This window comes from Knoellia subterranea KCTC 19937, from assembly GCF_000768685.1.
Classification (GTDB): domain Bacteria; phylum Actinomycetota; class Actinomycetes; order Actinomycetales; family Dermatophilaceae; genus Knoellia; species Knoellia subterranea.
Genome location: NZ_AVPK01000001.1, coordinates 230218 through 691590 on the forward strand (window position 1 = coordinate 230218; position 461373 = coordinate 691590).

Sequence of the window (461373 nt, forward strand, 5' to 3'; positions counted from 1 at the left end):
CGAGCACCGTGGAACCCGGCGGCAGAAGGTCGAGGACCCAGCCGCCGACCAGACCCGTCACGAGCCCGGCTTGCCACCCCGAGCGCAGGCCAGCGGAAGCCACGACCACGAGGACCAGGTCGGGCAGCGGCGCCAGGTGCCTCGCACCGAGCGTCACCGCGAGGACGGCACCGACGAGCAGCAGCAGACCGCGGACGAGGATGCCGGTCGGGGTCACGATCCGCTGCCCGTCGCAGAGGGGCGCGGAGTCGACCGGGGTTCGGTGAGGAGCACGCCTACGACCGTGAGGGTTCCGACGTCGACTGCCGGGCGAACCGAACCCGACGGGGCGAGCCGACCCCGCTGCGGCTCAACGGAACTCACCGTTCCGACGAGCACGCCGGGGACGAACGGGCGACCATCGACGCTCCCGAGCGTGCGCACTTCGTCGCCGACGGCGAGCGCGCCGGTCTGGGCGAGGGTCAGCCCGAGTTCACCCTCGTCGCGTTCGGTCGACGGCGCCGCGGCACCACCGACGGTCGCGAGCGCACCTGCGTCCCCGACGCGCGCGCCGACAGTGACGTCCGGGCCGCCGAGGACGAGGACATCGCTGGTCCACGGGGCAACCGAGACGACTCGGCCGACGAGCCCACCGGCCGCGACGACCGTGCGATCAGCGCTCACTCCGTCGCGTCCACCGACGTCGATCGTGAGCCGGACGATCCCCTGCGGACCGGGCGCTCCGACTCCGACGACGCGAGCCGGCACCACGCGGGCCCCAGCGGTGGCCGGTGACGCCAGCAGTTCGGCGAGCGCCGCTGCATCCGACGAACCCTGCCGAGCCTCGCGCAGCTCACTCGCAAGTCGCTCGTTCTCGCGTTGGAGGTCCTCCACCGAGGCACGACCACCGGGAGCGAGCAGGCGCTCCAACGGCCCCAGGACGGTTGCGGCACCGCTGCGCAGGACACCCGGACCGGGGCCACCGACGAGGTCCACGAGGGCCACCACGACGGTCAGGGCCACCGCAGCGAACACCAGACGACGACGCCGCACGACTCACAACCGGCGATTGTCGACGAGCACGCGGTGCAGGGTGTCGAACTCCTCGACGCACCGACCCGCGCCGCGCGCCACCGCTCGCAAGGGATCGTCGGCCACGGTGACGGGAACGCCCAACTCGTGATGCATCCGCTCCGCGAGACCGCGCAGCAGCGCGCCACCGCCGGTGAGGGTGATGCCTCGATCCAGGATGTCGCCGGCAAGTTCCGGCGGGCAGACGTCGAGCACCGCGCGGGCGAGCTCGACCATCTGCAGGACCGGCGCCTCGATCGCCCGACGCACCTCGGCGGACGAGATCGAGACCGTCTTGGGCAGTCCGGTGACGAGGTCTCGGCCGCGCACCCGGGCGCTGAGTTCCTGACGCAGCGGGAAGGCCGAACCGACGTCGACCTTGATCTGTTCGGCGCTGCGTTCGCCCAGGAGCAGGGAGTACTCGGACTTCACGTGGGCGATGATCGCCTCGTCGATCTCGTCGCCACCGGTCCGGATCGAGCGAGAGGTGACGATGCCGCCGAGGCTGACGACGGCCACGTTCGTCGTGCCGCCCCCGAGGTCGACGACCATCGACGCCATCGTCTCCTCGATGGGCAGACCGGCACCGATCGCGGCCGCCATCGGCTCCTCGATGACGTGCACCCGGCGGGCACCGGCACGCAGCGTCGAGTCCTCGAGGGCGCGCCGCTCGACACTCGTGATGTCGCTCGGAACGCAGACGACCATGCGCGGACGGAAGAGCCGGGATGGCGCCACCTGGTCGACGAACCAGCGCAGCATCCGTTCGGTGACATCGGCGTCGGAGATGACCCCGTCACGCAGGGGCCGGACGGCCGTCACCGAGTCCGGGGTGCGGCCGAGCATCTCCTTGGCGCGGGTGCCGGCGGCCAGCAACTCCGACGTCCCGGCGCGCACCGCGACCACCGAGGGCTCGTCGAGGACGACACCTCTCCCCCGCTCGTAGATCACCGTGTTGGCCGTCCCGAGGTCGATCGCGAGGTCTCTCGCGCGCACCCATCGGTCCAGTCCAGCCACGCTTCGATGCTACGTGCGCAGCGCGCGCAGACCCGGCCCCAACACGCAGGGGCATGCCGGCCGCTCCGGGTCCCACGCTCTGCGTGGGCGTCGAGCGGCCGGCATACCGGCTGTGTCATCTCACCTGTGGCGAGAGGTCACTTCTTGCGGTTGCACGGGTTGCCGACGTCGATGGACTGGCCACGGTCGACGACGATGCTGCGGGAGCCGATGACCTTGCCCTGCTTGTTGGTGCAGGTGAGGTTCCACGACTCCTTGATGCCGGACTCATAGGCCGGGACCGGAGCCTCGAAGGACATCGTGCCCGTCCAGTCCGCCGACGTGCCGTTGTCGTAGTTGATCGCCTCGACCGTGTAGGTCCCGGGCACGGGGTCGAGCGCTGCCGCGATCTCCGGGTTGGCCAGCGTCGCCGCCGACGCGACCTGGTTGCCGTCAGCGTCGTAGACATAGAAGTCCCAGTCCGTGTTGGGGTCCGGGTTCGGGCCATCCCAGCCGAAGGTGAAGATCACCTTGCCGTTGTCGTAGGTCGGCATCCCCTCGATCGTCACCTCGGAGAACTCCGACGTGCCGACGGCAGGCACACCCGCCGGGTTGGCGATCGACGAACTCGGCTGCGTCGGGCCCTGCGGGTCACGCCCGTAGCGACCGACCACGAACGGACGCGTCGACGGGTTGACCGCCCACGAGAACGCCCCGCCGTTGCCTGCGAGCGACGATGCGAGGTTGTCGATGTAGGTGATGGCCGGGCTCGTCGTGCCACCCGGCTGGAGCACCTCGGACGTTGCTGCGGTGAACGACTTGCTGACCGTGAGCGTTGTGTTGGCTGGGGCCTTGCCCGTGATCGTCGAGTGCATCGTCGGGTCCATCGTGGCCGCGGCGGCTCGGTAGTAGGCCTCCCGGTTGCCGCCCTTGCCAGCACCAGCAGCAGGTGCGAGGCCGGCATACTCCGCGACGACTCCGGTCTCGAACGGCGGGTGGAAGCCCTCGGTGCCGATCTCGAAGGTGAAGCCGTAGCCACCGGTGTTCCAGTAGCTCCAGTCCTCGGTCGAGCCGGACGTGTCGTAGAGGCCGAACGACGGGATGTTGGCGTAGTCGTTGTGGGCCGCGAAGTCCGCACCGAGGGCGCGGTACTGCACCTCGTCGGGGCTGAAGCCGGTGGAGGCCAGCGACGGCGGACGCAGCACGAGGTTGCTGTAGGTGTGGTTCGAGATGAGGGCCGTCACCTGGCGGCTCGACACGAGCTTGCGGATGTTGTCGACCTCGGGCTCACCCCCGGGCTCGTCACCGCGGTAGGTGTCACTGCTCCACGTGAACGAGGCGCCGGGACCGCCCCAGAAGCCCGGGTAGTTGCGATTGGGGTCGGTGCCGCGCAGGCGGCCGGCGAGGTTGTCGTCGCACGGACCGGTCGTGTACTGCGCCGGCGCCTTCGTGCTGATCGAGCAGTTCTTGCGCTTCATCTCGTAGTCGAAGGTGCTGAAGTCGCCGTTCGGGGCGGCCTCTCGCGAGATGTCGAAACCGTCGACGTTGACGACCGGGACGACGATCGTGCGCATGCCCTTGAGCAGGCCGGCGTTGCGCGCGTCGCCACTCTCGAGGAGGTCGTAGGCGAACTCCATCGCGTGCTCCGCCGACGGCCATTCGCGCGCGTGGTGGGCACCCATGATGAGGAAGACCGGTTTGCCGTCGTTGATGTTCGCAGCGCCATCGGTGATCTCGATGCCGTTGACCGGCTTGCCGAGAACGGTCGTGTTCTCGAGGGTGAGCGGCTTGACCTTCGTCGGATACTTCGCCGCGAGATCGGCCATCTCCGAGGTGTAGTCGGCAAGGTGTCGGTAGGACGTGCGACCGCTTGGCAGCGCGGACTCCGCGGTGCTCGCCGCGTAGGCCTTGTCCTTCGCGGCGTTGGCGCGTTCCTCGGCGGCGAGATCGGCGATCTTGACCGTCCACGTGTGGCCGGCGGCGCGCAGCTTCTGCACATCGGCGCGGCCGTGCAGGACGACGTCGACGCCGGTCGCGTCGGCGTGCTCGGTCGTGTCGAGCCCAAGGGCATCGACAGCCGAACGCTCGGCCTGCGTCTTCGCGTGGACATGGACGACCTGGGTCCGGTCGTCCGTTGAATCCGGCTGCGGGGCCGCGGTCGCGACGCCACTTCCTGCCAGGCCAGCGAGGGCGAGCGCAGACGCCGCCACCACCCCCGGCCCGAATCGAGTGATCCTCATGCCTGCTCCTTGGGTCATGCGGCGGGCGGCCTGATGGGCCGTGCCCGTCAACCTAGGGAGTTACTCACCGGTCCGCTCGGCAACCGTTTTCGCATCCCGTGCCGTACCGGTGCCGTGAAGGAGGAACGGACACAGGTATGCCGGCCGCTCCGGGTCCCACGCTCTGCGTGGGCGTCGAGCGGCCGGCATACCGGATGTGTGTGGTCGGTTCAGAGGTTGGGGAACCAGATCGCGATCTCGCGAGCCGCGGACTCCGGGGAATCGGAACCGTGGACGATGTTCTTCTGGACCTTCTCGCCCCAGTCGCGGCCGAGGTCACCGCGGATGCTGCCGGGGGCCGCCTCCGTCGGGTTGGTGGCGCCGGCGAGCGAACGGAAACCGGGGATGCACCCCTGGCCCTCGATCACGGCAGCCGTCACGGGACCGGACGACATGAACTCGAGCAGCGGCTCGTAGAAGGGCTTGCCCTCGTGCTCGGCGTAGTGGGCAGCGAGCTGCTCCCGGGTCGGCGACGTCACGGCGAGCGCGACCAGGGTGTAGCCCTTGGCCTCGATGCGGCGCAGCACCTCCCCCGAGAGACCGCGGGCGTAGCCGTCAGGCTTGACGAGGACGAGCGAGCGTTCGATGGTCACGGGGGCAGCCTATCGAGCGGACTCGGCGTCGCGTTCGCGGGCCGCCACGAGCGCGTCGGTCTCCTGCCCCTTGACGAGCATGTAGACCCAGAGGCCAGTGAAGACGAGCCCGACGCCGATCATCGCCGGGACGACGACCGCGCTGGCCCACGTGAGCAGTTGGACGAGCCAGCCGAGGGGGAGGCCGAGGGGTCCGCGCATGAGACCCGCAGCGATGAGGGCGAGGACGGCCAGTGCGACGCCGCCCCAGAGGAGGGTTTCGGCGTTGTCGTCGCCGCTCGCGATCGCCGTGCCACGCGCGACGAGAGCACCCAGGCCGATGACGATGGCCTGTCCGCCGAGGACCATGGCGAGCATCCGCCAGGTGAACTTGCCGAGGGTTCCGGTGACCGGGATGCGGCTCATCCGCGCTTCCATTCACGCACGTCGATCGCGGCCTTGGCGGCGTCGAGCGGCGCCTTCGTCGCCTGCCGGTAGAGCTTGATGGCAGTGACCTTCTTGTCGTGGGCCAGGGCGTGATCGATCGACTGCTGCACGTCGAGCGGCAGATCCTCGACCGGGCGGAAGCTCACGCGGTCGCCGCGGGTGCTCTCGCGCACCTTGGTCAGGAGCCAGAACACCAACGCCGCGATGGCGATGATGACGAGCAGCTTGGTGAGCGGGTGCATGCCCAGAAGCGTATGCCGCGTGGCCCGGAACCGAGGGATCCGGCCCGCTGAGGGACCTTGGGGCCGCACTGCCCAGCGCCTCGATCCCCAGGCGCCGCACAACGTGTGCGCCGGTCGCGCGACCGGCGCAGATATTGGTGACCGGCGCAGCCATGGCAGCGCCGGTCAGCACGGTGAGCGCCGGTCGCGCGACCGGCGCAGATCGTGAGATGCCCTCGGGGTCGGGGGCTGTGGAAAACGCGACGGCGAGGTCGGCGAAAACTGCCACGATCGCGCCATGAGTACGCCGCGACGCAACCCACTGAACCCGGCTGTCCTTCGCCTGGCGGCCGACGTCCGGCGCCTCGGCGAGAGCCCGAAGGACAAGGACGAAGCCGGGTCTCCGCTGTGGCAACCCGTGCGGCACGGAGTGATCGTCCCGACCTCCACCTGGCACCGCCTCTCGGCCGACCAGAAGCACGAGGCGCTCGTCCATGCGACAGCTCTCCGGATGGACGACGACTCGACGGCAGTCTTCTCACGCACCTCGGCAACAGGACTGTGGCGGCTACCGCGGATCTCGCCGTGGCCGGCATACGCGGAAGTGACGACACCGAACAAACGCACGCGATCCTCGGGGCTCATCCGACGACACCACTTCGTGCAGGACACGGTGGTCGAAATTGCCGGGGTCCGAGTCACCCCGCTGCTCCGAACATTGCTCGACACCGCACGGTTCGAGGATCTGTTGGACGCCGTGGCCGCGCTGGACCATGCGCTGCACCACGGCATGTGCGACGTTGCAGCTTTGGAGGAGGAGTACGACGCGCTGGAGTCGGGGGTCAAGGGTCGGGCGCGCGCACGACTCGCCCTCGACCTCGCCGATGGGCGCTCGGAGTCACCCGGGGAGTCGTTGTCGCGGGTGCAGATGTTCCGCCTCAACCTGCCTCGTCCGGAGCTGCAGGTGGAGGTGTGCGACGCGAACGGCTCGATCGGGTTCTGCGACTTCGGCTGGGGTCGGACGATGGGCGAGTTCGACGGTCGGCAGAAGTACGGCACCCGCAAGGGCATGGACCAGAAGGAGCTCGAAACCGTGCTCTGGCACGAGAAGCGACGGGAGGACCGGATCCGCGCCACCGACCGCAAGATGGGGCGATGGGTCTGGTCAGACGCCATCAACCCGAAGCGGATGGAGAGGATTCTGGCGGTGCAGGGAGTCAAGGCCCAGGCGAAGAACACGTGGTTCACCGCGCGTCAGGCGGCCCTTCACCCCCGGAACGTCGACGCAGCCTGACCCCCGTTCGCCCGCGAGGTGTGGAGCTGAGGCCCAGCCCGGCGCCTCGCACTTCTGCGCCGGTGGCGCGACCGGCGCAGAAGTTGGTGACCGGCGCAGGTATGGCAGCGCCGGTCACCACGATCTGCGCCGGTCGCGCGACCGGCGCAGATCGTGAGCAGCGCAAACCAGCCGCCCGTGTTGGACGTCGCAGCCGGCGCAGATCGTGAGCGGCGCTGGGGCGGTCAGTCGTCGGTGACGCCGAGGAGCATCCGCACCTCGGCGGCGGTGATGACCGAACCTGTTGCGAGCACTCCCCCACCAACGCCGCCCTCGTCGGCGATGCCAGCCGCCCGGTCCAGCGCGTCGGGCAGGTCATCGACCACCGTGACCCGGTGCTCGCCGAACACGCCCTTGGCGATCTCGCCGAGGTCGTTCGGGCGCATGGCTCGGGGCGAGGTCGTTCGCGACACCACGACCTCGTCGAGCACCGGCTCGAGGATCTCGAGCATCTCGGTCGCGTCCTTGTCCTTGAGGATCGCGATCACGCCGACGAGCTTGGTGAACGTGAACGCCTGGTTGAGCCCGTCGCGCAGGGCCACCGCACCCGCCGGGTTGTGGGCCGCGTCGACGAGCACCGTCGGGCTGCGACGGACCACCTCGAGCCGACCCGGTGAGGTCGCAGCAGCCAACCCGGCCTTGAGCACCTCGAGGTCGAGTGGCTGCTCGCCTCCGCCGAGGAACGCCTCGACCGCAGCAATGGCCAGGGTCGCGTTCTGTGCCATGTGCGCACCGTGGAACGGCAGGAACAGGTCCTCATAGGTCGCAGACAAACCACGCACGCTCAGCGCCTGCCCGCCCACAGCGACGTCACCACCCTCGAGTCCGAACTGAACCCCTTCGACGGCCAGCTGCGCGCCGACCTCCGCAGCCCGATCGCTGAGGATGGCGGAGACCGCCGGGTCGGCCTGCTCCGCGGAGATCGCGATGCCGTCGGCCTTGATGATGCCGGACTTCTCCAGCGCGATGTCCGTGACGGCGCTGCCGAGGAAGTGCTGGTGATCGAGGGCGATCGGGGTGATGACCGAGACGACGCCGTCGGCGACATTGGTCGCGTCCCAGCTGCCGCCCATGCCCACCTCGATGATCGCGACATCGACGGGAGCGTCGGCAAAGGCGACATAGGCCACCGCGACGAGAACCTCGAAGTAGGTCATCCGCGGTCCGCCATCCTCTGCGGACTTCGCATCGACGATCTCGATCAGGGGTGCGACCTCGTCATAGGCGCGCAGGAACTTCTCGGCCTCGATGTTGCGACCGCCGATGGCGATCCGTTCGAGCATCGTGTGCAGGTGCGGGGACGTGAATCGCCCTGTCTTGAGCCCCATTTCGCGCAGAATCGACTCGATCACCCGAGCCGTCGTCGTCTTGCCGTTGGTGCCCGTCAGGTGGATGACGGGATAGGTCCGCTGGGGGTCGCCCGCGAGCTCCATGACGGCCTGGATGCGGTCGAGCGACGGCTCGAGATCGTGCTCGGGAGCACGGGAGAGGATCGACTCCTCCACCTCACGCAGTCGCTGCATGATCTCGAGGTTGCGTGCTGCTTCGCGCTGCGCGGAGTCGGGAGCCGGTGCCATGCGCCCATTGTCTCAGGGGCCACGGGGTGGAGACACCGTGCCGCGTGGAGTCTGCCGTCATGCGTGCGTTCGCGACGAAGGAGCGACTGAGCGCGCATGGCGGCATACCCCGCGCGAGGGGTCAGTCGAACGAGACGCCCTCGAAGTCCTCCGGCGTGTACTCGCGCGGCTCGACCAGCACCATCCAGTTGCCCGAGTTGTCGCGCATGAGCGCCTCGACGCCGTAGGGCCGGTCCTCCGGCTCCTGGAGAAACTCGACGCCCTTGGCGCTGAGGTCCTCGAACGTCTTGCGGCAGTCGTCGACGTTGAGGCCCACACCCGGCAGTCCGCCCTCGAGCTGGGCCCGCTGCATCGCCGCGATGAGATCGTCGGAGAGTGGCTTGCTCGGCGTGGTGAGGTGCAGGTGCAGCTCGGGCTGGCTCGGGTGGGTCACCGTGACCCAGCGGAAGTCCTCCCCCAGCATGATGTCGTCGCCGGCGCTGAAGCCGAGGACGTCGGTGTAGAAGGCGAGGGACTCATCGAGATCCTTCACCCAGACGGACACGAGGCTGACGTTGGTGATCATGATTCGACCGTAGGTGTCACCTTGCGCTCGACGCTTCTCCCGAATTGCGGCGTATGCCGTCCGCACCCCTTGCACTTCTTGCCCCGTTGGGACACGTGGCGGCGGCCTACGGCCGACGAAACGTGTCCCAACGGGGCAAGAAGTAGTCAGGTCGAGTCGTGGCGTCGCTCGACCAGGCCCGACATGAAGACCCAGCAGCCGGGGATCCGGGGAGCCCCGCGGACGGCATACCGGGCCTGAAAGGCGCTGGGAGTCTCGCCGACGATCTCGCTGAACCGGCTGCTGAACGACCCGAGACTCGAGTAGCCCACCGCGTGGCAGACCTCCGTCACCGTGAGGTTCGTCGTGCGAAGGAGGTCCTGGGCGCGCTCGACCCGACGTTCGCCGAGGTAGGCCAGTGGCGTCAGGCCGTAGACCTTGGCGAAGGAGCGCAGGAAGTGGAACTTCGACAGCATCGCGATCGCCGCGAGTTCGTCGAGATCCAGATCCTCGGCGAAGTGACGGTCGATGTGGTCGCGGGCCCGACGCAGGTGGATGAGGACGTCACCGGGGACGCGACGCACGGGCTCGGGCACGCACTCACCCTAGGACCGTCCGCGGCATCGACGGGGCGACGCCGCGGACGGACGGGCATGGATCAGCCGAGCTTGCTCACGAGGATGCGGACCTGCTCGCCGTCACCGACGGTGGCCTCGGAGGCACCGTTGCCCGCGGGGATCGCGTCGAGCTGGGGAGCCGAACCGAACTGGGTCGCCAACGTCTCTTCGACGATGAGCGCCTGGTGGGCGACGGTCGCCTCCCACACGGCCTGCGACCCGGTGACGGTGAGGGAGATGCGGTCGCTCACGTCGAGGCCGGCGTCGCGACGAGCCTGCTGCACGGCGCGGATGACGTCGCGGGCCAGGCCCTCGGCCGCGAGCTCCGGCGTGACCTCGGTGTCGAGCACGACGAACCCACCACCGGGCAGGACCGCAGTGGCGCGCGAACCCTCGCCGCCGCCCTCGACAACGGTCTCGAGGACGTACTCACCCTCGACGAGCTCAAGCCCACCGGAGGTGACGGTGCCGTCCTCGGCCACCGACCAGTCGCCGGACTTCGAACCCTTGATGGCGGTCTGGACGTCACGGCCGAGGCGCGGACCGGCTGCACGAGCGTTGACGGTGAGGCGCTGGGTGACGCCGAAATCGCTGTCCCCCACCGCATCCAGGTCGAGGAGCGAGACCTGACGGACGTTGACCTCGTCGGCGATGATCCCGGCGAAGTCCTTGAGGGACGCAGCGTCCGGCACGACGACCGTGAGATCGCGCAGGGGCAGACGCACGCGCAGCTTCTCGGACTTGCGCAGCGACGAAGCCACCGAGCAGATCGTCCTGGCCTGGTCCATCCGGGCGACGAGCTCGTCGTCCGCCGGGAGCTCGTCGACCGTCGGCCAGTCGGCGAGGTGCACCGAGCGCTCCCCCGTCAGTCCGCGCCAGATCTCCTCGGAGACGAGCGGGAGCAACGGAGCCGTGACGCGGGTGAGGACCTCGAGGGTCGTGTAGAGGGTGTCGAACGCCGCCTTCGTGTCTGCCGCACCCTCCTCGGAACCGGTGTCCCAGAAGCGTTCCCGCGACCGACGGATGTACCAGTTCGTCAGCACGTCGACGAACCCGCGCACCGAGTCGCACGCACCGGCGACGTCGAGCCCGTCGAGCTGGGCCGTCGTCGTCTCGACGAGCTGGCGCAGCTTCGCCAACAGGTAGCGATCGAGAGGTGCGGTGGACGCCGTCGACGAGCGGGCGGCATACCCGGCTTCTCCGTCACCGCCACCACCGAAGGCGTTGGCGTAGAGCGAGAAGAAGTACCAGGAGTTCCAGAGCGGGATGAGCACCTGGCGGACGCCCTCGCGGATGCCCTCCTCGGTGACGATGAGGTTGCCACCGCGCAGGATCGGCGAGGACATGAGGAACCAGCGCATCGCGTCGGCTCCGTCGCGGTTGAACACCTCGGAGACGTCCGGGTAGTTGCGCAGCGACTTGCTCATCTTCTGGCCGTCGTTGCCCAGGACGATGCCGTGGCAGATGACCGACGTGAACGCCGGACGGTCGAAGAGCGCCGTCGCGAGGACGTGCATCGTGTAGAACCAGCCGCGCGTCTGGCCGATGTATTCGACGATGAAGTCGCCCGGGAAGTGGTGCTCGAACCAGTCGGCGTTCTCGAACGGGTAGTGGACCTGCGCGTAGGACATCGAGCCGGAGTCGAACCAGACGTCCATGACGTCCTCGACGCGGCGCATCGTCGACTGGCCGGTCGGGTCGTCCGGGTTGGGTCGGGTGAGCTCGTCGATGAACGGACGGTGCAGGTCGGGCTCGCCGTCAGCGTTGAGCGGCAGGCGCCCGAAGTCGCGCTCGAGTTCCTCGAAGGAGCCGTAGACGTCGATGCGTGGGTACTCGGGGTTGTCCGAGCGCCAGACGGGAACAGGGCTGCCCCAGAACCGATTTCGCGTGATCGACCAGTCGCGGGCGTTCTCGAGCCAGCGACCGAACTGCCCGTCCTTGACGTGCTCGGGCATCCACTCGATCTGCTGGTTGAGCTCGACCATGCGGTCCTTGAACTTCGTCACCTCGACGAACCACGACGAGACACCCTTGTAGATGAGGGGCTCGCGGCAGCGCCAGCAGTGCGGGTAGGAGTGGTCGTAGGTCTCGCGGCGCAGCAGGATCGTCCCCGGCGTCACCGAGCCGAGCTCTCCCGTCCCGCGCGTCGCCGCCTTGAGGTGGTCGATGATCGGCGCGTTGGCGTCGAAGACGAGCATGCCTTCGTACTCCGCGACGGGGAACGTGAAGGCGCCGTCGGACCCGACCGGCATGACCGGCTCGATGCCCTCGCGGTCGGTGACCTCCTTGTCGACCTCACCGAACGCACCGGCGGTGTGGACGACACCGGTTCCGTCGGTCGTCGTCACGGCGTCGTCCGCGGCAACGATGCGGAAGGCGTTCTCGTGACCGGCGTAGTAGGAGAACGGCGGCGTGTAGGTACGCCCCACGAGGTCGGCGCCCTTGTAGCGACCGAGCACGTTGGGCGTCTCGCCGAGCTCGCGGGCGTAGTGACCCAGGCGCGCCTCGGCCAGGACGTAACGAGCAGTGACACCCGACTCCTCGCTCCCCGGCACCGGCGCCTCGACGACGACGTAGTCGATCTCGGAGCCGACCATCGCCGCGAGGTTGCTCGGCAGCGTCCACGGCGTCGTCGTCCACACGAGGAGGTGGGCGCCGTCGAGCACCGGGTCCGCACCCGTCGAGTCGAGCAGGTAGCCCACCGTCACCGCCGGGTCCTGCCGCATCTTGTAGACGTCGTCGTCCATGCGCAGCTCGTGGTTGGACAGCGGCGTCTGGTCGTTCCAGCAGTAGGGCAGCACGCGAAAGCCCTCATAGACGAGGCCCTTGTCGTGGAGCCCCTTGAACGCCCAGATGACCGACTCCATGAAGGTCGGGTTGAGCGTCTTGTAGTCGTTGTCGAAGTCGACCCAGCGCGCCTGGCGGGTGACGTAGTCGCGCCACTCGTCGGTGTACTTGAGCACCGACGCGCGGCAGGCGGCGTTGAACTTCTCGATGCCGAGCTCGACGATCTCGTCCTTGGTCTTGATGCCGAGCTGGCTCATCGCCTCGAGCTCGGCGGGCAGGCCGTGGGTGTCCCAGCCGAAGCGGCGCTCGACCCGGCGGCCACGCATCGTCTGGTAGCGCGGCACGAGGTCCTTGACGTAGCCGGTGAGCAGGTGCCCGTAGTGCGGCAGCCCGTTGGCGAACGGCGGACCGTCGTAGAAGACGAACTCGTTCTCGCCGTTCTCGCCCGCGTCACGCTGCTCGACGGACGCTCGGAACGTGTCGTCCTCCGCCCAGAACGACAGGATGCGCTCCTCGATCTCCGAGAAGCGCGGGCTCGGCGAGACGCCGAAGGCTGCGCCGGGCTGGCTGGTGGAGGAAGTGGAGGAGGAGACCTTGGGATAGGTCATGTCGGGTGGCTCCTGCGGTCGTCGCGTCGTCGGGACGAGGACGAAAGGCCAACCGGTGTATGCCGGCCGCGCACCTCCGCGGTACCACCTCGCTTGCCGCACACGACCCCCGCCTCGGGCACCGAGGTGGGCGGACGGCATACGACCGCTCTTGCCAAAGATCGTGACGTGACCCGGACGTTCGGTTCTAGTGAGCGGGCGGACCCGCCGTTCTTCCGAAGGCTCGCCGCTGATGACGGCTCAGACGCCTGTGAGCCCAGTCTAACGGCAGTTGGGTGGCGCCTTCGAGCGCGTTAGACTCGCCCCGTCGCCGACCCCTCGGTGACACCAACCGCGTCCGCGGGGGAAAGCCGGTCCAAGTCCGGCGCTGACCCGCAACCGTAGGCCTCCCGTGAGGGCGGCGAGCCGGACCACCACGCAGGCGCGAGCGGCTCCACACACACCCGTCGAGGTCACGGGACGGAGCCCGGACAGCCTCCACGGCCGGGTTCGGGCGATCGTCACGAACCGCTGAGGAAGGCTTCACCCACATGTTCCGCTCCGCACTTCGCGTGCGCGTCGCCGCGCCGTTGGCGCTGGCTGCCCTCGCCCTGGGTATGCCGTCCGCCGCCCTCGCCGAGACCACGCCGGCTCCCAGCCCGACCACCTCCGCGAGCACCACCCCGAGCGCCACCGCGACTCCCGGCGCGACCACGAGCGCCCCCGCCGCCTCGACCAGCCCCGGTGCGACCGAGACCCCGACCAAGACCCCGAACGAGGCGCCGTCCAGCAGCGCCGAGACGTCGCCCAGCACCTCCCCGTCGGTGGTCGGCGAGACCTCGCCCTTCGGCCGCAGCGGGAAGCGCGCCGGTCGGATCGCGGGCAGCCCCACGCAGCAGGCGGCCCACGCCGGAGCCTTCATGGTGCGCACTCTCGCGGCCAACGGTGACCACTACAACTACCCGGCCTCAACGTACTTCGACGGCGGCAACACCATCGACGCGATCCTCGGCCTCGACGGTGCGAAGGTCGGCCTCGACGGTGCCGACAACGCCATGGACTACCTCGCCGACAACGTCGGTGGCTACATCGGGACGGACTTCGGTTCGCTCTACGCCGGGCCGGCCGGCAAGGCGCTCCTTGCCGCCGTGGCCCACGGCGCCGACGTCACGGACTTCGGCGGTGTCGACCTCGTCGACGTGCTGCTCAACGACTCGCTGGGTGCCGCCGAGCCGGGCCGTTTCTCCGACCTCCCGGCGACGGGCTGCGGGTTCGACGTGTGCGACTACTCCAACACGATCGGTCAGTCCCTCGCCCTGATCGGTGTCGGTCGGGCCACGGGTGAGGTCCCGGACGTCGCGATGGACTTCCTCCTCGACCAGCAGTGCGCCGACGGTGGTTTCCGCGGCGACGTCGACGCGAGCACCTGCGTGAGCGACCTCGACGCCACGGCGTTCGCCGCTCAGGCCCTCGTCGGCCGCTACGGCCCGGACGACGCCCGCACGGTCAAGGCCCTCGACTTCCTCGTCGGCAAGCAGGCCGCGGACGGCAGCCTCCTCAACCAGGACGGCCAGGCCAACACGAACACCGTGGGTGTGGCAGCCCAGGCCTTCGCGGCCGGTGGTCGCACCACCGCGCTGGCCAAGGCGCAGGCGTTCCTCGCGGACTTCCAGTTCGACTGCTCGGCCCCGGCGGCCCTGCGCGGCGGCATCGCCTTCACCGCCGCCGACCGCGCCACACTCCTCGCGAACCCGAGCGACAAGGACGCCTTCGACAAGCTGCTCCGCGCCACGCCGCAGGCGACTCTGGGCCTCGCGGCCGGATCCCTGCTCGACGTCACGTCCGAGGGGTCCGTGGCCACGGCGCCCGCGCTCACGTGCACCACGACGCCGACCCCGACCGGCTCCGCCTCCCCGTCGGCCACGCCGACCGCCACCTCTTCGGTGACGCCCACGCAGACCCCGAGCACGACTGGGTCCGCCACCCCGACGGCGACGCAGTCCCCCACGGCCGGTGGCCCCGGCCTGGCCTACACCGGCGCGTCCGTGGTCTGGCCGTTGACCGTCGGCGCCGCGCTGCTCCTTGCAGGTGCCGCAACCCTTCTCGTGGCCCGACGGAGGGGCGCCCACCAGTGACGGTGGTACGTCGCGTCCTCGGGTCGCTCATCGCGGCGACCCTGCTGACCGCCGGCCTGGTCGGGGCGAGTGCCCCGGCCAGTGCCGCGGTCTGTTCGACCACCTCGGGCGTCTCGGTCGTCATCCAGTCGGCCGAGGGAACCTCGACGCACTGCGTCTCGGGTGACCCGAGCAGCGCCCTGAGTGCCCTTCGCGCCGTCGCGTCGGTCACCGAGGTCGCGACCCAACCGGGGTTCGTGTGCCAGATCAACGGCTACCCGAACACCAACTGCACGCGCACGCCTCCCGGGAGCGCCTACTGGGCGTTCTTCCACGGTCCGGCGGGCGGATCGTGGACCTACAGCCAGAGCGGCGCGGGGAGCTACAACCCGGCGCCCGGTTCCTCGATCGGTTTCCGCTTCGGATCGGGATCGGCACCCTCCGTGGGCCCTGCGTCCCCGTCCACCCCGAAGCCCACGGCGACGCCCCAGCCCACGACCGCGACGCCCCGACCGACCACGACGGCACCGCGACAGACGACGGTGACCCCGCGTGCCCCCTCCCGGGCTCCGACGAGCGCGACCACTCCGGGAACCTCCGCGACGACGCCCCCTGGCTCCGCCGCGACGAGCACGCCCGGCGGCAGTGCTGCGGCGCCCAGCGGCACGGCCACGGCCGCAGCCCCTCCCGGGACCTCGGCATCGGCGTCCAGCCCCAACCCGACGGACACGGGCACCGTCGCGGCCCAGAAGCCGCTGACCACCGGCTCGGGAAGTTCGGGCCGGCTCGTCGGTGGCGGCGTGCTGCTACTCGCCCTCGCCGCCGCGGTCGCTGCGGTGGCCCTTCGCCGACGCGCCACGTCCCGCCCTCAGCCGTGACCGGCGGGACACTCGTCTCGTGACCAGCCCATGACTGCCCTCCTCCCCCGCGCCGTGCACCCCGCAGCGTGGTGGGGGTGGGCCATCGGCCTGGCCGTCGCCGTCAGTGGCGTGACCAACCCCGTGCTGCTCCTCACGGCACTCGGCGTGGCTGCGCTGGTCGTCACGTCCCGCCGTGGCAGTTCACCGTGGGCGAAGTCGTTCCGCCTCTATCTCTGGCTCGGTCTCTTCATCGTCGTCGTGCGCGCCCTCCTGCACGTCCTCGTGGGCCTGAAGTCGGGCGACACGGTCCTCCTGCCGCTCCCCGAGGTGACGCTCCCGTCATGGGCCGCAGGCATCAACCTGCTCGGCGACGTCCGACTCGAGGGCCTGCTCGGCGCCATCGTCGACGGGCTCCGCCTCGCCGTCATGATCGCCTGCGTCGGTGCCGCCAACGCCCTCGCGAACCCGAAGCGCCTGCTGCGCAGCCTTCCCGGTGCGCTGAGCGAGGTGGGTTCGGCCGTCGTCGTCACGATCACGGTGGCGCCCCAGCTCGCCGAGAGCGTGCAGCGAGTCATGCGGGCGCGGGCCCTGCGTGGCGACACCTCGCGCGGAATCAGGGCTCTGCCCCGCATCGCCCTGCCCGTCCTCGAGGACACCCTCGACCGCTCCCTGCTCCTGGCTGCAGCGATGGACTCGCGGGGCTACGGTCGACGCCGCGTCGTGTCCCCGACCCAGCGACTCCTCACCGGGGCGTGCACGTTGGGCGGCCTCGTCGCGAGTGCCGTCGGCATCTACGGGGTCCTCGACGACACGACGCCGGCGTGGATGGGCGTGCCGGCCCTCGCCGTGGGAATTGCCCTGTCCCTCACCGGAATCTGGCTCGGCGGCCACGCCAACGCCCGTTCCACCCACCGTCCCGACCCGTGGCTCTGGCCGGAGTGGCTCACGGTCGCCTCCGGGGTGCTCGCTGCGGTTGCGGTGCACTTCGTCGCGCGCGGCGATGCCGCGTCATTGGGTATGCCGTTGTCTCCCCTCGCCGCGCCCGCGCTTCCCCTTCTCGCTGTGGCGGGCTTCCTCGTGGCCGCCCTGCCGGCGTTCCTCACCCCGACCCCGCCGGCCGCCCCCACCCGCGGCCAGGGGCGACTTCTTGCCCCGGTGGGACACGTCGATCGGGCCGAAGGCCCTCTCACCGTGTCCCACCGGGGCAAGAAGTCGGAGAGGGTGCAGTCATGATCGAGTTCGACCACGTGTCCGTGACCTTCGACGGGGCCGACCAACCGGCACTGCGTGACGTGACCCTCGAGATCGACGAGGGCGAGCTGGCGCTGGTCATCGGACGCACCGGATCCGGGAAGTCGACCCTCCTCGGAGCCCTGACGGGCCGGGTCCCCCACTTCACCGGCGGCACCCTCGCCGGTCATGTCCGCATCAACGGCCGCGACACCCGGGAGCACCGACCGCGCGATCTGGCCGACCTCATCGGCGTCGTCGGACAGGACCCACTCGCCGGGTTCGTCACCGACACCGTCGAGGAGGAACTCGCCTACGGCATGGAGCAGCTCGGGCTCTCCAGCGCGACGATGCGCAAGCGCGTCGAGGAGACGCTCGACGTCCTCGGCATCGCCGATCTCCGGAGCGCCGCCCTCACCGAACTCTCGGGCGGCGAGCAGCAGCGCGTGGCGATCGGTGCAGTCCTGACGACGCACCCCAAGGTCATCGTTCTCGACGAACCCACGTCGGCACTCGACCCGACCGGTGCGGAGGACGTGCTCGCGACGATCACCCGACTGGCCCACGACCTGGCCGTGACGGTCGTCGTCGCCGAGCACCGCATCGAGCGCGTCCTCCAGTACGCCGACACCGTCGTCCATATCGGCACGAATGGCGTTGTGACACAGGGCGATCCGGCGGAGGTCATGCTCACCGCGGAGGTCGCTCCACCCGTGATCGAACTCGGGCGATGGGCGGGCTGGTCGCCACTCCCCCTCTCCGTTCGGGACGCCCGCCGTCGGGCCAGGTCGTGGCGCCAGCTCCCGCCCGGGCAACCCGCCACCGGTCAACACTCCGCCGGTGAAGCGGCTGCCCCTGCTGGGCACCCGCACGAGGGCGAAGCACTCCTCGAGGCCAGGGGCATCGTCGTCCGGCACGACGGCGTCGTCGCCGTGGCTGACGTCGACCTCACCCTCCGCTCTGGCGAGGTCACCGCCCTGATGGGCCGCAACGGCGCCGGCAAGTCCTCGCTGCTCTGGGCCATCCAGGGCACGGGCGCCCTGACCAAGGGCACGGTCCGCATGACGAATTCCATTGCGGGACAGGCGATCGACGTCCGCTCCCTCGACGCCGCCCAGCGTCGTCGACACGTCGGACTCGTACCCCAGTCGGCCGCGGACCTCCTCTATCTCGACACGGTCGGCGCCGAGTGCGACCAAGCGGACCGCGAGAGCGGTCGCGACCCCGGGACCTGCCGCAGCCTTCTCGACGACCTGGCACCCGGCATACCCGATGATCGTCACCCACGTGACCTCTCCGAAGGGCAACGACTGGCACTCGTCCTGGCCGTCCAACTCACGGCCGACCCGCCCGTGCTGCTGCTCGACGAACCGACCCGAGGCCTCGACTACTCCGGCAAGGCCGCCCTCCGGCGGGCCCTGCACGGCCTCACCGCGCGCGGCCGCAGCGTCGTCGTGTCCACGCACGACGTCGAATTCGTCGCCGAGACCGCAGACCGGGTCGTGGTCATGGCCTCCGGAGAGGTCGTCGCCGACGGCCCGACGCGCGACGTCGTCGTCTCCAGTCCTGCCTTCGCCCCGCAGGTCTCGAAGATCACCGCGCCTCAGCCGTGGCTCACCGTCGACGACGTCCGGTATGCCGTCCCGGAGCCATCGTGACCGCGTTCGCCAACCCTCCCCGTTCCGCTGACCTGCCCAGAGGCGCGCGGGCGATCCGGCTGCGCCCACGGTCCATCGCGGCCATCGTCGCGGTGAGCCTTGCCGGTGTGGTCGCGTTCGGGTGGCCCCTCATCGTCGACCCCGGGTCCTCCCTCGGGCACTCGACCGACGCTCCGCTCGTCTTCTCCCTGCTCATGCCGCTGCTCCTGGCGGTGGTGCTCGCGGAGATCTCCGAAGGCGGCCTCGACGTCAAGGCCATCGCGATGCTCGGCGTCCTCTCGGCCGTCGGTGCCGCGCTGCGACCCATTGGTGCGGGGACGGCCGGGCTCGAGACCGTGTTCTTCCTCCTCATCCTCGGCGGGCGCGTGTTCGGCGCGGGCTTCGGCTTCGTGCTGGGCTCGACGACACTCTTCGCCTCGGCCCTGATCACGGGTGGTGTCGGTCCATGGCTGCCCTTCCAGATGCTCGGCGCCGCGTGGGTCGGGCTGGGCGCGGGGCTGCTCCCGCCGCTGCGGGGACGCGCCGAAATCGCGATGCTCGCGGCCTGGGGGGCGGTGTCCGCGCTGCTCTATGGCGTCGCGCTCAACCTCATGTTCTGGCCGTTCACCACCGGTCTCGACGGCGAGTTGTCGTTCGTGGCCGGCGCGCCCGTTGTCGAGAACCTGCACCGCTTCCTCGTCTATTCGCTGGCCACCTCACTCGGGTGGGACATCGGTCGGGCCCTCACCAACATCGTCCTCATCGCACTCACCGGTCGGGTCGTGCTCCGCACCCTGCGCCGGGCCGCACGCAAGGCGGCGTTCGAGGCGCCGGTCGAGTTCACCGAGTCCACACCTGTCGCAGGCTGAGGGCGAGCGTGCCGGACCTGCGGAGACGCGAGGTCGGCGCTTTGGCACAATCGCGAGCATGGCCCCTCTCGAGACCGACAACACCCCTGCCTGGTTGAGCCGCGAGGAACTCGACAGTGCGCGGGAGCGGCTGCCCATCCTCTACGTCGACGCCGTGCCGGTCCGGGTCGACGAGCGTGGCGCCGTCGCCGCCGTGGGACTCCTGCTCCGGGCCAACACCGAGGGTGAGATCCAGCGCGAGCTCGTGTCCGGGCGCGTGATGTACCACGAGCGCGTCCGGGACGCCCTGCTCCGTCACCTCGAGAAGGACCTCGGGCCCATGGCGCTGCCGGCGGTGCCGACGTCGCCCGTGCCGTTCACCGTGGCCGAGTACTTCCCCACGCCGGGCGTCACGCCCTTCCATGACCCGCGCCAGCACGCCGTGTCCCTGGCCTTCGTCGTCCCGGTGACCGGCGACTGTGCGCCGCAGCAGGATGCGCTGGACCTCGCCTGGCTCACGCCGGACGAGGCGCTGGCCCCCGGTGTCCTCGCCGAGATGGACCGCGGCCACGGTGTCCTGCTGCGGCAGGCGCTGGCGCACCTCGGTCACCCGGTCTGAGACCCTGCTTGCCCCGACCCGCAGGGGTCAGGCCTTGCGCCCCTTGTTGAACTTGTCGACGGTCCGGTTCATGTCGTGGTGGTCCTGGGCCTTCGCCTCGTCGGGCGTTGGCGCCTGCCCACCCAGCCGAGCCGGCTGGTAGATGAGGTCATCGCCCGTGAGCTCGGGGTAGGCCGCCTGCTGCGCGTGCAGCTGGGCCGTCATGACCTCCTGGAGGTGCGCCGTCGCCTCGGCACGGTTGGCGTCCGGCGCGACGTGGATCGGGGCTCCCACCGTGATGAAGATGGGGATCCCGCTGCGCCCCATGTGCTTGGGGACGTTCTTGCTCCACACCCGCTGTGAACCCCACAGCGTCGTCGGCAGGATCGGCACACCGGCCTCCTGCGCCATCCGCACCGCGCCCGGCTTGAACTCCTTGAGCTCGAAGGACCGCGACATCGTCGCCTCCGGGAAGACGCCGACGATCTCACCATCCTTGAGCGCCTGGACAGCGCGATAGAACGAGGCCCGACCGTCCTTGCGGTCCACCGGGATGTGCTTCATGCCGCGCATGAGCGGGCCCGCGACGCGGTGGGAGAAGATCGACTGCTTGGCCATGAAGCGCACGAGGCGCTTGCTCTTGCGGGCGGCGAGGCCGGCATACGTGAAGTCGAAATATCCGGTGTGGTTGATCGCCATGACCGCCCCTCCGGTGCGGGGCACGTTGTCCTCACCCTCCATGCGGAACTTCAGGCCCTGCGCGGCGAAGACGCCACGGGCTGTGGTGATGACCGAGGAGTACACGGGTTCCATGGACCCCAGCCTACGGTGCCGTAGGTTCGGCCGACAGGCAGCGGCCCATGTGGTTCGCTACTGTCGGAACGGTGACCTCACCGGAGCCCGCGAACGGACGGACAACCCCCGCGCGGTAGGCCTCCAGGAGGGCATCGACGAGTTGCTCGGTATAGCTCATCGACAGGCTGACGCTGATGACCTTGGCGCCGTCCTTGATCGCCTGCCGCATCGCCCGGGCAGTCGCCTGGGACAGGTTGTCGATGGACGGGTCGCTGAGCCCGCAGCCGAGCGGGTCAGAGCTGTTCACCAACGGAAACATGACGGCGTAATGCCGCAGCGTCGCCTCGGGAGCGATGCCGGCGACCCCCTGCCGCCGGCCGCCGCCCTTGCCAGAGCCAACGATGAGTGACGCCATGCTCGTGGCGTGATCCGCGGATTTGTCCCGCGCCGTCGACTTCTGGCGACCACCGCCGGGGGCGAGACACTCCGTCGTCGTCGAGGCCACACGCCCCTTCAGTTTGGGCACGCTCGAGTCGAGGGGGCTGTCAATGAGCGCGATCGTGATGCCCTTGCCGGTCCCCACCCGGTTCAGCTCGTCGACACCCATCGCCGACCGCCCCCACTGGCCGTCGTCCAGTTGGTCCGCCGACGCGGCCGGTGGCGCGACGAGGGCAGCCCCGAGCACGGCGGTCATGGCCACCCCAGCCAGAGCTGAACGCACCCCCTGATCACGGTGTCGGACCTTTGCGTTGCCAGCCATGGCACCCTCCCCAGATATCCCGTTCGGGCCGCGCGTAGCCGCCCGTGTCCCGCCTGTGCCGTCTCACAGGGGAAGGCCATACGGGGGTCAGGCGCGGTCGTGGGCGGACGGCATACCCGACCTCCGGAACCCGGTTGGGAGCACGGGTGACGTTCTGGGAGAATCGCGCCCATGTCTGCTGACCTCACGCCATCTCGCGCTGCCACGATCCCGGAGCGTCCCTCGCTGGACGGACTCGAGGACAAGTGGGGGCAGGTATGGGCGCAGGAGCAGACCTACCGCTTCGACCGGGAGGCCGCCCTCGCGGGCGAGCGCCAGCAGGTCTTCTCGATCGACACTCCCCCGCCGACCGCGTCGGGCAGCCTGCACATGGGTCACGTGTTCTCCTACACGCACACCGACTGCATGGCGCGCTACAAGCGCATGGCCGGGTTCAACGTCTTCTACCCGATCGGCTGGGACGACAACGGTCTGCCGACCGAGAAGCGCGTCCAGAACTACTACGGCGTGCGCGGCGACGCCTCGCTCCCCCACGACCCCGGCTTCGAGCCGCCGCATCGCGGTGACGCGAAGAGCCTGCGTGCCGGTGACGCGCTGCCGATCTCGCGACAGAACTTCATCGAGCTCTGCGACGAGCTGACCGTCGAGGACGAGAAGGCGTTCGAGTCGCTCTTCCGTCGCCTCGGTCAGTCCTTCGACTGGGACATCTCCTACCGCACGATCGACGACCACTCGCGCGCCACGGCGCAGCAGGCGTTCCTGCGCAACCTGTCCCGCGGTGAGGCCTACCAGGCGGAGGCGCCGGGTCTGTGGGACGTGACGTTCCAGACGGCCGTCGCCCAGGCCGAGCTCGAGGCGCGCGACTACCCGGGTGCGTACCACCGGGTCGCGTTCCACTCTTCGAATGGACCCATTCATATCGAGACGACGCGGCCGGAGCTCATCCCGTCGGTCGTCGCGCTCATCGCCCACCCGGACGACGAGAGGTATGCCGACCTGTTCGGTTCCACGGTCCGCTCGCCACTGTTCGGGGTCGAGGTCCCGGTGCTCGCGCACCCGGCCGCCGAGATGGACAAGGGCGCCGGCATCGCGATGTGCTGCACCTTCGGTGACCTCACCGACGTCATGTGGTGGCGCGAGCTGCAGCTGCCGACGCGTTCGGTCATCACCCGTCAGGGCCGCATCCAGGCCGAGACGCCGGAGTGGATCGCCGGCCGTCCGGGCGAGGCGCTCTTCGGTGAGCTCGTGGGCAAGACCGTCCACTCGGCGCGTGAGACGGTCGTCGACGCCCTGCGCGAGTCGGGCGACCTCGACGGTGAGCCGAAGGCGACCCAGCGCAAGGCGAACTTCTACGAGCGTGGCGAGAAGCCCCTCGAGATCGTCACGTCGCGCCAGTGGTACATCCGCAACGGTGGGCGGGACTTCGAAAGGAACGGCACAGACCTCAACGAGGCCTTGATTGCTCAGGGTCAGGCGATCGACTTCCACCCGTCGTTCATGCAGGCGCGCTACGCCAACTGGGTCGCCGGCCTCAACGGTGACTGGCTCATCTCGCGCCAGCGATTCTTCGGCGTCCCGATCCCCGTCTGGTACCCGCTCGACGCCGACGGCGAACCGGTGTGGGACAAGGTGATCGTGCCGTCCGAGGCCTCCCTGCCCGTCGACCCGGCGGCTCAGGCGCCGGAGGGATACGACGAGTCGCAGCGCGGTCAGGCCGGCGGGTTCATCGGCGACCCCGACGTGCTCGACACCTGGGCGACCTCGTCGCTCTCCCCGCAAATCGCCGCTGGATGGCGTCAGGTCGACGAGAACGGTTCTGTCACAACGGATCCGATCTTCGACAAGGTCTTCCCGATGGACGTGCGACCGCAGGGTCACGACATCATCCGCACCTGGCTCTTCTCGACCGTCGTGCGTTCGTTCTTCGAGCACGGCACCGTTCCCTGGACCAACGCGGCCATCAGTGGCTGGATCCTCGACCCGGACCGCAAGAAGATGAGCAAGTCCAAGGGCAACGTCGTCACGCCCGAGGACGTCCTCAAGGAGCACTCGGCCGACGCCGTGCGCTACTGGGCGGCCTCGGGTCGTCTCGGCACCGACGCGGCCTACGACGTGGGTCAGATGAAGGTCGGCCGCCGCCTCGCGATCAAGGTCCTCAACGCGTCGAAGTTCGCGCTCTCGTTCGGAGAGGTGGACGGCGACCTCGGTGCGCTCGTCACCAACTCGCTCGACCGGGCGCTGCTCGCCGGGCTGCGCGACGTGGTCGAGAAGGCCACGTCCGGCTTCGAGTCGTGGGACTACACCCGCTCGCTCGAGGTGACCGAGACCTTCTTCTGGACGTTCTGCGACGACTACCTCGAGCTCGTCAAGGACCGCGCCTACGGCGCCCAGGGCGACGACGAGGCGGCCTCCGCGCGCGCCACGCTCCGCATCGCGCTCGACGTGCTCCTGCGCCTCCTCGGCCCCTTCCTCCCCTACGTCACCGAAGAGGTGTGGTCGTGGTGGCACGAGGGCTCGGTCCACGTGACCGCGTGGCCGACGGCCGACGAGATCGGCTGGAGCGGCGACGCCGTCGACCCGACCATGCTCGGTGCCGTCGGCGCGGCCCTCGCGACCGTCCGCAAGAGCAAGTCCGAGGCCAAGTTGTCGATGCGCGCAGAGGTCGCCCGCATCACGCTCGGCGGCCCCGAGGCGTTGCTCGACCACGTGCGGGCCGGTGAGCAGGACCTGCGCGCCGCCGGCAAGATCACCGGGTCTCTCGACCTCGTCGCCGCCGACGCCTGGGGCGCGAGCGACGTCGAGCTCATCCCCGTGGAGAAGCCGAAGCCCCAGCAGTGACCTCGACGGCGCCCTCCCCGCGGCCGGCCACGGATCCCTCGCTCCCGGCCGCGCTGGGAGGGGCGCCGATCGCGGTGGGCGCGCTCACGGCATACACGGTCGTCTGTCTCGTTCACCTCGGCGCGCAACTGCGCGGTGCCGACGGGACGGCCAACCTCACCCAGTGGCTGGCCGTGCCCTGCCTCCTGGTCGCACTCCTCGGGCTGACCCGGCTGCGGTCGCGCCTCACCCGCTACGCCGCCGCCGGGCTCGTCTGGTCGTGGCTCGGTGACTCGCTCCCCGACTTCGTCCCCGAGTCGGTCACCTTCATCGTGCTCATGCTCGCGTTCCTCGTCGCGCACATGTTCTTCATCGTCGGCTTCTGGCCATGGCGACGAGAATCGTTGCTGCACAGTCGAATTGCGTGGCTCTACGTCGCGATCGCGGTCGTCATGGTGGTCGCCTGCGCGGCCGAGGCGGGACCGCTCACGATCGGCATTGCCGTGTATGCCGGTGCGCTGGCTCTGATGGCGCTGCTCGCCCGGGGCGTCGACATGCTGGCGGGGCTGGGAGGCATCGCGTTCCTCATCTCCGACGGTCTGCTCGCCGTGGGTGAGTTCGTGCCGCGCATCGAAGTCCCGCAGAGCGGGTTCTGGGTCATGCTGACGTATCTCGGGGCCCTGGCCCTGATGACGCTGGGTGTGGCGCAGCGCGAAGCGCGGGGGTCAGGCGCTCGAGGTCGCCCGAACCCCGCCCAGTGAACGCTTGGCGGCGAAGGCGCGGATGCGTCCGTGGCCCGTGGGCTGGACGACGAACCAGGGCACGTTCCAGCCACTGAGGCCCAGTCGGTGGGTCACCACGGCGTCACGTCGAAGGTGGTCGACGCGACCCGTGCCCGGGTCGTAGACATCGAGCACCCGGTCACCGTCACCGGGCAGAACGAGGACGACGTGGCGCGGCAACTGCGCATTGCCGACATAGAGCAGCCCGGGCTCCCCTTCCGCGACGACGTCGATGAGATGGTCGAACGCGTTCGCGAGGCTCTCCCCGGACAGGTGCCGGATCGTCGCGACGTCGTAGAGGGTGCCGCGCGTGGAGGCACCGAACTCGAGCTCGCGCTTGGCTCCCCACGGCGGCGTGCCCAGCGCCCGCGGCCAGGGAGTGTTGAGCCGCCGGTGCCCGGCGAAGAGCCCGTTCGTGCGGGACATGACGACGCGCTCGTAGCCGGCGAATCGTTCCTTCTCGGTGGCGCCACTCGGCGACCCCGGCAGGTGCGGAGCCCCCGTGCGGACCCAACTCGCGAAGAGCGGATCGACGAGCATCCGGGCCACGGTGAGGCACGCCGACCCACACGTCACCGGTGACTGCTGCACCGGGCCGGTGTCACCGGCGCGGAGTCGGTATGCGGTCGCCACCCCGTCATCTTGGCCGGTCGTCGGTGCCTCGCGCCAGCACCCGACTGCCGGTCAGGCGGGCGAGCCGCCGTTCTGCTCCGCCCAGGTCGACAGGGAGCGCGCGTAGTCGACGTTCTGCCGGACGTGGGCGAGGGTGGTCTGAGTGGCCGGAATCTGCGTGACGTACCGGCGGGGACCGTTCGTGACCTCGACCTCGTAGTACCCCACGATCCGGGTCTCCTTCACCGCGAGGAACAGGAGTCCGAGGAAGCAGGCGAGGAAGAAGACGATCGCGCACACGATCGCCCAGGTCGGCAGGAAGCGCTCGGTTCGCGTCTGGTCCCGCACGATCCACGTCGAGCCGGCCATCGGGATCGTCTGTCCGGGGACGTGGATCGCGGTCGGCGTGAAGCTGATCTCGCCGACGCTGCCAACGATGTCTCCCGGACCCGGGTTTCCCGCGCGCTGCAGCTCCGTCATGCCTTCTCTCCCCTGCGTCTCCACCCCACCCTCCGAGGTGCCCGGGTCAACCTAACAGCCCGGACAAGATGCCGCCGATGCCGCTCCAGCGGGTACGTGGCGTCGTAGGCTCCCCCACCATGGGGCGACGGGAATGGGCCTGGGGCGTGGGAACCGCCTGCGCGCTCCTGCTCAGCGCCTGGGTGTCCGGCGCCGGGAGCATCTCGGCGTTCACGCGTCCCACGATGGGGCCGCCGGCCACCGAGGAGCACGGCGAAGTGTTCGACCAGGGTCAGACCGACAACGGCAGCCAGGCCGGCCCGCGGCAGGACGGCGCCGAGAGCAGCCACATCGTGACCGAGGTCGTCGTGTGGACGCTGCGCCTCCTGCTCGTGCTGCTCGTCGCCACCATCGCCTACCTCCTCGTCCGCGCCTTCCTGCGACGGCTGCGCCGGGACGTCGTGCAGCCCAAGGAGGAGGTCCGCGCCGGCGTTCTCCCCGACGTCCTCGTCGACGGACTGCGCTCCAGCGAGGCCGAACTCGATCGAGGGACGTCCAGCGAGGCCGTCATCAACGCCTGGTTGGCCCTCGAGCGCACCGCGGTTGCCGTCGGCGTCGATGACGACCGATCGCGCACCCCCGCCGAGCTCGTGGGAGCTGTCCTCGCCGACTACGACGTCGACCGCAATACGATCGAGTCCTTGGCCGCGCTCTATCGCGAAGCCCGGTTCTCGGTGCATCCCATCGGCGAACACCACCGGGCAGCGGCTCGCGCGGCGCTCCAACGCATCCGGGAAGACCTGGCCGTCCCACTCCAGTTCGCGGCCGCCGGTGCCGACGTCGGTGCCGGTGCCGGCGTCGGTGTCGCCGACACTCCAGAGCCCTCGACGGGGCAGGACCGATGAGCGCCCGTCTCCTGCAGGTGCTGCGCGGTCACGAGATCCTCGCCGCCGTCGGAGTCGCTGCAGCGCTCGGGCTGATCCTCATGGCCTTCCCCGTCGCCGACCGCGCGATGCTCCTCGTGGGGGCCGCCTCGCTCCTGTTCGCGGTGCTCGTCCTCCTCACCTGGTTGGTGCGTGATCACCGAGCCATCGAGTGGACGACCAGTTCCGGCGCTGCGCCCCGGCCCCGGGGCCAGGACCGCCGCATCACCGCACTCGCTCGCACCATCGACACCGCCCTGACCGGCGACGGGCAGGCACGCGCGTCGGTGCGCGCCACCCTGCGCTCGTTGGCCGAGGCCAGCCTCGCAACCCGAGGCCTCGCCGTGGACCCGGCCGACCCGGACGTGACGCGCGTCCTCGGAACGGAACTCACGGCATACCTGACAGCGGCGCAGCCGCACAACCCCACCGCCGACGAACTCACCTCGTTCGTCACCACCCTCGAGGAGATCTGAGTGAGCGAGACACCACCACTGCACGAGGTCACGGACCGGGCGGCTCGCATCCTCGCCGCCGTCGAGCGTGCGGTCGTCGGCAAACGTGCGAGCCTCGAACTCGTCCTCGCCGGGGTCCTCGCGGGCGGGCACGTCCTCATGGAGGACTTCCCCGGACTGGGCAAGACCCTCGCCGCCCGGTCGTTCGCTCAGGCCCTCGGCCTCGATTTCGCGCGCGCCCAGTTCACCCCTGACCTGCTTCCGAGCGACCTGACCGGAGCCTTCATCTATGACCAGCGCACGCACGAGTTCGTGTTCCGGCGGGGCCCGCTCTTCACGCAACTCCTCCTCGCCGACGAGATCAACCGCACCCCGCCCAAGACGCAGGCGGCGCTGCTCGAGGCCATGCAGGAGGGTCAGATCACCGTCGAGGGAGAGACGTTCGCGCTCAAGCGGCCCTTCCACGTCCTCGCAACGGCGAACCCGGTCGAGTACGAAGGCACCTATCCCCTGCCCGAGGCGCAGCTCGACCGGTTCCTGCTGCGGGTCTCGTTCGGCTATCCCGAGGCGGGTCAGGAATGGGAGGTGCTGCGTCGCCGCATCGAGCGCCAGCAGGAGGCCCAGACGATCCCTGCCGTGAGCGACGCGGCCGGACTCATCGACCTCCAGCGCGCCGTCGAGACGGTGACGGTCAACGAGGGCGTCGGACGGTATTGCGTGCGCCTCGCCGCGGCCACGCGCACGCACGCGAGTCTCGTCCTCGGCGCTTCCCCTCGCGGCTCCCTTGCGCTCATGCTGACAAGCCGGGCGTATGCCGTGATCCGCGGCCGTGACTACGTCACCCCCGAGGATGTCAAGGCCGTGGCTCACGCGTGCCTCGACCACCGCGTCACGGTGCGGCCGGAACTGTGGATCAACGACGTGACCGCCGAGAGCGTCATCTCCTCGATCCTGTCGAGCGTGCCGACCCCGTCACCGACGAGCGGCCGGGACGCTGGTGCGTCAGGGCGTCCGGAGACGCCGGCGGAGACACAGGCGCAGTCCGGGTTCGAGCGACCGTCCCCGGCCGGCGGCTCCTCCGCGTTCGAGCGACCGCCGGGTCACCAGGGCCCATGAGCGACGACGTCTCGACCGAGGCGCTGCCCGGGAGTCGGCTGTCGGCACGATGGCAGGTGACGCCTGCCCTGGCCCGGGTGAGTGTGCTCGGAGTGCTGTTGGTCTCGCTCGGGGTGATGTTGCGGCGACCCGACGCGGTGGCTCTGGGCACTCCTCTCGTGATCGTCGCAGTGTGGTCCCTCCTCCGCCGACCGTCGACCGAACCGGTCGTCCACACGTGGCTGCGGCACTCCGTGCTGCGCGAGGGGCAGACGACCGCCTGGACCGCCACGATCGAGCCCGGGGACGGCGTCGAAGAGGTCGGCCTCGCCGTCACCGAGACCGCCTTCACCCGCTACACGCCCACGAGCCAGTCGGTGGCGCTGGGGTCCGTGCCGGGTCCGCCCCAGCAGCTCGATGTGCTCTGCCAGAGCACGCGGTGGGGCCTGCGCCGACTCGGGCCGGCGACCTGCGCCGTGAGCAGCGCCTTCGGCTCCTTCCGGTGGGCGCCGCCTCCGGTCGAGGGCACGCTCGTCCCCACCGTTCCCCTGCCCGAGGCCTTCGCGGCCCGGGCCCCCGTCCCTGACCCGGACGGTCTCGTCGGCCGCAGTCGCTCCCGGCGACGCGGCGACGGCACCGAGATCGCCGACGTCCGGGCCTTCCGGTTCGGCGACCGATTGCGCCGAATCCACTGGCCGGTGTCGGTGCGCACCGGAGAACTCCACGTCGCCACGACGTTCGCGGACGAGGACAGCGAGATCCTGCTGCTCGTCGACGCGATGCAGGACCTGGGCCGCAGCACCGGTCTCGACGGCGACGACAGCAGTCTCGACAACGCCGTTCGTGCCGCCGCCGCGGTCGCCGAGCACTATCTGCGGGTCGGCGACCGCGTGGGACTTCAGGTTCTCGGCGCTCACCACAGCCCGCCCATCTCCCCCGGCTTGGGCAGCAACCAGTTGCGGCGCCTCCTCGACGTCCTCGCGAGGGTGCGCGTCGCCGACGGTGGCGTCGTCGACGAGAAGCGGCTTCAGGGTCAATTGCGCCATCCCGTCTCGGCCGGAACACTCGTCGTCGTCTTCACACCCGCAATCTCCGTCGGCGTCCTTGCCCACGCCGCGGCCCTGGCCCGGCGGGGCACACCCACCGTCGTCGTCGACACCCTGCCCCGGTCGATGATCGCCCCGGACCTCGGCGACGACGAACTGTCCGGCCTCGTGCCCGAACACGACGTGTCCGTCGGTGCCCGGCTCGCCTGGCGCCTGCGGCTCCTGGAACGCACCCGCGAGATGCAGCGCGCCCAACTCAGTGGCGTACCCATCGTCACGTGGGTCGGACCGGGAACCCTCGACCTCGTCCTGCGCGACATCGGTCGCCAGCACCGTTCACCACGACTGGTCTCGCGATGACCTCGCCCTCCTCGTCCACCTCGCGTTCGCAGCGCGGGCTGCGTGCCGCCATGGTCGTGGCCTCGATCGGTCTCACCGTGCTGGCCGCCGTGGCGTCGTCCGAGGGTGTCTTCTCCCAGGGCACCGTGGTCGGGACGCTCGTCGTGCTCGCGGCGACGCCGTGGGCCGTCGTCGCGCCTGCCTCACGCCTCCCCGCAGTGCTCATGGGGCTGCACTGCCTCAATTGGCTCGCGAACGTCGCCGTCCCGACGGGCGCTGGCGAGTGGGGGCTCATCGTCGTGGCGGCGATCGCGCTGCTCACGATCCATCTCGCGGCGGCCCTGTCCAGTGCGCTGCCGCCCGCGGCACACCTGCCGTCGGCAACTCTGCGGCGCTGGCTGCGCCGCAGCCTCACCGTCGTCGGCCTGTCGATCCCCGTGTGGGCCGTGCTCGCGGCCGAGTCGGCCCGTCCGCCGGCCGGCGTTCCCCTGATCACGTATGCCGCGGTGGCCGCTCTCGCGATCCTCTCGCTGGCCGTGTGGTTGGGGCAGCAGCCGAACCGGAGTCAGCCGGCGATGGCACCGAACGCGTCGGCGGGTGTGAGTTCGAGCGGAATCTCGTCGAGGACGGACAGGAGCGACCGCTCCTCATAGCCGAAGTGGCTCTCCATGATCGCGCCCAGACCCTCGAGATGACCGAGGACCGTGTCGCTGTCGGCTCCCGAGGTGAGCGAGTGCTCGAGCCCACGGATGAGGTGGTCCATCATGCTGTGGTCCTGGCTGAGTTTGGCCAGGACGGGCGCCAGGTCAGGGCGGGCGGCTGCGATTTGCGGGAACAGGGCGGCGTCCTCACTGCGGTGGTGCCCGTCGAGGGCGGCGCAGAAGCCGTGGCAGTAGAGCAGCAGGTCCGCGGCGAGGGTGTCTCGGTCCGCGCCCTCGTCGAGGCCGGCCCGGACGAGTTCCAAGGCATTCCGCAGACGTGTGTGAACCGCCCGGAGTTCGATCGACCAGGCGCGTGCCCGGTCGATCTCGGCCCGCTCCTCGTGGTTCAGGCCGTGCGCTTCCGACGCTTGGGCCCGGCGTCGCGACGGACGATTGTCGGCAGCACGTTCTTGCGGACGACCTCGTCGGTGACGACGACCTTGGTGATCTCGTCGTCGCTGGGCACGTCGAACATGACCGGGAGGAGGACTTCCTCCATGATCGCGCGCAGTCCACGAGCTCCGGTGCCGCGTGACTGCGCCTGCTCCGCCACGGCCTCGATGGCCTCGTCGGTGAACTCGAGCTCGACCCCGTCGATGCGGAACATCTTCTGGTACTGCTTCACGAGCGCGTTGCGCGGCTGCGTGAGGATCTCGGTCAGGGCGCTGATGTCGAGCGGCGCGACCGTCGTGATGACGGGGAGGCGGCCGATGAACTCGGGGATCAGGCCGAACTTCATCAGGTCCTCGGGCATGACCTCGTGGATCGACTCGGCGAGGTCCTTGGGGGTGTGCAGCTCGGAGCCGAACCCCAGGCCCTTCTTGCCGTTGCGCGACTCGATGAGCTTCTCGAGGCCGGCGAAGGCGCCACCCACGATGAAGAGCACATTGGTCGTGTCGATCTGGATGAACTCCTGGTGCGGGTGCTTGCGCCCACCCTGGGGCGGGACGCTCGCGGTCGTGCCCTCGAGGATCTTGAGCAGCGCCTGCTGCACGCCCTCGCCGGAGACGTCGCGGGTGATCGACGGGTTCTCGCTCTTGCGCGCGATCTTGTCGACCTCGTCGATGTAGATGATGCCCGTCTCGGCCTTCTTGACGTCGTAGTCCGCGGCCTGGATGAGCTTGAGGAGGATGTTCTCGACGTCCTCGCCGACGTAGCCGGCCTCCGTCAGGGCCGTGGCATCGGCGATGGCGAAGGGGACGTTGAGCATCTTGGCCAGCGTCTGCGCGAGATAGGTCTTGCCGCAGCCGGTCGGGCCGATGAGGAGGATGTTGGACTTCGCGATGTCGACGTGGTCGGCGTCCTTCTTGCCGGCGCCCTCACCCGCCTGAATGCGCTTGTAGTGGTTGTAGACCGCGACGGCCAGCGCACGCTTCGCGACGTCCTGACCGATGATGTATTGCTGCAGGAAGTCGAAGATCTCGCGCGGCTTGGGGAGCTCGTCCAGACCGCCGAGGTCGGAGGACTCGGCGAGCTCCTCCTCGATGATCTCGTTGCACAGCTCGATGCACTCGTCGCAGATGTAGACCGCGGGTCCCGCGATGAGCTTCTTGACCTGCTTCTGGGACTTGCCACAGAACGAGCACTTCAGCAGATCGCTGGTCTCTCCCACTCGTGCCACGTGTTCAGGTCCCTTCGTGCAGACGGCTGGTGCGTCGCCCCTCGGTCCCGATGCCCGGGCCGGATGCAACACGTCCGACGCTACCTGCCAGCACCGTCGACGCAACCCATTGAACGCCCTCGACACCGGGCGAGTTGCCTTTGTCCGCTGAGGGCAGAACGCGCCGGGCGACCCTCCTTCCGAGCACGGACCGAGGACCGGCTCATCACAATTTCGCGCATCCCTTCCCGGTGTCGGCGTTCTGCTCTACAGTCCGATCGCCGGCATTGGAGCCGGCACCATCCGAGGGGAGATCCACCCATGTCCACCAGGACTCGCTTTGTCGCGGCCACCGCCGCGGCCACCATGATCAGCGCCGCACTCGCCACCACCGGTGCGAGCGCTGCCACCACCGGCACTGCCGCATCGGCCCCCACGGCCACCGCCGGCGCGACCGCCTTCGAGGGCGAACAGGGCACCTACCAGTCGGTGAACCCGAACCGCATCCTCGACACCCGCACCGGCAACGGCGCACCCAAGGCCCTCGTGGGCGCCGGCAGGGAGATCTCCCTGCTCGTCGCCGGCCGCGGTGGCGTGCCCGGCGGCGTGTCCGCCGTCGTGCTCAACCTGACAGCCGTCGGCCCGAGCACCAACACGTTCCTCACGGCCTACCCGTCGGGGACCACTCGCCCGTCCACCTCGAGCCTCAACGTGCGGGCCTACACGAACCGAGCGAACCTCGTGACCGTCCCTGTCGGCACGGACGGTCGGGTCCGCATCTACAACAGCACCGGCACGACGAACGTGCTCGCTGACGTCTTGGGCTTCTACAACGCCAACACGACGTCCAACACGGGTCAGGCCGGCAGCCAGTACTACACGGTCACACCGGAGCGGTGGTATGACTCACGCGCCGACGCGGGCGCCATCCCCTCCGGCGACGGAGTGCGACTGTGGGGTGACTACGCCGAGTTCAACTCGATGATCACGGCCTTCGCGGCCAACATCACCGTGCTCCAGGGCAGCATCTCCGGCTATGTCGCTGCAGGCCCCACCGACGCACCCGGCGCTTCTACCGTGAACTACAGCCGCGGCCAGGTCGTCGCGAACATGAGCGTCGTCCCGGTGACCCTCGAAGACGGGTTGCCGACGTTCTACGTGATGAACAAGGGGCCGGGTTCGGTCCAGATCATCGTCGACGTCGTGGGCGTCTACACCGTCGGAGAGGAAGAGGGACTGCGCTTCCGCCCCCTCGCACCGACCCGAATCATGGACACCCGCAGCGGTGTCGGTGGCCCGGTCAAGCCCCTCGGAGCCGGTGAGGCCCGCCAGCAGCTCGCTCCGGCCAGCGTCGCGGGCGACCTCACCTACGCGCTCGTGGCGAATGCAACGGCTGCCGGACCGACGTCGGCGACCTACGTCACCGCCTACAGCAACGACATCGTCAAGCCGGCGGTCAGCAACCTCAACGCCGCCAAGGGTGAGACCGCGGCCAACGCCGCCTTCATCGAGGTCGGCATGGGCAACCTCTTCCGGGTCCACAACGCGGCCGGGAGCACGCCCATGATCATGGACGTGACCGGCACGTTCGAGTACCACACGACGGCTCCGGCCGGCGTGTCCGCCACGGAGCGCGGGGCGCGGGAGCGCGGCACCCAGCGGAGCGCTCCCGACCACGGTGCGGCGCGCCTCTGACGCGAAGGTCCGAACAGATACAGGTATGCCGTCCGCTCGGTGAGCGGACGGCATACCTGTATCTGTCGGCCGAAGCCCGGAGGTCAGCTCTCGAGAGCCGCCTTGCGGGAACCGAGGACCTCGTCGATCAGGCCGTACTCCTTGGCGTCGGCCGCCGAGAGGATCTTGTCGCGCTCGATGTCCTTGCGGACGAGCTCGACGTCGCGGCCGGAGTGCTGAGCGATCGTCTCCTCGAGCCACTCGCGCATGCGCAGCACTTCGTTGGCGTGGATCTCGAGGTCCGAGGCCATGCCGCCCGTGCCCTCGATCGCCGGCTGGTGGATGAGCACTCGCGAGTTCGGCAGGGCATAGCGCTTGCCCGGGGCACCGGCGCCGAGGAGCACCGCTGCGGCCGAGGCAGCCTGACCGATGACGAACGTCTGCACGTCGGGGCGGATGTACTGCATCGTGTCGTAGATCGCGGTCATCGCCGTGAACGAGCCACCGGGGCTGTTGATGTACATGAGGATGTCGCGGTCCGGGTCCTGCGACTCGAGCACGATGAGCTGGGCGATGACGTCGTCGGCGGACGCGTCGTCGACCTGCACGCCGAGGAAGATGATGCGGTCCTCGAAGAGCTTCGTGTAGGGGTCGGTCCGCTTCATGCCGTAGGAGGTGCGCTCCTCGAACTGCGGAAGGATGTAGCGGCTCGTGGGGGTGGTCATGGTCGCGGGCACGTGCAGGCCGCGCTGGGGGTAGTTCGCGTTCATGTCTCTCGTTCTCCTGGTCGCCGGGTCAGTCGGTGACCGGGTTGTCGGACGTCTTGCCGGCCTGGTCCGCACGCGAGAAGACGTGGTCGACGAAGCCGTACTCCTTCGCCTCCGCCGCCGTGAACCAGCGGTCGCGGTCGGAGTCGGCCTCGATCTGCTCCGGCGTCTGCCCCGTGTGCTGGGCGATGAGCTCGGCCATCTGCTTCTTGATGTGGAGGAGCTGCTCGGCCTGGATCTTGATGTCGGAGGCCGTGCCACCGATGCCCCCGGACGGCTGGTGCATCATGACTCGCGCGTGCGGGGTGGCGTAGCGCTTGCCCGGCGTGCCGGCCGACAGCAGGAACTGCCCCATCGAGGCGGCCATGCCCATCGCCACGGTGGCGACGTCGTTGGGGACCCACTGCATCGTGTCGAAGATCGCCATGCCGGCGGTGACCGAACCACCCGGGCTGTTGATGTAGAGCCAGATGTCCTTCTCGGAGTCCTCGGCCGCCAGGAGGAGCATCTGCGCGCAGATCGCGTTGGCGTTGTCGTCGCGGACCTCGGAGCCGAGGAAGATGATCCGCTCCTTGAGGAGTCGGTTGTAGATGCTGTCGTCGAGGCCGAGCTTGTCGCCCGGACCGGCTGCGACGATCTCGTTGCTGCTCACGTTGGTGCTCCTGCCGTCATGGGTTCTGACCTTTCGCTGACCCTAACGCGCAGGTGTGCCGCCGCACTCCCGACCCCGGCCCATGTTCGCCGTGAGCACAAAAGCGCGCGGGTATGCCGGTCAGCTCGCCGGGCGTGCCGGCTCGGCTTCTGCCGTGGTCGCCACGCGAGCGGGCTCGCGCACGGACTCGAGGATGAGCTGGACGAGCAGCGCCATGGTGCCGACGGCGAGGAGGCTGCGGAGCACTCCGACGTGGTCGCCGAGGAAGCCCAGCGCGGGCGGTCCGGCAATGAAGGCGAGGTAGCCGATCGTCGCGACGACGGACATGCGGGCGGGGGCACGCTGCTCGTCGTCGGCACTCGCGCTCATGCCGACGGGGAAGCCGAGGGAGACACCGACGCCCCACACGGCCGCGCCGACGAAGGCCATCCACGAGGCGCCGAAGATGACGAGGAGTGAGCCGATGACGGCGACGACCAAGGTGACTCGAAGCACTGGGACGCGTCCGTAGGTGTCGAGCCAGCGGGTGCCGAGGAGGCGCCCGATCGTCATGAAGGTGAGGAAGGTGGCGAAGGCCAGCACGCCCGCCCAGGCCGGCAGCTCGTGGCCCTCGACGAAGGCGACGGCGAGCCAGTCATTCGCCGTGCCCTCGGTGAAGGCGGCCACGAGGACGACGAGGCCGATGAGGAGGGTGCGCGGCTCGAGCCAGGCGGAGCGCTGCTTCGCGGTGCCGGGCAGAGCGGTCTCGGCATCCCCGGGTACTCGACCCGAGTTCGGGCCGCTCGACCCCGGCTGCGAAATCGGGTCGAGCGCCCCATTGTCGGGTGACCCGATAATGGGGCGGTCAACGGCGGCGTCGGCGGCCTCGATGGACCGCGGCAGGAACTGGCGCATGGCCCAGAAACCCGCTCCGGTGACGAGCAGAGCCGCGCCGACGAGGTGCGGCAGGAGCGGCACCTCGGCCCACGACATCCCCGAGCCGATGAGGGCGGACACGACGGTTCCGCCGCTGAAGGCTGCGTGGAAGTGCGGCATGACCGTCTGGCCCAGGAGCCGCTCGACGGAGGCGCCCTCGAGGTTCATCGCGACGTCCCAGACCCCGATGCCCGAGCCGATGAGGAAGAGGCCGATGCCGACGACGAGTCGGGACTCGGCGACGTCGACCCCGTAGCCGACGACGGTGAAGCCGAGGATCCCGGCGACCATGCCGACGCGGATGGCGTTGACGACGCCGACGCGCTCGGCGATGCGCCCCGTCGAGGGCATGGCGAGCATCGAGCCGGCGGACATCGCGAAGAGCGTCGCACCGAGCTGACCTGCCGTGAGGTCGAGCGTCGTCTTCGCGTCGGCGATGCGCGAGGCCCAGCTCGCGAAGGCCACGCCGGCGAGGGCGAAGACGACGAAGACTGCGGTGCGCGCGGCGACGACGCGCTCGCGGGGCAGTGCGGGGGTGCTCATGTGCGGGATCTCCTGGGGCTCCCCCGTCTCTAGTGCACCGACAGTGCTGCGATTACGACTCTGACGGTGCGGTAGCGGCGGGTGGGAGGTACGAATCGAATCGATTCGATAGTCTGGTCCTCATGACCCCTTCCCGTCAAACGTCGAAGGTCACGCTCAAGGACGTGGCCGCGCGCGCGGGCGTCTCGATCAGCACGGCGTCACTCGTCTTCAGCGGCCGTGGCCCCGTCGCCGACGCGACCGCCGAGCGGGTGCGGCAGGCGGCGACGGACCTGGACTACGCCGGCCCCGACCCCACCGCGAGCGCGCTGCGTCAGGGCCGGTCGGGAGCCGTGGCCGTGGTCGTCGAGGAGCGCCTGCTCCACGCCTTCCGCGACCCCTTCGCCCTCGCCGTCCTCGACGGACTCGCCCAGGAGCTGGACGCCCTGGGGTTGAGCATGCTGCTCGTCGCCGACCACGGCGACGGCGAGAGCAACCCGCTCGCCGCCCACGCCGTCGACGCCGCCGTCTTCCCACTCTGCGGACGTGCCGACAGCAGCCTCGTCGATCACCTCGTCGCCCGCACCATCCCCATCGTCGGGGCCGGGGCGCCGGCGCACGGGTCCGTCGTGCACGTCATGGTCGAGGAGCGGGCGGCCCAGGCTGACGCGGCTCAGCACCTCGTCGACCTCGGGCACGAGCGACTCGCGCACGTCACGATGCCGCTGGCTCCGACCCCTCCCCCAGGTCCGCCGCGCACAGTGAGTCGCGGCGAGATCGCCGATGCGGCCTACGCCGACGCCCGTGAGCGCGCCCTCGGGTTCCTCGACGTCGCCCCCACGGGCACGATCGTGGAGGCCAGCCGGGCCGACGTCGCCGAGGGTGAGGCCGCCGGCCGGCTCCTGCTCGACGTCCCCGCAGCCGAGCGCCCGACCGGCATCGTCGCGCAGTCCGACCTGCTCGCGGCCGGAGTCATCCGGGCCGCAGAGTCCCTGGGACTGCGCGTCCCCGACGACATCTCGGTGACCGGGTTCGACGCGGTCGACCTGCCGTGGCTCGACCACACGCTGACCACGATCGAGCAACCCGGCGAGGCCAAGGGCCGACTCCTCGGCAATCTCACCCGACGCCTCCTGGCCGGCGAGAACCCCTCTGACACACCGTTCCCCGTCACGCTGCGACTCGGCGACACCACAGCACCAGCCCCCCACTGACCGCCGACGACCAAGCCGAGAAACACGTATGCCGTGTGCTCACGCTGAGGTGAGCACACGGCATACGACGTGGTTCTTGAGGCGTCAGGCCTTCGTGGGCTCCTCGGCCGCGTCAGCAGCCTCGTCAGCAGCCTCGGCGTCGGTCTCGACCTCGTCGGCCAGGGCCTCGAGGTCGGCCTCGTCCTCGAGCTCCGGGTCGACGACGTCGGCCTGGGGCACGAGTTCGTTGAGGTCGATCGTGGTTCCGGCGGTGTCGGTGACGACAGCCTTCTCGAGGACGGCCGCGAGCGCCTTGCGACGAGCAACCTCCTGGACCATCGAGGGCACCTGACCCTGCTGGTCGATGGCCTGCGCGAACTGGTTCGGGTCCATGCCGTACTGCTGGGCGCTCATGATGAGGTACTCGATGAGCTCGGGCTGCTCGACCTCGATCTCGAGCTTCTCGGCGAGGGCGTCGAGGAGGAACTGACCCTTGAGCGCCTTGCGTGTGCTCTCACCGACCTCGGCGCGGTGCTCGTCGTCCTCGAGACGACCCTCTCCCTCGAGGTGGCTGTGGACCTCGGCCTCGACGATGCCGTCGGGGACGGCGACCTCGGTCACCTCGAGGAGGTGCTCGAGCACCTTGTCGCGGGCCTGGACGCCCTGCTCGAACTTCTTGGCCTGCTCGGCCTGCTTCGCGACGTCCTCGCGGAGCTCGTCCAGCGTGTCGAACTGCGAGGCGAGCTGGGCGAAGTCGTCGTCGAGCTCGGGGAGCTCGCGGACCTTGACCGACTGGACGGTGACGGTGCACTCGGCAACCTCACCCTCACGGTCGCCACCGGCCAGCGGGGAGGAGAAGCTGCGGCTGTCGCCGGCGGTCGCGCCGAGCACGGCCTCGTCGAGCCCGTCGAGCATGTTGCCCGAGCCGACCTCGTAGGTGACGCCCTCGACGCTGTCGATCTCGTCGCCGTCGATCTCGGCCTTGAGGTCGATGGACAGCACGTCGCCGTCCTCGACCGCACGCTCGACAGCGGTCAGGGTGCCGAAGCGCTGGCGGAGCGACGTGAGGCGCTCCTCGATGTCCTCGTCGGAGGCCTTGACCTCGTCGACCTCAACGGCGATGCCGTCGAGCTCGGGCAGCTCGATCTCGGGACGCACGTCGGTCTCGACGGTGAACTCGAAGTCCTGGCCGTCCTCGAGCGGCACGGCTGTCACGTCGACCTCCGGCTGGCCGATCGCCTTGATGCCCTCGGCGTCGACGGCCTGCGAGAAGAAGCGCGGGAGGGCCTCGTTGACGGCCTCCTGCACGACGGCACCACGGCCGACGCGCTGGTCGATGATGCGAGCGGGAACCTTGCCCTTGCGGAAACCGGGGATCTGGATCTGGGATCCGATCGTCTGGTACGCCGCGTCGAGGTCGGGCTTCAGCTCGTCGAACGGGACCTCGACGATGAGCTTCACCCGGGTCGGGCTGAGGGTCTCGACGGCACTCTTCACTTCAGGCACTCCACACGTGTTGGGATCACTGGATGTTTGCGAGGGGTCTCGCGGATGAGATCAGGATCGGTTGCCGGTCGCCGGCGGAAGGCCAGCGAACAGCGGCGCGTGAGCACACGGCATACCGAAAGAAATCACACTCGCGCCCATGCTAACGGCACCGGGCACGTCCGCCGAATCGCCGCTGTGGGCACCGGCCACCGATCCCCTTCACGATTCGCCACACAACGGCCCACGGCGGGAGTAGCGTCCCGGCAGCGGTCCGAGCGGGCCGCTTCCCCTTAGGAGTCCGCACACATGTCACGACGTCTCATCCGTCCCGCGCTCGGCGTCATCGCGCTCGCAGCGTCCAGTTTCGCAGCGTCCGCTCCCGCCACCGTGGGCGCGTCCGCCGCTCCCTCCCCCGCCGTCGCCGAGTGCGACCCGACGACCGGCGCCACGTCGGCCGCCCGCATCCGCGACGACCACAAACACACCTCCAAGGAGCCCGCGCTCTACAACAAGAGCGAGGCCAACGCCTACGGCGTCCTGCCCAACCGCCCGTTGATGGCCGCGGGTTCGGTGACGATCCCGACCATCTTCCACGTCCTCTCCAAGGAGCCGCTCGACGCGGCCGCCACGACGCGGATGAACACGATGATCGCCGACCAGGTCGACGTCCTCAACGACTCGTTCTCCGGCATCACGGCGCCCGACGCCGCGGACACCCCGTTCCGCTTCGACCTGACGAAGACGACGTGGAATGTCAATCCCGTCTGGAACACGGTCACCCCGGGCAAGGCCGAGCGCGACATGAAGAAGGCGCTCCACGAGGGCGACTCGCGCACGCTCAACGTCTATGTCGCGGACATCGGCGGCGGGCTCCTCGGCTGGGCCTACTTCCCCAAGGGCGTCGACAACAACGGTCGCAACTACATCGACGGCGTCGTCATGCTCGACGAGTCGATGCCGGGCGGCACCGCCGGCAAGTACTCCCTCGGTGACACCCTGACCCACGAGGTCGGCCACTGGCTCATGCTCGACCACACCTTCAACAAGGGCTGCTCGGCGGCCGGTGACTACGTCGCCGACACCCCGCGCGAGGCCCAGCCGCAGTTCGACTGCCCCGAGGGTGCGGACACCTGCACGGCTCCGGGTCTGGACCCGATCCACAACTTCATGGACTACACGCAGGACTCGTGCATGAACATGTTCACGCCGGGTCAGGCCAAGCGCATGAGTGACGCCTGGCAGGAGTTCCGCGACTGACGCGGTTCCCACCAGGAGGGAAAGCAAAAGGTATGCCGCCCGCGCGCGTTGCGTGGGCGGCATACCTTGCGTTCGGAGCGGGTGACGAGAATCGAACTCGCGTAATCAGTTTGGAAGACTGAGGCTCTACCATTGAGCTACACCCGCACGCTCGTCGTGGATGGCGTGGACCGTCCGGCTCGGAGCAGGGGTTAGCCTAGTGGCCGCCTCCGCGGGATCCGAAATCGGGCCTGTCACACGACGTGTCGAGCCCGATCCTCGCGCGGGGACAACCGGGGTATGGCGCAGCTTGGTAGCGCGTCCGCTTTGGGAGCGGAAGGTCGCCAGTTCGAATCTGGCTACCCCGACACAACGCATGGGCCCTGGCGTCGCGCGAAGCGCTTCGCCAGGGCCCATGCGTGAGCGGGGAAGCCTGATGACGGGAGTCGGGCGGCGGGGGTGAGGAACGAACCCGCGCCGCCCGCGGCTCTGGCTACCCCAGCCGGATGACGGGAGTCGGGCGGCGAGGCTGATGAACGAACGCGCTGGTTCCGCGGCTCTGGCTACCCCGAACGGGTCAGCGCGAACTCGGCGATGGTGCGGCCGGCAGCGAGCCCCTTGGCCTCGAAGCCGTCCCGCGGCCGCCACTCGGGCCGCTCCCCCTCGACGACGGTCCAGCCACTGTGGTGGGCGACCTGCTCACGGACGTGATCGGCATACACGGCGTGGTCGGTGGCGAAGCGGAGGACACCGTCCGGCGCGAGTCGATCGGCGAGCAGGGACAGGGTGTGCTGCTGGACGAAGCGGCGCTTGGCGTGCTTGGCCTTCGGCCACGGGTCGGGGAAGAACAGGTGAACTGCCGCCAGGGTGCCCGACGGAACCCGATCGGCGAGAAGGGGAAGCGCGTCGCCGCGCTCGACCCACAGGTTCGTGAGCTCGAGCGGCTCGGCGGCGGCGAGCATCCTGGCGACGCCGGGGACGTGGACCTCGACCGCGATGAGGTCGTGCTCCGGGTGCGCCGCTGCAAAGGCAACGGCTGCCGCACCGTGGCCGGAGCCGATCTCGAGCACCACCGCGGCGGTTCGCCCGAACCACTTCTTGGCGTCGAGCGGCCCCTCCGACGGGATCGCGTGCTTCGGCAGCAGTCGCTCCATGCGTTCGGCGGTCAGTGGGGACGTGCGCCAGCGCGGAGTGAAGGTGCGGACACCCTGCCGCGGGGTGTGGTCGAGGGCCGAACGAGACGAGGACACTGCTCGAGGTTATCCGCACGGACGTTGCGGCGATCACACCACCAACGTCACCCAGATCTCTCATTTGGTCTTGAGGGGGTGCGTGTTGCTGCTAACGTCCCCGGATGGGTGTGGTATCCACCAGATTCGCCATGCCCTTGCGAGCTCGCACCCCACGAAGTGTCGAGACCGTGTCGTAGTGGCCGTCCGCACCGGGACGCGGGGCCCGTCATCCTCAGGAGGGGAACCCCGTGACCGAGCCGGAGACGACTCAGGAGACTCGGCCCCACGACATCCCGTGGTACGCCATCGAGGAGTGGTCTCTCCGCCGCAAGCTCGCGCTCACGCTCGCGATCCCGATGCTCCTGGCGACCGTGCTCGGTGGGCTTCGCGTCACCAACGCCGCCGAGAACGCCTCCACCTACGGCCGTTACGAATCGCGCGCGACCGTCATTCAGCCCGGCGTCCGCATGATCGACGCCGCGTCGGTCGCGGCGGTGGCCAGTCGCCAGAACGACGCCGACGCGCTGGGGACCGCGCGCAGTGGTCTGTCCGACTCGATCACCGCCCTCCAGGCCGCCATGAAGGATGCCGACCTCACGGGCGACGAGCGTCGACTCCTCGGCGAGGCCATCACCGCCGCCGAGGGAATCAGCACGGCGGACGCCGGTGGCGCGAGCGACGCCGCACAGGTCCTGGACCCGCTCCGCACGATCTCGGGGCGTCTGACCACGGTTCTGACCGGTCTGGCCAGTGACGCGTCGGACACCCGCCTGGCAGCCATCAGCGACCTCATCGGTGGCCAGGTCGCCGTGACCGCCCAGCGCGTGCTCACGACGAACGCCGGTGCAAACGTCGACGCCTACGCCGTCGTCCAGGCGATCGGTGAGGAGCGCCGGGCGATCGAGGGCCTGCGAGCCACTCTCGGGCAGGACAACTCGTACGTCGCGGCGCTCGACCAGTCCAACGAGCTGCGCATGCAGAGCTCAACGGGAATCACCGAGGGTCAGGAGCTCCTGGCCATCCGCGACGCGACCAGCACCTATACCAACCTGTCCCGCACCGTGACCAACGACGCCGTCCAGTCCTTGGGTGAGCAGGCCTCTGACGCCAGGGGGTCCGCGATCCGCGACGCGATCGTCATGCTCCTGCTCCTCGCAGCGGCCGTCGCGCTCGGTCTGGCTGTGGCCCGCCTCCTCCTCGAGCCGATCAAGGCCGTGCGTCTCGGTGCGCTCGAGGTCGCCAACGAGCACCTTCCGACCGCGCTGCGCAAGATCCGGGCCGGCGAGGAGCCCGACCCCGTCGAACCACTCCCCGTGCACACCGGCGAAGAGGTCGGCCAGCTCGCTCGGGCCGTCGACGTCCTGCACGGCGAAGCCATCCACCTCGCGACCCAGCAGGCCCGCCTGCGCGAGCAGGTCAGCGCCATGTTCGAGACCCTGTCCCGACGCAGCACGTCCCTCATCAACCAGCAGCTCGGCCTCATCGAGAACCTCGAGCGCGACGAGGACGACCCACGGCGCCTCGAGAGCCTCTTCCGGCTCGACCACCTGGCCGCACGAATCCGACGCAACGGCGAGAGCCTCCTCGTCCTGTCGGGATCCGCACCCCGCGGCGGTGCGGGTCAGGACCTCCCCCTCGCTGATGTCCTGCGGGCCTCGATCTCGGAGGTTCAGGACTACCAGCGAGTGCGGCTCTCCGTCACAGACCTCGTCGTCCGAGCCGGGGCAGCGCCCAACCTCATCCACCTCTTCGCCGAGCTCATCGACAACGCGTTGTCCTACTCCCCGCCGGACAGCCTCGTCACCGTGGCCAGCGTCCGGGGCGTCGACGGGGGCACCCTCGTCGAGGTCATCGACGACGGCCTCGGCATGACGCCGAAGGCGATCGAGGAGGCCAACAAGGCGCTGATCACTGGTGGCGAGGTCACGACCGAGACGGCCCGCCGAATGGGCCTCTACGTCGTCGGTCAGCTGGCCATCCGTCACGACGTCACGGTGCGCATCCGGTCGAACCCCGACAGCGCCGGCACGATCGTCGCCGTCTCCCTGCCCGCCGCCATCCTGGCCGCGGGTCGAGACACCGAACTCAAAACGGACCCGGCCGCACCCGTCGCCGACGAGCCGGCTGACGAGGCGACCTACGCGCCGGTCGCCTCCTTCGAAGAGGCGCAGCGCCAGCGCAACCTCTCGGCCGTGCCGAGTCCGGCTCCCGCGGAACCCGGTGGCCTGACCGGCGTGGCGTCCAGTGCGACGCCCACGACGCTGCCACACGTCCCGGTTGCTCCCCCGGAGGCTCCCGCCGTGACTCCCCCTGCGGCCCAGGCCGGTTCCGGCCTTCCCCGCCGCCAGCCGGGAGCCTCGAACCAACCCGCCAGTGCTGCGGCACCGACCACGCCCGTGGCTCCCCCGCCGGCTGCGGCCACTCCTCCGCGCCCGGCCTGGGCCACGTCTCGACCGACCGAGCCGGTCGCCGAGCCATTCGTCGAGTCGTCCCCCGCGTCGACCGCCGCATCGGTGGAGGCACCCGCCCCCGTCGAGGAGGCACGCCCGTCGTTCGACATCGCCGACCTCGAGCCGGCACCGGTCGAGGAGACGCCGATCTTCGGTCAGATGCAGACGAGCTGGCTGAGCGAGAACGACAACAACACGGACCTGCCGTGGGCCACGCGCGAGATCGACGAGGGCTGGAAGGCCGCCGAGCGCGCCGAAGCAGCCGAGCCGGCCGGCCGGTCCAGCTCGGGCCTGCCCATGCGACGCCCCGGTTCGACACTCGTCCCCGGCCAGGCCGGCACCTCCGGCGGCGCCGCTGCCCGACGCGACCCCGAAGCAATCCGCGCCCACCTCAACCGTCACCTCGCCGGCGTCCGGCGTGGGCGAATGGGCACTGCCGACACCACTGAAGCCAGGACGCCGGTCCATGGCTCGACCCTGCTCGACGAGGAGATGGACCGATCATGAGTGACACCACGCCCGGGGCGGCACGACGCAACCTCGACTGGGTCGTGTCGAAGTTCGTCGACGATGTCGTCGGCGCGACCCACGCGATCCTCGTGTCGGCCGACGGGCTCCTCGTCGCCGGCAGCGCCCGCCTTCCGGGCGACCGCGCCGAGCAGATGGCCGCGGTCTCGTCGGGCCTGGCGAGCCTCGCGACCGGCGCCGCCCAGCTCTTCGACGGCGGGGCGGTGCTCCAGACCGTCATCGAGATGGAGCAGGGCTACCTGCTCCTCATGAGCGTCGGCGACGGCTCGAACCTCGCCGTTCTCACCTCCGGCACCGCGGACATCGGGCAGATCGGCTACGAGATGGCCCTGCTCGTCCAGCGGGTCGGCCCGATGATCCAGGCCGAGGCCCGGGGCACCCGGACCTACTGACGACAAGGGATCCCTGATGGCTCCGCAGCATCGCGACGACGAGGACCATGTGCCCACCGCGGGCATCGTGCGTCCCTATGCCCTGACGTTGGGCCGCACCCGCTCCTCGGTCAACCTCCCCGTTGAGGTGATGATCCAGCAGCTCCCCCTGGCTCGTCGGGCACAGTGGGCCGGACACGACCAGAACGCCCGCATCATCGAGGCCTGCGAGGAACGCACCTCGGTGGCCGAGATCGCCGCGGCGGTCGGGTTGCCCCTCGGTGTCGTCCGGGTCCTCCTCGGTGACCTCATCGAGCAGGGCTACCTCGAGGTGGCCGCCGTGGTCCTCTCCGACTCCTCGACCCTGACCGAACGCAAGGACCTCATCGAAAGGACCCTCCGTGGACTTCGGGCAATCTAGCCAGCCCGCAGGCGCCGCGTCGACCAAGATCGTCGTCGCCGGTGGCTTCGGCGTCGGCAAGACGACACTCGTCGGTGCCGTGTCCGAGATCGTCCCGCTGCGCACGGAGGCGCTCGTGACGAACGAGTCGACCGGTGTCGACGACCTCGCGGCGACGCCGATGAAGTCGACGACGACGGTGGCCATGGACTTCGGCCGTATCACGCTCGGCGAGGACCTCGTGCTCTACCTGTTCGGCACCCCGGGCCAGCGTCGCTTCTGGTTCATGTGGGACGACCTGGTGCGCGGGGCCATCGGTGCCGTGGTGCTCGTCGACACGCAGCGCCTCGACGAGGCCTTCGCTGCGGTCGACTACTTCGAGGCCAAGCAACTGCCGTTCATCGTGGCGATCAACGAGTTCGACGGTGCCCAGAGGTTCCCGGTGGACGAGGTGCGCGAAGCCCTGGCCCTGCCGATTCACACCCCCGTCATGGCCATCGACGCCCGCAACCGCGAGTCCGCCAAGGCCGCGCTGGTGCGGGTCACCGAGTACGCCCTGGACCAGATCATCTCCGGCATCGGCGGTCCGCAGACGTCGGTCGCGCACTACTGACCCAGCGATCCGTCCCGGGCGCCGATCGAGGTGGCCCGGGACCGCACCCGCGTCACGCGGGTGCGCGGGTGCGCGGGTGCGTGAGTGAGGTGTGGGTCAGCCGCGCACGATGACGAAGACGGCGCGGTCGTCTGCCTCGCCCGAACGGGCCTGTGAGACAACGGCATCCGCAACCGAGTCGCCTCGGCGGATCATGGCCTCGGACGCCGCACCGAGCATGCGGTCGGTGCCCTCGGTGAGGTCGTGTCCGCGCGACTCGATGATCCCGTCCGAATAGATCATGAGCGCGTCACCCATGCCGAGGGTGCCCTCGGTGCGGGCAAAACTCACGCCCTGCATGATGCCGAGCACGGGTCCACGGCCGCCCTCGAGGATCTCCCACGTTCCGGTGCCGTAGGAGAAGCGGACCGGTGCGGGGTGGCCGGCGTTGCCGACGGTGAAGTCGCCGGTGTCCAGGTTGATGTCGACGTGGACCGCCGTGGCGAAGCCCTCTTCCCAGCCCTGTCGCACGAGGTAACGGTTGGCCTCACAGAGGAAGGCACCGGGGGTCAGGGAGCCGAGGAGGGCACCGAGCGCGCCCGACAACAAGAGGGACCGCGTGCCGGCCTCCTTGCCCTTGCCACTCACGTCCACGAGGGCCACCTCGAGGTGGCGTCCGTTGTGGGTCAGTTCGGCCACCATGAAGTCGCCGGAGAAGCCCTCGCCGTTGGCCGACCGGACGGCGGACTCTGCGGTCCAGCCGTCGGGGAGCCCGGGGAGTCTGGCGGAACGGGCGATCCGGTCGCGCAGCTCGACGAAGAGGTTCTCCCCGTGGAATCCGGTCGACCCGACGCGCACGCGCGAAGAGGCGACGATGACCATCATGGCCATGAGCGCGAACATCGCCGAGACCATGAGGGTCTCGGCCATCGCCGTGCCCGACAGCCTCGGGATCGTGGCTGCGACCCCGATGCCGATGAGGATGTAGAGCCCCACGAGGTGTCGGTGCGGGAGATAGAGCCCGCTCAACAGGACCAGCGGCGCCAGGGTCACGACCGGGACGCGCGTCGGCCAGCCCATGATCAGCAGGACGAACGCGAGGGCGATGAGCGCAAGGACGACGAAGACGACCCGGTCGCGCCGCGGACCGGCCGCAGGCACGGTTCCCCCCAGCCGTCGCGTGAGGGAGGCGGGGGCCTTCCGCGCGAGGACGCTGACGTCCGTAGCCACCAGCACATCTCCTGTCGTGGGCTGCGCGGTCACACTAACCCACGGGTAGCCACCGGGGGAAGGCCCAGATGGGCCCTCCGTCAGGGCAGGTCAGGCAGTGTTTTGTCCGCCTCGTAGGCGCTCACCATGTCGATCCGGCGCTGGTGGCGCTCCTCCCCCGAGAAGGGGGTGCCGAGGAAGGTCCGCACCATGGCGCGGGCTTCCTCGACCGTGTTCATGCGCCCGCCGATGGAGAGGACCCGGGCGTCGTTGTGCTCGCGGGCGAGCTGGGCGAGCTCCTCGTTGTAGCAGAGCGCGGCGCGCACGCCGGCGACCTTGTTGGCGGCCATCTGCTCACCGTTGCCCGAGCCCCCGAGCACGACGCCGAGCGACTCGGGGTCGGCCGCCACGGCCTCGGCCGCACGCAGGACGAAGACCGGGTAGTCGTCGAGCGGGTCGAGGTCGAACGGCCCGTGGTTGGTCACCTCGTGCCCCTCGGCCTCGAGGAAGGAGATGAGATCGAGCTGGAGGTCGTATGCCGCGTGGTCGCCGCCGATGTGGACGCGCATGTCTCGTCGTGCTCCTGGTGTCGAACGTCAGTGGTGGGTTGAGTTGGCGGGGTCGTTGCCTGTGGTCAGTCGAACTGCGGACCAGCCGTGCGGGTGCGCTTGATCTCGTAGAAGCCGGGCACACCCGCGACGAGACGGCTGCCGTCCCAGAGGTCGAGGGCGGCCTGACCCTTGGGGGCCGGCGTGACGACGGGGCCGAAGAACGCCGCCCCGTCGATGTCGATGGTGGGCGTGCCGACGTCCTCTCCGACCTTGTCGATGACGGCCCGGGTCAGGGCACGCAACTCGTCCTGGACGGCGTCGGACCGGATCTCCTCGACGGTCACGGGTGCAACACCCGCCTCCTCGAATGCCTCCGTGATGATCTGCTCGACGTCCTGCCGACCGCCCGGGTGCAGCCGGTTGCCGATGGCGTCGTAGAGCGGCTTGACGACGGCGTCGCCGTCACGCAGCCGGGCTGCGACGACGGCGCCGCTGAGGTCCTGCTTCGCCGTGAGCATGTCGCGGTACTCGTCCGGGATGTCGCGCGACTCGTTGAGGTAGAAGAGGCTCATCGGCTCCCAGGTGATGTCGAGCTCGCGGTGCGGGGCGACCTCGTCACCGAGCCAACGAGAGGTCATCCAGGCCCAGGGGCACGTGGGGTCGAAGTGGAACGTCACCGGGGTTGCGCTCGTCATGAGCGACATCCTGCCACCCGGGCGCTGACCTGCCCCCGGGGCGTCCTTCCGGGCCCGGGACGCGTGCGAGGATGGCAGGAACTGCGCCGAACACCGGCGCGCCCACCCACCCGAGCTGACCCTGCCACCGAGGAGACCCCTGTGCCCGGCAAGAACCTCACCCGCGTCGAGGCCGAGGAGCGCGCATCGCTCGTCCAGGTCGAGGCGTACTCCGTCGAACTCGACCTCACCACGTCCGAGAAGACGTTCGCAACGACGAGCACCATCACCTTCACCGCCACCGAGGGCGCGTCGACCTTCGTCGACTTCATCGGTGAGTCCGTCGAGAAGGTGACGCTCAACGGCGAGACGCTCGAGACGGCATACGCAGACTCTCGCATTGCGATCAGCGGCCTGGCCGCGCGCAACGAACTGCGCATCGAGGCGACCGGCACCTACATGAACACCGGTGAGGGCCTGCACCGCTTCGTCGACCCCGTCGACAACGAGGTCTACCTCTACAGCCAGTTCGAGGTGCCGGACAGCCGTCGCATGTACCCGGTGTTCGAGCAGCCCGACCTCAAGGCGCGCTTCACGTTCACGGTCACCGCGCCGAGCCACTGGCAGGTGCTCAGCAACTCCCCCACACCGGAGCCGAAGCCGACCGAGCGCGACGGCGTCTCGACCTGGAGCTTCTCCCCGACCGAGCCGATCTCGAGCTACATCACGGCCCTCGTCGCGGGTCCCTACGACGTCGTGCGCGACAGCCTCACGAGCCGTCGTGGTGAGGTGCCGCTCGGCATCTTCTGCCGCAAGTCGCTCACCCAGTTCCTCGACGCGGACAACCTCTTCGACCTCACGAAGAAGGGCTTCGAGTTCTTCGAGGAGGAGTTCGACGAGGAGTACCCCTTCGAGAAGTACGACCAGATCTTCACGCCCGAATACAACATGGGTGCGATGGAGAACGCCGGCTGCGTGACGTTCAACGAGATGTACGTCTTCCGGTCCAAGGTCACCGACGCGATCGTCGAGCGCCGCGCCCTCACCGTCCTGCACGAGCTCGCCCACATGTGGTTCGGCAACCTCGTGACGATGAAGTGGTGGAACGACCTCTGGCTCAACGAGTCGTTCGCCGAATGGGCGTCGACGACCGCGCAGGCCGAGGCCACCGAGTGGACCGAGGCGTGGACGACGTTCGGCACCCACGAGAAGGACTGGGCCTACCGCCAGGACCAGCTGTCCTCCACGCACCCGATCGTCGCGCCGATCCGCGACCTCGAGGACGTCGAGGTCAACTTCGACGGCATCACCTACGCCAAGGGTGCGTCGGTGCTCAAGCAGCTCGTCGCCTACGTCGGACGCGACGCCTTCCGTGACGGACTGCGTGCCTACTTCGCCAAGCACAAGTGGACCAACACGACGCTCTCCGACCTCCTCACCGAGCTCGAGGCCACGTCGGGTCGCGACCTGCACACGTGGAGCAAGGCGTGGCTCGAGACGGCCGGCGTCAACACGCTCCGCCCCGTCGTCGAGGTCGACGACCGCGGCCTGATCTCGAGCGCCGTCATCGAGCAGTCCTACGCCGAGGGCTTCGAGACGATCCGTCCGCACCGCTTGGCGATCGGCCTGTATGCCGTCCGCTCCGGTTCCGAGGGCACGTCCCTCGTCCGCACGGACCGCCTCGAGATCGACCTCACCGGTGAGCGCACCGAGGTGGCCGAGCTCATTGGTCGCGAGCAGCCGGACCTGCTGCTCGTCAACGACGACGACCTCACCTACGCGAAGCTCCGCCTCGACGAGCGCTCGCTCGCCACGGCCCTCGAGCACATCCGCGGCTTCGAGAGCTCGCTGCCGAAGTCGCTCGTCCTCGCCTCGGCATGGGACATGACCCGTGACGCCGAGATGAGTGCGCGCACGTTCACCGACCTCGTCCTCGAGGTGCTGCCGGGCGAGTCGGACTCGACCCTCATCCGCACCCTCCTCGCCCAGCTGTCGACGGCCGTCCACCTCTACACCGCGCCGGAGAACCGCGACGCCACCCGCCGCTCCACCCTCGAGCGTCTGTGGGATGCCGCCAGGGCAGCTGCCCCCGGCAGCGACGCCCAGCTCCAGCTCGTCACCGCGGCAGCCGGCTTCACCACGACCGGTGACGACACGGCATACCTGCGCGGTCTGCTCTCGGGCACCGAGAGCCTCGAGGGTCTCGCGCTCGACACCGACATGCGCTGGACGCTCCTCACCGGTCTCGCCGGCGCCAACGCGCTCGAGGACGGCGAGATCGAGGCCGAGCTGCAGCGTGACGCCACGGCCACCGGCCAGGAGCGCGCAGCCCGGGCCCGCGCGTCGGTGCCGACGGCGGAGGCCAAGGAGGCAGCGTGGAAGGCCGCGGTCACCGACAAGGGCCTGTCGAACTCGATGGTCGACGCCTACGGGCTCGGCTTCGGCCGACTCGGCGACGTCTCGGCACTCGACGGGTTCGTCGGGCGCTACCACGAGGTCCTCGACACGGTGGAGGACAAGGGCTCCATGGCCCTCGTCGAGGCCATCGTCCTCGGCTTCTACCCGCGCGGGCTCGCGTCGTTCGAGCTGCGCGACGCGACCCAGTCGTGGCTCGACACCCACACCGACGCCCACGACGCCCTGCGTCGTCTCGTCTCCGAGAACCGCGACCCGATCACCCGGGCCCTCGCGGCCCAGGAGCGTGACGCCCAGACATGACACCGGCGGACCTCAAGGCATCCCTGCTCACGGCGGAGCGAGTCCAGGACTGGCTGCTCACCGATGGGCTGCGCATCCTCCTCACGATCGCCCTCGCGGTGGTCGTGAGGTGGATGCTGCACCGGCTCATCAAGCGGGTCGTGCGGACCATGGCGGCAAAGTCCGAGACGCGTGAGGCCGAGCAGCTTCGGGACCGCTCGCGGGCCGGTCGCATCCTCGCCGACGCGACGGCCGCCACCCGCGCCCGGCACCAGCAGCGCACGGCCACCCTCGGGTCGCTCCTGCGCAGCATCGTCACGGTCGTCGTCGGACTCATCGCCGTGCTCACCGTGATGTCGACCGTCGGCATCGACCTCGCGCCGATCCTCGCGACGGCGGGTGTCGGTGGTGTGGCACTGGGCTTCGGTGCGCAGAGCGTCGTCAAGGACTTCCTCAGCGGCGTCTTCATGATCCTCGAGGACCAGTACGGCGTCGGTGACGTCATCGACACCGGCGAGGCCATCGGCACCGTGGAGGAAGTGACGCTGCGGGTGACGCGACTGCGCGACGCCAACGGGGTCACGTGGTACATCCGCAACGGCGAGGTCATCCGCATCGGCAACCTGTCGCAGCACCACGCGACGGCGGTCGTCGACGTCCCGGTCTCCTACGACGAGGACGTCGCCCGGGTGACGTCGGTCATCCACGGTGCGGCTGCGGCGATGGCCGAGGACGAGGCGTGGCAGGGACGGCTCCTCGGCACCCCGACCGTCGCCGGCGTCGAGTCGATCACCGGCCAGACGATGACGATCCGCGTCGTCATCGAGTCCTCGCCGAGCGACAAGGTCGACGTGCAGCGCGAGCTGCGACAGCGCATCAAGACCGCCTTCGATGCGGCCGGTGTCAAGGCGCCGCAGGTGGGCCCGTTCGGCTTCGGTGGATTCGGTGGCACGGGACAGGGCGGAGGCAAGGCATGAGTTTCTACGACGAGGTCGGTGGGGCCGAGACGTTCCAGCGGCTCGTCCACGAGTTCTACGTCGGCGTGAAGGCCGATCCGGAGCTGCGGGCGCTCTATCCCGAGGAGGACCTCGGTCCGGCCGAGCGTCGGCTGCGGATGTTCCTCGAGCAGTACTTCGGCGGGCCCAACACCTACAGCCAGGAGCGCGGCCACCCGCGTCTGCGGATGCGGCACGCTCCGTTCCCCGTGACGCTCGACATGCGTGACCGGTGGATGCGGCACATGCTCGCGGCGATGGACACGCTGGAGCTCGACGAGGCCCACGCCGAGGCGATGCGCGACTACTTCATGCGGGCCGCACACATGCTCGTCAACACCGACGACACCCCACACGCGTCCCTCTGATCGACTGCTGCCGGTCGCGCGGGCGAGCGCGAGGCGGTAGGACTGACGGATGACCACTGACCAGGGACTCGTCGACCACGCCCACGAACTCCTGGCCGGCAACGCCTATGTGACGATCGGGAGCATCGACGACGACGGCCGGCCATGGACGTCGCCGGTCTACTTCGCCGCAGACGGTCTCACGGACTTCTATTGGGTCTCCAACGTCGGCTCACGGCACTCGGTCAACGTCGACGCCCGCCCGGACGTGAGCCTCGTCGTCTTCGACTCGACCGTCCCGGCGTACCACGGACGAGCGCTGTATGCCGTCGGCTCGGCTTCCTGGGTCGACGACGCCGAGGTGCCCCACGGGCTGACGGTGTACCCCGGGCCGGAGTCACGAGGCGGCAGCGGTCTCACCGTCGAGGACGTCACGGGCGAGTCGCCCTACCGGCTGTATCGCGCCCGGGCCACCCATGTGTGGGTGCTCTGCCCGCGCGAGCCCCGGCAACCGTGCCCGCGCCATGGCCGCAACGAGGACCACCGCGAGCTCGTCCACGCCTGAACGGACCTACCCCGACTGATGGCGAGTTGGCCGCGAGGGGAGTGCAGCCACGGCGACGAACTCGGGAACTCACAAACAGAACGGACACCGCGGGACACGGGCGGACGGCATACGGAACGATGGGGAGGGTGACCCAGAGCACCACTGACACCTCCGCCCAGAACGTCCCCGACGAGACCGCGGGTCTCCTGCACCCGGCCGACCCCAGCGACGCGCCGTGGTGGCACGACGCCGTGATCTACCAGATCTATCCGCGGTCGTGGGCCGACGGTGACGGCGACGGCGTTGGTGACCTGCCGGGCATCACGTCACGGCTCCCCTACCTGCGCGACCTGGGTGTCGACGCGATCTGGCTGTCCCCGTTCTACGTCTCGCCGATGCACGACGCGGGGTACGACGTCGCGAACTACCGCGACATCGACCCGGTATTCGGCTCGCTCACGGACGCCGACGCCCTCATCGACACCGCCCACGACCTCGGGCTCAAGGTCATCGTCGACCTCGTGCCCAACCACTCGTCGAGCGAGCACGAGTGGTTCCGGGCGGCGCTGGCCGCGGGGCCGGGAAGCCCGGAGCGAGCACGCTATGTCTTCCGCGAGGGCAGGGGCGAGAACGGCGAGGAACCGCCGAACAACTGGCCGTCGGTCTTCGGCGGCGAGGGCTGGACCCGGGTGACCGAGGCCGATGGGTCGCCCGGACAGTGGTACCTGCACATCTTCGACACGACCCAGCCCGACTACGACTGGACGAACCCCGAGGTGGGCGACGAGTTCGCCTCGATCCTCCAGTTCTGGTGCGACCGGGGTGTCGACGGCTTCCGCGTCGACGTCGCGCACGGCCTCGTCAAGGAGGAGGGCCTCCCCGACTGGGACGGTCCGATGCAGATGCTCGACGCGACCGACACGAGCGCCGAGGCCGCCCTGCCGCCCGGTGACGAGGAGTCGGCGCGGATCCACGAGACCGGCGACGGCCCGCGTCCGCCGATGTGGGACCAGGAGGGCGTGCACGACATCTATCGGCGCTGGCGCTCCCTCCTCGACGAACAGCCTTCTCCCGAGCGGATTCTGTGCGCCGAGGCATGGGTCAAGCCGGAGAGTCGGCTGGCTCGCTACGTCCGCAGCGACGAGATGCACCAGGCCTTCAACTTCGACTTCCTCGACACCCACTGGAATGCCGAGAAGTTGCGCGCCGTCATCACGACGTCGTTCCGCGAGAACGACGCCGTGGGTGCGCCGACGACCTGGGTCCTCTCGAACCACGACGTGGTCCGACACGCGTCCCGGCTCGGGCTCGACCAGTCCCTCCCCCGTCCCAACGGGATCGCCGCCGACCAGGCGCAGCCCGACGCCGCCCTCGGCCTGCGGCGGGCACGCGCCGCAACGATGCTCATGCTCGGGCTCCCGGGGAGCAGCTACGTCTATCAGGGCGAGGAGCTGGGGCTGCCCGAGTCGACCGACATGCCGCACGAGTTCCGGCAGGATCCGACCTTCCACCGCACCGAGGGCAAGGAGATCGGACGCGACGGGTGCCGTGTGCCGATGCCGTGGGTGAAGGACGCACCGAGCCTGGGGTTCGGGCCGTCCGACCGCACGTGGCTGCCGCAGCCCGCTTCCTATGGTCCGCTTGCCGTCGATCAGCAGGACGGCGTCGAGGGTTCGACGCTGGAGCTCTATCGCTCCCTGCTGTCGGCGCGGCGGACCGACCGGCTGGGGCTGGGTTCGGCGCAATGGCACAAGCTGTCGGGCGGAGACGTCATCGCCTTCGTCAACGCCTCGGCCGATGGGTCACGCCGCACGCTGGTCGTCGTCAACCTCGGTGCGGATCCGGTGGAGCTGCCCGAGGGAGCGATGGTGACCCACGCGTCGGGCGACCGCGTCGACGACGGACGCGTTCCCACGGATGTCGCCGTCTGGGCGCGGATCTGACCCATGGCGCGCGCAGCCGACTTCGCCTACTTCGACCACGTCGGGCCCATCGCGATGGCCCACCGTGGCGGGGCGGCGTACGGCCCCAACGTCGGTCTCGAGAACACGATGGGCGCCTTCCGCCGCGCCGTCGAACTCGGCTACCGCTACCTCGAGACCGACGTGCACGCGACCGCCGACGGTGAGCTCGTCGCCTTCCACGACACCCGCCTCGACCGGGTCACCGACGTCGAGGGCGCGATCGTCGACCTCCCCTATGCCGCGGTGCGTGAGGCCCGCATCAACGGCACCGATCCCGTCCCGCTCCTCACCGAACTCCTCGAGGAGTTCCCAACGACGAGGCTCAACATCGACATCAAGGCGGATTCCGCGCTCGAACCCACCGTCGAGACCATCCGCCGGCACCACGCCATCGACCGCGTCTGCATCGGCTCGTTCAGCGAGCGTCGGGTGCGCGCCGCCCGGAAGGCGCTCGGGCCCAGGCTCGCCACGGCAGCGGGTCAGGTGGGAACCGGAGCACTGCGTTTCGCCCCGGGGCCGCTCTCCCGGGCGCTCCACACCCCCGCGCCGGTGCTGCAGATCCCCGCCGTGCATCGTCTGCGTGGACGCGAAATCACGCTTGTGACACCGCAATTGGTATCCGTGGCTCACCGTCTGGGCAAGCAGGTGCACGTGTGGTTCCACGAATGGAGCGACGAGTCCGCGCGCGAGATGCACCGCCTCCTCGACCTCGGTGTCGACGGGATCGTCACCGACCACATCGCCACGCTGCGTGAGGTGCTGGCCGAGCGGGGCCATCCGCTGCGTCCCCCGACCTGAGCAGGCCCAGACGCACGCGTCGAACAGGTGCGCCGGTCGCGCGACCGGCGCAGTGATTCGTGACCGGCGTCCGCATGCGAGCGCCGGTCACCATCCTGAGCGCCGGTCGCGCGACCGGCGCAGAAGATGATCTGGCGCCAGCGAGCCGCCGAGGTCAGGTGCGGGTGAGGGCGTGACCGGCCGCCGTGGTGAGCCGCGTCCATCGTCCGCTGCGTGCCAGCGTCGCTTGCGTGCCCGGGGTCAGGAAACCCAGCGCGTATGCCGCGAAGGCCAGGGCCGCAGGCAGCTCCGGTTCTCCGTCGGTCGCCTCCAGGACCCGACCCCACACCTGCGTGCGCAGGGCGGCCACAGCGTGGGCACCGGCACCGTCGGGCGTTCCCGACGCGACCTCGGCGATCCCGTCGGATGCGGTGCGCTGCAACGCTTCTGACGTCACGACCCCCACGGGCTCCCACCCCGAGCGTGGCGGTGACACGGCGGCCCAGGGGACTGTCACGTTCATGGGCGGCACGGGCAACGACGCGCGCTCCCCCGGTCGCGCGACGCGGTCGGACACTGCGGCGAGCGGCACGACGACATCCAGCTCGGCCGGCTCGGCAAGCGCCGAGGTCCGCAGACCGAGGGTCGTCCCCGTCCCCATGAGCCCCGCGCCCGGCAGAACGCAGACCCACGACGCGAGCACCGGCCCGACGGCCTGGAGCCGCACGGCACCGTCGGCATCGAGGGCTCGGGCGCGGGCTGCATACCGGCCAAGATCCTGGAGTGACTCAGAATCGGCGAGAACGAGCTCGGTGACCACAGCGCTCACCGGCGCGACCACCGGAAGGAGACGGGCTCACCGACGTGGACGGCCAGCGCGGCACGGTCCTCGTCGGTCAGCCGCCGAGGTCGGGCGGACGCGAAATCGTAGAGGACGAGGCCCGTCTCGGCGAGGGCATAGACACGTTCGCCGAGAGACTCGGGATCGCGGACGGCATACCCGAGATTGAATCCGGCGCCGTGAACTCCGGTGACCCACATGTCGACCTCGATCGGCTCGGGTCGGTAGGTGAGCGGCGCGACGTACTCGATCTCGTGACGCGACACGATGACGCCGGTGTCGAGCAGTGAACGCTCCTCCCCGAACCACTCGCGGAAGCCGATGACGCGGGCGTCCTCGAGGAGGCGGAGGTACTGCACGTTGTTGACGTGGCCGTAGGCGTCCATGTCCGACCAGCGCAGCGGCACCTGGGTGCGATAGGGCCGTTCGGACGGGGCGGCGGCGGGTGTGTCCTGCGACATGCGCCCAGTGTCTCAGCCCCCGACCGAGTCGCCGAGTGCGCGGTCCCTAGGCTGGTCGGATGTCGCTCTCGTCCTCGACCTTGGCCCGCCTCGACCACATCCTCGCCAGCGGGCAACGGGAGCACCGGCTGCCCTCTGTCGCAGCGGGACTCGTGCGCGGCGGCGAGCTCGTGTGGTCGGGCGCGGTCGGCACCGTCGATGGCCGTGAGGGTGGCCGGCAGGCCGATGCGGACACGCAGTACCGGATGGGGTCGATCACCAAGACGTTCGTCGCGGTGGCCGTGATGCGCCTGCGCGACGAGGGACTGCTGGAGGTGACCGACCGCTTCGGCACACACGTCCCCGGCGGCACCCTGGACGACGTGACGATCGAGCAGCTGCTCTCCCACGCCGGCGGCGTGCAGGCCGAGACGAACAGCGACTGGTGGGAGCGGACGCCGGGCGGTGACTGGGACGCCCTCGTCGCGTCCGGGGTGGGGACGCGCTTCCGCTCCGGCCGCCGCTTCCACTACTCCAACACCGGGTATGCCGCCCTCGGTCGCCTTCTCGAGGTGGTGCGTGATCGGCCCTGGTTCGAGGTGGTGCGCGACGAGCTGCTCGAGCCCCTCGGCATGACGCGAACGACGTTGCGGCCCAACGGTTCTGCTGCCCAAGGACTCGCGGTTCACCCCTTCGCGGACGTGCTGTTGCCCGAGCCCGAGCACGATGCGGGAGCGATGGCTCCGGCCGGGCAGCTGTGGACGACGGTCGACGACCTGGCCCGGTGGGCGGCGTTCCTCGGCGGCCGGGTCGAAGGGCTGTTGTCGGCCGAGACTCTGGCCGAGATGGTCGAGCCGCACCACGTCGTCGACGAGCCGGGGCAGGCCTGGACCGGGGCACACGGACTGGGCTGGCAGGTGTGGAACGTCGCTGGGGCACGTCTCGCCGGGCACGGCGGGTCGATGCCGGGCTTCCTCGCGATGCAGCGCGTCCACCTCGACGCGTCCGGTGGGGACGGCCCGGCGGGTGCGGCCGGAGACGGCGTCGTCCTCTTCACGAACACCACGGCCAGCCCTGCCCTCAAGCATCTGCCGGGCACCCTGCTGCGGACCCTGCGCGAGCTGGAGCCGGCTCCGGTGCAGCCGTGGGTGGCTGCGGGGTCGAGCGACGTGCTCGAGCTCGCCGGCACCTGGCACTGGGGCGCGGCGACCGAGACCGTGCGGTTCGTCGGCGAGCACCTCGTGCTCGGGACGCCGGGGACGGGTCGGGGTTCGCGCTTCGCACGCGTCGGTGACGGATTGGACGAGTGGGTCGGGCTCGACGGCTACTACACGGGCGAGCCGCTGCGGGTGCTGCGGCGCGCTGACGGTTCGGTGTCGTACCTCGACCTCGCGACGTTCCGGTTCACCCGGACGCCCTATGACTCCGACGCCGACGTGCCCGGTGGCGTCGACGAGCACGGCTGGGTTTGAGCGTCATCCACAGGGTGGCGATCCTGCGCTCCCCGTCCACAGGGGCGGCGTCGTTGTCGGGACGCGGGCCTACGGTGGGGACACCATGACGAACGAGATGTATGCCGCCAGCGCGCCGGCCGATGCCGGCGCACCGTCCGATGTGGCCGAGTTCGGCGGAGAGGCGCGGTCGGCCCTCCAGCGCCTCGTCGGGCGGGAGGACGTCGACTTCCGCGACGGGCAACTGGACGCGATCACCGCGTTGGTTCGCGACCGGTCGCGGGTCCTCGTCGTGCAGCGCACCGGGTGGGGCAAGTCGGCGGTCTATTTCGTCGCGACGGCGCTGCGCCGCGCCCAGGGCGCCGGGCCGACGGTGATCATTTCACCGCTCCTTGCCCTCATGCGCGACCAGATCGCGGCGGCGGAGCGCGCCGGCATCCACGCGGTGACGATGAACTCGGCCAACGCGCAGGACTGGGACGACGTGCGTGCGGCGCTGGCCGCCGACTCGGTCGACGTCCTGCTCGTGAGCCCTGAGCGCCTCAACAACCCCCGCTTCCGCGACGAGCAGCTGCCCGACCTGGCCCGTCGGTGTGGCTTGCTCGTCGTCGATGAAGCCCACTGTGTCTCGGACTGGGGTCACGACTTCCGCCCGGACTACCGCCGCATCCGCGACCTGCTCGAGGACCTGCCCGCCGACATCCCCGTGCTCGCGACGACGGCCACGGCCAACCAGCGCGTCGTCACGGACGTCGTGGAGCAGTTGGGTGTCGGTGGGCGTGAAGTGCTCACGGTGCGTGGTGGGCTGGCCCGCGACTCGCTGCGCCTCGGGGTGCTCTCGTCGATGTCGCCGGAGCAGCGGCTCGGTTGGCTGCTGGCCCACCTCGACGAGCTGCCGGGATCCGGCATCGTCTATGCCCTGACCGTGTCTGCTGCCGAGGAGGTCGCGGCGGCTCTCGCCGAGGCAGGTCACCGGGTCGCGTCCTACACAGGACGCACCGACCCCGCGGACCGCGAGCGCCTCGAGGCCCAGCTCCGTGACAACGAGGTCAAGGCCCTCGTCGCGACGTCCGCGCTCGGCATGGGCTTCGACAAGCCCGACCTCGGCTTCGTCGTGCACCTCGGAGCACCCTCGTCACCGGTGGCCTACTACCAGCAGGTCGGTCGTGCCGGTCGTGCGACCGAACGCGCGGACGTCCTGCTCCTCCCCGGCCCGGAGGACAAGGACATCTGGCTCTACTTCGCCTCTGTGTCGATGCCGCGCCAGGAGCAGGCCGACGCGGTCCTCACCGCACTGGCCGAGGCCGGTCGTCCGCTCTCGACTGCCGCCATCGAGACCATCGTCGACGTGCGCCGCACCCGGCTCGAGCTGCTCCTCAAGGTGCTCGACGTCGACGGCGCCGTGACCCGCGTCCAGGGCGGTTGGGCCTCGACCGGCCAGCCGTGGACCTACGACGCCGAGCGCTACGGCCGAGTGGCCCAGTCCCGCAAGGACGAGCAACAGTTGATGATCGACTACGAGCGCACGAGCGAGTGCCGGATGGCCTTCCTCCAGCGCACCCTCGACGACGACACCGCGGTGCCGTGTGGACGATGCGACTCGTGTGCCGGCCCGTGGTACGCGACGGACGTCCCCGACACCGTCGTGGGTGCCGCCCGCCAACGGCTCGCACGCGTGGGTGTGGACCTCGACCCACGCGCGCAGTGGCCCACCGGCATGGACCGGCTCGGCGTTCCCGTCAAGGGCAAGATCTCGCCCGACGAGGCACTCTCCTCCGGCCGCGCCCTGGCGCGGCTCAGCGACCTCGGGTGGGGGCAGCGGCTACGTGAGGTGCTGCGTGAGGATGCGCCCGCGTCCCCCGAGCTCCTCCGCGCCTGTGTCGGAGTGCTGGCCGAATGGGGCTGGTCGCAGCGGCCCGTCGGCATCGTCGCGGCGCCGTCCCGCCGCCACCCGCAGTTGGTCCAGTCGCTCGCGCAGGGCCTGTCCGAGATCGGGCGCCTGCCGTTCCTCGGCACGCTCGACCTGGTCCACGGGGGCCCGACGGGCGAGCCGGGCGGCAACAGCGCGTTCCGGCTCGCCGGGGTCTGGGAGCGGCTCGGCGTCGGCCCGGATCTGGCGTCAGCCCTCGCGCAGTCGCGCGGCCCGGTCCTGCTCGTCGACGACCTTGTCAGCTCACGCTGGACGCTCACCGTCGCAGGTCGCGAACTCCGCCGGGCGGGGGTCGACGAGGTGCTCCCCTTCGCCCTCGCCGTCGACGGCTGAACCGACGGATCCGGCTCCCGAGCCGTTCTGCCCCTCCCGAGGCTCATCGATGAGGCTCCCGATCACGGACCCGGCTCCCGAGCCGACTCTTGCACCGATGGGGGCCGCCTCCGGCGGGGTGAGCCGGACCGTGACGAGCGGCAGGAACGCCTGGACGGACGGACCGATGAGCAGCGCATAGAGCACCGTCCCCACGCCGACGACGCCACCGAGCAGCCAGCCGACGACGAGCACCGACACCTCGAGTGCGGTGCGCACCAACCGGATCGACAGTCCTGTCCTCCGGGCCAGACCGGTCATGAGGCCATCGCGCGGGCCCGGGCCGTACTGGCTGCCGATGTAGAGCGCGCCACCGAGTCCGTTGATGACGATGCCGCCGAGGAGGAAGGTCCAGCGCACCCACATCGCCTCGGGCGCATCGAGCAGCGCGAGCATCACATCGGTGGCGATGCCGATGACGAAGACGTTGGCGACAGTGCCGAGCCCGGGCCACTGGCGCATCGGGATCCACAGGAGCAGCACGAACCCGCCGACGATGATGACGATCGTCCCGAAGCTGAGGTCGACGTGCTGTTGGACGCCGTAGTGGAAGACGTCCCACGGATCGAGCCCGAGCCCGGCGCGGATGAACATCGCCATGGCCGTGCCATAGAGCCACAATCCGATGACGAGCTGCACGAGACGTCGGGCCGTGTGCCCCGCGCGGAGCTGTTGCATGGGGGTCATCGGGAGGAGTTCCACGCGGCGCGAGGCGCCGGTGCGGAGGGCGGCGATCGGACTCATGACTCCAGAGTGCCGCCCAAGTGGCCTCTACATCCATGGCCACTTGTGGGACAGTGGCCCCATGGCCGCACCCTCGCTCACCGCCCGTCGCGCCGCGGAACTCATCGGGACACCGGATCGCGACCGTCCGGCATACCGGTTCGTCGCCGACACGCTTCGGCTCCTCATCGCCGACGGGCGGATCGCCGTCGGGACCCGACTTCCGAGTGAGCGCGACCTCACGGGCGCGCTCGGCCTGAGCCGCACGACGGTGAGCAGCGCGTATGCCGTGCTGCGCGAGAGCGGGTACGTCGCCTCGCGTCGTGGTTCGGGCAGTGTGGCAGCCCTCCCGTCCGGAGTCGTGCGCCGCGACACCGGGCTGCACCTGTCGGCGAACGTGCCCGAGGGGACAATCGACCTCACCTGTGCGGCGCTGCGTGCCCCGGCAGGCATGACCCAGGCCGCCGAGGCCGCGATCGCGGCGGCTCCCGACTACCTGTGCGGGAGCGGGTACGTCCTCCACGGCATCCCCGAGCTTCGCGAGGTCATCGCGGCCCGCTACACGGAGCGGGGGCTGCCGACCAGCGCCGACGAGGTGCTCGTCACGACAGGTGCCGTCGTCGGAACGGCGATCGCCGCGCGTGCCCTGCTCTCCCCCGGCGACCCGGTCGTCATGGAGACGCCGACCTACCCCAACATCTTCCCGACGCTGCGCGAGCTGCGCTCCCGGATCTCGGCCTTCCCCGTCGAGCCGACCGGATGGGACATCGACACCGCGGTCTCGACGGTGCGCGCCTCGGGTGCGCGGGCGGCATACCTGCTCCCTGACTTCCACAACCCGACCGGCAACCTCATGCCCGACGAGCAGCGGGCCACGCTCGCGCGCGCTCTCGGACGGGCGAAGGTGACGGCCATCGTCGACGAGACCGTGGCCGAGCTCGGACTCGACCACGAGGGACCGATGCCCCTGCCGTTCGGTGCGCACCACGCCGACACGGTGTCCGTCGGGAGCGCCTCGAAGTCGCACTGGGGCGGGCTGCGGATCGGCTGGGTGCGAGCATCCGGACCGACGCTGGAACGTCTCGCGGCCGCACGGGTGCCGCTCGACATCGGGGCGCCGGTGATCGACCAGCTCGTGCTTCTGGAGCTGATGAAGCGATCGCCCGGGATCACCGCCGAGCGACGGGCGGGCCTCGTCTCCGCCCGCGACACGCTCACCGGTGCCCTCGAGGTCGAGCTCCCGGAGTTCCGGTTCGTCGTGCCGCGTGGCGGGCTGTGCGTGTGGATCGAGCTGCCCGCGCCGGTCGCGAGCGAGGTGACTCTCGCCGCCGAGGACGCCGGGCTGCTCGTCGCCAGCGGTCCGCGGTTCGCGGCCGCCGGTGGGCTCGACCGGTGGATCCGCATGCCGTACGTGCTTCCGCCTGCGGACCTCGTTGAGGCGGTGTCCCGGCTGGCCGTGGCCTGGCGTGCGGTGAGAGCTGGCGCCACTCCTGCGCGACGGCGGGGTGGGTCGCGACAGGGTCCCCTCGTCGCCTGAGCACCCCGGTTAGGGTGACGCCTGTGAGTGAGCCCCTGGAGCCCCAGACCCGACCGGCATTGTCCGGCCTGCTCGACATCCTCGACCTCGAGGAAGTCGGCCGGGCCGACGTCGAAGTGAGGCCCTCGACCGACTCGGCCGGCGCGGACCCGATGCGGTTCGCGGAGGAGATGACCCTCTTCGTCGGGCAGAGCCAGAAGATGCCGCACGGGCGGGTGTTCGGCGGCCAGGTCCTGGCCCAGGGTGTCATGGCGTGCGGTCGCACCGTCACGAGCGACGACAGCGGAGCACCCCGCCCCATTCACTCTCTGCACGCGTACTTCATGCGCCCGGGAGACGACACCCAGCCCATCACGTTCGCCGTGGAGCGGATGCGCGACGGCCGGTCCTTCTCGACGCGTCGGGCCCACGCCATCCAGAACGGCAAGCCCATCCTGTCGATGAGCTGCTCGTTCCAGGAGCCCGCGGACGGCCTCGACCACCAGGACGAGATGCCTGACGTTCCGGGGCCGGACGGGCTCCAGTCCCTCGCCGACGTCTTCGGCGGGATCGACCACCCGGGGGCGCAACACCTCGCCGAGCGACCGATCGAGCAGCGGCACGTCGAGGGGCAGCTCTTCCTCGCTCCCGGCGACGAGCAGGTCGCCCAGCAGAGTGTGTGGACGCGAGCGGTCGGCACGTTGCCCGAGGACCCGCTCATCCACGCGGCAGTGCTCGCCTACGCCTCCGACTACGCCCTGCTCGAGCCGGTTCTTCGCCGTCACGGACGCCAGTGGATCGGTGGGGGGCTCAACGTGGCGAGCCTCGACCACGCCATGTGGTTCCACCGCCCGGCCCGCGCCGACGACTGGTGGCTCTATGCGCAGCAGTCGCCGTCGGCCCAGGGAGGGCGTGGGCTCGGCATTGGTCGGATGTTCACCCAGGACGGCACCCTTGTCGCGACGGTCGCCCAGGAGGGCATGCTCCGCGTCCGCGACTAGTGGGCACCGCCCGCCGTCGCGGATTCCGCCGGCTCTCCGATCGCGCCGTCGGCGATCTCGAGGACGCGGTCGGCGAGCGAGAGCAGCACCGGGTCGTGTGTTGTGACCACCGTCGTCATCTGCCCCTCCTTGGCGAGGCGCACGATGAGCTCCATGATCTCGCGACCCGTCTCCGAGTCGAGTTGCCCGGTCGGCTCATCGGCGAGCAGGAGCCCGGGCCGCGCCGCGAGCGCTCGGGCAAGGGCCACGCGCTGCTGCTGACCTCCCGAGAGCTGGCCGGGGCGCTGCTTGGCGTGCTTGGCGAGCCCGACGTGGTCGAGCGCCTCGGTGACGCGCGCCTCTCGTTCGGCGGGGTCAACTCCCCTGAGCCGCAACGGAATCTCGACATTCTCGTGCGCATTGAGGATGGGCACCAGGCCGAAGGACTGAAACACATAGGCGACCGTTGTGCGGCGCAGCGCAAGTACGTCGTCGTCGGAGAGAGCCGTGACCTCGACCCCGTCGACGCGGACCGTGCCGGCGTCGGGGCGGTCGAGCCCACCGATGATGTTGAGCAGACTCGTCTTGCCCGACCCCGAACGGCCGCGCACGGCGACGACCTCACCCGTCCCCGCCGTCAGTGAGACCCCACGCAGTGCGTGGACTGCTGTGGGTCCCGACCCGAAGGTCCGCTCCACTCGTGAAACCTCGAGGTATGCCGGCGTGCTCACTGGGCGTCGCCCCTCTCGTTCGCGTCGGGTCGAGGCGCCTCCGGCCAGACGGTGATGTGGTCGCCCTCGAGTTCGATGCGGACCCGGTCGCGCAGCCCGAGTGAGGCCACGAACGCCTTGGGTAGCTGCAGGCGTCCGGCGCGGTCGAGCACTGCGTACTCCTGACTGATGACGAGCTCGCCGCCGTCAGTGTCGCGGGTGACGTGGCGACGCACCTCGGATGCGGTCCGGCCGTCGCGGATGGCGACGGTTCGCGTGACCTGCTCGCTGACGTGCGGGTCGTGGGTGACGACGATGACGGTGGTGCCGAGCTCCTCGTTGGCCCGGCGGATCGCCGAGAACACCTCGTCGCTGCTACGGGAGTCGAGCTCACCCGTGGGTTCGTCGGCGAGGAGGACGACAGGGTTGTTCGCGAGGGCGACACCCAGCGCAACCCGCTGCTGCTGACCGCCCGAGAGCCCGTCGAGCCGACGGTCGGCGCAGTCGGCGACGCCAAGCACCTCGAGGAGTTCGCGGGCACGTGCCTCCCGGTGCCCGCGTGAGGCGAACACCATCGGCAGCTGGATGTTCTCGATGGCGGAGAGATACGGCAGGAGGTTCGCGGTGGCCTGCTGGTAGAGAAAGCCGACCGTTGACCGCCGGTAGCGCAAGCGCTCGGCCCGGCCCATCGTCAGGAGGTCATGCCCCGCCACCCGGGCCGACCCAGCACTCGGCAGGTCGAGACCGCTGAGGATGTTGAGAAGCGTGGACTTGCCCGAGCCGGACGCACCGACGATGGCGACGAGCTCGCCGCGGGCGACCTCGAGGTCGAGCCCCTGCAGGGCCACGACCTCCACTCCTTCGGACGTGAAGATGCGGACGAGTCCGTCGCAGACCACGGCCTGCTCGACGCTCCCCTCGGCATCGACGGCGGCCGCCTGTTGGATCAGGGTCATGCGGACTCTCCTCCACGTAGGTGCTCGCCGAGCGAGGCACGTCGGGTACGAAGGTGCTCGACGACGAGTGCGAGCACGGCCAGAAGGAACGCCGCGCCCGCGGCAGCGGCTCCCACGGACCATCGGGGTGTGAGGGTCGGGCGCGGACCGGTCGTGTAGGCACCGAGGTCGAGCGCGCTCGAGACGAGGACCGGTGCGGCCACGCCGACCGCGGCCCCGACGAGGACGGCCGTGGCGAGGAGCGGCAGCACCTCGACGCCGAGGAGTCGCGCTTCGGCCGCTCGGGGCACGCCCATGGTCCGCAGGCGCAGCAGCAGTTGACGCCGTTCGGGTCGGCTCGCGATGAGCAGGAGCACGACCGCGAGGAAGGCGAGGATGCTCGCGAGCGCGGCGGCGACGGCATACAGGCGGGTCACGAAGGAAGGCAGCGCGCGCGCCGCGCTCTCGTCCACGATCTCTCGCGCCGAGGCGGCACCCGTCTCGAGCTCTCCGAGGGCGGCACGATCGGTGCGGCTCGCTGTCATGAGGTCCGTGCTCGCCTCCGGCGAGGCCCGGACATAGACACTCGTCGGCTGGATGGCCACGCGGTCGGCCAGCTGGTCGAACGGGACGAATCCGGTCGTCACGGTGCGTCCGCCCGTGACCCGGGCGAATCGAGGGTCGACCATGGTCACCGTCGCGGGGACGTGCGTTCCGCCGAGCTCGAGCTCGATCTCGTCACCGACGGAGGCTCCGTCGCTGAGCCACACCGGGATGCGATCGGGCCCGGCGTCGAGCGGGGCCTGGCCCGTGTCGAGCGGCGTCCCGGCGATGACGGACGAGTACTTCGCCGGGTCGAGCGCGATGACCGTCAGCGAGCGGGCTCGCTGCCCCGTCGACACCACGGCGCCGGCAATCTGCGCGTTCGAGTCGATGTGGGCCGGTGCAACTGCCTGCACACCGGGTCGTGACGAGAGCGCGGCGACGTCCTGCGGATCGATCCGCACCGCATCGACGCGCACGTCGGCCCCGACCATGAGGTAGGCGGATTCGGTGCGCTGCTGTCCGATCGTCACGAAGATCGAGGCGAGGACGGTGAGCACGCTCGCGCCGACGACGAGGGCGAGCAGGGGTAGCCCCGAGGTCGTGCTTGACCGTGAGGTCCGAGCCAGCCCGAGGAAGGGCACATAACCCTTGCCCCGCCCGGCCCAGCGCGACAGCGCCCGCAGCGGTGCCGGGAGGAGGCGGAAGACGACCACCGCGGCAGCCGCGGCGACGAGCACGGGTGCGAGAGCGGCATACCAGTCGGTCTGTCCCCCACTGATGACCTCACCGCGCGAGCGGACGGTCACGACCGCGAGGACCGCCAGGGTGATGAGGGCGACCTCCGCGACCACCCGGCGCGCAGCTCGCACGAGATGCGAGGTGCCGACGCGACCGGTCGTGGCGTCCCGGACGTGTCCGAGGGCGAGCACGGCGATGGCGATGGCGGGTGCCGCGACGACGAGACCCACCTGCAGCCACGACGACCACGGGGTGGTCCCGTCGAGGAGCAGGACGGCAAGTCCCGATGCCACAGCGACGCCCGCGACTCCCCACGTCAGTGGGCCGACGAGAGCCACCGTGAGCACATTGCGGGTCGACGCCCCGCGGGCCGTCATCAGCGTGAGCTCGCGCAACTTCCCGGCCGTCGCCACGAGGGCAGTCAGCATGAGGACGATGATCGCCAGGGCGGTGATGCCGGCCGACGCGAACGACGTGACGACGCTCGTGCTCGTGAGGGAGCGCAGGTACCGCTGGACCAGGCCTGGGACGTCGGTGATGAGGGTCGGGCGCTCGGGAAGTCGGGTCAGTTCGACGGACGAGGCCAGTCGACCGGTCGCCTTCTCGAGGCGCGTCGCGTCGGCTCGGGTGAGGTCCTCGCGGACGGTGTATCGCCACGTGTGGGTCAGCGCGGACGAGCCCATGGGCGAGAACTCCTGGAGCTGGAAGCCCTGGAGGGTGTCGGTCAGCGCTGGATAGCTCTCGAGCGGAAGGACGAGCGCGCCGCGCCGCACCGAGCCACCCTGCGGCGACGGGATGGCAGCGACGTCGAGCAGCTGCGGCTCGGGTTGCCAGAAGGCGTCCCCGGGATCGCGTGGCCTGAAGGTTCCCGAGACGATGACATGGACGGTGTCGCGCACCCCGCCGGGCAGGGAGTTCACCGCCCCGAGGACGAGAACCTGTCCGACCTTGATGCCGAGGGCACTCGCCACGGCTTCGGACACGCCCACCGGCATGACCCGCGCGCGGCGTCGGACGTTGTCGTCGATGAGCCGGGTGTCGGTCGCCTCCCCCGGGCTCGTCCCCGATGTCCACGTGACGTGCGTGTCCAGTTGGTCCTGGACACGCAGGACGACCTGTTGCGGTTCGGCTGCTGTCCTGACGCCCTCCGGGGCGGCACTGAACGGTTGGCTCTGGGCCGCGAAGGTCGGGGTCCCGACGAGGTCCCGATCGCTGCCCAGGGCCCGACGGACCGCATCGTCGACCATCGTGAAGGGGGCGCCCACGCCACCCCCGGGCCCCTCGCCCCCATCCACGCCCTCGACGAATCCAGCACTCTGCGGCGTGAGCGCGAACGTCAGGTCGCGCTGGCTCTGGGTTGCCGAGCGGAGCTCGTCCCCCAGAGCGCGGTCGTATGCCGTCGACTGCAGTCTCGGTGCCCCCACCAAGTAGACGGCCGCCGTGGCCGCGATGAGGGCGAAGAGGATCGAGGCGAGCCGTTGTCGTCCGGCGCTGCGGCGCAGCACGGTGCCGACGTCCAGGTCGCTTCCTGCGGATGGCGCCTCGCGCCTGCCTCTGCCCTTCCCCGGGTGCAGAATCGCCCCGAACTTCGGGAGGCGGTGCGGTCCCTCGTGACGCCCGGTCATCGGGACTCCCCCATCCTCAACTCGGAGGCGATGTCGCCACCGGTGCGCCGCAGGACGAGCACCCCGAGGAGGCCGAGCACGGCGATGACGACGGCGGCCAGGCCCGCGAGGGCACCCCACGGGATGACGACGAGCACGGACGGAACCTGCGCGTGGCCATCGCCGCCGACGAGGAAGGGCACGACGACCCAGGCCGCGGCCGCGCCCATCGCCACGCCGACGAGCACGGTGAGTCCGACGATGCACACGCGCTCGAGGGTGAGGATGCGTCGGATCCGACCAGGCGGCATACCCAGGGCCAAGAGGATCGCGTTGTCGTGGTGGCGGGCGCGCGCGAGCGACGCGGTCGTGGCGGCGAATCCGACCGCCGCGAGGACGAGTGCGGCCCCCGTGACCAGGAGCATGGCCGCTTGCATGCCAGCGTTGACGGGATTGCTCCGGCGTCCGGCCTCAACATCGTCACGCACGACGAGTGCGGCCGCCAGCACGCCGGCCTCGCGGAGGGCAGTGGCAGCCCGGGGCCCGTCCGTGGGTGCGAGCCACCACTCGCGTGGCACCGGGGCGACGGATGGCCAGGCCAGTTCGGTGCCGGCGTAGCCAGTGGTGGCATAGAACGTCGGCAGGTCGAGCAGGATCGCCCGGGTCGGGTCGGTCGCCGTGGGGATCACGTCGACGAGGGCGTCGACCTTTGCCGGGATGTTGCGCCCGGCGACGGGCAGTCCCAGGGTGCCCCCGACGTCGAGGTCGAGGGCGGACGCGAGGTCACGGGTCATCACGACGGGGACGCTCCTCACGGCGGGCGCCGCGACGCCGTACCTCAGGTCCACGCCCTGCGACCGGTCCGTGAGGAGATCCGTCCCGGGCACCGGCGTCCCGTCCGCACGGACATCCGTGGCCTCCATGCCGAGGACGAGGCCGGGGACGGTGTCGCGCAGGAAATCCGGCAGGGTCATGGTGAAACCAAGGAGGGACACCGGCTCGGCCAGAGCGAGGTCCCCCTGCGGCATCTCGAGCGCAACGGCCCTCGACGTCGACGTGACGGTACCCAGAGGCAGGGACGTGACGTAGCCCCGGGCGTCGCGGACGAGCACCTGCCCGGTGAGCCCGAAGTTGTCGATGCTGAAGCCCTCGAGCGAACCGGCGGTGGCGAGGAACCTCGTGCGGAACGTGAGTTCCTTCGTGCCGGTCGGCAGGGTCACGGCCGTGACGTCAGGGCGCTGGCGGGCCAGCGAGTCGGTGATGGAACTCCACGCCCGGCCGCCCAGCGCGTCCGGACGCAGGCTCATGACTCGACCCGCGGTCGTGGCGTCGACCCCGAGCACCGTGACGTCCGCAACGCTCCGCATCTCCGACGTCTCACGCAGCACGGGCATCGCGCGGTCCGACCCACCGGCGACGCGTTCGGCGAGCGGCCGCCCGAGCGTGCCGTCGACCCGCACCGAAGCGCCAGCCTCGAACGCCGACTGGTCCGCGAGCGCGCGCCCGGCCGTCGCCGAGTGAGCCAGCGCGAGGGCACCCATGGAGACGCAGAGCAGGATGAGCAGGATCGTGCCACCCTGGGCTGCGAGCCGGCGAGAGAGCTGCCACGCGCCCCAGGCGCGGTCGAGCCCGACGTGTCCCACGGACACGCGCTCCACCTGACGGGTCGCGCCGGGCAGGAGCCGCAGGCACAACACGGCCAGCCCCGCGACGACGCACGCCGGCGCCGCGATGGTGAGGGGGTCGACCGTGGTGGACCCGACGACGTCATAGCGACGCAACTGCAGTACGGCGAGCACCCCGATGCCCACGAGGGCAAGGTCGAGACCGCCGCCGGACACCACCTGAAGGACTGCCGGCAGTCGCGAGCCGACACCACCCGCCCCGGCGCTGCCGCCTGCCGAAGCCGCCCGTCCCAATCCGGTGCTCCCCGCGCCCGAGCGCAGGGCGGTGAGAACGATGACGAGCGTCGCGAGCAGGGCCATGGTGGCGAGGGCGATCCACAACCCCGGCTCCCGGACAGCCTCCCCGACCGAGTCACCGGCGAGTGAGACGTCTGCGGCGCGGGCGATGACACGAGTGAGGAAGGGCGCAACGACGACAGCACCGACGGCGCCCAGTCCGACGACGAAGCCCGCGTCGGCCAGGGCCATCGTCACGAGCTGGCCCGTGGACAGTCCGCGGGTGCGCATGAGCCTCGTCTCGTCGGCTCGCAGGCCGACGAGGAGCCGCGCGGCCATGACGAGGGATGAGGCACCGAGGAGGATGAGGAGCACGGTCGGCGTGAGCAGCGAGGCCCGGATGCGCTGGGCCACGACGGTCGCGTCGTCGAGCTGACCGGGCAGGGTCGTCTCGACGCGCGCATTGCTGAAGATCGGCGACGGCGTGGCGGTGGCGCCGGGCTGCGCGTCCCGGTCGTCCCCCACGACCTCCCGCAGGGCGGCCAGCCCTGTCGTCAGCCGGTCGCGGATGTCGCTGATGGAAGTGACCGTCGCGTCGTCGAAACGTGCGCCCGCCCGCCACGTGATCGGACTCGGACCGACGGCTCCGCTCTCGAAGACTCCGTCGGCGAGCACGAACGGTCCGAAGGTCGTGTATTCCGAACGCTGCACGCCCGAGAGACTGAGCGGGTCGTCGATCCAGACGGCGGCGGTCGGGTCGCGAGGGCGATAGGTGCCGACGAGACGGACGACGAGGTCCTTCTCGGACTCGTTGACGAGGCTCGGCAGGGCCAACTCCTCGCCGAGGGTCAGGTCCAGCGCTGCGGCTGCTTCCACGGGCAGGACCACTTCCTGGGCGGATCCCGAGCCAGCGCCCGCCGTGGGCCATGCCCCGGACACGAGGTCCGCGCGGTCGCGCAGTCCGGTCACGTCGGCGACCTGCGCACGTGCCGTCGCATCCGCACCGGTGATGCCGCGGGCCGTCAGGTAGGCGACCCGGCTGATCTCGAGCTCGCCACCGATGGCCTCCATGCGCTGACGCACCGTCCGGTCGGCCTCGGCCAGGGTCCCGGGCCTCACCGACGCCACGACCGTGATGGTGCGGTCGGCCCGATTGCCGCTGGCGAGACTGGTGCGCACGCCCGCGTCCGAGATCGCACCGGAGAGCAGTTGGAGGGTTGCGACCACGATCATCGACATCAACGTGGCGATGACGACGGCGACGACGGCGAGGACGTGGGTGCCCATCCGCCGCCGCAGCAGGGTCAGCAAACCCATCCCCCAACCTCCTCGTCGGTCGCGTGGCAGCCGCCCTGCCGGCCGCCACCCTCGTCAACCTAACGAGGCAGCCCGGCCAGAGGTTGTCTCGCCGACGAAAGAATCCGCTTCGTGACTTTTGCAACCTGTGTGCGCGCCGCGATTCCGCGGATCAGGGAAAGACGAGATCCGGTATGCCGGGTGCGGACACTGTGACCGCGTCCCGACCGAGATCGGCCGAGACCGTCATCCCGCGGTGCGACATGACGAAGGTCTTGCCGTCGTCCTCGACGTGGCAGGTGACGTCGGCGAATCGCGTGGTATCCGTGCCGATCACGGAGCGGCGCAGGGCAATCAGGTCGGTGTACCACCGCAGGAGTGAAGCGTGCGGCTCCGACGAGAGTTCGTCCCACCGCAGCACGCTCGCGTCACGCGTGGCGCGTGACTGCGGGTCCGGGATCTCGTCGGCCGTCCACCCGTGCGCTCCGAACTCGGCGCGACGGCCAGCCCGCACGGCCTCGGCCATGGCCTCGTCGGTGAAGTCGGTGAAGAACTGCCACGGGGCCGACGTCGCGAACTCCTCCCCCATGAACACCATCGGTGTCCCCGGGCCGAGGAGGTAGAGCGCCGCACCGATCGCCTGCCGACCCGGGCTGAGCGTCGCTGAGATCCGGTCGCCGGTGGCCCGGTTGCCCACCTGGTCGTGGGTCTGGAGGTAGGTGACGAGTCGGCGGCCGTCGAGGCTGTCGACGTCGATGGGCTTGCCCCACGCACGACCGCGGAACGTGGACCACCGGCCGTCATGGAGGAATCCCCGGGTGAGGACGTGGGCGAGGACGTCGAGCGGACCACCATCGGGAAGGCTGCGCGTGCCGCCCCCGAAGTCCTCGTAGTAGCCCTGCGTCTCCCCCGTCAGCGCGACGTGCAGCCCGTGGTGCACGTCGTCGGCCCACTGGGCCGTCATGCCGAGCCCACCCTCGGCGGTGGTCGTGACCATTGCGGTGTCGTTGAGGTCGCTCTCCGCGATGAGGTCAAGTGGGCGGCCCAGCGAATCCGCCAGTGCCGCAACGGAATCCGATAGTTCTGCGAGGAGGTGCCGCTCCCCTTCATCGACAAGGGCATGGACGGCGTCGAGGCGCAGGGCGTCGACGTGGAAGTCGCGGAACCAGCGCAGCGCGTTGTCGATGATGAACGCCCGCACCTCGTCCGAACCCGGAGCGTCGAGGTTCACGGCTGGCCCCCACGGGGTCGTGTGAGTCTGCGTGAAGTAGGGCCCGAACCGGCCGAGGTAGTTGCCGCTCGGACCGAGGTGGTTGTAGACGACGTCGAGGCACACCCCGAGCCCGCGTGCGTGGCACGCGTCGACGAATCGCTGGAAGGCGAGCGGACCACCCAGGGCGTCGTGGACGGCATACAGGTCCACACCGTCGTAGCCCCAGCCCCAGCGGCCGGGGATCGCGGCGACGGGCAGGATCTCGACGACGTCGACGCCGAGGTCGACGAGGTAGTCCAGGCGCGCGATCGCGGCATCGAACGTGCCTTCGTCGGTGAAGGTCCCGATGTGGCATTCGTAGACGACACCGCCCAGCGTGCCGGCCCCGTCGCGAGGGCCCCGCCACGTCGCATCGGCCCACTGGTGCGCCGCGACGTCGAACCATCGGCTGGGTCCGTCCACTCCGTGCGGTTGCCACGCACTGCGGGGGTCCGGAAGAGCGGGCGACTCGCCATCGAGGACAAAGGCGTAGTCGAGAACGGGGTATGCCGTCGGGTCCCCTTCCCAGCGCCACCACCCTCGGTCATCGCGCGCCATGGGCTCACGGGCCGGGCTCTCGCCGGGCGCACCGAACTCGATCTCGACCCTGGCGACGTCGGGGGCCCAGACCTCGATCATGACGTCCTCACCAAGAGCGCGACAGGAAGGTCCGAGAGCAGGTCAGCCAACACCGCGTTACCAGAGAAAGTGCGAGTTTGACTGTCCGACAGCACATTTCGCCATTGGCCATGTGGGAGACGGACCGATGCCTGACCGAAACCACCGGCAGCGGCAAGTCGATCGGCCTCGAGCGTCACGAGAGCCAGAACGTCGTCGCCGGCCTGACCACGACTGAAGGCGATGGCGTGCGGCGTGTCGCAGTCGAGGCCCGCGTACGACGTGGTGTCACCGACAAACCACTCGGGGTGCTCGCGACGTAGGCGCAGCGCGGTGGCGGTCACGAGCAACTTCTCGTCGTCGAGGTCGCGTGGAGTCCCGTCGGCATCGAGGCGAGCGAGCCGCTCCGTGCGATCGGCCCAGTCGACCGCGCCACGGTTGTCGGGGTCGACGAGGGTGAGGGCCTGCAGTTCCGCACCCTGATACACGTCGGGCACACCGACAGCGACGAGCTGGAGCAGCTTCTGCCCGAGCACGTTGGCCCGGATCGATTCGGAGTGGTGCGACAGCCAGGTGCCGACGAGCGTCGCAATGGCCCTGTCGGCCACGACGCTTCGAGCGAAGTCCACGACGGCCCCTTCGTACTCGGCGTCGCCATCGATCCAGGCAGTGTGGTCCTTCGCCTCGCGGATCGCCTTGAGGACATAACCCTCGATCCGGTCCGGCGACATGGGCCACGTGCCGATCACGGTCTGCCACACGAGGTACTCAGTCGCCGGGTCCACGCGCGAGGAGCGCTGTGCCGCAACGAGATCCGACGCCTCCCGCACCCACGCAGCCCAGCCGTCGGCATCCTCGGCGAGCGTCATGAGTCTGGCCCTGACGTCCTCGGACCTCTTTGTGTCGTGCGTCGTGAGGGTCGACATCGTCGTGGCCCAGGTCGCCACTTGCCGCGCCTGGAACGCGTGGAACTCGGCCGGGTCGATGGACAGGTGCGCAGGATGCCCACCCACCTCATTGGCGCCGACCATGCGAGCCCAGCGATAGAACGCGGTGTCCTCGATGCCCTTGGCCATGACGGGTCCGCACGTCTGCTGGAACCGCACGACGAAGTCGTCCACCAGGGCGCGATCCGCTCCTTCGGGGACGACACCCTGCGCCAGGGACAGGAGCCGGTCGAGATCGGCATGGGCCGCAGGGCGGAGCTGCGCCCGGGCGCGGTCACCAGCAGCTGTCAGCACCTCGACCTGCTCCGATGGCGCGGGTTCGCCGGGGACGACATAGGCGCGATAGCGGTCCATCGCCACGAGGAGAGCCCTCAGGGCCTCGAGCACGAGGTCGGGGTTCAGCCCGTCATGGATGCGGTGGACGACCAGGCGGAGACGGGTGACCTCGGCGACGAGGACGTCATCGACGACGAGTTCCTTCGATGCGGCAACCACGTCGTCGAGCTCCGCGCGCTCCGCCCGGGCATGCTCCGCCCACAGCTCGTCGAGGACGGCATCCCCACGTGACGAGGTCAGCACCTGTTGCACCCGCAGCAAGGTGTCATATCCGGTGGTCCCGGCACACGGCCACGAGGGAGGCAACTGCTCGTCACCCTCCAGGATCTTCTCCGCGACGACCCACGCCCCGCCGGTCGCTTCGGCCAACCGGGCGAGGTAGCCCTCGGGATCGGCGAGCCCGTCCGGGTGATCGATGCGGAACCCATCGATCGCCCCCTCGCGCCAGAGGTCGAGCAGGAGAGCGTGGGTCGCATCGAAGACATCGTTCTCCTCGACCCGCACGGCGATGAGCGACGTGACGTCGAAGAAGCGGCGGTAGTTCAGGTCCGTGCTCCCGGCCCGCCAGTGCGTGAGCAGGTAGGGCTGCGCCTCGACCAGTTCCGCGATCGGCAGGGTCTCCGTCCCGGGCGCAACGGGGTACTCGTGCCCGTAGTAGCGGAGCACCGTCTCGTCCCCACCTGCGCCACCGTCGCCCGCCATGGTGAGTTCACCCGCGCGCAGCACCTCGTCCAACGACGCACCCAGGACCGGCATGAGCACGCGCCCCCGGCGCCCGTCGGCGAACCACCTGCCCACCGACTCCCACTCGATGTCGAACCAGTGCGCGTGCGGCGATGCCTCACCGTCGCGGAGCAGGGACCACAAGGGGGCGTTGCGCCACGTCTGTTCCGGCACGGTCATGTGGTTGGGGACGACGTCGACGATGATCCCGAGCCCGACGGCATGTGCGGCCGCGACAAGCCGGTCGAACGCCTCCCGACCACCCGCCGCCTCACTCAGCACCGTGTGGTCAACGACGTCGTAGCCGTGCGTCGACCCCGGTGCGGCTTGGAGGATCGGTGACAGATACAGGTGTGAGACACCGAGATTCGCGATGTATGCCGTGCGCTCAGCTGCCGCGTCGAAGCCGAACCCACCGTGGATCTGGAGGCGGTAGGTGGAGGTGGGCACGGCGCGACGCGAGGTGCTCACGAAGACGGGGGCGGACGGCATACGCAATCAGACCTGACGTTCCGAGGTCGCGGCTCCCGTCGGCACGGGCGCGGTCTCGCGCGGAGTCCGCAGGACGACGACCGAGTGGGGGCCGACGGTGATGCCAGATCCGGCTTCGTGCCAGCCGGGGTCGACAACGTCAGCACAGGTGTCGATCTCGATGAGCCACCGCTCGCCCCACTCGGTGGAGGGGATGGTGAAGGCGGCCTCTTCGTCGTCGGCGTTGAAGAAGACGAGGAAGTCGTCGTCGGTGATCATCTGTCCGCGGTTGTCGGGTTCGTGGATGGCACCACCGTTGAGCCACACCATGATTCGCAACGCGTCGCCGGACCAGTCTTCCTCCGCCATGGGTTCGCCGGAGGGCCGGAGCCAATAGATGTCGCCCATCGTCGACTGTCCGCCGTGGTCGGCCGAGCCGGCGAAGAATCGACGCCGCCGGAAGACCGGGTGGTTGCGCCGCAACCGAACGACGGCCTTGGTGAACTCGAGCAGCTCGAGTTGGTCCTCGTCGAGCTGCCAGTCGACCCACGCGGTCTCGTTGTCCTGGCAATAGACGTTGTTGTTGCCGCCCTGGGTGCGCCCGATCTCGTCGCCGTGGCTGATCATGGGAACTCCCTGGGACAGCAGCAGCGTCGTGAGGAAGTTGCGCAGCTGGCGCAGGCGCACCGACCGGATCTCGGGATCATCGGTGGGGCCCTCGACGCCGTGGTTCCACGAGCGGTTGTGACTCTCGCCGTCGAGGCCGTTCTCGCCGTTGGCGGCGTTGTGCTTCTCGTTGTAGGACACGAGGTCGCGCAGGGTGAAGCCGTCGTGCGCCGTGATGAAGTTGATCGACGCGATGGGCTTGCGGCCGCTGTGCTCATAGAGGTCGCTCGACCCGGTGATGCGAGAAGCGAACTCTCCCAACGTTGCCGGCACACCCCGCCAGAAGTCACGGACGGTGTCGCGGTACTGCCCGTTCCACTCGGTCCACATGGGTGGGAAGTTGCCGACCTGGTAGCCGCCATCACCGACGTCCCAGGGCTCGGCGATGAGCTTGACCTGAGAGATGACCGGGTCCTGCTGGATGATGTCGAAGAACGCGGAGAGCTTGTCGACCTCGTGGAACTGACGCGCGAGCGTGGCGGCAAGGTCGAAGCGGAAGCCGTCGACGTGCATCTCGGTGACCCAATAGCGCAGCGAGTCCATGATGAGCTGGAGGACGTGCGGGTTGCGCATGAGCAGGCTGTTGCCCGTGCCGGTGGTGTCGTAATAGTGCTGCTTGGCGGTGTCGACGAGTCGGTAGTAGCTCGCGTTGTCGAGGCCCCGGAAGCAGATCGTCGGACCGAATTCGTTGCCCTCGGCCGTGTGGTTGTAGACGACGTCGAGGATGACCTCGATGTCGGCCTCGTGGAGGGCCTTGACCATCGCCTTGAATTCGGTCACCTGCTGGCCTCGCTCGCCCTGTGCATAGGCGTTGTGCGGAGCGAGGAAGCCGATGGTGTTGTAGCCCCAGTAGTTCGTGAGCCCCTTGGCCTGGAGCGAGGTGTCCTGGACGAACTGGTGCACGGGCATGAGCTCGATGGCGTTGACGCCGAGGCCCTTGAGGTGGTCGATGATCACCGGGTGCCCGATCGCGGCATAGGTCCCGCGGATCTCCTCGGGCAGGTCGGGGTGGGTCATCGTCAGGCCCTTGACGTGCGCCTCGTAGATCACCGTCTCGTGGTAGTCGTGACGCGGCGGCCGGTCGTGGGACCAGTCGAAGTAGGGGTTGATCACGACGCTCAGCATCGTCTTGCCGAGGGAGTCCTCGGTGTTGCGCTGCGTGGGGTCGAGGAAGTCGTAGGCGAAGAGTGCCTGGTCGTTGGTGACCTGCCCCTCGATCGCCTTGGCATAGGGATCGAGCAGGAGCTTGCTCGGGTCGCAGCGGTGCCCGGCCTCCGGGTCGTAGGGGCCGTGGACGCGGTAGCCGTAGCGCTGGCCCGGTTGGAGCCCAGGGATATAGCAGTGCCAGACGAAGTGGTCGATCTCCGGCACCGAGATCCGCGTCTCGACGAGTTCACCGTCCGGCCCGTCGTCGATGAGGCACAGCTCGACGAACTCCGCGACCTCGCTGAAGAGGGCAAAGTTGACGCCACTGCCGTCGTAGGTGGCACCCAGGGGGTATGCCGTTCCGGGCCAGATCTCCATGGCCGCCTTCCAGTTCACGTCGTGGGTCATGACTCCTCACACGGGACGACGGCGGCCCACGTGACGCGAGCGACAGTCATCCGTTGATGCTGCTGGGTAGGGTTCGCGCAGAGATCCAACCTACCGAACCAGACCCCCTCCGGAGGAACCCCCCCCGTGACCGCTCCCCGCACCGCCGTCATCACCGGAGCCGCCCGCGGTATCGGCGCCGCAACCGCCCGTCGGCTTGCCAAGGACGGGTATGCCGTGGCTGTCGTCGACCTCGACGAGTCCGCTTCCGAGGTGGTTGCGTCCTCGATCCGTGAGGCCGGCGGTTCGGCGCTCGGCGTGGGCATCGACGTGTCCGATGCAGAGCAGGTCGAGGCCGGTGTGGCGCGCATCGCCGACGAGCTGGGGGCGCCGGTCGTCCTGGTCAACAACGCCGGAATCATCCGAGACAACCTCATCTTCAGGATGTCCGAGGCCGACTGGGACTCGGTCATGAACGTGCACCTGCGCGGCGCCTTCCTCATGACGAAGGCCTGCCAGGCCCACATGACGGCGGAAAAGTTCGGACGCATCGTCAACCTCTCGTCCTCCTCGGCACAGGGCAACCGCGGGCAGGCGAACTACTCGGCGGCCAAGGCCGGACTCCAGGGCTTCACCAAGACGCTCGCGATCGAGCTCGGCAAGTTCGGCGTGACGGCCAATGCCGTGGCCCCGGGCTTCATCCAGACCGACATGACGGCTGCGACGGCCGAGCGCGTGGGCGTGTCCTTCGAGGACTTCCTGGCGCATGCCGCCTCGCAGACGCCGGTGGGTCGCGTGGGTCAGCCCGACGACATCGCGGCGACGATCTCCTTCCTCTGTTCCGAGGAGGCCGGGTTCGTCTCGGGCCAGGTCATCTACGTGGCGGGCGGTCCGCTCGACTGACCAGCCTGGCTGGGCTGACTCCACCGCCAGCAAACTCTTGACTGATTGGTTAATTAACTACTACGTTAATCACATGCCCGATCAGCTCAGCACCACGTTCGCCGCCCTGGCCGACCCCACGAGGCGCGCCATTCTGGCCCGCCTGTCCACCGGGGACGCCACGGTCGGCGAACTTGCCGAGCCGTTCGACATGTCGCTGCCGGCGATCTCGAAGCACCTCACGGTCCTCGAGAAGGCCGGCCTCGTCACCAAGAGCCGGGATGGGCAGCGGCGCCACTGCCGCATCTCGGTCGCACCCCTCAAGGACGCGACGTCGTGGCTCGAGCTCTACCGCCAGCACTGGGAGCAGCAGTTCGACAACCTCGGCGACTACCTCGCGACCATCCACGAGCCCCCGGCCGACAACGGCACGGGAGCCCACACCCCCCAGGAGTCATCATGACCAGCAGCACCGCCGCCACGGGCGCCCACGAGCGCGCCACCATCACCACCTCCGGCTCGGAGATGGTCATCACCCGCACCTTCCCCGGCACCGCCGACCTCGTCTTCGAGGCCATGACCAACCCCGAGCACATCCGCAAGTGGTGGGGCGCCGGGCACGGCGAGATGACCGTGTGCGACGTCGACCTCCGCGAGGGCGGCGCCTGGCACTTCGCCCAGGTCGCCGGGTCCACGGGCGAGGAGGTCTCGTTCTCCGGTCACTACAAGACGATCGAGCGCCCGGGACGCCTCGTCCACACCGAGAAGTTCGACAACATCGACAGCCCCTATTCCGTCATCGACACGACCTATGTCGAGGAGGACGGCCGCACGACGCTCACCGCGACGATCACGTACGACTCCCCCGAGACCGTCCAGGCCGTCATCGACTCGGGCATGGAGCACGGACTGCAGAGCAGCTACGACGCCATCGACGACGTCCTCGCGGAGCTCGCCGCCTGATCCAGCAGTCGAGAGGAGAGAACACGCCGCCAGCCCACCGGCATACGCGGCGTGTTCTCTCCTCTCGACCGGGCCTGTGGATGACGCCGCGGCGAGATCGCGGAAATTCGGCATGCTCACGGGGTGCACCGAGCCCTCTGCCCGAGTCGCTCGCTGCCGGACCGTTCAGCACGGACCAGGCCCGCGAGCAGGGTCTGCCTGTCTCCCGACTGCGACGTGGGGACCTGACCCATCCCACTCGCGGCGCCCACGTTCTCGAGGTGCCGACGACGCTCGCCTCGCGCGCTCTCGCCTTCGGCGTCGGTATGCCGTCCGCGCGCGCATACTCGCATCTCACCTCCGCGAGGTTGCAGCGTTTCCCCCTCCCCTCCGCCCTCGAGGAGGAGGCCGACTCAGGCCCGCTGCACGTGATGGCTGAGACTTCCGATGGTCGGGTGATGCGAGCGGGGTGCGTGGGGCACCGCGGACTCGAGATTCGTGAGGTGGTCGATGTCGACGGGCTGCGACTGGTGGGCCCGGCCGATACCTGGGTGGACCTCGGCGAACTGCGCCGCGGCCGCCTCACCGTGGACGATCTCGTGGTCGTCGCCGACGCGATCACTGCTGAGCTGGATGCCTCCGCGTCAGCCGCCGTCACGAGTGGCGCACGAACTTCTCCCGGCGTGAGGGCCCTGCACAAAGCTCTTCATCAACGGATTCGTCCCCGCGGCAAGGTGGCGCTTGCGCGGGCCCTCGATCTCACCCGCCCCGGGTCGGGTCACCCATGGAGACACGGGCCCGGCTCATGTTCGTCCGAGCCGGCTTCCCCGAACCGGAAGTGTGCGGCGTCATCACCGACGAGGCAGGCGAATTCCTGGCGCAGGGCGACCTCGTGTGGCGGCGCGAGAGGGTTGTCGCGGAGTACCAAGGAGCGCCCCACGCCGACATCGGCCGCCGGAGCGCCGACACCCAACGCCGCCACCTTCTCGAAGGGCACGGATGGCAGGTGCGCGAGGTCTTCGCCCAGGACGTCTACGTGCGACCACGCCGCATGGCCACAGTCGAGGCCGTCGCACGGATGCTCGACCTCGATCCGGCCACGCTCAGGATCACGTGAGCCCACCCCCTCCGGCGACCCACAGCAGTCGAGAGGAGAGAACACGCCGTCTGCCCCCGGCATACGCGGCGAGTTCTCTCCTCTCGACTAGTTCTGCGCTTCGCTCAGAGGCCCACCTTCTGGGGCCCCCTCGTCACCTCCGCTACGGCCGAGGGCTCCTTCGTCGCCCTCAACCTCCGCTGCGCTTTCCTCAGAGGCCCACCTTCTGGGGCCCCCTCGTCACCTCCGCTACTGCCGAGGGCTCCTTCGTCGCCCTCAACCTCCGCTGCGCTTTCCTCAGAGGCCCAGGTCCCGGCCGATGAGTTCCTTCATGATCTCGTTCGTGCCGGCCCAGATCTTGTTGATGCGGGCGTCACGCCAGGCGCGGGCGACGCGGTACTCGTTCATGTAGCCATAACCACCGTGCAGCTGGACGCACTCGTCGAGGACCTTGCTCTGGATCTCGGCGGCCCACCACTTCGCCTTGGCGGCGTCGACGGCGGTGAGCTTGCCCTCGGCGTGCGCCGCAACGCAGTCGTCGACATAGGCGTGGGTGACCTCGACCATCGTGACGAGCTCGGCGATCTTGAACTTGTTGTGCTGGAACGAACCGATCGGCTGACCGAAGGCCTTGCGCTCCTTGGTGTACTCGATCGTCTCCTCGAGGATCTGACCCGCGTGCGCGACACAGCCGACGGCGTTGCCGAGGCGCTCCTGCGGGAGCTTCTGCATCATCGTGATGAAGCCCATCCCCTCAGGGCCGAGGAGACGGTCTGCGGGGAGGCGGACGTTGTCGAAGAACAGCTCGGACGTGTCGGACTCGGGCTGGCCGACCTTGTCGAGCGGCTGGCCCTTGGTGAAGCCCTCGTCGCCGGCCTCGAGCACGAAGAGCGAGATGCCCTTGGCGCCCTTGGTCGGGTCGGTGCGGGCCGCGACGACGGCGAGGTCGCACTGGTGGCCGTTGGTGATGAACGTCTTGGAGCCGTTGAGGATCCAATCGCCGCTGCCGTCGTCGGCCTTGACCGCCGTCGACTTGAGCGATGCGAGGTCGGAGCCACCGGACGGCTCGGTCATGCCGATCGACATGATCGTCTCGCCCGTGGCAACGCGCGGGAGCCAGCGCGCCTTCTGCTCCTCGGTGCCCATGGCGACCAGGTAGGGGGCCGTGATGTCGGCGTGGATGCCGAAGCACGAGGAGACGGCAACGTTGAACTTCGCGAGCTCCTCGGCGAGGACCGCGTTGAAGCGGTAGTCGTCGATACCGGCGCCGCCGAACTCCTCGGGGATGGTCAGGCCGAAGAAGCCCTGCTTGCCGGCCTCGATCCAGATGTCGCGCGGGATCGTGTGCTCACGGATCATCTCCTCGGCGCGCGGCTTGAGGTGGCGCTCGACGAACTCGCGCACGGAGCTGCGGAAGGCCTCGTGGTCGGCGTCGTAGATGTTGCGGGGCATGGGTTCTCCTCGGCAGAACAGGTCAGAAACACATTCGACTAAGCGCTTGCTTAGTCTCACGGGCCTCAGGCATGCTGTCAACATGTCGGCCACCACAGGGACACCGCTGTCCGAGCAGAGCATCCTCGCGACGCTCGAGGACTCCGGGGACACCGCGGGAGCCACCGCCGTCCGGCTCATGATCGCCGCCGCCGACGCGTTCTCCCAGAAGGGCTTCCACGCCACGACGACGCGCGACATCGCGTCGCGCGCCGGCCTCTCCCCCGCCGGCGTCTACGTCCACTTCTCCTCCAAGGAGGACCTGCTCTTCCAACTGAGCCGTCGCGGACACCAGACCGCGCGCGACCAGCTCGTCGCCGCCGCCGCCCGCGCCGACTCCCCCACGGAGGCCCTCCGCCGGATCATCAGCGGCTTCTCCACCTGGCATGCCGAGCACCACCAGCTGGGCCGGATCGTCCAGTACGAATTCCGCCACCTCACGCCCGAGCACCGCGACACCGTCCTCGCCCTCCGACGTGAGATCGACAAGGTGGTCCGCGACGTCCTCGCCGATGGCGTCGAGTCCGGCGAGTTCGACGTCGAGGACATCTCGGCCACGGCGCTCGCCCTTCTGTCCATGGCGGTCGACGTCGCCCGGTGGTACTCCCCCCAAATCCGGCGCACGCCCGAGGAAATCGGCGAAACCAACGGAGACCTCGCCGTCCGGCTCGTGACCCGAGGCTAGGCTCGGGCACCATGACCGACGCCGAAGGCCATGGTGGCTCGCCCTCGATCGAGCAGCCCGACTACTGGTGGTACCTCGCGCGCACCGACCTGCTCCACGCCGCGCTGAGTGAGTACGCCCAGGGCCGCACGACCGTCCTCGACATCGGCTCGGCGGACGGCCCGAGCGCCGGCTGGCTCCACGACGGCACGCGGCACCTGGCCTCGCTCGACATCGACCCTCGAGGTCTGGGCGCAAACGGTGTCTGCGGTTCGGCCCTGTCGCTCCCCTTCGCGGACGCGAGTTTCGACATGGTGTCCGCCTTCGACGTCATCGAGCACTGCGACCCGGAGGCCGACGCGCTCGACGAGGTGGCCCGCGTCCTCCAGCCAGGCGGAGCGTTCCTCATGGCGGTGCCGGCCTACCAGTGGGCATGGACCGACTTCGACGTCGCCAACGGCCATTTCCGCCGCTACACCAAGCGTCGGGCCGTCGCTGCGGTCGAGCGCGCGGGGTTCCGGGTCGACCGAGCGACCTACGCGTTCACGTCGGTCTTCCCCGGTTTCGTCGTCGAGCGCGCAGCGCGGCGGCTCAAGGAGCGCAAGCACACGACCGCCGTCGACGTCGTCGAGGTCCCCCAGGTCTCGGCCCCCCTCCACCACGCACTGCTCGGCGCCACGAAGGTCGACGAGGCCGTGCTGCGTCGAGGGCTCAACCTGCCCTTCGGGAGCTCGGTCTTCCTCGCCGCGACGAAGCGCAGCTGAACGACGGGTCGCCGGTCACCACTCGCCTGCCGCCACCGGCTCCAGCTGGCGGACGATGTCGGCCACGACCTCGTATGCCGTGTGGTCCGAGACGTCGGGGAGCGTCCAGATGACGTGGTCGAGACCGACTTCCGCGAGCCGCCCGTAATGGTCTATGGCTTCGTCGACCGTCCAGATCCGGTTGCCCCGCGGTGACGTGCCGCCCGTGCGCGACACGAGGAGCCGGGACAGGGCGGTCACCTCGATGTCGCGGGGGTCGCGGCCGAGGTCATCGCAGTGGCCACGCAGGATCGCCAACCGAGCCGCCATGGCGTCAGGGCCAGCATCGAAGAGGCTGCACGCATCCGCGTACTTCGCGAAAAGTCGAAGGGTTTTCTTCGGCCCACTCCCCCCGATGAGGATCGGTGTGCGCCGCAAAGGTGCGGGCACGTTGAGGGGACGCTCAAGCGTGAAATGCGTTCCGGCATAACGGGATTCGTCACCATCGAACATCTGGCGACAGATGTGCAACGACTCCTCGAGCCGCTCGAAACGCTCCTTGAGCGGCGGGAAGGGGACGCCCAGGCCGAGGTGCTCCTCCTCGTTCCAGGCGGCGCCGATGCCGAGCCAGGCGCGGCCGCCCGACAGGACATCGAGGGTCGTGACCGTCTTGGCGAGCAGGCCGGGGTGCCGATAGGTCACGCCGGTGGCGAGGGTCCCGAGTTCGATGCGCTCGGTGGCCGCGGCGGCGAAGGCCAGCGCGGTGTAGCCCTCGAGCATGTCCATCTCGGGTGGCCCGTGTTGGTGGATCTGGAAGAAGTGATCCATGACCCAGAGCGAGGACAGACCTGCCGCCTCTGCATCCTGTGCCGCTCTCTTGAAGGTGGGGCCGATCGCGGACGCGCCGCCCGGCCAGGTGAACTTGGATATCTGGAGTCCGCATCGCACGTGGTGATCCTGCGCAGGTTTCGCATCGGGGAGCAAGCACAATTGCCGGGTGCGAGTCTTTGCTGCGATCGTCCCGCCCGACGTTCCCCATGAGCATCTGTCCGACTTCATCGAACCGCGTCTCGAGGTCGAGTCGAGTCTGCGGTGGACGCCCGCTCACCTGTGGCACATCACGCTCGCGTTCATGGCCGACGTCGCAGAGCACGGCGTCGACGACGTCATCGATGCCGTCGCGGGCGTGGCGAACGATCAGGCACCCGTCCCGTTGCGGCTCAGCGGCGCTGGCGTGTTCCCCAACCCGGCGGAAGCGCGGGTCGTGTGGATGGACGTGCAGTCGGACGCGCCCGATGGGTTGGAACGGTTGACGGGCCTCGCCCTGCACACACGCACCGCAGTGGGGCGGGTCGGCGCCTCACCGGCGGGCGGCGAGTACCGCCCGCACCTGACGTTGGCACGGGCGCGGCGCCCCTTCGAGGCGACCGCGTGGCTGCGCGTCATGGACACGTATGCCGGCCCGTCCTGGCTCGCGGACGAGGTCACCGTCTTCGTCTCGCACCGGGGAGAAGGAAGGGGCAGACCGCACTACGAAGCCGTGGCGGTCTGCCCCTTGGGACCCTCGTTCGAGGACGTCAGTCTCGGGTGAGCTTGCGGTAGGTGACGCGGTGCGGGCGCGCCGCCTCCTCGCCGAGACGCTCGATCTTGTTGGCCTCGTAGGCCTCGAAGTTGCCCTCGAACCAGTACCAGGCGGCCGGGTTCTCCTCGGTGCCCTCGTAGGCGAGGATGTGGGTCGCGACCCGGTCGAGGAACCACCGGTCGTGGCTGATGACCACGGCGCAGCCCGGGAACTCGAGCAGGGCGTTCTCGAGGGAACCGAGGGTCTCGACGTCGAGGTCGTTGGTCGGCTCGTCGAGGAGGAGCAGGTTGCCGCCCTCCTTGAGGGTCAGGGCAAGGTTGAGGCGGTTGCGCTCTCCACCGGAGAGGACGCCCGCCTTCTTCTGCTGGTCCGGGCCCTTGAAGCCGAACTGCGACACGTAGGCGCGGGACGGGATCTCGACCTGACCGACCTGGATGAAGTCGTGGCCGCCGGAGACGGTCTCCCAGAGGTTCTTGTTGGGGTCGAGGCCACCACGGCTCTGGTCGACGTAGGAGATCTTGACGGTCTCACCGATGTCGACGGTGCCGCCATCGGCCGGCTCGAGCCCGACGATGGTCTTGAACAGCGTCGTCTTGCCGACACCGTTCGGGCCGATGACACCGACGATGCCGTTGCGCGGCAACGAGAACGACAGGTTGTCGATGAGGACGCGGTCGCCGAAGCCCTTCTTGAGGTTCGTGACCTCGATGACCTTGCTGCCCAGGCGCGGGCCGGGCGGGATCTGGATCTCCTCGAAGTCGAGCTTGCGCGTGCGGTCCGCCTCGGCGGCCATCTCCTCATAGCGGGCGAGGCGAGCCTTGCTCTTCGTCTGGCGGGCCTTGGCGTTGGAGCGCACCCACTCGAGCTCCTCCTTGAGGCGCTTGGCGAGCTTGGCGTCCTTCTTGCCCTGGACCTCGAGTCGGGCCTGCTTCTTCTCGAGGTAGGTCGAATAGTTGCCCTCGTAGGGGTAGGCGCGACCGCGGTCGAGCTCGAGGATCCAGCCGGCGACGTTGTCCATGAAGTAGCGGTCGTGCGTCACGGCGACGACAGCGCCGGGGTAGCTCGCGAGGTGCTGCTCGAGCCAGAGGACCGACTCGGCGTCGAGGTGGTTCGTCGGCTCGTCAAGGAGCAGGAGGTCCGGCTTCTGGAGAAGGAGCTTGCAGAGGGCGACACGACGGCGCTCACCACCGGAGAGGACGGTGACGTCGGCGTCCGGCGGAGGGCAGCGCAGGGCGTCCATCGCCTGCTCGAGCTGGGAGTCGAGGTCCCAGGCGTCGGCAGCATCGATGTCTTCCTGGAGCTTGCCCATCTCGGCCATGAGCGCGTCGAAGTCGGCGTCGGGCTCACCCATCTCCTCGGAGATGGCGTTGTAGCGGTCGAGCTTGGCCTTGATCTCACCCGCGCCCTCCTCGACGTTGCCGAGGACCGTCTTCTCCTCGTTGAGCTCCGGCTCCTGCATGAGGATGCCGACGCTGTAGCCCGGGGTCAGCCGCGCCTCACCGTTCGACGGCTGGTCGAGACCGGCCATGATCTTGAGGACGGACGACTTGCCAGCACCGTTGGGTCCCACGACGCCGATCTTGGCGCCGGGCAGGAACGAGAGCGTGACGTCATCGAGGATGACCTTGTCGCCATGCGCCTTGCGGGCGCGCGACATGACATAGATGAACTCGGGCATGGGGCAAAGGCTATCGACTGCCCGCCCCATCCCCGAATCCACCACGGTCAGGCCGCCGACTCCTCCGCCAGCGGGCCGGTGCTCGACAGGATCTCGCCCGTCTCGGGATCGACGGTCTCGTAGTCGACGCGCTCCGGGTCCGCGAACGCCTCCGCCTCTGCCTGCATCGTGTCGATGGCGTCATCGACACGATCGCCGTCGCCCCACGAGGGGCGTGAGACCTTCTCGAAGGCGGCCTGCCCCCAGGATAGGTCGTGGCCCACACCGTTGGCGCTGATGCTGACCGAGTAGCGGTAGGTGCCGTCCTCCTGCTTGTTCTCCCGGGAGGAGAGCCGGCCGGTCACGACGACGGGCTGCCCCTTTTCGATGGACTTCAGCACGTTGGCCCCGAGGCGGCCCCAGGCATAGACGCTGAACCACGACGTTTCGCCGTCCTCATAGGTCCCCGGCGCGCCCTGAACCTGGCGACGGGGTGTCGACGCCACTCGGAACGTCGCGAACGGCGTGCCGGCACGATTCGACACCTTCATCTCCGGGTCGCTCGCGACCCGGCCCTGCACCGTGATGATGCTTTCCTGCATGACTGGTCCTTCACTGGTCGGGCTCCGCGAGTGCGGTGCGTTGCGACCAGCGTCGACAAGCCGCCGACCTGCGACAACGGGTGCGGGCCAATCTGTGGACAAACCCGACCGTCAGCGCGGACTGTGGACGGCCAGCCGTGCTCACGAGCCGCCCAACCGTCACGCACGGTGCGGGAACGCGTCAGACCGTCGCAGCCGATTCGAGGTGTTGGCGCGTCTGGCGGTGCCGGTCGAGGATGCCGGAGACCGGAGCGAGGATGCGCTCATCGGCCACGGTCGCGATGGACTCACGGAGCCGACGGTCGACCACCGCACCCCGGCGACGCGCACCGATGCCTGCCAGATACCGCGAGACCAGCGCGAGCAACAGGCCCGCCAGGACGCCGCCGACCAGCAGGACGAAGGGCCAAGGCAGCGGCCCCCACATCGGCGTCTCGATGCTCGGGAACTGCAGCCATCCCAGGACCCACAGCAGGACGAACCACAGCGCCCCGGAGAGCACCGCGAGTCCGAGCAGGATCTGGATGATGCCGACGACGCGCCACCACACGGGCGTTCGCGACCGCAAGGACGTGCCGATGACGGCCTGGTCGAGCGCGTCGGTCAGCTCGTGACTGGAGGGCGCGGCCGCCTCGTCGATGGCGTCGCCCCACGGGGTCGGCAACGAGGCTCCGGCCCGGTCGGCCAGTTGCCGGGTCGCCAGATCGACCGCCGCCCGGGCAGCCGGTGTGGCCGGAGGCAGGGAGGAACGACCGAGGACGGACCGCACGTCCGCCTGGGTCACGGATGCCGTCACGCCTCCGCCGTCGAGGCGCAGTCGGCGCAACGGCTTGGGCTTGAATCGCTGCACCCAGCGGGTCAGGGGCCAGCCGGTGTGGGTGACCGCCTGCATGACGTAGTCGCGTTCCACCGCGCGCACCACCGTCGGGACACCCGCTGCGCGTGCCAGGGCGTCGACGAGGTCGCCCTCGCCCGAGGCCTTGATGGTGGGTTCGGTGTCGGCGACTGCCGGTCGCAGAGCGGCGGCCGACTGCCGCACGTCGGCGGCCAGTCGCGTCCGTGCGGCGTTGGCCCCCGCCACGGCGTTGCTGAGCCGCTGACCCAACACGTCCAGTCCGCGACCCGTCCGCACCGATGTCGGGATGACGGTCGCCTTCCGGAGGCCATCGCGCGCCATGAGTCGTTGGAGGTCCTCGACGCAGCGCTGCACGTCGTCCTCGGGGAGGCGGTCGACCTGGTTGAGGACGACCAGGGTCACGGCGTCGTGCGTCGCGAGCGCCGCGACGTAGTCGTCGTGGAGCCGCGCGTCGGCATACTTCTGCGGGTCCGTGACCCACACGAACACGTCGACGAGTTCGAGAACCCGCTCCGCCTCCGCGCGGTTCGAGGACTCCCGCGAGTCGAAGTCCGGCAGGTCGAGCAGCACGAGCCCGTCGAGGGACCCGACGGTCCCCTCGCGAGCCGAGCCGCCTTCTTGTGTCACGTGGTGGCGCGCCGTGACGCCGAGCCAGTCGAGCAGCGGGCCGGCTTCCTCGTCTCCCCACACACCGGCCGTGGGTGTCGACGTCGTCGGTCGACGCGCCCCCACCGTTGCCACGTCGGCACCGACGAGGGTGTTGAAGAGAGAGGACTTGCCACTCCCGGTCGCACCGGCGAGGGCGACGACCGTGTGCCCACCGACGAGGGCGGTGCGCTCGGCGACCTTGGTCACGAGAGTGCGGGCACGGGCAACAGGTGCCTCGGGCAGCTCCGAGCCGCCGGATTCCAGGGCGGACTCGAGCGCTCCCGACGCAGCCGTCAGCGCTTCGGCGGACACGGCCTTGACCTTGGCCGAGCCCATCTTGAGTGGACTCATGCGGACACCTCACGCACACGCGCCGCAGCCGCATGCAAGGCGGCCGACTGCTCGGCGGTGTCGCCCACGGAGGCGACCGCTGCGGCATACCTCTGCTCTTCGGTTCCGTAGAGCTCGGTGACGCGGGAGAGCAGGCCCTGACGCGCCTTCGCGGCCATCTCCCGGACGGCCTGGTCTCCGAAGATGGCCTCGAGGACTCGCTGAGCGAGGACCGAAGTACCGCCGGCGATGCCGACCTCGGCGCCCGTGAGTCCGCCGGTTGCGGCGAACGAGACGAGCATGAGGAAGAGACCGATGGCATTGACTCCGTATGCCGCGATGCGGGCGTTCGTGCGCCGGTTGCCGCCCTCGCTGCGGACGATGTCGAACACCTCCCCCTGCCACTGGCGGACCAGTGCTTCGACGCGCGGGTTGAAGTCCGAGGACGGCTTGCTCAACTCCGGGTGGGCAGCGAGCAGGGCTTCACCGCCCGGGAGCCGGCGCCACTCGCGGGCCGTGTCGGCGGACGCGGCCGTGGCATGCGAGACGAGGAGGTTGGCCACGCCCGACTGGAGAGCCTCCCCCAGGTCCTCGGCGGGCACCGCCTGACCCTTGATGGCGGCAGTGATGCGGTCGCGCCACTTGGAGAGGGTGGACTCGACCTGCCGGAAGAACTCGCCCGTGCCGACGAACTCCTGCCACCGGGCCAGCACCTCTCCGCGCAGGAGGGTTCCGTCGGTCATGCCGTCCTTGACGCCCTGAGTCGCACGTCCGTAGTTGCCGTCGGCGGCTGCGGTGAGCGCCTCGGCCGCCGACGCCTGCTCGTCGGACGCCTCGGCCAGGCTTGCGGTGCGCCCGGAGAGCGAACCCATGGCTCCCTTGAGGGTCTGACTGACGACCACGGAGCGCGCCCGCGCGTCGCCTGCGAGAGCGTCGAGCCAGGCCTTGAGTCGACCCATCGCCTCTGCCGGGAGGAACCCCTCGGGCGTCAGTGTGGTCTCGGGGACGGTGAAGATCGGGGCCGTCGGCAAACCCTGCTCGCGCAACATGCCGGCCAGGTGCGGCCGGATCTCGTCGATGGCCTCGGGCGCAATGCGGTCCAGGACGATGGCAACGGCGGTGCCGCGATCGGCCGCGGTGCGCAGGAGATCCCACGGCACGGCGTCGGCATAGCGGGCGGCTGTCGTGACGAAGAGCCAGAGGTCAGCAGCGGAGAGCAGCTGCCCGGCGAGTTCACGGTTGGCCTGGACCACCGAGTCGATGTCGGGGGCATCGAGCAGAGCCATCCCCGAGGGAAGGGATGTCGAGTCGACGAGTCGCACGGTCCCCGGCTGCGACTCCTCCCCCGGTCCCCCGGTCACCCGCGCGAGGCTCGGCAGGATGCGCTGGTCCGCGAACCACTTGCGATCCTCGGGGTGGTGCACGAGCACGGGGCTCGTCGTCGTGGGGCGAAGCACTCCGGAGCGGCTGACCTGAGCACCGACGATGGAATTGACCAGCGTCGACTTGCCTGCGCCCGTCGAGCCGCCCACTACCGCGAGCAATGGCGCGTCGATCGATCGCAGTCGCGGAAGGACGTAGTCGTCCAGCTGCTGGAGGAGTTCTCGGCGTTGCGCCAGCCCGTCGGCCTGTCCCGGGGTGGTCAACGGGAGGACCGAGGCCTCGACCGCGTCACGAAGTCCGGTCACGGCCTCGACAAGCACGCTCGTCTCGGTCGCCTCGGAGGTTTTCACTCGCTCAGCCTAACGAAATGGCGCCCGCTCGCTCGCCGACGTGCCGAGCGGCCGCGGCACGATTCGCCACATGAGACGCCCTCGGTCGGACACTCACTAGACTCCCTTGTCGACCAGCCCCCGTAGCTCAGCCGGATAGAGCAAGTCACTTCTAATGTCTAGGTCGCAGGTTCGAGTCCTGCCGGGGGCGCAAATGCTGCCGAGCGTGCGAGGCAGCATTGCGACCCCGGCAGAAGTAACAGGCGCTTCGAACGAAGTGAGAGCGCCGGCGGGGGCGCGCGCGAACGCGCGACGCGAAGCGAGCGCGTTGCGAGCCGGTATGCCGTCCGCCCGCCTTCGCGGAGGTCCTCACCGTCCCGACGTGGTCGCGTTCCGACGGCAGAAGTCACGGATCGCAGCGTTGACCAACTCGGGTTGTTCGAGAGGACTCATGTGCCCGGCACCGGGGATCACGACGAGCTCGGAGTCCTCGATGCCGTCGGCGAACTGGTCGGCGACCCACAGTGGCGACCGGGCGTCCAGCTCACCCCAGATGAGCAGGGTCGGCACGGTGATGTGCGGAAGCAGCCCGCTGAGGTCCGTCCCGGCCATGATGCCGAGTTCGAGAGCCAGAGTCTCGGGCCGCACGTCCCTCGCCATCGCCTCCATGAGAGCCACCACCTCGGCCGTCGGTTCCGACCCGAACAGCCCCGGCAGCGTGGGATCGAACTCCTCGGCCGGCGCCGCCAACTGGGCCTGAACCCCCTCGACGCGGGCACGGACCTCGGCGGCGGGCAGGGAACCGGACCACCCGGCATACGAATCAATGAGCACGAGGGTGGCGACCACGTCGGGGTGACGTCGATAGGTCTCGAGGATGACGGTGCCGCCCCAGGAGAGGCCGGCAAGGTGTGCCGGACCAAGGCCCACAGCGCGCACCACGTCGGCGAGCGCGTCCGCGAAGTCGGCCAGCGCGAACCCCGCTGGCACCGGCGCCGAGGCGCGGACTCCGGGTTCGTCCCATGCGACGACGGTGAAGTCGTCACGCAGGCCGGCGAATTGCGGTCCCCAGCTGCGGGAGTCGAGGGCGGCGCCGTGCGCGAAGACGATCGGCGCTCCGGTGCCTTCGCGCTCGAAGGCGACCTCCAGATCCGAGCCTTCGACCGTCCGGTCCACGACGATGCGCTCCATGCTGGCGAACCTACTCGCCAACCGGTGCCGGTCCCCGCTGCGGAAGTGGGATGACATGATCGGGACATGTCCGTCGTGATCCGCACCACACAGGTGATCGACGATCCCCGATTCCTCGACCTGCTCGATGCGGGCGAGCGCGAGCGTGCCGAACGGCGCTCCGACCCACACCCCTTCATCACCGCGCACGCCCTGCTGCGGCGGCTCGTGGCGGACGAGACCGGCGTCGATCCCCGCAGCCTCGACTTCGAGAAGCGCTGCGCGACCTGTGGCACGGACCGACACGGCAAGCCGCACGTGGTGGGCATGCGCGATATCCACGTGTCCGTGTCCTACGGGGAGCGGATGGCGGTCGCTGCCGTGACCACCCTCGGTGAGGTCGGTGTCGACATCGAGGATCTGGAGTCGGCTGACTTCGACGGCTTCGGCTCCGTCACCCTCGACGCATCCGAGATGCCGCACCTGGCCGACCTCGACGGCGACGCCCTCCTCGCCGCTCGCGCGCAGATCTGGGCCCGCAAGGAGGCGATCCTCAAGGCCACCGGCCACGGCCTCGTCGTGGACCCGAGCGAGGTCGTCGTCTCTGCTCACGACGGCCCGGCCGCGCTCCTCGAGTGGAAGGCCGCGCAGCACCTGCCCGGCCCGATGCAGGTCAGCGACCTCGACGTCGGACACACGGACCACCGCGCCGCGGTCGCAGTGCTGACGACCCAGCCGCTGGGCGTCCGCATCCAGCACGGCTGACCGGCGCCGCTCTCGACCCTGGCCACAGCCAGTCGAGAGGAGAGAACGTGCCGCGAGGGCGCCGGCATACGCGGCGTGTCCTCTCCCTTCGACCACGCGGCCCGAGGTGCGGCGGCGCCTCAGACCCCGGGGGCACCCACAGCGGTCCGGCGGAGCGCGAGCTCCGCCAGCAACGCCGCCATGTCCGGGATGACCGAATCGTCATAGAGCGCCCGCGGCGAATGGTTGTCCTCGGCCGTCGTGTGATCGTCGCTGACGCAGGCGCCGATGTTGAGATAGGCGCCGGGCACTTCCTCGAGGACGAACGACATGTCCTCGGCTCCCGCCTCGGGGGTCACCATGTCGGCCCACCGCTCCTCGCCGAACAGGTCGACGACGGTGGCCTGCGCGAACGCGAACTCGTCCGCGTCGTTCACGGTCACGGGATAGCCGTCGCCGATGTCGACCCTGGCGGTCAGACCATGGGCGGCGGCAACGTGCTCGGCCACCCGACGGATCTCGGTGTGCGCCTTCTCGCGGTGCTCCGGCGAGAACGTGCGTAGCGTCGCGTCGATCTCGGCCGCGTCCGGGATGACGTTGTTGACCGTCCCGGAGTTGATCCGGCCGACCGTCACGACCACGGGGTCGAAGGCGTCGAACCGGCGCGTCACCATCGTCTGCAGGGCGAGCACGACCTCGCAGGCGACGGGGACGGGGTCGAGGGCCTGATAGGGCTGCGAGCCGTGACCACCCCTGCCCTGCACCGTGATTCGCACTTCGTCGGCCGCGGCCATCTGCGGTCCGGGGCGACCGAACCAGACGCCCCTCGGGTGCTCGGCGGCATAGACATGGATCGCGTATGCCGCGTCGACCCGTCGGCCTGCCGCCTCCAGGAGTCCCTCGCGCAGCATCGGTTCGGCCCCTCCGGGGCCTTCCTCCCCCGGCTGGAACATGAAGACGACATCGCCGGCGAGGTCGTCACGCAGTTCGTGGAGGATGCGCGCGGCGCCGACGAGTCCGGCAACGTGGAGGTCGTGCCCGCAGGCATGCATGAGCCCGTCGACCTCGGAGGCGAAGTCGAGATCGGTCGCCTCCGTGACGGGGAGCCCGTCCATGTCTCCGCGCAGCAGCACGACGGGCCGAGCAGCGTCCTGCGCGCCGCCGCCCGTCTGCCCGGCGCCACGCCCGCGCAGCACCGCGACCACGCTCGTCAGGCTCTGACCAAGGGCGATCTCGAGGTCGAGCCCCTCGAGGGCGTCGAGGACGGCGCGCTGGGTCCGTGGAACGTCATTGCCCAACTCGGGGTGACGGTGCAGGTCGTGCCGCAGCGCGACGAGATCCGGCGCGATGGACGCGGCGAGGTCCAGGACCGACGCGCGCGCCGCCATCAGACGACCTGGCCGGAGAAGTCGTGCCGTCGCGCGACGAGGGCCGCCAGCAAGTCACGTTCGTCGCTGAGGGCACGGGCGTCAGCAGCCGAGTGGTGCATCCGTCGGCGCAGGAGCGCCAACTCACTTGCCGTGTCCTGGAAGTCCTCCATCGAGCGCAGGGCTTCGCGTCCGCCGTTCATGCGCGCCCACTGACGCGCCTCCCTGCGACGGGGCATCGAGGCCAACATCTCCACCTCGGCCGGGGAGAGCCAACCCGCATCGGCATAGGGATAGAGGAACTGGCCGATGAGTTGCCCCTCGCGACGACGAACCCAGACCGCGAACCCGACGAAGCTGAGGAACAGCGGGACCTCGATGAGCAGGTAGACCGCGATGAGCCCCTCGCCGCCACTCACCGCCGCGACGTTCCAGATGGCGTGGGCGACCACGGCGATGATGAGCCCGGCGAGCGGCGCCAGCCAGCGCTTCCAGCCCATCCGGGACGTCGCGGCGATGCCGATGCCAATACCGGTGCAGATGGTGAACATGGGGTGCGCGAACGGCGACAGCAGGCAGCGACCGACGAACGTTGCGGTGAGGCCATCCCGACCGTGCTCGGCCCACGCGAGCGCGAGGTACTGGATGTTCTCGGTGAACGCGAAACCGGCAGCCGTGACACCGGCATACACCATCCCGTCGGTCACACCATCGAACTCGCGCTTCGCGAAGAGCCACACCAGAACGATGAAGGCGCCCTTCGCGATCTCCTCGACGACGGGCGCGACGAACACGGCGGTGAGCTGGAGCGAGTCCTGGTCCGGGATGGATCCGCGCAGGACGAGCTGGCCCGCCGTGTTGAGGGTCATCGCGATGAGGACGGCGATGAGCGCACCCCAGAGGAACGCCATGACGAGATAGCGCGTCGGCTCGGCCTCGAACCGGTCGAGCCACATGAACGTCGGCACGACGATGCCCAGCGGGATGATCGCGGCGACCAGTCCGAGGAGTGTCGCACTCACGCCGGCGGCTGCTCCGATGGCCACGGCGACGACGAGCGCGGCGAGTCCGAAACCGACGGTGGCGATGCCGAGGAGGACCCATCGGCGGATCAGTGAGCGTCCCCGATGTGCCCCGGAGCGCACCCGAGGCACGTCCGGCGGCGGCGGTGATTCGACGACGACTGCTGGATCCCCACTCATGACCGCGACGATAGTGCAGCGCCATACAGTGGGGGCCATGTCCGCAACGCCCGACCGAGCCCTGACTGACCGCATCGTCTGGATCGACTGCGAGATGACCGGGCTCTCCCTGGAGAGCGACGCCCTCATCGAGGTCGCCGCGCTCGTCACCGACTTCGAGCTCAACGTCCTCGGCGACGGCGTCGACGTCGTCATCAAGCCGACCGATGCCGCGCTGGCCCAGATGGGCGACTTCGTCCGCGAGATGCACACGTCGTCCGGCCTCATCGATGAGCTCGCCGACGGGGTGACGATGGAGGAGGCGGAGAAGCTCGTCCTCGACTACGTGCGCGAATGGGTGCCGGAGCCGCGCAAGGCACCGCTGGGCGGCAACACCGTCGCGACCGACCGCGGCTTCCTGGCGCGCGACATGGCCGAGCTCGAGCAGCACCTGCACTACCGGATCATCGACGTCTCCTCGATCAAGGAGTTGTCGCGCCGCTGGTTCCCGCGGGCGTACTTCGCGGCGCCCGAGAAGTCCGGCGGCCACCGCGCGCTCGCCGACATCCGGGAGTCGATCGCGGAGCTGCGCTACTACCGGTCCGCCGTCTTCGTCGACCCGCCCGGGCGCTCCAGCGACGAGCTGCGGGCCATCGCGGCCCAGCACGTCGTCGACCACTCGGCGCCAGTCTCCGGTGCCACTGCGGACATGGTCAAGAGCACCCCCGAGGAGCAGGTACGATAGTCCGCGCTGCCTCGGCCGCCGGATCTTCCGGTATGCCGGGTGGTCGCCTTGGTGGGCGTAGCTCAGCTGGTAGAGCACCGCGTTGTGGTCGCGGGGGTCGCGGGTTCAAGCCCCGTCGCTCACCCCAAGTCCGAAAGCCCCTGCACTGCAGGGGCTTTCGTCATTTCTGCGAGGCCGTTCACCTCGCACCCAGAATGGGTGTGCAGTATGGATGGCATGCGCAAGACGACCCGTGGACTGATCGTGCTCCTCCTCACCGCCTTCGTGGCGATGGTGGGTGGGGTGGTGCCGGCGAGCGCCCACTCCCGGCTGATCTCGATCAGCCCGAAGGATGGAGCCGCGCTCCCGTCCTCCCCCACCGAGGTCGTCCTGACCTTCAACGAGACGGTGAAGCCGCAGTTCGTCACGGTGCGTGTCACGGACAGCGAGGGCGGCGAGGTCGTCGACGGGGAGGCCACGGCGGAGGGCGCCACCGTGACGCTTCCGGTGGCGCAGCCGATCGCAGCGGGGACTTACAACATCGTCTACCGCGTCGTCAGCGCCGACTCGCACCCGATCTCCGGAAAGACGACCTTCACGGTCGAGGGCAACCCTCAGGCGCCAGCCACCTCGACGTCGCCGTCGGCCTCGGGCTCAGTGGCTCCGACCCCGTCCGCGACGGCGGGCGATGCGACGCCGTCGGCCGACTCCTCCCCCACGACGGCCACCACCGCGGCCGGAGAGGGGACGGACACCGGCGGCGAGTCCACCCCGACGTGGGTGTGGTTCATCGTCTTCGCGGCCGTCGTGGGTGCGATCGCAGCCACGTTCTACGCCGTCCGCCGGGACAACGGCGAGGGCTGACCGGGCGGGAGAACAGGGCGGTGAACACCCGTGCGAACACGGCCGATTGGCCCGATTTCGCAAGTCGGCCCCACCGCTGCTAATGTCTCTCCTCGCGCGCCATTAGCTCAATTGGCAGAGCAGCTGACTCTTAATCAGCGGGTTCGGGGTTCGAGTCCCTGATGGCGCACCACCAGAAGCCCCGCGCGGATCACCGTGCGGGGCTTCAGCCGTCCTGGGCAAAGTCGTCACGCCATGCCGCGGTGTGTGCGCCGGCCGCGCGACCGGCGCAGACCGTGGTGACCGGTGCAGCCATGCGAGCGCCGGTCGTCAACCTGAGCGCCGGTCGCGCGACCGGCGCAGAAGCTTTGACGCCTGCGCGCAGATTGAGTCGAGATCCTCAGCGGGGACTGACGGGCATCGTCATGGCCAGGAGGCGCTCGACGATCTCGAAGCCGAGCCGGTCGTTGATGGCGACCATGTGGGCGTTCGTGTCCGCATTGGTCGTGCGCACCACCGTCCGGTGGGTGACGTCGCGCTGCAGCCGCTCGAGGTTCGCCACCTTGACCGCCGTCCCGAGGTTGTGACCTCGGTGCTCGCGGTGGACGAACGTGCCCCACTGCCACACCTGACGCGACGGGGCCGCCGGGACGATGAGGTCCGAGTGTGCCGCGACCGTGCCGCTGTCGCGATGGATCGCCAGGGCCGTCAGCCGGGTGCGTCCGACCGACTCCTCGAGATCGAACCACTTCGCCATCCGCTCGGGCGTCACCGACTCCTCCTCGAAGGCGACGTCACCGGTGGGGGCGTCCACGGCCAGCTGGCCGTAGAGGACGCACAGACCCGGCAGGTGCTGCTCGGGTGGGCGGCCGGCATACACCTCGACGTCGTAGTCCCGGGACGCGGAGGCTGCCGAGGCACCCAACTCGGCGAGGAGATCGGACTCGACGGGAAGCGCGAGGTGACGCGCGAACTCGACCCAGCCCGGCTCGAAACCCTGGGCCAGGGCGAAGGCTCGATACGGGTGCGACTCCACGTCGTCGCCGGGGACGAAGAACTCGGCGAGCAGCGTCGTCCGCCCCAGTTCACGCGCCCGCTCGGCGTCGGCCTTCACCAGTTCTGCGCCGAAGCCGCGGCGTCGGTGATCCGGGTCGACGTGGACCGTGCCCCAGAACATGTGGGTGTTGTCCTCCATCGGGACCCACCGCTCGGACGCCGCCACGACCCGCCCGTCCTCGAAGAGCGCTGCGAACTCGGTGCGTTCGGCCGGGTCGTCGTGGCGTGCCTGCTTCGCGAACTCGTCGTAGGGCACGGCCTCGTGCCACGGACGGTCGAGCGCCTTGGCTCGCTCCATGACGTCGTGCACCTGTTGCAGGACCGCGTCGTCCTGCAGGTCAACCATGTGGATCACACATCGACGGTAGGGCTGCGATGTGCCCTGCCGCCACGGATTTTCGCCTACGAGCCGACGCCATCGTGGGCGCGTTGGAGGGCGGCGACGTCGATCTTGCCCATCCCCAGCATCGCCTGTGCCACACGGTGGTTGGCCTCGGTGCTGTAGTCCCCGGACAGGTCCTCGAGCTCTCGCGGGATGACCTGCCACGAGACACCGAACTTGTCCTTGCACCACCCGCAGGCGCCCGGCTCTCCCCCGTCGGCCGTGAGCAGGTCCCAGTAGTGGTCGACCTCTTCCTGCCCGTCCACGCGCAGGTAGAAGGAGAACGACTCGTTGAGGTTGATCTGGGGCCCGGCGTTGAGGCCGATGACCTCGAGGCCGCCCACGGTGAACTCGACGACGTCGGCGACGCGGCTGTCCGGTGCCGTCCGCGCCGTGATGACCCTCCCGACCCTGGAGTCCGGGATGTGCTCCGCATAGAACTCCGCAGCCTCGTGGGCCCTGTCGTTCCCGAACCAGAGATGCGTCCGCACCGATGTCATGGCCGTTCCCTCCCAGTGGTGAGTTCGTCAAGAGTGAGCCACCCCGCCGAACGGGGCGCCCCTCCCATCGTGGCCCACCACGGACGGTGAGGGAACAGCGAGACGCCGCACCCGGCATACCGGATGCGGCGTCTCGAAAGGACCCTGAAAGGTCAGCGACGGCGGCCGCGAAGCACCTTGAACGCGACGATGACGGCGACGACAGCGACGGCCGCGGCCACGCGCTCGACGCGCAGGTCGCCCTGAGGCGTCGTCGTGGCGTCGGCGAACCGCTGCTTGGCCTTGTCGACCTCACGCTTGGCGATGGCCGACGGCGTGGCCTTGGCGGTGAGCTCGTTGAGGGTATTCGCGAGACGCGTACGGCGCTGCGCGATGTCGGCCTCGAGGGCAGTAATGTGGCTCATGGTTCAGTCCTCACTCAGTCCGAGGTCGCGGCGCAACTTCGCGACGTGACCCGTGGCCTTGACGTTGTACCAAGCGTGCTCGACCTTGCCGTCCTCGTCGATGACGACGGTCGAGCGGATCACTCCCTGGACAACCTTGCCGTAGAGCTTCTTCTCGCCGAAGGCACCCCACTGCGTCATGACGGCCTTGTCGGGGTCGGACAGCAGCGTGAGGGTCAGGTGCTCCTTGTCGCGGAACTTCCCCAGCTTCTCCGGCTTGTCCGGCGAGATGCCGAGCACCGTGTAGCCGTCGGTCTTGAGGGACTCGAGCGACTCGCTGAAGTCGCAGGCCTGCTTCGTGCACCCGGGCGTCATCGCCGCCGGGTAGAAGTAGACGATGACCTTGCCGCCACGCAGGTCCGAGAGCGTCACGCTCTCGCCGGTGTCGGTGGTCAGGGTGAAGTCCGGGGCGACATCGCCCGGAGAGAGTCGTTCGGTCACGCTGGCTCCTCGGTGGTCGGCTCTCGCCAAACTATCAGCGAGGCCTCCACGGTCCGTGCGCGAGGCGGGAGTCGAACCCGCACACCCGAGGGCACTGAGACCTAAACCCAGCGTGTCTGCCTGTTCCACCACTCGCGCTTGCGACAGACAGGGTATGCCGTCCGCCCACCTACCGCTGCTGCCCCTCCTCCCGAACGGATCAGGTCAGGGCTGAGTGGTGAGGCGTTCGCGGAGGATCGGGATCATCGCGCGGAAGGCACGGCCGCGGTGCGAGATCGCGTTCTTCTCGACGTCGGTGTACTCGGCCAGCGAGCGGGTGTCATCGTCCGGCGTGAAGATCGGGTCGTATCCAAAACCGTTCTCCCCCAACGGTTCCCGGCGGATGGTGCCCGTGACGCGACCCTCGACCGCCTCGATGGATCCGTCCGGCATGGCGAGCACGGCGGCGCAGACGAAGGCGCCGGTGCGGTGCTCGTCACCGACGTCGCCGATCTGCTCGAGGAGCAGCGAGAGGTTGGCGCGGTCGCGCTCCGCACGGCCTGCACCCTCGCCGGCGTGGGAGCCGGACCAGCGCGCGGAGAAGATGCCGGGCGCACCGCCGAGAACGTCGACCGCAAGGCCGGAGTCGTCGGCGACGCTCGGCAGTCCTGTGGCCTTGGCGACGGCGACGGCCTTGAGGCGGGCGTTGCCCTCGAACGTCACCTCGTTCTCGACGACGTCTGGAGCGTTCGGGAAGTCCGAGGCGCCGACAACCTCGAGACCGATCTCGTCTACGAGCTCGGCGAGGATCTGGCGCAGTTCGTGGACCTTGTGCTCGTTCTGGGTCGCGAGGACGAGCTTCATCGCGTGCGCTCCCGAGCGGGGGCGGCGAGCGCCTCCTGCTGCTTCTCGGTGAGGGTCGCGCAGCCCGAGGCGGCGAGGTCGAGCAGGGCGTTGAGGCGGTCGCGGTCGAAGGCGGCGTCCGCACCCTCGGCCGTGCCCTGGACCTCGACGTACTTGCCCGAGCCGGTCATGACGACGTTCATGTCGGTGTCGGCCGTCGAGTCCTCGGGGTAGTCGAGGTCGCACACGGGCTGTCCACCGACGACGCCGACACTGACCGCCGCGATCGAGTCGACGAGCGGTGACGCGTTCCTGGCGATGAGGCCCTTGGCGCGGGCATCCTCGATGGCGTCGACGAGGGCCACGTAGGCACCGGTGATCGACGCGGTCCGGGTGCCGCCATCGGCCTGGAGGACGTCACAGTCGACGACGATCGTGTTCTCCCCCAACGCCTTCGTGTCGATGACCGCGCGCAGGGCACGACCGATGAGCCGCGAGATCTCGTGGGTGCGGCCACCAACCTTGCCCTTGCGGGACTCGCGGTCGGAGCGGGTGTTCGTGGAGCGCGGGAGCATTTCGTACTCGGCCGTGACCCAACCCGTCCCCTGTCCCTTGAGCCAGCGCGGCACACCCTCGGTGAATGAGGCAGCACAGAGCACGCGGGTGCGGCCGAACTCGACGAGGACGCTGCCCTCGGCGTGGTCGAGCCAATTGCGGGTGATGCGGACCTCGCGGAGGTCCTCGGGGGCGCGGCCGTCGTGGCGGGCAGTCGAAGAAGTCACCCGAGCAGGCTAGACCGCTCCGGACTCCCCCACAGAGTCGAGGTCGCCCGACCCCACTTCGTACGTCGCCCCGAACTCGACCATCTCGACATCGGGCCAGAGCGCGGCAGCCTGCTCACGGCATACGGCAGGGTCGTTCCAGGCGGGCATGTGGGTGAGCATCAACCGCTTCACCCCACCGGCGTCGAGGGCGGCCTGAGCCGCACGGGACGGTGTCAGGTGGACGCCGCGGAACTCGTCGTCACGACCGTCCATGAACGCCGAGTCACTGAGGACAAGATCCGCGTCGCGCAGGAGCGGCGTGAGGTTGTCGCACGTGTCGGTGTCGCCGGTGTAGGCGAGCACCTGCCCCTGGGCCTCGATGCGGAACCCGAACGCCTCGACGGGGTGGTTCACGGCGTACGGAACGACCCGGACCGGACCGACCTCGATGGCGACCTGGTCCTCGAGGAGGCGGAAGTCGAAGACCTGCTGCAGAGCGTGGTGCTCGAGCCCGTGGTACATCAGCGCGAGGCGCTTGGCCGTTCCGGTGGGACCCCACACAGGCACGCGCTCGGTCGGGGCACCGCCCGGGTTGTAGTGGCGCGCGACGTAGAGGCCACACAGGTCGGCGCAGTGGTCCGGGTGGAGATGGGTGACAAAGACCGCGTCGACGTCCCGCGGCGCGATGTGGCGCTGCATTGGGCCCAGCGCCCCCGACCCGAGGTCGAAGAGGAGGTTCCAGGTGCGCCCACCGTCGTCGACCCGGACGAGATAGCTCGACGCGGGCGAGTCCGGGCCGGCGAAGGAGCCGCTGCACCCGAGGATCGTGACCTTCATGCGGTCGCCTCCTTGACGCCAATGCGGGAGGTGAAGATGTGGCCGAAGTTCGGGCCGAGACCGAGGAAGCGCAACGCCAGACGCCGGAACTCCTCCGGGTCGCCCGTCGTCGTGAACCCGTGCTGCGGCGGCGGCAGGTCATCGGGACGCAGCAGGGTGGCGTCGGCGAGGACGCGGTAGAGCTCCTTGGCAGTCTCCTCCGCCGACGACACGAGCGTGACGTCCGGACCCATGACGTAGGAGATGACTCCCGCGAGCAGCGGGTAGTGCGTACACCCGAGGATCAGGGTGTCGATGTCCTTGGCCTGGAGGGGCGCGAGGTATTCGCGGGCCGCGGAGACCAGCTCGTCCCCACCGGTGATGCCCGACTCGACGAACTCGACGAACCGCGGGGCTGCGGCGCTCGTCACGTGCAGGTGCGGTGCGGCAGCGAACGCGTCGAGGTAGGCGCGCGACTGGTGGGTACCGACCGTCGAGATGACGCCGATCCGGCCCGTGCGCGTCGCACCGGCGGCGCGGCGCACGGCCGGGCGGATGACCTCGACGACGGGGACGTCGTAGCGCTCCCTCGCGTCGTGGAGGACGGCCGCGCTCGCCGTGTTGCAGGCGATGACGAGCGCCTTGACTCCGTGCGACACGAGCCGATCCAGACACTCGAGCGCGAAGGCCCGCGTCTCCGCGATGGGGCGGGGTCCGTAGGGCGCGCGTGCGGTGTCTCCCAGGTAGGCCACGGACTCGTGCGGCAACTGGTCGAGGACGGCCCGCGCCACGGTGAGGCCGCCATAGCCGGAATCGAAGATTCCGATGGGAGAGTCAGGCACCGCCCAAGGTTAAGCGCTGGGGTGGTCGCCCGGGAGCATCGCCGTGGCGAGCGTCTCCTGCAGCCACGTCAGGAAGTCGTAGACCGACATCGCGTGCAAACGCGGGTCGTCGTCGTCCATCTCATCCAGCTCCGCCTCGAGCCGGTCGACATCAGCATCCTCGCGCAGGCCGAGCCGCTCCCCGAGGACGAGACGCACGTCGGTCAGGGCAACGACCATGTCGATGGCCGTGCGCTCGTCGAGCTCGACGCCGGAGCCGGGTGCGCGCAGTGCGGCCATGGCCGACTCGAGGTGGCGCGCCTTGCGCTGCCGCAGCCCGTGCTCGGTGAGTCGACGGAACTCCGCGGACAGCTGGTCGTCGACCCGGTTGCCCGCCGGGAGGAGTCGCTCCAGGGCCGGGTCACGGTCACCGAAACTGCGAGCGTCCGCTGGCACGGGACGGTCGTCGGGGAGCTGGTCCTCGGCAGAGAGGGAGACGCCCATGCCGAGACCGCCGAGTCCGGACACGATCGCCGCGAAGTCGTCGTCACCGTGGACGTCACTCGCATGAGCCGGCTCGGGCTCGGGTTCAGGGGCAACGAGGTCGTGGACCTGCTCCATCAGCCCGGCGACCACGGCCCGCTCGACGGCGTCGAGCTTCGCGGCATACCGGACGTCCTTGCCCTTGCCCTTGCGGGCGAACGCACGCGCCATCAATCATCCTTTTGGAAAGTCGCCCACAGCCCATAACCCTGCAGCGCCTCGGTGTCGATCTCCATCTTCTCGCGGGGTCCGTGAGAGACGACGGCGCGACCCTTGGTGTGCACGTCCATCATCAGCTTCTCCGCCTTGGCCCGGTCGTAGCCGAAGTAGCTCTGGAAGACGTATGTCACGTAGGACATGAGGTTCACCGGGTCGTTCCACACCAACGTGATCCACGGGACGTCGGGTTCGACGACGGAATCCGAGGAGACGACCTCCTCCTCCACGGGCGCGATGGACACGGCTCCCACAATAAGGTGCCGAACGTGAGCGACTCGACGGCACTGCTGACCGATCACTACGAGCTGACGATGGTGCAAGCGGCCCTGCGATCGGGAGCGGCGTCGCGGCGCTGCGTCTTCGAGACGTTCGCGCGCCGCCTTCCCGACGGGAGGCGCTACGGCATCGTTGCCGGGACAGGTCGCCTCCTCGACGCGATCGAACGGTTCCGGTTCGGTGACGAGGAGATCGCGGCGCTGCGCGCCAGCCGCGTCGTCGACGACGCGACCCTGGCCTTCCTCGCGGACTACCGCTTCGAGGGCGACATCTGGGGGTATGCCGAGGGGGACGCCTACTTCCCCGGCTCACCCGTGCTCGTCGTCGAGTCCGACTTCGCTCACGGCGTCGTCCTCGAGACCCTCGTGCTCTCGATCCTCAACCACGACAGCGCCATTGCGAGTGCTGCATCGCGCATGACCGGCGCGGCAGGCACCCGGCCATGCATCGAAATGGGGTCTCGACGCACCCACGAGGAAGCCGCAGTGGGAGCCGCGCGGGCGGCATACATCGCGGGGTTTGCGACGACCTCGAATCTCGAGGCGGGCCGCCGCTGGGGGGTGCCCACAGCGGGGACGGCCGCGCACGCGTTCACGCTGCTGCACGACGACGAGCGTGAGGCGTTCGCCGCGCAGGTCGAGGCCCTGGGCGTGGGGACGACGCTGCTCGTCGACACCTATGACGTCGAGAAGGCCGTGGAGATCGCCATCGAGGTTGCCGGTCCCGAGCTGGGTGCGGTGCGGCTCGACAGCGGCGACCTGCTCGTCCAGGCGCGTGAGGTGCGCGAGCAGCTCGACTCGCTCGGCGCGACGAAGACCCGCATCGTCGTGACGTCCGACCTCGACGAATTCGCCATCGCGGGGCTGGCAGCCGGGCCGGTCGATGCCTACGGCGTCGGGACGCAGCTCGTCACAGGGTCGGGCGCGCCGACTGCCGGCATGGTCTACAAGCTCGTGGCGCGCGCCGACGACTCCGGGGAGATGGTCGGCGTCGCCAAGGCGAGCAAGGACAAGACGTCCGTCGGCGGGCGCAAGTTCGCGTTGCGCCGCCGCAATGAGCGCGGGACGGCCGAGGCCGAGATCATCGGAATCGGTGAGCCACCGGTCGATGACGGGGACGACCGCGCCCTACTCGTCGAGTACGTACGCGGTGGCAAGATCGTCGGCGCCGAGCACGCCTCCCTCGACGCGGCGCGCGAGCGGCACGAGGCGTCCGTCGCCGAACTGCCGCGATCGGCGCACCAGCTGAGCCGCGGAGAGCCGGCCATCCCAACGACCTACCTCTGAGGGGTTCTCACAGCGGGCTGCTCGCCGTTGTGCGGTGAGTGTTACGGACGATTTACGTGGGCCGCCGGGAGGTGAAACACCGAATCGGCAGGGTCTGCCGACATGGAGACCACCCTCGCTGCGGCCCCCACGGCCCCTGCAGACACCACCACTGAGACCCGTCCCGGTCGCTGGATCGAGCACTGGGATCCCGAGGACGCCGGCTTCTGGCAGTCCACCGGTCGCGCCATCGCCCGTCGCAACCTGACCTTCTCGATCTTCGCCGAGTTTCTCGGATTCTGTGTCTGGGCGCTGTGGTCGGTCGTCGTGCCGCTCCTGCCGTCTGCCGGGTTCAGCCTCACCCTCAACCAGCAGTTCTGGCTCATCGCCGTGCCGAGTCTCGTCGGCGCGACGATCCGCATCCCTTACACCTTCGCGGTGCCGATGTTCGGCGGACGCAACTGGACGGTCATCTCGTCGCTGCTCCTGCTCCTTCCCGCCTCAGCCCTGGCGGTCGTCATGACGCGACCCGAGACGTCCTTCACCGTCCTGCTGCTGTGCGCGGCGCTCGCCGGCTTCGGTGGCGGCAACTTCGCGTCGTCGATGACGAACATCTCGTTCTTCTTCCCGGAAGCCGAGAAGGGAAAAGCGTTGGGACTCAACGCTGCTGGCGGCAACCTCGGCACCGGCATCGTCCAGATGGTCGTCCCCGCGGTGATCGCGATCGGCGCCGGTGTGCACCTCGAGCGGGCCGGCCTCATCTTCATCCCGCTCGCCCTGCTGTCGGCTGTTGCGGCCTGGCGCTTCATGGACAACCTCTCCGGGATCAAGGCCGACTACCGGTCGTTCGCCCTGGCGACGAGGAACCCGCACACGTGGATCATCTCGTTCCTCTACATCGGAACCTTCGGTTCCTTCATCGGGTATGCCGGAGCGTTCCCGACGCTTCTGAAGACCCAGTTCCCGTCCGCTCCCCTCGGCCTCGCCTTCCTCGGTGCGCTCATCGGCGCCCTCACCCGGCCGCTGGGCGGGATCATCGCCGACCGCCTGGGAGGTGCGCGGGTGACGATCGCGTCCTTCGCGATCCTCACGGTTGGGGCACTCGCCGCAGTGCAGGGCCTACAGGCGAAGAGCTTCCCGTTGTTCTTCGTCGCGTTCCTCGTGCTCTTCACGGGAGCGGGCATCGGGAACGGCGCGACCTACAGGATGATCCCTGCTGTATTCCGCGCAGGCATCTCGCCGTCCGAGCTGCCGCTGGCTCGCAAGGCCGCCGCGGGCTGCATCGGGATCGCCGGTGCCGTGGGTGCCTACGGCGGCTTCTTCATCCCGCGCGGTTTCGCCATGGCCAAGGACTCCTACGGCTCGCTCGTCCCAGCGTTGTACGTCTTCGTCGCGGCCTACGTCCTCATGGCTGTCACGACGTATGCCGTGTACCAGCGCCGCGGTGCCGCGCTCGCCTCGGAGACGATCTGAGTTCTCGATGACAGCCACGCACTGCCCCTATTGCGCTCTCCAGTGCGCCCAGACGCTCACGCCGGATCCTGCCGCCGGCGTGAACGTCGCCGGGCGTGACTTCCCGACGAACCGTGGAGGTCTGTGCCAGAAAGGGTGGACGAGTGCGTCGGTCCTGCGGGCACCCGACCGCCTCACGACCCCTCTCGTGCGAGGCGTCGATGGCGAGCTCGTCCCGACGTCCTGGGACGTGGCCCTCGACCTCGTTGCACTGCGGCTCAGGGAGATTCGCTCGGACCACGGGGCCGACGCGGTGGCGGTCTTCGGCGGTGGCGGCTTGACGAACGAGAAGGCGTACCAACTCGGCAAGTTCGCGCGCATCGCCCTCGGGACGGCGAACATCGACTACAACGGGCGCTTCTGCATGAGCAGTGCTGCGGCGGCGGCCAACCGGTCCCTCGGCGTCGACCGGGGGCTGCCGTTCCCTCTCACGGATCTCGGTGGCGCGCAGGCCGTCCTGCTTCTCGGCAGCAACCTCGCCGAGACGATGCCGCCCTCCGTCGCGCACCTCTCGGGTGCTCGTGCGGCCGGCGGCCTCATCGTCGTCGACCCGCGCATCAGCGCCACGGCACGACTCACGGAGAACGGTGGAGGCATCCACCTGCAACCGGTCCCCGGCACCGATCTCGTCGTTCTCCTCGGCCTTCTCCACGTCGTCTTCTCCGAGGGACTGGACGACCCGGCATACATCGCGGAGCGCACCACCGGCGTGGACGAGGCGCAACGCCTCGCCGCGACCTGGTGGCCGGCCCGGGTCGAGCAGGTGACGGGCATCCCCGAGACCCAACTGCGTTCTGCCGCAATGCTGCTCGCATCGGCCAGCCCCATGCGTGGCGGCTCCGGCGCCTACGTCCTCACTGGCCGCGGGGTGGAGCAGTCGTCGCAGGGCACGGCGACCGTCAATGCCGCCATCAACCTCTCCCTCGCGCTCGGCCTCGTCGGTCGGGTCGGGTCGGGCTACGGCGCCGTCACCGGTCAGGGCAACGGGCAGGGCGGGCGCGAGCACGGTCAGAAGTCGGACCAGCTTCCCGGCTACCGCATGATCGACGACCCTTCCGCCCGAGAGCACGTCGCGGCCGTGTGGGGCGTCGACCCGGCCGTCATCCCCGGCAAGGGCAAGCCGGCGGTCGAACTGCTCGACTCCCTCGGTCGCGAGGGTGGCCCGCGCGCACTCCTCGTGCACGGAGCCAACGTGCGCGTGTCCGCCCCCAACGCCACCCACGTCGGCGACCGGCTGGACGCCCTCGACCTCCTCGTCGTCTGCGACATCGTGCCTTCGGAGACCGCCCGTAGCGCCGACGTCGTCCTCCCGGTTCTCCAGTGGGCCGAGGAGGAGGGCACGATGACGTCTCTCGAGGGTCGGATCCTCCGTCGGCGCAAGGCGATCGACCCTCCGGAGGGTGCGCGTTCGGAACTCTGGGTATGGCGTGAGCTCGCCGCACGTCTCGACGCGCCCGGCACGTGGGACATCGATGCGGCGCGCGTCTTCGACGAGTTGGCGCGTGCCAGCGAGGGCGGACGCGCCGACTACAGCGGGCTCAGCCACGCACGGCTCGACGCCGAACCGGACCTCTTCTGGCCCTGCCCCGCTGTCAAGGACGGGTCGGCACACCCCGGGACACCCAGACTCTTCCTCGATGGCTTCCCCACCCCGGACGGACGGGCGCGGTTCGTCGCCGTCGACGACCGCGGGCCGGCCGACGACGTGCGCGGTGAAGCGCCCAGTCACCTCGTCACCGGTCGCGTCCTCCAGCACTACCAGTCGGGGGCCCAGACCCGTCGAGTGGAGGAACTCGTCGCTGCGTCGCCGGGGGCCTTCGTCGAGATCCACCCTCGGCTGGCCGACCGGCACGGCATCGCACCCGGCGACCGCGTGCAGCTGACCAGCACCAGGGGCGTCGTGACGGCCACGGCCCGCGTCACCGATGCGGTCCGCCCGGACACCGTCTTCATGCCGTTCCACTGGGCCGACGAGGCGAACGTCAACCGCGTCACCAACGACGCGACCGATCCCGTCTCGGGGATGCCCGAGTTCAAGGTCTGCGCGGTCACCGTGGCCCGTGTCGGCTCCCCTGTCCCACAGGCGAACTCACCTTTCGCCAGCACCACGGAGGTTCCCGCATGAGGCTCATCGTCATCGGCAACGGCATGGTCGGCGCGCGGTTCGTCGAGGACCTCCTCGCACGCGACACCGCCGGCAAGTACGAGGTGACCGTCATCGGCGAGGAGGCGTGCGAGCCCTACAACCGCGTGCTCCTGAGTGAGGTGGTGGCGGGACGCTACGAGCTCAGCTCTCTGACGCTCCCGTCACCGGACCACCCCCGCCTGACGGTGCTGCGCGGCACCTCGGCGAGCTCGATCGACCGGGAGGACCGTGTGGTCGTGACGATCGACGGCAGCCGGCACCGCTACGACCAGCTCGTCATCGCCACGGGTGCGGCGGCGCGCATCCCGCCCCTGGACGGACTCGACCCCACCCCGGGTCGTCTACCCCGGGGTGTCCACGCCCTGCGCAGCATCGACGACGCCCGAGAGATCGTGGCCGCGACCCTCAACTCCCGTCGTGCCGTCGTCCTCGGTGCCGGGGTCCTCGGCATCGAGGCGGCGAGTGGCCTGGCCCAGCGCGGCTGCACTGTCACGCTCGTCCACCCCGCGGACGCGCTCATGGAACGTCAGCTCGACGGCTCCGCCAGTTCGGTGCTCGCGAGCGCGATGCCGGACGTCGGCATCACCCCGCGGGTCGGCGTGGGGGCGGCCGCTGCGGTCGTGGCGGACGGGCGACTCACGGGCATCCGGCTCACGGACGGTGAGGTCGTCGAGTCCGACCTCCTCCTCGTCGCCACCGGAACGATCGCCAACACGGCCATCGCCCGCGACGCAGGCCTCGCCTGCGAACGCGGCATCGTCGTGGACGACGCGTCGCGTACGGCGGACCGTCGTATCTTCGCCATCGGTGACTGCGCGCAGCCACCGTCCGGGGCTATGGGACTCGTCGCTCTGGGCTGGGACCAGGCACGTCGGCTCGCCGATCTGCTGACCTCGGCCAGCCTTCCCAGCCGGGACGGTGGCACGGGCAGTGACGTCGTCCGCGTCAAGGCCCACGGGCTCGACGTCGTGACGATGGGCGTGTGTGGTGGCGCGCGGCCGGACGCGCCAACGCAACGTTCGTTGACGCTCTCCGATCCCGCCACTGGGCGGCACGTGGAAGTCGTCGTCGAGGGTGACCGGCTCGTCGGGGCCACGTGCATCGGAGCCGGTCAGGTGGCGGCCGACCTCGTCGCGACCTACACGCGACGGACACCCGTGCCGAGCGACCCGGCCCACCTACTCCTCAGCGCGCTCTCCCCCGCGATCGTCACGGCGACCTCTCCCGATGCACTGGCCGACGACGCCGCCGTGTGCCGGTGCAACAGCGTGACGAAGGCCGACATCACGTCCGCGCACACCTGCGGATCCCGCACCGTCGAGGAGGTCGCTCAGGCCACCCGCGCCACGACCGGCTGCGGCGGCTGCACGGATGAGGTGTGCGCCCTCATCGACTGGCTGAACGAACGAGACCCTGCTGCCGTTCGGGCCTAAGGGTGCGACATGGCCTGGAGCAAAGCGTTCTGACCGCCGTCGAAAGCGTCCTGGAAGCGAGCCACTTCCGAAGCCGTGACGCCGTTCCTCACTGCGACCTCGCGCCATCCCTCGAGTGCGCTCGTCACCTCGCCGAGAACCGAGTTCGCCCGCCGGGCATCGAGGTCGAACAGATCCGCGTAGCGAAGGAGCGCGGCAACCTCATCGACACGGGCGCGCGCACCCCCAATCCCGGTGACCCGCTGGCTTCCCGTATCCGGATTGGGATTGACGTCAAAGACGGGTGCCAGTGTCCATCCAGGACCGTCGCGCAGGAAGCCGTGGTTGCGCAGGTGATCGTCCGTGTTGTGGATCCCGATGGAGAACGCCATCCGACGCCACAGCTCACGAAGGTCCTCCTTTGGCGCGACGGCGTGATCGACGAGCACCTCGGCGATCTCCGTGTAGTCGTGGACGTCCCCATCGCGTGCGCCGAGCAGGGTCATGGCGCTGATGTACGGCACACGCCGCGCGGCTTGGCGATCGAACCGCTCGAGGAGCAGCACACTGGACCCGTCGACCCGCAGGAGTTCGGTACGAGGCGTGTGTATGCCGGCCAGCTCGGCGAGGTCCAGAGCAGTTTTCTCCCACGCCATGACGTCCCACTCGTCGCCGGGGTGCGGGAACTTGGCAATGAGCAATCGGTCTCGGTCGCACACCGACGCCTTCGGCCGCGCACCACCCAAGGACCCCGAGCCCGCGTCGAGCAACTCCTTGATCGCTGCCAGGTCGGCGCCTCGAGCGCTGGCGACGCTCTCGGCGGCGCGCATCAGGCGGGGTAGCTCGACCAGCTTGGGCACCTCCTGGTCGGGGTCGAGGAAGGGTTGGCCGGGTTCAGCCTGAAAGCGCAGCGCACCTTGGCGAGTCAGATCACTGACGCCGATCAGAAAGTCGACGTCCGAGAGGGTCGCGGCAGGTCGGCTCTCTTGGGCAGCCAGCGCCTGCACCCTTTTGGTGATCAGGTTCTTGCCCAGCGATCGGGCGCGCAGTCGGTGAACGCCCCCGGAAGGCCAACGCTGACGTGAGCGCCGGCGTGCAGGCTGAAAGCCGGGTCGATGGGGGTAGGAACCTCGCTTGGCCAAGTAGCTGGTGGCGTACCTGAACGTCGTCGACAACGAGCCTCGGCGTCGCGTGAAGTGCGCTGTTCCCGCCAGCACCTGCACCCTGTCGACAACCGCGCTGACGTCGAGGGAGGCTGGAGCTGAGGTGAGGAACGGGCGTCACTGGCATGGCGACCTCACCGTGACGACGCGCCCCGTGAGAGAACCGTTTTACGCGCGGGAAACACGAGGACGACAGTCCCGAAACGGCCGGTGCCTAGCGTCGCCGACATGCTTCAGGAACAGTCCCCCCAGCACCTCGTCGTGGTCGGCGGCGGCATGGTCGCCCGCCGACTCATCGATGCCCTTCGGGCGCGCGACGAGGCGGGTCAGTGGTCGGTCACGCTCCTCTGCGAGGAGCCGCGGGCTCCCTATGACCGGGTCGCCCTCACGTCGTACTTCACCGGGCGCCACCCCGAAGACCTTGCCCTCGGCGGCCAGGACATCTGGGACGACCCACTCGTCACGTTGAAACGTGGCGTGAAGGCCGACAGCATCGACCGTGCGGCGCGCACCGTCACCACGAACGGTGGTGCCGTCCTTCCTTACGACGCGCTCGTCCTCGCAACCGGTTCGTATGCCGCCGTCCCCCCAGTTCCCGGGAAGGACCTTCGGGGCGCCTTCGTCTATCGCACGATCGACGACGTCGCCGACCTCCGCGCCTGGGTGGAGAAGCGCCGCGACGAGCTGGACCGCCCGGTGCGTGGCGCCGTCGTCGGTGGCGGCCTCCTTGGTCTTGAGGCAGCCGGTGCCTTGCGCGCCCTCGAGGTCGAGACCACGGTGGTCGAGTTCGCGCAGCGCCTCATGCCGCTGCAGGTCGACGATGGCGGCGGTGCCGCACTCAAGCGACTCATCGAAAGCCTCGGCGTCAGCGTGCGCGCGTCGACTGCCACCTCACGCATCGTGGGTGACCGCGGCGTCGTCTCGAAGATGGAGTTCAGCGAGGGTGAACCCCTCGACGTCGACGTCGTGATCTTTGCCGTGGGTGTCCGCCCGCGTGACGAGCTGGCTCGCGACTGCGGTCTGGACGTGGGTGAACGGGGTGGAGTTGTCGTCGACGACGCCTGTGCCACAACCGATCCCGCGATCTGGGCAATCGGCGAAGTCGCCAACATCGGCGGCCGCTGCCTCGGCCTGGTTGCCCCCGGCTACACGATGGCCGAGATCGTGGCCGATCGGTTGCTCGGCGGCGGCGGAACCTTCCCCGGTGCCGACCTGTCGACAAAGCTCAAGCTTCTCGGGGTCGACGTTGCGAGCTTCGGCGACGCGTTCGCCGAGGAGCCAGGCGGCCTCGAGGTCGTCATCTCCGACCCCGTCGCGGGCGTCTACAAGAAGCTCGTCATGAGCGACGACGCCCGAACGCTGAGGGGAGGAATCCTCGTCGGTGACGCCACGGCATACGCCGCCCTCCGACCGATGGTGGGCCGTGAGCTGGGAGGGGACCCCGCGGCATACCTTCTCGGTCCGGACACAGCGGGGAGCGCTCCGGGTCTTGACCTCCCGGAGGACGCGACGGTCTGTTCGTGCAACAACGTCACCGCGGGCGAGATCCGCTGCTCGGTCACCGAGGGTGGCTGCACCGACCTCGCGGGAGTCAAGGCCTGCACGAAGGCCGGGACGAGCTGCGGCTCGTGCCTCCCCCTCGTCAAGAAGCTCGTGACCACGGAGCTCGAGAAGTCCGGCGTCGAGGTGAGCAGCGCACTGTGCGAACACTTCGACCTCTCGCGGGCTCAGCTGTTCGACGTCGTCCGCGTGCAGGGCCTCACGACGTTCAGCGAGATCATTGCCACCCACGGGCGCGGTCGCGGCTGCGACATCTGCAAGCCCGTCATCGGCTCGATCCTCGCCTCCCTCGGCACGGGTCACATCCTCGAGGGCGAGCGAGCGAGCCTGCAGGACACCAACGACCACGTCATGGCCAACCTCCAGAAGGACGGCTCGTACTCGGTCGTTCCGCGCATCCCCGGCGGCGAGATCACCCCCGAGGGACTCATCGCGATCGGCGAGGTGGCCAAGGAGTTCGGGCTGTATACGAAGATTACGGGCGGCCAGCGGATCGACCTCTTCGGTGCACGCATCGACCAGCTCCCGGCTGTGTGGAAACGGTTGGTGGACAACGGTTTTGAGTCCGGACATGCCTACGGAAAGTCGCTGCGGACGGTGAAGTCCTGCGTCGGCTCGACGTGGTGCCGCTACGGCGTACAGGACTCCGTCGGGCTCGCCATCGCGCTCGAACTCCGTTATCGCGGACTGCGCAGCCCGCACAAGCTCAAGCTCGGTGTCTCGGGCTGCGCGCGCGAGTGCGCCGAGGCACGCGGCAAGGACGTCGGGGTCATCGCGACCGACAACGGATGGAACCTCTACGTCGGCGGCAACGGCGGCTTCACCCCGCGCCACGCACAGCTCCTCGCCGAGGACCTCGACACCGACACCCTCGTCCGCACGATCGACCGGTTCCTCATGTACTACGTCCGAACCGCCGACCGCCTCCAGCGCACGGCCGCCTGGGTCGAGGACCACGAGGGCGGTCTCGACGCGATCCGCGCCGTCGTCCTCGAGGACTCGCTCGGGATCGCCGCGGACCTCGACGCGGCGGTGGCCGTCCACGTGGACTCCTATGAGGACGAGTGGGCTGCTGTCCTCTCCGACCCGGAGAAGCTGCGCCGCTTCGGCTCCTTCGTCAACGCCCCGGACGTTGCCGACGACTCGTTCGGCTACGTCGCCGAACGGGGCCAACCTCGACCCGCCACCCCGGAGGAGCGCGCCGGTGGCGTCCTCATCGCGGGAACCACCCTGGAGGTGCGCCGATGAGCATCCGTGTCGCAACCGATCAGTCCACGGAAGGCCTCGCCACAGCGCACTCCGAGTGGATCGGCGTGTGCAGCCTCGACGATCTGGCCCCAGAGCGTGGTGCCGCAGCACTGGTCGGCGGTGTGCAGCTCGCGCTGTTCCGCACCTTCGACGACAGCGTGTATGCCGTCCAGCAGCGTGATCCTTTCAGCGGCGCCTTCGTGATGTCGCGAGGAATCGTCGGAACCCGTGGCGCGGCTCCGACAGTCGCCTCGCCGATGTACAAGCAGGTCTTCGACCTGCGGACGGGCGAGTGCCTCGACGCCGTCGGCAAGGAGCCTGTGCCACTCGCCGTGTGGCCGGTGGAGGTGCGCGGCGGGGTGGTCTTCGTCGCCCGACCCGAGGTCGGGACGTGACGACTCTGCTCGGCGTGGACCTCGTCGGCCGCGAGGTTCTTGTCGCGGGCGGCGGCCCGGTTGCTGCGTCGAAGGCCCGGGCCCTCGTCGACGACGGGGCAGTCCTCCACGTCGTCACCCCGATGGTCTGCGAGGACATGCTCGACCTGTGCGATTTGCCTGCCGTGACGTGGACCCAACGCGAGGTGACGCTCGAGGACGTGACCGGGTCATGGTTCGTCGTCGCCGCGACCGGCGACACCTCGGTGGACCAGGCCCTGTGCGAGCGGGCGACCCTGCAGCGCATCTTCAGCGTGTGCGCGGGTGTCGCGAGCCACGGAACGGCGCGTAATCCCGCGATCACCGAGCACGCTGGACTCCGGATCGGAGTCGTCTCGACAGGTCAGCCGGACCCGGCAAGGACTGTCGCGGTCCGCAACGCCGTCGCCGTGCACCTGGAGACGGCCGATCTCGACCTGCGACACCGCCGCGCCGTTCCTGCAAGGCCCGGTCGCGTGGTCCTCGTCGGCGGCGGCCCGGGCGCGAGCGACCTCATCACGGTGCGTGGGCGACGCGCTCTCGCCGAGGCGGATGTCGTGGTGGCGGACCGGCTCGGCCCGACCGACCTACTGCGGACCCTCACGTCGTCCGTCGAGGTCATCGACGTCGGCAAGAGCCCCGGCCGGCACCCCATCCCGCAGCCGGAGATCAACCGCATCCTCGTCGAGCACGCTCGCCGCGGCCGCACCGTCGTGCGACTCAAGGGTGGCGACCCCTTCGTCTACGGACGCGGCGGCGAAGAGGTCATCGCCTGCCGCGAGGCAGGTGTGTTCGTCGAGGTGATCCCCGGCGTGAGTTCGGCGTTCAGCGCTCCGGGGGCGGCCGGCATACCCCTCACTCACCGCGGAACGGTCGGTGCTGTGCAGCTGGTCCATGGCCACGAACCCATCGACCCGCACCTCATCGGCGCGGTTGCGGCGGAGACCACGACTCTCGTCGTCCTCATGGGTGTTGCGCTGCTCGCGGACCACGTGGCCGACCTGCTCGCCGCGGGCTCACCCGCTGACCTGCCCGTCGCGATCGTCGAGGAGGCCACGACGCAGCGGCAGCGCGTGACGCGGGGGACGCTGTCCTCGATCGTTGGCGTCGCTCGCACGGCCGAGGTGCGTTCGCCCGCCGTCATCGTCGTCGGGCGCGTCGCCGACCCGGCCCTGCTCGCGGGAGGATGAACGCGTGAGCGCAGTTCGCACTCCCCCGGCCCTCAGCCAGGTCATGACCGGTTGCGTCGTCCTCGTCACGGCCGACCGGCGATCCGGCGAGCTCGCGTCCGCGCTGGCCCGTCGCGGCGCGACGGTCCGACATGCCCCGGCCCTGACGATCGTGCCGCACGAGCACGACGAGGAACTGCTCGTCGCGACGAAGGAACTGGTCGCGAGTCCACCGGACGTCGTCGTCATCACGACCGGAATCGGGCTCCGCGGTTGGATCGAGGCAGCAGATGCGGCCGGCCACGCCGACGACCTCCTCGGTGTCCTCGGAGGAGCGCGCATCATCGCCCGCGGACCGAAGGCGCGAGGCGCCATCCAGGCAGCAGGACTCACCGCCGACTGGGTCGCCGAGTCCGAGACGTCCGCCGAGATCCTTGAGCTCCTCCTCGACGAGGGGGTCGCTGGCCTGCGCATCGCGGTCCAGCACCACGGCGCAGGAGCGGACGGTCTCGACACGGAGCTCGCGGCTGCAGGCGCCGACGTGGCGAGCCTCGTCGTGTATCGCTGGGGACCGACTCCGGATCCCGCGGCGCTGGCCGAGTCGGTGCGTGACGCTGCGGCGGGTGAGATCGACGCCGTCGTGTTCACGTCGGCACCGGGCGCGCACGCCTGGCTGGCCGCCGCCGACGCGGAGGGCGTGACCGACGGGATCGTGGCACGGTGCGCTTCCGGGTGCCTCGTGGCTGCTGCCGTCGGGCCGGTCACGGCGATCCCCCTGCGGGACAAGGGCATTGAGTCAATCGTCCCGGACCGCGGCCGACTCGGGGCACTCGTGAGGCGGCTGGTCCACCACTACGAGGTGGCCCAGTCCACCGCCATCGTCACGTCGAGCGGTCACCTGCAGGTGCGACGCACCGTGGCCCTGCTCGATGGGCACGTCCTCCCGCTGTCACCGAGTGGACTCGAGGTCCTGCGACTTCTCGTCGAGGCGCGGGGAGAGGTGGTCACGCGCACGGACGTGCTCGCCGTTCTACCCGGTGACTCGACCGACCCCCACGCCGCAGAGGTCGCCATCGGACGACTGCGGGACGTCGGGGGTCGAGGTCTCATCCAGACCGTCGTCAAGCGCGGCTACCGCCTCGCTCTGGCCTGACAAGCAGCGTTCGGTCCGTGAGTGGTGACCGACCCACTGATGGTGAGTTGGGGTAGTGCGCTGGCACTACCCCAACTCACCATCAGTCTCTACTTCGGACCGCGGAGGAAGATCTGGATGCTTCCACCCGCCTGGACGTCAACAGTCGTGCACTTGAGGGTCTTGTCCTCGACGGCACTTGTCGGCCAGTGGTGGAACTTTCCGAGTGCCTTCGTGGCGACCGCCTCGGCCTCCGACAGGGACACGCATTTCTCGGCGATGCCTTCGCGCAGGACGTCGGATATCTGGTGTGTGTAGCCACCATGTCCTGAGGGCCTCGACGGGTCCCCGGGCATCTCGAAGATGATCACCTCGCCGGTGCCCGGGTCATGGTCCATGGCGGCGCATGAGTCGCCGTCTTCGATGGGCTGCTCGATGACCTTGATGCCCGTGAGGCCAAGGCGTTTCATCTCCTTGGCGACGAACTCGGAGGCCTCCTCACCAGTGAAGCAGCGGCTGTTGCCGCCGTCGACGTAGTCACCGAGAGTGGCCCGGAGGATCGTGGGGGCATCGGCGTTCGGCTTCACCGTGGGAGCCGGATCCGCTGACGGCGGCACCGCCTTCTTGGGTGTCACGTAGGTCATGCCGCCGTGGGTGAAAGCGACGGGGTCCGCGATCGGCGGTTTGCCCGCCATCTCCTGGTACTTCTGGCAGTCGGCGATCGGGTCGGCGCTGAGCTCTGGTCCGCCTGTGCTGCCCTTGGCAGCGTCGGGCGACTGCGGATCGACCCAGACGCTGAGGCAGGTGACCCCGCCGTCGGTGCCGCCGCCCTTCCACGTCGCGGGAACGTTGTTGAAGACCTCGAAACCATTCAGACCGGCGTATGCCGTCCCGCCGCCGAGGAGGGCGAGCGCCAGTCCCCCTGCGACCAGCGTTCGCCTGCCCCGGCGCTTCGTCGTACCCGCCTGCTCTCGTGCGGTCATCGTGATCCCCTCTCGCAAGGCCGTGAAGGCCCGGTCGTCAGTGCGAGTGAGGTCGGCGCGGGTCGCGGGGTCGGCGGCCCGAAGTGCGTCCATGACGTCGGCGCCCCTCCGCCCCGTGTCGTTTCCCGTGGTGTTCATCGTGCCTCCTCTGCACTGATACGCGCTGGTGTGCGTACATCAGGGACATGTCCAGCTGTTCAATTGCGTTGCACTGCAGCGGAACTCAGCTCTCGAGCAGGGTCCTCCGCGAGCTCGCCCATGAGCTTCTCGAGGCGCTTGCGTGCTCGGTGGAGGCGCACTCGAACCGTCGCGCGGCTGCGGCCCATGACGACGGCGATCTCGTCCCGCGCCAGTTCCTCCCAGGCGACGAGTCGCAGGAGCTCGCGGTCGTCGTCCGGCAGTCGCCGCATGGCCCGGAGCACCGGCGCCTCTTCGCCCGCATCGGCGAGCTCGAATGCCGGCACGACCTCCTCGACGAGGTGATCCCTCAGCCGGTCGGCCAACGCGACGCGGCGACGCTCGCCGCGGTGATGGTTCGCAAGCACCTTCCGCGCGACCCCGAAGAGCCACGGCCGGGCCTCGTCACCCTGCGGCACGTCGTCGAGACGGCGCCACGCCACGAGGTACGTCTCGGCGACCACATCGGCAGCGTCCGCCGGGTCGACGACTCGGCGGACGGCATACGCGAGCAGTGGAAGTCGCGTGCGCTCGAAAAGTGCGGTGAAACGCTCCTCCGGTGACGGCGGAGATGGCATGTCGTGTCCCCCGGTCAGGTGCTCCTGACACAGACGTGTCCGGCACCACCCGAAGCGTTACACGGCAACGGAGCGCACCGCGCGATCAGCCGATGCTGAAGTCCGAACCCTCGCGGGTGCGGCCACCGCTCCACGACAGGTGGTACTTGCCGTCGTCGCACGCTCGCCCACCCTCGCCCAGGTCGAGCGGGCGGAACGTGTCGACCATGACGGCGAGCTCGTCGAAGTACTCGACGCCGATCGACGCCTCGGCCGCACCGGGCTGAGGACCGTGCGCGTGCCCGCCCGGGTGCAGCGAGATCGAGCCCTGCTTGATGCCCGAACCCTTGCGCGCCTCGTAGTCGCCCTCGACGTAGAACATGACCTCGTCGGAGTCGACGTTCGAGTGGTAGTAGGGCACCGGCACCGACAGGGGGTGGTAGTCGACCTTGCGCGGCACGAAGTTGCAGACGACGAAGTTCCAGCCCTCGAAGACCTGGTGCACGGGCGGCGGCTGGTGCACGCGTCCGGTGATGGGTTCGTAGTCGCGGACGTTGAAGACGTAGGGGTAGAGGCAGCCGTCCCAGCCGACGACGTCGAGGGGGTGGAAGGGCAGCGTGTGGATCGTGCCGACGATGCCGCCGCTGCTCGCCGGGCCCGAGCCGCGGTGCTTGATGTAGACGTCGGTCTGCTCGTCGGCCCTGTCACCGATGTCCTCGGCGAGGAGTGGCCCTTCGGGCATGCGCAGGTCGCGCTCGCAGTAGGGAGCGTGCTCGAGGAACTGGCCGTACTTGCTCAGGTAGCGCTTCGGTGGCGCGATGTGGCTGTTGCCCTCGATGGCATAGGCGCGCAACGGGTTCTTGGTCGAGCGCTTGGGGATCCAGCGGTGCGTCGTCGCCCTCGGGATGATGATGTAGTCGCCCTGCGCGACCTCGAACGCACCGAACACGGTCTCGACGCGAGCCGCGCCACGCTCGATGTAGACGCACTCGTCGCCGATGCCGTTGCGGTACCACGGGCTGGGTGCGCCGGCCACCGCGTAGGAGATGCGCACGTCACCGTTGCCGAGCAGGAGCCGTCGCCCGGTCACGACGTCCGTGTCCTTGATCGCCTTGGCGCTGTCGAAGAGCGCGTGCGGTTGGAGGTGCAGCGGCTTGAGTGGGTGGTTGGGCGTCGTGGAGAGGTCACCGATGTCCCACACCTGGGCATCGACGATCGTCGAGGGCACGTTGCGGTGGTAGAGCAGCGAGGAGTCCGACGAGAAGCCCTCCTCACCCATGAGCTCCTCGTAGTAGAGCTCGCCGGTCTTCCCTCGCCCGGCCGGTCGCCGGTGCTGCGTGTGCCGCTTGGGCGGGATGCTGCCCATCGACTGGTAGTGCGCCACTTGCTCTCCACCTCACTGTGGTTGAAATCTCGGTGGGGCCAGCCTAGTAGCGTGTCCGGCATGTCAACGGCGCCCACCGCCCTGCTCGCAGGGCTCATCGACGATGCCGCTGTCTTCCCTCCCGGGAACGCACCACTCGACGTGGCGGTCGCCCGCCATCGCGGTCACCGAACTGCGGCGTATGCCGGCCTCATCGGTCCGTTGCTCGTGCCGGTTGCTGACGTGGAGACACTCGTGGCCGAGGCAGCTGGTGGAACCGAGCCGCTGCGCGTCGGCCTCATCGCCCGCCCGGGCATCGACCCCGCGGAGGTGGCCGCCGCGGTGGCGCGACTGCGCGACGAACCGAGGGTCGAGGTCGTCGGGGTCGAGATGGGCTGGTTCCCCGGCTGGCGCAACCTCCCCGTGGATGGGCTCCCCCTGACGCTCGAGGTGCCCCGTGGAGCCGACCGGGATCGGGCGCTCGAGGACATCCGCGCTGCCGGCGACTCCGGCGGTCGCACGGTCCAGGCCAAGTTCCGCACCGGCGCCACCCCGACGTGGCAGTGGCCCGACGAGGCCGAGCTGGCCGAGTTCGTCCACGATGCCGCACGTCTGGGCGTGCCCTTCAAGCTGACCGGCGGCCTGCACCACGCGGTCCGCGCCGAGCACGACGGCGATCCGCAACACGGCCTGCTCAACGTGCTGCTCGCCGTCCACTCGGCCACACGTGACGGGGCCGTGATGGCAGTGGAATCCCTTCTGGCACGGCGCGATTCACGCCTTCTCGCGGATGCGGTGGACAACCTCACCGACGACGACGCAAGGCGCGTGCGCAGTCTCTTCACGGCATACGGCTGCTGTGAAGTGACCGACCCGATCGGCGAGCTCGACGACCTCGGGCTGCTCGACCTGAACAACGACGAGGAGAACCCTTCATGACTTGGCTCGACCTGCCCGCCGACCACCCCTTCGGCATCAGCAACCTCCCCTACGGCGTCTTCTCGACCGACGGGTCGGAGCCGCGCGTCGGCACGCGCATCGGTGATCACGTGCTCGATCTCGCGGCGTGTGCCGAACAGGCCGGCATGGAGTCACACGAGGTCTGGCACCGGGCCTCCCTCAACGCCTTCCTCGCGCAGGGTCGACCGGCCTGGACCGCGGCCCGCGCCTGGATCATCGATGTCCTCACCAATCCGGCACGGCGCGACTGCGTCGAGCCGCACCTCATCCCCGTCGCCGACGTGAAGATGCACCTACCCATCGCGGTGGCCGACTACGTCGACTTCTATGCGAGCGAGCACCACGCGACGAACGTCGGTCGCCTCTTCCGGCCCGACACCGAGCCACTCACCCCGAACTGGAAGCACCTCCCCATCGGCTACCACGGCCGCTCCGGCACGGTCGTCGTGTCCGGCACCGACATCGTCCGGCCGAGTGGCCAGCGCAAGGCCCCGACCGACGCGGCGCCGACGTTCGGACCGAGCGTGCGCCTCGACATCGAGGCCGAGCTCGGGTTCATCGTCGGCGGCGCCACAGAGCTGGGTTCGCCTGTCTCCCTTGCGGATTCGGACGACCACATCTTTGGCGCGGTGCTGCTCAACGACTGGAGCTCACGCGACCTGCAGGCATGGGAGTACGTCCCGCTCGGCCCCTTCCTCGGGAAGTCGTTCGCCACGACGATCTCTCCGTGGGTCGTGACCAGCGAGGCCCTGCGGGCGGCCCGGGTGCCCCTTCCCGGCCAGACCGACCCCACTCCCCTGCCTTACCTCCAGGGTGAGGCGACCGCGGACGGTGCGTCTACGGCATACGGGCTGGACATCACCTACGAGGTCGAGTGGAACGGCACCGTCGTCGCACACCCGCCCTACGCGGCCATGTACTGGTCGCCGGCGCAGATGCTGACCCACATGACCGTCAACGGGGCAACGCTGCGCGACGGTGACCTCTACGGATCCGGAACCATCTCCGGTCCCGAGAAGGGCCAGCGTGGATCATTCCTCGAGCTGTCCTGGGGCGGCAAGGAGCCGGTCACGCTGAACGACGGCTCGACGCGATCGTTCCTCGAGGACGGCGACACCGTCGTGCTGCGCGCGACGGCGCCGGGCGCTGACGGCACGACGATCTCGTTCGGTGAGTGCGTGGGGACGATCCGCCCCGCGCGCTGACCGGCGGGACCACGCCGGACCGCGCCGGACCGCCCTGGCGCGTCAGCGCTGGGCGCGGCCCTTGATGACGATCGTCTTGGCCACCTTGTCGTGCAGCGCCTGGCGCCTGTCGTCGGCGAGTGGCCAGACGAGGTCCAAGATCACGGCGATCGTGCCGAAGAGGGAGAGCACCGGGACGTTGCCGAGCGCCTGAACGACGGCCTGGAAGCCCGCCCGTCGCACTGCGGTGTCCGTGTCGAGCGGACCCGGGCGGTCGAGTCGGCGGACGCTGATGCCCACCATGAGTTTGCCCGGCGTCGCACCCCACCGCGTCAGGCAGAGCACCTGGTAGCCCAGCAGGATGAGCAGCTGGATGCCGAGGAAGGCGGCCAGCCAGCCGAGGCGCGCCTCGGCGATCGCCGCACTCATCTCGTCGACGTTGCCCGACGCCATGGCCGAGTCGAAACGGTCGAGCACCGGCGAAATCGCCTGCCAGAGGAAGTAGCCACCGAAGATCAGGGACAGGAACGCGACGACGATCGAATCGACGATGTAGGCCACAACCCGCAGGCCGTATGGAGCCAGGGCGACCTGGCCCGGCAGCCCGGGAGTGTGCGCCGGCTGTCCGTAGGGGTTCTGGTGCTGGTGCGGGTTCTGGTGCGGGCTCCGCTCGTACGGGTTCTGCTGCGGCGGCTGCTGTCCGGGCCACGACGCCGGTGGCGAGGGTGCGGCCGGGGGCGCCGACGGTGCAGCCGCAGCCGAACCGTGCTCGGCAGGCGTCGAGGCGGGCTGCTGCATCGGACGCTTGCGCAGCGGCGTGGTGTTCGCCGTCCACAGGATGCCGTCGAAGTAGCGCAACTCCTCGGGGTTGTCGGGGTTTTCGTACCACCCGGGGCTGCTCGGCGTGCTCATGCCTCGCAGGATGTCACACGAGGTTGAGACGCATGACGACGCGTCGCTTCGTCGGCCGGGTGACGACGTCGAAGCCCGCGTCGGCAAAGACCGGCTCCAAGCCGACGAACAACTCACCGGTGATCGCGCCCTGTGCGCTGGCCATGGGATAGCCCTCGATCGCCGTCGCCCCGCGAGCCCGCGCGTGCTCCACCGCGGCGGCGAGCAGGGCCCGGCTCACGCCGCGCTTGCGGTGCCCGACGCGCGCGACGAAACAGGTCACCGCCCAGACGCTCGGATCCTCGCGGTTCTCGTCGCGCCCCTCCCAGGGAACCTTTCCGTTCCGCACCATGGAGGTGTATGCCGTCCGCGGCTCGACCGCGATCCAGCCCACCGGGTCGTCGCCGTTGTACGCGACGAGCCCGGTCGTCGCGCGGGCTCTGGGGTGGCCGCACCGTGACTGCTCCTCCAAGCGGGCCCGCAGTTCATCGATGCCCACGCGCCCGAGCGACTCCTTCGGGGCCAGCTTGAACCACTGGCACTGACAGCCGTGCGCGTCCCCGCGCCCTCCGAAGACTGTCTGGATGTCGTCGAAGGGCACGGCGTTGGCCGGCTTGACGACGTAGTCCGGCCGGTCGTTCACAGTGAACCCCAGGCCGACTGGCGGTGCCAGGCCTTCGGGAGTATGACGACAGGCCTCACCCCACGGGGCGCTCAAAGGTCACGAGGACACCCTCGACGCCGCCCGGACCAATGCGACCTCTCACCTCGACCGAGGTGATCTGCTTGAGTTGCCACCCCTTCGAGGCCCACTCGTTGAGCGTCGACTCGAGTTTGCCGGCGGACATCTTGCCGCCGATGAGCCCTTCACGGATCTGCACGACCTTGTACTCGTATGCCATGCACTCGAGCCTAGGCCTGCATCCCCGCCAGTGAAGTGAAACGGCTCGCGAGCCGGGTGTCGCGTCCCGAGCCGCGTCGAAGCGGCTCGGGATGGAGCACCCGGCTCGCGAGCCGGATCTGTGATCAGAGGTTGCCGCGCTTGTCCTGCTCGCGCTCGATGGACTCGAACAGGGCCTTGAAGTTGCCCTTGCCGAAGCCGAGCGAACCGTGGCGCTCGATGATCTCGAAGAAGACCGTCGGGCGGTCGCCGAGCGGCTTGGTGAAGATCTGCAGGAGGTAGCCGTCCTCGTCACGGTCGACGAGGATCTTGCGCTTCTTCAGCTCCTCGATCGGCACGCGGACCTCGCCGATGCGCTCGCGCATCTCGGGGTCATCGTAGTAGGCGTCGGGGGTGTCGAGGAATTCCACGCCCTCGGCGCGCAGGGCGTCGACAGTGTTGAGGATGTCGTTCGTCGCGAGCGCGAGGTGCTGGGCGCCCGGGCCGTTGTAGAACTCGAGGTACTCGTCGATCTGGCTCTTCTTCTTCGCGATCGCCGGCTCGTTGAGCGGGAACTTCACGCGGTGGTTGCCGTTGGCGACGACCTTGGACATGAGCGCGGAGTAGTCGGTGGCGATGTCGTCACCGATGAACTCGGCCATGTTCACGAAGCCCATGACGCGGTTGTAGAAGGCGACCCACTCGTCCATCTTGCCGAGCTCGACGTTGCCGACGATGTGGTCGAGAGCCTGGAAGAGACGCTTCGGGGCGCCGTCGCGCTTGACGAAGGTCGACGTGCGGGCGACGTACCCCGGGAGGTACGGGCCGGCATACGTCTCGCCGTCGATGGTGCGCTGCACGAGCGTGTGGCGGGTCTCTCCGTAGGTCGCGATGGCACCGATGCGGACCGAACCGAACTCGTCGGACACGGTCTCGGGCTCCTGCACGACGGTCGCGCCGGCGGCCTTGGCCTGGGCGATGCACTTGTCGACGTCGGGCACCTCGAGCGAGATGTCGACGACACCGTCACCGTGCTTGGCCTGGTGGGCGATGAGCGGGCTGTCGGGCATGACGGCGCCCTTGAGGACGAAGCGGATCGAGCCGGACTTGAGGACGAAGGCCTTGTGGTCGCGGTTGCCGTTCTCGGGGCCCGAGTAGCCGACGAGCTCCATGCCCCAGACGTTCTGGTAGTACTGCGCGGCCTGCGTCGCGTTGCCGACGACGAAGACGATCGCGTCCCATCCGGTCACGGGGAACGGGTCCTTGGTCTCGTCGTAGTCGACGAGGCCGACAAGGCGCTTGAGCTCCTGGATGTTGAGGTCCGCGGCGCGTTCCTGCTCGGTGAGGTCGATGTGGGTGTCCTGCGGCGTTGCAGTCGTCGTATCGGTCATGTGTGCAGGCTGTCGGATTCGCGCAGGATGTGCAACGGTATGCCGCCGCGCTGCACAGTCTGTGCACCGTGTTGCCTTGGGTGCGGGTCGAGGTCAACACTGTGTCCATGATTCGCCCCGACGGCATCGACGCCCTGGACGCTCGCCTCATCGCGCTCTTCACGGAGAACCCGACGGTGGGGGTGCTCGGGGCCTCGCGCCGTCTCGGGGTGGCGCGAGGCACGGTGCAGGCGCGGCTCGACCGCTTGCAGGCGCGCGGGATCATCGCGTCGATGGGGCCGCAGGTCGACCCGGCTGCCCTCGGCTATCCGGTGACGGCGTTCTGCACTCTGGAGATCCGGCAGCGCCAGGGGCATGAGCCCGTGGTCGCGCACCTCTCTGCCATCCCGGAGGTCCTCGAGATCCACTCGACAACCGGCGTCGGCGATCTCATCGTGCGCGTCGTCGCCCGCGACAACGCCGACCTCGGCCGCGTCATCGACGAGATCATCGACGACGTCCACGTGCTGCGGGCGAACACGTCGATGTGCCTCGTGACGCACCTCGACCACCGGACCGGACCGCTCGTCCAGGCGACAGCGGACCGCGCCGCGACCTGATCGGCCCGAGCGGGCGCCTCGCTGGCGCTGGGGTCAGCCAGCCACTGCGCCGGCGGCCATGAACGCCGCCCACACACGGCTCCGAGGATGTTCAGAGGGACGGCCACCAGCCAGGCCCACTGGCCTGTCTGGAACGCACCCACCGTGAAGGAAGAGCCGATGATGACGGCGAAGATCACCAGAAACACCTGTCTGATGGCGATCTGATCTCGAGGATGTTGGCGGCCACAGCGTGGGTCTCCTGGACGCGGATCAGAACGAAAGCAGGCAGCCGACGATGCCGCCCACCATGAGCGCTGCCGGCAGCAACATGGGCTTGGTCGGCGTCAGGTCGACGTGGGTCCCCGGAGCCGACCGGAAGTGCCTGCCGAGCATGACGACCCAGGCGCCGAGCCACCCGACTGCGGCCACGGCAGCCCAGGCAACCATGGCCCATTTCTGTGGCCGGGTCATGAAGCCCATGGTGCCGAACATCAGCGGGCCGAACCAGAAGCCGCACATACCGACGACAAAACGGAACCCGAAGATGTTGTCGTTCCAGGCGCTACGCCAGAAGTCACGGATCCTCACCTCGCCCCCCCCCTCCCTGACCGGCGCTCAGCGGCGGCCGACGAACCAGTTGCGGACCTTCTCGATGCGCGCCGTCACCTGCTCGGAGGAGGCCGCCGCGAGTTCCGGTCCGCCACAGGCCCGCCGGAGTTCCATGTGCACGTTCGCGTGCGGCGCCCCGGTCTTCTTGGCATACGCCGCGACGAGCTTGTTGAGCTCCTTGCGCTGGGCGGCGAGGGCACGGTGCGCGGACACCGGAGCATCGGCTTCGCGCGAGCGGCGCCCCGTCGCCTTGGACTGCTTCGCCTGACGCTCGTGGAGCAGCGCCGACACTTGCTCGGGCTCGAGCAGCCCGGGCAGACCGAGGTAGTCCTGCTCCTCCGCGGAGCCCACGTCGGCATGCAACCCGAACTGCTGTGCGTCGAAGAGGACGTGGTCGAAGTGGGCATCGGACTCGAGCGCCTCGAACGACTCCTCCTCCAGCCCCACCGTCTTCTCGGTGCGGTTCGCCGCCGCGATCATGCCTTCCTCCTCGGCCCACATCGAGGCCTCGGATTCCGGGTCGGTCTTGCGGTTGAGGGCGTGGTCGCGTTCGACCTCCATCGTGGCCGCGTGCTCGAGGATGACCGGCACCGACGGGAGGAAGACCGACGCCGTCTCACCACGCTTCCTGGCACGCACGAAGCGCCCGACCGCCTGCGCGAAGAACAGCGGCGTCGACGTCGACGTCGCATACACACCGACACACAGTCGCGGAACGTCGACACCCTCGGACACCATGCGCACCGCGACCATCCACCGCGAGTCGCCCGCCGCGAACTCCTCGATCCGGGCGCTCGACCCGGCGTCATCCGACAGGATGACCGCCGGCTTCTCACCCGTCAACGACTCCAGGATGCGCGCATACGCCCTCGCCACGGTCTTGTTCGTCGCGATCACGAGCGCGCCGGCATCGGGCACGTGTCGCCGCACCTCGGTGAGGCGCTTGTCGGCGGCAGCCAACACGGACGGGATCCACTCCCCCTTGGGGTCGAGTGCGGTCCGCCAGGCCTGGGCCATCTGGTCCTTGGTGAGCGGCTCCCCCAGTCGCGCAGCGATCTCGTCGCCGGCCTTGGTGCGCCACCTCATCGCGCCGCCATAGGCGAGGAAGAGCACTGGTCGGACGACAGCGTCACGCAACGCGGCGGCATACCCGTAGGTGTAGTCCGCAGCGGACCGCAGGACGCCGGCCTCGTCGAGCTCGTAGCGCACGAAGGGAATCGGATTCGTGTCCGACCGGAAGGGCGTCCCCGTGAGGGACAGTCGCCGCGTCGCGGCGGAAAAGGCTTCGCGTATGCCGTCCCCCCAGCTGCGTGCGTCGCCGCCGTGGTGGATCTCGTCGAGGATCACGAGGGTCGGGGTGTCCTCCGTGCGGCGGCGGTGCAGGTCCGGGCGGGAGGCGACCTGCGCATAGGTCAGCGCCACCCCGTCGTACTCGTCGGAGTGCACCGCCGAGGAGTTGGAGAACTTCGGGTCGAGCTGGATGCCCACGCGCGCTGCGGCTTCGGACCACTGGACCTTGAGGTGCTCGGTCGGGGCGATGACCGTGATGGCCCGGACCTCACCGCGCTGGAGCAGTTCGGCGGCGATGCGCAGGGCGAACGTCGTCTTGCCGGCACCGGGCGTCGCGACGGCGAGGAAGTCCTTCGCGTCGGACTCGAGATAGGCGGTGAGCGCCTCCTGTTGCCAAGCGCGGAGCTTGGCTGCGGTACCCCACGCGGCCCGCTCCGGGAAGGCGGGACTGAGGTGGGAAGCGGCTGAGGTACTCATCGGCTCGCCAAGGTTAACGAGGTTCGCGAGACGACATGCCGAGGCCCCCGCCTGCTGGACGGGGGCCTCGGTGTATGCATCGACGCAACGGCGCCGAATCAGCGCGCATCAGCCTTCAGGGAGCGGCTGGCGCGAGCGCTGGATCAGCCGCGGTAGGCGACCCAGGCGCTCTGCATGCGGGCGGTCTGACCGCTCGTGAAGTGGTCCATGCACTGGTCGTTCGAGTAGTCCATGAAGTTCTTGATCGGGTCGAGACCGGGCAGGGTGCACGTGTCGCGACCGGTCGGGCAACCCGACGCCGGGCTGGACTCGGCGGGCGTGTCGGTGACGTAGTCACCGGCCGTGTCCGAGCAGCCGCCCTGGAACGTGTGGTACAGGTTCAGCCAGTGGCCGACCTCGTGCGTCGCGGTGTCACCGAGGTTGTACGGCGAGGCGGTGCCGCCGGGGAGGCTCTCGTCGAGGATGACGACGCCGTCCATCGAGTCGACGCGCTTCTTGGGGAAGGTCGCCCAGCCGAGGAGGCCACCACCGAGGTCGGCGGTGTAGATGTTGAGGTCGCCGTTGTCGCCCTGACGGAGCGACGACTTCATTTTGCGCTCGGCCGTCGTGCCGTAGTCGAGGCCGTTGTACCAGGACGCGTTGTTGGTCGTCGTCGTGCCCTTGAGCGCGAACGAGAAGCCGGTGCCGGAGTAGGCGCTGTTGAGGACGCTGATCTGACTGTTGATCTCGCTGGCGCTGAGCGCACCCTTGCTGCCGTCGGTGATCGTGTGCCAGTAGACGTCGATCGTCGTGGGGGTGAACGCGCCACCACCGCCCGGCTTCTTGGCCTCGCCGGAGGCGCTGCGCGAAAGGCCCTTGGCCGCAAGGGTTTTCGCGAGGTCGGCCTCCATGGCCTTGGCCTGCGCCGGCGAGACGTCGTGCGGGTCCTTGGCCTGGCCACCACGACCGGCGACGAGCGCGTCGGAGTGGGTATCGGTCGCGCACTCGGCGGCGACACCCCGCTCTCCTGCGGTCTGGATGGCGGACGCGCTCGAGGCTCCGAACCCGAGGCTGGCCGCGGAGAGGACGGATGCGGCAACGAGTGCGGCAGTGCGCACGGGGCGAACAGACATGTGTGTCCTTTCGGTTTGCACAAACCTCTGTGAGGTCTGGGTGCCCCGAACCTAGTGACGGCCGCGGATCGGCCGAAACCAGCATTTCCCCATGGTTCGGTCAAGGTTTGGCAAAGAGGCCCGGTCCCGACCATCCGGTATGCCGTCCGCTCGCCTCCCGCGACCACCTCACCGTGGCAGCCCCACCAATTCGGCGGAGTCGTCCCACAGTTGCTTCGCGACGTCCGGCCGCTGGGCCAGGGCAGAGGGCTGGGTCCAACTCAGCCGTCCTCGTCGCAGGGCCGCGTAGGCATGCCCGGGCCCAACCTCTCGCACACCCGATCCCGGCGGTGCCACTCCTGGGAAACCGACCTCCTCGGTGGCGAGGCCGGCCAGTGCCCGACCCGCCGCAGGAACGGTGTTCATGTGCGGGTTGAAGGCTCGGACCGGCGAGCCGAGGCGCGTGCCCATGGCGGCCCAGGCGAAGCGCATCGGCAGGGCCAGGTCGCGGGCCAGACCCGTGCCGAAGACCTGTCCCGGGTCGAAGGCGACGAGGCGGATCCGTCGGGACTGCACCTCGGGCAGGGTCTGCGCGTGGCGAGCCGTGAGGACGACGCGTGCCCCGTCGGCGAGGACGGGAAGGAGCAGGCGCAACAGCAGGTAGTGCGCGAGGTGGTTCACCGCGAACGTCGTCTCGATGCCGTCCGGCGTCCGGTCCCGGTCGTGTGCTCTGACGAGTCCCGCATTGAGCAGGACGGTGCCGATCGGCTCATCCTCGCTGCGTTCGGCCACCCCACGGGCGAACGCGCGCACCGACGCGAGATCGGTCAGATCAAGTTCGGCCCGCCCCGACTCGGCGCGCGAGCCGACGATGACTGTGGCACCGGAGTCCCGAAGTCGTTGTGCCGCAACCGATCCGAACCCCGAGCTTCCGCCCGTCATGACGACCGTCATCGCGATCCACTCCCCCGCTGTGGTGCTCTCCACAGCGATGCATTGCCCGAGCCCGAGGCCGCTCGGATCGTGCAGACGTACCGCTCGATCCTCACCGCGAGCGAACCAATGGCCGTCCTCGCCGCCCAGCGGCACCTCGCTGAGCGCCTGTTCCTGCCGAAGGGCTGGACGAACGCGGCCCTCGCTCTCATGGCATCCCATCCACGGAAGGACGGACACAGTGCCGCGCATCCCCAATCGAAGTGACAACCTCGCTCGACCCCGAGCAAGGAAGGGGCATGAACACGACAAGCCAATCACCAAGGTGAGCACCGGCAGCGTTGTCGTACCAGACCCCAATCCCGACTGGGGCGCAATGGCGACGATGTTGTGGAGCTCCGCCACCGACAGCGGCGTGAGCACCTTCTACGGCTCGACGGACTGGGCCACGCTCTACCTCCTCTGCGACACCGTGCAGCACTGGACCGAGCAGGGAGGACGACGCTCCCCCGAGCTGCTGCGCGTCGTCATGCAAGGGCTCGGATCGCTCCTATTCACCGAGGGCGACCGGCGCAGGCTCCGTGTCGAGCTGGAGCAACCAGACGCTGAACCGGAGTGGCAGGCCGAGCTTCACCTACTGGTGTCGGACATGTCCACCGCGACCCCGTAGAACGATCACACAAGGCCCCAGACCGGCTTTTCCAAGCGAAGGGCTGGTCTGGGGCTCTTGTCGGCGTTCGGGCCTCAGAGCGCCATACGGAGCAACGTCTAGGGCGAGCTGGAGACCTGGGAAGGTGGCACGATCTCGGCTGCTATCACATGACGGTTGCCCTGAGGGCTCCAAGAGGTCATACCCCCAGGGCGCCAGCCCTGCTTACGTTCATAGGGCACGGGCGCTACGCGCCCCCTTGATAGATGACGATGGCCCCGAGCCCCTCGTCAGGGCTCGGGCCGCTCATCAGTCGTCGGTAACCAACATCATGGACGGCGGGGGGAAAAAGCGTGAAGTGGTTTGTAAGAGCGCCGTCGCCGAGCCAATCGAGGGCATTGCTGAGGCGGACTCTAATCACACCAGCCACCGCATGATCCAGGGAGTTGTTGATTGCGTCTGGTCTGGGGGAAAGCCGCCGACGCGCCAAAAGAACGCCGTGTTGAGCGTGCGGCCTTAGATAGATGGACGGGACACAATAACGCAGGTCAATGAGGCGAGTCTCTTCTGAGATGTCGTAACCCGGCACGTTCGTGGACGCCAGCGTCCCTGTCTCTAGCATGTACACGTATGCGTACGGGACGTGTGACGTCCTGGCAGCCTCGGTCTCCCGCGACCTCTTGAGATGGTAGGCGTACCCATTCTTCGTGACTTGTTCGTGACAGGCGAACCATAGCGCCACCCAGATGTTGTCAACAGCGTCTATCCACCGCGTGGCTACGCCGTAATGCTGCAGCAGTGGTTCAACTGCTGCTCGGTAAGTACCCGAAGCAACACTTCCCCCATGGTCATTCACATCTAGACGCTCAGAACATTCGTGAGACTTTGAATACCAGTTTTGCCCGGAGTACCAGGGACACGAGCAGTTCCCCCCGCTCAGCTCCTCAACATAGGCATTCAACAATCGCGTGTGTTTGGCGATGACCTTCTGAGATCTGCCTCGGAAAAGGGATGGAGTCGCATGGGCGTAGAGCTTGGATTGACCACGAAAGAACATGCGGCCCGGTCTGGACTCATAGCGAAGGTAGCCCGAAACCTGAGTGAGACTGTGGGGATCCTTTACGTCGTAGACCGTGAAGCCGTGAATGGAATGGGTATCGACACCCAAGAATGTTGCATTACCCACTAGTCATTCTCCGTATCCGCGAATTTTGGTGCGTCAAAACCGTCCATTCCGTGGAAAGCCTTTCGCTCTGAACGCCGTCCTGGTTCCGCTCAGTTTCCGAGTAGCGACATTCGCTTGTTCAATCTCGACGCAAGCGTGGACCTTCTCCTGAGGTGGGTGCTGGCTCACCCGCATCCTGCGTAGCACGGGAACTCGTCAAACGCGCCCGCCTTTTACGGTAGCGGGATCGATAGAGGCGCCACATATAAACAATCCAGAGAACCGCGCTGAGCAGCATGAAAAGCGCGCCGACAAGTAGGAGTAGTTCTTGCAGGTAGCCCCCAACTTCAGCTTCCTCCAAGGCCATACTGACCAACATTGCGACATAGCCCACTAGCAGGATGATGAAGGCTACGACGGGTGGCGACAGTCCTGCGAGTCGCCGCAACTCCACATCGATGTGCCGCTGAACGACCGGCTCCCATGCCTCTCGCTGGTCACCGTCCAATCGATCGCGTATGTCCAGGGCTTCCTTAGTCGCGACATGTCGGTTCTTTGAAGTCCAGGTGGCCGAGGCGGCAGTCACGGCCGCCGCCACAACCACAGCACCACCGCCTACGACGGCCCCCCAATCTGTCATGGACGCATCCTCTCACCAACACTGCATGAAGGATGGGTAGCGCGAAGAAGAGGAGGCCAGATGCAAGTCACGGCGATCGACGGGCGCACACTTCCAGAGTGCGCCGCGACGCGAAAGCTGGCTTACTTCCCTGACGTCCCAGACACGGCGTTGACGCCGATGGCCCGCACTGCAGGTTTTGCGGGGTCTACGTCTTAGCTCAGAGCCGACTACCCACCATTCCCAGGCTGGGTGTATTGCGATTCAGCGGGAGGGCGAACTGACGCGAGCGTTTCAACTCGTTCCTCGCGGCCTGTCGCGAGCTCTGCGCCGTCCTGAGATGAGAGAGCCGTCGATGTTAGCGAGGTCGGTTTGTCCTCTGGGACGCTAGGCAGTTCTCGAAGTCTGGGTGGGGCGGCGGTCCAGGCCTTCAAGTTCTGCATCACCTCGCTGTAGAAGCTGTTTACCGCGTCGGCAACCGAGTCGATAAAGGATCCGCGCCCACGACCGCGCTTCGTGCCGAGCGGCTCGGTGACCGCCACTCGGAACATTCGCAGTTCCTTCGAGGGGTCAGCAATGAGCAGCGAGGGGTTGTCGCGTACGTCTTTCAAAAGTTCGGCCGTCCCCGCGCCTCTAGCATGCATGGCAAACGCCTCGACGCGAAGCGTTTCTGGCGCAGCTCGTAGCTGGCGGATGATCCAGTTCACTCGCGTGGTGGGCCGGCCTTCCCGAGGTGCGTCTATGTCTACGTAGCAAGTCACCCGGCTCGCGTGAACGTCAGCCTTCACTATGAGCAGCCCTACAGTGTTGGGAATGCGTATGGCGCCTTCCATGACGCCCTGACTGGCAAGTTGAGCTACCAACGTCGTCGTGCGGAGCGTTGGGTCCGCAAGCTCCTTGCGGCTAAGAGCAGGTGTGACCTCTTCTCCAAGCCGGCGACCGAGCTGGAGGCTGCAATATCGCAGCAGCGCATCGAAACGCGCGGCGACTTCGGGTGCCGCTTTGTCGCTCGCGCGCAGAGTCCCGGCAGCTACCGCTTCACGCACGGTCACCCATGAACCGCCCATGTCGTCGAACTCCAAGGCACCTGATCGTGGGTGCTCCAAGTACCTAATCAGTTCCCCAAGGATCCAGGCCTGCTCGGGGTCGGCGACCCCTCGGTGCTCCTTCTGAACCACCGCCAGAGCTAGTACCTGCGTCCATGAAAGATGATGCAGCGCCACCCTTCTGGTTTTGCGCTTGTCCACCTTCGTGGGGTGCTGGCCCGCCACTGCCGGAATCTGATTCGAGATTGTCAGAACTGCGTCGTACCCCTGCTCCCGCGCCACGTCGAGGTAGTTCTCTATTTGCTCGGCGTGTAGCTCGTTATTTCCCGTCTTGACCTCGACCAGCGCGGTCCAAGTCCGTGCCCCGCGCTGCACTCGGATAAGGCCGTCCGGGTAGACCCGCTTGTCACCAAGCATGAACGGCACTTCGATGAACGTGCTTAGCGTCCCTCCATGAGCTCCCAGCGGCTGGCTGAGCGCACGGCCAAACTCTCGCACTGCCGACGCAACCGCAAGAAGGGCCGACGTAGCTCTGCGCTCTTGCTCATCCGCACCACTGATGCCCGAAGTGGGAATCAGCCTTGCGACATGCCAGTTCTCTTCAGCCATCGGGACACCCCTGCCTTTTAGATAGGAACCGTGCTGAACCCGAACCCTAGTGAGCCAGCCAGGGCCAACACACGATCGGCGCGCGGTCCGTCGGTCGCAGGTTAGGTTCGTCAGGGTTGCGCATGCTCGGGCTCCGCGCGCTTCACGTCGTCCGCGAAATGCCAGACACGCGGTTGCGCCTTACGCTTGAATCTCCCTATGCCACCCGTGAACGCGGCCACAGCGAAGCCCCCCTCCCGGCCTCAAATGGTCTTGCTCGGAGCGGCGGTCGTAGCCTTCATCGTGTGGTCCTTCGTAGGCTATGAAGGAGGGACCGGGTGAGTACAGCGTTCAAGCTACTTGTAAGGACATCGTCCGCGATCAGCTGTAGAACCCCTCGACGGCCGACTTCAGCGCAGAGGTGCAGACTACTTCCTCGGCTGGGGGTAGCGTTGTCGCGGAGAATGCCCTCGGGGGGAAAGTCACTTATTCTTACGAGTGCTCACGGTCCGGGGACACCGTCACTCTGAAGAGCCTTACGCCCCGTTAGCGGTCCCGGGCTCAGATCACGGCTGAAGCGGCACGACGATGTGCTGGGCAACGGGTTGCGGTCGCACGTGAGAGTGTCAGCTTCCGACCGCGGACGCTTCAATCTTCCCTTTAGAAGTCACTCAACTTGGCTCGACCACTCCTGCTGGTTGGTCACCGCCCACGCTGGGAACAGGCTCCTTCACCCACTCCGTACCTCGCGGGAAGTGCAACGAGAACCCGAGAGAGTGCACTAACCGCACCACATCGTCTGTTGGGCGGCTTGGCAGAAGGATTGCTCCGGAAGCTTCCGGTAGAAAGCGCAGATAGTCCAAGAGCTGCCCGACCGCGAGGCGGACCGTTCCCCGGTCACTTGCGCTCTTCGCCTCGTAGAGCGTCTGCGTAGTTCGATCAAAAGGATCCGTCACAAGTTGCGACTTCTCCCCCGGAACGGCGATCCGCGCCCGACAGACGTCATGGCCCAAGGCGCTCAGGTGGTCCTCGAACGCCTTCACGAGGAGTCCTTCGCGGCGCCTTGCCTCGGTTCCGCTCGCAGGGGTCGTCTCATACTCGAATACCGAGTTCTGTTCGTTGGCCACGAAGGTAACCGCGGGCACGTCGGCGAGTGAAGCAGACTGGCTGGTCGCCGGCGAGTCACCGAGACTGAGAAGACGGAAGACGATGACCTTGCGCTGCCTTCCGTCGGCTCGAACCCCACACTTCTCTGGCTCAGGCGAAAGCGGCCGTTTTGCGGGAGTTCCCATCCGGCGCGAGGTTCGGCGTGACGGACGCCGACGAACCGCGTTGCTTGCTCATGGACATCCGGAGCGGAGCGGTCGAGGCGACACTCGACAAGGCGAGGCCGATGGTCGGCTTCTTCAGCCTCCCGGAGGCCGAATCGCGATTCACGGCGGGCGACGTCAGAGAGGCCATCTTCACGCTCGCCTTTGAGGGTGAATCGGCAGATCTCGGGACGTGCTGAGCTCCGTCCCAAGTGGCGCCTCGTCTTGAGCGAATGCGTAGCCTAAGGAAGGGCCTACCTTCAAGCGGAGGACCGGCAACACACAGACGTTCGAACCAGCGTGTCGCGAGAGTCGTCCTTACACGACGGTGCAGCCGACAATCCCAAGGGGTCATGCCCCCTGTTCCGACGTTTCATCCCGGACGTCCGGTCCCTGTGCGAGCAGACGGACAATCTCGTCGGCAATGGATTTCGCCATTTCCTGCTGAGAAGTGGCAAGCCGCTGCCGGTCGGCCTCCGTAGCAGAGCCATAACTCGTCATGGCCTTGTCGAAGTCGTTGTCCATCTCCACACTGAAGCCGGGTCGCACTGACTCCACGAAGGCATCAATCGCCTTTCGTGCAGCCTCGATGCGAACGTCGATGTCATCGAGTTCCTGTTCTGTAACAGCAACGTGGCCAATCTTCACACCCGTCTCGCGTACCCCATCCCAACGTGCACGATCCGGCGCAATCCACATCCAAATCGTGTGTGCGTATACGTTGCGAATCGCGAAGAGTTCCCGGAGTTCTCGGAGGAGGGGGGCCGGGTCCTCGCCGTGCAACGACATGACGTTCCCCAAAAGCTTGATCCGAACGCCGACGGGGACGCTGGCCACGAGCCCTTGGTAGACGAGAGGCCATGCTTGGGGATCGCGGGAAAGAGTGGTGGCGAGCGCGCCTCGCAGGGTCTCATCAAGAAATGCGATTCCCCCCAGAGTGCGCAGAGGGTCACTCACCCGTCATCACCGTCGCCCCCCGCCTGCCTCATTGACTCGTAGATCTCCTTGCACGTGGGGCACACCGGGAACTTCTGCGGGTCGCGGCCCGGGATCCAGACCTTGCCGCACAGCGCCGTCACGGGCTCGCCGGACAGCGCCGACTCGAGGATCTTCTCCTTGCGCACATAGTGCGAGAAACGCTCGTGGTCACCCGGCTCCTGGACCTCGGGGACGGTCTCCTCGCGCTCGAGGACGGCCGTTCGCGTCGACGGACCCGCAGGCTCGGGCTGGGGAGCGTTGGGGTCACTGGGCGGCAGCATCGGGTCACTCACATCGTCCAGACTACGACGGCCCGACGCCGCACCGCGATCAGTTGAGTTCAGGATCCGACGGGTAGTAGGCGACGAAGGCCAGCTCGTTGGTCTGCCGACGGAGCACCTGCTCCCAGAGGGCATCCGGATCGGACGTGAGCAGGTCCGCGGCCTCGGAGTCGACGACGAACCACGACCCACGACGGATCTCGCCCTCGAGCTGTCCACTGGACCACCCGGCATACCCGGCAAAGATGCGGAGGCCGCCGGCCTCCGGCATGACGAGCAGCGGTGGGGTGTCGAGGTCGAGGATCGCGACCGAGCCGAAGAGACGCTGACTCCCCGGAGGCGGGTCGTCGTCACCGGGCACCGTGATCAGTCCCAGCGCCGAGTCGAGCTGGACGGGCCCACCCTGGAAGAGGGTCTGCGGTGCCGAGATGTGCTCACCCCACCCGGGCAGGACGGAGTCGACGTCAGCGCCGAGCGGTTTGTTGAGAACCACTCCCTGCGCGCCGTTGTCGTCGTGCTGGAGCATGAGGATCACGCTGCGGTGGAACACCCCGTCGTCGAGCTGCGGGGTGGAGACGAGGAGTCGCCCCGTCACGCAATCAGCGGTCACGCTTCCATTCTGCACGTCCACCCTGACCGCGTCGCTCACCACCACGGAAGCCACCGCGGCCACCGCCCTGGTGCCCGCGCGAGGCTCCCTGGAAGCGGCGCGGCGCCCCACCGGGACGGCGACCACGCTGCTGCTGCTTGGCCTCGAGCAGGGGCTTCCACTGCTCGTCGGGGACCGGCACGCCCGACGGCGTGCGACCTCCGGCCGCGGCGACGTGCTCGTCACCGGGGCGAACCCGGACCGGCTCGACGTCGAGGCCTGCTGCGTCGGCAAGGCGCTCCATGGTCCGCTTCTGGTGCGGGAGGGCGAAGGTGACGACGGTGCCGCGCTCGCCGGCGCGCGCCGTGCGACCGGCGCGGTGGAGGTAGTCCTTGTGGTCGGCCGGCGGGTCGGCCTGGAGCACGAGACCGATGTCGTCGACGTGGATGCCGCGGGCGGCGACATCGGTCGCGACGAGGACGGGCAGCGAGCCGTCGCGGAACGCGCCGAGTGCCCGGTTGCGCAGGTTCTGCGAGAGCCCGCCGTGGATCGCGGCGGCCAGGACTCCGCGCTCACGGAGTTCGCGCGCCACGCGGTCGGCCCCGAGCTGCGTGCGGACGAAGACGACGGTGCGCCCGTCGCGCGCGGCAAGCTCGGCCGTGAGCTGCTTCTTGTAGTTCGGGTCGATGAGCATGATGTGGTGGCTCATCGTCGAGACGCTGGCCTGCGCGTCCTCGGTCGAGTGGGTCACCGGGTCGGTGAGGTAGCGCTCGACGAGCTGGTCGATGCCGCGGTCGAGCGTCGCCGAGAAGAGCAGCCGCTGGCCGCCGGTCGGGATGCGGTCGAGGATGTCGGTCACCTCGGCCATGAATCCCATCTCGGCCATGTGGTCGGCCTCGTCGAGGATCGTCACCTGCACGTCGTCGAACTCGACGGCGCCGCGCTCGTGGAGATCGGCCAGTCGGCCCGGAGTCGCGACGAGGATGTCGATGCCCTTGGCGAGCGCCTTGATCTGCGGCTCGTAGGACAGGCCTCCCGCGACGAGCTTGTGCCGCAGGCTGCTGACGTGGACGAGCGGCTCGAGGGCGTCGCTCACCTGCATCGCCAGTTCACGCGTGGGCACGAGGATGAGGGCGCGGGGGCGCTTGCTCGACGGCTTCGTGCCGTCGGCGAGGCGGGTGATCGTCGGCAGACCGAACGCGAGCGTCTTGCCCGAGCCCGTCTGGCCACGACCGAGAACGTCGCGTCCGGCCAGGGCATCCGGGATGGTCGCGGCCTGGATCGGGAACGGCTCGGTGATGCCGTCACGGGCGAGGCGCTCGACGAGGCGCTCATCGAGGCCCAGCGCGGCGAAGCCGTTGTCGGCGGTGACGGAGGCCGGGCCGCCCTTGGCCTTCGACTCGTACTTCACCCAGGTATCCGCCTCGGCACGCTCGGCCTCGGCCTCCTCGAAGGTGCGCGGCTGCTCGGGCAGGTCGAAACGGCGCTCGTCGAAGTGACGCCCCTCGTGCCGGTCGCGACGCACCGGGTCAGCGACCCGACGGGCCGGCCGGTCGTCGTCACGACGGAACGCCGCGCGGCCATCGCGGCGCTCACCATAGGTGGGGCGGCTCCCCCGGTCGTCACGACGCTGCCCGTGTGCCGGCCGCTCACCGCGGTCGTCCCGGCGCTGGAAGCCGCGCGACTCGCCGCGGTCGTCACGACGCTGGTAGCCACCGCGGTTGTCCGAGCGGTCATCGCGGCGCTGGTAGCCACCGCGGTTGTCCGAACGGTCGTCACGACGCTGGTAACCACCACGGTCCTCACGACGCTCGAAACCACGCGACTCACCGCGGTCATCGCGACGCTGGTAGCCACCGCGGTTGTCCGACCGGTCGTCACGACGCTGGTAGCCACCGCGGTTGTCCGAACGGTCGTCCCGACGCTGGTAACCACCACGGTCCTCACGACGCTCGAAACCACGCGACTCACCGCGGTCATCGCGACGCTGGTAGCCACCGCGGTTGTCCGACCGGTCGTCACGACGCTGGTAGCCACCGCGGTTGTCCGAACGGTCGTCCCGACGCTGGTAACCACCACGGTCCTCACGACGCTCGAAACCACGCGACTCGCCACGCTCATCGCGACGCTGGTAACCACCGCGGTTGTCCGAACGGTCGTCACGACGCTGGTAGCCGGTGCGCTCGGCGTCGCGGGAGTCGCGACGTTCCGGGCGGCCGGTGCGCTCACTGCGTGCCGCGCGGTCCTCGCTGTTCCAGCGGGGGCTGCGCTCGGAGCGCGGAGCCTTCGTGCGGGCCGGCCCGTCGGGCTGTCCGCGGTGGTGCTTCTTGGGTCCCTTGGCCTGGGCAGCCGACTTCTGGGCTGCGGACTTCTGGGAGGCGGTCCAACGCGGCTTCTTCTTGCCGGAGGATGCGGGCTTCTTGGGCATGCTGAATCACTCGATCCGAGTCGATGGTGTGGGCGTCAACGGCCCTTCACGACGACAGCTGTGTCAACGAGATTCAGTCGGGCTGGAGCGCGGCGCCGGACGTGGCGCAAGGGTCAATTCTAGCAGCGATCGAGTGTGTCCTTGACCACGCAACCGCCCACAACCCAGCGAAGCCTCAGGTGGTGTCGACCGCGGAGTTGGATTCGCGGACGCGGAGGACGCGCTGCGCGGCGATGACCCCGAGCGCCACCCCGACGAGGTCGGCGATGACGTCTCGCGGATCTCCCGAACGCTGCGGCAGCAACGTTCCCTGGATGACCTCGCTCAGCGGTGCGTGTGCCGCCGCGAGGGCTACAACGGGAACGAACGGCAGCCTCGCAGCGGCCGCGAAGAACACGGGCAGCGCGAAGATCGCGGCATGCACGAGCTTGTCGAAGTGCGGGAACGGCGGGGCGCCACCGCTGGACGGCGCATAGAGCAGGACGAACTGGACGACGAGGGCCACTGCTGCGGGCAGCAAGGACCGACCCCGACGAGCGGTTTCACTCACGCGCTGGCGTCCTGCGCGCCCACCATGTCGGTCTCGGCCCCTGCATCAGTGCTCGTCGCAGACCCCTTTGCCGCACCCGCAGCCTTGGCGACGGCAGCCGCGACGACCTCGGCGACGTCGGGGTGGAAGACGCTCGGGATGATGTAGGTCGCGTTGCGCTCATCCTCCTTCACGACGCCGGCCAGGGCGTCGGCGGCGGCGAGGAGAACGTCCGGGGTGAGCACGTGCGAGCCCGAGTCGAGCAGACCTCGGAAGACGCCGGGGAAGACCAGCACGTTGTTGATCTGGTTGGCGAAGTCGGAACGTCCGGTGGCGACCACGGTGGCGTGCTTCGCGGCCTCGTCGGGGTCAACCTCGGGGGTGGGGTTGGCCATGGCGAAGACCACCGCGTCGTCGGCCATCGTCGCGATGTCGTCGCCGGTGAGGATGTTGGGCGCCGAGACGCCGAGGAAGACGTCGGCACCGGCGAGCGCCTCGGCGAGGGTTCCGGTCACACCCTCGGCATTGGTGTGCTCGGCGATCCAGGTCTGGTTGGGGTAGTCGCCGCACGACACGTCGTCACGGTCCTTGTGGATCACGCCGTACATGTCGGCCACGACGACGTTGCGGGCACCCGCGTGCAGCAGGAGCTTGAGGATGGCGGTGCCCGCGGCACCTGCCCCGCTCATGACGAGCCGGACGTCCTCGAGCCGCTTGCCGACGACCGCGAGCGCATTGCGCATCGCCGCCAGGGCGACGATGGCGGTGCCGTGCTGGTCGTCGTGGAAGACGGGGATGTCGAGTTCCTCGCGCAACCGCGCCTCGATCTCGAAGCAGCGCGGCGCCGAGATGTCCTCGAGGTTGATGCCGGCGAAGACGGGCGAGATGGCCTTGACCGCCGTGATGATCTCCTCGGTGTCGGTCGTGTCGAGGCAGATCGGGAACGCGTCGATGTCGGCGAACCGCTTGAACAGCGCCGCCTTGCCCTCCATCACGGGCATGGCCGCGAGCGGGCCGATGTCGCCGAGGCCGAGCACCGCCGTGCCGTCGGTCACCACGGCCACGGTGTTGCGCTTGATCGTCAGGCGGCGGGCGTCCTCCGGGTTCTCCGCGATGGCCATGCACACTCGCGCCACACCCGGGGTGTAGATGAGTGAGAGGTCGTCGCGGTTGCGGATCGGCACCTTGGACTCGATGCGCAGCTTGCCGCCGAGGTGCATGAGGAACGTGCGGTCCGAGACCTTGCCGATCTCGACGCCTTCGATGCCACGCATCTTGTCGACGATCTCGTCGGCGTGACCGGGGTCGCGGGTCATGAGGGTGACGTCGACGCGCACCTGCTCGTGACCCGACGCCGTGACGTCGAGACCGGTCACCACTCCCCCCGCCTGCTCGACGACGCCGGTCAGCTCACTGACGGCGGTGGCACGGGCGGGAACGATGAGTCGGACGGTGACGGAGTTCGCAGCTGAGGGAAGGGCGGCCATGGGGACGATTCAACCTCCTACCCATGAGTTCGGTCACATTGTGTTCATCGAGGACCCGGTCCTTCCGATGGGGCACCGCAGCCACGGGCCGCACCTACAGTTGCTGCATGAGCGACCACGTCGAAGTGACCGGCCACGGCGCACACCACGTCGTCCCCGATCTCGTCATCGTCCGGGCCCGGGTCCAGTGCGAGGCCAACGACGTCGCCAGCGCCCTCGCCGACGCGTCGGCCCGCACCCGGGCCGCCCTCCAGGCCGCGAGCGATCACGGCGTGGAGCCCCGTGACCGCCGGACCGAGGACGTGGGAATCCACCCCCGGCACGATCGCGAGGGCACCAAGGTCGTTGGCTACACGGCATACCAGGCGTTGCGACTGACGATCCGGGAAGCCGATCGCGTCGGTGACCTGCTCCAGGCCCTCGCCGGATCCGCCGGCGACGCGCTCGCCGTCGACGGGATCGAGATGGGCGCTGACCAGACGGCCGAGTCGGTCGCGGCGGCCCGCACGGCCGCGTTCGAGGACGCCCGCACGCGGGCGGCGCAGTTCGCGGACCTCGCCGGCGCCACATTGGGCAAGGTGATCCACATCCGAGAGGGCGGCGACGACGGCTTCCGGCCGCGCCCGATGATGGCGCGCTCGGCCGACTTCGCCGGCTCGATGCCCATCGAGGGCGGCACTCAGGCGATCACCACGACGGTGACCGTTCGCTGGGAGCTCACGTGAGCTGGCTCGACGCGCTCGGCTGGTTCGGGTCGGCGCTCCTCGTCTTCTCGCTCCTGCAGGCACGGATCCTGCGACTGCGCGTCCTCAACACGGTCGCCTGCGTGATCCTCACCGTCTTCAACGCCCTCCTCGGCGTGTGGCCCATGGTCGCGATGAACATCGTCCTCGCCGCCATCAACCTGTGGTTCATCGCCAGGATGCTGCGCGAGAAGAACGACGAGACCGCCTTCGCCGTCATCGAGGTCGAGGAGGACGACGCCTACTTCCAGCACTTCGTCGAGGTGCAGCGCAGCGACATCGCGAAGTTCAACCCGGGCTTTGTTGGCGTCACCGAGTCGGCCGAGCGCTTCGCCTATCTCGTCCTGCACGGCCACGAGACAGTGGGTGTCGTTGTTGTGCGGGATGCCGGCGAGGGCGTCGGTCAGGTCGAGCTCGACTACGTGACCGAGCGCTACCGCGACTTCACGCCGGGCGAGTTCGTCTGGCGGCACAGCGGGCTGTTCGCCGGTCATGGGTGGCGCACGATCCGCACACCCGACGGCATGGTCGGCGCCTATTACGAGCGCCTCGGGTTCCACCGCGATGGCGACGCCTGGGCGCTCGACATCGCGGGCGTCACGCGTCCTGCGGATCCGGAGGGTGCCGCCGGTCCAGCGTGAGCATGACGCGGTGACCGGTGATGACCGTCGCGAGCCAGCCGAGCCCGATGGCCCAGCCCGCGACGACATCCGTGAGCCAGTGGTGGCCGAGGAAGACCCGCGACAGTCCCATCGCGACGATGAACGTCCCGAGCGCTCCGATGACGACCGTGCGCCACCGCTTGCGTGGTAACCAGATGACGAGCAGGTATGCCGTGAGCCCGAGAACCACGGTCGCGTTCAGCGTGTGCCCCGAGGGGAAGCTCGCAGACGACTCGTAGGGCGGCACCGCCAGGGACTGCGGCGGCCGGGCACGGCCGGTCAGGTCCTTGCCCGTCACGGTGAGGAGCAGCGACCCCGCTGCGGCGATCGCCATGAGCACGACCGGCATCCACCGACGCCATGCCAGCGCCAGACCGACAGCGGCCACGACGGCGATGACGGGCATGCCGACCGTGCCACCGAGGTCGGTGAAGTCGGTGGCCCAGCGCGCCGAGTCGGGCGTCCTCAGGCGGACAGCCGCGTCGAGGACCGGTTGGTCGAGCGCGGCGATGCCGTCCTGGTCGACGACGTCCTCGTACACCTCGCCCGACACGGTCGTCAGGACGCCTATGACCACGAGCCCGACGACCGCGGTCAGGACAAGGCCGACGTTGGCAGCCGCCCACCGGAAGAGACGACCCAGAACCTCGGCAACCCGAACGAGCCAGCCGGCGACGAATCGCCCTGCAGCAGTTCGCCATTCGGCCAGGTCGCGGGTTCCGATCCGTTCGTCCTCGCGAGGTGCGGGGCGCTGGAAGTCTGCGGACGGCATACGCGATCGTCACACACCGAACACAAGAACACCCGGCGCGACGAGCGAGGCTCGCCGACCGGGTGTCGTTGTCGCGGGATGGCCACGGTGGTGGAGGTGGCGGGAATCGAACCCGCGTCCACTGACGGGAAACCAAGGCTTCTCCGGGTGCAGCTCGCTATGGATTTTCTCGGCCCCAGGGCTCGCACGAGCACGTTCCCTGACAGGCCCAGTCACGTAAGAGTCCCGCACCGTCCCGTGACATGACGTTGCAGCAAGATCTCTAGATGACGCTGGTTACTGAGCCGAGATCATGCTCAGGCCAACGGACTTCGGGCTCGCTCAGGCGGCGAGGGCGAAGTCGGTGCGCTTGGAGTTGGCACCTATTGGTTTGCACGGAGCGTTGACGAGATGACCGTGCATCCTCGACCCGCTTCCCTTGATCCGCCGACCAATGTCGAAACCGATCACCCCCGTGAGGGGGTCCATCCCACGCTGTTGAGTTGTGACAGGCACTGTACCTGCCAACGTGTGGCCGCCCCGAATCATTTCCGGGACGGCCACACCGAGCCCTGGCCGTGGTTGAGGCAGTGGCTCAGACGGCGGCGCGGACGGCGTCGGCGAGCGGCGTCGTCGGGCGACCGATGAGGCGCGACAGGTCCCCGGTCTCGACGAGGAGGGCGCCCTGCTTCAGGCCATCGTCGCTGCTCGCGAGCGCTTCGGCGTAGCCCTCGGGCAGGCCTGCACCCACGAGCGCCGTCCGGTAGTCGTCGACGGACAGGTCGCGGTAGGCGACCTCCGTGCCGGACTGGGCTGACACCTCGGCGGCGTACTCACCGAGCGTGAACGCCGTGTCACCACCGAGCTCGTAGGTGCGTCCGGCGTGGCCGTCCTCCGTCACGACGGCGGCCGCGGCCTCGGCGAAGTCGGCGCGGGTGGCGGCGCTGACGCGGCCCTCCCCCGCCGCCCCGAGGACGGCACCGTGCTCGAGCTGGGTCGCGAGCTGGCCGGTGTAGTTCTCGATGTACCAGGAGTTGCGCAGGAGGACGGTGGGGACACCCGCTGCGGCGAGGGCCTCCTCGGTGGCGCGGTGCTCCACGGCGAGGCCGAGGGGCGAGGAGTCGGCGCGGACGATGCTCGTGTAGGCGACGAGCTCGACGCTCGCGCGCTTCGCGGCGTCGACGACGTTCTGGTGCTGCGTGGCCCGGCGGCCGACCTCGCTGCCGGAGATGAAGACGACGCGGTCGACGCCGGCAAGTGCCGCGTCCAGGCTCGCCGGGTCCTCGAAGTCGCCCACGCGCACCGTGATGCCCCGGGTCTCGAGGTCGGTCGCCTTGGCGCGGTCACGGACGAGGGCGACGACGTTGGCCGGAGCCACGCCGCGCTCGAGGAGGGCGTCGATGGTGAGGCGGCCGAGCTGTCCGGTGGCGCCGGTGACGAGGATCGTGGTCATGGGAAAGTGCCTTTCGCGGTGCGTCGAAGAAGTGCTGACGCATCGGACAACGGGCGAGCGGACGGCATACTTCCCATCGGTTAGTACCCACTTTGAAGTAAGGTACCTACATGAAGGTGAGTGACCCGCTCCGCGAGCGCTTCCCCGACGCGGTGTTCGAGGCGGGATGCCCGAGTCGGGTCGTGCTCGACCACGTCATGAGCAAGTGGGGCCTCCTCGTCCTGCTCTCGCTCGGCGATGGCGAGCCGCGCCGGTGGAGCGAACTCCGGCGACGGGCAGAGGGCGTGAGCGAGAAGATGCTCGCCCAGACGCTGCGGATCCTCGTCGCCGACGGCTTCGTCCTGCGCGACGCCAAGCCCGTCGTGCCGCCGCACGTGGAGTACTCGCTGACGCCGCGCGGACGGGAACTCGCCGCCCTCCTCACCCCGCTCATGGTGTGGGTCACGGACAACGCCCCCGACATCCTCGACGACGCCGCGTCCGCCTGAGGCATCCGTCGCATACTCGTCACGCGGCGTTCACGCCGACGTAGTGCCCCTGACTCACTGCTGACGCGCCGGGTCGAGATCCTGCGCGGCATGACCCGATACCGCACCCCAGCGCTGCTCGGCGCCGCACTCGTCCTCGCTCTCAGCGGCCCGGCACTCACCTCGACGGCTCAGGCCGCATCGCCCCACGCCGACGCCGTGGCGCCCGTCGTCGTCACGACGGACAACGAGACCCCGGTGCTCCACGACGACGAGGAAGGCGGGAACGCCTCCGGCGACGACCCCGCGATCTGGGTCGACCCCGCCGACTCCACGAACTCCCTCGTCATCGTCACCGCCAAGGAGGGCGGACTGCGCGTCTACGACCTCGCGTCGCGCGAGCTCCAGTCCGTCGCGGCCAGTGCGGCACCTCGCGCGGACGGGGTGGACGGTCGCTACAACAATGTCGACATCGCCTACGGCTTCCGTCTCGGTGGACGCACCGTCGACGTGGCCGTGGTGTCGGATCGCTACAACGACCAGCTGCGCTTCTTCGTCATCGACCCGGCGGGTGCGGCGGCAGGAACGCCGCTGCTTGAGGTGACCGCTCCCGAGCAGGCGTTCCTCTTCAACCCCGACCGCGAGGCGGTCGACGAGGAGCACACGGCATACGGCGTGGCTGTCTGGCAGCCGATGAAGGGCGGCACATTCGTCGCGGTCACCCAGGAGGGGACGACCCGTCTCGGAACGGTCCGACTCGTCGAGCAGGACGGGCTCATCGGCTACACCGACGTCGTGACAACGACGATGCCGGGATCGTTCGCGCTGCCAGACGGCACGACGTGGGCGCCGTGCGAGGAGCCCGGCGTCGGACCGCAGTTCGAGGGACTCACGGTCGACCAGCGGACGGGCACGCTGTTCGCGGCGCAGGAGGACGTGGGTCTCTGGTCGGTGCCGCTTCCGCTGATGAAGCACACGCCTGCCACGTCGCGCCTCATCGACCGCACGACCGACTTCGGCATCCACGATGCGTGGAACGCCGAGACCGAGGAGTGCGAGCCGATCGACCCTCAGGACAGGGGTTTCGGCGGATCCCTGCTCACTGCTGACGTCGAGGGAGTCGACCTCTATTACGGGGCCGGCTCAACGGGCTACGTCATCGTGTCGAGTCAGGGAGACGACACGTATGCCGTGTACGACCGTCGCGGGAATCACGCACCTCTCGGGTCGTTCCGGATCGCCGGCACGGGCGGCGTCGATGACGTCAACGGGTCCGACGGCCTGGCCGTGACGAACCGCCCCGTCGGCGAGTACCGGCAGGGCCTGCTCGTCAGCCACGACGAGCCCGAGACGGGTTCAGGCGTGGACCCCGAGCGGGACGCGACGAACTTCTCCTACGTCCAGTTCGGGGACGTCGCCGACGCCCTCGACCTGAAGGTCAGCACGGCGGCCCGCAACGACCCCCGCTTCCGCTGAGGTCCACGACCCGAGCGGAGGTGCCCGGACGGGGCGGCCTGGATGCGCCGCCCCGTCCGGGTACGTGGTCAGTCCGTCAGAGGTAGTAGCCCATGACGTCGACGATGAAGTGCGCCCGGCCACCGCTGCCATTGACGATGGTCAGCTGCCGCGAGGCGTTGAGCGCCACGGCGAGACCATTGGCGACGACCTGCCCGGTGGAGTTCCAGTTGATCGCCGAGGCGCCGATCGAGGTCGTGCCACCCGGGTTCACGGTGAGGTATCCCCCTCCGGCCGTGGAGACGATGGTGAAGTTGATGAACACCGCGGTCGCCCCCGCCGGCACGAAGTTGCTCGTGACAACAGCACCGGTGGAGGGGTTGCGGCTGTGCGCGACCGAGATCGTGCGGTTGGCACCCGGGCCGATCGGGCCCTGGGGTCCGGGCACGGCGAGCCGTGAATCGTAGGCCCGACCCGGCGTGAGGGCGTGGTATGCCCCGGCCGTGGCCGGTCCGGCGAGCTTGCGCCACCGTCCGGGCGAACCGGAGCCGACACAGACCCACAGGTTGCCGGCCGAGTCCTCGATGAACTCACCGGTGCTGTGTGCGTCGGACCTGGAGGCCGGAGACGCGCCGGACGGCTGCAGGAAGACGTTCGCTCGCCCGCCGTGGAACATCGCACCGGTCGAGGTGCTGGCGTTGCCGTAGCCGATGACCGCGTATCCGGGCTGGCCGGTCCAGCCGTAGACGCCGTGGGGCTTCGAGGGCAGGTTCGCCCAGCCCGCGACAGCGCAGCCGTAGGCCGAGCTCCCCGGCGACCAGACGTTTCCGGTCTGGAACATGAAGGCCGCTCCCGCACCGACATGCGTCGTGGTGGCACCCGTGAGCCCGGCGGTGGTCTTGCTCGAGCTCAGCGTGATGTCGTTGGGGTCGTTGGCTGCTGCCGGTCGGGCGAGCGCGACGTTCGCGGCCACGACGCCCCCTGCGGCGAGCGTGGCGTTGCGGATGAGGGAGCGCCGGTCGGCCGTCCTGCGCTCGGTGGTGGTGGATGCGTGAGTGTCGGTGCCCTGCGCGACCTCACGAGTGGAGCCAGATGGCTCGTTGATGGTTCCCATGGTGCTGCCCCCTTGCCCTCTGCGGAGGGACCCCGGGACCGAGGTCCCAACTAATCAGCGTAGAACTGGCTCGAGGGGGCGTCTGCCAATCCGGTGAACCCGATCGGTTCCAGATTGTCGGGCCTTGTGTCAGGCCGCGGCCCGCCCTCGGCCGGATCCTCGGCGAGGAGGAAGTCCTGGAGACCCGCGAGGTCATCGGTGTTGAGGACGTCGACGTCGGCGGCGACGAGTTCACGCCACAGGGCCTCGCGGTTCGGGAGTGCAAGGTCGGGAGTGGCCCAGAACCGGACCTGCTGACCGTTGGCGTGCGCCGTCGCGACGATCTGCTGGAGCCGGGCGCGCTCGGCCTCCGGCATCGGTCCGATGCCCTGCCACGTGAAGAACTTCGTCCAGTTGTCGCTGATGAGCGGGACGAGGCTCGTGTCGAGCGGACCGCCGAGGTCGGACATGCGCCCGTCGTAGAAGGAGAACCGAGTCGTCGCGGCCTGCATCGCGGCCAGATCACGGTTGCCCGAGATGACGGCGGTCACCGCGCGCTCGTGCGCGCGTCCGTTGCGATAGACGCTGAACAGCTGTGGGTATGCCGTGAGCTGCCTTTCGATGACCGGCCAGGCTGCGGTTCCCTCACTCTTGACGTCGATGAGGAGGCGGAAGTCGGCCCGCCAACCACGGTGGATCGAGCCACCGTTCTCACGGAAGCGCTGAGCCAGCGGCTCGAGGTACTCGGCTCGCAGCGTTCGGTCCAGGTCCGGGCCGTCGTGGCCGAGATAGAGCTCGCCGTCGACGAGCCACACATCCGCCTCGGCAGACGTGAACCCGTGGTCGAGCGCGTCGAGGAGCGGCCGGTCGTGCTCGTAGTCGTTGTGTGCATGGGCCCGCTCCAAGGGCTGGACGGAGGGGTGAGATGGCACGGCGGCGGCGGTGGCCGACGGAGCACCGGCCACGACGAACGTTGTGCACAGCAGCGCGCTGAGGAGGGCGAGAAGGCGGGCGAACGGCATACGTGGCATGTCTGTCAGCCTGCCAAGGCGAGGTGAATCGCGCGCGGCGAGCGAGCGAACGGCGTCCGGAATCTGAGCATCGCGTCTCACTTCGTGGGCCTTCACTAGGATCGCTGTGACCCGCCACACACCCCCGGAGGTTCCCGTGTTCCGCAAGGTCCTCGTCGCCAACCGAGGCGAGATCGCCGTTCGGGCGTTCCGCGCCGCCACCGAGCTCGGGGCCAAGACGGTCGCGGTCTTCCCCTACGAGGACCGCAACTCCGAACACCGGCTCAAGGCCGACGAGTCGTACCAGATCGGCGAGGAGGGCCACCCCGTCCGGGCCTACCTCGACCACGAAGCGATCGTGCGCGTGGCCGTCGAGTGCGGCGCCGACGCGGTCTATCCGGGGTATGGCTTCCTGTCCGAGAACCCCTTGTTGGCCGAGGAGTGTGCGGCCCACGGGATCACCTTCATCGGCCCGCCGGCTGAGGTCCTGCACCTCACCGGCAACAAGGCCAAGGCCATCGCGGCGGCTCGGGCTGCGGGGCTCCCGACGCTGCGCGGCTCGGAGGCGGGCACGGACCTCGACGCTCTCGAGGCTGCGGCCGCTGAGATCGGCTTCCCCGTCTTCGTCAAGGCGGTGTCCGGTGGCGGTGGTCGGGGCATGCGCCGGGTCGAGTCCCCGGACGGGTTGCGCGAGGCGCTGGAGGCGGCGCAGCGCGAGGCCGACGCAGCCTTCGGCGACCCCACGCTCTACATCGAGGAGGCTGTGGTCGACCCGCGGCACATCGAGGTGCAGGTGCTCAGCGACGGGAGCGATGGCGAGGACGGAGTGCTGCACCTCTTCGAACGGGACTGCTCTGTGCAGCGCCGACACCAGAAGGTCGTCGAGATCGCCCCCGCCCCCAACCTCTCCCCCGAGCTGCGCGAGCAGATGTGCGCCGATGCGGTGCGCTTCGCGCGCGAGATCGGGTACGTCAACGCCGGAACGGTCGAGTTCCTGCTCGGCAAGGACGGGCGTTACGTCTTCATCGAGATGAACCCGCGCATCCAGGTCGAACACACCGTCACCGAGGAGGTCACGGACGTCGACCTCGTCGTCTCGCAGATGCGGATCGCGTCGGGTGAGACGTTCGAGGACCTCGACCTGCGCCAGTCCGACATCGTGCTGCGCGGTGCCGCGCTGCAGTGCCGGATCACGACCGAGGACCCGGCGAACGGCTTCCGCCCCGATGCCGGAACGATCACCGTCTATCGCTCGGCGGGCGGCGGCGGGGTGCGCCTCGACGGTGGAACGGTCTTCGTCGGCGCGCGCGTCTCGGCCCACTTCGACTCGATGCTCGTCAAGCTCACGTGCCGTGGCCGCTCGTTCCCCATGGCGGTTCGTCGGGCGCGTAGAGCGTTGGCGGAGTTCCGAATTCGCGGTGTGTCCACGAACATCCGGTTCCTCGAGGGCGTGCTGGCCGACCCCGTGTTCCAGGCCGGCGAGGCGACGACCTCGTTCATCGACGAGCGTCCCGAACTGCTCACGGCACGCACTCCTGCCGACCGCGGCACCAAGCTCCTGACCTATCTCGCCGACCTCACGGTCAACCAACCCCACGGGCCCGCTCGCACCACCGTCCGGCCGCGAGCCAAGCTCCCGGCGCTCGACCTGGATGCGCCCCTGCCTCCGGGGTCCCGCGACCTGCTGCAGCGTGTCGGCCCGGCGGAGTTCGCGCGCCAACTGCGTGAGCGCACCGGGGTGGCCGTCACGGACACGACGTTCCGCGACGCCCACCAGTCCCTTCTGGCGACCCGCATGCGCACCCGCGACCTGCTCCACGTGGCCGGTCACGTCTCACGACTCACTCCGGAACTGCTGTCCATGGAGGCGTGGGGCGGAGCGACCTATGACGTGGGGCTGCGCTTCCTGAGCGAGGACCCCTGGGAGCGGCTCTCGCTGCTGCGGGAGGCGATGCCCAACGTGCCGCTGCAAATGCTCCTGCGCGGCCGCAACACCGTGGGCTACACGCCGTATCCGACGAAGGTCACCGACGTCTTCGTCCAGGAGGCCGCCCGCAGCGGCCTCGACATCTTCCGCATCTTCGACTCACTCAACGACGTGAGCCAGATGCGGCCTGCCGTGGAGGCGGTCCTCGCCACCGACACCGCGGTCGCCGAGGTCGCGCTCTGCTACACCGGCAACCTCAGCGACCCGGGCGAGAAGCTCTACACGCTCGACTACTACCTCCGCCTGGCCGAAGAGATCGTCGACACCGGCGCACACGTGCTGGCCATCAAGGACATGGCCGGTCTGCTGCGCGCGCCGGCCGCCCGCACACTGGTGACGGCGCTGCGCGAGCGTTTCGACCTGCCGGTGCACCTGCACACCCACGACACCGCCGGTGGACAGATCGGGACGCTGCTCGCCGCCATCGACGCCGGGGTCGACGCCGTCGATGCCGCGTCCGCGGCCATGGCGGGGACGACGAGCCAGCCGTCGCTCTCGGCCCTCGTCGCCGCCACCGACGGAACCGAGCGCGAGACCGGGCTCGACATCGACAACGTCTTCGCCCTTGAGCCCTATTGGGAGGCGGTGCGCCAGCTCTATGCCCCCTTCGAGTCGGGCCTGCCCTCCCCCACGGGCCGGGTCTACTTCCACGAGATCCCCGGTGGGCAACTGTCGAACCTCCGCCAGCAGGCCATCGCGTTGGGCCTCGGCGACCGGTTCGAGGACATCGAGGACATGTATGCCGCGGCCAACCGCATCCTCGGAAACCTCGTCAAGGTGACCCCGAGCAGCAAGGTCGTCGGCGACCTCGCGCTCGCTCTCGTCGGAGCGGGTGCCGACCCGGACGACTTCGAGGAGAACCCCACCAAGTACGACATCCCCGACTCGGTCATCGGCTTCCTCGAGGGCGAGCTGGGCGACCCGCCCGGCGGCTGGCCCGAGCCCTTCCGGACGAAGGCTCTGCAGGGTCGCGGCCGTGGCCCCCGCATCACCGAACTCACACCGGAGCAGGAGCAGGCCCTCGACCACACACCGCGCGAGACCCTCAACGAATTGCTCTTTCCCGGGCCGACGAAGGACTTCCGTTCGTCGCGCGAGGCCTATGGCGACCTATCGGTCCTGGGCACGGTGGAGTTCCTGCACGGCCTCGCGCCGGACCGTGAGTACGAAGTCGAGATCGAGGCGGGCAAGCGGCTCCTCCTCGGCATCTCCTCCATCGGCGATGCCGACGCCAAGGGGATGCGCACCGTCATGTGCACCCTGAACGGCCAGTTCCGTCCGATCACGGTGCGCGACACCTCCGTTCAGGTCGACGACAAGGCAGCCGAGAAGGCCGAGCCGGGCAACTCCAACCACGTCCCCGCACCCTTCGCCGGCGTCGTCACCCCCGTCGTCGCCGAGGGTGACGCGGTGGAGGCCGGTGCGGTCGTCGCGACGATCGAGGCCATGAAGATGGAGGCCAACATCACCGCCCCCGTCGCCGGCACGGTCGACCGCCTCGCCATCCGCGGCCACCAACAAGTCGAAGGCGGAGACCTCCTCCTCGTCCTCAAACCCTGACCCACACCGCCCTGCCGTCCCCGCCCGTACCGCCAGACATGCAATACCGCTCGCCCGAGCCGACCGACCCGCCCAACCGTGCGGGGATTGGCACACCGAGGCCAGCCATTGCATGTCCGGCCGCACACCCGCCCAGACCAATGCATGTCCCCCGGCCCGCCCGGAGCCCAGCGCGAGTCCGGATGGTCGTCGTGCGTGCGTTTGCGACGAAGGAGCAACTGAGCGCGCACGACGCGCCATCCGCGCGAGCGCGCGTGCAGCCGCGGCAGTGAGCGCGAGTCCGGATGGTCGTCGTGCGCACGTACGGCCGTGAGCGCGAGCCGGATGGTCGTCGTGCGTGCGTTTGCGACGAAGGAGCAACTGAGCGCGCACGACGCGCCATCCGGGGAGCGCGCCGCGAGCGGCGAACGCGGGAGCGAGAGAGCCCGCGAGCGGGAGCGGCTACCAGGAGCCGCCACCACCGCCTCCGCCACCACCACCGGAGAACCCGCCACCGCCAGAGAACCCACCTCCGCCGAGCCCGGACGAACCCGACGACCCGGGCGTCGACACGAACGTGCCCGCGGCCTGGGTGGAGAACGAGTCCATGCTCGAGGCGACGTGGCCAAAGTTCCAGCCGGTCATGGGTCCCATGTACCAGGTCGGCGCGGCGATGACGTGCCCGGCCGCCGCTGCAGCAGTCGCGACGTCCTCGAAGACCTTGGCCCAGCGGTCGGCCAATCCGAAGACGATGGCGTAGGGCAGGAACTTCGAGAAGATGTCCTGCGCCTCTTCCCACTTGATCTGGTTGGCCTCGGCCGTGGCGATGTACTGCTCGAAACCCCTGGCCTGGGCGAAGATCGCGCTTCCCTCGGCGGTGCGCGAGGCCATGCGTCGACCGAGGGCCTGCACGATCAGTCCGCCGATGATGAGGCCGACGCCGAAGACCCAACCCGTGCCCACGAGACGGCCGCCGCCGAGTGCACCGAGTGACGTCGACAGGAAGAAGAGCGCGACCACGCCGAGGACGATGAGCACAATCCCCAGTCCGGTCCACGCGGAGCGCTGCGCGTCGGGCGAGCGACGGAACCAGTGACGACGGACCGCTTCCGAATACATGAGCCCCTGGACCGTCCGCAGGGTCGAGGCGAACGTGTTCTTGAGGGACGAGAGCCGGACTTCGTCGGCGTTCTTGAAGACGCCTCCGAGCAGCTCCGCTTCGTACATCGTCAGGGTCGGGCCGTTGGCCGGCGGCGTGGCGCGGCGCAGGATCCAGTCGTCGCTGCGGAAGCGTCCGCGCTCCTCGTTGGTGATGGTGAGGTGGCCGCGGACGGCGAGGTCGATGAGGGTCGCGGTGACGTCGACGACGTCGGCCCGCTCGTCGATGATCGTGCCGACCATGCCGGGCTGGACCCCAGGCGGCGGGTTGAACTGGACCGCGACGGTCGGAGCCTTGCCCCTCACGATGGGCGCCGTCTCCCCCGCACCCGGGGTGAGTCCGGGGGTGAGCCCGGCATAGACCTCGTCGCGCCCGCGGGTCCAGACGAGGAAGCCCATGAGGCCGCCTGCGAGCAAGGGGATGAGCACGCCTCCGCCGACGAGGGCGCTGCCGAGGTACTTCTGCTGGGCGTCGGACAACGAGGGGCCGGGGTCGTAGCCGCCGCCGTAGCTGCCGTCGGAGCCACTGTCCCGCAGGTCCGGGGTGAGGTCGCCGAACGCCTCCCGCGGCCACGAGACGACGATGGTCGCGCCCTGCCCCGGGTTGATGTCGGGAATGGTGAACTTCGAGGTCGCCCCCGCCACGCCGGTGCACTTGGTGTCCTCGTGGAGCGCGCCGTAGTAGCAGGCCACCTGGGTCGCTGCCACCGGACCGGTGACGTCGGCCGTGACCTGGTGATAGGCGTAGTCGTTCGACGGGTCGATGTGGTTGTAGTAGAGCTCTGCGGTGCCGTCACCGATGTCGTTGATGACGTTGGCGAGGGTGTAACTGAGGACGTACTCCTGCACACCCGACACGGTTTCGTCGGCGTTGCCGATGCGCACCTGCTCGTAGGCGCCGAAGTCGGAGATGTCGACGTCGGTCGGGGCACCGGTGGGCGACGTGACCTTGACGTTGGACAGCTCGTAGTGGCGGTACTGCGTCGTCGAGTTCTGGTAGCCCGCCCGCACCTGGATCGTGCGATAGATCCCGTGACGCTCCTCGCCCGACGGGAAATCCCAGCGGATGCGCTGGGTGACGTTCATCGATCCGTCGGGCTGGACGGCATACAGGACGTTGAACGACGCGGCGTCGTCGTCCATCGGGACGAAGCCGGCCAACGAGACCGGTCGCGCGACGCTGGGAGCCGCGAGCGCGGCTCCGGCCGGCGCACCGATGCAGAGGAGGGCGACCACGCCCAACAACCAGAACCGCAGCCGACCGCTCACGAACTACCCCCTGTAGGCGCCGAGCGCGCGCTCGGTCTCCCGACGATCCTGACGCTCACGCAACGCGTGGCGCTTGTCGTACTCCTTCTTGCCCTTGGCCACCGCGATCTCGACCTTGGCGCGCCCGTCCTTGAAGTACAGCTGGAGCGGGACGATCGTGTGGCCGCTCTCGCGGGTCGCCTGCATGATCTTGGTGAGCTCCTTGCGGTGGAGCAGGAGCTTGCGGCGGCGGCGCGGCGTGTGGTTGGTCCACGTGCCCGAGACGTATTCGGGGATGTGCACGCCCTCGAGCCACAGCTCGTCGCCGGTGAAGCTCGCCCACCCGTCAACGAGGCTCGCGCGCCCCATGCGCAGCGCCTTGACCTCGGTCCCCATCAGGACGAGGCCGGCCTCGAACGTGTCCTCGATGAGGTAGTCGTGCCGGGCCTTGCGGTTGCTTGCGACGAGTTTGCGGCCATCATCCGGCTTGGCAGCCTTCTTCTTTCCGTTGCTCTGTGCCACGTCGCTCACCTCCTCGAGTCAGTGCGACACGCTACTGCAGCGTATGCCGTCCGCGCGCCTGCCTTTGCGACCCACCCCGCGTCGTGGGAACCACGCGATCAGGGCGGCTCAGGGAGCGGTCCGATCAGAAGTGGATCAGAGGTAGTTGCGCGGGTCGACGAAGTTGCCGTCCTCGTAGACCTCGAAGTGGATGTGGCGGCCGTTGGAGTTGCCCGTGGTGCCTTCGTAACCCACGACCTGGCCCCGCTTCACCCGGCCGGAGTGGAGCCGGATGCTGCGCATGTGGTTGTAGGTCGTCGTCAGCGCGACCCCGCCGATGACCCCGTGGTCGATGATGACGCGGTTGCCGTAGCCACTGTTGTAGCCGGACTCGATGATGACGCCGTCGGCCGCGGCCTTGACGGGGGTGCCGCACGGTGCCGCGTAGTCGCGACCGCTGTGCAGGCGCCAGACGTGCTGGATCGGGTGGAACCGCATACCGTATTCGGAGCTGATCCAGCCCAGGGTCGTGGGCGGGCTGAGGGGGCCGCCCGAGGAGGAACTGCCGCCGGACCCGCCGCCCGGCTTGTTGCGTGCGGCGCGGGCCTTGGCTGCCGCCTTGGCGCGGGCGTTGGCCGCGGCGGCGATCCTGGCCTTGCGCAGGGCCTCTGCGGCCCGGGCCTTGATGACAGCGCCGAGCCGGTTGGATTCGGCCTGCATCTGCTGGAGGCGGGCGGCCTCGGCGACGGACTGGGCCTTGACCGTGGCTGCCTGGGTGGTCTGCTGGGCCGCGAGCTGGTCGAGCGCGGCCTTGGCCGCGGTGGCCTTGTCGCGGGCGGCGTTGGCGGCGGCGAGCGAGGCCTCGGCCTTGCGCTTGGCCTTCTCGGAGTCGACCCGGAGGGCGGAGAGGTGGTCCTCCTGCGCCGTCTGGCTGGCTCGCGCGGTCGCGAGCGCGACCATCGACTGGCCCTGGAGATCCATCACGGTGCCGATGAGGGCGATGCGGTCGGCGAACTGCTGCGGCGACGTCGACGTCATCGCCATGTCGAACTCGCCGAAGCCCTGGTCCTGATAGATCTGCGCCGCGAACTGCGCCACCTCGCCGCGGCTCTGGCGGATCTGCTGGGTCGTGGCGGCGAGCTCGTCCTGGGCCTTGGTCTCGTTGGCCTGAGCGACCTCGAGCTCCTGGGCGGCGATGGCGTTGGCGGTCTCGGCGCGCGCTGCGGCGCCCTGGGCCTGCTCGAGAGCGGCCTGCGCACCGGGCAGCTTGGCCTGGGTCGTGCGGAGGGCGATGTAGGCGTTGGCGAGGTCGGCGTTGGTCTCGTCGAGGTCCCCGCGGAGCTGGTCGATCTGTGCGTCGACCTTGCGCTTCTGCTGGTTGGGATCCGGGTCAGCACCCTGGAGCGCTGAGGACGCCGGCACCACGAGGGAGAGCGAGCACAACAGCGCCGCCGAGAGGCCGACAGATCGGCGCACGGAGGCTTTTCGGGGCGCAGGGGTTCGCCACATGATCACCATTGGTAACACGAGTCACCTCCGTTGGGAACCCTCCGCGCCGGTGAATCTGCTTTTGCGATCCTCCATCGTCCCCGATCCAGAGGCGTCGGCGTGGCCTTTTGGGCAACGTCGGGGAACTCCGGACCAGGGCCGACTCAGACGCGCAGGTAGCGCCGCAGCGTGAACAGGCTGGTCAGCACCGCGATGAGGATGACGCCACCGAAGAGCCACGGCGTGAGCGCCCAGACGTCGTTGGCACCGATGAGCGCCTTGTCGAGGACGACGCGGTTGAAGCCGAGGTTGAAGATCAGCCGGAGGCCGAGCCAGAGCATGCCAACGGCGAGGCCCACACCCAGCATCGCGACGACGAGCATCTCGATGATGAAGGGCATCCTGATCGTCCAGTTCGAGGCGCCGACGAGACGCATGATGCCGATCTCACGCCGTCGGATGAAGGCGGCCTGCCGGATCGTCGTCGCCATGAGCAGGGTGGCGCAGATGACCATGAGGCCGGCGAGGAAGACCGAGAACGCGGTGATCCAGTTGATGATCTGGAAGAAGCGTTTGAGGACCTTCTCCTGGTCCTGGACGCTGGCGACGCCCGGCGCTCGCTCGAACTGACTCGTGACCACGGCGAACTTCGTCGGGTCCGCGAGTTGCACCCGGAAGCTCTGCGGGATGTCGCCCGGCTGGACATTGCCGGTGATGGGGCTGTTGCGGAACTGCTCCTTGAACCGCTCGAAGGCCTCGGCCTCCGACTCGTGGAAGACCTGCTTGACCTCAGGCATGGCCTTGAGCTGGTTCTCGATGCTCTCCTGCTGCGCCTCCGTGGCGGCCCGCCCCTGGCAGTTGGCCTGGAGCGAGTTCTCCGTGCAGAGATAGATCGAGACCTGGATGCGGTCGTACCAATAGCCCTTCATCGTGTCGGCCTGCCGCTGGGCCAGCAGGCCCATGCCCAGCAGGAACATCGACACCATCGTCACGAGGATGACGGAGAGGGCCATGGAGAGGTTGCGGCGCAGGCCGGACCAGACCTCACCGGCGACGAATCCGACCTTCACTTGTCCCCCTCCGGCGCCAGGTAGGTCGCGTTCTCTTCATCTCGCACGACCACTCCGTCGTCGAGCTGGACGACGCGACGACGCATGTCATTGACGGTGTCGGCATCGTGCGTCGCCATGACCACGGTGGTGCCCGCTCGGTTGATGCGGTCGAGCAGGTGCACGATGTCGAGGCTGATCTTGGGGTCGAGGTTGCCCGTGGGCTCGTCGCACAGGAGGATCTGCGGCTTGTTGACGACGGCGCGAGCGATGGCGACGCGCTGCTGCTCACCACCGGACAGCTGGTGCGGAAGGCGCTTGCCCTTGCCCTCGAGCCCCACCATCTCGAGGGTCTCGGGGACGAGCTGCCGGATGGCGGACGCGGGCTTGCCGATGACCTGGAGGGCGAACGCGACGTTCTGGTCCACGGTCTTGCCGGGGAGTAGCCGGAAGTCCTGGAAGACCGCTCCGATCCCCCGGCGGAACCGCGGCACCTTGCGCGCCGACAGGGTGCTCAGGTCGTGGCCGGCGACGAGGACCGAACCCGAGGTGGCCTTCTCCTCGCGGAGCGCCAGGCGGAGCAACGTGGACTTGCCGGAACCGGAGGGGCCGACGACGAAGACGAACTCGCCGCGCTCGACGTTGACGTTGACGTCACTGAGCGCGGGGCGGGTCGACCTCGGATAGACCTTGGTGACGTTGTCGAAGCGAATCATGCGCGCGGGCAGGCCTCACGGCTCGGGGTCAGGATCGCTGTCGAGCATAGGTTCCGGTCCTGTGGCACCGCCGGAACCCCGGATGAACGGCGTGTACCCGTTCGTCAACGGCTTCCCTGCCGTCCCGTGCCCGGCCCCAGTCGCGTGCCCCCAGAGCTGCAGGGCAATCAAGTTGCTTGATGCAACCAACAGGGTGTTCAATGGTTGACATGGTCAAGGAAATGGAGGGCGACGCCTTCGAGGAGTTCAGCACCAGCCTCTTCCGGCTGACCCGCTCCCTTCGCTCGACGTCGCACCTGTGGGTTCAGCTGCCGGGCGGCCTCAAGCGCACCGACATCGCCACCCTCACCGTCCTCGCCGACCACGGGGACTGCCGGCCCGGCTTCATCGCCGACCGGATGCACGTCGGCGCCTCTGTCGTGAGCCGCCAACTCGCCGGCCTGGCCGACGACGGACTCGTCATCCGACGCAAGGACCCGGCGGACGGACGGGCAGAGCTCATCTCGCTCTCGCCGGAAGGCGAGGCGAGGCTCCAGGCCCTGCGGACGGCATACGTCGCAACGCTCCGAGACCACTTCACCGATTGGGACGCAGCCCGCGCCAGGGAAGCCGCGGCACTGCTCCATGACATCGCCGACCACGTCGTCCGCGCCCTCGCCGGAACGGCGCCACACCACCACACGCACCCGAACTCGACGGACACACATGACAACGACAGCCAGGACATCCATGTCTGACACCACGACCTTCAAGGAACCCGACCTCTCCCACAAGGAGATCCTCGAGGTCCTCACCGGCCTGCTCTCCATGCTCTTCGTGGCCATGGTCAGCTCGACGATCGTCAGCACCGCGCTGCCCACGATCATCGGCGACCTCCAGGGCAGCCAGACCTCCTACACCTGGGTCGTCACCGCGACCCTGCTCGCCATGACCGTGACCAGCCCGATCTGGTCCAAGCTCTCGGACCTCTTCGACAAGAAGATGCTCGTCCAGGTCTCGGGCGTGCTCTTCCTCCTCGGCGCGCTGGCCGCCGGCTTCTCGCAGAACGTCCCGCAGCTCCTCGGCGCCCGCGCCCTCCAGGGCCTCGGCGTCGGCGGTCTCATGGCCCTCTCGCAGGCCATCATGGGTTCGATCATCCCGCCGCGTGAACGCGGTCGCTACACCGGCTACATGGCCGCGGTCATGGCCGTCGCGACCGTCTCCGGCCCGCTCCTCGGTGGTCTCCTCGTCGACAGCGTCGGCTGGCGCTGGTGCTTCTGGGCCGCCGTCCCGATCTCGCTGGTCGGCCTCGGGATGCTCCAGAAGTTCCTCCACCTCGAGCGTGTTCGCCGCGAGGTTCGCATCGACTGGTGGGGTGCCATCCTCATCTCCATCGCAGCCAGCCTGCCGCTCATCTGGGTCTCGTTCGCCGGCAAGAACTACGACTGGGTCTCGGTCGAGTCGGCCTACTTCCTCGTGCCGACCCTGCTCGCCGTCATCGCCCTCATCGTGGTCGAGCGTCGCCACCCCGAGCCGCTCATCCCCGGCCGGATCCTGCTCGAGAAGACGACGAGCCTCGCGATCATCGGCAGCATCGCCGTCGGCATCGCCCAGTTCGGCACGTCGGTCTTCCTGAGCCAGTTCTTCCAGGTCGCCCAGGGCTTCTCCCCCACCGAGGCCGGACTCCTCATGCTCCCGCTCATCATCGGCAGCATGATCGGCGCCACGGTCTCCGGGCAGCTCATCACCCGCACCGGCGCGTGGAAGCCCTACATGCTCGGCGGCTCGGTCGTGCTCATCCTCGGCCTCGTCCTCATGGGCTTCACCGACCACACGACGGCCATCTGGCACCTCTCGATCTACATGGTCCTCATGGGTCTGGGTCAGGGCATGCTCATGCAGAACCTCGTGCTCGTCGTCCAGAACACCGTGGACATCAAGGAGATCGGCACCGCCAGTGGCGTTGTCAGCTTCTTCCGCTCCCTCGGTGGCACCGTCGGCATCGCAGTCCTCGGCGCGATCCTCGCGAACCGCGTGTCCGACCACATCGTCACCGGGATGCGCGACGCCGGGATTCCGGTGGCCCCGGGCAGCAACACCGGCGGCAGCCTCGACCTCGACGCGCTCCCGGCCCCGGTCCTCGAGATCGTCCGTCACGCCTACGGCGACAGCACGGGCTATATCTTCGTGATCGCCGGAGCGGTCGCGGTCATCACGCTCGTCTCGGTCGCGCTCATGCCCCACACGGAACTGCGCACGACCGTGGCCAAGCACGACGAGAAGGACCCGCTGGGCCTCGAGCAGCCCATCGACTGACCAACGCACTTCTTGCCCCTGTGGGGCAAGAAGTGCAAGAGGGGCCAGGAATCAGAGGGTGCAGGTGTTGAGCAGGTCGCCGCTCGTCGGACGAGGCACCGTGGCACTCGCCGGAGGAGCCGTACCGTCCTCGACCCACGCGGTCAGGGCGTCGAAGCCGGCGCGGGCACACGGCAGCATCGGCCGCAGTTGCTCCGGGAACGCAGGCACCAGGGCGTCGGTGTGGGTGCCGCCGACGATGCGCAGAGCGCGGTGGTCGGCGCCGCGACCCGCATCGGCGACCAGCCCGGCATACACGTCCTGATCGGTCGCGATCGGGAGGAGCGTGTCGAGGTCACCCTGCAGCGAAATGAGCGGGCGCTTGATGTTGCCGGTGAGCTCCACCAAGCGCATGGCGTCCTTGACCGCCGCCGGCCGCGACGCGTAGTCGTAGTCGGCGTCGCACTGCGGAGTTCCGCTGGCGCAGTGGGGCGTTCCCGCCTTGGTGGCGCCGTCGAACTCCGGGTCGAACTCCTCGCGATAAATCCGCTGGGTCAGGTCCCAATAGACCTGGTGGTGGAACGGCCAGAGGAACTCGCTGCCCGGGGCGAAGCCGGCCGCGATCATGGCGTCGTGCGCCGCTTGGTCACCCGTCGCCGCATAGGCCGGGTAGTTCTTGAGCGCGCTCGGCAGGTAGGTGAGCAGGTTCGGGCCGTCGGCTCGCAGGAGCGTCCCCTCCCAGTCGAGGCCGCCGTCATAGAGGTCCGGGCGGTTCTCCAGCTGCCAGCGGACGAGGTAGCCGCCGTTGGAGATGCCGGCCATCCACGTCCGCGACGGCTTGCTGGCGCGGACCTGCTGGAGGACCTTCTTCGTGGCGACGGTCAGCTCGGTGACGCGCGAATTCCATTCGCGCACACTGCCGCCCGGCGCGGAGCCGTCGTCCCAGAAGTTGATGCCGACGTTTCCCTTGTCGGTGCTCGCGAACGCATATCCCTGCGCCAGAACCCAGTCCGACCAGATGAAGTCGTTGGCGTACTGCGTGCGGTTGCCGGGCGCGCCGGTGATGACGAGCCCGCCGTTCCAGTCGTCGGGGATGCGGATGACGAACTGGCTGTCGTGGTTCCACCCGTTGTTGACGTTCGTCGTCGAGGTGTCGGGGAAGTACCCATCAACCTGTATGCCGGGGACTCCCGTCGGGTTGACCGTGCCGGGTGCGTGGAGGCCGGCGAAGTCGGCGGCAACGCTGTGCCCCGACGGCACGGTGCCGGCGGTGGTGAGGTCGTCGAGGCAGGAGACCATCAGCTTCTCTGCCCCGGGGACGGTGATCTTGGCCTGGCGGGCACAGTGGCCCCCGCCGGGCTTGTCGGTGGCCTTGTCGGCCGTGGCGGTCGGCGCGGCCACCACGAGGGCGGCGGTGGCGGCGAGGGCGGTCAGGGTCGCGAGGACCGTGCGGGGAGACGTCGTTGTCAGGCGCATGGCGGTCAGCATCGTCGCGCCGGATCCGCCGTCCCATGTGCCGACGCCCCACTCCCCCGACGTCGGCGTGTGGCCGCACGCCCAACGCGACGACTCGCGACGGCCCCGACTGCTCGGGTCAGCCCCCGCCGGGCACCGGTCCGGCCCCTCCCGGCACCGGCAGAGGTCGCGCCGGGTCCACCGTCGACTTCGTGTCGAAGAATCCGTCGAGCACCGTCGTGCGACCGCTGAGGGTGCGCTGCATCGTCATCCCGTCCACGTTGATGCGTGCCTGTCGCATCGCGTGCGAGGTGAGCTGCATCCAGTGGGTTCGCGAGGCGTCGACGTTGAAGAAGTACGAGAACTCCTCGCGCCCGTGGAGGTAGGAGAACTTGGCGTTGCGCGTCGAGTACTTCTCGACGCCCGCGATGTCGGCGCCGAACGGGTAGACGAGCAGCGGCGTGTCGCCCACGAGCGGACGCACTTCACGGTCCCACCGGCCCGAGTCGGCCTTGACCCGCTCGAGCGAGCTCGACGTCATGTTGATGTGTCCCCACGTGTGCGAGGCGAAGTTCCAGCCCTCGCCTTTGAGCGCAGCAGCCACGGCCTTCGCCGAGGCCTGCTCCTTGCGGGTCGTGGCGTTGTCGCCGTACTCGCGCGCGCTCGTGCGATAGCCGAGGATGCCGTTGTATCCAGTGAGGGCGATCGTCCCCTTCGCACCGTTGTGCGAGAAGTCGGGGTGCGCACGCACGAAGTCGTCGACGATCGGCACGACGTCGAAGGCGCCGACCTGTTCACGTCCAGCCGCGTCCACGTAGGTGTTGCGCACGCGCCCGTCCGGCGCGATCACGAGCTTGCTCGCGAAGCCCTTGCCCTTCATGTATTCGTAGTAGCTCACGTCGTCGATGCTCAACACGAGAGGCTTCTTGCCCGCCGGCAGCATCAACCGCTTGCGGGTCATGGTGCCGTCGGGTCCCGGTGCCGCGAGATCCTGGGGATGGACGAGCACCCATCCGTTCTCGTGGATCTGCTCGAGCTGCTTGGTGAACTCCGAGACGCTCACCATGTATTGACTGAAGCCAATGCCCTGCCTGCTGCCCGTGAAGGCGCGAGCCGGGTCCACGACGAGCGAGTGGTAGAAGAGGTGCGGCACAGTCGTCACATCGGGCCACGCGACCGTCGCCGCGGTGTGTGACGGCGGACCCGGGGAGGCCGGGGCGGTGGACGCCCCACCGGACGGTGCCGTGGATGTCGCAGGAGGGGGTGACGACGCACTGCGTCCCGTCGGACCCTCGTGGTGAGCTGCCGGACCGCATGCCGCGGCCAAGGCCAGGAGCAGTCCGGCGGCAGCAAGCCGCCCTGTGCCCTTCATCGATCCACCCCTTGGCCAGTGCCAGTCAGTCGTTCCGTTCCTCACACAGTACGTCGCGCAGGGTGCGGGTCACGAGATCTGCCGCGGCGCGCGCCTGGGCCAACGGCAGGTATGCCGTGTCGGTCACGTCGTCGGGATACCAGCGCGACCACACCCGCGCCTCGATGTCGTCGTGCCCGGGGCGACGCCATCCGAGAGCGTCGATGGCGTCCTCGTCCTCTTTGGACAGGAGGTACTCGCCACCGAAGTTCTCGCTGCCGACGAGTTCGAGGATCGCGTGGTCCTCGTCGCGTCGGATCCGCACCCACGGGTGGGTGTCCTCGTGGTGCGCCGGCACCAGTCCGAAGATCCGACTGTGTCGCAGCATGTGCGGACGGGCGAGTTCGGGGATGGAGACGAGCACGTCGTCGCCGTCGTCGAGGGCCCGGATCCGATGGACGAGCTCACCCGACCACGCAGCCCAGTCCGCCGGTCCAGCGGCAGGCAACTCAACGGCATACGTCATGGTTTTTCTCCCAGCATCGCTGTCCCGCAACGGAACTCAGTCGTCGGCCTTGCGCTCGGCGATCTGCCAGCGGATCCCTGCCTCGATGAAGCCGTCGATGTCACCGTCGAAGACGGCAGTCGGGTTGCCGGTCTCGAACTCGGTGCGGAGGTCCTTGACCATCTGGTACGGGTTGAGGACGTAGGAGCGCATCTGGTCGCCCCAGCTCGCCTTGACGTCGCCGGCCATCTCCTTCTTGACGGCGGCTTCCTCGGCGCGCTTGAGGAGGAGCAGTCGGGACTGCATGACGCGCAGGGCGGCGGCGCGGTTCTGGATCTGCGACTTCTCGTTCTGCATCGAGACGACGGTGCCGGTCGGGATGTGCGTCATGCGCACGGCCGAGTCCGTCGTGTTGACCGACTGACCACCCGGGCCGGACGAGCGGAAGACGTCGATCTTGAGCTCGTTCTCGGGGATCTCGATCGAGTCGGTGCCCTCGATGAGCGGGATGACCTCGACGGCGGCGAAGCTCGTCTGGCGGCGGCCCTGGTTGTCGAAGGGGCTGATCCGGACCAGGCGGTGCGTGCCGCCCTCGACGGAGAGGTTGCCGTACGCGTAGGGCACGTTGACCTCGAACGTCGCGGACTTCAGGCCCGCCTCTTCGGCGTAGGACGTGTCCATGACCTTCGTCGGGTAGCCGTGGCGCTCGGCCCAGCGGAGATACATGCGCAGGAGCATCTCGGCGAAGTCCGCGGCGTCGACGCCACCGGCGCCGGCGCGGATCGTGACGACGGCCTCGCGCTCGTCGTACTCACCGGAGAGGAGGGTGCGGACCTCGAGCTCGCCGACGGCCTTCTTGAGGCTGGTCAGCTCGCGCTCGGCCTCGGCGAGGGTCTCGGCATCATTTTCTTCCTGACCCATCTCGACGAGGACCTCGAGATCGTCGACGCGCGCGTCCATGCCGGTGACGCGGTCGAACTCGGCCTTGGCACGCGACAGCGCGGAGGTGACGGCCTGCGCCTTCTCCTGGTCGTCCCAGAGGTCCGGAGCCGCGGCCTGCTGCTCGAGGTCGGCGATCTGGGTCTCGAGGGCGCCGAGGTCGGTGACGTCACGCACGGACGTCATCGTCGTGCGGAGGTCCTTGATCTCTTGCTGGAAGTCGGTTGCCACAAGAGCACAGACTACGTGCCCGTATGCCGTCCGCTCACCACCGCGCGGCCGCTCACCGCGCGCTCGGGGCCCGTTCCGTGCCGGCCCCGGAGCCGAGCCGCACCCCGGGGAGGCGACGGTCGAGCGCGATGGCGCCCCAGGTGAGGGCGAGGAAGAGCACGGCGACACCCGCGCAGGCAGCCAGCGCACCGGCATACCCGTGGAGGTTCACGTCGAGGAACGGGTAGGGGTACCAGTCGACGATGGCACCCCGGATGAGGGTGTAGACGAGCCAGCCGATCGGGAAGGCGAGGGACGGTAGGAGGTGCGTCCGGTCCACGAGTCCGCGGGGTCCGAACGCGAGCCAGCCGATGACGGCGAGCGCGGGGACGACGAGGTGGAGGAGCTTGTCCGCGACGAGGTCGGCGCTGTGCAGGTCGAGCAGTGGGCGCAGCAGGAACCAGTGGACGACGCCGGTGACGGCGATGCAGACGATCGCGTTGAGCCGCAGCACTTTCCACCACGTCGGGTAGCGGGTCTGGCCGGCGGCGAGGGTCGTGGTCGTGGCGGCGACGAGGAGGTTGGACAGCACCGTGAAGTAGGAGATGAAGCGGATGAGGCGAGTGCCCAGAGGTGCGGGTGCGATCTCGTCGAGGACGTGACCGCCGCGGAACACGAGGACGAGTTGGAGGACCAACGCCACCCACGCCACCGTCGCGGTGAGGAGGTGCCACGACTTCGCCCCGCGACTGATGTCCACGCAGTCATCATGGCCGGTGCGCAGGTGCAGCAACAAGGGTTCGGTGCCGACCGGGTTCAGGGTCGACCCGGGGCCGCATCGGGGGTGATCCGGGTGCCGCTGGGCGAGCTCGCCCGACACCGTGGAGAGCATGACCAGTGCGGCGGTGCGGAGTGCCGGAGTTGCCGGAGTTGCCGGTTTGCGTGGTGCGAGCGGGGCGGTCGTCCGGCGTCCCTCGCGGGTGATGGTGCGCCGGGTCGGGCAGGTGACCTTTGCCGTCGCGGCGGTGGCCCTGCTCCTGGGTGTCGCACTCCCCCGGGTCGCCGGGGTGTCGTGGTCCACCGCGGGGTCGGTGATCGGGTCCGTCGAACCGTGGCAACTGTTGGGGCTCGGTGCGCTCTGGCTGTTGGGGTTGTGGGCGTACTCCTTCGTCATGGCCGCGTCGCTGCCCGGGCTGACGAAGGGACAGGGCATGGCGCTCAACCTCGTCGGGAGCGGAGTGTCGAACCTCGTGCCGTTCGGGGGCGCCGTCGGCGTCGGGGTGACGTGGAAGATGGCGCGGCAGTACGGGTTCAGCCACCGCAGCCTCGGCCTCTTCACTGCCGTGACCGGAGTGTGGAACGTCCTGGCCCGGCTGGCCCTGCCGGTCGTGGGGGTGGCCGGCTTGCTCGCCGTCGGGGCTCGGGTGGATGGCCCGGTCCGGCTCGCTGCCCTCGTCGCGGCGGGACTGTGTTGCGCTCTGGGTGCGCTCGTCGGGGTCGCGCTGGCTCGGGAGGCGACCGCCCTCCGGGTGGCACGGTGGGCCAACACAATCGGTCGCGGCGTTGCCGGCGTGCTCCGGCGCGAAGCACCCGGTCCGGTGGACGGCGAACTGCTCGCGCTCCGCGGCAACACCCTGGCGCTGCTGCAGGCCCGTCGGGCCGGGTTGGTCCTCGGAATGCTGGGCCACGTCACGTTGCAGGGGGTGCTGATGTGGGCCTGCCTCGCCGCCGTCGGCAGTGAGTTGGGCGCCGCCGAGGTCACCTCTGCCTACGCGTTGGGGCGGATGCTCACGATCGTCGTGCTCACGCCGGGCGGGACGGGTTTCGCGGAGACGGGTGCGGTCGCCACGCTCATCGCGCTCGGGGGTGACCCCGCGACTAGCCTGGCGGGGGTGCTGCTCTTCAGCTTCTTCACGTTCGTGTGCGAGATCCCGGGGGCCGCCCTCGCCTACGGCTGGCACCTCGCCGCACGCCACTGGCGACGGGAGCCTGTCGTGGACCCCATGACCGAGCGGCTGAAGGATCATTCGAGGTCGGCGCGAGCCCTCGACACGACGTTGACCATCGATGACAATCCAACGACGTGCGGACGCGGAAATATCCGAGCTGCTTGACGATCGGCCGTGACAGCCGCGACTGGAAGCGATCAAGGCCGGTCCCGGCCATCTCAGAGTTCGTTTGCCTGTCGAGGCCCTTGAGGATCGGAGGACTTCTACCTCGCACCGATCTCAAGAACCTCGACGATGCCCGAGCCTACGTTGTGCTGCCGTGTGCCCCGCGGCTACTGCGACCGTTGCGACCTGCTCGTCGGGCTGCCCGGTCTCCACGTGATCGGTGTCGATCGTGACGGTCGAGTCGGCCCTCGAGGTGATGGGCTGCCACTCGTGCGGCGTCATCGCGCACGGTCACGGCCGCGTGAACGTGCGGCTCGTCGATGCTCCCGCGTTCGGTCGCCCTGTCCGACTGATCTGGCGCAAGCGCCGCTGGCTGTCCCCGGCGCAAGCCTGCGGTGTCACCTCGTTCGTCGAGCAGAACGAGCACGTCGCGGCGCCACGCGCGCTGTTGACGGTCAGGGCGGCTGACACGCTCAGCGAGGCATTGGCACGAAAAGTCGTGGCCGCCCTACGAATCGCCACGTACTCACGCAACCGCCGATTCTCCGCCGTCACCCGGCGATTCTTCTCCAACTCGGTACTCGTGACACCCTTACGGGTCCTGGCATCAACCTCGGGCTGCGCGGCCCACCGCCGCAGGCTCTTCCTCCCGACACCGACGGGCCACCGCGTGGACGGCGGCCGTGGTCGCCGGATGATCGGCCCTCCAACTGGGGATCAATCACCTTCGGCATGTGCACATCCTCCTGGACTCAAACAGGAGAGCCATCAAACCTGGGATGCTTCTATGTCGTGTCAAGCGGCTGGCGTGACCGTCTGGGGCGGCTGTGCTGTGGCGAGCGTCCGGAAGATCTGACGGCTGACGTAGCGCTTCAGGCAGCGGCGGATCTCCTTGTTGGTCTTGCCTTCGGCAAGGCGACGATCGAGGTAGGCGCGGGTTTCGGCGTAGGTGCGAATCCGGGTGAGCACGATCGTGTTCAGGGCTCGGTTGAGCTGGCGGTCGCCGCCGCGGTTGAGGCGGTGGCGGACGGTGTTGCCCGAGGATGCCGGGATCGGCGCGGTGCCGGCGATCTGGGCGAAGGCGGCCTCGCTGCGGATCCTTCCGGGGTGGGACCAGACGGTTAACACGATCGCGGCCGTGATCGCTCCTACGCCGTGGAGCTCAAGCAGTTCGGGCGCTTCGGCGGTCACCAGCTCGGTGAGGGTGGCACGGTTGTCGGCCAAGTCCTGGTCGAGGGCCAGCGTCCGCTTGGCAAGCCGTACGGCCTCGGCTCGTGCGGTGGCGGTGCCGACCGGTTCCTCGCGGCGCCGCCACCCGGCGATGGTGCTGATCTGGTGTGTGCTCAAGGCCTTGCGTGAGTCGACACCGAGGTCGTGGCTGCGCACCAGCGCGGTCAGCGCGTTGATGCACCGCACCCGCTCGACGTTGAGGTGCTCGCGTGCCACGGTCAGCACCTGCAGGGCCGTACGTGCTTGGCCTGCGCGGCGATCGCGCAGCATCGTCAACGGCAGCACCAAGGTTGAACGGGCGGCGAGCACCGCGTCGAGGGCGTCGGTCTTTCCCCGGCCTCGTTCGCGTCGCGGTGTCGGCGCCTCGACCACGCGGTACCCGGCGTCCTCGAGGACATCACCTAGAATCGCGCCGTAGGAACCGGTTCCTTCAGCAGCGATCAGGACGCCGTCCAGGTCGCCATCGGTACGGCGGCCGATCCAGTCCCGGGCACGGCGCAGGCCAGCGGGAGTGGTCGGGAAGGTCGACTGGTCGAGCAGGGCGCCGCCGGAGGCAGCGACGATGGCGTAGCTGTGCGTCGCGGCATGGGTATCGACCCCGATGACGTAGCGGTAGTGGTCGGCCACGGTGGCAGGCAGACTGGACATGCGATGTTCTCCTCACTGATCGGGATGGACGTCGTTGCCGGCGTCAGCCCGGGCGAGAAGTCACGACGAGGCGGGCCTGTAATGAGTCACACCGCCGGGACGGCAATCCCGACGGTCGACATGCTTCTGATCAAGCCATCGTTGTGGGCCAGGGTTGGCGCCGGCACCCCGCGCACGCTGGACAGATCCCGGGCAGACACCCCAAGGGGTCAGGCGGTTCAGGAGTCACAACGCACGCCGGGTGACCGGCGACAACCCTGCCAGCCAGCCCCAGGCCAGCCACGACGAAGACTTACAGGCGGTTCACTTGCCTCTGATCTCGACGGCTTCGCCTGAGTCGAGAAAGTCCTTGGCAATCTTGATCGCCATTTCTACGGCAATAGCGTGACTTTTTGCTGTCGCCAGCAACTCCACGTCCTCAATGTCACCCACAAGAATGACCTGATACCGACGGCGGCGACGCACCAGGAAGTCCAGCCCGTTAACAACGCCGACCGCAATCTCCACGAGGGGGGCGAGGTCCACTCCCGCCAACGACACGCCATCGCTGGACAGCGGGGGTGGTTCCCGGGTGATGTCGATCCAACGGGTGTGTGCCATTACCTCATCCCTCGGTTCCAGCTGTGGCGATTCTGAGCGTATTTGTTCACCCAACTTCCGCTGCTCCCTGCGTAGGTAACTGCCCATCTGGTGGAGCGTCGGGACTCCCTCCAGAACTTTGATCGCGTGGATCGTCGGTGCCCACTGCGCCACGCTCGTCCGCCCCCGTACTTCAGGTATCGCGCGGCCCTCCCCATGCCGCCAGTCGCGATCGTCAACACACCATCGCGAGCCGAGGCACGCCAAGTGCGGCGCCACCCTCCCCCATTGCTGGCGCGTTGCTGGCTGCCCATTCCCCATGCCGCCGCACCCATGACAGCACAAGCGGCCCAGCCGACTCCAGGCACCATACAGCCCCCGGCCGCCGCAAGGGTTGCGATCGTTCCACGGTGACGCCAAGCCCACTTTCCAGCCCGCTTGGCCCACTTCTTCCAGCGTCCCCATTGGCCATCCAAATCGAACTGGTTGATGGGGTCGTTGGGGTAGGTGTAGGCGGTGTCGTTGCCTCCGGGGACGGAGTCGAGGCTGGTGAAGAGTCCTCGTGCCGCGTTGCCAATCGTGGATCCGGGTTTCAGACCTTCGCGTACACCCTCGATTGGGTTGGGTGAGGCAACAGGGGCGCAGTCATTCGCGACCATTGGGCGTCCTCCAACTGCTCCGGGGGCACATAGAGATCGAGCGCCCATCGGCCTTCTACTTCCCCACAGGAAACCTGCACGGCACCAAATCGACTCCGAAGGGCGTCCTGGATGGCACTCTCACTCTTATCCATCAGAGCCTCGCACTCACTGCGGCTACTCACGCTGACGCTCGCCGATAGGCCACCTGTTGCATCATCACACGGCGTGGAGTATCTGACGCTCGATCGCGGGACACTAGTTCGCGACAGAGCCACGTCGATGTCACGCGACCACGGCTCATAGATCTGTGCGCACGACTCCTGCTTGGCGCCGGAGCACGCCACAATTGTGGATAGCGCAACAACGACTCCGACTGCCCATCCTATAAGGCAGCGGAGGCCGCTCCTATCGTCTGGCATAGTATCCCCTTCGAACATACAAGCCCACCAGGCTTTCGGCTCGACTTGACCAGGAGCGCGGCCTCCACCAAGTTGTGCTGAATACGGCTCGCCCGATCCCGCGGCCGTAGCTGTTATTCGCTTGGTCGCGCGCGCTGTCGCGCCGATCCCTAGTGCCGTGCTCATGAGCGTTTCCCCAGGAACGTGCAGCATTGGACCCAAGCATCAGGGTCAGCATCGCCTGCCAGTACATATGCCTGTACGCCTCTTTGGCATTGCCTCCATACTTGAATTTCCGGTTGGTCTTCTTTGCGGCCAGCAGGCTCACGTAAACGTAAATTCCACATGCGATCCGATTCGCCTTACACTTCGAGCGCTCCTTCTTATTCATTTTGAGTCCCTTGTAAGAGTATCTACCATCCAGATCGAACCTATTTACAGGGTCGCTGGGGTAGGTGTAGGCGGTGTCGTTGCCTCCGGGGACGGGGTCGAGGCTTGTGAAGAGTCCTCGTGCTGCGTTGTAGAACCGCACGCCCATGAGGGTGAGTCCGGCGGTGGCGGCGCTGGTGGCGCGTTGTTTGGCGCCGAGCCAGCCGTAGCCGAGGGGTCCGTCGACTTGGTCGGTGCTGCCGCTGTCGCTGGTGTTGTTGCCGTATTCGTCGTAGGTGGCCCAGCCGGTGATCGCGGTCGCCGGTGTGGATGCTGTTTGGGCTGCGGGGATGTCGACGCTGGTGACGACGTCGCCGTGGGGGTTGGCCAGGGAGAGGTTGAGTCCGCCGTCGGCTGCGATGGTGGCGGACAGGTCGCCGCCGAGGGATTCGGTGAACCGGGTGGTGGAGGTGCTGGTGGGTGTCGTGACGTCGATCCAGGCGGGGTTGTCGGACTCGTCGGTGTACCGCCGTGTCGTCGTGGTCGTCCCGGTGGTTTGGACGGAGCGGCGCCCGTTCGCGTCGAGGGTGAACGTTGTTGAGGTGCCGCCTTGGGTGACGGTGCGGGGTTGGTCGTCGTCGAAGTAGCCGAGGGCGATGTTCCCGGCGGTGGGGTTGGGGGCGTCGGCGGCGGGGAGGGTGGTTTGCCGTCCGAACGTGTCGTAGACGTAGTTGCCCGTGGTGATGACGGGCCCGGTCCTGCTGGTGGTGGGCCGGTCGGCTGCGTCGTAGCCGGTAGTGGCCACGGTCGTGGTCGTGCCGGTGCTGGCGCAGTTGCCGTCGTCGCGGGTGGTGGTGGCGAGGTGGGTGCGGCGCCCGTTCTTGTCGAACGTGTACGCCCGGGTGGTGCAGGCTGCGACGAGTTCTCCTGTGGCGGGGTCCAGGGTCGAGGAGGCGTCGTCGACCTGGACGAGCCGCCCGGCGTGGTCGTACTGGTACTCCCGTCCGTAGGACGAGGCTGCGTCGACCTGCTCCGTCCACGGCTTGACGTCACCGAGGGTGGGAACCCCGGGCCCGTTGTCGAACGCGGCACCGGCGCCGGTGGCTTCGAACCTCACCCGACCGGCTGCGTCGTTGACGACCCCCCAGGTGAGCCACGGCTGGTTCTGTGTGACGGTGCCGTCCTCGTCCGTGACCTGGCCCCGGTACTGGAGCTGGGTGACCTCCCCGGCCTCGTCGTACGTGGTGGCTTGGGTGATGCCGCCGGGCAGCGACTGCTGCGTCAGATTCCCGTCAGCGTCGTAGGTGGCGCCGTACGTGAGGGAGCCGGCGGTACCGCCCCGGGTGATCGTCAACGAGGTGGTGAGGCCGCGGCGCTCACCGGTGCCGTCGTACCCATACGTCGTCGTGCCCTTGGCGTCGGTGACGGTGGCGACGCGCCCGGCCGTGTCGTAGGTGGTGGTGACGGTGCCGGCGTCGCCGTTCTGCGTCTTGACGCGCCCCCACCGGTCGTACGTGGTCGTGGTGCGACCCGCAGTGTCGGCGTCGGTGCCGGCCACGTTGAGGTTGCCGGTGTAGGTGACGAGCCCGGTGGCGGTGTCGTACTTCGTGAACGAGCCGGGCCGGGCAGTCGCGGCGGACTGACCGGCAATGCCGGACGCGACCGTCTTGACCGTGACGGGCCGTTCGGCCGCGTCGTACGTCGTCGTGGTCGTGCGCGACGTGGCACCGGAGGTTTCGACCTCGAGGGTGGGCTTGAGCCACATCGAGTAGCCAGCGGTCCGGCTGTCCGGGAGGGCGGCCCCACCGGGTTGCGCGGCCGGGTAGGTGCGGCAGGTCAGCCCGGCCCATTCCGGCTTCCCGCCGCAGACCGCGTTCGGGGCGGCCTGGGCGGCGGCGGTATAGTACGCGGTCTTCGTCGTGCCCGCGTCGGACCCGCTGGACACGGGTTGACGGGTGTCGGTGACGCGGCCCATCGTGTCGTAGCGGGTGGTCTTGACGATGTTCCCGCTTGCCTCGCCGGGCATGACCGTGGTGACCCGGGACGCGGCACCAAGGGCCCACCCGTGGCCTTCAGTGGCGTCGGCACTGTTGAGCTTGTCGTACACGGTCTGGGTCATCGAGAAGACTTCGAGGTCGGTCGCGTTCACGGATGCGGCGGAGTCGGTCACGCCGGTGGTTTCGGTGGTGGCCAGGGAGTACCGCTGGCTCGTGATTGGGTTGATCCCACTGTTGGGGGCGCCCTCGTCATAGACGGTGCGGGTGTGCGGTCGGGCCGTGACCCGGACCTGCTCCCCCGGTGTCGTGGCCAAGGCGACTTCACGGGCCGGCCCGAACGTGTCGGTGACGCGGGACCCTGCCCCGAGGATGATCTCGCCGGCGGCGTTCTTCTCCTCGAGGTTGTACAGCGTCTGCGTGGACAGGGCGTCGACCTGCGCGTCCGACCAGGACGGGTTGGCTCTGGCCGCGGCGGTAGCGGAGGCGTCGAGGGCACGGATGACGTTGTCGTTGGCGTCGTAGTCGGTGGACGTGACCAGCCACGTCCCGCCGGCGCCGTAACTGGCGGTGTTGACGGTGTAGCCGAGGTCGTCGACGTAGGACAGGTCGGCGTACTGCCAGTTGCTGCCGGTCGGGGTGTCGGGGCCGGTGTAGTCCTGCCCGAAGACCGCGAACCCGGTCACGGGTGCTTTCGCCTGCCGGTACGCAGCCACAGCGTCGGACACCGTCGGCAAACCGGAGCCGGACGTCGGCGCGCCGTACACGTACCGGTTGGTGGTCACGTCGGCTCCGCCGGCGGTCGGGTTCTCCCGGGTCACCTTGGTCAGGCGGCCGCTGCTGTCGTAGGTCAGTTTCGTTGCGGCCATCGACGCGGAGGAGACGGACGCGATCCGGGTCGTGGAGCCGGACCAGGTGTACGTCGTCCCCAGGCCGGAGCGAGGATCAGTGACCTTCACCAGGCGCCCGGACGTGTCGTACAGGTACTGCGCGACGATCGTCGCCTTCATCGACGACGATGCCGGATCCCACAACTGCGCGCTCACCTGCTTCACCCGCCCGATGTAGTCGCCCGGGACAGTGCCCGTCGCGGTCGTCGTCGTGGCGTAGGCGATGTCGAGGGCGCGGCACCCCCGAGCCAACACTCCAGAGATCGGGCAGTCCGTGTCGGCCACACCGACCGGGGTGGGCGCCACGATCCGGGTCACACGCCCCAGGCTGTCGTGGGCGTAACGGGTGCTCCCCGCGTCGGAGTCGGTGCGTGCCTGCCCCGGCTCAGTGATCGTGGCCGGCTTCCACACCGTGGCCGTCGTCGTGGAGGGTGCCGCGACCGGCTTCCACGTCGTGGCCGTCCCGTCCTCCTCCGTCAACGTCAGGACCGTGCCCGTGCCCGTCCCGGTGATCGTGAGCAGGGTCCCGGAGTTTTCCGTATCGTCGGTGCCAGCGACATACTTCTCGCTGCCGATGGGATAGGTGCGCTTCCCGGCCGAGTTCACATAGACCAGCGGTTCACCCTCCTCATCCATGAAGACCATGGAGCCGTCGATGCGGGTGTTGTCGACCACCGTCAGCCCAGCCAGCCCGGCCTCACCACCGTCGAGGTTGGCGGTGAACCCGGGCCCGAACACCCCGGTGACCGGGTCCGAAGGCCAGTTCGCCAGCGTGCCGTCACCAGCGAACGACACGTGCGAGCGGGAGAGCGAAATGTCTCCCGTATAACCCGGGACGGACACATCGGTTCCGGACAGCGACACCTCACCGGTGTACTGAGCCACCTGCCCGACGCCGGCGTCAGCACCGGATACCCGGCACCGAACGCGTGCGGCAGACGCGTCACCGTCACCGGCGACTGCGACCACGTGCACTGCGTCCCAGCCGCGCCACCGCTGTAGGTGAAACACACCTGGACGTCCAGACGCACCGGGACGCGCGAGGGGATGTCCGCCGTCGCGTCCTTCTCCCGGACCGCAGAAGTCAGGTCGAACGTGGTCGCGTACACGGCCGGGCCACCCGCCTGCGGAAACGTCACCGTGCTCGACGCGGCGGCGCCGTCGGTCCAGCCCTGAGTTTCGTTGCCCGAGCCCGCGACGCGCCACTGCACCTTGCCGGAGACGGTGCTGGCACCACCCTTGGGTGCGCCACCCGCACCAACCCGGATCTTCCCCGAACTCGTCGTGCCGTCGGTGGGGACAGTCATCGACGCCGAACCCCAACCGAACCCGTGCGTGGTCGTGGTAGGCACCAGGGACCGACCCAAGGCGGTGACCTTGATCTCGTGATACCCACGCTGGGACGGCAAGAACTGCCTGGTGTACTGGGCAGGCACGTTCGGATCGTTGGTGGTCTGGATCGTCTGCCGCGGCAGGGCCACCCCGTCCACGGTGATGTCGAGGTAGGCGGGAGTGAAGTAGTTGCTGGAGACTCCGTACGCCTTCACCGTGCACGTCACGGCCCCGGCCGGGTCCGTGTCGGTCCACACCCCCGAGGCGTATCCGCGGTCACACACCACATTCGGGGCCGGCGGCGCCGACGTCTGCACATAGAACGACCGCCACGGCGACCATGTCCCGTTCCACAAACCCCGCTCGTCCTTGACCGCCGCGCGGGCGTAGTAGACCGGGATCCCCGGCGCGGGCGCGTTCTGCGCCAACTCGACCGGGACGACACACGTCGCGGGCTTCCCCGACTCCACGAACGCCGATGCACACGACGTGACCTTGGTCGTGCCGCTGGTGTCCTTGTGCACCTCGAACGTCACCGACACCATGCTGCCGTCCGGGTCAGTCGCCGACGACGACAACTTCGGGGTCGTGTCATTGACGAACGGGGAATGCGCAGAACCACCCGGCGGGATGTACGTGTTCGCGTCCGGCAGCGACGGCATCGCAGCTGGGTTCGGCTTCCGGTTGTACGTGTACGTGATGTACGGGTCCTGACTCGACTCCAGCGAGGAGAACTTCTTCCACCCGGACGAGTCCGTTTCCGACGCAGACAACTTCAACGAACCACTCTGAAAACCCGTCCGGGTCCACCCCTGCACCACCGGCGTGATCGGCACCGAAATCCGCCCCGCGGCACACCCCGTCGCGCCCTTGGCAACCGACACCGACCCCGCCAACGCATACTGCGTCGGCTGATTCCCCCACGTCGTCGCCGTCGACGCCGAACCCGAATTGTGGGCATACACCGGCCTGGCCGTGCACGAGAACGAATGGAACTCATACAACGACAACGACGCCGAAACGACATCGACCCCCTGAATCGACCCCACCGGAAAGTTCAAATACGACCGGGCCACATCGCCGCCACCGTCATACGTCCCCACCCGCAACTCCGTCATCGACTGCGGAGCAGTCGAGTTCGCCCACGACGTCGACACAAACGTGTCAAAACTCGTCGTGATGCTCGACCCGGTCGCGTACGTCGGATCAATCGTGATCGGCGCAACCCGCTCCGCAGAAGCCAGCCACTCCCGATCCGGCGTCACCGTCAACACCGCCTGCCCCGGGTTCCTCTGCGCCACGGTCATCGCCACCGGCGACTCATTGACCCGGTTCCCCGACGCCGCGTCAACCTCGCCGTCCCACGCCAACGGCGCCGCGAACGACGACACCACCACGCCCTTGCCGTCGACGAACGAGACACTCCCGTCCCGCTCCGCCCTCGCCGTCAAACCCTTCGTCTTCAACGGGAACGAGAACGACACCGGCTGCCCGCCGGCCTTTTCGAGCAGGGCGTCACGGGCCGCAAGGGTCTTGATCACGACATCGGACTCGAAACCGGTCCGGCGCGAATGCACCACAAAATCGACACCCGGCAGCACCTCCGGGTACGTCGCCGACTCACCCCTGAGAACCGGAGCAGGCAACACGCCCGGCCAGACGAGGCCGACACTGCGCCCCGACTTCTCGTCCACCTGAACCGCGTCCGTGCCGCCAACAGCCCTGCCGCCCTTGCCCGCCCCGGCGTTCTTGCCCGCCAGCGACAGCCCGCCGGGGTGGCCGACCGCACCGGCGGTGCCGTCGGACTTGGACTCCACATCAAGAGCGACGTTGACCCAGGCCGCGTTCTTCGGGTCCTTCGCCTTCGGATCCCTGAACCGGATCGGGCCCTGATGCTGCTCAGTGGTCCACGTCCCATCCGGATTCACCCACGTCGACGACGACTCCGTCCGCAACTGCTCCACCTCGACGCGCGAACCCTGCGCCCGCGCCGCCAACCGCGCCGACACCGCATCCGGACGCGAACTCACCGACCCAGCCGGAACCTTCACTGCCGGCGCCGCCGCCACCGTCCCCGACGGAGTCGCGTCCGAGATCGGCGCGATCGTCACCACAAGAGCCGCCGACGCGGCATACGCCACACCCCGCAACACCGGCCGCAACAGACCCCCGACATACAACCGGTCAAAGAAGCGCGAAGACGCCGAGGAAGCCGACACGGCCCAACCCCTGAACTACGAACGACCCCCCAATAGGGCCAAGCAAGGAGAAGAGTGACAGGCGGCGTGCCGACGGCGCACCCTTTTGGGGATTTTCCTCACCTTTACTCTTCACGTGCTCCTACACGACGCGGTTCACTCGAGGTCGGCGCGGGCCCTGGACACGACGTTGATTCGGACTCCGTCCGACACGAGCCACCCGATGAAGGGCACGTCGGCGACACCGGACATCCGGACGACGGCGAGCTCGCCGTCGGGGGTGCCCGTGGCGGCTCCGAGCCCCCATTGAGTCATTCCGCTGGGCAGCGGTCGGCTCGAGACGTACTCCGCTGCAGTCTCGCGGACCGAGGAGTTGCTCAGCGGGACGGCTCCACCGACACCTCCCCCGTATGCCGTGTCGTCCAGTGCGTTCGCGGCCGCCAGTGCCGCTCCGTCGGCGACGTCGAGGAGCTTCATCCGGGACAAGTGGACCGACGTCACGGCGATGACGCCGGTGATGAGCAGGATGCAGATCATGGAGAACACGAGGATGAGCAGCATCACGCGGCCTTCCTCATCGCGCTGAAATGCCCTGCGGGACAGGCGAGTTCGCACCCGCTGCCAGTGCGCCATCATGGTGCGCCTCTGAAGCGGTCGACCGTCGAGAGGTGGGACGCGGTGAGCGGGACTTCCAGCGGCACGACGTCGCGGGCGAACGCCGGGATGAGGGGCAACGGCACCGTGACGTGAGCGGTCGTCTCGACGCGAGCCTCCGGCGTCAAACACGGCGAGGTCGAGCAGGCAATGTCCAACGAGCCCTGACCGTCGAAGCCCTGGTCACCGAACGCCACGTTCGCCGCCGCGTGGGCGCGACCGGCTGCATCCTCGCCGGATTCTGCCGTGACGAACGCACGGCCGGCCTCGCGCGCAGCCGTGGTCACGGCATACGAGCCGGCTTGCACCCGAGCCAGAGCCATGACGAGATAGATCAGCGGCACGAGGAGCAGCACGCCGAGGAAGACGAACTCCACCACGGCACTCCCCTCCTCCGAGCGGGCCCGCCCCCACCTGTCGCGCCAGGTCACTGCCGCTCCAGGAACGCACGGCCGGTGACGTCGAGCTGCCCGTCCGGTCCCAGCAGACCAATGACCGGGAAGGGCGCACGCACCCGCACCTCCACGACCTGCACCCCACCCACGACCCCAGTTCCCACGGTGACGTTGTCGGCATAGCTGTCGGCCAACGAAGCGGAAATCAGTTCGCGGGCACGCGCAGCACCCAGTCCCGGTTCCGCGTCAGCCCGGGCACCAAGCCGCGCACCCTCGCTCGCACAGGAGATGAGGGTGTTGCGGATGTGGAGGACGAGCCCGAGCTGGAAGACGGCCATGAAGAGGAACACGACCAACGCCGTGACCATGACGAACTCGGTCACGGCCGACCCGCGCTCGTCCCGAGGGACGAGCAGCACCGGTTCAGCCGCCCGTGACGCTGTTCATCGCGCGTTCGAACATGCGCTGGAGCTGGTCCTCCGCCACCACCCAGATGGCAGCGACGAGCCCGGCCGTCATGAGCGTGATGAGGACCCAGCCCGGCACGTCGCCCCGCTCGCGGCGGGTGACGGCGTCGTCGAGGAGGTTCCTCGCGGCGAACTGGGCCCGGATGAGGCTGCGCTGGATGTGCTGCATGATCATGCCTTTCGGTGGTGTCACATCGTGAACTTGAGGAAGGAAAAGCCGGGGAAGACAGCGAAGAGCACCGTCACGGGCAGCACGAGGAACACGACCGGGACCATCATCGCGATCTCCTTCTTGCCACCTGCCTCCATGACGGCGCGGCGGCCCTCCTCGCGCACGTCCTGAGCCTGGGCTCGAAGGACGTCGGCCAAGGGGGTGCCGCGCTCGACGGCGATGACGATGCCGTCGACGAAACGGGTCAGGCTCATCAGTCCGGTGCGATCGGCCAGTCCCTGAAGGGCTGCCTGCAGGCTGGCGCCGGCCCGGGCGTCGGCCAGACACTGACGCAACTCGTCGGACAGGGCGCCGTGGGACAGACGGCAGACTCGCTCCAGCGCCCCGACGGCCCCTTCACCGGCGCCGACGGCGAGAGCGAGCAACTCGGCCACAGTGGGGAACTCGGCGAGCATCCGTTCTTCGCGCTTGTTGGCGCGGTGGCTCAGGAACCAGTCGGCGGCAGCCACCCCCGACGCCACACCGATGCCGGTCAGGAGAAGCACAAGAACCGGACTCGTTCCGCGGGTCAGCACCGAGAGAGACCCGAGGACCAACATCGAAAGACCCGCAGTCGCACCCCAGACGACCTGCTGGGCGCGGAAGCGGTCCACGTCAGGTGCCTGCCCCGCCCGCAGCAAGCGTCGCCGCACGGACGGCGCCCCACCCATGATCCGCTCGACGTGGCCCGACAGTTGTCCGACGACCGGGGCCAGGAGGGTGCCGAGCACGCCGTGCGACGGAGCATCGGAGGCGAGCAGGTTCGACGGGCGCGGAGCGTCCTTGAGGTAGGGCAGGACGCGGTCGCCGAGACCGGCACGTCGGTGTCGGGGCAGGCCGAACCAGACGAGCAGCAGACCGCTGCCGACGAGGAAGCCGAGGATCGCACCCGAACGCGCGAGGTCGGTCATCGCAGCACCCGCTCGTCCTCGGGAAGCCGACCGATGCGGATCATGAGCCAGTACGCAACCATCGTGATGGCGGCGCCCACGAGCAACACGATCGCCCCCGTCGCAGATGAGTACGCCTGCACCGACTCCGGCCTGGTCGACAACATCGCGAGCACGATCCACGGCGCCGCGACGGCCAACCGGGCCGCGTTGACCGTCCACGACTGCCGAGTCTCGAGCTCGGCCCGGGTCCGCGAGTCCTCCCGCAGGAACACCGACAGAGTCCGCAGCAGTCGGCCGAGATCGCTGCCTCCGACCTCACGGGCGATGCGCAGCGACTCGATCAACCGATCGGCGATCGGGTCACTCAGCCGCTCCTTGAGCCGGTCGAGGCAGTCGTGGAAGCGGCCCGTGATCCGGTAGTCCTGCGCGAACGCCTGAAACGCAGGACGCAACTCCTCCGGACCCCGATGCCCCAGTTGGGACACCGCCTCCGGCAAGGACATCCCGGCGCGCACCGCCGACGTGATGTTGTCCACCGCATCCGGCCACAGGTCCCGCAACCGATTGCGCCGCGCCCGTGCCCGCATCCGCACGAGGGCATAAGGCCCCCAAGCCGCCATCACCGCAAAGCAGAACGCGATCGCCGGAACCCCGACCACGGCATACACAAAGAGAAAGACCAGAGTGAAAGCGACGGAACACCCGACCAGCAGAGTGCGCGGCGTGATCGTCGGATAGCCGGCCTGCACCAGGTCGTCGCGGAGGCGCCGGATCAGCGCCGGCGGCTCCGACTGGCGCTCCGGATCCACCTCGCGGGGCCAGAAACTCCACCAGATGAGGAACAGGCCCGTGCCGAACAGCAGGCCGAGGACGACGCCGGTCACGCGGGCTCCTGCGCCAACAACGCCGGCAGGTCGTAGCCGGCCCGCTCGAAGCGCTCCCGGTGCGGCGGATAACCATCGGCCCGCACCAGCTGCCCACCGCGCTGCACGAACAGGTCGGCGATCTCCACGACATCACCCTCGACGCGCCCTGGCACGGCAGCGATCTCACGCACCCGGCGCGTGCCGTCCCGCTCCAAGGCGGCGTGCACGACGATGTCGATCGAGCCGGCCACCGTCGGCACAACGAACCGCGAGCCCACGTTTTCCCCCGCGAGCAGCGGCAGCGTGCACATCTTCGTGATCGCCTCACGCGCGCTGTTGGCGTGAATCGTGCACATCCCCGGCAGACCACTGTTGAGGGCGATGAGGAGGTCGAGACTCTCGGCCTGACGCACCTCGCCGACGATGATCCGCGAGGGGCGCATGCGCAGCGCCTCCTTGACCAGACGCCGCAGCGGCACCTCGCCGGTGCCCTCGAGCGACGGCTGACGGCACTGCATCGATGCCACGTCGCGCAGCGGGATCTTCAGCTCGAAGACCTCCTACGTCGTACCTACCACCCACCCGAGGCCCAGTTTCTACGATCAACGCTAGACGCGCGAGAATTGCCTTCAGGATCATGCTGTCGGTGTTCTGGGCGAGACTGTGAGCGTGGACTTCGAGCGACCCTTCGTTGATGCGATGCAGGCAGCGGTCACTCCGACCGACGCGGATGTCCTCGTCGCTCGGAACGTCGTCGTTGCCGCGATGTCGGATGCAGATGAGCCTGTTCGGCTCACAGAGTTCGAGGATCGCTGGTTGCAAGCCGTGGGCGGGCACCGCCCCGCAGATCGCACCAGACTTACCGCGCTGCCGGGCACCGAACCGGGGCGGCGTCTCGCTGACCCCGATCCCAACGATCCTCACCTGGTTCAGTTCCGTGGCCGTCATGCGGTGCGTCGCGCGGTCGCACAGCTCACCGCTGAAGGTGTGATTACGCGCGGCGAGGGAAACCAGTACGACATCCAAGGGGAGCGGATCCAGGTCGACTACCCCGGCGGTGGTTCCAGTGCCCCCGTGCTGGTCCATTCCCCCTACATCAGTGACCAAGGCAGCACCCCGCGCTTCCTGCTCGTGCGGCCAGCCGACAACCACGGCACGGAGGTCTTGCTCCCGGTCGAGGAGTTGCTCGCTGGGCTCGACGAAATCTTGGGGCCGCGAGGGATGACCCTCGTACGTGAGAGCCGGCGAGCGTTGCTTCGCGGTTTGTATCTGGCGTCCTCGAGCCTGATGGCTGCGGCTTCCGAGGCTGCCTGGTTCAACCTTGCCCGTGCCGTCCCGACGCCACCAGCCGCGTTGGCCAGGAAGGTCGCCGAAGGCCGCGACATCGCTGAGGTCATTCGGCTCACGGAACAATGCCTCAGAGAGCTCAAACCCTCGCCGGGCTCAGCGACCCTCACAGAAGTCGCCACGCAGGCACACATGTTCCGGGAGGTGAGGAACTACGCGCTGCACCCGGTCGAGCCCCACGATGGCGACCGAGAAACTTGGCTGACGGAGACCGGAGCCACGCTCCTCACCGTCGCGGCCCGCCGCTATTTCGTGAAACTGGCCGACCTCCGCGAAAGACTTATCGGGTCAGTCGCGGGTCAGCCCTGACGAAGCGGAATCCGATGCGGGGCACCTCACGGATCGCGTGCAGGGTCAGTGAGGCGAGCTGAAGTCGGGGCCTTGCCCGGGCTGCCAAGCTTCGGCCTCGGGCTGCTTTGGTTCAGGGACGTCATTGCTGACGACCTCAGGCGAGGGTGACGGTGCCTCACCCAGAGTCAATCTCGCTTCGTTCTCGGCGATGACGTCCCTGCGCGCCGCCATGTAGGGCTTCCCCGTCTCCACCATGCGCTCACGGACTCGACGCTTGAAAGCCTTGTTCTCCCCCACGCCCGCATCTCCTCTCAACGAACTGAACCTCGGTCGTGACCGTACCGCGCGCACCTGACTATGACAGGTTCATTTGGCCCCACTGTGACGGTCTGATCTGGCCCCACTGGCGACTCGCCGGGGTGGTTGTGACGGTTTGATCTGGCCCCACCTCAGCCTTGCTCTCATCAGAGCACTCGAGGGATCGGGGTTGGGATGGGATCACGTGTGGAGTTGTTCGCTGCGATACGTCGGGACGCTCGGGTCGATGAGGTCTCGATCCGTGAGCTGGCCCGCCGTCATGGGGTGCACCGGCGGACCGTGAGGCAGGCGTTGGCGGCAGCTGAACCGAAGGCGCGGAAGGCACCAACCAGGTCGGCACCGCGGCTGGACCCGTTCAAGGACGCCATCGACGGCATGCTTCGCGCCGATCTGGTTGCGCCGAGGAAGCAGCGGCATACCGCGACCCGGATCCTCGCCCGCCTGATCGACGAACACGCCGCGACCGGACTGTCGTACTCGACGGTGCGGGACTACGTGCGGGTGCGCCGGGCACAGATCGACCTCGAAGGCGGCCGACGGCTTGAGGCCTTCATCGCGCAACACCACGGCCCGGGCGAGGAAGCCGAGGTCGACTTCGGCGAGGTCTGGGTCGTCCTGGGCGGGGTGAAGACCAAGTGCTACATGTTCGTGCTCTGGCTCTCCCACTCAGGGAAGGCCATTCACAGGGTCTACCCGACTCAGGCTCAGGAAGCGTTCCTCCAAGGCCACATCGAGGCGTTCGACGCGATCGGTGGGATCCCCACGAAGCACATCAAGTACGACAACCTCACCTCCGCAGTCACGGCCGTCATCCACGGCCCCGGACGGGCCAGGAACGAGAACGACCGGTGGGTGCTGTTCCGGTCGCACTACGGCTTTGACGCGTTCTACTGCCAGTCCGGAATCGAAGGCGCCCACGAGAAAGGCGGGGTCGAAGGGGCGGTCGGGTGGTTCCGCCGCAACCACCTGGTCCCGAGCGTCTGACCCTTCCTTACTGCCTGACGCGTAGGGAAGGTGGAAACCGTACCGATATTGGTACGGTTTCCACGCCGGACGACGCGGGCAAGCCAGGCAGACGGAGGTGTAGGGAGCAAGTGGTGCTCAAGCGCAGGCAGACGTACCGCGACACGTTGCGTGAGATCGCGGCAGGCGACTACGGCCTGATCACATTGCGTGACGCAGAGGCGTTGGGTGTTCCCGCCGTCGAAGTTCGCAAACTCGCATCACGCGGTTTCTTGGAACGGGTTGGGCACGGCCTGTACCGCGATCCGACGATCCCGCCATCCGACATGGACCAGTTCGCGTGGGCGGCCCGAGCTGTCGGGGACGACGCATACCTGATGGGCGAATCCGTCCTGGCCATGCACAACCTCGGGTTTGTGAACCCGGCCCGGATCACGGTCGGCACCCCTCGCCGGGTCTGGCGGGCCCTTCCCGCCGTGATCCATGCGGTCACCCGAAAGTTGCCTCCGGACGCGCTCACCGTCGAAGAGGGGGTTGCCCAGACCACCATCTACCAAGCGCTCATCGACTGTCTCCCGACCGTCATGACAAGCCGACTCCGTGACGCAGTGACAGAGGCCGGTCGCCGTGGCCTGCTCACGAAGCGAGAGCAAAGCGCCCTTCGCGCGCGGATCAGCCGACGGAGCACCGAGATGACGCGGTGACAGACAGCCGACTTTCCGGATCCGACGTGCTCGGCTCGTCACGCGCTCAGATCTTGGCTGTCCGGCGTCGACGCGCGACCGCCCAGCCATGCCGCGACGGTGGCGCTGAGCCGTAACGCCAGGACGGCTTCCGCCTGATCACTGCTTGCCGCGTCGTGTGCGTCGCTCTTGGTGTTTCGCACCGCCGTCATCCACGCGACCAGTTCTTCCAGCCCGCTGCCCAACTTTGTGTCTGCGCCCGCGAAACCACCGGAGCGCCGGGCGGACTTGAGACGCTCACCCAACGTGTTGCCCTCGTGGCCGGCCCGACGAAGAGCGACTTCGAGAGCAACTGCTGAGTCTGTGATCGCGTCACCGAACCGGTCGGCCCGAATCTCGCCCTCAGCTTCCCGCAGTTTGTCGGCCACATCTGTCCACCCGACACCGTCGAGGGCGTCCAGTGTTGGGCCCTCGACCACAGCCCGCGTTCCTGAGAACTCGCGGAACATGACCTCACCAGCGTCCGTCACGTGCAGGTCGTGCTTCTCCAAGACGGGCCTGAGGCTGTCAACGAGACGCTGCCGTCGAACCGCCCCGTCGAAGTCTGGTGTGCCCTCAGGTGCGCGATGCCAGAGCGATAGGTCTCGGGTCGGGTAGGTCTGGAGGTAGATGCAGAGGGTGTCAAGGAATACCTCTCGGTTGTCCGCCAGTGGGGAACTTGGCTCGATACGCCAGCGGCGGTCTCCGGAGGACGTGTCATCGACGTAGACGCGCATCTCCCGCATCCATTCGCCGCCGAGTAGTTCGTCTTCTGCCGCGTACGGCATTTGGCATTTGTCGCGCCAGGAGATGTCTGGGTCAAGACCGCAGTCCCGGTGGGCGAGGGCGACCAGTCGGATCGCCTCGCCCCATGCGTGAGCCAAGACCTCGACAGGGCTCACACGTCCACCTCCCCCGGCCGCCGCCTCGTGGTCTAGGGACATCGACGTCGGGTCGAGAAGGACTGGGAGCAAATCCTCAACCAGCGACCCGCAGTGGGTCCTCAGGTCGTCCTCGGGCACACCCATCGCCCGCGACTGCGCACTGAACAGGCGGAAGTTGAGCCCGGACAGGCACGGACCGCGAAGGAATGCGTTGGACTGAGACTCGCCCACGTCAATCAACCGTGTTGATCTCGAAGTTCCGCAAGTAGTCCCTATAGAGCCGCTGCGTCACCACGCCCGACGGGAGTTTGGAGATCACTTGCCGGTACTCGGTATCGGCATCGGTGACGATGAAGGTGTGCGTCAACGGTTGGTCCGAGTCCGCGCGAGCGTTTACCTCGAGCGCGAAGTCCGACCAGTGCTCCGGCTCGAAGAGGACGCCATACGTGCCCCCATCTGGGATCGCCCATCCCTTGTCAGTGTCGATGGCGTCGACACGCGGTCCCTGCGCACCAGCCATCAGCCATAGCAAAGGTGCAACCGCGTGGAACTTGCGGCCCAACGACACAAGCCCTGGATCCTCGTATGTCAGCTCGAAGAACTCGATGTTCTCGTCGAGGCCATCTGCCATCGGGAACGCATCGACCGAGTGATAGTCACCCCGTATCGGCTCACCAAGCGTCGACACGCCGGTGACGGCAGCGGTAAGACGCGGAACGGTGATGTTTTCGCAGATCCCGATGGACTTCCACTCAGCACTGCCGATGAAGTGGCCAGCAGCCCGCAGGACGCTCGCTTCGTCAGGTGACACCTCGTTGTTGGTCACCATGATGCTTCTCCGGTGTCCGCCGTCCTGATGATTGAGCCTCATCACGGCATGGGCGGTCGTACCCGACCCTGCGAAGAAGTCCAGCACCAGGGCGTCGGGCAGGTCGCCTATGAAGAACCGCAGGGCGTCCTCAACCGCGTACAGGCTCTTCGGGAAGGGAAACTTCCGATCGGGCAAGAGCTTGCCGAGAAGGCGAGACCCGTACTGCGTGGAGTCGTGAGTGGGGATGCGCCACTGTGTAGTCGGCACACTGATGCGTTCAGTCGAATCTAGGACCGACGTGATGATCGACCCATCGTCCGAGTGACCGAGCACCTCGTACATCCCGCTGGCGACCTTCTTCCGTTCGCCCTCAGCCAAGTAGTAGACAGGCGTGCGTTCGCCCTTGAACTTCCCCAGTCGAACGAAGCCGCCAGTGATGAGAGTCCGCAGGCTCGCAGGTTCAAGGCGCCACCTCCCCTCGGTTCCGTTGTCACGGATCGGCCAGATGGCGACACTGCCTTGGGGGGCCTGGAACGAGCTCTTGTCGACGTCGAGGCTCAACGGCTCGCCCACCTCAACGATGCGAGCACCATCGCTGGTGACGAGGATGGGATAGAACCCATTCGGTCGATCTCGCCGGCTCGGGCTCGACCCGGATTTGCGGAGCAGATCCCACCGAATCTCCCCTCGATGGGTGCGCCCCTTCGTGGTAATCCAGTCCGCGGTGAGCGACAGAGGCATCGCTCCCGCCTCGCCGATCATGACGAAGAAGTAGTACTCATCAGATCGCCCAAACATCCCCACACGGGCGACTGCGGCTGGGTTGATGTTGACGCTGACCATCTGGATCCGCGCGGAGGGAAATACTTGGGAGATCAGAAGCCCGAGGGTGTGAACCTCCTTCTCATCGATCGTGACAACAAGCACGGAACGACGCGGGTTGAGAAGTCGACCAGCCAGTTCAAGACGCTTCTGCATGAACGACAGCCACTTCGAATGACGGAAGGGGTCGTTGTCATCTACGTAGTCGTTGTTGTACTTCCAGTCGCGCGCGCCGGTGTTGTAGGGCGGATCGACATAGATGGCATCCACCTTGCCCTCATACGGGTAGAGCAGGGATTGGAGTGCGTGGAAGTTCTCACCGTTGATGACGGCATGGAAGGGCTTGTCACCGCCGTGCTGGAGGCGGCCGGTGGAGCGGAGCCCTGGAAAGATTGGGTCGCCGAACTCTCGTACGGGCACACATCGATCGGTCGGCACCTCCCGCTTCACGTCACGATCAGCCTTGTCCTGCAGTCGCGCGGTGCCGTTCACAACGGCATCAACGACCCACACGCCAGTGCGGTCGATCTGGGTTCGATCGTGGGTGTCTTCGACCATGACGTGGACCTTGTCGCCGCGGCGAATCCGAGTCTGCTGGTGAAGAAGGATGGACTCGGGCTTGTGCTCGTTGAAGACGAGCCCGAATTGCCGCTGGTTGGAGAGTTTTCGGAGCTCTTCTTCCAGGGCTGCTCGGAGGGTTGCGTCGGTGATGGAGGCGACGAGGTTGTCGATGTGTGCCATGTGTGCGGGGTGTCCTCAGTAGTCCCGGCCGTGCCTGTTGAACAGCTCAGCCGCGTCGTCGCTGTCGGCGCCCTTGTAGGCGACGATGGCCTCCCTCACGTCGTCATCGAGGAGGTCCAGCATCCGGTATCGGCCAGAGACCGCGTCAACGACTTGAACGCGGTGGTAGACGTCGGGGTGCTTCTCCACATACTCAGCCAGGCCCTTGAGCTTGCCCACAGCGTCCTGCATGAACGCGCCGTGCGGGTCGATAAGGGACGCTCGCAGTTTGCCGCCGACCCGGTGGACGAATACGAAGTCGGGGTGCATCCCGTGCCACCCATCCCACTTGTGCCACGGGATGACGACCGCGTTCCGGGGACGGTTGGCGGGGTTGCGATACCAAGCGATGGCGCCGTGGTCGAGCTCCGTTTGCAGGACATGCTGCTCGCCCTGTTTCAAGTCTGCGCGGTACTTCCCGTGCTCGTCGGCCAGGAGGTGACGATCCCACTCCAGGCCTCTGCGGTCGCCGTTCGCTCGGGGCGGGATTGTGAGTGTTGTTGGTTCGGGCCGGTCGGATTGGCGGCGGACCCGGTCGAAGTCTTCACGGGCCGCTTCGGGGAGTCGGGTGATGGCGGAGTGGTGCTTTTGCAGCCAGTCTGAGACAAGGTTCGACGCCGCTGCTTCGACCCGTCCCGGAAGTTCCGGATCCTGTGACAGCGCGATTGCCAGGACCATCACGTCCGTCACGTCATCGTCGGCGGGCACCTTGGACTTCACGTACTCGTCCACGAGACCCTCAGGGAGGGCTCGTCGGGCTCGACCCATCAGGATGCGTAGTCCCCGGTCGTCAAGGGCGAGCGTGGACCTCTGTTCAACGTCCGCGAGGATCGTGGGCGACCCGTATGTGACGGCCCGTTCGTACAGGTTCGTGTTCGCCACGGCTGCGAGGCGTTCCTCAAGCCGGCCCTCGGCGTCAAGGTCAGCGCGGAGCGCGTCAATCTCACCGAGGAGTCGGTGCAGGACCTTCTTCCGGGCGGCTGCGTCGATTGCGTTGGAGCCGTCGTGCTTGTAGGCGAGGAGTGTCGCGAGCCGGAACGCGCGCGAGATCGCGGAGCCCGGAGACCTGGACGGGATGGTGTAGGTCGGTAGGCCCTCGATGACGGTGAAGATGTTCTCATCGTCGGTCGCGGAGACTTCCGGTTCCGGTTCCACCGCTTCTGTTGCGGCTTCCCACAGGTCATCGCCCTCCTGCATCGGCCCCGACGAGCGCGGTCGCGCAGGCGCAGTCTGAGAGTCGCCGTTGACGACGGGTGGCGTGGTCCGGTCGGGGCCGAACCACGCAGCCGCTTCCCCGTCCGACTCTCCGGCGATGTCTGCCGCCATCGCGTCCGGCGTTTCCGGTGCTGGCTGGTCGGGTGCCGGTTCAGGTCGCCGGGGTCGGAAGATCGGGTTCCGGGAGAGGGGGATCTCTTCGGTGATGATCTCGGTTCCACCAGCGATGCCTTCGTCGCCAGCTTCGAACTGCGCGGCGATCGAGTCCACGGCGTCCGCGTTGAACTTCGGCAGGATGCAGTGGACAGCGTTCAGAGTGATGTCGGATTCGACCCGTCGGGCGAGCGGCGTGCGAACCATGCGGCCCATGATTTGGGTGACGAGGTCTTCGTCCTTGGCGACGCGCATCGACACGAGGACCTCAGCACGGGGGCAGTCCCACCCGGTCGTGATCGCGGTCATGCACAGCACGACGCGCACGTCCTGGCGGTCTTGGACGTCCTCCGGCGGGCACCATTTGATGTCGTGGCTCCCGGCTTTGGCGGTCGCGTGCGTGCCGAAGACGTGGACGATGTTCGCGGCCGTCAGACCAGGCCACTCGTCCAGGATCGTCCCGACAACCTCGCCCAGACTCGCTGGCGTGGGCTTGTCCTCGACCTGGACCACGAGTACGGGTCGGACTCGTGGTTCGTCGTTCTCGTCGCAGTACGAATCCCATCGCGCTTCGTAGTCGCGGACCTTCGCGACGGCGTGACGCACGAGGGTGGACTCCGCAGCGTCAACACCCTTCGTGTGCCCGAGGACGATCTGGTCCTTCAGCAGGCCAGATGTGCGCACCTGGTCGATGGGAACCCCGTGTGACTTCACAGTCCGCCCACGTTCGTCCATCTGCTCACGGAACCGTTTCGGGGTCGCCGAAATCCCCCACACGACTGGGACAGCTGGCCGCCCGGTGCCGGCCCCGCCGATGATCTGCGACACGATCGTGTCGCGCGTGGTTTTCGCGGTGCCCATACCGCGGTGGGCCTCATCGATGACGACGACGAACCCGCCGGGCCGTTCCTTCACCGTGTTCGCGATCGTGTCCCACAGCGAGAAGTACCGGCCGTCCACCTTGCCCTTGGACAGGGTCGCCGTCGACGCGAGCTTCTGGATGTTCAGGAAGTAGACGCGGCCCGCGTCGAAAGTCTGCTGGTCGAAGTCGTTCTCGATTGTCCGGAGCCGGTCGACGGACAGGTTCGACGAGGCGGCCATCATCTTGTGCAGGGTCTGCTGGTTCAGTGACGGGTCGTCCGTCACCCACAAGAACGTGGCATCCTCGATCCCCGGCGTCGTGGGGTCACCATCCAGGGACGCCTCGATCACGGCGGTGGCGATGACCGTCTTTCCCGCCCCGGTCGGAGCTGAGAGGACGACCGCGCCCGTGTCGGTGCGGTCGAGGTCGTGGGCGGCGGTCATCTGCTGGAGTGCGCGAACAATGACGTTCTTCGCCGTGTCCTGGTAGTCGTACAGGTCGTACCGCACTGGCCGCCTTCCCCTTCGCATCGTTGGTCTGACCGCGAGGATATCGGCCGCCTCGTGGGGGCGAACGGCTTCCCCTGCGTTCGGTCGTTGCGTGAGTCCTTGAGGTGCTCGTCGGACCGGGTTCTTGGGCTTCCGCTTTGGTAGGGCAGGCCGATCTGGGCCGTCTAGCCGATCCCGGCGTTTCTAGGTTTGTCTAGTCGGTCTAGAGCGGTGCCTCAGGTTCACGCAAGTCACTGACGGGCAGAGGAGCCGCCGGACGCGCTCGTGGGGTTGTGCTGGACGAGCTTCCTGGGCTTGATGACTGGGGGCTTGCGGTTGAAGAAGAGGCGGTTCGCGTCCGTGTGAAGCCGAAACAAGGCAACTCGGATGTCGGCGGTGAGCTGCTGGTCGAGAACACGCGAGTCGGAGTACATGAGTTGCTTGTTCGCCATGGTGAGGATCCGGTCCAGATCGTTGACGATTCGGGTGGCGTCCCTGGTGCGGATCTCTTTGACCTGGCTGTGCTCGTTCGCGTGCTTCGGCACGTACGGCACGACCGGTTCATGCTTCGACTTGGCTTTGCCCTTGTTTCGCTGCACGCGTTTGCGATCGCGGTCGATCCAGTTCCGGCGTTGGCGTCGGTGGAAGTCGCAGCGGGGCGACCTGGTGTCCGGTGTAAGGCCGGGGTCACCGATCGCAGCGCAGTCAATGCAGCGCTTCACCGCGGCGACGGCCGCAGCAGTCATGGTCGGCTCGTTCCGGTCGCATTCCGGTAGTTCGCGGACACCTGACGTGAGGTCTGCGGTCGCGAACGTCGTTGCTGCACAGCGAAACCCTCGCCCAAGCGGGTACGTGGCGTCAAGAGGTGGGGACGCAGTCGTGCAGTCGACACCGGTCGGTATCCGCTAGGAGCCCGAGGCTGCCTTGGTCGACTGGTGGCACGAACTGAAGAGCGGGGCGGACCGGCGTGTCGGACGGACAGGTCGGGGTTGGGACGGGAGCGTCGCAGTCATGAGCCGCCAGCAGCAGACACGTATGCACGAACACAGAGGCGTGACCTCTAAACCAGACCTACGGCTGCTGCTGGTCGCTGGGGACTGCGGAGCATTCCGTTGAACTGCAGAGCCGACGAGCTCTCTGACGTAGGCCGTTGCGCAGCCCCAGCGGCTCGAACCATCCAAAGGAAGGATCACGAAATGTCAGTCACGGTTCACCGTGCCGGCCAGCAGGTCCGAGCCGTCTGCCCGTCACCCCTAAAGACCTCTCGGGCCCGAGCCCTCTGTGAGACCGGGGGACGGGCACACCGCTGGGGGCTGCTGACTGCCGCGTGAACTGTCGGGCCGTTGAGCCCTTCTCATAGGTCGCCGCAGCAGCCCCTGCCCGGCAACCACGTCACGCACCCACACCTCGGGTGCCGCACCTGTCACGGACACGCTTGGGCTCCTACCCCAGCCCGTGACGCCAACCCGGTTATGCGAACAGATTGGAGTACCCACATGCGGTACGCAGGGATCGACTGGAGTGAGAACAACCAGGACTATGCGGTCGTCGATCAGGACGGCGTCCGCGTCAAGCTCGGCAAGTTCAAGGAGACCCCAGATGGTCTCCGCGACTTCGACGCTGAGATGCGGAAGCACGCCGACCCGGACACGGGCGCTCTGCCCACGGTCGCGATCGAAACCGACAAGGGCTTGACCGTCACGACGTTGAAACAGCTCGGCTACGCCGTGTACGCGATCAACCCGATGAAGGTCGCCCGGTACCGGGAGCGGTACAGCACCGGGCGGAACAAGAACGACCGCGCGGACGCCACGCTGATCGCGAACGTGGTTCGCACCGACCCGGATGTCCACCTTCCCATGCCCAGCATCTCGGACGCGGCTCTCGCGTTGAACGTCATGTGCCGCGGACACCAGGACGCCGTTCAGGACACCCTCCGCGCCTTGGCGGTCCTGCGGTCGCACCTGCGGCTGTACTGGCCGGCCTTCGCGGCGGAGTTCACCCCATCCCGGCTCATGCGGTCCCCCGAATGGCTCACGGTCCTCGACTGGGCCCCGACCCCGACGGCAGCACGGGCGATGACAGCGAAGCGGCTCGCGCTACTGCTCCGTCAGGCGGGCCGGTCCCGCTACATCGACCGGGACGTCGCCAAGTACATGCCGTTCTTCAAGACGGACGTCCTGCACCACCCCGCTGATGTCGAAGCCGCGTACGGGGAGGTGACCCGCAGCTTGGTCGGGACGGCCCGGACCCTGCTCGTGAAGCGGGACACGCTCGAAGTTCAGCTCGTCGCCGCAGTCCGGGAGCACCCGATGTACCCGATCTTCGAGTCGTGCCCGTCCCTCGGGGATGTGACCGCAGCTCGCCTCCTCGGTGAGATCGGTGACGACCTGACACGGTTCGCCTCCCCGCGCGGGCTGAAGGCGTACGCCGGGACCGCACCCACCCACCGTCAGTCCGGGAAGTCCGAGATCGTCGTTCGCCGCCAGGTGAAGAACAACCGCCTGAACACGTCCATGTTCATGTGGGCGCTCGTCGCGATCCGTCGCGGCGGCGGGGCCCGCGTCATGTACGACCGGCGTCGGTCCGCCGGCGACTACCACGCCGCAGCATTGCGGAACCTCGGGAACCGCCTCCTCGGCTGCCTGTGGCACTGCATGCGCAACGGCGAACTCTGGGACGAGCAGACGGTCTGGGCCCACTACCAGCTGACCGCGATCCAAGCCGAGGTCGACACCACCATCCCCGAGGGCGGCGACGAGAACGACACCAGCGCTGAAGCCGCGGCCTTGGTCGCCCCCGACACCATCCCCGACGAAAGCCTCGATGCCGCGACCGGTACCGACGGCCCCACAGACGTCACGCCCAGGACTGCCGACCATGGACGGCGTTGACGGCAGCGTGTGAACGTTGCAACTGGGCACCCGGTTGGGCACCATAGTGTTGACGTACCACCTTGAAGCACCGCTACGGCTTGATTCGATGGTGTAGGAGCCCGAGAGTCCGTGCCTTGAGCACTTGAGGTGCACGTGGGCGTCACCGCATAACCGGGAAGAGGAGCCTCGACCACGCAGGGGTCGAGGCTCCTCGCATGCCCGGACCCATCGAAGGCCGCTGCTGTCGCCGCGCTCGTCTACCGTTCGTCTCATGGACCAGGAAGACCGCGACGACCAGGCCGACCGGCCCGCAGAGCCCAAGCCCGTCGTGCGCGACTTCCACTTCACCTCCGCCCAAGTGGCAGGCATCGCACAACTGCAGTCGCAGGCGTTTCGGTCTGTCCTTCGGGGCATCGACCTCAACGTCCATTCCCGCATCGTTGAGTCCTACAAGAACATCGTGCTTCCCTCGACCTCGGCGCTCGCGGCCGCCCAAGCAGCAGCGCAGGCGAGTTGGCGGTTGGCCATCCCGGATCTGAAGATCCTGGGGGACGCGTACGCGTTCACGCCTCGTCTCGATCCGAAGATCTTCTCCGGGCTCTCATCCGCGATGGAGTCGCTGTACGAGAACGTTCTCGGTAGCCACCTCCAAGACCTCGCGGCACGCCTCCACGACATCTCACGGGCCCTCTACCCCTCCAACCTGCGCGGGATCACGGATCTCAAGTACGAGAACGTCCTAGCCGTTCTGGACGACGGCATCCCCCTCTTCATCGTGCCGAGCCAAGCGACCGCCGAGCGCCTCATCGCCGCAACCGACATCCAGGCACGGCGACAGATCATCGGGCAAAGGTTCGACTCAATCGTTGCCGACTGCGACAAGGCGCTGGACACGGTGACCAACTCCGACCTTGTCTACGAGGTGTCGGCAGTCCGTCAAGCCATCACCGTGATCCGGTCGGGGCACTTCGACGCAGGGCAAGCCCTCGCAGCTACCGTCATGGACTCGCTCATGTGGCGCTGGGGCGACAAGAACAAAGACGACTACAAGGTTGTCACCCGCAAACAGCGACCGCGCCGCGGCCAGACACCGCGCGACATTGATGACCTTGTCCCGTGGATCTACATGGTCATGGCCCCGGTCTACATCGCGCACTCCACGTTCCACCCTGCCGGTGGGGATCCGATCCCTCGTGTGTTCAACCGCCACGCAAGCCTGCACCGCATCTCCTACCGCCAGTACAGCAAGCGGAACTGCGCGATCGCGCTCATGATGGCGACCAGTCTCCTCGCGTTCATGGACCGATACGAATAGTCGATCGGCGGCCTGCCCGCACACGGTCACAACAGTTACGGACGCGCCCGCGGTTCGGGCGTGCACGGACGGTCCGGGTACGGTGCCGCTCATGGCTGAGCGCGGGCAGGCATGGGCGCAAGAACGCCGAGAAGGCGCCGGCACCGGAGCCATAGCGAGGCGTGAAGGCGTAACCCACCAATGGGTGTCCCGGCTCACGAAGCCCTACGGGCCCTTCGCCCGCCCGAGCGCACCGCAACCCGACGCCATCGCCGCGTGGGTGAAGGATCGACGCGCCGGGCGATCCGCCGCGTGGGTCGCGAAGTACTACGGCGTGCCGCTGCAGCGGGTGAGCGACAGCACACGAGAGTTTGGTCCGTTCAGAGTGCGGTTGAAGATCAATGGCTTCGTGACGGTCTCGGAGGCCGCCGACCACCTTGCGATCCCAGTGCCCACGCTGTGCAGATGGATAACACGCGAATACATGCCCGCACCGCAACGCCGCAACGGCAGACGCGTCTGGGCGGAGAGCGCCTTCAATGACTGGCTCGCCAACGCCGAACTGGAAACCTGTCCCCAGTGTGGCGCGATGACTCGGGACCGCGTACGGCACACAGCTGCCAGCCATTGATCACATTCGCGCCATCTCCGGCGCCTTCCACCTGCCACCCGGGCTCGGCGTCTACGCACCCGTCGTCACGACAGAAGCCGGCGACACGTCGGATCAGGTGCCGTTAGGTACGTGAACTGTCTCGCACGTCACGACCCTTTCGCGCGCCGGGATCGCGGAGGCGAGGCAATTGAGCATGGTCGTCTTGCCCGCCTGAGTTCCCCCGGCGACCAAGATGTTGAGACCCGAGGCCACCGCCGCGTCAAGGAACGTCGCCGCCTGCCGCGTCAATGTCCCCAACCGCACCAGGTCATCGAGCGAATCCGCCTTGACGATGAACTTTCGGACGTTGACGTGCCAGTGCTCACGCGTGATGTCCGGAATGACGACGTGCAGGCGCGAGCCGTCGGGGAGCACGGCGTCGACGAACGGGCTCGAGAGGTCGACGCGGCGACCGGACGACTTGAGCATCCGCTCCACGAGGTCGCGGACCTCGTCACCGGTGAGCAGGGTCGTGGTCAGTTCGGCGACCCCGCCGCGTGCCACGAAAACGCGGGTCGGCTCGTTGATCCAGATCTCCTCGACGGTCGGGTCGTCGAAGTACTGCTGAAGCGGGCCGAACCCCGCCACGGTGTCCCACACCGACTTCTCGGCGAGCGCCACATCGTGGAGGACGGGCATCCCACCGTGCATCGAGCGCTGGTCATAGTCGGCGACGGCGTCCTTGACGAGTCGCTGGACCGCCTTGGGCTCCCGCGCAGGGTCCAATCCCGAACGCCGAATGAGCTCACGAACTTCTGCCTCAACGGTGCGCACAGCGTCCAACGGGACCCCTCCCCCTCTGCTTTCACACGTTCCCGACGGGTGTCGTGCGTCGATGTCGATCCGGCTCGTGCGCCGGCCTTGCCCCGCCATACAAGCAGTTCCGGCGACGGTGGCCGCGAAGTTTTCCACAGCCCCGATGGATCAGATGGACCACAGAGTAACCAGCCAAACGGGCCACAGCCACTTGAGCATCCGGGCCAATCGCCGTGACATGACCGGATCACTCACGGAGAGCTTCGCTGAACGTGCGCGCACGCCGAAGGTCAGCGGACGCCGCGGGTGGGCGGACGGCATACGGAGGAAAGATGAAGGGTCCGGAGGTTTATGAACCCTCCGGACCCTTCAGGTGCCCTCATGGGGCGGGAATGTTAAGGCCTGGGGTCAGGCGGTGGCGACGAGTCCCAGGGAGGCGGGCGCGGCGAGGCCTTGGTGCTTCGGAAGGACGCGCACGGTGTAGCCGAACGCGCCACTGGTCCCCAGCACGAGGTCGCCGGAGAACTTGTGCCGGCCCTGCTCGTAGCCCTCGACATGCGTCAGCGGCAGCGTCGTCACGTCGTGCAGGTCGTCACCGCGACGGTCGGTGCGACCGTGCGCGATCTGCACCTCGACGTCCTCCGGCGCCAGCCCGTCGAGGGAGACGTAGGCGTTGACGTGCAGGGTCTGCCCGAGCTCGGGGCTGTCACCGACGCCCGACGACTCGACGTGGTCGACGCTCACCTTGGGCCACGCCTCGCGGACGCGCGACGAGTAGGCCGCGAGGTCGCGAGCGCCGGCGAAGTCCTCGTCACGCATCGCCCACCCGGCACGGGCGGCCGGGACGTAGAGGCGCTCGGTGTATTCGCGCACCATGCGACTCGCGCGCACCTTCGGGCCGAGCGTCGAGACGGTGTGCATGACCATGGCGAGCCAGTTCTGCGGCAGGCCGTCACCGTCGACGTCGTAGAAGCGCGGCGCAACCTGGTTCTCGATGAGGTCATAGAGCGCGTTGGCCTCGATGTCGTCGCGGCGGTCAGGGTCCTCGACACCGTCGGCCGTCGGGATCGCCCAACCGTTGTTGCCGTCGAACCACTCGTCCCACCAGCCGTCGAGGATGGAGAGGTTGAGGGCGCCGTTGAGCGCGGCCTTCATGCCGGACGTGCCCGACGCCTCGAACGGGCGGAGCGGGTTGTTGAGCCACACGTCGCAGCCCGGGTAAAGGTGCTGCGCCATGGCGATGTCGTAGTTCGGGAGGAACGCGATCCGGTGCCGGACCTCGGGGTCGTCCGTGAACTTGATCATCTGCTGGATGAGCTGCTTGCCCGTCTCGTCGGCCGGGTGCGACTTGCCCGCGATGACGATCTGGATCGGGCGCTCCGGGTCGAGCAGAAGCTTCTTGAGCCGGGCGGGGTCGCGCAGCATGAGCGTGAGCCGCTTGTAGGTCGGCACGCGCCGCGCGAACCCGATCGTCAGCACGTCGGGGTCGAGGATCTCGTCGGTCCACGCGAGCTCGGCCGACGAGGCGCCACGCTTGAGCCAGGACGCCTTCATCCGGGCGCGGGCCTCGTGGACCAGCTGCTCACGCAGCTGCCGCTTCGTCGCCCACACGTCATCGCGCGGGAGATCGGCCATCGCCTGCCACGACTCGGTGCTGTCGAGGACGGTCGTGTCGATCGTGACCGCGTCGGAGTGGCGGTCGGCGAGCTCGTAGACCTTGCGGTCGACCCACGTCGGACCGTGAACACCGTTGGTGATGCTCGTGATCGGGACCTCGTCGTCGTCGAAGCCCGGGAAGAGTCCGTCGAACATGTCGCGGCTCACGACACCGTGCAGCTTCGAGACGCCGTTGGCGCGCTGGGCGATCCGCAGGCCGAGGACGGCCATGTTGAAGACCGACGCGTCACCGCCCTCATAGGTCTCCGCGCCGAGCGCGAGCAGGCGGTCGAGCGGCACGCCGGCCGGGGCGAGGTCGCCACCGAAATAGATCTCGATGAGGCGCCGCTCGAAGCGGTCGATGCCGGCCGGCACGGGCGTGTGCGTCGTGAAGACGGTCGCGGCGCGGACGGCCTCCAGCGCCTCGTCGAAGGTCAGGCCGGAGCCCGTGACGAACTCGCTGATCCGCTCGATCGCGAGGAACCCGGCGTGGCCCTCGTTGGAGTGATAGACGTCGGGCGTCGGCGCGCCGGTCAGACGCGACCACAGGCGCAGGGCGCGGACGCCGCCGATGCCGAGGAGCATCTCCTGCTGGAGGCGCTGCTCGCCGCCACCGCCATAGAGGCGCTCGGTGACGGCGCGGGCCGCGTCGTCGTTCCCGGGGATGTCGGAGTCGAGGAGGAGCAGCGGCACGCGGCCGACCTGAGCGCGCCACACCTGGGCGCGCAGGTCGCGGCCGCCGGGGAGCTTGAGGTGCACGACGCTCGGCGTCCCGTCCTCCTCGCGCAGCAGCGACAGCGGCAGCCCATCGGGGTCGAGGACCGGGTAGTCCTCCTGCTGCCAGCCGTCGCGGTTGAAGCTCTGCCGGAAGTAGCCGGTCTTGTAGAACAGGCCGACGCCGACGATCGGGACGCCGATGTCGGAGGCGGACTTGAGGTGGTCGCCGGCGAGGATGCCGAGACCACCGGAGTACTGCGGGAGCGCGGCCGCGATGCCGTACTCCGGGCTGAAGTACGCGATCGCCGACGGCGCGCCGGCGTCGCCCTGCTCACTCGCCCACTGCTGGTACCAACGGTCCTCGCCGAGGTAGCGGTCCAGGCTCTCCTTCGCCTCGTCGACGCGCGCCGCGAAGGCGTCATCGGCCGCGAGCCGCTCGAGCTCCTCGACGGACGTCGCCGACAGCATTGCGACCGGATCGGCACCCACGGCGCTCCAGCGCTCGGGGTCGATGCTCTCGAAGAGGTCGCGCAGCGGCGGGTGCCAACTCCACCTGAGATTGGTGGAGAGGTCGCCGAGCGCGGCGATGCGGGTGGGCAGGACGGGGCGGACGCTGAAGCGACGGATGGCCTTCACGAGCGGTCATCCTAGGGTCACCGTCCGCGCGGCGTAAACGTTTACCCCTTTCCGGGTATGCCGTCCGCCCGCCTTCCGCGTCCGCCGCACGGATGCCGTTCGCCCACCTCTCGTCGTGCGGGGTGGTGGAGCGATAGCGTCGGGCCTGTGACCGAGACGCCGCTCAGCACCCCGCCCCAGTCCCCCATCGGCCGCATCCCCGTGGTCGACGTCGAACCGCTCGTCGACGGGGGCACCCGGCCGTCCAAGGCGGTCGTGGGTGAGCAGTTCGTCGTCACCGCGACGGTGCTGCGCGAGGGGCACGACGCGGTCAATGCGAGCGTCGTCCTCACCGACCCCGACGGCGTCGACCACCTCACGCCGATGGTGTGCACCAACCCCGGCCTCAATGCGTGGGAGGCCGTCGTCAGTGCCGACCGCCCCGGCATGTGGACGATGCGCGTGGAGGGTTGGTCCGACCCGTTCGGCACGTGGGAGCACGACGCGACGGTCAAGGTGCAGGCCGATGTCGACACCGACCTCATGCTCGCCGAGGGCGCGCTGTTCCTCGAGCGCGCCGCCGAGTCCGAGGACCGATCCCCTTCTGGCGCAGCGCTGCTCACCGAGGGCGCCGCCGTCCTGCGCGACACAACGCGCCCGCCCCAGGTGCGGATGTCCGCGGTCACCCACGGACCGGTCCACGCCGAGTTGACCACCACTCCGGTGAGGGACCACGTCAGTCCGTCACCGGCATACCCACTGCTTGTCGAACGCGAGCTGGCACTGAGTGGAGCGTGGTACGAGTTCTTCCCCCGCAGCGAAGGTGCGGTCTACGACGAGGAGACCCACCGCTGGACGTCGGGCACGCTGCGGACCGCCGCCAAGCGGCTCACGGCCGTCGCGGGCATGGGCTTCGACGTCATCTACCTGACGCCGATCCACCCCATCGGCAGCGCGGCGAAGAAGGGCCCCAACAACACCCTCGACGCCGGCCCCGACGACCCCGGCAGCCCCTACGCGATCGGCTCCCCCGATGGTGGTCACGACGCGATCCACCCCGACCTCGGGACGTTCGAGGACTTCGACTTCTTCGTTGCCGAGGCGCGGCGGCTCGGGCTCGAGGTCGCGATGGACATCGCGCTGCAGTGCTCGCCCGACCACCCGTGGGTGCAGGAGCACCCGGAGTGGTTCACGACGCGCGCCGACGGGACGATCGCCTATGCCGAGAACCCGCCGAAGAAGTATCAGGACATCTACCCGCTGAACTTCGACAACGACCCGGCGGGCGCCTACGCCGAGATGCGCCGGATGATCCAGGTGTGGATCGACCACGGAGTCACGCTCTTCCGCGTCGACAACCCGCACACGAAGCCGGTCGAGTTCTGGCAGTGGCTCATCCAGGATGTCGCGCGCGACCACCCGGAGATCATCTGGCTCAGCGAGGCGTTCACGAAGCCGGCGATGATGCGCACCCTCGCCAAGGTCGGGTTCCAGCAGAGCTACACCTACTACGCGTGGCGCAACACCAAGCCCGAGCTCGAGGAGTACGTCACCGAACTCGCCACGGAGACAGCGCATTTCATGCGTCCGAGCTTCTGGCCGACGACACACGACATCCTCACGCCCTACATGCAGTTCGGCGGACCGGCGGCGTGGAAGCTGCGGGCTGCCCTGGCCGCGACGCTCGTGCCCACCTATGGCATCTATGCCGGCTACGAGCTCATGGAGCACGTCGCCCGGCCCGGCGCCGAGGAGCAGATCGACAACGAGAAGTACGAGTTCAAGAACCGGCGCTGGGAGGACTTCGAGCCCGGCGGGGTGCGTGAGGGCCAGTCACTGGCGTGGTACCTCCGGCGCATCAACGAGATCCGGCGCCAGCACCCCGCCCTGCACTGGCTGCGCAACATCACGTTCCACCACGTCGACGACGAGAACATCATGGCGTTCAGCAAGCGCCGCGTCGTCCCGGCGGTGCCCGCGACGGCGACCACGCCGGCCGCGCCGGAGCACGAGGACGTCGTCATCGTCATCGCCAACCTCGACCCGCACAGCACCCGCTGGAGCCGCGTTGTCTTCGACATGCCCGCTCTGGGGCTGCACCCCGACGAGGGCTTCCGGGCGCACGACCTCATCACCGACCAGTGGTGGGACTTCCTGCGCGAGACGATGGTCCAGCTCGGACCTGACCACGAACCCGTCCACATCATCGAGTTGAAGAGGTGGTAGCCGCGTGACGACGACGCAGGGACTGGGACTCAACCAGCCGGGACTCAAGCACGACCCCTCGTGGTTCCGCACGGCCGTGTTCTACGAGGTGCTGGTGCGGGCCTTCGGAGACTCCAACGGGTCGGGTGCCGGAGACTTCCAGGGCGTCATCAACCGGCTCGACTATCTCCAGTGGCTCGGTGTCGACTGCCTGTGGCTGCCGCCGTTCTATGCGAGCCCGTTGCGCGACGGCGGCTACGACATCGCCGACTACACGCAGGTCCTGCCCGAGTTCGGCACGCTCCCCGACTTCCAGCAGCTCATCACCGAGGCGCACGCGCGCGGCATCCGGATCATCACCGACTTCGTCATGAACCACACGAGCGACCAGCACCCGTGGTTCCAGGCGTCCCGCTCGGACCCGGACGGCCCCTACGGCGACTTCTACGTCTGGTCCGACACCGACGACAAATACACCGACGCCCGCATCATCTTCGTCGACACCGAGACGTCGAACTGGACCTTCGACCCCATCCGTCGGCAGTTCTTCTGGCACCGCTTCTTCTCCCACCAGCCGGACCTCAACTTCGAGAATCCGGCCGTGCACGAGGCGATGTTCGAGGTCGTCCGCTTCTGGATGGACATGGGCATCGACGGGTTCCGACTCGACGCCGTGCCCTATCTCTTCGAGGAGGAGGGCCACAACGGCGAGAACCACCCGAAGACGCACGAGTTCCTCGCCCGACTGCGCGCCATGGTCGACGAGGAGTACCCCGGCCGCATCCTCCTCGCCGAGGCGAACCAGCCCCCGCGCGACGTCGTCGACTACTTCGGCACCGAGGAGTCGCCGGAGTGCCAGATGTGCTTCCACTTCCCCGTCATGCCGATGCTCTACTACGCGCTGCGCGACCAGAAGGCGCAGCCGATCATCGACGTCCTCGCGGCCACCCCCGACATCCCGCCGGGCACGCAGTGGGGCACCTTCCTGCGCAACCACGACGAGCTCACCCTCGAGATGGTGACGCCGGAGCAGCGCGCCGCGATGTACGGCTGGTACGCCCCCGACCCGCGCATGCGCGCCAACGTCGGCATCCGTCGCCGGCTCGCTCCCCTGCTCGACAACAGCCGCCCCGAGATCGAGCTGATCCACGCGCTCGTGCTCTCGCTGCCGGGGTCGCCGTGCCTCTATTACGGCGACGAGATCGGCATGGGCGACAACATCTGGCTCACCGACCGCGACGCCGTGCGCACCCCGATGCAGTGGACGCCGGACCGCAACGCCGGCTTCTCCGAGGCCGACCCGGGCAAGCTCTACCTCCCGATCATCAGCTCGCTCGTCTATCACTACAACGGCGTCAACGTCGAGGCGCAGATGGCGACGGGCCACTCGCTGCTGCACTGGGTCCGCGGGATGCTCGGAGTGCGGCGTCTGCACCCGGCGTTCGGGCTCGGCGACTTCGCGATCGCCCCGACGGACAACCTGTCGATCCTCGCCTACACGCGGTCGCTCGCCGGGAGCCAGGACCAGGCCGGTGAGACGCTGCTCTGCGTCAACAACCTCTCCGACAAACCCCAGGCCGCAACGGTGCAGCTGCCGGAGTCGCTGGGCGAGAAGGAACTCTTCGACCTCTTCGGCGGAGCGAACTTCCCGTGGATCGCCGCCGACGGACGCGTCACCTTCACGATGGGCAGCCGCGACTTCTTCTGGCTGCGCATCGGCGAGGAGAGCCGTGGCTGAAATCCTCGATGCGACCCTCACGCCGAGCAAGCGGGAGCTCGTCGAGGCGTGGATGGGTTCACAGCGTTGGTATGCCGGCAAGGGCACCTCGCCGGACGTCCGTCGCCTTGCGTCGTGGAGACTCGGCGACCCGGCCGGGCAGGTCGGCGTCGAGGTCATGATCGTGGCGGACGTGTCGGGCGCTTCCCCGGTGGTCTACCAGGTGCCGCTCACCTATCGCGGGGCACCGCTCCCCGGGGCTGAGGACGCGCTCGTCGGGACCATGGAGCATTCCGTCCTCGGGCCGCGGTGGGTCTACGACGCACCCCACGACCCGGTCTATACCACTGCGCTCCTCGAATTGATCCAAGGTCGGGTACGAGCCGAATCCAGCTCTGCCAGTGACGAATTCGACGACACCGTGGTTGCGACCGCCGGCCCGACCTGGTCCCACGCGGTGACCGTGCGCGGATCGTCAGTGCTCAAGGGCGAGCAGTCGAACACCTCGATCGTCCTCGACTGCGTGTCCGCCGACGGGTCTGCGCTGCCGGTCATCGTCAAGGTGTTCCGGATGTTGTCAGCTGGCGAGAACCCCGACGTCGTGCTCCAGTCGGCGCTGCGTGCAGCCGGGTCCGAACGCGTGCCCGCCGTCGTCGGATCCGTTGCAGGACAGTGGCCCGAGCCCGATCCGGCCGCGACCGCGGACGGTGAGACGAACGCGGACGGCGGGCGGACGGCATACGGGCACTTCGTCTTTGCCCAGGAGTTCCTGCCCGGCGTCGAGGACGCGTGGCGGGTCGCGCTGCGCGCGGTCCGACTCGGCGAGGACTTCACGGGTCCGGCGCGCGCCCTCGGGGAGGCCACCGCCGAAGTGCACGCGACCCTCGCGACCGCCCTCGGCACGACGGCCACGAGTCCCGACGTCGCCCGAACCATCGTCGACGAGATGCGCGCTCGATATGCCGCGGCCGCCGACGAGGTCCCCGCCCTGCACGACCACGACGCGGCTGTGGCGGCGATCCTTGATGCCGCCCTCGACGTGAATTGGCCTGCGCTGCAACGGATCCACGGCGACTACCACCTCGGACAGGTGCTGCACACCACCGACGACGGGTGGATGCTGCTCGACTTCGAGGGCGAGCCGCTGCGGCCCCTCGCCGAGCGCAGCCAGCCCGACCAGTGGATCCGCGACATCGCCGGGATGCTCCGCTCCTTCGACTACGCCGGCGGCGCCGTCGAGCACTCCGGCGGCGAGTCCGCGCGGGCGTGGGTGGCGAGCGCGCAACAGGCCTTCCTCGACGGCTATGCCGCGGTGGCTCATGAGGACCCGCGCCGTCGCCCGGCTCTGCTTGCCGCCTTCGAGCTCGACAAGGCGATGTACGAAGTCGTCTACGAAGTCCGCAACCGTCCGTCGTGGGTCGACATCCCGCTGGCTGCCATCGAGCGCCTCGCGACGCAGTTCTCGACCCCGCCCGACTCCCCCGCACCGTCCACGACAACGTCCGCACCCGACGCACCCGACGCATCCGCAGCACAGGAGGACACCCCGTGACCCCGACCCCTGCCCACGAAGTCAGCGGTGCCATCAACGCCCTCCTCCAGGGGCGGCACCAACAGCCGCACGACCTCCTCGGCCAGCACCTCGAGGACGGCGGCCTGCGCATCCGCGCACTGCGTCCCATGGCTGCCGGCGTGCGCGTGCACTTCGCCGACGGCGAGGTGATGTCGCTCGACCACGAGGCGGAGGGCGTGTGGTCGGCCGTGCGTGAGGGCGCCACGGAGACGATGGACTACCGGCTGCTCGTCAACTGGGGCGACGGCTACGAGCACGTGCAGGACGACCCCTATCGCTTCGCTCCAACGCTCGGTGAGATCGACCTGCACCTCGTCGGCGAGGGGCGCCACGAGGAGCTGTGGACGGTGCTCGGGGCACGCGTGCACGAGTACCCCGGGCCGCTCGGCACCGTGCGCGGGACGTCGTTCGCGGTGTGGGCACCGCGGGCCAAGGCGGTCCGCGTCGTCGGCGACTTCAACGGCTGGGACGGTCGCGTCCACCCGATGCGACTCATCGGCAAGAGCGGCGTCTGGGAGCTGTTCATCCCCGAGGTCGGTGCCGGCGCGGTCTACAAGTACGAGATCCGTGGTGCCGACGACGTCGTCCGCACGAAGGCCGACCCGATGGCCCGGCGCACCGAGGTGCCGCCGCTCACGGGTTCGGTCGTCGACGAGGCCGGGCACGAGTGGGGCGACTCCGACTGGATGACAGCCCGCGCCGAGGGCAACCCGCACAACGGCCCGATGAGCGTCTACGAAGTGCACCTCGGCTCGTGGCGACAGGGCCTGTCCTACCGCGAGCTCGCCGAGCATCTCGTGAACTACGTCCTCGACCTCGGGTTCACCCACGTCGAGTTCCTGCCCGTGATGGAGCACCCCTACGGGCCGTCGTGGGGCTATCAGGTGACCGGCTACTACGCGCCGACGTCGCGCTTCGGGACGCCGGACGACTTCAAGTTCCTCGTCGACACGCTGCACCAGGCCGGGATCGGCGTCATCCTCGACTGGGTTCCGGGACACTTCCCCCGCGATGAGTGGGCGCTGGCTCGCTTCGACGGGCTGCCCCTCTATGAGCACCCCGACCCGCGACGCGGCGACCAGCCCGACTGGGGCACGCACATCTTCGACTTCGGCCGCCTCGAGGTCCGCAACTTCCTCGTCGCCAACGCCCTCTACTGGCTCGAGGAATTCCACGTCGACGGACTGCGCGTCGACGCCGTCGCCTCGATGCTCTATCTCGACTACTCCCGCAACGACGGCGAGTGGCTGCCCAACGTCCACGGCGGACGCGAGCACCTCGAGGCGATCGGGCTGCTGCAGGAAACCAACGCCACGGCATACAAAAGGGTCCCCGGCATCGTCACGATCGCCGAGGAATCGACCTCCTGGCCCGGTGTCACCAAGGCGACGAGCGGCGGCGGCCTCGGGTTCGGGCTGAAGTGGAACATGGGCTGGATGAACGACTCGCTGCGCTATCTCGGCGAGCGGCCCTACGACCGGCAGCATCATCACGGCCTGCTGACGTTCGCGCTGATGTATGCGTTCAGCGAGAACTACGTCCTGCCGATCAGCCACGACGAGGTCGTCCACGGCAAGGGCTCGCTCGTGAACAAGGCGCCTGGCAACCGCCAGGAGCAACTCGCGACCGTGCGGGCCTTCCTCGCCTACATGTGGGCGCACCCCGGCAAGCAGCTCCTCTTCATGGGCTGCGAGTTCGCCCAGCCGAGCGAGTGGGCCGACGGCAAGTCGCTCGACTGGTGGCTCCTTGACCAGCCCGCGCACTATCGCGTCCACAACCTCGTCAAGGAGCTCAACCGCGTCTATCGCGGACACCCGGCGCTGTGGTCGCTCGACTCCCAGCCGGCCGGCTTCGAATGGCTCGACGCGGACGACAACCGGGGCAACACGTACTCGTTCGTCCGGTTCGAGGACGCCTCGCGGCAGTCGGGCGACGCTGTCGTGTGTGTCGTGAACTTCGGTGGTGACGCCAAGGAATGGCTGCGCGTCGGTGTGCCCTTCGGCGGCCAGTGGAAGGTCATCCTCGACACCAGCGGCTACGACCAGCACGGCACCCCGAGCCAGGCCGACAACATCCTCGACGCCGCGCACGAGGGGTGGAACAACCAGCCCTTCCACGTCACCGTCCGCCTCGCCGGGCTCACCGCGCTCTACCTCGCGCCCGTCGTCGATGAATCGGAGCCCGACGCCGCGTCCGAGTCCGAGCTCGAGTCCGACGATCCCGCTCCCAAGGCCGAGTCCGACGAGCCCACTGCCGAGCTCGAGCCCGCGTCGGAGGCGGTCGCCGAACCGGACACCACAGAGCCAGCGGACGCATCCGCACCCAACCCCGCGAAGGAGACGCCGTGACGACCTCTCGCGCCGGACAGCCGGCCCAGCCCTCCGACCTCGTCGACCTCCCCCACCTGGTCACGTCCTACTACGCGCTCAAGCCCGACCCCGACAACATCGACCAGCAGGTCGCCTTCGGCACGTCCGGTCACCGCGGGTCGTCGCTGAAGACGGCGTTCAACGAGGACCACATCCTCGCGACGACCCAGGCGATCGTCGACTACCGCCGGTCGCAGGGCTTCGATGGACCGCTCTTCCTCGGGCGTGACACCCACGGCCTCTCCGAGCCGGCGTGGGCATCGGCGCTCGAGGTCCTGGCGGCCAACGACGTCACCGTCCTCGTCGACTCGGCCGACCGCTACACGCCGACACCTGCGGTGTCGCACGCGATCCTCGTCGCCAATCGCGGCAAGGTCACCGGAGTCGACGGTATGCCGTCCGGCGCCGGTCTCGCAGACGGCATCGTCGTGACGCCGTCGCACAACCCGCCCTCCGACGGTGGGTTCAAGTACAACCCCCCACACGGCGGTCCGGCCGACTCGGATGCGACGAAAACCATTGCGGCGAGGGCCAATGAGCTCATCAAGGGTGGTTTGAAGGACGTCAAGCGGATCCCGTTCGCGCGCGCACGAGCCAGCGCGACGGCATACGACTTCCTGGGAACGTACGTCGACGACCTGCCCAACGTCGTCGACCTCGCCCGCATCAAGGAAGCGGGGATCCGCATCGGCGCCGACCCGCTCGGCGGCGCTGCGGTCGACTATTGGGGCGCGATCGCGGAGCGGCACGGCATCGACCTCACCGTCGTCAACCCGCTCGTTGACGCGACGTGGCGGTTCATGACGCTCGACTGGGACGAGAAGATCCGGATGGACTGCTCGTCGCCGTCGGCGATGGCGTCGCTCATCGGGCGCAAGGACGAGTACGACATCGCGACCGGCAACGACGCCGACTCCGACCGTCACGGCATCGTCACGCCCGATGCCGGACTGATGAACCCCAACCACTATCTCGCCGTCGCGATCCAGTACCTCTACGGTGGCGCGCGACCGCAGTGGCGCGAGGACGGATTCATCGGCAAGACGCTCGTGTCGAGCTCGATGATCGACCGCGTCGCAGCAGACCTCGGTCGTCGGCTCGTCGAGGTGCCGGTCGGCTTCAAGTGGTTCGTGCCGGGGCTGCTCGACGGCTCCGGACCCTTCGGTGGGGAGGAGTCTGCTGGCGCGTCGTTCCTCCGCATGGACGGGTCAGTCTGGACCACGGACAAGGACGGCATCATCCTCGCCCTCCTCGCCTCCGAGATCCTTGCGGCGACGGGCAAGACCCCGAGCGAGCACTACGGCGAGCTGACAGCGCGACACGGCACACCGGCATACGCGCGCATTGACGCCGCAGCGAACCGCGAGCAGAAGGCGAAGCTGGCCGCCCTGTCCCCCGCCGCCGTAACGGCGGAAACCCTTGCGGGAGAACCGATCTCGGCCAAGCTGACCGAAGCACCGGGCAACGGTGCGGCGATCGGCGGACTCAAGGTCGTCACCGAGTCGGCATGGTTCGCGGCGCGGCCGAGTGGCACCGAGGACGTCTACAAGATCTATGCCGAGAGCTTCAAGGGCGAGGACCATCTCGCCCAGGTGCAGGCCGAAGCGAAGGACGTGGTCAGCGCTGCGCTCGGGGCCTGACGTCAGCCGACGAGGAGGACACCGCCGGTCGCGATGACGGTGACGGTGGCGGTCGACACCGCGCCGAGGAGCACCGTCCGTCCGCCCAGTCGACGCAGACCCGCGATCCGCACACCCATGCCCAGAGCGAACATGGCCGTGGCGAGCAGCAGCGTCTGAACGGTCGCAGCGACGTCGCGTGCGGCCGCCGGCACGTCGAACGACGAGCGGATCGCCACGGCCGCGAGGAAGCCGACGACGAAGAGCGGGACGATCGGCGGCAAGGTCCCCGTTGCGCCCCGGTCCCGGTTCTGGGTGCGTCGCCACAGGCTGATTCCGGCCATGACGGGCGCGAGCAGCACCACCCGGGCGAGCTTGACCAGGACGGCCACGGCCAGCGCACCTGAGCCGATGATCCCGCCGGCGGCGACGACCTGGGCCACTTCGTGGATGGAAGCACCGGCGAGCACCCCTCGGGCCTCCGGTCCGAGCCCGAGCGCAAGGCCGAGCAACGGGGCGAGGCCGATCATCAGGCTGCCGAAGACGACCACCAGGGCCACGCTCCCCGCCACGTCCTCCTCGTCGGCGTCGATCACCCCATCGACAGCTGCGACGGCGGCCGCTCCGCAGATCGAGAAGCCGCAGGCGATGAGCAACCGCTGAGTCGGCGGCACCCCGAGGGCCTTGCCCCACGCCAGCGTGAGGACGATGCCGCCAGCCACCACTCCCACCACGACGGCGAGCACACCGGGCCCGAGAGCGAGCACGGCCTGGAGCGGGACGGACAGTCCGAGCAGGACGATGCCCCAGCGGAGGACACGACGGGACGCGACGGCCACGCCGGGCGCCAGGGTCGTCGAGACACCCAGCGTGTTCGCCGCACCGATGCCGAGCAGGATAGCGACGAGCAGGGTGCTGAGCGCGGGGACGAGGTGGTGCACACCAAGGGCGAGCAGGCCCCCGATGAGGCAGAGGACGAGCCCGGGTAGGGCCCTGGTGGGTGCAGATGGTGCTGCGGACATGGTTCCAGCCTCGATGCCCGCGATCGCCCGGAGTAGACCTCAAAACCGCTAAGGCCCATATCATCCTGATATGGGTGCTCCACGCTGGCCGGACCTCGGCGTCCTCGAACTTCTGACCGCGGTCGGGTCGACGGGCAGTCTCGGGGCGGCCGCCAGGCAGGTCGGCATGGCCCAACCCAACGCCAGTCGGGCACTACGTGGGCTCGAGCGCGATCTGGGCCTCTCACTCGTCCACCGCAGCCCTCGGGGCTCTCGGCTCACGACGCACGGCCTCCTCGTCGTCGAGTGGGCTGCGGCCGTCCTCGAGCCAGCGTTGCGCTTCGGCCTGGCCTGCGATTCGCTCCGGTCCCACGCTCGGGGTCGGCTGGGTGTGGCCGCGAGTCGCACGATCGCGGAGTATGCCGTGCCGCAATGGCTCTCCACGTTGCGCGAGGAGTCGCCAGAGGTGCAGGTCATGCTGCACGTCATGAACTCGGCCGAGGTGTGCGACGCCGTGCAGGAGGGCACGAGCGACCTCGGTTTCATCGAGGCACCGCGCGCGCCCCGAGGCCTCCGGTCGACGGTGGTGGGCCGCGACCGACTGCTCGTCGTCGTCGCCCCCGCACACCCCTGGGCCCGTCGGCGGCGCCCGCTCACAGCGGCCGAACTCGCCCAGACGCCGCTCGTGCTGCGCGAACCGGGGTCCGGCACGCGCGAGACTCTGGAGGCCCGCCTCGCTCCGCTGGAGTTGGCGCCACCGGCGCTCGAACTGGGCAGCAACGACTCGATCCGCATCTCCGTGGCGTCGGGGGCCGGGGCCACCGTCCTCAGTGAACTGGCCGTGCGTCAGGCCCTCGCGGCCGGCACGCTGGTCGAGGTGCCCGTGGCCGATCTCGACCTCGAGCGACGCTTCCGGGCCGTGTGGTCCGGGCCTGCCGCAGTGCGCGGACCGGCCAGCGACCTCGTCCGCATCGCACGCGCCACCGTCACCGCGTAATGAACCCGGCTCCCGAGCCGCTTCTCATCTCGCGAGCCTCATCGATGCGGCTCGCGAGCACCCACCCGGCTCCCGAGCCGGGTCGGTTCGCACGCCGCCTCGGCATCCCTCACCCCGCCCTGTGGAGAACTCCGCGGCGCCTTCGACGAATTCGGGCACTCTTGCCCGTCATGAGCACACTGACCGGTCCACTCGCCGCCCTCGCGGCCGAGCACCACGGACTCGTGACGGCCGAACTGACTCGTGCCCGACACATTTCGCCATCAGTCGTGGCAGCGGCCCTGAGATCCGAGGCCCTGCACCGGATCAGGCCCGGCATCTTCGTCGACCATGGGGTGTGGGAGGCAACGCAGACGAGCGACAAGTACACCCTTCTGGTCCGCGGTGTGATGCTCGGCCACCCCCATTGGTTGGCCTCGCACCATGCCGGACTGGCCCTGCTGGGACTGCCGCTCTTCGGGCTCGACCTGAGTCTGGTCGACGTCGTCGCAGCGGTCCGAACGAGCAAGAGGCGCCCCGGACTCCACGTGCACGTCGCAACTGCCGAACAGCGGTCCCTCATCACGGACCCGACGATCACCTCGATCTCCGCCGCAGACGCATGTGTCCTGACGGCGGCCGACCACGGACTGGTGTCCGGCGTCGTCGCCATGGACGCGGCCCTCAAGCGAGGCATGACCACTGCCACCGCGCTGACGTCAGCCCTGGAGTCGTCCCACACGCGCTATGGCGCGGGACAGGCGCGTGCTGCCATTGCTGCCATCGATCCCCTGTGCGAGTCACCCGGGGAGACACGCACACGGCTCATCCTCATGGCCGCCGGACTGGACGTCCGATCCCAGGTGTCACTCAAGGATGCTCGCGGCTTCATCGGGCGGGTGGACTTCCTCGTCGGCGACCGGGTCGTGGTCGAGTTCGACGGGGCGGTGAAGTACGAAGGCCTCGAAGGCAAACGAGCCCTCATGGAGGAGAAGCAGCGCGAAGAACGGTTGCGGGATGCGGGGTTCCGCGTCGTCCGGCTGACCTGGGCCGACCTGAGCAGACCGGATCGGGTGGTGGCACGGGTCAGGGCGCAATTGGCCGCCGCGTGAAACCGATTCCCGAGCCGCCCTTCATCTCGCGAGCCGCATCGATGAGGCTCGCGAGCACCGACCCGGCTCCCGAGCCGGATCCAGCAGTCAGGCTCCCGACAGTCGATGCTGCTCGTCGGTGAGCCAGAGCTGGAGCAGTCCGCCGAAGTGGCCCTCGAACTTCTCCCACTCGTGCGTCGGGTAGGTCTGGTGGATCGTCGTCTGGAGCATCTTGCGGAACTCGTCCGAGCCGATCCACTCGTGCACCATCTCGTCGACGTGCGGCAGCGAGGTCGCGCAGAACTCCCAGTAGCGTTCGCTGTCGAAGTGCTCGTCCGCCAACCCCTGGTAGGCGGTGAGCTTGTCGCGGTAGTCCAGCGACTCATCGTCTGCGACGGCGAACCAGGGGTCCGTGTCGACCTGGGTCCGCGCGCGACGCCCGGTCACGGTGCAGAACACCGACCACCGCAGCAGCGCCTTCATCGCCCACGGGAAGTAGTAGTGGAGCGACGTGACAGCGACGTCGGGGCACGCGTTGGCGTAGTCGATCGGATAGACCCCGCCATCCTTGACGAGCATCTCGCAGGAGTTGAACTCCCACCGGAAGAACGCGTTGACCGTCTGCGCGATCGTGACGACCTCGCGCCCGGTCTCCTCCGCGAGGAAGCCGTGCGCGACGGCATACCGGTTGTGCATCGGCTCGTCGGGCTGGAACTTCATCGTCATCGTCTCGGGCCCGATGGTCAGCGAGCGGGCAAACACCTCGAACCCGTCCACGGCCTTCTGGAGGTGCATGAGCATCTCGCCGGAGTCGTCGTAGGCCTGGTGCAGCGCCTCCCGATCCTTGATCATCGAGACCCCGCGCCACGCACCGCCGTCGAACGGCTTCATGAACATCGGATAGCCGAGCTCGTCGGCGATCGCGGCAAGGTCGAACTGCTTGTTGTAGCGCCGCGACGTGTAGGCCCAGCGCGCGTTGTCGACGGGGTTCTTGTAGGGCACGAGCACCGTGTCGGGCACGTGCATCCCGAGCCGCATCAGCGCGCAGTACGCCGAATGCTTCTCCATGGACTGGAAGGTGAACGGGCTGTTGAGCAGATAGACGTCGTCCATGAGCGACACCTTCTTGAGCCACTCGCGCGGGTGGTAGTACCAGTGTGCGAGCCGGTCGATGACGAGATCCTGCCGCGGACGGTCGCGCAGGTTGAACGGCTCGATCGACAGCCGCTCCGTCGTCACCCGATGGTCCGCGCCGTCGGCCGTCCGGATCACCCCGAGTCGTCTGGCCAACGCCTCGAACGCCGTCGGCCAGTCGTCCTCCGCCCCGAGGAGGAGCCCGATGAGGTGGTCGGTCTTCGGTGCCATTGGCGATCCCTTCGTTGGGTGGGGTCGGTCGACTCGTGCGATCACTCAGACAAAGCGTGGGAGATGGTGCGCCAGCTGCTTCTGCCACCACGGCCAGTCGTGGGCGCTGTCGTGCCCCCACACGTCGAGCTCGTGGCGAATTCCCTTCTGCGCCAGCAGTTCTGCGAACGCTCGCGTCCCCGGCAGCGACCCGGTCGGTGTCACCTCGAACGGCCCCTCCCCCACGACGAGGAGGACGGAGAGTCGGGAACGGAGCCACTCGAGGTGGTCACCATGCAGACCCGGCACGTATGCCGTGGGGTTGGCGAAGTAGGTCGCGTCGCCGAGGTCGCCCCACGAGTTCCAGGACGTCGGGTCGTAGTTGCCCGAGAAGCCCATGGCCAGGGTGGCGATGTCGGCGCGTTGCAACGCGAACTGGACGGCGTGATAGGCGCCGAGTGATGGCCCGAAGGTGATGAGGTCGAGGTCTCCCCCGCCGGTCTGTTCCGAGATCCATGGGACGACGGCCTGTTCGATCCACGCGTGATAGACGCCGTGCCGTGCCGCTCGCTCGTCGGTGGGCACGTCGTTGGCGGACCAGGTCCAACCGTCGAGCGAATCCACAGCGAAGACGGTGACCCGTCCGGCGTCGACGAGTGGTCGGATCGCGTCGAGCAGTCCGCGCCCCTCGAAGTCGGCGGCACTACCGCCCTCGCACGGGAAGGCCAGCAGTGGCCGACCGAAGTGGCCGTGGCGCACCACCCTGAGCTCGGCGTCGTGGCCGGGCACTCGCAGATGGGCGTCAGCGCGCTGCATGCGCCCTATCCTTGCGCCTCTGCCCACACGTCGCGCAACACTTCGACCAGATGCGGGTCGAGCGCGTCGCGCCACGCGGTGTAGTTGTGGAGGTCCGCGACCTCGGCATACGTCACGTCGTGGCCGGCGCGTTCGAGGGCTGCGGCCATCTGCCGGTTGTTGCCGGCGTTCTCCTCGAGGGCACCACAGGTCAGCCCGACGCGCAGCGGTCGAGCCGCCTGCGTGGTGTCGAGGACCTCCTGGACCTTGCGTGAGATCCGCCCGAAGTACTTGAAGCCGCTCTCCTGGTCATCGAGTTCGGCGTGGAAGAACGAGCCCGACTGGGAGAAGACGCCCCCGATCTCGTCCTCGTCGAGCAGCCCGACCAGCAGGGCCGTCAGACCACCGAGGCTGGCACCCACGACGACGACGCGACCGCGGATCGGCGCACGCTCTGCGATCCGCGAAAAGCCCTGTCCTGCAATGGTTCTCAGATAGCTCGGCGACCCCGAGTACCACGCATCCCGCAGCACGGGATGCGCCAACGCGACCCGGTGCGGAGGCAACTCCCCCGAGGCGATCTTGGCCGCCGAGAACTGGGTGATCGAGGCGAGTTGGTCGTACTCGGGCCCGTCGTTGACGAACATCAGCGGCAGCGCCTGCCCCTCGAAACCCTCCGGCGACCACACCGTCACCGGCACGTCGTCTGCCGTCTCCCCCTCGACCGCCATGGGAGTGAACGACCCGGGAACCGCAGGTGCCTCGAGCCAGGACGGGATGGCATACCCCGGCATCTGCATCACGGAACGTGAGCCGAAGGCAGTCTCGACGGTCACGGGGTTGTCCGGGTCGAGGATCGTCTCCGCGGCGATCCCGTCGGCGACGGGTCGGGTGACGATGAAGCGGTACTCGAGCCGGGCGAGGCCGGGTCGGGGCAGGGCGAGCTCCCAGACGTCGTCCACGCGCGCGAACTCCCGGGGTCCGGGGATGGCCGGATCGCAGTCGAGCACGACGGACACCACGTCCGCGCCCCCGGCGTCGAACCGGAAGCGGACGTGGTCGTCGAGCAGCTTGGGCGGCACCTCAGAAGAGGGCGTTCATGAGCGCCGTGCGACCCTTGCGCACCCGCTCGTCGTGGTTGCCGACGACGTTGAAGAGGTCGAGCAGGTGGGTGCGGGCCTTGTCGCGGTCGGCACCCTCGGTCGCCTTGACGGTGTCAATGAGGCGGGTGAACGCATCGGCGACGTGGCCGCCGAGGACGTCGAGGTCCGCGACGGCGATCTGCGCGTCGACGTCCTCGGGGGAAGCCGCCGCGGCGGCCCGCACGGCCTGCGCGTCGATGCCGTCGGTCCGCTGCATGAGCCGCACCTGGGCCAGACCGAGCTCGGCCTCGTGATCCTTGGGGTTGAGTTCCAGAGCCTTCTCGTATGCCGTGACCGCACCTTCGAGGTCGCCGCGGTCGATCGCGTCGTAGGCCTCCTGGATGAGCGGGGGCAGCGGGGGCATCTCGTCGTCGAAGCCGTCACCCGAACCTGCCGGCGCCGGGCCGAGGTCGACCCGTCCGGTGATGCCGTTCTGCACGGCGGCCTGGACGAGCTGGTCGAGGACGGTTCGGATCTCCGCATCCTGCGGCAGGCCGGGGAAGAGCGGGACCGGCTGGCCCTGAAGGAGCCCGAAGGTGACGGGGACGCTGAGCTGGCCGAAGGCCTGCACGATCACCGGCTGGAAGGCCTGGAGGATGCCGGGCGAGGTCTGCACATCGGCGGAGACGACGAAGAGGCGCCCCTCGAGCTCGGCCGCAACCGCGGCGACGCGCTCGGCGAGACCGACGGTCTGCTGGTGCGCAGAGGACCAGATGACCAGGACCGCTGGCACCTGGAGCGTGCGGTTCATGACCTCGGAGAAGGTCGCGTCGGTGACGTCGACGAGCAGCCCTGCAGGCAGACCGGGCGCGGACCCGGAGGGCGCTGGCTGGGCCGTGGGGCTCGACGGGGACGAGCCGGCCGGGGCGGGTTGCCCTCCGAGGGCGGACAGGTCGATGGCGCCGCGAGCGCCGGAGGGAGGCGTGGGGGTGGTGCTCATGTCAGGGATTCTCTCAAAGACGGATCCGGCCCCGCGCCGCAGGGCGTGGGGCCGGATCGCCGGTGATGGTTTGGGTCACTGGGCGGTGCCGGACACCAACTGCTCGTCGGCGGCCACGACGGTCGCCGCGCCCTTGGCGGGGATCACCATGACGATGTTCTCGAGGCTGGTGATCTGCAGCTTCTTGGGGGTCGTCTTCTTGTTGCCCACCAACTTGGCGTAGGTCGCCGGGATGCCCAGCTCCTTGGCGCCGGCGCTGGCGGTGAAGGTGTCGGCACGCGTGAGCTGGCCGAAGACGACGCTGCCGCCGTCCTTGAGGCGGAAGGCCACCGTCTCCTTGGGGATGAGGGTGTGCTGCTGGGCGAAGCTCGCCAGGGCACCGAGCGCCTTGACCTGTCCGGCGGTGGAGGCCTGCAGGGCCGTGGCGAAGGCGTCCTTCGTCGCGACCGCGGCGTTGGCGACCGGCTTCGGGTAGTTGAGCGCGGCGGCGTAGGCGCCCAGCCCCTGGTTCGGCGCGAGCGGGGCTCCCGTCTTGTCGTCGGGCTTGACGAGGGGCGCGCCGTTGGCGAGGTCGTCCATGGCGGGGACGCTCGTGCCCGGGAGCATCGGCACCGAGGCATAGACCTTGAACGGGTCCGCTGCTGCGGTCGACATCAGGACGTGCAGGGTCTGCGTCTTGCTCGCCTCGTCGAGCGTGCCGACGAGGATCGCCCGCGGCCACGCCTTGCCGCGCGAGATCGAGACGACCTGCGGGTCGCTCGCGCGCTGCAGCGGGTCGGCGTTGCCGACGGTGCCGAGCTTGGTCGCGGCCTGAGCCTGGGTGAGAGCTGCTCCGGCCAGCACTGCGGACTGCGCCTTGGCTGCGTCGGCGCCCTTGGCTCCGCGCGCGGCAGCTGCCTCGTCAAGGACGCGGGCGGCGACGTTCTCGGCGCCGTCGATGTTGAGCGGTGCCACGTCGGTGCGCTCGGCCGGAGCGTCGTGGACACCCACGATGCTGTTGCCGAGGCCGCAGCCGGTCAGGGTCGCGGCGAGGGCGAAGGCGACGAAGGAAGTGGTGAAGGTCCGGCGGTTCATGCGTTCTCCTCCTCGGTGGAGGACGGGTTCTGGGCGGCCTGGCGGCGCATGGCCCGGGTCTGGGCGAGGCCGTCGGTCGTGGCCGCGGCGCTGCCGTCAGTCGTGGCCGCGGCGCTGCCGTCGGTCGCGGTGACCTCGGGATCGGACGTCGGGTCGACCGAGCTCGTGGCCGGACGTGCGTGACGCGAGCTCCAGAGGAGGCTCAGGCCGCTCAGGAGCAGGAACAGGCCCACGAGCGCGGCGATGACGGACTGGACGAACCAGGACTTGCGCTGCCACGTCAGGTCGACCCGCTCGATCTCACCCTTGGAGGCCTGGGCGATCACGGTCTCGGGAGCGTTGGCCTGCTCGATGGTCATCGAGACGGCTCCCTCACCGGTGTCGGTGTTGCGCCACACGTCCGAGGCTGCGAGCGACGGCGTCGCCCCCGTGCCGGTCGTCGAGGTCTCGAGCTCCCACGGTCTGGTGCTCACCCCGTCGACGGTGGTGTGGGCCGTCTTGCCGAGCACGGCCTTGGCGTCCGACGGCGAGGCCGCGGCGAGCCAGACGGTGCCACCCTTCGCGGGCGTGACGGTCACCTTCACGACACCGTCGACCCGGTTGAGGACGGTCTGCGGCACGAGCACGGGGTTGGTGCCGGACGCCGCCGTGGAGAAGGTGGCGGTGCCGCTGCCACCGAGGTGGACGGCGTACCAGAGGCCGAAGACGGTGAGCACCAGCCCGAGGAGGGCGAGGAGCGCACCGACGACCCGCTTGGCGAGGGTGGGCATGCAAGGTCCTTTGATCTGGGGACAGGGGACGGACCGAAAGGTCTCATTTCGGTCACGGACTGCTCTCCACCATGACAAAGGTGGTGGGTCCGAACCAAATCGTCCGGTCCCGGGATCGGCGTCGCGCGGCCGTCACACCGCCACCGAGTGAGGTCAGCCGGGGTGCTCTCGCGCCGGCTCATCGACGTCGTCGACGAAGTCCCCGGCGGCCACCCGCACGGCTCTGAGCAGGGAGAACAGCGCCTCCTGCTCGCCGTCCCCGAGCATTCCGAGGCCAAACTCGGCACGTTCGAGGTCGGCGGTCGTGGCCTCCATCGCCGCCCGACCGGTGTCGGTGATCACAGCGAACGCACCGCGGCGGTCCCGGGGGTTGGCGACGCGCTCGACGAAGCCCTGAGCGGCCAACCGTTGGACGATGTTGGTCGCGCTCGTCGGGTGCACCATGAGGCGCTCCCCGATGCGACCCATGGACAGTCGCCCCTCCCGACTGAACGCGAGCAGCACGAGAGCCTCGTAGCGGGCAAAGGTGAGCCCGTGACGTCCCGCGATCGCGTCGAACTCGGTGAGCAGGACCTGCTGGACTCGCATGATCGACGTCGCAGTGACCATGGGTCCCGCCTGACTGCCCTCACCCCAGCGCGCCCGCCAGAGGTCCCCGGCACGCGCAATGGGGTCGAAAGGCAGCTTGAGGTCCTTGGGCACAGGAGCACCGTAGCCGCCCGGCCCGCTCGTCAGTCCTTGACCGCACCCTCGAGCATGCCCGCGATGAAGTGGCGCTGGAGGAAGAGATAGACGATGACGACGGGCAGCGCGACGATCGTCGCCCCGGCGGCGAGCAGGGCATAGCCCTGGGTGTACTGACCGGAGAAGAAGCCCAGACCCAGCGGAGCCGTGCGCAGGGCCTCGTTCGTCGGGATCATCACGAGCGGGATGAGGAACTCGTTCCACGTCCACATGAAGGTCAGCACGACGAGCGTGACGATCGCCGGGCGAGCCAAGGGCACGAGGACCTGCCAGAGGATCCGCCCGGTCGACGCACCGTCGAGTCGAGCCGCCTCGACGAGGGACCGAGGGCTCGAGCGGAAGGCCGCCCGGAGCCAGAACGTCCCGAACGCGACCGACTGCGCGACCTGTGGCAGCGCGATCGCCCAGAACGTGTCGGTCAGTCCGATCGCCCGCAGGTCGAAGAAGAGCGGGACGACGATGGCCTCCGCCGGCATCATGATGCCGATCAGCATGAGATAGAACAGCGCGTCGGCGCCCCGGAACCGCATGGTGCCGAAGGCGAAACCGGCAAGGACGGAGAGGACCGTGCTCACCGTCACGACGAAGGCCGACACGAGCACACTCGTGCGCAGGTAGGAGCCGAACCGCCCGATCTCCCAGGCCTGCGTGAGGTTGCCGACACCACCGGGCGCCTCGGCGTCGGGCTGGAGGCCGGCCACGACGATGCTCAGGATCGGCCAGATCGCGAAGACCGCGAAGGCGGTGAGGATGACGTAGTTGAGCGTCCGCTCGGACGGGGAGACGCGCATCAGTCCGCCACCCTGTCGCCCACGCGCGTGATGACGAAGCTGATCGCGAAGATGATCACCGTGAGGCAGACGCCGATCGTGCACGCGAGGCCGACCTGCCCGAGCTCGAACGCCTGCCGATAGACCTCATAGCTCGGCACGGTCGTCGTGTGACCGGGACCTCCGGACGTGGTCATGTAGATGAGGTCGAAGGTCTTGAGCGCCGCGATGACCGTGAGCGTCAGCGCCACCGCGATCTCGCCGCGGACCGACGGCAGGGTCACGGCGAAGAACTCCCGCACGGCGCCGGCCCCGTCGAGCCGCGCCGCTTCATAGAGGTCGGGGGGAATGCGCCCCATCCCGGCCAGCAGCAACACCGTGACGAGTCCGCTCTCGAACCAGGTGCCGATGAGGCCGACCGCAGGGAGGGCAAAGGCGTACTCCCCCAACCAGCCGCGCGTCCACGACTCGAGCCCGATCGAGGTGAGGACGGAGTTGATCGTCCCGTCGGGCGCATAGATCCGACGCCACGCCACCGCGATGACGACCATGGCCACCACCTGGGGCAGGAACACGACGGTCCGGAAGAAGCCGAGCCCGCGAACAGACGCCCGGTGGAGGATCGCGGCGAGCAGCAGGCCGACGACGAGTGGGATCAGCGCGAAGAACACCATGAGCACGAGCGCGTGACCGAAGGAGGCGCGCAGTCGCTCGTCGGTCAACACCTCCTGATAGTTCGACAGCCCGGCCCACGTCCCCACCGTGAGCCCGTCCCAGTCGAAGAGCGACAGGTGAACGGCGCGCAACAACGGATAGAGGGCGAACACGGCATACACGAGGAAGGCCGGAAGAACGTAGAGGTAACCGATCCGCCGAGGCTCCCCCGGCGGGCCGAGTTGGCGAGGACGGCCGGCCATCACTGACCGGTGAAGTCGCCGTAGTCCTTCTGCAACGCCTCGAGCGCCTGCTGCGGAGTGACCTTCTTGGCGAGGAGGTCCTGCAACGTGGCGCCGAGCGTGTCGCCCATCGTCGGGGTCGCCCAGTCGAGGTAGGGCACGAGCCCGTTGTCCTCGGAGACGGTGCCGAACGCCGTGAAGACGTCCGTCGCGAGGGCGTCCGGCGCCTTCTGCGCCGCGGTCTCGACGACGGGGAGATTGCCGTTGTCGGCGAGAACCTTCATCGCTTCCGGACTCGTGATGAAGTTGATGTATGCCGCGGCGGCGTCCTTGTTCTTTGCCTTCTGCGTGATGGCGAACGGCAGACCGGAACCACCCGTGGTGACCGCCGTGCCGCCTGCCTCGGGTGCCGGCGGCAGCATGAACTTCACGTCGGTCTTCATCGCGGCGGACAGGTCGGCCTGGAGCCACGAGCCGGCGATGAGGAAGAGGCCCTGGCCCTTGGTGAAGCCCTGCCACGCCGGGTCGTAGTCCTGACCGTTGAAGCCGGAATTGAAGTAGCCCTTGTCGACCCAGTCGACGAGGGCCTGGGCCGCCTTGGTGTTCTCGGGCGTCACCCAGTTGCCGCCGCTCTGGCCGAAGCCGAGCTTTCGGATGTCGTCGGCCTTCGTGAAGCGGCCCTGCACGACACCGAAGACGTGACCGGCCGGCCACTTCTCGAGGTTGCCCAGGACGAGCGGCACCTCACCCTTGGACTTCGCGGTGGCGAGCGCCGCGTCGAACTCTGCCCAGGTCTTGGGTGGGTTGATGCCGAGGGTCTTGAGCTTGGCGTCGTTGTAGAAGATGCCGACGACCTCACCCACCTGCGGCATGCCGAAGAGCGAACCCGAGCCGAAGGTCTTGCCGTCGGGCGAGTACGACGCCACGTTGCGGACGGACTGCGGATAACGCTTGTCCCAGCCGTAGGCCACGGCATAGGGGTCGAGGTTGACCAACTGGTTGGCCTTGACGAACTCACCCATCTGCGACCGCGTGTTGTTGGCCTGGACGACGTCGGGGGCGTCGGCTCCCGTGAGGGCCAGACGCAGCGTCTTCACAAGATCGTCGAACGATCGCGAGACGCGCTTGATCGTGATGTTGGGGTACTTCTTCTGGAACTCGGCGTTGAGGGTCGACATCTGCTTCTCCTGCCCGCCGCGCACCTCCTGGTCCCAGACCGTGAGGGTGACGTCGCCGAGTGCCGCGGCGTCCGTCTTGACCGCGCCGGGTGCGGGGGCGCTCGACTCGTCGGTCGTGGAACTCGAGCCTCCGGGTGCACAGGCACTGAGGGCGAGGGCGGCACCGAGGCCCAGGCCGACCAGGCTGCGACGGATGTGAATCATGGTGTCTCCTCGATGGGTGGGGCAGGGTCGTGGTTCGGGCCGGGCTGAACTCCCGGGGCCTGGGCGTCGGACAGCTTGGCGATCGTGGCGGCGGCCCGCCGGACGGCCCCGGGCGGCACTTCGGCGACGAGCTCGTCGAGGAAGGCGAAACGGCGCTGCACCGACCGCGCCGCGGCATTGGTGGTCGGTTGGCTCCGGACCCGTTGCCACCAGTCGGCAAGGTCGCCCCACCCGGGTGCTGCGAGCGACCCCCCGAACTCCTGCACGGCCAGACTCGAGCACAGCGTCGCGAAGTTCATCCGTTCGAGCAGCGGCCAGCCGGCCAGGCTGCCGACGAGGATCCCTGCGTCGAAGACGTCGCCGGCTCCGGTCGGGTCGATCGCATCGACGCGCAACGCGGGGACCGATGCCTCCTCCCCCGTGGCCGAGTCGATGGCGACGGCGCCGTCGCGCCCATTGGTGACGACCGCGAGTGGCACGAAGTCGGCCAGCGCGTAGAGCGCGTCGTGGGCGGAGTCGGTCCGGGTGTAGGCCATCGCCTCCGCCGCGTTGGGCATGAAGGCGTGGCAGTGCGTGAGCTGGTCGAGGACGCTCGGAGACCACTCTCCGGTGGGGTCCCACCCGACGTCGGCGAAGAGCAGGGCACCGTCGGCGGCGGCCTGTTCGACCCATTGGCGTTCGACGTGGCCCTCGCCGAGGGGACGGTCCGCGTCGAGGTCGAGCATCACCGACCGGGCACGCGGGGCTGCTCCGATCATCTCCGTCGCCGACTCGGGCGCGTCGTGGCCGTGGGTGATCATCCGACGGTCCCCGCCGACCGAGACCGACACGGTCACGGGCGTGTGCCAGTGCGGGTAGCGCCGCGAGCGCGAGAGGTCGACGCGTTCCTGCTCCTCGAGTGAGCGCCAGCAGAACTCGCCGTAGTCGTCGTCGCCGAACGCCGCACCCAGCGACGTCCGGAGGCCGAGGCGGGCAGCCGCGACGGCGAGGTTGGCGATGCCGCCGGGACACGAACCCATCCCCTCGGCCCAGACCTCCGTGCCGCTCTTGGGCATGGTCGAGAGGCCGGTGAAGATGATGTCGAGGAAGACGGTTCCCTGGACGAAGACATCCACGACCGGATCGTCGGCTCGGCGCAGCGCCGCGAGCGGGTCGAAGGCGTGGTCCACCGTCACCTCGTCATCGTGTCCCGGCCGTGCTCGCATCGCAAGGACATCGGAGCCGAGTTGCTACGTTGACGGCTGTGGACGACGGCGGCGGAGGCTCGCGATGAAGTTGACGATTCTGGGTGGCGGCGGCTTCCGGGTCCCGCTCGTCCACGGCGCCCTGTTGCGCGACACCTCCGAGCGACGAGTCACCGAGGTCGTCCTCCACGATCTCGACAGTTCACGACTGCGGTCCATCGAGGCAGTCCTCACCCAGGCTGCGCAGGGTCATCCGCACGCGCCTCGCGTCACCGCGACGACCGATCTCGACGACGCCCTGCGTGGGGCGGACTTCGTCTTCTCCGCCATCCGGGTGGGTGGACTCGTCGGCCGCACTCTCGACGAGCGTGTCGCCCTGGACCTCGGCGTCCTCGGTCAGGAGACCACGGGTCCGGGCGGACTCGCCTACGCGCTGCGCACCGTGCCGGTGGCGCTCGACATCGCTCGGCGCACGCGTGAACTCGCCCCCGACGCATGGTTCATCAACTTCACCAATCCGGCGGGCATCGTCACCGAGGCCATGCAGTCGGTGCTGGGCGACCGGGTCATCGGCATCTGCGACTCGCCCATTGCGTTGGCACGCAGGGCAATTGACGCGCTCGGGCTCGATCAGGACGCCACTGCCATCGACTACGTCGGGCTCAACCACCTCGGCTGGCTCCGGGGGCTGAGGGTCGACGGCACCGACCGCCTTCCCGAGCTGCTCGCCGACCCGACGCGACTCACGACGCTCGAGGAGGGACGGCTGTTCGGGTCCGACTGGATCGGCTCGCTCGGTGCCATCCCGAACGAGTACCTCTATTACTACTACTTCTCGCGCGAGGCCCGTGAGGCGATCACGGCCGCGCCGCAGACCCGCGGCGAGTTCCTCCGCGACCAGCAGGACGCCTTCTTCCGGCACGTCGCTGACCACCCCGAGGGCGCCGAGGCGGAGTGGCGCCGGGTTCGTGAGGAGCGCGACGCGACCTACATGCGCGAGGCCCGCGCGGAGGACGAGGAGCGGGACGAGGCGGACATTGCCGGCGGCGGCTACGAGGGTGTGGCCCTCGCGATCATGGCCGCCATCAGCCGGGGCGAGACGGCGTCGATGATCCTCAACGTCCGTGGTGGATCCGCACTTCCGGGTATGCCGGACGCCGCGGTTGTCGAGATCCCGTGCGTTGTCGACGGTGACGGTCCGCATGCGGTGCCCGCGGCGCCCGTCACGGGTCACATGCTCGGTCTGATGCAGCAGGTCAAGGCGGTCGAGCAGCTCACCATCGAGGCCGCGACGACCGGCTCGGTCGCGACCGCCGTCACGGCATTCGCCCTCCACCCCCTCGTGGATTCCGTGTCGACGGCCAGGGCCCTGGTCGAGGGCTACCGCCGAGCGCACCCGGAGCTCGCCGCACTCTTCTCCTGACTCCCCGCTCTCCTGACTCCTGCCGCGCGACCGGCGCTCACGTGTGGACGACCTCGCCGTCGTCGAGTTCGATGACGCGGTCGGCCCGCTCGGCTGCCTCGGGATCGTGGGTCGTCATGATGACGATCGCCCCGCCGTCGGCCTTGGCGCGCAGAAGGCCCAGCACCCGCTCGCGGTTGTCGTGGTCGAGTTCGCTCGTGGGTTCGTCGGCGAGCAGCACGGTGGCATCCAGTGCGAGGCCGCGCGCGACCGCGGCACGCTGCTGCTGCCCACCACTGAGCTCCTCGACGAGGTGCGAGCCGGACTCCCCCAGCCCGACGGAGGCGAGCGCATCCTGCGCGCGGCTGGCGGCCGCATCCGCGGGGACTCGGCGGGCTCGCAGGGGTGCCAGGACGTTCTCGTAGGCGGTGAGGATGCTCGCCAAACCGTTGCCCTGAGGGATGATCGCGACGGCCGAGGGGTCGGGTCCATGACCGTTCTGGCCCAGTGCGACGGATCCTCCGGCAAAGGGGACGATGCCGCCGATCGCGTTGATGAGGGTGGTCTTGCCGGCGCCGGAGTGCCCGGTGATCGCGACGAACTCCCCCGCGCTGGCCGTGAGCGACACGCCCTTGAGGGCCGTGACGTCGCCGTAGTTCACGACGACCTCGCGGACGACGACCTCGCGGACGACCACCTCGTGCACATCGGTCGCGCCCGGTGACGTCGCCGCGCGCCCCACGCCATCCGCGTGACCGCGCTCAGAGTGCTTGCCCATCGGTCTCCTCCTCGAGTTCGTCACGGACGAGGATCCAGCCCTGCTCCGACTCCACGAGACGCACCAGCGTCCCCGGAGTGAGCGTCGCCAGGACGTGCGGCGGCAGCGGCACGGAGCCGTCCGCCGACACGACGGCGAACTCCTCACCCTCACGCCCCTCGGCTCCCACCCGGCCATCGCGGATGGTGACGGTGCGCGGCATGCGTGCCGCAACGTCCGGGTCGTGGGTCACGACGATGATCGTCGTTCCCCATTCGCGGTTGATGGCGGACAGGGTCTGCAGGACCTGGTCGCGGGCCTCGTGGTCGAGCTGGCTGGTCGGCTCGTCGCCGAGCAGAAGGCCCGGCCGGGTCGACACCGCGACCGCCAGCGCCCCCCGCTGGAGTTCACCGGGGGTGAGCGACGTGAGTGACGCATCGGCACGCTCGCGCAGTCCGACGAGGTCGAGCACGTCGTCGACGGGGACGACGTCCGACGACTTGGCGACGGATCCCTGCGCGAACGCGACGTTCTCACGGATGGTCTTGTGCGGGATGAGATTGCGGGCCGCCCCCTGCAACACGATGCCGACGTCGCGCCCTCGCAGGCTGTCCAGGTCCGCCTCCGACATCCGGGACAACTCGTGGTCACCGATGCGGATCCGTCCGGCGCTCGGGCGCAGGAGACCACCGAACAGTGTGAGCAGCGTCGACTTGCCGGCTCCTGAGGGACCGAGGAGGGCGACCATCTCACCGGCCGCCACCGAGAGGTCGACACCGGCGAGCGCCGCGACGTCGTGGTGCTCGGCTCGATAGATGTGGACGAGCCCTGCGGTCATGACGGGAAGACCGTTCACCATGCCTCCCTCAGACGATCGGTGTCCCCTCGTCGCGCGGCTCGCAGGGCCAGAACCGAGGCCACGACGGTCAGGGCGAGGACACAGGCCAGCCAGGCCAGACCCATGACGAGCCACGCGGGGGTCAGGTCGAGTGCCGGCACCGGCGCGGGGGTGTCGAACAGCGGGATGAGGGGCATGGCGAGCACCGCGCCGGCCACCCCGCAGGCGGCACCGACCACAGCCGCGAGCAGGACCGGTGCCAGGGACTCGCGGACCGCGGCTCGCCTGAGGTCCCGGCCCGAGACGCCGGCGACGCGCAGCGCCGCGATGTCGCGGGTCACGACACGACCGGTCGTCATCGAGACGACGACGAGCATGACAGCCGCCAGCAGCAACGAGAGGACGGCCGTGAAGAGACCGAGGAGCAGTCCCCAACCCGTTGCCGACTCGTCCAGGAGCCTCTTGTCCTCGGCCAGGGAGCGAACGGACAGGACCTCAATCCCCCTGTCACGCAATGCCTTCTGGGCTCCATCGACTCCGCCGGGGAACTGGCTGTCGATCCACACCTCCATGGAGCCGGTGGCCGGCAGGCGTCCGCCCAGACGCAGCATGAGGTCGAGGTTGACGAGGGCTCCCCGGTTGCCGACATAGGGCAGAGCCGGGACCTGCTGCACACCGGTCGCGGGGGTCGTGCGACCGGCGAGGCTCTGGATGTCGAACTTCTCCACGGTCCCGCCGCTCGGCACGCGTCCGGAGAGCACGGCCGGGGTGAGTTCGGGGGCATCGGCGCGGCTCACCGCCGCGTTCCGTCCGGTGTTGGAGAAGGTGAGGCGGAGTCCACCGGACGGCGCGGCAGCCAGGGCGATGCTGTCGACCAACGGTTCCACGTTCTCCATGGGCAATCCCGTCGCGGGATCGATGACCACGCCACCTGATCCGCCACTCGGGCTGGTTGCCTCGCCCCGGGGCTCCAACCACCCCTTGGGGTCGTCGATCCCGAGGCTCTTGCCATCGAGGGCGAAGCCCGAGAGGTCGAGGGTGCCCTTGACCGCGTCGATCTCGAGGCCCTGCGCCAACTGGACCCAGACCGACTGGAGCCGACAGGTCTGCGGGCACAGGACGGGCGCCGTGAGCGTGATCGTGCCCTTGCCCTGAGCGGGAAGCGCGCCGATGTCTCTCGTCAGCACCTCACCTGAAGGCGTTGTGACGGTGATGCCCACCCGCAGTGCCCGACTCGGGTCGGCGAGGGGCTCCCAGGCGCCGACCCATCCCTGGGGTGCGGGGCCGAAGCCCACACCGACGCCGCTCAGGTCGTAGGCGGCCCTGGCCGTGAGCCGGTCGCCCTCGAGGATGAGCGGCTGCTGGTCGGGGAGGGCGATGGCGTCGAGGTCGAGGGCGGCCTGCGCCGGTGGCGCATAGGCGATGCGGCGCAACTGCTCGGGTCGCGCAGCGAGCGTCGTCGTGGAGTCCGGGTCACGCTGGCGGACGAATCCCACCGGCATCGCGTGCTCACGCTGCCCCGCGGGCAACTGGTCCACCACCCGCGCCACCGCGGTCGGGTCCTTGCTCCCGACGCGCAGTGCGCCGAAGGCACCGACCGTCAGCTCGGCACGGTTCTCCCGGTTGCGATCCGCCACCGAGACCGCGTTCGCGGCGAACACGACGAGGGCCGACACCGCGGTGACGACGAGCAGCACGTGCCGAGTCGTGGGTCGCCGGGCGATGGCCAGACCAGCCAAGGCAGAACCGAGGCCACCGGAGGCGAGGGAGCGCTGACCGATCCGCGTCGCCACGACGACCACGAGGACGCCGAGCAGCGCACCTGCCGCCAGGGCAAGAAGCGTCGGAGTGAGGATCGCCATCGGCCCCGAGACCTGCCCGGTGACGATTCCGACGACCCCGACCGCAGCGAGGACGAGCAGGATGACGTCACCGAGGCGCAGGGTCCGAGCGGCCGTGGCCGGCGGAACGCGCCGCAGCAGCGAGGCGATGGGTTCGCGCAGAACCGGCCGCGCGGCGGCATACACGACAGCGAGCGAAGCGAGTCCCGCGACCAGCGCCGCAACGGGAACCTGCCACCCGAACTCGAACGGCACGCCGGGCGGAAGGATGAACCGCCGCACGAGTTCGCTCAACCCGACGGCCAGCACCACACCGAGCGGCAGACCCAGCAGCACGGTGAATCCGAGTTCGGCCATGACGAGGCGGCGGCTCGCGTCCCGGCTGCGACCACGAAGACGGGACACGGCGATCTCGGGCCGACGCTGCGCCACGGCGGCACCGGCGACGAGGACCAGAACGGCCAACGCCACCGCGACGAGCTGGGCGATGAGCAGCGGCACGAGTTGTCGCACGAGCGACTGGCCCTTGTCGACGTTGGCCGCGATCGTGGGCAGCGGACTGTCGACGCTGGCGTCGGTCGGCGGACGGATGGCCGCGACTGCCGCACCGGCCCGGGACAACGAGTCGAGGGTGATCGTCGAGGTCTTGAGCGGGTAGTCGACGGACAGTTGCGCGTTGGACCAGCCCGCGACGAGGCCGTCGGGCGCCACGATGAAGTCGTCGATGCCCGGCACGAGGTCGCCGAACTCGAGGAGCTTGCCCGACTTGCCCTGCACCTCGGTCCGCAGCCAGTAGTCCGGGTCGTCCTTGGCCTCGTAGATACCCGAGACCGTGTATGCCGTCGGGGCCGCCTCGGGGCGCGTCACCTCGAGCCGGTGGCCGACCGTCCACCCCCAGGCCTTCGCGTCCGGAGCCGACACCAGGATGTCGTCCTTGTCGGCCGGGCAGGCGCCCGTGGAGATCGTCAGGTGGTCACAGACCTCGTCCCTGGCGACAAGTCGCACGGGTGACGGCTTCTTGCCCGGCGTGGGCACGACCGACGATTCCGCCGTCGTCATGGCCAGGCCGGCGTCATAGAACGTCGACAGGTTCGCCGGCATCGCCTGCTCGACCGACTCGGCGGTCAGGGTCGGGTCCTGCGTCCTGCTCGCGAGCACCGACAACTTGAGGTCGGCGGCCTCCATCCGTCCGAGGGTGGCCCGCAGGAGCGCCTGGTCAATCGAGCGCGAGAACAAGGGCGCGAAGGCCGCACAGGTGGCGACGAGCGCCGAGATGAGGACGAGGACGAGAGACTGACCGCCGCGGTAGCGAATGGCCTTCCACATGCGATGAGATCCCCTGACTGTGTGTCGTCCGGTCGGCGTCGCGCCCGACCCGGTAGGGCCGAACCGTGCCACGCTAGCCACGAGTCACTCGACGAGGTGGCCCTCCGAACGACCGTGATGCTTTCGCAACATGGTTGCGCTGGGCAATCAGTCCTCGGCAAGAACTTTCTCGAGTCGCTCGAGCTTGCCGTCGAGTTCGCCGGTCCGTCCGGGGCGGATGTCGGCCTTGAGGACGAGCCCCACCCGGGGCCCGTGCGCGGCGACGGCGTCGACGCAGGCCTTGACCACGGCCATGCACTCGTCCCACTCACCCTCGATGGTCGTGAACATCGCGTCGGTGCGGTGGGGCAGGCCGCTCTCCCGGACGATGCGCACGGCATCGGCGACGGCCCCGGTCACCCCTCCCTGCTCGTCGGCGACGGACGGGGACACGGAGAAGGCGATCAGCATGCACGACACCGTATGCCGTCCGCCCACCTCCCGTGGACCCGCTTCCTCAGGCGAGGTGCTGGTGGACGAGCGGGACCACGGCGGCGCCCTCACCGCTCGCCGACGCGACGCGCTTCATCGACCCGCACCGGATGTCGCCGGCGACGAAGACCCCGGGCACGGTCGTCGCGTAGGGGGCAGGAGGGCGACCGCCCTGCCACGACTGCCAGGGGGTGTCGGCACCCGACAGCACGAACCCGAGATCGTCACGCGCGACCTCCGGAGGCAACCAGTGGCAGGTCGGCTGGGCACCGAGGAGGAGATAGAGGCCGGCCGCCTCGACACGCTCGTCGACCCCTGCCTCGGTGTCACGCAGCGACAGCCACTCCAGGTGCCCCTCTCCCCCGCCGTCGGTGACGATTGTGTGCGGACGCACGGAGATCCGCGGGTTTCCCTCGATCTCCCGGATGAGGTAGTTCGACATCGTCTCGGCCAGCCCGTCGCGTCGCACGACGATCGTCACGTGCCGCGCGAACCGGGACAGGTGGACCGCAGCCTGTCCGGCACTGTTGCCGCCGCCGACGACGAAGACGTCCTTGTGCTTGACCTCGCGCGAGGTGCTCGCCGCGGCACCGTAGTTGACTCCGCGACCGACGAGGGCCTCGAGAGGTTCGACGTCGAGACGTCGGTAGTCGACCCCGGTGGCGATGAGGATGGCGCGCCCCCGCACCGTGTCGTCCCCGAGCTGGACGACGTGGGATCCGTCAGGACCACCGCCGATGCTCAGCCCCGTGACCTCCTGTCCGGCGAGGAAGCGCGCCCCGAACCGGACGGCCTGCGTCCTCGCGCGCAGCGCCAGCCGCATTCCGGAGATCCCGCGCGGGAAGCCGAGGTAGTTGCGGATCATCGAGCTCGTTCCGGCCTGACCGCCCACCGGCCCCTGGTCGATGATCAGGGTGTCGAGGCCCTCGGACGCGGCATAGACCGCGGCACCCAGCCCGGCCGGCCCGGCCCGGCCCCGACGATGACGAGGTCGCAGATGGCGTCGGGGCCGATGTCGGTCGGCCGGCCGTAGAGGGCGGCTCCGAGATCGGCGTTGGTGGGTCGGGACGCGACTTCCCCGTAGGGCCCCTGCAGGACCGGAAGCTCGGCGTCGGGACCAAGGGCTGCGAGGATCTCGATGCCGGCCGGACTGTCCGACCGGTGCACGGTGTTGGGCAGACCCATCCGGTCGAGGAAGTCGCGAATGCGCGTGAGATCCGGTGACGGCTCGTCCGCGATGATCCGCGTGCCGTCGATCTCGGAGATGCTCACCGACTGCGCCCAGTCCGAGAGGGTCTCGGAGATCGCGACGTGGAACTCCTCGTCCCTCGGCCCCTGGGGCAGCATGAGATAGAGGTCGAGGCGTCCCTCGGCAAGGCTCTCGCGCAGCCGAGGGACGGAACCACGGAACCGTTCGGACGGGACATAGACGAGACGTCGAGCCGTCGGCATGAACTTCTGGAACTTGGCGAGCAGGTGGGTCGCCTTCTCCCCTCCGGCGAAGTACTCACAGGCCGCGAGTGCAACCGGCCGACTGCCCGACTTGAGGTCGGTGAGCACCGCGATGGCCTCGTCCATGGTCGTCGGCGCGACGATCTCGTAGTCCACCGAGTAGCGCTGGGTCAGGACGTCGACCATGGCCTGCCGATACTCGGCACCGAGGACCAGGATGACGGGGGTCGGACGGGCTCCGGGAGATGTCACCCCTCCACCGTAGGGGTGATGAAGCCGTCTGGACACGGAGTTGGTGCCCGGCTGGTTCACTGGGGAGATGGAGTGGCCCCTGCTGGCTTCGCTCGCGCCCGAACAACGCACCGAACTGCTCTCGCGCACCACCATTCGCGATGTCGTGCGCGGACAGTTCGTCGTCCGTGAGGGTGAGCCGTCGGACAGCTTCCACCTCATCGAGGAGGGGCACTTGGCGGTGCGCGTCTCCACCGCGGACGGAGACACGGCGACCCTCAACGTGCTCGGGCCGGGCGACTCGTTCGGTGAGCTCTCCCTCCTGCGCGACGACGCCCCAACCCGTTCGGCGAGCGTCGTGGCCCTCGAACGGTCCCGGACCCGCGCCCTGTCGGCGGCCGACTTCGCCGGGTTCCGACGCGACCATCACGGCGCCGAGCACCTGCTCCTGCAACTCCTCGGGCAGCGGGTGGAAGAGCTGTCGACCCGCCTCGTCGAGGTCATGTACGACGACCTGGGACGGCGGGTCGAGCGTCGCCTCCGCGACCTTGTCGCTGCCTACGCCACTGGCGACGACGGGCCGGTCGAGATTCCCCTGACGCAGGAGGATCTCGCCGAGATCGTCGGGGCCACGCGTCCCAGCACGAACCAGGCCCTGCACGACCTCGCGGCCCGGGGTGTCGTCCACCTCGGGCGCGGCCGGATCTCGGTCCTCGATCCCAGCAGCCTGGACGGCGCGCGGCCAGCCGGTGTCGCGCGCCGTCCAGGGGTCACACGCTGAGTCGGCGCGCGACGATCTCGTCGGCAGCGCGACGCGACTCGCCGGTGCCGCTCACGGCTCCCAGGAAATCGTCACGGTCCAGGCAGATGAGTTCGGTCGGCTCCACGGTCGTGACGGTCGCCGTCCGCGGCACGTCGCGGACCAGGCCGATCTCGCCGAAGAAGTCGCCGGGACCTTCGTTCCGAACGGTCTCCCCCGCGGCCGTCACCTCGACCGAGCCGGACACGATGACATAGAAGCGGTCGGATTCCTCGCCCTCTGTCACGACGACGGTGCCGGCCGGCAGCGTCAGCCGTTCAACCTTGCGAGCGAGTGCTTCGAGCGTGGGTGCCGACAGCGGCGCGAAGATCCCGATGGACCGCAGCAGGCGGAAGTGCTCCGGCTCGGTCAGTCGACCGTCGAGCCGCCGCATCCGGCCGAGGATCGACACCGTGTAGGCGGCGACGACGATGCCCACCGCGGCGACGGACTGGCGGAAACCCAGGGTGTGGATGAGGAAGGGCGCGATGGCCGCTCCCAGCGCCATCGACCCGATGAGGAAGCTCTCGACCGCCCCGTAGACCCGGGAGATGGCCTGCTCCGGGGCCAGCCGCTGCGGGATCGTCTCCAGCCCGAGGTTGACCCAGGGGTCCGACAGGCCGATGAGGACGAGCGCCCCGATGATGACGACGGGTGAGGGATAGGTGGCCATGAGGATCATCGGCAGCGACCAGCCGAGAACCCCGATCGCCATGTCCTGGCCGAGGCGCCCCTTGCCGACACGGGTCAGGACGACGGCACCGCCGACGACCGTGGCAACCCCCATCACGGCGTCGAGGAAGCCCACACCCTGTGGCCCGGTCCTGAGCAGGTCGACGGCGATGATGATCATGAAGACGCTGAGGTTGCCCCAGACGAATCCCTGAGCGCCGGCCAGCACCGAGGTGACCCGCAGGTCGCGATCGCGCCAGACGGTGGTGAAGCCGAAGATGAGTTCGCGACCGAACCCGCCCGAGGGGGCATCGTCCTCGTCCGCGCCGTCCGGTCCCTCGATGTCGTCCGTCGCCGACCCCGGCTCGTCCGGGGTCGTGCCGGGCATCCTGATCGTGGCCACCAAGGTCGCCGACCACAGGAACGTCGCGACGTTGACGAGGAACACGACCCAGATCTCCGTCGTGCCGACGAGGATCGCCCCGAGGGCCGGTCCGGCGAACACCGCGACGTTCTCGAGGTTCGAGGCCACGGCGTTCGAGGCGGTGAGCTCGTCCGGCCGGTTGACGAGTCGTGGGATGAGCCCGGCCTGCGCCGGCCGGAACGGCGCCCCGACCATGGCTGCCACGACGCCGATGACATAGACGGCGGCCGCCGGGCCGTCCGTGGCGACGATGACGGCGGCGGCCGTGACGAGGGTGGCCCTGATGAGATCGATGGTGATCATGAAGGTGCGCCGCGGCACCTTGTCGGCGATGACGGCACCCAGAGGTCCGGCGAGGGCGACAGCCACCCACCTCGTCGCGGTGAAGGCCCCCACGGCCCGCCGTGCAGATAGGCCCAGACCGTGAGTGCCGTCCCGTAGGCCCAGTCGCCGATGACGGACGTGAAGAAGGCCAGCTGGACTCGGCGGAGGTTGCGATTCGCGAGCACCCGACGCAGGGAGCTGCGCTCGCTCTCGACCTGATCGGCGATCGTCGTCATGACCGGACCGTAGGAGGCACCCGCTTCCCCGTCTGTTCGCTGGCCGACACAACGCGACGAGGCGCTGCCGCCCTCACTCCCGCGAGGAGCCGCCCGTGACGCGCTCGACGACCTGGCCGGCCGCGGCATACACGTCGGTTTCGCCGGAAGCGACTGCGGACGACAGGTCCCCCGGGACGAGACCACCCTCCGCACCGAGCCGCCGGCGCAGCTCGGCCAGCGCGATGGCCTCGATCTCGGCCTCCGCCCGGCGCCGCCGCCGCGCCCGGAGCTCACCCGACTCGGCGAGCCAATCCCGATGTGCGACAAGCGAATCCACAAGCTCCGGTATGCCGTCCCCTCGGCTCGCGACGGTCCTCACCACGGGGGTGCGCCAGTCCACGGAGCGCTCCCGGTTGCCGAGCTGGATCATGTGTCGCAGGTCGCGAACGGTGTCATCGGCTCCGTCGCGATCAGCCTTGTTGACGACGAAGACGTCGCCGATCTCGAGGATGCCGGCCTTGGCCGCCTGGATCCCGTCGCCCATTCCCGGGGCGACGATGACGACGGTCGTGTCGGCCCTCGCGGCCACCTCGACCTCCGACTGCCCGACGCCAACCGTCTCGACGAGGATGACGTCGAAGCCCGCAGCGTCGAGGACGCGCAGCGCCTGGGGGGTGGCGAAGGACAGACCACCCAGGTGGCCGCGGGACGCGACGGATCGGATGAACACGCCGGGGTCGGTGGCGTGGTGCTCCATCCGGATCCGGTCACCGAGCAGGGCACCGCCGGAGAAGGGCGACGACGGGTCGACGGCGAGGACGGCGACGCGCTGGTCGCTAGCGCGCAACGCCGAGATGAGGGCAGCAGTGGTGGTCGACTTGCCCACCCCCGGCGAACCGGTCAGCCCGACGACGTGGGCGTGCCCGGCGTGCGGTGCGAGTGCGGCCATCACCTCGGGAAGGGCCGGGTGTCCGTCCTCGACAAGTGAGATGAGCCGGGCCACCGCACGCGAACGCCCCTCCCTCGCGTGGGCCACGAGGGAGGGGACGTCGACGGTGCGTGGTGAGGTCGCGATGGCGCGAGACCCTGGGTGCGAGAAGGACTCAGGCGGACGGGACGGTGATGAGGAGGGCGTCGCCCTGCCCACCGCCACCGCAGAGGGCGGCCGCGCCGGTGCCACCGCCACGACGCTTGAGCTCGTGAGCGAGGGTCAGCACGACGCGGGCGCCGGACATGCCGAGCGGGTGACCCATGGCGATGGCGCCACCGTTGGGGTTGACCCTGTCCTCGTCGAGACCGAGCTCCTTGGCCGAGGCCAGTCCGACGGCGGCGAACGCCTCGTTGATCTCCACGACGTCGAGGTCGGCCGGGTCGATGCCGGCTCGCTCGCACGCCTTCTTGATGGCGTTGGCGGGCTGGCTCTGGAGGCTCGAGTCCGGACCGGCCACGACACCGTGGGCGCCGATCTCGGCGAGCCACTCGAGGCCCAGCGCCTCGGCCTTCGACTTCTTCATCACGACCACGGCGCAGGCACCGTCGGAGATCTGCGAGGCGGAGCCCGCCGTGATCGTGCCCTCCTTGGAGAAGGCGGGGCGCAGTCCACCGAGGGACTCGGCCGTCGTGTCGGCGCGGATGCCCTCGTCCTCCTTGAACTCGATCGGGTCACCCTTGCGCTGCGGGATGGAGACCGGGACGACCTCGTCGTCGAAGAGGCCGTCCTTCCAGGCGCGGGCGGCCTGCTGGTGGCTGCGCGCCGCGAAGGTGTCCTGCTCCTCGCGGGTGAACGCCTTCTCGTCGACGTTGTTGGCCTCGGTCAGCGAACCCATGGCCTGGTTCGTGAGGATGTCGTAGAGGCCGTCGTAGGCCATCGAGTCCTGGAGGTTCACGTCGCCGTACTTGAAGCCGTCGCGGCTCTTGGGCAGCAGGTGCGGGGCGTTGGTCATGGACTCCTGGCCACCGGCCACCACGACGTCGAACTCGCCGGCGCGCACCAGCTGGTCGGCCAGCGCGATGGCGTCGATGCCCGACAGGCACACCTTGTTGACGGTGAGCGCGGGGACGCTCATGGGAATGCCGGCCTTGACGGCGGCCTGGCGAGCGGGAATCTGGCCCTCGCCCGCGGTCAGGACCTGACCCATGATGACGTAGTCGACGTCCTCGGGCTTGACGCCGGACTTCTCGAGGGCGCCCTTGATCGCGACACCACCGAGGTCGGAGCCGCTGAAGCCCTTGAGGCTGCCGCTCATGCGTCCCATCGGGGTACGAGCCCCGGCAACGATGACAGTGGGGTCGGTGTTCGGGGTCGAGGCGGTGCTCACTGCGTGAATCCTCCAACGTCGGTGTCGGGCGATGTGCCCACGGCTGCTCATGATGCTACGCACTTGCACGCGAGGCTCCCACCCCCGCTGTGACGGACATCCCGTAGGTGTCGATCAACACACCGCTGAGGCCTGCCCGAGGGCCATCTCGCTCCCTAGGCTTCGGGTCATGACTGAGCCATCCCTGTCGATCCTCTTCACCGCGATCGACCATGTCGGCGTCGCCGTGCCCGATCTCGACGAGGCGATCGCCTTCTATCGCGACACCTACGGCATGACCCTTGCCCATGAGGAAGTCAACGAGGAGCAGGGTGTGCGCGAGGCGATGATGGCCGTCGGCGCCTCCGGCTCCCACATCCAGCTTCTGGCCCCGCTCTCCCCCGAGTCGACGATCGCGAAGTTCCTCGACCGCTCCGGCCCCGGGGTGCAGCAGGTCGCCTACCGCGTCGAGGACATCGACGCCGTGAGCGCGACCCTGCGCGAGCGCGGTCTCCGACTCCTCTACGACGTGCCCAAGCGCGGCACCTCCAACAGCCGCGTCAACTTCATCCACCCCAAGGACGCCGGCGGCATCCTCGTCGAGCTCGTCGAGCCCTCCACCGACTCCACTCACTGACCCACAGCAGCACCGATCCGCATCATCTGACCTGTCACACCCAGATCAAGGAGCACCACCTCTCATGGACCAGATCCGCGACGCCATCCTCAGCGGCGACCGTACCGAGGAGACCTACGCGAACCTCTCCATCCCTGCGACCTATCGGGCCGCGACCGTCCACAAGGACGAGGTGGACATGTTCGAGGGGCTCGCCTCCCGCGACAAGGACCCCCGCAAGTCGCTCCACATCGACGACGTCCCGGTCCCCGAGCTCGCCCCCGGCGAGGCCCTCGTCGCCGTCATGGCGAGCGCGATCAACTACAACACCGTGTGGACCTCGATCTTCGAGCCGGTCTCGACGTTCGGCTTCCTCGAGCGCTACGGCCGCACGTCCGAGTACGCCAAGCGCCACGATCTGCCGTACCACATCGTCGGCTCCGACCTCGCCGGCGTCGTTCTCCGCACCGGCCCCGGCGTCGGCAAGTGGAAGCCCGGCCAGGAGGTCGTCGCCCACTGCCTCTCCGTCGAGCTCGAGGACGCCGAGGGTCACAACGACACGATGCTCGACCCGCAGCAGCGGATCTGGGGCTTCGAGACGAACTTCGGCGGTCTTGCCGAGCTCGCCATCGTCAAGGCCAACCAGCTCATGCCCAAGCCGACCCACCTGTCGTGGGAGGAGGCGGCGTCGCCCGGTCTGGTGAACAGCACGGCATACCGGCAGTTGATCTCCAAGAACGGTGCGGCCCTCAAGCTCGGTGACCGCGTCCTCATCTGGGGCGCCTCGGGCGGCCTCGGCTCCTACGCGACGCAGATGGCGCTGGCCGCCGGCGCGACGCCCATCTGTGTCGTGTCCTCCCCCGAGAAGGCGCAGATCTGCCGCGACATGGGCGCAGAGCTGATCATCGACCGCAACGCCGAGGGCTACAAGTTCTGGAACGACGACAACACCGAGCAGAACCCCAAGGAGTGGCAGCGCCTGGGCAAGAAGATCCGTGAGCTCACGGGCGGGCACGACGTCGACATCGTCTTCGAGCACCCGGGCCGTGAGACCTTCGGCGCGTCCGTCTACGTCGCGCGCAAGGGCGGCACCATCGTCACGTGCGCCTCGACCTCGGGCTACATGCACGAGTACGACAACCGCTATCTCTGGATGAACCTCAAGAACATCCTGTCGTCGCACTTCGCGAACTACCGCGAGGCGTGGGAGGCCAACGCGCTCATCGACCGCGGTCTCATCCACCCGACGCTGTCCAAGACCTACACGCTCGACGAGGTCGGCCAGGCGGCACTCGACGTCCACAAGAACGCCCACCAGGGCAAGGTCGGCGTCCTCACGCTGTCCCCGGAGCCCGGCCTGGGCGTGAGCGACCCGGAGAAGCGCGCGAAGTACGAGGCGGAGATCAACCGCTTCCGCGACGCCTGAGAAGTAACGACTTATTGCCCGTTCGCGCGCAGTCCTGCGGACCCTCACCGGTTCCGGGTCCCGCGCGAACGGGCAATAAGTCGTTCAGGGACTACTGGTGGCGCTGGCGGGGGATGATGACCTCGTCCACGAGGAGCAGCACCGCGGCGGCGACGGGGATGGCCAGCAGCGCGCCGAGCACTCCGAGGAGCGTGCCGCCGGCGAGCGCCGCGACCACCGTCATGGCGCCGGGCACCGAGACAGTGCGTTGCATGATGCGCGGCGCGATCACGTAATTCTCCACCTGCTGATAGATCAGGTAGTAGATCCCCGCGATGATCGCGGTCCTCGGCTCGTGGAAGAACGCGACGAGACACACGATCGCGGCACCCAGGGTGGCACCCACCATGGGGATGAGCCCGAGGAAGCCGACGACCACGGCGAGCACCGCCGCGTAGGGGATGTCGAGCACGGTCATCATGACGTAGCTGAGGACGGCGTTGACGGACGCGATCGCCACCTGGCCGATGGCGTAGGAGCCCGTTCGCCGCATGATCTCCTCGCTCAGTTCGGAGACCCGGTTGCGGCGGCTTGCGGGAACCATGGCGTATGCCGTCCGCTTCATGGTCGGGAGCGACGCGAGGAAATACAGCGTGAGGATGAGGATCGTGAAGGCCTGGAAGACGCCGTTCGCCACGGCGCGACCCGCCCCGAGGACTCCACCGAGGACGGAGCTGATGAACGACTGGTCGGTGATCCGCTTGTTGAACTCCTCCTGGATCTTGTCGACCGCGTCATAGTTCCGGTCGAGCTCCTGAACCCACTTCGACTGGAGGATCCGGTCGAGGTAGGTGGGTGCCTGCGCCACGAGGTCGGTCCCCTGCGAGATGACCGGCGGGAAGACGAGCAGTCCGAGGAGCACGAAGACGACGATGAGTCCGGCGAAGACGATCCCGACCGAGAGTGACCGCTTGAGCCCCCGCTGACCGAGCCACTCGACCAACGGGTTGAGGGCCAGCGTGAGGAAGAGGGCGACGATGAGGATCATGATGGTCGTCGCCAGTCGTCCCAGCGAGTGCCACAGACCGATGGCCACGAGCGCACCGAGTGCACCGACGAAGCCGAGGTAGAACGGCGAGTGCCGGTTCATCGGACGGCCCATCTTGCCGAACTGCGTCTGGCCGGTGGAGTCGTCGGTCGATTCCGCGACCCGCACTCCCGCCGCGGCGCCGGCGGCCGCACCTGCTGCGGCGGCACCCTCGACGTCGGGACGATCGCGTTCACCCTCGGGTGTCGACGCCGCCTCTCCGTCGCCGTCGAGCAGATCCTGGATCAGGCTCCGCTCCAGGTGCTCGTCCTGATGGCGGATGCGGTTGCTCTCGCGCAGTGCAGCACGCTGGCGGGTGCGGTAGTCCCGCCAGTTGCGCACCGAGTTCTTGCCCCAGCTCAGGTTCACGTCGCCTCCTCGATCGGCAGCCTAACTGCGCGACCGCACGGGTCAGCGGAACGCGCCGCGCGGCGGACGACGTTCCCGGGCCGTCCAGCAGGGAGTGTGCCAGTGCCGACGGTCCCCCACGCCTCCGACTCCCTCGTCGGGCCAGGCCACGACGTGCGGCGTGCCCGGCCAGATGTCCTGCTCGCACCCGGGGCAGAGGTAGGTCCGGTCGGACGACGCCCCGGTGAGCCGACGAACGGTCCAGCGCTGGCCGGCATACATCTCGGTTGTCGTCAGTCCGGCACCGAGACGACCGAGCGCGAGGGGGACGTCGTCGCGGCGGCGACGGTTGGCTCGGGGCATGGCACCAGTGTGCCTTCCATCGTGGCGCGCAACCGTTCGCGGGCTCGGTGCGCGGTCACGCGCACGGAGACGGCGCTGCACTTCAGAACCTCGGCGATGGCCGCGTCGGGCAGGTCCTCGAGATGACGCAGGACCATGACGGCCCGCTCGCGCGGCGGCAGCGCGAGGAGAAGTCGCCGAACGTGGTCTCGATCGGCGACCCCTGACTCCACGGACGGTCCGCCCGTGACCCGATCAGCCGTCACGACGTCGTGCGAGACCACTTCCGACGAACTGCGCCGCCTGCGACGACTGAGGAAGGTGTTGACCATGAGCTGACGAACGTAGGCGTCGGGCGCGGACGCCCGCTCGACCTTGGACCACGAGACCAGCAGCTTGGCCACGCTGTCCTGGACGAGGTCCTCGGCGTCCTGACGATGTCCGGTCAGGGAGAGCGCGATCGCCATGAGGCGCGGCAGGGCCACGTCGAGATAGGCCTCGGCGGCCGGTGAGACGAGCGGGCGCCCGATCCCCATGTCTCAGCGCCCCTCTGCCGCGGGCAGACGCGAGGCCTTGAGCTTCGCGACGATCTCGTCGGAGAGCCGGATCGCCGTCTGGGTCGCCGCCGTCCCGTCACCCGCTTCGTCCATGACCACGGCGACGATGACGTCACCGACGCGCTGAGCAGCGAGGTACTGAACGAGTCCCCCACCGTTCGTGTGCTTCGAGAGCCACGTGGAGTCACTGTCGCGTCCTGCCCAGGGCAGGCGGTCGTACGGACCGTGGAACCGACACGTCATCCGGTCGTCCTGGAGCGCACTGAACATCGCAGGGCCTGTCCCCCGGGCCCACCCGGACACGGTGATGTGCAGGGCGCTGTCCCCACCCAGACCCCTGCCCGTGTAGGCCATCCGCGAAACCTGTGCCACAGCATTCGGGGCCGTGTCCATACCCGTCGGGTCATCGACGGTGGCCGGGTCGCAGGCGTGGACACCCATCACCGGTGCTGCGTTGGTCGTTCGCAGAGGCTCGCCGTGGAAGACGAAACCTGCCGGCATGGACGACTCCTCCGGGAAGACGTCTCCGAAGTCATACGTGTTGATATCTGTCACCGTGGGACCGGCCTCGGCACCGATCGCCGACGCCGCGTTCGGAGGTGTGGCGCTCTTGCCCAGCGCCTGCCCCAGCGCGGGTGGGTAGCCCATCGTCACCAGCCTGTGCGACGCGGTTGACACGATGGACAGTGCCGTGGCCGAGGCGTCGGAGAGGGTCGTCCCCCGACCGGATCCGTAAACGAGCAGATCGCCCACACGGACGACCGCCAGAGCCGTGTGCGGTGAGGCGGTCTGATCGGCCGGGGACTGGAAGAGTGCACTGTCCTCGCCACCACCCCTGAAATCCGCGACGGCCTTGAGCCCATGGGCGGGCAGGCACGGTCCACGTCCCGTCATGAAGTCCCGGAACGCGTCGGCTCCGGTGCCGGTGGTGAAGCCGACAGTGGTCAACTCGCCACCGTTCTTCAGACCCGTGGGGTCACCCGAGCCCGTGTAGTCCCAACGCGACCAGGCCACTGAGGTCCGCCGCTCGACGGAGTCGTCGAACTGGGTGCAGGTTCCGGCCAACCGGAGCGGAAGGATGGGTTCGGTGGCGTCGGTGCTCACCCGGCCGTTTGGGGCGAGGGTGAGTCCCTGCGGAGTGGCGGTTGTCTCGAGACCGTCGGGGAAACCGTAGGCCTGGTTGCCTGCGCCCGCCGTGGCGAGATCGGACCACTGCCCCCCATTCGCCTGGCTCACCTTCGTGGCCTGTCCGCCGCTCAGCCATCCGTCGGAGAGGCTGGCTGCGCCGGCGACCAGTCCGAGTGTGGCCACAGCGGACACCGCCGCGGTCCCGAGCCGTCGACGGCGGCGGATGCGATGCGCCTTCGCTATGGCTCGGTCGCGCACAGCACCGAGGTCGTCATGCCCGTTCGCGCGCGCGCCAGCGAAGGCGCTGTCCAGCAGCGCGTCCAGGTCGTCGTCGATGCTCATGTCACTCTCCTGATGGGGCGCGGCTGGCCCCCTGCGACCAGCCACTCACACGGAATGACGCGGCGAGCGCCCCTCAACGTTACGTGCGGACGCGCTCGCTCGTCGGGTCGTAGAGCGGTCGCAGCGACACGGTGGCCGGGTGGAGCGTGCCGGCGATGTCGACCTCCCAGGCCCCCTCGTCGAGCCAGGCCTTCGTCACGGGGGCGCTGTGGGCGACGGAGGCGATGCCCACGGCGCCGACGAGAGTCCACCCATAGGAGGCCGACCGCACGTCACCGACCGGCACGCCGTCCCGGAGCAGCACCTCGGCGCCGAACATCAGCGGCTCGGGATCCTCCAGCAATACCTGGACGAGTCGGTCGTGGCGCGGATTGGCGCGCTCGGTGAGGACTGCCTCGCGACCGATGAAGTCGGTGTCGATGTCGACCGCGAAGCCGAGCCCCGCCATCCCGACGGTGTCCGTGTTGTCGATGTCGTGCCCGTAGTCGCGGTAGGCCTTTTCGAGACGCAGCGAACCGAGCGCTCGGAGCCCGACAGGACGGAGCCCGTATGCCGTGCCGCGCTCGCGCAGTGCCGTCCAGACCGCGCCCGTCCGGTCCCGAGGAAGGTAGAGCTCGTAGCCGAGCTCGCCGACATAGGTGATCCGCACGCAGAGCACCTCGACGCCGGCGACGGTGATCGTGCGAGCCGTCCGGAACGGGAACGCCTCGGTGGACAGGTCGGCATCGGTGAGTTCGGCGAGGAGGTCACGTGACAAGGGACCCTGGACGTTGAGCTGTCCGGTCGCCTCGGTGACGTCCGTGATGGTGACGTCGGCGTCGCCGATCTGCCGACGCAACCACGCCAGTGTGTGTCCGTGGGCCGTGTCGGACGCCACGACGAGGAAGTCGTTCTCTCCGCGCTTGGTCACGGTGAGGTCGGCCTCGATGCCACCGTCCGGCCCGAGCCACTGCGTGTAGGTGATCCGATCGACCTCGTCGTCGACGTGCCCGGCGCTCACCCGCTCGAGGACAGCGCCCGCGTCGGCACCGCCTACCTCGAACGTCGCCATGAACGACATGTCGATGAGTCCGACGGCCTCGCGCACGGCACGGTGCTCGGCCTCCCAGGCGTCGAACCAGGGCTGGCGGCCCCAGGACGGGGTGACGTGCGGCGTCTGTCCGTCACCGGCATACCAATCGGCGCTCTCCCAGCCGGAGACGTCCCGGAGGTACGCGCCGGCGGCGACCATCTCGCTGTGGACCGGCGAGACGAACGCTCCACGGCCGGTGACGAGTTCGATGCCGGGGGTGTGCGCGGCATACGTCTTGCCGAGTACCTCGGTCACGCGGTCGCGGCGGTAGTCGCGCTGCAGCTGGTGCGGCATGAACCGCGCGACGTCGATGCCAGTGACGTCGACATCAGGTCGACCGGACGAAATCCATTGTGCGACAACGCGTCCGAGCCCGCCGCTGCTGAGGATGCCGACGGAGTTGAGGCCGGCAGCGACGAAGTAGCCCTGGAGGTTGGGCGCCTCACCGACGGCCGGCAGCCGGTCCGGCGTGAACGACTCCGGGCCGCAGAAGAAGGTCCGCACACCGGCCTCGAGAGTGATCGGCACCCGCGACATGGCGGCCTCGAGCGCCGGCGCCATGCGCTCCCAGTCCGGAGGGATCGTGCCGAACGAGAAGTCGTCGGGGATGCCATCGAGGTTCCACGCGGCGGCCTCCGGCTCGAAGAGGCCGACCATCATGCCGCCGCCCTCCTCGCGGTAGTAGCCGTAGTTCGCGGGGTCCTCGAAGACGGGGCCGTTCGGGTCGAGCCCCTCGATCGTGTCGGTGATGAGGTAGTAGTGTTCGGCCGCTTGGTTGGGGATGACGACGCCGTGCCGCTCCCCCAACTGGCGTGCCCACATGCCAGTGCAGTTGACGACGACCTCGCACTCGATGTCGCCGGCACTCGTGCGCAGGCCGGTGACGCGGGGCAGGGCGCCGTCCGGGCGAGTGATGACGTCGCCTGCCGTGACGCCCTCGACGATCCGGACGCCTCGGGTGCGCGCTCCACGGGCGAGGGACATCGTGAGGTCGACCGGGTTGACGCGACCGTCCCCCGGGACGTGGAAGCCGGCGATGAGCCCGTCCATCGTCGCGTGGGGGAAGAGGTCGGCCATCTCGGCGACGCCGATCTCCTCGACGTCGAGCCCCAGGCGGCGTTGGAACGCCGCGACCCGGCGATACTCCTCGAGGCGGTCGGTGTCCCCCACGGCCTCGACAAGCCCGACGGGACGGAAGCCGGTCGACAACCCGGTCTCGGCCTCGAGCCGCGCGAAGAGGTCACGTGAGTAGAGCCGGATGCCGGTCAGCGTCTCGCTCGTCGTGCCGAAGCAGGTCATCAGGCCGGCGGCGTGCCAGGTCGTGCCGCTCGTGAGCCGGTCGCGCTCGAGGAGCACGACGTCGGTCACTCCCTCATGGGCGAGGTGGTACGCGATCGAGGTGCCGATGACCCCGCCGCCGATGATGACGACACGGGCCCGATCCGGGAGCTGCTGCGCTGCACTCACACGCGGAGGCTACCCACGCCCCGGTCCCCTTTTACGGGGCACCCGTAAACAGGTCCCGAGCAAGGGAACAGTTCCCTTGCTCGGGACGCGTTGAGCGGGTGCCCCGTAAAAGGTGAGGCGGGTGAGGCAGGGGGCCGTCAGGATCTGAGCTCAGGAGGCCGGTGGGACGAGCACCTCGGGAGCGAGCGAGTTGCCCGCGGCGATCCACCCGCAGCTGCTCGGCGCGGTCCGACCTGCGAAGCGCTCATTCAGCCAGGCGATGCCCACGGGTGCCCACGTCGCCGTCGCGACGGTGTGGCTGAGCAGGTCGTACTGCGTGTACGAGACCTTCGAGTTGCCGGTGGCGCAGCACTGCCGCAACAGCGAACGCACATCGCCCGCGACCATGACACCGTCACCGCCGCCGATCCCGGCCTTGGGCAGGGTTCCTTCGGTGAATCCACCGACACCCTGTGCGACGTACAGCGGGATCGTCGGTGTGGCCTGCTGTCCGAGGTTGACCTGGTTGGCGAACTCGACGTACTCCGGGATGGAGTTCGGGTTGGCGTACGCCGGCTTGAGGATCTGCTGGTACGTCAGGCCGGGGTACTGGCCCAGGACGTTGACGATGGAGGCGTCCTGCATCTTGTCCACGAGACTCGCACCATAGGAGTTCGTGTACTTCTTGATGTCGAAGTCGTAGGCGCGGGCGAGTCCGGTGAGGGCCAAGGGGGCGATACCGGCCCACACGAGGCTGCCGCTGACGTACTTGAGGTTGGTCGACGGCTTGACGAGCAGACCGCCGGAGGCCGCACCAACAAGCCTGGCGTTGACCTCGGGGGCGTAGCTCGGGGCGAGGGCTGCTGCCCAGTTCGTCGCGATGGCGCCACCGGAGTAACCGAGCATCCCGAATCGCGTGGAGGAGGTCAGACCGGTAGCACTCGACCGGGTGGCTGCCCGGATCGAGTCCAGCGTCATGCGCCCGTACTCGGGCCCAAGCCCGGCGGCGAAGTTCGCCGTCGGGCCCTGGGTGTCCGCGACGACGACGGTGTAGCCCGCGAGCAGCAAGGGCTTGACGAAGAGCGCCTCCGCGGTGTTGATGACGCCACCGAGCGAGACGTTGCCGGCGATGGACCGCGACGGCGAGTCCTCGGGGTTGAGCGAGTCGTAGAACGAGTTGTAGGCCACCGCCCGTGAGGGGTCGACACCCGTGAGCGGCTTGAGGATGCTCGTCACGTTGGCCACTGCCTCACCGCGGGCGTTGGTGGAGCGGTAGAGGAGCTGCACCGCCGGCACCGGCGTCGGCAGGCCCGAGACGCTGTACGTCATCGTGCGCGTTGCCAGCACGGTGCCCGGCGCCAGCGACGCCAGCGGTGTCGATCCCGAGTATGTGTAGAACGGGTCCGTCGACGTCGCAGCCGCGCCCCACCCGACCCGGTCAGACTCAGGGATGCTGCAAGGAATGCTGCCGCCGTGACCGCAACACCGGCACGGGGAAAAGCGCGACTCAACATACGAGGGACTCCTTCGTCTCCAGAGGTGAGGGGCAGCCACCGGTACGAACGCGCCGCCTGCTACCGCCGAGTAGGTTAGGGCCTACCCACCCCGGAGGTCCGGGTCAACGTGATGGTTCACCCCGTGGGCCGAACCGGCGTCATCAGGAGTATGTGCGGAAGCCGCGCCCCGTCTTGCGCCCCAGGTAGCCCGCCGTCACGAGGTGCTCGAGCAGCGGCGCGGGAGCAAACCCGGGCTCGCGGAACTCGAGGTAGAGCTCCCGCTGGATGGCCAGCGCCACGTCGAGCCCGACCACATCGAGCAGCTCGAACGGACCCATCGGCAGGCCACAGCCCGTCTTCATGGCCGTGTCGATGTCGTCGGCCGTGGCGTAGTTCGCCGACAGCATCTTCACCGCGTCGTTGAGGTACGGGAAGAGCAGCGCGTTGACGATGAAGCCCGAGCGGTCGCCACACGTCACGGCCTGCTTCTCGATGCGGCCGCAGAGGTCCTGGACCGTGGCGACGACGTCGGGTGCGGTCGAGATGGTGTGGACGACCTCGACCAGACGCATGACCGCGGCCGGGTTGAAGAAGTGCATGCCGATGACGTCGGCCGGACGACCGGTCACCGAGGCAATGTCGACGACGGGGAGGCTCGAGGTCGTCGTCGCGAGAATGGCACCCGGGCGGCAGATCTCGTCAAGGTTCTCGAAGAGGGCCTGCTTCACGGCGAGGTCCTCAACGACCGCCTCGACGACGAGGTCCACCTTCGCGAGGACGTCGAGGGACGTCGACCCCGTGAGCCGACCCACGGCCGCATCGCGGTCCGCCGCCTCGAGCTTGCCGCGCTGGACGGCCTTCTCGAGCGACTTCTCGACGCCGGCGCGGACGCCGTCAACCTTGGCCTGGCTGCGGGTCACGTAGGTGACGTCGAAGCCCGCCTTGGCGAACACCTCGACGATCCCGGTCGCCATCGTCCCGGAGCCGACGACACCGACGGTGCGCACCTCGCGCACGGCTACCCCGGACTCCCCCGCGGTCCCCGGCGTCAGCGCGTCGGCGACGACCTCGGGACTGGACGGGCCGGCATACGTATAGAAACCACGGCCGCTCTTGCGGCCCTTGAGACCCGCGCTCACCATCTGCTTGATGATCGGGCTCGGCGCGTGGAGACGGTCGCGCCCCTGCTTGTACATCGTGTCGAGGATCTCGTATGCCGTGTCGAGACCGATGAGGTCCATGAGCGCGAGCGGGCCCATCGGGTAGCCGCAGCCGAGCTTCATCGCGGCGTCGATATCCTCACGGGTCGCGTAGCGCGACTCGTACATCGACACGGCGTGGTTGAGGTAGCCGAAGAGCAGCGCGTTGGCGATGAACCCGGCCTTGTCACCGACGACGACGGGCTTCTTGTCGAGCCGCTCCGCGAGCGCCTTGACATCCTCGAAGACGCCGTCCTCGGTGACGACGGTCTTGATGACCTCGACGAACTGGAGCACCGGCGCCGGGTTGAAGAAGTGCATGCCGACGACGCGCTTGGGGTTGCTCGTCGCAACCGCGATCTCGGTGACGGGGAGCGAGGACGTGTTCGTTGCGAGGATGGCGTCGGGCGCGACGACCTTGTCGAGGTGGCCGAGGATGTCCTTCTTGAGCTCGAGGTGCTCGGGGACGGCCTCGACGACGAGCTCGCACTCGGCCATGTCGTCGTATGACGTCGTGTAGGTCACGTGGCCGTGCAGGGCGTCGTAGGCCTCCTGCGTGATCTTGCCGCGGTCGAGCGCTCGACCGGTCGACTTGGTCAGGAAGCCGCGACCGCGCTCGACACCCTCGTCGTTGACCTCCATGGCGACGACGTCGACGCCGTTGCGGGCGAAGACCTCGACGATGCCGGCGCCCATCGTGCCGAGACCGACCACACCAACCCTGCTGAACTCACGAGACATGCTCGTGAGTGTGGCAGACCACAGTGGTCGCCTGCTCTCGCGGGTGACCCATCACTCGAACACAACGACGCCGGTATGCCGGGTGCGCCCCTCCCACACCCGGCTCACCGACCGGCCCGGCCACTTCTTGCGCTGCTGGGACGCGCGTACGCGTCCCAGCAGCGCAATGAGTCGAGCGTGGTTCCACTTCTTGCGCTGGTGGGACACGCGTACGTGTCCCACCAGCGCAAGAAGTCGGGGTCAGGCGTAGGTGAGGAAGCCCTTGCCGGTCTTGCGACCGAGCTCGCCCTTCTCGACGAGCTGGACCAGGGTCTCGGCCGGGGTCCAGCCCTCGTGGCCGAACTCCTGGACGAGCTCACGCTGGATGGCGAGCGACACGTCGAGGCCGACGACGTCGAGCAGGGCGAACGGTCCCATCGGGTAGCCGTAGGTCGAGGTGACGGCCTCGTCGACCTGCTCGACCGTGGCCCTGCCCGACTCGACGAGCTTCACGGCGTCGTTGAGGTAGGGGAAGAGCAGCGCGTTGACGATGAAGCCGGAGCGGTCGGAGCAGCTGACGGCCACCTTGCCGGTCCGGTCGCACAGGTCCTTGACCGTGGCGAGCACGTCGGCAGCAGTGCCGTTCTCACCTGTCGTGCGGACGATCTCGACGAGCTTCATGACCGTCGCCGGGTTGAAGAAGTGCATGCCGACGACGTCCTGCGGTCGGCCGGTCTCGGCAGCGAGATCGGTGATCGGCATGGAGCTCGTCGTGGTCGCGAGGATCGCGCCGGCCTTGGTGATGCGGTCGAGGTCGCGGAAGAGCTGCTTCTTGAGCTCGAGGTCCTCGGCGATGGCCTCGACGACGAGGTCCACGTCGGCGAGCGCCTCGCGCTCGGTCGCGCCGGCGATGCGGGCGAGCGTCGCGTCGGCGTCCTCCTGGGTGGCGCGGCCCTTGTCGATGGCGCGTGCGAAGTTCTTGGTGACGAGTGCCGAGACGCCGTCGACCTTCTCCTGCGAGCGGCCGATGACCACGACGTCGAAGCCGTTCTTGGCGAAGACCTCGACGATGCCCGAGGCCATCGTGCCGGTGCCGACGACGCCCACGGTCGCGACCGGGCGCAGCGCCACGTCCTCGGTGCCCTTGGCGTCCGTGTCCTCGGTGCTGTCGAACTCGCGCAGGATCGGGCGCGGCTCGTGCAGCGGGTCGCCGGTGGCCGCGAACTGCGTCTCGAGGGCCGAGATGACGGCGTCGACACCCTTGGCGTCGATCACCGCGAGGGGGCCCTGGGGCAGGCCACAGCCGAAGCGCATGCCATTGTCGATGTCCTCGCGAGAGGCGTATCCCTCCTCGTGCATGCGTGCCGCGTGGTTGAGGTACGGCAGGACGAGGCTGTCCGCGATCTGGGCAGGCGAGGAGTTCTCAGTCATGGCGACGAGTGTTCCGGCTTCCGTTACTCCTGAGTAGGCCTTCGGGGCGTGATGGTCCCCACGCAGTGACGATGGCCACGCCACCCGCCCCCGTTAGGGTGTCCCGGTGCGAGTGGTGATTGCGAAGTGCAGCGTCGACTACGACGGTCGGCTCACGGCCCATCTCCCCCTGGCGACCCGCCTGCTCATGGTCAAGGCGGACGGCTCGGTCCTCATCCACTCCGACGGCGGGTCCTACAAACCGCTCAACTGGATGTCACCGCCGTGCGCCATGGCCGAGGTCGACCCCGAAGAGGCCGAGGCCGACGAGGGCGTCACCGCCGTGTGGGTCGTCCAGCACGCCAAGTCCGAGGACCGGCTCCGGGTGAAGCTCCACGAGATCCACAGCGACACGAGCCACGACCTCGGTGTCGACCCCGGACTCGTCAAGGACGGTGTCGAGGCGCACCTCCAGAAGCTCCTCGCCGAGCACATCACCACCCTCGGCGACGGCTGGACGCTCACCCGCCGCGAATACATGACGCCCATCGGCCCGGTCGACATCCTCTGCAAGGACGCGTCGGGTGCGACGGTTGCCGTCGAGATCAAGCGACGCGGCGAGATCGACGGCGTCGAGCAGCTCACCCGCTACCTCGAGCTCATGAACCGCGACCCCCACCTCGCCCCGGTGACGGGCATCTTCGCCGCGCAGCAGATCAAGCCGCAGGCGCGCACGCTCGCCGAGGACCGCGGCATACGCTGCGTCGTTCTCGACTACGACGAGCTCAAGGGCATCGACAACAGCGAACACCGCCTGTTCTGACGGGCGCTCGATCCGTCACACAACCGAGCGGTCGGCACTCCCCGGCCAGCACACGACAGTGACGTCGTCCGCGTCGATGCTGATCTCCGCGACGGCGCAGTTGGGCAGGAACCGCTGTGCCGCGAGGTCATTGCGCACGTTGCGCCCCATCCGCGGGATCGCGAACGACATGACACCGCCATGGCTGAAGACGAGAATCGTCTCGCCCCGGTGCTGGTCGGAGATCTCCTCGAGCGCACCCCGGTAGCGCGTCAGGACGTCGGCCCCGCTCTCACCGCCGGGGATGAAGGTGCCGAGGTGGCCGGCCTTCCACGCCTCGAAGACGCCAAGCAGTTCGGGGTCGTCGTGGTCGCGTCCGGCCAGCGCACCGACGGAGAACTCCTCGAGCCCGTCGATGACGCGGGACTCGACTCCCAGGGCCTCGGCGGCGATGGTCCCCGACTCGACAGCGCGCTGCAGGCTGCTCGTGTAGACCGCTGCGACATTGCGTGAGCGCAGCGTCGTCGCGAGCTCGCTCACCTGCGCCCTGCCCTTGTCGGTGAGCCAACCACCGTCGTCGGACAGCACCTTGGCGTGCGGGTAGTCCGCGTCGCCGTGCCGGGCCACGAGCAGGATTGCGGGACAGAACAGATCGCTCACTCCCCCACCTTGGCACGTGGTCCTGACGGTCCGCAGGTATGCCGGCCGCTCGCCTCCCGTCCCCAACTCGCCAATTCCTCCCCTCCGGCACACGACAAACCGGTCGACACCCCGCTGGCGCGACTGGTTGGCTGGCGGACGTGACCGACGACCTCGACTTCGCCACCCTCGACCTCGACGACGAGAGCCCCGAGGCGCGCGCCCGGGTCCGCGGGTGGGTGGAAGCGATGCACCGGTCCTTCCACCTGTCGAGCCCGACCGAGGAGCACCTCGAGAAGTGGGCCGCCGTTCAACGCCTCGACCACGCCGTCCAGCGTGGCGCGTGGGAGCGTCCTGCGCTTCCCCTGGCCAGCCCGATCCCCGTCGCGACCTTCGGGTACTTCGACAAGGTGCTCAACACAGGCTCTTCGATGCTGCCCGTGCGGATGATCTCGGACGTCACCGTCTCCCCCACCCACCGCCGTCGCGGACTGATGCGTCGCCTCATGACCGACCATCTCGACGAAGCCGTGCGCGACGGACTCCCGATTGCGGTGCTCACGGCCTCCGAGGGCGCGATCTACCAGCGCTTCGGGTTCGGCGTCGCGACGACGGAGCAGTCAGTTCGCATCGACACCTCCGCGAAGTTCCGCCTGCGCCGGCCCGTCGACGACGGCGGACGGATCGTCCTCCTCGAGGTGGGCGAGGCCTGGGAACTGGTGCGGACGGCATACGGGAAGTTCCACGAGGCGACCAGAGGCAGCCTGGAGCGACCGGCGTTCTATGAGACGTGGCTGCGTGGCTACGACTGGGATGAGCAGAGCGAGGACCGCGCGCAGCGCCTCGCCGTGCGGCTCGATGCGGACGGCGAGCCCGACGGGTTCGTCGCCTGGAAGGTCAAGGGGGTCAAGGATGCCTTCGAGGTGCAGGTTGCAGACCTCATCGGCGTGACACCCGAGGCGCGAATCGCGTTGTGGCAGTTCGTCGCCGACATCGACCTCGCCACAGCCGCCGTCGCCCGCACGCCAAACCTTGATCCCCTGCCGTTGGCTCTCGTGGATCACCGCGTCGTGCAGGTCACCGGGCGCCCGGATCACGTGTGGGTTCGCATCCTCGACGTCCCGGCCGCGCTGTCGGCCCGGCCTTGGTTTGCCGACGACGTCCTTCTCGTCCGCGTCCACGACCCACTCGGCCACGCCGACGGCACGTTCGAGATCGCGGCAGCCGACTGACGCGCGGAGGTGACCACAGCCGATGACGCAGACACGGCCGACGTGGAGCTGGACGTCGAGACGCTCGGGTCGCTCTACCTCGGCGGGACCGCGGTCGGCGATCTCGTCGACGCCGGCCGCATCACCGGCTCGGCCGACTCACTCGCCCGCTTCTCAGCGCTCACCGACGGCGGCCCCACGCCTCGCTGCGCCACCCACTTCTGACCCGTCCGCTAGCGACTCAACCTTCCCGCCCGAAGGGGCTTTCTCTCACTTCGCTTGGTCACGGCGATCAAGCGAAGTGAGAAGAACCCACTTCCGGCGGGAAAGTTGGGACAGACGGTCAGCCGGGGGCGACGTCAGGCGGGGGCGGCGGCGGTCAGGCGGGAGTCGCGGATGACGTCGACGAAGCGGCCCATGATGTCGTTGAGCCCGAAGTCCTTGGGGGTGAACACCTCGGCCACGCCGATCGACTTGAGTTTCGCCGCGTCGGACTCGGGGATGATTCCACCGACGATGACCGGGATGTCGCCGGCGCCGGCCTCCTTCAGCCGCTCGAGGACCTCGGGCACGAGCTCCATGTGCGAGCCCGACAGGATCGAGATGCCGACGAGGTGGACGTCCTCGGAGACCGCCGCAGCGACGATCTGCTCGGGCGTCAGTCGGATGCCCTGGTAGATCACCTCGAAGCCGGCGTCGCGAGCGCGCACCGCGATCTGCTCGGCGCCGTTGGAGTGTCCGTCGAGGCCGGGCTTGCCGACGAGGACGCGCAGCTTCTCGCCGAGTTCGTCGCCCAGCTCGGCCACGCGCGTGCGCACGGCGGACAGCTCGGCACCGGCAGCGCCACCCGTGAGGCCCACCGAACCCGTGACACCGGTCGGCGCACGGAACTCACCGAACACCTCACGCAGGGCCTGGGCCCACTCCCCCGTCGTCACCTCGGCGCGAGCACACTCGAGCGAGGCCTCCATGAGGTTCTCATCGGTCGTCGCGACCTCGCGCAGGCGAGCCAGAGCCGCTGCCGCACGGTCGCGCCGCTCCGGGTCGGCGTCACGGTTTTCGCGCCACTCGCGCACGGCAGCGGCCGCAGCCGCTTCCACACCGGGGTCGACGGTCTGGATGGCCGTGTCGAGGTCGGCGGTGAGCGGGTTGGGCTCGGTCGTCTCGAACTTGTTGACGCCGACGATGATGTCCTCGCCCGCCTCGATCCGCTGACGGCGCAGGGCGTGCGACGCGACGAGCGCCGACTTCATGTAACCGCTCTCGACCGCGGCGACAGCGCCACCGAGGGACTGGACACGGTCGATCTCGGCCTTGGCGCCGGCGACGAGCTCGGCGACCTTGGCCTCGACCACGGTCGAGCCGGCGAAGAGGTCGTCGTACTCCAGCAGGTCCGACTCGAACGCGAGCACCTGCTGCATGCGCAGCGACCACTGCTGGTCCCACGGACGCGGTAGGCCGAGCGCCTCGTTCCACGCCGGCAGCTGCACGGCGCGCGCGCGAGCGTCCTTGGACAGCGTGACGGCGAGCATCTCGAGGACGATGCGCTGGACGTTGTTCTCGGGCTGGGCCTCGGTCAGGCCGAGCGAGTTGACCTGGACGCCGTAGCGGAAGCGCCGCTGCTTGGCGTCCGTGACGCCGTAGCGCTCACGGGTCAACTCGTCCCACAGCTCGACGAAGGCGCGCATCTTGCACATCTCCTCGACGAACCGGACACCGGCGTTGACGAAGAACGAGATGCGGGCGACGACCTCGCCGAAGCGCTCCTCGGGCACCTGCCCGGCGTCGCGCACGGCGTCGAGCACGGCGATCGCCGTGGACATCGCGTAGGCGATCTCCTGCACGGGCGTCGCGCCGGCCTCCTGCAGGTGGTAGCTGCAGATGTTGATCGGGTTCCACTTGGGGATGTCGGCGACGGTGTAGCTCACCATGTCGGTGATGAGCCGCAGGGAGGGTGCCGGAGCGAAGACGTAGGTCCCGCGCGACAGGTACTCCTTGATGATGTCGTTCTGCGTCGTGCCCGCGAGCGCACGGACGACCTCGGCCGGGTCCTCGCCAGCGGCCTGCGCCTGCTCCTCGGCCGCGACCTGGTACATCGCGAGCAGCCACATGGCCGTCGCGTTGATCGTCATCGAGGTGTTCATCTGCCCGAGCGGGATCTGGTCGAACAGCGCGCGCATGTCACCGATGTGCGAGATCGGGACGCCCACCTTGCCGACCTCACCGCGCGCGAGGACGTGGTCGGGGTCGTAGCCCGTCTGGGTGGGCAGGTCGAAGGCCACGGACAGGCCCGTCTGGCCCTTGTCGAGGTTGCGCCGGTAGAGCGCGTTCGACGCAGCGGCACTGGAGTGGCCGGCATACGTGCGCATCACCCACGGGCGGTCGCGCTCCGGACGGGAGGGAGCGGCGGCGGACGAGGTTGCCGGTGCGGCAGAACGGTCTTCGGGCATGGGTTCAACGCTACGCGGCGCCCACCAGCGCAAACAGGTACTCAGGCGGTGAGAGTGCTCACGCAGCAGCGGCCCGGCGTGCCGGCGAGATGAGGTCGATCAGCCGCTCCACGGGCCCTCGCCCGATCCAGCGCGCCCACGCCCACGCGGTGACGATGCTCATGACGATGAAGCCGCCGAACACCAGCCAGCCACCCTCCGGGAATCGCGGGATGACGGGCACGAGCAGCGCCACGTGAGCGACGTATAGCGACAGGGCTACCTGCCCCACGAGAGCCAGCGCGCCCAGCACGGGCCGACCGGAATCGCGTCGCCTCCCAGCGATGTCGGCCGACATGACCAGCCCGTATGCCGCGAGCGCCAGTCCGTTCTCCTGCGCCTGATCGGTGAAGTCACCGGAGAAGACGACCGGGTGCCCCACCAGTTCGGCGGCGAAGCTCGCCCACAGCAGGGCCACACCACCCATGAGGCACCACCACGTGGTCCGCTCGTCATCCAGGCCGCGCCGTGCCAGCACGGCACCGATGAGGAAGAGCGGCAGCAAGGTGAGGACCCGGTAGTGCGTGGTGGTCACGAGCCACTGGACGAGTGGATTCGCCGCCCACTCCGCGGTCGTGGCGGCACCACCGGCGACTCCTCCAGCCGCAGCCGTCACCCCCTCGATGACGTACGGCCCGGCCACGAACAGCACGGCTGCGATGCCGAGAAGCCATCGGCTCTCGAGGACGAGCAAGGGAGTCCCGACGATGACCAGGAGACCGAGGATGTGCAGGATCACGGCCACCCAGTGATCGAGCTGCTCGAGGCCGACACCCAGCAGGATGAGCGCGGCTCCGCGGACCAGTGCCCGACCCACGCCACGCAAGGCCGTCCCCCGCGGGAAGACCAAGCCCGCCGCGACGCCCATGACGAGGGCGAACAGCGGGGAGGCGAGGTCGTTGACCTGAAGCAGCACGAACGTGGCCGTCTCCGAGAGCCGCGAGCTGATGAACGGCAGGGCGTGCGCGACGACCATCGCGACGACGGCCAGCCCACGCGCCGCGTCCAGACCGACGATCCGGCGGGGCGCGACGACCGTCGAGGCGGCGTCCGTTGCGGCTGCTGTCACAGGAGACAGCGTGACAGGTCAGCCGACGGCGGAGGTGACGTTGGGGTCGCTGGGCCCGACGACGTGCGCGAGGCGGGCCCGGCGCAGCAGCCGATGCGTGCGCGGGTCGGCGTCGACGATGCAGAACGCCCGCGACCCGCGACGTGCCCGACGGAGGCACTCGACGATGACACCGAAGCCCGTGGCGTCCCCGATCTCGCACTCGGCGAGGTCGAGGAGGAGGTCGTCGTGGCCGTCATCGACGATGCGGTGAAGCACCATCCGCAGGTCCGGCACTGAGTGGAAGTCGAGACGCCCGCGGAGCGCGACGTGATGGCCGGACGAGTCACGGTGCTCGTCCAGCGTGACGATCGTGTGTCGACGGTGATCCACGGTCGCCTCCTTCCGTTGGCGACCATTGAACGTGATGCACCCCACAGACCGGGCATGCTCCGGGTAAAGAATCGGCAAAGGTGTCTGGCAGGCTCGGTCCATGGTCAACCTCACCCGCATCTACACCCGCACCGGAGACGACGGCACCACCGGCCTCGGCGACTTCAGCCGCACGAGCAAGACCGACCCTCGCCTGGCGGCCTACGCGGACGTCAACGAGGCCAACGCCGTCATCGGTGTCGTCCTCGCGACCGGTGAGCTGACCGACGACGTCCGCGCCATCCTCGGGCGCGTCCAGAACGACCTGTTCGACGTCGGCGCCGACCTGTCCACCCCCCTGCTCGAGAACCCCGAGTACCCGCCCCTGCGCGTCCAGCAGGAGTGGATCGACGAGCTCGAGTGCGACTGCGACACCCAGAACGCCAAGCTCGAGAAGCTCCGCTCGTTCATCCTCCCGGGCGGCACCGTCGCCGCCGCCCACCTGCACCAGGCGACCACCGTCGTCCGTCGCGCCGAACGCACGACCTGGGCCGCGATCGAGACCCACGGAACGGACATGGGCACGACGAAGGGTGAGGGCGGGGTCAACCCCAGCGCCGCGGCATACCTCAATCGTCTGTCGGATCTGCTCTTCATCCTCGCGCGGGTCGCCAACCTCGACGCAGGTGGTGACGTCCTCTGGAAGCCCGGGGGCGGGCGCGCCGAGGCTCCAGCCAAGAAGGGCCGAGCCACCCGGCCGGACGACCCGGCGACCGACGACGACTGAACGCCGCCCTCAGGCGACGTTGACGTTGAAGCCGGGCGGCGAGCTCTCGAGCCACGCCCGCAACGACGTGTATGCCGCAGGGCTCATCGCGAGTTCGTAGTCTCCCGACCGCGACCGACCACTCACGCACACTGCGTCCCCGGGCAAACCCGGCACCGCCTCGTCGAGCCGACGGGGGGCCCCGAAGTCGAGGTCGTGCCGGAGCCACGAGTGGTCGGGACGGAACGAGGGACCGACGACCGAGAACCAGTCGAGTCGATCCCCCGCGATGCGCGCCAGGCCGAGCCGCCAGCGGCGGTCACCCGTGTTGATCGCGCAGATCATGAGCGGCTGTCCGCCCGAGATCCACCGGCGGCGCAGCCACACGAACACGATGCTGGCCACCACAAGCGCGAGCGCCACCACGAGCACGAGCTCAATGGTGGCGATCGGCGTCATGACATGCTCCGCCGTGGACTCAGTTGCCCAGACCGGAGGCGTCGACGGCCTCCGCGAGGATCGTCACGCGGTCGTGGTCGACCGAGAGGAAGCCACCGTCGATGGTGGCGGTGCGTACGCCGCCCTCACCGTGGATCTTGATCTCACCCTCGACGAGAACGCCGAGAAGGGGCGTGTGGCCCGGCAGGATGCCGAGTTCCCCATCGATGGAGCGGGCACTCACCTGGCTCGCCTCGCCCTCCCAGACCTTGCGGTCCGCGGCGACGAGTTCGACCTGCAGCTGGCTCACGTGTTCCTCCGGGAAGTGGTGTGGGTGTGAAGTCTAGCGGCGCTGGCTGGGAACACCTGCGCCGTATGACGCAGGGCCGATACCGCTCGCGGCATCGGCCCTGCGATCAACGGTTGTTGCTCAGAGGCTCTTCTGGATCTCAGCGTTCTGACGCTCGACGTCGTCGAGGCCACCACACATGAAGAACGCCTGCTCGGGGAAGTGGTCGTACTCACCATCGGCGATCTTCGTGAACGCCTCGATCGTGTCGACCAGCGGAACCGTCGAACCCTCGATGCCGGTGAACTGCTTGGCAACGTAGGTGTTCTGCGACAGGAAGCGCTGGATGCGACGGGCGCGGTTGACGAGGATCTTGTCCTCTTCGGAGAGCTCGTCGATACCGAGGATCGCGATGATGTCCTGCAGCTCCTTGTTGCGCTGGAGGATCTGCTTGACGCGCACCGCGGTGTTGTAGTGGTCCTCGCTGATGTAGCGACGGTCGAGGATGCGCGACGTCGAGGTCAGCGGGTCCACGGCCGGGTAGATACCGAGCGAGGCAATCTCTCGCGAGAGCTCGGTCGTCGCGTCGAGGTGCGCGAACGTCGTGGCCGGGGCCGGGTCGGTGTAGTCGTCGGCCGGCACGTAGATCGCCTGCATGGAGGTGATCGAGTGACCACGCGTCGAGGTGATGCGCTCCTGGAGCACACCCATCTCGTCGGCGAGGGTGGGCTGGTAACCCACGGCGGACGGCATGCGGCCGAGGAGGGTGGAGACCTCGGAACCGGCCTGCGTGAAGCGGAAGATGTTGTCGATGAAGAGGAGCACGTCCTGCTTCTGGACGTCGCGGAAGTACTCGGCCATGGTGAGGGCCGAGAGGGCGACACGCAGACGCGTGCCCGGCGGCTCGTCCATCTGGCCGAACACGAGGGCGGTCTGGCCGAGAACGCCGGCCTCCTCCATCTCCGCCATGAGGTCGTTGCCCTCACGGGTGCGCTCACCGACACCGGCGAACGTCGAGACACCACCGTGGTCGCGGGCGACGCGGGCGATCATCTCCTGGATGAGAACGGTCTTGCCGACACCGGCACCACCGAAGAGGCCGATCTTGCCACCCTGCACGTAAGGCGTGAGGAGGTCGATGACCTTGATGCCGGTCTCGAACATCTCGGTCTTGGACTCGAGCTGGTCGAACGACGGCGCCTTGCGGTGGATGCCCCAGCGCTCGGTGACCTCGAGGGTCTCGCCCTCGGGCAGGTCGAGGACGTCACCGGTGGCGTTGAAGACGTGACCCAGGGTCGCGTCGCCGACGGGAACGGTGATCGGGCCGCCGGTGTCCTGCACCTTGGCGCCGCGGACGAGACCGTCGGTCGGCTGGAGCGAGATGGCGCGGACCATGTTGTCGCCGACGTGCTGGGCGACCTCGAGGTTGAGGTTCTTGACCTCGCCGCCGAGCTCAACCGACGTGGTGAGCAGGTTGTACTGCTCCGGCATCGCGTCCGCGGGGAACTCGATGTCGACGACCGGGCCGATGATGCGCGAGATCCGGCCGATGCCGCCGGGCTCAGGTGCGACGTACGCAGTCTTCTCACTGACAGTGGCAGTCATGGGGTTCTCTCTCACTTGCTCTCGGCCAGGGCGCTGGCGCCACCGACGATTTCGCTGATCTCTTGGGTGATCTCTGCCTGACGGGCCTGGTTGGCCAGTCGGGTGTACTTCTTGACGAGCTCCTCGGCGTTGTCCGTGGCCGACTTCATCGCGCGCTGGCGGGCGGCGAGCTCGGACGCCGCGGCCTGCAGCATGGCGTTGAACAGGCGCGAGTTGACGTACTTCGGCAGGAGCGCGTCGAGGACTTCCTCGACGGTCGGCTCGAACTCGTACAGAGGGAAGAGGTCCCCTTCGGCAGGAGCCTCGGTCCCCTCGACGACCTCGAGCGGCAGCAGGCGGATGACTTCGGGCTCCTGCGTCACCATCGACACGAAGCGGGTGTAGACGATGTGGACCTCGTCCACGCCGCCCTCCTCCTCGGTGTCCTTGAGGAAGTCGTCGACGAGCCGCACACCGATCTCGCGGGCGCGCTCGAAGGCGGGCTTCTCGGAGTCGCCGGTCCACTCGGCGGCGAACTCACGGTCGCGGAAGGTGTAGTAGCCGACGGCCTTGCGTCCCAGAAGATAGGAAACCGGCTCCTTGCCCTCGTCACGCAGTCGCGCGATGAGGCGCTCGGACTCCTTGAGCACCGACGAGGCGTAGGCGCCGGCCAGACCGCGGTCGGACGTGATGATGACGACCGCCGCGCGGGTCACCTTGTCCTTCTCGGTCGTGAGGACGTGCTCCTCGTTGGAGAAGGTCGCGACGGCCGAGACGGCGCGCGTGATGGCGCGGGCGTAGGGCGTCGACTCGCGCACGGCCTGCTGGGCCTTGACGACGCGAGCCGCGGCCATGAGCTCCATGGCCCGCGTGATCTTCTTCGTCGAGCTGACGGCCCGGATGCGCTGCCGGTATTCCCGGATCTGCGCTCCCATAGGTTTCCGCCTTCCTTGGTGTCTGGTGCTGCGTTGCCAACAAAACTTCGGGTATGCCGCGTGGTCGCCTTCGCGACCGGCTGCCCCGCCGCCGGATGGTCACCGAGGTGACCACCCGGCATGCGGGTCAGCGCTTCTGCTTGACGATCTGCTCCTGGGCCGAGTCCAGAGCGTCGTCGCCGCTCTCGGTCTCGTCGCCGACCGGGACGTTCTCCTTGTTGGAGGGCTCGAAGCCCTTCTTGAAGGAGTCGATCTCGGCCTTGAGGGCCTCTTCGGTCGAGTCCTCGAACTTGCCCGTCTCACGGATGGCGGCGAGGAGGTCGGCCTTGCTGCGACGCAGGTGGCCGAGGAACTCGGACTCGAAGCGACGGATGTCCTCGACCTCGATGTCGTCGAGCTGACCGGTGGTCCCGGCCCACACGGAGACGACCTGCTCCTCGACGGGGAACGGCGCCGACTGCGACTGCTTGAGGAGCTCGACGAGGCGAGCACCCTTGGCGAGCTGCGCCTTGGACGCGGCGTCGAGGTCGGAGGCGAACATCGCGAAGGCCTCGAGCGCGCGGAACTGGGCGAGGTCGAGCTTCAGACGACCGGAGACCGACTTCATGGCCTTGGTCTGTGCCGCACCACCGACTCGGGAGACCGAGACACCCACATCGACCGCGGGGCGGACGTTGGAGTTGAACAGGTCGGCCTGCAGGTAGATCTGGCCGTCGGTGATGGAGATGACGTTGGTCGGGATGTACGCCGAGACGTCACCGGCCTTCGTCTCGATGATGGGGAGGCCGGTCATCGAGCCCGCACCGAGCTCGTCGTTGAGCTTGGCGCAACGCTCGAGCAGACGGGAGTGCAGGTAGAAGACGTCGCCCGGGTAGGCCTCGCGGCCCGGCGGGCGGCGGAGGAGGAGGGAGACGGCGCGGTAGGCCTCGGCCTGCTTGGACAGGTCGTCGAAGACGATGAGGACGTGCTTGCCCTGGTACATCCAGTGCTGACCGATGGCCGAGCCGGTGTAGGGGGCGAGGTACTTGAAGCCGGCGCTGTCGGACGCGGGGGCGGCGACGATGGTGGTGTACTCCATCGCGCCGGCCTCCTCGAGGGTGCCGCGGACCGACGCGATCGTCGAGCCCTTCTGACCGATGGCGACGTAGATGCAGCGGACCTGCTTGTTCGGGTCGCCCGTCTCCCAGAACTCCTTCTGGTTGATGATCGTGTCGATCGCGACCGTGGTCTTGCCGGTCTGGCGGTCACCGATGATGAGCTGGCGCTGGCCACGGCCGATCGGCGTCATGGCGTCGACGGCCTTGAGGCCGGTCTGCAGCGGCTCGTGGACCGACTTGCGCTGGACGACGGAGGGAGCCTGGAGCTCGAGCGCACGACGCTCGTCGCTCTGGATGTCGCCGAGACCGTCGATCGGGTTGCCGAGCGGGTCGACGACGCGGCCGAGGAAGTTGTCACCCACGGGGACCGAGAGGACCTCGCCGGTGCGCTTGACCTGCTGACCCTCCTCGATCTTGGAGAAGTCACCGAGCACGACGACACCGATGTCGTGGACGTCGAGGTTGAGCGCGAGGCCCAGCGTGCCGTCCTCGAACTCGAGCAGCTCGTTGGTCATGGCCGAGGGCAGGCCCTCGACGTGGGCGATGCCGTCACCGGCGTCGCTGACTCGGCCGACCTCTTCGCGGGAGGCCGCGCCGGGCTCGTAGGACTGGACGTAGGTGTCCAGCGCGTCCCGGATCTCCTCCGGACGGATCGAGAGCTCCGTCATGTGATCTCTTCTCCTCAGGTACCGGCCCCCGGTGGGGCCGAAGTGTGTGGGCTGTCGTGCTTGTTCAGATGTGGTCGAGCTCGAGAGCCCGGTATGCCGTGTGGTCAGCCGGCGAGGTCGCGCCGCACCGTGTCGAGGCGGCGAACGACGGTCCCGTCGACGACTTCGTCGCCGACCTGGACCCGGATCCCGCCGACGATGCCCTTGTCGAGCACGATCTGCAGGGTGACCTTCTTGCCGTAGATCGAACGCAGAGCCGACGCGAGTCGCGACTGCTGCCGCTCGTCGAGCGGAACCGCGGTCGTGACCAGGGCCTTGAGCTCGTCGCGACGCTCGGTCGCGAGCTTGAGGTAGGACTCGAGCACGCGGTCGAGGCGACGACCTCGCGGCACGAGCACGGCCCGCTCCGCGAGGCGGATCGTTTCGGGCTGGGCCTTGCCCTCGAGCAGCTTGCGGACGACACCGGCCTTGCCCTCGGCATCGGTGTTGCGGCTGCTCAGGGTGTCGCGGAGCTCGGCGTCGGCGGCAATGATCCGCTCGAAGCGGAACAGCTCGTCCTCGACCGTGTCGACCCGCTCGGCCTTCTCGGCGTTCGCCAGGAGGGCGCGCACCGCAAGGGACTCGAGAGTGTCGCCGAAGTCGCCCTCGGACGACCAGCGCTGCGCGACGACCTCACCCATGAGGGTGTTGGCCGACTCGCTCACCTTGCCGCCGAAGATGCGGTCGGCGAGGCCGCGCTTGGCCTCACCCTCACGCGACGGATCGGCGAATGCGCGACGCAGCGACGCGTCGCCCTCGATGGTGCCGGCGATCGCGAACAGCTCCTCAGCGAGAGCCCCGCGGTCGACGCCGTCGAGAGCCAGGGCGAGGGCCTTGTCGGCCGCCGCCCGTGCTCCGCGGGACGAACCAGCCATCAGGCGTCCTGACCTGAGTTGCCCTCGGTGCCGAGGTCGAGCACGCCCTGCTCGGCATCCGTGGACTCGGTCGCCGGGGCTGCTGCCACGCCGACCTTCTCGGGGCGGATCTGACCGGCCTCGAGGTCGGCGAGGAAGCGGTCGATCATGCCCTTCTGGCGCACGTCGTCCTCGAGCGACTCGCCGACGATGCGGCTGGCCAGGGTCGTCGACAGCGCGCCGACCTCGGAGCGGAGCGAGACCACGGCCTGCTGACGCTCGGCCTCGATCTGACGCTTGGCCGACTCGGTGATCCGGTTCGCCTCGGCCTGCGCCTTCTCGCGCAGCTCGGTGACGATCGAAGCACCCTCGGCGCGAGCCTCCTCACGGATGGCGTTGGCCTCGGTGCGAGCCTCGTGCAGCTGGGCTTCGTACTGCTGGAGGGCAGCCTGGGCCTGGGCCTGAGCCTCCTCGGCCTGCTCCATGCCGCCCTCGATGGCGGCCCGACGCTCCTCGTAGGCCTTCTCCAGGTTGGGGACGACCTTGGTCGACACCACCCAGTAGAGGATCCCGATCATCACGAGGCCGAAGATCAGCTCGGGGATGTGAGGGATGAGGGGCATCTTTTCGCCCTCGGCGGCCGCCAGCGAGACGACCGTCGACGGTGTGGCGATGAACTGCACGGGGTACTCCTAGTGCTTCGTGCCGGATCGGTGTGAGTGAGCCTCTGGGATCAGAGGAAGAAGAGCACCAGGCCGAAGATCGCGAGCGCCTCGGCGAGCGCGAAGCCAAGGATGGCGATCGGCTGCAGGAGGTTGCGGGCCTCCGGCTGACGTGCGACGCCATTGATGTAGGCGGCGAAGATCAGGCCGACGGCGATGGCCGGGCCGATGGTCGCGAGGCCGTAACCGACGAGCGAGAGGTTGCCTTCCACGATGATTCCTCTTTCGTGTTTCTGGGGGTCCCACGCGGCGTGTGCCGGGCGGAAGTTCGGTGTGTTTCGAGTGGGTATGAAGTTGTGGTGGAGCGTTCAGAGGGCCGAGTGACTCAGTGGTCGTCGGCCAGCGCGCCGGCGATGTAGCTCGCCGAGAGCAGGGTGAAGACGTAGGCCTGGAGGAACTGGACCAGTGCCTCGAAGACGAACATGACCGCAGCCATGATGAACGTCGGGACGGAGAGCAGTTTGAAGACGACTCCCTGGGTGAGGAAGTAGGCGCCCGCGCTCACGAAGAGCACAATGAGCATGTGGCCGGCGAACATGTTGCCGAAGAGTCGCAGGGCCAGCGTGAGCGGGCGGGTGATGAAGTAGGTGATCAACTCGAGGAAGAAGATCGCCGGCTTGATCCAGCCCGGGAGGCCGTCGGGGACCATGTGGGCGAAGTAGCCCTTGACGCCGTGCTTCTTGATGCCGATCCAGTGGTAGACGACGTAGACGACGAGGACCAGCGCGATCGGGAAGCCGATCTTGCCCATCGTCGGGTTCATGACCGGCGGGATGATGCCCATCCAGTTGTTCAGCAGGATCAGGGAGAAGAGGCTGAACAGCAGCGGCACGAACTTGAGGAAGTGCTTCGTGCCGATCATGTCGCGGGCGATGCCGTTGCGCGCGAAGTTGTAGAAGCCCTCCATGAGCCACTGGCCCTTGGACGGGACGATCGCCGCGTTCTTGGACAGCGCGATCATCGCGATGCTCAGGACGATGACGGAGACGCCACCCCACACCATCTGCTCGGTGATGGCCCACTGCCCGTCACCAATGAGCGGGAGCCAGAAGATGTCCGGGCTCGGGGTGTGGAACTCACCACCGCCCTCTTCGGCGACGACGGCGGTCGTGGTCCCTGCAGCCAGCGCAGTCAGGATCACAGGTGGTTCTCCTCGTTCATGGTGATGGCGGCACCCTGCAATCGCGGCTCGTGCGCGAGTCGCTTGCGGCCGTTGGTCAGGGGCGTCACGACGTACCGTACCGGAGCCAGATGGTGTACAGCGACAGTGCCATCCCGGCCAGGATCCCGAGCACCACGATGAAGCCGGTGCCGAGAAGCTTGTCGAGTCCGAAACCGATCGCGCCGAAGACAGCGGGGCCGGTGATGAGGTAGGCGATGACGGTCGCACCGAGGGCGTCGGCACGCGCGGTGGCGCTGGGCTTCTCGGGGTCGTCGTGCCAGGTCGAGAACGGCTCGTGGCCCTCGACACCCCTGGGGATCTTGCGCTCGTCGCTCATGACCGCACTCCCCCGTCGAGCGAACCGGGGTGGATCTCGTGGCGCGCGCGGACGTAGCCCGCGATCTGGCCGACCTGCATGAGGACGGTCTGCACGATGGCCGACAGGGCGAACGAGCGCCCGTCCAGCCAGTCCACACCGCGCAGCGCAAGCACGATGGCCACGATGACGATGAGCTGCCCGAGGTAGACGACGCCCGCTCCCGCCATCGACGTCGCGGCCGGTCCCATGACCACCGCGGTGATGCCGAGGAGCCCCACGATGAGGACCACGAAGACGGTCGCGGCACCCGCGAGAGCCGAGAGCGCACCGCGCTCACCGGCATACGCCCAGAAGATTCCGGCCAACACCGGAAGGGCGATCATCCCGGGGACGAGAGCACCGCGCAGCATCATCCGGACCGGGGTCCGTGGCGCGCGATTCGTGGTCACTGGGCTCTCCATCGAGGTCGTTCCGGGTGCTTGTGAAAACTATCACAAGCGTCCGGACGGGGACAAATGGGCACTCCCCGATGGGCGTCCCCGAGGGCGGCACCGGGTCCGCATACACTCACGGCCATGAGACAGCGGCTCCTCGTCGGCATGGCCTGCGCAGACGCCGCACTCCTCTTCATTGCCTTCGTCATCGGGACTTACGTGCAGTTCGGGGGCCACCCGTTCGGCGATGAGGTCTTCATCGACACCCAGGCACGCGGGCTGCTCCAGATCCTGCTCATCTGCCTTGGCGGGTCACTCGTGGGCAGCGCCCTCGTGGCCGCGGTGATGCCGCACGGACCGCCCCGCCCGACCTACAGCCGCGGCTCGCTCGGTGCGCTCTTTGCCTTCTTCGTGATCACGGCCGTCATCGTGCTCGTCCGTCCGTACTACTCGCGGCCGCAGCTCTTCACGACCCTCGTCGTCTGGATCGTCCTCGTGCTGCTGTTGCGTGCGGCGCTGCGACTGCGCCCGTGGACCGAGCGCCTCGTGATCGTCACGAACTCCGACGCCATCGTGCGCGCGCTCGACGAGACGCCGCACATCACCGTGGTCGGCGTCATCGACCCGAACGCGACCGGTCCGCTGTCGGCTCCGCCGCTCGACACAGTCCTCACCGTCGACCTCAGCGCGCCGTGGTCACGGGAGGTCACCCGCTACGTCTCGGCCACGTCCGTCGCCGGACGGGAGGTGCGGCCCCTCAACGAGGTCTACGAACAGCACACCGGCCGCGTCCCGCTCGGGCACCTGTCGGAGGGATGGGAGATCGAGACCTCACTCCTGCGCAAGCTGCCCTTCCTGCCGTTCAAGCACGCCGTCGACCTCCTCCTCGTGATCCTCACGCTGCCCCTCTGGCTGCCCCTCATCGCCCTCGTCGCCGTCGTCGTGCGCGTGGCCGACGGCAGCCCGGTGATCTTCCGGCAGGTGCGCGTGGGACGCCGCGGCGAACTCGTCGAGCTCTTCAAGTTCCGCACCATGCGCGCCGACGCCGAGGAGCAGGGGGCGCGCCAGGCCACCGGTGACGACCCGCGCATCACGCCGATCGGCCACTTCCTGCGCAGCGTCCGCCTCGACGAACTCCCCCAGTTCTTCAACATCCTGCGCGGCGAGCTGTCGCTCATCGGCCCTCGGCCCGAGCAGGTGAGCTTCGTGGAGAAGTATCGCGAGGCGATCCCCTTCTACGACCAGCGCCACCTCGTCCGTCCCGGCATCACCGGCTGGGCCCAGGTGCGTCACGGCTATGCCGCGTCGGAGGAGGAGACGATCGAGAAGCTCTCCTACGACTTCTACTACCTCAAGCACATGTCGCCGCTCCTCGACCTCGAGGTGCTTGCCCGAAGCGTGTGGACGGTGGTGTCCGCATCGGGCACCAAGCCCAAGGCTCAGCCGTCTGCGGAGGAGGCCGCCGAGCTCGAGGTCGAGGCCCGGGAACAGCGCGTCGACGACGAACTCCACCCGAGGCGCGAGCGCCCCACCGGCTGACCGGCCGCGAACAGACGATTGCCCGCCGCCGGTGTGGCGACGGGCAATCGGTCCTGAATCGTCAGCGCTGGTATGCCGGGAAGCGCGTCACGAGATCGGTCACCTCCGCGCGCACCTCCTTGGAGACTGCATGCTCCGGGTCCGCGTCGCCGTCGACGACAGCGCGAGCGATGAGGCCGCCGATGGTGCGCATCTCGTCCTCGCCCATCCCCTGCGTCGTCACGCACGGGGTGCCGACGCGGATACCGCTCGCGATGTTGGGCTTCTGCGGGTCGAACGGGATGGCGTTCTTGTTGAGCGTGATCCCGGCCGCGTCGCAACGGGCCTCGGCGTCGGCGCCGGTGACGAGCACCTGCTGGAGGTCGTGGAGCGACAGATGGGTGTCGGTGCCACCGGTCGTCGGGCGAATGCCCTTCTCCCCCAACGTCTCCGCGAGAACCTTGGCGTTGGCGATGACCTGCTTCGCGTAGGCCTGGTACTCCGGCGTCGCGCACTCCTTGAAGTTCGTCGCCTTGGCAGCGATCGTGTGCATCTGCGGACCGCCCTGCATCATCGGGAAGACGGCCTTGTCGATGGCCGCCTGGTGCTCGGCCTTGCAGACGATGGCGCCGGAGCGCGGGCCACGCAGGACCTTGTGCGTCGTGAAGCTCACGACGTCGGCGTGCGGCACCGGGCTCGGGATGGCCTTGCCGGCGACCAGACCGATGAAGTGCGCGGCGTCGACCCAGAAGATCGCACCGATCTCGTCGGCGACCCGACGGAAGAACTCGAAGTCGATGAGGCGCGGGATCGCGGAGCCGCCCGCGAGGATGACCTTGGGCTTGTGCTCCTTGGCCAGACGCTCGACCTCGTCGTAGTCGATGTCCTCGGTGTCCTTGTCGACGCCGTAGTGCACCGCGTTGAACCACTTGCCGGAGAACGACATCTTCGTGCCGTGGGTCAGGTGGCCACCGTGCGGGAGGCTCATCGCGAGGATCGTGTCGCCGGGCGACATGAAGGCGCCGTAGACCGCCTGGTTGGCGCTCGCACCCGAGTGCGGCTGGACGTTGGCGTGGTCGGCCTCGAAGAGCGCCTTGGCCCGCTCGATGGCCAGCGACTCGGCCTTGTCGACCTCGGAGCAGCCACCGTAGTAGCGGCGACCCGGGTAGCCCTCGGCGTACTTGTTGGACAGCGTCGAGCCCAGCGAGGTGAGGACGGCGGGCGAGGACATGTTCTCGCTCGCGATGAGCTGCAGGCCGCCACGCAGGCGGTCCAGCTCGGACACCAGCACTCCGGCAATCTCGGGGTCGAAGGCCTCCAACGCCCCGAAGTCCGAACCGTAGAACGTCTCACTCATCGTTGTTGCTCTCCTCGGGTTGGGATGTCGAGTCGACAGGACTTGTCGGCTCGGCAGGCTGCTCGGCTTCGGGCTCAGGCTGGTGCTCGGCCGCGAGGGCCAGGATCTCGTCGGCGTCGATGGCGCCGCGACGCAGGATGGTCGGCTCGTCGTGCGTGCAGTCCACGATCGTCGACGGCAACCCACCCGTCACCGGTCCGCCGTCGAGATAGAACTCGACGGATGCCCCGAGCTGGGTCGCGGCGTCGATGACGGTGCGGGAGGCCGGGTGCCCCGTGCGGTTGGCGCTGCTCACGGCCATCGGACCCACTTCGCGCAGGAGCTCGAGCGCGACCTCGTTGTCCGGCATGCGGATTGCCACGGTCCCTCCGGTCTCACCGAGGTCCCACATGAGCGAGGGCTGCGCCTTGAGGACCAGCGTGAGCGGCCCGGGCCAATAGCGCTCGATGAGGGCGCGCGCATAGTCGGGGACGTCGGTCGCCAGTCCATCAACGGTGCGGACCTCGGCGACGAGCACCGGTGGCGGCATCTCTCGTCCACGCCCCTTGGCGTCGAGGAGCCGCTGCACAGCATCCGGCGAGAACGCATCGGCGCCGATGCCATAGAGAGTGTCGGTGGGCAGGACCACGAGGTCCCCCTGCCGCACACCAGCGGTCGCCTTGGCGATGCCGTCCTGGCGCCCCTCGGGTGTCGTGCAGTCGAAGACCGGGCTCATGGGCATCAGCCTAGGACCGCGGGGACACCCACCAGAGGGCAGGCCCGGAGATCGGGCTGATCTTGTCGCTGACCTGCGTGTTCACTGCGCGGGAAAGCCCCGATTGCGTAGTGTCGGGCCGTTCGTCTCTCCGAGAGAAAGAGGTGCAACATGCGTGGTTCCGGACTCATCTGGACGATCGTCGGTGTTCTTCTGATCATCGCTCTGTTGATGTACATCCTTTGACCGACTGACGACACGGCTGCGGCCCCGACCTTCGTGGTCGGGGCCGCAGTGTTTGCCGGGCGAATCGTCAGGCGCGGACGGCGACGGTTGCGCGTGGGCGACCGGTCAGGTCGAGGCGGTCCTCGACGTGGGACCACGATCCGGTGGCTCGCAACGCGGCCGGCAATGACTCGCCCTGGCTGTCGGCATGTTCCATGACGAGCAGACCACCCGGCCTCAGCAGCCCGGCAGCCCGTGCGGCGACGAGTCGGGGAATCGCCAATCCGTCCTCACTGCCGCCATAGAGCGCGACGTGCGGGTCGTGGTCGCGGACCTCCGGGTCGATGGGCTCGGCGGTGGTCGGAATGTACGGCGGGTTGGACACGACGACGTCGACGTCACCGACGAGGTCCTCGAAGGACACGATCGCGTCCCCCTGCACGAGGTCGATGTCGAGACCGAGCCGCTCACGGTTGCGTTGCGCCCACGCAACGGCGAGCTCGCTCAGCTCGACGGCATGGACTTCGGCCCCGGCAACCTCCGCCTTGATCGACAGCGCGATGGCGCCGGACCCGGTGCAGAGGTCGACGACGACAGGCCTCTCGACGCCCGACTGGACGCAGCCACGCACCGCGTCGATCGCCCAGCCCGCGACGACCTCCGTCTCGGGTCGGGGCACGAAGACACCGGGACCCACCTCGAGCTCCAGACCACGGAACCAAGCCCTCCCCGTGAGGTGCTGGAGCGGAACGCGAGCTGCGCGCTCGGCCACGAGACCGGCATACCCCTCTGGTTCGGAACCACCGACGATCATGCGTCGCCGCACCTCACTGGCGTCCACGCCGAGGGCGTGCGCGGCGAGCGCGACCGCATCGTGGTCGGGCGAGGCGACCCCGGCGTCGGCAAGCCGGCGCGACGCTTCGCGCACGGCCTCCCGCAGGTCGCTCACGCGCCCTCGCCCAGCGCGGCCAGCCGGGCAGCCTCGTCGGCCGACATCGCCGACTCCACGACGGGGTCGAGCTCGCCGCCGAGGACGGTGTCGAGGTTGTAGGCCTTGAAACCGGTGCGGTGGTCGCTGATCCGGTTCTCGGGGAAGTTGTAGGTGCGGATGCGCTCGCTGCGGTCGACCGTGCGGACCTGGCTCGCCCTGATGTCGGCGCTGGCCGCGTTGGCCTCATCGACCGCCAGCTGGTGGAGGCGCGCCCGGAGCACACGCATCGCCGACTCCTTGTTCTGGAGCTGGCTCTTCTCGTTCTGGCAGGAGACGACCGTGCCCGTCGGGAGGTGGGTGATGCGCACCGCCGAGTCGGTCGTGTTGACGCTCTGACCGCCGGGACCGGACGAGCGGTAGACGTCGATCTTGAGGTCGTTCGGGTCGATCGTCACCTCGACCTCCTCGGCCTCGGGCATGACCCAGACGCCGGCCGCGCTCGTGTGGATGCGACCCTGCGTCTCGGTCACGGGGACACGCTGCACGCGGTGGACCCCACCTTCGTACTTGAGGCGGGCCCACGGTCCCTCGCCCGGCATCGGGTGGCCGCGACTCTTGACGCTCACCTGCACGTCTTTGTAGCCGCCGAGGTCGGTCTCGGTGACGTCGAGGACCTCGGTGCGCCAGCCGCGCTGCTCGGCGTAGCGGAGATACATCCGCAGGAGGTCGCCGGCGAAGAGCGCTGACTCGTCGCCGCCCTCACCCGCCTTGACCTCGAGGATGACGTCGCGGTCGTCGTCCGGGTCACGCGGGATGAGGAGTCGACGCAGGTGCTCGGCGGCGTCGTTCGCCGCCTGCTCGAGGGCGGGGACCTCCGTTGCGAAGGTCGCATCCTCCGCCGCAAGCTCGCGGGCCGCGTCCAGGTCGTCGGTCGCGGACTTCCATGCGGCGTATGCCGTCACGGTCGGTCCCAGCGCGGCGTACCTCTTGTTGATCTCACGGAGACGGTCCGGGTCGGACGCGACCGCCGGGTCGGCCATCTGCAGTTCGAGCTCGGCGTGCTCGTCGGCCTGGGCCTGGGCTGACTCGAACATCGATGGCCTCTCGGGGTGAGGTGTTGCTTCGGGGGCGGCTCAGCGGCCGCGGGTGGAACGTCGTGGGTGGAAACACGAATGCGCCGACCCGGATCCTTGCGGATCGACGGGTCGGCGCATCGAGAGTGCTACGCGTCGGCCTTCTTGCCGTAGCGAGCCTGGAAGCGCGCAACGCGGCCACCGGTGTCGAGGATCTTCTGCTTGCCCGTGTAGAACGGGTGGCACTGGCTGCAGACCTCGGCGTGGATGACGCCGTTCTCGGCGGTGCTGCGCGTGGTGAACGTCGCGCCACAGGTGCAGGTGACCGTGGTCTCCGCGTAGTTCGGGTGGATGTCCTTCTTCACGATGTGTCTCCTTGGATGTCTCCGGGTCGGCGAGCCCATCACGGTGATGCAAGCCCTCTGGCGCCCCGCCTGCACCCACTCGTGAGGGTGGTGCTCAGGAAACGCGTCTGTGCCGTGAACCGGTCCAGCGATCAAGTGTGCCAGAGCAGGCACACGGAGACCTAAACGACGGCACCTCCCCCGGCATTCCCGCCACGCGCTGGCTCGGGCTTCATGGGGCCAAAGGCGCGGCTGAGCGCGCGTTTGGCCCCCTCTCACGACGCGGCTTGGAGGGTCAGTCGTTCGTGGGCCATAACGACCTGAGCCATGAAGCGGTCCTGCGCCAGCCGAAGGCCCAGAACCGGCACCCGCAGCACATGTTCCCCCGCCGCCACGAGGTCGTTCTGACGCAGGGCGTCGTCCACCGGGTTGAGCGCCCACTGGTGGTGACCCCCGTCGATCTCCACGAACAGGCCGATGTCCTCCCAGCCAGCGTCGAGGTAGACCCGCCCACCGTTCCCGTGACGCACTACCTGCGGTGACGTGAGCCTCTGCGGGACGACAAGGCACAGGACCAGCGCTGCTTCACGATCTGTCCGGGTCCAGCATGCTGCTCGGATCGCCGCGTTCTCGACGCACACTCGAGGGAGCCCTCCACCCGCCAGAGGCGGTAGGGCGACAACCCTGTGCAGACGCATGCCCTCAAGCTGGTGATGACGATTGGCATGCCGGATGGTGACGTCGATCCGCCACGGAGTGAAGCCCTTGAGGCCGGCCGCACAGAGTGCCACCGCGCCGTCGAGTGCAGCTCCGGCCCCGCTCTCCCACACCGCTTGCCACCACAGTGCTTCACCTGTCGGCGCGGCAGACCCGATGCCAACGGTGTGCTTCCCGAGAACGTGCCACCGTCCAGCCGTGATCTCGGTGCGGATGTCGGCACGAGTAATCCCGACCTCACGCAGTTGCTTGCGGTGTGCCACCCCGCCCTGATCAGCCGCGATGCCGCGAGCACGCACCTCCCGCTCGTGGCGGCTGAGGCGGAGGCGTGGCTGTGGCATGAAGCCATGCTTGGGATCAGGAGCGCCGAAGGACAGATCGGAGCACGAATCTGTGGACAGGTCGGCCCAGAAGCAACGCCTGTGGACAGTCGACATGGGGCCAAAGGCGCGACTGAGCGCGCGTTTGGCCCCATGAGGCCACAAGCCGAGGGGTCACGGGAGGTTGGCGAAGGCCTTGTCGAGATCGGCGAGGACGTCGTCCACGCACTCGAGCCCCAGCGAGAGCCGCAACAGGTCGGCGTCCGGGCGAGCATCGTCGGCGACAAGGCGGTGGGTGAGGCTCGCCGGGTGCTGGATGAGGCTGTCCACACCGCCGAGGGACACGGCGTGGGTCACGAGCTCGAGGCGTTCGAGCAGTGCCGACGCCGCGGCATACCCTCCGGCGAGGCGGAAGGCGACGAGGGCACCCGCCCCGGCCATCTGCCGTCCCAGCAGACCGAGCGGGTCGCCTCCGGGCAGCCCGGCATAGTGCACACGACTCACCTCGGGCCGCTCCGCAAGCCACGCGGCCACCGTGGCCGCCGACTCCTGCTGCGCCCGCACCCGCACGTGGATCGTCTGGAGTCCGCGGTGCAGCTCGTACGCCGCCAGCGGATGCAGCACCGCCCCGGTGATGGCGCGGATCTGACGCAGCAGCGCAGTCCACTCGTGGTCGGCGGCGACGACGCCGCCCATGACGTCACCGTGCCCGCCCATGAACTTCGTGGCCGAGTGCAGCACGAGCGTGGCGCCGTGCACCGCCGGCTGCTGGAGCACCGGGGTGGCGAAGGTGTTGTCGACCGCGACCGGCACGTCACCTGCCTGCGCGACGATCGCTGCGATGTCGACGAGGTCGAGCGACGGGTTCGCCGGCGTCTCGACGAGGACGAGTCCGGTGTCGGGTCGGATCGCCCCACGCACCGTCCCTGGCTCGGCCCACGTGACCTCGGTCCCGAGGAGACCTGTGGCGAGCAGATGGTCGGACCCTCCATAGAGGGGCCGGACGGCCACGACGTGCGGCTTGCCCGCTGCGACGGCCGCGAGCAGCGCGGCGGTGAGGGCCGCCATCCCACTCGCGAACGCCACGGCACCGTGCGTCTGCTCGAGGGTGGCGACGGCGCGCTCGAACCGGTCGACCCCGGGGTTCCACAGCCGTTGGTAGACATACGTCGCTTCACCGTCCGGCCGCTCCCCCGCACCGATCGTGTCGTATGCCGTCCCGCCGGCTTCGATGGTCGGCATCGGATACGTCGTGGCCAGGTCGATGAGGGGCACGTGCAGCCCGAGCGCGGTGAGGTCCTCGCGACCGGCGTGGACGGCGAGAGTGGCGTGGTCGGGGCGCGGGTACGACGTCGTTGTCATGAGGCGATCGTCCGCAGGATCGGTGGATGGGCGAAAGAGTCCCGCGGATTCTTCGCCAAGTCCAAGAATCACCGAGGAATGCAAGCGCTCGCGCGGCTAGCGTGAGGGCTGTGCCGCAGAAACCTCACCCCCTCACTCCCGGCCCCGCACCCACGTCGCCCCCGACCCTCGACGACATCGACCGCGCGATCGTCTCGGCCCTGCTCGCGGACGCCCGCGTCTCCAACGCCGTCCTTGCCCGCACCGTCGGCATCGCCGAGTCGACCTGCCTGGGCCGGGTCCGGTCGCTGCGCGAGCGCGGCGTGATCACGGGGTTTCGCGCGGTGGTCGACCCGGCTCAGGTCGGTCGGCCCATCCAGGCGATCATCGCCATCCGGCTCGCGGGCCACGACCGGGCCCAGGTGGAGGCGTTCGGCAACGAGATCGCCGCGCTGCCCGGAGTGGTGTCGGCGTTCAACATCAGTGGCGCCGACGACTTCCTCGTCCACGTGACGTCGCCCTCCCCCGACGACCTGCGCGACTTCGTCCTCGACAACGTCTCGAGCAGGCCCGGTGTCTCCAACGTCCAGACCTCGCTGGTCTTCCGCGGTCACGAGGGCGTGGGGCCCCTCGCCTGACTCGCACCGTGGACGGTCGACTCGCTCACCGAGCGAACAACCCGATCCGGTTCTAGCCTGCAGAGATGGACGACAACAGCATCGTGCGGACGAAGGACGTCGAGACCGTCATCCACCAGGGCGACGACCTCGGCGAGGAGCATGCCGGTCTGAGCAGGACGCTCACGGCCAAGGACCTCATGGGCTTCGGCATCGGGATCGTCATCGGCACCGGCATCTTCACCCTCACCGGGACGGGCGCCAAGAACTACGCGGGGCCGGGCATCGTCCTCTCGTTCGTCATCGCCGGCTTCGTCAGCCTGCTCGCTGCCCTCTGCTACGCCGAGCTGGCGGCCGCCGTCCCTACCGCCGGCAGCTCCTACACCTACGCCTACACGACGATCGGCGAGATCTTCGCGTGGATCATCGCGTGGGACCTCATCCTCGAGTTCGCCCTCGGGGCTGCCGTCGTCGCACGCGGCTGGTCCGGGTATCTCCAGGAGGCCTTCGACCTGCCGACCCAGTTCTTCGGCGAGGAGTCGAGCATCAACCTCGGAGCCCTCGGGATCGCCCTCGTGCTCGGCATCGTCGCGGCGGTCGGCATCAAGGAGTCCAAGTGGGTGACCAACGCCCTCGTCGCCATCAAGGTCTCCGTCTGCATCTTCGTCGTCGTAGTCGGCATCTTCTTCGTCAAGCTCGCGAACCTGGCACCGTTCATCCCGCCGGCCCAGCCGATGCGTGAGGACCTGCGCACCAGCGGACTCGAGCAGCCCTTCTGGCAGTGGGTCACCGGTGCCACCCCGACCGCCTTCGGCGTCACCGGTGTCTTCGTCGCGGCCGCGATCGTCTTCTTCGCCTACAGCGGCTTCGAGGCCGTGGCCAATCTCGGCGAGGAGACCAAGGACCCGGCCAAGGACATGCCGCGCGGCCTCATCGGCACGCTCCTCATCTGCACCGTCCTCTACCTCGCGGTGTGCCTCGTCATCACCGGCATGGTGAAGTACACGAACATCTCGGAGGGCGCCCCCATCTCCGACGCCTTCGACCAGGTCGGCATGGGTTGGGCGTCGGTGCTCATCGGGATTGCCGCCGTCGCCGGCCTCAGTTCGGTGATCCTCGTCGACATCATCGCGATGGGCCGCATCGGCTACGCGCTGTGCCGCGACGGGCTCCTGCCGGCGTCGGTCGGCAAGGTCTCCGAACGCTTCCACACGCCGCTGCGCATCACCATCGCCACCACCGCCGTGGTCTGCGTCCTCGCGGCCTTCGTCCCACTCCACACCCTCGCCGAGATGGTGAGCATCGGAACGCTGTTCGCCTTCCTCGTCGTCTCCATCGCGGTCGCCGTCCTGCGCCGCACCAACCCCCGGATGAAGCGTCCCTTCCGGACCCCGTGGGTTCCAGCGCTGCCCATCGTGTCCGCGCTGGCCTGCCTGGGTCTCATGGCGAGCCTCGCCGTCGGCACATGGCTGCGCTTCCTCGTGTGGCTCGGCATCGGCCTCATCGTCTACTTCGCCTACGGCAAGAGTCACTCGAATCTCGCGCCCGGCAACCTCGTCGCCACCGGCTACGGCCGACGCACCGAACCGCCGGACGGCGAAACCCCCGCGCGCGACTGACCCACGCTCACCTAGCGTCGGGGAATGCAGCCGACCCCGCGTCCAGCGACCGCTGGCGACATCGACGACCTCATGACCCTGCGCGTGCTCATGTTCGAGGCCATGGGGACGCCCGCCGCCCAGCTCGAGTCCGCTGCCTGGCTCGGTGCTGCGCGGGACTGGTTCACGTCGCGGATCGACCACCCCACGACCCGGGTCCTCGTCGTGGAGGACGGCGGCGACATCGTCGCAGGCGGCCTCGCCGAGGTGCTTTCCTCGATCCCGGCCCCGTCGATGCCACGCGGACGGCTCGGCTTCGTCTCCAACATCGCCACGCTCCCCCACGCCCGCGGCCGTGGTCTCGCCCGACTCGTCATGACCGAACTCGTGCGTTGGCTCGACGAGGAGACCGACGCCGACCGCATCGACCTCGCAGCCACGGCAGAGGGCGCACCGCTCTATCGATCACTCGGCTTCCAGCTGGCTGCCTTCCCGACCATGCGCCGTCTCGCGCCGGTCCCGGGAAGCTGAGCGGACGGCATACCCGAAAAAACGGTGATGTATGCCGTGAGGCGGCCTCCCGTTCGGGAGACCGCCTCACGACGTGGTGGACGCGCGATCAGGCGTCGTCGTCCTCGTCCTCGAGTCGGATCGAGCTGTTCTGCTGGACCTGCACGAGGAACTCGTAGTTCGTCTTCGTCTTGCGGAGGCGGTCGAGGAGCAGCTCGATCGCCTGCTGGCTGTCGAGCGCACCGAGCACGCGACGGAGCTTCCACATGATCTTGAGTTCCTCCGGTGCGAGGAGGATCTCCTCACGGCGGGTGCCCGAGTTGTTGACGTCGACGGCCGGGAAGATGCGCCGGTTCGAGAGGCCACGGTCGAGCTTGAGCTCCATGTTGCCGGTGCCCTTGAACTCCTCGAAGATCACCTCGTCCATGCGCGAACCGGTCTCGACGAGCGCGGTCGCGAGGATGGTGAGCGAGCCACCGTCCTCGATGTTGCGCGCGGCACCGAAGAACTTCTTGGGCGGGTAGAGCGCTGCGGAGTCGACTCCACCGGACAGGATGCGCCCGCTGGCGGGGGCCGACAGGTTGTAGGCACGACCCAGCTTGGTGATCGAGTCGAGCAACACCACGACGTCGTGACCCATCTCGACGAGTCGCTTGGCGCGCTCGATGGCGAGCTCGGCGACCGTCGTGTGGTCCTCGGCGGGGCGGTCGAAGGTCGAGGCGATGACCTCACCCTTGACGGCGCGCTGCATGTCGGTGACCTCTTCGGGGCGCTCGTCGACGAGCACGACCATGAGGTGGACCTCGGGGTTGTTCGTCGTGATCGCGTTGGCCACGGCCTGCATGACCATCGTCTTGCCGGCCTTGGCCGGGGCGACGATGAGGCCGCGCTGGCCCTTGCCGATGGGGGCGACGAGGTCGATGATCCGCGTCGTCAGGAGGCCGGGGTCGGTCTCGAGGCGGAGGCGGTCCTGCGGGTACAGCGGAGTCAGCTTGCCGAACTCCGCGCGCTTGCGGGCGTCGTCCGCGGTCATCCCGTTGATGCTGTCGAGGCGCGCAAGCGGCGTGTACTTCTGCCGGTTGTTGCGCGAGCCCACGCTCTGCTGCTGGATCTCCTCGCCCTCGCGGGGAGCCTTGGTCGCGCCGACGACGGCGTCGCCCTTGCGCAGGCCGTGGCGCTTGACCATGCCGAGCGGGACGTAGACGTCGTTGGTGCCCGGCAGGTAGCCGGACGTGCGGACGAACGCGTAGTTGTCGAGGATGTCGAGGATGCCCGCGACCGGGACGAGGATGTCGTCCTCGGCGATCTGCGGCTCGTTCTCGTGCTGGGTCTCGCCGCCCTGACCGACGGGGCGGCGCTTGTCGCGGTCACGGTTGCGGTTGCGGTTGCGACGGCGGCGGCCGCTGCGGCCCGTCTCGTCGTCCTCACCGGTGCCGTCACCAGACTGCTGGGCCTGCTGGCCCTGCTGCCCCTGCTGGGACTGGTTGCGATCGCCCTGTGCGCCGTCGCGGGGGCCACGGTCGCCCTGGTTGCGGTCGCCCTGGTTGCTATCTCCCTGCTCGCGGTCGCGACGCTCGGCGCGAGCGCGGTCGGTGCGCGCGTCGCCCGTGTCGTTGGCGTTGGTCTTGGCGGACTCGTTCGCGGCGTCGTCACGACGCTCCGGGCGGTCCTGCTGGTCCTTGCGCTCCGCACGCGCGTCGTCCTGCGCGCGCTGCGGCGCGCCCTGTCCGGAGGACGAGGCTCGACGGCTGCGGGTCCGAGCGGGGGCCTGCGACTCCGACGTCGACGACTCAGCCGACTCAGCCGACGCGGGCGCCTCGGCCGGGGCCGGCTCCGAGGCGGCAGCCGGGCCGCTCTCGCCGTTCTGACGGGCCTTGATGGCGGCGACGAGGTCGCCCTTGCGCATCTTGGCGGTGCCGGAGATGCCCATGCTCGACGCGAGGCCCTGGAGTTCAGCGAGGCGCATGGCCGTCAGCGAACCGGACCGACGCGGGGTTGTCGCCGCGGGTGCGTCAAGGGTGGTGGTGTCTGTCACGAAGGATCCTTCCCCTCGTCAGTGGGCCCCAGCCCGCACGAGCGGGGCCGAAGTGGGTGCCAGGGATCTGGCGGGTGTGATCCACGGGGGCTGCCGACGTCGGCGCGTGACAGAGCACGACTGGCCCATGCAGTGGAGGGTGCGATTCGCGGTAGGCATCGGGTGAGCAGAACGCTTGCCCGGCATCAATTGCGACCGCGTGACCACGATAACACCCTGAACCTCACGTGGTCCGTTGCCGTGCCGGCTCGCTCACGAGGTGAGGACTTCAACTCCGTGGTCGGGTATGCCGGGTTGCAGCACCCGCCACCCCTCACCTCCGTGGCCGACGACGTCACCTGCGGTCGACGTCGTCGCGAGCACGAGAACGGAGGGACCCGCACCCGAGATCACGGCGGCGTGGCCAGCCGCCCGCAACGAGTCCACGAGCGCCATCGAATCGGGGTACGACGGCCGGCGAGGCTCCTGGTGGAGCCATTCGCGCGTGCCCGCGAGCAGGTGCTCGGGCGCGTCAGTGACCGCCCGGACGAGGAGCGCCGCCCGAGCGGAGTTGGCGGCTGCGTCACCGAGCCGGACCTGGGCCGGGAGAACTGCGCGCGCCGTCGCGGTCGACAGCTGGGTCGCAGGACTGAACACGACCGGGACGACGTCGGGGTGCGGGGTGAGCCGCAGCGTTGACGTGCCCAGGGCCGGATCGTCGGACCACGACAGGGTCAGTCCGCCGAAGACGCTGGCCGAGGAGTTGTCCGGGTGTCCCTCCAGCCGCGCGGCAAGGTCATTGATGCGGTTCAGGTCGATGACTCCGGGCGTACCGTCCTGCTGGCCTGCCAGGGCGTGCGCCAGCGCGATGCCCGTCACGATGGCCGTCGCCGACGAACCCATGCCTCGCCCGTGCGGGACCTCGTTGTGGCACTCGATCCTCAGCCCGGTGGGTGCGCTCCGGCCCAGGTCCTCGAAGGCGTGCACGAAACTCCGGTGGACGAGGTGGGACTCGTCCTGCGGCACCGCACCGGCGCCTTCACCGGCAACCGTGACCTCGAGACCCGGAGTGTCGAGAACCGTTGCGCGACAACGGTCCCAGACGCCGAGGGCGATGCCGATCGAGTCGAATCCGGGACCCAGGTTGGCGCTGCTCGCGGGGACACGCACACCCGCGCTGGTGCCGGGCCGCCACTCCCCCACGATCAGCTCTCGAAGCCGAGGACCTCGGCGACGGCCTGCGCCTCGGCAGTGACGCGGACCGGCTCGATGTCGGTGCCGTCGGCGGTGCGCAACGCCCATTGCGGGTCCTTGAGCCCGTGGCCCGTGACGGTGCAGACGATGGTGGCATCGCGGGGCACCTCACCACGCTCACTCGCCTGAAGCAGTCCGGCGATGCTCGCCGCCGATCCGGGCTCGACGAAGACGCCCTCGGTGGACGACAGGAGGCGGTGCGCCGCCAGGATCTGCTCGTCCGTGACCGACTCGATGCGCCCACCGGACTGGTCGCGGGCCTCCTCGGCCTGGCGCCACGACGCGGGGTTGCCGATGCGGATCGCCGTCGCGATGGTCTCGGGATCGTCGATGGGGTGGCCGAGGACGATCGGGGCGGCCCCAGCCGCCTGGAACCCCCACATCTGCGGCGTGCGGGTCGCGACCGGTGCCAGGCCCCACGTCTCGGTGGCGTACTCGGTGTAGCCGCGCCAGTAGGCGGTGATGTTGCCGGCGTTCCCGACGGGCAGCACGTGGATGTCCGGAGCGTCACCGAGCGCGTCCACGACCTCGAAGGCCGCGGTCTTCTGGCCCTCGATGCGGGCTGGGTTGACCGAGTTCACGAGCTCGACCGGGTGGACCTCGGCGAGCTTGCGGGCCACGGTCAGGCAGTTGTCGAAGTTGCCGTCGACCTGGATCAGGGTGGCGCCGTGGGCGATGGCCTGACTCAGCTTGCCCATGGCGATCTTGCCCTCGGGCACGAGAACCGCGCAGGTCATGCCGGCCTTCGTGGCGTAGGCCGCGGCGGACGCGCTCGTGTTGCCGGTGCTCGCACAGATCACGGCCTTGGCACCGCGACCCTTGGCATAGGAGATGGCGGTGGTCATCCCTCGATCCTTGAACGACCCGGTCGGGTTGAGGCCTTCGTACTTCACGAAGACGTTCGCGCCGACGAGCTCGGAGAGGTGCTGGGCCTCGATGAGGGGCGTCCCTCCCTCGTGCAGGGTCACGACCGGCGACTCGGCCAGCATCGGCAGGCGGTCGGCATACTCGCGGATCACTCCGCGCCACTGGTGTGCCATGTCAGGCCCCTTCCACGCGCATCCAGGACACGACGGCGTCGACCGTGTCCAGGCCAGTCAGGGCATCGACCGTGGCGGCCAGTGCCGAATCCGTAGCCCGGTGGGTCACGATGACGAGGGACGCCCGGGACTCGTCGTCGTCCGTGAGCATCCGCTGACGAACCGTCTCGATCGAGACACCGTGGTCGGCGAACGCCGAAGCCACCTGAGCGAGGACACCCGGTCGGTCCGCCACGGCGAGGCTGATGTGATACCTCGTCGTGGCGAGCCCCATGTCGACGACCGGCAGGTCTGCGTAGGCCGACTCCTTGGGCCCGTGTCCTCCCGCCAGGCGGTGGCGGGCGACGGCGACGACGTCGCCAAGGATGGCCGACGAGGTGGGATCGCCGCCGGCACCCTTGCCATAGAACATCAGCTCCCCAGCGGCCGACGCCTCGACGAAGACGGCGTTGTAGGCGTCTCGGACGGAGGCGAGCGGGTGGGTGCGCGCGATCATCGCGGGGTGGACGCGGACGCTCACACCTGTCGGCGCTCCCTCGTCGTCGCGCACGAGCTCGCAGATGGCGAGGAGCTTGACGACGGCATCCATGTCGCGGGCGGCCTGGATGTCGGCCGCCGTGACCTCGGTGATGCCCTCACGGTGCACATCGTCGCTGGACACGCGCGTGTGGAAGGCGAGGGATGCAAGGATCGCGGCCTTGGCTGCGGCGTCGAAGCCCTCGACGTCAGCGGTCGGGTCGGCCTCGGCATAACCGAGAGCCTGCGCCTGCTCGACGGTCTCGGCGAAGCCGGCGCCCGTGGAGTCCATCTTGTCGAGGACGAAGTTGGTCGTGCCGTTGACGATGCCGAGGACTCGCTGCACGTCATCGCCCACGAGCGACTCGCGCATGGGCCGGACGATCGGGATGGCACCAGCGACAGCGGCCTCGTAATAGAGGTCGACGCCGTGCTCACCGGCGGCCGAGTAGAGCGTCGGGCCGTCCTCGGCGAGCAGAGCCTTGTTGGCGGTGACGACCGAGGCACCGTGCTCCATGGCCGTGAGGATCAAGCCCCGCGCCGGGTCGATGCCACCGATGACCTCGATGACGATGTCGGCGGCGCGCACGAGCGTGTCGGCGTCGGCGGTGAAGAGAGCAGGGTCGACCGGCACGTCCGGACGCGCCCGCTCGGGCCGCCGCACGGCGATGCCGATGAGCTCCAGTCGGGCACCCACGCGGGCAGCCAGGTCGTCGGCGTTCTCGACGAGCATCGTGGCCACGGACGACCCCACGACGCCGCACCCGAGCAGGGCGACCTTGAGGGTGGGCACGCTTTCGGCAGGGATGGAAGCCATCTCGGCTGGGTTCTCCTCGGTCACGGGCTCGACGTCCCCTCGCTGCGACATCACGACTCCCCGACGTCGAGAGCGAGCAGGTCGTCGATGGTCTCACGGCGCACGATGACCCGTGCCTTGCCGTCTCGGACCGCGAGCACCGGTGGTCGCGGGGTGTGGTTGTACTGGCTCGACAGGGCCCGGCAGTAGGCACCCGTGCCCGGCACCGCGATGAGGTCGCCGGGCTGCGTGTCCGCCGGAAGCCACTCGTCCTGGACGACGATGTCGCCGCTCTCGCAGTGCTTGCCCACGACGCGGGCCAGCATCGGCTCGGCATCGGAGTAGCGGTTCGCGAGGGTGCACGAGTAGTCGGCCTCGTAGAGGGCCGGGCGCACGTTGTCGCTCATCCCGCCGTCGACGGAGACGTAGGCACGGGCGTGGTTGTCGCCGAGATCGACCTGCTTCACGGTGCCGACCTCGTAGAGCGTGAACGTCGATGGACCGACGATGGCACGACCGGGCTCGATGGACACACGAGGCACCTTCGCGAGGTCACCGTCACCGATCGCTTTGAACTCACGCCCCACGATGTCCGCGAGCTGCTCACCGAGCAGCGCGGGCGAGAGCGGGGTGTGCTGGGAGGTGTAGGCCATGCCGAAGCCACCGCCGAGATCGATCTCGGGACTGTGGTGGCCCAACTCATCGGCGATCTGCGCGTGCAGGCCGATCAAGCGGCGGGCGCTCATCTCGAAGCCGCCCGTGTCGAAGATCTGACTACCGATGTGGGAGTGCAGACCGCGCAGCTCGAGGCTGTCGTGGGAAAGCACGGCCCGGGCCGCATCGAGGGCCTGACCACCGGAGAGGCTGAAGCCGAACTTCTGGTCCTCATGACCCGTGGCGATGAACTCGTGCGTGTGCGCCTCGACGCCGACAGTCACGCGGATCATCACCGGTGCGACGACGCCCAACTCTGCGGCGATAGCCGCCACTCGCTCGATCTCGATGAACGAGTCGACGACGATCCGGCCCACGCCGTAGTCCAGAGCCGCCCGGATCTCGTCGAGCGACTTGTTGTTGCCATGGAAGCCGATGCGCTCCGCCGGGAAGCCCGCTCTGCGCGCGACGGCGAGCTCGCCGCCACTGCACACATCGAGCGAAAGTCCTTCTTCTGCAACCCATTTCGCGACGGCGGTGCACAGGAAGGCCTTGCCGGCGTAGTAGACGTCCGCTCCTCCGCACACCGTGTCGAACGCGCCCGCGAAGTCGTCGCGGAACGCTCTCGCCCGCGCGCGGAAGTCGCCCTCGTCGAGCACATAGGCGGCCGTCCCGAACTCCTCCGCGATCGCAACCACGTCGAGTCCCGCAACCTGCACGCGGCCCTCGGCGTCACGGCATACGGAATCCGGCCACAGCTGCGGAAGCAGCGCGTTGACGTCGCTCGGGAAGGGCAGATAGAGCGGCGGGCCGCCATAACCCTCGGCGTGGAGCGCCCCGGCCTCGTGCGAACGCATCGGTCAGCGCCTCACATGCGCTCGGGCGCGCTGACGCCGAGCAGGTCGAGGCCGTTGGCGAGCACCTGACGGGTGGCGTCGTTGAGCCAGAGCCGCGTGCGGTGCAGGTCGGTGACCTCCTCCTCGGCGTTCATCGGCCGGACGCGGCAGGTGTCGTACCACTTGTGGTAGCGACCGGCAAGGTCCTCGAGGTAGCGCGCGACGCGGTGCGGCTCGCGCAGGTGCGCGGCCTGTGCCACGACGCGCGGGAAGTCACCCAGGGTCGCGAGCAGCGTCGCCTCGGTGGGGTCGGAGAGCAGCGAGGGGTCGAAACCGTCCTCACGACGCACGCCGTCCTCCCCCGCGAGGCGCGACACGTTGGCCGTGCGGGCGTGGGCGTACTGCACGTAGAAAACGGGGTTGTCGTTGGTCTGCTTGCGCAGCTCCTCACCGTCGAGCGACAGCGGGCTGTCAGCCGGGTATCGCGCCAGGGAGTAGCGCACCGCGTCGGACCCGATCCAGTTGAGCAGGTCGCTCAGCTCGATGATGTTGCCGGCGCGCTTGGACAGCTTGGCGCCGCCCAGGTTGACCAGCTGCCCGATGCGGACGTCGATGTTGACGTCGGCGTCGTCGCCGGCCGCCGACGCGATCGCCTTGAGCCGCCCGATGTAGCCGTGATGGTCGGCACCGAGGAGGTAGATCTTCTCGGTGAACCCACGGTCCTTCTTGCTCAGGTAGTAGGCCGCGTCCGCCGCGAAGTAGGTCGGGACACCGTCGGCGCGGATCAGCACGCGGTCCTTGTCGTCGGTGAAGTCGGTCGTGCGGAGCCAGACGGCGCCGTCCTTGTCGTAGACATGCCCCTGCTCGCGCAGCCGCGCCACGGCCTGCTCCACGGCGCCACCCTCATGCAGCTCGGTCTCGGAGAACCACACGTCGAAGAAGACGCCGAACCGCTCGAGCGTCGACCGGATCTCGGCCAGCTGGGCCTGGTAGGCCAGCGGGCGCGCGACGGCGACAGCCTCGTCCTCGGGCAGGTCGACGACGTCGGGGCGTTGTGCCACAACGGTTTCGGCGAGTTCGCCGATGTAGGCGCCGGGGTAGCCGCCCTCGGGAGTCGGCTCACCCTTCGCGGCGGCGACGACGCTCAGCGCGAACTTGTCCATCTGCGCGCCCGCGTCGTTGATGTAGTACTCCGCCGTGACGTCGGCACCGGAGGCGGTGAGGAGTCGCCGCATCGAATCGCCGAGCGCGGCCCACCGCGTGTGCCCGATGTGCAACGGACCCGTGGGGTTGGCCGAGATGAACTCGAGATTGATCGTGTGGCCGGCTTCCGCATCGTTCTTCCCGTATGCCGTCCCGCTCTCGACGATGCTGCGCGCCAGTTCGCCGGCGCTCGCCGCGTCGAGGGTGATGTTGAGGAAGCCGGGTCCGGCGATGTCGACGCGGGCAATGCCGTGGATCTCACCGAGACGGGTGGCGAGGGACGTCGCGAGGTCGCGGGGCGGCATACCAGCGGGCTTGGCCAACTGGAGCGCGATGTTGGTCGACCAGTCCCCGTGGTCACGGTTCTTGGGTCGCTCCACGCGAACCTCGGCGGGGACGTCGACGGCGAAGTCGCCGGCAGCAGTGGCCTCGAGCAGGGCAGCCCGGATCGCGGACGAGAGTTCTTCGGGAGTCACCCGGGAAGTCTATTGGCCCGGAATTGCCGGGCGTCCGTCGGCTGCGAGGCGTGAGATGACCTCGACGAGCTCCACCGGATCGAAGGGCTTCCCGACGAAGGCGTCGAAGCCGGCGAGGGCCGCCTCACTGCGGTCGTGGGCCGTCGTCGAGGCCGTGACGAGGATCGTCGGGACGTCGGCGAGACGCGGGTGGGAACGGATGGCCGCGATCGCCCACCAGCCGTCGCGACGCGGGGTCTGGGCGTCGAGGACGATGACGTCAGGGACCTGCGCAGCCGGATCGATGAGCTGGCTCATCGCCTCGTGGCCGTCGGCCGCCTCGAGGACGTCGAACCCCTCGAGCTCGAGGTTGATGCGGATGATCGCCCGGATCGAGTCGATGTCGTCGCAGACGAGGACCAGTGGGCGCGGCGTGACAGCCACGACGCCAGCACCGGATTCCATGGAGCGAACTCTAGGCTGCTACCCTCCCTGAGCAGCCCGGAACGGCGGACAACGTTCATCATTCGAAACCGTTCCGAGCCCCCGTAGCTCAGGGGATAGAGCACCGCCCTCCGGAGGCGGGAGCGCAGGTTCGAATCCTGCCGGGGGCACCCAACGACGCAGACCTGGATTGCGCGGAGCGCTTTCCAGGTCTGCGTCGTTTGCGTGCCCCGGCGGGATGACGGGAGCGGGTGTCGGACACCGAGGTACGAGGTGACTGACCCCGCGGCTCCTGCCGGGGGCACCCAAGGCCAGTCCACGCGCGAAGCGCGTTCGACTGGCCTTTGTGCTCCCCGGCGCGACTTCAGCCGCGCTGGCTCGAGTCCGTCACCTCGCCGACGAGCTCCTCGATCACGTCCTCGAGGAAGACGACGCCCAGAATCTCGCCGTCATCGGCCACGACCCGGGCCAGGTGGGAACCCGTGCGCTGCATCGTGGCGAGCACCGATTCGACCTCGTCGCTCCGGCGCACGTTGGCCATCCTCCGGATCCGCTTCGACGGCACCGGCTGGAGGCGCTCCTCCTCGTCCGCGAAGAGCACGTCCTTGAGGTGGAGGTAGCCCGACAGCGTCCCTCCGGCGTCGACCACGGGGAATCGGGAGAAGCCGTGGCGGGCCACGAGTCGCTCGATGGCGTCCGGCGTCGTCTCGGTGTCGACGGTGATGAGTTGGTCGACCGGCACGCCGACGTCGCCGGCGTCCTTGTCGCTGAACTCGAGGGCTGCGCCGAGCAGGCCGTACTGCTCCGGTTCGACGAGTCCCTCCTTGTGCGACTCGGACACGATCTGTGCCACTTCCTCCGCCGTGAACGCGGAGCCCAACTCGTCCTTGGGGTCGACCCCGAAAGCTCGCACGAACATCTTGGACACCCAGTCCATGACGCTGATGACGGGCTTGACGATGCGGGACACGACCACGAGGGCCGGGACCAACGCGATGGCGGCGCGTTCTGGCGTCGCGATGGAGAGGTTCTTCGGGATCATCTCGCCGACGACGACGTGGAGGAAGACGACCACGAGGAGGGCGAGGACGAGCGCGAGCACGTCGGCGACGGCCTCGGGAGCACCCAACGCCTCGACCGGCCCCACGAGCGCGTGGTGCAGAGCCGCCTCGGACACCGCACCGAGCAGCACCGAACAGACAGTGATCCCGAGCTGGGCCGTCGCGAGCAGGATTCCGGTGCGAGACATGGCGTCGAGGGCCTTCTGCGCCCGCTTGTTGCCCTCATCGGCGAGGGGTTCGAGCTGACTGCGGCGTGCCGACATTGCTGCGAACTCGGCCCCGACGAAGAAGGCATTGGCGAGGAGCAGGACGACCGTGATGAGGATGGTTCCGACACTCATGCGGGCGCTCCTTCCTCGTTCGGCTCACCGGGACCGGCGTCGCGCAGGCCCTCACCGTCAGCGGGGGTCGGGGTGAAACGCAACCGATCGACGCGCCGCGCCTCCATGTCGATGACCGTGATCCGCCAGCCCGGGAGCTCGACGACCTCGCCAACGGACGGCACGTGTCCCAGCTCGGCCATGACGAATCCGGCGACTGTCTCGTATGCCGGCCCCTCGGGGATCTCGATCCCGGTGCGCCTGAGCACTTCGTCGGGTCGCCAGAGCCCGGGCACCGTCCAGGAACCGTCGGTCATCTTGCGGCCGGTCGTCTGACTGCGGTCGTGCTCGTCGGACACCTCACCGACGATCTCCTCGACGAGGTCCTCGAGGGTGACGACACCGGACGTGCCGCCGTACTCGTCCACGACGATGGCGAACTGCTGGCCGCTGTCGCGGAGGTGGATGAGCAGCGGGTCGAGCCGGATGGTCTCCGGCACCACGAGCGGCGGGGTCATGAGGGCCGAGACGGGCACGTCGTCGCGACGCTCGTGCGGGACGGCGATGGCCTTCTTGACGTGGACGACCCCGTCGACGTCGTCCCAGTCGTCGTCGATGACAGGGAAGCGTGAGTGGCCGGTGTTGCGGGCCAGTTCCACGCACTCACGGGCCGACGCCGAGCGGTCGATGGCCGTCGCCCGCGAGCGCGGCGTCATGACGTCGGCGGCAGTCTGCTCGCCGAACGTCAGGGAGGCCGTGACGAGCCGCGCCGTGCCGAGGTCGAGAGTTCCGGCCTCGGCAGAGGTCCGGACCAGGGACGCCAACTCAGCGGGGCTGCGCGCCGCGGAGAGCTCCTCCTGCGGTTCGACACCCATGGCGCGCAGGGCGGAGTTCGCGGTCCCGTTGAGGACGTGGATGAAGGGCTTGAACGCCAGGGCGAACCAGCGCACCGGACCCGCAACCCACTTCGCCGTCGCGAGCGGCGCGGAGATGGCCAGCGTCTTGGGCACCATCTCGCCGACGATCATCGAGAACACGGTCGCGATGACCATGGCGAGCACCGAGGCCACGCGCTCTGCCGAGGACTCCCCCAGCCCCAGCGACTCGAGCGGACCGAGGAGGAGGGCGCCGATCGACGGGTTGGCGAGGAAGCCCAGCACGAGCGTCGTGAGGGTGATGCCGACCTGCGAGGCGGACAGCTGCGTCGACAGTGCGCGCAGCGAGGTCAGAACGGAGCGGGCGCCCCCTTCGCCGCGCTCGACGGCCTTCTCGACGGTGGGCCGGTCGAGTGCGACGAGCGCGAACTCCGCGGCAACGAACAATGCGGTCCCCAGCGTCAGCGCGATGCCGGCGAGGACGAGTAACCACTCGGTCATAGTGCGCACCATCCTAGGAGCAGAGCGGCCACGTCCCCCTCCGGGCGGAGCCCGGTTCCACCATGAGGTTGACCCTGACGCCACGTGAGCCTGCGAGACTCGGGGGCATGGCCAGCCTCCAGCACCCACCGGGTGTCGTCCGATGACCACCGCCCAGACCACCACCTCGACGCGAGGCGCTCGCATCGAGGCACGAGACCTCACCAAGACCTTCGGCGCCTTCAAGGCGGTCGACACCCTGAGCTTCGAGGTCGAGCCCGGTCGGATCACCGGCTTCCTCGGCCCGAATGGCGCCGGCAAGACGACGACGCTGCGCATGCTCCTCGGGTTGATCCACCCTACCGCGGGGTCCGCGACGATCGACGGGCAGAAGTACCACGACCTCGATCACCCGCAGTCGATCGTCGGGTCGGCCCTCGAGGCCACGAACTTCCACCCCGGACGCAGCGGCCGTGACCACCTGCGCGTCCTGGCCGCCGCAGGCGGCCTGCCTGACAGCCGCGTCGACGAACTCCTCGAGCTGACCGGCATACCCGCTGCCGCGCGCAAGCGCGCCGGTGAGTACTCCATGGGCATGCGACAGCGCCTCGGCCTCGCCGCCGCACTCCTCGGCGACCCGCGCGTCCTGATCCTCGACGAACCGTCGAACGGCCTCGACCCCGAGGGCATCCGGTGGCTGCGCGGCTTCCTCCGGCACCTGAGCAACGAGGGCAAGACGATCCTCGTCTCGAGCCACCTCCTGCAGGAGGTCGAGCAGACCGTCGACGACGTCGTCATCATCGCCAACGGTCGGATGGTGCGCTCCGGCGCCATGTCCGAACTGCGTGGCGCCCCCTCGACCATCGTCCGGACGTCCGACCCGGCCCAGCTCGCCGGCGCCCTCCGCGTCGCAGATGTCCTGGCCCAGCCGGGCGATGACGGCGAGCTCATCGTCGAGACGACCGACAAGCGCCTCGTCGGCGACGTCGCTCTCCGCGCGGGGCTGCCGATCTGGGAGCTGCGCGACCGCAAGGCCGACCTCGAGGCGCTGTTCTTCGAACTCACCGAAGGCACGAACCGCAACCTCGGCGACGGCAACGCTGTCCCCACAGCGACCGCTCCGACAACCCACGCACCTCACGAGACCGATGCCATTTCCGGCCAGGAAGGGGCGAACGAGTGATGGGCGCCGCCATCAAGTCCGAGTTCCGCAAGTTCTTCACGACCCGCCTCTGGTGGGGCATGGCCATCGGCATCTTCGTGTCTGCCGCGCTCTTCTCCGGCTTCTTCGGCTGGGCCCTCACCTCCGACGACATCACGGCCGACCAGACCGGTGTCGAGGGCAGCGCGACCCAGATCGTCAACTCCGTCTACACCGGAGGGCTCAGCGTCGGCTACCTGCTGATGCTGACGGTGGGGATCATGCAGATCGGCTCCGAGTACCGCCACAAGACGATCACGTCGACCTTCCTGTCGACACCGAAGCGGGTCACGGCCATGTTCGCCAAGATCGTGGCGCTGCTCGGCATCGGCGCGGTCTACGGTCTGATCAGCCTGCTCGGCTCCGTCTCCGTCGGTGCCATGGTCCTCTCGCTTCGCGACATCGACCCGTTCCCGTCGACAGAGGTCCTTCGAACGCTCGCTCTGAGCCTTCTCGCACTGGGACTGTGGGCGCTCATCGGTCTGGGCGTCGGCATCCTCATCCCCAACCAGGTTGCCGCCATCCTCGTCGGGGTCGGCGTGGCCTGGATCATCGAGCCGCTCCTCGGGTTCGGACTCAGTTTCGTCGACGCGCTCCAGGGAGTCGTGCCGTACCTCCCGAGCCAGGCGACCAACGCGATGGTCAACGGGGTGACCCAGAGCGGAGTCGAGGTCAAGCCTCTGTCGTGGTGGGCGGCGGCCCTCGTCCTCGCCGCCTACGCCGCGGCGCTCAGTGCCTTCGGCACCTGGCGCACCGTTCGTCAGGACATCTCGTAGGGACCGCCTCACCGCGGGCGCGGAGCCGGATTCAGGGGCCGGTTCCCACCGCGGTGAGGACACGAAAAGACGAGCCGGTATGCCGGGTGCGAGCCACCCGGCATACCGGCTCGTTTCGTTCCGCGGGACGACCCCGCCGACCTGACCGACCCACGCTCGCGCGAACCGCACGGAGAGATAGGCTGACCGCACACGTGAACCCGCGAGTCAACACGCAGAAAGAGGCGTAACCGCCGTGCCTGACCAGCCCGCTTCGAGCGATCCCCTGCAAGCCTTCGGCCCCAACGAGTGGCTGGTGGATGAGCTCTACGAGCAGTACAAGAACGACAAGAACTCTGTCGACAAGGCGTGGTGGGACTTCTTCGCTGACTACGACCCGGCCTCCGGACACGCCGGCAGCGGCAATGGTGTGACCCAGGACGGCACGGCTCCCGCCGCCGGCTCCGCCCCCGCGCCGGCTGCCGTTCCCGCGGCTCCCGCTCCCGCCCCGGCTCCCGCTGCGCCCGCGCCCGCCGCCGCTGCGCCCGCGCCCGCTGCTCCTGCAGCAACTCCTGCACCTGTAGCAACTCCTGCACCTGCCGCAGCTCCCGCACCTGCTGCTGCGCCCGCGCCCGTGCCCGCGAACGCCCCGGCCACCAGCGCGACCCCGACCGAGGCCCCCACGCCCCGGGACGCCAAGCCCACCAAGTCGGAGGGTGCCGTGAACGAGCCGGAGAACACCCCGATCCGCGGGGCCAGCGCGCGCGTCGTGACCAACATGGAGGCGTCGCTCGCCGTCCCGACCGCGACGAGCGTGCGCGCGGTCCCGGCGAAGCTCCTCGTCGACAACCGCATCGTCATCAACAACCACCTCGCGCGCTCGCGTGGCGGCAAGGTGAGCTTCACCCACCTCATCGGCTACGCCGTGGTCAAGGCCCTCGGTGTCATGCCGGCCATGAACACCGGCTTCACGACCGACGAGAAGGGCAAGCCCGTCCTCGTCACACCGGCCCACGTGAACTTCGGTCTCGCCATCGACCTCGAGAAGCCGGACGGCACCCGCCAGCTGCTCGTGCCGTCGATCAAGGCCGCGGAGACGATGGACTTCGCGCACTTCTGGACCGCCTACGAGGACATGGTCAAGAAGGCCCGCGGCGGCAAGCTCACCGTCGAGGACTTCCAGGGCACGTCGATCTCGCTCACCAACCCCGGCGGCATCGGCACCGTCCACTCCGTGCCGCGCCTCATGGCCGGTCAGGGCGCCATCATCGGCGTCGGCGCGATGGACTACCCCGCCGAGTGGCAGGGCGCCAGCGACGAGACCCTCAACCGCAACGCCGTCTCCAAGATCCTCACCCTGACGAGCACCTACGACCACCGCATCATCCAGGGCGCCCAGTCCGGCGAGTTCCTGCGGGTCATCCACCAGCTACTCCTTGGCGAGAACGGCTTCTACGACGAGATCTTCGAGAGCCTGCGCATCCCCTACGAGCCGGTGCGCTGGGTCCAGGACATCTCCGCCACGCACGACGACGACATCAACAAGGTCGCGCGCGTCCAGGAGCTCATCCACGCCTACCGCGTGCGTGGCCACCTCATGGCCGACACCGACCCGCTCGAATACAAGCAGCGTCGCCACCAGGACCTCGACGTCACGAGCCACGGCCTGACGCTCTGGGACCTCGACCGCTACTTCGCCACGGGCGGCTTCGGCGGCGAGCCGTTCCTCAAGCTCCGCAAGATCCTCGGCATCCTGCGCGACAGCTACTGCCGCAGCATCGGCGTCGAGTACATGCACATCCAGGACCCCGAGCAGCGCGAGTGGATCCAGTCCAAGATCGAAGTCGGCTACGCCAAGACGACCCGCGAGGAGCAGCTGCGCATCCTCCGTCGCCTCAACGCCGCCGAGGCCTTCGAGACGTTCCTCCAGACGAAGTTCGTCGGCCAGAAGCGCTTCTCGCTCGAGGGTGGCGAGTCGGTCATCGCCCTGCTCGACCGCGTCCTGTCCCGGGCTGCCGAGGACGAGCTCGACGAGGTCTGCATCGGCATGCCGCACCGTGGTCGTCTCAACGTGCTCGCCAACATCGCGGGCAAGTCCTACGGCCAGATCTTCCGCGAGTTCGAGGGCAAGCAGGACCCGAAGTCGGTCCAGGGTTCCGGTGACGTGAAGTACCACCTCGGCACCGAGGGCACCTTCACCGCCGAGGGCGGTGCGACGACGAAGGTCTATCTCGCCGCCAACCCCTCGCACCTCGAGGCCGTCAACCCCGTGCTCGAGGGCATCGTGCGCGCCAAGCAGGACCGCCTCAACCTCGCCGGCGAGGACTTCACCGTCCTGCCCGTGCTCCTCCACGGTGACGCGGCGTTCGCTGGCCAGGGTGTCGTCGCCGAGACGCTCAACCTGTCGCAGCTGCGCGGCTACCGCACCGGCGGAACCGTCCACGTCGTCATCAACAACCAGGTCGGCTTCACGACGTCGCCGAGCTCGTCGCGCTCCTCGACGTACTCGACGGACGTCGCGCGGATGATCCAGGCGCCGATCTTCCACGTCAACGGTGACGACCCGGAGGCGTGCGTGCGCGTCGCCGAACTCGCCTACGAGTTCCGGCAGGAGTTCGCCAAGGACGTCGTCATCGACATGGTGTGCTACCGCCGTCGCGGACACAACGAGGGCGACGACCCGTCGATGACGCAGCCGCTCATGTACAACCTCATCGAGGCCAAGCGCAGCGTCCGCAAGCTCTACACCGAGTCCCTCATCGGTCGCGGAGACATCACGGTCGAGGACGCCGAGGCCGCGCTGCGCGACTACCAGCAGCAGCTCGAGCGAGTCTTCGTCGAGACCAAGGAGGCCCTCAAGCAGAACGAGGCCGACGCGGCGCAGGCAGCGGACGACAACTACACCGGCACGGACGTCGAGGGCCACACCGGCCTCGAGCCGCCCACCGCGCAGACCGCCGACGCGGCAACCCGGTCCGCCACCGACACGGCGATCTCCCCCGAGGAGCTCAAGGCGATCGGCGAGGTCTTCGCCAACCCGCCGCACGGCTTCACGGTGCACCCCAAGCTCCAGCAGATGCTCGACAAGCGCGTCGGCAGCATCAGCCAGGGCGGAATCGACTGGGCCACCGGTGAGCTCCTGGCCTTCGGGTCGCTCCTCAAGGAGGGCACCCCGGTGCGCCTCGCCGGTCAGGACAGCCGTCGCGGCACGTTCGTGCAGCGCCACGCCGTCCTCATCGACAAGGAGACCGCTCTCGAGTGGACGCCGCTCCTCTACCTCGGTGAGGGGCAGGCGCGCTTCTGGGTCTACGACTCGCTGCTGTCGGAGTTCGCCGCGATGGGCTTCGAGTACGGCTACTCCGTCGAGCGGCCGGATGCGCTCGTCCTCTGGGAGGCGCAGTTCGGCGATTTCTTCAACGGCGCCCAGACGATCGTCGACGAGTTCATCTCCTCGTCCGAGCAGAAGTGGGGCCAGCGGTCCTCCGTCGTCCTGCTCCTGCCCCACGGCTACGAGGGACAGGGACCGGACCACTCCTCCGCCCGCATCGAGCGCTTCCTCACCATGTGCGCCGAGGACAACATGACGGTGGCCTACCCGTCGACGCCGGCGAGCTACTTCCACCTGCTGCGTCGCCAGGCCTACGCCCGACCGCGTCGTCCGCTCATCGTGTTCACGCCGAAGTCGATGCTGCGCCTCAAGGCGGCGTCGAGCATGCCCGAGGACTTCACCACCGGAACGTTCCGACCCGTCCTGCCCGACCGCGACGGGGCCACGAGCGGCACCGTCGACCGCGTCCTCCTGGCCGCGGGCAAGGCCGTGCACGAACTCGAGGCCGAGCGCGCCAAGCGTGGTGACACGAGCACCGCCATCCTTCGCCTGGAGCAGTACTACCCGCTCCCCGGCAAGGAACTGGCTGACGAACTGGCGAAGTACCCCGAGGCCGAGATCGTCGTCGTCCAGGACGAGCCGGCCAACCAGGGTGCGTGGCCGTTCCTCGCGCTCAACCTGCCGCAGGCTCTCGCCGAGCACGGCGTCCAGCGTCCGCTGCGCGCCATCTCCCGCAAGGCGTCGGCCTCCCCGGCCACCGGCTCCAACAAGAAGCACCAGGAGGAGCAGGCCGAGCTCATCGCGGCGGCCTTCAACCGCTGACCCGACCTTCGGCAGACAACAGCGTGGCCCCGGCAATCCTGCCGGGGCCACGCTGTTGTGTTGTCCTCGTGCGGAAACGTCTCTCGCTGATCAGCGCCGGTAGTAACCGGCCACATCGACTATCAGGTGGGCCTGAACCCCTTCGGGGACGCTGAATCGCACTACCCCCCGTGCATCGACCGGCACGACCGTCGAGTTTCCGACGGTTTGCTGCGCCCTGAAGTTCAAGGTTGAGGCGCCGCTCAGGCTGAACTCCGGGTGCGTCTGCATGTACCCGCTGCGGTTGGCACCTGTCACTGTCGTTCGAAGCATCACGGCACGAGCACCGAGCGGCACGTCAGGGAGCGCAAGGCTGACCGGGGTGCTCCCCACTGCGCCCGGTGCGCCCAATCCGATTCTGGTATCCATGGCCCGGGTGGGTGCCGTGGCGATGAAGCCTGCTCCCGTGTCGACCGCATACACCGCCACCAGGTCGATGATGACGTGTGTCTCACCCGCGAAGTTGGTCAGGTCCGCGTGGCCCCGATCATCCAGTCGGACGACCGCGAGGTTCGCCACCGTTTCGCCAGCCGCAACGTTGAGATTCGACGCGGTGGGTTGCGTGGCATTGCTCGGGTAGGCGGTGAGGTGAGTTCGCGACGTCGCTCCCGTCGCCGTGATGTTGACGATCACCGCCGTGGGTTCTGGGTACCCTGCCTCCGACTGAGCGCCGAAGCTGAGGGTGCCGCCGGCACGCAACTTTCCGGGAAGGGTACCGATGCCGGTTCGGGTGTCCACGAGGCGCGTCCCGGGGTGTGCCACGGCTACGGACCCTCCGGTGGGCGTGGTGTACCCAGCGAGGTCTGCGATGACCTGCACGAAACCTGTGTTGTTGCGCAGGAGGATGCGACCGTCAGAACCGACCGGAACAGTCACGAGGCTCGCGACCGTCTGTCCCGGTGCAACGTTGAGGTTCGACGCTGCGGGGCGCACGGAACCGGAGGCCCATGCCTGCAGGTAGGTGGATGCAGTCGAGCCAGTGGCCGTCAGGTTCAGGGTGACTGTTCGCGTTCCTGCAGGCAGCGACGGCACGAGAAGATTCACGATCTCACCGGGCCCCACAGCACGCTTCGGGGCACCCGTTCCGTACCGGGTGTCGAGCACACGTCGCGGGGTGACGGGGTGGTATCCGCTTCCGAATCCCGTGGATGTCGTGAGCCTGATCTCTTGCGACACCGGCCCGAAGCCCAACTCCCCGCTGGCGCGCACCGTGTAACCGAACGTCTGGCCCGCGCGAGAGTCCGTGAAAGTCCAGTCTCCGTACCGAGTTCTCTGGCAGCGCACCGTGGCGCCGTCAAGACGGTGCTGGCACACCTCATACAGGTCGATCCGGTCGTACCCCAGAGGCCGCAGCCACGAGACGAATACGTCACCATTCGGACGAATCTCACCCGTGATCACAGGTGCCTGCGGCTCCGTGGTGACGTAGACGGTTTCGGAGGGCCCCGAGGTGTCAGAGGAACCCACGACGTTGCGGGCCGTGACGACGAAGCTATGGCCGATGGTCGGATCCATGCTGTCGAAGAGCACGGTCGCCGTTCTGCCTTGGGCTGGTCGCGGCACGATCAGGCTTCGACGCGTCGAAAGGTCCGTGACGACGAAGTCGTCGATCGGACTCGACGTCGAAGTCCAGTACCACTCGACGTTCACGGTCGTTCGGTAGGCCGTGACCCGACCCACCGCTGGGGTGGCAGGAAGCCCCCACGTCCTCGTGGGCCAGTAGTACTCGTAGGGGACACCTTGGCCCAACGAGTTCGCTGCCGTCACGCTGAAGGTGTACTCGCTGTCGTCCGCCAGGCCGGTGAAGGTGTAGGTCCGCGCATCAGGACCCACCAGAACCGAGCGTGCGCCGGGATTGAGTACGAGCCTGTAACCGGTAACGGGCGCTCCGCCATCGTCCTCTGGACTCGCCCACCGTACTGTGAGCGCCCCGCGCGCCGTGGCCTCGATCCCAACCTCCCGAGGCGCACTGGGGGTTCCCACAAGGGCCTCGGACCGAACGCCCGTGGCCGCGAGACCGTCCCCGGGACCAGCGGCTGTGGCTGCGTGCGGCTGGCCCCATGCCAGCAGGGACATCAGCACCGTCGCCATCCAGATCGTCCGCGTCGTGCGCTCCAGCATGAGTTCTCCTTCGAACACCCGGCCACATCGCCGCCGAGGGAGTATGGCAGATCCGGCGACCCGCTCGCGCATTTTCGCCGGAGTACGGCACGGCCTTCAGCCTCCCGTAGGGCCCGCCACATAGGGTGGATCCGTGTACTTCACTGACCGAGGGATCGAGGAACTCGAGTCGCGACGTGGCGACGAGGAAGTCACCTTCGCGTGGCTCGCCGAGCAGCTGCGCACCTTCGTGGACCTCAACCCCGACTTCGAGACCCCCGTCGAACGGCTCGCCACCTGGCTGGCCCGCCTCGACGACGAGGACGACTGACGATGACCGACCACACCACCACGACGGACGACCCGAGCCACGCGAGCGACGAGGCCGCGGGGGACATCGAGTTCCGCCCGAGTGCGGAGTTCACCGTGCCCACTGAGGGCCCGCGCGACGTGGCCGTCGTCTTCATCGGCGACTCCATGGTGGCCGGTGTCGGCGATCCCAAGGGGCAGGGTTGGGTGACCCGCGTGGTCGGCCGTACGCACCACCCCGAGGTGGAGTTCACGTCCTACAACCTCGGTGTCCGCGGCCAGACCAGCGGTGACATCCTCGCCCGGTGGCACACCGAGTGCCCGCCGCGGTGGAAGTCACGCGGCGAACGGCGTCTCGTCATCTCGTGCGGGGCGAACGACATCGCCGCAGGCGTCACCCTCGCGAGGCACCGCCTCAATCTCGCCAACATCCTCGACGAGGCCGCGAGCAACGGCGTCTCCACGTTCGTGGTGAGCAACCCGCCCACGAGCGATCAGGCGTTCAACGACAAGCTCGCCGTCCTCGTCGACGCGCAGGCAGACGTCTGCGCCCGCCGTGGCGTCCCGTTCGTCGACTGCTTCCGACCGCTGCTCGGTCACGACCAGTGGAGCTCGGAGCTGGCCGCCAGCCGCGACGGGCACCACCCGGGTCAAGCCGGCTACGGCCTCATCGCGTGGCTCGTCCTCCACAACGGCTGGAACGAGTGGCTCCGGATCTGACCCGCAGTCAGCTCGTGAAGACGATCTTTCCGGTCACCTGACCGTCGACCATCTTCGCGAAGCCGTCGCGGGCGTCGGCGAGAGGGATCACCGAGTCGACGAGCGGCTCGATCCGCTGGTTCACCACGAAGTTGGCGAGGAGCTGGAGTTCTGCACGACTGCCCATCGTGGAACCCACGACCCGCAGCTGCTTGAAGAAGATCTTCGTCAACTCCGCCTTGGCCGGTGCGTCGCCCGAGGTCGCACCCGAGATGACGATCGTGCCGCCGGGTCGCAGGGAATTCACGGAGTGCGACCACGTGGCCGCTCCGACGGTCTCGAGCACGGCGTCGACCCGCTCGGGGAGGCGCTCCCCGGAGCCGAACGCGCGGTCGGCCCCCAGCGCCACGGCCTGCTCGCCCTTGGCTGCGTCGCGCGTCGTCACCCACACGCGGATCCCGGCGGCCGCGCCGAGCTGCACCAGTGCGGTCGCGACACCACCGCCGGCACCCTGCACGAGGACCGTGCTTCCGGGCTGGACTCCCGCGTTCGTGAAAAGCATCCGGTATGCCGTGAGCCAGGCTGTCGGGAGGCATGCGGCCTGCTCCCAGCTGAGTTCCGCCGGCTTGGGCACGACGTTCGCCCGGGGCACGGCGACCTTGGTCGCGAGGGTTCCGTCGTGGAGTTCCGAGAGCAGGGTGCGCCGCGGATCGAGCGTCTCGTCGCCGCTCCAGCCCTCGGACGGAATGACGGCGTGGACCATGACCTCGTTGCCGTCGGGGTCGATTCCTGCGGCGTCGCAGCCGAGGACCATGGGCAGCCGGTCGGCCGGCAGTCCGACTCCGCGCAGTGACCAGACGTCGTGGTGGTTCAGGGCACTGGCCTTGACGTCGACCACCACCCAGCCGTCACGGGCCTGCGGATCGGGCCGCTCCCCCACCTCGAGGCCGGCGAGCGGGTCGGTCTGGGACTGGGCGACGGCGGCGACTGCGAGCATGAATCCGACCCTACCCAAACGGATTCGCCGCAGTGCGACGATGTGACCATGACCCCTGACGCACTCCTCGGGAGTGGTCCCATCGTCGTGGACGGTGGTCTGTCCACGGCGCTGGAGTCACGCGGCCACGATCTGTCGGGCCGGCTCTGGTCCGCCCGGCTGCTGCACGACGCACCCTCGGAAATCGTCGCGGCGCACCGTTCCTTCGTCGCTGCCGGGGCGGCCATCGTGATCTCGGCGTCCTATCAGGTGAGCCATGCCGGATACGCAGACGTCGGCCTGACCGCGGAGCAGTGCGACGCCGATCTCGAGACGTCGATCCGGCTGGCCCGCGAGGCTGCTGGCGATCGCGCCCTGGTCGCCGCCTCGGTTGGCCCCTACGGGGCACACCGAGCCGACGGCTCCGAGTACACCGGCTATCCCGACGCCGGGCGAGCCACTCTGCGCGACTTCCATGCCCGGCGTCTTGAGCGCCTGGTCGCGGCCGGACCGGACCTCGTCGCGGTCGAGACCCTCCCCGAACTCCTCGAGGCCGAGGTCGTCGTCGACCTCCTGTCCGAGGTCGCGCCCGATCTTCCGTACTGGGTCTCCTACTCCGCCACCGACGGTGGACGGCTCACCGGCGGAGCGCCGTTCGCCGAGGCCGTCGACGTCGTGCGGGGCCCGGCCGTGGCTGTCGGCGTGAACTGCACGGCGCCCCGCCACCTCGACACCCTCCTCGAGTCGGCGACGCCGAACCTCCCCTTCGTCGTCTACCCCAATGCGGGGGCGACCTACGACCCGGTCGACAAGACCTGGTCGGACGACGGGCGGGGCGAGTTCAGTGCGGCGTCCGTGCAGCGATGGCGGGACCACGGCGCACGGTTCATCGGCGGCTGTTGCGGCATCGATGCTGCCGGGATCCGCGCGCTCTCCGCCGTGCTCGCGGCCTGAGTCAGACGCCCAGGACAGTGGGGGCCGCTCGGCGAAGGGCGTCCCGCCAGTCCGGGATCGGGTCGAGACCGGTCGCCGTCCAGCGGTCGTGACCGAGGACCGAGTATGCCGGCCGCGGAGCCGGACGTGGGAACGCATCGGTCGTCGTCGGGGTCACCCGTTCCGGGTCGAGTCCCAGCTCCTCGAAGATGGCGCGGGCGAACCCGAACCAGGTCGTCTCGCCACCGCTCGTCCCGTGCCAAATGCACCCGGGCGCGTCGGCCTCGACGAGTCGCACGATCGCTGCTGCGAGGTCCGCCGTCCACGTGGGCTGTCCGAGCTGGTCGTCCACGACCGAGAGGGTGTCCCGCTCCGATGCCAGTCGAGCCATGGTCGCGGCGAAGTTCGGGCCACCGGCGCCATAGAGCCACGCCGTGCGCACGACCCACGCCGAGGGGCAGTGGGCGAGCACCGCCCACTCCCCAGCAGCCTTGGTCCGCCCATAGGCCGAGCGCGGAGCGATCGGTGCGTCCACGGCATACGGGCTGGTCGCGTCGCCGGAGAACACGTAGTCGGTCGAGACGTGGACCAGACGAGCTCCGGACCGGGCACAGGCGGTAGCGAGGTTCGCGGCACCGACCGCGTTGACGGCGAAAGCGTCGGCCTCACGGGTCTCCGCGTCGTCCACCGCGGTCCACGCAGCCAGATTGGCGACGACGTCGTGTCCCTCGATCGCCTCCGCGACGGCAGCGTGGTCGGTGACATCGAGGTCGGCCCGGGTCAGGGCCGTCACGTCGTGCCCTGCTGCATCGAGGAGCGGCAACAGGTCCGTCGCGAGCATGCCGGCGGCACCGGTCACGAGCCACCGGGTCACGAGCGCTCCACGACCGTCTGCGTCGCGGCGTACTTCCGTTCGGTCGCGTCCTTCATCGGGCGCCACCAGTCCTCGTGGGTGCGGTACCACTCGATGGTGGCGGCCAGCCCCTCACGGAAGCTCGGGTACTCGGGCGCCCAGCCGAGCTCGGTGCGCAGGCGCGTGGAGTCGATGGCGTAGCGGCGGTCGTGGCCGGGGCGGTCGGTGACGTGGTCGTAGTCGTCCGCGCCCTGGTCCATCAGCTCGAGGATGTCGCGCACGACCGTGCGGTTGTCGACCTCGCCGTCCGCTCCGATGAGGTAGGTCTCGCCGATCTCGCCCCGGTCGATGATCGCCCACACGGCACGGTTGTGGTCATCGACGTGGATCCAGTCGCGGACGTTGAGTCCGTCGCCGTAGAGCTTGGGACGCACGCCGTCGATGACGTTGGTGATCTGGCGTGGGATGAACTTCTCGACGTGCTGGCGCGGGCCGTAGTTGTTGGAGCAGTTCGAGATCGTGGCCTGCACACCGAAGGACCGCACCCAGGCCCGGACGAGCAGGTCGCTCGCACCCTTGGTGGATGAATAGGGACTCGACGGGTTGTAGGGGGTGGCCTCGGTGAAGCGCGTCGGGTCGTCGAGCTCCAGGTCGCCGTAGACCTCGTCGGTCGAGATGTGGTGGTAGCGCTTGCCGTGCCGGCGGACCGCCTCGAGCAGCGTGAAGGTCCCGACGACATTGGTCTGCACGAAGGGCCACGGGTTGTCGAGGGAGTTGTCGTTGTGCGACTCGGCAGCGAAGTGGACGACGAGGTCGTGGTCGGCCACGAGCCGGTCGACGAGCTCCGCATCGGCGATGTCGCCCTCGACGAGCTCGATGCGATCCTCGACCCCGGCCAGCGATGCGCGGGACCCGGCATAGGTCAGGGCGTCGAGGACCGTGATCTCGACGTCCGGTCGGGAGTCGAGGGTCAGGTGGACGAAGTTGGAGCCGATGAATCCGGCCCCGCCGGTGACAAGGGTGCGCACCCGCAAACCCTAGCCCGAGCGCCCACTGCGCACGTTCGTGCCGATCGCTAGGGTTGCCGCCATGAAGGGCATCATCCTCGCTGGGGGTTCCGGCACGCGTCTCCACCCCATCACTCGTGGAATCAGCAAGCAGCTGATGCCGATCTACGACAAGCCGATGGTCTACTACCCGCTGGCCACCCTGATGATGGCGGGGATCCGCGAGATCCTCATCATCACGACCCCTCAGGACCGGGAACAGTTCGAGCGCCTCCTCGGCGACGGTCGCGAGTGGGGCATCGAGATCTCGTATGCCGTCCAGCCCAGTCCCGACGGACTTGCCCAGGCGTTCATCATCGGAGCCGACTTCATCGGCGACGAGTCGGTGGCCCTGGTCCTGGGCGACAACATCTTCTACGGCTCCGGCCTGGGTCGGTCCCTGCGCAACCTCACCGACGTGCGTGGCGGGCACGTCTTCGCCCACCACGTGAGTGAACCCTCGGCCTACGGCGTCGTCGAGTTCGACGAGGACGGGACGGTCCTCTCGATCGAGGAGAAGCCGGCGTCGCCGAAGTCGAGCTACGCCGTCCCCGGGCTCTACTTCTACGACAACGACGTCATCCAGATCGCCCGCGACCTCAAGCCCAGTGCGCGCGGAGAGCTCGAGATCACCGGGGTCAACGACGCCTACCTCCGCCGCGGCGACCTGACCGTGACGGTCCTCCCCCGTGGCACGGCGTGGTTCGACACCGGCACCTTCGAGGGCCTCATGGACGCGAGCCAGTTCGTGCACGTCGTGGAGGCACGGCAGGGCACCAAGATCGGCTGTGTCGAGGAGATCGCGTGGCGCGCCGGCTGGATCGACGACACCGAGTTCTCCGCCCTGGGCGACGCACTCGTCAAGAGCGGCTACGGCGACTACATCCATGCTTGCCTGGCCGAGGGACGAGGACAGAACTGATGCAGATCGAACCCCTGGGCATCGAGGGCGCCTTCGTCGTCACTCCCCGCCAGTTCTCGGACGACCGTGGCGTCTTCCTCGAGTCGTTCCGCGGCGACCGTCTGGCGGAACACCTCGGCCACCGACCCAACATCGTGCAGACCAACATCTCGGTGTCCTCGCGGGGCACCGTGCGCGGCATCCACTTCGCCGACATCCCGCCGGGACAGGGCAAATACATCACCGCCCTGAGCGGCAGCCTCCTCGATTTCATCGTCGACCTGCGGGTGGGCTCGCCGACGTTCGGGGCCGTCGAGCAGGTGCTCCTCGACACGGCCGACCGGCGCGCGGTCTATCTCACCGAGGGACTGGGCCACGCGTTCTGCGCCCTGGAGGACGACACCACGGCCATGTATCTCTGCACGGCGGCCTACAACCCCACGGGCGAACACGGCATCCACCCGCTCGATCCCGAGGTCGGACTCGCGATCCCCGCGGATCTGGCGGTCACGCTCTCACCCAAGGACGAGCAGGCACCGTCCCTCGCCGAGGCGCGGGAGTCCGGTCTCCTGCCCACGTATGCCGCGTGGCAGGACTTCGTCTCCCGCGCCTGAGCGCGGGCCGGTCCGGAGTCAGACCCGGATTCAGGCGAGTCGGGCGACTGCCGCAGCCACGGTGTCCGCGACACCGGGCGCGAACACGCTCGGGACGATCTCCTCGGCCGTCGGCTCGGGCACCATCGCGGCGATCGCCTCGGCGGCGGCGAGCTTCATCGCCTCGGTGATCTGGGCGGCGCCCGAATCGAGAGCGCCCCGGAAGATGCCCGGGAACGCCAGCACGTTGTTGATCTGGTTCGGGAAGTCGGACCGACCGGTCGCGACGACCGCGGCGTGCCGGTGGGCGACGTCGGGGTGCACCTCGGGGTCCGGGTTCGCGAGCGCGAAGATGATGGCGTTCTCCGCCATCAGGGCGACCTCGGACTCGGGGACCGTGCCACCCGAGACACCGATGTAGACATCGGAGCCGTCGAGGGCCACGGCGAGCTGACCGGACAGTCCCCGCGGGTTCGTCGACGCGGCAATGCGGTGCTTGTGACCGGTGAGGTCGCTCCGCGACGGCGAGATGATGCCCCGCGAGTCACAGACGACGACGTCGCGCACTCCGGCCCGCTGGAGGAGCTGGGTCACGGCGACGCCGGCAGCACCGGCACCGGACACGACGACCCGGAGGTCCTCGAGGGCCCGGTCCACGACCTTGGCGGCGTTGATGAGCCCGGCGAGCACGACGATCGCGGTGCCGTGCTGGTCGTCGTGGAAGACCGGAATGTCGAGGCGCTCCTTGAGCTGTGCCTCGATCTCGAAGCACCGGGGGGCCGAGATGTCCTCGAGGTTGATGCCGCCGTAGGACGGTGCGATCCGCGCGATGGCATCGACGAGTTCATCGATGGAACCGGTCTCCATGCACACGGGCACTGCGTCGATGTCACCGAAATGCTTGAAGAGGATCGCCTTGCCCTCCATGACCGGCATCGCGGCCAGCGGACCGATGTCACCCAGGCCGAGCACCGCCGTGCCGTCGGTGATCACGGCGACGGTGTTGCGCCGGGCGGTGTAGCGAGCGGAGAGCGAGGCGTCCTCCGCGATGGCGCGGCACACGTCGGCGACACCGGGCGTGTAGAGGAGGGAGAGGTCGTCCCGGTCCCGAAGCGGCTGCGTCGCGTGTACGCCGAGCTTGCCGCCCTCGTGGGCACGGAACACCGGACCCTCGAAGTCAAAGCTCGAGTACAGCGGGGACGCGGACATGACGGGAACTCCCAACGTGGAGATGGTGGGGCAACCGAACGATCGGTGCCGGTGGCCGAATCCCAGGTGCGGGTCGGCGGAGGGCGGGAGGTGTGCCGCGCCCGGCCATCCTCGCACGTCTTCGACGGCTGCGTCTGCGACTCTCGAGCGTGCTCAATGCCACAATCGGCTCGTGCCGCTCCCCCACCTGCCCCGTCCCCGGGTCGTGCGGGTGCGGGGTCGCTCCATGGAGCCGACCCTCGCCGAGGGCGACCTCCTCCTGACGTGGTGGGGCCGACGAGCGCGCCCGGGCCGTATCGCCGTGGTCCGCCTCCCGCCGGACGCCGATGGACGGCCGCGCCCCCTCTCGATCAAGCGGGTGTCGCGCCGCGACCCCGCCGCACCGGAGCGGTGGTGGATCGACTCGGACAATCCCCGGGAGGGCGTCACTTCCTTCGAGGTCGGCTCACTCACGGACGACGACGTCCTGGCGACCGCCCCCGCACGGCTCTGGCCGCGACCCCGAATCCTCACCACGCGGCATACCCGCTGAACGGCCGCAGGCCGCGTTGTAAGTTGGGACCGGCCGACTATCCGCCCAACGAAAGGGACGTTCATGCGCCTCCCCGCTCTGTTCAGCGTCACCGATGTCAGCGCCCACTGCGACCTGCCCTGCGGCGTCTACGACCCCGCCCAGGCCCGGATCGAGGCGGAGTCGATCAAGGCGATCATCGCCAAGGTCGCGGACAACGACGACCCGGACTTCCGCACCCGCGCGGTCGTCATCAAGGAGCAGCGCTCGCAGCTCGTCAAGGAGCACCTGTGGGTGCTCTGGACCGACTACTTCAAGCCGCCGCACTTCGAGAAGTTCCCGAACCTTCACACCCTGATCAACGAGGCGACCAAGCTCGCCGGCGCATCGGGCACCAAGGGTGAGTTCGATGCCGCGAAGGCGGACGAGCTGCTCGCGAAGATCGACGAGATCGACGCGATCTTCAAGGAGACCAAGAAGGCCTGACCTTCCTGTCACCCATGACGCAGCCCCCGGAGCAGAGGCTCCGGGGGCTGCGTCGTGCTCGGGTCAGATCCGCTGCTCCTGAACGGTCCTGATGAGGGCCTCGACGACCTCGGGGTCGTACTCATAGCCCAGTCCGAGGTGAATCCGTTCGAGCGCCGCGTCGACCGAGGCCTGATCGGCGCGCCCGTGCGAGTAGTCGTCGAACGCGTTGGCCACCTTGATGATCCGGCTCTCCACGGGGATCTGCTCCCCCCACTCGCGCACGTGCCGGAACGGTGTCGTCTGGCGCTCCATCAGGTCGGCCACGTGGTCCAGGACTTCGGTGCGCCGCACGATCCGAGCGCCCTCGGACGCAATCCGACGCTGGTCGTCCGGTGAGGTCATGACCGTCGCCCCCTCGGGGATGGGCGACCGCAAACCCACCTGCCCGAGGTCGTGGAGGAGGGCGGCGTACTCGAGGTCCTGGATCTCCTGGGCGTGCATCCCGAGGACTCGGGCAATGGTCACGGACCTCGCTGCGACTCGGGCCGCATGACCGGTCGGGGTGTAGCCGGCGACCTCGGTGAGCCGCGAAAGGGTGCCGATGGTCTGGCGATAGGTGGCGCGATTGTTCGTGTAGCGACGCACCGCCACATAGGTGAGCACCATGGGAAGCAGGCCCAGGGGAAGGGCCGCCAACCCGATTACCGGGGCCAGGAAGGCGACGAGCGGACCGGCCGCGAGCACTCCCAGGGTGAGCGCCTGGGCCTCCCCCAACTCGTCACGCAATGTGACGGCACCCGGCAGACCCTTGCGGCGCGCGCGGACGAGGGCCGTGAGCACGAGGTCGATGTAGAGCCCGACTGCGGCGGCCAGCAGCATGACGACGGCGACGAGCCAGGACGGGCGTTCCGCATTCACCTGCCAGGCCCAGACTCCGTGCCCTCCGTCCGACCCGATCCGCACCAGCCACGCCGTGACCGTCGCACCGATGGTCCGCGCCGCGACCAAGTACCACTCAGTGGACCGCTTCAGGGCCTTGCGGATGACCATGGCGAGCACGAGAGCCGCCGCCAGGACGAGCGTGACGACGCCCGAGGAGACGTCGAGGTCTGCGCGGTTGTAGACCGGCCCGAGGAGCGCGAGCGCCAGCGCCGACCCCGTGGCGACGGGCGCGGCGACTCGACCCGACGGCATACGCACTCGGAACAGCTCCCCCACCGCGATGACGACCAGGAAGGAGCCCAACACGACACTGTGGTCGCCGACCGCGGCGAGGAGACCGTCGTAGCCGGACACGACGGCCCAGACGACCATCGCGATCGCGATCGCGAGGACGAGTCGCTCGACCCGGCTGGTGGACTTCGAGGTCATGGCGCGAAGGACCCCCCGGCGTCGTATCCGTCCTGCACCCGCACTGCTCTCGTCAGCGCTGCGAGGACTCGGCCACCCGACTCCCCGTGCAGGGTCGACCGTAGCGAGTCCAGCGCGGCGGCGGCGTCAACGTCCTCGTCGCCGTGGAGCAGCAGGTCGTACTCGTCGGCGGCCCTCACGATCTCCGAGGCGATCGACACCTCGTCGCCCGACCCGACTCTCAGCGCGCCCTCCATGACTGCGGTGGCACCCGCGAGGAAGGGCAGCCCCTGCAACATGGCGGCGCCGCGAGGGGCGAACGCGCCGGGTGCCTCGTCGCGCTGACGTGGAGCGACCGCCACCCGACCCAGATCGTGGAGCAGGCCGGCCGTTCGGACGTCCGCGACCACCATCGGGCCCAGCCCGAGGTCCTGAGCCATCCGGGCGGCCAGCACCGAGACACGTTCACTGTGGCCCTCGAGCGCCGGTTCGCGGGTCTCGATGGCCGTCACGAGGGCCCCGAGGGCCCGTTCCCGGGCTGCGCGCTCATCGCCGTACTGGAGCAGCGCCCACCGCGCCCCGGCCAGCGGGGCCAGGGCGACGAGCACCGACACGGCGCCCAGCTGTCCCGGCAGCCACATGACGACCACGAGGAAGGCGATGATGCCGTAGGCGAACTGGGTCAGCCCCGAACTCGTCAACATGTCCACGACCTGGAGCCGGACCGGCACGCCGGCCGACAGGCGGATCACGATGGCGACCAGCACCGCGTTCGTGACGAGGAGTACCAGGTCGGCCACGACGATGGGTGCACCCACGTGCCACATGAGTTCCAGCGGCCCCTTGAGCGAGGCAGCCTCGAATGACCCCTGGGCGAGGTCATAGGCGACCGCACTGAGCATCGTCGAGGCAGACACCGCGGCCGTGTTGAAGATCCGGCGCTGCAGCGCCATGCTGCGCCTCGTGGTCGCGGCCATGATGAGGCTCACCAGGCCGGTCCCCAGCGGGCCGATGATGGGGATCGCGGCCAGGATCACCACGTTGTCGGCGGTGAAGTGGACCCTGCCATCACTGGAGGTCGCGGGCAGCCACCAGGTCAGGGCACCGAGCAGCGCCAGAATTCCCAGCGCCCACCAGTTTTCAGGAAGGCCGTACCGCCGATGGCAGAGGAGTGCCAGCCCGACCGCGAGGACGACAACGCCAGCGATGTAGAGCGGGGTGCCGTGCTTCGTGAACCGCGGTGAGAGGGCCCTGCGACTCAAAGTGTTGAGGGTGTGGTCACCACTGCCAGGTGTCGCCCTGCACGACGTAACGTGCCGACGCACCGTCAGCGGGGGCGGCGGAGGCCGAGGAAGCACCGAGGGCGGACAGGGCAGCCAGCACGATTGCTGCGGCGAGGGTGCGGATGGCGCGCATGGAGTTGAACCTTTCACGGGCCCCAGCCAGGGAAGCTGGGGGTCAGTTGCTCCATACTTCCACGGTTTTTGCGTGTGCGACAATGTAGAGGACGAGTGATCTGCGAAGCCCTGGGCAACGTGCAGGGCACCGGTCACTGTTCATTCCCGACCTCAAGGAGTCCCCATGAGCAAGCGCGCCCGCAAGCGCCGCTCGCGCAAGGGCAACAAGGCCAACCACGGCCGCAAGCCCAACGCCTGAGCACTGCGCAGCAGACGTCGAAGGGCCGATCACCTCACGGTGATCGGCCCTTCGCTGTGTCCGTCGGTCCAGTCGCGGCTGCTCAGCCGTCGAGTTCGAGTCGGACCATCGTGATGCGCTGCATGATCTGGACGCGGAGCTGGTCGGGGCAGGCCTGCTGCTCCTCCGAACGGCGGACGGCAGCCTTCACGGCGCGGTCGAGGTCGTGCTCGTCGAGGCACGGGCCACAGGCCTCGAGGTGCTGGGCCACCCGAGCCACATCCGAGGGCTGCATTTCGCCGTCGAGGTACTCGTAGATCCGGTGGAGGACCTCGGAGCAGTCCGCGTGGTCCTGGTTGTGCATCTCGTTCACGACGAGACCTCCTTGCCGAAGCCGCGCTCGGCGGCATACTCCGTCAGCATTTCGCGGAGCTGGCGCCGTCCGCGGTGCAGGCGCGACATCACGGTGCCAATGGGCGTGCCCATGATGTCGGCGATCTCCTTGTAGGCGAAGCCCTCGATGTCCGCGAGGTAGACCGCCATCCGGAAGTCCTCCGGCAGTTCCTGGAGCGCACGCTTGATCTCGGTGTCCGGCAGGTGATCGAGCGCCTGGGCCTCGGCCGACTTCAGTCCGGTGCTGGTGTGCGACTCCGCGCGGGCCAGCTGGTAGTCCTCGACCTCGGCGGCATCGGACTGGAGCGGCTCGCGCTGCTTCTTGCGGTAGCTGTTGATGTAGGTGTTGGTGAGGATCCGGTACATCCACGCACGCAGGTTGGTGCCGGGCTTGTACTGGTGGAACGCCGCGAAGGCCTTGGCGTAGGTCTCCTGCAGCAGGTCCTCGGCATCGGCCGGGTTGCGCGTCGTGCGCATCGCGGCGGCGTAGAGCTGGTCGAGCAGGGGCAGCGCCTCGGCCTCGAACCGGGCCTGCCGCTCGGCGGGGGTCTCGGTGGCGACGTCCACGGTCGGCTCGTCGCTGGTGGTCTGTGGAGTGGTCATCGCACTCCACCCTAGACCTGTCTCTGCAGGCGATGTCGTGTGCAGAACGAGCACGGGCCAGACCTCTCGGTGACGCGGATGCACCGGGCTGCCGGCGCGTGGGACATGGGAGTCAACGTGTCGGGTGGGGGCGTCATTCCCCGCGTGTAGCGTTTGGCCATGACCACGTCGACCCCCTCCAACTTCGTCAGGCTGCTTGGCGAGCAGGTCCGCCACGAGTTCACGGCGAGCCAGCAATACATCGCGATCGCCATCTGGTTCGACGACCAGGACCTCCCCCGGCTGGCCGAGCGCTTCTACGCCCAGAGCGTCGAGGAGCGCAACCACGCGATGATGATGGTCCGCTACATGCTCGACCGTGACTGGGGCGTCGAGATTCCGGGCGTCGACGCCGTGCGCAACGCCTTCGACAAGCCGGCCGAGCCGATCTCGCTCGCTCTCGCGCAGGAGAAGAACGTCACCGAGCAGTGCGAGGCGCTCTTCCGTGCCGCTCGTGACGAGGGCGACGTCCTCAGCGAGCAGTTCATGCTCTGGTTCCTCAAGGAGCAGGTCGAGGAGGTCTCGTCCATGAACTCGCTGCTCACGATCACCGAGCGCGCCGGAGAGGACTGGTTCCAGATCGAGGAGCACCTCGCCCGCGAGAACCAGTCCGAGCCGGCCGACAGCTCCGCGCCGGAGGCAGCGGGCGGCGCGCTCTGAGCACCGCCCGCTAGAGCAGCGACTCGACGAAAGCCACCGCCGCCTCGGCGAGTGGACCCGTCGCCCTGATCGTGTGCTCACCCTTCACTGCGGTGACGTATGCCGGGTCGGCCAGTTCCGCGCGCACCTCACCGGGCGTGCCGAACGGGTCCCGCTCCCCCTGGATCACGTGCAGCGGGATCTCGGCCGCGACCGGAAGACGCAGTTCGTCGGCGCGGGACACCTCCGGCTTGCCCGGCGGGTGCAGCGGGAACGACAGGCACAGGACCCCGTCGGCCCCGAGGTTGGCAGCAGTCCGGCAGGCCACACGCGCTCCGTTGCTCTTGCCCGAGAGCACGAGCGGACCGGGGAGCTTGCCGCGGCCGCTACGCAACGTCTCCACGATCGGCAGCCAGGCCTCGTCCTGCGGAACGGGACGCGGCGGCATACGCCGTCCTGCGACGCCCCACGCCTGCTGCACGAACGCGACGGCCCAGCCGGCACCCACGAGTCCGTCCCTGGCGGCGAGGAGGTCGGCGCCGGAGAGGCGGCCGCTTGCTCCGTGGGTGAGCACGACGGTGCCTCGGGCACGCGGCGGGCGTGAAACGTGGGCGTGGGCCGGCCCCAGTGGGGTGTCGATCTCGACGAGCCGTGCCGCGGTCATGCCGGCGACCCGATGATCTCGCCGGTCATGGGATCGACCACTCCGTGCAACTCGCTGGCGGGCAGGGGGTCGAGGAGCTGGGGGCCGTTGGATCGGTTGCTGCTCACCGCCCGAGAGACGGGGTATGCCGTGAAGCGCCCCGCCGCGTGGGGCTCGAGCAGGGCCGCGATCCGGTCGAGGTCGGTCAGCCCCGGGTCGAGCCACGAGGACCACTCGTCCGCCTCGAGGACGAGCGGCTGGCGGTCGTGGATGCGATCCAGCCCGGGCTCGGCCTCTGTCGTGATGATGGTGAAGGTCGTGAGCCAGGCGGCCGGATCGTCGTTGTCGGCGACGGCGGGGTCGCGCCAGAACTCGTAGAGCCCGGCGAAGGCGCAGCTCGCTCCATCGGCTCGCGAGGTGAAGAAGGGCTGCTTGAGCGGCTTGCCCTTGGCGTCGGTCGCCGTGGGCGACACCTGCCACTCGTACCACCCCTGAGCCGGGACGATGCAGCGCCGACGCGCGGCGGCCTTGGCGTATGCCGGTTTGTCCAGCACCGATTCGGCGCGGGCGTTGATCATCCGCACCCCTGACTTCGGGTCCTTGGCCCAACTCGGGACGAGGCCCCAGGTGAGCAGCCGCAATTGACGCGTGGGGTCCGCGGAGTCGTCGCCGCGTGGGGTGCGCGTCAGCACGACCGGCGCCTGCTTGGTCGGTGCCATGTTGTGGTCGGGCGTGGCCGGAGGGGGCGACTGCGGGTTGACGAGGACGCTCCGCGTCGGATCGGTCGTGCGGTCGTCGTCCACCTCGAACTCGAGGGTCAACTCGTCAGGGTTGGCCGTGGCCGCGTATCGCCCGCACATAGGGCCAAATCTACGCACGGCCGCCGACAGCCTGCGACACTCGCGAACACGGATGTGGCCCCTCCGACTACGGTAGGAGAAGGTCCACGATCCGTTCGACCCAGAGGAGAACGCATGTCCTTGGTGCGTCGCGTTGCCCGTCCGATGCTCGCCGCGATGTTCGTCGTGGGAGGGCTCGACCAACTCAAGCACCCGGGGGCCAAGGCCAAGGCCGCTCGCCCCGTGCTCGATCAGGCGGCCAAGGTCGGCCTGCCGGACGACCCCGAGCTGTTGGTCCGCGCCAACGGCGTGGCCATGGTGGGCGGCGGCGCGCTCCTCGCCACGGGCCGGGTCCCCCGCATCGCGTCGACCGTCCTCGCCGGAGCCCTGGTTCCCACCACCCTGGCCGCCCACCCGTTCTGGAACGAGTCCGACCCACAGGTCCGGGCCCAGCAGAAGGTCCAGTTCCTCAAGAACCTCGGCCTCCTCGGCGGACTGCTGCTCGCAGCCGTCGACACGGATGGCAAGCCGAGCCTGGCCTATCGCGCGCGGCTGGCCGGTGAGAGCGCCCAGCGCACCGCCCGCACCACCCGTCGCGAGGCCAAGCACGCCGCGAAGGCCGCACGGCGCGAGGCCCGTCTGAAGGCCGCACAGGCGCAGAATGCCCTCACCTGACTGGACCAGCCCCGCGGCCGAGGGACCCGTCGATGCGACGGTCGAACTCCCCGGCAGCAAGTCTCTGACCAACCGCTTCCTCATCCTGGCGGCCCGGGCCGGCGGTGTCTCGCGGCTGCGGGCGCCGCTGCGTTCGCGTGACTCCCTGCTCATGGTCGAGGCCCTCAAGGGTCTGGGCACGGGGATCGAGGACGACGGCGACGATTGGCTCGTGACCCCGGGGCAGGGATTCGGACCGGCCCGCATCGACTGCGGTCTGGCCGGAACGGTCATGCGGTTCATGCCCCCACTCGCGGCCCTGGCATCCGGAGAGGTGCATTTCGACGGGGATCCTCACGCCCGCACGCGGCCGATGGGTCCAGCTCTCGAAGCACTGCGCTCGCTGGGCGTCGTCATTGATGACGGCGGCCGTGGCTCACTCCCCTTCTCGGTCACGGGCTCCGGCTCTGTCCGGGGAGGTTCGGTCACGCTCGACGCTTCGGCATCGTCCCAGTTCATCTCCGCCCTCCTGCTGTCGGGTGCCCACTACGACGACGGCGTCACCGTGCACCACGAGGGCCCGCCGGTCCCGAGCCAGCCGCACCTCGACATGACCGTCGAGGCCCTGCGTGACGCCGGAGCCGACGTCGACGACAGCGAACCGGACACGTGGCGTGTCGAACCCGGCCCGCTCAATCCGCTCGACGTCCAGATCGAACCGGACCTCTCCAACGCCGCCCCCTTCCTCGCCGCCGCCCTGGTCACGCGAGGTCGAGTGCGCGTGCCCGGGTGGCCACAGCACACGACCCAGGCCGGGGACGCCATCCGTGGCGTGCTCGACGAGATGGGCGCAGACGTCATCCTGGGGCGGGACGGACTCACGGTCAGCGCCGTCGACGGCTTCACCGGCATCGACGTCGACCTCCACGACGCCAGCGAACTCACACCGGTCGTCGCCGCGTTGGCCGCCCTCGCCGACGGGCCGACCCTCATCCGGGGCGTCGCGCACATCCGAGGACACGAGACCGACCGGCTCGCCGCGTTGGCCCACGAGCTGGGCGCGCTCGGCTCCGACGTGACCGAGACCGAGGATGGTCTGCACATCGTGCCGCGCCGCCTCTCCCCCACGACCTTCCACACCTATGCCGACCACCGGATGGTGATGGCCGCGGCGGTTCTCGGCCTCGCCGTCCCCGGTCTGGTCATCGAGGACGTCGGCACGGTCGCCAAGACCCTGCCTACCTTCACCGAGCTGTGGACCGCCATGCTCGGCCAACGCCCATCCGAGGGACGCACCGCCTGATGGCCCGCTCGGCGAGCGACTACGACGAGTCCGATGTCAGGATCCGCCCCAACAAGCGCGGCAGCCGGCCGCGGTCCAAGGACCGCCCGGCGCACCTCGATGCCGTGCCCGGCATGGTCATCGGTGTCGACCGCGGCCGCTACACCGTACTCATGGAGCCCGGCAGCAGGGCCGAACGCACCGTCCTCGCCATGCGGGCGCGCGAGCTCGGGCGCAAGGGGATCGTCGTCGGGGATCACGTCTTCCTCGTCGGCGACGTGTCCGGCAGCCCGGACGCGCTCGCGCGGATCGTGCGGATCGACGAGCGCACCACCCTGCTGCGCCGGACCGCCGACGACACCGACCCCGTCGAGCGCGTCATCGTCGCCAACGCCGACCAGCTCGTCGTCGTGTCGGCGCTCGCCAACCCCGAACCCCGGCCCCGCCTCATCGACCGGTGCCTCGTCGCCGCCTATGACGCGGGGATGTCCCCCCTGCTCGCCCTGACCAAGGCCGACCTCGCCGACCCCGGCCCTTTCCTCGAGAACTACGCCCCGCTCGAAGTGCCTGCGGTCATCACCGCCACCCCCGAAGCGGGCGGCACCGACGGGCTCGACGCCGTCCGCGACGCCCTCCGCGGGCATGTGAGCGTCCTCGTCGGCCACTCCGGCGTCGGCAAGTCAACCCTCGTCAATGCCCTTGTCCCGGGGGCCTATCGGGCCACCGGCGTGGTCAACGACGTCACCGGTCGAGGGCGGCACACGTCCACCTCCGCCGTCGCCCTGCAGTTGCCCGACGGTGATGGCTGGGTCATCGACACCCCGGGCATCCGCTCGTTCGGCCTCGCGCACGTCCACCCCGAGCGGATCATCACGCACTTCCCCGACCTCGAGGAAGGCACGGACGAGTGCCCCCGTGGGTGCAGCCACGACGAAGAGGAGTGCGCCCTCGACGAGTGGGTGGCCCAGGGCCACGCCGGGCCGGCCGGACCGTCCCGACTCGAGTCACTCCGACGCCTCCTGCGGACGAGGCAGACCCAGGCCGGCGACTGACCTCTCCGTCTTTGTGCCCGGCACGGACACACTGAAGGGGCCTCGGCCGACGGATCAGGTCCGTGCAGGGCACAAAGACGGGCAACGACAAAAAGGGTATGCCGCCCGCTCGGGTGAGCGGACGGCATACCGGATGGTGCGTGGTGACCCGAATCAGACGCTCGGGTCCCGCTTCTCGGCCGGGTCGTTGTCGATCAGCCGGTGGGTGTCGTTCGGGCGGTCCAGGGGACCCTCCGACTCGCCCGTGGCGTGCGAGCGCTCCACGACCGACGTGGCGTCGGCCGGCAGGCGACCGTCGCCACCGGCGAACGCGTCTTGGTCGACCGTCTCGGTCGAGGCGAAGCGCGCGTCCGGCTCCAGGTCGGTGACGTCGATGGTCTCGACGATGACGCGGGGCTCGGCGAAGAGGCACGCGGAGCGGTGCTCCCCGTGACCGTCCGGGCGCGACAGCAGCTCCGGGTCCTCGGTCTTGCAGCGATCCTGCGCCTTGAAGCAGCGCGTGTGGAAGCGGCAGCCCGAGGGCGGGTTCGCCGGCGACGGAACGTCACCGGTGAGGACGATCTGCTCACGCTTGCCGCGCATCGTCGGGTCCGGAACCGGAACCGCCGAGAGCAGGGCCTGCGTGTAGGGGTGCGTCGGACGCTGGTAGATCTCTTCCTCGGTGCCGAGCTCGACCATGCGACCGAGGTACATCACGCCGACACGGTCGGAGATGTGACGGACCACGGACAGGTCGTGCGCGATGAAGATGTAGGACAGGCCGAGCTCGTCCTGCAGCTTCTCCATGAGGTTAATGACCTGGGCCTGCACCGACACGTCGAGCGCGGAGACCGGCTCGTCGCAGATGAGGACCTTGGGCCGCAGCGCGATGCCGCGGGCGATACCGATGCGCTGCCGCTGACCGCCCGAGAACTGGTGCGGGTAGCGGTTGATGTGCTCCGGGTTGAGGCCCACCAGGTCGAGCAGTTCCTTGACCGCCGCCTTGCGACCGCCCTTGGGCAGGACGTCCGGGTGGATCTCGAAGGGCTCCCCGATGATGTCGCCGACCGTCTTGCGCGGGTTGAGCGACGTGTAGGGGTCCTGGAACACGATCTGGATGTCGCGACGCATCTTGCGCATCGCCGACCCGCTCTGCGAGTACATGTCGACACCGTCGAAGTTCACCGTGCCGGACGTCGGCTCCTCGAGGCGCATGAGGACGCGACCGAGCGTGGACTTGCCACATCCGGACTCGCCCACGATGCCGAGGGTCTCGCCGCGTTGGAGCTCGAACGAGACCCCGTCGACGGCCTTGACGTGGCCGACCGTGCGGCGCAGCACGCCGCCCTTGATCGGGTAGTGCTTGAACAGGTTGTCAGCCTTGAGGATGACGTCAGCCATTGAGGACCTCCTCGGCGAAGTGGCATGCGGACTGCTGCTGGCCTACCTGGCGCAGAGCCGGGAGCTCGGTACGGCAGATGTCCTGGGCCATCCGGCAACGCGGGTTGAAGGCACACCCCTGCGGGATGCGCGTGAGGTTCGGCGGGAGGCCACCGATGGCCGCCAACGTCTGGCCCTTCTGGTCCAGACGCGGGATCGACTCGAGCAGGCCACGCGTGTAGGGGTGCGCGGGCTGCGCGTAGAGGTCCTCGATCCCGGCGCGCGCCACGATGCGACCGGCGTACATGACGGCCGCACGGTCGGCGACGTCCGCGACCACACCCAGGTCGTGCGTGATGAGGATGAGCCCCATCTTCCGCTCTTCCTGGAGCTCGGCGAGCAGGGCCATGATCTGCGCCTGGACGGTCACGTCGAGCGCGGTCGTCGGCTCATCGGCGATGAGCACGGCCGGGTCGAGCGCGATCGCCATCGCGATCATGATGCGCTGGCGCATACCGCCCGAGAACTGGTGCGGGTAACTCTTGACCCGCTCCTTGGCCGCCGGGATGGCGACGCGCTCCATGAGCCGAACAGCCTGGGCGTAGGCGTCGGACTTGTTCATGCCCCGGTGCTGCCGGAACATCTCACCGATCTGCCAGCCGACCGGGAAGGTCGGGTTGAGGGAGCTGAGGGCGTCCTGGAAGATCATCGAGATCTCCGGTCCGCGAACCTTGCGCCGCTGCTCCTCGGGCATCGTGAGGAGGTCCTGGCCGCAGTAGCGGATCGATCCGGACGGAATGACAGCCGGGGGCATGTCGAGGATGCCCATGATCGCCTGAGCGGTCACGGACTTGCCCGACCCCGACTCGCCGAGAATCGCGAGTGTCTCGCCCTCATGGAGGTCGAACGAGACGCCGTTGATGGCCCTGGCGATGCCATCTGGGGTGTGGAACTCGACGTGGAGGTCATCCACTTCGAGCAGGCGGCCGTCCGCGTCGGGCTTGTAGCTCGACGCCGGCGCGGCGGACTTGGTGGTGGTGGTCACTGGTGGCTCCTCCTGCTCATCGGGACTTCGGGTCGAAGGCGTCGCGCACGGCATCGCCGAGCAGGATGAACGCCAGGACCGCGAGGCTGAGGAACAGACTCGGGAAGAAGAGGACGTGCGGGTAGGTGCGGATGGCGCTCAACGCATCGCTGATGGCCACACCCCACGAGATCGCCGGCGGCGTGAGCCCGATGCCGAGGAACGACAGAGTCGCCTCGGCAACGATGAACACACCGAGGTTGATCGTCGCCACCACGATCGCGGGTGCGAGCGCGTTGGGGAGGATGTGTGACCGGATGATCCGCCACGGGCTCGCACCTAGCGCCCGCGCAGCCAGGACGTACTCGTTGGGCTTGACCTGGAGGACGCTCGATCGCATGAGACGCGCGATCGTCGGCCAGCCGAAGATCGACAGCACCAGCACGACCTTGGCGACCACGAGGAAATAACTCGAGTTGGGGCCGTTGGGGAAGCTCGCCATGAAGAGGATCCCGCCGAGGAGAAGCGGAATGGCGTAGAAGATGTCCGTGACCCGTGAGAGGAGGGCGTCGAACCATCCACCGTAGAAGCCCGAGAGGACGCCGATCAGGCCGCCGAGGAGCAGTGTCGTCAGCGACGCCATGATGCCGACGATGATCGAGGCGCGTGCTCCGTAGATCGTGCGGGCGTAGATGTCGTAGCCCTGCGTGTCGGTGCCGAACCAGTGGGCGCTGCTCGGACGCTCACGGACGTTGCTGATGTCACCGAAGCCGGGGTCCTTGTTGGTGAACAGGGACGGCCAGATCGCCATGAGCACGAACAGCCCGATGAGCAGGACCGAGAACCAGAAGATCTTGTTCTTGCGCAGCGAACGCCACGCGTCCTGAGTGAGGGAGCGGGCCTCGCCGACGTCGTCCGACGCACCCGGCTGGACGGTAGCGGCAATGGTCTCAGTCATGGCTGATCCTCGGGTCGAGCACGCCGTAGAGCAGGTCCACGAGCAGGTTGACGAGCAGGTACACGATGACGAGCACGGTCACCGTCGAGACGACGGCCACACCGTCACGGGAGTTGATGCCCTTCCAGATGTAGCCACCCACTCCCTGGATGTTGAAGATGCGCTCCGTGACGATGGCACCACCGAGGAGGCCACCGAAGTCGGCGCCGATGAAGGTCACGACGGGGATGAGGGAGTTGCGCAGGGTGTGCACACCCACGGCGCGCTTCTTGGTCAGACCCTTGGCGACAGCGGTCCGGACGTAGTCGGCGCGCAGGTTCTCCACGAGGTTGGTTCGCGTCAGGCGGGCCACGTACGCGATCGAGAGCGATCCGAGGACGAACGCGGGAAGGATCAGGGAGTAGGTCGAGGCCTCGAGGCTCGGCACGGTGGCGGGGAAGATGCCCCACTTGATCCCGAAGAGGTATTGCATGAACACGCCGATGACGAAGACCGGGATGGAGATGACGAAGAGGGTGCTCACCGTGACGAGGTTGTCGATGAACCTTCCCTTTCGGACACCGGCGAGGACACCGGCGAGGATGCCGATGACCGCCTCGAAGGCAATGGCCATGAGCGCGAGCCGTCCGGTGATCGTGTAGCGCTTGGCAAGGTCTTCCTTGACCGGGATCCCGTAGTAATTCGTGCCGAGATCACCCTGGACGAACTTGCCGAGGTACTTGCCGTACTGCACGGGCAGCGGGTCGTTGAGGTTGTGCTCCTCGCGGAACTTCGCGACGTACTCCGGCGAGCACGGACGCTCACCACACTTTCCGGCTGTTGGGTCTCCGGGCAGGGCGAAGACCATGGCGAAAATGATGAAGGTTGCTCCCAGAACCACCGGGATCATCTGCAGCAGTCGCCGGACGATGTACTTGCCCATGTCACCTCCTGGGTCAGGGTCGGCCCGCATCGTGATGACGAGCGGGCGCCTCGAGACGGCAATGGCTCGTCTCGTGAAGTCTGATATGGCCTCGTGGGCCGGGCCAGACTTGCAACATACCTGACCACCGATGGGCAATGAGGCGGGTCACACGTCTGGGGGGCGAAGGCACCCCTGGGTTGGGGAAGTGCCCCCGGCATGCTGTCGGCCTGCCGGCGAGTGCCGGCAGGCCGACAGCCTGCTCTGTATCGGGTCAGGTGCTCACCCGACACCGCGGGGTCACTTCAGCGAGATACCCGCGTAGTGCGGCACACCGAACGGCGTGACCTTGACGTTGGTGACCTTGTCGGACCAACCCATGGTGGTGGTGGAGTACCACAGCGGGATCGTCGCCATGTCCTTGGCGAGGATCGCCTCGGCCTCCTGGTAGAGCTTGTTCGACGTGGCGCCGTCCGTGGCCGCAGCGGCCTCGGCGAGCTTGGCGTCGAACGCCGGGTTGTTGTAGTCACCGTCGTTGGACGAGGCACCCTTGCCGTACAGCGGCGCGAGGAAGTTCTCGATCGACGGGTAGTCCATCTGCCAACCGGTGCGGAACATGCCCTTCATCTTCCGGTCGTGGATCTGGGTCCGGAAGGTGGAGAAGTCCACGACCCCGGTGGCGACGCAGTCAACACCGAGAGCGTTCTTGATGCTGTTGCAGGTGGCCTCGGTCCACTCCTTGTGCGACGCGTCAGCGTTGTAGGAGAGGGTGATCTTGCCGCCCTTGAAGCCGCCAGCGGCAGCGAGCTGCGCCTTGGCCTTGGCCGGGTCGAACTTGCAGAACTCGCCACAGACGTCGGCCTTGTAGCCGTCGACGACCGGGGAGACCCAGCCGGTGGCGGGCTCACGCGTGCCGTTGAAGATGGCCTTGATGATGCCCTCGCGGTCGATCGCCATGGAGATGGCCTTGCGGATCTCGGGACCGTAGTTCGGGTCCACAGCGGCCGGGGCCGTGGTGATCGTCTGGATGACGCCGACAGGCTTCTGGAGGTTGCGGTCCGGAAGGTCCTGCTTGTACTTGTCGTCGATCTGGGCGCTGGCCGGGACCTCGTCGGTCACGTCGAGCTGGTTCGCCTGGACGTCGGCGTACGCGGCGCCGCTGTCCTGGTAGATCTTGAACGTGATGTTGTCGACGTTGCCCTTGTCGGAGCCGCTGTAGTCCGCGAACTTCGAGAGCTTGATCTCGGCGTTCTTGGTCCAGCTGTCCAGCTTGTACGGGCCGGCAGCGATCGGCTTGTCACCGAAGGCCTTGGGGTCCGCGAAGAACGCGTCCGGCTGCGGGGCGAAGGCCGAGTAGCCAAGGCGCACGGGGAGGTTCGAGACCTTGCCCGTGGTCTTGATGGTGAAGGTGTTGTCGTCAACGACCTTGAGGCCGGAGAGGGTCTTGGCCTTGGGCTCCGGAGCCTTCTGCGGGCCCTCTTCGCCGTCCGGGTCCTCCGACTGCAGGTCGGCGTAGCCCTCGATCGGCTCGAAGAAGTAGGAACCGAGCTGGGCGTTGGGGCCGTACGCGGTGTAGTTCCAGGCGTCAACGAAGTTCTTCGCCTTGACGACGGTGCCGTCGTGGAACTTGTAGTCCTTCTTGAGCTTGACCGTGAAGTTCTGGTTGTCGGTCGTGTCGATCGACTCGGCGATGTCCATCTCCGGGGCGGCCGTCTCGACGTTGTACTTGATCAGCTTGGCGGTGATGACGTCGAGCACGTTGCCACCACAGGTCTCGGACGTGTTGCCCGCGACGAGGGGGTTCTCGGGGTTGCAGCCACGAACGGAGATCGAGCCGCCGGTCTTGGCGGCCGAAGTGTCAGTCGTCTCGTCGTCGCCGCCGCCGCCACAGCCTGCGAGAAGCAGGGCTGCCGCGGAAATACCGGCAACGGCCACCGTGCGAGTGGTTCCTCGCATGGATGTCCTCCTACGTGTAAAAGCCGCCCAGGGAAGTGAACGGACATCAAGTGAGAGCCGATCCCGGTCGGGTGGCCCCCGCATGCCCCGGAAGGGCACGCGACCCCCATGTAAGACCACATCGGCGACTCGTGGGAGGTGCGTGACCGACCCGAGACCCGATTGTGACCCTTCCGAGTGGGAGTTGAGAGGCTACGGTGACGGACGTGCCGACCTATGACGACGACCTGCGCCTCGCCCACGTCCTCGCGGACGCCGTGGAGCGGGTGACCGTCTCTCGCTTCCGTGCCGAGGACCTCCACGTGGAGTCCAAGCCCGATCTGACGCTGGTCAGCGACGCCGATCGGAGCGCCGAGGAACTCGTCCGGGCCCAGCTCAAGCGCACGCGCCCGCGGGACGCCGTCATCGGTGAGGAGATGGAGACCACGGGCCACGGTCCGCGCCAGTGGGTCATCGACCCGATCGACGGCACGCACAACTTCGTGCGAGGTGTGCCCGTGTGGGCCACGCTCATCGGCCTCATCGATGACGGCAAGCCGGTGCTCGGCCTCGTCGCCGCACCGGCGCTCAACCGTCGCTGGTGGGCCGCGGTGGGCAGTGGCGCGTGGGCCGGTCGCAGCCTCACCTCCGCCAAGCGGATCTCCGTGTCCAGGGTTGCCAAGGTCTCCGACGCTTCGCTGTCCTACAGCTCCGCGCGGTCGTGGGAGGCCGTCGGTCGCCAGGAGTCACTGCTCGACCTCGCCCGCGACTGCTGGCGCGAGCGTGCTTTCGGGGATTTCTGGTCCTACATGCTCCTCGCCGAAGGAGCGGTGGACATCGCGACCGAGCCGGAGCTCAACCTCCACGACATGGTGGCGCTCGTCCCCATCGTCACGGAGGCGGGCGGCCGCTTCACGTCGCTCAAGGGCGAGGACGGGCCGTTCGGCGGCAACGCCGTGGCGACCAATGGCCTGCTGCACGACGAGGTCCTGTCCCGCATCGGGCTGTGACGCCGGGGCTCAGTTCGGGACGACTGTCACCGAGCCGAGTTCCAGACCTTCGATGCCGTCGCGCAGCGACGCCGCGTCCCCGACCACGACGATGACCCACTCCCCCGTCACGACTTCGGCGTATGCCGTCCGCAACCGTTCGTCGTCCAGCTCACCCATGCGTTGCAGCGTCCGTGTCTGGAAGTCGAGGGGAAGGTGCTCGATGGCCAGCGCAGAGGCCTCGTCCGCAACTGCGTCCGCCGTGGCATAGCGCCCCGGTGCGGTTTGGACGACGAAGTCGATGCCAGAGCGAATCTCCCTGTCCGAGAACCCTTCTCGCGCCTTCGCCAGGATGTCCACCAGGAGCCGGAGGGCATCGACGGTGGCATCGGCTCGCACTGAGCCCGAGGTCACGAAGGACCCTCCCCGGGCACGCGGCCGGAACCCCGCACGGATGCCGTAGGTGTAGCCCTTGTCCTCGCGCAGCACCGCGTCGACACGTGCGCTCGGCGATCCCCCGACGATGAAGGACAAGACGGGGTAGGGCTCCCAGCCCGACGGCGCGGAACGGTCGGGTCCGGGTGCGGCGACGATGAGTTCGCTCTGGACCGAGCCGGGCCGGTCCACGAGGACGACCCGGGTCCCCCCTCCAGCCGGGAGCGGCGCCCGAACCGGGGACGGCTCCACGTGCGAGGAGTTGTGCCAGGACCCCAGGCCGGTCTCGACGACGTGCGGGACGTCGAGTCCGGTGAGATCCCCGGCCACGACAAGAGTCGCGCCCCGAGGCCCGACGTGGGCCCGGTGGAACTCCACGATGTCGTCGCGGGTCAGGGCCCTGATCGACGCGACCGTTCCCCCTGTCGGGCGGGATGCCCGTTCGGAGGATGCCCAGAGTTGCGACGTCATCTCGCGGGCTCCACGGTGAGGTGCCGAGGCGCGCTCCTGCTCGATCTCGGCGAGGCGGCTCCGGAGGATGCGCCGCACCTCCGCCTCGGGGAATGCCGGCTCCGCGAGGGCCTGCCGCATCAGATCGAGCGCCTGCGGCAGGAACCGCTGTGGCACGTCGACGTCGACGCTCAGCGCGCCATCGGTGACCGATGCCCCGAGGACCATGCCGGTCCGCTCCATCAGCTCGGCGAACTCGTCGCTCGTGTGCTGAGCCGTGCCCTCGTCGAGCAGTCGCGCCGTCATCACCGCGACACCCTCCCGGTCCAGCGGCTCGTCTGCGAGGGACAGGGGCACGACGAGACGCAAGGAGATCACGTACTGGCCGGGAACGGCATACGAAAGAACGCGAATTCCGTTGTCCGTCAGGGACTCTGACGGCATCGGGAAGGCCCAGGCCTCGGGAGGCGTGACGTCCGGGCGGGGCAGTGCGGCGGCGCTCACGCGACCTCCTCCGTGTCGACTTCGGCGAGATAGGCGACCACGGCTCGACTCTCGGGACGCAGCCATTGGGCAGCCGCGGCGCGCACCTGCTCGGGTGTGACCGCGCGGAGTCGGTCGAGGTGTGTGTTGATGAGCTGGGGCTCACCGTGGAGGAGCGCGTAGTGGGACAGGGCGTCGGCACGCTCCTCCTGACTCGCGAGCATGGACAGCCACGAACGTTCGGCCTGGGCGAGGGCGGCTTCCAGCTCCGCCTCGGTGGGCCCTTCGACGGCGAAGCGCTCGAACTCCTCGAGCAGGGCGGACTCGACACTGGTGGCATCGGCCTCGGTGGCGACATCGACGACGACGAAGCCGAGCGAGACACCGTCGACGAAGCCCCACGACGTGGCGTGCACGCCGAGCGCGGTCTGCTCCTTGCGGACGAGGCGACGCACGAGTCGCGAGGACGCCAGACCGCCGAGTGCGTCAAGTGCCAGGCTCGCAGCCGCGAACTCCTCGGTCTCGTCGACCGGGAGCCGGAAGGCGATGTGCAGGCGGTCGTTGGGCACCTCTTCGCGGCGCTCCACGCGCACCGGTGCGGTGAGCGGCATCAGGGCGTCGACCGGACCGCGACGTGGTTCGGGATGGGGTGCGATCGGGCCGAAATAGCGTTCCACGAGGGCGAATCCGTCGTCGGGCGTGATGTCGCCGCACAACGTCAACACCGTGTTGTCCGGCGCGTAGTGACGACGGAAGAAGGCGTGGACGTCCTCAAGGCTGGCTGCGTCGAGGTCCTCCATCGAACCGATCGTCGAGTGGTGGTAGGGATGCCCCTCGGGGAAGACCGCGGCATAGACGTCGATGAGCGCGTTGCCGTAGGGCTGGTTGTCGTAGCGCTGCCGCTTCTCCTCCTTCACGACGTCACGCTGGTTGTCCAGGTTGGCCTGGTTCACGGCGTCGAGGAGATGCCCGTGGCGGTCGACCTCGAGCCAGAGCGCGAGTTCCAGCGCACCCTTGGGCACGGTCTCGAAGTAGTTCGTGCGGTCGAACCACGTCGTCGCGTTGAGGCGTCCACCCTGAGCCATGAGCGCCTCGAAGTGTTCACCGCTCGCAACATTGCGCGACCCCTGGAACATGAGGTGTTCGAAGAGGTGCGCGAAGCCGGTCCGCCCCACCACCTCGTGGCGTGAGCCCACACCCACCCAGATGTTGACCGTGACGTTGGGGACGCTGGTGTCCGGCGAGACGACGACGCGCAGCCCGTTGGGCAGCGTGCGCTCGTGGATCGGGTAGTCGAGCGGCATGCCGCCACCCTACGTGGCGGGTCGGGCGTCGTTGAGAAACCCTCGCGTATGCCGGCCGCTCAGCTCGCGCGTTCGGCCTGCGGTTCCTGCGTCGTGGCCGCCGGGTCCCCTGCCGGGGCCGGGACGTGATCGGCCTCGACGATGGGCAGCTTGGGGAGGTCCTCGGGCGCCATCGCATTGATGATGTTGCGCGCGAGGATCTGCTGCGCGGTCACGGTGCGCTCACCACGACCGCGTCCGATGAAGCTCACGGCCCAGTGGAGGAGGGTCGTGACCCGCTGCTTGAAGCCGATGAGGTAGACGATGTGGATGCCGAGCCAGAGCAGCCAGGCGAGGAAGCCCGAGAAGCGCAGCTTGCCGACGCTGGCCACGGCGCTGAACCGGGAGATCGTCGCCATCGACCCCTTGTCGAAGTACGAGAAGGGTGCCGGGTCGGACTTGCCGTCGAGGCGGGCCTTGAGGTGCTTCGCGGCGTAGCGGGCGCCCTGGATGGCGACCTGCGCGACACCGGGGAGGTTGTCGAGCGCCATCATGTCGCCCACGACGTAGACGTCGGGTCGGCCCGGCAGGGTGAGATCGGGGTTGACCTTGACCCGACCTGCGCGGTCGAGCTCGGCGTCCGACTGCTCGGCGAGCATCGCGCCCAGCTCCGAACCCTGCACGCCGGCCGCCCAGACCTTGGTGGCGGCCTCGATGCGGGCGTGGGTGCCATCGGCCTTCTCGATGTTGATTCCGGTGGCGTCGACGCCGACCACCTTGGTCGCGAGCTCCACCTCGACGCCCATTCGGGTCAGCCGGTCTCGGGCCGCTCCACCCAGACGGTCACCGAAGGACGGCAGGACCTGCGGAGCCGCATCGACGAGGACGATGCGGGCCTGACGCGTGTCGATCGCGCGGAAGTCGCGCTTGAGGGTGCGGTGGGCGAGTTCGGCGATCTGGCCGGCCATCTCGACACCCGTTGGTCCTGCGCCGACCACGACGAAGGTGAGGTAGCGGTCGCGCTCGGCCGGCGCCGTCGCGAGCTCGGCCCACTCGAATGCGCCGAAGATGCGGCCGCGCAGTTCGAGGGCATCGTCGATGCTCTTCATGCCCGGGGCGTACTCGGCGAACTGGTCGTTGCCGAAGTAGGACTGTCCGGCGCCGGCAGCGACGAGGAGCGTGTCGAACTCGGTCACGGACTCACGCCCCAGGACTTCGCTGGTCACGGTCTTGGCATCGAGATCGATGTCCGTGACCGTGCCGAGGATGACCCGAGCGTTCTTCTGCCCCGAGAGGATCTCGCGCGTGCTGGGCGAGATCGCACCCTCGGACAGGATGCCCGTGGCCACCTGGTAGAGCAGCGGCTGGAAAAGGTGGTGCGTCGTCTTGGCGATCAGGGTCACCTCGACGTCCTTGCGACGCTTGAGCGCCTGGGTGCCGAACAGGCCTCCAAAGCCGGAGCCGATGACGACGACGCGATGCGGGGCCATGCTGTGCCTCCTGGGGCATCACCGCGTGTCGTCACGCGGTGACCGAACGAGAAACGGCGCGCCGTCAGAGTGACGACACGCCGTTGTGGTGTGGTGCGACCAGTGGTGTGGAGTCCTGATCGGTGCACCCATGCTATCGGATCTGGACCCACGCTCGACACCATCTCCGCCCTTGGAGGGCGTCTGTCTCATCACACTCCCGCACGGCCGGATCGGGCGCCGGACACGCTCAGCCCAGGCCGGGCCACTGGGGCGGTCGCTTCTCGGCGAAGGCGCGTACCCCTTCGGCCCGGTCGGCGCTGAAAGCCGTGTCGTGCCAGCGCGCGTCCTCGACGTCGAGACCCTCGTCGAGCGGGAGGTCGAGGCCAACCCTCATGGCGGCCTTCGCGTTGCGCACACCGACCGGAGAGTGGCCGGCGATCGTGGCGGCCAGCTCGAGCGCAGCCTCCCGGGCGTCGGTCACGAGCCGGTCGGCAAGTCCGATGCGATAGGCCTCCGCCGCGTCCAACCGGCGTGCTGTGAAGACCACGTCCGCGGCCCGCGACCAGCCGACCCGTCGAGCGAGAAGTTGGGTGCCACCGGCACCGGGGATGACACCCACCGAGACCTCGGGCAGAGCGAAGACTGCACCCTCCCCCGCGACGATGAGGTCGCAGGTCAACGCAAGTTCGCAGCCGCCACCCATGGCGAACCCACCGACGGCTGCGACCGTCGGCACCGGCAGGTCGAGCAGTGCCCGGTACGCGACCCGGTTGCCCGGTCGTTGGGCCCGGAGCTCGTCATCGCTGAGACCGTTGCGCTCCTTGAGATCCGCGCCGACGCAGAAGGCCCTGGGGTGGCTCGAGGTGAGCACGACGGCCCGAACCGACACATCCGCGCGCAGGGTCTCCCCCACCTCCCGCAGCGCCGTGGCCATGGCCGTCGAAACGGCATTCATCGCCTCCGGTCGATCGAGGACCACCTCGGCCACACCATTGGGGTGACGCTCGAGTCGGATGAGGGATGTCGTCGCGGTCGTCATGCCGCCCATTGTTCACAAGGGCCTGCCTCATCAAGCACGTCTGCCCCGACAAACGACAAAGGACCTACGTTGCCGTAGGTCCTTTGTCGTCGATGTCTCGCGACATCACATTGGTAGCGGGGGCAGGATTTGAACCTGCGACCTCCGGGTTATGAGCCCGGCGAGCTACCGAGCTGCTCCACCCCGCGTCGGGTGAGTGACCTTGCGGCCTCTCGGTACCCCTAGGTTACGTGACGGTGGCGTGAGCGCCAAATCGGTTCAGGGAGAAGGGCTTGGCGTCGGTGTCGGAGTCGCGCTTCCGGACGGTGCGGGCGTCTGGGTGAGCTGCGGGCTCAGCGCAGCAGCCCTGGCAATGGCGTCCTGGAGATCCTTCTGCGCTTCACCGTATGCCGCGAAGTCACCCTTCTTGAGTGCCGCCTGACCGGCGGCGTTGGCCGCCTCGATGTCACGGATCACCTCGGCCAACTGGGCGCTCGGTGGCGTGGTCGTGGGAGTGCCCGGTGTGGTGGGCGTCGGAGTTTCCGTTCCTGTTCCACTGTCGCCCGCGGTCGCTCCCGAGTTGCCACCGAAGAGGCCATCGAGGGCCTGGTCGAGCGTCTCGCCCCACGCGATGCGCTTGCCGAAGACCGCCACGGTGGCCTTGTTCTGGGGGAACGAACCACCCTCTCGCGACGCCTGCACATACATCGGCTGGACGTACAGCAGGCCCTCCCCGACGGGCAGGGTGAGGAGGTTGCCGTACGTCAGCTGCTTGCCGGACTGGCGGTTCTGCGCGATGAACTGGCTGAGGTTGAGCGGTTCGGACGGGCTCTGCGACCGCGCCGTCGAGACCTCGATCTGGTTCTGGACCTGACCCGGGCCGTCGACGGCGGAGTTGCGAGGCAGCTCGAGCAGCCGCATCTTGCCGTAACTCTCGGCCGGCTTGCCCTCGCTCGATCCGGCGTCGGCATCAACCGCGAGGAAGCCGCGAAGGATCTCTCGACCGCTTCCGGCCGGGATGAACGTCGAGGTGAGCGAGAACGCCGGCGCCTGCTGGTCCGGCATGGCCAGCGACTGGTAGTAGACCGGCTGGTCCTGCGTCGCGTGCGTCGGGTCCTTCGGCACGCTCCAGAAGTCGCCACCGCCGTAGAACGAGTCGGCGTCGGTGACGTGGTAGCGGGCGAGCAACTGGCGCTGGACCTTGAAGAGGTCCTGCGGGTAGCGCACGTGCGACATCAGGGCTGCGGACATCTCCGACAGAGGCGACACGGAATCCGGGAAAGCCTTGCTCCACGCCTTGAGGATGGGGTCGCTCGTGTCCCACCCGTAGAGCTTCACGGAGCCGTCCTCGGCATCGACCGTGGCCTTGACCGAGTTGCGGATGTAGTTGACCTGACCGGCACCGGTGACCACGGTGCGCGACGTCGCGCTCACCGAGTCGGAGGTGGCCTCGGTCAGGTCGGTCAGTCGGCTGTTGGGGTAGCGAGCCGTCGTCGTGTAGCCGTCGACGATCCACTTGACCCGGCCATCGACGACGGCCGGGTAGGCGTTGCCGTCGATCGTCAGCCAGGGAGCGACCCGCTCGACCCGCTCACGCGGTTGCCGGTGGTCGAGGATCCGCGACTCGGAGTTGACCGCGTTCGACAGGAGGAACTTCGGCTCGCGGTACTTCACCGCGTAGGCGAGTTTGCGCACGAACGATCCGATGGCCACGCCACCCTTGCCGTCGTAGGTGTTGTTGGACTGGCCGCCCTCCCCCTCGTCATTGGGGTAGTCGAACTCGAGCGGTCGGGAACCCTCGGGTGCGCCGACGATCGAGTAGCTCGGGGACAGCTCGCCGAAGTAGATGCGCGGCTCGTAGTCGACGCCCATCGGCCCCTTGTCGGAGAACCCGCTGGAGAAGAACTGCGGATCACCCTCACTCGTGCGGCGGTTGCCGTAGGCGCCGATGAAACCGAAGCCGTGGGTGTAGACCGTGTGGTCGTTGAGCCAGTTGCGCTGCCCCTCGGGGAGGCCCTCGATGTTGAGTTCACGCACCGCCACGACCGAGTCGCTCTTCTTGCCGTCGATGGCATAGCGGTCGACGTCGAGAATGTCCGGGAAGGCGTAGTACTGCCTCAACCCCTCGAACTGGCGGAACGTCGGGGAGACGATGTTGGGGTCGACGAGGCGGATGCCGGGGATCGTCTCGGCATCGGCACGCAGCTGGCCAGGCTCGGCATCCGTCGTCGCCGTGTACGGAGTCTTCTCGATGCCATCGATGCCGAAAGCCTTCCTCGTCGCATCGATGTTGCGCTGGATGTATTGCGCTTCCAGCGACTTCTCCGACGGTCGCACCTTGAGTGACTGCACCGCAGCCGGGTACAGCCCTCCGGCCACGACTGACAGGGCCGTGAGCAGACCGACACCCACGAGCGGCAGGCGCCAGCTGCGGGTCCAGATCGAGGCGATGAAGAAGCCGGCGCACATGACGGTGGCGACAGCGAGGATCGCCTTGATGGGGAGGACCGCGTTGGCATCGGTGTACTTGATCCCCGTGATGAGCGAGGACTCCTTGGTCGTCAGCGTGTAGCGGTCCAGCCAGTAGGCCGCCGCGCGGACCAGGGCCAGCAGGGAGGCCAGCGTGGCGATCTGGACAAACGCCGCCCGCGTCGTCGTCCCGCGTCCCGGGAGCTGCAGACCGCCGTAGACGTAGTGGGTGAAGGCCCCGGCGATGAGGGCGAGGAGGAGGACGACGGTGAAGAAGCTGACGAGGAAGCGCAGCCACGGGAGCGTGAAGACGAAGAAGCCCACGTCGAGACCGAACTGCGGATCCTTCGTTCCGAACGGAACAGCGTTGCGCCACAACAGGAACGTCTTCCAGGCGCCCATCGCTGCCGCGCCGGCAAGGAGGCCGAGGAACCCCGGAATGACGATCGTGGCGAGACGGCGCAGCGGGTCGAGCACCTGTCGGTACTGATCGAGGACCTGGGCCTGCGGGGAGGTGGGGATGCGCAGCGGCCGGGTGCGGTAGGCGATGATCAGGCTGGCGGCCACCGCTCCGGCCGTCAGGACGAAGGCGGCGATGAAGAGCAGCACGCGGGTGCCGAGCTGCTTCACGAAGACGTCGCGGAATCCGATCGCGTCGAACCACCAGAGGTCGGTGATGATGCCGGAGCCGAGAAGGGCCAGGACGGCGATCGCACCGAGAATCGCGAGCGTCGTGCCGAGCGGACCTCGACGGGGCGGCACCCCGGCTCCCCGCGGAGCGGATCCACCGGGTCGCGGCGGACGCCCCTGACCACCCGGACCGGACGCACCGGACCCCTTGTCCGCATCCTCGGGGTCGATCCCGTCAAACCAGTCTGAGCGGCTCACTTGTCGCTGACTCCACGTCCGTGCCTCCCCGGGGTCCACCCCGGGCTGGAGGGCCAACCTATCTCGCGAAGATGTGTGCGGCACGATGGGTTCGTGACCGACGCATCGCAGCCCGTGACCGACCCCCTGTCCCTCGCCGCTCTCGACACCGAGCGACACGTCGCGTCAGCCGGTTGGGACCAGCCACCGCGCCTCTTCGCCCTGGTCCCCACGGCCGATCTGCTCCGGCGAGAACCCCAGCTGGCCGCGGGCCTCACGGTGTCCGACCAGGTGTCCGGAGCCCTCACGGCGGTCGAGCAGGAGGACCTCCCCGAGGCGGACTCCATCGAGACCCTGCTCGGTCGGATCGCCTGGCCGGACACCGTCGAGGGGTGCGCCATCGTCCTCGAGCGCCTCGTCGTGCCACCGGATGCCGAGCGGGGACTCCCGAAGGACCGCGACAAGGCCCTCGAAGCCCTGGCGTCCCACCCCGAGCGTCGGGATGTGCGCCTGCTCGCCGCCGCCACCCGAGACGGTCGCAGCATCTGTCTCCTGCGCCAGCGCGATCACGACCGGGACGACCGGGTCGCCACGGGCAGCGACATTGCGCCCGGTCTCGTCGCCGCGCTGCGTGCGACCCTGGCCGGCTGACCCGACCCAACCGGGCCGGTCAGTGCATCAGCACCCGGGCAGCGTGTCCGCCTTGCCCGCGGCGATGGCGCGCACGGCACCCAGCGCATCGTCGAAGCTCCCGATGCGGACCACGGTGAGACCGTCGGGGACGTGACCCGCAACCTCGTTGCAGTTGTCCGTTGGTGCGAGGAAGTAGTCCGCTCCCCCGTTGCGCGCGCCGTGCAGCTTCTGACGGATTCCGCCGATGGGTCCCACCGACTCGTCCGGCTCCATGGTCCCCGTCCCGGCGATCCGCTTGCCTCCGGTGAGATCGCCCGGGGTCAGGACGTCATAGACCGCCAGCGTGAACATCGTTCCGGCAGAAGGTCCTCCGACCTCTCCGGCGGTGATCGTCACATCCACCGGCAGGTCGTAGTGGCGCCCGAGAAGGACGCCGATGATCGTCACACCGTCGTTGTCCCGCGTGGGGACCGACAGGGCCTTCTCGGCACCCTTGCGTTTCACGACGATGTCGATGGGGGTCCCGGCAGCGTGCGCCCGCACGGCTTCCTGGACCGCCGTGGCGTCCGTCGCCTGCGCGCCCGCCACGGACACGAACTCGTCGCCCGCCTCGAGGACTCCCTTGGCCGGGGAACCCTCGGGCAGTTGTGACACGACGACTCGCTCGGGCACGGTGTGGCCGGTCTCGCGCAGAGCGATGGCTGCTGCGACCTCCTGCGAATCGACCATCTCCGCCGCGTTCTCCTGTTGGATCTCCTCCCGGGTCGCCGTCTCGGGATAGATCTCCTCGCGCTTGAAGACCTCCTGGTCGTCACGCAGCTTGGCCACTGCGAGGTCGAAGACGTTGACACGCACACCCGGCCCACCGATGACCCGCACGGTCGTGAAGTCGAGGGCCCCCTTGGCCGGATAGGCGGTCGCACCGGAGACCTGCACGATGTCCTTGCCGTCGAGCTTGCCCAGGGTGTTGGTGATGGGTCCGGGCTCCAGCACGACATAGGGCAACGGGACGAAGGAGAGCCCGGCTGCGAGGAGGATGGTGACGAAGACGGCCGTGAGCAGGGCCGAGCTCCGGCGGCTCACTGCGTAGGGCTGCACCGGCGAAACGGACTCATGGGGCGCAGGCGTGGACCCGGCCCCCTCGCTCGGCGAGAAGGGCGACTGCGGCGAGCTCACGGCATACCCACCCATTCGGTGCCCCCGCCGCCGAGGTGCTGGTGCTTCCAGATCGGAACTTCCGCCTTGAGCGTGTCGATCAGGTCGCGGCATGCCGCGAACGCGGCGTCACGATGCGGCGCCGATGCGGCCACCACCACGGCGATCTCCCCGATGCCGAGGTGCCCGCTGCGGTGCACGGCGGCCAACCGCGCTGCCTGCGACCGCCCCGCAACCTCCTCGGCGACCTCGACCAGTCGCGCGACGGCCGTCGGGTGCACGGAGTAGTCGAGGGAATCGACGTCCTGTCCCCGATCATGGTCACGGACGACACCGACGAAGAGCGTGACACCCCCGCACGAAGGGTCCTGAACGGCGTCCAGGACCTCGTCCACGGACAGCCGCTGCTCGCGGATCTCGGCCAGGACGACCGTGCCGGTCCTCGGTCCCACACCGGTCACGTCGTGCTCCACACGTTCCTCCTCGGAACTATCCCCGGGACATCCGTGGTTGGGTACTGATGAGAACACATCCTCTCACCGTCAGTTCAGGAGACCCGCAGTGACCGCATCGCAGGACCGCCCCGACGAGCCCGAGGACTCGGGCCTCCCGCCGGAGCTCGAAGAGGTCCTGCGCGGACTGACCGGCGGTCGCGACCTGGACCCGCAGATGCTCGAGATGATGCGCGGCATGGGGTTGGACAAGATCGACCCGCAGACGTTGCAGATGGTCGCCGGTCAGGTGCAGTCGATGTTTGCCGGCGCCGACGAGAGCGGCGCCGTGGACGCGACCGTCGCCACCGACATCGCCCGCAAAACGGTTGCGGCAGAGGGCGATCCGACCATCTCGGCGGCCACGTCGAACGAGGCGAAGCAGGCGGTCGACGTCGCAAACCTCTGGCTCGACACGGTGACCGATCTGGACCACTCCGGCCTCGTCGGTCGGGCGTGGAGCCGGGCCGAATGGGTCGAGGCCACGGTGCCGGTGTGGCGCGAGCTCGTCGACCCCATCGCGGTCGGAGTCAGCGACGCCATGGGCAAGGCGCTGACCAAGCAGCTGGGCAATCTCGGCGAGGGCGGCCTCCCCGAAGGCCTGGTGCCGCCGGGCATCAACCCGGCCCAGATGATGAGCCAGATGGGGCCGATGCTCCGTCGCATGCAGGGGTCGATGTTCTCCGTCCAGTTGGGCCAGGCCGTCGGCACCCTCGCGGGCGAGATCCTCACCGGCAGTGAGGTGTCCCTCCCGCTCGTGCCCGCACCCGACGTCGTGCTCATGCCACAGGCCATCACGGCCTTCGCCGAAGGGCTCGAGATCGACGAGCCCCAGGCGCGACTGCTCCTCGCGGTGCGCGAGAGCGCTCGCACCCGCCTCTTCCACGTCGTGCCGTGGCTCGGACCGCAGCTGCTCACCGCAGTGCAGGACTACGCCCGCGACACCACCATCGACACCGATGCCATCGAGGAGGGGCTGCGATCGATCGACCCCACCGACGCCGAGGCGATGCAACAGGCCCTGGCCGGCCGCCTCTTCGCGCCGCAGCAGTCCGCGGCCCAGAAGGCCGCCCTCCTCCGCCTCGAGACGCTGCTCGCCCTCGTCGAGGGCTGGGTCGACGTCGTCACCGCAGCAGCCGTGAAGCCGCACCTCCCCCAGTCCGAGGCACTCGGCGAGGCCATCCGTCGCCGCCGTGCCTCCGGTGGGCCCGCGGAGAAGACCTTCGCTGCCCTGGTCAGCCTCGAACTTCGCCCCCGCCGCCTCCGCGATGCGGCAAACCTGTTCGCCGCACTCGAGGCCTCCGGTGGCGCGCAAGCCCGTGACGCCGCGTGGGCGCACCCCGACGTCGCACCGACCGCCGCCGACCTCGACGACCCTCTGGGCTACGTCGAGCGCTCGACCGCCCAGTCGACGGGCACCGACTGGGACGCCGGCCTCGACGAACTGCTGCGGGGCGAGAGCGGCGACGGCGCCCCCGAAGGCCCTTCGGCCTCGTGACGGCGGTGGATCAGGGCGTGACGGAGCGCTTCGCCCACCTCCACGCCGACGCGGTCACTGCGTTGTCCGCATGGACGTCCCCGGACGCAACCCAGGAACGGTTGCGGACGGCATACCTCGCTCATCTGGAAGCACACCGGGACGCGGTCGCCAAAGCCGGCCCACCCGCACACCTCACCGTCGGCTGCCTCGTCATCAGCCCGGACGGTGAGCACGTCCTCCTCACGCACCACCGGCGGGCCCGCGAGTGGTTCCAGTTCGGCGGTCACCTCGAGGCCGGCGATGCGTCCCTCCACGCCGCGGCGACCCGCGAGGGGCGCGAGGAGTCCGGCATCGCCGGGTTGGTGCCCGAGCGAACGCTCGTCCAACTCGACCGGCACACGCTGAGTGGCGACTTCGGACGATGCCGCGAGCACCTCGACGTGCGTTTCGCGGCCGTCCTCGACCGAGACGTGGAACCACATGTGAGTGACGAGTCGCTCGACGTCGCCTGGTGGCCGACGAACGCACTGCCGGAAGGGACGCGCGACGAGCTGTCCCTGCTCGTGGAGGCGACGCGGCGGACTCTGGGGCTCTGAGCGCGGGCCGCTGTCCACGCGGGACGGGTGTCAAGCGGTGGCGTCCTCGGCCGACTCCACGTCGTCGTCATCGGTGATGTCAAACCCGCGGGCCAGCGCGACCCCGTCGAGGAAGCCGCGCGCCCGCTCGAGTTTGGGATAGGACCGCAAGAGGGTCCAGAAGTCGCGGCTGTGACCGGCCACGAGGAGGTGAGCCAACTCGTGAAGGATCACATAGTCGACGACATAGCTCGGCATGCCCTGCAGACGGTCCGAGAGCCGGATCGAGCCGTCCGAGGGGGTGCAGCTCCCCCACCGTGACTTCTGGTTGGTGACCCAGCGGATGCTGCGCGGTCGCGCGTGACCCCCGAGGTAGCGCTCGGACAGGTCCGTGGCGCGCGCGAGGAGGTCGGCGTCACTCGGCTTCCGTCGCCGCTCCCCCGCCTTGAGCCGGTCGAGCATCCGGGCGACCCACACGCGCTCCTCGGCGCGCGACATCGAGGCGGGGATGAGCACGACGACCCGATCACCCTCGCGGCGTGCACTGACCGTGCGCCGCCGACGGGCGCTGCGCCGGACCTCCACGTCCTCGCTGCTCACCTTCCCCACGGTAGGCCAGACGCCGGACAACGGGCCCGGGGACGCGCTGCGGCGACGCCTCGCGACCCACCAAAAGTGACGGATGGGTTGGGTGGGGCAGATGAGACGAATGAGCCACTTTCGTGCACAGCCACCCCCACGCCACGCCGCCGCACGTGGTCCAGCTGAGCACGAATCCCGCCCTGACCGGTCTAGTGTGAAAACTGTCCTCGCCGCCCACGGCGGCACCACGACCAAGGAGTTGCAATGGCTGACGAGACCTACAAGGGCGAGTTCTACTGCGTGAAGTGCAAGGAGAAGCGCGAGGCCGAGGGCAACGTCGTCGTCTCCGACAACGGCCGCCGCATGGCCAAGGGCAAGTGCCCCGTGTGCGGCACCAACCTCAACCGCATCCTCGGCAAGGCCTGAGCGCCCGCCCCAGACCCTCAACGCCAGCGGCCCCCGGAACTCCACCGGGGGGCCGCCGCGTATCCCTGGGGCCGCCGCGTCTCCGCGGCCGCCGCAGGTCCGGGTCGGCCCCCACCGAACCACCGCGCGCGCCCCGTCGAGGCCGGGCCTGTGGATAGTCGGCGGGCGCACCCCACGAGGTGTGCCAGATTGTCGGGACCACACATTCTCAGGGGAGGCGTTCATGGTCCGGGCGGCGATCGTCGTGGACGGCAGGGGTGGACTCCCCGAGGAGATCTGCCGCCAGCTGCGTCAGGCGGGTGCATCCCGCGTGCAGGGAGGCCCGTACGCGGCCGATGCGGCCGAGGCACACCTCGGACTGCGGCCGCGGGAGTTGCCCTCAATCGTGGTGTTCGTGCGACCGAAGACGCTGACGATCGACACCACCGCACCCTGGCAGCGCGTCGGCGTGCCGCACCTGCCGGTCCTTTGCGACGGACGTGCTGCCGTCGTCGGTCCGCTCATCGTCCCGGGACGCGGGGCGTGCTGGAGGTGTCACGCGCTCACCTCGCACGACCTCGATGCGGTCGGTGCCCTGCCGGTCGGACGCTTCACGCTCGACACGGTGGCGCTCCCCGAAGGGGGTCTCGGGATCCTGACGGCGGCTGTCGCAGCCAGCGTCGCGCTCGCCGCTGCGGCCGGAGCCACTCGCCTCACGGGTGTGTCGACGGAGCTCGAACTCGAGGGTCCCAGCGTCGTGCACCGCTTCTGGCCCCGGCATCCGCTGTGTTCCGAGTGCGTCGGTTCGGGATCCGGCCCATGGCCGACCGGAGGTCACGACACAATGGCAGGGTGAGTGACATTCCCCGCCGGTCCCTGACGCGCACGGCCAAGCTGGTCGGCCTGCCGCTCGGACACGCGGGCCGAGCGGCGGTCGGGTTGGGCCGACGGGTGGGCGGCGCTCCGGCAGAGGCGATCGCTGCGGAGCTCCAGACCAGGACCGCTGAGCAGTTGTTCGCCGTCCTCGGCGAACTCAAGGGCGGCGCCATGAAGTTCGGGCAGGCACTCTCCGTCATGGAGGCGGCCATGCCCGAAGAACTCGCCGGCCCCTACCGGGCGACCCTCACCAAACTCCAGGACGCAGCACCGCCCATGCCCGTGGACCGCGTCCACGCGATCCTCGCCGAACAGCTCGGACCTCGTTGGCGGTCGGCCAAGTTCCAGTCCTTCGATGACCGACCCGTCGCGGCCGCCTCGATCGGTCAGGTGCATCGGGCCGTCTGGCGCGACGGGCGCGAGGTCGCCGTCAAGGTCCAGTACCCCGGGGCCGGGGCTGCGCTGCTGTCCGACCTCAACCAGCTCTCGCGCGTCGCTCGACTCGCGGGCGCGTGGATCCCCGGCATCGCCATGGGGCCGATCCTCGACGAGGTGCGCGACCGCATGAGCGAGGAACTGGACTACAACCTCGAGGCCACGCACCAGAAGGCGTTCGCCAGGGCGTTCCGCGGCGACGACGAGGTCATGGTCCCCGACGTTCTCGCCCAGTCCGACCAGGTCATCGTGTCCGAATGGGTCGAGGGCCGCCCTCTGTCGCAGGTCATCGCTGATGGCACGCCCGCCGAACGAGACCAGGCGGCGGCGCTCTATCTCGAGTTCCTGCTCCGTGGCCCGAACCGTGCGCGCCTGCTGCATGCCGACCCTCACCCCGGCAACTTCCGGATCACCCCCGACGGTCGTCTCGGCGTGCTCGACTTCGGTGCCGTGAACCGCCTCCCCGACGGCATGCCCGCCGACATGGGGCAGCTCATCACGCACACCCTCGCCGGCGATTCGGACGCGCTCGGCATCGTCCTCCGGCGCGCTGGATTCATCCGTCCGGGCGTCGAGGTCTCGGACGAGGCGCTGCTGAACTACCTCTCGTCCTTCGTCGAACCCCTGCAGCACGAGACCTTCACCTTCAGCCGGAGCTGGCTGCGCTCGGTGTCGGCGACGATCCAGGACCCGCGACGCCAGGAGTTCCTCGTCGGGCTGCGCCTGAACCTGCCCCCGGACTACCTGCTCATCCACCGGGTCTGGTTGGGGAGCATCGGGGTCCTGTGTCAGGTCGGTGGGACCGTGCCGATGCGTGACATGGTCTTCGCGCACGTCCCCGGAATCGACGAGGACGTCATTCCGCCGGTCGTCTGAGCGGTCGCGACCTGACCCGACTGCGCACGAGCGATGCCGGGTATGCCGTCCGCCCGCCTTCGGACGCACCTCACCCCGGCGCCCCGACCCCCACGGCAAGGTCGCGGATGAGTGCGTCAATTCCGCTGGGGTACAACGGGATTGACACGTTCGAGGCATCGACGGGGCGCCACTCCACGGGGATCGCGCGGCCGTTCTCGTGGAGCATCCCTCCCTCTGGCGGGATGACCGCCGCGGCGTCGAGGCGACCGCTGTGCACGAGGATGATCTCGTGAGCGGGGCTCCCGTTGTAGTCGAAGATGCTCTCCACGACGGCGTGACGCACCACGTCGTGAACCCCTGCCCCGAGTTCCTCGGCCACCTCGCGGACCACTGCCGCCTCGCCGGTCTCGCCGAACTCCACACCGCCGCCGATGAGTCGGTGGAAGCCCTCCGGGTTCTCCCTGTTCGCCTCGTAACGCGCCACGGCGTGGGCCGCCCCGTCGGGCGAGAGCAGCACCACAACGGCCGTGACCCGGATGGCCCGGCGTTCCAGACCCACGAACCTCAGGCCTTCGCGGCCTTGGCCGCAGCCTTCGCGGACTTCTTGAAGTCGCGCACCTTCTGCAGCGACTCGGCGTCGACGACATCCGCAACGGAGCGGAAGCTGCCGGTCTCGGAGTAGTCACCGGCGGCCTTCTCCCAACCGGCGGGCTGGACGTTGAGCTGCTTGGCCAGCAGCGCGACGAAGATCTTGGCCTTCTGCTCGCCGAAGCCCGGGAGCTTCTTGACGCGGCCGAGCAGTTCGGCGCCGGTCGCCGCGTCCGACCAGATGCGGCTGGCGTCACCGGAGTAGTCGTCCCGCACGACGGTGGCCAGCGCCTGGATGCGCCCCGCCATCGACCGCCCGTAGCGATGGACCGCGGGCGGAGTGGCGCACAGGTCGGCGAACGCCTCGGGGTCGGCGTCGGCGATCTCGGCAACGTCGAGGGTGCCGAAGCGCGCGAGGACCTTGGCCGGTCCGGCGAAGGCGCGCTCCATGGGGAACTGTTGGTCGAGGAGCATCCCTGTCAGCAACGCGAACGGATCCTCGCTGAGCACCTTGTCCGCTGTCGGGTCCTGGGCGATCGTCAGTGTGACCATGGGGCCAGCGTAGAACGCCGGTCGCTCACCACCCGCCGGGCCACGGGCAGCCCTTGATCCCGCCACGCCGCGAAGCCTCCGACGACGTCCGTCGCGCGCGTCAGACCCAGCGACCTCAACGCGTCGGCGGCGAGACTCGACGTGTAGCCCTCCTGGCACAGGACCACCACTCTCGTCCCGAAGTCCACCCCGGGAAGCACGGCATCCTGACGAGGGTCGAAGCGCCACTCGAGGACATTGCGCTCGATGACGAGCGGCGCCAGCCCCGGCGCCACCTCGCCCTCTTCGGCGCGCTGGGCCTCCGGCCGAATGTCCACGAGCCACGCCGCACCCGACCGGACCTCGCGCCAGGCGTCCCGGGCACTCAGGCGAGTCAATCTCGACCGCGCCTGCGCCAGCTGCTCGTCGATCCCGATACCGGTCACCACGACTCCCCCCGCTGCTCAACACCCGACGGCACGAGCTCACCGTCGACGAGGTCGTAGTGCGTCATCTGGTCGAGACGCGGCGAGTACGCGTGGACACTCAGGGCTGCCACGTCACCGGTGTTGACGACGTCGTGCAGATGGTTGGCGCCGAAGGCCCGACCCTCGCCCTCACGCAGCCGGCGCTCGTGGATCACGCCGTGGACGACCTGCCGTTCGGTCAGTGCTCCCCGGACCACGGTGAACGCACCACGCGATCCGCCGTGGTCGTGGAAGCCGGTGCCCGCGCCCGGCGGCCACTCGATGACCCACAGCTGCAGGTGATGGGTCTCGGCGAGCTGGTGCCAGCGACGGCCACCCGGGTCCTCCGAACGCGGCGGGAGCAGTTCGGGGAGATCGGGATCGCTGGCAAAGAGGTGGGCGACGCGCAGCAGCTGGACGGGAGTGAAGGTGTTGACGCCGGGAAGGGTCGAGGGACGGGCGAGTGCCATGAGGTGCTCCAAGGAATGTCGTCGAGGCGGTCGCGCAACAGAGGGCGACGCGGGGTGCTGGTGAGGCTGTGGTGCGGCTGAAGACGGAAGGTCAGCGGCAACAGCAACAGCACATGACGGCAGCGGGCATCACCGGGGCGATCCGGGAGGCTGCGGTCGACGACATGGGACGAGCGAACCACGCCACACAAAACGGGTCCACCCGGAAAGGCCGGCGTCTCAGCACGTGGTCGGCGGACGGCATACGCGTCAGGAGTGGTGCGGCAGAACGGATCCGGACATGAAACGGCGCCGCCCCCGACGTTCGGGGAGCGGCGCCGTCCTGGCGGTCATCGCACCATCATGCGGACCTCGGCGAGCATGCGCTCGCGTTCGAGGTGCGCCTGCGCCTTGCGCTGCGCCTCGTGGACGTTGCGCTCGTGCAGGGTGCGACGAACCTGTTGCATTCGCCTGCGATACATGGTTCCTCCAGGGATCCAGTCGTGTGGTCATGAGATTCAGTGCCCGATCACGAGGGTGGTCGGGTGAGCGATCGTGCTGGTGGTGCGAGCGACGGTCATGCCGCAACCGTGTCCTTGCGCGGGCGGCCACGGGGCCGCTTGCGGGGGATCACGACGCCCTGCTCGAAGAGCTCGCCACCCCAGACACCCCAGGGCTCCTGGCGATCGAGGGCACCCGCGAGGCAGGCGCTCCTGATCGGGCAGGTGGCACAGAGGGTCTTGGCGAACTCGACACCTGCAGGGGTGTCGGCGAACCAGAGCTCGGCGTCGTTCTCGCGACATGGCACGGAGTCACCGAGTTCGGCAGTGCACTCCTGTGCGTCGATGAGGTCGGTCAGCTGCACGGGGTGTCACCTCCTTCTCCGCCCGGTCGGGGCGGGGTTGTTGTTGCGTCGGTTGAGCGGTGGTCGGATGGATCGACGGACAACGAAAAGGCCGCGGATCCCGGGTGGGTTCCGCGGCCTGGAGGCCAATCGCTGCTGTTCTAGAGCGGCGACGCCAGACAGGAGGCGGACGGATCACCCGTGGTGAGGTCGAAGGCGGCATCTGCGCGGACACCGGTGCCGATCGGGGCACCCATACCGGCGGCGGACACACTGATCCCCTGGACCGGAACGGCGATGGGCGCGAGGGTCGGCAGAGCGCCCAGGTGCTCACGCGTGCGGAACGGGACTGCGTAGTCCGTTGCGATGCTCTTCGTGGTCTCCATAGCGGCCAACCCTCCTTCGGTGATCTCGGTGCGGTCGCACGGCAACTCGCCGTGCGTTGTGCATTCAGAGTAGGGGGCCGCGAGAACGGCCTGCAACGGAATTAATCGCTTGATTTGCCCGAGAACCCGACCACGGAGCGAATTACGTTGTGGCAGAACCGGATTCGTCCGGAAAAAAAGTTTCAGAAATATCGGAATCGGCGCGTTCGGCACCACTCAGGAGCGCGAGAACGGCCGCGCCGTAGCGGTCGAGCTTGGCCTGACCCACACCGCTGATCGTCGCGAGCTCGCGCAGATCGGCCGGCGTGCGCTCGGCGATGGCCGTGAGCGTCGCATCCGTGAAGACGACGTATGCCGGGACGCTGGCTTCCCGGGCCGTCTCCAGTCGCCACTCGCGCAGACGCTCGAATGTCGCCTCGTCGTAGGTGGCGGGGCAGGTCTTGCAGCGGCCCACGGTCCGCTCGGCCGCCGTGCCCAGATCAGCACCGCACGTGCGGCAGGTGCTGCGGCGGGCGGGCTTGGTGGCTCCGCCACCCGCCCCGCCGACGCGCGTCGATCGTTTGGGCTGCGAACGCGCACCCTCGCCGAGGACGCTCGCGGTGCCGTCGAGGAATCGCGAGGGACGGCGCGTGGCGCGAGCACCCGGGGTGCGCGCGCCCGCCCACGAGAGGACGAGCCGGTCCCGTGCCCGCGTGACGCCGACATAGAGCAACCGTCGCTCCTCCTCGATCGCCTCGGGTGTGTCCGCCATCGTGATCGGGAGATAGCCGTCGGAGCAGCCGATCAGGAAGACCGTTCCCCATTCGAGGCCCTTGGCAGCATGCAGGGACGCGAGGGTGACGCCCTGGACCGACGGTGCGTGCTGGGCAGCCATCCGCTCGTCGAGTTCGCGGATGAACGCAGGCATCCGGGCTTCGGAGTCGGCGACGAACAGGTCGTCCGCGAGCGCCGCGAGCGCCGCCAGGGACTCCCAGCGTTCGCGGGCAGCACCTCCGGCCACCGGCACTTCACGCGACCAGCCGGCACCGAGGAGGACGTCCCGGACCAGTTCGGGGAGCTGGACCGAGCCATCGTCCGAGCGGGCGGCACCACGCAGGAGCACGATCGCGTCGCGCACTTCCTTGCGCTGGAAGAAGCGCTCACCGCCTCGGACGAGGTAGGGGATGCCCTGGTCGGCGAGCGCCGACTCGACGACCTCGGACTGACCGTTCGTGCGGAAGAGGACGGCGATGTCTGCCGGCGAGACCCCGTCGGAGATGAGGTCGGCGATGCGGGCCGCGACGGCTGCGGCCTCGGCGGGGTCGTCGGGGTGGTTCTGCAGCTCCGGATCCGGCCCGGTCGCCCGCTGTGCCTCGAGCACCACCGATCCACTGCGTCGTCCACCGCTCGGCGTGCGCAGCACGAGGTTGGCCAGGCCCACGATCTCGGGTGTCGATCGGTAGTTGCGCACGAGCTCGACCTGACGCGACTTCGGGTGGCGGGACCGGAAGCCGAGGAGGTGAGCCGGCGTGGCCCCGGTGAACGAATAGATCGTCTGGGCCGGGTCACCGACGACGCAGATGTCCTGTCGGTCCGCGAGCCACAGGTCGAGCAGTCGCTGCTGGAGGGCGTTGACGTCCTGGTACTCGTCCACGACGAAGCTTCGGTACTGCTCGCGAACGGCACGCGCGACCGTGTCGTTCTCCTCGAGGATGCCCACCAGGACGAGCAGGACGTCCTCGAAGTCGATGACTCCCCGCTCCGCCTTGACCTCCTCGTAGGCCGCGAGCACGCGCGCCATCGCGGTGAGGTCGAGCCCCGGCGCCTCGCGCCCGGCCGCCCGTGCCGCGGCTGCATAGGTCTCGGCCGTCAGCATGCTGACCTTGGCCCACTCCACCTCGGCCGCGAGGTCGCGAATTCCGGTGCGGTCAAAGCGCATTCGCAGCCGACCGGCCGCCTCTGCCACGGCCCCCGCCTTGTGCGGCATGACCTCGGGCGCGGCACCACCGATGGCCTGGGGCCAGAAATAGTGGAGTTGTCGCAGGGCGGCGGCGTGGAAGGTCCGGGCCTGTACTCCCCCGACTCCGAGGTCACGCAACCGCGTCCGCATCTCACCCGCGGCCCGCGCGGTGAAGGTGACCGCCAGCGTGCGCTGCGGCTGCTGCGCACCGGACAGGACGGCATACGCAATGCGGTGGGTGATCGCGCGGGTCTTGCCGGTCCCGGCTCCGGCGAGCACCACCATCGGACCGGTGGGGTTCGCGGCAACCTCGCGCTGCTCCGGGTCGAGGCCGTCGAGGACCGCATCGGCGGACGGGTGTGCGGGCAGGGAGGACATCGGTGCGATCCTAGGTGTCGGGTCCGACGACCCTCGCCCGCCTGTCCACAGGAGCATCATGACCAACCGCATCCCCACCGCCGGCACCGTGACGATGTACTCGACCACGTGGTGCGGCTACTGCCGCCGCCTCAAGAGCCAGCTCGACCGTGAAGGGATCACCGTCGAGGTGATCGACATCGAGCGCGATGACGACGCAGCGGTCTACGTCATGCAGGTCAACGGGGGCAACCAGACCGTGCCGACCGTCGTCTTCCCCGACGGCAGCGCCGCGACCAACCCCTCGCTCGCCGAGGTCAAGCAGCGCATCGGCGCCTGACGTTCCCGACGGGGGACCCGCGGGACTCAGCCACGCAGCGGGCGGTCCGGGACGTCGATCTCCTCGCCGTACCAGTGCTCGATGAGGCGCCGGGCGATCGAAATGCGCTGGGAGATCCGCAGGGACCCGTCCTCGACGGCGCGGCGCAGCTCGTCGCGCTCGAACCACCGCGCCTCCTCGATCTCACTCTCCTGCAGGGTGAGCTCGGTCGACGTGGCCCGAGCCGTGAACCCGACCATGAGCGACGACGGGAACGGCCACGGTTGGTCACCCAGATAGGTCACGTCGTCGACCGTGACGCCGACCTCCTCGTGCACCTCGCGTGCGACAGCACCGGCCAGACTCTCCCCCGGCTCGACGAACCCCGCGAGCACGGACATGCCCTGCGGTGCAAAGCCCACGCCGCGGGCGAGCAGGAGCCGGTCGTGATCGTCGACGACCGACATGATCACCGCCGGGTCCGTCCGGGGATAGTGCTCGCTCTCGTCGCGCGGGCAGACCCGGATCCACCCCGAGTGGGCAGGCTCCGTAGGAGAGCCACACACGGAGCAGAACCCGTGGCGCGCATGCCAATTGGCCAGACCCGTAGCGGTCGTGAGGACGCCGGCATCGAGGTCGGGCAGTTGCGCCCCGACGGAGCGCAGTCCCTTCCAGCGAGGATCGTCGGCGACCGCTGGGGTCCCCTCCGAGACGATGAGCACGTATGCCGTCCCGCCCGCCGGAGCGTCGTGCCCCAGGTAGGCGGCAAAGCCGCCGCGGTCGGCCGCCGTCGGCGCCCGGAAGCGCAGACCCAGCTCGCCCTGCGGGTCCTCGACCACCTCGGCCCGGCCGCCGGCGAGCTCGAGCACGCGGGTCGCCGGGTCGTCGAGAAGGACGTCGAGAAGTCCCGGTTCGGTGCGGAGTTCGCTGTGGCGGTCAAGACCACCACGCGAGAGGGCGAGGGACGGGAGACTCGCTGCACGGGCCACGTTCACCACCCTACGGGGCCACACGGCATACGGTGAACGGGTGGAACGCACACCGACCTTTCTCGCCGCGCTGGCGAGTGCCGGCGTGCCGGGTCTCGACCCGGTGAGTGTCGAAGCGCTGCCCAGCGTTCCCTCACAGGACTACGACGTGGCCTTCGTGCAGGACACCGAGCACCGCCGGTGGGTCGTGCGCGCGCCCCGCAGCGAGGCGGCTGCGGCGCGGATGGACCTGACGGTGATGCTGCTCCAGCTGCTCGCGCGCCGCCTGCCGTTCGCCGTGCCGGCGCCCCGCGGTTTCGTCGAGCTGCGGACGGGTGGGCGAGCGATGATCTATCCGTACCTACCCGGCCACAACCTCGCGTTCGACGCGCTGCCGCCCGGAGCGGGGCCTGCTGCCGATCTCGGCCGTGCTCTGGCGGCGCTGCACAACACCGACCCCCGCCTCTTCGACGAAGCGGGGGTGCCGTCCTATGACACCGACGCCTACCGGACCCGTCGGCTCGCGGAGTTGGATCGCGCAGCCGAATCGGGTCGGGTGCCCACGGCCCTGTTGGCGCGGTGGGAGCACGCGCTCGAGGACGTTGCTCTGTGGCGCTTCGCGCCGACCCCGATCCACGGCGACCTCACCGGGGACCAGGTGCTCGCCGTCTTCGAGGACGACTCGGACGCCGCCACCGGTCGCATTCGGGGCATCACGGGCTGGGAGGACGCCAAGGTCGCCGACCCCGCGGACGACTTCGCCGCGTTGGTCGACGAGGCCGACGCCGCGACCGTCGAAACCGTCCTTGAGGCCTATGCCCACGCCCGGGTCGAACGGCCGGATCCCAATCTGCTGGTGCGGGCCCGCTTGAGTGCCGAGCTCACCGTGCTCGCCGAGCTCATGCGGGCCGATGCCCGGGGCGACGAGGACGCCATCGAGGGCCTGTCGAGCCGGCTCCGTCGCCTCGACGAGGAGGTTCACGCAGAGGACTCGACCGATGACTACCGCCGGACCTCGCTGACGCCGGTGGCCCTGCGCGGTCGCTCTGCGCCGCCGCCGGACGTGCCCGAGGAGGACGACGACGAGGACATCGTCGAGGTGGAGCCCGCCGACTCGGCCGCGACCGAGAGCGCACCCGAGACGAATCCCGATCCCGAGTCCGAGACGGAGTCCGAGTCGCAGTCCGAGTCCGAGTCCGAAGCCGATGGACTCTCAGCGGACGTCGATTCCCCTGCGGATTCCACCGTCGGGACAGACTCCGAGCCCACCCCTGCGGGCGGAGCCCCGGACGCCGACGCCGATGCTGCGGAGGCGGTCGTCCACGAGACGGAGCACGACGACGTTGCCTGGACGCCCCGTCGGCTGGGCGCGGACTCCAACCCGGTCACCTACGAGGACGACGTCACGGGCGAGGAACCGCCGCGAGCAGCTCGCTGATCTCCGCTTCGTCCGGCAGGTTGGGCCAGACCGTCTCGCCGGTGCCTGCGTAGTAGAACGCTCCTCGGACGCGCTCCGGCTCGACTCCCCGCAGCCGGGCCCACGCGATCCGGTATGCCGCGAGCTGGAGTGCACGGATCCGCGCCACCTCCCCGGCCGGCCGGGACCCGGTCTTCCAGTCGACGATGACGAAGTCGGCGCCGTCGATGTCGGCGAAGACCGCGTCGATCCGCCCGCGAATCGCCACGTCGTCGATGACCGTCTCGAGTGCGGTCTCGATCTCGAGCGGCGTGCGGCCCGCCCACGGACTGGCGAGGAAGCGCTCGCGCATGATCGGGAGTTCCTCGTCGCCCATCGGGTCATCGTCGGCGCTTCCGGGCAGGTCGAAGAGGTCCACGATCGCCGCCCGCGCATAGTGCTCCTCCACCCACGCGTGGAAGGCGGTACCCCTGCGAGCAGCCGAGGCCGGAGCCGCCGGCATCGGACGACGCAACTCCGACGTGAACCGCTGCGGGTCACTCGCGAAGGCCACCAGTGACGACGTGGACAGGTGTGATGGCAGCTCGACGACGTCCTCGTGACGGGACTGGCGCGAGCGCCTCTCGGAGAGCAGGACCTCGATCTCGCGGGCCCAATCACCGTGCTGCGACTCGGGCGGTGCTGCCCCGGCCTCCCCGGGGGCCACGGCGCGAATTGCGTCGGCCGCAGCCGTGGCGCGAACGCGCCGGTGGGCGAGGTGGTCGACCGGCCACACGAACTCAGCCCCCTCCTCGCTGCCCGGCTTGGTGGGCGGAGTTCCGTCGTCATCGGGTTCGGGTAGGTCGGCCCAGTGGCTGCTGCGGATCGGCGCGTTCCCGTGCCCGACGAGCTCGCGCGCCTCGTCGAGGAAGCGGGACGCGATGCGCGGCGTGCGGGGTCGACTCCACACGCTCGCCGTGAGGAGCAGCGCGTGCCGCGCCCGAGTGGCCGCGACATAGGCGAGGCGTCGTTCCTCGGCCACGGCGTGCTCGCCTCCGGCCTGCGCGAACTCCTCGAGACCGGCATGGAGATCGTCCCAACCCGATGCGCTGAGCCAGCCGAAGTGGGGCAGCCCGTCGCGGTCACCACGCAGTTCGTAGGGAAGGCCACCGTCCTGAAGACCCGCGAGCCATCCCTTGTCTCGGGGTTCGGAGAGGCGCCACGCGCCGTCCTTGAAGTTCGGGGTGTGGTTGTTGTGGGCCGGGAACGTGCTCTCCACGAGCGCCGGCACGGCCACGACGTCCCATTCGAGGCCCTTGGCGGCGTGGATGGTCATGACCTGCACGGCATCGGGGGTGGCGTCGGCGTAGCCGCGATCCAGACCCCGCTCCTCGTCGATGGCCGCCTTGATCCAATCGAGGAACCCACCGAGCGTTGGCCGGTCGGCGCTCTGGGAGAACTGGGCCGCGACGTCGGCAAAGGCGTCGAGGTGGGCCCGGGCCGCGGCCGGGGTGTATTCGGGCCGGGCCAGCACCTCGATGTCGAGTCCGAGAGCCCGCTCGGCCTCGACCACGAGATCGGCGAGCGGAAGGAAGGTCAGGCCGCGGAGCCTGCGCACGGTGTCGGCCAGCCCGAGGAGGCGCTCTCGCGCAAGGTCGGAAAGGTGCTCGCCCACTTCACCCACCCAACCCCGGGGCGGCGGGGAGTCCAGGGCCTCGACGATGCTCGGGTCGTCGGCGGCGTCCGGGGCGAGGTCCCGTTCGTGACGGGCCTGAGTGTCTCCGCGTAGCCGTTGCTGCACGCGTGACCAGGCCGCAAGTCCGTCGAGGTCGGCGATGCCCAGACGCATCATCGGACCGGTCAGCAGCCGGAGCAGGTGGTCTCCGCGGGAGGGATCCTGCACGACATGTAGGAGCGCCACGACGTCCTCGACCTCGGGCGTGAGCAGGAGCCCACCCAGTCCGACGACCTCGTGCGGGATGTCGTGGTCATCGAGTGCCGCGGTCACCGTGGCGAACTCGGCGCGCTTGCGGCAGAGCACGGCGGCGCTGACGGGGCCTCGGGAGCGGTGGTCGGCGAGCCACGTGGCGATGTGTTGGGCCTCCTCCGCGGCTGTGGCGAGGCGGGCCACCTCGACCGATCCCGTCCCTGCGCCGGGACGCGGCGCCAGCGGCTCCACGGGGACACGAGACTTCGCCCGCAAGGGGGTGGCGAGGTGGTTGGCGACCGTGAGGATGGCCTCGTCATTGCGCCAACTCGTCGACAGGTCGAGCTTCTGCGCCGGATCGGGATCCGCGAACTCGTCGGCGAACCGCGTCAGCGTCGTGGCGCTCGCACCCCGCCATCCGTAGATCGACTGGTGCGGGTCGCCCACCGCCGTGACGGCCGAGGTCTCCCCCGGCGCCACGTAGAGCGCACGAAGCAGCGCCAGCTGCGCCTCGGAGGTGTCCTGGAACTCGTCGAGGAGGACGACCCGGTGCCGGGCCCGCTCGATCGCTCCGATGTCGTCGAACTCCATCGCGAGGCGTGCCGCGAGTGCCATCTGGTCCGCGAAGTCCATGGCGTCGCGCTGGCGCTTGAGCTCCGCGTAGCGCCCGACGATGGGCAGGACCGCTCGCCGCAGACGGAGGTTCGTCAACTCCGTCGCCGCGGGATGGTTGCGTCGACGGGTCTCCCCTCGCTCCATCTGCTCCAGGTGGGAGATCACCCGATCGAGGTGTGCCGCAACGGTTTCGGGTGTTTGGAGGTGCTCGGCCATCTCACCGGCGAGGTCGACGACTGCGGCGGTGACGGTGGACTCTGCCTTGTCGACCTCGTCCATCGGTCCGTCATAGCGCACGACCGCTTCGTGTGCCGTCTGCCAGGCTGCGGCCTCGGACAGCAGTCGGGTGTCGGCTTCGTAGCCCAGCCGGAGGCCGTGCTCACGAACCAGCCGACCGGCATACGAGTGGTAGGTCGCGACGGTCACGGCGGAACCGAGTGCCGGAGCGCCATCGACCTCCTGCGGCGTCCAGAGCCCGACCCGGCGCAGTTGCCCCAGCCGGTTGCCGATGCGGTCGGCCAGCTCCGTGGCGGCCTTGCGGGTGAAGGTGAGTCCGAGGACGTCCTCGGGCTCGACGAACCCGTTGGCCACGAGCCAGACGACGCGTGCCGCCATCGTCTCGGTCTTGCCGGAGCCGGCGCCGGCGATGACCAGGAGCGGCCGAAGCGGGGCTTCGATCACCGCAGTCTGTTCGGGCGTCGGCCGGTGCGCGAGACCGATCGCGTCGGCGACCTGGGCAGCAGAGAACCGTGCGTTCACAGGGCTCTCCCCTCGGCCTGCGCCGGACACGACGTCCTGACCGGGCACGTCCGGCACACATCGTCGCTCGGTGTTGCGACGAAGGTGGCCCCGGCCATGAGTTCTCCCGTGCCGACGACGAGGTCGTGTGCCCACTTCGGGTCCTCGTCATCGCCCAGGGGCGGTTGAACCTGCATCGACGTCGACTTGCCCGCCGCCTTGCCGAGGTGCAGCAGCGCCGCCCCCGACGCGTTCCTGGGGACGTCGACACCCTCGAACCCCCCGGCTTCGACCGCGAGTTGATAGGCACCCAACTGCGCATGTCGCGGGACATCCGCCGTGCGCGGCTTGCTCGACCCCGTCTTGTAGTCGATGACCCGCACCTCGCCCGTGGGCCGGACGTCGAGGCGGTCCACCGACCCGGACAGGACGACGCGGCCCAGTACCACCCGCATGCGTGCCTCTGCCGCGAGTCGTGACCAGCCCGCGGCCGAGTTCTCGTCGAAGAAGCGGGCCAGCCGAGCGACCATCTGCTCGGCGAGGCGACGTTTGTGGTCGGTCGGCCACCCCCGGGGCAGGCCCAGTCGCGGCCATCGCTCGTCGAGGGTGGCCCGCATCGAGGCAGCGTCCCGGTCACCCTCCGCGGCGATCTCGTGGATCAGCGTGCCGATGTCTCGCTGGCCGATGGTCGGGCCGTCGCCACCGACCTTGGTCAACGCCCACTTGAGCTGACAGGAGCCGAACCCGTCGATCGAGGAGGGGCCGACCCGAACGGGGTCCTCCGGACCGCGCCTCGGCCGGTCGTCACTGGGTCTGCGGAGCACCCACCAGGACGCAGGGTCCGCGCCCGGCACCCCGTCGCGGGCCAATCGCGCGAGTGAGGTGATGGCCGCCCCACGGCGGCGCGGATCCGAGTCGACGACATCGCGACGCAGCGCACCCACCAGCGCCGGGAGGGTCATCGGGTGCGACCAGTCGCTGAGTTCGCGGCGGTCGGCGTCGTCGGGCAAGGGGTCGACGACGTCGAGATAGGGCGAGGGCTGCTCGTCCTCGCTGCGCACCGCCGTGACGAGGAGCGATCTGCTCGCCCGCGACACGGCGACGTGGAACAAGCGGGTCTCGTCGTGGCGCACGGCGGCGAGGGCTGCCCGGTGACCGCCCTCGCGGCCCCGCACGACGTCCACGAGGTCCTGGGATCCGAGGAGTGAGCCGCGCAGCCGCAGGTCGGGCCAGCTCCCCTCCTGCACCCCCGCGACGACGACAAGCGGCCAGTGCCGACCCGCGGCCGACTGCGGCGTGAGCAGCGAGACGGCCTCGCCGGCCGGTGCCCTTGCGGCGAGCGTGTCGCCCGGGACGTCCTGCCCGAGCACATGGTGCAGGAAGGCCTCGGGTGACGACCCGGGCAGTCGTTCCGCGTGGGTTGCGGCGGCCCGGAGCACGGCGAGCACGGCGTCCAGATCACGATCGGCCCGGGCACCCGCGGCCCCACCGGCCAGGGCGGACTCGCGCCACGGCCCCGCGAGGCGCGAGGCGTCCCACATGGCCCAGAGGATGCCCTCGGCGGTGACACCCGCACCCCATTCCCCAGTGCTGGCGCCACAGGCCTCCACGCCCTCGCGGATCATTCGACCGATCCGCTGGATCGAGCGCCCCTCGACCCCGAGTTGGTCATGGACGGCCGGGCGGAGCAGGACCTCTGCCAGCAGCTCGTCACTTGTGCGCCCACCGCCGGCTTCGAGCTCGTCACGGCGCAGCGTCCGGCGCAGCCGTCGAAGCTCCACCGGATCGGCGGCCCCCAGCGGTGACACCAGCAGGTCGAGGGCGGCTTCGACGGGCACGTCCTCGGTTCGGCCCAGGGCGAGGTCCGACACGACCTGGAGCAGTGCGAGCAGCGGTCGGACGGCCGGCTCGTCGCGGACCGGCAGCTCCGCCTCGGCTGCCGTGACCGGAACGCCCGAGGTCTGGAGGGCGCGGCGCAACGCGGCGCTGCGCGACTGCCCGCGCACGACCACAGCCATGTCGGACCAGGGCACCCCGTCGAGCAGGTGCGCGGCACGCAGCCGGGCCGCGATGAACCCGCACTCCTGACTCACCGACCGGAGGAGGTGGACCCCCACGGATCCGCCCTCCCCCACGGCTTCGGCACGGCGGTGCCCGACATCGCCCACGACGCCGATGTGACCGGCGACGGAACGAGCCACGTCGCGCAGCCGCTCGGGCCGGTGGCTCTGCGGCAGGACCACCGTCGGCCCGTCGCCGAGGACCGCCCACTCGCGCGCCAGCAGAGTGGGGTCGCCACCACGGAAGGTCTGCGTCGCGCTGTCGGGGTCACCGAGCAGCACCATCCCCACGCCCGGCGACACGCTGCGCAGCACCTGCAGCAGATGGAGCGCAGCCGGGGTCATCTCCTGGGCGTCGTCCACGACGACGAGTCGCAAGGACCCCACGACGGAGCGCGCGAGGTCGTCGTCCCCCTCGAGTGCGCTGGCGGCGGCGCCGAGGATGAGCGCCGGGTCGAACGCACCCGGCGTCAGGAGGGCGGTGACTTCGTCGTACTCCCGCAGCAGCTCGGCACCGGCCACCCACTCGTCACGACCGTGTTGGAGCCCCAACGCCCGCAGGTCGTCCGCACCCAGGCCGAGCTCGACAGCGCGCATGAGCAGGTCTCGCAGCTCGGCCCGAAAGGCCCGGGTCGGCAGCGCGAGCCGCACCCGCTCCGGCCACTGTGGCCCGACGCTCTCCCCCGACGCGTGACCCGCGAGCAGTTCGCGCAGGACGACGTCCTGCTCGGGACCACTGAGCAGTCGCGGGGGCGGGTCCCCCGCCAGCGCCGCCGCGGCCCTCAGGACACCGAACCCGAAGGACGGGAAGGTCCGTGCCAGCGGCTCAGTCGAAGTGCCCCCGACGCGTGCCGTCACGCGGTCGCGCAGCCGGGCGGCGCCACGACGGGAGGCGGCGAGGAGCAGACACTGGTCCGGTCGCACCCCGTCGTCGACGTGCCCGGCGACGAGTTCGACGGCGACCGTGGACTTGCCCGTCGCGGGCGCGCCGAGCACCCGGAGAAGTCCACTGCCGCGCCACTCGACGACACCACGTTGCACCGCGTCGAGGTCGGGCGCATCGGTCGTCGCGTCGGTCGCGGCACGTCGCAGGGTCAGCACGTGCCGATCCCATCACGTCGGACCGACAGGCCGGGTGGGCCGGCCCACCGCATCAGTACGTCGGCTGGCTGGGGTCGACGTCGCGAACCCAGGCCAGGACGCCGCCAGTGACGTCGACCGCGTCGACACCTCGTTCACGCAACAGGGCGACGGCCTCGGCCGAGCGGGCCCCGGACTTGCAATAGATCAATGCCGGTATGCCGTCCGCGAGCCGAGCGATCGCCTCACCTCCGTCGTCGCGCACCTGACCGATCGGATGGAGCACCGACCCGGGGATGGCCACGACGTCGCGCTCACCCGGCTCCCGGACGTCGACGAGGAGGAAGGCGTCACCCCCGCGGCTCCTGTCCTCGAGCCTGCGCGCGAGGTCCGCAACCGCAATCAACGGTGCCGCCGATTCGGTTGTGACAGAACCACTCTCAGCCTCTTCGACCGAGTCGTTCTCGATGCCCAGGGATCGGTGCGGATCCGCATCGGCCCCACAGACGAGGCAGTCGGGGTTGGCGGCGACGGGCACCGTGCCCCATTCCTGGCGCCACGCGTCGTGCACCAGGAGTCGTCCGACCAGCGGCGCACCCACCCCCACCACGAGCTTGACCACTTCCTCGGCCATGACCGAACCGATCGCCCCGACACTCGCTCCGAGGACCCCACCGGTCGAACAGGACGGAACGGCCCCGGGCGGCGGCGGCTCCGGGAAGATGCAGCGATAGCAGGGGCCCTCGCCCGCCCACCACACGCTGACCTGCGCGTCGTGCTGGTAGACCGAGCCCCAGACGTGGGGGACGCCCAGCCGGGCGCACGCGTCCCCCACGAGGTATCGCGTCGGGAAGTTGTCGGCCCCGTCCACGACGACATCGTGATCGGCGACGAGATCCAGGACGTTGTCGGCCGTGAGCCGCTCCGCGAGCGGCACCACGTCGGTGTCGGGCGCGAGGGCGGCAAGCGCATCCACGGCCGAGTCCACCTTGGGGCGTCCGACGTCGGCCACCCCGTGGATCACCTGTCGCTGCAGGTTGGTGAGGTCGACAGCGTCGTCATCGACCACGGTGAGACGTCCGACCCCCGCGCCCGCGAGATAGAGCAGAACGGGCGACCCCAGCCCTCCGGCACCCACGACGAGAACCCGGGCAGCTCGCAGCCGTCGCTGCCCCTCGTCGCCCACCCCGGGCAGGATGACGTGACGTGCGAAACGGGTGCGCTCCGCGGACGAGAGCGGACCGCCCACCGGGGCGACCGGCATACGCGCGCTTGTCCGACGATCCACGTCCACCCGGCCACGATACGACCGGGCAGCGGCCGAACCAGCCTCGGTTCCGTACTATGACGCGCACCACACCGAACCGCCAGCGCAGACGGGACAGAGGCACACATGGACACCAGCACTCACCGCGGACAGCGCATGCCCCGATCCGAGCGCCGCGCCCAGTTGCTCGAGGCAGCGCAGTCGGTCTTCGTCGAACGGGGCTACCACGCGGCGGCCATGGACGACATCGCCGAGCACGCCGGAGTCTCCAAGCCGGTGCTCTACCAACACTTCCCCGGCAAGCTCGAGCTCTACCTCGCCCTGCTCGACGCGCACTGCGAGACCCTCGAGCGGCTCGTGCGCGAGGCCCTGTCGCAGCCGGCGGACAGCAACGAGGACCGCGTGCAGGCGACGACCGGTGCGTACTTCGACTTCGTCGCGCGCGAGGACGGGGCGTTCCGCATGATCTTCGAGTCCGACCTGACGAGTGAGCCGCAGGTCCGGGCACGGCTCGACAGCGTCGAACTCGCCTGCGCCGAGGCCATTGCCGAGGTCATCGCCCACGACGCGGGCATCCCGGAGGAGCAGGCGATGCTCGTCGCATCCGGACTAGCGGGGATGTCACAGATCACCGCCCGCTACTGGCTCGCCGCGGAGACCGGCCTCAAGCGCGAGGAAGCCGCCGGGATCGCCTCCAGCCTCATCTGGCGCGGCATCGGTTCGCTGCCGCTGGTGGGTGGGGAACGATCCGAAGCCGCTCGGGGTTAGCCTCTCGTGAACCGGTCGCTCGCTCCTGGCGGGCGATCCCCACGAACGAAAGGTGACTGACCGTGGAGGTCAACATCGGCGTGCAGAACGTCGCACGCGAGATCGCACTCGAGACCGACGCCTCGGCCGAGGACGTGGCCAAGGCCATCGACGCCGCCCTGAGTGACGGGGGCGTCCTGCGCCTCACCGACACCAAGGGGCGCGAGATCCTCGTGCCCGGGCGAGCCCTGGGCTGGGTCCAGGTGGGCGAGTCCGAGAAGAGCAAGGTCGGCTTCGGCCAGCTCTGAGCCCGCCACCGGTCGGCGTCGCGCGGACGAACGCCGGCGAAACACTGTCTGACCTGCCCGGATGACAAACCTTCAGACCCAGAAAATGCGCGGCGCGCTGCCCACGCTGGGGCTCTGAAGTGGCATATGGTCAAAAGGTCAAGGTCATCACTGCGATGACCACTCTCGCGCCCGTCAGGGCCAGAAAGGAGCGGTTCCCGTGATCGGAACCATCATCGGCGCCATCATCGTCGGTGCCATCATCGGAGCGCTGGCGCGCCTCGTGCTGCCTGGTCGCCAGAGCATCTCGACCGCCGTGACCGTGATCCTCGGCATCCTCGGATCGCTCGTCGGATCCTGGCTCGTCTACCAGCTCGGCTACAACAACGACAACGGCGGGTTCAAGTTCATCCCGTTCCTCGCCGGCATCGTCGTCGCCGCCCTGCTCATCGTCGGCTACGGCATGGCCACCGGCAAGAAGCAGGTCTGACGCTCGACGCCAGCAGCTGAACACGAAGGCCCCGATCCCCATGAGGGATCGGGGCCTTCGTCGTCCCACCCTTTCCGCGCCGGTCGCGCGACCGGCGCGGTTGTTGGTGACCGGCGCTCGCATACCTGCGCCGGTCACCACGATGAGCGCCGGTCACCCTTGGACCCCACGAGGCCGCCTCCGCCCGAGCCAACGGGCCCAACGACCTGGCGAGGGCGATCTCGAGTATTCGTGGTGCGTGCGTTTGCGACGAAGGAGCAACTGAGCGCGCATCACGAATACTCGAGAGCGCCGTGAGCTCTCGTAGGTCTCGCGAATGGCTCAGGCGGAGAGGCCGAGCCGTCCCATGCGCTGCGTGTGCCGATCCGTGAGGCGCGTGAACATCTGACCGATCGCGGTGAGGTCTGCTCCCCCACCGACGAGCAGCCCCGCGAGCGAGTCGCGCTCGACTGCCACGGCCTGGCCCTGGCTCAGCGCCTCGCCCAGGAGCCGTCGGCCCCACAGGCTCAGCCTTCCCGACGCCGTCGGGTCGGTCTTCAGCGTGTCTCGCACGACCCCGACGACGAAGTCGCCCGTTCCCTCGTCGTCGAGGGCGCGGTCCATCACCGCCCGCGTCTCGTCGTCGACGAACGATCCCATCTCGCGATAGAAGTCCTTGGCGATGCCGTCACCGACGTACGCCTTGATGAGCCCCTCGATCCAGCTCTTGGGCCGGGTGCGATCGTGGTACGCCGAGAACGGCGCGACGAACGGCTGCATGGCTGCTTCGGCGTCGACTCCCATCTCGGTCAGGCGCGCCACGAGGAGTTCGTACTGGCGGTACTCAGTGGCCGCGAACCCCGCCATCTGCGCCTTGATCCGCAGCGAGGGCGCGAGGTCCGAGTCGGTGGCCATCCGAATGCAGGCCGTGAGTTCGCCGTACGCGAGGACTCCCAGCAGGTCCACCACAGCCGCCTTGTATGCCGGGTCGTCCAGTGCCGCTGCGTCTCCCGGCGTCGCGTTCGTCTCCATGCGCCGAAGCCTAGCGATCCGCACTGTTCGGGGCGGACGGCATACAGAAGGTAGTCTGGACGTGTCCACGGTGCCCGGTCGGCACGACGCACACCTGATGTGGGACTCCACGGGAGCCCCACCCGAAGACCTCCGATCGGCCCGCCACAGCGGCGACGAGCCTCCTGCGCGAGAGCCGCCGATCAGAGAGTTTCCATGACTGACGCATCAACGATCCCTGCCGACCCGACCGCTGAGGCGATCGCCGACGAGGTCGCCATCGAGGCGACGAAGCAGGCCACGGCCGCCGACCAGACGTTCGGTGACTTCGACATCCACCCCGACATCGTCGCGGCCCTCGCGTCGCACGGCATCACGACGCCGTTCCCGATCCAGGCGATGACCCTTCCCGTGGCCCTCTCCGGCCACGACATCATCGGCCAGGCCAAGACCGGCACGGGCAAGACCCTCGGCTTCGGCATCCCGCTCCTCAACAAGGTCATCGCCCGCGGCGACGACGCGTGGGACGCCTTCCCACACCAGGGCAAGCCGCAGGCCCTCGCGGTCGCCCCGACTCGTGAGCTCGCCGTCCAGGTGGCCGCCGACCTCGAGCGCGCCGGCGCCCAGCGCGGCATCCGCGTCCTCACCGTCTACGGCGGTCGCGCCTACGAGCCGCAGATCGAGGCGCTCCAGAAGGGCATCGACGTCGTCGTCGGCACGCCCGGTCGCCTCATCGACCTCGCCAAGCAGGGCCACCTCGACCTCTCCCGCACCAAGACCGTCGTCCTCGACGAGGCCGACGAGATGCTCGACCTCGGCTTCCTCCCCGACGTCGAGAAGTTGCTCGCGATGACGTCGCCGGCCCGCCAGACGATGCTCTTCTCGGCCACGATGCCGGGTGCCGTCGTGGCCCTCGCGCGCCGCTACATGACGCAGCCGACGCACATCCGCGCCATGCAGGAGGGCGAGGGCGACACCTCGCAGACCGTCAAGGCCATCACGCAGTACGTCTTCCGCGCGCACGCGATGGACAAGATCGAGATGCTCGCGCGCATCCTCCAGGCCAAGGAGCGCGGTCTGACGATCGTGTTCAGCCGGACCAAGCGCACCGCCGCCAAGGTTGCCGACGAGCTCGTCGACCGCGGCTTCGCCGCCGCCTCGATCCACGGCGACCTCGGTCAGGGCGCCCGCGAGCAGGCGCTGCGCGCGTTCCGCTCCGGCAAGGTCGACGTCCTCGTCGCCACCGATGTCGCCGCCCGCGGCATCGACGTCGAGAACGTCACCCACGTCATCAACTACCAGTGCCCCGAGGACGAGAAGACCTACGTCCACCGCATCGGCCGCACCGGCCGCGCGGGCCAGACCGGCATCGCGGTCACGTTCGTCGACTGGGACGACCTGCACCGCTGGACCATGATCAACAAGGCTCTGGACCTCGGCATCCCGGACCCGGAGGAGACCTACTCCTCCTCCGACCACCTCTACTCCGAGCTCGACATCCCGCGGGAGGCCAAGGGTCGCCTCCCGAAGTCGGCGCAGACCCGCGCCGGCCTCGACGCCGAGAAGCTCGAGGACCTTGGCGAGACGGGCAAGTCGAGCGGTCGTCGCCCGGCTGGTGGCCGCGGCGGTTCCCGAGACGGTGGCCGGGGCCGCAGCCAGGGCTCCCGTGACGGTGGACGCGACGGTGGCCGCGACGGTGGCCGCGAGGGCGGCCGCGAGCGCAGTGGACGCGACGGCGGCACCGGTGAGGTGCGCGCCGAGGGTGCAGCACCCCGCCGCAACCGCAACCGTCGTCGGACCCGTGGCGGCCAGCCCGACGCCGGCACGTCGGTCGCGACCGACTGAGGCGACCACCCGGCATACGCAAAGGCCCGTCCCGCATCGAGCGGGACGGGCCTTTCCGTGTACGGCTCAGGCGGACGGGATGGTCGCCGTGTCGATGACGTAGCGGTAGCGCACGTCCCCCGCAACGACCTTGTCGTATGCCGCGTCGACGGTCGTCGTGTCACTCGCGTCGAGCGTCTCGATGGTCGCCCCGATGCCGTGCTCTGCACAGAAGTCGAGCATCTCCTGGGTCTCACCGATGCCGCCGATGTTGCTGCCGGTGAGGACTTTGTTGCCGCCGATGAGGCTGCCCGGGCGGACCGCGAGTTTGCTCGGCGGGAGACCGACGTTGACGAGCGCACCGTTGGGGCGGAGCAGTCGGACGTAGGTGTCCATGTCGAGGTCGGCACTCACCGTGTTGACGATGAGGTCGAAGTTGCCCTTGGCGGCCCGCATCGCCTCGGTGTCGCTCGTGGCGATGTGCTGGCTCGATCCGAGCTCCTTGGCGTCCTCGGCCTTGGCCATCGAACGGGACAGGGTCGTGACCTCGGCACCCAGGGCGGCTGCGAGCTTGACCGCCATGTGGCCGAGCCCGCCGACGCCGACGACGGCGACCTTGCGACCGGGGCCGGCGCCCCAGCGCTTGAGGGGCGAATACGTCGTGATGCCGGCGCACAGGAGCGGCGCGGCCTCGTCGAGCTCGATGCCCTCGGGCACGCGCACGACCATGCGCTCGGTGACGACGATCTGCTGGCTGTAGCCGCCGGCTGCCCACTCGCCGTCGTAGTTCTGGCTGTTGTAGGTGCCGACGGACCCCTTGCTGCAGAACATCTCCTGGCCGTTCTTGCAGTGCTCGCACTCGCCGCACGAGTCGACGAGACAACCGACGCCGACGCGGTCACCGACCTTGAACTTCGTCACGCCGTCACCGACGGCGCTCACGGTGCCGGCGATCTCGTGGCCGGTGACGATCGGGTAGTGCGCGGCGCCCCACTCGTCGCGGACGGTGTGGATGTCGCTGTGGCAGATGCCGGCGAAGGCGATGTCAATGCGGACGTCGTCGTCCCGGAGGTCGCGACGCTCGAGGTCGACGGCCTCGAAGGGTGCTCCGGCCGACGGGACGGAGAGTGCTCGGGTTGTGGTGGGCATGGATCCCACGGTAAACCCGTCCGCGGCACCGCCCGGTCGGGGGTCATCACCCGACCCCCGACCCGTCAGGGCAACCGAGGCAGGAGCGACTCGGCGACCTTGCGATAGGCCTGCGCACCCTTGGAGGTGCGCGATGTCGCGAGGATCGAACGCCCCACCGCGGGCGCCTCGGCGAAGCGGACCGTGCGCGGAATCGGCGGCGACAACACGGGCAGGTCGTAGCGCTCCCCCACGTCGGCCAGAACCTCCTGCGCATGGTTGCTCCGGCCGTCGAAGAGTGTCGGGAGGATGCCGATGACCTCGAGCTTCTTGTTGAGGAACTTCGTGACGTCGGCGACGGTGTCGAGCAGCTGCCCGACGCCGCGGTGGCTCAACATCTCGCAGGGCATCGGGATGATGAGGCCCTGAGCCGCGGTGAGGGCGTTGAGCGTGAGCACGCCGAGGCTCGGTGAGCAGTCCAACAGGATGACGTCGTAGTCGTCACGCGCGTCCTGGAGCGCCGTCTGGAGGACGAACTCGCGTGCGGGCCTCCCCAGGAGGATCGCCTCGGTCCCCGCGAGATCGATCGAGCTGGGCACGAGGTCGACGCCGTCCTCGCAGGTGATGACGAGTTCGCTGAGCTCCGCCTGCCCGAGCAGGACGTGGTGGATCGACTCCTCCACCTCGTCGGGGTCGACTCCCAGGCTGAACGTCAGACAGGCCTGGGCGTCGAGGTCGACGAGCAGCACCCGCTTGCCGAGTTCGGCGAACGCCGCGCCGAGCGAGGCGACGGACGTGGTTTTGGCGACGCCGCCCTTCTGGTTGGCGACGGCGATGATCGTGGCACCTGAGGGGCGCTTGCGAGGAGGCACGGGCGGTCCTTGGAGTCGTCGGTATGCCGTCCGCCCCAGTCTCTCAGGCCGCGCGCCTTCGTGTGCGCGCGTCTTCGCGAGGAAGACGCGTCAGGTGTCGTCGCCCGCAGGTGGCAGCACGGATTCACCGATCGGACCGGGGTTGTGGGCGACCTCCCACCGGAAGCCGTCCGGGTCGGCGAAGTAGCCGGTGTAGCCACCCCAATCACGCTCGACGGCGTCCGAGACGAGGCTCGCCCCAGCGCGGCGCGCGTCAGCAAGCACGGCGTCGACCTCGGCGGGCGTTTGGACGTTGTGCGCGATCGTGATGGGAAGGACGCCCGGCAGGTCGGCGGGAGCGAGGGTGCCGATCTCCTCGGCCATGTGCGCGCGGTCCCAGAGCGACAGCACGAGCAGGGGCCCGGCGGAGAACATGATGACCTCCCCGGCGACGTCGAGCTCGGGCTGCCAGCCCAGCCCGTCGACGTAGAAGCGTCGAGTGACGTCGAGGTCGTGGACCCCAAGGGTGACGAACGAGATGCGCTGATCCATGTTGACTCTCCTCACTCCGCCTCGTTGGCCGCCGGGAGGATTCGCCGGGCGGCTTCGCCCATCCGGTGCTCCTGAACCGCGCCGGCAAGGAAGCGGTAGGTCCACTCCTGAGCCAGCGCGCGGTTCTCCGCCCAGATGATCGGGACGGTGGGCCAGCGCACCTGACACTCACCCACCTGGTCCGCGATGAGTGAGGGACGCACATGTTCGAGCTTGAAGATCGACGAGTAGCGGTCCTCGACGACCAGAGCGGACCGGCCAAGCGTGGCAAGTTCCCCCATGCGATAGGCCAGCCGACCGGACGACAGGCTCCCGGCGAGGTCGGCCAGCGACTTCCGCTCGACGACCGCGACAAGCTCTCCGTCAACGAAGGCCCCGTAGTCCCCGGTGTCGAGGGCGCGCTTCGTCGTCGTCGCCTGCTGGTGACTGAACTTCCACGCGTAGCGCTCACGCGTGTCGACGACGATCTCCAGGTCCTCCAGGCCGCCGGCCCGCGCCGTGGGCAGATCGATGTTTGGGCGGGCCGCCTTGGCCACTTTCGCGGTTTGCCAGAAGATCATTTCCCGACCACGGGCGCGGGTCAGGACGAATTGCGATCGGGCCTCTCGTCGGCGGTCCGCGACCACGTCGATAGCAGCCCCGCGCCGTCGGCACTCGGTGAGTGGCACCTCCTCGACCACATCAGCGTCGTCCGGCCACGGTGCGTCGTGCCGGTGGCAGTACACCTTGGAAGTGCGCGGCCACGTCTCCCTCGCCCTCAGGACGAGGCCATCGCCCAGGGGGATGCGCAGGAGGTAGGGCAGGCTCGAGTCCGGATCGGGGTTGCGGGCAACGAGCAGTGTCAAGGGCACGGTCACACGCTAGGCCCAGCCAGCGACGTCAGTCGACCTCGGCAGCGCGAGGAACCTCGGAGGGTTCCAGGGCCGCCCAGCCGGACTTCTCGGGACCTGCCGTCTGCCCCTCGGGGCAATGCGCCCGGAAGTCGCACCACGTGCACAGCGGACCGACAACGGGCGGGAACAGCGTCGACTCGACTCCCCGTTCGGCGAAGTCCGCATCGGCGCGGCGGGCGTCCTGAGCGATCGACTTCGCCTCATCGACCTTGCGCGTGAGCGACTCGGGCGTGTGCGTGTGCGACACGATCTCCCCCGACGGCACGTGGTGGAGCTCGACCCGAAGACACGGGTGACGGAACATCTTCCAGACCGCCGCGGCATACAGGGCAAGGGGCAGGGACGTGCGCGCGTCGTCCTCCCCGAGCGGTCGCTGGCTCGTCTTGTAGTCGACGACGACGAGCTCACGGTCGCGTTCGTCGAGGCGGTCAATGCGGCCGGTGAGTCGCAGGGTGCCGCTGATGAACGACACGGTTCGCTCGATGCCACGCGGCGGGTCGTCCGGATCCACTCTGCCGAGGTAGTCGACGACGTGCTCCTGCGCCCGCTTGCGCCAGGCGAGCGACTGGTCTGCGTCGCGGAACCCGACGTCGATCCAGGAGTGGCGGACCAGTTCGCGCCCGGCCGAGGCCGTGCGCCGATCACGAGGAAGGTCCCACCAGTCGCGCAGGGCATTGTGCACCGCGAGCCCGAAGGACGTGTGCGCCCGTTGCGCGCGCGCCTCGGGGCGCGGCTTGTCGAGGTACTGCATCCGATAACGCCGCGGGCAGTCGACGAGAGCGAGCAGGCGTGACGGGCTCGCGGCATACAACTTCGGCGGCATGCCCGCGAACTCCTGCTGGACCGGCCGCCCGGTGCCGACGTCGCTCACCTGACTCACCCACCCAACCTAGCCAGCCCGACCGACAACTCCACGCACCCATCCACAGGGCGCGTCAGCTGAAGACGATCGTGCGGTCCTCGTTGAGGATGATGCGACTCTCGCAGTGCCACTTCACGGCCCGCGCGAACACCCGTGACTCGACTTCCTCACCGGCGGCAACGAGATCCTCGGCGTTCATGCGGTGGTCGACGCGGTGGATGTCCTGCTCGATGATCGGGCCCTCGTCGAGGTCGGCCGTCACGTAGTGCGCCGTGGCCCCGATGACCTTGACCCCTCGCGCAAAGGCCTGGTGATAGGGCTTGGCCCCCTTGAAGCTCGGGAGGAAGGAGTGGTGGATGTTGATGACCCGCCCGCCGAGGTCGCGGCACAGGTCGTCACTCAGCACCTGCATGTAGCGCGCCAGGGCAATGAGCTCGACATCGTGCGCGGCGACGAGTTCACGGAGCTGCGCCTCCGCCCCGGCCTTGGTCTCGCGGGTCACCGGGATGTGGTGGAACGGGATGCCGTAGGAGCGTGCCATGGGCTCGAGATCGGTGTGGTTGCTGACGATGCCGACGATGTCCGCGTTGATCTGTCCGGACTTCCAGCGGAACAGGAGGTCGTTGAGGACGTGGCCGAATCGGCTCACCATCACCACCATCCGGTATGCCGTGACCGCCTTGCGCAGCTCCCACACCATTCCGAATTCGCCTGCGACAGAATCGAACTCACGCCTCCAGTCCTCGACGTCGACGTCTGCCAGGCCCGTGTCGAACCGCACGCGCATGAAATATCGTCCGGTGCGGTGGTCGCTGAACTGCTGACTCTCCTCGATGTTCGCCCGGCGCTCGAACAGGTGCTGCGTCACCGCAGCCACGATTCCGGGGCGGTCCGGGCAGGACAGGGTGAGGACGAGGTCACCCTCGTCCTCGGGGTTGAGTCGCCTCGTCACGCTGTCGGTCATGGTTCGATCACCTTCACTCCGTGGGCCTGCTCCAGGAGTCGGGCCCACTCACGGGGCTTCGTCGTGTTCTCGCCGAGTCGGTTGAGTTTGCCGGTCCCGTGGTAGTCGCTGCTCCCGGTGACGACGAGGTCGTGCTGCCCGGCCAGTCGAACCGCGCGCTCGACCTCCTCGGGTTCGTGGTCGCGGTGGTGGGCCTCGAGGCCGGCCAGACCCGCGTCCGCGAACTCCTCGATCATCTCGTCCGTGACCGGAGCCATCCGCATCGCGAACGGGTGTGCGAGCACCGGCACTCCCCCGGCCGAGCGGACGATGCGGATCGCCGTCACTGGATCGGGTGCGTAGTGGCCCACGTAGTACTTGCTGCCGTCGTGCAGCAGCTCGCGGAACGCCTCGTCGCGGGTGGCCACGACGCCCTTGGCGACCAGCGCGTCAGCGAGGTGGGGCCTCCCGAGCGTCGCGCCCGGGGCCACCTGGGCGCGGACCTCCTCCACCGTCACCGGGATGCCGTCGTCGGCCATGCGCTGGATCATCCGGTCCATGCGGGTCACGCGGCTGTCCCGCGCCCGGGCCAACTCGATGGCCAGCCGCGGGTCGTCGGGATCGGGGAGGTACCCCAACAGGTGGATGCTGCGGTGTGCGCGACTGCACGAGATCTCGATGCCCCGCACGAGCCGAATGCCCACGGTCATCGCCGCATCGGTGGCTTCCTGCCATCCGGCCGTGGTGTCGTGGTCGGTCAGGGCCACCATGCCCAGTCCGGCTGCCTTGGCCTGGGCCACGAGGTCAGCCGCACTCTGGGTCCCGTCGCTGGCGCTCGAGTGCGCGTGCAGGTCGATCTTCACGCTCGTAGCGTAGGTCCGCGACCGGGTGCGACGCGGGAGGCAACCTTTCACGGCATACCTCCGTAGTGCTGGGTGAGACCACGAGAAGGGGGACATCAATGGGACGAGAGTCCAAGGATGAGCGCGATGCGTCGTTCACGGCCTTCATGACGGACGCGACACCGTCACTGCTGCGCACGGCATGGCTGGTCACCGGCTCGCACGACCGGGCCCAGGAACTCGTCCAGGCGGCGTTCGTCAAGACGTATGCCGAGTGGCCCAGCCCCATGACGGCACTCTGCCGGCGCTCCCTACACCCACGCCCACAGCGACAACACCGGATCCGACGCCGACGATCACGAGCAGCGTGCTGATACCGACGGTGTCGACGTCGGCTTCTCCGTCGGCGACTCACACCACTGCCCCCACCACCACATCGGTCGCTCCGACATCCACCGGCGAGACCGAGTCCGAGCCGAGCCCCTCCTCGACGCCCACGGGGCCCGGTTGGTCCGAGCCCGTCACCGTGGCAGGGACGACCTACCGGGCGCGGCTCACCCCGACGACGGGAGACCACAACTTCGACCTCATGCTCGAAGCGGACGGGGCCGCGGTGTTCACGCCGGGCGCCGTCTTCAACACCGAGGGCCGCTGGGGCCGGAAGGCCGACGACCGGCGGATCGCCTACTACCTGGGTGCGACGCGCCTGATCGACCTCGTGTCCGTCGACGGACGGGCGGCCGACTCCGAGGTCATCGGACACGTGGAAGTGCCGACGCCGGAGGGCGATGACGTCACCGGTACGCCGTTCACCGACCTCGTTGTCACGATCATCCGCACCCACGCAGAGAGCACGTGGGGGCAAGGTCGCCCGAGCGGCTGGGTCGTCCGAACCAGCGATGGTGGGCTGTGGAACCTCGACGAGGACTGAGGAACCGGTCGATCGACGCCGCGTGACAACCTTTCGGACCGGACGCCCGTATCAAGGGCGTCCGGTCCAACCAGGTGAGAGAAGGTGGTGTCGTGAGCAGTCGCCACGACGGCTCGTTCGACGAGTTCTTGCGGTCGAGTTCCCCTCGACTGCTCAAGCTGGCATGGCTGCTCACCGGCAGCTCCGTGAGCGCCGAGGACCTCGTCCAGGAGACCCTCGAGCGCGTCTACGTTGCCTGGCCGCGCATCGACCACGGCGGCAGCCACAACTACGCCCGCCGCGTTCTCGTCAACCTCCACACGGATGCGCACCGCCGCACCTGGCGGGAACAGGTCACCGCAGAACTCCCCGAGTCCGGGGCAGCCGACCGCTCCGAACATGTCGCTCTCGCAGACGCGCTCACCACGGCCCTCGCCACCCTGCCGGTCCGCGAACGCCAGTGCGTCGTCCTGCGTCACCACATCGGCCTATCCGAGCGCGAGACCGCCGACACCCTCAACATCAGCACCGGCACCGTGAAGTCCTCGACCTCCCGAGGGCTCGCCCGCCTGCGCACCCTGCTCGTCACCGATGGAGGTCGCCATGTCTGACCCGATCCTCGAGTTGCTCGCCGCGCCCCCGTCGCCGTCGATGTCCGTCGACGAGAACGCCGTGTATGCCGGTGGGCGCCGTCGCGTCCGCCGTCGGGCGTTGCGCCGCACCGGTTTTGGGCTGGGTGCCGCTGCCGCAGCTGCCGCCATCGCGTTCGCCGTGGTCGGCCCGGGTGTCGGTGGCGACGCGCTGCCCGCAGACCGTCCATCCCAGATGGAGGGTGCGGGGAAGGCCGTGTCGGCAAACCTCTTCGACGGGACCTACGCCGTCGAGGTGATTCCCGGGGCACCTGCCGACCAGCCCAACGTGAAGTTCTACAAGGTCGACGGTGGCAAGCGGTCACTCCTCGCGGGATCGAGCGCCGACGCCAACGTGGTCTCGATGGGGACCGGCTCGGGCGCCGACGGCATCATGCTCGGCACGGCACCCGCCACCTTGGCCAAGTCCCTGACGATTGCCCCTGGGTCCAAGGGCGGCATCCAGCAGGACGAGGCGTTGCTGCCGGGCACGGACTACAAGGCGTACGCCCTGAAGTTCGACAATCCGGCGGACGTCGAGACCTACCAGGGCACGATCTGGATGGACGACACCGACTCCGCAGTGGTTCGGGACGCGATGGGCAACCGTCTTGCGAGCACGAAGATCGGCGCCACCGACACCTTCTTCGTTCATCGTGACGCCGACGTCATGGGTGTGTTCACGGCCGACGGAGGCTCCACGAAGCAGCTCGGGACGTCCTCCATCACGACCTTGGGCACCGGCCAGAGGCACGAGGGCGAGGACTGGTCCTGGCTCTCGATCACCCTGCTCCCCGAGGGTTCCCGGAACGTCACCTTCGAGTGGGCCGACGCTGCGACCCATCACGACGCGGTCGTCACCGACAGCTCGGGCACTGACGGGGCAGTTGCATGGGCCACAGGGACAGCCCCTGGCGATGGACCCGGCCCCCGCGTCACCAGGGTGACGTGGACCGACAAGGCGGGCACCCGGCATACCGAAGCTGCGAACTGAAGCCCGGGAGAACGGAACTCAGACGATGAGGTGCGCGTAGGGGTCCGGTCGCTCGGCCTCGCTGCGCAGGATGCAGAACTCGTTGCCCTCGGGGTCGAGCATCGTCACCCACCCCGATCCGGCCGGGCGTCCGGGCAGGTCGCGCAGGTCCTGGTGGACCGTCGCACCGTGGGCGAGGAGACGCTCGACCTCCTCGTCCCGGCTTCGGTCGGTGGGGGTGAGGTCGAGATGGAGGCGGTTCTTCACCGACTTGCCCTCGGGGACGTCGATGAAGAGCAGCCGCTGGCGCCCGTCGGGGCTGAAGATCATGCACTCCTCGTGGCCCGGAAGGTTCGGGTCGTTCTGGTCCTCCGACCAGCCGAGCACCTCGCTCCACCAGTGGGACTGGGCGTGGGCGTCGCGGGCGTCGAAGGTCGTGTGCGAGATGCGTGACGTCATGCGCGCAGCCTTGCACTCGGCCGGCTGGCACGGCCACCGAGTTGATGGCACTCAACCTTCCGGGCCGCTTCCCCGTTGAGGGAGTGCCACGATGACGACGAGGGAACGAGGGGTGAGATGGCCGGCAAGCACGACGACGAGTTCACCGCGTTCGCGACGGGAGCTGCGCCGCGACTGCTGCGGACCGCCTGGATGATCTGTGGGAACCCGACGGATGCGGAGGACCTCGTGCAGTCGGCCATGGTCAAGGTCTACCTGCGATGGGGTCGGCTGCGAACCCGCGAGCCGCTCGCCTACGCACGCAGGTGCATCCTCAACGACAACATCGACACCCATCGACGACGCAAGCGCGAGAGCCCTGTCGGGGATTTCCCGGAGCGGGAGCACCTCGATTCCGAACCCGAGGACACGGCACGCCTCGTGTCCCTTCTCGGCCAGCTGCCTCCTCGCGAGCGGCAGGTCGTCGTCCTCCGCCACTACGTCGGGCTGCCCGAGTCCGAGGTGGCCGACCTGCTCGACGTCAGCGTCGGCACCGTCAAAAGCAGCGGCTCCCGTGGCCTCGCCCGACTTCGTGAAGCACTCACAGCCCAGGACCTCAAGGAGGGACACCATGCCTGACTTCGACCACTTCGACGACGCCCGCGTCGTCCGAGACCTCCTGACCGCCACGCCCACGCCGGACCTGCGCTACGACGTCAACGCCACCCTGCGGACCGGTCACCGCGTCCGCACCCGCCGGCGCCTCGCTGCCGCCGGGGGCGGGGTCGTCGCAGCCGGCATCGTCGCCGCCACGCTCGCGCTGTCCGGGGTGCTGCCGACGGACGACGCCCTCCCGTCCGGTCGCAACGACAGCCAGGTTGCCGGCCGGTCCTCGGTCGAGCTGCTCGACTACCGCTACGCCGTCGAGGTCCAGCCGTCAGCAGACGGACAGGTCTCCGTGACGTCCTACTCCGTTGACGCGGGCAAGCGCACCAAGCTGGATTCCTGGTCAGCGAGGCGCGGCGTCGTGTCATTGGCTCCCAAGGACGTCACGGACGGCATTCGGTTCGCGGTCGCTCCTGCCCGCGGACGCACGTTCATGGCCATCGGCCCGAGTGGTCTCATTCCTGCACTGCAGGGGGTGGCCGTACCGCTCCCCGACACGGACCTTCAGGCCGTCGCGTTCCAAGGAGCGGCCAACCTCCCGCCCGGGCTGTCCGGGGAGGTGCAGGACGTCATCTGGACCGACGAGCTGGGCGCCTACGACCAGGACGGCGCGGCCGTGCCAAGTGTCGTGGACCCCCTGACCGGGGAGATGACCTTCGTTGATCCGAAGACCCGCCTCTTCATGGTTCAACGGCCGAACGGAAGCTCCGGCTCCGACTACCCGGAGGGGTCCACCCCCTGGGCCGCGGATGACATGGACTCGAGGACCAACGACATCCAAGTACTGAGCGGCACCTTCGCCATCCCCACGAAGGGTGGTGCGGCCACAGATCTCATCGTGACCTGGAACATCGGCGACACGACGCCAGGCACCCCCGTGGCTCCGAACTCCGGCGAGTGGACCTTCCTCCGAACCGCCCGTTCACAGCCGCCAACGGCGCCCAAGGGCGCGGTCCACCCCACCGCGGTGCAGTGGACAGACGCCTCGGGCACACGCCACACCGAGCCCGTGAAGATGAAGCTGGGCTGACCCGATACGCGAGCGGACGGCATACCGAAAATTCATCGGTATGCCGTCCGCTTGCGTTCTGCGAGAAGGAGACTCAGCTCTCGGCGGGCGCTTCCTGCGCATCCGGCCCGGGCCAGTTCTTGTCCGGCTGCGGGGTCGGGCGGCCGGGCTGCTCGCCGCCACGCGCCTCGAGGTAGTTGTTCTTGGGGACCATGACCTTGCGGCGGAAGATGCAGACGACCTTGCCGTCCTGGTTGTAGCCGATGGTCTCGACGTGGACGACACCACGGTCGTCCTTGGACGTCGACTCCCACTTGTCGAGGACGCGGGTCTCGCCGTAGAGCGTGTCGCCGTGGAACGTCGGCGCGACGTGGCGCAGGCTCTCGATCTCGAGGTTCGCGATGGCCTTGCCGCTGATGTCGGCGACGCTCATGCCGAGCAGGATCGAGTAGACGTAGTTGCCGACGACGACGTTCTTGCCGAACTGCGTCGTCTCCGTGGCGTAATTGACGTCCAGGTGGAGCGGGTGGTGGTTCATGGTCAACAGGCAGAACATGTGGTCGTCGAACTCGGTGACCGTCTTCCCGGGCCAGTGCTTGTAGGTCGCTCCGACCTCGAACTCTTCATAACTGCGTCCGAACTGCATGGCGCCCATCCTCGCGTGTCACGCCGCTGAGCACAGCACCGTTGGCGCGTGCGTTCCCTCACAGGCCCCGGCGCATGACGCGGAAAACGTGGATCGGCCCGGTTGCAACCGGGACCCGTGACGATTTCCGGGAACCGGCAGCCCCGGTCAGGCCGCGAGAGCACGCGTCAGCTTGGCGGCCACGCGCTCTGGGTGCGACAGGTCCGCCCAGACGAGGCGGACGATGGCGTATCCGAGGGCCCGCAGCTCGTCCTCACGCCGCTTCTCGGCGGCGAGCGCGGTGAAGCCCTTTGCCCCGGCGCACTTCTTCAGGCCGTCGAACTCGAGGATGACTCGACCCGCAACGAGGAAATCCACCCTGGCGATGAAGCCGCCGTTGCCGTCGCAGATGGTCACCTGGCTGCGCCACTCGTGCCCGAGATCGTGGAGCAGCAGTCGGGTCCTCGTCTCACCGGGTGACTCGCTCTTGGGGTCCGCGAGTGCGATGAGGTTCTCGCCGAGGGCCTTGCGGTGACTCGGCACGAGCGTGGCGACGGCGTCGCGGACGTCGCTCAGGGTGCACTTCTTCTGCCGTAGTGCGGCGTCCAATGGCACGAGCGCGGCTTCGAGCCCGGAACGAAGGAGGACCTGCACCACCGCATGCTCGATGCTCACGGCGCGAGCGCCATCGATTTTCACGTGTGGCAGTGAGCCCGGCTGAGTGCGCAAACCCGCCGAGAGCCGGACGCGGCCCACCTTCGCCTGAACGTCGACGACGTCCAGGCGCACCCCGTGCAGGGGAAGCCGCCTCAGCGCCAGAGCCGCCTGGTGCGTGGCCACGTCCTCGCCTCGCGTGCGCAGGATGGCAAGGACACGCAAACGCAGGACCTCCTCGTGGTCGGCATCGGTCCACGTGGATGCCAGGACATAGGCGCCCCGCCGCACCCGCACGATCTCGCCGGCGCGCACGAGGCTGCGAAGTTCGGCATCGTCGACGTCGACCGCGTGCGCCTCGGCGGCCGTGAAGACGTCGTGCTGCACGGAGGCGATGGTGAGGAGCCGTGGGTTCATGGACCCATCGTGGCCGTTTCCGCCGACGCGGCATGGGCGTCATCCACAGGCTCGCGCCCGGCCCGCCCCATGACGCGGAAATCGTGGAATGGCCCGGTTGCAACCGGGGCAGTTGACGATTTCCGGACGGGGCTCGCATCCCCGCGCTCGGTCCCGCGCCCGCACACCTCGGAAGGGTCCCTAGGCTGCCGTCATGGCGGACTTCATCGGAGCGGTCGACCAGGGCACGACGAGCACGCGATTCATGGTGTTCGACCATGACGGGGGTGAGGTCGCGCGCCACCAGCTCGAGCACGAACAGGTCCTCCCCCGCGCCGGGTGGGTGGAACACAACCCGCTCGAGATCTGGGACCGCACCCAGACCGTCATCGGCAGCGCCCTGACGAGCGCCGGGCTGTCGTCCAGCGATCTCGCCGCCATCGGCATCACCAACCAGCGCGAGACCGCCATCGTGTGGGACCGCCGCACCGGTCGCCCCTTCCACAACGCGATCGTGTGGCAGGACACCCGGACCGACTCCATCGCCAAGGCCCTCGACGCCGACGGTCGCGGTGACACCATCCGGCACAAGGCCGGGCTGCCCCCGGCGACGTACTTCTCGGCCGGCAAGGTCCAGTGGATCCTCGAGAACGTCGAGGGCGTGCGCGAGGCCGCGGAGCGTGGAGACGCCCTCTTCGGCACCCCGGACACGTGGCTCGTGTGGAACCTGACCGGCGGGCCTCGCGGCGGAATCCACGCCACGGATGTCACCAATGCCAGTCGCACGATGCTCATGGACCTCACGACCCTCGACTGGGACGACGAGCTGCTCGGCTTCTTCGGGATCCCGCGCACGATGCTCCCGGAGATTCACGCGAGCAGTGAGCGGACGGCATACGGAATGACGTCGGGGGAGCGAGGCACCGCCCAGGTGCCGATCACCGGGGTCCTCGGCGACCAGCAGGCGGCGACCGTTGGCCAGGTGTGTTTCGAGCCGGGCGAGGCGAAGAACACCTACGGCACGGGCAACTTCCTCCTGCTCAACACCGGCACCGAGATCGTCCGGAGCAACAACGGGCTGCTGACGACCGTTGCCTATCAATTCGGTTCTGCCGCACCGGTTTACGCACTTGAGGGCTCCATCGCCGTGACCGGCAGCGCGGTGCAGTGGCTGCGTGACCAGCTCGGCATCATCTCCGGTGCGTCCGAGGTCGAGACGCTCGCGGCGCAGGTCGAGGACACGGGCGGCGTCTACTTCGTACCGGCGTTCAGCGGCCTCTTCGCGCCCTATTGGCGGAGCGACGCACGGGGAGCCATCGTCGGACTGTCGCGCTTCAACACCAACGCCCATGTGGCGCGGGCGACGCTCGAGGCGATCTGCTACCAGAGCCGAGACGTGTCCGACGCGATGACCGCCGACTCCGGCGTGCGTCTCGAGACGCTCAAGGTCGACGGCGGCGTCACCGCCAACCGGCTCTGCATGCAGCTCCAGGCCGACATCCTCGGCGTGCCGGTGAGCAAGCCGGTCGTCGCCGAGACGACAGCACTCGGAGCGGCGTATGCCGCGGGGCTGGCGACCGGGTTCTGGTCCGGGACCGAGGAGCTCAAGGAGAAGTGGGCCGAGGCCGAGCGCTGGGAGCCGACGTGGTCGGACGAGCAGCGGACAACCGGGTATGCCGGGTGGCGCAAGGCCGTGGACCGCACCCTTGACTGGGTCGACGTCGACTGACCGTCAGAGCTCGTGGACGAGCGCCTTGTGGACGATGCGGGCCAGGCCGTTGATGGTCTCGCGACCGTAGGCAAAACCTCGCGGGCTGCGGGTCAGGATCGCCATGTGGTAGTCGCGGCGGTCGCCGAAGACGTGACCGATCGAGTTGAGGCGGTAGCCGTCCGCCATGGGCCCCCAGCCGTTCTTGGTCTCGGCGCTGACCTCGCCCGGAAGGGGCCGATCCGCCACGCCCCAGCGCTGTGAGGAGATGACGCCGGACATGAGGTCACGGATGTAGTAGCGGTCGCCGTCGTCGATGATGGGCCGGCCCGCCGTGGTGCGCGTGATGGGTGCCGCGTGAACCGCCCCGAGGAGCGTGACCCAGTCCCCCGGGTTCGTGGTGCTGTAGCCCCACCAGTTGGCGGTGCCGGCAGCACCACCGCCCCGGACGGTCGTGTTGGTCAGGCCCAACAGCTGCGCCGACTCCGCCACGTGCTCGGTCCCCACCCACTCGAGAAGCGAATCCGTCGCCACGTTGTCGCTGCGCTGGATCATCCGGCGGGCAGACGTGTGTTGCTGTTCGGTGAGGGCTTCGCCGGTCTCGTGGCACTTGCGCAGGACCGACACGAGGATGAGGACCTTGATGGTGCTCAGCGTCTCGTTCGTGAAGGGCTGCCACTCGAACGTCTGCAGGTTGCGGAGGTCGCGCACCGCAAGGCCCTGGACCCCACCCCGCTTGGCCCGGTAGGCGTCGAGTTCGGTGGTGAGCGCGACCGTGTCGACCTTGGGGATGGTCGGCGTGGGTGAGGGTGTGGGGGTGGCGACCGCAGGTGTGGTGGTGCTGGGTGCCCCCGACGCAGCCCCCGCCGGAGCGTCCTGCGAGCCGTGCTCGCGCAGCATGAAGCCGCCCCCCACCAGCGCGAGCGTCGCACCGGCGAGAACTCGACGGGAGACGTGTCGCGACTCAGGCATGACCACGAGGGTAATGCTCGGCCCCCTATGCTCGAAGTCGTGAGCCTCTCCCCCGCCGCACGCCACGCCACCCTCGAACGGCTCCGGTCCGGTGAGGAGTTGGACGTCCTCGTCGTCGGAGGCGGTGTCGTCGGGTGCGGTGCGGCACTCGATGCGGTGACACGTGGGCTGTCGACGGGCCTCATCGAGGCACGCGACTACGCGAGCGGGACGAGTTCACGATCGAGCAAGCTCATCCACGGCGGTCTGCGTTACCTCGAGATGCTCGACTTCGGCCTCGTCCACGAGGCACTCCAGGAGCGGCGACTCCTCCTCACGACCATCGCGCCCCACCTCGTGCGACCGGTCCCGTTCATGTATCCGCTGAAGAAACCGGCGTGGGAGCGCTTCTATGTCGGATCCGGCATCGCGCTCTATGACGGCCTGGCCTTCGGAGTGCGCCAGCAGGCCGGCCTTCCCCGCCACCGCCACCTCGGCAAGAAGGCGGCCCTTCGACTCATGCCGAGTCTGCGCCCGTCGGCCCTCACGGGTGCGATCCAGTATCACGACGCTCAGGTCGACGACGCCCGCTTCGTCCTCGAGCTCGCCCGGACGGCAGCGATGCACGGAGCACACGTGGTCAACCGGGTGGCCGCCGTGAGCATGCTGCGCTCCGACGACGGGTCACGAATCGTCGGGGTGCGTGCGCGCGACCACCGCACCGGCGAGGAATTCGACATCCGGGCGCGACGGGTCATCGCCGCGGCCGGAGTGTGGACCGACGAGATCCAGTCGATGCTCGGCGAGGACGGACCGCTCAAGGTGCGGGCGAGCAAGGGCATCCACCTCGTCGTCCCCCGCGACCGGATCACTTCCGAGACCGGCGTCATCCTGCGCACCGACAAGTCGGTCCTCTTCATCATCCCGTGGGACGAGCACTGGATCATCGGGACGACCGACACCGAGTGGAGCCTGGACAAGGCTCACCCCGCGGCGACATCCGCGGACATCGACTACCTCCTCGACACGGTGAACGCCGTCCTCGTCACCCCCCTGACGCGGGCCGACATCGACGGTGTGTATGCCGGTCTGCGCCCGCTCATCTCCGGCGACAAGGACGACGACACGACCAAGCTGTCGCGCGAACATGTCGTCGCCACACCGGTTCCCGGACTGACGCTCGTCGCCGGCGGCAAGTACACGACCTATCGGATCATGGCCAAGGACGCGGTCGACGAGGCGGTCAAGGATTGGGAGTCCGAGGTCGCGGAGTCATCCACCGACAAGGTGCCTCTCGCGGGCGCGATCGGATGGGAGTGGCTCAGTGAGCGCCCACAGATCCTCGCCCGCTCGGCCGGAATCGACCAGGAGCACATCGAGACGCTCCTCGAGCGCTACGGCACCCTGACCAAGGAGCTCATCGCGCTCATCAACGCGGAGCCCGGGCTCGGCGAACTCCTGCCCGGCGGTGAGACGCACCTCAAGGTCGAGGTCGTCTATGCGGCCGCGACGGAGGGTGCGGTCCATCTGACCGACATCCTCACCCGGCGGACCCGGATCTCGATCGAGGCCCGCGACCGAGGGCTCACGGCCGCTCCGCATGCCGCGGCTCTGGCTGCTCCGATCCTCGGGTGGGACGAGGCCCGGGTCGCGCAGGAACTCGACATCTATCACCGTCGGGTCGAGGCGGAGATGTCGAGCCAGACGATGCCGGACGACGAGAGCGCGGATCAGGCCCGTCGCCTCGCGCCCGACGCCGCCCTCTGAGAGGTGTCCCCAACCCGGGAATTGCGTGAGTTGGGCACGAGGGTCGAGGCCTATGTGGCGAGTTCCAGGGGTGGGCCGTGGTGGGTGCACCAGCCGATGACGTCGTCGTCGACCTCGATCTGAGGGCGCCACCACCCCTCGGTCGGCAGTGGGTCCGGGTCCTCGAGCGCGACCCGCGCGAGCGGCATCCGCGCCCGCGCCTCGTCGACCGCCGCGAGCATTGCGTCGTATTCGGCGCGCGGCCAGTACTGCCGCGTGATCGAGTGCCAGACCACGGTGAGTACGTCATCGGCGGCCGGCCGATCGACCTGGTCCCGCACCCACTCGGCGCCGCCGGCGCGATCGACGGTCACCGGAGTCCCGCGCAGCGTCTCGAGGGCACCGCGCAGCCGCGCGTCCCGCTCCGGCATGTGCGGCCAGATGAAAGAGCGCAGGTATGCCGCCCCCTCACCTGTCGTCGCATCGAACGGTGCGAGGTCGCAGCCTCTGCGTTCGAGGACCTCGAACTCCTCCGGAACGAAGCCCGGCGCCTCGCAGCCATCCAGCACGAGCGGCGCATCGACGGGCCCTGCGGTCCAACCGTCACCGACGAACCGGTAGCGGTCGACGAGCAGTCCCAGCCCGGCCGACGCACCGGGCTCGAGCAGCCGAATCTGACGAATTCCGTTGCGGCGCAACGCTTCTGACAGTCCAGCCAAGAGGGCGACAGTCCGACCGACCTCGTTGGTCTGCGGTGCCACGTCAAGGCCCTCCCGCAACTCGGCCACGTGCGAACGCAGGACGGGCTCCAGAGCCGGCCACACGGCATACACATCCGGCGCAGCCGAACCACCCGCAGAGGGATAGAACTCCGCGAGCTCGGGAGCGTCCCCACGCAGGACGATCCGGTGGATGCCCGCGAGCAGTCGAAGCTGCACCATGTCCCCCGGCGACGCATCCTCATGTCCGGCGAGAATCTCGCGCACGACTCCCCCGCGGTCCCAGTCGTCCGCCAGCACTTGCACGAGTACGCCATAGAGGTGCTCCGTGCGCCCGCTGAAGTGGTTGCGCATGCGCTGGCCGATATCGGCTCCGTCGTAGGCAGTCACGCATGTCACGATAGAGCGGTGAGCGAAGAGCAGAAGCAGGCAGAGAACCGGGCCCGTCCGACGACCGAGGAGTTCCGCGGTTTCGTCCGCGAGGACTGGGCCGAGCGCCGACCTCAGGCCGACGCCCAGTCGCCCGTCGCTCCGTATGCCGCAGCTCGTCGTGCGCTCGTGAGCGCCGCATTCCCGAAGCAGCGGCTCATCGTGCCCGCCGGCGGTCTCAAGGTCCGCAGCAACGACACGGACTACGTCTTCCGCCCGCACAGCGCGTTCGCGCACCTCACCGGCCTCGGCGCCGACCGTGAGCCGGACGCGGTGCTCGTCCTCGAGCCGACCGACGACGGGCACGAGGCGATGCTCTATTTCCGCCCCCTCGGCGAGCGCGACAGCGACGAGTTCTTCGCCGATGCTCGCTACGGCGAGTTCTGGGTCGGGGCACGTCCCAGCCTGGCCGACATCGAGCTCGAGCTCGGCCTCACCGCGAAGCACATCGATGAGTTCGAGGCCGCCGCGGCCAAGGACGCCGGTGAGATCACCGTGCGTCTGGTCCGTGACGCCGACAAGGACCTCACGGCCGTTCTCGACACGGCCCGCGTCGAGAACGGCGCCACCGAGGAGACCTTCGTCGAGCAGGACGACTCGCTGGCGCACGCCCTGTCCGTGCTCCGCCTGACCAAGGACGAGTACGAGATCGAGCAGATGCGTGAGGCCGTCGCCGGCACGCACGTCGGGTTCGAGGCCGTCATCGCCGAGCTCGAGCGAGCCGTAGAACTGGGTCGCGGTGAGCGCTGGATCGAGGGCATCTTCGGTCTCCACGCCCGCCATCAGGGCAACGGCGTCGGCTACGACTCGATCTGTGCGGCTGGCGACCACGCCAACACGCTGCACTGGATCCGCAACACCGGCGAGGTCACCGACGGCGAGCTCGTCCTCCTCGATGCGGGTGTCGAGGTCGATTCCCTCTACACCGCCGACATCACCCGCACCCTCCCCGTGTCCGGAACCTTCACGGACGCGCAGCGCGAGATCTACGACGCGGTGTATGCCGCGCAGGAGGCCGGGATCGCGGCGGCCCAGCCGGGGGCGAAGTTCTCGGACATCCACGCCGCAGCGATTCGCGTCATTGCCGAGCACCTCCACGCGTGGGGTCTGCTCCCCGAGGGCGTCACCGTCGAGGACACCCTCGACACCGAGCACGGCCAGTACCACCGCCGCTGGATGGTCCACGGCACCTCGCACCACCTCGGCATCGATGTCCACGACTGCGCCCTCGCGACCCGCACTGAGTACATGGACGCCGAGCTGCAGCCGGGCATGGTCCTCACGGTCGAGCCGGGCCTCTACTTCAAGGCCGACGACCTCAAGGTCCCTGAGCGGTTCCGGGGCATCGGCGTGCGCATCGAGGACGACATCGTCATCACGCCGGACGGCAACGAGAACCTCTCGGCCGCCATGCCGCGCAGCAGCGCCGACGTCGAGAAGTGGATCGCCGAGATCCGCGAGGAGACCGCCGACTGACCCACCCCCGACTCAGCGGCGGTTGACGACGTCGAGGGCGAGCGCGTGCGTGACGCCCTCGACGTTCGCGGCCTTCGCGCCCATCTCGAGGATCATCGGCACCAGCTGCGCCGGCTTGGGGAAGTCGTCCGGAAGAGCAGAGTTGTATGCCGCGTGCTCCTCGAGCGATGCGACCGCCACCTCGACCTTGTCCCCGACGTCGACGTAGTGGGTCGGCGTCATCGGCCCGGCGAAGGCCAGCACCTTGACGTGCCACGGCTCGAAGCCCTCGTCGACGAGTTCCGGGAAGATCCACCGGTTGCCCGCATCGGCGACCGCGTCCGCGCAGGCCAGACCCACGGCCCGATGGTCGGCCTGGTTGAGCATGCCGCCGACGAACCGGTTGCCGTAGTCGCCCGTGATGACGAGGTCGGGGCGGCGGCGCCGGATCTCGCGGGCGATGTCGCGGCGCAGGGCGAGGGAGTACTCGACATTGCCGTCCCGGTGGGTGCCGAAGTCGACCTCGGTCACGCCGACGACCGCGGCACTGGCTCGCTCCTCCGCCTCCCGGACGGCGCCTGCCTCGTCGGGGTGCATCGTGTCGATGCCCGCCTCCCCGCGCGTGAGCAGGAAGTAGGTCACGGTCTTGCCCGCCTCAGTCCACTTCGCGACGGCAGCGGCGGTGCCGTACTCGATGTCGTCAGGGTGGGCGACGACGCACAGCACCGACTCGAAGTCCTCGGGAAACAGTTCCAGCGCAGGCGCGTTCGATACAGAGTCCATGCCGCCCACGCTAGACCTGATGCGGTGGCGCGGGCGGCTCGTTCGAGTGAGTCTGCTGGGTCGAAGCAGTCGCCTGCGCCGCCACGTCGCGCATCCGCTGCGCCTCGGCCTGGGCCGCGGCCATCGGGTCCATCTGGGCGAGCAGCTCACGCCCGCGGGCGGCGAACTTGTGCTCCGTCAGCACTTCGTACTTCGTCGCGACGACCTGCGTGATCGACGTGAAGTCGCGCTGTCCGCCGGTGAACGAGTAGCCGACGAGCGCCCAGATCGCGCCGAACACGGCACCGAAGATCACCGTCGCCACGACGGATGTCCACGAGAACCCGCTCGTGTCGAACAGCGCGAAGATCATGCCGATGAGCAGACCGAGCCACGCACCCGACAGCAGTCCGCCGAGGAGGATTCGGCCTCGCGTCAGACGCCCGGTGACCCGCTCCAACTGCTTGAGGTCCGTGCCGACGATGAGCAGGTTCTGCACCGGGAAGTCGTGGTCGGAGAGGTAGTCGACGGCCTTCTGCGCGCTGGCATAGGTGTCATGGACGCCGAGCGACATCGGGTACTCGAGGGACAGGACCTGAGCGGCAGCTGCCGGCCCGAGGCCACGCGTCGGTTGGGTGCTCATGCCCTCAGTCTCCCACCCGCGACTGGACGTTCGCTGGAAGGCAACTGACCGGCATACCTGCGTGTGCAGCGGCGCACACGTCTGCGCCGGTCGCGCGACCGGCGCAGACCGTGGTGACCGGCGCAGCCATACCTGCACCGGTCAACAACAACTGCGCCGGTCGTGCGACCGGCAAGCTGTTTGTCCCAGGACTCAGCCCTTGAGTGCGTAGTCCTTGAGCAGGCTGCGGCCGATGATCATCTTCTGGATGTCGGACGTGCCCTCGCCGATGAGCATGAACTTGACCTCGCGCATGAGGCGCTCGATCTCGTACTCCTTGGAGTAGCCGTAGCCGCCGTGGATGCGGAAGGAGTCCTCGACGACCTCGTTGGCGTACTCGCTCGCGAGCATCTTGGCCATGCCGGCCTCGACGTCCATCCGCTGGCCGGTGTCCTTGAGGCGCGCGGCGCGGACCATCATCGCGTGGATGGTCTCGACCTTCGTGGCCATCTCGGCGAGGCGGAAGAGGACCGCCTGGTGCTCGGCGATGACCTTGCCGAACGTCTTGCGCTGCTGCGCGTAGGCGATGCCGAGCTCGAAGCCGCGGATCGCCAGACCGCAGGCGCGGGCGGCGACGTTGACGCGGCCGACCTCGACGCCGTCCATCATCTGGAAGAAGCCCTTGCCCGGCTCGCCGCCGAGGATCTGGTCGGCGCTGATGCGGTGCCCGTCGAGGATGAGCTCGGTCGTCTCGACGCCCTTGTAGCCCATCTTCTCGAGCTTGCCGGGGACGGTGACGCCCTGAGCGGTCTCGCCGAAGCCGGCTTCCTTCTCGACGAGGAAGGTCGTCATGTTCTTGTAGACGCTGTCGGCGCCCTCGTCGGTCTTGACGAGCAGGGCGACGAGGGTCGAGGTGGCGCCGTTGGTCAGCCACATCTTCTGGCCGGTGATCGAGTAGCCGTCGTCCGTCTTCGTCGCCTTGGTCGAGACGGCGGAGACATCGGAGCCGAGACCGGGCTCGGACATCGAGAACGCACCACGGACCTCGCCGGTCGCCATGCGCGGCAGGTACTTCTGCTTCTGCTCCTCGGTGCCGTGCTGCATGAGCAGGTAGGCCACGATGAAGTGCGTGTTGATGACACCGGAGACGCTCATCCAGCCACGCGCGATCTCCTCGACGACGAGGGCGTAGGTCAGCAGCGACTCGCCGAGTCCTCCGAACTCCTCGGGGATGGTCAGGCCGAAGACACCGAGCTCCTTGAGCCCGTCGACGATCTCCTGCGGGTACTCGTCGGCGTGCTCGAGCTCCTGGGCGGCGGGGATGATCTGCTCATCCACGAAGACCTTGACGGCCTTCAGGATCTCGGACTGCTCCTCGGTGAGGCCCTCGGTCTGGGCGAGACGTGCCATGCGTGAATGCCACCTTCATGAGTGTGGGAAAGACCTTTGTTGAGTATGCCGTCCGCCCACCTCACGCTGTACCCGCTCGGCGCGTGATTCCCCCCACGCGAGGGCCCCACCGCGGGCGGTTAATTCGTTGGCGAGAGGGCTGCGAGGTGTGTCACGCTGGGAGGCGAGCACCCGGCATACGCCGTCGTGCCCCGAGATCGAACCCGTCCGCGCGATGCACGAGCATCCCGCCGAGCAGAAGGAGGCGTGACATGTCCACGACTGTCCTGGGCCTTTCCCGCGCCCACACCCTTCTCTCGACGGAGTTCACCTGTCATGCAGTTTGCACACGACCTTCCCGAGGCCGCGGCTGAGCCGCTCCTCGTCCGCAGCACCAACGCCGACGTCCCCTCAGAGGGCGATCGGTGGTCCAGTTGGGACGGTGCCATGCACGGTCCCAAGCCTCGACCCGATTGGGTCATCACCACCCTCGGCGCCGTCGAGGAGGACCTCGGAGTCCTCAAGACCGGCAAGGAGGCCGACGTCCACCTGATCCGACGCTGGGTGCCCGACGGCACCACCGCTCCGGTCCAGGACAGCCTCCTCGCCGCCAAGCGCTACCGCGGCGCCGAGAACCGGCTGTTCCACCGGGACAGCGGCTACCTCGATGGCCGACGCGTCCGCAAGACGCGCGACATGCGGGCCATGCAGCGCCGCACGGAGTACGGCCGGGCCCTCATCGCCGGGCAGTGGGCCTTCGCCGAGTTCGAGGCGCTGGCGAAACTGTGGGAGCTGGGCCTGCCCGTGCCCTATCCCGTGCAGCTCGACGACGCCGAGATGCTCATGGAGTTCTTCGGCACCGGGCGCGAGGCAGCGCCCCGGCTCGTCCAGACCAAGCCCGGACCCGACCTGCTCGAGGAGCTGTTCGAGCAGTTCCGTCACGTCGTCCTCACTCTGGCCGGCGAGGGATGGGCACACGGTGACCTGTCGCCCTACAACGTCCTCGTGCACGACGATCGGCTCGTCGTCATCGACTGGCCGCAGATCGTCGACGTCGTGGGGAACCCCCACGGGTTCGAGTTCCTCGAGCGGGACGTGCGCGTGATGTGCGAGTGGTTCCAGCGCCGCGGACTCGAGGTCGACACGAACGAGGTCTTCGGGGACGTGGCGGCCGTGGCCGCCGGCAGCAGCTGGTGACGCCGCCGGGGTGGTTTCAGTAGAGGTAGACCCGTCGGCCCATGGCCACGCGACCCTCGGCCCAGAGCATGTCCTGGGCGGCCGTGCTGACCCGGCAGCAGCCGTGCGACGCGGGGTAGGGCGGAATGGACTGCGACCCGTGGATGGCGAAGTCGCCCTTCCAGTAGGTCGGGCGCCACATCGCGCCGAGCGAGCCGTTCTGCCAACCGTTGGGCCAGCGGTACCAGATGTTGTAGCTGCCGGAGGGCGTGCGCGCCGTCTTCCAGCTGCCGCCCGAGTAATAGCGCTCGCCGCTGCCCGTGCTCGTGTTGAGGACGTAACGCAGCGAGCCGTTGTCGATGACGAAGAGCAGCTGACGCTTGAGGTCGACCTCGAGCACGTTGCCCGACGTCGAGCGGGGGCGCGTCCGGCTCCCACGCTCGAGGAGGGCACGCTCGGCTGCGGCGACCTTGCCCGTGGGCGACACCCCGCCGACTTTCTGGAGGGCCCAGACGGCCTGCTGGGTCAGGTGCCCGAAGTTTCCGTCGGGGGTGCCCAGCCAGTACTTGAGCTGGACGAGTCGCTTCTGCAGCGCGAGCACGTCGGCACCGGTGTGCCCACGCTCGAGCGTGCGGACGGCGGCCTGGGCTCCGGGTGCTGCCACCACGCCCGAGAGGGCCGCGGCGCCGAGTCCGAAGCCCGCGGCGAGCGCAGACCGACGGTTGACGAGTTCGTTGTTGTGCATGATCCCTGCCCTTCGCGCTGGCCCCTGTGGCCCGCAACCCCGTGTACCGATGTTGACGCGCGTGGACGTGTCACAGGTTGCATGTTCAGCGCAAGAAAAGTTCGCTGGGCGAAGCCTAGCGGGTGGAGATCACCTCGTGAACCGCCAGAACGCGCCGGGCGATGTCGACGTGGAGGTTCTCGACCATGCGCCCGTTGTGGGTGACGACGCCGCTGCCGGCGCCGGCCTCCCACGCCTCGAGGATCCCGCGGGCGTCTGCGACGGCCTCCTCGCTCGGCGCGAAGATCGCGTTGCAGGGCTCGACCTGCCCCGGGTGGATGAGGGTCTTGCCGTCGAAGCCGAAGTCACGACCCTGGACGCACTCGGCCTCGAATCCCTCGGCGTTCTTCACGTCGTTGTAGACGCCGTCGAGGATGGCGATCCCCGCCTCGCGCGCCGCGAGGAGCGAGAGCTGGAGCGAGGTGAGCAGTGGCCCGCGACCGGGGACGTGGTCGGCGCGCAACTCCTTGACGAGGTCATTGGTCCCCATGACGAGGACGGCGAGTCGCGGTGAGGCAGAAGCGATCTCACGGACGTTGAAGATCGCCTCGGGCGTCTCGATCATCGCCCAGAGCTTCGTGTGCTCCGGCGCACCGGCAGCCTCGAGGGCAGCCACGAGCGAGCGCACCTCGTCGGCCGAACCGACCTTGGGGACGACGACGCCGGCCGGGCCCGCGGCCGCCGCAGCAGCGAGGTCCGCGTCGTGCCACTGGGTGCCGATGCCGTTGATCCGGATCGTCACCTCACGCTGGCCGTACTCACCCGAAGCCGCTGCGGCACAGGCGTTCTCGCGCGCAGACTCCTTGTGGTCGGGACCAACGGCGTCCTCGAGGTCGAGGATGAGTCCGTCGACCGGGAGGGTCTTGGCCTTCTCCAGCGCGCGCTCGTTCGAGCTCGGCATGTAGAGGACGGAACGACGAGGCGTGTATGCCGCCTGCTCCCCCATCAGGACGCCTCACCTTCGGTGCCGGTCGCCTCGGTGCCGGTCGCCTCGGAAGGTGACGGGACGGCATACAGGCTGGCAAGTTCGGGGTCGTTCGCGGAGAGACGCTCGGCGAGTTCGAGGATGACGAGGCACTGCTTGAGCGAGGCGTCGTCCTCCATCTTGCCGTCGAGCATGACCGCGCCGGTGCCGTCGCCCATGGCCTCCTTGACGCGGCGCGCGTGCGCGACGTCCTCGGCGGAGGGGCTGAAGACCCGCTTGGCGATGTCGACCTGCACCGGGTGCAGCGACCACGTGCCGACGCAACCGAGGAGGAAGGCGTTGCGGAACTGGTCCTCGCACGCGACGACGTCCTTGATGTCGCCGAAGGGGCCGTAGTACGGGAAGATCCCGTGCATCGCGCAGGCGTCGACCATGCGGGCGATCGTGTAGTGCCAGAGGTCCTGCTGGTAGGTCCTGCGGTCGCCCTCGATGTTGCCGTCGATGGGGTCCTGACGGACGAGGTAGCCCGGGTGACCGCCACCGACGCGCGTCGTCTTCATCCGGCGATCAGCAGCGAGGTCGGCCGGGCCGAGGCTGATGCCCTGCATGCGCGGGGACGCACCGGCGATCTCCTCGACGTTGGCCATGCCGCGGGCGGTCTCGAGGATGGCGTGGACGAGGATCGGGCGCTTCAGGCCGGCGCGCGCCTCGAGCTGGGCGAGGATCCGGTCGACGTAATGGATGTCCTCGGGGCCCTGCACCTTGGGCACCATGATGACGTCGAGCTTGTCGCCGATCTCGGTGACGAGGGTGATGAGGTCGTCCAGGACCCACGGGCTGTCGAGGCTGTTGATGCGCGTCCACAGCTGCGTGCTGTCACCGAAGTCGGTCGCCTTCGCGATGTCGACGAGTCCCTGGCGGGCGGCCTCCTTGCGGTCGGCCTTGACGGCGTCCTCGAGGTTGCCGAGCAGGACGTCAACGGTGCCGACCATCCCGGGGACCTTGGCGGCCATCTTCTCGTTGCTGGGGTCGAAGAAGTGGATCATCCGGCTGGGGCGGGCCGGGACCTCACGCACGGGTGCCGGAGCACCCACCGCGAGGGGGCCGAAGAAGTCCTTGGGTGAGCGCATGGGCCGGACGGTAGCAGTGCGCGAGGCCGGGGCGTTATGAGACAGTTCACGCCGTGAGTGGTTCGCCCGGCCCGGCCCCCGAACATGCCGCAATCAATGTCACGCGCCTCCTCGCCGAGGCCGCGAGCAAGTCCGGCGTGCTCTGGATCGAGGTGCCCGACAAGGGAACCCACGCGGTCTGGTTCGTCTGGCACGACGATGAGGACCCACGCGGCACCGGCCCGGCGGCCTACGTCGTCTCGGGCCCCGGCGAACAGACCCTGCCCTTCCTGCCCGATGAGGTCACGGTCATCTTCCGCTCCAAGGACACCGGCGGTCGGCTGCTCCGACTGCGTGCCACCGTGCGGACACTCGACCCCACGCAACCCGGCTGGGACGAGGCGGCCGACGTGCTCCGCGCCGACCGGCTCAACGCGACCGGCGACGTCCTCGCCAGGTGGCGCGAAGGCGCGACGCTCCACGTCCTCTCACCACACGGCATACCGGACGAAGGACCGGGAACGTATGCCGCGGAGTCGGGGCGCGTGACCGTGTCACCTGCGCGCGGCACGACGGCGCGCTGGCGACCGTGGCACTGGCGTGGCCGAGGCGGGACCGCGTGAGGCCACGGCTACCCTGAGCCGTGTGAGCACGAGTTCCCGCGTCTTCGTCGGCCGATTGGCCGAGCTCGCCGTGTTCGACCCCCTGGGCGACCCCGTGGGTCGGGTCCGGGACGTCGTCGTGACCTTCAGCGCCCAGCGCGCCCGACCCCGCGTCATCGGCCTCGTCGTCGAGGTGCCCGGGCGCCGACGGGTCTTCGTGCCGATGACCCGCGTGACGTCGGTCGACGGCGGTCAGGTCATCACGACCGGACTCGTCAACATGCGCCGGTTCGAGCAACGACCCAACGAGACCCTCGTGCTCGCCGAGCTGATCGAGCGCAAGGTGCGCGCCCGCGACGAGCAGGGCGAAACGGTCGACGCCACGGTCGAGGACATCGGTCTGGAGCAGAACCACGCCCGCAGCTGGTCGGTGACGCGCGTGTTCGTGCGCCGGACATCGACACGCAGCTCGCTCAGTCGGCTCGGACGTCGCCGCGGTGAGACCTTCGTCGTGCCGGTCGAGGACGTCTCCGGACTGCGTGACACGACCGACGAGCAGAGTGCTGCCCGCCTCCTCGAGCACTACGAGGACCTCAAGCCGGCCGACCTCGCCGAGGCGATCCACGACCTGCCCGTGAAGCGGCGCGCCGAGGTGGCCGCAGCCCTCGCCGACGACCAGCTCGCCGACGTCCTCGAGGAGCTCCCCGAGGACGAGCAGGTCGAACTCATCGCCGGCCTCGACAACGACCGCGTTGCCGACGTCCTCGAGGCCATGGAGCCCGACGACGCCGCCGACCTCCTCGCCGAGCTCCCCACGGCCCGCCAGGAGGAGCTCCTCGAACTCATGGAGCCCGACGAGGCGGCCGACCTGCGCCGACTCCTCACCTACGACGAGGACACCGCCGGCGGTCTCATGACGACCGAGCCCGTCATCCTCGGCCCCGACGCCTCCATCGCCGAGGCGCTCGCCGTCGTTCGCCGCCAGGAACTGTCCACGACGATGGCGTGCACGGTCTTCGTGTGCCGCCCACCGCTCGAGACCCCGACGGGCAAGTTCCTCGGGATGGTCCACATCCAGCGCCTGTTGCGTGAACCCCCGCACGCCGCAGTCGGAACGATCCTCGACAAGGACGTCGAGCCGGTCTCGACCGAGGCCACGGTCGGACAGGTGACCCGTCTGCTCGCCACCTACGACCTCGTCGCCCTGCCCGTCGTCGACGAGAACGGGCTCCTCGTCGGGGCCGTCACCGTCGACGACGTCCTCGACCACCTGCTGCCGGACGACTGGCGCGAGGACCGCCACGAGGTCACCGGGTCACACGAGGTGATCCCGCATGGCTGAGCGCCGCGAGCGCAGCTCGCGCCTCGACCAGCCGCGCGAGGCCCGCCGCCAGTTCCTCACCCGCCCCGAAGCCTTCACGGAGGAGGCGTTCGGGGTTCTCTCGGAGAAGTTCGCCCGCTTCATGGGGACGGCCTACTTCCTCATCGGCATGACCGTCTTCGTCGTCGTCTGGGTGCTGTGGAACCTCCTCGCGCCGCGCGCCTGGCGCTTCGACGACTACCCGTTCATCTTCCTCACGCTCATGCTCAGCCTCCAGGCCTCGTATGCCGCGCCGCTGATCCTCCTCGCCCAGAACCGGCAGGCCGACCGCGACCGCGTCATGCTCGAACAGGACCGCACCCGCGACGAGCGCAACCTCGCCGACACCGAGTTCCTCACTCGCGAGGTGGCGGCGCTGCGCATCGCCATGCGCGACTCGGCGACCCGTGACTTCGTCCGCGGCGAACTGCGCGACCTGCTCGACGAGATGGAGGAGCGTGGCCTCGTCGTCACCCGTCGCGTCGACCTCGACGACAGTGACGCGTCAGACAGCCCCAAGGCCCGGACCGATGAGGGTGGATCCGCGCAGGCGACTTAGCATGGAGCAATGTCTGTCACTGCTGCACCCGTGAGTGACGAGGCGCTGCGCGCCGCGCTCGCGACGGTCAACGACCCCGAGATCCGCAAGCCCATCACCGAGCTCGGGATGGTCGAGTCGGTCGAGTGTGACGACACCGGCCGCGTGGCGGTGACGATCCTCCTGACGATCGCCGGCTGCCCCCTCAAGGACACCCTGACCAAGGACACGACCGCTGCCCTCCTGAAGGTCGACGGAGTCACCGCGGTCGACGTCACGCTGGGCGTGATGTCCGACGAGCAGCGGGCCGAACTGCGCACGAACCTCCGCGGCGGCGCTGCCGAGAAGGAGATCCCCTTCGCCAAGCCCGGCAGCCTGACGCGCGTGTATGCCGTGGCGTCCGGAAAGGGCGGTGTCGGCAAGTCCTCCGTGACTGCAAACCTCGCTGCCGCACTCGCCGAGCAGGGCCTCAAGGTCGGCGTCGTCGACGCCGACATCTACGGCTTCTCCATTCCCCGCATGCTCGGGGTCGAGCACAAGCCGACCCAGGTCGACGAGATGATCCTCCCGCCCATCTCGCACGACGTGAAGGTCATCTCGATCGGCATGTTCGTGCCGGGCAACCAGCCCGTCGTGTGGCGTGGCCCGATGCTCCACCGTGCGTTGCAGCAGTTCCTCGCCGACGTCTTCTGGGGCGACCTCGACGTCCTCCTGCTCGACCTCCCGCCGGGCACGGGTGACATCGCCATCTCGGTGGCCCAGCTCATCCCGGGCGCGGAGATCCTCGTCGTGACCACGCCCCAGCAGGCCGCCGCCGAGGTGGCCGAGCGCGCCGGCGCCATCGCCGTGCAGACCCACCAGCGCGTCGCCGGCGTCATCGAGAACATGTCGTGGCTCGAGCTCCCGGACGGCTCCCGCCAGGAGATCTTCGGCGCCGGTGGCGGTCAGACGGTCGCCGACTCCCTGACCCGCAGCATCGGTGCGCCCGTGCCGCTCCTGGGGCAGATCCCCCTCGACACGACCCTGCGCGTCGGCGCCGACCAGGGTATGCCGGTCGTCCTCGGCGAACCCACCTCCCCGGCCGCCGTCGCCCTCCGCGGCATCGCCCGCGAGCTCGGCACCCGCAGCCGAGGCCTCGCTGGCCGCTCGCTGGGACTCACCCCCTCAGGTCGCTGAGGGCTCCATCCCCTCTGGCGAGGGAGATGGTGGGATGCACGCTCAGTCGCTCCTTCGTCGCGAACGCGCGCACCCCACCATCTTCCTCACCAGTTCGGTGTCCGCTCGACGTCCCGTGAGGCGCAGACGGTCGCTCCCGGGTCAGGGGGCTCAGGTCGCGTCGACGTCGTAGGGCGTGGGGCGCAGCGGGTCCCAGCTGCGCGAGTCCGAGCTGAGGTGTGCCGTGGACGCATCGAACGCCGGAACCGCGTCGGTGGAGGCGTTGGTGGCGGCATCGGTTCGGCCGATGCTCTTCGCGCTCGACTTGAGGTCGGTGACGGTTTCCTCAAGGGGCTCGACGAGGGCCTCGCGCACGATGCGACGGGGGTCGTACTGACGGGGGTCGTACTGACGCCAGTTGATGTCGTCGTAGTCCGGACCGAGTTGATCCTTGAGCTGCCCCTTGGCGCCCTCGGCCATGACCCGGGCCTTCTTGATGAACTGGGCCAGTTTCTGCGCGTACTCCGGCAGTCGGTCGGGACCCAGCACGAAGACGGCGATGAGGGCAAGGAGCACAAACTCCCAGCCGTTGATGCCGATCACGCGTCGTCCTCCTGGTGCGCCGGGCGCGTCAGTTGCTTCTGCCCTGGAGCACCATCTTGACATCCCGCGATGCGCCGTCGCGCACCACGGTCAGAGTCACGGTCGATCCGACCGGCTTGGACCGGATCGCGACGACGAGTGCGTCCGGGTCGGCCATGGGTCGGCCCTCGAAAGCGGTGATGACATCGCCGGCCTTGAGGCCCGCCTTGTCGGCCGGTCCACCCGGTGTGACGGCCGGGGTGTCCCCCGAGTCCGTCGCGATCCGCACACCCTCACCCTGGTACTCGCGGTCGAGCAGAACGCCGATGATCGGGTGCTCGGCCTTGCCCGTCCGGATCAGCTGGTCCACGGTGATCTTGACCTGTGCACTGGGGATGGCGAAGCCCACGCCGATGTTGCCGCTCTGGCCACCGATCGCGTTGCCGGCCACCCGCGCGATGGCGGAGTTGATCCCGATGACCCGCCCCTCCATGTCGAGCAGGGGACCGCCCGAGTTGCCGGGGTTGATGGCCGCGTCGGTCTGGATGGCGTTGATGAAGGACTGGTCGTTCGCCTCACCCGGCGTCACCGGTCGGTTGAGAGCGGAGATGATGCCGGTCGTGACCGTCGACTCCAGGCCAAGCGGTGCGCCCACCGCGATGACGGGGTCGCCGACCACGACGGTGGTCGAGTCACCGAGGGGCAACGGCGTGAGGTCGGTGCGGTCCACCTTGAGCACGGCAAGGTCGTAGGAGACATCGCGTCCCACGATCTCGGCCTTGGACTGCTTCCCGTTGGTCAACACGACGGTGATCTCGCCACCGTTCGCAGCGGACGAGACGACGTGGTTGTTGGTGACGATGTGTCCTTTGTCGTCGAGGACCCACCCCGAGCCGGTGCCGTCGCCATCAGCGGCCTCGACCCGAATCGTGACCACGCTGGGGATCGCCTTGGCCGCGATGTTGGCCACGGACCCATCCGGCCGGGTCGTCGCGCCGGGACCCGGCTCCGGGGTCGCCCCCGAGGACACCGGGTCGAAGCCGTCCAGCCGGTCCGAAGACCCGAGCCACCCGCCGAGAAGCCCACCGCCGAGTCCGGCAAGAAGCGCAGTGAGGCCAGCGATGAGGAAGACGGCCAGCCACCCCGGGCCGCGCCGTTCGCGTGCCGGGGCGGCAGCGGGCGTCGACAAGGCATAGGGGTTGGCCGACGGGTCCTGATGGTGTGCGGTCGGTGCGGCGTACGAGCCCGGCGACGCGTAGGGGTTCGAGGTGGCGTGGGGGCCCGACGCGGCATACGGATTCTGTGCAGGAGGCGCGTACGGCGAGGGCGCGGCCTGGGTCGACCGATCCGACGGCTCGTGCGCCCAAGCGGTCCACGCAGTCTGGGCCGACGCCTCGGCCGACTCATCGACAGGGAGCCGCGGGGCCTGCCCCGGAGCCGGCCCGAACTCCTGGGTGCGGCTCAGATCGACCTCCAGAGTACGACTCAGGTCGACCTCCTCCGTGGGCTCGGGGTCGACATGGGGCCGGTCGGCGTCGTCGGGGCGTCCGCTGTCCTCGGTCATGCCCGAGATTCTGCCTCGCACACGACGAGGTTTCGAATGGAGGTGTCACTCACCCAGGTCGTCGACACGGTGCGGACCCGCGCACCGCTGGCGCCACCGGAGGGTGTGGCGACAGCCGGACGCGTCGTGGGCGACGGTCCACCCACCGACGTCACGGTCGTCGTCACCGATCCGGTGCCGGCGAGGGTCAGGGTCCAGGCCACGGCCGCGGTGGCTCCGGCCGCCGCAGTCGCGATGGCAGCCGAGCGGAGCGGGCTGCGGTGCACCGGCGGTGCAGAGGGCGGCACCATCTCCAGGGGTGCACGCTCACGTGGTGCGCGCTCGCTCGTCTGGGCCATGGCCGGTCCGGTCATCGACGATGCGAGCGCGACGAGTTGGGCGTGGAGGCTGCCGGGCATCGAGGGGCACCCCGTGGCGAGGAGCGACTGCAGTCGCCGCTCCCCCGCAACGGCGTGCTGGCAGGCCACGCACGCGATGAGGTGTCGGTCCCACGCGTCGGTGCGCTGCACCGAGAGCTGGCCCGACACGTAGTCGGGGAGCTCGTCGAGGCGGCAGCGCTGCGAGGGACGCGACAGGTGGATCACACGGCACCCCGCGCGGGGGTGAGCACACCGGGGAGGCGGGTGGACGACGTGGTGGGCGCCTGACGAACCTCCGGTGCCCGGTGTGCCAGTGCCTCACGCAGCTGCGCACGGCCACGGTGGATGCGCGAACGCACCGTGCCGAGCTTGATGTCGAGCGTGGCCGCAATCTCCTCGTAGGACAGCCCCTCGATGTCACAGAGGACGACGGCCGCGCGGAAGTCGGGGGCGAGCGAGTCGAGGGCCCGCTGCACGTCGTCGTCGAAGTGGGTGTCCGTGTAGGTCTGCTCGGGACCGGCCTCGCGGCTGGGCAGGCGAGCCGCCGACTCGTCGGACAGAGCGTCGAAGCGGATGCGTTGCTTGCGGCGCATCTTGTCGAGGAAGACGTTGGTCGTGATGCGGTGCAGCCACCCCTCGAAGGTGCCGGGGCGGTAGGTGTGCAGGGACCGGAACACTCGGATGAACACGTCCTGGGTGAGGTCCTCGGCGTCGTGGACGTTGCCCGTCAGGCGGTAGGCCAAGCGGTAGACGCGCGCGGAGTGCTCCTCCACGATCTGCTCCCAGGTCGGCGGCGTCCACTCCCCCGTGGTCGCGCCCGCGTCGGTCGTCATCGTCGTCGTCCCCTGATCGGTGGCCATCTGGCTGTCCATGTCATAGGTGTCTACGCGTCGGACCCGGGAAATGTTCCGGAGTTCCCTGTACGCCCCCTGTGAGTCCGCCCCGACCCCGACGCGCGAGTAGGGTGAACGGCCATGAGCACCCTCAAGCCCGCGAGCTGGTCGTACGCCGAGGACTTCGTTCCCGAGCCCGAGGTGATCGAACAGGCGCGCGCCCGCGGCCTCTCGTTCGAGGCCGCCACGCCGGTGGGGACCGGTGCAGGAGCCACCCTGCGATTGCTGACGGCCGCCATCGGCGCCAAGCACGTCATCGAGGTGGGCACGGGTGCCGGCACGTCAGGGTTGTGGCTCCTCGCCGGGATGCCCCAGGACGGCGTCCTCACGACGATCGACATCTCCCCGGAGCACCAGACGGCCGCGCGCGAGGCCTACGCCGCGGCCGGCTATCCGACACAGCGCACCCGGGTCATCTCCGGCCGAGCGACGGACGTGCTGCCCCGCATGACCGACGGCGCCTACGACATGGTGCTCATCGACGCGGACAAGGCGAGCTACCCGGCATACGTCGAGCATGGAATTCGGCTCCTGCGCAGCGGAGGCGTCCTGGCCCTCGACAACATGCTGTGGCACGACAAGGTGGCCGACCCGGCGGCACGCGACGCCGAGACGACGACGCTGCGCGACCTCGGCAAGTCACTGCGCGACAACGACGAACTGCTGCCCGCGCTCCTGCCGGTGAGCGACGGACTGTTCATCGCCGTCAAGCGCTGAACGCCCCCTGAACGCTCTAGGCGTGGGCGTCGACCTTCGGGCCGGCGCCGCGACGGAACCCAGCAGGCCCCTCTGCGATGCCCACGACCTCGAACTCCTCCACGAAGACGGGTGACGAGCCGATGAGTTCGGAGCCCTTCGACTCGGCCGCCGTCGCCTCGAACTCCTCGCGGAAGACCTTGCGCTCCTGCTCGCTGTCGAAGACGTAGGTGCCCTCGAACCACTCGCCCTCACGCATGCGCCAGACCTTGAAGGCGAGCCCGTCAAGGAACATGAAGCGGGCGATCGAGGTGCCCACGACATATTCACGCAGCCGATCCGGCGCGTCCTCGGGGGCGTTCTCGAGCGACCAGCGCACAGCCAGTCCGTATCCGGCGTTCATCGCAGACCTTCCAACCATCGCAACAGGAGTCGAGCACCGAACCCCGTTCCACCCTTGCCGTGGATTCCGGAGTCGACATCGGAACGGCCGGGGCCGGCGATGTCGAGATGGGCCCAACGACGGTCCCCGACGAACTCGCGCAGGAACAGCGCCGCGGTGATCGACCCACCTCCGACCGAAGGTCCGATGTGGTTGATGTCGGCCACGTCGGACTCCAGTGCCCGACGGTAGGCCCGCACGAGCGGGAAGGGCCACAGCGTCTCACCTGCTGTCTCACCGGCCTCCCGCAACTGGACGGACAGGTCGTCGTCCGTGGCATAGACCGGAGCCATCGAGCGGGCCAGCGCCACCCGCGCCGCACCGGTGAGCGTGGCGATGTCGATGACCACATCGGGGTCGAGCTCGGCATCGGCGTAGGCGAGCGCGTCCGCCAGGACGATGCGTCCCTCGGCGTCCGTGTTGCCGATTTCCGTCGTCGTCCCACCGAAGTGCGTCACGACGTCACCCGGCCGGTATGCCGCGCCGCTGACCATGTTCTCGGCGAGAGCGAGGAGTCCGGTCACCTTGACCGGAACGGCCAGGTCACGGCACGCGGCGAGCACCGCCAGGACGATGGCGGAGCCCGACATGTCGGTCTTCATCGCGAGCATGCCCTCGGCCGGCTTGACCTGGAGACCGCCCGAGTCGAACGTGATGCCCTTGCCGACGATGACCACGTGGGGAGTGTCTGCACCGGCACCCTCCGGGGTGTAGCCGAGCTGGACCAGGCGAGGTGGCGTCCCGGACCCGCCCCCCACCGCGAGGAGTCCGCCGAATCCGCCTGCGGCCAGGGACTTCTCGTCCCAGACCCGCACTTCGAGACCGTGCCGGGACGCAGCGGTCCGTGCCTGCCGCGCCATCCAGCCCGGGTTCTTGATGTTGGACGGAGTGTTGGCGAGGTTGCGCGCGATGATCGTCGCCCTGGCTCGGGAGACGGCGCGGGTGACCACGTCCTCCTCCACGTCGATGGCCACGATCGACGTGGCGACCGTCGTGCCGGGGACCCATCCGTCGTTCGTGAGGCGAGCCGGTGCCCAGCCGCCCAGGACGGCCCCCTCGACGAAGGCTGCTTGGCCGGCTTCATCCGCCGACGGCGTCAGGAGGACGACCTGTGCGCGGCCGCGAGTGGCCCGGCCGGAGGCCGCGCCCGCCAGACGCAGGCCACCAGGTGTCCCGTCGCCGAGACCGACGAGCACGAGGGCGCGGGCGGCGTGCAGACCCGCGGGGAGTCGGACCACCGTCGACGCCCCCACGGACGTCGCCGGCTCGTGCGTCGCCACCAGCTCGTCGGGATCGAAGCCGGCCGCCTCCAGTGCGGAGCGGACACCTGTCCCCCACGGGTCACCACCGGGTGAGACACCCAGGACCAGCGCGAGGTCGGACGGATCGAGGTCAGCCAGCACATCGGCGAGCGGACCGTCGGCAGCGGACCAGGTGGGCAGCAGGGGGGCGAGGAGATCTTCGACAGGCACGTCCCCGACCCTACCCACCGACGCGAGAGGGCCCCCGCTCGATGGCGGGGGCCCTCTCGTCACGTCAGGATCTGACGGTCACTTCTTCAGCGCTTCGCAGTCGTCGATGGCCTGACCCAACGCCCGCACCTCGTCCGGAGTCATCTCGACGACGAGACGGCCACCACCCTCCAGGGGCATGCGGAGCACGATGCCGCGACCCTCCTTGGTGACCTCGAGAGGGCCGTCGCCCGTCCTGGGCTTCATTGCCGCCATGGGTGTTCCCTTCGTTGCCGCGGCGCACAGTCGTGCGTCACGTGTTCGCGTCCCGGCGTTGGCGCACCGGTGTCCCGAACCATTATTCCTGCCTCGTCGGGAGGAACGAAATCCGGGTGCCTCACGGAGGCCGCGATCCCCACGGCGTGTAGGTCAACAGTGCACAGGTCCACCACACCAACCCACCGATGATCGGCACGAGCAGGATGGCGACCCGCCGTCGCCAGTGCCCAACGATGCTCTCGCCCGTCGACGTGCGCATCGCCACGCTCGCGAGCAGCGCCGCGATCGGGAAGTCGAGGAGCAGAAATCTCCACATGCTCGTGATCGGCCGGACGACGGCGAAGAGGTAGAGCGGGTAGGCCACGGCCCACGCCCGCACCTCCACCGGGATCCATCGTCCGTGTCGTCCGAGGATGAGCGCGAGGTAGGTGCCGCACAGCGCGACGAGAACGACCACGCCCAGAAGCCCGTGTGCACTCCACGCCCAGTCGAGCCACAGCACGAACGGCCCCGACGCAGGCTTCTGCCCCCACGCCTCCTGGACCTGGAAGAAGGCCGTCGGGATGCCGCTCACGACACCGGCGAACACCGGCCAGGCGATCCCGGACAGCCCGGTCACGACGAGCATCACCGCCGCCGAGAGTCGCTGCCCACGCAACGGCGCCACGCCGGCGGCGCGGTCCTCCCGCACCCGCACCACGAGGTGGATGAGTGCGGCACACCCCATCGCGGCAGCCACACCCCGGGTGAGGCCGAGCGGCAGCGCGAGAAGGGCGACAACGGCATACCGTCGCCTCATCAGGTACAGCAGCGAGGCGGCCACGAGCACGACCGCGAGCGGCTCGGTGTAGGGCTTGAGCATGACCCCGGTGGCCGGATAGAAGCACCAGAGGCACGCGGCGACGAGGGCCAGACGTTGGCGTCCGGGCTGGGGCTCGGCGTGCAGGCCGTGCCGGAACAACGCCCACACGAGGAGCGCCGCAACGCCACCGAGCACGACATTGAGGCCCACGGCTCCGACGGTGAACGGGATCCCGAGCGCCATGAGTGGGCGCACCAGGAAGGGGAACAAGGGATAGAAGGCCCACGCGCTGTAGGTGAGTCGTCCGGTGACCGGGTCAGCGGGGAGCGGAACCGGATAGCCCTGTGTCGCAACCGTTTCGTACCACTCGCCGTCCCACAACCCGATGAGGTCACCGACCGTCGGATCGAGGTGACCGACCCCCGCCGGGTTCTGGAACCACGTCGCTGCGATCCACAGGGCACCGAGCGCGACGAGTCGGGAGGCCACATAGACGATCAGGATCGCCCGGATGGGATGGTCGAGGGCGCGCCGCCCCAGCGCCGTCATCCGCGCAGTCCTCGCACGTCCCACACGAAGACGTCCTCGACCTGGGTCGGCTCCCCGAGGACCGTCGCGAGGGACTCGCGCAACGCGGTCGTCTCGGGCCGCGTCGGCAGCACGACAGCGTCGGTGCGCCACGCTCGGAGGTCGTCCTCGAACTGCTGACGTTGAGTGGCCGAAGCCGGCATCACGGCGTTCGCGGCATTGACGTCGTAGAGCCACAGCGACAGGGCACGACGCCGCGCGCCGTACTGACCGCCGCGGTCCTCCTGCCCGTTGGGTCCGACGAAGTAGCCCTCGACCAGAGGGAACGCCATCGTGTCCGCCGCGAGCTGCCAGTCGAACGCGCGGGCGTCGACGATGTCCGGGGGTGGCACGGCCAGCACCGAGCCGCCGTGCGTCCAGTCCCGCCAGGCGTCCCCGGTGAAGAACGTCGGCACGGTCGGACGCGGATCCACCTGAAGGGGAGTGGGCAGGACGGGGAGCAGCGCGACGACAGCAGCGGCCGTGGCAATCCACCCACCGACACGCGGCCACCGATCGTCCCCTGACTCGGCGGCTGCTGCGGCCGACAACGGGGAGGCCTTCATCGCGGCGTCGATCCCGATGGCGAGCAGCCCGCCGATCGCCGGGATGGCGATCATGGCGAACCGGGTCGGCAGGACGTTCTCGAGGACGGGGAGTTCGTCGAGAAGCGACCACAGCGCAGGAATGCCGGTCGGTTGCCCGTGGAGCAGGACCTCCTCCCCCAGCGAGAGCCACGACGTCACGAGGACGACCGCCGCGAGCGCCCGCACGACCGGGCGTCGGAAGAGGGCGACGGCAATGACGACGGTGAGTACGAGGAGTGGCACCCCGAAGAAGGCGTTCTCCTCGGTCCGGTTCATCGACAGCGCCGCCGATGCCCACGGGTCGGCTCCGAAGGTGCGGGTCGCCCGACCCCACAGGGCGGCGAGGTCGTTGCCCCCGGGCGGGTGGTAGATCGAGGTGTAGCTCTGCGGCCCGAAGAACTGCCACCACAGCGGGAGCGCGACGACTGCGAGGCACAGGGCTGCTCCGATGCCGACGCCGGGCAGCAGACGGACGAGGTGGATCCGTCGGTGGAGCGCGAGCACGACGCCGGCCATGCCCATGCCGATCGCGGCGAGCAGCAGCGGCTCCTCGCCGATGAACAGTTGCCAGGTGACGAGCAGGCCCAGGACGACACCGTCCCGAACCCTCCGTCGGCCGCTCGCGAGCAGGAGGACACGGTCGACGATGACCGGGATGAGCACGAGGAAGATGAAGTTGGGGTGGCCGTTGGCGTGCGACACCATCGCCGGTGCGAACCCGGTGAACCAGCCGCCGATGGCGGACGCGGTGCGCCCCAGTCCTCGACGACGCAGGAACCAGAACCACGCCGCAGCGGTGCCCGCGAGACCGAGGAGCTCGACGACGAAGAAGGTCACGTGGGCGCTCGTCGCCAGAGTGAGTGGCGCGAGGGGCAGGCCGAGACCCGTGACGGCCGCATTGGCCATGAGGTTCACGCCGTCGGGGAAGTTCTGGCGGTCGCTGAAGAGCGGATTCGAGAAGCTCGCGACGTTGTGCGCCGACGCACCGAAGTACCACTCGAACGCCTGGTGGTCCTGCACGCCCTGCGAGAGGTAGCCCGTGGACACGCGACCGACGAGCCCCGACAGCACGTGCAGCGCCGTCCCGAGATAGACGGCCAGAACGAGGAGGTCGGGCCAGCGCCACGACACCCGTGTGGTCGTGATCGCGTCTCTCTCACCGGTTTTCGGCGTATGCCGTCCGCTCACCTCCTCTGCGCCCGTTTCCTGCGCAGTGGCCACCTCCGCCACGTCCGCCAACTCGACCGGCTCGCCGTCAGAGGTCGGGATGGGGGGCGCGGGGAGAAGATTCGAGCCGCCGCGAAGAAGGGCGTCATTGGCCGCGATCTGGGCGTCCAGGCGCCCGAGAACCTCGTCGACCCGGTCGGGTGGATAGCCCACGAACTGCAGCCGGAACTCGCCGTGGTCCGGGTGTCGCCGCGCGAGGAACCACGCCAAGGTGCCGGCGACGAGCAGGACCGGAACGCTCAGGATGAGGGCCCAGGTCATCGCGTCACCGTGGCGATGCGGCGGACGACGGGCCCGAAGAGGAGAGGCCCGACGACGTCGCCGACACGACGGGTCAGCGGAGACAGCAGCTTCCCGCCGAACCACAGCTCCTCGGTCCAGGTCAGTCGCGAGCCGGCACCGGACGGCGAGACGACGCCCTCGGCCCAGCCGTGGATCGGGCCGGTCTTGTGCACCCGCCAGCGCAACGGCGGCTCCCACTCGGCCACGACCATCGAGTCATCGAGGCGGACCGGGCCGAGCGTGGTTCGGACCGTGAAGGACCAGCCCTCGTGGGGCTCCCCGCCGTCCGTCCTCGTCGTGGTGAGAGGCACGGTGGCCGTGTGAGCGCCGAAGTCGACCGCCCGGGCCCAGAGTTCGGCCGGCGTCAGGGAGGACTCACCCGTGACCGTGAACATCGTCGGGCACCTCCACGTCGACGCGGCGGGTGAGTGCCTCCTCCTGCTCGGCCAGCCGGTCACGTCGCTCCTGGAGGGCGACGTCGACGGCGGCGGGCTCGTAGCCGTAGGCAGCGGTTCCGAGCGCCAGCTGGTCGACGTCACCGGCGGTGAGTTGCTCCGGCAGTTCCAGGGGCGGCTTCGAGGACGTCGCCTCGGCCATCCCGGCGAGGTCGAGTCGATCGGTCGCGACGAGAACCGTCACCGTGATGACGGTGACGGCGAGGAGTCCGAGGGCAACCCACTGCACGCGTCGATCCTAGGGTTCGTGGCCGAGGGTCACTCGGCGTGTGTGCCGGAACCCTCGGGTGCGTCGACCTCCCGTCCGCGATCGGCGGCGAGGATCGTGCCCACGGCCTCGTCGACATCGTCGGTGAGCGTGATGAGGTCGAGGTCCTTGGCGCTGATCGTTCCGGCGCCGAGGGCAGCGGACTTCAGCCAGTCGATCAGGCCCTGCCAATAGGTCGTTCCCATGAGGACGATGGGGAACGACGTCACCTTCTGGGTCTGCACGAGCGTGATGGCCTCGAAGAGCTCGTCGAGCGTGCCGAAGCCGCCGGGCAGGACGATGAAGCCCTGCGCGTACTTGACGAACATCGTCTTGCGGGCGAAGAAGTAGCGGAAGTTCACGCCCAGGTCGACGTACTCGTTGAGACCGGTCTCGAAGGGCAACTCGATCCCGAGCCCGACCGAGGTTCCACCCGCGCCGCAGGCACCCTTGTTGGCCGCCTCCATGGCGCCGGGTCCGCCACCGGTGATCACGGCATACCCGGCGTGGACGAGAGCCGCGCCGACGCGCTCACCGAGCGCATAGGTGGGGTCGTCCGCCTTGGTCCGGGCCGAGCCGAAGACGCTCACGGCCGGCCCGAGTTCGGCCAACGCGCCGAATCCCTCGACGAACTCGGACTGGATCCGCATCACGCGCCACGGGTCGGTGTGGACCCAGTCCGCCGGACCGCGGCTGTCGAGCAGGCGCTGGTCGGTCGTCGAGTCGGGCACCTTGGAGCGCCGCATGACAACGGGACCCTTGTAGTAGTCCTGCGTCGCGTCCCAGGGCTGTGGTGCGTCCTGCGCTGCATCAGTCACGGTGCCAACCTAGGCCAGCCACCTGAGCATGGCCGCCTCTGAGGACTGGAGCTGGTCGATCGGGCATCGTTCCTCGTCGTGGTGGGCGAGGTTGGGGTCGCCCGGTCCGAAGTTCACGGCCGGGACGCCCATCGCCTGGAAGCGGGCGACGTCGGTCCACCCCTGCTTCGCGATGACGTCGACGCCGAGGGCCTCGACGAACGCACGGGCTGCCGGCAGGTCGAGCCCGGGTCGCGCGCCGCCGGCGTTGTCGGTCACGGCGAAGGTCAGGCCGTCGAAGACCTCGTGCATGTGCGCCACCGCCTCCTCCTCGCTGCGATCGGGGGCGTAGCGGTAGTTGACGGTCACCGTGCAGCGGTCGGGAATGACGTTGCCGGCGATGCCGCCGCTGATGCCGACGGCGTTGAGCGCCTCGCGATACTCGAGCCCGTCGACCTCGACCGTCCGGGTCTCGTAGGCCGTGAGGCGGGTCAGGATCTCGGCCGCGTCGTGGATGGCGTTGTGGCCGTTCCACGGGCGGGCCGAGTGCGCCGCCGCACCCTTGGTGGTGAGGTCGATGCGGAGAGTTCCCTTGCACCCGCCCTCGATGATCGCCCCCGTCGGCTCGAGCAGCACGGCGAAGTCGGCGTCCTCGATGAGGTCGGGGCGCTGCTGCTGGATGTGGAGGAGGCCGTTGTGCTCGCTCTCGATCTCCTCACCTTCGTAGAACACGTAGGTGACGTCGCGGCTCGGCACGGGAACCGTTGCGGCGAGCCGGAGTTGGACGGCGACGCCACCCTTCATGTCGACGGTGCCGCGGCCCCACAGGACCTCTCCCTCGCCGTCACCGCCGGGCAGGCGACGGGTCGGCAGGTTCGGCGGATCGGTGAGGGGGACGGTGTCGATGTGCCCCGCGAGGACGACGCGTTCGTCGTGTCCGAACTCGGTCCGGGCCACGACCGTGTTGCCGATCCGGGTCACCGTGAGGTGCTCGAGCGGTCGCAGGGCCTCTTCGATCGCGTCGGCGATCGTCGCCTCCCCCAGGCTCACGGACACGATGTCGCAGAGGGCTGCAGTGAGGGTGACAACGTCGGAAGTGAGGTCGAGCGGCATACGCGAAACCCTACCGACGGAGGGTGAGCGCCGCGGTCAGGTGGGCCGGTCGAAGTCGGCACCACGACCGACCGCGAAGACGTCCAGCGTGATCTCGGCCGGGTTGCGCGGATTGAGGGTCGGCATGTCCCCCACCTTGCACTCGAGCAGTCCCCACATCATCTCGGCCGTGCTCGCCGGTGCCGCTGCCGCAGCGATGTCGAGATCCTTCCAGATCACGGCGAGGCGTATGCCGTCATGCCGAGTCACCCAGTGCCCGAAGGCGTCGTTGAACGCGTCCCAGTTCGGACCGGCCCACTCGGGCAGGTCGAAGACCTCGTGCAGGTGGGCGTGGGCCTCCGCGCGAGTCGTCATCCGCGCGCCCTCGAGCACGACCCGCTCGTAGTCCCACCTGTCGAGGAAGGCGTCGAGTTCTGGCTCGACGTCGGAGTGCACTCGCCACAGCGGACCGGAGGTCAGCCACGGCAACTCCGTCCGGATCGGGGGTCGCGGGAAGGGCATGCAGGAAGCCTAGGTGCGGGCCCTAGGCTTGGCGTCATGACTGCGCGCACCGCTCACGGCTTCGGCCTGCTCACCCTTCATGGCGACAGCGTCCTCGACGCCTGGTTCCCGGCCCCTGCGCTGGGTGAGGTGGGCGACGCGCAGGAGCCCGAGGGTCTGGGCGCGCTGGCCGTGGCCGACGAGGCGCGCGGCGTGACTCGGGAGGTCCGCCAGGTCGAGATCGACCTCGATGCAGCGCCTGTCGACGCCGCAGACGCCTGGTTGCGCCTGCACCTGCTGTCGCACCGTCTTGTCACGCCCAACTCGATCTCCCTCGACGGTCTCTTCGGTGCGCTCACCAATGTCGTGTGGACGAGTCAGGGCCCGTGCGCGGTCGAGGGTTTCGAGCTGACGCGTCTCGGGCTGTTGGCCCGCGGTCCGCTGCAGGTCTTCGGCATCGACAAGTTCCCGCGGATGACCGACTATGTCGTGCCGTCAGGTGTGCGCATCGCCGATGCCGACCGTGTGCGTCTGGGAGCCCACCTCGCCAGCGGGACGACCGTGATGCACGAGGGTTTCGTGAACTTCAACGCCGGGACACTCGGCGCCTCGATGGTGGAGGGCCGCATCTCCCAGGGCGTCGTCGTGGGTGATGGCTCCGACATCGGCGGCGGCGCCTCGACGATGGGCACCCTCTCCGGCGGCGGCACCGAACGGGTCTCCATCGGTGAGCGTTGCCTGCTGGGTGCCGAGTCGGGCCTCGGCATCGCCCTCGGCGACGACTGCGTGATCGAGGCGGGGCTCTACGTCACGGCCGGCACCAAGGTGACCCTGCCCGACGGCAAGGTGACCAAGGCCAGCGAGCTGTCCGGCCAGTCCAACCTGCTCTTCCTCCGCAACTCCGTCACCGGTGCGGTCGAGGCCCGCCCTCGTGACGGCCACGGCATCGTGCTGAACTCCGCGCTCCACGCGAACGACTGATGCGATCGACCCGCGGTGGGATCACCCTTGCCGAGGAGCAGCCCCCGCGGGGTGGCCCTCGGTGGATCGCGCGCGGGATCATCCTCTCGCTCGTCGCCCTCGTCGGGCTCGGCGCATGGTTCGGTGGGCGGAGCCTGGTGCTCGGCGTGCTCGGCCCGCGGTGCCAGGCCACCGCTGCGGGCAACTCGGTCGACTTCGACCCCGAACAAATGAGCAACGCGGCGACGATCACGGCCATCGCACTCAAGCGGGGGCTGCCCGCGCGGGCGGCGACCATCGCCCTCGCGACCGCCATCCAGGAGTCCAAGCTGCGCAACATCCGCTACGGCGACCGGGACTCCGTTGGCCTGTTCCAGCAGCGACCGTCACAGGGGTGGGGCACCGTCGAGGAGATCCTCGACCCGGAGTACTCCACCAACAAGTTCTATGACGCCCTGGTCAAGGTCGATGACTGGGAGAGCGCCACGATCACCGTCGTGGCCCAGAAGGTCCAGCGCAGTGCGTACCCCGAGGCCTATGCCGACCACGAGCAGGAGGGCCGCATCCTCGCCTCGACCCTCGCGGGCCACTCACCCCGGGGGTTCGGGTGCCGGCTCGACGACCCCCAGGGCGAGGCCGACGTGGCCATGGTCGAGCGACTGCTCACCAATGAGTACGACCTCAAGGCCGCCGGTGGGGACGGCACCCTCACGGTCACCGCACCGAGCGACCAGTTCGCGTGGTCGATCGCCGCATGGTCGGTGGCCAAGGCCGTGGACACCGGCATCACCGGCGTGACCGTCAGCGATCGCCGCTGGACCCGCAGCCGCGACTCCGACGCCTGGACGTGGCAGACGACCGACTCCCCCGCGGGCACCCGACAGGTCGTCCTCCACCTCACCTGAGCCACACCACTCCGAATTTGCACTTTGGAGCCATAAAGTGCACTCTTGCACTATGGCCACTCAGAGTGCAACGTCCCGTCGAGAGCAAACCGCTCGTCGGATCTCGCGCTGCGCCCAGGAATTGGCCATCGAGCACGGCTTCGACGGGTTCACCCTGGAAGAGCTCGCCGACCGGGCCGGAGTGTCGCGGCGAACCCTGTTCAACTACTTCCCCGGCAAGGAAGCGGCCGTCCTCGACAGCCCTGACTGCATCGGTCAGGACGACCTCGCGGTCTTCGTCGCAGGCGGCCCCGATGGCCACCTGCTGCGCGACCTCGGCCACCTCGTCGTGAGGATCCACACCCGCGAGGAACCCACCCACGAGGACTGGCACCGCATCCACGCTCTCTTCGAACGCAACCCGAGGCTCATCACGGTCGCCAAGGAACGCTTCGAAGGCATGGTGGCCCAGGTCCGCGAGGCCATCGAAGAGCGCGAGGATCTGCCGCCCGGCCACGATCGCGCCCGGGTGGCCGTCGCCCTCATCGTCGGTCTCTTCCACAACGCGATGTCCACGTTCCTCCTCGACGAGGACCGCGACTTCCCCACCGACTTCATGGCTGGTGTCGACGAAGCCATCCGCCTCCTCGCCTGAACCGACCGCATCCCGCACGCGCACCAACCGTGCGCGGTCGTCGACGGCTCTACCACCCACACCACTCCACCAAGGGAGCAGCTTCGCCATGGCGACGTACCTGTATCGACTCGGCCGAACGGCATACCGCCGTTGGCCGTACTTCATCGCGGCCTGGCTCGTCGCGCTCGTCGCCATCGGCGGCGTGGCGACGACGATCTCCAAGCCGATGATCGACAAGTTCTCCATCCCCGGCATCCCCTCCGAGCAGGCGCAGCAGCTCCAGCAGGAACTGTTCCCGCAGACCGGTGACGCGTTCGACCAGGCGACCGCCACGGTCGTCGTCGCGGCACCGGAGGGTCAGAAACTGTCCGACCCCACGAACGCCGCTGCCGTCGACGCCCTCATCGCCGACCTCCGGGCCGTGCCGCAGATGCCGGCCGAAGGCACCCCCGGCGTGGCCCAACTCGTGAGTCCCGTCGCGGCTGCGGCCGGGCAGCGCGAGCAGATGCTCGCCGCAGCCGCGAAGCAGGGCACCCCTGCGGCACAGGCCGAGGCCAACGCCGCCGCCCTGTCGCCACTGAGCGCCGACGGCCGCATCGGCACGATGTCGTGGACCTTCGACGTCGCCACCATCACCGACGTCGAACCGGCCACGCAGGACGCCGTCCTCGCCGCCCTCGACACCGCGCGCGAGAAGGGCCTGACGGCCGAGGTCAACGGGGCGGGCATGCAGAGCTTCGCCCCGCCGGGTGGGACGTCCGAACTCATCGGCATCGCCATAGCCGCGCTCGTCCTCATCCTCACCTTCGGCTCGCTCGTCGCCGCGGGCCTGCCGCTGATCACCGCCGTGATCGGAGTGGGCATCGGCTCGCTGCTCGTCGTGGGCGCCACCGCGTTCTGGGACCTCGGCACGATGACTCCGACCCTGGCCACGATGCTCGGACTCGCCGTCGGCATCGACTACGCCCTGTTCATCCTCAGCCGCTACCGCAGCGAACTGCGCCACACCGACGACCGAGCCGAAGCCGCGGGCCGGGCCCTCGGCACCGCCGGGTCGGCCGTGGTCTTCGCTGGTCTCACCGTGATCATCGCCCTGTCGGCGCTCTCGCTCGTCCAGATCCCGTTCCTCACGACCATGGGCCTCGCCGCGGCCGTCACCGTCTTCATCGCCGTCCTCATCGCTCTCACCCTGACGCCGGCCATCCTCGGCCTGCTCAAGGGCAAGGCCTTCGCCGGTCGCGCCCGCAAGGAGAAGTCCGACGAGGGCGAGGTCGTCAACAACGGGGTCCGCTGGGCACGACTCATCGGGCGCGCCCCCGCCGTGGTCGCCGTTCTCGCCATCGTCGTGCTCGGCGCACTCGCCATCCCGATGAAGGACATGCACCTCGCCCTGCCCTCCGACTCCACCTCGCCCGTGGAGACGACTCAGCGCAAGGCCGCGGACCTCATGACCGAGGCATTCGGGGCCGGTCGCCAGGGGCCACTCGTGCTCGTCGTCGACGGGCGCGAGGTGTCCGACCCCGCTGCCCGCCCCGCGGCATACGGCGAAGTGGTGCAGTGGGCTGCCGGCCAGGGCGACGTCGCCAACGCCCAGATCGTGGGGATGAACGAGAACGGGACCGGCGCCCAGATCCTCATCACGCCGCAGAGCGGGCCCGACGACGAAGCCACATTGACGCTCCTCGAGGACCTGCGCAGCACGAGCGCCGACATCGAGGCGCGCACCGGCACCACCGTCGGCGTCACGGGCCTCACCGCCATCCAGACCGACGTGTCGGAGAAGCTGCAGAGTGCGCTGCTCCCCTATTTGGCCGTCGTCGTGGGTCTGGCCTTCGTCCTGCTGATGATCGTGTTCCGCTCGATCCTCGTGCCCCTCACGGCCACCCTCGGGTTCCTCCTGTCCGTGCTGGCCACGCTGGGTGCCACCGTCCTCGTCTTCCAAGAGGGCGTGGGTGGATTCTTCGATGGCGCACCGCTCATGAGCTTCATGCCGATCCTCGTCATCGGGATCGTCTTCGGGCTCGCCATGGACTACCAGGTGTTCCTGGTGACCCGGATGCGTGAGGCATTCGTCCACGGCGACAGCGCCCGTGACGCCGTCCTCGACGGGTTCCGTCACGGCGCCCGGGTCGTCGCGGCCGCGGCCGCCATCATGATCTCGGTCTTCGCCGCCTTCATGCTCCAGGACGAGCCGCTCATCCAGTCGATCGGTTTCGCCCTCGCGGCAGCCGTCTTCTTCGATGCGGTCATCGTCCGCATGACGCTCATCCCGGCGCTCATGTACCTCATGGGCGACAAGGCGTGGTGGCTTCCGCGGTGGCTCGACCGGATCCTCCCCGATGTCGACGTCGAGGGCGAGAAGCTCGGACGCCCGGGGCAGACGCCCGCCTCGGAGACGTTCGGGGGCATCGACGAGCCGGCTGAGCGCGAGCTCGTCGGGGCGGGTCGAACGGACTGAACCAACGGACACAGGTATGCCGGCCGCGGACTTTCGCGGCCGGCATACCTGTGTCCGTTGGCGGCGACCGGAGGACAACTGAAGGGTCCGGAGGGAAAGTAACCCTCCGGACCCTTCATGTCCCCTCATGGGGCGGGAATGTTGTGGCTCAGCGACCGCTGATGGCGCGGTAGTCGCGCTCCGTCTCACCCGTGTAGATCTGACGCGGGCGACCGATCTTGGTGTCCGGGTCCTCGATCATCTCGCGCCACTGGGCGATCCAGCCGGGGAGGCGGCCCATCGCGAAGAGGACGGTGAACATCTTCGTCGGGAAGCCCATCGCCTTGTAGATGAGGCCCGTGTAGAAGTCGACGTTCGGGTAGAGCTTGCGCTCGATGAAGTAGTCGTCCTCGAGGGCGCGCTGCTCGAGCTGGAGGGCGATGTCGAGAAGCGGGTCGCGCACGCCGTCCTTGTTGAGGATGGTGTCGGTCGTCTTCTTGATGATGGCCGCGCGCGGGTCGTAGTTCTTGTAGACGCGGTGCCCGAAGCCCATGAGCTTCACGCCGTCTTCCTTGTTCTTCACCTTCTTGACGAAGGTGTCGACGTCGCCACCGTTCTGCAGGATGCCGTCGAGCATCTCGAGGACGGCCGAGTTGGCGCCACCGTGCAGCGGACCGGAGAGGGCGTGGATGCCGGCCGACACCGAGTTGAAGAGGTTGGCGTGGGCCGAGCCGACGAGGCGCACCGTCGACGTCGAGCAGTTCTGCTCGTGGTCGGCGTGGAGGATGAGGAGCTGGTCGAGCGCCGTGACCATGTCGGGGTCGATGTCGTAGTCCGTCGCCGGGACACCGAACGTCATCCGCAGGAAGTTCTCCTGGAGCGAGAGGTTGTTGTCCGGGTAGAGGAACGGCTGACCGATGCTCTTCTTGTAGGCGTAGGCCGCGATCGTGGGCAGCTTGGCGAGGAGGCGGATCGTCGAGATCTCGACGTGCTCCGTGTCGAACGGGTCGAGGCTGTCCTGGTAGAAGGTGCCGAGCGCCGAGACGGCCGACGACAGGACGGGCATCGGGTGCGCGTCGCGGGGGAAGCCGTTGAAGAAGGCCTTGAGGTCCTCGTGCAGCATCGTGTGCTGGCGGACCCGCTCGGTGAACGCGTCGAGCTCGGTCTGGGTCGGGAGCTCCCCGTAGATCAGGAGGTAGGAGGTCTCGAGGAAGGTCGACTTCTCGGCGAGCTGCTCGATCGGGTAGCCGCGGTAGCGCAGGATGCCAGCGTCGCCGTCGATGTAGGTGATGGCGCTGTTGCACGAAGCCGTGTTGACGAACCCGATGTCCAGGGTCGTGTCACCGGTCTCCTTGAGCAGGGCGGAGATGTCGTACCCGTTGTTGCCCTCGGTGGCCGTCTTCAGGGGGAAGGTCAGTTCCTTGTCGCGGACCGAGAAGGTCGCGCCAGCGGCTGCATCAGTGCTCATCGTCTCTTCAATCCTCACGTCTCGGGCGAGCTCGCAGGTGGGCGTCGCTCGCGCACCAGTGACGCTACCTCAGACCTCCGCGACGGCGAAAAGAGTGTCCGTTCAGCCCGCGGAGAGCCGTTCGGCGGCAGCACTGATCCTCTCGTCCGATGCCGTGAGGGCGATGCGAACATGCTGCCCTCCGGCGGCGCCGTAGAACGTGCCCGGGGCCGCAAGGATTCCTCGGTCGGCGAGACGGTCGAGCGTCACCCAGGAGTCCTCGCCCGCGGTCGCCCAGAGATAGAGACCCGCCTCGCTGTGCGTGACCTCCAGTCCGAACGCGCGAACACCCGCCAGGAGGGTCTCCCGGCGCGCGGCGTAGACGGCCTTCTGCGCCTCGACGTGCGCGGAGTCGCCGACGGCCGCCGTGAGCGCCACCTGGACCGGCCACGGGACGATCATGCCCGCGTGCTTGCGGACCTCGAGGAGTTGACGAACCAGGCCCGGGTCGCCCGCGACGAACGCGGCGCGGTAGCCGGCGAGGTTGGACTGCTTCGAGAGGGAGTAGACACAGAGCAGGCCTTCGTGGGAGCCGCCCGTCACGCGCGGGTCAAGGATCGACGGCGTCGTGGGCGAGGTCTCGTCGCCGCGCTCAGCACGCCAGTCGAGTTCCGCGTAGCACTCGTCACTCGCCACGACCACCCCGTGCTGCCTCGCCCAGGACACGACCTTGGCAAGGTGTTCGACACCGAGGACCTGACCCGTCGGGTTGGCAGGAGTGTTGAGCCACAACAGTTTTGGCGTCGTCGAGGGAGTCAACGGACCGAGCGCCGCAAGCCCGTCGACCAGCTGTGGCGTGGCACCGGCAAGCCGCGCGCCCACGTCGTAGGTGGGGTACGCGGCCGACGGAAAACCGACGATGTCACCGGGCCCGAGACCGAGCAGTGTCGGCAACCAGGCCACGAGCTCCTTGCTCCCCACGGTCGGGAGCACCCCGTCCGGGTCGACGGCCGGCACGCCGCGACGGTCGGCGAACCAGCGGGCCACCGCCTCACGCAGCGAGGGGGTCCCCCACGTCTGCGGATAACCCGGGGCGTCCGCGGCGGACCGCAGGGCCTCCTGGACGACCTGCGGTGTCGGGTCGACCGGCGTGCCGACGGAGAGGTCAACGAGGCCGAGACCGTCCGCCGTGACAGCAGAACTCGCCCGCTCCTTGACCGGAGCGAGCGAGTCCCACGGGAAGTCGGGGAGTGAGAGACGAGCGGCGTTCACACTGTTCCTTCTGTCGTGACTCCGCGGGCCCTTCCGGGCCTCGCTCCTTCGTCGCTCGTGTCCTCAGAACCCTGTCGTCACTCCGAACCCTCTGGTCGTGACTCCGCGGGCCCTTCCGGGCCTCGCTCCTTCGTCGCTCGTGTCCTCACGCGCCTGTCATCACTCCGTGTGCTCCTGCGGGGGCAGAGCCGCAATCAGCGGGTGGTCCTTGTTGATGAGGCCCATCTTGGCGGCGCCACCGGGGCTGCCGAGGTCGTCGAAGAACTCGACGTTGGCCTTGTAGTAGTCGGCCCACTGCTCAGGGGTGTCGTCCTCGTAGTAGATGGCCTCCACGGGGCACACGGGCTCACACGCACCACAGTCGACGCACTCGTCGGGGTGGATGTAGAGCGATCGCTCACCTTCGTAGATGCAGTCGACCGGGCACTCCTCGATGCAGGCCTTGTCCTTGAGGTCAACACAAGGCTGCGCGATCACGTACGTCATGCCGCCATAGTATGCCGAGCGTGCCCACGCCATTCGACGCCGTCCACATCGGCGCGCGCGTCGTCGTCAGATCCCGCCTCGCCCCTGCCGGCGAAGCACCCCACGACGGCCCGTCGATGACGGACACCGTCGGCACCCTCGTCGCACGCGACGCAACGCGCGTCGTCGTCGCGACCCGCCACGGTGACGTCTCCATCCACCTCGACCGGATCGTCGCCGCCAAGGAGATCCCGCCGCGCCCCAGCCGCCGCGGAGCAGCCCACCTCGCACCGACGGTCAGCGACCTCCAACGCATCTCCGGACCTTCGTGGGGCGCCCTCGAGCGCGAACACCTCGGGGACTGGGAACTGCGCGCGTCCGCCGGCTACACCCAGCGCGGCAACTCCGTCCTCCCTGGCGGGGACCCGGGAATCCCGCTCACCGATGCGGTCGACGCGATCGAACGCTGGTATGCCGTCCGCGGACTTCCAGCGCGAGTGCAACTCGGCGGGCCGATCGGGTTCGACCCGGCCGGGGACCCGTTGGGGGCGGAGCTCCTGCGACGGAACTGGAGCGTTGGCAGCCTCACGCTGTGCCTCACGGCCCCGACGGAGCGCATTGCCTCCGCCGACCCCGGCGGCGCCGACGTCATCGTGTCCGCCGACGCGGGCCCCGAGTGGCTCGAGGCCCATGCCACGACGCGCAGCGGCGCGGGCACACCCGCGGCCGTTGCGGTCATCACCGGCAGCCCGCGGCACCTGTTCGGCCAGATCCGGCCCGGCGGCGGGCTCTCGCAGAAGCTCGGGCTGCGCGACGCCGACGCAGCCGGCACGACGCCGATCGCCCTGGCCCGGCTCGGCATCGCGCACGGATGGGCCGGTCTGGGCGCGGTCTGGACGCACCCGGCATACCGAGGACGGGGTCACGCCGCCCACCTCACGGCGCGACTGGCAGCGGCAGCCCGGGAGGACGGCATCCACCTCATGCACCTCCAGGTGGAGGCGGACAACGCGACTGCCCTGGCGCTCTACGAGCGACTGGGCTTCGACCAGCACTCGAGCTACGTCTACCTCACCGCACCGGGCGGCAACTGACGCCCTACTTCGCGTCGGGGTGCGTACAGGTGACGTCGTCCTCGGGGTTGTAGTGCGTGTTGAACGCCTGCGTGCGCACGGTGTTGCCGTTCTGCTTGAAGAATCGGGTCACGGTGACGTCGAAGCCGGGAGTCGGCGCCTGGGTGATGCAATCCGGCGAGGCGTCGGTGATCTTCTTGGGCTGGACGACGTTGCGGCGCGGGCTCTTGCTCGCGGTGATGTCCCACTTCTTCGTGCCGTAGAACGAGACGGTGACCTGCCCACCCGAGGAGTGGGCCCGGATGAGGATGCCACCGTCGGTCGTGTTGACCCAGCGGTTGTCCGGGTAGGGGTAGGAGATCGTCGCCTCGCGGCCCTCGGGGTATCGCGAGATGTAGAAGCCGTGTGCCATGTACTGCTTGAACTCGACGCCGGCGAAGAAGGCGGCGTTGAACAGCGTCGTCGACACCTGGGAGATGCCGCCTCCGTAGTTCTCGCTGAGCCGCCCGTCGGAGATGACGCCACCCTTGGCGTAGCCCTTCTCGGGGGTGCGGCGCCCGAGAACCCCGTTGAGGCTGAACGTGCCACCCGGGGGGACGTACGTGCCGTTGAGGGTCCGCGCTGCGAGGCGGATGTTCGTGACCCGACCTCCGCCGTTCGCGTTGAAATAGGTCGTGAACGTCGAGATCTGCCCCTTGGGCAGTGTGGCCTTGGCCTCGTCAGTCGTGAACTCGGGCTGCGTGACGGTCACCGGGATCGTGGCGGCGCGGTCCTCGGAGGTCAGGGCCGCCGTCACGGGGGCGGCGATCTTGGTCGTGTCGAGCGCTACTCCCGTTTTGGCCGGGACGACGCTGGGCTGGCCGTTGGTGAAGGTCACAGTCGCGTCCTTCGCCTTCGTCGTCGCGTCGGCCCCGTCCGCCGCCTTGGTCACGGCAGCGATGAGAACCTTGTCGTCGAACTTCGGCGCGACCTTGCCCTCCGCGTCCGCGGGGAACGAGATGGCCGGGGCGAGGGTGGCCGCGCTGATGTCGAAGGTCTTGTCCCCGGCGCGCACGGCGATCGGGCCCGACATCGCCTTGTCGGCGAACTCCTTCTTGACCCGCTCCCACTCGGCGGCAGCGACTTTGGGGGTCGACTCCGCGACCGGCGTGACGAACGGGGCTGGACGGGGCCATGCCTCCGCGACGAGGTCAGTGGTCTTGTCGACGTCGACGGCCTGCCCCTTGACCGGCTGGGTGAGAGCCACCTTGCCGCCGGCGACCGAGAGCGAGCCCTCCTTGGGAGCGACGGCCAGGGCCTTCGCCGCTGTGCCGATCGCTGCCTTGAGCTTGTCCTCGTCGACCTGGGTGCGCAGGGGCTCGGTCACGCCGCCGGTGAGGTGGCCTATGACCTTTGCCGGGTTGAGGCTGAATCCGGTCAGCTCGCCGATCGAGGCGTCGACATCGATCCGCAGCCCCGCGTCGGCGGGAGTGATCGTCGTCGATTTGTCACCGGCCGTGAGGGTCACGGGGGCCTTGTCCTTCTCCGCCACCGCCGTGGCCAGGGCCTTGCGAGCGGCCGCCGGCTCCATGCCGCCGACCTGGACGCCACCGACCTTGGTGTCACTCGGCAGTCGACCGCTCGTCCACGCAGCCACGGCAACATAGGCACCGACGATCAGGACGAGGGCGCCGATGATGGCCGCAATGGCCCCCTTGCGGCGGCGCGACTCGGCCGGTTGGAGATCGAAGACGTCCGTCATGGTGTTCCTTGCTCGGTTCGGGTGGATCGAAGGGTCAGGGCAGCTCGGAGTACTGTCCGCGGAAGTGTACGAGGGCAGCCTGCGGGTTGCTGCTCAAATGGGTGGCGTGCACGCCCGCGACGATGATGCTGTGGTCACCCGCGGCGTGCACGTCTCGGACCGTGCACTCCAGGGCTGCGAGGGCGCCGTCGAGCAGCGCCACCCCACTGGCGGTGCGGGTGTGGGGAGCACGGTCCAGCTGCCCCGGCAGGGGCCGCCCGGGCGTGGAGAACCACGCTGCGAGGGGTCGCTGGGCGGCCGACAGGATGCTCACGCCGAACCTGCCCGACGACAGCACCGCGTCGTGGAACCGGGCGTCGGTCTCGACACACACGAGGAGCAGCACGGGCTCGAGCGACACACTCGTCACCGAGTTTGCGGTGAGCGCATGGTCCTGACCGTCGGCCGTCGTCGTGAGCACCGAGATCCCCCGAGCCAGCCGGCCCATCGCGTGCCGATAGACGTCGACGTCGACCTCGCCCCCCTCCCCCGCGGCGATCACGTGCGCGCTCCCGACAGACCGGTCCGGACGCGACCATCGCCGGGCACGAGGTCGCCCGTCGTCGGGTCGAGGCGCGCGTAGCCCTCGCGGCCCGCGAGCCGCGCGGCGATGTCGTTGGACAGGGCGTACCACCCGTCGAAGACGACCACCTGGGTCGCGTGGGCCCGCAGCGCGTCCTGCTGGTCCTCCACCACCGACGGGTCGACGACGTGGTGCGTCACGAGGTCGTCCTCCACCACGGACGGTGCGACGGGATCGTTGGACGCGGGAACGGCATACCCACTGTTTGCAGGGACGTGTTCGGCGAGCCATGCGCGATCCTCCGCCACCCACGAACGTGGGGTGAGAGCGACGAAAAGCGTTGGGGCAGAAGGGTTCTCGGCAAGCGCACCACGGACTGCGTCATGCACGCGGATGTGGTCGGGATGCCCGTAGCCACCTTCGCTGTCATAGGTGACGACGACGTCCGGTGCGATCCCGTCGATGGCCACGCGCATCGCCTCGGCGACCTCGATGAACTCGGCGCCGGCGAAGGCCCGCGGGTTCTCGAAGGCGAGAGACCCGACCATTCCCGAATCCCGGTATGTCGGTCGGTCACCTTCGCGATCGGCTCCCAGGAAGTGGTGGGTCACCCCCAGGACGGAGACGGCCCCGGCGAGCTCACCACGGCGGTGGTCGGCGAGCGGGTCACCCTCGGCGCCCTCGAGATGCGCGAGGTCGGCGGGGATCACCTCACCTTCCTCACCGAGCGTGCAGGTGAGGACGTGCACATCGTCACCGGCGGCGACGTGGTGCAGGATCGCCACCCCGGTGGCGAGGGTCTCGTCGTCCGGGTGGGCGTGGACGAACAGGAGCCGGCTCACTGCCGAACCGCGATGTCGGCGAACTCGACGACGCCACCGATGACCTCGTTGGCGGAGAGGTTGCGGACGTCGCTGCCGGCGATGTAGAGCGCGCGGCGTTCGGCCAGTCCAATGTAGGCACCCTGCGTCTGGAGCTGGACGTCGAGGGCAGCCCAGGCGTCCTCGCGTTCGACACGGTCGGAGATCGTGTTGATCCGGGCGATCTCGGCATTGACCTTGGGGTCGTTGAAGTAGCCGTAGTCACGGCCCGGGCCGGCAGCGGAGACGTTGATCGAGCTGTCGAACAGGGCGGGGAAGATCGTGCTCGCCGAGGCACCGACGGGAGCCCAGTTCGACCAGAAGACGTCGTAGGCGCCGGCCGCCTCGGGCCGACTGATCGTCGTGAAGTACTCGTCCTTGAGGGGCGTGACGGTCGGCGCGAAACCGGCCTCGGTCCAGCCGGCGACGAGCGAGGCCATGGCCTTGTCGGCAACGGGACTCGAGCGGTAGGCCACCCGGATCGGCACGGGAATCGTCAGACCAGCCTTGCCCAGCAGCACCTTGGCCTCACCAGCGCGACCGCCGGTGCCCGCGTCGAGCGGGTCCTCGGTGTGCGAGGCCGGCAGGGCCGACGGGATGAGTGAGGTGGTCGGCCGACTCGTCGCGCCACCACCGAGCGCGGTGACATAGGCAGCGCGATTGGTGGCAACGGATAGCGCCTGCCGGGCCTCGATCTTGGCGAAGGTCGGGCTCTTGTAGTTGGGGACGAGGTAGTCGACGAGACCCGTGCCGGCCGTCACGGACCGCTCCTTGAGCGCGTCGACGGTGAGGACGTGCTGCTGGATCGCCGGGGGCGCCGAACCGAGCGCCACCGCGGCTCGCGAGTTGTCCCCATCGGCCATGATCTGCTGGGCGACGGTCTGCGTCTCGATGCCCTCTTGGTACTCGATCCGGTCCGGGTAGGCCTTGCGGACCTCATCGGTGGATGCGGACCAGTGAGGGTTGCGGACCCACGCGCCACCGGTCGAGGTGCGCCACGGGGCAGAGAGCTTGTAGGGGCCGTTGGAGAAGACGGTGAACGTGCCGTCGCCCATCTTGTCGGCCGACTTCTTGAAGGGCGCGAAGGCCGGCTGGGCGACCATCTCGTTGAAGTCGCTCACGGGCGAACTCAGCGTGAAGGTGATCGTCTTGCCCCGGCACGACACGGCCTTGTCGAAGGCTGCCTGGCCAGCGGCGGCATAAGGACCCCCGGCGTAGGGGCCGGCATACACGGAGCCGCCGTTGGGCTGCTTCGCCACGCCGAGGACCGCGAGCGCGTCGGTCGAGCCGCCGGTGATGACCGACGTCGCAAAGGTCCTCGAGATGCCGTAGCTGACGTCCTCGCAGGTGACCGGGCTGCCGTCCTCCCACGCGACACCGTCGCGCAGCGTGAACGTCCAGGACTTGAGGTCCTGGCTGGGCGTGCCCGTGTCGGTCGCGAGATCCCCGACGAGTCGCGACTGGTTGCGCGGGTCGGTGCTCGGTTGATAGGCGGTCAGCGTGCGCAAGAAGATCCGGCCGGCGAAGGCCGCGTCGTCACGTGAACCGATGCGCTGGGGGTCCCAACTCAGGACCGGTCCGAGCGAGAGAGCCTTGAGCGTGCCGCCGCGCTCGTCCGTGCGGTCGTGGGCAGCGGCCACCGACGGGTTCTCCGCCTCGTCGTTGCCGCCGAACACGGCGAAGGAGGCGGCCGCCACGATGGCGGCCGCCACCAGTGCAGCGACGACGACCCAGAGTCGACTCCGCTGAGGTCGGCGTTGCCTTCTGGACTCGATGCTCACGGACTCCCCCAGGATCAGGCCTTGCGGTTGCGGGCCGCCGTGCGGCCACGGATCGTCTGGTCGAGCTCGACCTTGCGGATGCGCACGGCGTCGGGCGTGACCTCGACGCACTCGTCCTCACGGCAGAACTCCAGCGACTGCTCGAGGCTGAGCTTGCGCGGAGGGACGACCTTCTCGAAGTTGTCGGCCGAGGAGGCGCGCACGTTGGTGAGCTTCTTCTCCTTGGTGATGTTGACGTCCATGTCGTCGGCGCGGGAGTTCTCGCCGACGATCATGCCCTCGTAGACCTCGGTGGCCGGCTCGACGAAGAGGGTGCCGCGCTCCTGGAGGTTGACCATCGCGTAGGACGTGACCGGCCCCGAGCGGTCGGCGACGAGCGAGCCCGACGTGCGGGTCGTGATCGTGCCGAACCACGGCTCGTAGTCCTCGAAGACGTGGTGGGCGATGCCCGCGCCACGGGTCTCGGTGAGGAACTCGGTGCGGAAGCCGATGAGCCCACGCGACGGGACGAGGAACTCCATGCGGACCCAGCCGGTGCCGTGGTTGGTCATCTGCTCCATGCGTCCCTTGCGGGCGGCGAGGAGCTGGGTGATGGCGCCGAGGTACTCGTCCGGGGTGTCGATGGTGAGGCGCTCGACCGGCTCGTGCAGCTTGCCGTCGACCTGCTTGGTGACGACCTGCGGCTTGCCGACGGTGAGCTCGTAGCCCTCGCGGCGCATCTGCTCGACGAGGATCGCGAGCGCGAGCTCGCCACGGCCCTGGACCTCCCAGGCGTCGGGGCGCTCGGTCGGCAGGACGCGCAGCGACACGTTGCCGACGAGCTCCTTGTCGAGGCGGTCCTTGACCATGCGGGCGGTGACCTTGGTGCCCTTGGTCGCACCGCGACCCACGAGCGGGCTCGTGTTGGTGCCGATGGTCATGGAGATCGCGGGCTCGTCGACCGTGATGACGGGGAGCGGCAGCGGGTTCTCGGCGTCGGCGATGGTGTCGCCGATCATGATCTCGGGGATGCCGGCGATGGCGATGATGTCACCGGGGCGGGCGGACTGACCCTCCTCGAGCGGCTTGCGCTCGAGGGCCTCGGTCATGAGCAGCTCGGTGATCTTGACCTTCTCGATCGAGCCGTCGTGCTTGCACCACGCGACCTGCTGGCCCTTCTTGATCTCGCCGTTGTGCACGCGCAGCAGGGCGAGGCGGCCGAGGAAGTTGGAGGCGTCGAGGTTGGTGACGTGCGCCTGCAGCGGGGCCTCGGTGTCGTACTTCGGCGCCGGGATGGTGCCGATGATCGTCGAGAAGAGCGCGGTCATGTCCTCGCCGCCGGGCAGTCCGCCGTTCTCGGGGCGCTCGAGCGACGCGCGGCCGTTCTTGGCCGAGGCGTAGACGATCGGGAACTCGATCTGCTCCTCGGATGCGTCGAGGTCGATGAAGAGCTCGTAGACCTCGTCGACGACCTCCTGGATGCGGGAGTCCGGACGGTCGACCTTGTTGATGCAGAGGATGACCGGCATCTTGGCCGCGAGGGCCTTGCGCAGGACGAAGCGGGTCTGGGGCAGCGGGCCCTCGGACGCGTCGACGAGGAGGACGACGCCGTCGACCATGGAGAGGCCGCGCTCGACCTCGCCACCGAAGTCGGCGTGGCCGGGGGTGTCGATGATGTTGATCGTCAGGCCGTCGGTGAGGCCGGCGTCCGTCGCGGCCTTGCCGGCGTAGTGGACGGCCGTGTTCTTGGCGAGAATGGTGATGCCCTTCTCGCGTTCGAGGTCTCCGGAGTCCATGACGCGCTCGCCAGTGGTCTCGACGGTGGCTCGTTCGGCGAAGGCTCCGGCCTCCCAGAGCATCTTGTCGACCAGCGTGGTCTTTCCGTGGTCGACGTGCGCGACGATGGCGACGTTACGGATGTCGTCGCGAGTAGTGATGGGCATGATGCCCAGTCTCTCAGGGAATCGGTCAGGCGCGAAAACGAGCGGCGAAGGCGTCGATGATCGGCAGGTCCGCCGGAAGCCAGCGCACGGCATACAGGTCGTCGAGGCGAAGCCAGCGGAGCTCGTCGTGGTCCTCGATCGGTGCGGGGACGCCGTCGGTCACCGTCGCGACGAAGACGGACATCGCGTATGCCGTCCCCAACGGCCAGCGACCATCGTCCAGCGGGCCGTCGATCCGGTCCGCGACGGCAATGGTGACCCCGAGTTCCTCGCGAATCTCCCGGTGCAGGGCCGTGGCGAGGTCCTCCCCCGGGTCGACCTTGCCCCCGGGGAACTCCCATCCACCGGCAAGCTCGGGCGGCTCCGTGCGCCGGGCGGCGAGCAGCGCTGACGGCTCGGCCAGGTCGTCGACGATGGCCGCTGCGACGACCTCGATGGGTGCCTTCTCCGGATGGGGGCTCACGCCGCACGTCCTCCTGCCGTTCGGGTCTCACTCCGATAAACAATGACGATCTGCGGTCGACCGGCGCATGAATGTCGCTAGGGTCAACCCACTCGCGCAGTGAAGCACGTCACGGAGGTGTGCTGCGCGGGTCCGTCCCACCCTGCGGGGGGTCAACCGTGGCCCTCGAGGTTCGCACATCAAGCGAGGTATTCATGAAGTTCACGCGGAAGGCGGCGCCCGCCGCAGTGGCGGCACTCGCCCTCACTCTCACCGCATGCGCCCAGTCCGACCGGGACACCGGGGACGACGCCGCCAGCGGCGGCGACGTCAAGGACACGATCACGTTCGGTGCGGCAGGCGCGCCCGAACTCTTCGACCCCTTCTACGCCACGGACGGCGAGACGTTCCGCGTCACCCGCCAGATGATGGAAGGCCTCGTCGGCATCAAGCCCGGCACCGCCGAGATCGAGCCCGAGCTCGCCACGAGCTGGGAGCCGTCCGCCGATGGCAAGGAGTGGACCTTCAAGCTCCGCGAGGGCGTGAAGTTCTGGGACGGCGAGCCGTTCAACGCCGAGGCCGTCTGCTACAACTTCGAGCGCATGTTCGACCAGAACGAGGTCGCCGCCGGTGGCCCCGCTGGCTACTGGGCCGACGTCATGGGTTCGTTCAAGTCCGATGCCGCCAACGCGCTCTACCAGAGCTGCGCGGCGAGCGACGACATGACCGCGGTCGTCAAGATCAGCCGCTCGACGTCGAAGTTCCCGACGGCCCTCTCGCTCGACTCCTTCTCGATGCAGTCGCCGAAGGCGCTCAAGGAGGGTGACGCCAACAACGTCACCAAGCAGGGTGAGGGCTTCGGCTACCCGGCCTACTCCAAGAACCCGGTCGGCACCGGCCCCTACAAGCTCGACAAGTACGACGAGGCCAACAAGACCGTCACCCTCGTCCGCAACGACGACTACTGGGGCGACAAGGCCAAGACCGCCAAGCTCGTCTTCAAGATCATCCCGGACGAGGCCACGCGTCGTCAGGAGCTCGAGGCCGGCAGCATCGACGGCTACGACCTCCCGAACCCCGCTGACTGGGGCGGCCTGAAGTCCTCCGGCAACAACGTCCTCGTGCGTCCGGCGTTCAACATCCTCTACATGGGTCTCAACCCGGAGAAGAACCCGAAGCTCAAGGACCTCAAGGTTCGCCAGGCGCTCTACTACGCCCTCAACCGCGACCAGCTCGTCAAGACCCAGCTCCCCGAGGGCGCCACGGTCGCGACGCAGTTCATGCCCGACACCGTCTCCGGCTACAACAAGGGCCTCCAGCCCTACGCCTACGACGTCGAGAAGGCCAAGTCGCTCCTCAAGGAGGCCGGCGCCGAGGGCATGACTCTCCAGTTCGCCTACCCGTCCGAGGTGTCGCGCCCCTACATGCCGAACCCGCAGAAGATCTACGAGGCCCTGCGTGCAGACCTCGAGGCCGTCGGCATCAAGGTCACCGTCGTCACCGCTCCGTGGAACGGTGGCTACCTCGACACCGTCGACAACGGCGGCTACGACGCGTGGCTGCTCGGCTGGACCGGTGACTACGACTCGCCGGACAACTTCATCGGCACGTTCTTCGCCAACCTCAAGGCGAACGACTTCCACACCTCGGCGACGTCCTACGGCGCCCAGCTGTCGAAGGACCTCACGGACGCCGACGCCATTGTCGACGAGACCGAGCGCGCTGCCGCCTACGAGAAGATCAACCAGCAGATCATGGAGCAGGACCTGCCGGGTCTGGCGATCAGCCACTCCCCGCCGGCCCTCGTGGTCAGCAACAAGGTCAAGGACCTCGTTGCCAGCCCGCTGACCGCTGAGACGTTCGCTTCGGTGACCGTTTCCAAGTGATCCGCGTGAGGTGACGTCGTCCACCTCATCGGCAAGACTGTGGCCGTCCCAGCAGCGTCGCTGGGACGGCCACAGTCACGAGTGAAGGAGATCCACACCCGTGCTCAGATTCATCATCCGGCGACTGATCCAGATGGTCGGGGTTGTCATCGTCCTCTCGGCCCTGGTCTTCGCCTGGCTCAAGGTCCTGCCCGGAGGCACCGTCGGTGCCCTCCTCGGCGAGCGGGCCACTCCGGAGCGGCGCGCCGCCATGGAGAAGGCACTCGGCCTCGACCAGCCGATCTACGTCCAGTACTGGGAGTTCGTGAAGCGCGCGGTCCGCGGTGAGTTCGGCGCCAGCACGTCGGTCCAGCCGGGCACCGACGCCATGGACGTCTTCCTCACCCGCTTCCCCGCCACGATCGAACTGGCCGTCTGCGCCCTCGTCATCGCGGTGCTGCTCGGTGTGCCGCTCGGCTACCTGGCAGCGCGCCGCCGGGCCTCGTGGTTCGACAACGTCTCGATCGTCAGCTCACTCGTGGGCATCGCGGTCCCGGTCTTCTTCCTCGCGTTCATGCTCCAGTACGTCTTCGCCGTCAAGCTGCACTGGCTCCCGGTCTCCGGGCGACAGGATCCCGACGTCAACGGCACCCGGGTCACGGGCTTCTTCATCCTCGACGGGCTGCTCACGCGAGAGTTCGATGCGTCCTGGAACGCGATCAAACACCTCATCCTGCCGTCGATCGCACTGGCGACGATTCCTTTCGCCGTGGTCTTCCGGATCACCCGCGCGTCGGTGCTGGAGGTCCTCGACGAGGACTACGTCCGCACCGCCGAGTCCAAGGGACTCACGAACCGCGTCATCCGCGGCCGCCACGTCCTGCGCAACGCCCTGCTGCCCGTGGTGACGACGATCGGCCTGCAGACCGGTGGCCTCCTCGTCGGGGCCGTCCTGACCGAGCGGGTCTTCTCCTGGGGGGGCCTGGGCGATGCCCTCGCCCTCGCATTCACGAGACGTGACTACGCGGTCCTCCAGGTCTGCATCCTCATGGCGACAGTCACCTTCGTCGTCGTCAATCTGTTGGTCGACATCGCGTATGCCGTGATCGACCCCCGAGTGCGGACGAGGTGAGTCGCGTGCCCAACCCCCTGAACCCGCGCAGCAAGAAGGACCGCATCGACGCGCTCGCCGCGAGCGCCGGCGACCCCGCCACCACCGGTTCGTCCGGTGGCGGCACCGTCGGTGGCACAACGGCGGTCGCGACCATCGACGACGCCGGCCACGTCGAGGAGACCGCCGGTGTCTCCCTCTTCGCCAGCGCCTGGAGCCGGCTGCGTCGCAACCCGGTCTTCCTCATCGGACTGGGCATCACGGGAGCCTTCGTGCTGCTCGCGATCTTCGCGCCGTGGATCGCTCCGCACGACCCGGCGGCCCGCCTGCTGCTCGATGAGATCCGCCCCCAGTCCAACCCGATCCCGGCGGCTCGCGAGGGCTTCCCGCTCGGCGCCGACAACATCGGGCGAGACATCTTCTCGCGACTCATCGTCGGCAGCCGCCAGACCCTGCTCGTCGGTGTCATGGCCACCTTCTTCGGCCTCGTCGGCGGTCTCACGCTCGGCACGATCGCCGGTGCCTTCGGCGGCTGGGTGGACTCGGTCGTCATGCGCGTCGTCGACGTCATGCTCTCGATCCCGTCGCTGCTCCTGGCCTTCTCCATCGCGGCCATCGCGGCGCGGCCGAGCCAGTGGACGGTGATCATCGCCATCGCGGTCGTGCAGGTCCCGATCTTTGCCCGGCTGCTCCGCGGCTCGATGCTCGCCCAACGAGCCAGCGATCACGTCCTGGCGGCCAGGGCCCTCGGCGTCAAGGAGTCGGCCATCGTGTTCCGGCACATGCTGCCGAACTCGCTCGGTCCGGTGATCGTCCAGTCGACGCTCGTCGTCGCGACGTCGATCATCGACGCCGCCGCCCTGTCCTTCCTCGGTCTCGGCAACCCCGACGACCGCAAGCCCGAGTGGGGCCAGATGCTGGGCGCCTCCCAGCAGTTCATCTACGACCACCCTGCCCTCGCGGTCTGGCCGGCGCTGTGCATCATCGTCGTCGCCCTCGGCTTCACCCTCATGGGTGAGTCGCTGCGTGAGGCCCTCGACCCCAAGAGCCGGAGGTGAGTGTCCGATGACCGACACCCTCAGCACCAGCCAGCCCCACCCCCGCAGTGACAGCGACGAACCGCTGCTCTCGGTGCGCGACCTCACGGTCACGTTCCAACGCGCCGGTGACGAGCCGTTCGTGGCCGTCGATGGCGTGAGCTTCGACCTGCGTCCCGGTGACACGCTCGGCATCGTCGGGGAGTCCGGGTCCGGCAAGTCGGTGACGTCGCTCGCGATCATGGGGCTCCTCCCCGAGCGTGGCGTGCGCGTCACCGGTGAGGTCCTCTACAACGGTCAGGACCTGCTCAAGCTGAGCCCGACCCAGATGCGTGACCGACGTGGCGCCGAGCTCGGCATGATCTTCCAGGATCCGCTGTCGTCGCTGAATCCCGTTGTCCCCATTGGGCTTCAGGTCACCGAGGTCCTCGAGCGTCACCGCGGGCTCTCCCGCAAGGCCGCGATGCCTCTGGCCAAGGAGATGCTCGACCGCGTCGGCATCCCGGACCCGGATCGACGCCTCAAGGACTACCCGCACCAGCTGTCCGGTGGCATGCGCCAGCGAGCCCTCATCGCCATGGCCCTGGCCGCCGAGCCGCGCGTCCTCATCGCGGACGAGCCGACGACGGCACTCGACGTGACGATCCAGGCGCAGATCCTCGCGGTCCTCAAGGACCTCGTCGAGGACACCGGCACGGCGCTCATCATGATCACCCACGACCTCGGAGTCGTGGCAGGGCTCGTCGACACGGTCAACGTCATGTATGCCGGACGCGTCGTCGAGCGGGCGGCTCGCCACCCGCTCTTCGCCGAACCCCGCCACCCCTACACGGCTGGGCTGTTGGCCTCGATCCCCCGACTGGATGGCTCGCGGGGCGAACGCCTGCAGCCCATCCCGGGCTCGGTCGCCGACAACCTGCCGTGGACGAGCGCGTGCGCGTTCGCACCGCGGTGTTCGCAGCCCATCGACCAGTGCCGCGCGCAGACCCCGGAGCTCGTCCAGCACGACGACCGGGCACTGCGCTGCTTCAACCCCATGGAGGTGACCCGATGAGTGAGGCCACAGACGTCACGGAAGGTGAGCGGACGGCATACGCCAAGGATGTTCTCGTCGACGCCAAGGGCGTCAAGGTGCACTTCCCGATCAAGCGCGGTGTCATCTTTGACAAGGTCATCGGGCACGTCTACGCCGTCGACGGGGTCGACCTCCAGATCCGCACGGGCGAGACCTACGGGCTCGTCGGTGAGTCCGGATCGGGCAAGTCGACGCTCGGACGCGCCATCCTCAACCTCGAGCCACCCACCGAGGGGACGGTCGAGTTCGACGGCGTCGACATCGCCTCGCTGAGCGGGGAGACGCTGCGCAAGAAGCGGCAGGACATCCAGATGGTCTTCCAGGACCCGATGGGCAGCCTCGACCCGAGGCAGTCCGTCGAGTCGCTCCTCCTCGAGGGCATGAAGGCGCACGGCCTGGCCAAGGACGAGGCGCACGCGTCCAAGCGGCTGCGGGAGCTCCTGTCCGCAGTGGGCCTCCCGTCGGCGGCTCTGAAGAAGTACCCGCACGAGTTCTCGGGCGGCCAGCGCCAGCGCATCGGCATCGCCCGGGCCCTGTCGGTCAATCCCAAGCTCATCGTGGCCGACGAGCCGGTCTCGGCGCTGGACGTGTCAGTGCAGGCGCAGGTCATCAACCTCCTCGAGGACCTCCAGGAGGAGTTCGGCCTGACCTACCTCGTCGTCGCCCACGACCTCGCGGTCGTGCGGCACATCAGCGACCGGATCGGGGTCATGTACCTCGGCGCGATCGCCGAGGAGGCGGAGGCGGACGACCTGTACGCGCAGCCGCTGCACCCCTATACGCGGGCGCTCATGTCGGCCGTTCCCGTGCCGGACCCGCTCGTCGAGGACCGTCGCGAGCGGATCATCCTCACCGGCGACCTGCCCTCCCCCGCGAACCCGCCGAAGGGGTGCCGCTTCCACACGCGCTGCCCGTGGAAGCAGGAGACGAAGTGCGACACCGAGCGTCCGGTCCTGCGCGTGCCGGAGATCCCCGGCGTGGGCACGGGGCACCGCGTCGCGTGCCACTGGACCGAGCAGATCGAGTCCGGTGAGATCCAGCCGCACGAGGTCAAGGCCCAGCTCGTTGAGCAGCACGGGGCCGGCGGCGACGAGTCGCTCCTCGGGCCCGCCTCGATCTCCGAGGCGCTCTGAGCCCAGCGCATCGCTGAGCGGTGCTCGTCTCCACCAAACGACCGGTTGTGGGCCGAGGCGACCAGTTCGGGCTGGTTGCCTCGGCCACAACTGGTCGTCTCGGGGTTGGTGGCCACCGGTAGGCGCGCCTTGCTGGACGGGTTGGCCCGAGAGCGCGAGGCTGGCCCCATGAGCCGCCGACTGACCGACGAAGAGATCGAGCGCCAGCTCGCCGACCTGACCCTGTGGACGCGTGAGGGCGATGCCATCGTCGCCGACATCGAGGCACCCGACTTCCCGGCAGCGATCCGCATCGTCGCCGAAGCGGCCGAGGTCGCCGAGGAGATGAACCACCACCCCGACATCGACATCCGGTGGCGGCGCACGCACTGGCTCCTCACGACGCACGACGCCGGCGGGCTCACCCAGCTCGACATCGAGCAGGCCCACCGCATCACCGAGATCGCCCGGCGCGAAGGTGTCACCGTCGGTGAGTGACGCAGCCCGGATCCTCGCGGAGCACGACGAGCCCCACGACGCAACGATCGGTGAGCGCCTCAACTGGCTGCGGGCCGGCGTGCTCGGCGCCAATGACGGCATCGTCTCGACCGCAGGCATCGTCATCGGTGTGGCCGCCGCGACGACGGAGCGTTCGACGATCCTCACGGCCGGCCTGGCCGGTCTCGCAGCGGGTGCCATGAGCATGGCGGTCGGTGAGTACGTCTCGGTGAGCACGCAACGGGACACCGAGAAGGCCCTGCTCGCCAAGGAGCGGCGAGAGCTGCGAGAAGAGCCCGAGGCCGAACTCGAGGAACTCACCGCGCTGTATGCCGACAAGGGCCTCACCCCCGAGTTGGCGCACGAGGTGGCGGTCCAGCTCACCGAACACGATGCGCTGGCAGCTCATGCCGAGACCGAGCTCGGCATCGACCCCGAGGCGCTGACGAACCCGTGGCACGCGGCCTGGGCCTCGTTCATCTCGTTCACCCTCGGAGCACTCGTGCCGCTGCTCGCGGTGCTGCTCGTGCCGGTCTCCGCGCGCGTGCCCGTCACGGTCGTCGCCGTCGTCGTCGCTCTCCTCGGCAGTGGTTGGCTCAGCGCCCGGCTCGGGTCCGCACCGGCCTGGCCCGCGGTGCGCCGCAACGTCGTCGGAGGACTCATCGCGATGGCCGTCACCTATGCCATCGGCTCGCTCGTCGGGACGCAGGTGTGAGCCGCTTCCTCGTCATCCAGCACGAGCCCGAGGCCCCGGGCGGCTGGTTGGCCGAACGATGGCTCGAGCAGGGCATTCGTCTCGACACCGTGCGCGGCGACCTCGGTGACGCCATCCCCGCACGGCTCGAACACGACGCGCTCGTGGTGCTCGGTGGGGCGGCGAATGCCGACGAGGACGACCGCTACGGATGGCTCGCCCCCACCAAGGCACTCATCCGCGCAACGGTCGCGGACGGCCTACCCGTGTTGGGTGTCTGCCTGGGTCACCAGCTCATGGCGGTCGCCCTCGGGGGCGCGGTCATCCGCAACCCCAGTGGGCGCACGAGTGGCCTGATTCCGTTGTCGCTCACTGCGATTGGCGCGTCGGACCCACTGCTCGAAGGTCTGGCGGGGAGCGTCGTCGTGCAATACAACGGCGACATCGTGAGCCGCCTGCCCGAGGGTGCCGAGAGCCTGGCGACCGCGCCGGACGGTTCGGTGCAGGCGGCCCGATTCGGTGAGCGGTCCTGGGGCGTGCAGTTCCATCCCGAGACCACGCCGGAGATCTTCAAGGGGTGGATGGCGAACTTCTCGCCCGAGGCGCACGAGGCGCCGAACTCGCCGGCGGTGTGGTTGGCCGAGATGGAGTCGGCGCGGGAGGCGTCCCGATCAGTGGGGTATGCCGTCGCGGACGGCTTCGCGTCGGCCTGAGAGTCGAGCGCCTGCCACGGGGTGGTGCCGTGACGCGCGCCGGTCAGTCCCCGGCCGTCGCCCGGAACAGCACCTCCGCGAACTCCGATTGCATGGCCTGTTCCAGCGAGATCGGCTCGCCATCGGGGCCGGCGAGCGGGAGGCGCCAGTTGGGGTACTCATCATCGGTGCCCGGCTGGTTGATGGCCCGCCGGTCGCCCACGACATCGGCCAGCGCGACGGCGCGCAGGACGCTCGGCGTGTGGCCGAGCCAGCGGTGCATCGCCTCGATGACCGAGGGATTCCCGGCGGCGGGCTCCAGCCAACCGCGGGCCACGAGCGCGTCCCGGACCTTGGCGAGCGACTGCTCCTCGTGGGCCCGCTCCTCCTCGACCGGACGGGTGAGCAGCCCGAGGCGCTCCCGGATCGCGACGTGCTCGAGAGCGAGGAAGCCAGCCGTGGGAGGCAGATCGTGGGTCGTCACCGACGAAAGGCAGAGCTCGCGATAGTTCTCCGGCGGCGTGGGCTGGTCGTCGGTGTTCTCGAACCACATGATGCTGGTGCCGAGGACGCCGCGCTCCAACAGGTAGTCGCGCGCGATGGCCGGGACGACCCCGAGGTCCTCGCCGATGACGACAGCGCCCGCGCGCTGGGCCTCCAGACAGAGGATGCCGATGAGGGCCTCGTGGTCGTAGGTGACGTAGGTGCCGTCGGCGGGTGTCAAACCCTCACCCTCCGGGATCCACCACAACCGGAAGAGGCCGATGACGTGGTCGACCCGGACGCCGCCGGAATCGCGCAGCACCGTGCGGACCATGTCGCGGAAGGGCGCGTAGCCGAGTTCGGCAAGACGCTCCGGGTGCCACGGAGGCTGCGACCAGTTCTGCCCGAGCTGGTTGAACTGGTCCGGAGGCGCGCCGACCGTGACGCCCTTGGCCAGCGCGTCCGCCAGTCCCCACGAGTCAGCGCCCTCGGGGTGCACGCCCACGGCGAGGTCGTGCACGATCCCCAGGGACATGCCGGCGCTCTTGGCCTCGCGCTGCACCTCGCCGAGCTGACGGTCGAGCAGCCACTGCAACCACATGTGGAAGTTCACGAGATCCTCTTGCGACGCGGCGAATTCGGCCACCGCCGGGCTCGAGGGATCGTGGTACTCGCTCGGCCACTCCGTCCACGGCAGTCCGTGACGCTCCGCCAGCGCACACCACGTCGCGAAGGTCGCGAGACCCTCCCCCTCGAGTTCGCGGTAGCGGTCGAAGTCACGCGCCCGCCGCCCGTCGAGTCCGACGGCGTGGATCAGGCCCAGGGCCTCACGCTTCGCGGCCCACGCCGCGTCACGGTCGATCGTGTCGGCCGCGTTGAGGGCACGCGCGGTCGCAGCGAGCTCCTCGATCTTGCTCCGCGCGGGGGCACCCAGCTGCACGAGCTCGGGGATGCCCTCGATCCGCAGGTAGATCGGGTTGACGAAGCGGCGGGTCGTCGGGAGGTAGGGCGACTCCTCCATGGGCGCCACGGGCTCCGCGGCGTGCAAGGGATTGATGAGGACGAACTCCGCGCCGACGTCGCCGGCCGCCCACGACGCGAGGTCGGCGAGGTCCCCGAGATCGCCGATGCCCCACGAGGTCGCCGAACGCGCCTGGTAGATCTGCGTCATGAGTCCGGTCGCGCCCCCGTGCCGGAGCACCTCGGGGAGCTCGAGCCGACCTGGCGTGACGACGAGGGTCGACACGGCGGTGCCCTCGGTCACCGCCGGCTGGTCGAGGTGAGCCACGATGCGGTGCCACCCGAGCGGGAGATCGCCGGGCAGTTCGAAGGTGGCCTCGCCGATCAGCCGACCGTCGATCTCGCGCGGATGGACCCACCGATCGACCTGCTGCACCTCGCGCGAGGACCCGTCCTCGAGCTCGACCGTGAGGGTGATCGCTCCCCCATCGGGCACGTGGGCGTGGACCCACGGAGTCCAGCCCTCACGGCATACAACGGTGGCAGGAAGGGTGCGCCGCCACGGACGGTTCTCTGCGTCGGCAAGGGAAGCCGCCACGGCCTCCTCACTGCTCGCGTCGACGCCGAGCGCGGCCAGGACGGTCCGCAGGGAGGCGTCACCGATGACGGTGTGGGTGCCCTTCCAGTCGTGAAAGTCGGTGGCCACTCCGTGCGCGCGGGCAAGGGCGACGAGGGTGTCGGAAGGCGCGACCGGGGTCATGCCCCCATACTGCCCGAATCACCCGCCTCTCCTTTTACGGGTTACCCGCTAAAGGGGTCCGGAGCGAGGGAACTGTTCCCTTGTTCCGGACCCCCTTGTCTTGCTCAGGCGGTCGGGTATGCCGGCCGCTCACCTCACGGGCTCGGCGTCACCTCGTGCGGGGTGGCGGGGAGCTTCTCGACGCGCGGGTCACCGGCGTCGGCGAAGTAGTCACCCTTGATCGTCTCGTCGGTGCCGTTGGACACCTTCATCGCGTTGAGCGCGACGCTGATGATCGCGGCGACGACAAGGTTGATGACGAACGCCGTCAGGGCGATGTAGCCCATCTGCGCGATGCCGGGGATGTTCGCGAGCGAGCCGCCGAAGTGGCTACCGGTGACCGGGTTGACGACGTTGTAGGCCTGCCACGTGCCGTAGACCATGCCGACAGCCCAGCCAACGAGCAGACCCCAGCGGTGGAACCACTTGGTGTAGAGGCCGAACACGATCGCCGGGAACGTCTGGAGGATCCAGATGCCACCGAGGAGCTGGAAGTTGATCGCGTTCTGCTTGTCGAGCAGGAGGACGAAGACGAGCGCGAACGCCTTGACGACGAGCGAGACGAGCTTGGAGACCTTGGCCTCCTGGGCCGGGCTCGCATTCGGGGCGATCCACTCCTTGTAGATGTTGCGCGTGAACGTGTTCGCCGCCGCGATCGACATGATCGCCGCGGGGACGAGGGCGCCGATGGCGATGGCCGCGAACGCGATGCCCGCGAACCAGTCGGGGAACATGTCCTCGAACAGCTGCGGGATGACGAGCTGCGCGTTGGGCTTGCCGTCGAGGCCGACGGGCTTGGTGCCCGCGGCGATCGCGACCCAGCCCAGGAGGGCGAGCAGGCCGAGGACGAACGAGTATGCCGGCAGGATCGAGGCGTTGCGCCGGATCGTGTTGCGGCTGCTCGCGGACAAGGTCGCCGTGATCGAGTGCGGGTACATGAAGAGCGCGAGCGCCGAACCGAGGCCGAGCGTCGCGTAGGCCCACATCTGGGTGCTGCCCGGGACGAACGCTCCCGTCGGCTTGCCGGTCGCCTCGTTGACCGTCGTCATCTTCTCCTGAGCGGCACCGAAGATGCTGTCCCAGCCGCCGACCTTCGAGGGCAGGTAGATGATCGCGACGATGATCACGAGGTAGATGAGCGTGTCCTTGACGAACGCGATGACCGCGGGGGCGCGCAGGCCGCTGCTGTAGGTGTAGGCCGCGAGCAGCGCGAACGCGATGAAGAGCGGCGCGTCCTTGGCGACCCAGTTGCTGCCGCCGCCGAGACCGACGACCTCGAGAACGGCCTGGATGCCGACGAGCTGCAGCGCGATGTAGGGCATCGTCGCGAGGAACCCGGTGATGGCCACGGCGAGGGAGAGCTCACGGCTGCCGTAGCGACCGCGCACGAAGTCCGCCGGAGTGACATAGCCGTGCCGGTGGCTGACCGACCACAACCGCGCCATGAACACGAAGATGATCGGGTAGAGCACGATCGTGTACGGCACGGCGAAGAAGCCGGCGACGGCGCCCGTTGCGAACATCGCCGCCGGGACGGCGACGAACGTGTATGCCGTGTAGAGGTCGCCTCCCAGGAGGAACCACGTCACCCAGGTGCCGAACGAACGACCACCGAGGCCCCACTCGTCGAGGGACTCCATGCTGCTGGGTCGGCGCCAGCGCGTGGCCATGAAGCCCATGATGGTGACGACGCCGAAAAGAAGGACGAGGACGACGAGCGCCGTCCAGTTGATGCCGCTCATCGGGCGCCTCCCTCGGCGTCGAAGGGGTTGCCGTCGTGGAGGTCGGTGTCCGTGGAGTCACCGATGGAGGGGCCGCGGGCATCCGTCATCGGACGGTGCGGGCGGGCCTTGAGCACGAGCCGGTAGGCCGTGTACGTCATCGCCGAGCACAGGAACACCCAGAGGAACTGGTACCAGATGAAGAAGGGGAAGCCCCACAGCTTCGGCTCGACCTTGGCGTAGGAGCTGACCCACATCAGGGCGATGATCGGAATGGCGAGCAGCACCCCGGCTGCGGCGACCAGCCCCTTGTTCGCCGGTGGGACCGTGTCGTGGTCCACGACCTCGGGTTCGTCCACGAGAACACCTCTCTTGTCTTGACGCCGCGCGCGGCATTGCGCACAGCGAGTCGAGACCTTAGAGGGCTGTGTGGCGTGCGCCACTCCGACGCAGCGTGGATCGGTCAGCGGTAACTCCTTTGCGCCGAGCGGCACGAGTCGGCGACCCTTGGGCCATGGGCATACCTGAGGGCTTCGATTGGTCCGAGCGCAAGGACGGCAGCGTCGTCATCACGCACCACGGCGCGGTGGCAACGGTGTTGCGCGGGCGCCGGGCCGCGGACTTCGTCGAGGACGTGGAGGCGGGTGACGACCAGGAGCTCATGGCCCGGGTCACCGGCAACTACAAGCACGGCAACGAGCGCACAGCCAAAAACCACCCCCGCAACCGCCGCTGAAACTCGACTTGCCTTCCCGGTCCTTGGAAAGGCGTCACCGGTGACGCCTTGGCAAGGACCGTGTTGCCAGCGCGTTGGTGCCTGTCCTGGCTACGCGGTCTGCAACGGCGCGATCGCGGCGACCTGATCGCGCAGCGCGCGCCGCTCCAGCCGGAGCTCGTAGTTCGACTGCAGGTTCATCCAGAACTCCTCCGATGTCCCGAAGTAGCGGGCCAGACGGATGGCAGTGTCCGCGGTGATGCCGCGCTTGCCGTGCACGATCTCGTTGATCCGCCGCGGCGGCACCCCGATCGACACCGCGAGCTTGTTCTGCGTGATCCCGAAGCCCTCGATGAAGTCCTCCATCAGGATCTCTCCCGGGTGGATCGGCTCGATCTGGTCGGCCTCAGTGGTAGTCGACAAGTTCGACATCTTCCGCACCTCCATCTCTCCAGACGAAGCAGATGCGCCACTGCGCGTTGACTCGAATGCTGTGCTGACCGCGACGGTCACCGACGAGCCGCTCCAGACGGTTTCCCGGTGGGATCCGGAGGTCCTCGACGTCCTTCGCCGCATGGAGAACTTCCAGCTTCCGCAGGGGTGGCCCGCTGTACGGTCCGGTCGACGCGCTTGACGTACTGCTCGTGCCAGATGCGCTCGGTGTCCTTGCTCCCGAACGATCGGATCACGCGATCAGAATATAACGCTCGGCGTCAATAACGCTAGACGTTAAACCGGAACTCCACCGCATTCCGGCACATACCAACCTCTTCTCACGACTGTCCACGGGCAGCGCACCACTGGAGTCCGCCCGGGCTGATCCAGCGTGGTGTTGTTCTTGCGTAGGTATCGAAGTCACTGCCGAACCGATCCCGGAGCAGCGCTTCCTCCACGGGGATCTGCAGTCGGTCGATGGCTGCGACGAACAGCATTGCGGCGAGCAATGCCATGGGCGACCGGCGCAGCAACGCATGAGAGATCAGAATGCCGGCCATCCCCACATACATCGGATTGCGAGTGACCCGGTTTGGCCCGGACGTGACGAGGGAAGCAGCGCCGACTTCGACTGGATTGACCGTCGTCCGCTGCCTGCGGAACTCAGCAATCGCCCCCGTGATGCTCCACACCGACCCTGCCAGGAAGATCCCCGCCAGCACGCTTGACGCCTTCGTCACTGGACGCCCTCTTCCCGACAGGCGTTGGATCGCGAGCACGGCGGCGGCCAAAGGGACCGGCGGCAAGGGCAAGCGCGACGCAAGCCTGTTCGGTGATGCATCGATCATCACCATCCCCCTTGTCTGTTCTCGTTGGCGCTCTCCTGCGTCGTCATGAGGCGACCTTCCGTGTGCGCGAGGCACGGAGGCCATTGAGGATGACAATGACCTCGGCGATCTCGTGGACGAGGACGACCGCCGCGAGTCCGAGAACACCGAAGAGCGCCAGCGGCAGCAATACCGCGATGATGAGCAACGACAGGAGGATGTTCTGGTTGATGATTCGTCGTCCCCGTAGTGCGTGATCGAACGCGCGGGGAATGAGGCGAAGATCATGGCCTGTGAAGGCAACATCGGCAGACTCGATCGCGGCATCCGATCCGGTCGCGCCCATCGCGATACCGATGTCGGAGGCGGCCAGCGCCGGGGCGTCGTTGATGCCGTCGCCGATCATCGCGACCGAGCCGTTCCTGGTCAGCTCCGCGATCGCGGCAGCCTTGTCCTCGGGGCGCAGCTCGGCGCGCACATCCTCGATACCGGCCTGTTTTGCCAGCGCCCTTGCGGTGCGGGCGTTGTCTCCGGTGAGCATGGTCACCTCGAAGCCTTGGGCAGCGAGGGTGCTCACGACTTCGGGGACCTCGGGGCGCAGCTCGTCACGCACGCCGATCGCGGCGACCGCCTTCCCCTCGCGGTGCACGACCACGACGGTCATGCCCTGCTCCTCTAGGCTCGCGACCTGGTCGCCGAACTGACCGGCGTCGAGCCAGCGGGGGTTGCCGACAGTGATCCGCGCCCCGTCCAGAGTCCCTTCGATGCCGTGCCCGGCCTGCTCGGTCACGCCGCCGGCTGCGGGGGCACCGGGGGCGGCGGCGGTGATCGCGGCAGCCAGGGGGTGGGTGCTGTGCTGCTCCAGCGCAGCTGCCCAGGCAAGTGCCTGGGCTTCCGCGACGCCGTCGACGGTGAGGACCGCGGTAACGGCGGGCTCGTTGCGGGTGAGGGTGCCGGTCTTGTCGACGGCGACGTGGCGGATCGTACCGAACCGCTCGAACACCGCGCCGGACTTGATGATCACGCCGAACTTGCTCGCCGAACCGATCGCCGCGACCACGGTGAGCGGCACCGATATCGCCAGCGCGCACGGAGAGGCCGCCACAAGCACGACGAGGGCTCGCGTGATCCACAGCTCCGGGTCGCCGAGCAGCGATCCGACCAGGGCGACCAGAGCTGCGAGGACCAGCACGCCGGGGACGAGAGGGCGGGCGATGCGCTCCGCGAGGCGGGCGCGTTCGCCCTTCTCCGCCTGCGCCTGCTCGACGAGCTCGACGATCGTCGTCAGCGAGTTGTCCGTACCTGCCGCGGTCGTCTCGACCTCCAGGACCCCGGCGGTGTTGATCGCCCCGGCCGACACTGCGTCTCCGGGCTCGACCTCGACCGGGATCGACTCACCGGTGATCGCGGAGGTGTCGAGGCTTGAGCGCCCGGACCGGACGATCCCGTCTGTCGCGATCCGCTCGCCGGGGCGCACGAGCATGATCTGGCCGATAGCGAGATCCTTCGCCGCGATCTCGACAGAGGCACCATCGCGTCGGACAGTCGCGGTGTCGGGAACGAGCTTGAGCAGCGCCCGCAGCCCGCCGCGGGCGCGGTCCATGGCCTTGTCCTCCAGCGCCTCGGCGATCGAGTAGAGGAAGGCCAGCGCGGCGGCCTCCTCGACGTAGCCGAGGATGATCGCGCCGACGGCGCTGATCGTCATCAGCAAGCCGATGCCGAGTTTGCGCTTGGTGACAAGGTTCCGGATCGCGCCGGGCACGAACGTCGACGCGCCCAGCAGCAGGCCGGCCCAGAACAGCACCAGCGCCGAGATCTCGAGGCCGGACCAATCGAAGATCAGACCGGCCAGGAACGCGACACCGGAGAAGACCGGCACCATGATCCCGCGGTCCCCCCACCAGGGCCGACCCGCTTCATCGATCTCCTCGCCCGCCGTGCTGGCCGGCTCGTGCTCGCAGGCACACGCCGCGCTCACGCGTCAGCCCCCGCACCGCAGCAGCCAGGGACCATGCATGTCGAGTCCACGCAAGGCGCGTGCTCATCGACAGCCAACGTCACATCAACCAGTGCGACGAGCGCAGCGGCGAGGTGAGGATCAGCGATCTCATAGCGGGTCTGGCGGCCCTCAGGTTCAGCGACCACAATGCCGCAGTCACGGAGGCAGGTCAGGTGGTTCGACACATTCGAGCGCGTCAGCTCCAGCTCACGCGAGAGCACGGCCGGGTAGCTTGGGCCGCTGAGGAGAGTCATCAGGATCCGGGACCGCGTCGGGTCCGCCATCGACCGACCGAGCCGGTTCATGACGTCAAGACGTGAAGCAATAGTCAGCATGCACTGAACTATACAGTAAGTACTGACCAGTCTTCGACGTGGCGGCCCTCCGCATCAGACCGTAACAACAGCACACCCGACTCGCTACGTGGGCGTGCAGAGGTTAAAGCGCAAAACGAAACTCCACGACGTCGCCATCGGCCATGACGTAGTCCTTGCCCTCGAGGCGCGCCTTGCCTGCAGCCTTCACCGCAGCCATCGAGCCCTGCTCGTCGAGGTCCGTGAACGACACGACCTCGGCCTTGATGAAGCCCTTCTCGAAGTCGGTGTGGATGACACCGGCCGCCTGCGGAGCGGTCCACCCCTGGCGGATCGTCCACGCACGCGACTCCTTCGGGCCGGCCGTCAGGTACGTCTGCAGACCGAGCGTGTGGAAGCCGGTGCGCGCCAGCTGGTTCAGCCCGGACTCGGTCGCCCCGAACCCCTCGAGCATCTCCTGTGCGTCCTCCGGAGACATCTCCATGAGGTCCATCTCGAGCTTGGCGTTCAGGAAGACAGCATCAGCGGGCGCGACGAGCGAACGCAGCGACGCGTGCAGGTCGGCATCCGCGAGCTGGTCCTCGTCGAGGTTGAACACGTAGATGAACGGCTTGGTCGTCAGCAGACCCAGGTCACGCGCCATGGCGAGGTCGACACCGGCAGCCGACCCACCGGCATACAGGGTCGTTCCGGCCTCCAACACCTTCTGGGCCGCCAGCGCGTTGTCGAGCAACGGCTTGGACTCCTTCTTGATCCGCGACTCCTTCTCGAGGCGGGCGACCGCCTTCTCGAGGGTCTGGAGGTCGGCGAGGATCAGCTCGGTGTGGATCGTCTCGATGTCACTCTGGGGCGACACCTTGCCGTCGACGTGGACGACGTCGCCGTCCTCGAACGCGCGCACCACCTGGCAGATCGCGTCCGCCTCGCGGATGTTGGCGAGGAACTTGTTACCCAGGCCCTCACCCTCGGACGCGCCGCGCACGATGCCGGCGATGTCGACGAAGGACACCGTCGCGGGCAGGATGCGCTCCGAGCCGAAGATCTCGGCGAGCCGCGTGAGTCGCGCGTCCGGCAGCGGGACGACGCCGACGTTGGGCTCGATCGTCGCGAACGGGTAGTTCGCGGCAAGGACGTTGTTCTTGGTCAGGGCGTTGAACATCGTCGACTTGCCGACGTTGGGGAGCCCGACGATTCCGATGGTGAGTGCCACGGGAACAGGAGTCTACTGGCGTGCGGACCGTGCCCGTGCCATCCGTCGGACGACCCAGACGCCCAGGGCCCCCACCGCGAGCCCCACCACGGTCGACACCGCATAGATGCCAGCGGCTCCCCCGTCGCCCTGACCGAGCGCGTAGAGCAGCGCCGCGAGGCTGACGAAGACCCACACCACCACGAAGGCCACGACGAGCAGCCCCAACAGCAGACCGAAGAACTTCCCGGCGCTCACGCGAGACTCCCCGGCTTCTCGCTGTTCTCCAAATACATCGGGTATGCCGTTCGCTCGCCTTCCAGGACCTGCTGCAGCATTCGCGCGGTGTAGGGCGCGACGTGGTCGGGGATGTCCGCGGGTGCCACCCAGTGGACGGCCTTGAGCTCCCGCTTGAGGAGGGTGAGGTCGTCGGTGAATGTGGCGGGAACGGCGCCGAGGTCGAAGAGGAAGAGGACCGCGTCGTCCCAACCGCGCCACGGAGGCAACCAGTTGACGGTGACGAGTCCCTCGACGTTGACAGTGGCGCTGAGCTCCTCGCTGATCTCGCGCACGACGCAGGCAGCCGGCGACTCCTTGGGGTCCACCACTCCCCCGGGCAGGTCCCATTCCGACTTGTAGGTCAGCTCGCACAACAGGATCTCGCCACGCTCGTTGCGGAGCAGGCCCTGGGCGATGTTGCGCTTGCGCGGCAGCTTCGCGTTGAGGATGTGGATGAACGAGCGCCGTCCAGCCTCCGTCGACATGTCGGGGCGTGAGCGATCGGCCATGCGGCGAGCCTACCTACCGGTCGTTGTCGGACCCGGCTGGCACGGTGTGACACATGAATCCGTGGATCGCGTTGGTGGGCGGCATCGTCATCGGTGCGCTGACGGCATACCTGCTTCTCAGGCAGGCGTATGCCGTCCGCGCGGCTTCCGCTGTCACCGAACGCGACCTGCTGCGTGAGCGAGTCGTCGACCTCGAGGCCTCGCTGGCGGAGGACCTGGAGACGGCCTCACTGCTGGCGCCGCTGCGTGACGCTCTGGGTCGGGTCGAGCGTCAGGTCGGCGTGCTGGAGCGCGACCGGGTGCAGCAGTTCGGGGCGATTCGTGCCGTCATGGGGCGCGTCGAGTCGGAGGCGCAGGAGCTCGGCCGCCAGACGCAGTCCCTGGCCGGATCACTGCGTTCGTCGTCGGTGCGCGGATCGTGGGGCGAGGTGCAGCTCCGCCGCGTCCTCGAGGCCTCGGGCATGCTCGCCCGCTGCGACTTCGATGAGCAGGTGCGGGCGCGGAGTCGGCACGACCGTGAGGTGCGGCCCGACGTAGTCGTGCGCCTGCCCGGCGACCGAGTCCTCGTCGTCGACGCAAAGGCCCCGATGGCGGCCTTCCTCGATGCCCAGACCGACGGTCTGGGCGAGGACGAACGTGCCGAACTTCTGGGCGACCATGCGCGCGCCCTCCGGCAGCACGTCCACGCGCTGTCGGCCAAGGACTACTGGTCGGCGTTCGACGCGACGCCGGAGATGGTCGTCTGCTTCGTGCCGAGCGACGCGATGCTCGCGGCTGCACTGGCCGCGGATCCGGGGCTGCACGAGCGAGCCATGGCGTCGCGGGTCGTGCTCGTCGGGCCCGGCGCGCTGTTGGCACTGCTGCGGACTGTCGCGTTCGGGTGGCAGCAGGACTCGCTCTCGACGAGTGCCCGAGAACTGCTCGCGCTCGGCCAGGAGCTCTATCGCCGGCTCGCGACGCTCGGCACGCACACGGCCAAGATGGGCCGCTCGTTGCACGCATCGGTCGAGGCCTACAACCAGTTCGTCGGGGCGCTCGAGTCGCGTGTGCTCGTGACCGCTCGCCGGATGCATGATCTCGACCTCGTGTCGGACGACCTGCCCGAGCTCGGTCCGCTGGAGACCGGGCCGCGCGTCCTCACGGCCCTCGAGCTCATCGAGGCAGTCACCGACGAGGACGCCCGTCCGGAGCTGCTCCCCGACGTGCCACGCCGGCTCGAGGACCGAACGCGTCGCGCGGCCGACGACGCCGGCTGACGCCGAGCAACGTCTTGCCCTCTTGGGACACACTCGCCGGCGCTCGCGTGTCCCAAGAGGGCAAGAAGTCGGTGCGTGTGAGTGGCTGGCTAGCCGATCACTGCGCGTACTGCGGGTCGGTCGGCTCGACCCACTGCACGAGCTGGTAGGTGACGCCGTTGGGGTCTGCCATCTGGAAGTAGCGCTCACCCCACGGCTCGGTCTCGATCGGCGTGACGATCTCGACGCCGGCCTCCTGCAGGCGGGCGTAGTCGGCGTCGATGTCCTCGACGGTGAAGACGACGAGCAGCCCGTCGGCCTTTCCCGCCGCAGACGCCGGCTTGAAGGTCGGCAAGCCCGTGGCCAGGTAGATGAGGTTCATGCCCGCCTCGGGGTGCGCGAGGGAGGCGAACCCGTCTGCGGCCATCTCCTCGGTGAATCCGAGGAACTGCCTTGCCCACGATGCCGAGGCCTCGACGTCCGGGACATTGAGCGAGATGGCGGTGCTGGTGATCTGCATGGGGCCTCCTGCTGACTGGGTGGGGGTGTGGGTGGACTGGCTCACTGACAAGCGGACTCCTGTGATCGTGGGCGGTTCTTACATTGTACATCGTACGGTGTACTACGTACAACAAGCCTGTGCCAGACTCATTCCCATGGCACCCGAGAGCACCACCGCGACCGGATCCGGTGAACCCAGCCGGACGCTCGCCCTCCTCTGGGGCGACCCCTCTGCGGCTCCGCGCCGCAAGGGCCCCGGGCGCTCGGTCACTGTCGAGCAGGTCGTCGATGCCGCGATCGCGTTGGCCGACGATCAGGGACTCGGCGCGGTGACGATGCGCGCCGTCGCCGAACGCGTCGGGGTCTCGGCGATGTCGGTCTACACGTACGTCCCGGGCAAGGCCGAGCTGCTCGACCTCATGGTCGACGCCCTCTATCTCCGGATGGAGCGCCCTGCTTGGCGCCGGTCGCTGTGGCGCACCCGCCTCACCAAGGTCGCCGAGGCCAACCGTCAGCTCCTCACCGAGCACCCCTGGCTCACCGAGGTCGCAGCACTGAGCCGCCCTCCACTGGGCCCCGGCGTCATGGCGAAGTACGAGCACGAGCTGGCCGCTTTCGACGACACCGGACTGTCCGACCTCGACATCGACGCCGCCCTCACCTACCTCCTCGGGTTCGTGCAGTCGCACGCCCGGTCGGCCCATGACGCAGCCCGGGCCACCACCGACACGGCGATGAGCGACGCCCAGTGGTGGGAGGCCAACCAACCCATCCTCGCGCGGGCCTTCGACCCAGAAGCCTACCCGCGCAGCGTGCGGGTTGGCTCAGCTTCCGGCGAAGCGCAGGGCAGCGCGTGGAGCGACGAACGGGCCTGGCGCTTCGGCCTGGCCCGCACCCTCGACGGCCTCGCCGCCCTCATCGACGGCGACTGAGGCCGGCACGCCCATCCGAGGTGGGGCGGTACGACGACGGTGAGCGGACGGCATACCGGCTCGTCAGGAAATTTTCCGACGACCAGATGGTTGAACTTTCCATGAAGGTGGACGTCTGGTCTGACATTGCCTGCCCGTGGTGCTACATCGGCAAGCGCCGCTTCGAGGGTGCCCTCGCACAGTTCCCCCACCGGGAGTCCGTGGAGGTGACGTGGCACAGCTACCAGCTCGACCCGTCGCTGCCCGAGCACTACGACGGGACCGAGCTCGACTACCTCGAGACCCGCAAGGGCATGCCGCGCGAGCGCGTGCAGCAGATGTTCGACCACGTCACCGAGGTGGCGGCCGGCGAGGGACTGGCCTACGACTTCGGCTCGGTCGTCGTCGCCAACAGCCAGCGCGGGCACGAACTCATCCACTTCGCGGCCGGCAGGGGGCGACAGGACGAGGCCAAGGAGGCACTCCTGTCAGCGCACTTCGAGCACGGTGAGGACATCGGCGAGGTCGAGACCCTCGTCCGCGTCGGGGAGTCCATCGGACTCCAGGGCGACGAGATCCGCTCCGCTCTCGACGCCGGCACGTACACCCAGGCCGTCCGCGACGACATCGCGGACGCTCGCCGTTACGGCATCTCGGGCGTGCCGTTCTTCGTCATCGACGAGAAGTACGGCGTGAGCGGTGCGCAGCCCTCGGAGGTGTTCGGTCAGGTGCTCGACCAGGCCTGGCGCGAGTCCAACCCGTTGACGATGGTCGGCAGCCCCAGCGCACAGGGCGGGGACGACGTGGCGTGCGGACCGGACGGCTGCGCCATTTGACGCAGCCCTCGTGGGTGCGCCGACCACGTGCGGCGAGCGGACGGCATACCGGAATCCCGCGAACGGGACCGGCGGATCAGTGGAGCGAGCCGGCCTCGGCGAACGCGCCGTCGTGGCGCATCTTGTCGGACATCCCAGCGGCCTTGAGGTCCCGACGGATCTCGTTGGGCAGCGAGAACATCAGCGACTCCTCGGCCGCGACGACGGGCTTGACGTCCTCGAACCCGTGCTCCGCGAGGTAGTCCAGCACCCCACGCACGAGGATCTCCGGCACGGACGCACCCGACGTGACACCCACCGTCGCGACGCCGTCGAGCCACGACTCGTCGATCTCCTCGGCATAGTCGACGAGGTGACCGGCCTTCGACCCGTGCTCGAGCGCGACCTCGACGAGGCGCACCGAGTTCGAGGAGTTGCGCGAGCCGACGACGATCATGAGGTCGCACTCGGGAGCCATGTGCTTGACCGCGAGCTGGCGGTTCTGCGTGGCGTAGCAGATGTCGTCACTCGGCGGATCCTGCAGCGACGGGAACTTCTCGCGCAGGCGACGCACCGTCTCCATCGTCTCGTCGACGGAGAGCGTCGTCTGGGAGAGCCACACGACCTTGTCGGGGTCGCGGACCTCGACGTTGGCGACGTCATCGGGACCGTCGACGAGCGTGATGTGCTCGGGCGCCTCACCGGACGTGCCCACGACCTCTTCGTGACCCTCGTGGCCGATGAGGAGGATGTCGTAATCGTCGCTCGCGAAGCGCACGGCCTCGCGGTGGACCTTGGTCACGAGCGGACAGGTCGCATCGATGGTCTTGAGACCGAGGGCCTTGGCCTCCTCGTGGACGACCGGGGCGACGCCGTGGGCGCTGAAGATCACGGTCGCGCCCTCGGGCACCTCGTCCGTCTCCTCGACGAAGATCGCGCCGCGCTTCTCGAGCGTCGTCACGACGTGCTTGTTGTGCACGATCTCCTTGCGCACATAGACCGGCGGGCCGTAGAGCTCGAGCGCCTTCTCGACCGTGACGACCGCCCGGTCGACGCCGGCGCAGTAGCCGCGGGGCGCGGCGAGGAGCACACGCTTGGTGGCCTGGTCAGTCATGGCGGTCATGTGCTCCATCGTACGGGCGCACCTTGGCGCTTCCTGAATGCCGTTCCTGTATGCCGTCCGCTCGCCTCCCGTTGCGTCCGCACCTTTGGGGTCAGAGCGACAGCCTCGCCGAGGATGTCGGCCGGGCAGTGTTGACTGGCCCGCATGACCCTTCCGGAGCGGGCTGCGGACACCACGGCCGAGTCGCCGTGGCCCGTGCGCCTGCTGTCGATGAAGATCGCGGACTACGTCGAGAAGATGTCCGTCGTTTGGGTCGAGGGGCAGGTCGTGCAGCTCAACCGCCGACCGGGAGCGCGGACGGCCTATCTCACGCTGCGCGATGCCGACGTCGACATGTCCCTGTCCGTGTCGATCCAGGTCAACGCCCTCGATGCGATGGCCGCCCCGGTGACCGAGGGTCTGCGAGTGGTCGTGCAGGTCAAGCCGTCCTTCTGGACCCAGCGCGGGACGCTGACGATGGACGGTCGCCAGATCCGGCCGGTGGGAGTGGGTGAACTGCTGGCCCGGATCGAGTACCTCAAGCGCAATCTCGCGAGCGAGGGCCTGTTCGACGCCGACCGCAAGAAGCCGCTGCCCTTCCTGCCGCGCCGGATCGGCCTCATCTGCGGACGTGCCTCCGCCGCGGAGAAGGACGTCGTCGAGAACACGCGCCGTCGCTGGCCGACCGCACAGTTCGAGATCCGCCAGGTGGCGGTGCAGGGAACGAGCGCCGTCACGGAGGTGAGTGAGGCACTCGCCGAGCTGGACGACATACCTGATGTTGATGTCATCGTCATCGCGCGCGGCGGTGGAGGCGTCGAGGACCTGCTTCCGTTCAGCAACGAGGCCCTGCTCCGCGCGGTGGCCGCGGCCCACACGCCGGTGGTGAGCGCCATCGGTCACGACGTCGACACTCCCCTGCTCGACCTCGTGGCCGATCACCGCGCGTCGACCCCGACGGACGCGGCGAAGGCGATCGTGCCGGACGCCGAGCGCGAGCACCAGATCGTCGAGGTCGCCCGGGCTCGCGCACGGCGGGCACTCGAGGGACGCCTCCACCACGAGCGTCGGCGCCTCGTCGAACTGCGCTCCCGTCCGGTGCTCGCCGACCCCGGGGCGTTCGTCCGCGTGCAGCGTGAAGTGGTCGGTGCGATGCGCGATCGGGCGCACCGCCGGATCGAGACCCTCGTGCACCGTCACCAGGACGGGGTGCGCCACCTGCGAGCGCAGGTGCGGACGCTGTCGCCGCAGTCGACGCTGGACCGCGGCTACGCGATCGTGCAGCGCGTCGACGGCACGGTCGTGCACGACCCGGACGACCTCGAGGTGGCCGAGTTGCTGCGGGTCACCGTGGCTCGCGGCGACTTCGGTGTCCGGACTCAGGGCTAGGGTGCTCGGCATGGCCAAGGACACCCCGCAGCCCGAGACCACCGCTGATGACGCAGCGTCACCGGAGACCGCTACCGATGACGCCAACGCCGACGTGGCCGAGATGAGCTACGAGGCGGCGCGCGACGAGCTGGTCGACATCGTGGCGCGGCTCGAGAACGGTCAGGTCGGGCTCGAGGACAGCATGGGCCTGTGGCAGCGCGGCGAGGCGCTGGCTGCGCACTGCGCGCAGTGGCTCGACGAGGCCGAGGCCAAGCTCAAGGACTGACCCCTCAGGTCTGGCAGACGCCCGCACATGACGCGGAAATCGTGGATCGTTCCGGTTGCAACCGGGACGATCCACGATTTCCGGGCAAGGTGGGCTCAGGTCAGGGCTTGACCGGGCCGAGGTGCTCGGCCACGAGAGCCATCTCCTCGAACGAGCCGGTGCCCGTGAGGAGCGTCGTCATCTCACCGGAGCCGGTGCGCCGGTCGAGCATGCTGTTCTGGACCTTGCCGCCGCGTTCGTACTTGATCCAGGTGACGTCACCGATCGTGACCTCACCGATCCGGCGGGCGCGGTTCGTCTGGGCCTCGACCCATCCACGGGTCGCGTCACGGGTCTGCTCCACCGCGACATAGGTACCCGCAGGCGACTGGTAGCCCGCGTGCCACGTCATGAGCTTGTCCGTGCTCCGGACATAGCGGGCACTCGTCGTGCGCCAGCCCTCGGGCAGGTCGATCGCCTCCGAGATGGGCCAGCCACTGTCCTCCGCCACCTGGACCGCAGTGCCATGCACGTCGACCACCGGACCGCCGAGGGTGTTGACCCGCGGCGTCATGAACCAGATGAGCGCCATGAGCGCACCGATGACGATGAGGGACCGCACCATGTTGGGCGTCGACCCCATCGAATAGCTGCTCTTGCGCGGGGTGGCCTGCGACGTGGTCGGCGCGGTGCCCTGCGATGCGGTGCTCTGCGACGCGTCGCTCGGCTCGTCGGTGGCGCTGGTCGGGGTGGTGCTCACCCCTCCATGGTCGCTGATGACCGTGCGAATCGCCGTATCGGGTCGGCGATAGAGTCGGGGCCGCAGGGGTCCGACCCCGATCCCGACTTCGCGCCACGCCCAGGAAGACAGGTTCCTCATGCCCGACGCCCCGTCCACGAACGTCCCCGACCGCAACCTCGCGCTCGAGCTCGTCCGGGTCACCGAGGCCGCCGCCATGGCCGGTGGCCGCTGGGTGGGGCGGGGTGACAAGAACCGGGCCGACGGCGCAGCGGTGGAAGCCATGCGCACGCTCCTGACGACCGTCGAGATGCGCGGCACCGTCGTCATCGGTGAGGGCGAGAAGGACAACGCCCCCATGCTCTTCAACGGCGAGCAGGTCGGCAGCGGCTCCGGCCCCGAGGTGGACGTCGCCGTGGACCCGATCGACGGGACCACCCTCACCGCCAAGGGCATGCCCAACGCGATCGCCGTCATGGCCGTGAGCGACCGCGGCTCGATGTATGACCCGAGCGCCGTCTTCTACATGGACAAGCTCGTCGCCGGCCCCGAGGTCGCCGACGTCGTCGACATCCGCCTCCCCGTCGCCGAGAACGTCCGCCGGATCGCCAAGGCCAAGAAGGAGAGCCCCGAGGACGTCACGGTCGTCATGCTCGACCGCCCACGCCACGAGAAGCTCGCCCAGGACGTTCGCGAGAGCGGCGCCCGGATCAAGCTCATCTCCGACGGCGACGTCGCCGGCGCCATCTCCGCTGCGCGTGAGACGACCGGCATCGACCTGCTGCTCGGTGTGGGCGGCACCCCCGAGGGCATCATCACCGCCTGCGCCATCAAGTGCCTCGGCGGCGTCATCCAGGGTCGCCTCTGGCCGCAGGACGACGACGAGCGCCAGAAGGCCATCGACGCCGGACACGACCTCGACCGCGTCCTCACCACCCACGACCTCGTCACCGGCGACAACTGCTTCTTCGTGGCGACCGGCATCACCGACGGCGAACTCCTCCAGGGCGTGCGCTACGGACGGGGCCGCGCGACGACGAACTCCATCGTCATGCGCAGCCGCTCCGGCACGGTCCGCGTCATCGAGAGCCACCACGTCCTCGACCGCATGGGCGAGCTCTACCTGGGACACCGCTGATGCAGCCAGTGCTCGTCGTCGGTGAAACGCTCGTCGACATCGTCCACACGCCCGACGGGCAGGTGAGCGAGCACGTCGGCGGCTCCCCCGCGAACGTCGCCATGGGAGTGGCCCGCCTCGGACACGACACCTCCCTGGCCACCACGCTCGGGGATGACGAGCACGGTCGACAGTGCCGCGAGCAGATCACCGACCACGGGGTCGTCATCGAGAACCTCGACGCGGGTTCACACGCGACGTCGACGGCTGCCGCGACGATCGACGACTCGGGCGCGGCCACCTACGACTTCGACCTGCACTGGAAACTCCACCCCGTCGCGGACCTCGGCGCCTTCGGACACGTCCACACGGGCTCGATCGCCGCGACGCTCACCCCCGGCGCGGAGGTCGTGGCGCAGACGCTCACCGAGGCACGGGCGCACGCGACGGTCTCCTACGACCCCAACGCCCGGCCGAGCATCATGGGCGAACCCGACACCGTCCGCCCGCAGATCGAGTCGCTCATCGCGTTGAGCGATGTTGTCAAGGCGAGCGAGGACGACACCGAATGGCTGTATGCCGGCCGCTCGCTTCCCGACGTCATGGCCGCCTGGGGTGCCCTGGGACCGAGCCTCGTCGTGGTCACCCGGGGCGGCGACGGTGTCGCCTACCGCGTCACTGCCACGGGTGAATTCGGAGAGGCCCCCACCCGCGCCGAGTCGGTGGCCGACACCGTCGGCGCCGGCGACTCCTTCATGGCCGGCCTGATCTCCGGCCTGCTCGATGCCGGCCTGCTCGGCGATGCCGACGCCCGTGACCGCCTCGCCGCGAGTTCGCTCGCCGACGTCGAGGGCGCCATCAGTCGAGCACTTGCCACGAGCGCGATCACGGTCGGGCACGCTGGGGCCTACGCACCAACCCGAGAGGAAATCGAGAAGGACCATGGCTGACTTCGCCTACGAGGACCTGCTGCCGATCGGCAGTGACGACACGGCATACCGGCTTCTCACCACCGAGGGAGTCGAGGTCGTCGAGGGACCCGGCGGACGCCAGTTCCTCCAGGTCGCGCCCGAGGCGCTGCGCCTGCTGAGCGAGACGGCGATGCACGACATCGCGCACTACCTGCGCCCGGCGCACCTCCAGCAGCTGCGCAACATCCTCGACGACGACGAGGCGAGCAACAACGACAAGTTCGTCGCGCTCGACCTCCTCAAGAACGCGAACATCGCCGCCGGCGGAGTCCTCCCCATGTGCCAGGACACCGGCACCGCCATCGTCATGGGCAAGCGCGGCCAGCACGTCCTCACCGAGGGCGTCGACGAGAAGGCCCTGTCCAAGGGCATCTACGACGCCTACACGACGCTCAACCTGCGCTACTCGCAGATGGCGCCCGTGACGACGTGGGAGGAGAAGAACACCGGCTCCAACCTGCCCGCGCAGATCGAGCTCTACGCCGACACCGCCGAGGGGCACGAGAGCACCTACAAGTTCCTCTTCATGGCCAAGGGTGGCGGCAGCGCCAACAAGTCGTTCCTCTTCCAGGAGACCAAGGCCGTGCTCAACGAGGCGGCGATGATGCGCTTCCTCGACGAGAAGCTGCGTGGCCTCGGCACGGCGGCCTGCCCGCCCTACCACCTCGCCATCGTCATCGGCGGCACGAGCGCCGAATTCGCCCTCAAGACAGCGAAATACGCGAGCGCCAAGTACCTCGACACCCTCCCCACCAGCGGTGACGCCGCCACCGGCCACGGCTTCCGCGACACCGAGCTCGAGGACCAGGTCCTCGGCCTGACGCGCGAGTTCGGCATCGGCGCCCAGTTCGGTGGCAAGTACTTCTGCCACGACGTCCGCGTCGTGCGCCTCCCCCGCCACGGCGCCTCGCTGCCGGTCGCGATCGCAGTCTCCTGCTCGGCCGACCGCCAGGTCCTCGCCAAGATCACGCCCGAAGGCGTCTTCATCGAGCAGCTCGAGACCGACCCGGCGCGCTTCCTGCCCGACACGACGCACGACGCGTTGGAGGCCCATGACGATGAGGCAACGGGTGCGGGCTCGACCGGTCAGGGTGCTGTGGTCGAGGTCGACCTCAACCGGCCCATGGACGAGATCCTCGCCGAGCTGACGGCCTACCCGGTCAAGACCCGCCTGTCCCTCACCGGCCCGCTCGTCGTCGCCCGCGACATCGCCCACGCAAAGATCAAGGAGCGCCTCGACGCCGGCGAGGAGATGCCCGACTACCTGCGCGACCACCCCGTCTACTACGCCGGTCCGGCAAAGACCCCTGAGGGTATGCCGTCCGGTTCCTTCGGTCCGACGACCGCCGGTCGCATGGACTCCTACGTCGAGCAGTTCCAGGCTGCCGGTGGCTCCAAGGTCATGCTCGCCAAGGGCAACCGCAGCAAGCAGGTCACCGACGCGTGCGCGTCTCACGGCGGCTTCTACCTCGGTTCGATCGGTGGACCGGCCGCGCGCCTGGCACAGGACTGCATCAAGAGTGTCGAAGTGCTCGAATACCCCGAGCTCGGCATGGAGGCGATCTGGAAGATCGAGGTCGAGGACTTCCCCGCCTTCATCGTCGTCGACGACAAGGGCAACGACTTCTTTGCCTCCGTCACCAAGCCGATGGCCATGACCATCCCGAAGAGACCAGGACTGCTGTGAGCGACAACGCAACTGCCACACCCGAATTCGACGACCTGCTGGAGGCCAACCGCGCCTTCGCGGACGACTTCACGCTGGGTGGCTTCGACGGTGTCGCGCACGCCGGCGTCGCCCTCGTCACCTGCATGGACTCGCGGATCGACCCGCTCGGCATGCTCGGCCTCAAGCCGGGTGACGCCAAGATCTTCCGCAATCCCGGAGGTCGCGTCACCGCAGCGGCGCTCGAGGCGCTCGTCCTCGGCGTCCACCTCCTCGGCGTCGAGCGCATCCTCGTCGTGCCGCACACCCGCTGCGCCATGACGAAGTACTCCGAGACGGAGCTGCGCGAGGTCATCGGCGAGAAGGCCGGGGCCGACGCCTCGTGGCAGGGGTTCCACGTCATCGCCGACCAGGACGCGGCCCTGAAGGCAGATGTCATGGCAGTGCGGTCACACCCCCTCATCCCCGACACGATCGCCGTTGGCGGGTTCATGTACGACGTCGACTCCGGACTCCTCGACCGCCGCGCTTGAGGCGGGTTCGGGAAGTGACTCACGTCCGTAGCGCGACGCGCGCTCAGTCGCTCCGCCCAGCGGGATCGGGTGGTGCGCTTGTCGCGCTCAGTCGCTCCTTCGTCGCGAACGCACGACAAGCGCACCACCCGATCCCCAATACGGAATGACTGAGGTGAAGGCATGTCGGTGAGGGTCGTGGGGCTGAACGTGCATCCGGTGAAGAGCACGGCGATTCGACCGGTCGCCTCGGCTGCTGTCGAGCGGGCGGGGTTCGCCGGGGATCGGCGGTGGATGGTCGTCGACCAGCAGGGGACTCTTGTGTCGGCGCGGGAGTGCCACGCGCTGTTCCGGATCGAGGCGGACACACCTGAAACCGACGCGTCCGTGCCGGGTGGTTTGCGGTTGAGGGCTCCCGGGGTCGAGGACCTTCTCGTCGGCAATGCGGCCGGTGCGGAGGTGGCAGTGCGGCTGCAACGGCACCACCTGGTCGGAGGGCTGGTGTCGGCCGAGGCGGACGAGTGGATTCGCCATGCCGCAGGACGCTCGGACGTGCGGCTCGTGCGGTGCGTCGATCCCACGGCCCGGGCACTCAACCCGGCGTTCAGTCGGGAAGGGGACCACACGGCATACGCCGATGGTTATCCGGTGACGCTCGCGAGCCTGCGCTCGCTCGCCCGGCTCAACGACTGGATCGCCGAGGGCGCGGTCGAGCGCGGCGAGGAGCTGCCCGAGCCACTGCCGATCGAACGGTTTCGCCCCAACGTCGTCATCGACGGGGATCTCGAGGCGTTCGTCGAGGACACGTGGGGGACGGTCCGGCTCGGCGAGGTGACGTTCCGGGTCGCGAAGCCGGTCGACCGCTGCGTCATGACGACGATCGACGTCGAGTCGTTGACGACGGGCAAGGAACCTGTGAGAACCCTTGCGCGACACCGGCGTTGGGACGGCGCGACGTGGTTCGCGATCCAGCTCATCCCCGACGGGACGGGCGTCGTCAACGTCGGCGACGACGTCAAGCCCGCCTGACCGATCCACTTCTTGCGCTGGTGGGACATGCGCGCGTGTCCCACCCGCGCAATCAGTGGATCAGGTGGGGCGCAGGGCGTCCGCGATAGGGGTCGTCCCGTTGTTGAAGGCGATTGTGCGCCGCGCGAATCCGCGGTGTTCGATGACGTATGCCGCGACGCTCGCCACGTCGTCCCGGCTCACCCGCCAGCTCGTGACGCCTTCGCCGACTTCGAGGTGACCCGTTCCCGCGTCGTCCGTGAGGGTGCTCGGAGCGAGGATCGTCCAGACGAGGTCGGTCTCGCGGAGGTGGGCGTCGGCGTCTGACTTGGCCTGCGCGTACGTGAAGAACGAATTGTCCTCTGGCACACCGTGATCCGGCCCGGCACCGAAGTAGGACACCATGACGTAGCGCGGCACACCCGCTGCCAGGCAGGCCTCCATGGACCGGATCGCCGCGTCGCGGTCGACGGCGATCGTGCGCTCGGGGTTGCCTCCCCCAGCACCAGCGGACCACACGACGACGTCGGCTCCGGAGAGGGCATCGGCCATCTCGTCGACGGAGAGGTACTCGACGTCGAGAACGGCCGGATGGGCCCCGACGTCCTCGATGTCGGGGCCCTGCTCGGGGTCGCGCACCCACGAGGTCACGACGTGACCGTTGTCGGACAGGAGGCGGGCCAGGCGCAGAGCGATCTTGCCGTGCCCGCCGATGATCGTGACTGCCGCCATGCTCAGGAGGTGCGGACGCTGATGGTCACGTCGATGTTGCCGCGGGTGGCCTTGGAGTACGGGCACGCCTGGTGCGCGGCGTTGACGAGCTCGTGAGCCGTCGCCTCGTCCACCCCGGGGATGACGGCCTCGAGCGCCACCGCGAGCCCGACACCCGTGTCGGTGCGGCCGAGGGTGACGCTGGCCGTCACGGTGGACTCGCTGACATCGAGGCCCTCGTTGGCAGCAACGGAGATGAGGGCGTTGCCGAAACACGCGGAGTAGCCGGCCGCGAAGAGGGTCTCGGGATTCGCCTTGGGGTTGGACTTGCTCCCCGGCTTGCCGAGGACGAGGTCGATGACTCCGTCCTCACTCGTGACGTGTCCCTGACGCCCGCCCTTGGCCGTGGCAGCAGTGACGTAGAGGGGCGTGGTGATCGCTTCGTAGGGCATGGGAACACCCTGCCGCACGAACCCGGCCAGCACTAGGTTGGGTTCATGACGTTCGAGACCAGATTCCCCGACGGGTTCCTCTGGGGAGCCGCCACCGCGTCCTTCCAGATCGAGGGTTCGACCACTGCCGACGGTCGCGGGCCGTCCATCTGGGACACCTTCTGCGACATCGAGGGCAACGTCATCAACAAGGACACCGGCGACCCAGCCTGCGATCACTACCGGCGCATGCCGGAGGACGTCGCCCTCATGAAGGAGCTCGGGCTCGACGCCTATCGCTTCTCCGTCGCCTGGCCACGGGTCATCCCGACCGGGGTGGGGGCGGTCAACGCAGCGGGCCTCGACTTCTACAGCCGACTCGTGGATGAGTTGCTGGACAACGGAATTCGCCCCTTCGTGACGCTCTATCACTGGGACCTCCCCCAGACCCTGGACGACCGGGGCGGCTGGCTCAACCGCGAGATCAAGGACTGGTTCGCGGAGTACACCGGCGTCGTGGTGGACGCTCTCGGCGACCGCGTGAAGAACTGGACGACCCTCAACGAGCCGTGGTGCTCCTCGCTCCTCGGCTACTCCCTCGGCCACCATGCACCCGGCCACACCGACCCCGTCGAGGGGCTCATTGCCGCACACCACCTCATGCTCGCCCATGGCACCGCCGTCCCGATCATCCGCGAGAAGTGCCCCGACGCGCAGGTGTCGATCACGCTCAACCCCTCCCAGGTGTGGGGTCCGGACGAGCCGACCGACGACCCGACGGACACTCCGAACGACGCCGACGCCGACGCCATCCGTCGGGCCGACAACATCTACAACGGCATCTTCTTCGGCCCGCTCTTCCACGGCGCCTACCCGCAGAGCCTGCTGGACGACACCGCCCACCTCACCGACCACTCATGGATCCACGACGGCGACCTCGAGGTCATCAACGCGCCGCTCGACAACTTGGGCGTGAACAACTACTTCCCCACCCGCGTCCGCCATGTCGACGGTGCCGTGCAACCCCTCCCCGGCCTCGACGGCGTCGAGGACGTCGCCCCTCGCCCACCGCTCACCGACATGGGCTGGGAGATCTCACCGCAGGGCCACCACGACATCCTCATGCGCTCGGCGCAGGAGTGCGGCCTGCCCGTCTACATCACCGAGAACGGCTCTGCCTGGCCGGACGAGGTCGACACCGGCCCCGAAGGTGCGGCGGTCCACGACGGTGAGCGGACGGCATACCTGCATGGTCATCTGGACGCCGTCAGGCGAGCGATCGACGACGGCGCCGACATCCGCGGCTACTTCGCGTGGTCGCTCATGGACAACTTCGAGTGGGCGTTCGGCTACAGCAAGCGGTTCGGCATCGTCCACGTGGACTACGACACCCAGGTGCGCACGATCAAGGACTCCGGGCGGGAGTACGCCCGGATCATCGCGGCCCACCACGGAGAATGACTGGCCGGCTGAGTCGGTGAGGTCACGATTCGGAGGTCGCACCGCCGAAACAGTGGGTATGCCGTCCGCGGCTGGGTAGGGTCGGCGCCAGTCGGTGTGGGTCGACCACGCCAACCTCTCACCAAGGAGTACCCCGTGAGCACCTCACGCACCCGCCGCGCCGGCGCCTTTGCCGCCTTGGCCCTCGTCTCCACCCTCGCCCTGGCCGCTTGCGGTTCCAGCGACGACGGTGGCTCGGACGCCGGCGCCACCAACGCCAGCGGCATCACCACGCTCGAGTCCGGAAAGCTCAAGGTCTGCACGCACCTGTCCTACAAGCCCTTCCAGTTCAAGGAGGGCTCGGACGTCGTCGGGTTCGACGTCGACCTCATGGACCTCGTCGCGAAGAAGCTCGGCCTCGAGCAGGAGATCGTCGACATCGACTTCGCCCAGATCACGTCCGGCGCCGTCTTCGCGGCGAAGAAGTGTGACGCCGCTGCCGCCGGTACGACCATCACGGACGAGCGCAAGAAGGCCATCCTCTTCTCCGACCCGTACTTCGACGCCACCCAGGCGCTCATAGTCAAGAAGGGCTCCGGCATCACCGACCTGGCCGGCCTCAAGGGCAAGAAGCTGGGCGTCCAGACCGACACGACCGGTCAGTCGTACGCCGAGGAAAACAAGGGCGCCAACGGCTACGAGGTCGTCGTCTTCGACGACCTGTCGACCGAGATGGCGGGCGTCCTCGCCGGCCGTGTCGACGGTGCCGTCAACGACAACGGCGTCGTCTACGACTACGCCAAGGACAACCCGACGACCGAGGTCGTCAAGGAGTTCGACACGGGCGAGCAGTACGGCCTGATGTTCAAGCTCAACGACCCGAACGGCCAGAAGCTCGCCGACACCGCCAACGAGGTCATCAAGGCCGCGCAGACGGACGGCACCTACAACACGATCTACAAGAAGTGGTTCGGGGTCGACGCCCCCAAGTGACCCTTCCCTGACGTCGGGGGCGGCGGTACGGTTTCGACCGGCCGCCGCCCCTCGGCGTTGTGGCAGCCCGCCCCGTAGCCCGGAGGACCCATGAGCACCACTGCAACATCCGAGACGCCGGCCCCCGTGAAGAACAAGCTCTCACCGCGCCGGCGAGCACAACGCATTCGATGGATCCAGTACGCCGTCCTGGTGCTGGTTGTGCTCGCGCTGATCCTGACAGTGGACTGGAAGGCCGTTCACACCAGCTTCTTCAATGCCGAGGACATCAAGCTCACCTTCACGTCGGGTCTGGGCACCGCCGTGAAGAACACCTTGCTCTACACGGTCGGGGCCTTCGTCATCGGTTTGATCCTTGGCACGATCCTTGCCCTGATGCGACTGTCGTCGGTGGGGCCCTACCGCTGGATCGCGACCGCGTGGATCGAGTTCTTCCGCGGACTCCCCGCCCTTCTGGTCCTGCTGGTGTTCGGCACCCTCTCCATCCCCTTCCCGGGTCTGGTCATCCCCTTCGATCCCTACGGAACGGTCTGGCTCGGACTGGGCATCGTCGCGTCGGCCTACATGGCCGAGACCATTCGCGCCGGCATCCAAGCCGTCTCCAAGGGACAAGTGGAAGCCGCTCGGTCACTCGGCATGACGGCTGGTGCAGCCACCCGCAAGGTCGTGCTGCCCCAGGCGCTGCGAGTCGTCATTCCGCCGCTGACCAACGAGCTCATCCTGCTCATCAAGGACTCCTCGCTCGTCTTCATCCTCGGCATCTCTGCCGGCGGCTTCGAGCTCACGAAGTACGGACGTGACCTCGGCAACCAGACCGCGAGCCTCACGCCGCTCACCGTGGCCGGACTGTGCTACCTGTTCATCACCTTGCCGCTGTCCCTCCTCGTCCGCCGCATGGAAGCCCGTCAGAAGAAGGAGCGCTGACATGACGTCCACCCCTACTCGCACCGAGGCGCCGATCGTCGAGGTCACCGACCTGCACAAGTCGTTCGGCTCCAACCACGTCCTCCAGGGTCTCAACACGACCATCCAGCAGGGCGAGGTCGTCTGCGTCATCGGCCCGTCCGGATCCGGCAAGTCGACTTTCCTGCGCTGCATCAACCTCCTGGAGGAGCCGACGAGCGGCTCGATCAAGGTGGGCGGCGAGGAGGTGACCGACCCCGACTGCGACATCGACGCCATCCGCCGCAACATGGGCATGGTCTTCCAGCAGTTCAACCTCTTCCCCCACCTGTCGGTCCTGGAGAATTGCACCGTCGCGCAGACGACCGTCCTCAAGCGGAGCAAGGAGGAGGCCCGGGCCAAGGCCCGCGAGAACCTCGAGAAGGTCGGACTGTCCGAGAAGGCCGACGCCTACCCGGCGCAGCTCTCCGGTGGCCAGCAGCAGCGCGTGGCCATTGCCCGCGCCCTGTCGATGGACCCGCAGCTCATGCTCTTCGACGAGCCGACGTCAGCCCTGGACCCCGAGCTCGTCGGTGACGTGCTCTCGGTCATGCGACGGCTGGCCAGCGAGGGCATGACGATGTTCGTCGTCACCCACGAGATGGCCTTCGCCCGCGAGGTCGCCGACCGGGTGATCTTCCTGGACGGCGGCTACATCGTCGAGGAGGGCGACCCTCACCAGGTCATCGGCGCACCCCGCGAGGAGCGCACCAAGACCTTCCTGCAACGGGTCCTCGACCCGACGCACGTCGACCCGGGAGCCGAGGACGCGGCATACTCCAAGCGCCACGAAGGCGACGCGACGTCCGACAACGTCGTCAAGCCCCTGGACACGCACGGTCACTATGGCGGCGGTGCCGGCATCGGCTGACCGACCCAGCACTGCTGCACCCCATGAGGGGTGGGGACCTTCGGGGTCCGGAAGGAAAACAACCCTCCGGACCCCGAAGGTTCTCTCATGGGGAGCAAATATTGGGGCGGTGCGTCAGAGGGTGAGGCGGTCCTTGACGACGGTCACGAGGCGCTCGGCGACGGCCTGAGCGTGGTCGGCCGTCGCGGCCTCCACCATGACCCGCACGACCGGCTCGGTGCCGGACTTGCGCAGCAGCACGCGCCCGGAGCCGTCGAGCTCCTGCCCGGCCGCGGCAACCGCCTCCTGCACGCCCTCGTCGGTCTCGACCCGGGCCTTGTCGACGCCCTTGACGTTGATGAGGACCTGCGGCAGGCGCGTCATGACCGTCCCGAGCTCGGCGATGGTCTTGCCGGTGGCCTTCATCCGCGCGGCGAGCATCAGCCCGGTGAGGACTCCGTCGCCGGTCGTGCCGTGCTCGAGGAGGATGACGTGGCCGGACTGTTCGCCACCGAGAGTGTGCGACGACTTGCGCATCTCCTCGAGGACGTAGCGGTCACCGACGCCGGTCTGCTTGACGCTGATGCCCTCGCGCTCCATCGCCTGGATGAGGCCGAGGTTGCTCATGACCGTGGCGACGAGCGTGTTCTCGTGAAGGACGCCGCGTGCCTTCATGTCGACCGCGAGGATCCCCATGATCTGGTCGCCGTCGATCTCGTTGCCCTCGGCGTCGACGGCGAGGCAGCGGTCGGCGTCACCGTCGTGAGCGATGCCGATGTCGCCGCCCTTCGCGACGACCGCGTCCTTGAGGTGACCGAGGTGCGTCGAGCCGTAACCGTCGTTGATGTTGAGGCCGTCGGGCTCGGTGCCGATCTCGATGACCTCGGCGCCGGCGAGGCGGAAGACCTCGGGAGAAACCGACGAGGCAGCACCGTGCGCGCCGTCGATGACGACGGTCAGGCCGTCGAGACGGTTGGGGATGGACTCGAGCAGGTGGGCGACGTAGCGCGCCTGACCGGCACGGTTCTGGTGGATGCGGCCCACCTGGGCACCCGTCGGGCGCTCCCACTCGCGCTCCAGCCCTGCCGCGATCTCGTCCTCGACGGCGTCGGGGAGCTTGTGCCCGCCGGCTGCGAAGAACTTGATGCCGTTGTCGGGCATGGCGTTGTGCGAGGCGGACAGCATGACGCCGAAGTGCGCGTCCATGTCGGCGGTCAGGAAGGCGACGGCCGGCGTGGGCAGGACCCCGACGTTGTGGACGTCGACGCCCGCGGACGCCAGACCGGCAACGACCGCAGCCGCGAGGAACTCCCCCGAGGCGCGCGGGTCGCGACCGACGACGGCCTTGGGCTTGCGGCCAGCAGCCCGCGCCTCTGCCCCGAGAACGTGCGCCGCCGATACCGCCAGCTGCATGGCGAGCTCGGCCGTGATGTCCACATTGGCGAGCCCGCGGACCCCGTCGGTGCCGAACAGTCGTGCCATGGGTGTGCCGTGCCTTTCGTGATGCGGTTGGGATCGGCGTCGGGCGTCCGAAGCAGGACGTCCCGAAATGGCCGACGAGACAACCTACCCCCGGACGCGCCGAAGGCGGCACCCCGTCGGGATGCCGCCTTCGGTCCAGTGCGCGCCACAGGGACGCGCAGCAGGATCAGCGCTTGCTGTACTGAGGCGCCTTGCGGGCCTTCTTGAGACCAGCCTTCTTGCGCTCCGGGACGCGGGCGTCGCGGGTGAGGAAGCCGGCCTTCTTGAGTGCGGGACGGTTCAGCTCCTCGTCGACTCCGTTGAGCGAGCGGGCGACACCGAGACGGACGGCGCCGGCCTGGCCGGAGGGGCCACCACCGTGGACGCGGACGAGCACGTCGTAGGCGCCGTCGAGCTCGAGCACCTTGAGGGGCTCGTTGACGATCTGCTGGTGGACCTTGTTCGGGAAGTAGGCCTCGAGGGTGCGGCCGTTGATCTTCCACTCGCCGGTGCCGGGGACGATGCGCACGCGGGCGATGGCCTGCTTGCGACGACCGGTGGCAGCGCCGGGGGCGGAGGCGGAGGGGCGACGGGCGGGCTCAGCCGCGACGTCCGCGGAGGACTCCGAGGTGTACTCGGTGATCTCCTGGTCGTCGGCGTCGGTGCCGAAGTCCTCTACGGGCTCGGTGATGTTCTCGGTCATTACTGGGCCACCTGGGTGATCTCGAAGGGCTTGGGCTGCTGGGCCGCGTGGGGGTGCTCGGAGCCGGCGTAGACCTTGAGCTTGGTGAGCTGCTGACGGCCGAGGGACGTCTTGGGGATCATGCCGCGGATGGCCTTCTCGACGGCCTTCTCCGGGTGCTTCTCGAGCATCTCGGTGTAGTTGCGGCTCTTGAGACCACCCGGGAAGCCGGAGTGGCGGTAGGCGCGCTTCTGCTCGAGCTTGGCGCCGGTGAGGGCGACCTTGTCGGCGTTGATGATGATGACGAAGTCACCGCCATCGACGTGGGGGGCAAAGGTGGGCTTGTGCTTGCCGCGCAGCAGCGTCGCTGCCTGGACGGCGAGGCGACCGAGCACGACGTCCGTGGCATCGATGATGTGCCACGTGCGGGTGATGTCGCCCGGCTTCGGGGTGAAGGTACGCACGGTGTGACCTAACGTGTGAATGGAACGGGGAACCTGCGGTCTCGCTCGAATCGAGTCCAGAACCTCAGGGGTATGCCGTGTGCTCCCGTCAGGGGTCCGGCGCAGTCTCGCTGCGGTCCGGTTCGCCTGTGGGCCACCCTGAGAAGGGCGCACGGCACAACAGTCCTCAAGTTTACGGGGAGGAGTGCGCGCGCCCAAATCGCCGTCAAGGTGCCCCAAAACACCACGTGACCTGCACAAACACGGGCGAGCACCCGGCATACACACTTCTTGTGCAAACAGAGTGTGCACATATATTATGCACGCATGACCTCTTCCGACAAGCTCGCCAGCGGGCTGACCGGCCTCCGGCTCGACGCGACCTCCGTCAAGGTGCTGGCCCATCCCCTGCGTTCTCGCCTCCTCTCGGCCCTCCGCGTGGGAGGCCCCGCGACGGCCACCGACCTCGCCGGCCAGCTCGGGACGAACTCCGGGGCGACGAGCTATCACCTGCGCAAGCTCGAGTCGGTGGGTCTCGTCGCCGACACCGAGGAGGGCGAGGGCAAGCGTCGCCTCTGGCGGGCCGCCACCGAGAGCCACCAGTGGGAGCCGAGCGACTTCGTCGGCGACGAGGACTCCGAGACCGCGCTCAACTGGCTCGTGCGCGACTACACGCGCCACTTCAGCGAGCAGTTCGAGAAGTGGCTCGACGTCGAGGCCGCCTGGCCCATCGCATGGCGCGACGCGGCCGGCATGAGCGACTCCTTCGTCGTCGCGACACCCGCCCAGGTGGAGGCGATGAAGAACGACATCTACGAAGTCATCGCGCGCTATCGCCGTGTGGGGCAGGGCAATCCGTCGGCGCGGCGGCTCGCGGTCTACAGCGTGCTCTACCCGCTCGACCTCGACCGCATCCCGCGTGGGGAGGAGGCATGAGCACCCCACGATGTTCTTCCCCCGCTGCGCTCCTCCAGATACCTCGCGGGGACCCCGCATGACGACCACCCTCTCCCCCAGCGCCGCCAAGCGGGTCTTCTTCATCCTCTCGACGACCCGCTGGCTGCCGGTCGGCTTCGTCGTCGGGATCTTCACCCTCGTCGCCCGCGAGCGCGGTCTGTCGATCGAGGAGATCACGCTCTACATGACGGCGCAGGGGATCATGGTCCTCCTGCTCGAGCTCCCGACGAGTGGCTTCGCCGACGTCCTCGGGCGCAAACCCGTTTTGCTCGTCGCCGGGATCGTCAACATCGTCGCAGGTATCGCGTTCCTGTTCGCCCAGTCGTTCTGGACGTTCGCGCTCGCCGCCGGGCTCATGGGTGTGTACCGCGCCCTCGACTCGGGGCCGCTCGAGGCGTGGTACGTCGACACGATCCACGAGCGAGAGCCCGGTGCCGACGTCCACGGAGCCCTGTCCATCCAGGGCGTGCTCGTCGGCGTGGGCATGGGCGGTGGCGCACTCATCTCCGGTGGACTCGTCGCCTGGCACCCGTTCAAGGAGTCGAGTGCCCTGCTGCTCCCGATCCAGCTCTTCGTCGCACTCTGCGTCGTGCACCTCGTCGCGACGCTCGTCCTGCTCCGGGAGCCGCCCCGCTCCGAAGGTCGCTTCGGCCCTCGGCTCATGGGGTCCGTCCGCGAGACTCCTGTGGTCATCCGCGACGGGCTGGGCCTCCTGCGGACGAATTCTGTGCTTCGCGGGCTCGTCCTCGTCGAGCTCTTCTGGGTGACCGGGATGATGGCCTACGAGACGCTCATGCCTCTGCGCCTGGCCGAGCTCCTCGGGTCCGAGGCCAGGGCCGGCGTCTGGATGGGACCCGCGGCGGCGGGCGGTTGGGCCCTGTTCTCCTTTGGCTCCTGGCTCGGCGGACGGGCCGCGGACTGGTTCGGACTCGTGCGCGCGGCGATCCTCGGACGCGTCCTCAACGGGCTCGGCGTGGTCGTCATGGGCCTCACCCTCGGGCCGGCCGCGCTCATGGCTGCCTACCTCTTCACCTACACGATCCACGGAGCGGCGAGCCCGGCCTACATGGGGCTCATGCACCGCGAGGCGTCGTCGAAGAACCGCGCGACGATCCTGTCGATGGGGTCGCTGGCGATGCAGGGTGGCGGCGCGGTCGTCGGGCCGCTGCTCGGCGTCCTCGCTGCCCGCACGTCGCTCGGCACTGCGATGGTCGTGGCCGGTGTCGTGAGCACGATCGGGTTCGTCTGCTTCCTGCCGGCGCGGCGCCACCAGCGCGAACTCGACGCTGCGCAGGCTGCTTCGGAGGCCACAAGCTCGGCCTGAGCAACCTGCCTTGTGTGCCCCAGCGGTCCGTAAACGGGACCGCTGGGGCACACAGGGCACAGGGTTGCTACTGGCTGGAGACCGTCGTGACGTGGGTCGACGAGTTGTAGTTGAACGTCGTCCGCGCGCCGTCGCTCGGCACCGTGACGGTCATGTTGGCCCCATTGGCCGCACCGCCGTCGCCGTAGTTCTCGTCCCACGACAGACCGTGCGCGACCTTGAAGGTCCACGTCCCGGCAGGGATCTTCGTCGTCGCCCAACTGAAGATGCCGTCACCGTCCTTGTCCTGGAGCCAGGGCCGCATGCAGTCCGGCGCGAAGTCGGACGGACAACCCAGCTCGGACTGGAAGGATCCCGGCACGGTGACGATCGTCGTCTCCTCGTCCGACGTCGCCCAGTGCGTGGTGGGGTCGTAGTAGAACGTCACCGATCCGTCGGTCTCGTAGGAGATGTTCGCGCCGTCACGCACACCCTTCTCGCCGTAGTTCTCGGTCCACGCCCGGTCGAGCGCCGCCTTGTAGGAGTACGGGCCTGCGGGCAGGTCGAAGGACTTCTTCCAGATCTTGTCCTTGGCGTCCAGGGCCAGTTGGGCGTTGTCGCACCAGGGCTCCCAGTCGGCGGGGCAGCCCATCTCCGAATTGTGCGTCCCGGCGACGGCCACCGCACCGGGCTGCGTCTCCGGCGAGTCACCGATCTCGGCCTCAGCGGGCGGCGGGGCGTCGGTCACGACCGAGGCCCACGTGCCATCGGCGGCCACTCGCCCAGCTGCATCGCGCACGACCGCGCGGTACTCGAGAAGCGAGCCCAACGGCATACCGGCAACGTCGTGGAAGACGCGGAAGGGAGCGTTGTCATCGGTCCCGATCGTGCGCCACTGCGTCGTCCCGACGGGACGGTAGAGGAACGTCGTCTGCGCGAAGGTGCTCGCCGAGACGTCGGCAGAGACCTCAGCGCGCCCGGCGACCGTGTTGGCCGCCCCGGTCGACACCGAGACCGTCGGCGCGGCGCCATCCGTGGCGATCGGCTTGTTGGCCCGCCACACGCTCACCGTCAGCGGCGGCACGGTCACCTTGACCGAGCCGTCGGCCGCGGGCTTGACCGCCGTGTCCGTGCCGGAGACCGGAGTGAACACGGCACCCTTGCCCCGCGTCCACGTCGGGAACGTCGCGGTCGACGGGGTCGTCGCGTTGTTGGCCGCGACGACGTACTCGACCTTCTGCCCCGCATCGATGCGCGACACCGCGAAGATGCCCGCGTCCTCGGCCGCGAAGCGCTGGACCTGGGCACCGTCCGCGAGCGCCGGGTGCTTGGCCCGAACGTTCGACAGCGCACGGATGTGCTGGTAGAGCGGGTGATCCGTCGCGTAGCGATCGCGCGATCCCTCGGGCCCGGCGAGCACGTCCTCACCGTTGTAGATGTCGACCTTGCTCGCGAACATGTCCTCGCGAGCCAGCTGGTCGCCACCCGTGCCGATGAAGCCCTGCTCGTCGCCGTAGTAGGTCACCGGGTTGCCACGCGTCGCGAACATCAGCGACTCGGCGAACTTCACGCGTGCCAGGTGCTCCGCCTCGCTGCTCGTCCCCTCCTTGAGGAACATCGCCACGCGACCCATGTCGTGGTTCCCGAGGAACGTGGGCAGCTGGTAGGCGTTGCTGTCGGCGTCGGTGTACCAGTCGTCCTTGCCGAAGAAGTCCGCGAGCACGTTCGCGGGCTTGCCCTTGGCGAAGTCGACGCCCTGCTGCTGGAACCCGAAGTCGAGGGTGGCCTGGAGCTTGCCCCTCGTCGTGTACTCCGACATCACCGCCGGGTTGCCGTCGTAGACCTCACCGAACGCGAAGA

Annotated in this window: 422 protein-coding genes, 8 tRNA genes, 1 other RNA gene and 4 pseudogenes (2 of these 435 cut by a window edge); 165 read left to right on the forward strand and 270 right to left on the reverse strand. The window is 68.9% G+C overall.

Features of this window, described 5'->3' with window-relative positions; genetic code table 11:
* From mreD to N803_RS01125, 7 genes are all read right to left on the reverse strand, one after another.
* Window positions 1-217, reverse strand: the start of a protein-coding gene (gene mreD, locus N803_RS01095) for a rod shape-determining protein MreD (RefSeq protein WP_052111575.1). Its footprint begins 272 nt before the window's first position; the window shows 217 of its 489 coding nt (coding positions 1-217); it begins with the start codon at window positions 215-217; its stop codon lies off the left edge, out of view.
* Window positions 214-1032: a rod shape-determining protein MreC gene (gene mreC, locus N803_RS01100; protein WP_084763902.1), complete on the reverse strand. Its 819-nt coding sequence runs from the start codon at window positions 1030-1032 to the stop codon at window positions 214-216. The genes mreD and mreC overlap by 4 nt, the downstream gene beginning before the upstream one ends.
* A 3-nt stretch (window positions 1033-1035) precedes the next feature.
* On the reverse strand, window positions 1036-2067 hold the full coding sequence (gene mreB / locus N803_RS01105; protein WP_084763903.1) for a rod shape-determining protein: 1032 nt from the start codon (window positions 2065-2067) through the stop codon (window positions 1036-1038).
* A gap of 137 nt (window positions 2068-2204) precedes the next feature.
* Window positions 2205-4286: a M14 family zinc carboxypeptidase gene (locus N803_RS01110; protein ID WP_035901871.1), complete on the reverse strand. Its 2082-nt coding sequence runs from the start codon at window positions 4284-4286 to the stop codon at window positions 2205-2207.
* A gap of 209 nt (window positions 4287-4495) precedes the next feature.
* Complete coding sequence (ndk, locus tag N803_RS01115; RefSeq protein ID WP_035901874.1) at window positions 4496-4918, reverse strand: nucleoside-diphosphate kinase; 423 nt, start codon at window positions 4916-4918, stop codon at window positions 4496-4498.
* A gap of 9 nt (window positions 4919-4927) precedes the next feature.
* Window positions 4928-5323, reverse strand: coding sequence for a DUF4233 domain-containing protein (locus N803_RS01120; protein WP_035901875.1), 396 nt, complete (start codon window positions 5321-5323; stop codon window positions 4928-4930).
* A complete protein-coding gene (locus N803_RS01125) occupies window positions 5320-5586 on the reverse strand; it encodes a hypothetical protein (protein ID WP_035901878.1) in 267 nt (88 codons plus the stop codon). The genes N803_RS01120 and N803_RS01125 overlap by 4 nt, the downstream gene beginning before the upstream one ends.
* Window positions 5587-5863: 277 nt before the next feature.
* On the opposite strand from N803_RS01125, the gene N803_RS17240 reads away from it, so the two are divergent.
* Complete coding sequence (locus tag N803_RS17240; protein WP_052111578.1) at window positions 5864-6859, forward strand: hypothetical protein; 996 nt, start codon at window positions 5864-5866, stop codon at window positions 6857-6859.
* Between the two features lie 224 nt (window positions 6860-7083).
* Here the strand turns inward: N803_RS17240 and N803_RS01135 are convergent, their stop codons facing one another.
* The 4 genes from N803_RS01135 to ileS form a co-directional block, all read right to left on the reverse strand.
* Window positions 7084-8475 (reverse strand): bifunctional folylpolyglutamate synthase/dihydrofolate synthase, encoded by a 1392-nt coding sequence (locus tag N803_RS01135; RefSeq protein ID WP_035901881.1) that lies wholly within the window; start codon window positions 8473-8475, stop codon window positions 7084-7086.
* A gap of 121 nt (window positions 8476-8596) precedes the next feature.
* Complete coding sequence (locus N803_RS01140; protein ID WP_035901882.1) at window positions 8597-9040, reverse strand: VOC family protein; 444 nt, start codon at window positions 9038-9040, stop codon at window positions 8597-8599.
* Between the two features lie 146 nt (window positions 9041-9186).
* A complete protein-coding gene (locus N803_RS01145) occupies window positions 9187-9615 on the reverse strand; it encodes a helix-turn-helix domain-containing protein (RefSeq protein WP_245616935.1) in 429 nt (142 codons plus the stop codon).
* A gap of 62 nt (window positions 9616-9677) precedes the next feature.
* On the reverse strand, window positions 9678-13031 hold the full coding sequence (gene ileS / locus N803_RS01150) for an isoleucine--tRNA ligase (RefSeq protein ID WP_035901885.1): 3354 nt from the start codon (window positions 13029-13031) through the stop codon (window positions 9678-9680).
* A 530-nt stretch (window positions 13032-13561) separates the two neighbouring features.
* Between ileS and N803_RS18990 the strand changes: the two genes are divergently transcribed.
* From N803_RS18990 to N803_RS01185, 6 genes are read left to right on the forward strand one after another with little or no spacing between them, the layout of a single operon-like run.
* Window positions 13562-15145, forward strand: a complete 1584-nt coding sequence (locus N803_RS18990) for a prenyltransferase/squalene oxidase repeat-containing protein (RefSeq protein WP_052111579.1) — start codon at window positions 13562-13564, stop codon at window positions 15143-15145.
* The gene (locus tag N803_RS01165; RefSeq protein WP_035901890.1) at window positions 15142-16002 is read left to right on the forward strand and encodes a hypothetical protein; all 861 of its coding nucleotides are present in this window, start codon (window positions 15142-15144) and stop codon (window positions 16000-16002) included. The genes N803_RS18990 and N803_RS01165 overlap by 4 nt, the downstream gene beginning before the upstream one ends.
* Before the next feature lie 30 nt (window positions 16003-16032).
* The gene (locus N803_RS01170) at window positions 16033-17217 is read left to right on the forward strand and encodes an energy-coupling factor transporter transmembrane component T (protein WP_084763904.1); all 1185 of its coding nucleotides are present in this window, start codon (window positions 16033-16035) and stop codon (window positions 17215-17217) included.
* Window positions 17214-18872: an ABC transporter ATP-binding protein gene (locus N803_RS01175; RefSeq protein ID WP_035901893.1), complete on the forward strand. Its 1659-nt coding sequence runs from the start codon at window positions 17214-17216 to the stop codon at window positions 18870-18872. The genes N803_RS01170 and N803_RS01175 overlap by 4 nt, the downstream gene beginning before the upstream one ends.
* On the forward strand, window positions 18869-19720 hold the full coding sequence (locus N803_RS01180) for an ECF transporter S component (protein ID WP_245616936.1): 852 nt from the start codon (window positions 18869-18871) through the stop codon (window positions 19718-19720). Before N803_RS01175 ends, N803_RS01180 begins: the two co-directional genes overlap by 4 nt.
* 58 nt (window positions 19721-19778) lie before the next feature.
* Complete coding sequence (locus N803_RS01185) at window positions 19779-20318, forward strand: NUDIX hydrolase family protein (protein ID WP_035901895.1); 540 nt, start codon at window positions 19779-19781, stop codon at window positions 20316-20318.
* Window positions 20319-20345: 27 nt separating this feature from the next.
* Here the strand turns inward: N803_RS01185 and N803_RS01190 are convergent, their stop codons facing one another.
* Window positions 20346-21110 carry a lysophospholipid acyltransferase family protein gene (locus N803_RS01190; RefSeq protein WP_035901896.1) on the reverse strand — a complete coding sequence of 255 codons (765 nt, stop codon included), beginning with the start codon at window positions 21108-21110 and terminating at the stop codon, window positions 20346-20348.
* Window positions 21111-21120: 10 nt separating this feature from the next.
* On the reverse strand, window positions 21121-21852 hold the full coding sequence (locus N803_RS01195; RefSeq protein WP_156969608.1) for a S8 family serine peptidase: 732 nt from the start codon (window positions 21850-21852) through the stop codon (window positions 21121-21123).
* A gap of 171 nt (window positions 21853-22023) precedes the next feature.
* On the opposite strand from N803_RS01195, the gene valS reads away from it, so the two are divergent.
* Together valS and N803_RS01205 are read left to right on the forward strand one after the other, a co-directional pair.
* Window positions 22024-24690, forward strand: coding sequence for a valine--tRNA ligase (valS, locus tag N803_RS01200; protein ID WP_035901901.1), 2667 nt, complete (start codon window positions 22024-22026; stop codon window positions 24688-24690).
* Window positions 24687-25430, forward strand: a complete 744-nt coding sequence (locus tag N803_RS01205) for a lysoplasmalogenase family protein (protein WP_052111580.1) — start codon at window positions 24687-24689, stop codon at window positions 25428-25430. The genes valS and N803_RS01205 overlap by 4 nt, the downstream gene beginning before the upstream one ends.
* On the opposite strand, the gene N803_RS01210 is transcribed toward N803_RS01205, so the two are convergent.
* Window positions 25395-26084, reverse strand: a complete 690-nt coding sequence (locus N803_RS01210; protein WP_052111581.1) for a hypothetical protein — start codon at window positions 26082-26084, stop codon at window positions 25395-25397. The genes N803_RS01205 and N803_RS01210 overlap by 36 nt on opposite strands.
* A gap of 51 nt (window positions 26085-26135) precedes the next feature.
* Complete coding sequence (locus N803_RS01215) at window positions 26136-26543, reverse strand: hypothetical protein (RefSeq protein WP_052111582.1); 408 nt, start codon at window positions 26541-26543, stop codon at window positions 26136-26138.
* Window positions 26544-26662: 119 nt separating this feature from the next.
* On the opposite strand from N803_RS01215, the gene N803_RS17250 reads away from it, so the two are divergent.
* The 5 genes from N803_RS17250 to N803_RS17255 are packed head-to-tail and all read left to right on the forward strand — an operon-like array spanning window position 26663 to window position 31033.
* Window positions 26663-27427 (forward strand): DUF4129 domain-containing protein, encoded by a 765-nt coding sequence (locus N803_RS17250; RefSeq protein WP_169743019.1) that lies wholly within the window; start codon window positions 26663-26665, stop codon window positions 27425-27427.
* Window positions 27424-27921, forward strand: a complete 498-nt coding sequence (locus tag N803_RS01225) for a hypothetical protein (RefSeq protein WP_035901903.1) — start codon at window positions 27424-27426, stop codon at window positions 27919-27921. The genes N803_RS17250 and N803_RS01225 overlap by 4 nt, the downstream gene beginning before the upstream one ends.
* Window positions 27922-29016, forward strand: coding sequence for an AAA family ATPase (locus N803_RS01230; RefSeq protein WP_245616937.1), 1095 nt, complete (start codon window positions 27922-27924; stop codon window positions 29014-29016).
* Entirely contained in the window at window positions 29013-30401 is a 1389-nt protein-coding gene (locus N803_RS01235) for a DUF58 domain-containing protein (protein ID WP_052111584.1), read from the forward strand. The genes N803_RS01230 and N803_RS01235 overlap by 4 nt, the downstream gene beginning before the upstream one ends.
* Window positions 30398-31033 (forward strand): hypothetical protein, encoded by a 636-nt coding sequence (locus N803_RS17255; RefSeq protein ID WP_052111585.1) that lies wholly within the window; start codon window positions 30398-30400, stop codon window positions 31031-31033. Before N803_RS01235 ends, N803_RS17255 begins: the two co-directional genes overlap by 4 nt.
* Here N803_RS17255 and N803_RS01245 read toward each other — a convergent pair.
* Both N803_RS01245 and clpX read right to left on the reverse strand, forming a co-directional pair.
* Complete coding sequence (locus N803_RS01245) at window positions 30946-31344, reverse strand: hemerythrin domain-containing protein (RefSeq protein ID WP_245616938.1); 399 nt, start codon at window positions 31342-31344, stop codon at window positions 30946-30948. The genes N803_RS17255 and N803_RS01245 overlap by 88 nt on opposite strands.
* Window positions 31345-31427: 83 nt before the next feature.
* On the reverse strand, window positions 31428-32702 hold the full coding sequence (gene clpX, locus N803_RS01250; RefSeq protein WP_035901909.1) for an ATP-dependent Clp protease ATP-binding subunit ClpX: 1275 nt from the start codon (window positions 32700-32702) through the stop codon (window positions 31428-31430).
* A 300-nt stretch (window positions 32703-33002) separates the two neighbouring features.
* On the opposite strand from clpX, the gene N803_RS01255 reads away from it, so the two are divergent.
* Window positions 33003-34376, forward strand: coding sequence for a hypothetical protein (locus N803_RS01255; protein WP_035901911.1), 1374 nt, complete (start codon window positions 33003-33005; stop codon window positions 34374-34376).
* Window positions 34377-34459: 83 nt separating this feature from the next.
* Here N803_RS01255 and N803_RS01260 read toward each other — a convergent pair whose 3' ends face one another.
* The 3 genes from N803_RS01260 to N803_RS01270 all read right to left on the reverse strand — a co-directional run bounded on the left by N803_RS01260 (window position 34460) and on the right by N803_RS01270 (window position 37232).
* Window positions 34460-35125: an ATP-dependent Clp protease proteolytic subunit gene (locus tag N803_RS01260; protein WP_035901915.1), complete on the reverse strand. Its 666-nt coding sequence runs from the start codon at window positions 35123-35125 to the stop codon at window positions 34460-34462.
* A 25-nt stretch (window positions 35126-35150) separates the two neighbouring features.
* Window positions 35151-35774 (reverse strand): ATP-dependent Clp protease proteolytic subunit, encoded by a 624-nt coding sequence (locus tag N803_RS01265; RefSeq protein ID WP_035901920.1) that lies wholly within the window; start codon window positions 35772-35774, stop codon window positions 35151-35153.
* Between the two features lie 120 nt (window positions 35775-35894).
* Entirely contained in the window at window positions 35895-37232 is a 1338-nt protein-coding gene (locus N803_RS01270; protein ID WP_035901921.1) for an MFS transporter, read from the reverse strand.
* A gap of 122 nt (window positions 37233-37354) precedes the next feature.
* Between N803_RS01270 and N803_RS01275 the strand changes: the two genes are divergently transcribed.
* A complete protein-coding gene (locus N803_RS01275) occupies window positions 37355-38425 on the forward strand; it encodes a LacI family DNA-binding transcriptional regulator (protein WP_035901924.1) in 1071 nt (356 codons plus the stop codon).
* An 84-nt stretch (window positions 38426-38509) separates the two neighbouring features.
* Here N803_RS01275 and tig read toward each other — a convergent pair whose 3' ends face one another.
* Complete coding sequence (gene tig / locus N803_RS01280) at window positions 38510-39901, reverse strand: trigger factor (protein ID WP_035901926.1); 1392 nt, start codon at window positions 39899-39901, stop codon at window positions 38510-38512.
* A gap of 297 nt (window positions 39902-40198) precedes the next feature.
* Between tig and N803_RS01285 the strand changes: the two genes are divergently transcribed.
* On the forward strand, window positions 40199-41149 hold the full coding sequence (locus N803_RS01285) for a zinc metalloprotease (RefSeq protein ID WP_035901927.1): 951 nt from the start codon (window positions 40199-40201) through the stop codon (window positions 41147-41149).
* A gap of 76 nt (window positions 41150-41225) precedes the next feature.
* On the opposite strand, the gene N803_RS01290 is transcribed toward N803_RS01285, so the two are convergent.
* A tRNA-Gly gene (locus tag N803_RS01290) sits at window positions 41226-41296 on the reverse strand.
* A 126-nt stretch (window positions 41297-41422) separates the two neighbouring features.
* Here N803_RS01290 and N803_RS01295 point away from each other — a divergent pair.
* Window positions 41423-41496: transfer RNA gene (locus tag N803_RS01295), tRNA-Pro, on the forward strand.
* Window positions 41497-41691: 195 nt separating this feature from the next.
* On the opposite strand, the gene trmB is transcribed toward N803_RS01295, so the two are convergent.
* Window positions 41692-42378: a tRNA (guanosine(46)-N7)-methyltransferase TrmB gene (gene trmB, locus N803_RS01300; protein ID WP_035901929.1), complete on the reverse strand. Its 687-nt coding sequence runs from the start codon at window positions 42376-42378 to the stop codon at window positions 41692-41694.
* A 230-nt stretch (window positions 42379-42608) separates the two neighbouring features.
* Here trmB and N803_RS01305 point away from each other — a divergent pair, with 230 nt between their 5' ends.
* Genes N803_RS01305 through N803_RS01320 form a run of 4 tightly spaced genes read left to right on the forward strand, consistent with a single transcriptional unit; the run spans window position 42609 to window position 46722 of the window.
* The gene (locus N803_RS01305) at window positions 42609-45317 is read left to right on the forward strand and encodes an ATP-binding protein (RefSeq protein WP_035901932.1); all 2709 of its coding nucleotides are present in this window, start codon (window positions 42609-42611) and stop codon (window positions 45315-45317) included.
* Complete coding sequence (locus N803_RS01310; RefSeq protein ID WP_035901935.1) at window positions 45314-45730, forward strand: roadblock/LC7 domain-containing protein; 417 nt, start codon at window positions 45314-45316, stop codon at window positions 45728-45730. The genes N803_RS01305 and N803_RS01310 overlap by 4 nt, the downstream gene beginning before the upstream one ends.
* 16 nt (window positions 45731-45746) lie before the next feature.
* Window positions 45747-46130: a DUF742 domain-containing protein gene (locus N803_RS01315; RefSeq protein ID WP_052111586.1), complete on the forward strand. Its 384-nt coding sequence runs from the start codon at window positions 45747-45749 to the stop codon at window positions 46128-46130.
* Window positions 46111-46722, forward strand: coding sequence for a GTP-binding protein (locus tag N803_RS01320; RefSeq protein WP_035901936.1), 612 nt, complete (start codon window positions 46111-46113; stop codon window positions 46720-46722). Before N803_RS01315 ends, N803_RS01320 begins: the two co-directional genes overlap by 20 nt.
* 96 nt (window positions 46723-46818) lie before the next feature.
* On the opposite strand, the gene N803_RS01325 is transcribed toward N803_RS01320, so the two are convergent.
* From N803_RS01325 to N803_RS01335, 3 genes are all read right to left on the reverse strand, one after another.
* A complete protein-coding gene (locus tag N803_RS01325; RefSeq protein ID WP_035902609.1) occupies window positions 46819-47931 on the reverse strand; it encodes a PP2C family protein-serine/threonine phosphatase in 1113 nt (370 codons plus the stop codon).
* An 80-nt stretch (window positions 47932-48011) separates the two neighbouring features.
* Entirely contained in the window at window positions 48012-48479 is a 468-nt protein-coding gene (locus tag N803_RS01330) for a ribose-5-phosphate isomerase (protein WP_035901939.1), read from the reverse strand.
* A 65-nt stretch (window positions 48480-48544) separates the two neighbouring features.
* Window positions 48545-49156 (reverse strand): mycothiol-dependent nitroreductase Rv2466c family protein, encoded by a 612-nt coding sequence (locus N803_RS01335; protein ID WP_084763950.1) that lies wholly within the window; start codon window positions 49154-49156, stop codon window positions 48545-48547.
* 141 nt (window positions 49157-49297) lie between these two features.
* Between N803_RS01335 and pepN the strand changes: the two genes are divergently transcribed.
* The 6 genes from pepN to N803_RS01365 all read left to right on the forward strand — a co-directional run bounded on the left by pepN (window position 49298) and on the right by N803_RS01365 (window position 56483).
* Window positions 49298-51853 carry an aminopeptidase N gene (gene pepN / locus N803_RS01340; protein ID WP_035901946.1) on the forward strand — a complete coding sequence of 852 codons (2556 nt, stop codon included), beginning with the start codon at window positions 49298-49300 and terminating at the stop codon, window positions 51851-51853.
* Complete coding sequence (locus tag N803_RS01345; RefSeq protein WP_052111588.1) at window positions 51850-52809, forward strand: mechanosensitive ion channel family protein; 960 nt, start codon at window positions 51850-51852, stop codon at window positions 52807-52809. The genes pepN and N803_RS01345 overlap by 4 nt, the downstream gene beginning before the upstream one ends.
* Window positions 52806-53195, forward strand: coding sequence for a globin (locus N803_RS01350; RefSeq protein WP_035901948.1), 390 nt, complete (start codon window positions 52806-52808; stop codon window positions 53193-53195). The genes N803_RS01345 and N803_RS01350 overlap by 4 nt, the downstream gene beginning before the upstream one ends.
* A 49-nt stretch (window positions 53196-53244) precedes the next feature.
* Complete coding sequence (locus N803_RS01355; RefSeq protein ID WP_035901950.1) at window positions 53245-53739, forward strand: pyridoxamine 5'-phosphate oxidase family protein; 495 nt, start codon at window positions 53245-53247, stop codon at window positions 53737-53739.
* Window positions 53740-53858: 119 nt separating this feature from the next.
* A complete protein-coding gene (locus N803_RS01360) occupies window positions 53859-55664 on the forward strand; it encodes a glycoside hydrolase family 13 protein (protein ID WP_035901951.1) in 1806 nt (601 codons plus the stop codon).
* 3 nt (window positions 55665-55667) lie between these two features.
* Window positions 55668-56483, forward strand: a complete 816-nt coding sequence (locus N803_RS01365) for a glycerophosphodiester phosphodiesterase family protein (RefSeq protein ID WP_035901953.1) — start codon at window positions 55668-55670, stop codon at window positions 56481-56483.
* A 154-nt stretch (window positions 56484-56637) separates the two neighbouring features.
* Here the strand turns inward: N803_RS01365 and N803_RS01370 are convergent, their stop codons facing one another.
* Together N803_RS01370 and N803_RS01375 are read right to left on the reverse strand one after the other, a co-directional pair.
* Window positions 56638-57291: a DUF8185 domain-containing protein gene (locus N803_RS01370; RefSeq protein WP_035902611.1), complete on the reverse strand. Its 654-nt coding sequence runs from the start codon at window positions 57289-57291 to the stop codon at window positions 56638-56640.
* Window positions 57288-57764 (reverse strand): acyl-CoA thioesterase, encoded by a 477-nt coding sequence (locus N803_RS01375; protein ID WP_035901955.1) that lies wholly within the window; start codon window positions 57762-57764, stop codon window positions 57288-57290. Before N803_RS01375 ends, N803_RS01370 begins: the two co-directional genes overlap by 4 nt.
* A gap of 59 nt (window positions 57765-57823) precedes the next feature.
* Here N803_RS01375 and N803_RS01380 point away from each other — a divergent pair, with 59 nt between their 5' ends.
* On the forward strand, window positions 57824-59215 hold the full coding sequence (locus N803_RS01380; RefSeq protein WP_035901957.1) for a serine hydrolase domain-containing protein: 1392 nt from the start codon (window positions 57824-57826) through the stop codon (window positions 59213-59215).
* Between the two features lie 85 nt (window positions 59216-59300).
* Window positions 59301-61457, forward strand: a complete 2157-nt coding sequence (locus N803_RS01385; RefSeq protein WP_245616940.1) for a RecQ family ATP-dependent DNA helicase — start codon at window positions 59301-59303, stop codon at window positions 61455-61457.
* Here the strand turns inward: N803_RS01385 and yczE are convergent.
* Window positions 61368-62240, reverse strand: a complete 873-nt coding sequence (yczE, locus tag N803_RS01390) for a membrane protein YczE (protein WP_156969609.1) — start codon at window positions 62238-62240, stop codon at window positions 61368-61370. The genes N803_RS01385 and yczE overlap by 90 nt on opposite strands.
* A gap of 61 nt (window positions 62241-62301) precedes the next feature.
* Here yczE and yczR point away from each other — a divergent pair, with 61 nt between their 5' ends.
* The gene (gene yczR, locus N803_RS01395; RefSeq protein ID WP_035901959.1) at window positions 62302-63756 is read left to right on the forward strand and encodes a MocR-like transcription factor YczR; all 1455 of its coding nucleotides are present in this window, start codon (window positions 62302-62304) and stop codon (window positions 63754-63756) included.
* A gap of 23 nt (window positions 63757-63779) precedes the next feature.
* Window positions 63780-64736 carry an acyl-CoA thioesterase gene (locus N803_RS01400; protein ID WP_052111589.1) on the forward strand — a complete coding sequence of 319 codons (957 nt, stop codon included), beginning with the start codon at window positions 63780-63782 and terminating at the stop codon, window positions 64734-64736.
* Here the strand turns inward: N803_RS01400 and N803_RS01405 are convergent.
* From N803_RS01405 to glgX, 7 genes are all read right to left on the reverse strand, one after another.
* On the reverse strand, window positions 64733-65446 hold the full coding sequence (locus N803_RS01405; RefSeq protein ID WP_035901961.1) for an ABC transporter ATP-binding protein: 714 nt from the start codon (window positions 65444-65446) through the stop codon (window positions 64733-64735). The two genes, N803_RS01400 and N803_RS01405, sit on opposite strands and share 4 nt — an antisense overlap.
* The gene (locus N803_RS01410) at window positions 65443-66381 is read right to left on the reverse strand and encodes an ATP-binding cassette domain-containing protein (RefSeq protein ID WP_035901964.1); all 939 of its coding nucleotides are present in this window, start codon (window positions 66379-66381) and stop codon (window positions 65443-65445) included. The genes N803_RS01405 and N803_RS01410 overlap by 4 nt, the downstream gene beginning before the upstream one ends.
* The gene (locus tag N803_RS01415) at window positions 66378-69269 is read right to left on the reverse strand and encodes an FtsX-like permease family protein (protein WP_035901965.1); all 2892 of its coding nucleotides are present in this window, start codon (window positions 69267-69269) and stop codon (window positions 66378-66380) included. Before N803_RS01415 ends, N803_RS01410 begins: the two co-directional genes overlap by 4 nt.
* Window positions 69266-72466, reverse strand: coding sequence for an FtsX-like permease family protein (locus N803_RS01420; protein ID WP_035901966.1), 3201 nt, complete (start codon window positions 72464-72466; stop codon window positions 69266-69268). The genes N803_RS01415 and N803_RS01420 overlap by 4 nt, the downstream gene beginning before the upstream one ends.
* A gap of 151 nt (window positions 72467-72617) precedes the next feature.
* A complete protein-coding gene (treZ, locus tag N803_RS01425; RefSeq protein WP_035901968.1) occupies window positions 72618-74336 on the reverse strand; it encodes a malto-oligosyltrehalose trehalohydrolase in 1719 nt (572 codons plus the stop codon).
* Window positions 74333-76771: a malto-oligosyltrehalose synthase gene (treY, locus tag N803_RS01430; protein WP_342666667.1), complete on the reverse strand. Its 2439-nt coding sequence runs from the start codon at window positions 76769-76771 to the stop codon at window positions 74333-74335. The genes treZ and treY overlap by 4 nt, the downstream gene beginning before the upstream one ends.
* Window positions 76772-76819: 48 nt before the next feature.
* Window positions 76820-78982 (reverse strand): glycogen debranching protein GlgX, encoded by a 2163-nt coding sequence (gene glgX / locus N803_RS01435; RefSeq protein WP_035902617.1) that lies wholly within the window; start codon window positions 78980-78982, stop codon window positions 76820-76822.
* Between the two features lie 156 nt (window positions 78983-79138).
* Between glgX and fabG the strand changes: the two genes are divergently transcribed.
* The 4 genes from fabG (at window position 79139) to N803_RS01455 (ending at window position 81932) form a co-directional block, all read left to right on the forward strand.
* The gene (gene fabG / locus N803_RS01440) at window positions 79139-79894 is read left to right on the forward strand and encodes a 3-oxoacyl-ACP reductase FabG (RefSeq protein ID WP_035901971.1); all 756 of its coding nucleotides are present in this window, start codon (window positions 79139-79141) and stop codon (window positions 79892-79894) included.
* A 73-nt stretch (window positions 79895-79967) separates the two neighbouring features.
* Complete coding sequence (locus tag N803_RS01445) at window positions 79968-80336, forward strand: ArsR/SmtB family transcription factor (protein ID WP_035901973.1); 369 nt, start codon at window positions 79968-79970, stop codon at window positions 80334-80336.
* A complete protein-coding gene (locus N803_RS01450) occupies window positions 80333-80836 on the forward strand; it encodes an SRPBCC family protein (protein WP_035901976.1) in 504 nt (167 codons plus the stop codon). The genes N803_RS01445 and N803_RS01450 overlap by 4 nt, the downstream gene beginning before the upstream one ends.
* A 763-nt stretch (window positions 80837-81599) precedes the next feature.
* Window positions 81600-81932, forward strand: a complete 333-nt coding sequence (locus N803_RS01455) for a hypothetical protein (RefSeq protein ID WP_156969610.1) — start codon at window positions 81600-81602, stop codon at window positions 81930-81932.
* 276 nt (window positions 81933-82208) lie between these two features.
* Here the strand turns inward: N803_RS01455 and N803_RS01460 are convergent, their stop codons facing one another.
* Entirely contained in the window at window positions 82209-83363 is a 1155-nt protein-coding gene (locus N803_RS01460; RefSeq protein WP_035901981.1) for an acyl-CoA dehydrogenase family protein, read from the reverse strand.
* Between the two features lie 82 nt (window positions 83364-83445).
* On the opposite strand from N803_RS01460, the gene N803_RS01465 reads away from it, so the two are divergent.
* Together N803_RS01465 and N803_RS01470 are read left to right on the forward strand one after the other, a co-directional pair.
* Complete coding sequence (locus N803_RS01465) at window positions 83446-84087, forward strand: TetR/AcrR family transcriptional regulator (RefSeq protein WP_084763907.1); 642 nt, start codon at window positions 83446-83448, stop codon at window positions 84085-84087.
* Between the two features lie 11 nt (window positions 84088-84098).
* Window positions 84099-84830, forward strand: coding sequence for a class I SAM-dependent methyltransferase (locus N803_RS01470; RefSeq protein WP_035901983.1), 732 nt, complete (start codon window positions 84099-84101; stop codon window positions 84828-84830).
* 15 nt (window positions 84831-84845) lie between these two features.
* Here N803_RS01470 and N803_RS01475 read toward each other — a convergent pair whose 3' ends face one another.
* Entirely contained in the window at window positions 84846-85757 is a 912-nt protein-coding gene (locus N803_RS01475; protein WP_035901985.1) for an LLM class F420-dependent oxidoreductase, read from the reverse strand.
* Window positions 85758-85806: 49 nt separating this feature from the next.
* Here N803_RS01475 and thpR point away from each other — a divergent pair, with 49 nt between their 5' ends.
* A complete protein-coding gene (gene thpR, locus N803_RS01480; protein ID WP_035901986.1) occupies window positions 85807-86400 on the forward strand; it encodes an RNA 2',3'-cyclic phosphodiesterase in 594 nt (197 codons plus the stop codon).
* Here thpR and ettA read toward each other — a convergent pair.
* From ettA to N803_RS01500, 4 genes are all read right to left on the reverse strand, one after another.
* Complete coding sequence (gene ettA / locus N803_RS01485) at window positions 86387-88069, reverse strand: energy-dependent translational throttle protein EttA (protein ID WP_035901988.1); 1683 nt, start codon at window positions 88067-88069, stop codon at window positions 86387-86389. The genes thpR and ettA overlap by 14 nt on opposite strands.
* A 47-nt stretch (window positions 88070-88116) precedes the next feature.
* A complete protein-coding gene (locus N803_RS01490) occupies window positions 88117-88650 on the reverse strand; it encodes a single-stranded DNA-binding protein (RefSeq protein WP_052111591.1) in 534 nt (177 codons plus the stop codon).
* Between the two features lie 181 nt (window positions 88651-88831).
* Window positions 88832-90505, reverse strand: coding sequence for a YfjP family GTPase (locus N803_RS01495; RefSeq protein WP_035901991.1), 1674 nt, complete (start codon window positions 90503-90505; stop codon window positions 88832-88834).
* Window positions 90502-92217: a dynamin family protein gene (locus tag N803_RS01500; RefSeq protein ID WP_035901992.1), complete on the reverse strand. Its 1716-nt coding sequence runs from the start codon at window positions 92215-92217 to the stop codon at window positions 90502-90504. Before N803_RS01500 ends, N803_RS01495 begins: the two co-directional genes overlap by 4 nt.
* Before the next feature lie 116 nt (window positions 92218-92333).
* Between N803_RS01500 and N803_RS01505 the strand changes: the two genes are divergently transcribed.
* A tRNA-Arg gene (locus N803_RS01505) sits at window positions 92334-92407 on the forward strand.
* Window positions 92408-92565: 158 nt separating this feature from the next.
* Here the strand turns inward: N803_RS01505 and N803_RS01510 are convergent.
* A complete protein-coding gene (locus N803_RS01510; protein WP_052111592.1) occupies window positions 92566-93387 on the reverse strand; it encodes an alpha/beta fold hydrolase in 822 nt (273 codons plus the stop codon).
* 66 nt (window positions 93388-93453) lie between these two features.
* Between N803_RS01510 and N803_RS01515 the strand changes: the two genes are divergently transcribed.
* Window positions 93454-94131, forward strand: a complete 678-nt coding sequence (locus N803_RS01515; protein WP_052111593.1) for a 4'-phosphopantetheinyl transferase family protein — start codon at window positions 93454-93456, stop codon at window positions 94129-94131.
* A gap of 119 nt (window positions 94132-94250) precedes the next feature.
* On the opposite strand, the gene N803_RS01520 is transcribed toward N803_RS01515, so the two are convergent.
* Both N803_RS01520 and N803_RS01525 read right to left on the reverse strand, forming a co-directional pair.
* Window positions 94251-95498 (reverse strand): M20 metallopeptidase family protein, encoded by a 1248-nt coding sequence (locus N803_RS01520; protein ID WP_035901995.1) that lies wholly within the window; start codon window positions 95496-95498, stop codon window positions 94251-94253.
* Window positions 95498-96679, reverse strand: coding sequence for a PrsW family intramembrane metalloprotease (locus tag N803_RS01525; RefSeq protein WP_035901996.1), 1182 nt, complete (start codon window positions 96677-96679; stop codon window positions 95498-95500). The genes N803_RS01520 and N803_RS01525 overlap by 1 nt, the downstream gene beginning before the upstream one ends.
* 37 nt (window positions 96680-96716) lie before the next feature.
* Here N803_RS01525 and orn point away from each other — a divergent pair, with 37 nt between their 5' ends.
* The 4 genes from orn (at window position 96717) to N803_RS01545 (ending at window position 98418) form a co-directional block, all read left to right on the forward strand.
* Window positions 96717-97403, forward strand: a complete 687-nt coding sequence (orn, locus tag N803_RS01530) for an oligoribonuclease (RefSeq protein WP_035901998.1) — start codon at window positions 96717-96719, stop codon at window positions 97401-97403.
* A 51-nt stretch (window positions 97404-97454) separates the two neighbouring features.
* Window positions 97455-97530 (forward strand) — tRNA-His (locus N803_RS01535).
* An 89-nt stretch (window positions 97531-97619) separates the two neighbouring features.
* Window positions 97620-98246, forward strand: a complete 627-nt coding sequence (locus N803_RS17260) for a copper resistance CopC family protein (protein ID WP_052111594.1) — start codon at window positions 97620-97622, stop codon at window positions 98244-98246.
* A 96-nt stretch (window positions 98247-98342) separates the two neighbouring features.
* Window positions 98343-98418, forward strand: a tRNA-Lys gene (locus N803_RS01545).
* Between the two features lie 207 nt (window positions 98419-98625).
* On the opposite strand, the gene N803_RS01550 is transcribed toward N803_RS01545, so the two are convergent.
* From N803_RS01550 to clpS, 11 genes are all read right to left on the reverse strand, one after another.
* Window positions 98626-99627: a GNAT family N-acetyltransferase gene (locus N803_RS01550; protein ID WP_052111595.1), complete on the reverse strand. Its 1002-nt coding sequence runs from the start codon at window positions 99625-99627 to the stop codon at window positions 98626-98628.
* 56 nt (window positions 99628-99683) lie between these two features.
* Entirely contained in the window at window positions 99684-100163 is a 480-nt protein-coding gene (locus tag N803_RS01555) for a VOC family protein (RefSeq protein ID WP_035901999.1), read from the reverse strand.
* Window positions 100164-100315: 152 nt separating this feature from the next.
* Entirely contained in the window at window positions 100316-100567 is a 252-nt protein-coding gene (locus N803_RS01560) for a DUF3618 domain-containing protein (RefSeq protein WP_035902001.1), read from the reverse strand.
* A gap of 3 nt (window positions 100568-100570) precedes the next feature.
* Window positions 100571-101047 (reverse strand): thioredoxin-dependent thiol peroxidase, encoded by a 477-nt coding sequence (bcp, locus tag N803_RS01565; protein ID WP_035902002.1) that lies wholly within the window; start codon window positions 101045-101047, stop codon window positions 100571-100573.
* A gap of 56 nt (window positions 101048-101103) precedes the next feature.
* A tRNA-Leu gene (locus tag N803_RS01570) sits at window positions 101104-101185 on the reverse strand.
* A gap of 66 nt (window positions 101186-101251) precedes the next feature.
* A complete protein-coding gene (gene rdgB, locus N803_RS01575; protein WP_035902003.1) occupies window positions 101252-101890 on the reverse strand; it encodes an RdgB/HAM1 family non-canonical purine NTP pyrophosphatase in 639 nt (212 codons plus the stop codon).
* Window positions 101887-102651, reverse strand: a complete 765-nt coding sequence (rph, locus tag N803_RS01580; protein WP_035902005.1) for a ribonuclease PH — start codon at window positions 102649-102651, stop codon at window positions 101887-101889. Before rph ends, rdgB begins: the two co-directional genes overlap by 4 nt.
* A 9-nt stretch (window positions 102652-102660) precedes the next feature.
* Window positions 102661-103470: an MBL fold metallo-hydrolase gene (locus tag N803_RS01585; RefSeq protein WP_052111596.1), complete on the reverse strand. Its 810-nt coding sequence runs from the start codon at window positions 103468-103470 to the stop codon at window positions 102661-102663.
* A complete protein-coding gene (gene murI, locus N803_RS01590) occupies window positions 103467-104291 on the reverse strand; it encodes a glutamate racemase (RefSeq protein ID WP_035902006.1) in 825 nt (274 codons plus the stop codon). Before murI ends, N803_RS01585 begins: the two co-directional genes overlap by 4 nt.
* A gap of 9 nt (window positions 104292-104300) precedes the next feature.
* Window positions 104301-104984, reverse strand: coding sequence for a DUF2017 family protein (locus tag N803_RS01595; RefSeq protein ID WP_035902009.1), 684 nt, complete (start codon window positions 104982-104984; stop codon window positions 104301-104303).
* Complete coding sequence (clpS, locus tag N803_RS01600) at window positions 104984-105274, reverse strand: ATP-dependent Clp protease adapter ClpS (RefSeq protein ID WP_035902629.1); 291 nt, start codon at window positions 105272-105274, stop codon at window positions 104984-104986. The genes N803_RS01595 and clpS overlap by 1 nt, the downstream gene beginning before the upstream one ends.
* Before the next feature lie 24 nt (window positions 105275-105298).
* Here clpS and N803_RS01605 point away from each other — a divergent pair, with 24 nt between their 5' ends.
* From N803_RS01605 to N803_RS01620, 4 genes are all read left to right on the forward strand, one after another.
* Window positions 105299-106594, forward strand: coding sequence for a nicotinate phosphoribosyltransferase (locus N803_RS01605; RefSeq protein WP_052111597.1), 1296 nt, complete (start codon window positions 105299-105301; stop codon window positions 106592-106594).
* 102 nt (window positions 106595-106696) lie between these two features.
* Window positions 106697-108046 (forward strand): MFS transporter, encoded by a 1350-nt coding sequence (locus tag N803_RS01610; RefSeq protein WP_035902012.1) that lies wholly within the window; start codon window positions 106697-106699, stop codon window positions 108044-108046.
* Window positions 108047-108053: 7 nt separating this feature from the next.
* Window positions 108054-110210 (forward strand): molybdopterin oxidoreductase family protein, encoded by a 2157-nt coding sequence (locus N803_RS01615; protein WP_052111598.1) that lies wholly within the window; start codon window positions 108054-108056, stop codon window positions 110208-110210.
* Window positions 110207-111664, forward strand: coding sequence for an FAD-dependent oxidoreductase (locus N803_RS01620; protein WP_035902015.1), 1458 nt, complete (start codon window positions 110207-110209; stop codon window positions 111662-111664). The genes N803_RS01615 and N803_RS01620 overlap by 4 nt, the downstream gene beginning before the upstream one ends.
* Here the strand turns inward: N803_RS01620 and N803_RS01625 are convergent.
* On the reverse strand, window positions 111661-112650 hold the full coding sequence (locus N803_RS01625; RefSeq protein ID WP_245616942.1) for a type II toxin-antitoxin system HipA family toxin: 990 nt from the start codon (window positions 112648-112650) through the stop codon (window positions 111661-111663). The two genes, N803_RS01620 and N803_RS01625, sit on opposite strands and share 4 nt — an antisense overlap.
* 384 nt (window positions 112651-113034) lie before the next feature.
* On the opposite strand from N803_RS01625, the gene nirB reads away from it, so the two are divergent.
* Genes nirB through N803_RS01645 form a run of 4 tightly spaced genes read left to right on the forward strand, consistent with a single transcriptional unit; the run spans window position 113035 to window position 118349 of the window.
* A complete protein-coding gene (gene nirB, locus N803_RS01630) occupies window positions 113035-115614 on the forward strand; it encodes a nitrite reductase large subunit NirB (protein WP_035902019.1) in 2580 nt (859 codons plus the stop codon).
* Complete coding sequence (gene nirD / locus N803_RS01635) at window positions 115611-116009, forward strand: nitrite reductase small subunit NirD (protein WP_052111599.1); 399 nt, start codon at window positions 115611-115613, stop codon at window positions 116007-116009. Before nirB ends, nirD begins: the two co-directional genes overlap by 4 nt.
* Window positions 116006-117217 (forward strand): uroporphyrinogen-III C-methyltransferase, encoded by a 1212-nt coding sequence (cobA, locus tag N803_RS01640; RefSeq protein WP_035902022.1) that lies wholly within the window; start codon window positions 116006-116008, stop codon window positions 117215-117217. Before nirD ends, cobA begins: the two co-directional genes overlap by 4 nt.
* A gap of 43 nt (window positions 117218-117260) precedes the next feature.
* A complete protein-coding gene (locus N803_RS01645) occupies window positions 117261-118349 on the forward strand; it encodes a uroporphyrinogen-III synthase (RefSeq protein ID WP_035902636.1) in 1089 nt (362 codons plus the stop codon).
* Window positions 118350-118438: 89 nt separating this feature from the next.
* Here N803_RS01645 and N803_RS01650 read toward each other — a convergent pair whose 3' ends face one another.
* The 3 genes from N803_RS01650 to N803_RS01660 all read right to left on the reverse strand — a co-directional run bounded on the left by N803_RS01650 (window position 118439) and on the right by N803_RS01660 (window position 121429).
* Window positions 118439-119449 carry a hypothetical protein gene (locus tag N803_RS01650; RefSeq protein WP_035902025.1) on the reverse strand — a complete coding sequence of 337 codons (1011 nt, stop codon included), beginning with the start codon at window positions 119447-119449 and terminating at the stop codon, window positions 118439-118441.
* A gap of 59 nt (window positions 119450-119508) precedes the next feature.
* A complete protein-coding gene (locus tag N803_RS01655) occupies window positions 119509-120066 on the reverse strand; it encodes an RNA polymerase sigma factor (RefSeq protein ID WP_035902028.1) in 558 nt (185 codons plus the stop codon).
* A gap of 85 nt (window positions 120067-120151) precedes the next feature.
* Window positions 120152-121429, reverse strand: coding sequence for a homogentisate 1,2-dioxygenase (locus N803_RS01660; RefSeq protein ID WP_035902031.1), 1278 nt, complete (start codon window positions 121427-121429; stop codon window positions 120152-120154).
* Window positions 121430-121489: 60 nt separating this feature from the next.
* Here N803_RS01660 and N803_RS01665 point away from each other — a divergent pair, with 60 nt between their 5' ends.
* On the forward strand, window positions 121490-122347 hold the full coding sequence (locus N803_RS01665; protein WP_035902033.1) for a hypothetical protein: 858 nt from the start codon (window positions 121490-121492) through the stop codon (window positions 122345-122347).
* A complete protein-coding gene (gene fahA / locus N803_RS01670; protein WP_035902035.1) occupies window positions 122344-123573 on the forward strand; it encodes a fumarylacetoacetase in 1230 nt (409 codons plus the stop codon). Before N803_RS01665 ends, fahA begins: the two co-directional genes overlap by 4 nt.
* Window positions 123574-123615: 42 nt before the next feature.
* Here the strand turns inward: fahA and N803_RS01675 are convergent, their stop codons facing one another.
* The 4 genes from N803_RS01675 to hppD all read right to left on the reverse strand — a co-directional run bounded on the left by N803_RS01675 (window position 123616) and on the right by hppD (window position 126714).
* The gene (locus N803_RS01675) at window positions 123616-124464 is read right to left on the reverse strand and encodes an RDD family protein (RefSeq protein WP_035902037.1); all 849 of its coding nucleotides are present in this window, start codon (window positions 124462-124464) and stop codon (window positions 123616-123618) included.
* A 13-nt stretch (window positions 124465-124477) separates the two neighbouring features.
* A complete protein-coding gene (locus N803_RS01680) occupies window positions 124478-125086 on the reverse strand; it encodes a GNAT family N-acetyltransferase (RefSeq protein ID WP_035902039.1) in 609 nt (202 codons plus the stop codon).
* A 55-nt stretch (window positions 125087-125141) separates the two neighbouring features.
* Window positions 125142-125345: a DUF4177 domain-containing protein gene (locus N803_RS01685; RefSeq protein ID WP_035902043.1), complete on the reverse strand. Its 204-nt coding sequence runs from the start codon at window positions 125343-125345 to the stop codon at window positions 125142-125144.
* A gap of 124 nt (window positions 125346-125469) precedes the next feature.
* Window positions 125470-126714 (reverse strand): 4-hydroxyphenylpyruvate dioxygenase, encoded by a 1245-nt coding sequence (gene hppD, locus N803_RS01690; protein ID WP_035902045.1) that lies wholly within the window; start codon window positions 126712-126714, stop codon window positions 125470-125472.
* 107 nt (window positions 126715-126821) lie between these two features.
* On the opposite strand from hppD, the gene N803_RS01695 reads away from it, so the two are divergent.
* The gene (locus N803_RS01695; protein ID WP_035902639.1) at window positions 126822-127313 is read left to right on the forward strand and encodes an Lrp/AsnC family transcriptional regulator; all 492 of its coding nucleotides are present in this window, start codon (window positions 126822-126824) and stop codon (window positions 127311-127313) included.
* Between the two features lie 252 nt (window positions 127314-127565).
* Here the strand turns inward: N803_RS01695 and N803_RS01700 are convergent, their stop codons facing one another.
* The 4 genes from N803_RS01700 to N803_RS01715 form a co-directional block, all read right to left on the reverse strand.
* Window positions 127566-127883 carry a hypothetical protein gene (locus N803_RS01700; RefSeq protein ID WP_035902047.1) on the reverse strand — a complete coding sequence of 106 codons (318 nt, stop codon included), beginning with the start codon at window positions 127881-127883 and terminating at the stop codon, window positions 127566-127568.
* Between the two features lie 27 nt (window positions 127884-127910).
* Window positions 127911-129671 carry a DEAD/DEAH box helicase gene (locus tag N803_RS01705; RefSeq protein ID WP_035902049.1) on the reverse strand — a complete coding sequence of 587 codons (1761 nt, stop codon included), beginning with the start codon at window positions 129669-129671 and terminating at the stop codon, window positions 127911-127913.
* 143 nt (window positions 129672-129814) lie between these two features.
* Window positions 129815-130783: a M43 family zinc metalloprotease gene (locus tag N803_RS01710; protein ID WP_035902052.1), complete on the reverse strand. Its 969-nt coding sequence runs from the start codon at window positions 130781-130783 to the stop codon at window positions 129815-129817.
* A gap of 168 nt (window positions 130784-130951) precedes the next feature.
* A complete protein-coding gene (locus tag N803_RS01715) occupies window positions 130952-131749 on the reverse strand; it encodes an SDR family NAD(P)-dependent oxidoreductase (protein WP_035902055.1) in 798 nt (265 codons plus the stop codon).
* Window positions 131750-131753: 4 nt separating this feature from the next.
* Between N803_RS01715 and N803_RS19215 the strand changes: the two genes are divergently transcribed.
* On the forward strand, window positions 131754-132365 hold the full coding sequence (locus N803_RS19215) for a phage terminase small subunit (protein WP_483790086.1): 612 nt from the start codon (window positions 131754-131756) through the stop codon (window positions 132363-132365).
* 226 nt (window positions 132366-132591) lie between these two features.
* Here the strand turns inward: N803_RS19215 and N803_RS19140 are convergent, their stop codons facing one another.
* Together N803_RS19140 and N803_RS01730 are read right to left on the reverse strand one after the other, a co-directional pair.
* Window positions 132592-133401, reverse strand: a complete 810-nt coding sequence (locus N803_RS19140) for an FRG domain-containing protein (RefSeq protein ID WP_084763910.1) — start codon at window positions 133399-133401, stop codon at window positions 132592-132594.
* Between the two features lie 957 nt (window positions 133402-134358).
* Window positions 134359-135783, reverse strand: coding sequence for a hypothetical protein (locus N803_RS01730; RefSeq protein ID WP_211253437.1), 1425 nt, complete (start codon window positions 135781-135783; stop codon window positions 134359-134361).
* A gap of 1288 nt (window positions 135784-137071) precedes the next feature.
* Between N803_RS01730 and N803_RS01735 the strand changes: the two genes are divergently transcribed.
* Complete coding sequence (locus N803_RS01735) at window positions 137072-137272, forward strand: hypothetical protein (protein WP_035902063.1); 201 nt, start codon at window positions 137072-137074, stop codon at window positions 137270-137272.
* A 151-nt stretch (window positions 137273-137423) separates the two neighbouring features.
* On the opposite strand, the gene N803_RS01740 is transcribed toward N803_RS01735, so the two are convergent.
* From N803_RS01740 to N803_RS01765, 6 genes are all read right to left on the reverse strand, one after another.
* Entirely contained in the window at window positions 137424-137909 is a 486-nt protein-coding gene (locus N803_RS01740) for a hypothetical protein (protein WP_156969614.1), read from the reverse strand.
* Between the two features lie 116 nt (window positions 137910-138025).
* Window positions 138026-138331 carry a DUF3039 domain-containing protein gene (locus tag N803_RS01745; RefSeq protein WP_035902073.1) on the reverse strand — a complete coding sequence of 102 codons (306 nt, stop codon included), beginning with the start codon at window positions 138329-138331 and terminating at the stop codon, window positions 138026-138028.
* Between the two features lie 49 nt (window positions 138332-138380).
* Entirely contained in the window at window positions 138381-138941 is a 561-nt protein-coding gene (locus N803_RS01750) for a YqgE/AlgH family protein (protein WP_035902074.1), read from the reverse strand.
* Window positions 138931-141348, reverse strand: coding sequence for a DEAD/DEAH box helicase (locus tag N803_RS01755; RefSeq protein WP_035902075.1), 2418 nt, complete (start codon window positions 141346-141348; stop codon window positions 138931-138933). Before N803_RS01755 ends, N803_RS01750 begins: the two co-directional genes overlap by 11 nt.
* Window positions 141349-141523: 175 nt before the next feature.
* Window positions 141524-141898, reverse strand: coding sequence for a VanZ family protein (locus tag N803_RS01760; protein ID WP_084763911.1), 375 nt, complete (start codon window positions 141896-141898; stop codon window positions 141524-141526).
* The gene (locus N803_RS01765) at window positions 141895-143364 is read right to left on the reverse strand and encodes an NAD-dependent malic enzyme (protein WP_052111602.1); all 1470 of its coding nucleotides are present in this window, start codon (window positions 143362-143364) and stop codon (window positions 141895-141897) included. The genes N803_RS01760 and N803_RS01765 overlap by 4 nt, the downstream gene beginning before the upstream one ends.
* 107 nt (window positions 143365-143471) lie before the next feature.
* Here N803_RS01765 and N803_RS01770 point away from each other — a divergent pair, with 107 nt between their 5' ends.
* Window positions 143472-144089, forward strand: a complete 618-nt coding sequence (locus tag N803_RS01770; RefSeq protein WP_035902076.1) for an SIMPL domain-containing protein — start codon at window positions 143472-143474, stop codon at window positions 144087-144089.
* Window positions 144086-144748, forward strand: coding sequence for a YgjV family protein (locus N803_RS01775; protein ID WP_035902078.1), 663 nt, complete (start codon window positions 144086-144088; stop codon window positions 144746-144748). Before N803_RS01770 ends, N803_RS01775 begins: the two co-directional genes overlap by 4 nt.
* On the opposite strand, the gene N803_RS01780 is transcribed toward N803_RS01775, so the two are convergent.
* The 3 genes from N803_RS01780 to N803_RS01785 form a co-directional block, all read right to left on the reverse strand.
* Window positions 144705-145541: a phosphatase PAP2 family protein gene (locus N803_RS01780; RefSeq protein ID WP_035902080.1), complete on the reverse strand. Its 837-nt coding sequence runs from the start codon at window positions 145539-145541 to the stop codon at window positions 144705-144707. The two genes, N803_RS01775 and N803_RS01780, sit on opposite strands and share 44 nt — an antisense overlap.
* Before the next feature lie 88 nt (window positions 145542-145629).
* Window positions 145630-145995: a transfer-messenger RNA gene (gene ssrA / locus N803_RS17815) on the reverse strand.
* A gap of 120 nt (window positions 145996-146115) precedes the next feature.
* A complete protein-coding gene (locus N803_RS01785) occupies window positions 146116-146973 on the reverse strand; it encodes an SDR family oxidoreductase (RefSeq protein WP_035902082.1) in 858 nt (285 codons plus the stop codon).
* Between the two features lie 110 nt (window positions 146974-147083).
* On the opposite strand from N803_RS01785, the gene N803_RS01790 reads away from it, so the two are divergent.
* Window positions 147084-147461 carry a winged helix-turn-helix transcriptional regulator gene (locus tag N803_RS01790; protein WP_035902084.1) on the forward strand — a complete coding sequence of 126 codons (378 nt, stop codon included), beginning with the start codon at window positions 147084-147086 and terminating at the stop codon, window positions 147459-147461.
* 90 nt (window positions 147462-147551) lie between these two features.
* A complete protein-coding gene (locus N803_RS01795) occupies window positions 147552-148916 on the forward strand; it encodes a phytase (RefSeq protein WP_035902087.1) in 1365 nt (454 codons plus the stop codon).
* A gap of 76 nt (window positions 148917-148992) precedes the next feature.
* Here N803_RS01795 and N803_RS17265 read toward each other — a convergent pair whose 3' ends face one another.
* Together N803_RS17265 and N803_RS01805 are read right to left on the reverse strand one after the other, a co-directional pair.
* Window positions 148993-150009 (reverse strand): hypothetical protein, encoded by a 1017-nt coding sequence (locus tag N803_RS17265; protein ID WP_052111604.1) that lies wholly within the window; start codon window positions 150007-150009, stop codon window positions 148993-148995.
* Window positions 150010-150059: 50 nt separating this feature from the next.
* A complete protein-coding gene (locus N803_RS01805; protein ID WP_245616944.1) occupies window positions 150060-151019 on the reverse strand; it encodes a phosphatidylinositol-specific phospholipase C/glycerophosphodiester phosphodiesterase family protein in 960 nt (319 codons plus the stop codon).
* 136 nt (window positions 151020-151155) lie between these two features.
* Between N803_RS01805 and N803_RS01810 the strand changes: the two genes are divergently transcribed.
* Entirely contained in the window at window positions 151156-154545 is a 3390-nt protein-coding gene (locus tag N803_RS01810) for a pyruvate carboxylase (protein ID WP_035902093.1), read from the forward strand.
* A gap of 441 nt (window positions 154546-154986) precedes the next feature.
* On the opposite strand, the gene N803_RS01815 is transcribed toward N803_RS01810, so the two are convergent.
* The 5 genes from N803_RS01815 to ftsE all read right to left on the reverse strand — a co-directional run bounded on the left by N803_RS01815 (window position 154987) and on the right by ftsE (window position 160684).
* Window positions 154987-156951, reverse strand: a complete 1965-nt coding sequence (locus tag N803_RS01815) for a DUF2207 domain-containing protein (RefSeq protein WP_245616946.1) — start codon at window positions 156949-156951, stop codon at window positions 154987-154989.
* 3 nt (window positions 156952-156954) lie between these two features.
* Window positions 156955-157452 (reverse strand): SsrA-binding protein SmpB, encoded by a 498-nt coding sequence (smpB, locus tag N803_RS01820; RefSeq protein ID WP_035902648.1) that lies wholly within the window; start codon window positions 157450-157452, stop codon window positions 156955-156957.
* Between the two features lie 135 nt (window positions 157453-157587).
* Window positions 157588-158907, reverse strand: coding sequence for a M23 family metallopeptidase (locus tag N803_RS01825; RefSeq protein WP_035902097.1), 1320 nt, complete (start codon window positions 158905-158907; stop codon window positions 157588-157590).
* 176 nt (window positions 158908-159083) lie between these two features.
* Window positions 159084-159989 carry a permease-like cell division protein FtsX gene (ftsX, locus tag N803_RS01830; RefSeq protein WP_035902100.1) on the reverse strand — a complete coding sequence of 302 codons (906 nt, stop codon included), beginning with the start codon at window positions 159987-159989 and terminating at the stop codon, window positions 159084-159086.
* Complete coding sequence (gene ftsE, locus N803_RS01835) at window positions 159986-160684, reverse strand: cell division ATP-binding protein FtsE (protein WP_035902102.1); 699 nt, start codon at window positions 160682-160684, stop codon at window positions 159986-159988. The genes ftsX and ftsE overlap by 4 nt, the downstream gene beginning before the upstream one ends.
* A 209-nt stretch (window positions 160685-160893) precedes the next feature.
* Here ftsE and N803_RS17270 point away from each other — a divergent pair, with 209 nt between their 5' ends.
* Both N803_RS17270 and N803_RS01845 read left to right on the forward strand, forming a co-directional pair.
* Window positions 160894-161421: a MarR family winged helix-turn-helix transcriptional regulator gene (locus tag N803_RS17270; protein WP_052111607.1), complete on the forward strand. Its 528-nt coding sequence runs from the start codon at window positions 160894-160896 to the stop codon at window positions 161419-161421.
* The gene (locus N803_RS01845; protein WP_035902105.1) at window positions 161414-162979 is read left to right on the forward strand and encodes an MDR family MFS transporter; all 1566 of its coding nucleotides are present in this window, start codon (window positions 161414-161416) and stop codon (window positions 162977-162979) included. The genes N803_RS17270 and N803_RS01845 overlap by 8 nt, the downstream gene beginning before the upstream one ends.
* 51 nt (window positions 162980-163030) lie before the next feature.
* Here N803_RS01845 and N803_RS01850 read toward each other — a convergent pair whose 3' ends face one another.
* From N803_RS01850 to N803_RS01870, 5 genes are all read right to left on the reverse strand, one after another.
* The gene (locus N803_RS01850; RefSeq protein WP_245616948.1) at window positions 163031-164434 is read right to left on the reverse strand and encodes an alpha/beta hydrolase family protein; all 1404 of its coding nucleotides are present in this window, start codon (window positions 164432-164434) and stop codon (window positions 163031-163033) included.
* 118 nt (window positions 164435-164552) lie between these two features.
* Complete coding sequence (locus N803_RS01855; protein WP_169743021.1) at window positions 164553-165575, reverse strand: polysaccharide deacetylase family protein; 1023 nt, start codon at window positions 165573-165575, stop codon at window positions 164553-164555.
* Between the two features lie 235 nt (window positions 165576-165810).
* Entirely contained in the window at window positions 165811-166290 is a 480-nt protein-coding gene (locus N803_RS01860) for a TY-Chap domain-containing protein (protein WP_035902109.1), read from the reverse strand.
* A gap of 36 nt (window positions 166291-166326) precedes the next feature.
* Window positions 166327-167439, reverse strand: a complete 1113-nt coding sequence (gene prfB, locus N803_RS01865; protein ID WP_035902111.1) for a peptide chain release factor 2 — start codon at window positions 167437-167439, stop codon at window positions 166327-166329.
* Window positions 167440-167491: 52 nt separating this feature from the next.
* Window positions 167492-168178 carry a Pr6Pr family membrane protein gene (locus tag N803_RS01870; protein WP_156969617.1) on the reverse strand — a complete coding sequence of 229 codons (687 nt, stop codon included), beginning with the start codon at window positions 168176-168178 and terminating at the stop codon, window positions 167492-167494.
* A 130-nt stretch (window positions 168179-168308) separates the two neighbouring features.
* Between N803_RS01870 and N803_RS01875 the strand changes: the two genes are divergently transcribed.
* Complete coding sequence (locus N803_RS01875) at window positions 168309-169532, forward strand: lysylphosphatidylglycerol synthase transmembrane domain-containing protein (RefSeq protein WP_084763916.1); 1224 nt, start codon at window positions 168309-168311, stop codon at window positions 169530-169532.
* A gap of 795 nt (window positions 169533-170327) precedes the next feature.
* Here N803_RS01875 and N803_RS01880 read toward each other — a convergent pair.
* From N803_RS01880 to N803_RS01925, 11 genes and pseudogenes are all read right to left on the reverse strand, one after another.
* A complete protein-coding gene (locus N803_RS01880; protein WP_084763917.1) occupies window positions 170328-171410 on the reverse strand; it encodes an IS110 family RNA-guided transposase in 1083 nt (360 codons plus the stop codon).
* 303 nt (window positions 171411-171713) lie between these two features.
* On the reverse strand, window positions 171714-172010 hold the full coding sequence (locus tag N803_RS01885; protein WP_156969619.1) for a hypothetical protein: 297 nt from the start codon (window positions 172008-172010) through the stop codon (window positions 171714-171716).
* Between the two features lie 1025 nt (window positions 172011-173035).
* Window positions 173036-176926 (reverse strand): RHS repeat protein, encoded by a 3891-nt coding sequence (locus N803_RS19080; protein ID WP_342666670.1) that lies wholly within the window; start codon window positions 176924-176926, stop codon window positions 173036-173038.
* 32 nt (window positions 176927-176958) lie between these two features.
* Window positions 176959-179832 carry a DNRLRE domain-containing protein gene (locus N803_RS18805; RefSeq protein ID WP_156969621.1) on the reverse strand — a complete coding sequence of 958 codons (2874 nt, stop codon included), beginning with the start codon at window positions 179830-179832 and terminating at the stop codon, window positions 176959-176961.
* A gap of 135 nt (window positions 179833-179967) precedes the next feature.
* Window positions 179968-180372: a pilus assembly protein TadG-related protein gene (locus N803_RS01895; protein ID WP_245616982.1), complete on the reverse strand. Its 405-nt coding sequence runs from the start codon at window positions 180370-180372 to the stop codon at window positions 179968-179970.
* Window positions 180373-180443: 71 nt separating this feature from the next.
* Complete coding sequence (locus tag N803_RS01900) at window positions 180444-180845, reverse strand: pilus assembly protein (RefSeq protein ID WP_245616950.1); 402 nt, start codon at window positions 180843-180845, stop codon at window positions 180444-180446.
* 47 nt (window positions 180846-180892) lie between these two features.
* Window positions 180893-181279 carry a TadE/TadG family type IV pilus assembly protein gene (locus N803_RS01905; protein WP_281174946.1) on the reverse strand — a complete coding sequence of 129 codons (387 nt, stop codon included), beginning with the start codon at window positions 181277-181279 and terminating at the stop codon, window positions 180893-180895.
* 4 nt (window positions 181280-181283) lie between these two features.
* A complete protein-coding gene (locus N803_RS01910; protein WP_035902663.1) occupies window positions 181284-181496 on the reverse strand; it encodes a hypothetical protein in 213 nt (70 codons plus the stop codon).
* Window positions 181497-181516: 20 nt separating this feature from the next.
* Window positions 181517-182449 (reverse strand): type II secretion system F family protein, encoded by a 933-nt coding sequence (locus N803_RS01915; protein ID WP_035902122.1) that lies wholly within the window; start codon window positions 182447-182449, stop codon window positions 181517-181519.
* Window positions 182446-183315 carry a type II secretion system F family protein gene (locus N803_RS01920; RefSeq protein WP_035902126.1) on the reverse strand — a complete coding sequence of 290 codons (870 nt, stop codon included), beginning with the start codon at window positions 183313-183315 and terminating at the stop codon, window positions 182446-182448. The genes N803_RS01915 and N803_RS01920 overlap by 4 nt, the downstream gene beginning before the upstream one ends.
* Window positions 183312-183857: pseudogene (locus N803_RS01925) on the reverse strand (ATPase, T2SS/T4P/T4SS family); the annotation flags it as partial. The pseudogene N803_RS01925 and the gene N803_RS01920, both read right to left, overlap by 4 nt.
* Window positions 183858-183966: 109 nt before the next feature.
* On the opposite strand from N803_RS01925, the gene N803_RS01930 reads away from it, so the two are divergent.
* The 3 genes and pseudogenes from N803_RS01930 (at window position 183967) to N803_RS01945 (ending at window position 186920) form a co-directional block, all read left to right on the forward strand.
* Window positions 183967-184953 carry a hypothetical protein gene (locus N803_RS01930; protein ID WP_156969622.1) on the forward strand — a complete coding sequence of 329 codons (987 nt, stop codon included), beginning with the start codon at window positions 183967-183969 and terminating at the stop codon, window positions 184951-184953.
* Between the two features lie 546 nt (window positions 184954-185499).
* Window positions 185500-186228: pseudogene (istA, locus tag N803_RS01940) on the forward strand (IS21 family transposase); the annotation flags it as partial.
* Window positions 186229-186347: 119 nt separating this feature from the next.
* Window positions 186348-186920, forward strand: coding sequence for a type IV toxin-antitoxin system AbiEi family antitoxin domain-containing protein (locus N803_RS01945; RefSeq protein ID WP_245616952.1), 573 nt, complete (start codon window positions 186348-186350; stop codon window positions 186918-186920).
* Window positions 186921-186958: 38 nt separating this feature from the next.
* On the opposite strand, the gene N803_RS01950 is transcribed toward N803_RS01945, so the two are convergent.
* The 4 genes from N803_RS01950 to N803_RS01965 form a co-directional block, all read right to left on the reverse strand.
* On the reverse strand, window positions 186959-187960 hold the full coding sequence (locus N803_RS01950; RefSeq protein WP_156969623.1) for an abortive infection family protein: 1002 nt from the start codon (window positions 187958-187960) through the stop codon (window positions 186959-186961).
* A 94-nt stretch (window positions 187961-188054) separates the two neighbouring features.
* On the reverse strand, window positions 188055-190196 hold the full coding sequence (locus N803_RS01955; protein WP_035902139.1) for a site-specific DNA-methyltransferase: 2142 nt from the start codon (window positions 190194-190196) through the stop codon (window positions 188055-188057).
* A 15-nt stretch (window positions 190197-190211) separates the two neighbouring features.
* Window positions 190212-192995 carry a DEAD/DEAH box helicase gene (locus tag N803_RS17275; RefSeq protein WP_084763920.1) on the reverse strand — a complete coding sequence of 928 codons (2784 nt, stop codon included), beginning with the start codon at window positions 192993-192995 and terminating at the stop codon, window positions 190212-190214.
* Between the two features lie 209 nt (window positions 192996-193204).
* Window positions 193205-193699, reverse strand: coding sequence for a hypothetical protein (locus N803_RS01965; protein ID WP_035902142.1), 495 nt, complete (start codon window positions 193697-193699; stop codon window positions 193205-193207).
* A 750-nt stretch (window positions 193700-194449) separates the two neighbouring features.
* On the opposite strand from N803_RS01965, the gene N803_RS01970 reads away from it, so the two are divergent.
* The 3 genes from N803_RS01970 to N803_RS18200 all read left to right on the forward strand — a co-directional run bounded on the left by N803_RS01970 (window position 194450) and on the right by N803_RS18200 (window position 197754).
* A complete protein-coding gene (locus tag N803_RS01970) occupies window positions 194450-195847 on the forward strand; it encodes an IS110 family RNA-guided transposase (protein WP_052111615.1) in 1398 nt (465 codons plus the stop codon).
* Window positions 195848-196100: 253 nt separating this feature from the next.
* A complete protein-coding gene (locus N803_RS01975) occupies window positions 196101-197144 on the forward strand; it encodes a hypothetical protein (protein ID WP_035902145.1) in 1044 nt (347 codons plus the stop codon).
* A gap of 91 nt (window positions 197145-197235) precedes the next feature.
* A complete protein-coding gene (locus N803_RS18200) occupies window positions 197236-197754 on the forward strand; it encodes a helix-turn-helix transcriptional regulator (protein ID WP_156969624.1) in 519 nt (172 codons plus the stop codon).
* A 114-nt stretch (window positions 197755-197868) separates the two neighbouring features.
* Here N803_RS18200 and N803_RS01980 read toward each other — a convergent pair.
* Window positions 197869-198558, reverse strand: a pseudogene (locus tag N803_RS01980) (TadA family conjugal transfer-associated ATPase); the annotation flags it as partial.
* A gap of 381 nt (window positions 198559-198939) precedes the next feature.
* Window positions 198940-201540: an alpha-glucan family phosphorylase gene (glgP, locus tag N803_RS01985; protein WP_035902148.1), complete on the reverse strand. Its 2601-nt coding sequence runs from the start codon at window positions 201538-201540 to the stop codon at window positions 198940-198942.
* 147 nt (window positions 201541-201687) lie between these two features.
* On the opposite strand from glgP, the gene N803_RS01990 reads away from it, so the two are divergent.
* The 5 genes from N803_RS01990 to pgm are packed head-to-tail and all read left to right on the forward strand — an operon-like array spanning window position 201688 to window position 211023.
* Entirely contained in the window at window positions 201688-203745 is a 2058-nt protein-coding gene (locus N803_RS01990) for an alpha-1,4-glucan--maltose-1-phosphate maltosyltransferase (RefSeq protein ID WP_035902150.1), read from the forward strand.
* Between the two features lie 4 nt (window positions 203746-203749).
* Window positions 203750-205462 (forward strand): maltose alpha-D-glucosyltransferase, encoded by a 1713-nt coding sequence (treS, locus tag N803_RS01995; RefSeq protein WP_035902152.1) that lies wholly within the window; start codon window positions 203750-203752, stop codon window positions 205460-205462.
* Window positions 205455-206993, forward strand: a complete 1539-nt coding sequence (locus tag N803_RS02000) for a maltokinase N-terminal cap-like domain-containing protein (protein WP_035902155.1) — start codon at window positions 205455-205457, stop codon at window positions 206991-206993. The genes treS and N803_RS02000 overlap by 8 nt, the downstream gene beginning before the upstream one ends.
* Window positions 206990-209362, forward strand: a complete 2373-nt coding sequence (gene glgB, locus N803_RS02005; RefSeq protein WP_052111616.1) for a 1,4-alpha-glucan branching protein GlgB — start codon at window positions 206990-206992, stop codon at window positions 209360-209362. Before N803_RS02000 ends, glgB begins: the two co-directional genes overlap by 4 nt.
* Window positions 209359-211023 carry a phosphoglucomutase (alpha-D-glucose-1,6-bisphosphate-dependent) gene (pgm, locus tag N803_RS02010; RefSeq protein WP_035902157.1) on the forward strand — a complete coding sequence of 555 codons (1665 nt, stop codon included), beginning with the start codon at window positions 209359-209361 and terminating at the stop codon, window positions 211021-211023. Before glgB ends, pgm begins: the two co-directional genes overlap by 4 nt.
* A gap of 2 nt (window positions 211024-211025) precedes the next feature.
* On the opposite strand, the gene N803_RS02015 is transcribed toward pgm, so the two are convergent.
* Window positions 211026-212024 carry a YeiH family protein gene (locus N803_RS02015; protein ID WP_035902160.1) on the reverse strand — a complete coding sequence of 333 codons (999 nt, stop codon included), beginning with the start codon at window positions 212022-212024 and terminating at the stop codon, window positions 211026-211028.
* Between the two features lie 70 nt (window positions 212025-212094).
* Between N803_RS02015 and N803_RS02020 the strand changes: the two genes are divergently transcribed.
* Together N803_RS02020 and N803_RS17280 are read left to right on the forward strand one after the other, a co-directional pair.
* Complete coding sequence (locus N803_RS02020; protein ID WP_035902162.1) at window positions 212095-213000, forward strand: LysR family transcriptional regulator; 906 nt, start codon at window positions 212095-212097, stop codon at window positions 212998-213000.
* A 170-nt stretch (window positions 213001-213170) separates the two neighbouring features.
* Complete coding sequence (locus N803_RS17280; protein ID WP_052111617.1) at window positions 213171-214091, forward strand: endonuclease domain-containing protein; 921 nt, start codon at window positions 213171-213173, stop codon at window positions 214089-214091.
* An 87-nt stretch (window positions 214092-214178) separates the two neighbouring features.
* On the opposite strand, the gene N803_RS02030 is transcribed toward N803_RS17280, so the two are convergent.
* The 11 genes from N803_RS02030 to N803_RS02080 form a co-directional block, all read right to left on the reverse strand.
* Window positions 214179-215435: an ATP-grasp domain-containing protein gene (locus N803_RS02030; RefSeq protein WP_035902174.1), complete on the reverse strand. Its 1257-nt coding sequence runs from the start codon at window positions 215433-215435 to the stop codon at window positions 214179-214181.
* Window positions 215436-215480: 45 nt separating this feature from the next.
* Window positions 215481-216230, reverse strand: coding sequence for an esterase family protein (locus N803_RS02035; protein WP_035902180.1), 750 nt, complete (start codon window positions 216228-216230; stop codon window positions 215481-215483).
* Window positions 216231-216235: 5 nt separating this feature from the next.
* Entirely contained in the window at window positions 216236-217291 is a 1056-nt protein-coding gene (locus tag N803_RS02040) for an alpha/beta hydrolase (protein WP_052111618.1), read from the reverse strand.
* 1 nt (window position 217292) lies between these two features.
* Complete coding sequence (locus N803_RS02045) at window positions 217293-218291, reverse strand: tetratricopeptide repeat protein (protein WP_035902181.1); 999 nt, start codon at window positions 218289-218291, stop codon at window positions 217293-217295.
* A 75-nt stretch (window positions 218292-218366) separates the two neighbouring features.
* Entirely contained in the window at window positions 218367-219365 is a 999-nt protein-coding gene (locus N803_RS02050; protein ID WP_035902182.1) for a hypothetical protein, read from the reverse strand.
* Window positions 219362-220135: a hypothetical protein gene (locus tag N803_RS02055; protein ID WP_035902184.1), complete on the reverse strand. Its 774-nt coding sequence runs from the start codon at window positions 220133-220135 to the stop codon at window positions 219362-219364. Before N803_RS02055 ends, N803_RS02050 begins: the two co-directional genes overlap by 4 nt.
* Window positions 220136-220288: 153 nt before the next feature.
* Window positions 220289-220837, reverse strand: coding sequence for a MarR family winged helix-turn-helix transcriptional regulator (locus N803_RS02060; RefSeq protein WP_035902186.1), 549 nt, complete (start codon window positions 220835-220837; stop codon window positions 220289-220291).
* Between the two features lie 29 nt (window positions 220838-220866).
* Complete coding sequence (locus N803_RS02065) at window positions 220867-221670, reverse strand: carbohydrate ABC transporter permease (protein WP_035902189.1); 804 nt, start codon at window positions 221668-221670, stop codon at window positions 220867-220869.
* Window positions 221670-222566: a carbohydrate ABC transporter permease gene (locus N803_RS02070; RefSeq protein WP_035902192.1), complete on the reverse strand. Its 897-nt coding sequence runs from the start codon at window positions 222564-222566 to the stop codon at window positions 221670-221672. Before N803_RS02070 ends, N803_RS02065 begins: the two co-directional genes overlap by 1 nt.
* A complete protein-coding gene (locus N803_RS02075; protein WP_035902194.1) occupies window positions 222566-223927 on the reverse strand; it encodes an extracellular solute-binding protein in 1362 nt (453 codons plus the stop codon). Before N803_RS02075 ends, N803_RS02070 begins: the two co-directional genes overlap by 1 nt.
* Window positions 223924-225132 (reverse strand): PfkB family carbohydrate kinase, encoded by a 1209-nt coding sequence (locus N803_RS02080; protein WP_052111619.1) that lies wholly within the window; start codon window positions 225130-225132, stop codon window positions 223924-223926. The genes N803_RS02075 and N803_RS02080 overlap by 4 nt, the downstream gene beginning before the upstream one ends.
* Window positions 225133-225196: 64 nt before the next feature.
* Here N803_RS02080 and N803_RS02085 point away from each other — a divergent pair, with 64 nt between their 5' ends.
* On the forward strand, window positions 225197-226534 hold the full coding sequence (locus N803_RS02085; RefSeq protein ID WP_035902199.1) for a 6-phospho-beta-glucosidase: 1338 nt from the start codon (window positions 225197-225199) through the stop codon (window positions 226532-226534).
* A gap of 37 nt (window positions 226535-226571) precedes the next feature.
* On the opposite strand, the gene N803_RS02090 is transcribed toward N803_RS02085, so the two are convergent.
* The 6 genes from N803_RS02090 to N803_RS18815 all read right to left on the reverse strand — a co-directional run bounded on the left by N803_RS02090 (window position 226572) and on the right by N803_RS18815 (window position 233450).
* Window positions 226572-227291 carry an ABC transporter ATP-binding protein gene (locus N803_RS02090; RefSeq protein ID WP_156969625.1) on the reverse strand — a complete coding sequence of 240 codons (720 nt, stop codon included), beginning with the start codon at window positions 227289-227291 and terminating at the stop codon, window positions 226572-226574.
* Complete coding sequence (locus N803_RS02095) at window positions 227275-228129, reverse strand: ABC transporter ATP-binding protein (protein ID WP_035902202.1); 855 nt, start codon at window positions 228127-228129, stop codon at window positions 227275-227277. Before N803_RS02095 ends, N803_RS02090 begins: the two co-directional genes overlap by 17 nt.
* Window positions 228123-231275 (reverse strand): FtsX-like permease family protein, encoded by a 3153-nt coding sequence (locus tag N803_RS02100; protein WP_035902204.1) that lies wholly within the window; start codon window positions 231273-231275, stop codon window positions 228123-228125. The genes N803_RS02095 and N803_RS02100 overlap by 7 nt, the downstream gene beginning before the upstream one ends.
* 147 nt (window positions 231276-231422) lie before the next feature.
* On the reverse strand, window positions 231423-231725 hold the full coding sequence (locus N803_RS02105) for a thiamine-binding protein (RefSeq protein WP_035902207.1): 303 nt from the start codon (window positions 231723-231725) through the stop codon (window positions 231423-231425).
* 46 nt (window positions 231726-231771) lie between these two features.
* Window positions 231772-232743: an NAD(P)/FAD-dependent oxidoreductase gene (locus N803_RS18810; protein WP_342666671.1), complete on the reverse strand. Its 972-nt coding sequence runs from the start codon at window positions 232741-232743 to the stop codon at window positions 231772-231774.
* Window positions 232656-233450 (reverse strand): response regulator, encoded by a 795-nt coding sequence (locus tag N803_RS18815; RefSeq protein ID WP_245616954.1) that lies wholly within the window; start codon window positions 233448-233450, stop codon window positions 232656-232658. The genes N803_RS18810 and N803_RS18815 overlap by 88 nt, the downstream gene beginning before the upstream one ends.
* A gap of 67 nt (window positions 233451-233517) precedes the next feature.
* Here N803_RS18815 and N803_RS18205 point away from each other — a divergent pair, with 67 nt between their 5' ends.
* Window positions 233518-234210, forward strand: coding sequence for a Crp/Fnr family transcriptional regulator (locus N803_RS18205; RefSeq protein ID WP_035902209.1), 693 nt, complete (start codon window positions 233518-233520; stop codon window positions 234208-234210).
* Here the strand turns inward: N803_RS18205 and N803_RS02120 are convergent.
* The 4 genes from N803_RS02120 to N803_RS02130 form a co-directional block, all read right to left on the reverse strand.
* Window positions 234200-235693 carry an MFS transporter gene (locus tag N803_RS02120; protein WP_035902210.1) on the reverse strand — a complete coding sequence of 498 codons (1494 nt, stop codon included), beginning with the start codon at window positions 235691-235693 and terminating at the stop codon, window positions 234200-234202. The two genes, N803_RS18205 and N803_RS02120, sit on opposite strands and share 11 nt — an antisense overlap.
* Window positions 235624-235884 carry a hypothetical protein gene (locus N803_RS18470; protein WP_169743023.1) on the reverse strand — a complete coding sequence of 87 codons (261 nt, stop codon included), beginning with the start codon at window positions 235882-235884 and terminating at the stop codon, window positions 235624-235626. Before N803_RS18470 ends, N803_RS02120 begins: the two co-directional genes overlap by 70 nt.
* Window positions 235885-235957: 73 nt before the next feature.
* Entirely contained in the window at window positions 235958-236902 is a 945-nt protein-coding gene (gene meaB, locus N803_RS02125) for a methylmalonyl Co-A mutase-associated GTPase MeaB (RefSeq protein ID WP_281174950.1), read from the reverse strand.
* Window positions 236903-236969: 67 nt separating this feature from the next.
* Entirely contained in the window at window positions 236970-238184 is a 1215-nt protein-coding gene (locus tag N803_RS02130) for an acetyl-CoA C-acetyltransferase (protein WP_035902211.1), read from the reverse strand.
* A 169-nt stretch (window positions 238185-238353) separates the two neighbouring features.
* Here N803_RS02130 and mce point away from each other — a divergent pair, with 169 nt between their 5' ends.
* Both mce and ccrA read left to right on the forward strand, forming a co-directional pair.
* Complete coding sequence (gene mce, locus N803_RS02135; protein ID WP_035902212.1) at window positions 238354-238800, forward strand: methylmalonyl-CoA epimerase; 447 nt, start codon at window positions 238354-238356, stop codon at window positions 238798-238800.
* A 64-nt stretch (window positions 238801-238864) separates the two neighbouring features.
* Window positions 238865-240205, forward strand: a complete 1341-nt coding sequence (gene ccrA / locus N803_RS02140) for a crotonyl-CoA carboxylase/reductase (RefSeq protein WP_035902213.1) — start codon at window positions 238865-238867, stop codon at window positions 240203-240205.
* A gap of 91 nt (window positions 240206-240296) precedes the next feature.
* Here ccrA and N803_RS02145 read toward each other — a convergent pair whose 3' ends face one another.
* The 9 genes from N803_RS02145 to N803_RS02180 form a co-directional block, all read right to left on the reverse strand.
* On the reverse strand, window positions 240297-241640 hold the full coding sequence (locus N803_RS02145; RefSeq protein ID WP_035902216.1) for an AI-2E family transporter: 1344 nt from the start codon (window positions 241638-241640) through the stop codon (window positions 240297-240299).
* 42 nt (window positions 241641-241682) lie between these two features.
* Window positions 241683-241982 carry a hypothetical protein gene (locus tag N803_RS02150; protein ID WP_035902222.1) on the reverse strand — a complete coding sequence of 100 codons (300 nt, stop codon included), beginning with the start codon at window positions 241980-241982 and terminating at the stop codon, window positions 241683-241685.
* Window positions 241913-242497: a sigma-70 family RNA polymerase sigma factor gene (locus N803_RS02155; RefSeq protein WP_052111620.1), complete on the reverse strand. Its 585-nt coding sequence runs from the start codon at window positions 242495-242497 to the stop codon at window positions 241913-241915. The genes N803_RS02150 and N803_RS02155 overlap by 70 nt, the downstream gene beginning before the upstream one ends.
* 3 nt (window positions 242498-242500) lie before the next feature.
* Window positions 242501-243988 carry a hypothetical protein gene (locus tag N803_RS02160; RefSeq protein ID WP_035902228.1) on the reverse strand — a complete coding sequence of 496 codons (1488 nt, stop codon included), beginning with the start codon at window positions 243986-243988 and terminating at the stop codon, window positions 242501-242503.
* A 79-nt stretch (window positions 243989-244067) separates the two neighbouring features.
* Window positions 244068-246527 (reverse strand): GcvT family protein, encoded by a 2460-nt coding sequence (locus N803_RS02165; protein ID WP_035902231.1) that lies wholly within the window; start codon window positions 246525-246527, stop codon window positions 244068-244070.
* A 150-nt stretch (window positions 246528-246677) separates the two neighbouring features.
* The gene (locus N803_RS02170; RefSeq protein ID WP_169743024.1) at window positions 246678-247835 is read right to left on the reverse strand and encodes a lipase family protein; all 1158 of its coding nucleotides are present in this window, start codon (window positions 247833-247835) and stop codon (window positions 246678-246680) included.
* A 328-nt stretch (window positions 247836-248163) separates the two neighbouring features.
* A complete protein-coding gene (locus N803_RS02175; protein ID WP_035902234.1) occupies window positions 248164-249942 on the reverse strand; it encodes a 3-hydroxyacyl-CoA dehydrogenase family protein in 1779 nt (592 codons plus the stop codon).
* Window positions 249943-249993: 51 nt separating this feature from the next.
* Window positions 249994-250149 carry a hypothetical protein gene (locus N803_RS18210; protein WP_156969626.1) on the reverse strand — a complete coding sequence of 52 codons (156 nt, stop codon included), beginning with the start codon at window positions 250147-250149 and terminating at the stop codon, window positions 249994-249996.
* A 33-nt stretch (window positions 250150-250182) separates the two neighbouring features.
* Entirely contained in the window at window positions 250183-251352 is a 1170-nt protein-coding gene (locus N803_RS02180; protein WP_035902236.1) for a 3-hydroxyacyl-CoA dehydrogenase family protein, read from the reverse strand.
* A gap of 106 nt (window positions 251353-251458) precedes the next feature.
* Between N803_RS02180 and nucS the strand changes: the two genes are divergently transcribed.
* Entirely contained in the window at window positions 251459-252154 is a 696-nt protein-coding gene (gene nucS, locus N803_RS02185) for an endonuclease NucS (protein ID WP_035902238.1), read from the forward strand.
* 15 nt (window positions 252155-252169) lie between these two features.
* On the opposite strand, the gene N803_RS17285 is transcribed toward nucS, so the two are convergent.
* On the reverse strand, window positions 252170-252793 hold the full coding sequence (locus N803_RS17285) for a histidine phosphatase family protein (protein ID WP_052111621.1): 624 nt from the start codon (window positions 252791-252793) through the stop codon (window positions 252170-252172).
* Between the two features lie 140 nt (window positions 252794-252933).
* On the opposite strand from N803_RS17285, the gene N803_RS02195 reads away from it, so the two are divergent.
* A complete protein-coding gene (locus N803_RS02195) occupies window positions 252934-254004 on the forward strand; it encodes a GNAT family N-acetyltransferase (RefSeq protein ID WP_035902241.1) in 1071 nt (356 codons plus the stop codon).
* 9 nt (window positions 254005-254013) lie between these two features.
* The gene (locus N803_RS02200; RefSeq protein ID WP_035902244.1) at window positions 254014-254208 is read left to right on the forward strand and encodes a sterol carrier protein domain-containing protein; all 195 of its coding nucleotides are present in this window, start codon (window positions 254014-254016) and stop codon (window positions 254206-254208) included.
* A 134-nt stretch (window positions 254209-254342) separates the two neighbouring features.
* On the opposite strand, the gene N803_RS02205 is transcribed toward N803_RS02200, so the two are convergent.
* The 3 genes from N803_RS02205 to N803_RS02215 form a co-directional block, all read right to left on the reverse strand.
* A complete protein-coding gene (locus N803_RS02205) occupies window positions 254343-256352 on the reverse strand; it encodes a protein meaA (protein WP_035902687.1) in 2010 nt (669 codons plus the stop codon).
* Between the two features lie 139 nt (window positions 256353-256491).
* Entirely contained in the window at window positions 256492-257541 is a 1050-nt protein-coding gene (locus tag N803_RS02210; RefSeq protein ID WP_035902245.1) for an acyltransferase family protein, read from the reverse strand.
* A gap of 18 nt (window positions 257542-257559) precedes the next feature.
* A complete protein-coding gene (locus N803_RS02215) occupies window positions 257560-257913 on the reverse strand; it encodes an STAS domain-containing protein (protein WP_169743025.1) in 354 nt (117 codons plus the stop codon).
* 100 nt (window positions 257914-258013) lie between these two features.
* On the opposite strand from N803_RS02215, the gene N803_RS02220 reads away from it, so the two are divergent.
* Window positions 258014-258679, forward strand: coding sequence for a cob(I)yrinic acid a,c-diamide adenosyltransferase (locus N803_RS02220; RefSeq protein WP_035902247.1), 666 nt, complete (start codon window positions 258014-258016; stop codon window positions 258677-258679).
* A 9-nt stretch (window positions 258680-258688) separates the two neighbouring features.
* Here N803_RS02220 and N803_RS02225 read toward each other — a convergent pair whose 3' ends face one another.
* The 11 genes from N803_RS02225 to N803_RS02275 all read right to left on the reverse strand — a co-directional run bounded on the left by N803_RS02225 (window position 258689) and on the right by N803_RS02275 (window position 267214).
* Complete coding sequence (locus N803_RS02225) at window positions 258689-259117, reverse strand: DUF2550 domain-containing protein (RefSeq protein ID WP_035902249.1); 429 nt, start codon at window positions 259115-259117, stop codon at window positions 258689-258691.
* Window positions 259118-259136: 19 nt separating this feature from the next.
* The gene (locus N803_RS02230) at window positions 259137-259406 is read right to left on the reverse strand and encodes a F0F1 ATP synthase subunit epsilon (RefSeq protein ID WP_035902252.1); all 270 of its coding nucleotides are present in this window, start codon (window positions 259404-259406) and stop codon (window positions 259137-259139) included.
* Between the two features lie 120 nt (window positions 259407-259526).
* A complete protein-coding gene (gene atpD / locus N803_RS02235; protein ID WP_035902254.1) occupies window positions 259527-260990 on the reverse strand; it encodes a F0F1 ATP synthase subunit beta in 1464 nt (487 codons plus the stop codon).
* Window positions 260991-261001: 11 nt separating this feature from the next.
* Entirely contained in the window at window positions 261002-261904 is a 903-nt protein-coding gene (locus N803_RS02240; protein WP_035902256.1) for a F0F1 ATP synthase subunit gamma, read from the reverse strand.
* A 127-nt stretch (window positions 261905-262031) separates the two neighbouring features.
* A complete protein-coding gene (gene atpA / locus N803_RS02245) occupies window positions 262032-263669 on the reverse strand; it encodes a F0F1 ATP synthase subunit alpha (protein WP_035902258.1) in 1638 nt (545 codons plus the stop codon).
* A 104-nt stretch (window positions 263670-263773) separates the two neighbouring features.
* Complete coding sequence (locus tag N803_RS02250; RefSeq protein WP_035902259.1) at window positions 263774-264583, reverse strand: F0F1 ATP synthase subunit delta; 810 nt, start codon at window positions 264581-264583, stop codon at window positions 263774-263776.
* Window positions 264583-265236: a F0F1 ATP synthase subunit B gene (locus tag N803_RS02255; RefSeq protein ID WP_035902691.1), complete on the reverse strand. Its 654-nt coding sequence runs from the start codon at window positions 265234-265236 to the stop codon at window positions 264583-264585. Before N803_RS02255 ends, N803_RS02250 begins: the two co-directional genes overlap by 1 nt.
* Window positions 265237-265295: 59 nt before the next feature.
* Window positions 265296-265502: an ATP synthase F0 subunit C gene (locus N803_RS02260; protein ID WP_211253445.1), complete on the reverse strand. Its 207-nt coding sequence runs from the start codon at window positions 265500-265502 to the stop codon at window positions 265296-265298.
* Between the two features lie 107 nt (window positions 265503-265609).
* Entirely contained in the window at window positions 265610-266425 is an 816-nt protein-coding gene (atpB, locus tag N803_RS02265) for a F0F1 ATP synthase subunit A (protein WP_245616958.1), read from the reverse strand.
* An 85-nt stretch (window positions 266426-266510) separates the two neighbouring features.
* On the reverse strand, window positions 266511-266783 hold the full coding sequence (locus N803_RS02270) for an AtpZ/AtpI family protein (RefSeq protein ID WP_035902267.1): 273 nt from the start codon (window positions 266781-266783) through the stop codon (window positions 266511-266513).
* A complete protein-coding gene (locus tag N803_RS02275) occupies window positions 266780-267214 on the reverse strand; it encodes a hypothetical protein (protein ID WP_156969627.1) in 435 nt (144 codons plus the stop codon). The genes N803_RS02270 and N803_RS02275 overlap by 4 nt, the downstream gene beginning before the upstream one ends.
* A 126-nt stretch (window positions 267215-267340) precedes the next feature.
* On the opposite strand from N803_RS02275, the gene N803_RS17290 reads away from it, so the two are divergent.
* Window positions 267341-268738, forward strand: a complete 1398-nt coding sequence (locus tag N803_RS17290; protein WP_052111622.1) for a sugar transferase — start codon at window positions 267341-267343, stop codon at window positions 268736-268738.
* Window positions 268739-268799: 61 nt separating this feature from the next.
* Here the strand turns inward: N803_RS17290 and N803_RS02285 are convergent, their stop codons facing one another.
* The 7 genes from N803_RS02285 to N803_RS02315 all read right to left on the reverse strand — a co-directional run bounded on the left by N803_RS02285 (window position 268800) and on the right by N803_RS02315 (window position 275740).
* Window positions 268800-270074 carry a serine hydroxymethyltransferase gene (locus tag N803_RS02285; protein ID WP_035902274.1) on the reverse strand — a complete coding sequence of 425 codons (1275 nt, stop codon included), beginning with the start codon at window positions 270072-270074 and terminating at the stop codon, window positions 268800-268802.
* Complete coding sequence (locus tag N803_RS02290; RefSeq protein WP_035902277.1) at window positions 270067-270789, reverse strand: L-threonylcarbamoyladenylate synthase; 723 nt, start codon at window positions 270787-270789, stop codon at window positions 270067-270069. Before N803_RS02290 ends, N803_RS02285 begins: the two co-directional genes overlap by 8 nt.
* Before the next feature lie 292 nt (window positions 270790-271081).
* Window positions 271082-271942 carry a peptide chain release factor N(5)-glutamine methyltransferase gene (gene prmC, locus N803_RS02295; protein ID WP_035902279.1) on the reverse strand — a complete coding sequence of 287 codons (861 nt, stop codon included), beginning with the start codon at window positions 271940-271942 and terminating at the stop codon, window positions 271082-271084.
* The gene (gene prfA / locus N803_RS02300) at window positions 271939-273018 is read right to left on the reverse strand and encodes a peptide chain release factor 1 (protein WP_035902281.1); all 1080 of its coding nucleotides are present in this window, start codon (window positions 273016-273018) and stop codon (window positions 271939-271941) included. The genes prmC and prfA overlap by 4 nt, the downstream gene beginning before the upstream one ends.
* A gap of 128 nt (window positions 273019-273146) precedes the next feature.
* On the reverse strand, window positions 273147-273362 hold the full coding sequence (gene rpmE, locus N803_RS02305; protein ID WP_035902284.1) for a 50S ribosomal protein L31: 216 nt from the start codon (window positions 273360-273362) through the stop codon (window positions 273147-273149).
* Between the two features lie 254 nt (window positions 273363-273616).
* On the reverse strand, window positions 273617-274399 hold the full coding sequence (locus N803_RS02310) for a PDDEXK family nuclease (RefSeq protein WP_035902285.1): 783 nt from the start codon (window positions 274397-274399) through the stop codon (window positions 273617-273619).
* Between the two features lie 153 nt (window positions 274400-274552).
* On the reverse strand, window positions 274553-275740 hold the full coding sequence (locus tag N803_RS02315) for a trans-sulfuration enzyme family protein (RefSeq protein WP_035902286.1): 1188 nt from the start codon (window positions 275738-275740) through the stop codon (window positions 274553-274555).
* A 110-nt stretch (window positions 275741-275850) separates the two neighbouring features.
* Between N803_RS02315 and N803_RS02320 the strand changes: the two genes are divergently transcribed.
* The 3 genes from N803_RS02320 to N803_RS02330 all read left to right on the forward strand — a co-directional run bounded on the left by N803_RS02320 (window position 275851) and on the right by N803_RS02330 (window position 278465).
* Window positions 275851-276357: an Lrp/AsnC family transcriptional regulator gene (locus N803_RS02320; protein WP_035902289.1), complete on the forward strand. Its 507-nt coding sequence runs from the start codon at window positions 275851-275853 to the stop codon at window positions 276355-276357.
* Between the two features lie 65 nt (window positions 276358-276422).
* The gene (locus tag N803_RS02325) at window positions 276423-277955 is read left to right on the forward strand and encodes an APC family permease (protein ID WP_084763928.1); all 1533 of its coding nucleotides are present in this window, start codon (window positions 276423-276425) and stop codon (window positions 277953-277955) included.
* A 24-nt stretch (window positions 277956-277979) separates the two neighbouring features.
* A complete protein-coding gene (locus N803_RS02330; protein ID WP_035902291.1) occupies window positions 277980-278465 on the forward strand; it encodes a GNAT family N-acetyltransferase in 486 nt (161 codons plus the stop codon).
* Between the two features lie 88 nt (window positions 278466-278553).
* Here the strand turns inward: N803_RS02330 and rho are convergent, their stop codons facing one another.
* The 7 genes from rho to N803_RS02365 all read right to left on the reverse strand — a co-directional run bounded on the left by rho (window position 278554) and on the right by N803_RS02365 (window position 287677).
* Window positions 278554-280479 (reverse strand): transcription termination factor Rho, encoded by a 1926-nt coding sequence (gene rho, locus N803_RS02335; protein WP_035902293.1) that lies wholly within the window; start codon window positions 280477-280479, stop codon window positions 278554-278556.
* A gap of 252 nt (window positions 280480-280731) precedes the next feature.
* Window positions 280732-281628, reverse strand: a complete 897-nt coding sequence (gene thrB, locus N803_RS02340; protein ID WP_245616960.1) for a homoserine kinase — start codon at window positions 281626-281628, stop codon at window positions 280732-280734.
* 35 nt (window positions 281629-281663) lie between these two features.
* Window positions 281664-282752: a threonine synthase gene (thrC, locus tag N803_RS02345; RefSeq protein WP_035902296.1), complete on the reverse strand. Its 1089-nt coding sequence runs from the start codon at window positions 282750-282752 to the stop codon at window positions 281664-281666.
* Between the two features lies 1 nt (window position 282753).
* Complete coding sequence (locus tag N803_RS02350; RefSeq protein ID WP_035902698.1) at window positions 282754-284085, reverse strand: homoserine dehydrogenase; 1332 nt, start codon at window positions 284083-284085, stop codon at window positions 282754-282756.
* 50 nt (window positions 284086-284135) lie between these two features.
* Window positions 284136-285575: a diaminopimelate decarboxylase gene (gene lysA / locus N803_RS02355; protein ID WP_035902297.1), complete on the reverse strand. Its 1440-nt coding sequence runs from the start codon at window positions 285573-285575 to the stop codon at window positions 284136-284138.
* An 11-nt stretch (window positions 285576-285586) separates the two neighbouring features.
* Window positions 285587-287233, reverse strand: coding sequence for an arginine--tRNA ligase (argS, locus tag N803_RS02360; protein WP_035902298.1), 1647 nt, complete (start codon window positions 287231-287233; stop codon window positions 285587-285589).
* 9 nt (window positions 287234-287242) lie between these two features.
* Window positions 287243-287677, reverse strand: a complete 435-nt coding sequence (locus tag N803_RS02365; RefSeq protein WP_245616962.1) for a response regulator — start codon at window positions 287675-287677, stop codon at window positions 287243-287245.
* A 77-nt stretch (window positions 287678-287754) separates the two neighbouring features.
* On the opposite strand from N803_RS02365, the gene N803_RS02370 reads away from it, so the two are divergent.
* Window positions 287755-287826, forward strand: a tRNA-Arg gene (locus N803_RS02370).
* Between the two features lie 194 nt (window positions 287827-288020).
* Here the strand turns inward: N803_RS02370 and N803_RS02375 are convergent.
* Both N803_RS02375 and N803_RS02380 read right to left on the reverse strand, forming a co-directional pair.
* A complete protein-coding gene (locus N803_RS02375) occupies window positions 288021-289058 on the reverse strand; it encodes a hemolysin family protein (RefSeq protein ID WP_035902299.1) in 1038 nt (345 codons plus the stop codon).
* On the reverse strand, window positions 289055-290413 hold the full coding sequence (locus tag N803_RS02380; protein ID WP_156969628.1) for a hemolysin family protein: 1359 nt from the start codon (window positions 290411-290413) through the stop codon (window positions 289055-289057). The genes N803_RS02375 and N803_RS02380 overlap by 4 nt, the downstream gene beginning before the upstream one ends.
* A 142-nt stretch (window positions 290414-290555) precedes the next feature.
* Here N803_RS02380 and N803_RS02385 point away from each other — a divergent pair, with 142 nt between their 5' ends.
* From N803_RS02385 to N803_RS02395, 3 genes are all read left to right on the forward strand, one after another.
* Window positions 290556-291575: an ABC transporter ATP-binding protein gene (locus N803_RS02385; RefSeq protein WP_035902303.1), complete on the forward strand. Its 1020-nt coding sequence runs from the start codon at window positions 290556-290558 to the stop codon at window positions 291573-291575.
* Window positions 291575-292369, forward strand: a complete 795-nt coding sequence (locus tag N803_RS02390) for a YhgE/Pip domain-containing protein (RefSeq protein ID WP_035902305.1) — start codon at window positions 291575-291577, stop codon at window positions 292367-292369. The genes N803_RS02385 and N803_RS02390 overlap by 1 nt, the downstream gene beginning before the upstream one ends.
* Window positions 292370-292604: 235 nt before the next feature.
* Complete coding sequence (locus N803_RS02395) at window positions 292605-296498, forward strand: multifunctional oxoglutarate decarboxylase/oxoglutarate dehydrogenase thiamine pyrophosphate-binding subunit/dihydrolipoyllysine-residue succinyltransferase subunit (protein ID WP_035902306.1); 3894 nt, start codon at window positions 292605-292607, stop codon at window positions 296496-296498.
* 90 nt (window positions 296499-296588) lie between these two features.
* Here N803_RS02395 and N803_RS02400 read toward each other — a convergent pair whose 3' ends face one another.
* Window positions 296589-298187, reverse strand: a complete 1599-nt coding sequence (locus N803_RS02400) for a hypothetical protein (protein WP_245616964.1) — start codon at window positions 298185-298187, stop codon at window positions 296589-296591.
* Between the two features lie 93 nt (window positions 298188-298280).
* Window positions 298281-298730, reverse strand: a pseudogene (locus tag N803_RS19145) (fibronectin type III domain-containing protein); the annotation flags it as partial.
* Between the two features lie 61 nt (window positions 298731-298791).
* On the opposite strand from N803_RS19145, the gene N803_RS18475 reads away from it, so the two are divergent.
* Both N803_RS18475 and N803_RS02405 read left to right on the forward strand, forming a co-directional pair.
* A complete protein-coding gene (locus N803_RS18475) occupies window positions 298792-298968 on the forward strand; it encodes a DUF6104 family protein (protein ID WP_169743028.1) in 177 nt (58 codons plus the stop codon).
* A gap of 2 nt (window positions 298969-298970) precedes the next feature.
* Entirely contained in the window at window positions 298971-299666 is a 696-nt protein-coding gene (locus N803_RS02405) for a GDSL-type esterase/lipase family protein (RefSeq protein ID WP_035902308.1), read from the forward strand.
* Between the two features lie 7 nt (window positions 299667-299673).
* On the opposite strand, the gene N803_RS02410 is transcribed toward N803_RS02405, so the two are convergent.
* Entirely contained in the window at window positions 299674-300642 is a 969-nt protein-coding gene (locus N803_RS02410) for a zinc-binding dehydrogenase (protein ID WP_035902309.1), read from the reverse strand.
* Window positions 300643-300690: 48 nt separating this feature from the next.
* On the opposite strand from N803_RS02410, the gene mmuM reads away from it, so the two are divergent.
* Complete coding sequence (mmuM, locus tag N803_RS02415; protein WP_035902311.1) at window positions 300691-301575, forward strand: homocysteine S-methyltransferase; 885 nt, start codon at window positions 300691-300693, stop codon at window positions 301573-301575.
* 1 nt (window position 301576) lies between these two features.
* Here the strand turns inward: mmuM and rfbD are convergent, their stop codons facing one another.
* Both rfbD and rfbB read right to left on the reverse strand, forming a co-directional pair.
* Window positions 301577-302428 carry a dTDP-4-dehydrorhamnose reductase gene (gene rfbD / locus N803_RS02420; protein WP_035902313.1) on the reverse strand — a complete coding sequence of 284 codons (852 nt, stop codon included), beginning with the start codon at window positions 302426-302428 and terminating at the stop codon, window positions 301577-301579.
* On the reverse strand, window positions 302425-303435 hold the full coding sequence (gene rfbB / locus N803_RS02425; RefSeq protein WP_035902314.1) for a dTDP-glucose 4,6-dehydratase: 1011 nt from the start codon (window positions 303433-303435) through the stop codon (window positions 302425-302427). Before rfbB ends, rfbD begins: the two co-directional genes overlap by 4 nt.
* 61 nt (window positions 303436-303496) lie before the next feature.
* On the opposite strand from rfbB, the gene rfbA reads away from it, so the two are divergent.
* Together rfbA and N803_RS02435 are read left to right on the forward strand one after the other, a co-directional pair.
* The gene (gene rfbA / locus N803_RS02430; RefSeq protein WP_035902315.1) at window positions 303497-304375 is read left to right on the forward strand and encodes a glucose-1-phosphate thymidylyltransferase RfbA; all 879 of its coding nucleotides are present in this window, start codon (window positions 303497-303499) and stop codon (window positions 304373-304375) included.
* Window positions 304375-304968, forward strand: coding sequence for a dTDP-4-dehydrorhamnose 3,5-epimerase family protein (locus N803_RS02435; protein ID WP_035902316.1), 594 nt, complete (start codon window positions 304375-304377; stop codon window positions 304966-304968). Before rfbA ends, N803_RS02435 begins: the two co-directional genes overlap by 1 nt.
* A 30-nt stretch (window positions 304969-304998) precedes the next feature.
* On the opposite strand, the gene N803_RS02440 is transcribed toward N803_RS02435, so the two are convergent.
* Window positions 304999-306156 carry an NAD(P)-dependent malic enzyme gene (locus N803_RS02440; RefSeq protein WP_035902319.1) on the reverse strand — a complete coding sequence of 386 codons (1158 nt, stop codon included), beginning with the start codon at window positions 306154-306156 and terminating at the stop codon, window positions 304999-305001.
* A gap of 172 nt (window positions 306157-306328) precedes the next feature.
* Here N803_RS02440 and N803_RS17830 point away from each other — a divergent pair, with 172 nt between their 5' ends.
* Together N803_RS17830 and sodN are read left to right on the forward strand one after the other, a co-directional pair.
* Window positions 306329-306688, forward strand: coding sequence for a S24 family peptidase (locus N803_RS17830; protein WP_211253438.1), 360 nt, complete (start codon window positions 306329-306331; stop codon window positions 306686-306688).
* Window positions 306689-306751: 63 nt separating this feature from the next.
* Complete coding sequence (gene sodN, locus N803_RS02450) at window positions 306752-307153, forward strand: superoxide dismutase, Ni (RefSeq protein WP_035902320.1); 402 nt, start codon at window positions 306752-306754, stop codon at window positions 307151-307153.
* A 63-nt stretch (window positions 307154-307216) separates the two neighbouring features.
* Here sodN and N803_RS02455 read toward each other — a convergent pair whose 3' ends face one another.
* Genes N803_RS02455 through N803_RS18215 form a run of 3 tightly spaced genes read right to left on the reverse strand, consistent with a single transcriptional unit; the run spans window position 307217 to window position 309901 of the window.
* Entirely contained in the window at window positions 307217-308506 is a 1290-nt protein-coding gene (locus N803_RS02455) for an HD-GYP domain-containing protein (protein WP_035902321.1), read from the reverse strand.
* On the reverse strand, window positions 308503-309747 hold the full coding sequence (locus N803_RS02460) for an HD-GYP domain-containing protein (protein WP_035902322.1): 1245 nt from the start codon (window positions 309745-309747) through the stop codon (window positions 308503-308505). The genes N803_RS02455 and N803_RS02460 overlap by 4 nt, the downstream gene beginning before the upstream one ends.
* Window positions 309748-309763: 16 nt before the next feature.
* A complete protein-coding gene (locus N803_RS18215; protein WP_156969629.1) occupies window positions 309764-309901 on the reverse strand; it encodes a hypothetical protein in 138 nt (45 codons plus the stop codon).
* A 165-nt stretch (window positions 309902-310066) separates the two neighbouring features.
* On the opposite strand from N803_RS18215, the gene N803_RS19150 reads away from it, so the two are divergent.
* Window positions 310067-310141, forward strand: a complete 75-nt coding sequence (locus N803_RS19150) for a 50S ribosomal protein bL37 (RefSeq protein ID WP_009775747.1) — start codon at window positions 310067-310069, stop codon at window positions 310139-310141.
* Between the two features lie 82 nt (window positions 310142-310223).
* Here the strand turns inward: N803_RS19150 and rsrA are convergent, their stop codons facing one another.
* Together rsrA and N803_RS02470 are read right to left on the reverse strand one after the other, a co-directional pair.
* A complete protein-coding gene (gene rsrA / locus N803_RS02465) occupies window positions 310224-310484 on the reverse strand; it encodes a mycothiol system anti-sigma-R factor (RefSeq protein ID WP_035902701.1) in 261 nt (86 codons plus the stop codon).
* A gap of 5 nt (window positions 310485-310489) precedes the next feature.
* Window positions 310490-311116, reverse strand: a complete 627-nt coding sequence (locus N803_RS02470; protein ID WP_035902323.1) for a sigma-70 family RNA polymerase sigma factor — start codon at window positions 311114-311116, stop codon at window positions 310490-310492.
* 159 nt (window positions 311117-311275) lie between these two features.
* On the opposite strand from N803_RS02470, the gene N803_RS02475 reads away from it, so the two are divergent.
* Window positions 311276-311815: a ferritin gene (locus tag N803_RS02475; protein WP_035902324.1), complete on the forward strand. Its 540-nt coding sequence runs from the start codon at window positions 311276-311278 to the stop codon at window positions 311813-311815.
* A 10-nt stretch (window positions 311816-311825) separates the two neighbouring features.
* Here the strand turns inward: N803_RS02475 and N803_RS02480 are convergent, their stop codons facing one another.
* Window positions 311826-312458: an alpha/beta hydrolase family protein gene (locus N803_RS02480; RefSeq protein WP_035902325.1), complete on the reverse strand. Its 633-nt coding sequence runs from the start codon at window positions 312456-312458 to the stop codon at window positions 311826-311828.
* Window positions 312455-313297, reverse strand: a complete 843-nt coding sequence (locus N803_RS02485; protein ID WP_035902326.1) for an SOS response-associated peptidase — start codon at window positions 313295-313297, stop codon at window positions 312455-312457. The genes N803_RS02480 and N803_RS02485 overlap by 4 nt, the downstream gene beginning before the upstream one ends.
* Before the next feature lie 114 nt (window positions 313298-313411).
* Here N803_RS02485 and N803_RS02490 point away from each other — a divergent pair, with 114 nt between their 5' ends.
* The 3 genes from N803_RS02490 to rsgA are packed head-to-tail and all read left to right on the forward strand — an operon-like array spanning window position 313412 to window position 316264.
* A complete protein-coding gene (locus tag N803_RS02490; protein WP_035902327.1) occupies window positions 313412-313951 on the forward strand; it encodes a DoxX family protein in 540 nt (179 codons plus the stop codon).
* Window positions 313938-315233, forward strand: coding sequence for a 3-phosphoshikimate 1-carboxyvinyltransferase (gene aroA, locus N803_RS02495; RefSeq protein WP_035902328.1), 1296 nt, complete (start codon window positions 313938-313940; stop codon window positions 315231-315233). The genes N803_RS02490 and aroA overlap by 14 nt, the downstream gene beginning before the upstream one ends.
* The gene (gene rsgA, locus N803_RS02500; protein ID WP_035902329.1) at window positions 315233-316264 is read left to right on the forward strand and encodes a ribosome small subunit-dependent GTPase A; all 1032 of its coding nucleotides are present in this window, start codon (window positions 315233-315235) and stop codon (window positions 316262-316264) included. The genes aroA and rsgA overlap by 1 nt, the downstream gene beginning before the upstream one ends.
* 153 nt (window positions 316265-316417) lie before the next feature.
* Here the strand turns inward: rsgA and N803_RS02505 are convergent, their stop codons facing one another.
* From N803_RS02505 to N803_RS02525, 5 genes are all read right to left on the reverse strand, one after another.
* Window positions 316418-317644, reverse strand: coding sequence for an ABC transporter ATP-binding protein (locus N803_RS02505; protein WP_035902331.1), 1227 nt, complete (start codon window positions 317642-317644; stop codon window positions 316418-316420).
* Window positions 317637-318668, reverse strand: a complete 1032-nt coding sequence (locus tag N803_RS02510; protein ID WP_035902332.1) for an ABC transporter ATP-binding protein — start codon at window positions 318666-318668, stop codon at window positions 317637-317639. The genes N803_RS02505 and N803_RS02510 overlap by 8 nt, the downstream gene beginning before the upstream one ends.
* A gap of 16 nt (window positions 318669-318684) precedes the next feature.
* Window positions 318685-319605, reverse strand: coding sequence for an ABC transporter permease (locus tag N803_RS02515; protein WP_035902333.1), 921 nt, complete (start codon window positions 319603-319605; stop codon window positions 318685-318687).
* Window positions 319598-320527 (reverse strand): ABC transporter permease, encoded by a 930-nt coding sequence (locus N803_RS02520; protein WP_035902334.1) that lies wholly within the window; start codon window positions 320525-320527, stop codon window positions 319598-319600. The genes N803_RS02515 and N803_RS02520 overlap by 8 nt, the downstream gene beginning before the upstream one ends.
* 279 nt (window positions 320528-320806) lie before the next feature.
* Window positions 320807-322462: a peptide ABC transporter substrate-binding protein gene (locus N803_RS02525; RefSeq protein WP_035902335.1), complete on the reverse strand. Its 1656-nt coding sequence runs from the start codon at window positions 322460-322462 to the stop codon at window positions 320807-320809.
* 206 nt (window positions 322463-322668) lie between these two features.
* Between N803_RS02525 and hisN the strand changes: the two genes are divergently transcribed.
* The gene (gene hisN / locus N803_RS02530) at window positions 322669-323451 is read left to right on the forward strand and encodes a histidinol-phosphatase (protein ID WP_052111699.1); all 783 of its coding nucleotides are present in this window, start codon (window positions 322669-322671) and stop codon (window positions 323449-323451) included.
* A 9-nt stretch (window positions 323452-323460) separates the two neighbouring features.
* Here the strand turns inward: hisN and N803_RS02535 are convergent, their stop codons facing one another.
* The 6 genes from N803_RS02535 to N803_RS02560 form a co-directional block, all read right to left on the reverse strand.
* Window positions 323461-324819 carry a M16 family metallopeptidase gene (locus tag N803_RS02535; protein ID WP_035902337.1) on the reverse strand — a complete coding sequence of 453 codons (1359 nt, stop codon included), beginning with the start codon at window positions 324817-324819 and terminating at the stop codon, window positions 323461-323463.
* Entirely contained in the window at window positions 324816-326102 is a 1287-nt protein-coding gene (locus N803_RS02540) for a M16 family metallopeptidase (RefSeq protein WP_035902338.1), read from the reverse strand. Before N803_RS02540 ends, N803_RS02535 begins: the two co-directional genes overlap by 4 nt.
* A 59-nt stretch (window positions 326103-326161) precedes the next feature.
* Window positions 326162-327571, reverse strand: a complete 1410-nt coding sequence (locus N803_RS02545; RefSeq protein ID WP_211253439.1) for an NAD(P)/FAD-dependent oxidoreductase — start codon at window positions 327569-327571, stop codon at window positions 326162-326164.
* A 229-nt stretch (window positions 327572-327800) separates the two neighbouring features.
* The gene (locus N803_RS02550; RefSeq protein ID WP_052111702.1) at window positions 327801-328592 is read right to left on the reverse strand and encodes an enoyl-CoA hydratase/isomerase family protein; all 792 of its coding nucleotides are present in this window, start codon (window positions 328590-328592) and stop codon (window positions 327801-327803) included.
* Window positions 328593-328703: 111 nt separating this feature from the next.
* Window positions 328704-328780: transfer RNA gene (locus N803_RS02555), tRNA-Met, on the reverse strand.
* A gap of 70 nt (window positions 328781-328850) precedes the next feature.
* Window positions 328851-331928, reverse strand: coding sequence for a UPF0182 family membrane protein (locus N803_RS02560; protein WP_035902339.1), 3078 nt, complete (start codon window positions 331926-331928; stop codon window positions 328851-328853).
* A gap of 93 nt (window positions 331929-332021) precedes the next feature.
* On the opposite strand from N803_RS02560, the gene N803_RS02565 reads away from it, so the two are divergent.
* A complete protein-coding gene (locus tag N803_RS02565) occupies window positions 332022-332558 on the forward strand; it encodes a PPA1309 family protein (RefSeq protein WP_035902340.1) in 537 nt (178 codons plus the stop codon).
* Between the two features lie 27 nt (window positions 332559-332585).
* On the opposite strand, the gene N803_RS02570 is transcribed toward N803_RS02565, so the two are convergent.
* Together N803_RS02570 and N803_RS02575 are read right to left on the reverse strand one after the other, a co-directional pair.
* On the reverse strand, window positions 332586-333638 hold the full coding sequence (locus N803_RS02570) for a YlbL family protein (protein WP_245616965.1): 1053 nt from the start codon (window positions 333636-333638) through the stop codon (window positions 332586-332588).
* A 74-nt stretch (window positions 333639-333712) separates the two neighbouring features.
* Entirely contained in the window at window positions 333713-334168 is a 456-nt protein-coding gene (locus N803_RS02575; protein WP_084763932.1) for a molybdenum cofactor biosynthesis protein MoaE, read from the reverse strand.
* 88 nt (window positions 334169-334256) lie between these two features.
* Between N803_RS02575 and N803_RS02580 the strand changes: the two genes are divergently transcribed.
* Together N803_RS02580 and N803_RS02585 are read left to right on the forward strand one after the other, a co-directional pair.
* Entirely contained in the window at window positions 334257-335684 is a 1428-nt protein-coding gene (locus tag N803_RS02580; protein WP_035902342.1) for a zinc-dependent metalloprotease, read from the forward strand.
* Between the two features lie 17 nt (window positions 335685-335701).
* Entirely contained in the window at window positions 335702-336262 is a 561-nt protein-coding gene (locus N803_RS02585; protein WP_245616966.1) for an NUDIX hydrolase, read from the forward strand.
* Window positions 336263-336292: 30 nt separating this feature from the next.
* Here N803_RS02585 and N803_RS02590 read toward each other — a convergent pair whose 3' ends face one another.
* Entirely contained in the window at window positions 336293-336841 is a 549-nt protein-coding gene (locus tag N803_RS02590) for a M48 metallopeptidase family protein (RefSeq protein WP_035902345.1), read from the reverse strand.
* A gap of 246 nt (window positions 336842-337087) precedes the next feature.
* Between N803_RS02590 and N803_RS18480 the strand changes: the two genes are divergently transcribed.
* The 3 genes from N803_RS18480 to N803_RS02600 all read left to right on the forward strand — a co-directional run bounded on the left by N803_RS18480 (window position 337088) and on the right by N803_RS02600 (window position 339415).
* Window positions 337088-337249, forward strand: a complete 162-nt coding sequence (locus N803_RS18480; protein ID WP_009775774.1) for a DUF5679 domain-containing protein — start codon at window positions 337088-337090, stop codon at window positions 337247-337249.
* A gap of 223 nt (window positions 337250-337472) precedes the next feature.
* Complete coding sequence (locus N803_RS02595) at window positions 337473-338084, forward strand: hypothetical protein (RefSeq protein ID WP_035902346.1); 612 nt, start codon at window positions 337473-337475, stop codon at window positions 338082-338084.
* Window positions 338081-339415, forward strand: coding sequence for an ABC1 kinase family protein (locus N803_RS02600; protein WP_035902347.1), 1335 nt, complete (start codon window positions 338081-338083; stop codon window positions 339413-339415). Before N803_RS02595 ends, N803_RS02600 begins: the two co-directional genes overlap by 4 nt.
* Before the next feature lie 70 nt (window positions 339416-339485).
* Here the strand turns inward: N803_RS02600 and N803_RS02605 are convergent, their stop codons facing one another.
* The 7 genes from N803_RS02605 to N803_RS02635 all read right to left on the reverse strand — a co-directional run bounded on the left by N803_RS02605 (window position 339486) and on the right by N803_RS02635 (window position 344979).
* The gene (locus tag N803_RS02605; RefSeq protein WP_052111628.1) at window positions 339486-339956 is read right to left on the reverse strand and encodes an NUDIX hydrolase; all 471 of its coding nucleotides are present in this window, start codon (window positions 339954-339956) and stop codon (window positions 339486-339488) included.
* 5 nt (window positions 339957-339961) lie between these two features.
* Window positions 339962-340537: an HhH-GPD-type base excision DNA repair protein gene (locus tag N803_RS02610; protein WP_035902350.1), complete on the reverse strand. Its 576-nt coding sequence runs from the start codon at window positions 340535-340537 to the stop codon at window positions 339962-339964.
* Complete coding sequence (locus N803_RS02615; RefSeq protein ID WP_052111630.1) at window positions 340525-340962, reverse strand: rhodanese-like domain-containing protein; 438 nt, start codon at window positions 340960-340962, stop codon at window positions 340525-340527. The genes N803_RS02610 and N803_RS02615 overlap by 13 nt, the downstream gene beginning before the upstream one ends.
* Complete coding sequence (locus N803_RS02620) at window positions 340959-341453, reverse strand: cysteine dioxygenase (RefSeq protein WP_052111631.1); 495 nt, start codon at window positions 341451-341453, stop codon at window positions 340959-340961. The genes N803_RS02615 and N803_RS02620 overlap by 4 nt, the downstream gene beginning before the upstream one ends.
* A 556-nt stretch (window positions 341454-342009) precedes the next feature.
* Window positions 342010-342297, reverse strand: a complete 288-nt coding sequence (locus N803_RS02625; protein ID WP_035902351.1) for a WhiB family transcriptional regulator — start codon at window positions 342295-342297, stop codon at window positions 342010-342012.
* 140 nt (window positions 342298-342437) lie between these two features.
* Complete coding sequence (locus N803_RS02630) at window positions 342438-342662, reverse strand: hypothetical protein (protein WP_035902353.1); 225 nt, start codon at window positions 342660-342662, stop codon at window positions 342438-342440.
* A 142-nt stretch (window positions 342663-342804) separates the two neighbouring features.
* On the reverse strand, window positions 342805-344979 hold the full coding sequence (locus N803_RS02635; RefSeq protein WP_052111633.1) for an ATP-dependent DNA helicase UvrD2: 2175 nt from the start codon (window positions 344977-344979) through the stop codon (window positions 342805-342807).
* 58 nt (window positions 344980-345037) lie between these two features.
* Here N803_RS02635 and N803_RS02640 point away from each other — a divergent pair, with 58 nt between their 5' ends.
* A complete protein-coding gene (locus tag N803_RS02640; protein WP_035902354.1) occupies window positions 345038-345298 on the forward strand; it encodes a mycoredoxin in 261 nt (86 codons plus the stop codon).
* Window positions 345299-345324: 26 nt separating this feature from the next.
* Here N803_RS02640 and nudC read toward each other — a convergent pair whose 3' ends face one another.
* Window positions 345325-346266 carry an NAD(+) diphosphatase gene (gene nudC / locus N803_RS02645; protein ID WP_035902355.1) on the reverse strand — a complete coding sequence of 314 codons (942 nt, stop codon included), beginning with the start codon at window positions 346264-346266 and terminating at the stop codon, window positions 345325-345327.
* Window positions 346267-346306: 40 nt separating this feature from the next.
* Here nudC and N803_RS02650 point away from each other — a divergent pair, with 40 nt between their 5' ends.
* The gene (locus N803_RS02650; RefSeq protein WP_084763934.1) at window positions 346307-347683 is read left to right on the forward strand and encodes a macrolide 2'-phosphotransferase; all 1377 of its coding nucleotides are present in this window, start codon (window positions 346307-346309) and stop codon (window positions 347681-347683) included.
* On the opposite strand, the gene N803_RS02655 is transcribed toward N803_RS02650, so the two are convergent.
* Genes N803_RS02655 through N803_RS02665 form a run of 3 tightly spaced genes read right to left on the reverse strand, consistent with a single transcriptional unit; the run spans window position 347649 to window position 355325 of the window.
* Window positions 347649-350942, reverse strand: a complete 3294-nt coding sequence (locus N803_RS02655; RefSeq protein ID WP_035902716.1) for an ATP-dependent helicase — start codon at window positions 350940-350942, stop codon at window positions 347649-347651. The two genes, N803_RS02650 and N803_RS02655, sit on opposite strands and share 35 nt — an antisense overlap.
* Window positions 350939-354082, reverse strand: a complete 3144-nt coding sequence (locus N803_RS02660) for an ATP-dependent helicase (RefSeq protein WP_035902356.1) — start codon at window positions 354080-354082, stop codon at window positions 350939-350941. Before N803_RS02660 ends, N803_RS02655 begins: the two co-directional genes overlap by 4 nt.
* Before the next feature lie 52 nt (window positions 354083-354134).
* Window positions 354135-355325, reverse strand: coding sequence for a ThiF family adenylyltransferase (locus tag N803_RS02665; RefSeq protein WP_035902357.1), 1191 nt, complete (start codon window positions 355323-355325; stop codon window positions 354135-354137).
* Between the two features lie 129 nt (window positions 355326-355454).
* On the opposite strand from N803_RS02665, the gene N803_RS02670 reads away from it, so the two are divergent.
* The 3 genes from N803_RS02670 (at window position 355455) to N803_RS02680 (ending at window position 356852) form a co-directional block, all read left to right on the forward strand.
* Window positions 355455-356096 (forward strand): TetR/AcrR family transcriptional regulator, encoded by a 642-nt coding sequence (locus N803_RS02670; RefSeq protein ID WP_035902360.1) that lies wholly within the window; start codon window positions 355455-355457, stop codon window positions 356094-356096.
* A 62-nt stretch (window positions 356097-356158) separates the two neighbouring features.
* Window positions 356159-356383: a DUF3107 domain-containing protein gene (locus N803_RS02675; protein WP_035902361.1), complete on the forward strand. Its 225-nt coding sequence runs from the start codon at window positions 356159-356161 to the stop codon at window positions 356381-356383.
* A gap of 199 nt (window positions 356384-356582) precedes the next feature.
* Complete coding sequence (locus N803_RS02680) at window positions 356583-356852, forward strand: GlsB/YeaQ/YmgE family stress response membrane protein (RefSeq protein ID WP_035902362.1); 270 nt, start codon at window positions 356583-356585, stop codon at window positions 356850-356852.
* Window positions 356853-357173: 321 nt separating this feature from the next.
* On the opposite strand, the gene N803_RS02685 is transcribed toward N803_RS02680, so the two are convergent.
* Window positions 357174-357863, reverse strand: coding sequence for a ferritin-like fold-containing protein (locus N803_RS02685; protein WP_035902363.1), 690 nt, complete (start codon window positions 357861-357863; stop codon window positions 357174-357176).
* A gap of 195 nt (window positions 357864-358058) precedes the next feature.
* Here N803_RS02685 and N803_RS02690 point away from each other — a divergent pair, with 195 nt between their 5' ends.
* Window positions 358059-359687, forward strand: coding sequence for a DEAD/DEAH box helicase (locus N803_RS02690; RefSeq protein WP_035902364.1), 1629 nt, complete (start codon window positions 358059-358061; stop codon window positions 359685-359687).
* A 66-nt stretch (window positions 359688-359753) separates the two neighbouring features.
* Here the strand turns inward: N803_RS02690 and N803_RS02695 are convergent, their stop codons facing one another.
* The 7 genes from N803_RS02695 to N803_RS02725 form a co-directional block, all read right to left on the reverse strand.
* Complete coding sequence (locus N803_RS02695; RefSeq protein ID WP_035902365.1) at window positions 359754-360815, reverse strand: NAD(P)-dependent alcohol dehydrogenase; 1062 nt, start codon at window positions 360813-360815, stop codon at window positions 359754-359756.
* 65 nt (window positions 360816-360880) lie between these two features.
* Window positions 360881-361666, reverse strand: coding sequence for a ParA family protein (locus N803_RS02700; protein ID WP_035902367.1), 786 nt, complete (start codon window positions 361664-361666; stop codon window positions 360881-360883).
* A 90-nt stretch (window positions 361667-361756) separates the two neighbouring features.
* Window positions 361757-362197: a VOC family protein gene (locus N803_RS02705; protein ID WP_035902368.1), complete on the reverse strand. Its 441-nt coding sequence runs from the start codon at window positions 362195-362197 to the stop codon at window positions 361757-361759.
* 11 nt (window positions 362198-362208) lie between these two features.
* The gene (locus tag N803_RS02710; protein WP_156969630.1) at window positions 362209-363048 is read right to left on the reverse strand and encodes an ERCC4 domain-containing protein; all 840 of its coding nucleotides are present in this window, start codon (window positions 363046-363048) and stop codon (window positions 362209-362211) included.
* Window positions 363049-363076: 28 nt separating this feature from the next.
* A complete protein-coding gene (locus N803_RS02715; protein WP_245616967.1) occupies window positions 363077-363970 on the reverse strand; it encodes a RecB family exonuclease in 894 nt (297 codons plus the stop codon).
* A gap of 55 nt (window positions 363971-364025) precedes the next feature.
* On the reverse strand, window positions 364026-364916 hold the full coding sequence (gene purU / locus N803_RS02720; RefSeq protein ID WP_035902370.1) for a formyltetrahydrofolate deformylase: 891 nt from the start codon (window positions 364914-364916) through the stop codon (window positions 364026-364028).
* Entirely contained in the window at window positions 364913-365758 is an 846-nt protein-coding gene (locus tag N803_RS02725) for a PHP domain-containing protein (RefSeq protein WP_035902371.1), read from the reverse strand. The genes purU and N803_RS02725 overlap by 4 nt, the downstream gene beginning before the upstream one ends.
* Window positions 365759-365856: 98 nt before the next feature.
* Here N803_RS02725 and N803_RS18820 point away from each other — a divergent pair, with 98 nt between their 5' ends.
* The 4 genes from N803_RS18820 to N803_RS02745 all read left to right on the forward strand — a co-directional run bounded on the left by N803_RS18820 (window position 365857) and on the right by N803_RS02745 (window position 368270).
* Window positions 365857-366111 carry a SigE family RNA polymerase sigma factor gene (locus N803_RS18820; protein WP_035902372.1) on the forward strand — a complete coding sequence of 85 codons (255 nt, stop codon included), beginning with the start codon at window positions 365857-365859 and terminating at the stop codon, window positions 366109-366111.
* Window positions 366112-366263: 152 nt separating this feature from the next.
* The gene (locus tag N803_RS02735; protein WP_156969631.1) at window positions 366264-366668 is read left to right on the forward strand and encodes a hypothetical protein; all 405 of its coding nucleotides are present in this window, start codon (window positions 366264-366266) and stop codon (window positions 366666-366668) included.
* Window positions 366669-366760: 92 nt separating this feature from the next.
* Window positions 366761-367258 (forward strand): SigE family RNA polymerase sigma factor, encoded by a 498-nt coding sequence (locus N803_RS02740; RefSeq protein ID WP_035902374.1) that lies wholly within the window; start codon window positions 366761-366763, stop codon window positions 367256-367258.
* A complete protein-coding gene (locus N803_RS02745; RefSeq protein WP_052111636.1) occupies window positions 367251-368270 on the forward strand; it encodes a hypothetical protein in 1020 nt (339 codons plus the stop codon). Before N803_RS02740 ends, N803_RS02745 begins: the two co-directional genes overlap by 8 nt.
* An 18-nt stretch (window positions 368271-368288) precedes the next feature.
* Here the strand turns inward: N803_RS02745 and N803_RS02750 are convergent, their stop codons facing one another.
* Window positions 368289-368708: a VOC family protein gene (locus N803_RS02750; protein WP_035902377.1), complete on the reverse strand. Its 420-nt coding sequence runs from the start codon at window positions 368706-368708 to the stop codon at window positions 368289-368291.
* A gap of 117 nt (window positions 368709-368825) precedes the next feature.
* On the opposite strand from N803_RS02750, the gene N803_RS02755 reads away from it, so the two are divergent.
* Both N803_RS02755 and N803_RS02760 read left to right on the forward strand, forming a co-directional pair.
* On the forward strand, window positions 368826-369326 hold the full coding sequence (locus N803_RS02755; protein ID WP_035902378.1) for a SigE family RNA polymerase sigma factor: 501 nt from the start codon (window positions 368826-368828) through the stop codon (window positions 369324-369326).
* Window positions 369319-370383 carry a hypothetical protein gene (locus N803_RS02760; RefSeq protein WP_035902379.1) on the forward strand — a complete coding sequence of 355 codons (1065 nt, stop codon included), beginning with the start codon at window positions 369319-369321 and terminating at the stop codon, window positions 370381-370383. The genes N803_RS02755 and N803_RS02760 overlap by 8 nt, the downstream gene beginning before the upstream one ends.
* A 73-nt stretch (window positions 370384-370456) precedes the next feature.
* On the opposite strand, the gene N803_RS02765 is transcribed toward N803_RS02760, so the two are convergent.
* Window positions 370457-371008 carry a MaoC family dehydratase gene (locus N803_RS02765; RefSeq protein WP_211253440.1) on the reverse strand — a complete coding sequence of 184 codons (552 nt, stop codon included), beginning with the start codon at window positions 371006-371008 and terminating at the stop codon, window positions 370457-370459.
* Between the two features lie 147 nt (window positions 371009-371155).
* Window positions 371156-372058, reverse strand: coding sequence for a type IV toxin-antitoxin system AbiEi family antitoxin domain-containing protein (locus tag N803_RS02770; RefSeq protein ID WP_035902381.1), 903 nt, complete (start codon window positions 372056-372058; stop codon window positions 371156-371158).
* A gap of 193 nt (window positions 372059-372251) precedes the next feature.
* Between N803_RS02770 and glpK the strand changes: the two genes are divergently transcribed.
* Window positions 372252-373766: a glycerol kinase GlpK gene (gene glpK, locus N803_RS02775; protein WP_035902383.1), complete on the forward strand. Its 1515-nt coding sequence runs from the start codon at window positions 372252-372254 to the stop codon at window positions 373764-373766.
* Window positions 373767-373769: 3 nt separating this feature from the next.
* Here glpK and N803_RS02780 read toward each other — a convergent pair whose 3' ends face one another.
* Complete coding sequence (locus tag N803_RS02780) at window positions 373770-374717, reverse strand: serine hydrolase (RefSeq protein ID WP_156969632.1); 948 nt, start codon at window positions 374715-374717, stop codon at window positions 373770-373772.
* Window positions 374718-374744: 27 nt separating this feature from the next.
* Between N803_RS02780 and N803_RS02785 the strand changes: the two genes are divergently transcribed.
* A complete protein-coding gene (locus N803_RS02785; protein ID WP_035902385.1) occupies window positions 374745-376463 on the forward strand; it encodes a glycerol-3-phosphate dehydrogenase/oxidase in 1719 nt (572 codons plus the stop codon).
* A gap of 50 nt (window positions 376464-376513) precedes the next feature.
* On the opposite strand, the gene N803_RS02790 is transcribed toward N803_RS02785, so the two are convergent.
* Window positions 376514-377551: a DUF2332 domain-containing protein gene (locus tag N803_RS02790; protein WP_035902388.1), complete on the reverse strand. Its 1038-nt coding sequence runs from the start codon at window positions 377549-377551 to the stop codon at window positions 376514-376516.
* A gap of 18 nt (window positions 377552-377569) precedes the next feature.
* Here N803_RS02790 and N803_RS02795 point away from each other — a divergent pair, with 18 nt between their 5' ends.
* Window positions 377570-379066, forward strand: a complete 1497-nt coding sequence (locus tag N803_RS02795; protein WP_035902389.1) for an aminopeptidase P family protein — start codon at window positions 377570-377572, stop codon at window positions 379064-379066.
* 12 nt (window positions 379067-379078) lie between these two features.
* On the opposite strand, the gene N803_RS02800 is transcribed toward N803_RS02795, so the two are convergent.
* The 3 genes from N803_RS02800 to N803_RS02810 form a co-directional block, all read right to left on the reverse strand.
* A complete protein-coding gene (locus N803_RS02800) occupies window positions 379079-379828 on the reverse strand; it encodes a PIG-L deacetylase family protein (RefSeq protein WP_035902719.1) in 750 nt (249 codons plus the stop codon).
* Window positions 379829-379838: 10 nt separating this feature from the next.
* Window positions 379839-380450: a YflT domain-containing protein gene (locus N803_RS02805; protein ID WP_052111638.1), complete on the reverse strand. Its 612-nt coding sequence runs from the start codon at window positions 380448-380450 to the stop codon at window positions 379839-379841.
* A 192-nt stretch (window positions 380451-380642) separates the two neighbouring features.
* Window positions 380643-381839 carry an acyl-CoA dehydrogenase family protein gene (locus N803_RS02810; protein WP_035902390.1) on the reverse strand — a complete coding sequence of 399 codons (1197 nt, stop codon included), beginning with the start codon at window positions 381837-381839 and terminating at the stop codon, window positions 380643-380645.
* A gap of 315 nt (window positions 381840-382154) precedes the next feature.
* On the opposite strand from N803_RS02810, the gene N803_RS02815 reads away from it, so the two are divergent.
* Window positions 382155-383015, forward strand: coding sequence for a serine protein kinase RIO (locus tag N803_RS02815; RefSeq protein WP_035902391.1), 861 nt, complete (start codon window positions 382155-382157; stop codon window positions 383013-383015).
* Between the two features lie 16 nt (window positions 383016-383031).
* Here the strand turns inward: N803_RS02815 and N803_RS02820 are convergent, their stop codons facing one another.
* The 3 genes from N803_RS02820 to N803_RS02830 all read right to left on the reverse strand — a co-directional run bounded on the left by N803_RS02820 (window position 383032) and on the right by N803_RS02830 (window position 385833).
* On the reverse strand, window positions 383032-383739 hold the full coding sequence (locus tag N803_RS02820) for a L,D-transpeptidase family protein (protein WP_035902392.1): 708 nt from the start codon (window positions 383737-383739) through the stop codon (window positions 383032-383034).
* A 115-nt stretch (window positions 383740-383854) separates the two neighbouring features.
* Window positions 383855-384724 (reverse strand): HpcH/HpaI aldolase/citrate lyase family protein, encoded by an 870-nt coding sequence (locus tag N803_RS02825; RefSeq protein WP_035902394.1) that lies wholly within the window; start codon window positions 384722-384724, stop codon window positions 383855-383857.
* Window positions 384724-385833 (reverse strand): HpcH/HpaI aldolase/citrate lyase family protein, encoded by a 1110-nt coding sequence (locus tag N803_RS02830; protein ID WP_052111640.1) that lies wholly within the window; start codon window positions 385831-385833, stop codon window positions 384724-384726. The genes N803_RS02825 and N803_RS02830 overlap by 1 nt, the downstream gene beginning before the upstream one ends.
* 53 nt (window positions 385834-385886) lie before the next feature.
* Here N803_RS02830 and N803_RS02835 point away from each other — a divergent pair, with 53 nt between their 5' ends.
* Genes N803_RS02835 through N803_RS02850 form a run of 4 tightly spaced genes read left to right on the forward strand, consistent with a single transcriptional unit; the run spans window position 385887 to window position 389488 of the window.
* Window positions 385887-386435 carry a hypothetical protein gene (locus N803_RS02835; protein WP_245616969.1) on the forward strand — a complete coding sequence of 183 codons (549 nt, stop codon included), beginning with the start codon at window positions 385887-385889 and terminating at the stop codon, window positions 386433-386435.
* Between the two features lie 22 nt (window positions 386436-386457).
* A complete protein-coding gene (locus N803_RS02840) occupies window positions 386458-387756 on the forward strand; it encodes a magnesium transporter MgtE N-terminal domain-containing protein (RefSeq protein ID WP_035902727.1) in 1299 nt (432 codons plus the stop codon).
* Window positions 387749-388333 (forward strand): DUF1003 domain-containing protein, encoded by a 585-nt coding sequence (locus N803_RS02845; protein WP_035902395.1) that lies wholly within the window; start codon window positions 387749-387751, stop codon window positions 388331-388333. The genes N803_RS02840 and N803_RS02845 overlap by 8 nt, the downstream gene beginning before the upstream one ends.
* Before the next feature lie 9 nt (window positions 388334-388342).
* Window positions 388343-389488 (forward strand): Mrp/NBP35 family ATP-binding protein, encoded by a 1146-nt coding sequence (locus N803_RS02850; RefSeq protein ID WP_035902396.1) that lies wholly within the window; start codon window positions 388343-388345, stop codon window positions 389486-389488.
* 150 nt (window positions 389489-389638) lie between these two features.
* Here N803_RS02850 and N803_RS02855 read toward each other — a convergent pair whose 3' ends face one another.
* From N803_RS02855 to sigE, 4 genes are read right to left on the reverse strand one after another with little or no spacing between them, the layout of a single operon-like run.
* Entirely contained in the window at window positions 389639-390070 is a 432-nt protein-coding gene (locus N803_RS02855) for a twin-arginine translocase TatA/TatE family subunit (RefSeq protein ID WP_035902397.1), read from the reverse strand.
* Window positions 390071-390098: 28 nt separating this feature from the next.
* On the reverse strand, window positions 390099-391613 hold the full coding sequence (locus N803_RS02860; RefSeq protein WP_084763936.1) for a S1C family serine protease: 1515 nt from the start codon (window positions 391611-391613) through the stop codon (window positions 390099-390101).
* Entirely contained in the window at window positions 391610-392197 is a 588-nt protein-coding gene (locus N803_RS02865; RefSeq protein WP_035902399.1) for an anti-sigma factor, read from the reverse strand. Before N803_RS02865 ends, N803_RS02860 begins: the two co-directional genes overlap by 4 nt.
* Entirely contained in the window at window positions 392194-392877 is a 684-nt protein-coding gene (gene sigE / locus N803_RS02870) for an RNA polymerase sigma factor SigE (RefSeq protein WP_281174962.1), read from the reverse strand. Before sigE ends, N803_RS02865 begins: the two co-directional genes overlap by 4 nt.
* Window positions 392878-392946: 69 nt before the next feature.
* Here sigE and N803_RS02875 point away from each other — a divergent pair, with 69 nt between their 5' ends.
* A complete protein-coding gene (locus tag N803_RS02875) occupies window positions 392947-393582 on the forward strand; it encodes an O-methyltransferase (RefSeq protein WP_035902403.1) in 636 nt (211 codons plus the stop codon).
* 16 nt (window positions 393583-393598) lie between these two features.
* On the opposite strand, the gene N803_RS02880 is transcribed toward N803_RS02875, so the two are convergent.
* The 10 genes from N803_RS02880 to N803_RS02920 form a co-directional block, all read right to left on the reverse strand.
* Window positions 393599-393964: a hypothetical protein gene (locus tag N803_RS02880; protein WP_035902404.1), complete on the reverse strand. Its 366-nt coding sequence runs from the start codon at window positions 393962-393964 to the stop codon at window positions 393599-393601.
* Window positions 393961-395475 carry a leucyl aminopeptidase family protein gene (locus N803_RS02885; protein WP_035902405.1) on the reverse strand — a complete coding sequence of 505 codons (1515 nt, stop codon included), beginning with the start codon at window positions 395473-395475 and terminating at the stop codon, window positions 393961-393963. The genes N803_RS02880 and N803_RS02885 overlap by 4 nt, the downstream gene beginning before the upstream one ends.
* A 78-nt stretch (window positions 395476-395553) precedes the next feature.
* A complete protein-coding gene (locus tag N803_RS17840) occupies window positions 395554-395730 on the reverse strand; it encodes a DUF3117 domain-containing protein (RefSeq protein ID WP_082569572.1) in 177 nt (58 codons plus the stop codon).
* Window positions 395731-395851: 121 nt separating this feature from the next.
* Window positions 395852-397084 (reverse strand): hypothetical protein, encoded by a 1233-nt coding sequence (locus N803_RS02890; protein ID WP_211253441.1) that lies wholly within the window; start codon window positions 397082-397084, stop codon window positions 395852-395854.
* Complete coding sequence (locus N803_RS02895) at window positions 397081-399177, reverse strand: hypothetical protein (protein WP_052111645.1); 2097 nt, start codon at window positions 399175-399177, stop codon at window positions 397081-397083. The genes N803_RS02890 and N803_RS02895 overlap by 4 nt, the downstream gene beginning before the upstream one ends.
* Window positions 399174-399593 (reverse strand): SRPBCC family protein, encoded by a 420-nt coding sequence (locus N803_RS02900; protein ID WP_052111647.1) that lies wholly within the window; start codon window positions 399591-399593, stop codon window positions 399174-399176. Before N803_RS02900 ends, N803_RS02895 begins: the two co-directional genes overlap by 4 nt.
* A complete protein-coding gene (locus N803_RS02905; RefSeq protein WP_035902406.1) occupies window positions 399574-399882 on the reverse strand; it encodes a hypothetical protein in 309 nt (102 codons plus the stop codon). The genes N803_RS02900 and N803_RS02905 overlap by 20 nt, the downstream gene beginning before the upstream one ends.
* Window positions 399883-399911: 29 nt before the next feature.
* The gene (locus N803_RS02910) at window positions 399912-400718 is read right to left on the reverse strand and encodes an LOG family protein (protein WP_035902407.1); all 807 of its coding nucleotides are present in this window, start codon (window positions 400716-400718) and stop codon (window positions 399912-399914) included.
* A 9-nt stretch (window positions 400719-400727) separates the two neighbouring features.
* A complete protein-coding gene (dapE, locus tag N803_RS02915; protein ID WP_035902408.1) occupies window positions 400728-401810 on the reverse strand; it encodes a succinyl-diaminopimelate desuccinylase in 1083 nt (360 codons plus the stop codon).
* Window positions 401811-401846: 36 nt separating this feature from the next.
* Window positions 401847-402311: a barstar family protein gene (locus tag N803_RS02920; RefSeq protein WP_035902411.1), complete on the reverse strand. Its 465-nt coding sequence runs from the start codon at window positions 402309-402311 to the stop codon at window positions 401847-401849.
* A gap of 36 nt (window positions 402312-402347) precedes the next feature.
* Between N803_RS02920 and dapD the strand changes: the two genes are divergently transcribed.
* The 4 genes from dapD (at window position 402348) to N803_RS02940 (ending at window position 407229) form a co-directional block, all read left to right on the forward strand.
* Window positions 402348-403271, forward strand: a complete 924-nt coding sequence (gene dapD, locus N803_RS02925) for a 2,3,4,5-tetrahydropyridine-2,6-dicarboxylate N-succinyltransferase (protein ID WP_035902412.1) — start codon at window positions 402348-402350, stop codon at window positions 403269-403271.
* A complete protein-coding gene (locus N803_RS02930; RefSeq protein ID WP_035902415.1) occupies window positions 403271-404155 on the forward strand; it encodes a hypothetical protein in 885 nt (294 codons plus the stop codon). The genes dapD and N803_RS02930 overlap by 1 nt, the downstream gene beginning before the upstream one ends.
* Before the next feature lie 52 nt (window positions 404156-404207).
* On the forward strand, window positions 404208-404789 hold the full coding sequence (locus N803_RS02935) for a TetR/AcrR family transcriptional regulator (protein ID WP_084763937.1): 582 nt from the start codon (window positions 404208-404210) through the stop codon (window positions 404787-404789).
* An 88-nt stretch (window positions 404790-404877) separates the two neighbouring features.
* Complete coding sequence (locus tag N803_RS02940; RefSeq protein ID WP_035902417.1) at window positions 404878-407229, forward strand: MMPL family transporter; 2352 nt, start codon at window positions 404878-404880, stop codon at window positions 407227-407229.
* 148 nt (window positions 407230-407377) lie between these two features.
* On the opposite strand, the gene N803_RS02945 is transcribed toward N803_RS02940, so the two are convergent.
* The 3 genes from N803_RS02945 to fdxA form a co-directional block, all read right to left on the reverse strand.
* The gene (locus tag N803_RS02945) at window positions 407378-408676 is read right to left on the reverse strand and encodes a citrate synthase (RefSeq protein ID WP_035902419.1); all 1299 of its coding nucleotides are present in this window, start codon (window positions 408674-408676) and stop codon (window positions 407378-407380) included.
* Window positions 408677-408778: 102 nt separating this feature from the next.
* A complete protein-coding gene (gene dapC, locus N803_RS02950; protein ID WP_035902420.1) occupies window positions 408779-409927 on the reverse strand; it encodes a succinyldiaminopimelate transaminase in 1149 nt (382 codons plus the stop codon).
* Between the two features lie 159 nt (window positions 409928-410086).
* The gene (gene fdxA / locus N803_RS02955) at window positions 410087-410413 is read right to left on the reverse strand and encodes a ferredoxin (protein WP_035902421.1); all 327 of its coding nucleotides are present in this window, start codon (window positions 410411-410413) and stop codon (window positions 410087-410089) included.
* A gap of 20 nt (window positions 410414-410433) precedes the next feature.
* Here fdxA and N803_RS02960 point away from each other — a divergent pair, with 20 nt between their 5' ends.
* Entirely contained in the window at window positions 410434-411486 is a 1053-nt protein-coding gene (locus N803_RS02960; protein ID WP_035902735.1) for a GNAT family N-acetyltransferase, read from the forward strand.
* 4 nt (window positions 411487-411490) lie between these two features.
* On the opposite strand, the gene N803_RS02965 is transcribed toward N803_RS02960, so the two are convergent.
* From N803_RS02965 to N803_RS02990, 6 genes are read right to left on the reverse strand one after another with little or no spacing between them, the layout of a single operon-like run.
* Window positions 411491-413206 (reverse strand): VanW family protein, encoded by a 1716-nt coding sequence (locus N803_RS02965; protein WP_052111654.1) that lies wholly within the window; start codon window positions 413204-413206, stop codon window positions 411491-411493.
* A gap of 34 nt (window positions 413207-413240) precedes the next feature.
* Window positions 413241-413747: a flavin reductase family protein gene (locus N803_RS02970; protein ID WP_035902422.1), complete on the reverse strand. Its 507-nt coding sequence runs from the start codon at window positions 413745-413747 to the stop codon at window positions 413241-413243.
* Window positions 413744-414610 (reverse strand): PIG-L family deacetylase, encoded by an 867-nt coding sequence (locus N803_RS02975; protein ID WP_035902424.1) that lies wholly within the window; start codon window positions 414608-414610, stop codon window positions 413744-413746. Before N803_RS02975 ends, N803_RS02970 begins: the two co-directional genes overlap by 4 nt.
* On the reverse strand, window positions 414607-416409 hold the full coding sequence (locus N803_RS02980; RefSeq protein WP_245616971.1) for an ABC transporter substrate-binding protein: 1803 nt from the start codon (window positions 416407-416409) through the stop codon (window positions 414607-414609). The genes N803_RS02975 and N803_RS02980 overlap by 4 nt, the downstream gene beginning before the upstream one ends.
* 14 nt (window positions 416410-416423) lie before the next feature.
* Complete coding sequence (gene typA / locus N803_RS02985; protein ID WP_035902426.1) at window positions 416424-418331, reverse strand: translational GTPase TypA; 1908 nt, start codon at window positions 418329-418331, stop codon at window positions 416424-416426.
* Window positions 418332-418356: 25 nt separating this feature from the next.
* Window positions 418357-418794: a (deoxy)nucleoside triphosphate pyrophosphohydrolase gene (locus N803_RS02990; protein WP_035902427.1), complete on the reverse strand. Its 438-nt coding sequence runs from the start codon at window positions 418792-418794 to the stop codon at window positions 418357-418359.
* A 194-nt stretch (window positions 418795-418988) separates the two neighbouring features.
* On the opposite strand from N803_RS02990, the gene N803_RS02995 reads away from it, so the two are divergent.
* From N803_RS02995 to N803_RS03030, 8 genes are all read left to right on the forward strand, one after another.
* Window positions 418989-420659, forward strand: a complete 1671-nt coding sequence (locus tag N803_RS02995) for an ABC transporter substrate-binding protein (protein ID WP_035902428.1) — start codon at window positions 418989-418991, stop codon at window positions 420657-420659.
* 100 nt (window positions 420660-420759) lie between these two features.
* On the forward strand, window positions 420760-421770 hold the full coding sequence (locus N803_RS03000) for an ABC transporter permease (protein ID WP_035902429.1): 1011 nt from the start codon (window positions 420760-420762) through the stop codon (window positions 421768-421770).
* Window positions 421771-421775: 5 nt separating this feature from the next.
* Window positions 421776-422807 carry an ABC transporter permease gene (locus tag N803_RS03005; protein ID WP_425402396.1) on the forward strand — a complete coding sequence of 344 codons (1032 nt, stop codon included), beginning with the start codon at window positions 421776-421778 and terminating at the stop codon, window positions 422805-422807.
* 7 nt (window positions 422808-422814) lie between these two features.
* Window positions 422815-423840 carry an ABC transporter ATP-binding protein gene (locus N803_RS03010; RefSeq protein ID WP_035902432.1) on the forward strand — a complete coding sequence of 342 codons (1026 nt, stop codon included), beginning with the start codon at window positions 422815-422817 and terminating at the stop codon, window positions 423838-423840.
* Window positions 423837-424994 (forward strand): ABC transporter ATP-binding protein, encoded by a 1158-nt coding sequence (locus N803_RS03015; RefSeq protein ID WP_035902433.1) that lies wholly within the window; start codon window positions 423837-423839, stop codon window positions 424992-424994. Before N803_RS03010 ends, N803_RS03015 begins: the two co-directional genes overlap by 4 nt.
* Before the next feature lie 168 nt (window positions 424995-425162).
* Window positions 425163-425471 carry a 4a-hydroxytetrahydrobiopterin dehydratase gene (locus tag N803_RS03020; protein WP_035902434.1) on the forward strand — a complete coding sequence of 103 codons (309 nt, stop codon included), beginning with the start codon at window positions 425163-425165 and terminating at the stop codon, window positions 425469-425471.
* A complete protein-coding gene (locus tag N803_RS03025; RefSeq protein ID WP_035902435.1) occupies window positions 425464-426186 on the forward strand; it encodes a VIT1/CCC1 transporter family protein in 723 nt (240 codons plus the stop codon). Before N803_RS03020 ends, N803_RS03025 begins: the two co-directional genes overlap by 8 nt.
* A complete protein-coding gene (locus tag N803_RS03030) occupies window positions 426183-426878 on the forward strand; it encodes a type 1 glutamine amidotransferase (RefSeq protein ID WP_035902437.1) in 696 nt (231 codons plus the stop codon). The genes N803_RS03025 and N803_RS03030 overlap by 4 nt, the downstream gene beginning before the upstream one ends.
* Window positions 426879-426921: 43 nt before the next feature.
* On the opposite strand, the gene malQ is transcribed toward N803_RS03030, so the two are convergent.
* From malQ to N803_RS17295, 3 genes are all read right to left on the reverse strand, one after another.
* Window positions 426922-429060: a 4-alpha-glucanotransferase gene (gene malQ / locus N803_RS03035; protein WP_035902438.1), complete on the reverse strand. Its 2139-nt coding sequence runs from the start codon at window positions 429058-429060 to the stop codon at window positions 426922-426924.
* A 134-nt stretch (window positions 429061-429194) separates the two neighbouring features.
* On the reverse strand, window positions 429195-430841 hold the full coding sequence (mctP, locus tag N803_RS03040; protein ID WP_035902439.1) for a monocarboxylate uptake permease MctP: 1647 nt from the start codon (window positions 430839-430841) through the stop codon (window positions 429195-429197).
* Complete coding sequence (locus N803_RS17295) at window positions 430838-431179, reverse strand: DUF3311 domain-containing protein (RefSeq protein WP_052111657.1); 342 nt, start codon at window positions 431177-431179, stop codon at window positions 430838-430840. The genes mctP and N803_RS17295 overlap by 4 nt, the downstream gene beginning before the upstream one ends.
* Before the next feature lie 155 nt (window positions 431180-431334).
* On the opposite strand from N803_RS17295, the gene N803_RS03050 reads away from it, so the two are divergent.
* Entirely contained in the window at window positions 431335-431556 is a 222-nt protein-coding gene (locus tag N803_RS03050) for a hypothetical protein (RefSeq protein ID WP_035902441.1), read from the forward strand.
* Window positions 431557-431646: 90 nt separating this feature from the next.
* Here the strand turns inward: N803_RS03050 and N803_RS03055 are convergent, their stop codons facing one another.
* The 8 genes from N803_RS03055 to N803_RS03085 form a co-directional block, all read right to left on the reverse strand.
* Complete coding sequence (locus N803_RS03055) at window positions 431647-431967, reverse strand: HigA family addiction module antitoxin (protein WP_035902741.1); 321 nt, start codon at window positions 431965-431967, stop codon at window positions 431647-431649.
* Window positions 431942-432133 (reverse strand): type II toxin-antitoxin system RelE/ParE family toxin, encoded by a 192-nt coding sequence (locus N803_RS18825; protein ID WP_084763966.1) that lies wholly within the window; start codon window positions 432131-432133, stop codon window positions 431942-431944. The genes N803_RS03055 and N803_RS18825 overlap by 26 nt, the downstream gene beginning before the upstream one ends.
* 175 nt (window positions 432134-432308) lie before the next feature.
* A complete protein-coding gene (locus tag N803_RS03060; RefSeq protein ID WP_211253442.1) occupies window positions 432309-432824 on the reverse strand; it encodes a methyltransferase family protein in 516 nt (171 codons plus the stop codon).
* A 37-nt stretch (window positions 432825-432861) separates the two neighbouring features.
* Window positions 432862-434775, reverse strand: coding sequence for a heavy metal translocating P-type ATPase (locus N803_RS03065; RefSeq protein ID WP_035902442.1), 1914 nt, complete (start codon window positions 434773-434775; stop codon window positions 432862-432864).
* Window positions 434772-435131: a Cd(II)/Pb(II)-sensing metalloregulatory transcriptional regulator CmtR gene (gene cmtR, locus N803_RS03070; RefSeq protein WP_035902444.1), complete on the reverse strand. Its 360-nt coding sequence runs from the start codon at window positions 435129-435131 to the stop codon at window positions 434772-434774. The genes N803_RS03065 and cmtR overlap by 4 nt, the downstream gene beginning before the upstream one ends.
* A gap of 103 nt (window positions 435132-435234) precedes the next feature.
* Window positions 435235-436320, reverse strand: a complete 1086-nt coding sequence (gene ychF, locus N803_RS03075; RefSeq protein ID WP_035902445.1) for a redox-regulated ATPase YchF — start codon at window positions 436318-436320, stop codon at window positions 435235-435237.
* Between the two features lie 12 nt (window positions 436321-436332).
* A complete protein-coding gene (locus N803_RS03080; RefSeq protein WP_035902446.1) occupies window positions 436333-436557 on the reverse strand; it encodes a hypothetical protein in 225 nt (74 codons plus the stop codon).
* Window positions 436554-437087 carry an NUDIX domain-containing protein gene (locus N803_RS03085; protein WP_035902449.1) on the reverse strand — a complete coding sequence of 178 codons (534 nt, stop codon included), beginning with the start codon at window positions 437085-437087 and terminating at the stop codon, window positions 436554-436556. The genes N803_RS03080 and N803_RS03085 overlap by 4 nt, the downstream gene beginning before the upstream one ends.
* 53 nt (window positions 437088-437140) lie before the next feature.
* On the opposite strand from N803_RS03085, the gene N803_RS03090 reads away from it, so the two are divergent.
* Window positions 437141-438343, forward strand: a complete 1203-nt coding sequence (locus tag N803_RS03090; RefSeq protein WP_035902451.1) for a DNA recombination protein RmuC — start codon at window positions 437141-437143, stop codon at window positions 438341-438343.
* Window positions 438344-438440: 97 nt separating this feature from the next.
* On the opposite strand, the gene N803_RS03095 is transcribed toward N803_RS03090, so the two are convergent.
* The gene (locus N803_RS03095; RefSeq protein ID WP_035902453.1) at window positions 438441-438842 is read right to left on the reverse strand and encodes a VOC family protein; all 402 of its coding nucleotides are present in this window, start codon (window positions 438840-438842) and stop codon (window positions 438441-438443) included.
* A gap of 136 nt (window positions 438843-438978) precedes the next feature.
* On the opposite strand from N803_RS03095, the gene N803_RS03100 reads away from it, so the two are divergent.
* Together N803_RS03100 and N803_RS03105 are read left to right on the forward strand one after the other, a co-directional pair.
* Window positions 438979-439755: a TetR/AcrR family transcriptional regulator gene (locus tag N803_RS03100; RefSeq protein WP_035902454.1), complete on the forward strand. Its 777-nt coding sequence runs from the start codon at window positions 438979-438981 to the stop codon at window positions 439753-439755.
* Between the two features lie 101 nt (window positions 439756-439856).
* Window positions 439857-440570 (forward strand): DsbA family oxidoreductase, encoded by a 714-nt coding sequence (locus N803_RS03105; protein ID WP_035902455.1) that lies wholly within the window; start codon window positions 439857-439859, stop codon window positions 440568-440570.
* A gap of 76 nt (window positions 440571-440646) precedes the next feature.
* On the opposite strand, the gene N803_RS03110 is transcribed toward N803_RS03105, so the two are convergent.
* Window positions 440647-441672, reverse strand: coding sequence for a 4-hydroxy-3-methylbut-2-enyl diphosphate reductase (locus N803_RS03110; RefSeq protein ID WP_035902743.1), 1026 nt, complete (start codon window positions 441670-441672; stop codon window positions 440647-440649).
* 144 nt (window positions 441673-441816) lie between these two features.
* Here N803_RS03110 and xseA point away from each other — a divergent pair, with 144 nt between their 5' ends.
* Window positions 441817-443040, forward strand: a complete 1224-nt coding sequence (gene xseA / locus N803_RS03115; protein WP_035902456.1) for an exodeoxyribonuclease VII large subunit — start codon at window positions 441817-441819, stop codon at window positions 443038-443040.
* Window positions 443041-443050: 10 nt separating this feature from the next.
* Complete coding sequence (locus tag N803_RS03120; RefSeq protein ID WP_035902745.1) at window positions 443051-443308, forward strand: exodeoxyribonuclease VII small subunit; 258 nt, start codon at window positions 443051-443053, stop codon at window positions 443306-443308.
* Between the two features lie 100 nt (window positions 443309-443408).
* Here the strand turns inward: N803_RS03120 and N803_RS03125 are convergent, their stop codons facing one another.
* The gene (locus N803_RS03125; RefSeq protein ID WP_245616974.1) at window positions 443409-444047 is read right to left on the reverse strand and encodes a DUF4245 domain-containing protein; all 639 of its coding nucleotides are present in this window, start codon (window positions 444045-444047) and stop codon (window positions 443409-443411) included.
* Window positions 444048-444165: 118 nt separating this feature from the next.
* Between N803_RS03125 and glpX the strand changes: the two genes are divergently transcribed.
* The 5 genes from glpX to N803_RS03150 all read left to right on the forward strand — a co-directional run bounded on the left by glpX (window position 444166) and on the right by N803_RS03150 (window position 449321).
* Window positions 444166-445164, forward strand: a complete 999-nt coding sequence (gene glpX / locus N803_RS03130; protein WP_035902457.1) for a class II fructose-bisphosphatase — start codon at window positions 444166-444168, stop codon at window positions 445162-445164.
* Window positions 445164-446093 carry a carbohydrate kinase family protein gene (locus N803_RS03135; protein WP_035902459.1) on the forward strand — a complete coding sequence of 310 codons (930 nt, stop codon included), beginning with the start codon at window positions 445164-445166 and terminating at the stop codon, window positions 446091-446093. Before glpX ends, N803_RS03135 begins: the two co-directional genes overlap by 1 nt.
* The gene (locus N803_RS03140; RefSeq protein WP_035902461.1) at window positions 446086-447801 is read left to right on the forward strand and encodes a fumarate hydratase; all 1716 of its coding nucleotides are present in this window, start codon (window positions 446086-446088) and stop codon (window positions 447799-447801) included. Before N803_RS03135 ends, N803_RS03140 begins: the two co-directional genes overlap by 8 nt.
* Window positions 447798-448313 (forward strand): beta-class carbonic anhydrase, encoded by a 516-nt coding sequence (locus N803_RS03145; protein ID WP_035902462.1) that lies wholly within the window; start codon window positions 447798-447800, stop codon window positions 448311-448313. The genes N803_RS03140 and N803_RS03145 overlap by 4 nt, the downstream gene beginning before the upstream one ends.
* A 162-nt stretch (window positions 448314-448475) precedes the next feature.
* Window positions 448476-449321 carry an MOSC domain-containing protein gene (locus N803_RS03150; RefSeq protein WP_035902463.1) on the forward strand — a complete coding sequence of 282 codons (846 nt, stop codon included), beginning with the start codon at window positions 448476-448478 and terminating at the stop codon, window positions 449319-449321.
* Window positions 449322-449381: 60 nt separating this feature from the next.
* Here the strand turns inward: N803_RS03150 and N803_RS03155 are convergent, their stop codons facing one another.
* Complete coding sequence (locus N803_RS03155) at window positions 449382-450032, reverse strand: SDR family oxidoreductase (protein WP_035902464.1); 651 nt, start codon at window positions 450030-450032, stop codon at window positions 449382-449384.
* A 2-nt stretch (window positions 450033-450034) separates the two neighbouring features.
* A complete protein-coding gene (locus tag N803_RS03160; protein ID WP_035902748.1) occupies window positions 450035-450463 on the reverse strand; it encodes an organic hydroperoxide resistance protein in 429 nt (142 codons plus the stop codon).
* 45 nt (window positions 450464-450508) lie between these two features.
* On the opposite strand from N803_RS03160, the gene N803_RS03165 reads away from it, so the two are divergent.
* The 4 genes from N803_RS03165 to N803_RS03180 all read left to right on the forward strand — a co-directional run bounded on the left by N803_RS03165 (window position 450509) and on the right by N803_RS03180 (window position 454688).
* Complete coding sequence (locus N803_RS03165) at window positions 450509-451903, forward strand: GH1 family beta-glucosidase (RefSeq protein ID WP_035902465.1); 1395 nt, start codon at window positions 450509-450511, stop codon at window positions 451901-451903.
* Between the two features lie 135 nt (window positions 451904-452038).
* Window positions 452039-452875 carry a transporter substrate-binding domain-containing protein gene (locus N803_RS03170; protein WP_035902468.1) on the forward strand — a complete coding sequence of 279 codons (837 nt, stop codon included), beginning with the start codon at window positions 452039-452041 and terminating at the stop codon, window positions 452873-452875.
* 90 nt (window positions 452876-452965) lie between these two features.
* Entirely contained in the window at window positions 452966-453799 is an 834-nt protein-coding gene (locus N803_RS03175) for an amino acid ABC transporter permease (protein WP_084763938.1), read from the forward strand.
* 1 nt (window position 453800) lies between these two features.
* The gene (locus tag N803_RS03180) at window positions 453801-454688 is read left to right on the forward strand and encodes an amino acid ABC transporter ATP-binding protein (RefSeq protein WP_035902469.1); all 888 of its coding nucleotides are present in this window, start codon (window positions 453801-453803) and stop codon (window positions 454686-454688) included.
* 114 nt (window positions 454689-454802) lie between these two features.
* Here N803_RS03180 and glmM read toward each other — a convergent pair whose 3' ends face one another.
* The 3 genes from glmM to rplM all read right to left on the reverse strand — a co-directional run bounded on the left by glmM (window position 454803) and on the right by rplM (window position 457274).
* On the reverse strand, window positions 454803-456149 hold the full coding sequence (gene glmM, locus N803_RS03185; protein ID WP_035902472.1) for a phosphoglucosamine mutase: 1347 nt from the start codon (window positions 456147-456149) through the stop codon (window positions 454803-454805).
* Window positions 456150-456315: 166 nt separating this feature from the next.
* Window positions 456316-456831, reverse strand: a complete 516-nt coding sequence (gene rpsI, locus N803_RS03190; protein ID WP_035902474.1) for a 30S ribosomal protein S9 — start codon at window positions 456829-456831, stop codon at window positions 456316-456318.
* Window positions 456831-457274, reverse strand: a complete 444-nt coding sequence (rplM, locus tag N803_RS03195) for a 50S ribosomal protein L13 (RefSeq protein WP_035902475.1) — start codon at window positions 457272-457274, stop codon at window positions 456831-456833. Before rplM ends, rpsI begins: the two co-directional genes overlap by 1 nt.
* Before the next feature lie 306 nt (window positions 457275-457580).
* On the opposite strand from rplM, the gene N803_RS03200 reads away from it, so the two are divergent.
* Both N803_RS03200 and N803_RS03205 read left to right on the forward strand, forming a co-directional pair.
* Window positions 457581-458189 carry an ArsR/SmtB family transcription factor gene (locus N803_RS03200; RefSeq protein ID WP_035902476.1) on the forward strand — a complete coding sequence of 203 codons (609 nt, stop codon included), beginning with the start codon at window positions 457581-457583 and terminating at the stop codon, window positions 458187-458189.
* 58 nt (window positions 458190-458247) lie between these two features.
* Window positions 458248-459534 carry an MFS transporter gene (locus N803_RS03205; RefSeq protein ID WP_035902477.1) on the forward strand — a complete coding sequence of 429 codons (1287 nt, stop codon included), beginning with the start codon at window positions 458248-458250 and terminating at the stop codon, window positions 459532-459534.
* A 67-nt stretch (window positions 459535-459601) separates the two neighbouring features.
* On the opposite strand, the gene N803_RS03210 is transcribed toward N803_RS03205, so the two are convergent.
* Window positions 459602-461373: the 3' portion of a pullulanase X25 domain-containing protein gene (locus N803_RS03210; protein WP_052111658.1), read on the reverse strand. Its footprint extends 1315 nt past the window's final position; 1772 of the gene's 3087 nt are visible here — the last part of the coding sequence; the start codon falls outside the window, past its right edge; its stop codon occupies window positions 459602-459604.

Coding starts and splice junctions, on each gene's coding strand:
- N803_RS01110 (WP_035901871.1), bottom strand. CDS start 4,286: ATGAGGATCACTCGATTCGGGCCGGGGGTGGTGGCGGCGTCTGCGCTC.
- N803_RS01120 (WP_035901875.1), bottom strand. CDS start 5,323: ATGAGCCGCATCCCGGTCACCGGAACCCTCGGCAAGTTCACCTGGCGG.
- N803_RS01125 (WP_035901878.1), bottom strand. CDS start 5,586: ATGCACCCGCTCACCAAGCTGCTCGTCATCATCGCCATCGCGGCGTTG.
- N803_RS17240 (WP_052111578.1), top strand. CDS start 5,864: ATGAGTACGCCGCGACGCAACCCACTGAACCCGGCTGTCCTTCGCCTG.
- N803_RS01135 (WP_035901881.1), bottom strand. CDS start 8,475: ATGGCACCGGCTCCCGACTCCGCGCAGCGCGAAGCAGCACGCAACCTC.
- N803_RS01140 (WP_035901882.1), bottom strand. CDS start 9,040: ATGATCACCAACGTCAGCCTCGTGTCCGTCTGGGTGAAGGATCTCGAT.
- ileS (WP_035901885.1), bottom strand. CDS start 13,031: ATGACCTATCCCAAGGTCTCCTCCTCCACTTCCTCCACCAGCCAGCCC.
- N803_RS18990 (WP_052111579.1), top strand. CDS start 13,562: ATGTTCCGCTCCGCACTTCGCGTGCGCGTCGCCGCGCCGTTGGCGCTG.
- N803_RS01170 (WP_084763904.1), top strand. CDS start 16,033: ATGACTGCCCTCCTCCCCCGCGCCGTGCACCCCGCAGCGTGGTGGGGG.
- N803_RS01175 (WP_035901893.1), top strand. CDS start 17,214: ATGATCGAGTTCGACCACGTGTCCGTGACCTTCGACGGGGCCGACCAA.
- N803_RS01185 (WP_035901895.1), top strand. CDS start 19,779: ATGGCCCCTCTCGAGACCGACAACACCCCTGCCTGGTTGAGCCGCGAG.
- N803_RS01190 (WP_035901896.1), bottom strand. CDS start 21,110: ATGGAACCCGTGTACTCCTCGGTCATCACCACAGCCCGTGGCGTCTTC.
- N803_RS01195 (WP_156969608.1), bottom strand. CDS start 21,852: ATGGCTGGCAACGCAAAGGTCCGACACCGTGATCAGGGGGTGCGTTCA.
- valS (WP_035901901.1), top strand. CDS start 22,024: ATGTCTGCTGACCTCACGCCATCTCGCGCTGCCACGATCCCGGAGCGT.
- N803_RS01215 (WP_052111582.1), bottom strand. CDS start 26,543: ATGACGGAGCTGCAGCGCGCGGGAAACCCGGGTCCGGGAGACATCGTT.
- N803_RS17250 (WP_169743019.1), top strand. CDS start 26,663: ATGGGGCGACGGGAATGGGCCTGGGGCGTGGGAACCGCCTGCGCGCTC.
- N803_RS01225 (WP_035901903.1), top strand. CDS start 27,424: ATGAGCGCCCGTCTCCTGCAGGTGCTGCGCGGTCACGAGATCCTCGCC.
- N803_RS01235 (WP_052111584.1), top strand. CDS start 29,013: ATGAGCGACGACGTCTCGACCGAGGCGCTGCCCGGGAGTCGGCTGTCG.
- N803_RS17255 (WP_052111585.1), top strand. CDS start 30,398: ATGACCTCGCCCTCCTCGTCCACCTCGCGTTCGCAGCGCGGGCTGCGT.
- N803_RS01255 (WP_035901911.1), top strand. CDS start 33,003: ATGTCCACCAGGACTCGCTTTGTCGCGGCCACCGCCGCGGCCACCATG.
- N803_RS01260 (WP_035901915.1), bottom strand. CDS start 35,125: ATGAACGCGAACTACCCCCAGCGCGGCCTGCACGTGCCCGCGACCATG.
- N803_RS01270 (WP_035901921.1), bottom strand. CDS start 37,232: ATGAGCACCCCCGCACTGCCCCGCGAGCGCGTCGTCGCCGCGCGCACC.
- N803_RS01275 (WP_035901924.1), top strand. CDS start 37,355: ATGACCCCTTCCCGTCAAACGTCGAAGGTCACGCTCAAGGACGTGGCC.
- N803_RS01285 (WP_035901927.1), top strand. CDS start 40,199: ATGTCACGACGTCTCATCCGTCCCGCGCTCGGCGTCATCGCGCTCGCA.
- N803_RS01310 (WP_035901935.1), top strand. CDS start 45,314: ATGAGTGACACCACGCCCGGGGCGGCACGACGCAACCTCGACTGGGTC.
- N803_RS01315 (WP_052111586.1), top strand. CDS start 45,747: ATGGCTCCGCAGCATCGCGACGACGAGGACCATGTGCCCACCGCGGGC.
- N803_RS01330 (WP_035901939.1), bottom strand. CDS start 48,479: ATGCGCGTCCACATCGGCGGCGACCACGCGGCATACGACCTCCAGCTC.
- N803_RS01335 (WP_084763950.1), bottom strand. CDS start 49,156: ATGACGAGCGCAACCCCGGTGACGTTCCACTTCGACCCCACGTGCCCC.
- N803_RS01345 (WP_052111588.1), top strand. CDS start 51,850: ATGACACCGGCGGACCTCAAGGCATCCCTGCTCACGGCGGAGCGAGTC.
- N803_RS01350 (WP_035901948.1), top strand. CDS start 52,806: ATGAGTTTCTACGACGAGGTCGGTGGGGCCGAGACGTTCCAGCGGCTC.
- N803_RS01355 (WP_035901950.1), top strand. CDS start 53,245: ATGACCACTGACCAGGGACTCGTCGACCACGCCCACGAACTCCTGGCC.
- N803_RS01360 (WP_035901951.1), top strand. CDS start 53,859: ATGGGGAGGGTGACCCAGAGCACCACTGACACCTCCGCCCAGAACGTC.
- N803_RS01365 (WP_035901953.1), top strand. CDS start 55,668: ATGGCGCGCGCAGCCGACTTCGCCTACTTCGACCACGTCGGGCCCATC.
- N803_RS01375 (WP_035901955.1), bottom strand. CDS start 57,764: ATGTCGCAGGACACACCCGCCGCCGCCCCGTCCGAACGGCCCTATCGC.
- N803_RS01380 (WP_035901957.1), top strand. CDS start 57,824: ATGTCGCTCTCGTCCTCGACCTTGGCCCGCCTCGACCACATCCTCGCC.
- N803_RS01385 (WP_245616940.1), top strand. CDS start 59,301: ATGACGAACGAGATGTATGCCGCCAGCGCGCCGGCCGATGCCGGCGCA.
- yczE (WP_156969609.1), bottom strand. CDS start 62,240: ATGAGTCCGATCGCCGCCCTCCGCACCGGCGCCTCGCGCCGCGTGGAA.
- yczR (WP_035901959.1), top strand. CDS start 62,302: ATGGCCGCACCCTCGCTCACCGCCCGTCGCGCCGCGGAACTCATCGGG.
- N803_RS01410 (WP_035901964.1), bottom strand. CDS start 66,381: ATGACCCTGATCCAACAGGCGGCCGCCGTCGATGCCGAGGGGAGCGTC.
- N803_RS01415 (WP_035901965.1), bottom strand. CDS start 69,269: ATGACCGGGCGTCACGAGGGACCGCACCGCCTCCCGAAGTTCGGGGCG.
- N803_RS01420 (WP_035901966.1), bottom strand. CDS start 72,466: ATGGGTTTGCTGACCCTGCTGCGGCGGCGGATGGGCACCCACGTCCTC.
- treZ (WP_035901968.1), bottom strand. CDS start 74,336: ATGATCGAGGTCTGGGCCCCCGACGTCGCCAGGGTCGAGATCGAGTTC.
- glgX (WP_035902617.1), bottom strand. CDS start 78,982: ATGGAGATCTGGCCCGGAACGGCATACCCCCTGGGTGCCACCTACGAC.
- N803_RS01445 (WP_035901973.1), top strand. CDS start 79,968: ATGCCCGATCAGCTCAGCACCACGTTCGCCGCCCTGGCCGACCCCACG.
- N803_RS01450 (WP_035901976.1), top strand. CDS start 80,333: ATGACCAGCAGCACCGCCGCCACGGGCGCCCACGAGCGCGCCACCATC.
- N803_RS01455 (WP_156969610.1), top strand. CDS start 81,600: ATGGAGACACGGGCCCGGCTCATGTTCGTCCGAGCCGGCTTCCCCGAA.
- N803_RS01460 (WP_035901981.1), bottom strand. CDS start 83,363: ATGCCCCGCAACATCTACGACGCCGACCACGAGGCCTTCCGCAGCTCC.
- N803_RS01465 (WP_084763907.1), top strand. CDS start 83,446: ATGTCGGCCACCACAGGGACACCGCTGTCCGAGCAGAGCATCCTCGCG.
- N803_RS01470 (WP_035901983.1), top strand. CDS start 84,099: ATGACCGACGCCGAAGGCCATGGTGGCTCGCCCTCGATCGAGCAGCCC.
- ettA (WP_035901988.1), bottom strand. CDS start 88,069: ATGCCCGAGTTCATCTATGTCATGTCGCGCGCCCGCAAGGCGCATGGC.
- N803_RS01490 (WP_052111591.1), bottom strand. CDS start 88,650: ATGCAGGAAAGCATCATCACGGTGCAGGGCCGGGTCGCGAGCGACCCG.
- N803_RS01495 (WP_035901991.1), bottom strand. CDS start 90,505: ATGAGTCCACTCAAGATGGGCTCGGCCAAGGTCAAGGCCGTGTCCGCC.
- N803_RS01510 (WP_052111592.1), bottom strand. CDS start 93,387: ATGGAGCGCATCGTCGTGGACCGGACGGTCGAAGGCTCGGATCTGGAG.
- N803_RS01515 (WP_052111593.1), top strand. CDS start 93,454: ATGTCCGTCGTGATCCGCACCACACAGGTGATCGACGATCCCCGATTC.
- N803_RS01520 (WP_035901995.1), bottom strand. CDS start 95,498: ATGGCGGCGCGCGCGTCGGTCCTGGACCTCGCCGCGTCCATCGCGCCG.
- N803_RS01525 (WP_035901996.1), bottom strand. CDS start 96,679: ATGAGTGGGGATCCAGCAGTCGTCGTCGAATCACCGCCGCCGCCGGAC.
- orn (WP_035901998.1), top strand. CDS start 96,717: ATGTCCGCAACGCCCGACCGAGCCCTGACTGACCGCATCGTCTGGATC.
- N803_RS17260 (WP_052111594.1), top strand. CDS start 97,620: ATGCGCAAGACGACCCGTGGACTGATCGTGCTCCTCCTCACCGCCTTC.
- N803_RS01550 (WP_052111595.1), bottom strand. CDS start 99,627: ATGGTTGACCTGCAGGACGACGCGGTCCTGCAACAGGTGCACGACGTC.
- N803_RS01555 (WP_035901999.1), bottom strand. CDS start 100,163: ATGACATCGGTGCGGACGCATCTCTGGTTCGGGAACGACAGGGCCCAC.
- N803_RS01560 (WP_035902001.1), bottom strand. CDS start 100,567: ATGAGCCACATTACTGCCCTCGAGGCCGACATCGCGCAGCGCCGTACG.
- rdgB (WP_035902003.1), bottom strand. CDS start 101,890: ATGAAGCTCGTCCTCGCGACCCAGAACGAGCACAAGGTCCACGAACTG.
- N803_RS01585 (WP_052111596.1), bottom strand. CDS start 103,470: ATGAAGGTCACGATCCTCGGGTGCAGCGGCTCCTTCGCCGGCCCGGAC.
- N803_RS01595 (WP_035902009.1), bottom strand. CDS start 104,984: ATGGCGCGTGCGTTCGCCCGCAAGGGCAAGGGCAAGGACGTCCGGTAT.
- N803_RS01610 (WP_035902012.1), top strand. CDS start 106,697: ATGGAGACCACCCTCGCTGCGGCCCCCACGGCCCCTGCAGACACCACC.
- N803_RS01615 (WP_052111598.1), top strand. CDS start 108,054: ATGACAGCCACGCACTGCCCCTATTGCGCTCTCCAGTGCGCCCAGACG.
- N803_RS01620 (WP_035902015.1), top strand. CDS start 110,207: ATGAGGCTCATCGTCATCGGCAACGGCATGGTCGGCGCGCGGTTCGTC.
- nirB (WP_035902019.1), top strand. CDS start 113,035: ATGCTTCAGGAACAGTCCCCCCAGCACCTCGTCGTGGTCGGCGGCGGC.
- nirD (WP_052111599.1), top strand. CDS start 115,611: ATGAGCATCCGTGTCGCAACCGATCAGTCCACGGAAGGCCTCGCCACA.
- N803_RS01645 (WP_035902636.1), top strand. CDS start 117,261: ATGACCGGTTGCGTCGTCCTCGTCACGGCCGACCGGCGATCCGGCGAG.
- N803_RS01650 (WP_035902025.1), bottom strand. CDS start 119,449: ATGAACACCACGGGAAACGACACGGGGCGGAGGGGCGCCGACGTCATG.
- N803_RS01655 (WP_035902028.1), bottom strand. CDS start 120,066: ATGCCATCTCCGCCGTCACCGGAGGAGCGTTTCACCGCACTTTTCGAG.
- N803_RS01665 (WP_035902033.1), top strand. CDS start 121,490: ATGTCAACGGCGCCCACCGCCCTGCTCGCAGGGCTCATCGACGATGCC.
- fahA (WP_035902035.1), top strand. CDS start 122,344: ATGACTTGGCTCGACCTGCCCGCCGACCACCCCTTCGGCATCAGCAAC.
- N803_RS01675 (WP_035902037.1), bottom strand. CDS start 124,464: ATGAGCACGCCGAGCAGCCCCGGGTGGTACGAAAACCCCGACAACCCC.
- N803_RS01685 (WP_035902043.1), bottom strand. CDS start 125,345: ATGGCATACGAGTACAAGGTCGTGCAGATCCGTGAAGGGCTCATCGGC.
- hppD (WP_035902045.1), bottom strand. CDS start 126,714: ATGACCGATACGACGACTGCAACGCCGCAGGACACCCACATCGACCTC.
- N803_RS01695 (WP_035902639.1), top strand. CDS start 126,822: ATGATTCGCCCCGACGGCATCGACGCCCTGGACGCTCGCCTCATCGCG.
- N803_RS01705 (WP_035902049.1), bottom strand. CDS start 129,671: ATGAGTACCTCAGCCGCTTCCCACCTCAGTCCCGCCTTCCCGGAGCGG.
- N803_RS01710 (WP_035902052.1), bottom strand. CDS start 130,783: ATGTCTGTTCGCCCCGTGCGCACTGCCGCACTCGTTGCCGCATCCGTC.
- N803_RS19215 (WP_483790086.1), top strand. CDS start 131,754: ATGCATTGCCCGAGCCCGAGGCCGCTCGGATCGTGCAGACGTACCGCT.
- N803_RS19140 (WP_084763910.1), bottom strand. CDS start 133,401: ATGTTCTTTCGTGGTCAATCCAAGCTCTACGCCCATGCGACTCCATCC.
- N803_RS01730 (WP_211253437.1), bottom strand. CDS start 135,783: ATGGCTGAAGAGAACTGGCATGTCGCAAGGCTGATTCCCACTTCGGGC.
- N803_RS01745 (WP_035902073.1), bottom strand. CDS start 138,331: ATGCTGCCGCCCAGTGACCCCAACGCTCCCCAGCCCGAGCCTGCGGGT.
- N803_RS01755 (WP_035902075.1), bottom strand. CDS start 141,348: ATGCCCAAGAAGCCCGCATCCTCCGGCAAGAAGAAGCCGCGTTGGACC.
- N803_RS01765 (WP_052111602.1), bottom strand. CDS start 143,364: ATGGCCGCCCTTCCCTCAGCTGCGAACTCCGTCACCGTCCGACTCATC.
- N803_RS01770 (WP_035902076.1), top strand. CDS start 143,472: ATGAGCGACCACGTCGAAGTGACCGGCCACGGCGCACACCACGTCGTC.
- N803_RS01780 (WP_035902080.1), bottom strand. CDS start 145,541: ATGCCGTCCGCAGACTTCCAGCGCCCCGCACCTCGCGAGGACGAACGG.
- N803_RS01785 (WP_035902082.1), bottom strand. CDS start 146,973: ATGACCACGATCCTCGTCACCGGCGCCACCGGACAGCTCGGCCGCCTC.
- N803_RS01790 (WP_035902084.1), top strand. CDS start 147,084: ATGAAGGTGAGTGACCCGCTCCGCGAGCGCTTCCCCGACGCGGTGTTC.
- N803_RS01795 (WP_035902087.1), top strand. CDS start 147,552: ATGACCCGATACCGCACCCCAGCGCTGCTCGGCGCCGCACTCGTCCTC.
- N803_RS17265 (WP_052111604.1), bottom strand. CDS start 150,009: ATGGGAACCATCAACGAGCCATCTGGCTCCACTCGTGAGGTCGCGCAG.
- N803_RS01805 (WP_245616944.1), bottom strand. CDS start 151,019: ATGCCACGTATGCCGTTCGCCCGCCTTCTCGCCCTCCTCAGCGCGCTG.
- ftsE (WP_035902102.1), bottom strand. CDS start 160,684: ATGATTCGCTTCGACAACGTCACCAAGGTCTATCCGAGGTCGACCCGC.
- N803_RS17270 (WP_052111607.1), top strand. CDS start 160,894: ATGGTCAAGGAAATGGAGGGCGACGCCTTCGAGGAGTTCAGCACCAGC.
- N803_RS01845 (WP_035902105.1), top strand. CDS start 161,414: ATGTCTGACACCACGACCTTCAAGGAACCCGACCTCTCCCACAAGGAG.
- N803_RS01850 (WP_245616948.1), bottom strand. CDS start 164,434: ATGCGCCTGACAACGACGTCTCCCCGCACGGTCCTCGCGACCCTGACC.
- N803_RS01860 (WP_035902109.1), bottom strand. CDS start 166,290: ATGACGTATGCCGTTGAGTTGCCTGCCGCTGGACCGGCGGACTGGGCT.
- N803_RS01875 (WP_084763916.1), top strand. CDS start 168,309: ATGACCAGTGCGGCGGTGCGGAGTGCCGGAGTTGCCGGAGTTGCCGGT.
- N803_RS01880 (WP_084763917.1), bottom strand. CDS start 171,410: ATGTCCAGTCTGCCTGCCACCGTGGCCGACCACTACCGCTACGTCATC.
- N803_RS01885 (WP_156969619.1), bottom strand. CDS start 172,010: ATGGCACACACCCGTTGGATCGACATCACCCGGGAACCACCCCCGCTG.
- N803_RS19080 (WP_342666670.1), bottom strand. CDS start 176,926: ATGGTCTTCATGGATGAGGAGGGTGAACCGCTGGTCTATGTGAACTCG.
- N803_RS01895 (WP_245616982.1), bottom strand. CDS start 180,372: ATGCTGCTCATCCTCGTGTTCTCCATGATCTGCATCCTGCTCATCACC.
- N803_RS01910 (WP_035902663.1), bottom strand. CDS start 181,496: ATGCAGCACATCCAGCGCAGCCTCATCCGGGCCCAGTTCGCCGCGAGG.
- N803_RS01915 (WP_035902122.1), bottom strand. CDS start 182,449: ATGACCGACCTCGCGCGTTCGGGTGCGATCCTCGGCTTCCTCGTCGGC.
- N803_RS01955 (WP_035902139.1), bottom strand. CDS start 190,196: ATGGCACACATCGACAACCTCGTCGCCTCCATCACCGACGCAACCCTC.
- N803_RS17275 (WP_084763920.1), bottom strand. CDS start 192,995: ATGCGAAGGGGAAGGCGGCCAGTGCGGTACGACCTGTACGACTACCAG.
- N803_RS01965 (WP_035902142.1), bottom strand. CDS start 193,699: ATGACTGCTGCGGCCGTCGCCGCGGTGAAGCGCTGCATTGACTGCGCT.
- N803_RS01970 (WP_052111615.1), top strand. CDS start 194,450: ATGCGGTACGCAGGGATCGACTGGAGTGAGAACAACCAGGACTATGCG.
- N803_RS01975 (WP_035902145.1), top strand. CDS start 196,101: ATGGACCAGGAAGACCGCGACGACCAGGCCGACCGGCCCGCAGAGCCC.
- N803_RS18200 (WP_156969624.1), top strand. CDS start 197,236: ATGGCTGAGCGCGGGCAGGCATGGGCGCAAGAACGCCGAGAAGGCGCC.
- N803_RS02015 (WP_035902160.1), bottom strand. CDS start 212,024: ATGTCCGCAGCACCATCTGCACCCACCAGGGCCCTACCCGGGCTCGTC.
- N803_RS02020 (WP_035902162.1), top strand. CDS start 212,095: ATGGGTGCTCCACGCTGGCCGGACCTCGGCGTCCTCGAACTTCTGACC.
- N803_RS17280 (WP_052111617.1), top strand. CDS start 213,171: ATGAGCACACTGACCGGTCCACTCGCCGCCCTCGCGGCCGAGCACCAC.
- N803_RS02030 (WP_035902174.1), bottom strand. CDS start 215,435: ATGGCACCGAAGACCGACCACCTCATCGGGCTCCTCCTCGGGGCGGAG.
- N803_RS02035 (WP_035902180.1), bottom strand. CDS start 216,230: ATGCAGCGCGCTGACGCCCATCTGCGAGTGCCCGGCCACGACGCCGAG.
- N803_RS02045 (WP_035902181.1), bottom strand. CDS start 218,291: ATGAGCACCACCCCCACGCCTCCCTCCGGCGCTCGCGGCGCCATCGAC.
- N803_RS02050 (WP_035902182.1), bottom strand. CDS start 219,365: ATGAACCGCCGGACCTTCACCACTTCCTTCGTCGCCTTCGCCCTCGCC.
- N803_RS02055 (WP_035902184.1), bottom strand. CDS start 220,135: ATGCCCACCCTCGCCAAGCGGGTCGTCGGTGCGCTCCTCGCCCTCCTC.
- N803_RS02065 (WP_035902189.1), bottom strand. CDS start 221,670: ATGCGCGTCTCCCCGTCCGAGCGGACGCTCAACTACGTCATCCTCACC.
- N803_RS02070 (WP_035902192.1), bottom strand. CDS start 222,566: ATGGCCGGCCGTCCTCGCCAACTCGGCCCGCCGGGGGAGCCTCGGCGG.
- N803_RS02075 (WP_035902194.1), bottom strand. CDS start 223,927: ATGATTCACATCCGTCGCAGCCTGGTCGGCCTGGGCCTCGGTGCCGCC.
- N803_RS02080 (WP_052111619.1), bottom strand. CDS start 225,132: ATGCGAGCACGGCCGGGACACGATGACGAGGTGACGGTGGACCACGCC.
- N803_RS02085 (WP_035902199.1), top strand. CDS start 225,197: ATGAAGTTGACGATTCTGGGTGGCGGCGGCTTCCGGGTCCCGCTCGTC.
- N803_RS02090 (WP_156969625.1), bottom strand. CDS start 227,291: ATGGGCAAGCACTCTGAGCGCGGTCACGCGGATGGCGTGGGGCGCGCG.
- N803_RS02095 (WP_035902202.1), bottom strand. CDS start 228,129: ATGGTGAACGGTCTTCCCGTCATGACCGCAGGGCTCGTCCACATCTAT.
- N803_RS02100 (WP_035902204.1), bottom strand. CDS start 231,275: ATGTGGAAGGCCATTCGCTACCGCGGCGGTCAGTCTCTCGTCCTCGTC.
- N803_RS02105 (WP_035902207.1), bottom strand. CDS start 231,725: ATGCTGATCGCCTTCTCCGTGTCCCCGTCCGTCGCCGACGAGCAGGGA.
- N803_RS18205 (WP_035902209.1), top strand. CDS start 233,518: ATGGAGTGGCCCCTGCTGGCTTCGCTCGCGCCCGAACAACGCACCGAA.
- N803_RS18470 (WP_169743023.1), bottom strand. CDS start 235,884: ATGACGACGATCGCCGATCAGGTCGAGAGCGAGCGCAGCTCCCTGCGT.
- mce (WP_035902212.1), top strand. CDS start 238,354: ATGACTGAGCCATCCCTGTCGATCCTCTTCACCGCGATCGACCATGTC.
- ccrA (WP_035902213.1), top strand. CDS start 238,865: ATGGACCAGATCCGCGACGCCATCCTCAGCGGCGACCGTACCGAGGAG.
- N803_RS02150 (WP_035902222.1), bottom strand. CDS start 241,982: ATGCCCCGAGCCAACCGTCGCCGCCGCGACGACGTCCCCCTCGCGCTC.
- N803_RS02155 (WP_052111620.1), bottom strand. CDS start 242,497: ATGGGGATCGGGCGCCCGCTCGTCTCACCGGCCGCCGAGGCCTATCTC.
- N803_RS02160 (WP_035902228.1), bottom strand. CDS start 243,988: ATGAGCATCGACGACGACCTGGACGCGCTGCTGGACAGCGCCTTCGCT.
- N803_RS02170 (WP_169743024.1), bottom strand. CDS start 247,835: ATGACGTACAGCGTCTCGGGCCTGCCGACGCCGGTGCCGGCGGTGCAG.
- N803_RS02175 (WP_035902234.1), bottom strand. CDS start 249,942: ATGTCTCGTGAGTTCAGCAGGGTTGGTGTGGTCGGTCTCGGCACGATG.
- N803_RS02180 (WP_035902236.1), bottom strand. CDS start 251,352: ATGACTGAGAACTCCTCGCCTGCCCAGATCGCGGACAGCCTCGTCCTG.
- N803_RS02205 (WP_035902687.1), bottom strand. CDS start 256,352: ATGCGCACGTATGCCGGCCACTCCAGTGCCGCTGCGTCGAACGCGCTC.
- N803_RS02220 (WP_035902247.1), top strand. CDS start 258,014: ATGGTCAACCTCACCCGCATCTACACCCGCACCGGAGACGACGGCACC.
- N803_RS02225 (WP_035902249.1), bottom strand. CDS start 259,117: ATGACGCCGATCGCCACCATTGAGCTCGTGCTCGTGGTGGCGCTCGCG.
- atpD (WP_035902254.1), bottom strand. CDS start 260,990: ATGACTGCCACTGTCAGTGAGAAGACTGCGTACGTCGCACCTGAGCCC.
- N803_RS02240 (WP_035902256.1), bottom strand. CDS start 261,904: ATGGGAGCGCAGATCCGGGAATACCGGCAGCGCATCCGGGCCGTCAGC.
- atpA (WP_035902258.1), bottom strand. CDS start 263,669: ATGACGGAGCTCTCGATCCGTCCGGAGGAGATCCGGGACGCGCTGGAC.
- N803_RS02250 (WP_035902259.1), bottom strand. CDS start 264,583: ATGGCTGGTTCGTCCCGCGGAGCACGGGCGGCGGCCGACAAGGCCCTC.
- N803_RS02270 (WP_035902267.1), bottom strand. CDS start 266,783: ATGAGCGACGAGCGCAAGATCCCCAGGGGTGTCGAGGGCCACGAGCCG.
- N803_RS17290 (WP_052111622.1), top strand. CDS start 267,341: ATGAGACAGCGGCTCCTCGTCGGCATGGCCTGCGCAGACGCCGCACTC.
- N803_RS02285 (WP_035902274.1), bottom strand. CDS start 270,074: ATGAGTGAGACGTTCTACGGTTCGGACTTCGGGGCGTTGGAGGCCTTC.
- N803_RS02290 (WP_035902277.1), bottom strand. CDS start 270,789: ATGAGCCCGGTCTTCGACTGCACGACACCCGAGGGGCGCCAGGACGGC.
- prfA (WP_035902281.1), bottom strand. CDS start 273,018: ATGTTCGAGTCAGCCCAGGCCCAGGCCGACGAGCACGCCGAGCTCGAA.
- N803_RS02310 (WP_035902285.1), bottom strand. CDS start 274,399: ATGCCACAGCCACGCCTCCGCCTCAGCCGCCACGAGCGGGAGGTGCGT.
- N803_RS02315 (WP_035902286.1), bottom strand. CDS start 275,740: ATGACAACGACGTCGTACCCGCGCCCCGACCACGCCACTCTCGCCGTC.
- N803_RS02325 (WP_084763928.1), top strand. CDS start 276,423: ATGGACGACAACAGCATCGTGCGGACGAAGGACGTCGAGACCGTCATC.
- N803_RS02330 (WP_035902291.1), top strand. CDS start 277,980: ATGCAGCCGACCCCGCGTCCAGCGACCGCTGGCGACATCGACGACCTC.
- thrC (WP_035902296.1), bottom strand. CDS start 282,752: ATGGCACACCAGTGGCGCGGAGTGATCCGCGAGTATGCCGACCGCCTG.
- N803_RS02350 (WP_035902698.1), bottom strand. CDS start 284,085: ATGGCTTCCATCCCTGCCGAAAGCGTGCCCACCCTCAAGGTCGCCCTG.
- lysA (WP_035902297.1), bottom strand. CDS start 285,575: ATGCGTTCGCACGAGGCCGGGGCGCTCCACGCCGAGGGTTATGGCGGC.
- N803_RS02365 (WP_245616962.1), bottom strand. CDS start 287,677: ATGGAATCCGGTGCTGGCGTCGTGGCTGTCACGCCGCGCCCACTGGTC.
- N803_RS02375 (WP_035902299.1), bottom strand. CDS start 289,058: ATGAGTGTCGGAACCATCCTCATCACGGTCGTCCTGCTCCTCGCCAAT.
- N803_RS02380 (WP_156969628.1), bottom strand. CDS start 290,413: ATGACCGAGTGGTTACTCGTCCTCGCCGGCATCGCGCTGACGCTGGGG.
- N803_RS02385 (WP_035902303.1), top strand. CDS start 290,556: ATGACCACCGCCCAGACCACCACCTCGACGCGAGGCGCTCGCATCGAG.
- N803_RS02390 (WP_035902305.1), top strand. CDS start 291,575: ATGGGCGCCGCCATCAAGTCCGAGTTCCGCAAGTTCTTCACGACCCGC.
- N803_RS02405 (WP_035902308.1), top strand. CDS start 298,971: ATGACCGACCACACCACCACGACGGACGACCCGAGCCACGCGAGCGAC.
- N803_RS02410 (WP_035902309.1), bottom strand. CDS start 300,642: ATGCTCGCAGTCGCCGCCGTCGCCCAGTCCCAGACCGACCCGCTCGCC.
- mmuM (WP_035902311.1), top strand. CDS start 300,691: ATGACCCCTGACGCACTCCTCGGGAGTGGTCCCATCGTCGTGGACGGT.
- rfbA (WP_035902315.1), top strand. CDS start 303,497: ATGAAGGGCATCATCCTCGCTGGGGGTTCCGGCACGCGTCTCCACCCC.
- N803_RS02435 (WP_035902316.1), top strand. CDS start 304,375: ATGCAGATCGAACCCCTGGGCATCGAGGGCGCCTTCGTCGTCACTCCC.
- N803_RS02440 (WP_035902319.1), bottom strand. CDS start 306,156: ATGTCCGCGTCCCCGCTGTACTCGAGCTTTGACTTCGAGGGTCCGGTG.
- sodN (WP_035902320.1), top strand. CDS start 306,752: ATGCGCCTCCCCGCTCTGTTCAGCGTCACCGATGTCAGCGCCCACTGC.
- N803_RS02455 (WP_035902321.1), bottom strand. CDS start 308,506: ATGACCTCGAAGTCCACCAGCCGGGTCGAGCGACTCGTCCTCGCGATC.
- N803_RS18215 (WP_156969629.1), bottom strand. CDS start 309,901: ATGCGCGCCATCCGCACCCTCGCCGCAGCAATCGTGCTGGCTGCCCTG.
- rsrA (WP_035902701.1), bottom strand. CDS start 310,484: ATGCACAACCAGGACCACGCGGACTGCTCCGAGGTCCTCCACCGGATC.
- N803_RS02470 (WP_035902323.1), bottom strand. CDS start 311,116: ATGACCACTCCACAGACCACCAGCGACGAGCCGACCGTGGACGTCGCC.
- N803_RS02475 (WP_035902324.1), top strand. CDS start 311,276: ATGACCACGTCGACCCCCTCCAACTTCGTCAGGCTGCTTGGCGAGCAG.
- N803_RS02480 (WP_035902325.1), bottom strand. CDS start 312,458: ATGACCGCGGCACGGCTCGTCGAGATCGACACCCCACTGGGGCCGGCC.
- N803_RS02485 (WP_035902326.1), bottom strand. CDS start 313,297: ATGTGCGGGCGATACGCGGCCACGGCCAACCCTGACGAGTTGACCCTC.
- N803_RS02490 (WP_035902327.1), top strand. CDS start 313,412: ATGTCCTTGGTGCGTCGCGTTGCCCGTCCGATGCTCGCCGCGATGTTC.
- aroA (WP_035902328.1), top strand. CDS start 313,938: ATGCCCTCACCTGACTGGACCAGCCCCGCGGCCGAGGGACCCGTCGAT.
- rsgA (WP_035902329.1), top strand. CDS start 315,233: ATGGCCCGCTCGGCGAGCGACTACGACGAGTCCGATGTCAGGATCCGC.
- N803_RS02505 (WP_035902331.1), bottom strand. CDS start 317,644: ATGGCTGACGTCATCCTCAAGGCTGACAACCTGTTCAAGCACTACCCG.
- N803_RS02515 (WP_035902333.1), bottom strand. CDS start 319,605: ATGACTGAGACCATTGCCGCTACCGTCCAGCCGGGTGCGTCGGACGAC.
- N803_RS02520 (WP_035902334.1), bottom strand. CDS start 320,527: ATGGGCAAGTACATCGTCCGGCGACTGCTGCAGATGATCCCGGTGGTT.
- N803_RS02525 (WP_035902335.1), bottom strand. CDS start 322,462: ATGCGAGGAACCACTCGCACGGTGGCCGTTGCCGGTATTTCCGCGGCA.
- N803_RS02540 (WP_035902338.1), bottom strand. CDS start 326,102: ATGCCGCTCGACTACCCGATCCACGAGCGCACGCTGCCCAACGGGCTG.
- N803_RS02545 (WP_211253439.1), bottom strand. CDS start 327,571: ATGGCCCCGCATCGCGTCGTCGTCATCGGCTCCGGCTTTGGAGGCCTG.
- N803_RS02550 (WP_052111702.1), bottom strand. CDS start 328,592: ATGACGACCGCGACGACATCCCTCATCCGACTCGAGCGTCACCCCAAT.
- N803_RS18480 (WP_009775774.1), top strand. CDS start 337,088: ATGGCTGACGAGACCTACAAGGGCGAGTTCTACTGCGTGAAGTGCAAG.
- N803_RS02595 (WP_035902346.1), top strand. CDS start 337,473: ATGGTCCGGGCGGCGATCGTCGTGGACGGCAGGGGTGGACTCCCCGAG.
- N803_RS02610 (WP_035902350.1), bottom strand. CDS start 340,537: ATGGTCACACTGACGATCGCCCAGGACCCGACAGCGGACAAGGTGCTC.
- N803_RS02620 (WP_052111631.1), bottom strand. CDS start 341,453: ATGGCACTCGCCCGTCCCTCGACCCTTCCCGGCGTCAACACCTTCACT.
- N803_RS02630 (WP_035902353.1), bottom strand. CDS start 342,662: ATGGAGACCACGAAGAGCATCGCAACGGACTACGCAGTCCCGTTCCGC.
- N803_RS02635 (WP_052111633.1), bottom strand. CDS start 344,979: ATGTCCTCCCTGCCCGCACACCCGTCCGCCGATGCGGTCCTCGACGGC.
- N803_RS02640 (WP_035902354.1), top strand. CDS start 345,038: ATGACCAACCGCATCCCCACCGCCGGCACCGTGACGATGTACTCGACC.
- N803_RS02665 (WP_035902357.1), bottom strand. CDS start 355,325: ATGCCGGTCGCCCCGGTGGGCGGTCCGCTCTCGTCCGCGGAGCGCACC.
- N803_RS02670 (WP_035902360.1), top strand. CDS start 355,455: ATGGACACCAGCACTCACCGCGGACAGCGCATGCCCCGATCCGAGCGC.
- N803_RS02685 (WP_035902363.1), bottom strand. CDS start 357,863: ATGGAGACGAACGCGACGCCGGGAGACGCAGCGGCACTGGACGACCCG.
- N803_RS02690 (WP_035902364.1), top strand. CDS start 358,059: ATGACTGACGCATCAACGATCCCTGCCGACCCGACCGCTGAGGCGATC.
- N803_RS02695 (WP_035902365.1), bottom strand. CDS start 360,815: ATGCCCACCACAACCCGAGCACTCTCCGTCCCGTCGGCCGGAGCACCC.
- N803_RS02705 (WP_035902368.1), bottom strand. CDS start 362,197: ATGGATCAGCGCATCTCGTTCGTCACCCTTGGGGTCCACGACCTCGAC.
- purU (WP_035902370.1), bottom strand. CDS start 364,916: ATGACCGACAGCGTGACGAGGCGACTCAACCCCGAGGACGAGGGTGAC.
- N803_RS18820 (WP_035902372.1), top strand. CDS start 365,857: ATGGGACGAGAGTCCAAGGATGAGCGCGATGCGTCGTTCACGGCCTTC.
- N803_RS02745 (WP_052111636.1), top strand. CDS start 367,251: ATGTCTGACCCGATCCTCGAGTTGCTCGCCGCGCCCCCGTCGCCGTCG.
- N803_RS02750 (WP_035902377.1), bottom strand. CDS start 368,708: ATGACGTCACGCATCTCGCACACGACCTTCGACGCCCGCGACGCCCAC.
- N803_RS02755 (WP_035902378.1), top strand. CDS start 368,826: ATGGCCGGCAAGCACGACGACGAGTTCACCGCGTTCGCGACGGGAGCT.
- N803_RS02760 (WP_035902379.1), top strand. CDS start 369,319: ATGCCTGACTTCGACCACTTCGACGACGCCCGCGTCGTCCGAGACCTC.
- N803_RS02765 (WP_211253440.1), bottom strand. CDS start 371,008: ATGCAGTTCGGACGCAGTTATGAAGAGTTCGAGGTCGGAGCGACCTAC.
- N803_RS02770 (WP_035902381.1), bottom strand. CDS start 372,058: ATGAACCCACGGCTCCTCACCATCGCCTCCGTGCAGCACGACGTCTTC.
- glpK (WP_035902383.1), top strand. CDS start 372,252: ATGGCGGACTTCATCGGAGCGGTCGACCAGGGCACGACGAGCACGCGA.
- N803_RS02780 (WP_156969632.1), bottom strand. CDS start 374,717: ATGCCTGAGTCGCGACACGTCTCCCGTCGAGTTCTCGCCGGTGCGACG.
- N803_RS02785 (WP_035902385.1), top strand. CDS start 374,745: ATGCTCGAAGTCGTGAGCCTCTCCCCCGCCGCACGCCACGCCACCCTC.
- N803_RS02800 (WP_035902719.1), bottom strand. CDS start 379,828: ATGGACTCTGTATCGAACGCGCCTGCGCTGGAACTGTTTCCCGAGGAC.
- N803_RS02805 (WP_052111638.1), bottom strand. CDS start 380,450: ATGAGCACCCAACCGACGCGTGGCCTCGGGCCGGCAGCTGCCGCTCAG.
- N803_RS02810 (WP_035902390.1), bottom strand. CDS start 381,839: ATGGCACGTCTCGCCCAGACCGAGGGCCTCACCGAGGAGCAGTCCGAG.
- N803_RS02815 (WP_035902391.1), top strand. CDS start 382,155: ATGCAGTTTGCACACGACCTTCCCGAGGCCGCGGCTGAGCCGCTCCTC.
- N803_RS02820 (WP_035902392.1), bottom strand. CDS start 383,739: ATGCACAACAACGAACTCGTCAACCGTCGGTCTGCGCTCGCCGCGGGC.
- N803_RS02825 (WP_035902394.1), bottom strand. CDS start 384,724: ATGGGGGAGCAGGCGGCATACACGCCTCGTCGTTCCGTCCTCTACATG.
- N803_RS02830 (WP_052111640.1), bottom strand. CDS start 385,833: ATGCGCTCACCCAAGGACTTCTTCGGCCCCCTCGCGGTGGGTGCTCCG.
- N803_RS02845 (WP_035902395.1), top strand. CDS start 387,749: ATGGCTGAGCGCCGCGAGCGCAGCTCGCGCCTCGACCAGCCGCGCGAG.
- N803_RS02850 (WP_035902396.1), top strand. CDS start 388,343: ATGTCTGTCACTGCTGCACCCGTGAGTGACGAGGCGCTGCGCGCCGCG.
- N803_RS02860 (WP_084763936.1), bottom strand. CDS start 391,613: ATGACCGAGGACAGCGGACGCCCCGACGACGCCGACCGGCCCCATGTC.
- N803_RS02875 (WP_035902403.1), top strand. CDS start 392,947: ATGAGCACCCTCAAGCCCGCGAGCTGGTCGTACGCCGAGGACTTCGTT.
- N803_RS02880 (WP_035902404.1), bottom strand. CDS start 393,964: ATGAACGCCGGATACGGACTGGCTGTGCGCTGGTCGCTCGAGAACGCC.
- N803_RS17840 (WP_082569572.1), bottom strand. CDS start 395,730: ATGGCGGCAATGAAGCCCAGGACGGGCGACGGCCCTCTCGAGGTCACC.
- N803_RS02890 (WP_211253441.1), bottom strand. CDS start 397,084: ATGACGGCGCTGGGGCGGCGCGCCCTCGACCATCCCATCCGGGCGATC.
- N803_RS02895 (WP_052111645.1), bottom strand. CDS start 399,177: ATGACCTGGGCCCTCATCCTGAGCGTTCCGGTCCTGCTCGTCGCCGGC.
- N803_RS02900 (WP_052111647.1), bottom strand. CDS start 399,593: ATGTTCACGGTCACGGGTGAGTCCTCCCTGACGCCGGCCGAACTCTGG.
- dapE (WP_035902408.1), bottom strand. CDS start 401,810: ATGCCGCTCGACCTCACTTCCGACGTTGTCACCCTCACTGCAGCCCTC.
- N803_RS02920 (WP_035902411.1), bottom strand. CDS start 402,311: ATGCCCTTCCCGCGACCCCCGATCCGGACGGAGTTGCCGTGGCTGACC.
- dapD (WP_035902412.1), top strand. CDS start 402,348: ATGACTGCGCGCACCGCTCACGGCTTCGGCCTGCTCACCCTTCATGGC.
- N803_RS02930 (WP_035902415.1), top strand. CDS start 403,271: ATGCGATCGACCCGCGGTGGGATCACCCTTGCCGAGGAGCAGCCCCCG.
- N803_RS02935 (WP_084763937.1), top strand. CDS start 404,208: ATGGCCACTCAGAGTGCAACGTCCCGTCGAGAGCAAACCGCTCGTCGG.
- N803_RS02940 (WP_035902417.1), top strand. CDS start 404,878: ATGGCGACGTACCTGTATCGACTCGGCCGAACGGCATACCGCCGTTGG.
- N803_RS02945 (WP_035902419.1), bottom strand. CDS start 408,676: ATGAGCACTGATGCAGCCGCTGGCGCGACCTTCTCGGTCCGCGACAAG.
- fdxA (WP_035902421.1), bottom strand. CDS start 410,413: ATGACGTACGTGATCGCGCAGCCTTGTGTTGACCTCAAGGACAAGGCC.
- N803_RS02965 (WP_052111654.1), bottom strand. CDS start 413,206: ATGACGGACGTCTTCGATCTCCAACCGGCCGAGTCGCGCCGCCGCAAG.
- typA (WP_035902426.1), bottom strand. CDS start 418,331: ATGCCCATCACTACTCGCGACGACATCCGTAACGTCGCCATCGTCGCG.
- N803_RS02995 (WP_035902428.1), top strand. CDS start 418,989: ATGAAGTTCACGCGGAAGGCGGCGCCCGCCGCAGTGGCGGCACTCGCC.
- N803_RS03010 (WP_035902432.1), top strand. CDS start 422,815: ATGACCGACACCCTCAGCACCAGCCAGCCCCACCCCCGCAGTGACAGC.
- N803_RS03015 (WP_035902433.1), top strand. CDS start 423,837: ATGAGTGAGGCCACAGACGTCACGGAAGGTGAGCGGACGGCATACGCC.
- N803_RS03020 (WP_035902434.1), top strand. CDS start 425,163: ATGAGCCGCCGACTGACCGACGAAGAGATCGAGCGCCAGCTCGCCGAC.
- malQ (WP_035902438.1), bottom strand. CDS start 429,060: ATGACCCCGGTCGCGCCTTCCGACACCCTCGTCGCCCTTGCCCGCGCG.
- mctP (WP_035902439.1), bottom strand. CDS start 430,841: ATGAGCGGCATCAACTGGACGGCGCTCGTCGTCCTCGTCCTTCTTTTC.
- N803_RS03050 (WP_035902441.1), top strand. CDS start 431,335: ATGGGCATACCTGAGGGCTTCGATTGGTCCGAGCGCAAGGACGGCAGC.
- N803_RS03055 (WP_035902741.1), bottom strand. CDS start 431,967: ATGTCGAACTTGTCGACTACCACTGAGGCCGACCAGATCGAGCCGATC.
- N803_RS03060 (WP_211253442.1), bottom strand. CDS start 432,824: ATGGTGATGATCGATGCATCACCGAACAGGCTTGCGTCGCGCTTGCCC.
- cmtR (WP_035902444.1), bottom strand. CDS start 435,131: ATGCTGACTATTGCTTCACGTCTTGACGTCATGAACCGGCTCGGTCGG.
- N803_RS03085 (WP_035902449.1), bottom strand. CDS start 437,087: ATGGCCGATCGCTCACGCCCCGACATGTCGACGGAGGCTGGACGGCGC.
- N803_RS03090 (WP_035902451.1), top strand. CDS start 437,141: ATGAATCCGTGGATCGCGTTGGTGGGCGGCATCGTCATCGGTGCGCTG.
- N803_RS03095 (WP_035902453.1), bottom strand. CDS start 438,842: ATGCAGATCACCAGCACCGCCATCTCGCTCAATGTCCCGGACGTCGAG.
- N803_RS03100 (WP_035902454.1), top strand. CDS start 438,979: ATGGCACCCGAGAGCACCACCGCGACCGGATCCGGTGAACCCAGCCGG.
- N803_RS03105 (WP_035902455.1), top strand. CDS start 439,857: ATGAAGGTGGACGTCTGGTCTGACATTGCCTGCCCGTGGTGCTACATC.
- N803_RS03110 (WP_035902743.1), bottom strand. CDS start 441,672: ATGACCGCCATGACTGACCAGGCCACCAAGCGTGTGCTCCTCGCCGCG.
- xseA (WP_035902456.1), top strand. CDS start 441,817: ATGACCCTTCCGGAGCGGGCTGCGGACACCACGGCCGAGTCGCCGTGG.
- N803_RS03120 (WP_035902745.1), top strand. CDS start 443,051: ATGGCCAAGGACACCCCGCAGCCCGAGACCACCGCTGATGACGCAGCG.
- glpX (WP_035902457.1), top strand. CDS start 444,166: ATGCCCGACGCCCCGTCCACGAACGTCCCCGACCGCAACCTCGCGCTC.
- N803_RS03135 (WP_035902459.1), top strand. CDS start 445,164: ATGCAGCCAGTGCTCGTCGTCGGTGAAACGCTCGTCGACATCGTCCAC.
- N803_RS03140 (WP_035902461.1), top strand. CDS start 446,086: ATGGCTGACTTCGCCTACGAGGACCTGCTGCCGATCGGCAGTGACGAC.
- N803_RS03150 (WP_035902463.1), top strand. CDS start 448,476: ATGTCGGTGAGGGTCGTGGGGCTGAACGTGCATCCGGTGAAGAGCACG.
- N803_RS03155 (WP_035902464.1), bottom strand. CDS start 450,032: ATGGCGGCAGTCACGATCATCGGCGGGCACGGCAAGATCGCTCTGCGC.
- N803_RS03160 (WP_035902748.1), bottom strand. CDS start 450,463: ATGCCCTACGAAGCGATCACCACGCCCCTCTACGTCACTGCTGCCACG.
- N803_RS03165 (WP_035902465.1), top strand. CDS start 450,509: ATGACGTTCGAGACCAGATTCCCCGACGGGTTCCTCTGGGGAGCCGCC.
- N803_RS03175 (WP_084763938.1), top strand. CDS start 452,966: ATGAGCACCACTGCAACATCCGAGACGCCGGCCCCCGTGAAGAACAAG.
- N803_RS03180 (WP_035902469.1), top strand. CDS start 453,801: ATGACGTCCACCCCTACTCGCACCGAGGCGCCGATCGTCGAGGTCACC.
- glmM (WP_035902472.1), bottom strand. CDS start 456,149: ATGGCACGACTGTTCGGCACCGACGGGGTCCGCGGGCTCGCCAATGTG.
- rpsI (WP_035902474.1), bottom strand. CDS start 456,831: ATGACCGAGAACATCACCGAGCCCGTAGAGGACTTCGGCACCGACGCC.
- N803_RS03200 (WP_035902476.1), top strand. CDS start 457,581: ATGACCTCTTCCGACAAGCTCGCCAGCGGGCTGACCGGCCTCCGGCTC.
- N803_RS03205 (WP_035902477.1), top strand. CDS start 458,248: ATGACGACCACCCTCTCCCCCAGCGCCGCCAAGCGGGTCTTCTTCATC.